General features: G+C 69.5%; 320 protein-coding genes, 2 tRNA genes, 1 other RNA gene, 3 pseudogenes and 2 riboswitches. Of the genes and pseudogenes, 222 read left to right on the top strand and 104 right to left on the bottom strand.

Going from position 1 to position 379,865, the window contains the following annotated elements; translation table 11 throughout:
• The coding region (locus BLV01_RS26580; protein WP_217633476.1) for a hypothetical protein at positions 1-242 on the top strand (242 nt) is incomplete at its 5' end.
• A gap of 238 nt (positions 243-480) precedes the next feature.
• On the opposite strand, the gene BLV01_RS08435 is transcribed toward BLV01_RS26580, so the two are convergent.
• Complete coding sequence (locus tag BLV01_RS08435) at positions 481-1,326, bottom strand: hypothetical protein (protein ID WP_091797399.1); 846 nt, start codon at positions 1,324-1,326, stop codon at positions 481-483.
• A 259-nt stretch (positions 1,327-1,585) separates the two neighbouring features.
• Between BLV01_RS08435 and BLV01_RS08440 the strand changes: the two genes are divergently transcribed.
• The 7 genes from BLV01_RS08440 to BLV01_RS08470 all read left to right on the top strand — a co-directional run bounded on the left by BLV01_RS08440 (position 1,586) and on the right by BLV01_RS08470 (position 8,676).
• The gene (locus tag BLV01_RS08440; protein WP_091797401.1) at positions 1,586-2,938 is read left to right on the top strand and encodes a tryptophan--tRNA ligase; all 1,353 of its coding nucleotides are present in this window, start codon (positions 1,586-1,588) and stop codon (positions 2,936-2,938) included.
• Positions 2,935-3,258: a hypothetical protein gene (locus BLV01_RS08445; RefSeq protein ID WP_254782561.1), complete on the top strand. Its 324-nt coding sequence runs from the start codon at positions 2,935-2,937 to the stop codon at positions 3,256-3,258. Before BLV01_RS08440 ends, BLV01_RS08445 begins: the two co-directional genes overlap by 4 nt.
• Before the next feature lie 251 nt (positions 3,259-3,509).
• On the top strand, positions 3,510-4,457 hold the full coding sequence (locus BLV01_RS08450) for an MBL fold metallo-hydrolase (RefSeq protein ID WP_091797402.1): 948 nt from the start codon (positions 3,510-3,512) through the stop codon (positions 4,455-4,457).
• A 261-nt stretch (positions 4,458-4,718) separates the two neighbouring features.
• The gene (locus tag BLV01_RS08455) at positions 4,719-5,837 is read left to right on the top strand and encodes a GGDEF domain-containing protein (RefSeq protein ID WP_139178567.1); all 1,119 of its coding nucleotides are present in this window, start codon (positions 4,719-4,721) and stop codon (positions 5,835-5,837) included.
• An 82-nt stretch (positions 5,838-5,919) separates the two neighbouring features.
• Positions 5,920-6,552, top strand: a complete 633-nt coding sequence (locus BLV01_RS08460) for a class I SAM-dependent methyltransferase (RefSeq protein WP_091797404.1) — start codon at positions 5,920-5,922, stop codon at positions 6,550-6,552.
• A gap of 61 nt (positions 6,553-6,613) precedes the next feature.
• Complete coding sequence (locus tag BLV01_RS08465) at positions 6,614-7,303, top strand: response regulator (protein ID WP_091797405.1); 690 nt, start codon at positions 6,614-6,616, stop codon at positions 7,301-7,303.
• Positions 7,300-8,676, top strand: a complete 1,377-nt coding sequence (locus tag BLV01_RS08470; RefSeq protein ID WP_217633477.1) for a sensor histidine kinase — start codon at positions 7,300-7,302, stop codon at positions 8,674-8,676. The genes BLV01_RS08465 and BLV01_RS08470 overlap by 4 nt, the downstream gene beginning before the upstream one ends.
• A gap of 116 nt (positions 8,677-8,792) precedes the next feature.
• Here BLV01_RS08470 and BLV01_RS08475 read toward each other — a convergent pair whose 3' ends face one another.
• The 8 genes from BLV01_RS08475 to BLV01_RS08510 all read right to left on the bottom strand — a co-directional run bounded on the left by BLV01_RS08475 (position 8,793) and on the right by BLV01_RS08510 (position 25,272).
• The gene (locus BLV01_RS08475) at positions 8,793-9,176 is read right to left on the bottom strand and encodes a VOC family protein (RefSeq protein WP_091797407.1); all 384 of its coding nucleotides are present in this window, start codon (positions 9,174-9,176) and stop codon (positions 8,793-8,795) included.
• 170 nt (positions 9,177-9,346) lie between these two features.
• Positions 9,347-10,114: a hypothetical protein gene (locus BLV01_RS08480; protein WP_139178568.1), complete on the bottom strand. Its 768-nt coding sequence runs from the start codon at positions 10,112-10,114 to the stop codon at positions 9,347-9,349.
• Positions 10,115-10,225: 111 nt separating this feature from the next.
• Positions 10,226-11,593, bottom strand: coding sequence for a dihydrolipoamide acetyltransferase family protein (locus tag BLV01_RS08485; protein ID WP_091797412.1), 1,368 nt, complete (start codon positions 11,591-11,593; stop codon positions 10,226-10,228).
• A gap of 152 nt (positions 11,594-11,745) precedes the next feature.
• The gene (locus BLV01_RS08490) at positions 11,746-12,777 is read right to left on the bottom strand and encodes an alpha-ketoacid dehydrogenase subunit beta (protein ID WP_091797416.1); all 1,032 of its coding nucleotides are present in this window, start codon (positions 12,775-12,777) and stop codon (positions 11,746-11,748) included.
• A complete protein-coding gene (gene pdhA, locus BLV01_RS08495) occupies positions 12,774-13,844 on the bottom strand; it encodes a pyruvate dehydrogenase (acetyl-transferring) E1 component subunit alpha (RefSeq protein ID WP_091797419.1) in 1,071 nt (356 codons plus the stop codon). Before pdhA ends, BLV01_RS08490 begins: the two co-directional genes overlap by 4 nt.
• A gap of 752 nt (positions 13,845-14,596) precedes the next feature.
• Positions 14,597-17,872: a lamin tail domain-containing protein gene (locus BLV01_RS08500; protein WP_091797422.1), complete on the bottom strand. Its 3,276-nt coding sequence runs from the start codon at positions 17,870-17,872 to the stop codon at positions 14,597-14,599.
• Positions 17,873-18,047: 175 nt separating this feature from the next.
• Complete coding sequence (locus tag BLV01_RS08505) at positions 18,048-21,551, bottom strand: lamin tail domain-containing protein (RefSeq protein WP_175485829.1); 3,504 nt, start codon at positions 21,549-21,551, stop codon at positions 18,048-18,050.
• Positions 21,552-21,792: 241 nt separating this feature from the next.
• Positions 21,793-25,272 carry a lamin tail domain-containing protein gene (locus tag BLV01_RS08510; protein WP_175485830.1) on the bottom strand — a complete coding sequence of 1,160 codons (3,480 nt, stop codon included), beginning with the start codon at positions 25,270-25,272 and terminating at the stop codon, positions 21,793-21,795.
• A gap of 318 nt (positions 25,273-25,590) precedes the next feature.
• Here BLV01_RS08510 and BLV01_RS08515 point away from each other — a divergent pair, with 318 nt between their 5' ends.
• Entirely contained in the window at positions 25,591-26,463 is an 873-nt protein-coding gene (locus BLV01_RS08515; RefSeq protein ID WP_091797430.1) for a tryptophan 2,3-dioxygenase, read from the top strand.
• Positions 26,464-26,833: 370 nt separating this feature from the next.
• Positions 26,834-28,372 carry a peptide MFS transporter gene (locus tag BLV01_RS08520; RefSeq protein ID WP_091797432.1) on the top strand — a complete coding sequence of 513 codons (1,539 nt, stop codon included), beginning with the start codon at positions 26,834-26,836 and terminating at the stop codon, positions 28,370-28,372.
• Between the two features lie 373 nt (positions 28,373-28,745).
• Here BLV01_RS08520 and BLV01_RS08525 read toward each other — a convergent pair whose 3' ends face one another.
• On the bottom strand, positions 28,746-29,315 hold the full coding sequence (locus tag BLV01_RS08525; protein ID WP_091797435.1) for a MarR family winged helix-turn-helix transcriptional regulator: 570 nt from the start codon (positions 29,313-29,315) through the stop codon (positions 28,746-28,748).
• Positions 29,316-29,413: 98 nt separating this feature from the next.
• On the opposite strand from BLV01_RS08525, the gene hppD reads away from it, so the two are divergent.
• The 7 genes from hppD to BLV01_RS08560 all read left to right on the top strand — a co-directional run bounded on the left by hppD (position 29,414) and on the right by BLV01_RS08560 (position 36,811).
• Entirely contained in the window at positions 29,414-30,505 is a 1,092-nt protein-coding gene (gene hppD / locus BLV01_RS08530; protein ID WP_091797438.1) for a 4-hydroxyphenylpyruvate dioxygenase, read from the top strand.
• Positions 30,506-30,531: 26 nt separating this feature from the next.
• Positions 30,532-31,032 carry a hypothetical protein gene (locus BLV01_RS08535; protein WP_091797441.1) on the top strand — a complete coding sequence of 167 codons (501 nt, stop codon included), beginning with the start codon at positions 30,532-30,534 and terminating at the stop codon, positions 31,030-31,032.
• 202 nt (positions 31,033-31,234) lie between these two features.
• Positions 31,235-32,518 carry a homogentisate 1,2-dioxygenase gene (gene hmgA / locus BLV01_RS08540; RefSeq protein ID WP_091798211.1) on the top strand — a complete coding sequence of 428 codons (1,284 nt, stop codon included), beginning with the start codon at positions 31,235-31,237 and terminating at the stop codon, positions 32,516-32,518.
• A gap of 143 nt (positions 32,519-32,661) precedes the next feature.
• Positions 32,662-33,318, top strand: coding sequence for a lectin (locus BLV01_RS08545; protein WP_254782562.1), 657 nt, complete (start codon positions 32,662-32,664; stop codon positions 33,316-33,318).
• 276 nt (positions 33,319-33,594) lie between these two features.
• Complete coding sequence (locus BLV01_RS08550) at positions 33,595-34,608, top strand: sodium:calcium antiporter (protein ID WP_091797444.1); 1,014 nt, start codon at positions 33,595-33,597, stop codon at positions 34,606-34,608.
• A gap of 82 nt (positions 34,609-34,690) precedes the next feature.
• The gene (gene nhaA, locus BLV01_RS08555; RefSeq protein ID WP_091797447.1) at positions 34,691-35,935 is read left to right on the top strand and encodes a Na+/H+ antiporter NhaA; all 1,245 of its coding nucleotides are present in this window, start codon (positions 34,691-34,693) and stop codon (positions 35,933-35,935) included.
• A 9-nt stretch (positions 35,936-35,944) separates the two neighbouring features.
• Positions 35,945-36,811: an NAD-dependent epimerase/dehydratase family protein gene (locus BLV01_RS08560; protein WP_091797450.1), complete on the top strand. Its 867-nt coding sequence runs from the start codon at positions 35,945-35,947 to the stop codon at positions 36,809-36,811.
• 127 nt (positions 36,812-36,938) lie between these two features.
• On the opposite strand, the gene BLV01_RS08565 is transcribed toward BLV01_RS08560, so the two are convergent.
• Positions 36,939-37,808, bottom strand: coding sequence for a DMT family transporter (locus BLV01_RS08565; RefSeq protein WP_091797452.1), 870 nt, complete (start codon positions 37,806-37,808; stop codon positions 36,939-36,941).
• Between the two features lie 98 nt (positions 37,809-37,906).
• Between BLV01_RS08565 and BLV01_RS08570 the strand changes: the two genes are divergently transcribed.
• Both BLV01_RS08570 and BLV01_RS08575 read left to right on the top strand, forming a co-directional pair.
• Positions 37,907-38,308, top strand: a complete 402-nt coding sequence (locus tag BLV01_RS08570; protein WP_091797454.1) for a hypothetical protein — start codon at positions 37,907-37,909, stop codon at positions 38,306-38,308.
• A 257-nt stretch (positions 38,309-38,565) separates the two neighbouring features.
• The gene (locus tag BLV01_RS08575) at positions 38,566-39,021 is read left to right on the top strand and encodes a hypothetical protein (protein ID WP_139178569.1); all 456 of its coding nucleotides are present in this window, start codon (positions 38,566-38,568) and stop codon (positions 39,019-39,021) included.
• A 36-nt stretch (positions 39,022-39,057) separates the two neighbouring features.
• On the opposite strand, the gene BLV01_RS08580 is transcribed toward BLV01_RS08575, so the two are convergent.
• From BLV01_RS08580 to BLV01_RS08590, 3 genes are all read right to left on the bottom strand, one after another.
• Complete coding sequence (locus BLV01_RS08580; RefSeq protein WP_091797460.1) at positions 39,058-39,552, bottom strand: Mpo1 family 2-hydroxy fatty acid dioxygenase; 495 nt, start codon at positions 39,550-39,552, stop codon at positions 39,058-39,060.
• Between the two features lie 121 nt (positions 39,553-39,673).
• Complete coding sequence (locus BLV01_RS08585; RefSeq protein WP_091797463.1) at positions 39,674-40,009, bottom strand: DMT family transporter; 336 nt, start codon at positions 40,007-40,009, stop codon at positions 39,674-39,676.
• A gap of 397 nt (positions 40,010-40,406) precedes the next feature.
• Positions 40,407-41,336: a phosphoribosylaminoimidazolesuccinocarboxamide synthase gene (locus BLV01_RS08590; RefSeq protein ID WP_091797466.1), complete on the bottom strand. Its 930-nt coding sequence runs from the start codon at positions 41,334-41,336 to the stop codon at positions 40,407-40,409.
• A 328-nt stretch (positions 41,337-41,664) separates the two neighbouring features.
• On the opposite strand from BLV01_RS08590, the gene BLV01_RS08595 reads away from it, so the two are divergent.
• The 14 genes from BLV01_RS08595 to BLV01_RS08655 all read left to right on the top strand — a co-directional run bounded on the left by BLV01_RS08595 (position 41,665) and on the right by BLV01_RS08655 (position 54,581).
• Positions 41,665-42,003 (top strand): J domain-containing protein, encoded by a 339-nt coding sequence (locus tag BLV01_RS08595; protein ID WP_254782563.1) that lies wholly within the window; start codon positions 41,665-41,667, stop codon positions 42,001-42,003.
• Positions 42,004-42,145: 142 nt separating this feature from the next.
• On the top strand, positions 42,146-42,826 hold the full coding sequence (gene rpe, locus BLV01_RS08600; RefSeq protein WP_091797472.1) for a ribulose-phosphate 3-epimerase: 681 nt from the start codon (positions 42,146-42,148) through the stop codon (positions 42,824-42,826).
• A gap of 201 nt (positions 42,827-43,027) precedes the next feature.
• Positions 43,028-43,501 carry a ribonuclease E activity regulator RraA gene (gene rraA, locus BLV01_RS08605; RefSeq protein WP_091797475.1) on the top strand — a complete coding sequence of 158 codons (474 nt, stop codon included), beginning with the start codon at positions 43,028-43,030 and terminating at the stop codon, positions 43,499-43,501.
• 389 nt (positions 43,502-43,890) lie between these two features.
• Positions 43,891-44,844 (top strand): lipid kinase YegS, encoded by a 954-nt coding sequence (gene yegS / locus BLV01_RS08610; protein WP_091797478.1) that lies wholly within the window; start codon positions 43,891-43,893, stop codon positions 44,842-44,844.
• A gap of 186 nt (positions 44,845-45,030) precedes the next feature.
• Positions 45,031-46,506, top strand: coding sequence for an anthranilate synthase component I (trpE, locus tag BLV01_RS08615; RefSeq protein WP_091797481.1), 1,476 nt, complete (start codon positions 45,031-45,033; stop codon positions 46,504-46,506).
• The gene (locus BLV01_RS25315) at positions 46,507-47,316 is read left to right on the top strand and encodes an AbiJ-NTD4 domain-containing protein (RefSeq protein WP_139178570.1); all 810 of its coding nucleotides are present in this window, start codon (positions 46,507-46,509) and stop codon (positions 47,314-47,316) included.
• 345 nt (positions 47,317-47,661) lie between these two features.
• Complete coding sequence (locus BLV01_RS08620; RefSeq protein ID WP_091797484.1) at positions 47,662-47,865, top strand: hypothetical protein; 204 nt, start codon at positions 47,662-47,664, stop codon at positions 47,863-47,865.
• Between the two features lie 190 nt (positions 47,866-48,055).
• Positions 48,056-48,730, top strand: a complete 675-nt coding sequence (locus BLV01_RS08625; protein ID WP_091797487.1) for a winged helix-turn-helix domain-containing protein — start codon at positions 48,056-48,058, stop codon at positions 48,728-48,730.
• 31 nt (positions 48,731-48,761) lie between these two features.
• A complete protein-coding gene (locus BLV01_RS08630; protein ID WP_091797490.1) occupies positions 48,762-50,120 on the top strand; it encodes a sensor histidine kinase in 1,359 nt (452 codons plus the stop codon).
• Positions 50,121-50,911: 791 nt separating this feature from the next.
• Positions 50,912-51,493: an anthranilate synthase component II gene (locus BLV01_RS08635; RefSeq protein ID WP_091797493.1), complete on the top strand. Its 582-nt coding sequence runs from the start codon at positions 50,912-50,914 to the stop codon at positions 51,491-51,493.
• A gap of 126 nt (positions 51,494-51,619) precedes the next feature.
• Positions 51,620-52,648, top strand: coding sequence for an anthranilate phosphoribosyltransferase (gene trpD / locus BLV01_RS08640; protein WP_091797496.1), 1,029 nt, complete (start codon positions 51,620-51,622; stop codon positions 52,646-52,648).
• Between the two features lie 54 nt (positions 52,649-52,702).
• The gene (locus tag BLV01_RS08645) at positions 52,703-53,044 is read left to right on the top strand and encodes an antibiotic biosynthesis monooxygenase family protein (protein WP_091797499.1); all 342 of its coding nucleotides are present in this window, start codon (positions 52,703-52,705) and stop codon (positions 53,042-53,044) included.
• Positions 53,041-53,832, top strand: coding sequence for an indole-3-glycerol phosphate synthase TrpC (gene trpC, locus BLV01_RS08650; protein WP_091797502.1), 792 nt, complete (start codon positions 53,041-53,043; stop codon positions 53,830-53,832). Before BLV01_RS08645 ends, trpC begins: the two co-directional genes overlap by 4 nt.
• On the top strand, positions 53,829-54,581 hold the full coding sequence (locus BLV01_RS08655) for a haloacid dehalogenase-like hydrolase (protein WP_091797504.1): 753 nt from the start codon (positions 53,829-53,831) through the stop codon (positions 54,579-54,581). The genes trpC and BLV01_RS08655 overlap by 4 nt, the downstream gene beginning before the upstream one ends.
• Before the next feature lie 221 nt (positions 54,582-54,802).
• Here BLV01_RS08655 and BLV01_RS08660 read toward each other — a convergent pair whose 3' ends face one another.
• Both BLV01_RS08660 and crp read right to left on the bottom strand, forming a co-directional pair.
• Entirely contained in the window at positions 54,803-55,264 is a 462-nt protein-coding gene (locus BLV01_RS08660) for a global regulator CLP-associated N-acetyltransferase (RefSeq protein ID WP_091797507.1), read from the bottom strand.
• 6 nt (positions 55,265-55,270) lie between these two features.
• Positions 55,271-55,936, bottom strand: a complete 666-nt coding sequence (gene crp, locus BLV01_RS08665) for a cAMP-activated global transcriptional regulator CRP (RefSeq protein WP_036148366.1) — start codon at positions 55,934-55,936, stop codon at positions 55,271-55,273.
• Between the two features lie 244 nt (positions 55,937-56,180).
• On the opposite strand from crp, the gene speD reads away from it, so the two are divergent.
• Positions 56,181-56,975, top strand: a complete 795-nt coding sequence (speD, locus tag BLV01_RS08670) for an adenosylmethionine decarboxylase (RefSeq protein WP_091797510.1) — start codon at positions 56,181-56,183, stop codon at positions 56,973-56,975.
• A gap of 436 nt (positions 56,976-57,411) precedes the next feature.
• On the opposite strand, the gene coq7 is transcribed toward speD, so the two are convergent.
• Both coq7 and BLV01_RS08680 read right to left on the bottom strand, forming a co-directional pair.
• Positions 57,412-58,053 carry a 2-polyprenyl-3-methyl-6-methoxy-1,4-benzoquinone monooxygenase gene (gene coq7, locus BLV01_RS08675; RefSeq protein WP_091797513.1) on the bottom strand — a complete coding sequence of 214 codons (642 nt, stop codon included), beginning with the start codon at positions 58,051-58,053 and terminating at the stop codon, positions 57,412-57,414.
• A gap of 372 nt (positions 58,054-58,425) precedes the next feature.
• On the bottom strand, positions 58,426-59,562 hold the full coding sequence (locus BLV01_RS08680; RefSeq protein WP_175485831.1) for a (Fe-S)-binding protein: 1,137 nt from the start codon (positions 59,560-59,562) through the stop codon (positions 58,426-58,428).
• 268 nt (positions 59,563-59,830) lie between these two features.
• On the opposite strand from BLV01_RS08680, the gene rplM reads away from it, so the two are divergent.
• The 3 genes from rplM (at position 59,831) to BLV01_RS08695 (ending at position 60,817) form a co-directional block, all read left to right on the top strand.
• Complete coding sequence (gene rplM, locus BLV01_RS08685; RefSeq protein WP_091797519.1) at positions 59,831-60,259, top strand: 50S ribosomal protein L13; 429 nt, start codon at positions 59,831-59,833, stop codon at positions 60,257-60,259.
• Positions 60,260-60,274: 15 nt separating this feature from the next.
• A complete protein-coding gene (rpsI, locus tag BLV01_RS08690) occupies positions 60,275-60,667 on the top strand; it encodes a 30S ribosomal protein S9 (protein WP_057948911.1) in 393 nt (130 codons plus the stop codon).
• A 75-nt stretch (positions 60,668-60,742) separates the two neighbouring features.
• Positions 60,743-60,817: transfer RNA gene (locus tag BLV01_RS08695), tRNA-Gln, on the top strand.
• A gap of 263 nt (positions 60,818-61,080) precedes the next feature.
• Here BLV01_RS08695 and BLV01_RS08700 read toward each other — a convergent pair.
• A complete protein-coding gene (locus BLV01_RS08700; protein WP_091797521.1) occupies positions 61,081-61,590 on the bottom strand; it encodes a GNAT family N-acetyltransferase in 510 nt (169 codons plus the stop codon).
• Between the two features lie 224 nt (positions 61,591-61,814).
• On the opposite strand from BLV01_RS08700, the gene BLV01_RS08705 reads away from it, so the two are divergent.
• Together BLV01_RS08705 and maiA are read left to right on the top strand one after the other, a co-directional pair.
• Positions 61,815-62,795 (top strand): fumarylacetoacetate hydrolase family protein, encoded by a 981-nt coding sequence (locus tag BLV01_RS08705; protein ID WP_091797524.1) that lies wholly within the window; start codon positions 61,815-61,817, stop codon positions 62,793-62,795.
• Between the two features lie 270 nt (positions 62,796-63,065).
• The gene (gene maiA / locus BLV01_RS08710) at positions 63,066-63,728 is read left to right on the top strand and encodes a maleylacetoacetate isomerase (RefSeq protein WP_091797526.1); all 663 of its coding nucleotides are present in this window, start codon (positions 63,066-63,068) and stop codon (positions 63,726-63,728) included.
• Between the two features lie 202 nt (positions 63,729-63,930).
• Here the strand turns inward: maiA and BLV01_RS08715 are convergent, their stop codons facing one another.
• The gene (locus BLV01_RS08715; protein WP_091797529.1) at positions 63,931-65,046 is read right to left on the bottom strand and encodes a PilT/PilU family type 4a pilus ATPase; all 1,116 of its coding nucleotides are present in this window, start codon (positions 65,044-65,046) and stop codon (positions 63,931-63,933) included.
• Between the two features lie 103 nt (positions 65,047-65,149).
• Here BLV01_RS08715 and BLV01_RS08720 point away from each other — a divergent pair, with 103 nt between their 5' ends.
• From BLV01_RS08720 to BLV01_RS08780, 13 genes and pseudogenes are all read left to right on the top strand, one after another.
• Positions 65,150-65,527: a DUF4398 domain-containing protein gene (locus BLV01_RS08720; protein WP_091797533.1), complete on the top strand. Its 378-nt coding sequence runs from the start codon at positions 65,150-65,152 to the stop codon at positions 65,525-65,527.
• A gap of 17 nt (positions 65,528-65,544) precedes the next feature.
• Positions 65,545-66,120 (top strand): annotated as a pseudogene (locus tag BLV01_RS08725) (hypothetical protein); the annotation flags it as partial.
• Between the two features lie 707 nt (positions 66,121-66,827).
• Positions 66,828-67,046, top strand: coding sequence for a YdcH family protein (locus tag BLV01_RS08730; protein WP_057948905.1), 219 nt, complete (start codon positions 66,828-66,830; stop codon positions 67,044-67,046).
• Positions 67,047-67,728: 682 nt separating this feature from the next.
• The gene (locus tag BLV01_RS08735) at positions 67,729-69,099 is read left to right on the top strand and encodes a pyridoxal-phosphate dependent enzyme (protein WP_091797539.1); all 1,371 of its coding nucleotides are present in this window, start codon (positions 67,729-67,731) and stop codon (positions 69,097-69,099) included.
• A gap of 309 nt (positions 69,100-69,408) precedes the next feature.
• Entirely contained in the window at positions 69,409-70,590 is a 1,182-nt protein-coding gene (locus tag BLV01_RS08740) for a cystathionine gamma-synthase (protein ID WP_091798217.1), read from the top strand.
• A gap of 56 nt (positions 70,591-70,646) precedes the next feature.
• Positions 70,647-72,029, top strand: coding sequence for a glycosyltransferase family 4 protein (locus tag BLV01_RS08745; protein ID WP_091797543.1), 1,383 nt, complete (start codon positions 70,647-70,649; stop codon positions 72,027-72,029).
• Positions 72,030-72,031: 2 nt separating this feature from the next.
• Complete coding sequence (locus tag BLV01_RS08750) at positions 72,032-72,823, top strand: ABC transporter permease (RefSeq protein WP_091797546.1); 792 nt, start codon at positions 72,032-72,034, stop codon at positions 72,821-72,823.
• Positions 72,820-74,076, top strand: a complete 1,257-nt coding sequence (locus BLV01_RS08755; protein ID WP_217633478.1) for an ABC transporter ATP-binding protein — start codon at positions 72,820-72,822, stop codon at positions 74,074-74,076. Before BLV01_RS08750 ends, BLV01_RS08755 begins: the two co-directional genes overlap by 4 nt.
• Positions 74,073-75,473 carry a methyltransferase domain-containing protein gene (locus BLV01_RS08760; RefSeq protein ID WP_139178571.1) on the top strand — a complete coding sequence of 467 codons (1,401 nt, stop codon included), beginning with the start codon at positions 74,073-74,075 and terminating at the stop codon, positions 75,471-75,473. Before BLV01_RS08755 ends, BLV01_RS08760 begins: the two co-directional genes overlap by 4 nt.
• Complete coding sequence (locus BLV01_RS08765) at positions 75,470-76,405, top strand: GDP-mannose 4,6-dehydratase (RefSeq protein WP_091797552.1); 936 nt, start codon at positions 75,470-75,472, stop codon at positions 76,403-76,405. Before BLV01_RS08760 ends, BLV01_RS08765 begins: the two co-directional genes overlap by 4 nt.
• Positions 76,402-77,376 carry a GDP-mannose 4,6-dehydratase gene (locus tag BLV01_RS08770; protein ID WP_091797555.1) on the top strand — a complete coding sequence of 325 codons (975 nt, stop codon included), beginning with the start codon at positions 76,402-76,404 and terminating at the stop codon, positions 77,374-77,376. Before BLV01_RS08765 ends, BLV01_RS08770 begins: the two co-directional genes overlap by 4 nt.
• Before the next feature lie 158 nt (positions 77,377-77,534).
• Complete coding sequence (locus BLV01_RS08775; protein ID WP_175485832.1) at positions 77,535-81,560, top strand: glycosyltransferase family 4 protein; 4,026 nt, start codon at positions 77,535-77,537, stop codon at positions 81,558-81,560.
• On the top strand, positions 81,511-83,076 hold the full coding sequence (locus tag BLV01_RS08780; RefSeq protein WP_091797561.1) for a class I SAM-dependent methyltransferase: 1,566 nt from the start codon (positions 81,511-81,513) through the stop codon (positions 83,074-83,076). The genes BLV01_RS08775 and BLV01_RS08780 overlap by 50 nt, the downstream gene beginning before the upstream one ends.
• 23 nt (positions 83,077-83,099) lie before the next feature.
• Here BLV01_RS08780 and BLV01_RS08785 read toward each other — a convergent pair whose 3' ends face one another.
• Entirely contained in the window at positions 83,100-83,639 is a 540-nt protein-coding gene (locus BLV01_RS08785) for a hypothetical protein (protein ID WP_139178572.1), read from the bottom strand.
• A 124-nt stretch (positions 83,640-83,763) separates the two neighbouring features.
• On the opposite strand from BLV01_RS08785, the gene BLV01_RS08790 reads away from it, so the two are divergent.
• From BLV01_RS08790 to BLV01_RS08815, 6 genes are all read left to right on the top strand, one after another.
• On the top strand, positions 83,764-85,509 hold the full coding sequence (locus BLV01_RS08790; RefSeq protein WP_091797565.1) for a glycosyltransferase family 39 protein: 1,746 nt from the start codon (positions 83,764-83,766) through the stop codon (positions 85,507-85,509).
• Positions 85,510-85,679: 170 nt separating this feature from the next.
• Positions 85,680-86,702 (top strand): glycosyltransferase family 2 protein, encoded by a 1,023-nt coding sequence (locus tag BLV01_RS08795; RefSeq protein WP_091797567.1) that lies wholly within the window; start codon positions 85,680-85,682, stop codon positions 86,700-86,702.
• 6 nt (positions 86,703-86,708) lie between these two features.
• Positions 86,709-87,071 (top strand): EamA family transporter, encoded by a 363-nt coding sequence (locus BLV01_RS08800; protein ID WP_091797569.1) that lies wholly within the window; start codon positions 86,709-86,711, stop codon positions 87,069-87,071.
• The gene (locus BLV01_RS08805) at positions 87,072-87,968 is read left to right on the top strand and encodes a class I SAM-dependent methyltransferase (protein WP_091797571.1); all 897 of its coding nucleotides are present in this window, start codon (positions 87,072-87,074) and stop codon (positions 87,966-87,968) included.
• A gap of 32 nt (positions 87,969-88,000) precedes the next feature.
• Positions 88,001-88,849 (top strand): GNAT family N-acetyltransferase, encoded by an 849-nt coding sequence (locus BLV01_RS08810; protein WP_091797573.1) that lies wholly within the window; start codon positions 88,001-88,003, stop codon positions 88,847-88,849.
• Positions 88,839-89,606 carry a PIG-L deacetylase family protein gene (locus tag BLV01_RS08815; protein WP_091797575.1) on the top strand — a complete coding sequence of 256 codons (768 nt, stop codon included), beginning with the start codon at positions 88,839-88,841 and terminating at the stop codon, positions 89,604-89,606. The genes BLV01_RS08810 and BLV01_RS08815 overlap by 11 nt, the downstream gene beginning before the upstream one ends.
• A 55-nt stretch (positions 89,607-89,661) precedes the next feature.
• On the opposite strand, the gene BLV01_RS08820 is transcribed toward BLV01_RS08815, so the two are convergent.
• Positions 89,662-90,603, bottom strand: a complete 942-nt coding sequence (locus BLV01_RS08820) for an electron transfer flavoprotein subunit alpha/FixB family protein (RefSeq protein WP_091797577.1) — start codon at positions 90,601-90,603, stop codon at positions 89,662-89,664.
• Positions 90,603-91,349, bottom strand: coding sequence for an electron transfer flavoprotein subunit beta/FixA family protein (locus BLV01_RS08825; protein WP_091797581.1), 747 nt, complete (start codon positions 91,347-91,349; stop codon positions 90,603-90,605). The genes BLV01_RS08820 and BLV01_RS08825 overlap by 1 nt, the downstream gene beginning before the upstream one ends.
• Before the next feature lie 434 nt (positions 91,350-91,783).
• Between BLV01_RS08825 and BLV01_RS08830 the strand changes: the two genes are divergently transcribed.
• The gene (locus tag BLV01_RS08830) at positions 91,784-92,380 is read left to right on the top strand and encodes a hypothetical protein (RefSeq protein WP_091797584.1); all 597 of its coding nucleotides are present in this window, start codon (positions 91,784-91,786) and stop codon (positions 92,378-92,380) included.
• Between the two features lie 61 nt (positions 92,381-92,441).
• On the opposite strand, the gene BLV01_RS08835 is transcribed toward BLV01_RS08830, so the two are convergent.
• Entirely contained in the window at positions 92,442-93,293 is an 852-nt protein-coding gene (locus BLV01_RS08835; RefSeq protein ID WP_175485833.1) for a D-hexose-6-phosphate mutarotase, read from the bottom strand.
• 176 nt (positions 93,294-93,469) lie between these two features.
• On the opposite strand from BLV01_RS08835, the gene BLV01_RS08840 reads away from it, so the two are divergent.
• Entirely contained in the window at positions 93,470-94,882 is a 1,413-nt protein-coding gene (locus tag BLV01_RS08840; protein WP_091797590.1) for a mannose-1-phosphate guanylyltransferase/mannose-6-phosphate isomerase, read from the top strand.
• 263 nt (positions 94,883-95,145) lie between these two features.
• Here BLV01_RS08840 and BLV01_RS08845 read toward each other — a convergent pair whose 3' ends face one another.
• The gene (locus tag BLV01_RS08845; RefSeq protein ID WP_091797593.1) at positions 95,146-96,057 is read right to left on the bottom strand and encodes an ATP-grasp domain-containing protein; all 912 of its coding nucleotides are present in this window, start codon (positions 96,055-96,057) and stop codon (positions 95,146-95,148) included.
• Positions 96,058-96,185: 128 nt separating this feature from the next.
• Here BLV01_RS08845 and BLV01_RS08850 point away from each other — a divergent pair, with 128 nt between their 5' ends.
• From BLV01_RS08850 to BLV01_RS08860, 3 genes are all read left to right on the top strand, one after another.
• Positions 96,186-96,902, top strand: coding sequence for a CoA transferase subunit A (locus BLV01_RS08850; RefSeq protein ID WP_091797597.1), 717 nt, complete (start codon positions 96,186-96,188; stop codon positions 96,900-96,902).
• A gap of 29 nt (positions 96,903-96,931) precedes the next feature.
• Positions 96,932-97,564: a CoA transferase subunit B gene (locus BLV01_RS08855; RefSeq protein WP_091797600.1), complete on the top strand. Its 633-nt coding sequence runs from the start codon at positions 96,932-96,934 to the stop codon at positions 97,562-97,564.
• Positions 97,565-97,902: 338 nt separating this feature from the next.
• Positions 97,903-100,287 carry a reprolysin-like metallopeptidase gene (locus tag BLV01_RS08860; RefSeq protein ID WP_175485834.1) on the top strand — a complete coding sequence of 795 codons (2,385 nt, stop codon included), beginning with the start codon at positions 97,903-97,905 and terminating at the stop codon, positions 100,285-100,287.
• Between the two features lie 238 nt (positions 100,288-100,525).
• Here the strand turns inward: BLV01_RS08860 and BLV01_RS08865 are convergent, their stop codons facing one another.
• Positions 100,526-102,181, bottom strand: coding sequence for an electron transfer flavoprotein-ubiquinone oxidoreductase (locus BLV01_RS08865; protein WP_091797606.1), 1,656 nt, complete (start codon positions 102,179-102,181; stop codon positions 100,526-100,528).
• Positions 102,182-102,433: 252 nt separating this feature from the next.
• Here BLV01_RS08865 and BLV01_RS08870 point away from each other — a divergent pair, with 252 nt between their 5' ends.
• A complete protein-coding gene (locus BLV01_RS08870; RefSeq protein WP_091797610.1) occupies positions 102,434-103,027 on the top strand; it encodes an alpha-ketoglutarate-dependent dioxygenase AlkB family protein in 594 nt (197 codons plus the stop codon).
• A 153-nt stretch (positions 103,028-103,180) separates the two neighbouring features.
• Here BLV01_RS08870 and BLV01_RS08875 read toward each other — a convergent pair whose 3' ends face one another.
• The 5 genes from BLV01_RS08875 to BLV01_RS08895 form a co-directional block, all read right to left on the bottom strand.
• Positions 103,181-103,900 (bottom strand): ABC-type transport auxiliary lipoprotein family protein, encoded by a 720-nt coding sequence (locus BLV01_RS08875; protein ID WP_254782564.1) that lies wholly within the window; start codon positions 103,898-103,900, stop codon positions 103,181-103,183.
• The gene (locus BLV01_RS08880; protein ID WP_091797613.1) at positions 103,897-104,835 is read right to left on the bottom strand and encodes an MlaD family protein; all 939 of its coding nucleotides are present in this window, start codon (positions 104,833-104,835) and stop codon (positions 103,897-103,899) included. The genes BLV01_RS08875 and BLV01_RS08880 overlap by 4 nt, the downstream gene beginning before the upstream one ends.
• Before the next feature lie 34 nt (positions 104,836-104,869).
• Positions 104,870-105,769, bottom strand: a complete 900-nt coding sequence (locus BLV01_RS08885; RefSeq protein WP_091797615.1) for a CPBP family intramembrane glutamic endopeptidase — start codon at positions 105,767-105,769, stop codon at positions 104,870-104,872.
• Complete coding sequence (locus BLV01_RS08890; RefSeq protein ID WP_091797618.1) at positions 105,766-106,710, bottom strand: ABC transporter ATP-binding protein; 945 nt, start codon at positions 106,708-106,710, stop codon at positions 105,766-105,768. Before BLV01_RS08890 ends, BLV01_RS08885 begins: the two co-directional genes overlap by 4 nt.
• Before the next feature lie 78 nt (positions 106,711-106,788).
• A complete protein-coding gene (locus BLV01_RS08895; RefSeq protein WP_091797621.1) occupies positions 106,789-107,910 on the bottom strand; it encodes an ABC transporter permease in 1,122 nt (373 codons plus the stop codon).
• A 256-nt stretch (positions 107,911-108,166) separates the two neighbouring features.
• Here BLV01_RS08895 and BLV01_RS08900 point away from each other — a divergent pair, with 256 nt between their 5' ends.
• On the top strand, positions 108,167-109,417 hold the full coding sequence (locus tag BLV01_RS08900) for a threonine/serine exporter family protein (RefSeq protein ID WP_091797624.1): 1,251 nt from the start codon (positions 108,167-108,169) through the stop codon (positions 109,415-109,417).
• 126 nt (positions 109,418-109,543) lie between these two features.
• Here the strand turns inward: BLV01_RS08900 and BLV01_RS08905 are convergent, their stop codons facing one another.
• The 3 genes from BLV01_RS08905 to BLV01_RS08915 form a co-directional block, all read right to left on the bottom strand.
• On the bottom strand, positions 109,544-109,930 hold the full coding sequence (locus tag BLV01_RS08905; RefSeq protein WP_091797627.1) for an H-NS histone family protein: 387 nt from the start codon (positions 109,928-109,930) through the stop codon (positions 109,544-109,546).
• Positions 109,931-110,362: 432 nt separating this feature from the next.
• Positions 110,363-112,081, bottom strand: a complete 1,719-nt coding sequence (locus BLV01_RS08910) for a proline--tRNA ligase (protein WP_091797630.1) — start codon at positions 112,079-112,081, stop codon at positions 110,363-110,365.
• A gap of 210 nt (positions 112,082-112,291) precedes the next feature.
• Complete coding sequence (locus BLV01_RS08915; RefSeq protein WP_091797633.1) at positions 112,292-112,765, bottom strand: DUF4124 domain-containing protein; 474 nt, start codon at positions 112,763-112,765, stop codon at positions 112,292-112,294.
• A gap of 121 nt (positions 112,766-112,886) precedes the next feature.
• On the opposite strand from BLV01_RS08915, the gene pssA reads away from it, so the two are divergent.
• Genes pssA through rimI form a run of 3 tightly spaced genes read left to right on the top strand, consistent with a single transcriptional unit; the run spans position 112,887 to position 114,618 of the window.
• Positions 112,887-113,684, top strand: a complete 798-nt coding sequence (pssA, locus tag BLV01_RS08920; protein ID WP_091797636.1) for a CDP-diacylglycerol--serine O-phosphatidyltransferase — start codon at positions 112,887-112,889, stop codon at positions 113,682-113,684.
• Positions 113,681-114,127 (top strand): hypothetical protein, encoded by a 447-nt coding sequence (locus tag BLV01_RS08925; protein WP_091797639.1) that lies wholly within the window; start codon positions 113,681-113,683, stop codon positions 114,125-114,127. The genes pssA and BLV01_RS08925 overlap by 4 nt, the downstream gene beginning before the upstream one ends.
• Positions 114,124-114,618, top strand: coding sequence for a ribosomal protein S18-alanine N-acetyltransferase (gene rimI, locus BLV01_RS08930; RefSeq protein ID WP_091797642.1), 495 nt, complete (start codon positions 114,124-114,126; stop codon positions 114,616-114,618). Before BLV01_RS08925 ends, rimI begins: the two co-directional genes overlap by 4 nt.
• Before the next feature lie 148 nt (positions 114,619-114,766).
• Here the strand turns inward: rimI and BLV01_RS08935 are convergent, their stop codons facing one another.
• From BLV01_RS08935 to BLV01_RS08950, 4 genes are all read right to left on the bottom strand, one after another.
• Positions 114,767-117,532 (bottom strand): valine--tRNA ligase, encoded by a 2,766-nt coding sequence (locus BLV01_RS08935; protein ID WP_091797645.1) that lies wholly within the window; start codon positions 117,530-117,532, stop codon positions 114,767-114,769.
• A 109-nt stretch (positions 117,533-117,641) separates the two neighbouring features.
• A complete protein-coding gene (locus BLV01_RS08940) occupies positions 117,642-118,067 on the bottom strand; it encodes a DNA polymerase III subunit chi (RefSeq protein ID WP_091797649.1) in 426 nt (141 codons plus the stop codon).
• Between the two features lie 6 nt (positions 118,068-118,073).
• Positions 118,074-118,373: a hypothetical protein gene (locus BLV01_RS08945; protein ID WP_091797652.1), complete on the bottom strand. Its 300-nt coding sequence runs from the start codon at positions 118,371-118,373 to the stop codon at positions 118,074-118,076.
• A 21-nt stretch (positions 118,374-118,394) separates the two neighbouring features.
• Positions 118,395-119,867, bottom strand: a complete 1,473-nt coding sequence (locus tag BLV01_RS08950; RefSeq protein ID WP_091797654.1) for a leucyl aminopeptidase — start codon at positions 119,865-119,867, stop codon at positions 118,395-118,397.
• A 302-nt stretch (positions 119,868-120,169) separates the two neighbouring features.
• Between BLV01_RS08950 and lptF the strand changes: the two genes are divergently transcribed.
• Positions 120,170-121,252, top strand: a complete 1,083-nt coding sequence (lptF, locus tag BLV01_RS08955; RefSeq protein ID WP_091797657.1) for an LPS export ABC transporter permease LptF — start codon at positions 120,170-120,172, stop codon at positions 121,250-121,252.
• A complete protein-coding gene (lptG, locus tag BLV01_RS08960; RefSeq protein ID WP_091797660.1) occupies positions 121,249-122,349 on the top strand; it encodes an LPS export ABC transporter permease LptG in 1,101 nt (366 codons plus the stop codon). Before lptF ends, lptG begins: the two co-directional genes overlap by 4 nt.
• 176 nt (positions 122,350-122,525) lie before the next feature.
• On the opposite strand, the gene BLV01_RS08965 is transcribed toward lptG, so the two are convergent.
• Entirely contained in the window at positions 122,526-123,005 is a 480-nt protein-coding gene (locus tag BLV01_RS08965) for an RDD family protein (protein WP_091797664.1), read from the bottom strand.
• A 121-nt stretch (positions 123,006-123,126) separates the two neighbouring features.
• On the opposite strand from BLV01_RS08965, the gene xerD reads away from it, so the two are divergent.
• The 19 genes from xerD to BLV01_RS09060 all read left to right on the top strand — a co-directional run bounded on the left by xerD (position 123,127) and on the right by BLV01_RS09060 (position 146,447).
• The gene (gene xerD / locus BLV01_RS08970; protein ID WP_091797667.1) at positions 123,127-124,071 is read left to right on the top strand and encodes a site-specific tyrosine recombinase XerD; all 945 of its coding nucleotides are present in this window, start codon (positions 123,127-123,129) and stop codon (positions 124,069-124,071) included.
• Positions 124,072-124,264: 193 nt separating this feature from the next.
• Entirely contained in the window at positions 124,265-125,146 is an 882-nt protein-coding gene (locus tag BLV01_RS08975) for a DsbC family protein (protein ID WP_091797670.1), read from the top strand.
• A gap of 383 nt (positions 125,147-125,529) precedes the next feature.
• Positions 125,530-126,414: a DsbC family protein gene (locus BLV01_RS08980; RefSeq protein WP_091797672.1), complete on the top strand. Its 885-nt coding sequence runs from the start codon at positions 125,530-125,532 to the stop codon at positions 126,412-126,414.
• Between the two features lie 319 nt (positions 126,415-126,733).
• A complete protein-coding gene (purL, locus tag BLV01_RS08985) occupies positions 126,734-130,663 on the top strand; it encodes a phosphoribosylformylglycinamidine synthase (protein ID WP_175485835.1) in 3,930 nt (1,309 codons plus the stop codon).
• A gap of 399 nt (positions 130,664-131,062) precedes the next feature.
• Positions 131,063-131,266 carry a hypothetical protein gene (locus BLV01_RS08990; RefSeq protein ID WP_091797678.1) on the top strand — a complete coding sequence of 68 codons (204 nt, stop codon included), beginning with the start codon at positions 131,063-131,065 and terminating at the stop codon, positions 131,264-131,266.
• Between the two features lie 353 nt (positions 131,267-131,619).
• The gene (gspE, locus tag BLV01_RS08995; protein WP_091797681.1) at positions 131,620-133,329 is read left to right on the top strand and encodes a type II secretion system ATPase GspE; all 1,710 of its coding nucleotides are present in this window, start codon (positions 131,620-131,622) and stop codon (positions 133,327-133,329) included.
• Entirely contained in the window at positions 133,326-134,579 is a 1,254-nt protein-coding gene (locus tag BLV01_RS09000; RefSeq protein WP_139178573.1) for a tetratricopeptide repeat protein, read from the top strand. The genes gspE and BLV01_RS09000 overlap by 4 nt, the downstream gene beginning before the upstream one ends.
• A gap of 15 nt (positions 134,580-134,594) precedes the next feature.
• A complete protein-coding gene (locus BLV01_RS09005; protein WP_091797686.1) occupies positions 134,595-135,812 on the top strand; it encodes a type II secretion system protein XpsF in 1,218 nt (405 codons plus the stop codon).
• A 316-nt stretch (positions 135,813-136,128) separates the two neighbouring features.
• A complete protein-coding gene (gspG, locus tag BLV01_RS09010; RefSeq protein ID WP_091798226.1) occupies positions 136,129-136,563 on the top strand; it encodes a type II secretion system major pseudopilin GspG in 435 nt (144 codons plus the stop codon).
• 104 nt (positions 136,564-136,667) lie between these two features.
• On the top strand, positions 136,668-137,159 hold the full coding sequence (locus tag BLV01_RS09015) for a type II secretion system protein XpsH (RefSeq protein ID WP_256375592.1): 492 nt from the start codon (positions 136,668-136,670) through the stop codon (positions 137,157-137,159).
• Positions 137,156-137,632, top strand: coding sequence for a type II secretion system protein XpsI (locus tag BLV01_RS09020; protein ID WP_091797689.1), 477 nt, complete (start codon positions 137,156-137,158; stop codon positions 137,630-137,632). The genes BLV01_RS09015 and BLV01_RS09020 overlap by 4 nt, the downstream gene beginning before the upstream one ends.
• A 98-nt stretch (positions 137,633-137,730) precedes the next feature.
• Positions 137,731-138,330 (top strand): general secretion pathway protein GspJ, encoded by a 600-nt coding sequence (locus tag BLV01_RS09025; protein WP_175485848.1) that lies wholly within the window; start codon positions 137,731-137,733, stop codon positions 138,328-138,330.
• A gap of 215 nt (positions 138,331-138,545) precedes the next feature.
• The gene (locus BLV01_RS09030; protein ID WP_091797695.1) at positions 138,546-139,394 is read left to right on the top strand and encodes a type II secretion system minor pseudopilin; all 849 of its coding nucleotides are present in this window, start codon (positions 138,546-138,548) and stop codon (positions 139,392-139,394) included.
• A complete protein-coding gene (locus tag BLV01_RS09035; protein ID WP_091797698.1) occupies positions 139,391-140,578 on the top strand; it encodes a PilN domain-containing protein in 1,188 nt (395 codons plus the stop codon). Before BLV01_RS09030 ends, BLV01_RS09035 begins: the two co-directional genes overlap by 4 nt.
• A complete protein-coding gene (gene gspM, locus BLV01_RS09040) occupies positions 140,568-141,263 on the top strand; it encodes a type II secretion system protein GspM (RefSeq protein ID WP_254782565.1) in 696 nt (231 codons plus the stop codon). The genes BLV01_RS09035 and gspM overlap by 11 nt, the downstream gene beginning before the upstream one ends.
• Positions 141,253-142,032 carry a hypothetical protein gene (locus BLV01_RS09045; protein WP_091797701.1) on the top strand — a complete coding sequence of 260 codons (780 nt, stop codon included), beginning with the start codon at positions 141,253-141,255 and terminating at the stop codon, positions 142,030-142,032. Before gspM ends, BLV01_RS09045 begins: the two co-directional genes overlap by 11 nt.
• 23 nt (positions 142,033-142,055) lie before the next feature.
• Positions 142,056-144,317: a type II secretion system secretin GspD gene (gene gspD / locus BLV01_RS09050; protein WP_091797704.1), complete on the top strand. Its 2,262-nt coding sequence runs from the start codon at positions 142,056-142,058 to the stop codon at positions 144,315-144,317.
• Positions 144,318-144,709: 392 nt separating this feature from the next.
• Positions 144,710-145,549, top strand: coding sequence for a glycosyltransferase family 2 protein (locus BLV01_RS09055; protein WP_091797707.1), 840 nt, complete (start codon positions 144,710-144,712; stop codon positions 145,547-145,549).
• Between the two features lie 13 nt (positions 145,550-145,562).
• Positions 145,563-146,447: a glycosyltransferase gene (locus BLV01_RS09060; RefSeq protein WP_091797710.1), complete on the top strand. Its 885-nt coding sequence runs from the start codon at positions 145,563-145,565 to the stop codon at positions 146,445-146,447.
• 147 nt (positions 146,448-146,594) lie between these two features.
• Here the strand turns inward: BLV01_RS09060 and BLV01_RS09065 are convergent, their stop codons facing one another.
• Complete coding sequence (locus tag BLV01_RS09065; RefSeq protein WP_091797713.1) at positions 146,595-147,578, bottom strand: MBL fold metallo-hydrolase; 984 nt, start codon at positions 147,576-147,578, stop codon at positions 146,595-146,597.
• 159 nt (positions 147,579-147,737) lie between these two features.
• On the opposite strand from BLV01_RS09065, the gene BLV01_RS09070 reads away from it, so the two are divergent.
• Both BLV01_RS09070 and BLV01_RS09075 read left to right on the top strand, forming a co-directional pair.
• Entirely contained in the window at positions 147,738-148,622 is an 885-nt protein-coding gene (locus BLV01_RS09070; protein WP_091797716.1) for a DUF1444 domain-containing protein, read from the top strand.
• Between the two features lie 104 nt (positions 148,623-148,726).
• Positions 148,727-149,596 (top strand): DUF1444 domain-containing protein, encoded by an 870-nt coding sequence (locus BLV01_RS09075; RefSeq protein WP_091797720.1) that lies wholly within the window; start codon positions 148,727-148,729, stop codon positions 149,594-149,596.
• A gap of 99 nt (positions 149,597-149,695) precedes the next feature.
• On the opposite strand, the gene pyrF is transcribed toward BLV01_RS09075, so the two are convergent.
• The 5 genes from pyrF to lpxO form a co-directional block, all read right to left on the bottom strand.
• Positions 149,696-150,508, bottom strand: coding sequence for an orotidine-5'-phosphate decarboxylase (gene pyrF / locus BLV01_RS09080; protein WP_091797724.1), 813 nt, complete (start codon positions 150,506-150,508; stop codon positions 149,696-149,698).
• Positions 150,509-150,632: 124 nt separating this feature from the next.
• Entirely contained in the window at positions 150,633-151,370 is a 738-nt protein-coding gene (gene map, locus BLV01_RS09085; protein ID WP_091797727.1) for a type I methionyl aminopeptidase, read from the bottom strand.
• 120 nt (positions 151,371-151,490) lie between these two features.
• Positions 151,491-151,691, bottom strand: coding sequence for a YqaE/Pmp3 family membrane protein (locus tag BLV01_RS09090; protein ID WP_091797730.1), 201 nt, complete (start codon positions 151,689-151,691; stop codon positions 151,491-151,493).
• A 135-nt stretch (positions 151,692-151,826) separates the two neighbouring features.
• Complete coding sequence (gene ettA, locus BLV01_RS09095; RefSeq protein WP_091797733.1) at positions 151,827-153,488, bottom strand: energy-dependent translational throttle protein EttA; 1,662 nt, start codon at positions 153,486-153,488, stop codon at positions 151,827-151,829.
• A gap of 403 nt (positions 153,489-153,891) precedes the next feature.
• On the bottom strand, positions 153,892-154,794 hold the full coding sequence (gene lpxO / locus BLV01_RS09100; RefSeq protein ID WP_091797736.1) for a lipid A hydroxylase LpxO: 903 nt from the start codon (positions 154,792-154,794) through the stop codon (positions 153,892-153,894).
• A 316-nt stretch (positions 154,795-155,110) separates the two neighbouring features.
• Between lpxO and glyA the strand changes: the two genes are divergently transcribed.
• From glyA to BLV01_RS27105, 12 genes are all read left to right on the top strand, one after another.
• A complete protein-coding gene (gene glyA / locus BLV01_RS09105) occupies positions 155,111-156,400 on the top strand; it encodes a serine hydroxymethyltransferase (protein ID WP_091797740.1) in 1,290 nt (429 codons plus the stop codon).
• A gap of 46 nt (positions 156,401-156,446) precedes the next feature.
• A complete protein-coding gene (locus BLV01_RS09110) occupies positions 156,447-157,049 on the top strand; it encodes a TonB family protein (protein ID WP_175485836.1) in 603 nt (200 codons plus the stop codon).
• 64 nt (positions 157,050-157,113) lie between these two features.
• Complete coding sequence (gene nrdR / locus BLV01_RS09115) at positions 157,114-157,632, top strand: transcriptional regulator NrdR (protein ID WP_091797746.1); 519 nt, start codon at positions 157,114-157,116, stop codon at positions 157,630-157,632.
• Between the two features lie 84 nt (positions 157,633-157,716).
• On the top strand, positions 157,717-158,808 hold the full coding sequence (ribD, locus tag BLV01_RS09120) for a bifunctional diaminohydroxyphosphoribosylaminopyrimidine deaminase/5-amino-6-(5-phosphoribosylamino)uracil reductase RibD (protein WP_091797749.1): 1,092 nt from the start codon (positions 157,717-157,719) through the stop codon (positions 158,806-158,808).
• Positions 158,809-158,907: 99 nt separating this feature from the next.
• Positions 158,908-159,684 carry a class I SAM-dependent methyltransferase gene (locus BLV01_RS09125; protein WP_091797752.1) on the top strand — a complete coding sequence of 259 codons (777 nt, stop codon included), beginning with the start codon at positions 158,908-158,910 and terminating at the stop codon, positions 159,682-159,684.
• Positions 159,685-159,927: 243 nt separating this feature from the next.
• A riboswitch (FMN riboswitch) is annotated at positions 159,928-160,098 on the top strand.
• A 172-nt stretch (positions 160,099-160,270) separates the two neighbouring features.
• Positions 160,271-160,894: a riboflavin synthase gene (locus tag BLV01_RS09130; protein ID WP_091797756.1), complete on the top strand. Its 624-nt coding sequence runs from the start codon at positions 160,271-160,273 to the stop codon at positions 160,892-160,894.
• Positions 160,891-162,057 (top strand): 3,4-dihydroxy-2-butanone-4-phosphate synthase, encoded by a 1,167-nt coding sequence (gene ribB, locus BLV01_RS09135; protein WP_091797759.1) that lies wholly within the window; start codon positions 160,891-160,893, stop codon positions 162,055-162,057. Before BLV01_RS09130 ends, ribB begins: the two co-directional genes overlap by 4 nt.
• Before the next feature lie 567 nt (positions 162,058-162,624).
• Positions 162,625-163,092 (top strand): 6,7-dimethyl-8-ribityllumazine synthase, encoded by a 468-nt coding sequence (ribH, locus tag BLV01_RS09140; RefSeq protein ID WP_091797762.1) that lies wholly within the window; start codon positions 162,625-162,627, stop codon positions 163,090-163,092.
• On the top strand, positions 163,089-163,556 hold the full coding sequence (gene nusB / locus BLV01_RS09145) for a transcription antitermination factor NusB (RefSeq protein ID WP_091797765.1): 468 nt from the start codon (positions 163,089-163,091) through the stop codon (positions 163,554-163,556). The genes ribH and nusB overlap by 4 nt, the downstream gene beginning before the upstream one ends.
• 111 nt (positions 163,557-163,667) lie before the next feature.
• Positions 163,668-164,711: a thiamine-phosphate kinase gene (thiL, locus tag BLV01_RS09150; RefSeq protein WP_091797769.1), complete on the top strand. Its 1,044-nt coding sequence runs from the start codon at positions 163,668-163,670 to the stop codon at positions 164,709-164,711.
• Between the two features lie 342 nt (positions 164,712-165,053).
• A complete protein-coding gene (locus BLV01_RS26220; RefSeq protein ID WP_091797772.1) occupies positions 165,054-166,277 on the top strand; it encodes a hypothetical protein in 1,224 nt (407 codons plus the stop codon).
• Positions 166,278-166,524: 247 nt separating this feature from the next.
• Positions 166,525-167,775 carry a hypothetical protein gene (locus BLV01_RS27105; protein ID WP_139178574.1) on the top strand — a complete coding sequence of 417 codons (1,251 nt, stop codon included), beginning with the start codon at positions 166,525-166,527 and terminating at the stop codon, positions 167,773-167,775.
• Between the two features lie 26 nt (positions 167,776-167,801).
• Here the strand turns inward: BLV01_RS27105 and BLV01_RS09165 are convergent, their stop codons facing one another.
• The 4 genes from BLV01_RS09165 to BLV01_RS09180 form a co-directional block, all read right to left on the bottom strand.
• A complete protein-coding gene (locus BLV01_RS09165) occupies positions 167,802-169,196 on the bottom strand; it encodes an FAD-binding oxidoreductase (RefSeq protein WP_254782566.1) in 1,395 nt (464 codons plus the stop codon).
• Positions 169,193-169,756 carry a metal-dependent hydrolase gene (locus tag BLV01_RS09170; protein ID WP_091797779.1) on the bottom strand — a complete coding sequence of 188 codons (564 nt, stop codon included), beginning with the start codon at positions 169,754-169,756 and terminating at the stop codon, positions 169,193-169,195. The genes BLV01_RS09165 and BLV01_RS09170 overlap by 4 nt, the downstream gene beginning before the upstream one ends.
• Positions 169,757-169,861: 105 nt before the next feature.
• Entirely contained in the window at positions 169,862-170,245 is a 384-nt protein-coding gene (locus BLV01_RS09175) for a YraN family protein (RefSeq protein WP_091797783.1), read from the bottom strand.
• Positions 170,229-171,617 (bottom strand): penicillin-binding protein activator, encoded by a 1,389-nt coding sequence (locus BLV01_RS09180; RefSeq protein WP_091797786.1) that lies wholly within the window; start codon positions 171,615-171,617, stop codon positions 170,229-170,231. Before BLV01_RS09180 ends, BLV01_RS09175 begins: the two co-directional genes overlap by 17 nt.
• 135 nt (positions 171,618-171,752) lie before the next feature.
• Here BLV01_RS09180 and rsmI point away from each other — a divergent pair, with 135 nt between their 5' ends.
• Positions 171,753-172,583, top strand: coding sequence for a 16S rRNA (cytidine(1402)-2'-O)-methyltransferase (gene rsmI, locus BLV01_RS09185; protein WP_091797789.1), 831 nt, complete (start codon positions 171,753-171,755; stop codon positions 172,581-172,583).
• Between the two features lie 6 nt (positions 172,584-172,589).
• Here the strand turns inward: rsmI and BLV01_RS09190 are convergent, their stop codons facing one another.
• Positions 172,590-172,934, bottom strand: coding sequence for a hypothetical protein (locus tag BLV01_RS09190; RefSeq protein WP_091797792.1), 345 nt, complete (start codon positions 172,932-172,934; stop codon positions 172,590-172,592).
• A gap of 80 nt (positions 172,935-173,014) precedes the next feature.
• Between BLV01_RS09190 and rnpB the strand changes: the two genes are divergently transcribed.
• Positions 173,015-173,376, top strand: an RNA gene (rnpB, locus tag BLV01_RS09195) — RNase P RNA component class A.
• A 251-nt stretch (positions 173,377-173,627) separates the two neighbouring features.
• On the opposite strand, the gene BLV01_RS09200 is transcribed toward rnpB, so the two are convergent.
• Complete coding sequence (locus BLV01_RS09200) at positions 173,628-174,227, bottom strand: ester cyclase (protein WP_091797795.1); 600 nt, start codon at positions 174,225-174,227, stop codon at positions 173,628-173,630.
• Positions 174,228-174,710: 483 nt separating this feature from the next.
• Here BLV01_RS09200 and mraZ point away from each other — a divergent pair, with 483 nt between their 5' ends.
• The 16 genes and pseudogenes from mraZ (at position 174,711) to lpxC (ending at position 192,001) form a co-directional block, all read left to right on the top strand.
• Positions 174,711-175,157 carry a division/cell wall cluster transcriptional repressor MraZ gene (gene mraZ, locus BLV01_RS09205; RefSeq protein WP_057948817.1) on the top strand — a complete coding sequence of 149 codons (447 nt, stop codon included), beginning with the start codon at positions 174,711-174,713 and terminating at the stop codon, positions 175,155-175,157.
• 11 nt (positions 175,158-175,168) lie between these two features.
• On the top strand, positions 175,169-176,110 hold the full coding sequence (gene rsmH / locus BLV01_RS09210; protein WP_254782567.1) for a 16S rRNA (cytosine(1402)-N(4))-methyltransferase RsmH: 942 nt from the start codon (positions 175,169-175,171) through the stop codon (positions 176,108-176,110).
• Entirely contained in the window at positions 176,107-176,370 is a 264-nt protein-coding gene (gene ftsL / locus BLV01_RS09215) for a cell division protein FtsL (RefSeq protein WP_091797802.1), read from the top strand. Before rsmH ends, ftsL begins: the two co-directional genes overlap by 4 nt.
• A gap of 136 nt (positions 176,371-176,506) precedes the next feature.
• Entirely contained in the window at positions 176,507-178,402 is a 1,896-nt protein-coding gene (locus BLV01_RS09220; protein ID WP_091798239.1) for a peptidoglycan D,D-transpeptidase FtsI family protein, read from the top strand.
• An 8-nt stretch (positions 178,403-178,410) separates the two neighbouring features.
• Positions 178,411-179,871, top strand: coding sequence for a UDP-N-acetylmuramoyl-L-alanyl-D-glutamate--2,6-diaminopimelate ligase (locus BLV01_RS09225; RefSeq protein ID WP_175485849.1), 1,461 nt, complete (start codon positions 178,411-178,413; stop codon positions 179,869-179,871).
• On the top strand, positions 179,868-181,271 hold the full coding sequence (gene murF, locus BLV01_RS09230; RefSeq protein WP_091797808.1) for a UDP-N-acetylmuramoyl-tripeptide--D-alanyl-D-alanine ligase: 1,404 nt from the start codon (positions 179,868-179,870) through the stop codon (positions 181,269-181,271). The genes BLV01_RS09225 and murF overlap by 4 nt, the downstream gene beginning before the upstream one ends.
• A complete protein-coding gene (mraY, locus tag BLV01_RS09235; protein WP_057948812.1) occupies positions 181,261-182,346 on the top strand; it encodes a phospho-N-acetylmuramoyl-pentapeptide-transferase in 1,086 nt (361 codons plus the stop codon). Before murF ends, mraY begins: the two co-directional genes overlap by 11 nt.
• Positions 182,346-183,635: a putative lipid II flippase FtsW gene (ftsW, locus tag BLV01_RS09240; protein ID WP_091797811.1), complete on the top strand. Its 1,290-nt coding sequence runs from the start codon at positions 182,346-182,348 to the stop codon at positions 183,633-183,635. The genes mraY and ftsW overlap by 1 nt, the downstream gene beginning before the upstream one ends.
• Positions 183,632-184,705, top strand: a complete 1,074-nt coding sequence (murG, locus tag BLV01_RS09245) for an undecaprenyldiphospho-muramoylpentapeptide beta-N-acetylglucosaminyltransferase (RefSeq protein ID WP_091797813.1) — start codon at positions 183,632-183,634, stop codon at positions 184,703-184,705. The genes ftsW and murG overlap by 4 nt, the downstream gene beginning before the upstream one ends.
• Positions 184,702-184,872 (top strand): hypothetical protein, encoded by a 171-nt coding sequence (locus BLV01_RS26225; RefSeq protein ID WP_175485837.1) that lies wholly within the window; start codon positions 184,702-184,704, stop codon positions 184,870-184,872. Before murG ends, BLV01_RS26225 begins: the two co-directional genes overlap by 4 nt.
• Before the next feature lie 8 nt (positions 184,873-184,880).
• The gene (gene murC / locus BLV01_RS09250; protein WP_091798242.1) at positions 184,881-186,314 is read left to right on the top strand and encodes a UDP-N-acetylmuramate--L-alanine ligase; all 1,434 of its coding nucleotides are present in this window, start codon (positions 184,881-184,883) and stop codon (positions 186,312-186,314) included.
• Positions 186,311-187,288 carry a D-alanine--D-alanine ligase gene (locus BLV01_RS09255; protein ID WP_091797816.1) on the top strand — a complete coding sequence of 326 codons (978 nt, stop codon included), beginning with the start codon at positions 186,311-186,313 and terminating at the stop codon, positions 187,286-187,288. The genes murC and BLV01_RS09255 overlap by 4 nt, the downstream gene beginning before the upstream one ends.
• Positions 187,285-187,968 (top strand): annotated as a pseudogene (locus BLV01_RS09260) (cell division protein FtsQ/DivIB); the annotation flags it as partial. The gene BLV01_RS09255 and the pseudogene BLV01_RS09260, both read left to right, overlap by 4 nt.
• Positions 187,969-188,024: 56 nt before the next feature.
• Positions 188,025-189,275, top strand: a complete 1,251-nt coding sequence (ftsA, locus tag BLV01_RS09265) for a cell division protein FtsA (protein ID WP_057948807.1) — start codon at positions 188,025-188,027, stop codon at positions 189,273-189,275.
• A 199-nt stretch (positions 189,276-189,474) separates the two neighbouring features.
• Positions 189,475-190,701 carry a cell division protein FtsZ gene (ftsZ, locus tag BLV01_RS09270; protein ID WP_091797822.1) on the top strand — a complete coding sequence of 409 codons (1,227 nt, stop codon included), beginning with the start codon at positions 189,475-189,477 and terminating at the stop codon, positions 190,699-190,701.
• A 388-nt stretch (positions 190,702-191,089) separates the two neighbouring features.
• On the top strand, positions 191,090-192,001 hold the full coding sequence (gene lpxC, locus BLV01_RS09275) for a UDP-3-O-acyl-N-acetylglucosamine deacetylase (protein ID WP_091797825.1): 912 nt from the start codon (positions 191,090-191,092) through the stop codon (positions 191,999-192,001).
• Between the two features lie 309 nt (positions 192,002-192,310).
• Here the strand turns inward: lpxC and BLV01_RS09280 are convergent, their stop codons facing one another.
• Positions 192,311-192,772, bottom strand: coding sequence for a DciA family protein (locus tag BLV01_RS09280; protein ID WP_091797829.1), 462 nt, complete (start codon positions 192,770-192,772; stop codon positions 192,311-192,313).
• On the opposite strand from BLV01_RS09280, the gene BLV01_RS09285 reads away from it, so the two are divergent.
• The 3 genes from BLV01_RS09285 to BLV01_RS09295 all read left to right on the top strand — a co-directional run bounded on the left by BLV01_RS09285 (position 192,771) and on the right by BLV01_RS09295 (position 197,933).
• Entirely contained in the window at positions 192,771-193,682 is a 912-nt protein-coding gene (locus BLV01_RS09285) for a M23 family metallopeptidase (protein ID WP_091797832.1), read from the top strand. The two genes, BLV01_RS09280 and BLV01_RS09285, sit on opposite strands and share 2 nt — an antisense overlap.
• Before the next feature lie 467 nt (positions 193,683-194,149).
• On the top strand, positions 194,150-196,873 hold the full coding sequence (secA, locus tag BLV01_RS09290) for a preprotein translocase subunit SecA (RefSeq protein ID WP_091797834.1): 2,724 nt from the start codon (positions 194,150-194,152) through the stop codon (positions 196,871-196,873).
• On the top strand, positions 196,857-197,933 hold the full coding sequence (locus BLV01_RS09295; RefSeq protein ID WP_091797837.1) for a Nudix family hydrolase: 1,077 nt from the start codon (positions 196,857-196,859) through the stop codon (positions 197,931-197,933). Before secA ends, BLV01_RS09295 begins: the two co-directional genes overlap by 17 nt.
• Positions 197,934-198,151: 218 nt before the next feature.
• On the opposite strand, the gene coaE is transcribed toward BLV01_RS09295, so the two are convergent.
• From coaE to BLV01_RS09340, 9 genes are all read right to left on the bottom strand, one after another.
• Complete coding sequence (coaE, locus tag BLV01_RS09300; protein WP_091797840.1) at positions 198,152-198,763, bottom strand: dephospho-CoA kinase; 612 nt, start codon at positions 198,761-198,763, stop codon at positions 198,152-198,154.
• 4 nt (positions 198,764-198,767) lie between these two features.
• Positions 198,768-199,655 carry a prepilin peptidase gene (locus tag BLV01_RS09305; protein WP_091797843.1) on the bottom strand — a complete coding sequence of 296 codons (888 nt, stop codon included), beginning with the start codon at positions 199,653-199,655 and terminating at the stop codon, positions 198,768-198,770.
• 19 nt (positions 199,656-199,674) lie between these two features.
• Positions 199,675-200,943: a type II secretion system F family protein gene (locus tag BLV01_RS09310; protein WP_091797845.1), complete on the bottom strand. Its 1,269-nt coding sequence runs from the start codon at positions 200,941-200,943 to the stop codon at positions 199,675-199,677.
• 3 nt (positions 200,944-200,946) lie between these two features.
• Positions 200,947-202,674 carry a type IV-A pilus assembly ATPase PilB gene (gene pilB, locus BLV01_RS09315; protein ID WP_091797848.1) on the bottom strand — a complete coding sequence of 576 codons (1,728 nt, stop codon included), beginning with the start codon at positions 202,672-202,674 and terminating at the stop codon, positions 200,947-200,949.
• 77 nt (positions 202,675-202,751) lie between these two features.
• Positions 202,752-204,458, bottom strand: a complete 1,707-nt coding sequence (locus BLV01_RS09320; RefSeq protein ID WP_175485838.1) for a phosphoethanolamine transferase — start codon at positions 204,456-204,458, stop codon at positions 202,752-202,754.
• A 58-nt stretch (positions 204,459-204,516) separates the two neighbouring features.
• Positions 204,517-204,957, bottom strand: a complete 441-nt coding sequence (locus BLV01_RS09325) for a pilin (RefSeq protein WP_091797853.1) — start codon at positions 204,955-204,957, stop codon at positions 204,517-204,519.
• A 923-nt stretch (positions 204,958-205,880) separates the two neighbouring features.
• The gene (locus tag BLV01_RS26795; protein WP_091797856.1) at positions 205,881-206,306 is read right to left on the bottom strand and encodes a pilin; all 426 of its coding nucleotides are present in this window, start codon (positions 206,304-206,306) and stop codon (positions 205,881-205,883) included.
• Between the two features lie 599 nt (positions 206,307-206,905).
• On the bottom strand, positions 206,906-208,321 hold the full coding sequence (locus BLV01_RS09335; RefSeq protein WP_091797859.1) for a sigma-54-dependent transcriptional regulator: 1,416 nt from the start codon (positions 208,319-208,321) through the stop codon (positions 206,906-206,908).
• 98 nt (positions 208,322-208,419) lie between these two features.
• Entirely contained in the window at positions 208,420-210,045 is a 1,626-nt protein-coding gene (locus BLV01_RS09340; protein ID WP_091797862.1) for a sensor histidine kinase, read from the bottom strand.
• A 365-nt stretch (positions 210,046-210,410) separates the two neighbouring features.
• Between BLV01_RS09340 and sucC the strand changes: the two genes are divergently transcribed.
• From sucC to BLV01_RS09360, 4 genes are all read left to right on the top strand, one after another.
• On the top strand, positions 210,411-211,577 hold the full coding sequence (gene sucC / locus BLV01_RS09345) for an ADP-forming succinate--CoA ligase subunit beta (RefSeq protein WP_074862717.1): 1,167 nt from the start codon (positions 210,411-210,413) through the stop codon (positions 211,575-211,577).
• Positions 211,578-211,589: 12 nt separating this feature from the next.
• Positions 211,590-212,465 (top strand): succinate--CoA ligase subunit alpha, encoded by an 876-nt coding sequence (sucD, locus tag BLV01_RS09350; protein ID WP_091797864.1) that lies wholly within the window; start codon positions 211,590-211,592, stop codon positions 212,463-212,465.
• A 252-nt stretch (positions 212,466-212,717) separates the two neighbouring features.
• A complete protein-coding gene (locus BLV01_RS09355) occupies positions 212,718-213,092 on the top strand; it encodes an endonuclease domain-containing protein (RefSeq protein WP_091797867.1) in 375 nt (124 codons plus the stop codon).
• Entirely contained in the window at positions 213,089-214,726 is a 1,638-nt protein-coding gene (locus tag BLV01_RS09360) for an NAD+ synthase (protein WP_091797870.1), read from the top strand. Before BLV01_RS09355 ends, BLV01_RS09360 begins: the two co-directional genes overlap by 4 nt.
• Before the next feature lie 257 nt (positions 214,727-214,983).
• Here BLV01_RS09360 and BLV01_RS09365 read toward each other — a convergent pair whose 3' ends face one another.
• A complete protein-coding gene (locus tag BLV01_RS09365) occupies positions 214,984-215,901 on the bottom strand; it encodes an outer membrane protein assembly factor BamD (RefSeq protein ID WP_091797874.1) in 918 nt (305 codons plus the stop codon).
• A gap of 106 nt (positions 215,902-216,007) precedes the next feature.
• On the opposite strand from BLV01_RS09365, the gene rluD reads away from it, so the two are divergent.
• The 7 genes from rluD (at position 216,008) to clpB (ending at position 224,793) form a co-directional block, all read left to right on the top strand.
• A complete protein-coding gene (gene rluD, locus BLV01_RS09370) occupies positions 216,008-216,982 on the top strand; it encodes a 23S rRNA pseudouridine(1911/1915/1917) synthase RluD (RefSeq protein WP_091797877.1) in 975 nt (324 codons plus the stop codon).
• The gene (gene pgeF / locus BLV01_RS09375) at positions 216,979-217,773 is read left to right on the top strand and encodes a peptidoglycan editing factor PgeF (RefSeq protein WP_091797880.1); all 795 of its coding nucleotides are present in this window, start codon (positions 216,979-216,981) and stop codon (positions 217,771-217,773) included. The genes rluD and pgeF overlap by 4 nt, the downstream gene beginning before the upstream one ends.
• The gene (locus BLV01_RS26230) at positions 217,770-218,603 is read left to right on the top strand and encodes a PA3715 family protein (protein ID WP_175485839.1); all 834 of its coding nucleotides are present in this window, start codon (positions 217,770-217,772) and stop codon (positions 218,601-218,603) included. The genes pgeF and BLV01_RS26230 overlap by 4 nt, the downstream gene beginning before the upstream one ends.
• On the top strand, positions 218,603-219,328 hold the full coding sequence (locus BLV01_RS26235) for a DUF4166 domain-containing protein (RefSeq protein ID WP_175485840.1): 726 nt from the start codon (positions 218,603-218,605) through the stop codon (positions 219,326-219,328). The genes BLV01_RS26230 and BLV01_RS26235 overlap by 1 nt, the downstream gene beginning before the upstream one ends.
• Before the next feature lie 464 nt (positions 219,329-219,792).
• Positions 219,793-221,400, top strand: a complete 1,608-nt coding sequence (locus BLV01_RS09385; RefSeq protein ID WP_091797885.1) for a SulP family inorganic anion transporter — start codon at positions 219,793-219,795, stop codon at positions 221,398-221,400.
• 52 nt (positions 221,401-221,452) lie between these two features.
• Positions 221,453-221,983, top strand: a complete 531-nt coding sequence (gene gloA / locus BLV01_RS09390) for a lactoylglutathione lyase (RefSeq protein ID WP_091797888.1) — start codon at positions 221,453-221,455, stop codon at positions 221,981-221,983.
• Between the two features lie 224 nt (positions 221,984-222,207).
• On the top strand, positions 222,208-224,793 hold the full coding sequence (clpB, locus tag BLV01_RS09395; protein ID WP_091797891.1) for an ATP-dependent chaperone ClpB: 2,586 nt from the start codon (positions 222,208-222,210) through the stop codon (positions 224,791-224,793).
• 221 nt (positions 224,794-225,014) lie between these two features.
• Here the strand turns inward: clpB and BLV01_RS09400 are convergent, their stop codons facing one another.
• The 3 genes from BLV01_RS09400 to BLV01_RS09410 all read right to left on the bottom strand — a co-directional run bounded on the left by BLV01_RS09400 (position 225,015) and on the right by BLV01_RS09410 (position 230,112).
• The gene (locus BLV01_RS09400) at positions 225,015-225,395 is read right to left on the bottom strand and encodes a hypothetical protein (protein WP_091797894.1); all 381 of its coding nucleotides are present in this window, start codon (positions 225,393-225,395) and stop codon (positions 225,015-225,017) included.
• Entirely contained in the window at positions 225,392-227,437 is a 2,046-nt protein-coding gene (locus BLV01_RS09405) for an amidohydrolase family protein (protein ID WP_091797897.1), read from the bottom strand. The genes BLV01_RS09400 and BLV01_RS09405 overlap by 4 nt, the downstream gene beginning before the upstream one ends.
• Before the next feature lie 278 nt (positions 227,438-227,715).
• A complete protein-coding gene (locus BLV01_RS09410) occupies positions 227,716-230,112 on the bottom strand; it encodes a TonB-dependent receptor plug domain-containing protein (protein WP_091797900.1) in 2,397 nt (798 codons plus the stop codon).
• A 337-nt stretch (positions 230,113-230,449) separates the two neighbouring features.
• Positions 230,450-230,704, top strand: a riboswitch (cobalamin riboswitch).
• Positions 230,705-230,821: 117 nt separating this feature from the next.
• Between BLV01_RS09410 and btuB the strand changes: the two genes are divergently transcribed.
• The 13 genes from btuB (at position 230,822) to BLV01_RS09470 (ending at position 243,712) form a co-directional block, all read left to right on the top strand.
• The gene (gene btuB / locus BLV01_RS09415) at positions 230,822-232,708 is read left to right on the top strand and encodes a TonB-dependent vitamin B12 receptor (RefSeq protein ID WP_091797903.1); all 1,887 of its coding nucleotides are present in this window, start codon (positions 230,822-230,824) and stop codon (positions 232,706-232,708) included.
• 54 nt (positions 232,709-232,762) lie between these two features.
• Positions 232,763-233,410: a hypothetical protein gene (locus BLV01_RS09420; protein WP_254782568.1), complete on the top strand. Its 648-nt coding sequence runs from the start codon at positions 232,763-232,765 to the stop codon at positions 233,408-233,410.
• Positions 233,411-233,462: 52 nt separating this feature from the next.
• The gene (locus BLV01_RS09425) at positions 233,463-234,032 is read left to right on the top strand and encodes a hypothetical protein (protein ID WP_091798248.1); all 570 of its coding nucleotides are present in this window, start codon (positions 233,463-233,465) and stop codon (positions 234,030-234,032) included.
• Positions 234,029-234,661 carry a cob(I)yrinic acid a,c-diamide adenosyltransferase gene (gene cobO / locus BLV01_RS09430; protein WP_091797906.1) on the top strand — a complete coding sequence of 211 codons (633 nt, stop codon included), beginning with the start codon at positions 234,029-234,031 and terminating at the stop codon, positions 234,659-234,661. The genes BLV01_RS09425 and cobO overlap by 4 nt, the downstream gene beginning before the upstream one ends.
• 98 nt (positions 234,662-234,759) lie before the next feature.
• Positions 234,760-236,028: a cobyrinate a,c-diamide synthase gene (locus BLV01_RS09435; RefSeq protein WP_091798252.1), complete on the top strand. Its 1,269-nt coding sequence runs from the start codon at positions 234,760-234,762 to the stop codon at positions 236,026-236,028.
• A complete protein-coding gene (gene cbiB / locus BLV01_RS09440; protein WP_091797909.1) occupies positions 236,025-236,957 on the top strand; it encodes an adenosylcobinamide-phosphate synthase CbiB in 933 nt (310 codons plus the stop codon). The genes BLV01_RS09435 and cbiB overlap by 4 nt, the downstream gene beginning before the upstream one ends.
• A gap of 50 nt (positions 236,958-237,007) precedes the next feature.
• Positions 237,008-238,000, top strand: coding sequence for a threonine-phosphate decarboxylase CobD (gene cobD, locus BLV01_RS09445; RefSeq protein WP_091797912.1), 993 nt, complete (start codon positions 237,008-237,010; stop codon positions 237,998-238,000).
• 29 nt (positions 238,001-238,029) lie between these two features.
• Positions 238,030-239,517: a cobyric acid synthase gene (locus BLV01_RS09450; RefSeq protein ID WP_254782583.1), complete on the top strand. Its 1,488-nt coding sequence runs from the start codon at positions 238,030-238,032 to the stop codon at positions 239,515-239,517.
• Positions 239,505-240,023 carry a bifunctional adenosylcobinamide kinase/adenosylcobinamide-phosphate guanylyltransferase gene (gene cobU, locus BLV01_RS26585; RefSeq protein ID WP_217633479.1) on the top strand — a complete coding sequence of 173 codons (519 nt, stop codon included), beginning with the start codon at positions 239,505-239,507 and terminating at the stop codon, positions 240,021-240,023. Before BLV01_RS09450 ends, cobU begins: the two co-directional genes overlap by 13 nt.
• A gap of 56 nt (positions 240,024-240,079) precedes the next feature.
• Positions 240,080-241,144, top strand: a complete 1,065-nt coding sequence (cobT, locus tag BLV01_RS26590) for a nicotinate-nucleotide--dimethylbenzimidazole phosphoribosyltransferase (RefSeq protein WP_217633484.1) — start codon at positions 240,080-240,082, stop codon at positions 241,142-241,144.
• 130 nt (positions 241,145-241,274) lie between these two features.
• A complete protein-coding gene (locus tag BLV01_RS09460) occupies positions 241,275-241,883 on the top strand; it encodes a histidine phosphatase family protein (RefSeq protein WP_091797924.1) in 609 nt (202 codons plus the stop codon).
• A complete protein-coding gene (locus tag BLV01_RS09465; RefSeq protein WP_091797927.1) occupies positions 241,880-242,623 on the top strand; it encodes an adenosylcobinamide-GDP ribazoletransferase in 744 nt (247 codons plus the stop codon). Before BLV01_RS09460 ends, BLV01_RS09465 begins: the two co-directional genes overlap by 4 nt.
• Positions 242,624-242,722: 99 nt before the next feature.
• The gene (locus BLV01_RS09470; protein ID WP_139178575.1) at positions 242,723-243,712 is read left to right on the top strand and encodes an AraC family transcriptional regulator; all 990 of its coding nucleotides are present in this window, start codon (positions 242,723-242,725) and stop codon (positions 243,710-243,712) included.
• A gap of 529 nt (positions 243,713-244,241) precedes the next feature.
• On the opposite strand, the gene BLV01_RS09475 is transcribed toward BLV01_RS09470, so the two are convergent.
• The 4 genes from BLV01_RS09475 to BLV01_RS09490 form a co-directional block, all read right to left on the bottom strand.
• Complete coding sequence (locus tag BLV01_RS09475) at positions 244,242-244,919, bottom strand: YceH family protein (RefSeq protein WP_091797934.1); 678 nt, start codon at positions 244,917-244,919, stop codon at positions 244,242-244,244.
• A 126-nt stretch (positions 244,920-245,045) separates the two neighbouring features.
• Positions 245,046-246,734, bottom strand: a complete 1,689-nt coding sequence (gene ybaL, locus BLV01_RS09480; protein ID WP_091797937.1) for a YbaL family putative K(+) efflux transporter — start codon at positions 246,732-246,734, stop codon at positions 245,046-245,048.
• 676 nt (positions 246,735-247,410) lie between these two features.
• Positions 247,411-247,722 carry a hypothetical protein gene (locus tag BLV01_RS09485; RefSeq protein WP_091797940.1) on the bottom strand — a complete coding sequence of 104 codons (312 nt, stop codon included), beginning with the start codon at positions 247,720-247,722 and terminating at the stop codon, positions 247,411-247,413.
• Positions 247,723-247,902: 180 nt separating this feature from the next.
• Entirely contained in the window at positions 247,903-250,299 is a 2,397-nt protein-coding gene (locus BLV01_RS09490) for a TonB-dependent receptor plug domain-containing protein (RefSeq protein ID WP_091797943.1), read from the bottom strand.
• Positions 250,300-250,506: 207 nt separating this feature from the next.
• On the opposite strand from BLV01_RS09490, the gene BLV01_RS09495 reads away from it, so the two are divergent.
• From BLV01_RS09495 to BLV01_RS09515, 5 genes are all read left to right on the top strand, one after another.
• A complete protein-coding gene (locus BLV01_RS09495) occupies positions 250,507-252,366 on the top strand; it encodes an ABC-F family ATP-binding cassette domain-containing protein (protein WP_091797946.1) in 1,860 nt (619 codons plus the stop codon).
• Positions 252,367-252,710: 344 nt separating this feature from the next.
• Positions 252,711-254,024, top strand: a complete 1,314-nt coding sequence (locus tag BLV01_RS09500) for a cation:proton antiporter (RefSeq protein ID WP_091797950.1) — start codon at positions 252,711-252,713, stop codon at positions 254,022-254,024.
• A 109-nt stretch (positions 254,025-254,133) separates the two neighbouring features.
• Complete coding sequence (locus BLV01_RS09505; protein ID WP_091797953.1) at positions 254,134-254,481, top strand: FmdB family zinc ribbon protein; 348 nt, start codon at positions 254,134-254,136, stop codon at positions 254,479-254,481.
• A gap of 444 nt (positions 254,482-254,925) precedes the next feature.
• Complete coding sequence (gene aspS / locus BLV01_RS09510) at positions 254,926-256,692, top strand: aspartate--tRNA ligase (RefSeq protein WP_091797955.1); 1,767 nt, start codon at positions 254,926-254,928, stop codon at positions 256,690-256,692.
• Between the two features lie 147 nt (positions 256,693-256,839).
• Complete coding sequence (locus BLV01_RS09515) at positions 256,840-257,382, top strand: GNAT family N-acetyltransferase (protein WP_254782570.1); 543 nt, start codon at positions 256,840-256,842, stop codon at positions 257,380-257,382.
• 378 nt (positions 257,383-257,760) lie between these two features.
• On the opposite strand, the gene BLV01_RS09520 is transcribed toward BLV01_RS09515, so the two are convergent.
• The 3 genes from BLV01_RS09520 to BLV01_RS09530 form a co-directional block, all read right to left on the bottom strand.
• Positions 257,761-258,291 (bottom strand): hypothetical protein, encoded by a 531-nt coding sequence (locus BLV01_RS09520; RefSeq protein WP_139178576.1) that lies wholly within the window; start codon positions 258,289-258,291, stop codon positions 257,761-257,763.
• Positions 258,275-259,471 carry a LamG domain-containing protein gene (locus BLV01_RS09525; protein WP_091797961.1) on the bottom strand — a complete coding sequence of 399 codons (1,197 nt, stop codon included), beginning with the start codon at positions 259,469-259,471 and terminating at the stop codon, positions 258,275-258,277. The genes BLV01_RS09520 and BLV01_RS09525 overlap by 17 nt, the downstream gene beginning before the upstream one ends.
• 172 nt (positions 259,472-259,643) lie before the next feature.
• The gene (locus BLV01_RS09530; RefSeq protein WP_091797964.1) at positions 259,644-259,985 is read right to left on the bottom strand and encodes a hypothetical protein; all 342 of its coding nucleotides are present in this window, start codon (positions 259,983-259,985) and stop codon (positions 259,644-259,646) included.
• A gap of 454 nt (positions 259,986-260,439) precedes the next feature.
• On the opposite strand from BLV01_RS09530, the gene BLV01_RS09535 reads away from it, so the two are divergent.
• From BLV01_RS09535 to BLV01_RS25330, 20 genes are all read left to right on the top strand, one after another.
• The gene (locus BLV01_RS09535) at positions 260,440-261,033 is read left to right on the top strand and encodes an esterase/lipase family protein (protein ID WP_254782571.1); all 594 of its coding nucleotides are present in this window, start codon (positions 260,440-260,442) and stop codon (positions 261,031-261,033) included.
• A 114-nt stretch (positions 261,034-261,147) separates the two neighbouring features.
• Positions 261,148-261,879 carry a YebC/PmpR family DNA-binding transcriptional regulator gene (locus BLV01_RS09540; RefSeq protein WP_091797967.1) on the top strand — a complete coding sequence of 244 codons (732 nt, stop codon included), beginning with the start codon at positions 261,148-261,150 and terminating at the stop codon, positions 261,877-261,879.
• A 55-nt stretch (positions 261,880-261,934) separates the two neighbouring features.
• Positions 261,935-262,498 (top strand): crossover junction endodeoxyribonuclease RuvC, encoded by a 564-nt coding sequence (gene ruvC / locus BLV01_RS09545; RefSeq protein ID WP_091797970.1) that lies wholly within the window; start codon positions 261,935-261,937, stop codon positions 262,496-262,498.
• Between the two features lie 165 nt (positions 262,499-262,663).
• Entirely contained in the window at positions 262,664-263,254 is a 591-nt protein-coding gene (ruvA, locus tag BLV01_RS09550) for a Holliday junction branch migration protein RuvA (RefSeq protein WP_091797973.1), read from the top strand.
• A 35-nt stretch (positions 263,255-263,289) separates the two neighbouring features.
• Positions 263,290-265,236: a potassium transporter Kup gene (locus BLV01_RS09555; protein ID WP_091797976.1), complete on the top strand. Its 1,947-nt coding sequence runs from the start codon at positions 263,290-263,292 to the stop codon at positions 265,234-265,236.
• A gap of 2 nt (positions 265,237-265,238) precedes the next feature.
• The gene (locus tag BLV01_RS09560; RefSeq protein ID WP_091797979.1) at positions 265,239-266,339 is read left to right on the top strand and encodes an SMI1/KNR4 family protein; all 1,101 of its coding nucleotides are present in this window, start codon (positions 265,239-265,241) and stop codon (positions 266,337-266,339) included.
• Positions 266,340-266,462: 123 nt separating this feature from the next.
• Entirely contained in the window at positions 266,463-267,491 is a 1,029-nt protein-coding gene (gene ruvB / locus BLV01_RS09565) for a Holliday junction branch migration DNA helicase RuvB (protein ID WP_091797982.1), read from the top strand.
• A gap of 49 nt (positions 267,492-267,540) precedes the next feature.
• Entirely contained in the window at positions 267,541-268,020 is a 480-nt protein-coding gene (gene ybgC, locus BLV01_RS09570; RefSeq protein ID WP_091797985.1) for a tol-pal system-associated acyl-CoA thioesterase, read from the top strand.
• Between the two features lie 117 nt (positions 268,021-268,137).
• Complete coding sequence (gene tolQ / locus BLV01_RS09575) at positions 268,138-268,920, top strand: protein TolQ (RefSeq protein WP_091797987.1); 783 nt, start codon at positions 268,138-268,140, stop codon at positions 268,918-268,920.
• Positions 268,921-269,025: 105 nt separating this feature from the next.
• Positions 269,026-269,469 (top strand): protein TolR, encoded by a 444-nt coding sequence (gene tolR / locus BLV01_RS09580; protein ID WP_091797990.1) that lies wholly within the window; start codon positions 269,026-269,028, stop codon positions 269,467-269,469.
• Positions 269,466-270,425: a cell envelope integrity protein TolA gene (locus tag BLV01_RS09585; protein WP_091797993.1), complete on the top strand. Its 960-nt coding sequence runs from the start codon at positions 269,466-269,468 to the stop codon at positions 270,423-270,425. The genes tolR and BLV01_RS09585 overlap by 4 nt, the downstream gene beginning before the upstream one ends.
• Entirely contained in the window at positions 270,425-270,889 is a 465-nt protein-coding gene (locus BLV01_RS09590) for a hypothetical protein (RefSeq protein WP_091797996.1), read from the top strand. The genes BLV01_RS09585 and BLV01_RS09590 overlap by 1 nt, the downstream gene beginning before the upstream one ends.
• A gap of 270 nt (positions 270,890-271,159) precedes the next feature.
• Positions 271,160-272,479: a Tol-Pal system beta propeller repeat protein TolB gene (gene tolB, locus BLV01_RS09595; protein ID WP_091797999.1), complete on the top strand. Its 1,320-nt coding sequence runs from the start codon at positions 271,160-271,162 to the stop codon at positions 272,477-272,479.
• 119 nt (positions 272,480-272,598) lie between these two features.
• Complete coding sequence (pal, locus tag BLV01_RS09600) at positions 272,599-273,123, top strand: peptidoglycan-associated lipoprotein Pal (protein ID WP_091798002.1); 525 nt, start codon at positions 272,599-272,601, stop codon at positions 273,121-273,123.
• A 45-nt stretch (positions 273,124-273,168) separates the two neighbouring features.
• Positions 273,169-273,984, top strand: a complete 816-nt coding sequence (gene ybgF, locus BLV01_RS09605) for a tol-pal system protein YbgF (protein ID WP_091798005.1) — start codon at positions 273,169-273,171, stop codon at positions 273,982-273,984.
• An 8-nt stretch (positions 273,985-273,992) separates the two neighbouring features.
• Complete coding sequence (gene queE, locus BLV01_RS09610) at positions 273,993-274,673, top strand: 7-carboxy-7-deazaguanine synthase QueE (RefSeq protein WP_091798008.1); 681 nt, start codon at positions 273,993-273,995, stop codon at positions 274,671-274,673.
• Between the two features lie 105 nt (positions 274,674-274,778).
• Positions 274,779-275,477 carry a 7-cyano-7-deazaguanine synthase QueC gene (gene queC, locus BLV01_RS09615; protein WP_091798011.1) on the top strand — a complete coding sequence of 233 codons (699 nt, stop codon included), beginning with the start codon at positions 274,779-274,781 and terminating at the stop codon, positions 275,475-275,477.
• 79 nt (positions 275,478-275,556) lie between these two features.
• Positions 275,557-275,632: transfer RNA gene (locus BLV01_RS09620), tRNA-Lys, on the top strand.
• A 341-nt stretch (positions 275,633-275,973) separates the two neighbouring features.
• Positions 275,974-277,353, top strand: a complete 1,380-nt coding sequence (locus tag BLV01_RS25325) for an AbiJ-related protein (RefSeq protein WP_139178577.1) — start codon at positions 275,974-275,976, stop codon at positions 277,351-277,353.
• 175 nt (positions 277,354-277,528) lie between these two features.
• Positions 277,529-278,053 (top strand): hypothetical protein, encoded by a 525-nt coding sequence (locus BLV01_RS25330; protein WP_217633480.1) that lies wholly within the window; start codon positions 277,529-277,531, stop codon positions 278,051-278,053.
• Positions 278,054-278,218: 165 nt separating this feature from the next.
• Here BLV01_RS25330 and BLV01_RS09625 read toward each other — a convergent pair whose 3' ends face one another.
• Positions 278,219-278,644, bottom strand: a complete 426-nt coding sequence (locus BLV01_RS09625; RefSeq protein WP_254782572.1) for an H-NS histone family protein — start codon at positions 278,642-278,644, stop codon at positions 278,219-278,221.
• On the opposite strand from BLV01_RS09625, the gene BLV01_RS09630 reads away from it, so the two are divergent.
• The 3 genes from BLV01_RS09630 to BLV01_RS25340 all read left to right on the top strand — a co-directional run bounded on the left by BLV01_RS09630 (position 278,643) and on the right by BLV01_RS25340 (position 281,084).
• The gene (locus BLV01_RS09630) at positions 278,643-279,941 is read left to right on the top strand and encodes a serine hydrolase domain-containing protein (RefSeq protein WP_254782573.1); all 1,299 of its coding nucleotides are present in this window, start codon (positions 278,643-278,645) and stop codon (positions 279,939-279,941) included. The two genes, BLV01_RS09625 and BLV01_RS09630, sit on opposite strands and share 2 nt — an antisense overlap.
• 8 nt (positions 279,942-279,949) lie before the next feature.
• Positions 279,950-280,171, top strand: coding sequence for a DUF3658 domain-containing protein (locus BLV01_RS25335; RefSeq protein WP_139178579.1), 222 nt, complete (start codon positions 279,950-279,952; stop codon positions 280,169-280,171).
• A gap of 316 nt (positions 280,172-280,487) precedes the next feature.
• Positions 280,488-281,084, top strand: a complete 597-nt coding sequence (locus BLV01_RS25340; protein WP_139178580.1) for an ECF-type sigma factor — start codon at positions 280,488-280,490, stop codon at positions 281,082-281,084.
• On the opposite strand, the gene BLV01_RS26240 is transcribed toward BLV01_RS25340, so the two are convergent.
• Complete coding sequence (locus tag BLV01_RS26240) at positions 280,983-281,282, bottom strand: hypothetical protein (RefSeq protein WP_175485828.1); 300 nt, start codon at positions 281,280-281,282, stop codon at positions 280,983-280,985. The two genes, BLV01_RS25340 and BLV01_RS26240, sit on opposite strands and share 102 nt — an antisense overlap.
• A complete protein-coding gene (locus BLV01_RS25345; RefSeq protein ID WP_139178581.1) occupies positions 281,282-281,611 on the bottom strand; it encodes a hypothetical protein in 330 nt (109 codons plus the stop codon). The genes BLV01_RS26240 and BLV01_RS25345 overlap by 1 nt, the downstream gene beginning before the upstream one ends.
• A gap of 122 nt (positions 281,612-281,733) precedes the next feature.
• Here BLV01_RS25345 and BLV01_RS09640 point away from each other — a divergent pair, with 122 nt between their 5' ends.
• The 8 genes from BLV01_RS09640 to BLV01_RS25350 are packed head-to-tail and all read left to right on the top strand — an operon-like array spanning position 281,734 to position 289,891.
• Positions 281,734-283,311 carry a hypothetical protein gene (locus BLV01_RS09640; RefSeq protein WP_139178582.1) on the top strand — a complete coding sequence of 526 codons (1,578 nt, stop codon included), beginning with the start codon at positions 281,734-281,736 and terminating at the stop codon, positions 283,309-283,311.
• Complete coding sequence (locus tag BLV01_RS09645; RefSeq protein ID WP_091798025.1) at positions 283,311-284,246, top strand: hypothetical protein; 936 nt, start codon at positions 283,311-283,313, stop codon at positions 284,244-284,246. The genes BLV01_RS09640 and BLV01_RS09645 overlap by 1 nt, the downstream gene beginning before the upstream one ends.
• Before the next feature lie 14 nt (positions 284,247-284,260).
• The gene (locus BLV01_RS09650) at positions 284,261-285,964 is read left to right on the top strand and encodes a hypothetical protein (protein WP_139178583.1); all 1,704 of its coding nucleotides are present in this window, start codon (positions 284,261-284,263) and stop codon (positions 285,962-285,964) included.
• Entirely contained in the window at positions 285,961-286,776 is an 816-nt protein-coding gene (locus BLV01_RS09655) for a phage BR0599 family protein (protein ID WP_175485841.1), read from the top strand. The genes BLV01_RS09650 and BLV01_RS09655 overlap by 4 nt, the downstream gene beginning before the upstream one ends.
• Positions 286,777-286,791: 15 nt before the next feature.
• Positions 286,792-287,028: a hypothetical protein gene (locus BLV01_RS09660; protein WP_091798035.1), complete on the top strand. Its 237-nt coding sequence runs from the start codon at positions 286,792-286,794 to the stop codon at positions 287,026-287,028.
• Positions 287,025-287,240: a hypothetical protein gene (locus BLV01_RS09665; RefSeq protein ID WP_091798038.1), complete on the top strand. Its 216-nt coding sequence runs from the start codon at positions 287,025-287,027 to the stop codon at positions 287,238-287,240. Before BLV01_RS09660 ends, BLV01_RS09665 begins: the two co-directional genes overlap by 4 nt.
• Positions 287,233-289,446, top strand: a complete 2,214-nt coding sequence (locus tag BLV01_RS09670; RefSeq protein WP_091798041.1) for a phage tail protein — start codon at positions 287,233-287,235, stop codon at positions 289,444-289,446. The genes BLV01_RS09665 and BLV01_RS09670 overlap by 8 nt, the downstream gene beginning before the upstream one ends.
• Position 289,447: 1 nt before the next feature.
• Positions 289,448-289,891, top strand: a complete 444-nt coding sequence (locus BLV01_RS25350; RefSeq protein WP_139178584.1) for a hypothetical protein — start codon at positions 289,448-289,450, stop codon at positions 289,889-289,891.
• 123 nt (positions 289,892-290,014) lie between these two features.
• Here the strand turns inward: BLV01_RS25350 and BLV01_RS09675 are convergent, their stop codons facing one another.
• The 4 genes from BLV01_RS09675 to BLV01_RS09685 all read right to left on the bottom strand — a co-directional run bounded on the left by BLV01_RS09675 (position 290,015) and on the right by BLV01_RS09685 (position 297,032).
• Positions 290,015-290,476, bottom strand: coding sequence for an immunity 26/phosphotriesterase HocA family protein (locus BLV01_RS09675; protein WP_175485842.1), 462 nt, complete (start codon positions 290,474-290,476; stop codon positions 290,015-290,017).
• A 174-nt stretch (positions 290,477-290,650) separates the two neighbouring features.
• Positions 290,651-291,013, bottom strand: coding sequence for a hypothetical protein (locus BLV01_RS25355; protein WP_139178585.1), 363 nt, complete (start codon positions 291,011-291,013; stop codon positions 290,651-290,653).
• A 2-nt stretch (positions 291,014-291,015) separates the two neighbouring features.
• The gene (locus BLV01_RS09680; protein WP_091798047.1) at positions 291,016-294,165 is read right to left on the bottom strand and encodes an RHS repeat domain-containing protein; all 3,150 of its coding nucleotides are present in this window, start codon (positions 294,163-294,165) and stop codon (positions 291,016-291,018) included.
• Between the two features lie 77 nt (positions 294,166-294,242).
• The gene (locus tag BLV01_RS09685; protein ID WP_254782574.1) at positions 294,243-297,032 is read right to left on the bottom strand and encodes an RHS repeat domain-containing protein; all 2,790 of its coding nucleotides are present in this window, start codon (positions 297,030-297,032) and stop codon (positions 294,243-294,245) included.
• 384 nt (positions 297,033-297,416) lie between these two features.
• Here BLV01_RS09685 and BLV01_RS09690 point away from each other — a divergent pair, with 384 nt between their 5' ends.
• Positions 297,417-298,073 (top strand): response regulator, encoded by a 657-nt coding sequence (locus tag BLV01_RS09690; protein WP_091798053.1) that lies wholly within the window; start codon positions 297,417-297,419, stop codon positions 298,071-298,073.
• A 743-nt stretch (positions 298,074-298,816) separates the two neighbouring features.
• Here BLV01_RS09690 and BLV01_RS09695 read toward each other — a convergent pair.
• From BLV01_RS09695 to BLV01_RS09710, 4 genes are all read right to left on the bottom strand, one after another.
• A complete protein-coding gene (locus BLV01_RS09695) occupies positions 298,817-300,262 on the bottom strand; it encodes a hypothetical protein (protein ID WP_091798056.1) in 1,446 nt (481 codons plus the stop codon).
• Complete coding sequence (locus BLV01_RS09700; protein ID WP_139178586.1) at positions 300,240-302,795, bottom strand: hypothetical protein; 2,556 nt, start codon at positions 302,793-302,795, stop codon at positions 300,240-300,242. Before BLV01_RS09700 ends, BLV01_RS09695 begins: the two co-directional genes overlap by 23 nt.
• Before the next feature lie 81 nt (positions 302,796-302,876).
• Positions 302,877-303,341, bottom strand: coding sequence for a GIY-YIG nuclease family protein (locus BLV01_RS09705; RefSeq protein WP_091798062.1), 465 nt, complete (start codon positions 303,339-303,341; stop codon positions 302,877-302,879).
• A gap of 86 nt (positions 303,342-303,427) precedes the next feature.
• The gene (locus BLV01_RS09710; protein ID WP_091798064.1) at positions 303,428-304,939 is read right to left on the bottom strand and encodes a glyoxalase superfamily protein; all 1,512 of its coding nucleotides are present in this window, start codon (positions 304,937-304,939) and stop codon (positions 303,428-303,430) included.
• A 1,092-nt stretch (positions 304,940-306,031) separates the two neighbouring features.
• Here BLV01_RS09710 and BLV01_RS09715 point away from each other — a divergent pair.
• Complete coding sequence (locus BLV01_RS09715; protein ID WP_091798067.1) at positions 306,032-306,538, top strand: H-NS histone family protein; 507 nt, start codon at positions 306,032-306,034, stop codon at positions 306,536-306,538.
• Positions 306,539-306,567: 29 nt separating this feature from the next.
• Entirely contained in the window at positions 306,568-307,107 is a 540-nt protein-coding gene (locus BLV01_RS09720) for a DUF3060 domain-containing protein (protein ID WP_254782575.1), read from the top strand.
• A gap of 78 nt (positions 307,108-307,185) precedes the next feature.
• Here the strand turns inward: BLV01_RS09720 and BLV01_RS26805 are convergent, their stop codons facing one another.
• Together BLV01_RS26805 and BLV01_RS09730 are read right to left on the bottom strand one after the other, a co-directional pair.
• Entirely contained in the window at positions 307,186-307,467 is a 282-nt protein-coding gene (locus BLV01_RS26805; RefSeq protein WP_254782576.1) for a hypothetical protein, read from the bottom strand.
• A 398-nt stretch (positions 307,468-307,865) separates the two neighbouring features.
• On the bottom strand, positions 307,866-308,483 hold the full coding sequence (locus tag BLV01_RS09730; RefSeq protein ID WP_091798073.1) for a ferritin-like domain-containing protein: 618 nt from the start codon (positions 308,481-308,483) through the stop codon (positions 307,866-307,868).
• 115 nt (positions 308,484-308,598) lie between these two features.
• Between BLV01_RS09730 and BLV01_RS09735 the strand changes: the two genes are divergently transcribed.
• Positions 308,599-309,276 carry a DUF6766 family protein gene (locus BLV01_RS09735; RefSeq protein ID WP_091798269.1) on the top strand — a complete coding sequence of 226 codons (678 nt, stop codon included), beginning with the start codon at positions 308,599-308,601 and terminating at the stop codon, positions 309,274-309,276.
• A gap of 84 nt (positions 309,277-309,360) precedes the next feature.
• Here the strand turns inward: BLV01_RS09735 and BLV01_RS09740 are convergent, their stop codons facing one another.
• From BLV01_RS09740 to otsB, 7 genes and pseudogenes are all read right to left on the bottom strand, one after another.
• On the bottom strand, positions 309,361-311,055 hold the full coding sequence (locus tag BLV01_RS09740) for an ABC1 kinase family protein (RefSeq protein ID WP_091798076.1): 1,695 nt from the start codon (positions 311,053-311,055) through the stop codon (positions 309,361-309,363).
• A gap of 15 nt (positions 311,056-311,070) precedes the next feature.
• Positions 311,071-311,253, bottom strand: a complete 183-nt coding sequence (locus BLV01_RS09745) for a DUF3606 domain-containing protein (protein WP_091798079.1) — start codon at positions 311,251-311,253, stop codon at positions 311,071-311,073.
• Positions 311,254-311,281: 28 nt separating this feature from the next.
• Positions 311,282-311,521, bottom strand: coding sequence for a hypothetical protein (locus BLV01_RS09750; RefSeq protein ID WP_091798081.1), 240 nt, complete (start codon positions 311,519-311,521; stop codon positions 311,282-311,284).
• A gap of 239 nt (positions 311,522-311,760) precedes the next feature.
• The gene (locus BLV01_RS09755) at positions 311,761-313,878 is read right to left on the bottom strand and encodes an amylo-alpha-1,6-glucosidase (protein ID WP_091798084.1); all 2,118 of its coding nucleotides are present in this window, start codon (positions 313,876-313,878) and stop codon (positions 311,761-311,763) included.
• Positions 313,879-313,889: 11 nt separating this feature from the next.
• Positions 313,890-314,957, bottom strand: a complete 1,068-nt coding sequence (locus BLV01_RS09760; protein ID WP_091798087.1) for a glycosyltransferase family 4 protein — start codon at positions 314,955-314,957, stop codon at positions 313,890-313,892.
• Positions 314,958-315,085: 128 nt separating this feature from the next.
• A pseudogene (locus BLV01_RS09765) lies at positions 315,086-316,444 on the bottom strand (trehalose-6-phosphate synthase); the annotation flags it as partial.
• A 1-nt stretch (position 316,445) separates the two neighbouring features.
• Positions 316,446-317,201 carry a trehalose-phosphatase gene (gene otsB / locus BLV01_RS09770; protein ID WP_091798092.1) on the bottom strand — a complete coding sequence of 252 codons (756 nt, stop codon included), beginning with the start codon at positions 317,199-317,201 and terminating at the stop codon, positions 316,446-316,448.
• 304 nt (positions 317,202-317,505) lie between these two features.
• Between otsB and BLV01_RS09775 the strand changes: the two genes are divergently transcribed.
• The 3 genes from BLV01_RS09775 (at position 317,506) to BLV01_RS09785 (ending at position 320,614) form a co-directional block, all read left to right on the top strand.
• On the top strand, positions 317,506-317,886 hold the full coding sequence (locus BLV01_RS09775; RefSeq protein WP_091798094.1) for a VOC family protein: 381 nt from the start codon (positions 317,506-317,508) through the stop codon (positions 317,884-317,886).
• A 429-nt stretch (positions 317,887-318,315) separates the two neighbouring features.
• Positions 318,316-319,179 (top strand): SDR family oxidoreductase, encoded by an 864-nt coding sequence (locus BLV01_RS09780; protein WP_091798098.1) that lies wholly within the window; start codon positions 318,316-318,318, stop codon positions 319,177-319,179.
• On the top strand, positions 319,172-320,614 hold the full coding sequence (locus BLV01_RS09785; RefSeq protein ID WP_091798101.1) for a BON domain-containing protein: 1,443 nt from the start codon (positions 319,172-319,174) through the stop codon (positions 320,612-320,614). The genes BLV01_RS09780 and BLV01_RS09785 overlap by 8 nt, the downstream gene beginning before the upstream one ends.
• 264 nt (positions 320,615-320,878) lie before the next feature.
• Here the strand turns inward: BLV01_RS09785 and BLV01_RS09790 are convergent, their stop codons facing one another.
• From BLV01_RS09790 to BLV01_RS09800, 3 genes are read right to left on the bottom strand one after another with little or no spacing between them, the layout of a single operon-like run.
• Entirely contained in the window at positions 320,879-324,124 is a 3,246-nt protein-coding gene (locus BLV01_RS09790; protein WP_091798104.1) for a PAS domain S-box protein, read from the bottom strand.
• A 2-nt stretch (positions 324,125-324,126) separates the two neighbouring features.
• Positions 324,127-324,417: a hypothetical protein gene (locus BLV01_RS09795; RefSeq protein WP_091798107.1), complete on the bottom strand. Its 291-nt coding sequence runs from the start codon at positions 324,415-324,417 to the stop codon at positions 324,127-324,129.
• Between the two features lie 5 nt (positions 324,418-324,422).
• Positions 324,423-325,793, bottom strand: a complete 1,371-nt coding sequence (locus BLV01_RS09800) for a sigma-54-dependent transcriptional regulator (RefSeq protein ID WP_175485844.1) — start codon at positions 325,791-325,793, stop codon at positions 324,423-324,425.
• A gap of 308 nt (positions 325,794-326,101) precedes the next feature.
• On the opposite strand from BLV01_RS09800, the gene BLV01_RS09805 reads away from it, so the two are divergent.
• The 12 genes from BLV01_RS09805 (at position 326,102) to BLV01_RS26600 (ending at position 340,603) form a co-directional block, all read left to right on the top strand.
• A complete protein-coding gene (locus tag BLV01_RS09805) occupies positions 326,102-326,548 on the top strand; it encodes a hypothetical protein (protein WP_091798113.1) in 447 nt (148 codons plus the stop codon).
• A 10-nt stretch (positions 326,549-326,558) separates the two neighbouring features.
• The gene (locus BLV01_RS09810) at positions 326,559-327,539 is read left to right on the top strand and encodes a mechanosensitive ion channel family protein (RefSeq protein ID WP_091798115.1); all 981 of its coding nucleotides are present in this window, start codon (positions 326,559-326,561) and stop codon (positions 327,537-327,539) included.
• A gap of 271 nt (positions 327,540-327,810) precedes the next feature.
• Entirely contained in the window at positions 327,811-330,447 is a 2,637-nt protein-coding gene (gene ligD / locus BLV01_RS09815; protein ID WP_091798118.1) for a DNA ligase D, read from the top strand.
• Between the two features lie 83 nt (positions 330,448-330,530).
• Positions 330,531-331,445 carry a non-homologous end joining protein Ku gene (locus tag BLV01_RS09820; protein ID WP_091798121.1) on the top strand — a complete coding sequence of 305 codons (915 nt, stop codon included), beginning with the start codon at positions 330,531-330,533 and terminating at the stop codon, positions 331,443-331,445.
• Positions 331,446-332,254: 809 nt separating this feature from the next.
• Positions 332,255-333,601 carry a hypothetical protein gene (locus BLV01_RS09825; protein WP_091798124.1) on the top strand — a complete coding sequence of 449 codons (1,347 nt, stop codon included), beginning with the start codon at positions 332,255-332,257 and terminating at the stop codon, positions 333,599-333,601.
• 145 nt (positions 333,602-333,746) lie between these two features.
• Entirely contained in the window at positions 333,747-333,968 is a 222-nt protein-coding gene (locus BLV01_RS09830; protein WP_091798127.1) for a hypothetical protein, read from the top strand.
• Positions 333,969-334,026: 58 nt separating this feature from the next.
• Positions 334,027-334,821, top strand: a complete 795-nt coding sequence (locus tag BLV01_RS09835) for a hypothetical protein (protein WP_139178587.1) — start codon at positions 334,027-334,029, stop codon at positions 334,819-334,821.
• A 272-nt stretch (positions 334,822-335,093) separates the two neighbouring features.
• Positions 335,094-335,762, top strand: coding sequence for an HNH endonuclease (locus BLV01_RS09840; protein WP_091798133.1), 669 nt, complete (start codon positions 335,094-335,096; stop codon positions 335,760-335,762).
• Positions 335,756-336,472 (top strand): hypothetical protein, encoded by a 717-nt coding sequence (locus BLV01_RS25360; RefSeq protein WP_139178588.1) that lies wholly within the window; start codon positions 335,756-335,758, stop codon positions 336,470-336,472. Before BLV01_RS09840 ends, BLV01_RS25360 begins: the two co-directional genes overlap by 7 nt.
• A 2-nt stretch (positions 336,473-336,474) precedes the next feature.
• A complete protein-coding gene (locus BLV01_RS25365; protein ID WP_139178589.1) occupies positions 336,475-337,170 on the top strand; it encodes a PIN domain-containing protein in 696 nt (231 codons plus the stop codon).
• A gap of 237 nt (positions 337,171-337,407) precedes the next feature.
• Complete coding sequence (locus BLV01_RS26595) at positions 337,408-339,516, top strand: hypothetical protein (protein ID WP_139178590.1); 2,109 nt, start codon at positions 337,408-337,410, stop codon at positions 339,514-339,516.
• Positions 339,491-340,603, top strand: a complete 1,113-nt coding sequence (locus BLV01_RS26600) for a hypothetical protein (protein WP_217633481.1) — start codon at positions 339,491-339,493, stop codon at positions 340,601-340,603. The genes BLV01_RS26595 and BLV01_RS26600 overlap by 26 nt, the downstream gene beginning before the upstream one ends.
• 859 nt (positions 340,604-341,462) lie before the next feature.
• On the opposite strand, the gene BLV01_RS09860 is transcribed toward BLV01_RS26600, so the two are convergent.
• On the bottom strand, positions 341,463-342,233 hold the full coding sequence (locus tag BLV01_RS09860) for an AraC family transcriptional regulator (protein WP_217633482.1): 771 nt from the start codon (positions 342,231-342,233) through the stop codon (positions 341,463-341,465).
• A gap of 206 nt (positions 342,234-342,439) precedes the next feature.
• On the opposite strand from BLV01_RS09860, the gene BLV01_RS09865 reads away from it, so the two are divergent.
• From BLV01_RS09865 to BLV01_RS09900, 8 genes are all read left to right on the top strand, one after another.
• Positions 342,440-343,339, top strand: coding sequence for an alpha/beta hydrolase (locus BLV01_RS09865; protein ID WP_254782577.1), 900 nt, complete (start codon positions 342,440-342,442; stop codon positions 343,337-343,339).
• Positions 343,340-343,366: 27 nt separating this feature from the next.
• Positions 343,367-344,005, top strand: coding sequence for an SDR family oxidoreductase (locus tag BLV01_RS09870; protein ID WP_091798279.1), 639 nt, complete (start codon positions 343,367-343,369; stop codon positions 344,003-344,005).
• Between the two features lie 64 nt (positions 344,006-344,069).
• Complete coding sequence (locus tag BLV01_RS09875; RefSeq protein WP_091798146.1) at positions 344,070-344,984, top strand: alpha/beta hydrolase; 915 nt, start codon at positions 344,070-344,072, stop codon at positions 344,982-344,984.
• Positions 344,985-345,427: 443 nt separating this feature from the next.
• Positions 345,428-345,988: an ECF-type sigma factor gene (locus BLV01_RS26810; protein ID WP_091798149.1), complete on the top strand. Its 561-nt coding sequence runs from the start codon at positions 345,428-345,430 to the stop codon at positions 345,986-345,988.
• A gap of 188 nt (positions 345,989-346,176) precedes the next feature.
• Positions 346,177-348,852, top strand: coding sequence for a serine/threonine-protein kinase (locus BLV01_RS09885; protein WP_256375596.1), 2,676 nt, complete (start codon positions 346,177-346,179; stop codon positions 348,850-348,852).
• 57 nt (positions 348,853-348,909) lie between these two features.
• The gene (locus BLV01_RS09890; protein ID WP_139178592.1) at positions 348,910-350,943 is read left to right on the top strand and encodes a YadA-like family protein; all 2,034 of its coding nucleotides are present in this window, start codon (positions 348,910-348,912) and stop codon (positions 350,941-350,943) included.
• Positions 350,944-350,978: 35 nt separating this feature from the next.
• Complete coding sequence (locus BLV01_RS25370; RefSeq protein WP_139178593.1) at positions 350,979-351,575, top strand: hypothetical protein; 597 nt, start codon at positions 350,979-350,981, stop codon at positions 351,573-351,575.
• A gap of 49 nt (positions 351,576-351,624) precedes the next feature.
• On the top strand, positions 351,625-352,329 hold the full coding sequence (locus tag BLV01_RS09900) for a hypothetical protein (RefSeq protein WP_091798161.1): 705 nt from the start codon (positions 351,625-351,627) through the stop codon (positions 352,327-352,329).
• Positions 352,330-352,926: 597 nt separating this feature from the next.
• Here the strand turns inward: BLV01_RS09900 and BLV01_RS09905 are convergent.
• Together BLV01_RS09905 and BLV01_RS26245 are read right to left on the bottom strand one after the other, a co-directional pair.
• Positions 352,927-355,782, bottom strand: coding sequence for a type 2 lanthipeptide synthetase LanM family protein (locus BLV01_RS09905; protein ID WP_091798163.1), 2,856 nt, complete (start codon positions 355,780-355,782; stop codon positions 352,927-352,929).
• A gap of 55 nt (positions 355,783-355,837) precedes the next feature.
• Positions 355,838-355,975: a hypothetical protein gene (locus BLV01_RS26245; protein WP_175485845.1), complete on the bottom strand. Its 138-nt coding sequence runs from the start codon at positions 355,973-355,975 to the stop codon at positions 355,838-355,840.
• Between the two features lie 614 nt (positions 355,976-356,589).
• Here BLV01_RS26245 and BLV01_RS09910 point away from each other — a divergent pair.
• From BLV01_RS09910 to BLV01_RS09920, 3 genes are read left to right on the top strand one after another with little or no spacing between them, the layout of a single operon-like run.
• Complete coding sequence (locus BLV01_RS09910) at positions 356,590-357,078, top strand: hypothetical protein (protein WP_091798166.1); 489 nt, start codon at positions 356,590-356,592, stop codon at positions 357,076-357,078.
• A 2-nt stretch (positions 357,079-357,080) separates the two neighbouring features.
• Positions 357,081-357,419 (top strand): DUF3658 domain-containing protein, encoded by a 339-nt coding sequence (locus BLV01_RS09915; protein ID WP_091798169.1) that lies wholly within the window; start codon positions 357,081-357,083, stop codon positions 357,417-357,419.
• On the top strand, positions 357,416-357,826 hold the full coding sequence (locus tag BLV01_RS09920; protein WP_091798171.1) for a hypothetical protein: 411 nt from the start codon (positions 357,416-357,418) through the stop codon (positions 357,824-357,826). Before BLV01_RS09915 ends, BLV01_RS09920 begins: the two co-directional genes overlap by 4 nt.
• Before the next feature lie 66 nt (positions 357,827-357,892).
• Here the strand turns inward: BLV01_RS09920 and BLV01_RS09925 are convergent, their stop codons facing one another.
• The gene (locus BLV01_RS09925) at positions 357,893-358,312 is read right to left on the bottom strand and encodes an H-NS histone family protein (RefSeq protein WP_091798173.1); all 420 of its coding nucleotides are present in this window, start codon (positions 358,310-358,312) and stop codon (positions 357,893-357,895) included.
• Between the two features lie 281 nt (positions 358,313-358,593).
• Positions 358,594-359,469: a retropepsin-like aspartic protease gene (locus BLV01_RS09930; protein ID WP_091798176.1), complete on the bottom strand. Its 876-nt coding sequence runs from the start codon at positions 359,467-359,469 to the stop codon at positions 358,594-358,596.
• A 122-nt stretch (positions 359,470-359,591) separates the two neighbouring features.
• On the opposite strand from BLV01_RS09930, the gene BLV01_RS09935 reads away from it, so the two are divergent.
• From BLV01_RS09935 to BLV01_RS09950, 4 genes are all read left to right on the top strand, one after another.
• The gene (locus BLV01_RS09935) at positions 359,592-360,101 is read left to right on the top strand and encodes a PadR family transcriptional regulator (protein ID WP_091798179.1); all 510 of its coding nucleotides are present in this window, start codon (positions 359,592-359,594) and stop codon (positions 360,099-360,101) included.
• 97 nt (positions 360,102-360,198) lie between these two features.
• Positions 360,199-361,089: a PhzF family phenazine biosynthesis protein gene (locus tag BLV01_RS09940; protein ID WP_091798182.1), complete on the top strand. Its 891-nt coding sequence runs from the start codon at positions 360,199-360,201 to the stop codon at positions 361,087-361,089.
• A gap of 628 nt (positions 361,090-361,717) precedes the next feature.
• Positions 361,718-363,163 (top strand): collagen-like triple helix repeat-containing protein, encoded by a 1,446-nt coding sequence (locus BLV01_RS09945; protein ID WP_139178594.1) that lies wholly within the window; start codon positions 361,718-361,720, stop codon positions 363,161-363,163.
• Positions 363,164-363,467: 304 nt separating this feature from the next.
• Positions 363,468-365,129, top strand: coding sequence for a ShlB/FhaC/HecB family hemolysin secretion/activation protein (locus tag BLV01_RS09950; RefSeq protein ID WP_139178595.1), 1,662 nt, complete (start codon positions 363,468-363,470; stop codon positions 365,127-365,129).
• Positions 365,130-365,993: 864 nt separating this feature from the next.
• Here the strand turns inward: BLV01_RS09950 and recQ are convergent.
• Together recQ and BLV01_RS09960 are read right to left on the bottom strand one after the other, a co-directional pair.
• Positions 365,994-367,826 carry a DNA helicase RecQ gene (recQ, locus tag BLV01_RS09955; RefSeq protein WP_091798191.1) on the bottom strand — a complete coding sequence of 611 codons (1,833 nt, stop codon included), beginning with the start codon at positions 367,824-367,826 and terminating at the stop codon, positions 365,994-365,996.
• Between the two features lie 272 nt (positions 367,827-368,098).
• Positions 368,099-368,680, bottom strand: a complete 582-nt coding sequence (locus BLV01_RS09960; protein WP_091798283.1) for a Dps family protein — start codon at positions 368,678-368,680, stop codon at positions 368,099-368,101.
• A gap of 142 nt (positions 368,681-368,822) precedes the next feature.
• Between BLV01_RS09960 and hrpA the strand changes: the two genes are divergently transcribed.
• Entirely contained in the window at positions 368,823-372,935 is a 4,113-nt protein-coding gene (hrpA, locus tag BLV01_RS09965; protein ID WP_091798193.1) for an ATP-dependent RNA helicase HrpA, read from the top strand.
• A 180-nt stretch (positions 372,936-373,115) separates the two neighbouring features.
• Here hrpA and BLV01_RS09970 read toward each other — a convergent pair whose 3' ends face one another.
• Together BLV01_RS09970 and BLV01_RS09975 are read right to left on the bottom strand one after the other, a co-directional pair.
• A complete protein-coding gene (locus BLV01_RS09970; protein WP_091798196.1) occupies positions 373,116-373,622 on the bottom strand; it encodes a hypothetical protein in 507 nt (168 codons plus the stop codon).
• 53 nt (positions 373,623-373,675) lie between these two features.
• Complete coding sequence (locus tag BLV01_RS09975) at positions 373,676-374,185, bottom strand: hypothetical protein (RefSeq protein ID WP_091798199.1); 510 nt, start codon at positions 374,183-374,185, stop codon at positions 373,676-373,678.
• A gap of 86 nt (positions 374,186-374,271) precedes the next feature.
• Between BLV01_RS09975 and BLV01_RS09980 the strand changes: the two genes are divergently transcribed.
• The 3 genes from BLV01_RS09980 (at position 374,272) to BLV01_RS09990 (ending at position 379,430) form a co-directional block, all read left to right on the top strand.
• Entirely contained in the window at positions 374,272-376,449 is a 2,178-nt protein-coding gene (locus tag BLV01_RS09980) for a RelA/SpoT family protein (protein ID WP_254782578.1), read from the top strand.
• A gap of 173 nt (positions 376,450-376,622) precedes the next feature.
• On the top strand, positions 376,623-378,245 hold the full coding sequence (locus BLV01_RS09985) for a hypothetical protein (RefSeq protein WP_091798202.1): 1,623 nt from the start codon (positions 376,623-376,625) through the stop codon (positions 378,243-378,245).
• Between the two features lie 252 nt (positions 378,246-378,497).
• Positions 378,498-379,430 carry a glycosyltransferase family 2 protein gene (locus tag BLV01_RS09990; RefSeq protein ID WP_091798204.1) on the top strand — a complete coding sequence of 311 codons (933 nt, stop codon included), beginning with the start codon at positions 378,498-378,500 and terminating at the stop codon, positions 379,428-379,430.
• Positions 379,431-379,865: the final 435 nt, after the last annotated feature.

Here is a 379,865-nt window from a genome sequence, read left to right on the forward strand (position 1 = left end):
GCGACCGCGAAAACGCAACTACGACGAAACTGTCGCAGTCGCCGTTGTGGCGCGGTCGCGGCTTGCGCCGCTCCTACAGGGGGCGTGCCGCGGTGGGTTCGGCCTTTGGGTGTTCTTACGTGCGATCACAAGCGAACATCAAGGGCTTCCGTCCGCAAGCGGCCGGGTCACTTTCTTTGTCCAAAGCCACAAAGAAAGTAACCAAAGAAAAGGCATTGCTGTTTCGAATCAAGAGCCACTAGGTCCAGCACCGGGCGCGGGGCCGCGCCATAAGGGGCATCCTGCCCCATGGCGCGCGTGCGCATCCATGCGCACGCCCTGCGGGGCTGCGAAACTTTGGCCTCGGGTGGAGATGCGTCAAAGCGAACAGCCACAGCCACAGCCACAACAGCAACAGCAGCAAGATCTATGGTTGCGCCAACATCTACGGCTACGGGCGCCGCGCCCGCACCCGCTGAAGCGGCTTCCGATCGCGCGGTATCACCACCGACGCGACGGCGGGTCGGCGACGAAGCCTTCGGGGAAGGCGCGCGGGGTGTCGGGGCGGTAGCTGCGGTCGGGATAGCGCGGCACCACGCCGCGCGCGACCAGGGCGGCGTAGTCGTCGTAGCGCAGTTCCAGCACCTGGGCCGGCGAACGCGTGGCGCGGACGAATTCGGTCTGCGACACCGGCGACCATTCGCGCGCGCCATGGCCGGTGCCGATGGTCTGCGCCTGCGCCGCGGTGTCGGCGACGGATTCGCGCGAGCGCTCGGCCGCGGGGGCGGCAGGGGCCGCGTTGCCGGCGGCGCGGCCTTCGGCCTTGGCCGCGCCGTTCTGGGTGCGGGCGTAGGGCGGGTACGGATAGGGCGACGGGGTCGGGTAGACCGGACGGTAGCGCTGGCGCTCCTGGAACACCGCCGCGCCGATCACGCCGACGTTGTCGGGCCGGCCGGTGCGCGCGGCGTAGCTGTCGCCCAGGTCGGTGAAGACGAACTGGGCGACGTCGTCGAGCGACTTGCGCCAGCCGTTGATCTCGGTCGACTGCCACGCATCGAGCACGTAGCCCGATTGCGACGGGCTGGCGGTCTGGCCGCTGACCGCGTTGACCCCGTCCACCGACAGCACCACCAGCACGCGGTCGCCGGTGTTGTTGGTGAGGCGGACCGAATAGCGGTGGCCGGGCGTGCCGGCGATCCACTGCTGGCCGCGCCAGGACCAGTTCGGCAGCCAGTCGCCGTTGTCGCGGTCGATCACCGCCACGTCGACCAAGGGCCGGGCCTGGACCGGGGTGCAGGCGCCGGCGGTCAGCGCGGCGGCGGCGAGCAGGGCGAATGAGCGGAACATGGCGGATCTCCTGTGGGGCCGCGCGCGGCGCGGCGGGGCCGGGGTCGCAGGCTGCTAACGCGGGGCCGGCGCGGGCGGGGTTAGGCCGCGTCGCCGCGGAGCCGCGTCCGCAGTCGCCGTTGCCGGCGGTTTAGCCAGACGCGCCGCCGCGCCGGCCACGCTCGCCCGTCGCCCGCCCGCGCCGATCCGCGCCGGCGTACGCACCGCGCGCGACGCGAGCCGCTACACTGGCCTGTCAGGCTCCATCGCAGATTTCCCCATGACCCAGACCCGCGTCCTCACCGGCATCACCACCTCCGGCACTCCCCACCTGGGCAACTACGTCGGCGCGATCCGCCCGGCCGTGGCCGCCAGCCTCGAACCGGGGGTGGAGAGCTTCTACTTCCTGGCCGACCTGCATGCGCTGATCAAGGTGCAAAAGCCCGAGCGCGTGCAGCGTTCGACCCTGGAGATCGCCGCGACCTGGCTGGCCTGCGGGCTGGAGCCGGACAAGGTGTGGTTCTACCGGCAGAGCGAAATCGTCGAGATTCCCGAGCTGGCCTGGTTCCTGACCTGCGTCGCCGGCAAGGGCATCCTCAACCGCGCCCACGCCTACAAGGCCGCGGTCGACAAGAACCGGCTGGAAGGCGAGGACGACGATGCGGCGATCACCGCCGGATTGTTCATGTACCCGGTGCTGATGGCCGCCGACATCCTGGTGTTCAACGCGCACAAGGTGCCGGTGGGGCGCGACCAGATCCAGCACATCGAGATGGCGCGCGACTTCGGCCAGCGCTTCAACCATCTGTACGGCGAGCATTTCGTCCTGCCCGAGGCGTTGATCGAGGAAAGCGTGGCGACGCTGCCCGGCCTGGACGGGCGCAAGATGAGCAAGAGCTACGACAACACCATCCCGCTGTTCGCGCCGCGCGAGGAGTTGAAGAAGCTGATCTACTCGATCGTCACCGATTCGCGCGCGCCGGGCGAGCCCAAGCAGACCGAGGGCTCGGCACTGTTCCAGATCTACCAGGCCTTCGCCAGCGAGGAAGAAACCGAGGCGATGCGCCGCGCCTTCGCCGAGGGCATCGCCTGGGGCGAGGCCAAGCAGGCGCTGTTCGAGCGCATCGATGCGGAGATCGCGCCGCTGCGCGAGAAGTACGAGGCGCTGATGGCGCGGCCGCAGGACATCGAGGCCTTGCTGATCGACGGCGCGCAGCGGGTGCGCGAGCGCTACGGCAAGGCCAACATGAAGCGGCTGCGCGAAGCGGTCGGGCTGCGCGACCTGTCCAACGCCGGCGGGCTGTCGCTGGCGGAGGAAACCAAGGCCGCGGCGGTCGCGGCGTTCAAGCAGTACCGCGAGGCCGACGGCCAGTTCTACTTCAAGCTCGCCGCCGGCGACGAGGTATTGCTGCAGAGCCGCGGTTTCGCCGCGCCCAAGGACATCGGCCAGTTGATCGGCCGGGCCAAGAGCGAGGGCTCGGACGCGCTGTTGGACGTGTTGCTGGCGGCGAGCGAGCCGGTCGACGCCGCCGCGCGCGCGCGCGTGGCGCAGGCGCTGCAGGCGATCCGCGACGCCGAGGACGCCGCGCGCCAGGCCAAGGCCGCCGCCGCGCAGGAGCGCGCCGCTTCGTGAGCCGCTTCGTCGAGCTCAACCTGGCGTTGATCCTGTTCCTGCCGTGGTTCGCGATCCTCGGCGCGCTGTTCTGGCTGTACCCGCGGCGGCCGCGCAATCCCGCGCGCCAGTTGTTCGACGCGGTGTCGCTGGCGGTGTCGGTGTGCGCGTTCGTGCTGACGGTGCATTGGGCGCACCTGCACGCCGGGCGCGAATACGGGGCGATGTGGCCGCAGATCCTGGCCACCTCGCTGGGCTACGGCGTGTTCCTGGCGGTGCTGACGGTGGCGTTCGCGCTGCGCTGGCGCTGGTTGCGCGGGGTCAAGGACTATCGCGAGTGAGCGATCGGGTTGGGCGGCGAGATCCTCTGTGGGAGGCCTTCTGTGGCAGGGCATCTGTGAGAGGGCCTTCAGGCCCGATGCTTTTCGATCCGACGCGGTGAAGCCGCAGGCAATCTGAGCCGAAATCGTCGGGACTGAAGTCCCTCCCACACCAACAACCGTTGCCGGCCCGCATATTCCGACCAAAGCCGCATCGCCGCGCGGGTGCGCGCCGGCCTAGACTGGGGGCCGGTCACCGCCCCGCCATCGCCATGAGCGCAGCCACCGCTTCCGTCACCGAACACGGCGTCGTCACCGTCGATACCGGCTTCCAGCGGCCGCTGTTCGATGCGGCCTATTTGGTGGTCGAGAACGGCCGCGCGGCCTTCATCGACTGCGGCACCCAGCATTCGATCCCGGCCCTGCTCGCCGCGCTCGACGCGCAAGGGCTGGGGCCGGACGACGTCGATTGGCTGATCCTCACCCACGTCCATCTCGATCACGCCGGCGGCGCCGGCGCGTTGATGCGGCGCTTGCCGAACGCGCGTCTGGCGGTGCATCCGCGCGGCGCTGCGCACATGATCGATCCGGCGCGCTTGGTCGCCGGCGCCACCGCGGTGTACGGCGAACAGGAGATGGCGCGCAGCTACGGCGAGATCGTGCCGGTGCCGGCGCAGCGGGTGGTGGTGGCCGGCGACGGCCACGTCGTCGACCTGGCCGGCCGCGCGCTACTGTGCGTGGACACGCCCGGGCATGCCCGCCACCACCTGTGCGTGTGGGACGCGCGCAGCCGCGGCTGGTTCACCGGCGACACCTTCGGCTTGTCGTACCGCGAATTCGATTCGCCGCGCGGGCCTTTCATCCTGCCGACCAGCTCGCCGGTGCAGTTCGAGCCCGAGGCGCTGAAGCAGTCGATCCGCACGCTGCTGGCGCGCGATCCGGCGTCGATGTACCTCACCCACTACGGCCGGGTCGGCGATGCGCAGCGGCTCGGCGCCCAGCTGATCGAGCAGCTCGACGACATGGTGCGGATGGCGCGCGCCGCGCAGGCCGGCGGCGAGGGCGTGCACGCGCGCTTGACCGCGGCGCTGGCCGATTACTACGCGGCGCGGGCCCAGGCGCACGGCAGCGCGTTGAGCGATGCGCAGGTGCGCTCCGCGCTGGCGATCGACGTAGAACTCAATGCGCAGGGGCTGGAAGTGTGGATGGCGCGCGGGTAGGGCGAGGATGGCGATAGCGGGAAAGATCGCGGCGGTGGCCGGAACGACGGATGGGCGTATGCCGCAGGGAGAGGCCAGGCGGCCGCCGAAGCGGGGCCGCTGGAACCAGCGCATGCCCGGCAGGGTAGGGGCCGCGACGGGGCTGCCCGGCTGGCGGCTGAACTGGGGAGGCCCGCGTCGCCGCAGCCCGGTTGCCGTCACGATCGCTGAATCGCCGCGGCAGTAGCCTGAACCGGCCCGAGCCGAGACGCCCCCGCGACCGTGTCCCGTCCCCGCCCGCTGCATGTGGTGCCCGAACCGCCGCCGCCCACGCCGGCCGACGAGAGCGCGCGTCTGCTCGCGCTGGACGCCTACGGCTTGCTCGACAGCGTCGCCGAGAGCGCCTACGACGACATCGTCCGCCTCGCCGCGACCCTGTGCGACACGCCGGGCGCGGCATTGGCGCTGCTCGACCGCGAGCGGGTCTGGTTCAAGGCGCGCATCGGCGTGGCGCCGAGCGAGCTGCCGCGCTCGCATTCGATCTGCTCGGAACTGATCTGGCAATCGCAGCCCGGACGGCTGCTGACGATCGACGACGTCGCCGGCGATCCGCGCTTCGCCCCGCTCGGGCTGGGCCTGGAGGACGGCCGCGCGTTGCGCTTCTATGCCGGCGCGCCGTTGTGGACGCCCGACGGCCATCCGCTGGGGACGGTGTGCGTGCTCGACGCGGTGCCGCGACGCCTGCGCCCGGCCCAAGCCGAGGGCCTGGCGGCGCTGGGGCGGCAGACCCAGCATTTGTTCGAACTGCGCCGCTACGCGCTGGAACAGCGCCGCCTGCTGTCCGAGCGCGAGGCCTTCGCCCAGCAGATGGAAAGCGCCCAGGCCGACCTGCAACGGCGCAACGAACAACTGCAGCACAGCGCCAGCCACGACGCGCTGACCGGCCTGCTCAACCGCAGCGCGCTGGCGCAGCTGCAGGGCAGCCCGGACACCGTGCACCGGCTCGGCCGCGCGGCCTACACGCTGATGCTGATCGACGTGGATCACTTCAAGCAGGTCAACGACCGCCACGGTCACCTGCTCGGCGACCGCGCGCTGCGCGCCGTGGCCGACGCGGTGGCCGCCTCGATCCGCGACGACGACGTCGCCATCCGCTATGGCGGCGAGGAATTCCTGGTGGTGCTGCCGGGCACGCGGCTGGCCGATGCGGCCGAGGTCGGCGAGCGCATCCGCCGGCGGGTGGCGCGCTCGTCGCTGCCGTTCGCGCTGACCGTGTCGATCGGCATGGCCGCCGGCGAGCCGGGCCGCGACGCGCCCGACCAGGTGTTCGACCGCGCCGACCAGGCGCTGTACCGGGCCAAGGCCGGCGGCCGCGACCGCCTGGTCGCCGACGAGGGCTGAGCGGCCGGTCGCGGCGACGCAATGTTGACGCAATGCCGATGCGGACAATCGAGGCCAAGACTTGGATCGGAGCGTTGCCCGCATGAGCCAGCCGCTGTCTCCCGCCGCCCGCGCCGCCGCCGTTCCGGCGCGCGGCGACTACTGGTCGTTCCTGCGCTCGTGGTCGCGCGCGCCCGGCCGGGTCGGCGCGATCGCCCCGTCCGGCGCCGCGCTGGCGCGGCTGATCACCGCGCAGATCGACGCCGATACCGGCCCGGTGCTGGAACTGGGCCCCGGCACCGGCGTGTTCACCCGCGCCCTGCTCGAACGCGGGGTGGCCGAGCGCGACCTGACCCTGGTCGAGTACGGCCCCGAGTTCGCCCAGATGCTGAGCGAACGCTTCCCGCAGGCGCGGGTGCTGTGCGCCGACGCGCGCCGGCTGCGCCGCACGCCGCTGTTCGGCGCGGCCGGCGCCGGCGCGGTGGTCAGCGGCCTGCCGCTGCGCAACCTGCCGCCGCGCCAGCGCCTGGCGGTGTTGCTGGGCGCGTTCGCGCAACTCGGCGAGGACGGCGCCTACTACCAGTTCACCTACGGCTTGAGCTTCCCGCTGCCGCGCGCGTGGCTGGAGCGCTACGGCTTCAAGGTGCAGCGGCTCGGCGCGGCGCGGCTGAACCTGCCGCCGGCCTCGGTGTACCGGGTCACCCGCCGCCGCGACTGGCGCCTGATGGGCGTGTGAGCGCGGGCGAAGACACCGATGGCACGGTACGCGGCAGGCATCGGCGGGCGATGATCGGCGCATGCGCATCCTGCTGATCGAAGACGAACCCGAACTGGCCGCGGCCCTGGTCGCCGCGCTCAAGCGCTACGGCATGGTTGCCGACCACGCCGGCAGCCTGGCCGAAGGCGAGGCGGCGGCGGCGAGCCAGGCGCACGATGTGATCGTGCTCGACCGCGGCCTGCCCGACGGCGACGGGCTGGCGCTGATCCCGCGCCTGCACGCGCGCGGGCTGGACACGCCGGTGATCGTGCTGACCGCGCGCGGCGATCTCGGCGACCGCGTGGTCGGGCTCGACGCCGGCGCCGACGATTACCTGGTCAAGCCGTTCGCGGTGGAGGAACTGCTGGCGCGGCTGCGCGCGCTGCGCCGGCGGCCGCCGCGCGCGGAGACCGACAGCGTGCGCATCGGCAAGCTCGCCTTCGACCTGGACGCGCGCACCGGCGAGGTCGACGGCCGCGCGTTGGAACTGCCGCGGCGCGAACTGCTGCTGTTGGAGGCCTTGCTGCGCCGGCGCGGCCGCACCGTGCTGCGCGAGGTGATCGAGCAGGCGGTGTACGGCTACGACGACGAAATCCAGTCCAACACCCTCGACGCCCACGTCTCGCGCCTGCGCCGGCGCCTGGTCGAGGCCGGCGCCGGGGTCGAGATCCACGGCATCCGCGGGGTCGGCTATCTGCTGCGCGAAAGCGCGCTGCAGGAGGACGCGTGAACGCCGCCAGCTCGCTGCGCGGGCGCCTGCTGTGGCGCATGCTCGGCCTGCAATGCCTGCTGCTGACCGCGTTCGGCGTGCTGGTGGCGCTGAGCCTGCACGCGGCCAACCTCGCGGTGGACGAGGACAACGCGGTGGAAGTGCTGCAGAACGCGCTGCAGCGCGACGCCCACGGCCGCCTGAGCCTGCGCGACACCGCCGACCTGCGCGAACTGCGCGAGGAAATACCGCGGCTGTGGTACGTGATCCGCGACGAGGACGGGCGCGAGCTGCGCCATGGCCCGGTGCCGACCGAATTCGCCGGCATCGGCGGCGCGCTCGACCGGGTCAGCCAGGCGCGGCTGGGCTATCTGTTCGGCGACGACCGCATCGCCGGCGCGCGGCTCAAGCGGGTCGACGCCGGCTTCGGCCAGGTGCGGATCCTGACCACCGAGAAGGGCCGGGTGATGTCGTCCTCGCGGTTGATGTGGATGGCGCTGTCGCTGTTCGCGACCTTGATCCTGCCGCTGCTGGCGGTGATGGCGCTGGTGACCGCGATCGCCACGCCGATAGTGGTGCGCTGGTCGCTGCGCAGCCTGGAACCGGTGATCGCGCAAGCGCGTGCGCTGGACGTGGAGCGGCGCGGCGCACGCCTGCCCGAGGCCGGCGTGCCCGACGAAGTGCGGCCGCTGGTCAGCGCGGTCAACGGCGCGCTGGCGCGCTACGACGACGGGTTCGAACGGCGCCGGCGCTTCCTCGCCGACGCCGCGCACGAGCTGCGCACGCCGATCGCGATCCTCAGCGCGCGCCTGGAATCGATGCCGGCCTTGCCCGAACGCGAGCGCCTGCTGCAGGACGTGGCGCGCATGTCGGTGCTGGCCGAGCACCTGCTCGACCTGCAGCGCCTGGACCGGCCCGAGCCGCAACTGGAAGCGCTGGACCTGGGCGAGATCGGCCAGCGCGTCGCCGCCGACCTGGCGCCGTTGGCGATCGCCGCCGGCTACGAGCTGGCGTTCGACGCCCTGGCCAGGCCGGTGCCGGTCAACGGCGACGCGCTGGCGCTGGAGCGGGTGCTGGTGAACCTGGTGCAGAACGCGATCGAATACGGCGGCAACCGCGGCACGGTGACGATCCGGGTGGCGATCGAAGGCAGCGACGGCGTGGTCGAGGTCTGCGACGAAGGCCCGGGCATTCCGCCGGCGCACCGCGAGCACGTGTTCGAGCGCTTCTTCCGCCTGCAGCCGCACGAGCGCGGCGCTGGGGTCGGCCTGAACCTGGTGCGCGACATCGTGCGCCTGCATCGCGGCGCGGTGGAGGCGACCGACGCGCAGGGCGGCGGCGCGTGCTTCCGGGTGGCGCTGCCGTTGGCGGCGAAGGCGCGCGGCGAATCCTGAGTTCGCAGCGTTGTGTTTGTGGGAGGGCGTTCAGGCCCGATGCTTTCTTTTTAGGTCGTCGCGCACTGCAACGAAGGCGTCGGGCCTGAAGGCCCTCCCACAACGCAGGTCGCGGCTCAGTCCCAGACGTTCGGCGCCGGCCCCACCTCGGGATGGTGCATCTTCACCACGCAGAAGCGATGCCCGGTCGGCGCCTGCATCACCCACCAGCGCTTGACGAACTTGAGCTTGGTCGCGCCGAGTTTCTCCAGCCGCGCGGCCTCGGCTTCGATGTCGTCGGCCTCGATATCCAGGTGCACGCGCGAGGGGTGGTCGACCTGCTGCACCGCGACGTACAGATGCGAAGGATGCTTCTCCAGGCTGACGTAGAGCGCGCCCTCGTCGTCTTCGGCCTCGCCCGGCGGCAGCCCGAGCGCGCCGCCCCAGAAGCGCGCGGCCTGGTCGATCTCGCCGGTCTCGCAGTCGATGATGAATCCGGCCAAGCGGCTGCGGTGCGCCATGGGCTGTCTCCTGTGCGGGTGGACGGCCAGCCTGCCTCGTTCGCGGCCGCGGCGGTAGTGTCGGTGCGCGGGTTCAGCGGCGCGGATGCTCGCGTTCGCGACTGTCGCCGTCGCCGTCGCAGATAGTCCGGATCGGGTGCGTGGCGACAACTCGCCAGCACGAGCGCCGGCTACGACGCGAACCCGGCGATGCGTTTTTGGAGGGCTTTCTTGAGCGTCTGCGTCCTGGCGTGCTTGAGCAGGGTTTCCAGCACCGGCAGGGTGCTGTGCGGGCTTTCGAGCACGAACGCGTGGAAATGCGCGTCGCCGGCGCGGATCAGCGCCTCCACGCCGGCCAGATCGCGCGGCGCCGCCAGGAAGCCGGCGATCTGCTGCTCGAGCCGGTAATGGTCTTCCGCGGTCTGCTCGCTCATGTCCTGCTCGAACAGGGCCAGTTCCAGCGCATCGCCGGCCTGGCGGGTGGCGAACAGGAACAGCGAGAAGCCGACCTGGAAATGCGCGCGGATGTCGGCGCGGTTGGGCACGTAGAACTGCTTGAGGAACACATACAGGCCGCCGTCGGCGCGCACCGGGATCGCGCCGGCATCGCGTTTCCAGCGCGGCTTCGCGCTCAGGCAGGCGATGGCCGAGGGCGCGACCATGTCCGCCATCGCGTCCTCGTTGGTCGCCTCGGCGGCGATCCACATCGTGCTGCGGTGGCGCTCGCGCTGGGCCAGGCGATGTTGCAGTCTCTCGCCGTCGGCGCGGTGTTCGTGCACCGCGTATTCGCTGCGCCAGGCCTCGGGGCCGTACAAAGGAACGGGGACCTTGACGCCGTAGATGGAAAATTCGCGCGCGGACCTCACGCCCAGCGTCGCGGCGTCGTCCGCCGACAACGACCACTGCGCCAGCAGCGGCGAGGGCCGGCCTTCGATCGTCGGCGGCGTTCGAGAAGACAAGGGCGGCAGGCTCGTTCGATCAGGCTGCGGCGCCGGGCCTTGCGTACACGCAAGGCCGGATCGTCGCGGATGCGTCCGGCCCGCACGTCGGGTGCGGGCCGGACGCGACGATCAATTGGCGCGCGCCAGATCGTCGATCATCGCCTTTAGGAACCGCGCCGCCTCGCCGCCGGTGCAGGCGCGGTGGTCGAAGGTCAGCGACAGCGGGATCACCTTGTGCGATTCGAACCCGCCCATCACCGGCGTCATCTGGTGGCGGCCCTTGCCGGCGGCGACGATCGCCACCGTCGGCGGCACCACCACCGGGGTGGCGTAGCGGCCGGCGAACATGCCGAAGTTCGACAGCGAGATGGTGTAGCCGCTCAGCTCCGAGGCCGGAATGCTGCGGTCCTCGACCTGCACGCGCAGGCGGTTGATCGCTTCGCGCACGCCGCGCGGATCGAGCACGTCGGCATTGCGCAGCGCCGGCACGAACAGGCCGTCGTCGGTGTCCACGGCGATGCCGATGTCGACGTGCGGATGCAGGGTGCGGGTGAGCTTGTCGCCGTCGAACCAGGCGTTGAGCGCGGGCACGGCCTTGCACGCGACCACGATCGCGCGCACCAGCCGGCCGGTGATGTCGTTGCCCGGCGCCCAGGCGTGGATGTCGGCGTCGTCGGCGAGCGTGGTCGGCACGACCTTGCTGTGCGCGTCGGCCATCACCCGCGCCATGTTGCGGCGCACGCCCTTGAGCTGCTCGGGCTGGCCGGTGACGGCGGCGCCCGGCGGCTGGGTGCGCATCGGCCGGCCCGATTGCGACAGGGTGCTGCGCGCGGGCGCGGCGGCGGGCGCGGGCGCTTCGGCGACGGCGGCCGCGCGCGGCGCGACCGCGGCGGCCGGCGCGGCGCCGATCTTGGCCGAACCGTCGGCGGCGGCGCGCTTGACGTCGTCGCTGCTGACCGTGCCGTCGGCGCCGGTGGCGCGCACGCGGCCCAGGTCGACGCCGAGCTTGCGCGCCAGCGCGCGCACCGCCGGCATCGCCTTGACCCCGCCGACCGCGACCGCCTGCTCGCTGCGCACGGCATCGGAGGACTGCATCGCGCCGACCACGGTGCCGCTGTCGGCGCGTTCGCCGGCTTCGGCCTTGGCCGGCGCTTCTTCGGTCTTGGCGGGCGCGGGCGCGGCGGCCGGCGCGGCATGGCCGCCGCCGTGGTGATGGCCGGTGTCCTGGCCGTCGGCGCGCTGCGGCATGTTCGGATCGATCTCGAACTCGGCCAGCATGGTGCCGGTGACGATCACGTCGCCCGCACCGCCGGCCAGCTTGAGCACCTTACCCGACACGGGCGAGGGCACTTCGACCACCGCCTTGGCGGTCTCCATCGACACCAGGGTGTCGTCGAGGCGGATGGTGTCGCCGACCTTGACCGCCCATTCGACGATGGTCGCGTCGGGCAGGCCTTCGCCGAGGTCGGGAAGCAGGAAGGTCTTGGTATCGCTCATTGCCGGTCGTCCCTAATTGAATGCTTTCGAATGTCGTTGTGTTCGTCGCGGCCCGGCGCCGGGTTCGGGCGCGATATCGCTGCGCGCGCCGACGCGCGCCGGACGGTGCAGCGATCCGGCGCGCGGCGGGGAACCCGGGGCGAACGCATCGCTCAGCCGTGGCCGAGCGTGCGCTTGGCCGCGGCGACGATCTTGTCGACGCTGGGCAGGTACTTCATTTCCAGGCGGAACAGCGGGATGTGCGTATCGAAGCCGGTGACGCGTTCGACCGGCGCGAGCAGGTCGTACATCGACTCCTCGGCCAGGCGTGCGGCGATCTCGGCGCCGAAACCGGCGGTCTTGGGCGCCTCGTGCACGATCACGCAGCGGCCGGTCTTGGCCACCGATTCGGCGATGGTGGCGAAGTCCAGCGGCTTGAGCGTGGCGACGTCGATGACTTCGGCGCTGATGCCCTCGCCGGCGAGCTTGTCGGCCGCTTCCAGGGTTTCCTTGACCTGCGCGCCCCAGCTGACCAAGGTGATGTCGCTGCCGTCGCGCAGCACGTAGCACACGTCCAGCGGCAGCGCTTCGCCGTCGTCGGCGACGAGTTCCTTGTACTGGCGGTAGATGCGCTTGGGCTCGTAGAAGATCACCGGGTCCGGATCGCGGATCGCGGCGAGCAACAAGCCGTACGCGCGCGCCGGCGAGGACGGCAGCACCACGCGCAGGCCCGGCACGTTGGTGAACAAGGCTTCGTTGGCTTCGCTGTGGTGTTCCGGCGCGCGGATGCCGCCGCCCCACGGCACGCGCAGCACCAGCGGGCAGGTCAGGCGGCCGCGGGTGCGGTGGCGCAGGCGCGCGGCGTGGCAGATCAGGTGGTCGAGCATCGGATAGACGAAGCCGTCGAACTGCGCTTCGGCCACCGGCTTCATGCCCTGCGCGGCCAGGCCGACGCTGAGGCCGGCGATGGTGGTTTCGTCCAGCGGCGTGTCGAGCACGCGTTCGCTGCCGAAGATCTGCTGCAGGCCGGCGGTGGCGCGGAACACGCCGCCGTTGACGCCGACGTCCTCGCCCAGCACCAGCACGCTGGGGTCGTTGCGCATCTCGTAGGCGAGCGCCTGGGTGATCGCTTCGATCAGGGTGATCGCGGCCGGCGTGGCGGCCGTCTGCGCAGTGTCGATCTTGCTTTGGGTGGCGGCGTTCATCGACGGTTCTCCTGCAGCGCCTGCTCGCGTTGCGTGGCGAGGTCCGCCGGCATGTCGCCGTAAAGGAAATCGAACATCGCCTCGACCGGCTGCACCGGCGTTTCCAGGTAGGCGTTGATCTCGATGTCGACCTTCTTGCCGCATTCCTCCAGCCAGGCTTTTTCCAGTTCCTCGTTCCACACGCCCTGATCGGTCAGATAGGTGCGCAGGCGCGGCATCGGGTCGCGCGTCCACGCGTCCTTGACCTCGGCGTCGTCGCGGTAGCGGCGCGCGTCGTCGGCGGTGGTGTGGTCGTGCAGGCGGTAGGTCATGAACTCGATCACGCTGCCGCCGTCGCCGTTGCGCGCCAGTTCGGCGGCGCGGCGCATGCCTTCGAGCACCGCGATCAGGTCGTTGCCGTCCACTTGCAGGCAGTACAGGCCGCCGGCCAGGCCCTTCTGCGCGAGCGTCTTGGCGCCGGTCTGCGCCTTGCGCGGCACCGAGATCGCCCAGCCGTTGTTGATCACGCACAGGATCAGCGGCAGTTGGTAGGCGCCGGCGGAATTGAGCGCGGCGTAGAAGTCGGTCTTGGACGAACCGCCGTCGCCGCAGCAGGCCACGGCGAGGTTTTGTTCCTTGCGCAGCTTGAACGCGAGCGCGGCGCCGGCGGCGTGCAGGCACTGGGTGGAGATCGGCACCGACCAGGCGAAGTCCTTGCGCGGAACCGCGAAGTCGTTGCCGCGCTCGTCGCCGCCCCAGTACATCAGCACTTCGCGCGGCTGCACGCCGCGCATGAACTGGGCGCCGTATTCGCGGTAGCTCGGCGCGAACACGTCGTCGGGTTTCATCGACGCGCCGATGCCGACATGGGTGGCTTCGTGGCCCAGGCAGGCGGCGTAGGTGCCGAGCTTGCCGGTGCGCTGCAGGGCGATGGCCTTGCTGTCGAAGGTGCGCACGAACAGCATCTGCTTGAACAGCGGCAGCAGGGTGTTGGCGTCCTTGAACGCGGCCGGAATCTCGGCGACGGGTTTGCCGTCGGCGCCGAGGTATTGGAGGTATTCGATTTCGAACGTCGCGGCGACGGTCATCGGGAGAAGGTCCTCACGGGTGGGGATGAGGTCCGAATCGTTCCGGTCCCGGATCCAGTGCCGGGCGCGCTGGTCAGCTTCAGACGGCTGGGTCCGGAGACCGTCGCAAAGCGACGGAGGTTCCGGGCCGGGCTAAAGCCGCGGCGCCCCGCGCTCGATGATGGCGGGGCGCTGCGTCATGGCGCGGATGATACCGAAAGCGGCGTTAAGCGCCGTTGCGCGCTGCGGCATGCAATGCGCAAGGAAAAACGCTAGGCGTCGCAATTCGCGCGCTCGGGACCGGCGCGGGCGGCGCCGACGAATCTCCGCGAGGATCGGGGTTTTCTCAGGCGCGTCCGGCAGTTAGGCGCGGCGCGCGTGCGCGCTGCGGATGCGTTCGCGGGCCACCGTACCGTATCGGACTGACGACCGGCGGTGGCGCGCGCAGGCCAGCCGATGGTGCGGGCGCTGCACCGCGGGCGGGCATCGGTATCGATGACAAGCGTGACGCCTGCGACGAATCGCGCGGCCCGACGGCATGGGCGGCAATGCGACTTTGCATCCGAAGGTCGATCGTCGCGTTGCGGGGGATGCCTGGCGAACCGCCCGCATAGGCAAATGCATCGGACCTGCGAGCGCGGACTCCGGCGGGCGGCCGGAGTCCGCGGATGCCGCAGGCGAGGGCGGGGCGGCGATCGGGTCGCGCCTGGGCGCGCGGCGCGGGCCGGGTTTCGGCCGACGCGCCGCGCGTCAGTGCGCGGGACCGGGCGCGATCACCTGTCGGAAACGACGCAGCACGGGTCCGGCGGGCCGGGGGTGTACACCGCCTTGATCGTGGCGCCGGCGCTGTTGTTGTCCTGGCGCGTGTCGATCGAGGTGGCGTCGGCGGAAACCGCCAGGGTCACGCCGTAGTTGATGAAGTTCGGCACCAGCGCGGCCGGCCCGGTGATGGTGAACACCGTGCTGGCGCCGACGTCCAATGTCGCTGCGGTGCAGGCGAAGGTGTTCTGCTCGCCGCTCGCCAGCGGGTCTTCGCAGGTCCAGCCGGCGGGCACCGGGAAGATCGCGTTGGCGAAGGTGGGCGTGCCGTCGCCGGACGGCGCGTCGAGAGCGCTGAGGCGGCTGGCGGCGCGGCTGGAGGCGCTCAGCGAGGCGATCGCGAAGCCGACGCCGACGTTGCGCGCGCGGCTGGGGCCGCGGTTGGTCACGGTAACGTTGAAGACGTAGTTCTGGTTCGGCGATGCGTAGGGCGAATTCGAGATGCTCACCGCCACGTCCGCGCGCGGCGGCGGGATCAGGTAGGCCACCGACGGATCGCGCAGCGACTCGCGCGCCGGCGAATCGGCCAGTTCGCGCAGGGACTCCGGCTTGCCCGAGTCGATCCGGGCGCGCTGGATCTCGATCGACGAAGTCGCGCCGACCATGGCTTCGTTGACCAGGATGTGGTCGAGATTGTGGCCGATGCCGTCGAGGAAGGACGAGTAGCGCTGGTTCTGCGGGATCAGGCTGGTCAGGTTGACCAGGTTCGGCTCGACCAAATCGGCGCCGTCGCCCGGCACGCCGGTGGTCTCGTCCGGGCTCGGCGCGCCCGCGACCACGCCGAGCACGTCGGCGTAGCCGTCGTTGAACTCGGGCGCGTTGAAGTCGCCCAGCACCACCAGCCGGGTGTTGGGTTCGGCGGTCTGGCGCTGATTGACGTAGCCGGCCAGGAACTCGGCCTGGCGCTGGCGCTTGAGCCGCACCTGCTGGCCGGCGAGGTCGTTGGCGACGATGCCGTCGGCCGGATGCTGGCTCACCAGCACCGCGCTGAACGGGAAGGACAGGCCGTCGGCATAGTGCGCGACCGCGTCGAGCACCAGCGGCGGGCGATCGTTGAGCCGCGAGGTGTTGCCGTCGGCGCCGACCCAGTACGTGTCCTTGCCGATCTGGGCGACCTGCAGCACCTGCACGCGCGGCTTGCCCGGAAGCACTTCGGCGCTCTTGACCAGATAACCCACGTCGAGCCCGAGCGCGTCGTTGCCTTCCAGCAACTGCGCGGCGTACTGCGGGCTGGGCTGGCCGGCGGCGACGGCGTCGGCGTTGATGCGCGTCGCCAGGGCTTGCAAGGTGGCGAGGTTTTCCACGTCGCTGAAGCCGATCACGTCGGGCTGCTTGAGGTAGTCGCGCACCGCCAGCGACAGCTTGGCGAGGCGGCGGGCGAACGCGGCCTGGCTCAACACCGGCTCGGCGAGTCCGGGGGCGTTGGTCGCATCGAACAGGCGCAGGGCCGAGTACGTGGCGATGGACACGCCGGGACCGTCGGTGAGGTCGACCTGCGCGGCGGGGGTCAAGCCGATGGCGCCGTCGGCAAGCTCGTAGCCGCCGTAGTCGGGTGTGTCTTCCGAATCCAGCAGCAGGACATAGCGCCCGTCGACGAAGTCGACGACGCCGTTCGCGTCGATGACGGTCGTGCCCTGCGACAGGTTCATGCCCTTGTGGCCCTGGGTCGAGGTCGCGTCGAGCACGTACACCGCGTTGTGCGAATCGCCGGATTCGACGTCGCCGCCCGGCGGGAACGGATCGCCGTAGCGGATGCCGGGCGTGCGCAGGGGCGTGTCGCCGCCGGCGGAGCTGACATACATCAGGCCGCGGCTGCTCGCGCTCGCCTGGGCTTCGTCGAGGATGCCGTCGGCGGCGGCGATGACGCGCATGGAGCGCACCACCATGCGCATGCCCTCATAGCGTTCCAGCGCGCCGGTGGCGACGGTGGCGATGTCGCGGACCTGGTCGGGCAGGGGCTGGTCGGCCTGCACCAGGGTGATCAGCGGCGAGCCGGCGATCTGGGTGCGGGTGCCGCGGCCGGCCTCGCCGAGCGGCGCGTATTCGACCACGGTGCCGCTGACCCGCACCCGGTTGCCGATGCGGGCGCTGGCCGGCGGGTTGAAGCCGACTGCGACGTAGATCGCGGACGAGGCCGGACCGGGCTGGGAGCCGCTGCCGGACTGCAGGAAGAAGCCGTCGGCGCGGCGCGCGGTGACCACGCCTTCCACCGTCACCGGCAGGCCGTTGAGCGGGGAGGTGTCGCCGGTGCCCTGGACGGCTTCGATCGGGGTGATCGGCATGTCGTCGTTGGTGATCGCGACCTGCGCGCTGAGATCGGCGCCGGTGGCGCCGACCACGCCGGAGACGTCGACGAAGAAGGTTTCGTTCGGTTCCGGCTCGGTGTCGCCGACGATCGGGACGTTCAGCGTGGTCTCGCTCTGGCCGGCGGCGATGCTGGCGTTGCCGCTGGTCTGCACGTAGTCCTCGCCGGCGCGGGCGCTGCCGTCGCGGGTGGCGAAGGCGAAGCTCACCCCGCCGGCACCGGCCGGGCGGTCGAGCAACACCCGCACCGCCGCCAGCGTCTGGCCGGCGTTGCCTTCGTCGAGCGCGACGTCCTGCATCCGCAATTGCGCCGACCCGCCGCTGCACAGGCGCGCCGGCGAGGCCGAATTGCGCGCGACCGGCGCCGCGGTCTCGAAGTCGGCGCTGTTGTCGCCGGTGTCGTTGCAGCCGCCGTCCTTGCGCACGGCCGCGGTGGTCACCGTCAGGGTCGCCGGCAGCGGCCGGGTTTCCGAGCAGGTGGCCGAGTTGCTGATGCCGACCGCGTCGATGCGCGGCGACGGACAGGCGCCGCTGAGCGCGCCGTTGTGGTCGACCAGCAGCAGCTTGCCGCCGCTGGCCTGCATCTGGATCGTGCCGACGGCGTCGGCCGCGGGCAGCGGCGGGAGGCCGGCGACGCCGCTGCTGGCTTGCTGGATCAGGTAGTAGCCGCCCGGCGCGATGCTGCCGGACAGGGCGGTGCGTTGCCACGGGGCCGGGCTCGGCGCCAGGTTGTACTGGATCGACCAGCCGCTGAGGCTGACCGCGGTGTCGCCGTTGTTGTGCAGCTCGATGAAATCGTGCGAGTAGCTGGCGCCGGCGCTGCCGCCGCCGCCGTAGACCTGGCTGATGACGACCCCCGCCTGGGCCGAGCCGGCCGCGGCGAAGGCCAGCGCTGCCGCCAGCAGGCGGCCCCCTGACTTGTTCATGGCAATCCCTGTTGACTGGACCGACGCTCCTGCGGCGGTGCGCAGAGTTTGCCTGACCGGCGTCGCAGATTCGGCGATGCGGCGACGCGGCGGCGAAAAAAAACCGGCGCGAACGCCGGGCAAAAAAAGACCCCGGCCGAAGCCGGGGTCTGGGTCGTCGCTATGGGCGCGAGGCTCAGGGCGAGAAGTTGGCCAGCAACAGGACTCGCGCAAAGGCGGTGGCGCCGCCCTGCACGGTCACATACCAGGTACCGGCTTGCGGCACGGTGGAGAACACCGCTTCGTTGTTGCCGCTGCGGATCGAGCGCAGGTCGTAGTCGGTCGCGCTCGGACGCGCGCCGCGCTTGGCGTACAGCGAGACGTCGCCGGTGCCGCCCTGGGTGATGATGCGCAGCCCGCGCGCGCCGGCCGGGATTTCCAGGCGGAAGGTCTTGGCTTCGCCGGCGGCGCCGTCGAGGTCCACGGCCTTGCCGTTGAGCAGCACCGCGGTGCCGTCGTCCTGGGCGATCACCGCGACGCTGGCCTCGGCCGCGTTGTTGCCCGCGACCGTGTCCTGCGAAGTGGTCTCGCCGCTGACCGCCAGCTTGACCGTCTTGCCGGCGAGGTCGGCGGTGGCGTTGGCCGACAGCGCGAAGTTGGCGCTGGCGGCGTTGGCCAGGGCGCCGGTGCGGCAGGCGACCGAGGTCTTGCCCGAGGCGATCTGCGGTGCGTCGCAGGTCCACTCGGCCGGCTTGGTCACGCTCAGCGACGGCAGTTCGGCGTCGAGGGCGAAGCCCACGCCGACCGCATCCGCGCGGCCCGGACCGTGGTTGGTCGCCACCGCGGTGTAGCCGATGCTCTGGCCGACCTGCACCGAGGCGGCGGTGGCGGCCGCGGTCACGCCCAGATCGGCGATTTCGCGCGGCACCAGGTAGGTCACCATCGGGTCGTGGTCGGACATGCGCGTCGGCGAGTTGGCGTCGGCGCGGTTGGCTTCCAGGTAGTCGGCGTTGATGCGGGCGTGGGTGAACTTGATCGAGCTGGTGGCGACGACCATCTCCTCGTTGACCAGGGTGTGGTCCAGGCTCTGGGCGTGGCCGTCGAAGGAGTACGAGTAGCGCTCCATCGGGTCGATCGTGCTGGCCAGGTTGATCAGGTTCGGCTCGACCAGGTCGGCGCCGTCGCCGGGCACGGCGGTGGCGTCGTCCGGGCTGGGCGCGCCGATCACGGTGCCCATCACGTCGGTCAGGCCGTCGTTGAACTCGAACGCGTTGAAGTCGCCGAGCACGATCAGGCGGGTGGCCGGGTTCTGGGTCTGGCGCTGGTTGAGGTAAGTGGCCAGGAACTCGGCCTGGCGCTGGCGCTTCATGCGCACGCGCAGGCCTTCGCCATCGGTCTTGTCGGCGCTGCCGAGCGAGCGGTTGTGCACCACCACCGCGGTGAGCGGGAAGGCGCGGCCGTCGGCGTAGTGGACGACGGCCTCGAGCACCAGCGGCGGGCGGTCGTTGAGCTCGTCGCTGTTGCCGTCGGGCTGGACCCAGGTGGTGTCCTTGCCGATCTGGGTCACCGCCAGCACTTCCACGCGCGGCTTGCCCGGCAGCACTTCGGCGGTCTTGATCAGGTAACCCACGTCGATGCCGCCCGGATCGTTGCCTTCCTCGAGGTAAGCGACGTAGTTCGGGTTCGGCTGGCCGTTGGCGACCGCGTCGGCGTTGATCTTGGCGGCCAGGTCCTGCAGCGTGCTCAGGTTCTCGATCTCGACCGCGCCGAGGATGTCCGGCGTCTTGAGGTAGTCGCGGATGCCGATCGAGGCCTTCTGCTTGCGCCGCGCGTAGGCCTCGGCGGTCGGCAGCGGTTCCTTGATGTTCGGATCGTCGACGGTGTCGAACAGGCGCTGCATGTTGTAGCCGGCGACCGACACCGCGTTCGGATCGACCGTTTCCACCGACGGACGCGGCTGCGGCGCCGGGGTCACGTTGAGCGCGGCGCCCGGCTCGATCAGCAGGGTGTAGCGGCGGAAGCTGTAGTCCAGCGGACCGACCAGGCCGGTGATGACCGTGCCGGCGGCGAACTCGAGCTTGCTGCCGCCGATGGCGTCGCTGTTGACGACCATCAGTTCCGGGTTGCCGTCCCAGCGCGGGATCGGCGGGATGGTGCCGGCCGGCGGGTTGGTGCCCGGCTGGATGCCGGCTTCGCGGAACGGCCGCGGCACGTCGCCGATGACGCCGTAGAAGAAGCTGCGGTTGGTGCTGGTGAAGTTGGTCTCGTTGACCGAGTTGGCCTGGTTCGGCGCGGTGACCTTGAAGCTCTGGATCGCCACGCGCATGCCCTCGTACGGCTCCAGCGCGTCCAGCGGCGAGGTCGGTTGCACCACCGGTAGCACCACCGGCACCGGCAGCGGCGCGGTGCCGATCTGGCTGTAGCTGGCGAAGGTCAGTTCGGTCAGCGGCAGCTGGCCCGGGTCGGCCGCCGGAATGTACTCGGCGACCGTGCCGGTCACGCGCACGCGGTTGCCGATGGCGGCGGCCGCGGTCGGCGCGGAGCTGGTGAAGACGTACAGACCCTCGGAGGTCATCGGGTCCGCATCGGCTTCGGCGTCGGTGGTCTGGATGTAGAAGCCGTTGCTCTTGCGCGCGGTGACCACGCCTTCGGTGGTGACGATCTGGTTCTCCAGCGGCGACTTGGCGCCGTTGCCCTGGATGTCGTGGATCGCGACCACGGTGACGTCGTCGTTGACGATGGTCGCGGTGGCTTCGACGACGCCCGGCGCGGCCGGAGTCGCGCCGCTGATGTCCTGCACCCGCAGCTTGAAAGTTTCGTTCGGCTCCGAGACGGTGTCGCCGTTGACGCTCACCGAGATCGTGGCGCTGCTCTGCCCGGCCGCGATGGTGCCGGCGAGATCGGACACGGCCACGTAGTCGCTGCCCGCAGTGGCGGTGCCGTCGACGGTCGAGGCCTTCCAGCTGACGCCGCCGGCGCCGGCCGGCTGGCTCAGGCTGACGGTGAAGGTGAACACGGTGGTGCCGCTGTTGCCTTCGTCGGCCGAGATGTCGGCGACGGTGAGCGCCGGCAGCACCGGGCCGACGCCGCCGCACACGTACGCCGGCGCGGCGCTGTTGCGCGGCGAGGTGGCGGTGATGGTGGCGATGGAGAAATCGGCGGCGTTGTTGTTGGTGTCGACGCAACCCTTGTCGTTGCGCATCGCCGAGGTGGCGTTGCTCACCACCGCGGTCGGCGCGTTGGCTTCGGCGCAATTGGCGGTGGGGCCGACGCCGAGCAGGTCGATGGTGCCGGCCGGGCAGGCGCCGCTCAGCGCGACGATGTTGTTGACCAGCGCGACCTTGAAGTTGCTGCCGGACATGTTGATCGCGCCGACCGAGTCGGGCGTCGGCAGCGCAGGCTGGGTGCCGGCGCCGTCGCCTTGCTTGACCAGGTGATAGCCGCCGGGCGCGATCGAGCCGTTGAGCGTGGTGACTTGCCAGCTGGTGCCGGTGACCGACGCGTACTGCACGCTCCAGCCGGTCAGATCGACCGCGGTGGCGCCGTTGTTGTGCAGCTCGATGTAGTCGCTCTTGACCGGTGCGCCGGAGTTGCCGCCGCCGCCGTACGCCTGACTGATTACGACCTGCGCCTGGGCCGTGCCGGCCGAGGCGAAGGCCAATACCACCGCCGCCCAGAGGCGGCTCGTGTTCTTGTCCATGTAGTTCCCCATGTGAGCGTCTGCCGGCCTCCCCGGCCGCAGACAGCTGGATTGTGCACGAATACTCACTTTCTGGCGTTGCAATGCGATGACGCAGTGCAGCTTCTGCCATCGGTAATGTGCACGTAACCGATTTATGTTGGACGGCGCGGTGCGCTGCAGCATGCGCGGACGCTCCCGGCGCGCGGCCGGGAGCGGGCCGCCGCACCGGACGGTGCGGCGGCGTGGCGCCTGTTCAGGGTTACGGCGCGGGCGGTGCGGCCAGCCGCGCGGTGGCCTGGACGGCGTTGTTGCCGGGTTGCGGATCGGCCGATTGCGCGGTCGCCGACGCGGCCAGGCTCAGGTCGATGCCGGCTTCCTCGCTCCAGGTCGGCACGAACAGGCTCAGCGTGGCGACGCCGTCGCGTTCCAGCTGCGGCAGCGAGCAGGCCACGCTGGTGCGGCCGGCGTCGAGCTGCGGCGCGCCGCAGTTCCAGTCCGGCGGCGCCTGCACATAGGCGCGGTCGGACGTCCGCGAGAACGCCATGCCGACGCCGACGCGGTGCGCGCGGTCGGGGCCTTCGTTCTTCAACGACACCCGATATTCCAGCCATTGCCCGGCCACCGGCTGCGGCGGCGCGGACACGGCCAGCGCAAGGTCGGCCTGGGTCCGCGGCAGCAGGCGCAGGTGCAGCGGATCGGCCGCCGCCGCGCGCAGTTCGCTGCCGGCCTGGTTGCGCGCCGTCGCCGGTTGGCCGGCGTTGATGCGCGCGTGCCGCAGTTCGATCGCGTCGGTGGCCGCCACCAGCCGTTCGTCGGCGAGCGCGTGCTGCAACTGCTGGCGCGAGCCTTCGACGATGGACGAGTAGCGTTCGCCGTCGGCGCCGGTGGCGGTCAGCGCGATCAGGTCCGGATCGACGCGATCGATGCCGTCGCCCGGCACCAGCGTCCACAGCGGGTCGCTGGGCTTGCCGGCGAGGGTGCCGACCGGATCGGTGTAGCCGTCGCCGAAGCCGTAGCCTTGCAGATCGCCGAGCACCAACAGCGGCAACGCGTTCGCCGATTGCTGGTGTTGCTGCACCCAGCGCGCGAGGAAGTCGGCCTGGGCGTGGCGGCGCAGCCGCAGCGTGCGGCCTTGCGCGCTGTCGGCGTCGCTGCCGTCCAGCGGCGCCAGCTTGGCCAGCAGCACGCGCAGGCGGAACTCGACGCCGCCGTCGCGCACCGTCGCATCGACGAACTGCGGCGCTTGCTCGAACAGCGGCATCCAGTCGCCCGACGGCAGCGCCAGGGTTTCCTCGCGGCCGATCTGGGCGTGGCCGTCGAGCAACACCCGCGGCGCCGGCCCGACCTGGTCGCTGCGCAGCAAGAAGCCGAGTTGCAGCGGCGAAGCGCTTTCCAGCGACACCGCGCGATAGTTCGGATTGGCCTGGCCGACCGACGCGGCGCGCTGGTCGACCCGCTGCGCGAGGCGTTCCAGCAAGCCGCGATTCTCCGCGCCGCCGATCGCGACGATGTGCGGCGAGCGCAGCGCGCCGACGATGCCTTCGGCCAGCTTGCCCAGGCGTTGCTCGACCGCGAACGGCTGGCTCGCCGGCTGGCCCGAGTTGGGCGGGCTGACTTCGTCGTGGAACGCGCCCAGGTCGTAATACGCCACGTCCACCGGCGGGCGGTACGGATCGGCCGCGTCGATGCCGACGGGCGCCGGCGCCGGCGCGAGCGCGATGAGCGCCTGGTCGGCCTGCTGGACCACGGTGTAGCGGCCGCTGCGCTGGTCGAGCGGGCCGACCACGTTGCCCACGCGCGCGCCGACGGCGACATCGAACGGCGCGCGGCCGGTCGCGGCGCTGTCCACGCCGATGGACTCGGGATTGCCGTCCCAGCGCTGGATCCAGCCGACCGGCGCGCCGTTGTCGCGCACGCCGTAGCGCGCGCCGGGTTCGCGCATCGGCGCCGCCGCGTCCGCCGCGCCGTCGAGCACGTGGAACACGCCGTCGCTGACGGTAGTTTCCAGGCTCGCGTCGGTGCGGCCGCCGGTCGCGCCGATCACCCGGCGATCTTCGAGCTGCACGCGCATGCCTTCGAACGGCTCGTAGCCGGACGCGCCGAGATCGCGCTCGGGCTGCAGCCGGATCAGCGCCGGCGGCAGCGGCTGGCGCACGTTGCCGACGTTCTGCGCCGGATTGGTGGCGACGATCGCGGTCATCGACGCGCGGTCGGGTTGCTCGCCCGGCGCGTACAGCTCGGTCACGATGCCGACTGCGCGCACCCGCAGCGACTGCAGGTTGGGATTGGGCGCGGCGCCGGTCTGCACGAACAGCGCCTCGGAGGTCAACGGATCGGCATCGGCCTCGGCGGCCGGCGCTTGCAGGAAGAAACCGTCCTTGACGATCGCGGTGACGATGCCTTCCACCTCGACTTGCTGGCCGAGCATCGGCGAGCGTTCGCCGCGGCCCTGGATCGCGTGGATCGGGGTGATCAGCGGATCGTCGTCGAGGATCACCGCTTCGGCGGCGAGGCTGGCGCTGCCGTCGGCGGCGCGCGCGCCGGCGCCCAGGTCGATGCGCAGCTTCACGGTTTCGTTGGCTTCCGGCACGGTGTCGCCGCGCACCGGCAGGGCGAACCGGGCCGCGCTCTGACCTTCGGCGATGGTGCCGGCCAGGTCGATCGGCAGGTAGTCGGCGCCGGCCGTGGCGCTGCCGCCGTCGATGCTGAGCGCGCGCCACTGCGCGCCGCCCGCGCCGGCGGGGCGGTCCAGGGTCAGCTCGAACTCGAACGGCGTATAGCCGTCGTGGCCTTCGTTGCGCACGACCTTCGCCACGCTCAGCGTCGGCGGCTGCGCGATGTCGTCGTTGAGGATGGTCGCCGTCGTGTCGAGGTAGTCGCCGTTGGCGGTGGTCGCGCCGCCGTGGACCTTGACCTGCAGCGCGACGGTTTCGTCGGCTTCGACGTTGCGGTCGCCGAGCACCGGCAGGACGAAGCGCGCCGAACTCTGGCCGGGCTCGATCCGGCCGCTCAGGTTGATCGGCGTGTAGTCCGCCTGCGGCGTCGCCGTGCCCGAAGCGCCGCCGTGCACGGACCAGTCCACGCCGGCCGGCCCGGCGGGGCCGTCGAGCTTGAGTTCGAATTCGAACGGGGTGACGCCGCTGTGGCCTTCGGCCTTGGCGACCGCTTGCACGCTCAGCGTCGGCAGCGTCGGCGCGCACACCAGGCGCGGCGACGCGGCGTTGCGCGGGGCGGCGGAGGCGACGGAGAAGTCGGCGGCGTTGGATTGGGTGTCCTGGCAGCCCTCGCCCTTGCGCAGGTAGGCGTTGATCGGCGAGGCGACCATTGCGCGCGCGCTGCCTTCGTAGCAGTCGGTGGCGCCGTAGCCGAACACATCGACCAATCCGGCTTGTGCGCTCGGGCAGGCGTCGGCGAGCGTGCCGCCGGCGGACAGCAATGCGAGCTTGCCCAGCTGCGGGACCATGCCGAACGGGCTGGTGAAGTTGGACGCCGGCAGGACGCGGCCGCTGGTGGTGGTGCCCATGCGGATCAGGTAGTAGCCGCCGGGCGCCAGGATGCCGCTGATCTGGGTGCGTTGCCAGGCGCTGCCCTTCTGCGCGTACTGGATGCTCCAGCCGCCGAGGTTGACGGTGGCGTTGCCGGTGTTGTGCAGCTCGACGTAATCGGCGTGGTAGCCGTTGGCGCCGGCGTTGGGATAGACCTGGGAGATGACGACCTGGGCGCCGGCGGTGCCGGACAAGGCCACAGCGATACCGGCCGCGAGTGCGCGGCTAGCGAGTTTTTGCATGGAATCCCCTTGAAAGTGCGCCTGCAGACTGGACCGTAGCGACGGTGGGCAGGCGCAGTCATTTTAGTTTTCGCGCGTCGCACCGGTCGCGACCGCGTGACCTGCGTCGCGGCTCCGGCGCACGAAGCGTTGCGCGTCGATCGGCGCGCTCGCGGCGCGAGGCGGCCGGCGCGGCGCGCTGGCTCGCGCCGCGGCGTCTGCCGGCGCAAGCCGGATGCGCTACGCTTTGCGCCCCTGCCGCACGCAGCGCCCCCGCCAAGAGCCCCGCCGATGTCCGTAGAGAAGAACCAGCGCGAACTGGAAGACGGTATCCATACCGACCTGCAGGGACGCATCACCTACGGCGGCTACCTGCAACTGGACAAGCTGCTCTCGGCGCAGCGCCCGCTGTCGCAGCCGGGCCACCACGACGAGATGCTCTTCATCGTCCAGCACCAGGTCTCGGAGCTGTGGATGAAGCTGATCATCCACGAGCTCAGCGCCGCGCTGGCGCACCTGCGCCGCGACCAGGTCTGGCAGTGCCAGAAGATCCTGGCGCGCTGCAAGCAGGTGCTGCGCCTGCTGACCGAGCAATGGTCGGTGCTGGAGACGCTGACGCCGTCGGAGTACATGGGCTTCCGCGAGACGCTGGGCCCGTCCTCGGGCTTCCAGTCGCTGCAGTACCGCACCATCGAGTTCATGCTCGGCAACAAGAACGAGGACATGCTCAAGGTGTTCGCCTACGACCCGCGCGGCCAGGCCGCGCTGGAGCAGGCGCTGGCCGCGCCGAGCCTGTACGACGAGTTCCTGATGTACCTGGCGCGCTTCGGCCACGCCGTGCCGGCCGCGCACCTGCAACGCGACTGGCGCCAGCCGCACGTCGCCGATGCCGAGCTGCAGCCGGTGTTCGAGCGCATCTACGAGAACACCGACGTGTACTGGCGCGAATACGCGCTGTGCGAGGACCTGGTCGACCTGGAAAACCAGTTCCAGCTGTGGCGCTTCCGCCACATGCGCACGGTGATGCGCATCATCGGCTTCAAGCGCGGCACCGGCGGCTCCAGCGGCGTGGGTTTCCTCAGGCAGGCGCTGGAGCTGACCTTCTTCCCCGAGCTGTTCTCGGTGCGCACGACCCTGGCGCCGGCCGGGGGCTATGGGGCCTGAGGCGGCGCGGCGGAGCGGAAAGCGTCGGGGCGGAAGCCCCTCCCACAACAGCCGGCTTCGGCCCGTGCCGCTCTTGTGGGAGGGGCTTCAGCCCCGACGCTTTTGCCCCAGGCCAGTGGCCCTGGCGGCCCAAACCATGACAGTTGTCACCCGATAGCGGCAAGAAGCCCGCCAGAAGCGCGACTTTCCCAAGCCGGCCGGCGCAAAATCCTCGCCCGTTCAGGCATTTGCGGGCACGAATGTTGCGCCGCAGCACGCGTCCCGCACCTTCACGAATGTTTGACGCCGCCCGTCTGTGCCGGTAAATCTCCCCGGCCCGTGCCGTCGGCGTGGGATTTTCATTCAGTTTCCACACGACAGGGGACACCGCATGAGCGGAGCCGCGACACCGACCCAGGGCCAGGCGCCCATTCCCGAATTCTCCACGCGGCTGGGCCATCCCAAGCCGCTGTGGATGCTGTTCATGACCGAATTCTGGGAGCGCTTCGCCTTCTACGGCATTCGCTGGGCGCTCGTGCTGTACATCGTCCACCAGTTCCACGGCGGCGACGCCGCCGGCGAGGCGCCGGCCAACCGCGTCTACGGCGCGTACCTGGCCCTGGTCTACGCCGCGGCGATCTTCGGCGGCTACGTCGCCGACCGCATCCTCGGCTACCAGCGCTCGATCCTGCTCGGCGCGGTGATCATGTCGGCCGGCTTGTTCATGATCGCGTTGCCCAACGAGCAGATCTTCAAGCTCGGCCTGGCCACGATCATCTGCGGCAACGGCCTGTTCAAGCCGAACATCTCGACCATGGTCGGCAAGCTCTACGCGGTCGGCGACGAGCGCCGCGACTCGGGCTTCACCATCTTCTACATGGGCATCAACCTCGGCGCGATGCTGGCGCCGCTGCTGACCCAGTACCTGGCGCAGAAGATCTTCGGCAGCGAATCGCTGCCGGACTACAAGATCGTGTTCATCTCCGCCGGCATCGGCATGCTGATCAGCCTGGTGTGGTTCTGGTTCGGCCGCGCCGGCCTGCAGGGCATCGGCGTTCCGCCGGAAGGCCAGCAGGACCCGCGCAAGGTGCTGTACGTGTTCCTCGGCGCCGTGGTCGCGATCCCGATCGTGTACTTCCTGCTCGCCATGGGCGCCGGCGCGCTGCAGGGCGTGCTGACCGCGATGTTCCTGGGCCTGTGCGGCCTGCTGCTGGCCGAAGGCTTCCGCGAAGGTTCGCAGCAGCGCGACAAGGTGGTCGCGATGCTGATCATCTTCACCTTCAACATCCTGTTCTGGATGTTCTTCGAGCAGGCCGGCAGCTCGTTCACCTTCCTCGCCGACAAGATCGTCGACCGCGACATCTTCAACGGCGCGATGGCCGACTTCGTCTACAGCCTCAGCGGCGAGCGGGTGTTCCCGACCGCGTGGTTCCAGTCGGTCAACTCGGTCGCGATCATCACCCTGGCGCCGCTGATCGCCTGGATCTGGGTGGCGATGGGCCGGGCCAATCCCTCGATCCCGCGCAAGTTCGGCCTGGGCCTGATCTTCAACGGCCTGGCCTTCCTGCTGCTGATGTTCGCCCTGGGCAACCTGCTGGACAACGGCAAGATCCCGTTCTGGACCCTGTTCGCGGTGTACTGGATCCAGTCCATCGGCGAGCTGTGCCTGTCGCCGATCGGCCTGTCGATGGTGACCAAGCTGGCGCCGGTGCGCCTGGTCGGCTTCGGCATGGGCGGCTGGTTCCTGTCGACCGGCATCGGCAACAACCTGTCGGGCATCTTCGCCGGCCACGTCAGCGGCGAAGGCGGCATGACCACGACCTCGGCGCTGGGCGGCTACACCTTCGGCTTCTGGGCACTGGTCGGCGCCGGCGTGCTGCTGTTCCTGATCGCGCCGCTGGTGCAGAAGCTGATGCACGGCGTGAAGTGATCGCGTTGCGCGGTTGAATGCGGAAACGGCGGCCGGTTGGCCGCCGTTTTCGTTTGTGCGATGGTGCGGGCAGCGTCGAAGGCACAGGAGCGTCCGCGATGGGCAGCGTCGGCATCTTCCACTGGTTGATCCTGTTCGCGCTGATCGGCGCCGCGGCGGGCGCGGTGTGGCTGATCTCTTACCTCGCCAACCGCCGGAAATAGACCCACAGCCGCAGCGCCTCCTGTAGGAGCGGCGCAAGCCGCGACCGCGACAACGCAGCTATTGCGAAACCGTCGTCGCTGCGCCGCATGCCCGAGTTGTCGGGTGCGTGCGTTTGCGCTGCGTTTTCGCGGTCGCGGCTCGCGCCGCTCCTACAGGGCGACGCGGAACTTCAGCGCGACTCGGCCGCCATCTCGGCCTCGGCCTGCATCTCCAACTCGTCGAGCCGGTCCAGCAGCCGGAACAACGCGTCGCGCTCGACGGTCTCGATCCCGGCCAGCAGCCGTTGCTCGAACGCCAGCGCCATCGGCGCGACTTCGTCGTAGATCTTGTAGCCGTCCGGCGACAGCCGCAGCACCGAGCGGCGGCGGTCGTCGTCGTGGGTGTCGCGCTCCAGCCGGCCGGCTTCGGTCAGGCGCGCGACCGCGCGGCTCACCGCCACCTTGTCCATCGCGGTGCGCTGAGCGACCTCGTTGGCCGACAGCCCGGGGAAGCGCCCCAGCACAGCCATTACCCGCCATTCGGTCACGCTCAGGGCGTAGCGTTCGGAATAGACCCGGGCGATCGCGCCGCTGACCCGGTTCGACAGCACCGACAGGCGGTACGGCAGGAAGTGGTCCAGGTCCAACTCGGCGTGGCGGCCGCCGGCGCGCGCGGCCGCGCGCGAGGGCGGGGTGGCCCGTTCAGGCGCGGCGGGGTCGGACGGAGCCGCGGCCCCGGATTGGGAAGTCGGTCGATTCATGTTGCGCTATGCCTTGCTTATGGTTTCATTTGAAACTATAACGGCTACTTTCCTGAGGCCGCCCGCAGCGGACCCGCCCGCCACACGAGAACAATGCCATGAATGCACAGCCCAACCTCGGCATGCAGGTCACCACCTTCGAAAATCCGCTCGGCATCGACGGCTTCGAGTTCGTCGAGTTCGCCGCGCCGAAAGGCCAGGGCGCCCTGCTGCACGATTATTTCCGCAAGCTCGGCTTTACCGCCGTGCTCAAGCACAAGTCGCGCCCGGTCACCGTCTACCGCCAGGGCGGGGTGAACTTCCTGGTCAACGAGACCCCGGACAGCTTCGCCTCCGCGTTCGCCGAGGCCCACGGCCCCTGCGCCAGCGGCTTCGCGATCCGCTTCAAGCAGCCGGCCGGCGACGTGCTCAAGGCCGTGCTCGCCAACGGCGGCGAAGCGGTGAGCGACCGCGCCGACACCCGCGTCATCGACGCGCCGGTGGTCAAGGGCATCGGCGACTGCATGCTGTACCTGGTCGACCAGTACGGCGACAAGGGCGACGCCTACGCCGACTACGAGCCGATCGCCGGCGCCGAGAACAACCCGACCGGGTTCGGCCTGACCTTCATCGACCACCTGACCCACAACCTGTACTTCGGCAACATGCGCAAGTGGTCGGACTACTACGAGCGCCTGTTCAACTTCCGCGAGATCAAGTACTTCGACATCAAGGGCGCCAAGACCGGCCTGGTGTCCAAGGCGATGACCGCGCCGGACGGCATCGTGCGCATCCCGCTCAACGAGTCCAACGACCCCAAGAGCCAGATCAACGAATACCTCGACGCCTACAAGGGCGAGGGCATCCAGCACATCGCCTGCTTCACCGACAACATCTACGACACCGTCGAGGCGATGCGCGCGCAGGGCGTGGAGTTCCTGGACACGCCGGACACCTACTTCGACGTGATCGACATGCGCGTGCCCAACCACGGCGAAGACGTGCCGCGCCTGGCCCGCAACAAGATCCTGATCGACGCCGATCCGGAAACCCACCAGCGCAAGCTGCTGCAGATCTTCACCCAGAACGCGATCGGCCCGATCTTCTTCGAGATCATCCAGCGCAAGGGCAACGAAGGCTTCGGCGAGGGCAACTTCCAGGCCCTGTTCGAGAGCATCGAACGCGACCAGATGAAGCGCGGCGTACTATAAGCGCTCCTCATCGCAAGGCCGTGGACATGCTCAAGGAACTGATGGATCTGTTGACCTGCCGGGAGCTCGATCCGGAGGAACTGGCCTCGCTGGTGGCGTCGATCGAAAACGCGGGCGACGATCCGGACCTGGACTGGATGGACGATCCCTCGCCGGAGGAGCTGATCCAGAACGCGATCGTGTTCAAGCTGGTCAACCACCTCGCCGTCGGCGACAAGATCGACGAGGTGCACGAGCAGGTCAGCGATTTCTTCGCCGAGCCGCTGGCGGATTTCCCGCGCCATGCCGATGGGCGCGGGTACCTGCCGGACGACTACTTCGCCTGGCTGGACCCGCTGCTGGCCGAGCGCGGAAAGGACGGCGGCGGTTACCGGCTGATGCTGCTCGACGACAGCTTCAGCGACCAGCTCAACGCCTTGCTGGTCTGGCGCAAGGACACCGCGCGGGTGCTGGAACTGGCCCGCGCGCTGGCGCTGTCGATCGAGTCGTCGACCGAGCGTTCCCTGGGCCACCGCCCGATCATGTGACGACGGCGGCCGCGCCGGCGCCTGGGCGCCGGTGCGCGGCCGCGAAGATCCGAAACGGCGCCGTCGCAGGACGGCGCCACGCCGCCGATACGCGCGGCGACCCACCGCATAGCGAGTCCGTATGAGCACCGCAGCCAACGACATCGACAACGTGATCCCGATGCCCAGCACCGACTCCGTGCGCCAGCTCCCGCGCGGCTACATGAGCGGTTTCGGCAACGAATTCGCCACCGAAGCCGTCGCCGGCGCGCTGCCGGAAGGGCAGAACTCGCCGCAGCGCGCGTCGTTCGGGCTCTACGCCGAGCAGCTCAGCGGCACCGCCTTCACCGCGCCGCGCAAGGAAAACCGGCGCAGCTGGCTGTACCGGATCCGTCCGGCGGCGATGCACGGCGCGTTCTCGGCGTACGCGCAGCCGCGGTTCCACAACGACTTCGGCGACGGCCCGGTCTCGCCCGACCAGCTGCGCTGGGACCCGCTGCCGCTGCCCGAGGGCGGCGTCGATTTCGTCGAAGGCCTCTACACCATGGCCGGCAACGGCTCGGCCGCCGGCCAGCACGGCTGCGGCATCCATCTGTACGCGGCCAACCGTTCGATGCAGGGCCGGTTCTTCTACAACGCCGACGGCGAGACCCTGATCGTGCCGCAGCAAGGGCGCCTGCTGATCGGCACCGAGCTGGGCGCGCTGGAAGTCGATCCGATGGAAGTCGCGGTGATTCCGCGCGGCATCCGTTTCCGCGTCGAGCTGCTCGACGGCGCCTCGCGCGGCTATGTGTGCGAGAACTTCGGCGCGCTGCTGCGGTTGCCCGACCTCGGCCCGATCGGTTCGAACGGCCTGGCCAATCCGCGCGATTTCTCCACCCCGCACGCGGCCTACGAGGACCTGGAAGGCGCGTTCGAGCTGGTCGCCAAGTTCCAGGGCCACCTGTGGCGGGCCGACATCGGCCACTCGCCGCTGGACGTGGTCGCCTGGCACGGCAACTTCGCGCCGTACAAGTACGACCTGCGCCGCTTCAACACCATCGGCTCGATCAGCTTCGACCATCCCGACCCGTCGATCTTCACCGTGCTGACCTCGCCCAGCGACACGCCCGGCACGGCCAACATCGACTTCGTGATCTTCCCGCCGCGCTGGCTGGTGGCGCAGCACACCTTCCGTCCGCCGTGGTTCCACCGCAACGTCGCCAGCGAGTTCATGGGCCTGGTGCACGGCGTGTACGACGCCAAGGCCGGCGGCTTCGCCCCGGGCGGCGCCTCGCTGCACAACTGCATGACCGGCCACGGCCCGGACGCGGAGACCTTCGAGAAGGCCTCGCACGCCGACCTGAGCAAGCCGCACGTCATCACCGACACCATGGCCTTCATGTTCGAGACCCGCGCGGTGATCCGCCCGGCGGCGCAGGCCTTCGACGCGGCGCACCGCCAGCGCGACTACCAGGCGTGCTGGGCCGGGCTGCAGAAGCATTTCGATCCGTCCAGGCGCGATTGATCGCCGCTGCGCGTCGAAATTGCGAGGCAATGGATCTTGTGGGAGGGGCTTTGGCCCCTCCCACATCGTTTCTCGCCGCGTTCACGCAAAACCGCTAGGCTGCACCGGCCATTCGCAACGCGCTCTTGCGCCGGAGTCCGCCCATGATCCTCGCGCCGAACTCGCTGCCCGCACGCCTGGGCCTGCTCGCCGCCGCGCTGCTCGCGCTCGCCGCCTGCCAGCACGAATCCGCGCCGGCGCCGCAGGAGTCCGCGTCCGCCGCGCCGCCGCTCAATCCCGCGCCGGTCGACGACCAACCCACCGAAAACGTGCCGCCGGCGACCGCGCCGGTGTCCTCGCCGCCGCCTGCGGCCGCCGCTGGCCAGGCCCGCTTCGACGGCTACGGCGAGATGCGCTTCGGCATGACCGCCGCGCAGGCCAAGCAGGCCTGGGGCGGCGAGCTCAAGGGCAAGCCCGAGGAAGCCGGCGGCTGCTATTACCTGCAACCGATCTGGGGCAGCAACCCGCGCGAGTTCGGCTTCATGGTCGAGGACGACAAGTTCGTGCGCGTGGACGTGGGCAACGACAAGGAGATCGCGCCCGGCGGCGGCAAGAAGGGAATGAGCGCCGACGAGATCGGCAAGCTCTACGCCGGCCGCGTCGAGGTCCAGCCGCACAAGTACGAGCAGGGCGCCAAGGTGCTGCGGGTCAGCGACGCCAGCGGCGGCGTGCTGGTGTTCGAGACCGCCGGCGACGGCAAGGTGGCGCGCTGGCGCATCGGCATCCCGCCGCAGGTCGATTACGTCGAAGGCTGCTCCTGAGGCGGCCGGGCTGGGCATAATCGGCCGATGGGAGCCGGCGCCGGGTGGCGTCCGCTGGCGGCAGGCGAGAGCGGGGCGGTGGCTCGTCGCGACCGGAGCGGAAGGCATCGGGCCTGAAGGCCCTCCCACGGCACGCCTTGAAGGGCCGCCTGCAGCACGATGCGCCGCCTGAGGGCGGTTCCAGCGCAGGGCCGCGGCCTTGCGGCCCGTTCCACCGCAACCACCGGGGCCGGCCCCGGCCGCCGCACCATCCAGAGCCACTAGGGGAAGAGCGCCATGTTGGAAGCCGTCGGCTTGTTCGTGCTGGGCCTGTTGCTGTTGGCCCTGGGCGGCGACTCGGTCGTCAAGGGCGCCTCCGGCCTGGCCCAGCGCTTGGGCATCTCGCCGTTCGCGGCGGGGCTGGTGCTGGTGGCCTTCGCCACTTCGCTGCCGGAACTGGCGGTCAACCTGCAGGCGGTGGTGCGCGGCCAGCAGGCGCTGGCGCTGGGCAACGCGGTCGGCAGCAATATCGTCAACTTCGGCCTGACCCTGGGCGTGGCCGCATTGGCCGCGCCGCTGACGGTGCGCTGGCGCGCGCTCGCACCGCTGCTGCTGGTGCTGCTGCTGGGCACCGTGGGCACGATCGGCCTGGGCCTGGACGGCGCGCTGAGCCGCGGCGAGGGCCTGGCGATGCTGGCGGTGTTCGTCGCCGTGGTGGTGTTCGCCACCGTGCGCACCCGCCACGAGAAGCCCGAGGTGCAGGACGCCATCGCCGCCTTCTCGCAGACCCAGACCCATCTCGGCCTCAACCTGGTCCGGCTGCTGATCGCCGCGGCGCTGCTGCACCTGGGCGCGTACCTGATCGTCGGCGGCCACGGCCTGTGGAGCCTGCACGCGCCGTTGCCGGCCGCGGCCGGCGGCTTCGGCTCGCCGAACGCGGCGATCATCGGCGCGGCGATGGGCCTGTCGCCGCTGCTGGCCGGCCTGCTGCCGGTGGCGATCGGCACCGCGCTGCCGGAGGCCGCCGCGGCGGTCGCCGCGGCGCGGCGCGGGCAGGGCGAGATCGTGGTCGGCCACGTGATCGGCTCGAGCCTGTTCAACCTGCTGTTCGTGCTCGGCGGCATGGCCGCGTGGCGCACGCTGCCGCTGCCGGCCTCGTTCGTGCGCTTCGAATTGCCGGCCGCGGCGGTGTTCGCGCTGATGCTCTACCCGATGCTGCGCGGCGACCTGCGCATCAGCCGGCGCGAGGGCGCGGTGCTGGTGCTGGCGCTGCTGGCGTGGATCGGCCTGGAACTGGCGATGCTGGGCTGAGCGCGTTTCGACGCCGCGCGCCGGCCTGCGCCGGTGCGGGTGTCCACAATTTCCATGCAAGCGCCCCGCCTATAATCGGCGGATGAGCAAAATCACCACCACGCCGCGGTTGCCGCGACGCGCGTTGCGCGCGCTCAGCGAATTCTTCCGCCTCGAAGCCGCCGGCGGCATCGTCCTGATCGCCGCCGCGGTGCTGGCCCTGGTCGCCGCCAATTCGCCGCTGCAGGCCGCCTACGAAGCCTTTCGCGAGATCCCGGTGCAGGTGCGCGTCGGCGCGCTCGACATCGGCAAGCCGCTGCTGCTGTGGATCAACGACGGGCTGATGGCGATCTTCTTCCTGGTCGTGGCCCTGGAGATCAAGCGCGAAGCGCTCAGCGGCCAGTTGGCCGAGCGTTCGCAGCTGGTGCTGCCGCTGGTGTGCGCGATCGCCGGCGTGGTCGCGCCGGCGCTGCTGTTCTTCGCCCTCAACCGCGGCGACGCCGCGGCGATGCGCGGCTGGGCCGTGCCGACCGCGACCGACATCGCCTTCGCCCTGGGCGTGCTGGCGCTGCTGGGTTCGCGCGTGCCGGTGGCGATGAAGCTGCTGTTGTCGACCATCGCCGTGGTCGACGACCTGATCGCGATCCTGATCATCGCCTTCTTCTATTCGCACGGCCTGTCGGTGACCGCGCTGGTGTGGGCGGCGGTGGCGCTGGCGATGATGGCGCTGCTCAACCGGCGCGGGGTCAAGTCGCTGGGGCCGTACCTGGCGCTGGGCGTGGTGCTGTGGGTGTGCGTGCTCAAGTCCGGCGTGCACGCGACCCTGGCCGGCGTCGCCACCGGCCTGCTGATCCCGCACGTGGACAAGACCAACAACATCGACGACGACACCGAACACTCGCCGCTGGAGACCCTGGAGCACGCGCTGCATCCGTGGGTGGCCTACGCGATCCTGCCGTTGTTCGCCTTCGTCAACGCCGGCCTGTCGCTGGGCGGGGTCGAGATGAAGGACATGATGGCGGCGCTGCCGATGGGCGTGGTGCTGGGCCTGGTGGTCGGCAAGCCGGTCGGCATCGTCGGCGCGGCGCTGCTGATGCGCGCGCTGGGCTGGGCGCGGTTCCCGGCCGGCATGGACGTGCGCGCGATGATCGGCCTGGGCCTGATGTGCGGCATCGGCTTCACCATGAGCCTGTTCATCGCCTCGCTGGCCTACCAAGACCCGCTCTTGTACGAAGAGGCCGTCCTCGGCATCCTCGGCGCCTCGCTGCTGTCGGCAGTGATCGGTTATGCATGGCTGCGCGCGGTGTTGCCCTCGCGCGGCGGCGCCCAGGGTCCGAACAAAGGCTGATCAGAGCGGATGAAGCACGCATTGGTGTTCGGCGGCAGCGGCCAGATCGGCCTGCCGCTGTTGCAGCGGTTGTACCAGGACGGCTGGCGGGTCACCGCGATTTCGCGCGGCGAACAGACCGACCGGCCCGGCCTGCATTGGCTGCGCGGCGACCTGACGCGCATGCCCGACCTGCCCGCGCGGGTGGACGCGATCTTCAGCTGCGGGCCGCTGCTGAAGTTCGCCCAGTGGTACGAAGCCTCGGGCATCGAGGCCAGCCGGGTGATCGCGTTCGGCTCCACCAGCGCGCAGACCAAGCGCGGTTCGGCCGATGCCGAGGAGCGCCGGGTCGCGGCCGAGCTGCGCGAGGGCGAGGCGACCTTGTTCGCCGCCGCGCAACCGCGCAACGACGCGGCCACGGTGTTGCGGCCGACCCTGATCTACGGCGCCGGCCGCGACGCCACCCTGACCCGGATCGCGCAACTGGCCCGGCGCCTGCGCTATTTCCCGCTGCCGCGCGGCGCCAACGGCCTGCGCCAGCCGGTGCACGTGGACGATCTGGCCGCCGCCGCGTTCGCCGCGCTGGCGGCGCCGGCGAGCTTCGGCAACACCTACGCGGTGCCCGGCGGCGAGACCCTGAGCTACCGCGACATGGTCGCGCGCACCCTGGCCTGCCTGCGCCCGCCGGTGAAGCTGGTCGAACTGCCGTCGCCCTTGTTCAATCTCGCCCTGCTCGCCGCCCAGGCCAGCGGCCGCGCCACCGGCCTGGGCGAGGCCGCGGTGCGGCGCATGCGCAGCGACATGGCCTTCGACGCCGGTCCGGCGCAGCGCGATTTCGGCTATGCGCCGCGGCCGTTTAGGCCGAGCGCGGAGATGTTCGAGCCGCCGCGCGGCTGAGCGCGCGGCCGCGAGGACAGGGCTGTTGTGGGAGGGCCTTCAGGCCCGATGCTTTTGGCTCGGATTGCGGCGATCTGGAACAAAAGCATCGGGCCTGAAGGCCCTCCCACAACAGCCCGGGGCCGCCTCAGCGCGTGCGCGACTTGGCCAGGTTGCGCAGCGCGATCAGCAACACCCCGCCCAGCACCATCGCGCCGCCCAGCCACAGGCTCGGACCGGGCCGGTCGCCCCAGAACGCGATGCCCAGGCCGATCGCGATCACCGGCGCCAGCAGCAGCCACGGCGTCACCTGCGCGACCGGATGGCGCTGCACCAGCACGTAGTACAGGCCGTGGCCGAGCAGCGAGGACACGAACGCGGCGTACAGCGCGCCGAGCCACGCCACCCAGCTCACGCCCGGCAGCGCGGCCACGCCGCCGGGCTCCAGGATCAGGCTGATCGCCAGCAGCGGGGTCACTGCGATCAACGCGGTCCAGCCCTGCTGGCTGAGCATGTCCAGCCCGCGCAGGCCCTTCATCAGCACCGTGCCCAGGGCCAGGAACGCGGCCGAGACCAGCATCAGCACCACCGCCAGCGGGTGGTCGAGCACCATCGGGTCGAAGCCCAGCACCAGCACGCCGCAGAAGCTGATCGCGATCGCCACGCCGGTGCGCCAGGCGAAGCGCTCGCCGAGCAGCCACCACGCCAGCAACGCGGTCATCGGCACATAGCTCTGCATCACGATCGCCGGCGAGGACAGGTCGCCGGCGGCCTTGAGCGCGCTGAAGCTCAGGCCGAAATGCAGCACGCCGATGCACAGGCACACCGCGATCAGGCGCGGCCACTGGCCGGGCGCGGGGCGCTTGAGGAAGAACGCCAGCGGCAGCGCCAGCAGGGCGAAGCGCAGCGCGGTGAACAGGAACGGCGGGATTTCGCGCAGGGCCAGCGCCGAGGTCAGGAAGTTGATCGCCCACGACAGGACGACGAGCAGCAGCAGGAGCAGATCGCGGGCGGGCATGGCGGGGGCCGGTGGGCTATCGTGGCCGCCTTGCGGACGGACGCGAATGGCGTGGTGGGGCGGCTATTGTGAAGGAAGCGATGCAGGCTGCGGGACCGATGGGCTGGGCACTGCTGTTGCTGGCGATCGCCGCGTTCGGGCTGGCGCCGGCGGCGTGGCTGTTGCAGGCGCGGGTGGCGCGCGCGGTCGGCGCGCGGCCGGCGTTCGGCGCGGCGCTGTGGACGGTGCTGTTCGCCGCGGTGCTGTGGGCGATGCTGGCGGTGGCGGCGCTGATCGTCGCGCACGCCTCCAGGTTCGGCTCGGGCGCGCCGTTCGCGGCGCTCGCGGCGGCGTTGTCGTGGCTGGCGCTGGGCGTCGGCGTGCGGCTGTACCTGCCCGATCCGGCCGGGGCCAAGCTGGCCTGGCGGCGCGCGCTGTGGGCGGCGCTGCCGGCGGTGGCGCTGCTGTGGGCGGAGGCGGCGCTGGTGCCGCGGGCGTTGCAGTGGGGCGGTATCGGCTGACGGAGACGCGGCGCTGCCGGGGTTGCGCGGTCGTTGCGTTGGCGCGGTCGCGGCTCGCGCCGCTCCTACCGTCGGATACGAACCCGCCGAAGCCCCTGTAGGAGCGGCGCAAGCCGCGACCGCGCCAACGCAACGACCGCGCTAACCAAGCGACCGCGCCACCCGAGCGACCGCGTTACCCATCAACCGCGCCACCGGCCAGACGCGCCACCGCCCGGCAACACCGCAACCACAACCGCAACGGAGAACGCGCGCGCATGGACATCGCTATGGTCGGCAAGGTGGTCCTGGCCGCGCTGTGCTTCGCGCTGGTGGTCGTGGCCTTGTTCCTGTTCTGGCTGCAGCCGGTGGCCTGGGTGCTGCGGCGGCTGGCGCCGCGCGCGCTCGGCGCGCCGTTGCGCGACGGCGCGGCGATGAGCGCGGTGCAGTTCGCGCTGATGTCGATGATTCCGGCCGCGCTGACCTGGGGGCTGTTCAGCACGCAGGCGCCGCAGTGGGCGCAGTTGGCCGTCGTCGCCGCGTTGCCGTGGCTGGGCCTGGCCCTGGGCCTGCGCCTGGCGGTGCGCGACGGCGAGCGCCGGCCGCTGTCGTGGCCGCGCGCCTGCCTGCTCGCGGTGCCGGCGGCGCTGGCGTGGTGGCTGGCCACCGCGCTGGTGTTGAGCGTGCCGTTGCTGCTGGGTTGGCTGACGCCGCCGATGCTGCTGGGCGGCTGAGCGCGCGCCGCGCCCGCCGCGCCCGCCGCGCGCGGCTCAGTACGACCAGCCGAGCTTGCGGTAGAGCTTGGCCAGCACCCAGGCCGGGCCGATCAGCAGGTAGGTCAGGTCGGTCAGGAAGCTCGGCTTCTTGCCTTCGATCTTGTGGCCGACGAACTGCGCGACCCAGGCGACCACGAACACCGTCACCGCGGTCCACAGCAGCGCGCGGATGCCGAAGCGCTGCGCGATCCAGTGGCTCAGCAGCGAGAACAGCGCGAACTGGACCAGCATGCCCAGGCCGAGCGTGCGCGAGGAGCGGTAGTAGAACAACATCGCCGCGAACATCGGCAGCGCGGCCCAGACGCCGGGGCGGAACATCGCGTCGGGCGAGGGGATGCACCACAGCAGCGCGATCACGCTCCACAGGATCGCCGGCACGGCGAACACGTGGATGCGCTGGTTGGTGGCGTTGACGTGGTCGCCGGAGTAGCTGGCGAACCAGCGGTCGATCGGGCGGTCGGCGACGGCGGGATGGGCGAGGGTGCTCATGGACGGCTCCCGTGGACGAAAGGCGGGCGTGCGGCCCGCGCGGTGGCGGAGGCGCCGGCGGACGGCGCGCGGCTGGAGCGGCGTCGGCGCGGCGCGACGGGCGCGCGGCCCGGCGCAGCGCTCAATGCGCCGCCGATTTCGAGAATAGCTGGATCACCAGCACCCCGGCCACGATCAGGCCGATGCCGGCGATCGCCCCGGCGTCGAGGTGCTGTTTCATGAACAGCCAGCCGATCGTCGCGATCAGGACGATGCCGACGCCCGACCAGATCGCATACGCGACGCCGACCGGGACGGTCTTGAGCACCAGCGAGAGGAAGTAGAACGCGATTCCGTAGCCGGCGGCGACGACGATCGACGGGCCGGTCTTGGTGAAGCCGTCCGAGGCCTTGAGCGCGCTGGTCGCGATCACCTCGGCGGCGATGGCGACGGCCAGGTACAGGTAGCCGGTATTCATGCGAAGGCGGGTCTGCGGCGAGGGGGATCGGCAGGGTAGCGCGCATGGCCGGGGCTGGCACGGACTCGACGGGACTGGCCGCAGTGTCGCGCACGCCGGCGGCGGGGTCTGTAAACCAGGCGACAGTCGGCGGGCGGGGTGGGCCGGCGCCAGGGCGGCGGAGGGGCGCGTGGCGGAGCGTCGTCCGCGGGGATTCCTCGGCGGACGATTTACCGCGTCGCGGCTTGCGCCGCTCCTACAGTCGGACATGTACCGGCCGAAGCCCCTGTAGGAGCGGCGCAAGCCGCGACCGCGCCAACACGAACCACCGCGCGACCTAAGCGCAGCTGCGCGCGCGCAACGACACCCCCGCAACGACACAGGGCCGCTCGCGCGGCCCTGTGCGTTTCGACCCGGATCAGTCGACCGAAATCCCGGCCAGCTTCTGCAGGGCCTCGGCGTACTTCGCCCGGGTCCGCTCGATCACCTGCGCCGGCAGGCTCGGACCCGGCGGGGTCTTGTCCCAGTCCAGCGTCTCCAGGTAGTCGCGCACGAACTGCTTGTCGTAGCTCGGCGGGCTGGTGCCGACCTGGTACAGGTCGGCCGGCCAGTAGCGCGAGGAGTCCGGCGTCAGCATCTCGTCCATGACGTACAGGCGGCCGTCGGCGTCGGTGCCGAACTCGAACTTGGTGTCGGCCAGCAGGATGCCGCGCTGCGCCGCGTAATCGGCGGCGTAGCGGTACAGGCGCAGGGTCGCGTCGCGCACCGCCTCGGCCAGCCCGGCGCCGACGGTGCGCACCGCGGTGTCGAAGTCGATGTTCTCGTCGTGGTCGCCGACCGCGGCCTTGGTCGAGGGGGTGAAGATCGGCTCGGCCAGCTTCTCGGCCTGGCGCAGGCCGCCGGGCAGGGCGATGCCGCTGATCCGGCCGGTGCGCTGGTAGTCCTTCCAGCCGCTGCCGATCACGTAGCCGCGGGCGATGCACTCGATCGCCACCGGCTTGAGCCGCTTGGTCACCACCGCGCGTTTGGCGTACAGGCCCGCGTCCACGCCCTCGGGCAGGACCGCGGCGACGTCGATGCCGGTGAGGTGGTTGGGAATGATGTGCGCGGTCTTGCCGAACCAGAAATTGCTGATCTGGCAGAGCATCTCGCCCTTGCCCGGGATCGGGTCGGGCAGCACGACGTCGAACGCGCTGAGGCGGTCGGTGGCGACCATCAGCAGGCAGTCGCCGCCGGGCGTCGCGCCGGCGGGCAGCCGGTCGGCGGGAAGATCGAAGACATCGCGGACCTTGCCGCGATGGCGAAGAGGCAGGCCGGGCAGTTCGGATTGCAGCAGCGTGGTCGTCAACGTGGGGACCCCTGATGGCGTAAGGCAACGACTCCCCGCGCGCCGTGCGCGCCTGAGCGGTCGTTGGCCGGGGCCGTCCGGGCCGCCCGGGTTGCGCGCGTGCGCGCGACGGGGCCGGGCAGTGTACGCCGCTTGCGGCCGCCGTGCAGGTCCGCGGTTGGAGATCCGCGCGCCCGGCGGCCGGGGGCGTCCCGCCGTGGCCCGGCCCCGGTCGCGGGCCACGGGGCCGATCCGGACCGGCCGTCCGGCGGCCCGCGCCGGCGGCGGCCCCGCTAAGATGCCCGGCGAAGGGCCGCGGCGGCCCGCAGACAGGACCGGACGCGGCCCGATGAAGCGGAACTGGTACGGCAAATTGCTGGGATTCTGCGTCGGCCTGGCGCTGTCGCGCGGCAATCCCTGGGTCGCCCTGGTCGGCCTGCTGATCGGCCATGCGGTCGACACCGACTGGTTCCGGCTGCGCGGCGACGACCCCTACGCCGCGCTCGGCCTGGACCGCGAGGCCAGCGACGCCGAGATCGACAAGGCCTACCGCCGCCTGATCTCGCAATACCACCCCGACCGCTACGCCAACGACCCGGACGAGGACCGCCAGCGCGCCGAGACCAAGGCGCGCGAGATCAACCGGGCGTACGACCGGATCCGGGCGCTGCGCAAGCGCGGACGTTAGCGGACAAGCGGCGGGAGATGGCGACGCGCGACGGTGCGGGGCTTGCCGCCGCCGCCCGCCGCCCGCGCGCCGCCTCGCCCGCGCTTTTTGCCTGGCCGACCCACCGGGGCGACAATAGCCGCCTCCCCGCCAGGCTCCGTCCATGACCACGCAATCCACCGTCATCGCCCCGTCCATCCTCTCGGCCGACTTCGCCCGGCTCGGCGAGGAGGTCGACAACGTGCTCAAGGCCGGCGCCGACTGGGTCCATTTCGACGTCATGGACAACCACTACGTGCCCAACCTGACCATCGGCCCGATGGTCTGCGAGGCGCTGCGCAAGCACGGGGTGACCGCGCCGATCGACGTGCACCTGATGGTCGAGCCGGTCGACCGCATCGTCCCGGACTTCGCCAAGGCCGGCGCGACCACGATCAGCTTCCACCCCGAGGCCAGCGCGCACGTGCACCGCACGATCCAGTTGATCAAGTCGCTCGGCTGCAAGGCCGGGCTGGTGCTCAATCCCGGCACGCCGCTGGAAGTGCTGGACTGGGTGCTCGACGACCTGGACATGGTGCTGCTGATGTCGGTGAACCCCGGCTTCGGCGGGCAGAGCTTCATTCCCTCGGCGCTGGACAAGCTGCGCCGCGTGCGCGAGCGCATCGACAACAGCGGCCGCGCGATCCGGCTGGAGATCGACGGCGGGGTCAAGGCCGACAACATCGGCGAGATCGCCGCCGCCGGCGCCGACACCTTCGTCGCCGGCTCGGCGATCTTCAACGCGCCCGACTACGCCGACGTGATCGGCCGGATGAAGGCGGCGGTGGACGCGGCGCGCAAGTAAGCGCCGCCGCGGCAGCGCGGCCGATGCCATTCGCATCGGCTGCGCGCGGACGCGGCCGCCGGTAGCGGCCGCCTCGCATTCGTTTTCGACCCGACGGCGCCGCGCGCCGCGGCACCACCCGCCGCGACCGGGCGCGCCGGCTTTTTCCCGCGCGCCGCGCATGGCATCGTGCCGGCATCCCCGCCGACCGGATGCGCCGCCATGAACACCTGCGACCTGTGCGACCGCCACGACGCGCGCGTGCGCGTGCTCGACCTGCCGCTGCGCGACTTCGGCGGCCGCATCGGTTTCGCCGGCATCGTCAGCACGATCAAGGCCTACGAAGACAACTCGCTGGTGCGCCAGGCGGTCGCCGAAGCCGGCGCGGGCCGGGTGCTGGTGATCGACGGCGGCGGCTCGCCGCGGCGGGCCATGCTCGGCGACCAGCTCGCCGCGCAGGCGGCGGCGAACGGCTGGGCCGGGGTGATCGTGTTCGGCGCGATCCGCGACAGCGCGGCGATCGGCGCGATGGCGCTGGGGGTGAAAGCGCTGGGCACCTGTCCGCGCAAGACCGACAAGCACGGGCAGGGCCTGCGCGATGTCGCGCTCGCGTTCGGCGCGGTGTCGATCCGTCCGGGCGACTGGGTGTGCGCGGACGAGGACGGCGTGGTGTTCGCCGACGAAGCGTTGGCGTGAGGCAGGGTTTCGTCGTGGCCGCGGTGTCGCGGTCGCGGCTTGCGCCGCTCCTACAGAGCGGCTGCGGCCGGTCCGTATAGCGGCGCAAGCCGCGACCGCGCTAACGCAACTACGCCGAACCCGACCCGCAGGCCGGCCCGCGCCGCCTCTCGCCCGCGCACGAGCGTTCGCCAATGCAGCGCGCGCAAAATAAAAGACGCGGACCTTGCGGCCCGCGTCCCGGAAGATTTGGAGGCAATCCAGCCTCCGCCCGTCGTCCCTGATATGGCCTCCTATATTCCGGATCGGCCATGACACGTGTGTGACAGACTTGGCGCATCCGTACATTCATCCCGTCCTCGCGCGCGGCTGCTAGCCTCGCCGCGCCTTTCCACCGGAGAACCGCGCGCATGACTTCGCCCCGCTGGCGCCTGATCCTCAACGGCAAGTCCGCCGGCAACGACGAGGTACGCAAGGCCGTCGCCGCACTGCGCGACCGCGGCGTCGCCCTGGACGTACGCGTGACCTGGGAAGGCGGCGACGGCGAGCGCTACGTCGCCGAAGCCGTCGCCGACGGCGTCGACACGGTGATCGCCGGCGGCGGCGACGGCACCCTCAGCGAAGTCGCCACCGCGCTCGCCCATCGCGACGAGGACGCCGGCGCGCTGCCGAGCCTGGGCCTGCTGCCGCTGGGCACCGCCAACGACTTCGCCACCGCCGCGACCATCCCGACCGATCCGGCGCACGCGCTGGACCTGATCCACCGCCAGCCGCCGCACCCGTTCGACCTGCTGCGGCTGCAGGCGCCCGACGGCCTGCACTGGGCGGCGAACCTGGCCAGCGGCGGCTTCGGCACCCAGGTCACCCTGGAGACCGACGCCGGGCTCAAGAAGATGCTCGGCGGCCTGGCCTACCTGGTCACCGGCATCGCCAAGCTGGGCAAGCTCGAGCCGCTGCAGGCGCGGGTCCACGGCGAGGGCTTCGAGTGGCAGGGCGACTTCCTCGCCCTGGCCGTCGGCAACGGGCGCCAGGCCGGCGGCGGGCAGGTGCTGTGTCCCGACGCGTACATCGACGACGGCCTGCTCGACGTGACCGTGCTGCCGAATTTCTCCGGCGAGGTCGGCGCGGCCATGCGCACCATGCTGACCGAAAGCGAGCGCGCCGCGTTCGAGCGCATGACCGTGCGCGCGCAACTGCGCTGGGTCGAGATCGAGGCGCCGCGCAGCCTCAATCTCAACCTGGACGGCGAGCCGGTGCAGTCGCAACGCTTCCGCATCGACTGCGTGCCGGCACGGCTGCGCATGCACCTGCCGGCCGGCTGCCCGCTGCTGCGCGCCAACGCCGAGACGGCCGCGCAGGGCTGACCGGCCGGGCCTGCGACGGCCCGCGCGTTCCGGCGCCGGACCGTCGCGCAAGGCGCGCGAAGTCGGGTACAGTGGCGGCCATGCAAGCCTGGGCGAACCCGCATTCCTTCTGCGCCGACGTGGGTTGGCGATGGTGGCCGTCGGTCATCACCGCTCCTGCCCACTCGTCCATGAAGGAATTCCCGCGTGATTTCGCACGAACTCTTCCAGCAGCAGGCCGCTGACGGCTACACCCGCATCCCGGTCGTGCGCGAGGTCCTGTCCGACCTCGACACCCCGCTCTCGGTCTACCTCAAGCTCGCCGACGGCCCGCACACCTATCTGTTCGAATCGGTCGAGGGCGGCGAACGCTTCGCCCGCTATTCCATCATCGGCCTGCCGGCGCAGCGCGTGTACGCCTTCGCCGGGCACAGCCTGTTCGTCACCGAGAACGGCGAGCTGGTCGACAGCCGCACGGTGGACGACCCCTTCGCCGAAGTCGAGCGCCTGCGCGTGGAGCACAAGGTGCCCAAGATCGACGGGTTGCCCGGCTTCGCCGGCGGCCTGGTCGGCTGGTTCGGCTTCGAGTGCATCCAGTACATCGAACAGCGCCTGGCCGGCGGCGGCAAGCCCGACGAACTGGGCACGCCCGACATCCTGCTCATGCAGAGCGAGGAAGTCGCGGTGTTCGACAACCTCAAGGGCCGGCTGTACCTGATCGTCCACGCCGACCCGAGCCAGCCGCAGGCCTACGCGCGCGCCAACCGCCGCCTCGACCAGCTCGTGCACCGCCTTCGCATCGGCGGCCCGGGCTATCCGGAAACGCTGGATTCGGTCGGCCTGGACGAAGGCGACTTCGTCTCCGGCTTCACCCGCGAAGGCTTCATCGACGCGGTCGAGCGCTCCAAGGAACTGATCCGCGCCGGCGACATCTTCCAGGTGGTGCTGTCGCAGCGGCTCAGCGTGCCGTTCAAGGCGCGCCCGGTCGACGTCTACCGCGCGCTGCGCGCGTTGAACCCGTCGCCGTACATGTATTTCCTCGACGTCGGCGGCACCCAGGTGGTTGGCTCCTCGCCGGAAATCCTGGTGCGCCTGCAGGGCGGCGAAGTCACCGTGCGCCCGATCGCCGGCACCCGTCCGCGCGGCAAGAACGCGGACGAAGACAACGCGCTGGAAGCCGAGCTGCTGGCCGATCCGAAGGAGCGCGCCGAGCACCTGATGCTGATCGACCTGGGCCGCAACGATGTCGGCCGGGTGTCGTTGCCGGGCACGGTCGAAGTCGGCGAACAGTTCGGCATCGAACGCTACAGCCACGTCATGCACATCGTCAGCGAAGTCACCGGCAAGCTGAAGCCGGAGATGAGCTACGCCGACGTCCTGCGCGCGACCTTCCCGGCCGGCACCGTCAGCGGCGCGCCGAAGATCCGCGCGCTGGAAGTGATCCGCGAGTTCGAGCCGGTCAAGCGCAACGTCTACTCCGGCGCGGTCGGCTACATCGGCTGGCACGGCGACGCCGACACCGCCATCGCGATCCGCACCGCGGTGATCCAGGACGGCCGCCTGCACGTGCAGGCCGGCGCCGGCATCGTCTACGACTCCGACCCGCAGAAGGAGTGGGAGGAGACGATGAACAAGGGCCGCGCGCTGTTCCGCGCCGTGGCCGAGGCGGCGCGCGGGCTTTAAATGCCTAATTTCAGCGAGCGCATGGGGCTAAAGCCCGTAAGGACCATCGCCCAAGTTGGTTCGATGGATGATGCGCTACGCAATACTCTATGGAACGCTTTGTCTTCGTTCTTTGAGTCATCAAGTTGCGACGATGGGGATTTCACAAGGGCGCTGTGGTGGCATTTTTTTAAGAAGCCAGTTGATACGAGACCTGTCTATAACAGTGGTTTTGGCACATCTTATGTCGATGTTTGGGCCGAGGTGCGTGCCTTCTACTTCACCAATGACTGGAGCGTTGTCTACGATTTCGTTGAGTTTGTCCTGAAGTGTTATCCGCACGCAGACAAGCTGCATGCGAACATTGGTAGGGCCCTCCGAGCAGAGAGCGCTGGTTATCGACTGCTAAATGGGCGAGTTGTGCCGATTACGGATGAGCATGAGGTGCGTGAGGTTGCTGCTGCGGCCTCTGATGCCTATGGACCTGTGGCTGCGCATGTGCGATCGGCAATCGATTTACTCACCGATCGCGAGAAGCCGAATTATCGAAATTCGATCAAAGAATCTATCTCTGCCGTAGAGGCCATGGCGAAGATCGTTGCAAACGAGCCTAAGGCCACACTAGGCGATGCTCTAAAAGCTCTTGAGAGGAATGGCAAGCTGCACCCCGCACTCAAGGAAGCTTTTCTGAAGCTTTACGGCTATACCAGCGATGCACAGGGCATACGCCATGCGCTTGTTGACGAGGCCAATCTTTCTCAGGCCGATGCGCGCTATTTCCTTGTGGTCTGCAGCGCTTTCATCAACCTGTTGAAAGCTCAGGCGGTCTGAGTCAGGGTTTTCGCTGGGCTCTTGAGCGATGAAGGCCTAGATACCGCTTTTGTCTCTACTAGCGTGGAACTGAACTCTTGTGGCGGGCGCCCATAGGAGTTGTCTGGCTTGCGCTCTCAAAAAAGGGCGTTGGCCATTAGCTGTAGCGGATTGCGGTGCATCAGTCCTAGAGTCTCGCCCATGGTGGGTGTCTGCGTAGCCGGTAGCAAAAGTACATGTGGTGCGGATTACAAAAAGTTCATGGTCCGGAAAGGCCCGGGGCAGGGCCGCGGGCGCAATCTGGCTTCGCGATGGGGCCCACCCCACCGGTCCAGACCTCCCGCCCCATTCCCCAGGAGCCACACCATGAACGTCCGCACCGTCCTGCTCGCCGCCGCCCTGACCGCGTTCGCCGGTTCCGCCTTCGCCGCCGCCCCGGCGGCCGCCGGTTCGACCGCGGCGCCGGCCGCCAAGACCGCGTCGCACAAGCACAAGAAGCATCACAAGGCCTCGAAGGCCAAGGCCGCCAAGGCCGCAGCGGCTCCGGAAGCGGCGCCGGCCTCGAATTGATCCTTCGCGAGCCTGCTCCCCCGAGCCCCACGCATCGTCGGCGTGGGTGTGATACCCCGCCGGCGTGAGCCGGCGGGGTATCTTTTTTCCGGGCGGAGCGCGCGACGGCCGGGCCCATCCGCGCCTCGCCCGCCGGCCCGCGCGTTATCCTGTCGGCGCTTTCCTGCACCGTCGCGCTCTCGGAGGCGGTATGCGCGTCCTGCTCGTCGAAGACGATCCCCACACCGCCGGCTTCATCGCCAAGGGCCTGCGCGAAGACGGCCACAGCGTCGATCACGCCGGCAACGGCAAGGACGGCCTGTTCCTGGCCACCACCGAAACCTACGACGCCATCGTCCTGGACCGGATGCTGCCGGGCCTGGACGGGCTGACCCTGCTGCAGACCCTGCGCGGCGCCGGCAACCGCACCCCGGTGCTGCTGCTGACCGCGCTGGGCGAAGTCGACCACCGCGTCGAAGGCCTGCGCGCCGGCGCCGACGACTATCTGGTCAAGCCGTTCGCCTACGCCGAGCTGTCCGCGCGCCTGGACAGCATCCTGCGCCGCGGCAGCGCCGGCGGCAGCGAGCCGACCCGGCTGCGGGTGGCCGACCTGGAACTGGACCTGCTCAGCCGCGAAGCGCGCCGCGGCGACAAGCGCATCGAACTGCAGCCGCGCGAGTTCCGCTTGCTCGAATACCTGATGCGCCAGGCCGAACGCGTGGTCACCCGGACCATGCTGCTGGAAGCGGTGTGGGACTACCACTTCGACCCGCAGACCAACGTCATCGACGTGCACATCAGCCGGCTGCGGCAGAAGATCGACCAGGGCTACCCGCGGCCGTTGCTGCACACCGTGCGCGGCGCCGGCTACCGGTTGGGCGCGTGAGCGCCGGCGACGCCGATCCGCGGGCCCGCGCATGCGCGTGATGCCGCGCTCGACCAGCGCGCGCCTGGCGCTGGCGGTCACCGCCTCGTTCCTGCTCGCCTTCGTGCTGCTCGGCATCGGCGTGCACTACGCGGTCTCGGCGATGCTGATCCAGGACGCGCGCGATCTGGTCCGGGTCGACGCCGCCGGCCTGGTCGAGATGTACCAGGACGACGGCCGCGCCGCCCTGCTCGGCGAACTGCGCGACCGCATCGACGCCGACGAAGATCCCGACGCGGTATACGCGCTGACCGCGCCCGACGGCCGCGTCGTCGCCGGCAACGTCGCCCTGCCGCGCCACCATCGCGGCGCGCGCTGGATCGAGTTCACCGAACACCGCGCCGACGGCGACCTGCGCGTGGTCGCGCAGCTGCAGCGGCTGCCCGACGGCACCACCCTGTTGACCGGCACCCGCACCCGCAGCCAGGACCGCTTCCTCGGCCTGATGCTGCGCACCGCGCTGGCGGCGTTGTTGGTCGCGGCGACCCTGGGCGCGCTGATCGGCTGGCTGACCTCGCGCTGGGTCTCGCACCGGCTCAGCCACCTGGACCACACCGCCGAGCGCGTCGGCAGCGGCGAGATGGCGCTGCGCGCGCGCCTGGACGGCAGCGACGACGCCTTCGACCGGCTGGCGCGGCGCTTCAACGCCATGCTCGACCGCATCCAGGACCTGCTCGACGGCGTGCGCCACGCCACCGACCACATCGCCCACGACCTGCGCACGCCGCTGACCCGCCTGCGCAACCGCCTGGAAGAACTGCGCCGGCGCGAACCCGGGGTCGAGGCCGGCACCCAGCTCGACGCCGCCATCGGCGAGACCGACCAGCTGCTGCATTCCTTCGGCGCGCTGCTGCGGCTGGCGCGGATCGAGGCGCAGCCGCCGGTGCACGACGAACCGATGCTGGACCTCAGCGACCTGGTCCGCGACGCCGCCGAGCTGTACACCCCGATCGCCGCCGAACGCGGCATCGGCCTGACGATGAACCTGCCCGAGCCCGGCGTCGCCGGCCTGCGCGGCGACGCCGACCAACTGTTCCAGATGTTGGTGAACCTGCTCGACAACGCGGTCAAGTACGCCCCGGCCGACACCGAGGTCGGCCTGGGCGTGCAGCGCGAGCGCCACGCCCTGGTGCTGCAGATCGACGACCGCGGCCCCGGCATTCCCGCGGCCGAGCGCGAGCGCGTGTTCGACCGTTTCCACCGCCTGGAAGCGCACCGCGGCTCGCCCGGCACCGGCCTGGGCATGAGCCTGGTGCGGGCGATCGCGCACCGCCACGGCGGGCACATCGCCCTGCTCGACAACGCGCCGGGGCTGCGGGTGCGGGTGACCCTGGGCGAGGCGGGCGGGTAGGGCGGGGCGGTTGGGGCAAGCGCTTCGCGCCTGACACAACAGCGTCGGGCCTGAAGGCCCTCCCACAACAGCCGCGATGCCTGTACCTGTGTGGTCGGGCGTCCAGGCCCGACGCTCAATGCTTTTGTGGGAGGGCCTTCCGGCCCGACGCTCATGCTTTTGTGCGAGGGCCTTCAGGCCCGACGCTCTTGCCGCTGCGGGAGGGCCTTCGGGCCCGGCGCTCTTGCCTCTCCAGGAGGTTCTTCAGCCGATGCTCTTGCCTTTGTGGGAGGGCCTTCAGGCCCGACGCTCGTGTCCCAGCCGAGGCCGCCCCCGCGCTCGCACCCCCGCGCCCCAGCGGTTACAGTAGCCGCATGATCCTCCGCGCGATCCCGACGAAATCCCCGCAGACCGGCCTGGGCTGGCGATGGTGGCGTAGCGCCTCCGTCCGCCCGCTGCCGTCTTCCGAGGATTTCCCGCGTGACCCCGCCATCGCCTTCCTGCCCCGCGACCGCTGACCGCGGTCGGCGCGACCGCCGCGCCGCGACCGTTCTCCCGCTGCGCGACGCCGCGGCGCCATCCTCCCGTCAGCACCCGGACCCGGGTCCCGAATCGGTCGCAAGGACCGCTTCGCGGATCGCACCGGGCGTCGCCTGCGCACGCGATAATGCCGGCCCCATGGGCGGCCGGGGACGCCGCCGGGGACGGGCGCCGCCGCGGTCCCGATCCGCCATGCCCCTGTCCTCGCGCCGGCCCGCCGGCCGGCGCGCCCGCTCGCTCCACCCCAGCACCACCCGCACCCGAGGCGCGTCATGTCCGTCCTGATGATCGACAACTACGACAGCTTTACCTACAACCTCGTGCAGTACCTGCAAGCGCTCGGCAGCGAGGTCCGGGTGATCCGCAACGACGAGCTGTCGGTGGACGAGATCGAGCGCCTGGCGCCGCAGCGCATCGTGGTCTCGCCCGGCCCGTGCACGCCGGACCAGGCCGGCGTGTGCCTCGACGTGATCCGCCGCCTCGGCGCGCATACGCCGATCCTGGGCGTGTGCCTGGGCCACCAGAGCCTGGGCCAGGCCTACGGCGGCCAAGTGATCCGGGCCAAGCGGATCATGCACGGCAAGACCTCGCCGATCCGCCACCAGGGCGCGGGCGTGTTCGCCGGCCTGCCCGACGGTTACGAGGCCACCCGCTACCACTCGCTGGTGGTCGAGCGCGACAGCCTGCCGCAGGAGCTGGAAATCACCGCCTGGACCGAGTACGAAGACGGCGGCTTCGAGGAGATCATGGGCCTGCGCCACCGCGAACATCCGGTGGAGGGCGTGCAGTTCCACCCCGAGTCGATCAAGACCGAGCACGGTCATGCGCTGTTGCGAAACTTCCTGCAGCGCTGAGGCGACGGCGCCGGCAATGATCGCCGTCCACCGCGGCAACGGCGAACGCGGGCAGCGATGGCGAGGATCGCCCGCCGCCGCACCGCCCGCGCAACCCGCCCCGTTCCCCCATTCGATTCCGACACCATGACCCCGCAAGAAGCCCTCCAGCGCACCATCGAACACCGCGAGATCTTCCACGACGAAATGGTCGCGCTGATGCGCACCATCATGCGCGGCGAAGTCTCGCCGACCATGACCGCGGCCATCCTCACCGGCCTGCGGGTGAAGAAGGAAACCGTCGGCGAGATCGCCGGCGCGGCCACCGTGCTGCGCGAGTTCGCGCGGCCGGTGCAGGTCGCCGACCGCAGCCACCTGGTCGACATCGTCGGCACCGGCGGCGACGGCGCGCACACCTTCAACATCTCCACCGCGAGCATGTTCGTGGTCGCCGCGGCCGGGGCCAAGGTGGCCAAGCACGGCAACCGCAGCGTCTCGTCCAAATCCGGCAGCGCCGACGTGCTCGAAGCGCTCGGCGCGGCGATCGAGCTGCAGCCCGAGCAGGTCGCGCAGTGCATCGAGCGCGCCGGCATCGGCTTCATGTTCGCCCCGGTGCACCACCCGGCGATGAAGGTAGTCGCGCCGGTGCGGCGCGAGATGGGCGTGCGCACGCTGTTCAACATCCTCGGGCCGCTGACCAACCCGGCCAACGCGCCGAGCATCCTGATGGGCGTGTTCCATCCCGACCTGGTCGGCATCCAGGTGCGCGTGCTGGAGGAGCTCGGCGCCAAGCGCGCGCTGGTGGTGTGGGGCCGCGACGGCATGGACGAGCTCTCGCTCGGCGCCGGCACCCTGGTCGGCGAGCTGCGCGACGGCCAGGTGCGCGAGTACGAGGTGCATCCGGAGGATTTCGGCATCGCCATGGCCGCCAGCCGCAACCTGCGGGTGGAGGACGCGGTCGAGTCCAAGGCGATGGTGTTGCAGGCGCTGGAGAACCGCGACGGCCTGCCGCGCGAGATCGTCGCGCTGAACGCCGGCGCCGCGCTGTACGCCGCGGGCAAGGTCGAGAGCATCGCCGAAGGCATCGAGCTGGCGCGGCGCACCCTGGCCTCCGGCGCGGCGCGGGCCAAGCTCGACGAGTTCGTCGCGCTGACCACGGAACTGGCGGGAAAATAACCGCCGGCCGCCGCCGCGTTGAAACCGCGAACCCTCCCGCCCCAAGGAGCCAGCATGTCCGCCAGCTTCGCCGCACTGCCGCCGCCGCCGTACTACGCGGTGGTCTTCAGCTCCCAGCGCAGCCCCGGCGACGACGCCGGCTACGCCGAAGCCGCCCAGCGCATGGTCGAGCTGGCCGCGCAGCAGCCCGGCTTCCTCGGCGTGGAATCCGCGCGCGGCAGCGACGGCTTCGGCATCACCGTAAGCTATTGGCGCGACGAGGCGGCCATCACCGCCTGGAAGCGCCAGGCCGACCACGCCGCCACCCGCGCCTACGGGCGCGAGCACTGGTACGACCATTTCGAATTGCGCGTGGCCAAGGTCGAACGCGCGTATGGGAGCAAGAGCAAGGCATGAGCGACATCCTCAACAAGATCATCGCGCGCAAGCACGAAGAGATTCAGCAGCGCACCCGCGTGCGCCCGCTCGAGGACCTGCGCGCCCGCGCGCGCGCGCAGGCGCCGGCGCGCGGCTTCGTCCAGGCGATCCGCGACAAGCACGCCGCCGGCCAGGCGGCGGTGATCGCCGAGGTCAAGAAGGCCAGCCCGTCCAAGGGCGTGATCCGCGCCGACTTCCGCCCTGCCGAGATCGCGCGCAGCTACCAGGCCGGCGGCGCCGCCTGCCTGTCGGTGCTGACCGACGTCGACTTCTTCCAGGGCAGCAACGCCTACCTGGCCGAAGCGCGCGAAGCCTGCACGCTGCCGGTGTTGCGCAAGGACTTCACCGTCGATCCCTACCAGGTCTACGAAGCGCGCGCGATCGGCGCCGACGCGATCCTGCTGATCGTCGCCGCGCTCGAGGACGGCCCGATGATCGAGATGGCCGGGCTGGCGATGGACCTGGGCATGGACGTGCTGGTGGAAGTGCACGACATCGACGAACTCGAGCGCGCGCTGCAGACCGATTGCGAACTGATCGGGGTCAACAACCGCAACCTGCGCACCTTCGAGGTCTCGCTCGACACCACCCTGGCGCTGCGCGGCGCGGTGCCGCGCGACCGCACCCTGGTGACCGAAAGCGGCATCGCCACCGCCGGCGACGTCGCGCGCATGCGCGAGGCCGGGGTGGAAACCTTCCTGGTCGGCGAGAGCTTCATGCGCGAGCGCGATCCCGGCACGGCGCTGCAGCGCCTGTTCGCCGCATGAGCCTGCGTCCGGCCGCCGCCGGGCGCTTCCCGGCGGTGCGCGAAGGCGCGCCGCTGGTGGTGTTCGACTTCGACCACACGCTGTACGACGGCGACTCGGGCAGCCACCTGTTCGCGTGGCTGATCAAGCGCTCGTGGTGGCGGATGGCGCTGGCGCTGCTGATCACGCCGCTGGCCGGGCCGATGGTGGCGTGGCTGCGCACGCGCCGGATCGGCATCTCGGCCTTTGTCTGGGTCGGCACGGTCGGGATGAGCGGCGCGCGTTCGCTCGACGCCGCGATCGACCGCTACGTCGCCGGCCACACCGAACAGATCCGCGCCCGCCTGCTGCCGGTCGCCCTGGACGTGCTGCACCGCCACCGCGAGCAGGGCGACCAGGTCGTGGTCGCCACCGGCGCGCCGCCGGAACTGGCGCGCGCGATCCTGGCCTTCGTCGCCCACGAGGACGTGCCGGTGGTCGGCACCCTGGTCGGCCCGCGCCTGGGCGCGCTCGGCGCGCGCCGCCACTGCCATTCGCACATGAAGATGACCATGCTGCGCGAGGCCGGCTTCACCGCCCCGGTGGAGACCGCCTACTCCGACAGCAGCGCCGACCTGCCGCTGCTGCAGGCCGCGCGCAAGCCGGTGGTGGTGAATCCGAAGGCGCGCCGGGTCGAGATGTTCCGCCACGTCCTGCCGCCCGGCACGCCGATCCTGAATTGGGGCTGCCCCGGCCGCGGCGGCGATCCGGTCGGTACGGACGCCGGCTGATCCGGTCGATTCGCCCGGCCGGCTGAGCCGGTTGGCGGCTTCGGCCCCGGGGCTTCGATCCGGGGCCTGGCGATCTGCTTTTGTGGGAGGGGCTTCAGCCCCGATGCTTTCCGCTCGGATCGCGGCGATCTGGGACAAGAGCATTGGGGCTGAAGCCCCTCCCACAAAAGCAAATCGCCGCGACAGGCGCGGCGACGGGCGGGCAGGGAGCAGGGCCGGGCCTAGTCGCCCAGCGTCTTGACGAACTTCAACGACCCGTCGGCATAGCCGCAGCGCCGGTAGAACTCGTGCGCGTCGGTCCGCGACACGTTGCTGGTGACCTCGACCCGGCTGACCCCGTCGCGGCGGGCGCGGCGCTCGACCTCGCGCAGCAGCTGCCGTCCGATGCCCTGGCCGTGGCAGGAGCGGGCCACCACCAGTGCGGTGATCCGCGCCAGTTCGGCGCCGTGGGTCAGCGAATAGCGGGTGTGGCTGGAGATCAGCCCGCAGGCGTGGCCGTCGATCTCGGCCAGCAGCAGATAGTGGCGCGGTTCTTCGCGCAGGTGCGCGATGCGCTCGACGGCTTCGTCGCGGGTGCACGGATAGCCGAGCTGCCCGAGCAGCTCGGCCACGTCGCTGGCGTCTCCCGCTTCGGCCAGCCGCACCGTGGGTGCGGTCTGGTCGGACGGGGCAGCGCGTCCCATCGGGGCTCAGCGGGTCCCGTAGAGGACGACGGTCTTGCCGCGGGCGTGCAGCTTGCCGTCGGCCTGCAGCTTCTTGAGCACGCGGCCGGCCATTTCGCGCGAGCAGCCGACCAGGCGCGAAAGCTCCTGGCGCGACACCCGCAGCTGGGTGCCCTGCGGATGGCTCATGGCCTCGGGTTCCTTGGCCAGGTCGTGCAGGGCGCGCACGATCCGGTCGGTCACGTCGAGGAAGGCCAGGCGGCCGGCCTTGCGGCTGGTATCGAGCAGGCGCCGGGAAATCTGCGCGCCGATCGCATACAGCAGCTTGGGCGCGTCCAGCGACAGCCGCGTCAGCAGCAGGTCGTAGAGGCGCTCGTGACCGATCTCGGCCAGTTCGCAGGTGCTGCGCGTGCGCAGGATCACCTCGCGATGGTCGCTCTCGATGAACAGGCCGAGCTCGCCGACGAACTCGCCGGGGCCGAAGTAGCCCAGGACCAGTTCGCGGCCGTCCTCTTCCTCGGTAATGATGCTGACCGAGCCGGAGACGACGTAGTAGAGGGTGCTGGCCGGGTCGCCGGGGCGGAACACGTCCGTGCGGGACGGGTAACGCCGACGGTGGCAGTGGGCCAGGAAACGTTCGATCGTTGCGCCGTCGGGCAACAACGGGCTGTTGGTTCGGCGCAGTGCGGTCAAGGGAGCTACCGGGTTGGCGGACATTGGGGAATTTTGGCTTTTTGTTTTCGGCCGAGCTTAGGGCGATACGGCCGCTGGGGCAAATCCTGCCGCCGAAAATCCCGCTCCGATAGGGACCTGTGATGGAAGTTCAGCGACGGTCACGCTTTTGTCACCGACTTGGCCCAAAAACGGCGTGCGTTTCCCCCCGGGGCTAATTGCCTCATAATCGCGGCCCTCGCCGTCCCTCCGGAATCTTCCTACAGTGGTCAAGCCGTTGCCGCGCCTGCGGTTGCAGGGTTTCAACAACCTCACCAAGGCCCTCTCGTTCAATATCTACGATGTCTGCTTCGCGGCCTCCGAAGACGAGCGCCGACGGTATATCGAGTACATCGACGAGGCGTATAACGCCGACCGCCTCACCCAGATCCTCACGGATGTGGCGGAAATCATCGGCGCGAATATCCTGAACATCGCCCGCCAGGACTACGACCCGCAGGGCGCGTCGGTCACGATCCTGATCTCGGAAGAGCCGGTGATCGACAAGAAGGACGCCGGCAAGGAGATCATCTCCGACGCCGTGGTCGCGCACATGGACAAGTCGCACATCACCGTGCACACCTATCCGGAAACCCATCCGGACAACGGCATCGCGACCTTCCGCGCCGACATCGACGTCGCCACCTGCGGCGTCATTTCGCCGCTGAAAGCCCTGAATTACCTGATCGAGAGCTTCGAGTCGGACATCGTGGTGATGGACTACCGGGTGCGCGGCTTCACCCGCGACATCAAGGGCCGCAAGCACTACATCGACCACAAGATCCACTCGATCCAGGACTACCTGGCCAAGAACATCAAGTCGCGCTACGAGATGATCGACGTCAACGTCTACCAGGAAAACATCTTCCATTCGAAGATGCACCTGAAGGAATTCGACCTCGACACCTACCTGTTCGAGGAGAAGGCCAAGAACCTCTCGTTCAAGGAGCGCATGAAGATCGAGGCGCGGCTCAAGCGCGAGATCGAAGAGCTCTACCACGGGCGCAACCTGGCCGATTGAGGCCGGGCGGGCGTACGGGGAGCCTGTGGGCGACCCGGGTCATCGCGAAAAGGCCGGCGCAAGCCGGCCTTTTTCGTAGGCGCGTTCGGGTGGGGCGTCTCCGGCCGTGCCCGTTCAGGCGCGCACGGTCCCGCGCTTCGCTTCGGCCCGAAGCCCCTGTGGGAGCGGCGCAAGCCGCGGCCGCGCCGTTCATCGGCCAGCGCAGGCGCCGGGGCGGGGCAGTCCTTCCGGCATGGCGAGGCAGCGGTCGGGGCTGCCGGATGGGGGTGCTCGCCCGGCCGGGAGTCCTCGGCGCTTGCAGGGCCGCGTCGCGGCTTGCGCCGCTCCTACAGGGGGCGGCCGCCGGTTTGGTGGCGACTGGGTGCGGCGCAAGCCACGACCATGCCGCCCGACATCCGGCGCCGGCCGCGAAGCCGGGTGGGCACGCGCCCGCGCCTCAAAGCCGGTAGGCGACCGTCTTCATCAGCTTCGATGCCGCCGCCATGATCGTCGGCACCGGCATCGGCAGGATCCGCGCCCCGGCCGCTTCGGCGTTGGCGGCGTGGCGGGCCTCGTCGGCTTTCATCGTGCGCAGGATCGCGCGGCTGCGCTGGTCGCCCTCGGGCAGCGACTCCAGGTGTTCGTCGATGTGCGCCTCGACCTGGCGCTCGGTCTCGACCACGAAGCCCAGGTTCCAGCCGTCGCCGCGCAGGCCGGCCAGCGCGCCGATGGCGAAGCTGCCGGCGTACCAGACCGGGTTGAGCAGGCTCGGGCGGCTGTCGAGTTCGCGCAGGCGGTCGGCGCACCAGGCCAGGTGGTCGGTTTCTTCCTGGGCGGCGTGCAGCAGGTGCTCGCGGGTGGACTCGTCGCGGGCCACCGCGGCCTGGCCGCAGTACAGCGCCTGGGCGCAGACCTCGCCGACGTGGTTGATCCGCATCAACCCGGCCGAATGGCGTTTTTCCTGCGGTTCCAGCACCAGCTCGGCGGTGCTGCCGGCCGGATTCGGGCGTTCGGCCAGCGGCGCGCCGAACACGGTGTCGAGGGCGCGCTGCGCTTCGCTGAGCACGCGATCCAGGGGGCTGAGGGCACGGGCGTTCATGCGCCGATTCTACGGCGGGCGCGGGGTAGAAGTCGGTTAAGCGGGGTGGACAAATCGTCCTGGGCTTCGGGTGGTTGGTCGTGCGCGTTCCAGGACGTCATCCCCCGCGCAGGCGAGGATCCAGAGACTCCAGCGCCCTGCTGCGATGAAGCCCTGGATCCCCGCCTTCGCGGGGGATGACGTTCTGGGCGGTTGCGCGGGCGACGTCCTGGAATGCTGCGCAGGGGGCTTTCTGAAGGGAGCGCGAGACGTGTTGGAGCGTCGCGGTTCGCAGCGGCGCGTCGACGACGTATCGGGAGGAGCGCTGCGATGGTGCGCCTGAAAGCGGCCGCGGCTTTTGTGGGAGGGGCGTCAGCCCCCGACGCCCTGCGCTTAGCCTGCCGCGGAACCTTCATCCAGGCATTCGGCCAGGAACTCCAGCGGATGCTGCACCGGCGCCGTGGTCGCATTGGCCAAGTGCAGCCGGCATCCGATGTTCGCGCTCAACAGTCGGCTCGCGCCGCTGCGTTCGAACTGCGCCAACAGCGGCGCGCGGTACTCCGCCGCGCGCGCCGGCTCGGTCAGCATCTGCGTTCCCGACGCGCCGCAGCAGCCGAAGCCGGCATCGAGTTCGACCACTTCCAGCCCCGGCACCGCCGCCAACAACCGGCGCAGCGCCGGCACCGACTTGACCACGTTGCGCTGCGTGCACGGCAGGTGCAGCGCGACCCGCTGCGGCGTGCGCCGCCAGCGCAGCGCGCCGGCGCGTTCGGCCAGGAACGCCAGCGCGTCGGTGGCGCGGGCGCCGTCGCCCAACGCCCGGCGCAGGCTGTCGTGGCAGCCGCTGGCCACGCTCAGCACGGTGCCGCGGCCGGCGAACGCGGCGCGGTTGCGCGCCGCCAGCGCGGCCGCGGCGGCGGTGTCGCCGGCATGCTCGTGCAGGGCGCCGCAACAGCCCTGGCCCGCGACGATGTCCAGTTCGATGCCGAGCGCGCCGCACAGCCGCGCCAGCGCCGCGCGCAACGGCGCTTCGTAGGCGCCGGCGACGCAGCCGACGAACAGCGAAACCCGCGTTGTCGATACGGCGGCCCGGCGCGACAGGGGGCGGACCCGGCCAGGCGGGCGCGGCAGCGGTCGCGCGACGGCCGGCAGCAGCGGGTAGGCGATGCGGTACGCGGCCAAGCCGGCCGCGAGCGCGCGCGGCCGCGCCGCCAGTCGTTCGACCAGCCGCTGGCGCCAGCCGGCCGGCCGCCGTTCGCGCTGGCGGCTGCGCACGGCGACCAGCAGGCGGCCGTACTCGACCCCGGCCGGGCACACCGCCTCGCAACTGCGGCAGCCCAGGCAGTGGTCCAGGTGGGTATCGGACGCGGCGGTGGCCGGGATCGTGTCCAGCGCCCAGGCCCGGGCCAGGGCGATGCGGCCGCGCGGGGATTCGGCTTCCAGGCGGTCGTGGCCGTAGGTCGGGCAGGCCGGCAGGCACAGGCCGCATTGGACGCAGCGGTCGGCCAGCGCCGCCAGCGGATCGCCCATCGTGGCCCCGGCAGGGGCCGCGGGCGGGGCGGGCGGCCAGGCCCCGGGGCCGGTCGAAGCGGGCGGCGGCGGGGCGGCGGACATGCGCGCGATGCTAGCATGGGCGGTCCGGCGGCCCGTTCCGCCGACTTGCACGCAGCGCGGGCGGCCGCTATCATTCCGCCTCTTGCGTTTCGTATTCCACAACGCGAGGCGAAGTTCCGCCGCAGGTTGCCCGCCTGGGCCGCGACCGGAACCAGCCCGACCAGGCACCCATAGCAGACTCTCAATGAAGACCTTTACCGCTAAGAACGAGACCGTCCAGCGCGACTGGTACATCGTCGACGCGACCGGCAAGACCCTCGGTCGTCTCAGCACCGAGCTCGCCCGCCGCCTGCGCGGCAAGCACAAGCCCGTGTACACCCCGCACGTCGATACCGGCGATTACCTGGTGGTGATCAACGCCGAGAAGATCGCGGTCACCGGCAACAAGCTGCAGGACAAGATGTACTACCGGTTCACCGGCTACATCGGCAACCTCAAGAGCGAGACCCTCGCCCAGGCCCTGGAGCGCCACCCGGAACGCGTCATCGAGATCGCGGTCAAGGGCATGCTGCCGAAGAACCCGCTGGGCCGCGCCATGTACCGCAAGCTCAAGGTGTACAAGGGCTCCGAGCATCCGCATGCCGCCCAGCAGCCGCAGCCGCTGGACATCTAAGGTAAAGGCACGAATATGGCTATCCAGCAGAATTACGGCACCGGCCGCCGCAAGTCCTCCACCGCCCGCGTGTTCCTGCGCAAGGGCGACGGCAAGATCACCATCAACCAGCGCTCGCTCGAAGAATTCTTCGGCCGCGAGACCGCGCGCATGATCGTGCGCCAGCCGCTGGAACTGACCCAGTCGACCGACAAGTTCGACCTGACCATCACCGTCGCCGGCGGCGGCATCACCGGCCAGGCCGGTGCGATCCGCCTCGGCATCGCCCGCGCGCTGGTCGAGTACGACGAAACGCTCAAGGGCGAGCTGCGCAAGGCGGGCTTCATGACCCGCGACGCGCGCGAAGTCGAGCGTAAGAAGGTCGGTCTGCACAAGGCGCGTCGCGCCACCCAGTTCTCGAAGCGCTAAGCTTCGCCGGCTGGTCGTTCCGCGGCTTCAAATTATTTTTGCAGTCGCGGAATTTTGCGCTAGAATCCGTTTTATAGCCCCGTCGCCAAGCGGTAAGGCATCTGACTCTGACTCAGACATTCGGTGGTTCGAATCCATCCGGGGCTGCCAAATACGATCGCTGAGGGCCGCAAGGTTCCAGGCGCAACAGGAAACCCGCCGCAAGGCGGGTTTTTTGTTTTCCGCGCTCGCGAAACCCGCCGAAGCCCCTGTAGGAGCGGCGCAAGCCGCGACCTCGCCACTTCGCTTCCCGCGCAACTCCCGCAAGCCTTGCGCCCGCAACAAGCGGGAATCGCGCGCGGGGCGTTTTTCCTCGGCCTTCGTTGCGGCCGCGTCGCGGCTTGCGCCGCTCCTACAGGGGGTTCCGGGCCGCCTCAGTCGAGTTCGCGGACCAGGCTGATTTCGTCGCGCAGCGGGATGCCGTGGCGGCCGATCAGCGCGATCGTCGGGTCGGCCTCGCGTTCCAGGTCGATCGCGCCCGGCACCAGCCGGTGCAGGCGGAAACCGCGGCGCTGGTAGAAACGCAGCGCGTCGAGATTGTCGTTGGTGGTGCGGGCGAGCAGTCGGCGCAGGCCGAGCGCGCGGGCGCGCTGCGCGGCGCGCTCGACCAGGGCGCTGCCCAGGCCGGCGCGCGGACGCACGGCGTCGAGGGTGACGATCTCGCAGTGCTCGCTTTCGTCGAGCAAGGTCGCCAGCGCGGCGATGCCGCCGGCGTCGCGGGCGAGGAAGCCGGGCAGGGCGGCGGCGTCGATGGCGCGGCCGTCGAGCTGGATCGTGGCGCTGTTCCAGCGTTGCCGCAGGAAGGCGCGCACGGCGTCGCGGTCGTCCGGTTCGAGCGCGCGCAGCGCGGCGGGATCGACGGCGGCAGCGGTGTGGGAATCCATGCCCGAACTCTACCCAGCGCGGCGGCAGGCGGTGAGCGCGGGTCTGGCGGCTGCGGCCCGCTGCGCCGCCGGCCCTCGGCAACCGGCCGGCGCTGGCCCACAATCGCGTGTGTCGCGGGCGTTGGCTGAGCCGCGCGACACCGCCGGCAAATCCGTTACACTTGAAACCAATTGCGCTCCCGAGCGGGGAGCGCCTGTACCGACTGCACCGAATCGAGGCCTGGATGAAACTCGGAACCCTGAAGGAAGGCGGCCGCGACGGCACGCTGATCGTCGTCGCGCGCGACCTGAGCTGCGCCGTGCGCGCCACCGGCATCGCCGACACCCTGCAGCGCGCGCTGGAGGACTGGTCGAACGTGGCGCCGCGCCTGAACGCGCTGTCCGACGCGCTCCACGAGTTCCGCGCCGACGGCGTCTTCGCGCTCGACTTCGCCGCCCTGGCCTCGCCGCTGCCGCGCGCCTACGAGTTCGTCGACGGCAGCGCCTACCTGCCGCACGTCGAGCGCGTGCGCCGCGCCCGCGGCGCCGAGGTGCCGGAGAGCTTCTATGTCGATCCGCTGATGTACCAGGCGGTCAGCGCCGGTTTCTACGGCCCGCGCGACCCGGTGCGCGTGCCCGACGAGGCCTACGGCATCGACCTGGAGGCCGAAGTGGTGATCGTCACCGACGACGTGCCGATGGCGGCGACGCCGGAGCAGGCCGCCGGCCATATCCAGTTGGTCGGCCTGGTCAACGACGTTTCGCTGCGCAACCTGATCCCGAACGAGCTGGCCAAGGGCTTCGGCTTCCTGCAGTCCAAGCCGCGCTCGGCGCTGAGCCCGGTGTTCGTGACGCCGGACGAGCTCGGCCCGGCCTGGATCGACAGCAAGGTGCACCGGCCGCTGACCACCCACATCAACGGCGAGTGGTTCGGCGCGCCGGAAGCCGGCGTCGATATGCAGTTCAGCTTCGCCCAACTGGTGGCGCACGCGGCCAAGACCCGGCCGCTGTCGGCCGGCACCATCGTCGGCTCCGGCACCGTCGCCAACGAGGACACCTCGCTGGGCGCGTCGTGCTTCGCCGAGAAGCGCACGGTGGAAACGCTGGAGCACGGCAAGCCGCTGACTCCGTTCATGAAGTACGGCGACACCGTGCGCATCGAGATGCTCGACGCCGCCGGCGCGAGCATCTTCGGCGCGATCGAGCAGCGCATCGAGAAGGCGTAAGCTTCGCCTGCGCGCGTACCCGGGTACGCGCGCAAGAACACAGGGGAACGGGCGCGGCCCAGCCGCGTCCGTTCCCCTTTTTTGTTGCAGTGCGCTCCCGCCTGACGGTGGCGCGCGCGGGACGAACGGCGATGCGCGCGCGACCGGGGCCGGCTAAGGTGCCCGACGCGCGCATGCGAACGCGGCGCCGGCCGCGGCCGCGCCGGCTCCGCCGTCGCCCCGCGCCGTCCGCCGCCTTCCGTCCCAACGAGTTCCCAGCCAGGCCTACCGGTGAACGATCAACTGCGTCTTTATTCGTACTGGCGCTCCAGCGCCTCCTATCGCGTGCGCATCGGCCTCAACCTCAAGGGCCTGGAGTACGAGACGGTTCCCGTGCACCTGGTCCGCAACGGCGGCGAGCAGCACGATCCGGGCTATCGCGAGCTCAACCCGCAGGGCCTGGTGCCGGTGCTGCAGCACGGCTCGCGCACGTTGACCCAGTCGATCGCGATCCTGGAATACCTCGACGAAGTCTGGCCGCGGCCGAACCTGTTGCCGACCACCGCGCGCGACCGCCACCGCGTGCGCGCGATCGCCCAGACCATCGCCTGCGAGATCCACCCGCTCAACAACCTGCGCGTGCTGCAGTACCTGGACGGGACCTGGAACGTGCCGCAGCCCGAGCGGGAAGGTTGGATCAAGCATTGGATCGCCGAGGGCTTCGCCGCGGTCGAGGCGATGCTGCACGAGCACCCGGCCACCGGGGTGTTCTGCGAGGGCGACACGCCCGGGCTGGCCGATTGCTGCCTGGTCCCGCAGCTCTACAACGCCCGCCGCTTCGGCGCGCCGCTGGAGGCGTTCCCGACCCTGCTGCGGATCGAGCAAGCCTGCCTGGAGCTGCCGGAGTTCGAGCGGGCCCGGCCGGAGAACCAGCCGGATTGCCCGCCGGCCTGAGGCAAGAGCGTCGGGGCTGAAGCTCCTCCCGCAACAGCGGGTACCGCCAGGGCGCCTGTGGGGAAATTTGAGCCGCTGCGAAAGAGGCTTCAGCCGTTGCGGGAGGGGCTTCAGCCCAGACGCTGTCCGCCCAGCCGCCGCGCAATCCGCAACGAAAACGGCCGCCCGAAGGCGGCCGTTGCGTTTCCCGCTCAGCGAACGCTCAGTGCGCCGCCGACGCGTCGTACATGTCCGCATACGGATCGTGCTCGCCGGTGCCGCCCTCGGACAGGCGGAACTTCAGCGCCAGGCCGTCGCGCGAGTCGGCCGCCTTGAGCGCCTCCTCCATCTCGATCTTGCCTTCCTTGTACAGCCGGAACAGGCACTGGTCGAACGACTCCATGCCGTCCTCCAGCGACTCTTCCATCGCCTGCTTGATCTCGTGCACCTGGCCGCGGCGCATCAGGTCGCGGATGTGCGGGGTGTTGATCAGCACTTCCGCGGCCGGGATGCGGCGCCCGTCGGTGCCGACCACCAGGCGCTGGGACACCACCGCCTTGAGGTTCAGCGCCAGGTTCATCAGCACGTTCTTGTGCGCGGCCTCGGGGAAGAAGTTGAGGATGCGCTCGAGGGTCTGGTCGGCGTTGTTGGAGTGCAGCGTCGCCAGGCACAGGTGGCCGGTCTCGGCGAAGGCGATGGCCGCCTCCATCGTGGTCGCGTCGAGGATTTCGCCGATCAGGATCACGTCCGGCGCTTCGCGCATCGCGTTCTTCAGCGCGTTGTGGAAGGCGTGGGTGTCCAGGCCGACCTCGCGCTGGTTGACGATCGACTTCTTGTGCTTGTGCAGGTACTCGATCGGGTCCTCGATGGTGAGGATGTGGCCGGCGGTGTTGCTGTTGCGGTGGTCGATCATCGAGGCCAGCGTGGTCGACTTGCCCGAGCCGGTGGAGCCGACGATCAGCACCAGCCCGCGTGGGGCCATGATGATGCTCTTGAGCACCTGCGGCAGCTGCAGCTCCTCGATGCTGGGGATCACGCTGCGGATCGCGCGGATCACCATGCCGACTTCGCCGCGCTGCTTGAACACGTTGATGCGGAAGCGCCCGGCGTCGGGCAGGGCCAGGGCCATGTTGAGTTCGAGGTCGCGCTCGAACTGCGGAACCTGGCCCTCGTCCATCAGCGAGTAGGCGATCTTCTTGACCATGCCCGGCGGCAAGCCGGTATTGCCGAGCGGGTACAGGCGCCCCTCGACCTTGATGTAGACCGGCGCGCCAGTGGTCAGGAACATGTCCGACGCGTTCTTTTCCGTCATCAGCTTCAAGAAATAGCCGATGTCCATGCGTTCTCACCCCGTTGTTGACGCGGCCGGCCGTTGCAAGCAGGCTGGCGGCTTGACGACAATGTTCACCGCGCGTCTTCCCTTCCGCACGGCACTCCCCAGAATGTTCGCAAGCTTCGCACAAATTCGTTTGCCGCTGCTGGCCGCAGTTCTCGCTTCGACCCTGGCCGGTTGCGCCTCCACGCCTCCGCCGACCGGCGAGCTGTCCGCTGCCCAGCAGGCGGTCATGCGCGCCGACGACGCCGACGCCGACCAATACGCGCCGCAGGACCTCAACGCCGCCCGCAGCGCGCTCAGCGGCGCCCAGGGCGCGTTGTCGCAGGGCAAGGCCGAGGACGCGCGGCGCTTGGCGCTGCGCGCGACGGCCGAGGCCGACCTGGCCTTCGCCCGCAGCAAGGAGGCGATCACCAACGCCGAACTCAACCAGCGCCGGACCGAGGTCGCCGAGTTGCGCCGCCGCCTGCAGGGAGGTGGCCAGTGAGCCAGCGTGAGTCGTTCCTGCGCGCCGGCCTCGCCGCCGCGCTCTCGCTCGCCGCGCTCGGCGCGGCCGCCGCGCCGCCGGACGATCCGCAGATCGCCCGTCTGTCGCAGCGCCTGACCGTGCTCGAGGCCAGCCCCGACACCGCCCAAGTCGGCACGTTCGAGCGCTACCGCGCGCGCCAGGCCATCGACGCCGCGCGCGAGGCGCGCCGCCGCGACCGTCCCGCCGCGGTGCAACTGGCCGACCGCCGGGTCGAGACCGCCGAGATCGTGGTGCGCACGCAGCTGGCCCAGCGCGAGCTCGACCGCCTGGACCGCGAGCGCAGCGAACTGCTGGTGGAAGCCAGCCGCCGCGACGCCGACCGCGCCCGCGCCGAGGCCGAGCGCCTGCGCGTGCAGGCGCAGATCCAGGCCGAGGAGGCCGAGCGCCTGCGCCAGGCCGCCGACCAGGAAGCCGCCGCGCGCCAGCAGGCCGAGGGCCTGCTCGACGACGTTGCCGGCAAGCAGGCGGCCAAGCTGCGCGCCGCGCGCGAGCGCGACGCCGAGCTGGCGCGCAAGGAAGCCGAACTGCTCGGGGTCGAGCCGCCGCCGGCGACGCCCAAGCCGAAGCCGAAGAAGAAGTGAGCGCGGCGGGGCCTGGGCCCCGTCGATTGCCGCATCGCCGACGAGCCGGGCCATGTGCCCGGCTCGTCGCGTTTGCAGCTTTGGCTTTGCATTCGAAGCGATCGGCCGGCCGTTTTGCCTCGACCTGAAGCTTTTGTGGGAGGGGCTTCAGCGCCGACGCCTTTGTGCCCGGGCACGGCGATCGGGTTGGAGGCTGTCGGCGCTGAAGCCCCTCCCACAAGCAGGCACACGCAATGCCCGCGCCCGCTCGCGCCCGCCGAAGCAGCGCCGCGCCCGACAGGCGGCCAAAGCCAGGCGGGGCGCGGCTTTGCCTGTACAGCCGCGCCGCGCCGGGTTTCGGCCTTGAACGAAAAACTAATAAAAATCATCGGCTTGGCGAGCCGCCGAGCCACTCGTCGGAGACATGGCCGGAACCTGAAACCGCTTGCACCGCGCCCTTGCCGGAACCGGATCGCAGGAGTAGGGTCGGTTATCCGAGCGGTGCGAATAACGCTCGGCGAAGAGCCAGGCCGATGACGCAAATACCCCTTCAGCAGGAGTCCGGTGCCGCCCACGAGGGCGCGGCCGGACTTCGTGAAGCCGGCGTCGCGCCTCGCCTGACCGACCATCTCACGCTCCCCCGTAACGCCCTGGCCGCAAGGCCGGGGCGTTCGCATTCGTGCTGAAGGAGGCTTTTCATGTTCGAAGAACGACCGCAGCCTGAAATCGACGCGCTCATCAAGAGCAACCCCGAGTTCAAGCAGCTCTACCAGCGGCACAAGGATCTGGACAAGAAGGTCATGGACGCCGAACTTGGCGTGTTGCCGATCGACGACACCACGCTCGGACAGATGAAGCGAGAGAAGCTGGCTGCGAAAGACCGCCTGCTGCTGCTGTACGAACAGCAACACCACTGAGCCATCGCCCGCGCCGCCGTAGTGGCGGAAGCGGGTGCGGACCCCCGGCGAGGTGCCGGAGGTCCGCCGGCCGGCACGAAGCCGGCCAGAACCCCGGGCGGGGCCGGTCCAGGCCGCCTCGCCCTCGAAGCCGGCGCCGGCCCGCGGCGCGGCCTCCAGACTCAGCGCGGGCGGCGGCGGCCATCCTCGTCGGTCGCCGCCGTCCGCGGCTGATACTTGCGAACACGGACGATACCTTCCTGTCGGCGCCTCCTTGAGTGGGCTGTTCGGGGGCGTCCGCGCTTTTGCCGCCCGCTCTTGTGGGAGGGCTTCAGCCCCGGCTGCTTTGCGCTCGGATCGCCCGCCGCGACCGGGCACGAAAGCGTCGGGGCTGAAGCCCCTCCCACAAGAGCGCCGCGGCAAGCGTCGGGCTGAAACCCTCCAACAAGAGCGGCCCGGCAAGCGTCGGGCTGAAGCTCTCCCAGAAGAGCGGCTCGGCAACCGTGGGGCTGAAGCCCTTCCCACAAGAACCGCCCGGCATGGGCCGGGGCCTCTACCCCAGGCGCCCCAGCCCCTCGCACACGACGAGCGCCGGGGGGCGCCCGTCGGCGGGCGGCGGCTGCTGCCGTCTCCCGTGCCCCGCTGCCGCCCGGCTGGCTAGAATGGCGCGATTCGCCGCACGGTAGCGGCTTGCAGGAATCGCATGGCCATCCACAACTCCGTACTCGAACTCATCGGCAACACCCCGATCGTCAAGGCGCAGCGCCTGGATACCGGGGTGTGCGAGCTTTACCTAAAGCTCGAATCGCAGAATCCGGGCGGTTCGATCAAGGACCGCATCGGCCTGTCGATGATCGAAGCGGCCGAGAAGGCCGGCAAGATCAAGCCCGGCGACACCCTGGTCGAGGGCACCGCCGGCAACACCGGCATCGGCCTGGCCCTGGTCGCCCAGCAGAAGGGCTACAAGCTGCTGCTGGTGGTCCCGGACAAGATGAGCCGGGAGAAGATCTTCAACCTCAAGGCGATGGGCGCGCAGGTGGTGCTGACCCGTTCGGACGTGGCCAAGGGCCATCCGGACTACTACCAGGACCTGGCCGAGCGCATCGCCCGCGAAACCCCGGGCGCCTACTTCATCAACCAGTTCGGCAATCCCGACAACCCGGCCGCGCACGAGTTCGGCACCGGGCCGGAGATCCTGGCGCAGATGGGCGGCCAGCTCGATGCGATCGTGTTCGGCTGCGGCAGCTCCGGCACCATGACCGGCCTGTCGCGCGCCTTCGCCGAGCACTCGCCCGACACCGAGCTGGTGCTGGCCGATCCGGTCGGTTCGATCCTGGAGGAGTACATCAACCGCGGCACGCTGTCGGACAAGTCCGCCAGCTGGATGGTCGAAGGCATCGGCGAGGACTTCCTGCCGCCGATCTCCGACTTCACCCGGGTCAAGAAGGCCTACGCCATCGCCGACAAGGAAAGCTTCCTGACCGCGCGCGAGCTGCTGGAGAAAGAGGGCATCCTCGGCGGTTCTTCGACCGGCACCCTGCTGGCCGCGGCGCTGAAGTATTGCCGCGAGCAGACCGCGCCGAAGAAGGTGCTGGTGTTCGTCTGCGATACCGGCAACAAGTACCTGTCGAAGATGTACAACGACTACTGGATGCTCGACAACGGCTTCATCCAGCGCGACCAGCACGGCGACCTGCGCGACCTGATCCTGCGCCCGTACTCGCAGCGCGATACGGTCGTGGTCGGTCCCAACGATCTGCTGGTGACCGCCTACCAGCGCATGAAGCTGTACGACGTCTCGCAGCTGCCGGTGATGGACGGCGAGCAGATCGTCGGCATCGTTGACGAGAGCGACGTGCTGCTGCACGTGTACGGCGACGAGTCGCGCTTCCGCGACCCGGTGTCGACCGCGATGGTCAGCAAGCTCGACAAGATCCAGGTCGGCGCGCCGATCGAGTCGCTGCTGCCGGTGTTCGACCGCGGCCATGTCGCGATCGTGGCCGACGGCGACCGGTTCCTCGGCCTGATCACCCGCATCGACCTGCTCAACTTCCTGCGCCGCCGGGTGCAGTGACCCCGGCCGCGCCGGCCGCCGTCGCGGCGGCCGGCGCCTGTCGGCCCCGGCCCCGGCGCCGGCCGGGCGCCGCGGCACGGTGGCCGGTGCGCGCGTCCGCGGCGACCCGCCGCCTACCTGAATCCGCGTTCAGCCTGCGCCCGGATTCCGTGCCGTAGGTCGCAGCAGCGGGGTCGCCACAGTGCCACTGCACGCGGCCTGAAGTGCCAATGCGTGAATCCGGAGCCTCACGCAGGCGATGTTAGAATTCACGGTTACGCCTCTTCGGCCGAATTCCCGGCCGTCATGCAGCGCACGGAACCGAATTCGATGAGCCACCAACCGCCGCAAGACGGCTCGCGCAAGCCCGGCCTGGGCACCCTGGCAATCCACGCCGGCCAGTCCCCGGACCCCAGCACCGGCGCGGTCATGCCGCCGATCTACGCGACCTCGACCTACGCCCAGAGCAGCCCCGGCCAGCACCAGGGCTTCGAGTACTCGCGCAGCCACAACCCGACCCGCTTCGCCTACGAGCGCTGCATCGCCGGCCTGGAAGGCGGCCGCCGCGGCTACGCCTTCGCCTCCGGCCTGGCGGCGACCTCGACCATCCTCGAAACGCTCGACGCCGGCAGCCATGTGATCGCCATGGACGACGTCTACGGCGGCACCTACCGCCTGTTCGAGCGGGTGCGCCGGCGCAGCGCCGGGCTCGACTTCAGCTGGGTCGACCTCAGCGACGAAGCCAAGTTCGAGGCCGCGATCCGTCCCGAGACCAAGCTGGTGTGGATCGAGACCCCGACCAACCCGCTGCTCAAGCTGGTCGACATCGCCCGCATCGCCGCGATCGCGCGCAAGCGCGGGCTGATCGTAGTGGTCGACAACACCTTCTGCTCGCCGATCCTGCAGCGCCCGCTGGAACTGGGCGCGCACATCGTCATGCACTCGGCGACCAAGTACCTCAACGGCCACTCCGACATCGTCGGCGGCATCGCCGTGGTCGGCGACGCGCCGGAGCTGGAAGAGCAGCTGACCTTCCTGCAGAACGCGGTCGGCGGCATCCAGGGCCCGTTCGACAGCTTCCTCGCCCTGCGCGGGCTGAAGACCCTGCACCTGCGCATGAAGGCGCACTGCGAGAACGCGCAGGCGCTGGCCGAATGGCTGGAAACCCATCCCAACGTCGAGAAGGTCCTGTACCCGGGCCTGAAGTCGCACCCGCAGCACGAACTGGCCAAGCGCCAGATGCACGGCTTCGGCGGCATGATCAGCGTCTACGTCAAGGGCGGCATGGACGGCGCGCGGCGGATGATGGAGCGCTGCCACCTGTTCACCATCGCCGAGTCGCTCGGCGGCGTGGAGAGCCTGGTCAACCACCCGGCGGTGATGACCCACGCCTCGATCCCGCCCGACCGCCGCGCCGCGCTCGGCATCCACGACAACCTCGTGCGCCTGAGCGTGGGCGTGGAGGATTTGGCGGACCTGCGCGACGAGCTCGAGCGGGCCCTGGCGGGTTGAGGCCGGTGGCCGCTTCCGCCGACGCCACGCCGGGCCGATCCTCGGACCAGACCGCGATGTCCAGCGCCGATTCGGGAATGCTGCTGCTCGGGCTGTCGGCCTGGGTGCGCCGGCAGTCCTGGCTGCGCGCCCTGTACCGGCGCTTCCCGCAGCGCCTGCGCGACAAGGTGTCGTTCATGCTGGCCGCGCGCGCCAGCCGGCGCGCCCGCTTCGCGCACACGCCGGCGTGGTCGCGCCCGCTGCCGGAGCAGGCGGCGATCGCCGCGCCGGCCGCCGCGCGCGGCGACACCCCGGGCGTCAACATCTTCGCCTACCTGCGCGGCCAGTTCGGCCTGGCCGAGAGCGCGCGCATGTACGGCCGCGCGCTGATCGAGGCCGGGTATCCGGTCGCCCTGCACGACATCGCCATCGAGCTGCCGCACGGCCTGGCCGACCGCAGCCTCGACGCCCACATCGGCGAAGACGCGACCCACGCGATCAGCATCATCTTCGTCAACCCCGATTACCTGGACGAGGCGCTGCGCCACATCGGCGAGGCCAAGCTCAAGGGGCGCTACCTGATCGCCTGCTGGTTCTGGGAGCTGGAGGAGATTCCGCCCGACTGGCTGCCGGCGCTGGGCCAGGTGGACGAGATCCTGGTCGCCACCGAGTTCGTCGAGCGCGCGTTCCGGCGCGTGACCGACAAGCCGATCCTGCGCGTGCCGCTGCCGTTGTGCCCGGTGCCCGACAGCGGCCTGAGCCGCGAGGACTTCGGCCTGGCGCCGGAGCGTTTCGTGTTCCTGGTGACCTTCGACTTCAATTCCTGGATCCACCGCAAGAACCCGTTCGCGGTGGTCGAGGCGTTCCAGCGCGCGTTCCCGCCCGAGCGCGAGGACGTGCAGCTGCTGCTCAAGTCCAGCAACGGCTATCGCCACCCCGACAATTTCCTCAGCCTGCTGGCGCTGGGCGCGCGCGATCCGCGCATCGTGGTGCGCGACGAGGTGATCGACCGCGCCCACGTGCACGCGTTGCAGCGCTGCGCCGACGTCTACGTGTCGCTGCACCGGGCCGAGGGTTTCGGCCTGGGCCTGGCCGAGAGCATGGCGCTGGGCAAGCCGGTGATCGGCACCGGCTGGTCCGGCAACCTGGAATTCATGGACGAGAACGACAGCTGCCTGGTCGGCTACAGCCTGGTGCCGGTCGGTGAGGGCGAGTACCCGCACCCGCCCGGCGCGATGTGGGCGCAGGCCGACGTCGAGCAGGCCGCCGCGCACATGCGCCGGCTCGCCGACGACCGCGCCTTCGCCGCCGAGCTGGGCGCGCGCGCGCGCGAGTCGGTGCGGCGCACGCTGGCGCCACAGGCGGCCGCCGACGCCATCGCCGCGCGTCTGCGCGAAATTTCCGCGACCCTGGCGCGCGACGCCGCGCCGTCGCGTCCTGCAATCGAGGGGAGTCCCTGATCATGGTGGGTATGTTCGGCGCCGCCTGGCGCTACCGCGGATTCATCGCCTCGTCGGTGGTGAACGAGTTCAAGGCGCGTTTCTCGCGCAGCACCTTCGGCGCGTTGTGGATCATCCTGCAGCCGCTGGCGCAGGTGATCATCTTCGCCACGATCCTGTCCAACGTGCTGGCCGCGCGCCTGGAAGGCGTCGACAGCAAGTACGCCTACGCCATCTACCTGATGTCGGGCATCCTGTGCTGGTCGCTGTTCGCCGAGATCATGCAGCGCCTGCAGAACGTGTTCATCGACAACACCACCCTGCTCAAGAAGATGCAGTTCCCGCGCATCGCCCTGCCGGTGATCTCGGTCGGCTCCTCGCTGGTCAACAACATCGCGCTGCTGTGCGTGGTGATGGTGATTCTGCCGATCCTGGGCATGTATCCGAACTCGCACTACCTGTGGCTGCCGGTGCTGATCGCGCTGACCGTGGCCCTGGCCACCGGCGTGGGCCTGATCGTCGGCGTGCTCAACGTGTTCGTGCGCGACGTCGGCCACGTGATGGCGGTGCTGCTGCAGTTCTGGTTCTGGGTCACCCCGATCATCTACCCGATCAAGATCGTGCCGTCCGGGTTCAAGGCCTCGCTGGCGTTCAACCCGGTCGCGCCGCTGGCGATGGCCTACCACGACGTGATCGTCTACGAGCGCGCGCCGCAGCAGAGCCTGGTGATGGTGGCGGTCACCGCGGCGGTGCTGCTGGCGATCGCGATGTTCCTGTTCCGCCGCGCCTCGGCGGAAATGGTGGACGTGCTGTGAGCGGCCCGGTGATGGTGGTGGAGAAGGTCGGCAAGTCGTACGTCGAGTACGCCAGCGAGCTGCAGCGCTTCGCGCGCTGGTTCGGCATCCCGGTCAAGCCGCGGCACGAGCACTGGGTGATCCGCGACGTGTCCTTCAGCGTCCACCAGGGCGAGTCGATCGGCATCATCGGCCAGAACGGCGCCGGCAAGAGCACCCTGCTCAAGATGATCACCGGCACCACCAAGCCCAGCGCGGGCCGGGTGTCGGTGAACGGCCGGGTATCGGCGCTGCTGGAGCTGGGGCTGGGCTTCAACGGCGAGCTGACCGGCCGCCAGAACGTGGTCCACGCCGCCGGCCTGATGGGCCTGCCGCAGGACCAGATCGAGGCGTTGATGCCGCAGATCGAGGACTTCGCCGAGGTCGGCGAGTACTTCGACCAGGCCGTGCGCACCTATTCCAGCGGCATGCAGATGCGCGTCGCGTTCGCGGTGGCGACCGCGGTGCGGCCGGACGTGCTGATCGTCGACGAGGCGCTGTCGGTCGGCGACACCTACTTCGTGCACAAGTGCTTCAAGCGCATCCACGAGTTCCGCGACGCCGGCACCACCTTGCTGATCGTCTCGCACGACGCGGTGGCGATCCAGGCGCTGTGCGACCGCGCGATCCTGCTCGACGGCGGCAAGGCCGTGCTCGACAGCGATCCCTACGAAGTCTTCGATTACTACAACGCGTTGATCGCCCAGCGCGAGAACAGCTCGGTCAAGACCGAACTGTCGAAGGACGGCAAGGTCGCGACCGAGTCGGGCACCGGCGAGGCGGAGATCGTCGACCTGCAGTTGCTGGACGAGAGCGGCGCGCCGGTCGAGTTCGTCGGCGTCGGCCATCCGGTGACGCTGCGCGCGCGGGTGCGCGTGCACCAGCCGCTGGAGCGGCTGGTGTTCGGCTACATGATCCGCGACCGGCTGGGGCAGGCGCTGTACGGCACCAACACCCACCACACCGGGCAGGCCAACGAGCAATTGCAGGCCGGCGGCGAGGTCGAGTTCCGGGTGCGTTTCCCGGCCAACCTCGGCGTGGGCACCTATTCGTTCTCGGTCGCGCTGACCGGCGCGGAAACCCATTTGCAGAAGAACTACCAATGGCGCGACCTCGCGCTGGTGTTCACCGTGGCCAACCTGGACAAGCCGATGTTCGTAGGCACCGCCTGGATTCCGCCGGTCATCGAAGTGGCCACGACCGCGACCCAGGCGCGGCCGGAGGCGGTGCGATGAACCAGGCCCTGGACCCGCTGGACGTCGATGCGGTCATGCAGGCCGTCTCCGCGCGCCTGCGCGAGGCGATCCCGGTCGAGGGCGACGGCATCGCCGGCGCCGACGGCGCGGTCGAACGCATGCGCACCCAGCTCGATCGCGCGTTCGCCCGCAGCGGCGCGCAGGGCGAGGAACTGCAGCACTGGCGCTCGGTCACCCACTCGATTCCGGTCAAGCGCGAGTACGTGCTGTCGGAACTGCTCGGCCCGGCCGACGCCAGCTTCGTCGATATGGCCTACCGCGTGGTGCTGCGGCGCGAGCCCGATCCGGACGGCTTCAACTACTTCCTGCACGAGCTGCGCTCGGGCCACACCACCAAGGTCGAGGTGCTGGGCGCGCTGCGCTGGTCGGAAGAGGGGATGGCCAAGCAGGTCCACATCGACGGGCTGATGCTGCCGTACAAGCTGCAGCAGTGGAAACGCAAGCCGATGTTCGGCCGCGCGCTGTCGTGGCTGCACGGATTGGCGCGGCTGGGCAGCCTGTTCGACCGCCAGTACACGATCGAGGCGACCCAGGCGCGCGAGGCGCACGAGCTGGGCCGCCACGTCAACCTGCTGACCGACGAATTGAAGCAGGTGCGCGGCCAGCAGGCCGGGCTGCTGCGCAACGTCGCGCGGATGATGCCGATGTTCGAGCGCATGCACGCCGCCGAGCTCGAGCGCGAACGCTTCCAGCCGACGATGGACAAGCTCTACGCCGACTTCGAGGACGAATTCCGCGGCTCGCGCGAGCTGGTGCGGGCGCGGATCGAGCCGTACCTGGAGTGGGTCCGCGAGGCCGGCGCCGGCAGCGCCGAGGCGCCGGTGGTCGACATCGGCTGCGGCCGCGGCGAATGGCTGGAACTGCTGGCCGAGCACGGCCTGCAGGCCAGCGGCATCGACCTCAACCGCGATTTCGTCGACAGCTGCGCCGGCACCGGCCTGAAGGTGATCGCCGGCGACGCGGTGGACGTGCTGCGCGAGCTGCCGGAAGGTTCGGTCGGCGCCATCACCTCGATGCACCTGGTCGAGCACCTGCCGTTCGAGCGGGTGGTGGGCCTGATCGACGCGGCGCTGCGCGCGCTGCGCCCCGGCGGCCTGTTGCTGCTGGAAACGCCGAACCCGGAAAACATCATGGTCGGCTCGCACTACTTCTACATGGACCCCACCCACCTCAACCCGCTGCCGCCGGCGATGCTGCGCTGGGTGGTGGAGAACCGCGGCTTCGCCGATTCGCGCATCGAACGCCTGAGCGCGCACCGCCCGCTCAACGCGCCGCCGCTGCTGCCGCCGGAAGTGCCCGGTTCCAAGTCGCTCAACGACATGTTGTGGAGCATGCACATCGCCCCGGACTACGCCATCGTGGCGAGGCGTCCGTGAGCGCCGCGGGCGCTCCGTCCGCGCCGCGTCGGCTGCTGGTGACCGGCGGCAGCGGATTCGTCGGCCGCTACGTCGAGGCGGCGGTGCGCGCCGGCCATTTCGGCGACTACGAATTCCACACCCCCGACCAGGGCTGGGACATCCGCGACGCCGAGGCGGTGAACCGCGCGGTCGAGGAGCTGCGTCCGCACGCGGTGCTGCACCTGGCCGCGCAGAGCTTCGTGCCGCGCTCGTTCGAGGACCCGCGCGAGACTTTCGAAATCAACACGCTGGGCACGTTGAACCTGCTGCAGGCGCTCAAGCGCGCCGGGTTCGACGGGCGCCTGCTCTACATCAGCTCCGGCGACGTCTACGGCCAGGTGGACGAGGCGCAGATGCCGGTGACCGAGGCGCTGATGCCGGCGCCGCGCAATCCCTATGCGGTCAGCAAGCTCGCCGCTGAGCAACTGTGCCTGCAATGGCAGCGCAGCGAGGGGCTGGACGCGATCGTGCTGCGCCCGTTCAACCATATCGGCCCGGGCCAGGGGCGGCAGTTCGTGCTGCCGGCGCTGGCCAGCCAGGTGGCGGCGATCGCCCAGGGCCGGCAGGCGCCGGTGATCGACGCCGGCGACATCGACACCACGCGCGACTTCACCGACGTGCGCGACATCGTCGCCGCCTACGCCGCGGCCCTGCGCGACGGCGTGTCCGGCCAGCTGTACCTGGTCGCCTCCGGGGTGGAGCGCAAGGTGCGCGACCTGCTCGAGGCGATGTGCCGGATCGAAGGCGTGCAGGTCGAGGTCCGCCAGGACCCGGCCAAGCTGCGCCGCGCCGAGCAGCGGCGCATGGTCGGCTCGGCCGGCGCGCTGCGCGCGGCGACCGGTTGGGCGCCGCGCATCCCCATGGAACAGACCCTGCAAGACATTCTCCTCGATCAGCGGAACCAGTCATGAGCAACAAGAACGCATTGATCACCGGCATCACCGGCCAGGACGGCGCCTACCTTTCGCAGCTGCTGCTGTCCAAGGGCTACGGCGTGTACGGCATCCTGGCGCGGCGCAGCTCCGACACCCTGTGGCGCCTGCGCGAGCTCGGCATCGCCGACCAGGTGACCCTGCTCGACGGCGACCTGACCGACCTGTCGTCGCTGATCCGGGCGATGCAGGCCTCCAAGGCCGACGAGGTCTACAACCTCGGCGCGCAGAGCTTCGTCGGCTCGTCCTGGCAGCAGCCGCTGCTGACCGCCCAGGTCGACGGCGTCGGCGCGCTGAACGTGCTGGAGGCGGTGCGCATCGTCAACCCGCAGGCGCGCTTCTACCAGGCCTCCACCAGCGAGATGTTCGGCCTGATCCAGGCCGAGATGCAGGACGAGACCACCCCGTTCTACCCGCGCAGCCCCTACGGCGTGGCCAAGCTGATGGCGCACTGGGCGACGGTGAACTACCGGGAAAGCTTCGGTCTTCACGCGTCAAGCGGCATCCTGTTCAACCATGAGTCGCCGCTGCGCGGGATCGAGTTCGTCACCCGCAAGGTCACCGACGCCGTCGCCCGGATCAAACTGGGCCTGCAGAAGGAGCTTCGCCTGGGCAACATCGACGCCAAGCGCGACTGGGGCTTCGCCGGCGACTACGTCGAGGCGATGTGGTTGATGACCCAGCAGGAGCGCGGCGGCGACTACGTCGTCGCGACCGGCCAGACCACGACCGTGCGCGACATGTGCAAGATCGCCTTCGGCCACGTCGGCCTGGAGATGGACGCGCACCTGGTGATCGACGAGAAGTTCTTCCGCCCGGCCGAGGTCGATGTCCTGCTCGGCAACCCGGCCAAGGCCAAGGCCGCGCTGGGATGGACGCCCAAGACTTCGCTGCAGCAGCTGATCACGATGATGGTCGACGCGGACCTTCGCCGCTTGGGCGCGCGGTAAGCGCCACCGCCGGCTCGGGGGAGGCGGGCCGGCGGCGATCCAAAGATTTAAAGGAATGACCGGAACTGGAAATGGCAGAGAAGCGACGTAAGCTACTGGCGATAAATTTCTTCCCGGCCTTCGTGCCGCCGCGGAGCGGGGGAGAGCAGCGTTACTACATGCTGTATCGCTATCTCAGCGAAGCCTTCGACGTGACCCTGCTGTCGGCGACCTTCGCCGACGCCAAGACCGAGACGATCGAGCACTCGCCGAGCTTCCGCGAGATCCGCGTGCCCAAGCCGCGCGAGGCCGACCAGATCCACTGGAAGCTCGACAACGAGCGCATCGGCCCGGAATGCTCGGGCCTGGCGCTGGCGCTGGCCGGCGAGTTCGATACCGAGCTGGGCCGGCGCATGGGCGAGCTGGTGCGCGCGGCCGACCTGGTCGTGCACGAGTCGCCGTTCACCCTGCCGTACGACCGCGGCGCCGGCAGCGACGGCAAGCTGCGCATCTACAACGCCTACAACGTCGAGTACCGGCTCGCCGAGCAGATGTTCGAAGGCGAGATCGGCCGCCGCGGCGCCGCGTTCGTGCGCGAGCTGGAAGCGCGCCTGCTGGGCTGCTGCTCGGCGTTGCTGGCGATCAGCGAAGAGGAACGCAGCGAGTTCCACGATGCGTTCGGCTTCCCGGCCGAGCGCATCTTCCTGGCGCCCAACGGCTACGAGCCGGTCGCCGCGCCCGAGCCGGCGCCGGCGCGCGAGCGCTCGGCGCTGTTCCTGGGCAGCGCGCATCCGCCGAACGTGGAAGCGCTGGCGTTCATCGCCGAGCAACTGGCGCCGGCGCTGAAGGACGTGACCTTCTATGCGCTGGGCTCGGTCTGCAAGGCCTACGACAAGCCGGTGCCGGCCAACGTCAAGCTGCTGGGCTTCGTCGATGCGGCCGAGAAGGACGCGCTGTTGTGGCGCTGCGGCGCGGCGATCAACCCGCTGCGCAGCGGCGCCGGCACCAACCTGAAGATGCTCGACTACATGGGCCACGCCGCGCCGGTGCTGTCCACGCCGATCGGCGCGCGCGGGCTGGAGATCGAGGCCGGCGCGCAGGCCGCGATCAGCGAACTCGACGGCTTCGCCGGCGCGCTGCGGCGCCTGCTCGACGACGCCGGCGCGAGCCGCGCGCTGGGCGAGCGCGGCGCCGAATTCGCGCGCGCGCGCTACACCTGGCAAGCCATCGCCGCGCGCAGCGCGCAGGCGATCGCGGACACCCTGGCGGCGCCGGCGGTGGCCAGCGCGCGCAAGCGCATCCTGGCGGTGTGCGACTACGAGACCCACCGCGCCGCCGGCGGCGGCCAGGTGCGGATCAACGAATTGCTGGGCGAGCTGGGGCGCGAGTTCGACGTCACCCTGCTGTGCCTGAACAACGGCGAGAGCGAAGAGCGCTGCACGATCGCCCCGGGCGTGATCCAGCGCTCGATACCCAAGACCGCCGCGCATCGCCGCGAGGACGTCAAGTCGCTCAAGGGCTACAGCGTGTCGGTGGCCGACCTGGTCGCGGCCAGGCACTGCCTGGACAACGAAGCGCTGATCGCGGCGTTCCGCGAGGAGCTCGCGCGCGCCGACCTGGTCGACTTCGAGCACTGCTTCCTGGCGCCGCTGCTCTCGCTGGTGCCGCAGGCGATGCCGGTGGTGCATTCCTCGCACAACGTCGAGGCCGAACTCAAGCGCGAACTGCTGGCCTCGCGCGAGGACGGCGACAAGTGGATCGAACTGGCCGAACAGCTGGAACGCCAGGTCGCCGCGCGCGCCGACCTGGTGTTCTGCGTGTCCGACGCCGACGGCGTGCGCCTGCGCGAGCGCTACGGCGCGCGCCGGGTGCTGACCGTTGAGAACGGCGTGCGCCTGCCGCAGGTGCACCGCAACGGCCTGGCGCGCGAGGAGCGGCCCGAGCAGCCGCCGCTGGCGGTGTTCGTCGGCAGCGCGCATCCGCCCAACGTGCGCGCCGCGCAGTTCATCGTCGATGAGCTGGCCGCGCGCAACCCGCGGGTGAACTTCGCCTTGGTCGGCTCGGTGTGCGAGGCGATCGACGTGGCCGAGGTGCCGGCCAACGTGGCCCTGCTCGGGTTCCTGAGCCTGGCCGACAAGCAGGCGCTGTTCGCGCTGGCCGACCTGGCGGTGAATCCGTTGTTCGAAGGCGGCGGCTCCAGCCTCAAGGTGCCCGACTTCCTCGCCGCGGGCCTGCCGCTGCTGACCTCGCCGATCGGCGTGCGCGGATTCGGCGGCCTGCGCGCGGGCACCCACTACATCGAGGCCGGTCCCGAGGCGATGGCCGAGTGGATCCCCAAGCTGTGCGGCGACCGCAGCCTGAGCGCGCGCATTTCCGCCGAGGCCATGGATTACGTCGCCACCCATCTGGACTGGCGCGTGCTCGGCGGGCGCATGCGCCGCGAGCTGCGCCAGTTGATCGGCCGCGACGGCCCGTGCCGGATGCTGGTGCTGACCTACCGCTTCGGCGAACCGGCGCGCGGCGGCGCCGAGGTCTATCTGCTCAACCTGCTGCGCGCGCTGGAAAAGCGCGAAGGGCTGGAGATCGACGTGGTCGCTCCGGCGGTCGGGCCGATCCACGATCGCCTGCATTTCTCCGCCGACTACGAACCGCCGACGGCGGCCGACGCGGTGCCGCGGATGAAGGGACAGGTGCGCCTGTTCCGGCCCGATCCGCCGCCGCCGGACCGCTTCGCCCAGGCGGCGATCCTGAATTCGGCGTGGATGCAGGAGTCGCTGCGCATCGGCGCCGACCTCGCGGTGGACATCGGCCCGGGCCTGCTCGGCGGCTGGAACTATCCCGAACGCAGCGACGGCCGGGTGGTGCGCTGGACCGGGCGGGTCGCCCAGGCCCTGCTGCCCGAAGGCAGCGAAGGCGTGCGCATCGCCGGCGTCGCGCTGCAGCCGGTGCGGGTGTCGGTGCGCGTCGACGACGTCGAACTGGACGCCAAGAACGTCTCCGGCCGGTTCTCGTTCCGGCATTCCTTCGCCGGCCCGGGCACCTTGCTGGAGCTGCGCGTGTCGGCGCTGATGCACAGCGAGGACGACGCGCGCGAACTGGGCGTGATCGTGTCCGCCATCGAGGCCGTCGGCGCCGACGGCGAGACCGCGATCGACCTGGGCGAGGGCATGGAAGAGCGCGCGCGCCGCGCCGCGCCGGAGCGCTGGATCGGCGAGCTGATCGCCGCGGCCAAGCGCCGCGCGCGCGACGTCGACCGCCGCTTCTGCAAGATCCGCGGCCCGCACAGCGCCGAGATGGAGCGCTGGCTGGACCGGCACGCCGCCGACTACGACGTGATCCTGGCCCAGGGCGTGCCGTTCGCCAGCTCGCTGCTGGGCGTGCGCACGGCGGCGCAGCACGGCCTGCCGTCGATCGTGCTGCCGCATTTCCACATGGAAGACCGCTACTACCACTGGCGCGATTTCTACGACGCGTTCGCCGCCGCCGACCGGGTGCTGGCGTTCCCCGAGGAAAGCCGGCGCGCGTTCTTCGACAAGGTCGGCGCGCATTCGGTGGGCATCGCCGGCGGCGGCCTGAACGCGGCCGACTTCGCGGCCGACTTCGTCGCCCGCGGGCGCGAGGCGTTCGCCCGCGTGCATCGCAGCGAGCGCCCGTTCGTGCTGGTGCTGGGGCGCAAGACCGCGGCCAAGCATTACGCAGCGACGGTGCAGGCCTGCCAGCGCCTGAACGCGGCCGGCACCGGCGTGGACGTGGTGTTGATCGGTCCGGACGACGACGGCGTGCCATTGGCCGGCGAGGGCGTGTATTACTATGGCCCGCAGCCGCGCGAGGTGGTGGTCGGCGCGCTGTCGCAGGCGCGCTGCCTGGCGAACATGAGCGAAAGCGAGAGCTTCGGCATCGTGTTGCTGGAATCGTGGATGGCGGGCCGGCCGGTGGTCGCGCGCGGTTCCACCGCCGCGTTCGCCGAGTTGGTCGAAGCGGGGGAGAACGGGTATCTGGCCGACTCGGTGGACGAGCTGGCCGCGCAACTCAAGCGTTACATCGACGATAGCGACCTGGCGGACCGGCACGGCGCGGCGGGGCGCGACATCGCCCGCGGCTTCGAGTGGGACGGGGTGGCAGACAGACTTTGGGACATTGTCTCGGGAGTTTTGGATGAACGACGTTTCGGCGCTGCACGAGAGGGTGCTCCACCAGCTGCATAGCAAGAGCGTCCACGACCCCGATTTCCGGGCGCTGGACTGGATCGGGCGGCAGATGCGGCCGCTGCGCACGGTCCTGGACGTCGGCGCCAACGGCGGCCAGACCGTGGCGACCTTGCGCGCCGTGCTCGGCGGCGACGTCGCCATCCACTGCTTCGAAGCCAACCCGCGGCTGTGGCCGGGCCTGGAGCGGATCGCCGGACTGGCCGGCGGCGCGGTCGAGATCCACCGCTGCGGCCTGGGCGCCGAACCCGGCGAACTGACCTTGCTGGTGCCCTCGGTGGACGGCGTGGTCTACCTGGAGGAGTCGTCGCTGGACCCGGCGCAATTCGACAAGCCCTGGGTGCGCGAGAAATATCAGGAGCGCGGCGGCCTGGAACTGGAATCGGTCAGCGTGCCGATCGTGCGCGGCGACGATTTCCAACTGCAGCCGGATTTGATCAAGGTCGACGTCGAAGGCTTCGAAGCGCAGGCGCTGCGCGGATTGGTCGAGACCATCCGCCGCTGCCGGCCGGCGCTGCTGGTCGAGAACAGCGACTGGCACAACGTCACCGAACTGCTGGACGGGCTGGGCTACGCGCCGTATCGCTGGGAAGGCGAGGGCATGGCCAAGTTCCATGGCGCCTGCACCAACACGTTCTACCTGCCGCGCGAACTGGCGCTGGAACTCGTCGACGCCGCGCCCGAGCCGGCCGAGGCCGCCGCCGAACCCGCGGCCGCCGCCGGCGGCTACGACGAGGCCGGCGACGTCGCCGCCCATCGCGCCGAAGTCGACTACGCGTTCGAGGTATTGGCGCAGTGCGGCGCGCTGCCCGCCGCCGATGCGCTGGTGCTCGATGTCGGCGGCGGCGCCGGCGCGCACAGCGCGATGATCGCCGGCCGGGTCGGCCGCATCTACTGCAGCGACTTCAGCGACCAGAACGCGCGCTTCGGCGGCGAGCTGGTCAAGCTGCTGCAGGAAAAGGCCCAGCGCAACGGCTACGAACTGCCGTCCGGGCGGCTGGAATTCCACCGCGTCGACGCGATGGACCTGATCTACCGCGACGGCCTGTTCGACGCGATCTTCTCCTTCGACGCGTTCGAGCACATTCCCGATCCGGCCAAGGCCCTGGCCGAGATGCTGCGCGTGCTCAAGCCGGGCGGGACGATCTGCATGAAGTTCGACCCGATGTGGACCTGCGACAGCGGCAGCCACTTCCAGTACCGCGTGCCGGAGCCGTGGCAGCACCTGCTCAGCGACGACGACGAATTCGTCGCCGCGCTCAAGCGCGCCGGCGGCAGCGACGGCGAGGCCGAGGAATACCGCTACGCGATGAACCGCCGGCGCCTGGCCGACTACCGCGCGGCGTTCGATTCGGTGCGCGCGCGGGCCGAGTTCCTGCACGAATCGGAATGGGCCGGCTGCGCCCATCCCGAGGGCGAGGCGCATCCGAACTTCGCGCGCTGCCTGGAGCGCGGCTACACTCGCGAGGAATTGCTGCTGCGCGGCATGCGCAAGGTGATCCGCAAGCGCGGCTGAGGCGCGCGCCCGCGGCGCGCGGGTCAGGGGTCGACGGTGAGGTCGTAGTGCAGCGGCCCCACCCCGGCCGCTTCCAGCGAGGTACCGTCGGCGTCGGTCAGCACCAGCTTGAGCAGCACCCGCCCGGCGGCCGGCGGCGCGACCAGGGTGAACTGCTCCGCCCCGGACACGCCCGAGCCGATCCCGGTCTTGCGCTCGATGTTCACCGTCGGCGCGCGCGCGGCATAGGTCGTGGGTTCGAGCCAGCTCGCCGACAGGCGCAGCGAATCGGCGGTGCCGGCGGCGAGCCAGACTTCGCTGCCGTTGGTGATGCTGATGCCCAGCGCGAACGGCTGGCCGGCCTTGACCGGGCCTTCCAGCTTCCAGTAATTCAGCTTGATCTTGCCGACCGACGACTCCGGCACCGCGCCGAGCTTGTATTCGGTCTTGGCGACCGGGCCGGGGATGTCCGGCGGCTTGCAGGCGCTCAGCGCGAGGGCGAGCGCGCCGGCCGCCGCGCCGGCGCGCAGCAGGCGCGCGCAGGCGGCCCGGGCCGGGGACGGAAGGAGGGATCGTGCGCTCATCGGGTCGGTCTCCTGCAACGCCAGCCGCGTCGCGCCGGACGCCGCGCAGGGCCGTCTGCGGTTTGTCCGCGAGCCGGCCGCTGGCTATAGTAAGTCGTTAATTCTACGCATAAAGCAGGCTTGAATGAGCAGTATCCAGGGGGCTTCGGCGGACTCCGGCGCGCCCGCGCCACGCGACTGGCCGTTGTCGACCACCGCCTGCATCCTGGCGATGGTGGCCGCGTTCTACCTGCTGGTGTCGCGGGTGGCGGCGCTCGGTCCGCCGATGGTGTTCGCCGACGAGTACAGCTACGCGGCGTGGTCGTACTGGGTGCTGCACCGCGAGGTCATGCCGGGGCAGGCGCCGCTGGTCAACAACTGGTTCTTCTCGCTGCTGTATTCGCTGGCGCATTCGCGCGGCGGCGAGTTGATCGTCAAGGCGCGGTTGCTCAACGTGATCGTGGTGGCGCTGGCGATCGTGCCGCTGTACCGCATCGCGGTGCAGGTGTACCGGCCGCGCGGCGCGTTGCTGCTGGCGATCGCGTTCGCCTGGGCCGGCCTGGGCGGCTACATCGCCTTCTTCATGCCGGAAAGCCTGTTCGCGGCGTTGTACGTGGGCCTGCTGTCGCTGCTGTTCGCGTACCTGCGCCAGCCGCGCGCGTCGCTGCTGGTGTGGGCGGCGGTGTTGCACGGGCTGTTGATCGCGACCAAGCCGCACGGCCTGTTCCTGTTGCCGCCTTTCGCGCTGCTGCTGGCCGCGTACGACGCGCGCACCCGGCGCGTGGGCTGGTCGGCGTCGGCGCTGGGCATGGCCGGGTTGTATGCGGCGGCGACGGTGCTCAGCTATGTCGCGCTGGAAAGCGCGATCTTCGGCAAGCTCGTGCTCAATCCGTTCGGCGGCCATTACGGCGCGCAGTCCTCGATCATCGAGAACGGCCTGAGCCCGGCGCTGCTGCTGAGCAAGGGCATCGTGGCGCTGCGCAACCATCTCGCCTTCCTGGCCACGCTGATGTCGTTGCCGCTGCTGCTGGTCGCGGTCAGCGCGGTGCGCAACCTGCTGCGTCCGCAGGCGCTGGAGCCGCAGTTCGCCTGGATGCGCCCGGCGGTGTGGTTCGTGCTGGCCGGTTTCGGCTGCTTCTTCGCGGTGACCATGGCCTTCTCCGCCGCGGTCGCCGGCACCGGCATGTACGAGAGCCTGGACCGCGTGCACGGCCGCTACTACGAATTCGCGCTGGTGCCGCTGCTGATGTACGCGGTGCTGGTGGCGTCGGTGGAATGGCGCCTGTGGAGCCTGCGCCTGCGCCTGGCGGTGGCGGCGACGGTGCTGGCCGCATCGGCGGCGGGCTACTGGTGGCTGCTGCGCGAGGTCTACCAGTACCACACCGATTTCGCGCTCGGCCTGTCGGCCTTCAACGACCGCTTCATCCGCTACAACTGCATGCTCGCCGCGTGGGCGGCGCTGGCGGTGTTCGTGGCGCGCCCGCGCCATGCCGGCAAGGCGATCCTGGCGGCGATGGTGCTGTACCTGGGCTGGAACAGCACCCAGGTCGACAAGGTGCGCCGCGGGGCCAACCAGCCCAGCGTCATCGACCGCTACGGCGAGCGCATCGACCGCGAAGGCAAGCGCTCGGGCCATCAGTTCGCGTTGTTCAGGCAGCTCGACGCGGACGCCTACCGTTCCGCGTTCTACATGATCGGCGACGGCACCGCGATCTACCTGCAGCCGGGCCAGGAGTTCGATTGCAGCCTGATCAAGGGGCCGGCGACGGTGATCGCGCTGCACGGGATCGGCGTGCCGTGCGGGCTCAACGGGCGCGAGAACGAGGACGGGATCTCGCTGTCCTCGACCGAGGCGGCGACGCCGGTCGCGCCCCCGGCCCCGGCGAAATAGGCCGGCGGCGACCTTCGGTCCGGGCGCCGCGGCGCCCGGATCGCCCGTGCGAGCGGGCCTAACTCCCTGAATCTACATGCCTGTCCGGTCGCGATCGGCTAAGATGGCCGCCCAGCCGGCGGCGGCCGCCGCTTGGCCCGTCCCTCCCGCAAGCCGCCCTGGAATTCCGAATGACTCGCGACGCGAACGCCCCACGCTCCTGGACCAGCGGCATCGCCGTGGTCATCCCGAGCTACAAGGTGACGCGGCACATTCTCGGCGTGCTCGCCGCGATCGGCCCGGAGGTCGATGCGGTCTACTGCGTGGACGACGCCTGTCCCGACAACAGCGGCGAGTTCATCGAACGCAACGCCACCGACCCGCGCGTGCGGGTGCTGCGCAATCCGCACAACCAGGGCGTGGGCGGGGCGATGATCACCGGTTACCAGCAGGCCATCGCCGACGGCGCCACGGTGATCGTCAAGATCGACGGCGACGGGCAGATGGATCCGGCGTTGCTGCCGGCGTTCGTCGCGCCGATCCTCGCCGGCGAGGCCGACTACACCAAGGGCAACCGTTTCTGGGACCTGGCGCAGATCCGGCAGATGCCGCTGGCGCGGCGCATCGGCAACCTCGGCCTGAGCTTCATGGCCAAGGCCTCCACCGGCTATTGGGACGTGTTCGACCCGACCAACGGCTACACCGCGATCCACGCGCGCGTCGCCGCAATGCTGCCGTTCAACAGCATCAGCCGGCGCTATTTCTTCGAGACCGACATCCTGTTCCGGCTCAACACCGTGCGCGCGGTGGTGATCGACGTGCCGATGGACGCGCGCTACGGCGACGAGACCAGCGGCCTGAAGGCTTCGAAGATATTCTTCGAATTCCTGTTCAAGCACGCGCGCAACCTCGGCAAGCGCGTGGGCTACAACTACTTCCTGCGCGATCTGTCGCTGGCCTCGCTGGAGTTGCTGGCGGCGGTGTTGCTGCTCGGCTTCGGCCTGGGCTTCGGCGGCTGGCATTGGGTGCGTTCGGTCCAGGCCGAGAGCGCCACCCCGGTGGGCACGGTGATGATCGCGACCGTGGCGGTGGTCTCGGGCCTGCAGTTCCTGCTCGCGTTCTTCGGTTACGACATCGCGTCGGTGCCGCGGCGGCCGTTGTCGCAGCTGTTGGCCCGGCGTCCCTTGATCAAGCGCATTTCGCACGATGAGTGACGCACGATGAGCAATGGCGGCCAACTCAATTTCACCACGGTGGCGATGATCCTGGGCACCATCGCGATGCTCGCGGCGGGCCAGGTGTTGTTCAAATTCGCAGCCGGTTCGCTCGATTTCTCCAACCCGCGCACCTTGCTGTCGTGGCCGCTGTTCGCGGCCCTGGCGGTGTACGGCCTGGCCACGCTGGCGTGGCTGGCGGTGCTGGCGCGGGTGCCGCTGTCGCTGGCGTTTCCGTTCTACGGCCTGGCGTTCCTGCTGGTGCCGCTGCTGTCGATGCTGATCCTCGGCGAGAAATTGCGCTACTCGACACTGTTGGGCGGCGCGATCATCATGATCGGCGTTGTCGTCAGCGCAAGGGAGTGGTGAATGTTGGAATCGTCGTTTCGTTCCGATTGCGAGGGCTGCGGCAACGCCCAGGTCGCGGGACTGGCGCAGTGGCACCGGCGCTGCCTGTCGTGCGGGCTGGAGACCGCGGCGTTCACCGCGCACATCGACGAACGCGACGGTCCGGACATCGATGAAGACCAGCGCGAACTGGCGTTGCGCCCCATTCGCGAAGCCAACTTCGACACCTTGCTGGCGTGGCTGAAGGCGCAAACCGGCGTCGGCGGCAGCGCGGATGCGCAACGGCCGCGCTTGCTCGACGTGGGGTGCGCGCACGGCTGGTTCCTGGAAAAGGCCGCGGCCGATTTCGAGGTCTTCGGCATCGAGCCCGATCCCGAGGTCGCGCGGCGCACGATGGCGCGGGGCCTGCCGGTGCGGCGCGGCTATTTTCCCGATGCGCTGGCCGCGGACGAGCGTTTCGACGCGATCGTGTTCAACGACGTGCTCGAGCATATTCCCGACGTGACTTCGGCATTGCGCCATTGCCGCGAGCGCCTGCGTCCGAACGGCGTGGTCGTGGTCAACGCGCCGGACCGGCGCGGCGCGCTGTACCGGATCGCCGGGACGATGGCGCGCCTGGGCATGCCGGGCCCGTTCGACCGGCTGTGGCAGAAGGGCCTGCCTTCGCCGCACCTGTATTACTTCGATACCGCGTCGCTGGCCGCGGTGGCCGCTCGCGCCGGGCTGCGCGTGACCGCCAGCCGGCGCCTGCCGACCTTGCTGGCGAGCGGTCTGTACGAGCGCATCATGTGCTCCGGCGACGTGTCCAAGGCCAAGGCGCTGGCCTTGACCGCCGGCATCCTGCCGCTGGTGCCGGCGTTGCGCGCGTTGCCGTCGGACATCACGGTGTGGCTGCTGGCGGAGCAGGCGCCGGGCTGAACGACGGCGCCAGGAACGAGAGGAAAGCGAACGTGGAAATCCGTCCGGTCGGTACCGACGCCGCAGCTCTGGCGAGTTACGAGCGATTGTTCCGCGCCTGTTTCCCCGGCGCCTCGCACCTCAACGCCGCTTACCTGCAATGGCTGTATGCGCGCAATCCCGCCGGCGCGGTGATCGGCTGCGACGCCTGGGAGGGCGAGCGGCTGGCGGCGCACTACGTGTGCGTGCCGGCGCAGGCGGTGGTCGGCGGGCGGGCGATGCGGGTGATGCTGTCGCTGAACACCGCGACCCATCCGGACTTCCAGGGCAAGGGCCTGTTCACCCGCCTGGCCGATGCGACCTACCAGCTCGGCGCGCAGGCCGGCGTCGGCGCGGTGTACGGCGTGGCCAACGCCAACTCGACGCCGGGCTTCCTGCGCAAACTCGGTTTCACCCTGGTGCGTCCGCTCGACGCGCGCGTCGGCTTCGGCCGGATCGAGCGCGCGGCGCCGGCCGCCGAGGCCGACGGCTTCCGCCGCGACTGGTCGCAGGCGGCGCTGCAGTGGCGCATCGCCAATCCGCAGCGCGGCTATCGGCTGGTGCGCGCGGGCGCGGGCGCGATCGGCGCGGAAGCCGCGACCGGCAAGCCCGGCCTGCGGGCCTGGGACGAACTCGCGCTGCCGGCCGGCATGCAGGCGCCGGCGCAGGCGCCGGCCTGGGCGATGCGCCTGCACCTGGGCCTGCGCCCCGGCGGCGAGCGCCCGCAGGGCCTGTGGTTCGAGATTCCGCAGCGGCTGCGCCCGAGCCCGCTGAACATGATCTTCCGTCCGCTGGCCGAGGGCGTGGCGGTGCCCGCCGCGGACTCGGTGCGCCTGGGACAACTGGATTTCGATGCGTTCTGACGCTGCCGCGCAAGCGCCGCTGTTGGCGCTGTTCGTACACCCCGACGACGAGTTCGCCGCGTTCCCCTGGCTGCGCCGCGCGCTGGCCGCGGGCCGCCCGGTCGATGCGGTGTGGCTGACCGACGGCGGCTGGGGCGGGCAGGACATGGCCCGCCGCCGCGGCGAAAGCGTGGCGGTGCTGTCGGCGCTGGGGATGGACCCGGCGCGCATGCATTTCTGCGGCGAGGAATGGGGCATCGCCGACGGCGGGCTGCACCTGCGCCTGGACGAGGCGGTGCCGCTCGCGCTGGCGCGGTTTGCCGGCGTGCGCGGCGGCGAGGTGTTGATGCCGGCCTGGGAAGGCGGCCACCACGATCACGACGCCGGGCACCTGGTCGGCATCGCCGTGGCGCAGGCGCGCGGCGCGCGCATGTGGCAGTTCTCGCTGTACCACGGCGAAGGCCTGCGCGGCCCGTGGTTCAAGGTGCTTTCGCCGCTGCCGGGCAACGGCCCCGGCGAGGTCCTGCCGACCGCGCTGGGCGAACGCCTGCGCTACGCCGCGGCCTGCCTGGCGTACCGCTCGCAGTGGAAGAGTTTCGTCGGCCTGTTGCCGTTCTATCTGTGGCGCATGCTCGGCGCCGATGCGTTCCGGCGCCAGCCGGTCGATCCGCGCCGCACCGCGCAGCGGCCGCACGCAGGGCCGATGCTGTACGAGCGCCGCGGCGGCCCGAGCTGGGCCGAGTTCGCCGCGGCGACCGCCGCGCACCGGCAGGCCTGAGGCCCGCCGGCGCGGTCGGGACGGGCGGCCGTCGCGGACGCCCGTTCCCCGGCGCTTATCCCAGCGCGGTTTCCAGTTCCGGCAGCAGCTTGAACAGGTCGCCGACCAGGCCGATGTCGGCGATCTCGAAGATCGGCGCCTCGCCGTCCTTGTTGATCGCGACGATGGTGCCGGCGTCCTTGATCCCGGTCAGGTGCTGGATCGCGCCGCTGATGCCGACGGCGACGTACAGCTCCGGGGCGATGATCTTGCCGGTCTGGCCGACCTGCAGTTCGTTCGGCACGTAGCCGGCGTCGACCGCGGCGCGCGAGGCGCCGACCGCCGCGCCGAGCTTGTCGGCGAAGTCGTAGATGATCTTGAAGTTCTCCTGCGAGCCGACGCCGCGGCCGCCGGAGACCACGCGGCGGGCCGATTGCAGGTCCGGGCGGTCGGACTTGCCGGCGGCCAGGCCGACATAGCGGGTGTGGCCGGGCAGGGCGGCGTCGGCCGAGGCGGACTCCACCGCGGCGCTGCCGCCCTTGGCCGCTTCCGGCCACGAGGCGGTGCGCACGGTCGCGACCACGGCGTGGTCGGCCGGGGCCTCGACGGTGACGATGGCGTTGCCGGCGTAGATCGGGCGCTTGAAGGTATGGCTGCCTTCCACCGCCATCACGTCCGACACCTGGGCCACGCCGAGCAGCGCGGCCACGCACGGCATCAGGTCCTTGCCGAAGGTGGTCGAGGGGCCGAACACGTGGCTGTAGCCCTGGGCCAGCGCGGCGACCTGCGGCGCCTGCACCTGGGCGATGGCGTTGGCGTTGGCGGCGTTGGCCACGGCCAGCACCTTGTTCACGCCGGCGATCTGCGCGGCCTCGCTTGCGACGCCGGCCGGATCGGCGGCGAGCACGACGATGTCGATGGCGTCGGGCTTGAGCGCCTGCGCGGCCGACACGCACTTGGCGGTCGACGCGTTGAGCTTGCCTTCGAGATGTTCGGCGACGATCAAAACCTTGCTCATCACAGCAACCCCTTCTGCTTCAGTGCGGCGACCAGTTCGGCCGCGTCCTTGACCATCACGCCCTTGCTGCGCTTCGGCGGCGGCGCGTAGTGGGTGGTCTTGAGCGTGTCGCCGGCATCGACGCCGAGGTCGGCGAACGCGATGGTCTCCAGCGGCTTGCTCTTGGCCTTCATGATGTCCGGCAGCTTGATGAAGCGCGGCTCGTTGAGGCGCAGGTCGGTGGTGACCACCGCCGGCAGGTCCACTTCCAGGGTCTCAAGGCCGGCGTCGACCTCGCGCGTCACCGTGGCCTTGCCGTCGGCGACTTCGAGCTTGGAGGCGAAGGTCGCCTGCGGGCGGCCCCACAGCGTGGCCAGCATCTGGCCGGTCTGGTTGGCGTCGTCGTCGATGGCCTGCTTGCCGAGGATGACGATGTCCGGCTGTTCCTTCTCGATCAGCTTGAGCAGGGTGCGCGCGGCGGTCAGCGGCTGGATCGGCTGGTCGCTGACCACGTGGATGGCGCGGTTGGCGCCCATCGCCAGGCCGTTGCGCAGGTGCGCCTGGGCGTCGGCGGGGGCGATGGTGGCGACCACGACTTCGGTCGCGATGCCCTTGTCGCGCAGGCGCAGGGCTTCTTCGAGGGCGATTTCGTCGAACGGATTGGCCGACAGCTTGACGCCGTCGGTGATCACGCCGGAACCGTCCGGCTTGACCTGGATGCGGACGTTGTAGTCCACCACGCGCTTGTAGCCGACGAGGATCTTCATCGTGCGGGATTTCCTTGTGGGGGGTGTCCGGCCGGGAGCGGCCGACAGCCCTCGATTCTAGCGGAGACGGCCAGCCGACGCAGGTCGGCCGGTCCGGCGCCGGCCGGGTCCGGGCCGGCCCCGACGGCGCGCGGGCGGCCTGCGCGCCGTCGGGGCGCGACGGCGGGCACGGGCGGAGCGGGCGCCGGTCGCAGCCCGCGGCGGGCGCGGCCCCGGCGGACGGGCGGCGCGCGCGGCGGCGGCCGGCGCTGCTATGGTGGCGCGCGGCGCCCAGCGAGGACGGGCGAGGGCACGCAGAGCCTGCAGGCGGACCGACCCGGCACAGTCCGCCGCCCGCGGCGTCCTGAACGCATCCGGTCCGCACCCGCGCCCGTATTGCGTTGCATACCCGACAGGCACGCCCGCAACGGGCACGGCTAAGGAGAAGGCTGGCGATGAAGTACCTCAAGGCGTTGGCGGCGACGGTCGCGTTCGTGCTCGTACTGCTGGCGGTCTACGCCGCGCACGTGCGCTACGGCAAGGTCGACGTGGTGCTCTACAGCGCGGTCCTGGATGCGGCGCTGGCCGCGGCGATCGTCGGCGGCGGGCTGTTCGCGCTGAAGGCGTTCGCCGAGTTCAGCCGCTTCGAGAAAGTGCAGATGCTGTGCCTGTGGATGCTTGGCGGCTACGCCTTCGCGATCTCGGTGCCGACCGTGATCGACCGTTCGCTGTCGTTCTACCTGCTGGAGAAGATCCACCAGCGCGGCGGCGGCATCCACGTCGACCGCCTGCACCACGTGGTCACCCAGGAATACATGGTCGAGCACCGCCTGATCGACGTGCGCCTTACCGAGCAGCTGCAGTCGGGCACGATCGAAGTGGTCGAGGACTGCGTGCGCCTGACCGAGCGCGGCCGCGGCCTAGTCGGCTTCAGCCGGTTCTTCCGCGGCAACCTGCTGCCGCGCCAGCGGTTGCTGCTGGGCGAGTATTCCGACGACCTCACCGACCCGTTCCGCAACAGCGTGGCCGAAGTCAGCTACCGCTGCGGCTGAGCGTCCGCCGCCGCGTCGCCGGGGCGGGACCGGCCGTCGATCCGGCCGCGGCCGGGCGCGCTCAGCCGCCGATCCGGTACTGCGCCGCCGAGCCCTCGACGATCAGGATCTGCGCGCCGCTCCAGCGCTCGCCCGGCGCCAGCCGCACCGGCTGCAGCACTTGCGCGGCCTCCACGCAGACGAAGCGGCGATGGCCGCCGGGCGCCAGGTCGGCCATGCCCGCGGCGAGCGCTTCGCCGGGATTCCACACCACGGTGTCGGCGAAGCCCTCGGCTTCGCAACGCAGCATCTGCTCGCCGTCGGTGATGCGCACCGGGCGCTGGGTGTCGGCGTAGATGCGGTCGACCTCGCCGTCGAAGCGCACCGGCGCGTCGCTGGGCGGGCAGGCCGCGCCGGCCTGGGCGCTGTCGACGTAGGCCCGGTCTTCCAGGCCGTGGACCAGGGTCGCGGCGATGTCGCTCACCGCCAAATACGTGTGCAGCGCGGCGCTGAATTCCAACGCGTTGCGGTCGGTGTTGCGCACGTTCAGGGCGATGCGCAGGCGGTCCGCGCCGGACTCGATGTCCAGGCCGGCCTCGAAGCGGTGCGGCCAGTGGCGGCGGGTTTCCTCGCGGTCGGCCAGCCGGAACGACAGCCGCCCGGCCTGCGGGTCGGCCGGTTCGGCCTCCCAGGTCAGGGTGCGGGCGAAGCCGTGGCGCGGGCCGTCGCCGCGTTCGGCGAACTGCGGAAAGATCACCGGCACGCCGCCGCGGATCGCCTTGCCGGCGCCGAAGCCGGCGTTCGGGCTCAGGTAAAGGCGCTCCTGGCCGCGGCAATGCCAGGACAGCAGGTGGGCGCCGAAGGCGCTGGCTTCGACCCGGGCGTCGCCGGGGCCGTTCAGGATCAAGGGGGAAGGCAGGGAGGGCGCGTTCATCGTTCCATCCATGGGGAGGCGAAAATCGCCAGCATGGCGGCGCGGGCCGCGCCAAGCTGGCACGCCGGTCATAGTAACGGGCGCTCGACAGGTGCGGTTTAGCGGTCGTGAAGCCAGGGCGAACAGGGCTTCGGCTATCCTTGGCGCCCCTTTCCGTTCCGAAATCTGGAGCCAGGATGCTTCACCCCGTCGTATTGAGCGGAGGCAGCGGCTCGCGCCTGTGGCCGCTGTCGCGCCAGAATCAGCCCAAGCAATTCCTGTCGCTGATCGGCGACCACTCGCTGTTCCAGGAAACCCTGCTGCGCGCCAACGCGCTGCCGGACACCGGCGCCCCGGTCACCGTCTGCGCCGAAGACCACCGCTTCATGGTCGGCGAACAGTTGCAGGGCATCGGCGTGGCCAACGGCGCCATCGTGCTGGAACCCAGCGCGCGCAACACCGCTCCGGCGATCGCCCTGGCCGCGCTGCACCTGGTGGCCGAAGACCCCGCGGCGACCATGCTGGTGCTGCCGGCCGACCACCTGATCGAAGACGTCGACGCCTTCCGCGACGCAGTCGCGCGCGCCGCCGTGCTGGCCGAGCAGGACTGGCTGGTCACCTTCGGCATCACCCCCGATTACCCGGAAACCGGCTACGGCTACATCGCCCGCGGCGACGCGCTCGGCGCGGGCGGGTTCAAGGTCGACCGCTTCGTCGAGAAGCCCGACCAGGCCACCGCCGAGGGCTATCTCGCCGCCGGCACCTATGCCTGGAACTCGGGCATGTTCCTGTTCAAGGCCCAGCGTTATCTGGATGAGTTGGAGACGCTGGCGCCGGCGATCCTCGCCGCTGCGCGCGCCGCCTACGCCCGGGCCAGCCGCGACCTCGACTTCATCCGCGTCGGCAAGGACGAATTCGCCGCCAGCCCGAACGATTCCATCGACTACGCGGTGATGGAAAAGACCGCGCGCGCCGCGGTGGTGCCGGTCAGCTGCGGCTGGAGCGACATCGGCTCGTGGTCGTCGCTGTGGGCGGTGGCCGAGCGCGACGCCGACGGCAACCGCTACGAGGGCGACGTGATCTCGGTCGACACCCGCGACAGCCTGGTGCGCGCGTCCGACCGGCGCATGATCGCGACCATCGGCGTGGAAGACCTGGTCATCGTCGACACCCCCGACGCGACCCTGGTCGCGCGCAAGGACCGGGTGCAGGACGTCAAGACCATCGTCGACAAGCTCAAGCAGGCCGGGCGCCAGGAGCACCTGTTCCACCGCAAGGTCTACCGGCCGTGGGGCAACTACGACTCCATCGACATGGGCGAGCGCTTCCAGGTCAAGCGCATCGAGGTCAAGCCCGGCGGCGTGCTGAGCCTGCAGAAGCACCACAAGCGCGCCGAGCACTGGATCGTGGTGTCGGGCGTGGCCGAGGTCACCTGCGACGACAAGGTGTTCGAACTGCGCGAGAACGAAAGCACCTACATCCCGCTGGGCAGCGTGCACCGCCTGCGCAACCGCGGCACCGAGCCGGTCGAACTGATCGAAGTGCAGTCCGGCAGCTACCTGGGCGAGGACGACATCGTCCGGCTCGAGGACGTGTACGGGCGCTCGTAAGCCTGCGCGGTGGCGAAAGCGTCGAACGAAGACCGGCTCAGGCCGGTCTTCGTTTTTCTACGACGCGCGAGGGATTTTTTACCCGCGGCGACGGATGTCGCGATGGCATCGCGGCCGCGTCGCAGGCGATGTGTCGCGGTCGCGGCTCGCGCCGCTCCTACAGGTGGATCGCGCAGATCGTCGTGTTGGCTGGGTTCCGACTGTAGGAGCGGCGCAAGCCGCGACCGCGACACCGCAACGGCGATGAACCGTGAACGCAGCGTCTACGCGCCGGCCGACGTCGCCAACAACTCCTCCAGCACCTGCGCGAAGCGTTCCGCGCTGCCCGGCGCATGGGCGAAGAACAGCGACGGCTCGCACAGCTCCAGTTCCAGCAGTTGCGGCCGCCCCTGCGCGTCGCGGATCAGGTCGACCCGCGCGTAGGCCAGCGGCTCTTCCAGGTCCAGCCGCGCGCTGGCGGCGTTGAGCGCGTGCAGGGCGACGGTGCGCTCGTCCTCGCTGGCCTCGCGCGCGGCGATGCGCTCCACCGCGCGCAGGTTCAGCGCGTCCTCGCGCTGCAGCATCGCGCCCTTGCGGATGGCGTGGCTGAAGCTGCCGTTGAAGTGGATCAACGCGGTCTCGCCGTCGCGGTCGACCGCGCTCAGGTAGGGCTGCAGCATCGCGTCGCGGCCCTCGTCGAGCAGCCGCGCCAGGTGGTTGGCGGCGGCGAATTCCTGCGCGCGCGCATAGCGCTGGGTGTCGCGCGAACCGGCGCTGACCGTGGGCTTGACCACGAACTCCTCGGCGTCGGGGTGCGCGGCCAGGAATTCCTGCAAGGCCGGCAGCGGGTCGGTGTCGGCGCCGACGAAGGCGGTCGCCACCACCGGCACGCCGCGCGCGGCGAGGTCGCCGAGGTAGCGCTTGTCGCTGTTCCAGCGCAGCACCGGCCAGGGGTTGAGCAGGCGGCTGGCGGCGTCGACGCGTTCGCACCAGGCCAGGAATTCGCCATAGCGCGCGCTGTAGTCCCAGGGCGAGCGCAGCAATACGGCATCGTATCGGGCCCAGGCCACGCTCGGGTCGTCCCAGGCGCGGATCTCGGCGCACAGGCCGCGGGCGAGGCAGGCGGCGAGCAGCGGCGACAGGTCGTCGTCCTGCCCGGCGCTGGCGATGGCGGTGACCAGGGCGAGTCGGCTCATGCCGCAAGTCTAGCCTTCGCCTGCAATCCAGGCACAGCCGTTGCACTGTGCGGGCATTGCCCGAAAGTCCGCTGCTGCCGCGCGCGGCCGCGCGCTAAACTGGGCGCATCCCTCACAGGAGCTGTCCCATGGCCGACGCGGTCGCCGCCAAGAGCAAGTTGTATCCCAACGCCCACGACGCGCTGCAGGGCGTGGTTGCCGACGACCAGACCCTCGCGGTCGGCGGTTTCGGCCTGTGCGGCATTCCCGAGGCGCTGATCGCCGCATTGCGCGACAGCGGCGCCAAGGGCCTGACCGCGATCTCCAACAACGCCGGCGTCGACGGTTTCGGCCTGGGCCTGCTGTTGGAAACGCGCCAGATCAAGAAGATGATTTCCTCCTACGTCGGCGAGAACAAGGAATTCGAACGCCAGTTCCTGTCCGGCGAACTGGAGCTGGAGTTCAACCCGCAGGGCACCCTGGCCGAGCGCCTGCGCGCCGGCGGCGCCGGCATCCCGGCGTTCTTCACCCGCACCGGCTACGGCACGGTGGTGGCGCAAGGCAAAGAGACGCGCGAGTTCGACGGCCACCATTACGTCATGGAAACCGCGCTCAAGGCCGACGTGTCGCTGGTCAAGGCGTGGAAGGCCGACAAGTCCGGCAACCTGGTGTTCCGCAAGACCGCGCGCAACTTCAATCCGGCCTGCGCGATGGCCGGCAAGGTCTGCATCGTCGAGGTCGAGGAACTGGTCGAGATCGGCCAGATCGATCCGGACCAGGTGCACCTGCCGGGCATCTACGTCGACCGCATCGTGGTCAACGCCACGCCCGAGAAGCGCATCGAGCAGCGCACCGTGCGCGCCTGACGCCGCGCCCATTTTCTGAGGAATTCGAAATGCCCTGGAACCGCGACCAAATGGCCCAGCGCGCCGCGCAGGAACTCACCGACGGCGCCTACGTCAATCTCGGCATCGGCCTGCCGACCCTGGTGGCCAACTTCATTCCCGACGGCATGGACGTGTGGCTGCAGTCCGAGAACGGCCTGCTCGGCATCGGCCCGTTCCCGAGCGAGGACGAAGTCGACGCCGACCTGATCAACGCCGGCAAGCAGACCGTCACCGCGCGCGCCGGCGCCAGCTACTTCGGCAGCCACGACAGCTTCGCGATGATCCGCGGCGGCCACATCGACCTGGCCATCCTCGGCGCCATGCAGGTCACCCACCAGGGCGACCTCGCCAACTGGATGGTGCCCGGCAAGATGGTCAAGGGCATGGGCGGCGCGATGGACCTGGTGGCCGGCGTCAAGCGCGTGGTGGTGCTGATGGAGCACACCGCCAAGAACGGCGAGCACAAGATCCTGCCCGAGTGCACCCTGCCGCTGACCGGCCTGGGCGTGGTGAACCGCATCATCACCGAACTGGCGGTGATGGACGTGACCGCCGACGGGCTGGTGCTGGTGGAGACCGCGCCGGGCGTCAGCGAAGACGAACTGCGCGAGAAGACCGGCGTGCCGCTGCGCAAGGCCTGACGGGCCGCGCCGACGGGCCGATGCAGAAGCCGCCGCAAGGCGGCTTCTGCGTTTGCGGCGCCTGCCGCGGCCGCCCGCGGGCCGGCCGGCGGGGCCGCGCCTGAGGCCGCGGAGCGATGCCTGAACCGGGAAATCGCCGCCCTGAACAGCGGCCGATCGGCGGCGTTGCCGGCGCGGCCTGCGAAAACTGTGCACGGCGGTGGTTTGCTGCGGGTAAATGACAGGGGCTCAAAGCGTTCAGCCCGTTGCAGTCGCTCGTTCATCCATGCAGGATGCCCAGCGCAGTTCAACTCGAAATCGGTCGGTTCGTCATGCGTCGTACGTTCTTGGTGGGGGCCGTGGCCTTGATAGGGGTCGCGGGATGGTGGGGGTGGGGTGCGACGTCGCAACGCAGCGCGCAGGCCGGCTCGCCGGCGGCGCCGCAGCCGGTGGCGCCCGCGGGCTTCGCCAGCGCCGGCGCAAGCGCAAGCCTGGCGCGCGACGGCTTCCGCGCCGTGCCGTCGGCGTTGCCGCAACGCGCCGTCGCCGGCTTCGCCGCCGCGCCCGATCGCGGCGATCTGGTCGATTACTCCGCAAAGCCGCAGGTCCTGCGCGACGGCGCCTACACCTGGCATCGCGCCGGGCTCAGCGAGCGCCACGCGCTCGCCGCCATCGCCAGCGGCCGTCTGCGGGTGACCACGCCGTCGGGCCAGACCCTGTCGTTCCGCTACCAGCGCCACGTCGAGCACGACAGCGGCGACTGGACCTGGGTCGGCCAGGTCGAGGACGGCGATGCCGGCAAGCAAGCGATCGTCACCTTCGGCGCGCACGCGGTGTTCGGCGTGATCGACCAGCCCGGCAAGCCGTCGCTGAAGCTGACCATGCGCGACGGCGCCTCGTGGCTGGTGGAGACCGACCCGGTGAGGATGGCGCTGACCGGCCAGGAAGCCACGGTGCAGGCCGACGACTTCAAGATCCCGCATGCGGCCGAGCAGGCCTACAGCGGGCCGGTGGCCGCGGCCGCCGCGGTCTCGGCCAACGCCGCCGGCGGCGCGGTCGCCACCATCGACGTGCTGATCGGCTACAGCAACGGTTTCGCCAACGGCCTGGGCGGCGCCTCGCAGGCGGTGACCCGGGTGAGCAACCTGGTCGACGTCACTAACGAGGCCTACCGCAACAGCCAGGTCGGCGCGCGCCTGCGCCTGGTCGGCACCTTGCAGGTCAACTACACCGACAGCGGCGACAACGGCGACACCCTCGACGCGCTCAGCGGCGTCAACGGCGCCGCGGTCGACCCGGCCTTCAACGCCCTGCGCGCCGCGCGCGAGGAATACGGCGCCGATTTGGTCTCGTTCGTGCGCAAGTACGACCGCGCGACCCACAACGGCTGCGGCGTGGCCTGGATCATCGGCGGCGGCCAGCAGGCCTATACCGCGCGCTCGGCCAACTCGGGCTACTCGGTGGTCAGCGACGGCCGCGAAGTCCAGGGCGGCACGACCTACTTCTGCCGCGAGGAAACCTTCGCCCACGAACTGGGCCACAACCTCGGCGCGCAGCACGACCGCGCGACCGCCTCGTCGAGCGGTTCGCTCAAGTACGGCGCGTTCGCCTATTCCTTCGGCTACAAGACCAGCGCGGCCGAAGGCAATTTCTACGACATCATGGCCTACGGCGATTCCGGCCAGACCGCCTACCGCGTGTTCTCCAATCCGCGCGTGAACCTGTGCGGCAGCCGCGCCTGCGGCGTCGAGGACCAGGCCGACGTGGCCCGCACCTTCGACCAGACCGCGCCGATCGCGGCGACGTTCCGCGCGACCAAGGTCGGCTCCGGCGCGCGCAACGACTTCGACGGCGACGGCAAGTCGGACGTGTACTGGCGCAACAGCGCGACCGGCTCCAACGACGTCTGGTTCATGAGCGGCGCCTGGCTGGCGCGCGCGGCCACCGTGCACGTCGAGCCCGACCAGGCCTGGCAGGTGATCGCCACCGGCGACTTCAACGGCGACGGCCGCTACGACGCGTTCTGGCGCAACTCCGCCACCGGCCAGACCTTCGTCCACTTGATGGACGCCGGCCGGGTGGTGTCCTCGGGCTACTCGACCCTGGTCGCCGACGGCAACTGGAAGGTCGTGGCGACCGGCGATTTCAACGGCGACAAGCGCACCGACCTGTACTGGCGCAACAGCGCGACCGGCGCCAACGACGTGTGGCTGATGAACGGCCTGGGGCCGAGCAGCGTCGCCACCGTGCACGTCGAGCCGGACCAGAACTGGCAGGTGGCCGGCGCCGGCGACTTCAACGGCGACGGCATGGCCGACATCTTCTGGCGCAACGCCGCCAACGGCCAGAACTACGTGCACCTGATGGCCGGCACCCGCATCATCGCCGGCTCCGGCGCCGCGCCGCTGGTGGCCGACCGCAACTACCGGGTCGCCGCGATCGGCGACTTCAACGGCGACGGGCGCAGCGACATCTACTGGCGCAGCAGCGCCAGCGGCGAGTGCTACGTGTGGACGATGAGCGGGATCGCGCCCAGCGTGGTCAACCTGGCCCACAACGAGCCCGACCAGAACTGGCAGATCGCCAACAGCGGCGACTACGACGGCGACGGCCGCGACGACATCTTCTGGCGCAACCGCAGCACCGGCCAGAACTACGTGCACCTGCTCGACGGGCCGACGGTGAAGTCCGGCGGCGGCGTGTACACGGTCGGCGACATGAACTGGAAGATCGTCAGCCGCTGACCGCGGCGACGACGGCGATCCGGCCCGGATCGCCGGCAGGCCGGACGCGCCGATGTGGGCGCCCGGCGTCTGACGCGAAACGCGAGCGCGCCGGCCGGCGCGTTTCGCCGCCCGGCTGCGCGCGCCCGCTCCTCGGGCCGCAGCGCGCAAGGGCGACCGGCAAAAACGCGCGAGGCGCGGCAACCCGGTTGCCGCGCCTCTTCGCGTTCGGGCGTAGCGCGCCATCGGCGCGCGCACGCTACATGTTCTGGTAGTTCGGCCCCGACCCGCCCTCGGGCGTGACCCAGGTGATGATCTCGTACGGGTCCTTGATGTCGCAGGTCTTGCAGTGCACGCAGTTGGCGGCGTTGATCTGCAGGCGCTTGGCGCCTTCCTCTTCGACGATCTCGTACACGCCGGCCGGGCAGAAGCGCGTGCACGGATTGCCGTACTCGCTCGCGCACTGGGTGATGCAGACGTTGGTGTCGGCGACCTTGAGGTGCACCGGCTGGTCTTCGTCGTGCTCGGTCGCGGCGAAGTACACGCCGGCCAGGCGGTCGCGCGGGGCCAGGGTGCGGTCGGCGTAGTCGCGCTTGGGCTGTTCGGCCTGGCCCAGCTTGTCCAGCGAGGACCAGTCGGCCTTGTTCTTCAGCGTCCACGGCGAGGCGCCGGCGGTGACCGTTTCCCAGGCCGCGTTGAGCATGCCGAACCAGAAGCCCTTCTTGAAGCCGGGCTTGATGTTGCGCACTTTCTTGAGCTCGGCCATCGCCTCGGACGCGCGCAGCTTGGCGTCGAAGCCGGCGCTGTCGAGCTGCGGCTGCGCGGCCAGGTGTTCGGCGGCGAGCATGCCCGAGCGGATCGCCTGGTGGGTGCCCTTGATCTTGGGCACGTTGAGCAGGCCGGCGGTGTCGCCGATCAGCAGCGCGCCGGGCATCTCGAGCTTGGGCAGCGACTGCCAGCCGCCGGTGACGATGGCGCGCGCGCCGGACGAGACCAGGCTGCCGCCGTCCAGCAGCGGCTTGATCAGCGGATGATTCTTCCACTGCTGGAACGCTTCCCACGGCTTGTAGTCCGGGTCGCTGTAATCCAGGCCGCTGACGTAGCCCAGCGCGATGCGGCCCTTGTCCAGGTGATACAGGAAGCTGCCGCCGTAGGTGCGGCTGTCGGCCGGCCAGCCGACGCTGTGCACGATCTTGCCCGGGGTGGTGCGGTCCTCGGGGACCTGCCACAGTTCCTTGATGCCGATCGAATAGCCCTGCGGGTCGCTGTCGGCGTCGAGCCCGAAGCGCTTGACCAGGCGCTTGGTCAGGTGGCCGCGCGCGCCTTCGGCGAACACGGTGATCTTGGCGCGGATGTCGATGCCGGCGGTGAAGCCGGGCTTGTGGGTCCCGTCCTTGGCGATGCCCATGTCGCCGATGCGCACGCCGGCGACGCGGCCGTCGGCGTCGTGCAGGGTTTCGGCGGCGGCGAAGCCGGGGTAGATCTCAACGCCGAGGGCTTCGGCCTGCGGCGCCATCCACGCGCACATCGCGCCGAGGCTGACGATGAAGTTGCCGTGGTTGTTCATGTCCGGCGGCACGATCGGCGACTTGTAGCCGCCGGTCTTGGTCATGAACCAGAACTCGTCCAGCCCGGCCGGCACGCAGATCGGCGGCGGGTTGTCGCGCCAGCCCGGCAGCAGCGCGTCCAGCGGCGCCGGCTCGATCACCGCGCCGGACAGGATGTGCGCGCCGATGGTGCTCGATTTTTCGATCACGCAGACCGACAGCTCCGGATTGAGCTGCTTGAGCCGGATCGCGAACGCCAGCCCGGACGGACCGGCGCCGACGGTGACGACGTCGTATTCCATGACGTCGCGTTCGATCTCGATGGCTGGCGTGTCGGACGGGACCGTATCGATCGGCTGTTCGCTCATGCTGGCGGTACTCTTGCGTGCAATCCGTCCATTGTCGCGGGTTTGCCCGGCAGGCGCCATTTCCGCCGGCGCGATTCGCCGGCCGGGTCGAAGCCGGGACTGCGCCGGCACGCACGTTCGCGATGCGTTTGAAACGCCTTCCAGCCGGATCGGTGCGGCCGGGTATGGAGGCCCGCCGTCGCGCGGGCCGGCACGGTCGGGCGCAAGAACCGGATCGCGGCCGCCGCGGCGCGCGTGCTAGCGTGCCGGCCGATGCCGCCAACCCGCCTGCCGCTGCAAGACGCCGACCTGGCCTACGACCCGCACTGGCTCGATGCCGACGCGGCCGATGCGCTGTACGCGGCGGTGCTGGCGCAGGTCGCCTGGGAAGTGCACCGCATCCGCCTGTTCGGGCGCGAGCACGATTCGCCGCGGCTGAGCAGCTGGATCGGCGATCCCGACGCGCGCTATCGCTATTCCGGCGCCGACTTCCGCCCGCAGCCGTGGCCGCCGGCGCTGCGGCCAGTGCGCGAGCGCTTGGCGCGCGAACTCGGCGCGGCGTTCAACAGCGTGCTGGCCAACCGCTATCGCGATGGGCGCGACGCGATGGGCTGGCACAGCGACGACGAACCCGAACTCGGCCCGGCGCCGGTCATCGCTTCGCTGAGCCTGGGCGCGCGGCGCCGCTTCGCGCTCAAGCACCGGCGCGATCCATCGTTGAAGGCGGCGCTGGAACTGGGCCACGGCAGCCTGCTGGTGATGGCCGGGCCGACCCAGGCGAACTACCGGCACGCCTTGCCGCGCACGGCGCGGCTGGTCGGGGAGCGGATCAATCTGACGTTCCGGGTGATTGCGCCGCGGCGGTAGTCGGGGCGGCGATCAGAGCGGAGGGCAGCGGGCCTGAAGAGGCGATCAGCGCGGCACGAACGATGCGACGCCGCAAACGCCAACGGCCGCGCTCGCGCGCGGCCGTTGGCGTAGTAGCGTGGCGCGCCGGAGCGGCGCCCGGTTCGCGCCCGATCAGCGCTTGTGGCTCTTCTCGTGCGCATCGCCCGACACCAGCGCCCAGCCGGCGATCTCGCCGGTGCCCGCGGCCAGCGAGCGCTCGAACGCGGCGACCACGTCGCGCACTTCGGTCGTCGCCGCCGGCGTGGACTGCAGGAAGGTGCGCGAGGCGACCACTTTCTGGTCGACGTTGTGGAACAGCTTGGCGTTGATCTCGATGACCGCCGACGGCACCGCGTTGCCGGCGTAGTCGGATTCGAACCGGCGCAGGTCCAGCACCAGCTTGTAGTCGGCGCCGATGCCGCTGCCCTGGCGCGCGACCGCGGCGATCTTGCCCGAGTCCTCCAGCGTGCGCAGCAGCGCGTCCTCGATCATGTTGCTGGGTAGCTTGGCCCAGGCCGCGCCCTTGTAGACCTGGACCTCGTCGCCGCTGGGACGCACCGCGATGCGCAGGCTGTCGATCATGCGCGCCGCGCTGGGCACGCTTACCGACAGCTGCCAGTTGGCCTGCGGCCAGGACGGATCGGCCGGCACGCGCGGGTCCGGCGCGTACTGCACGGTCGGGGTCTTGGGCTTTTCGTCGAGGATGGAGCAGCCCGACAGCGCCAGCGCGGCGGCGAGGCCGGCGCCGAACAGGCGCAGCGGCGCGGCGGGGAAGGGGCGGGTCGCGCGGGTCGTCGTCATGGTCGTGGCGTTCGCGTGGCGGCGGTCGGGGCGGCGGTTCGCGGATTTCATCGAGCGGCCTTCTCGGGCTCGAATTCCTTGGCGGCGTCGCGGCCGAGCAGGTAGCGGGTCGGGTTGCTGTCGAGGCGGTCGCTGATCCGGCGCAGGTCGCGCACCAGCGCGCGTAGTTCGGCCAGGGTCGGGCCGAGCTGGGCCAGGCCGTCGTTGGCGAAGCTGCTGATCGCGGCGCGGTTGTCGTTGAGGATGCCGTTGGCGCCGGAGGCGGCCGAATCGAGCTTGGTCAGGGTGCTGTCGAGCTTGTCGATGACGCCCGGCAGCTTCTGCGCCAGTTCGCGGTCGACGCTCTCGACCGCGCGGTTGGTGGTGGCCAGGGTCTGGCTGAGCTGCTCGCTGGACTTCTTGGCGTTGGCGATCAGCTCGCGCAGGTCGCCGCGCTGGTCGGCGATCGAGCCGGTCAGCGATTCGATGTTGGCCAGGGTCTTGGACACGTGCTGGACGTTGTCGTCGCTGAGCACCTGGTCCAGGCGCGCGACCAGGCGGTTGGCGGTGTCGGCGATGTTCTGCAGCGCCGAGGCCTCGGTCTGGATGATCGGCACGTCGCCGTTGCCCGACTCGGCCAGGCGCGGGCTGTTGGGGCTGCCGCCGGTGAGCTGGATGATCGGAGTGCCGGTGATGCCGGTCAGCGACAGCTTGGCGCGGGTGTCGGTCTTGACCGGCGCGTCGGCCTGCAGGCGCAGCTTGGCGATGACCCGGCGCGGATCGTCCGGCGCCAGGCTCAGCTGCTGCACCGTGCCCACGCCGATGCCGTTGTATTGCACGGTGCTGCCTTCCGACAGGCCGGTGACCGGCTCGTTGAAGATCACCGCGTATTCGCGCCAGCTCTTCTCCGAGGAGTACTTGGCCGCCCACAAGGCGAACAGCAGCAGGAACAGCGTCACCACGATGGTGAACGCACCGATCAGCACGTAGTTGGCCTTGGTTTCCATCAGGCACCTTCGAACGGCAGAGCCACGGCCGGCATCATGCCAGCTGGGGGTAGGTGAACAGGGTGAAATGCACGAGGTTGAGGCCGAAGTGGGCGAGCACCGCGGCGGCCAGGCCGCCCTTGCGGTAGGCCCAGCCGTAGGCCAGGCCGGCCAGCGTCGCCAGCGCGACCCAGCGCGCGCCGCCGCCGGCGTGGACCAATCCGAACGCCAGCGCCGAGACCGCGATCGCCGCGTGCGCGCCCCAGCGCTGCGCCTGCCAGCGCCGCTGCAGGCTGTCCTGCAGGTAGCCGCGGAACATGGCTTCCTCCGTCAGCGCCACCAGCAGCAGATTGTTGAGCGCCCACAGCGCGCCGAACCACGGCCACTTCGGCGCCCAGGCGACCGCGCCCAGCGCGAGTCCCAGGCCCAGGCACAGCGCCGCGGCGATCGCCGCGCCGGCCAGGCCCGCGCCGAGCGAGGCCGCCGCCGGCCGCGGGCCGTCGCCGTACAGGCGCAGCAGCGGCCAGCACAGCAGCAACCAGAACCCGGCCAGCGGCTTGTCGAAATTGAAGTACAGCGCCATCGGCGCCGAATCGGCGCTGAGCCTGACGTCGGCGATCGCGCGCGGATTGTCGAAGCCCGGCAGCAGGTGCAGGCCGAGCGCGAACGCGGTCAGCACGAACACGACGTGGCCGCCGATGCGCGCCGCGCGCGGCCGCTGCGGCCGCACCAGCCATGCGGCCAGGACCAGCAGCGCCAGCGCGGCCAGCGCCGGCGGCGCGAGCAGGCCGCGCGCGAACGCGGCGGCCAGCGCCAGCGCCAGCAGCGCCAGCGAAGCGCTGCGCGCCTTGCGCCACCACAGCGTCGCCGCGGCCGCGCACAACAGGCCCCAGATCGCCACGTCCCACAGCGGCAGGCCCCATGGCCCGCCGGCATCGGACAGCGCGGCGTTCATCGCGCCGGTGCATCCTTGCCTGCGTCCTGGGCCGCGTCCTGGGCCGCGTCCTGGGCCGCGTCCTGGCCGTCGTGGTCGTGGCGGCCGCGTTGGCGCCCGCCGTCGCCGTGCGCGTTCTTGTCGCGCGCCACCTGCGCCGCGCGCGCGCGCGGGCCGTGGAAGTATTCCTGCACCCAGGGATGGTCGAGCCGTTCGACCTCTTCGATCGGCGCGCAGGCGATGACCTTCTTGTCGGCCAGCACCGCGATGCGGTCGCAGATGGCGTAGAGCGTGTCCAGGTCGTGGGTGATCAGGAACACGGTCAGGCCCAGCGCCTGCTGCAGGGTGCGGATCAACCGGTCGAACGCGGCCGCGCCGATCGGGTCGAGGCCGGCGGTGGGTTCGTCGAGGAACAGCAGCGGCGGGTCCAGCGCCAGCGCGCGGGCCAGGCCGGCGCGCTTGCGCATGCCGCCGGACAGCTGCGAGGGCAGCTTGTCGATCGCGTCGGCCGGCAGGCCCGAGAGCTTGACCTTGAGCAGCGCCAGTTCGTAGCGCAGCGAGTCGGGCAGTTCGCTGTGGTACTCCTTCAGCGGCACCTGCACGTTCTCGCCCACGGTCAGCGAGGAGAACAGCGCGCCGTCCTGGAACAGCACGCCGGTGTTGCGTTCGATCTCGCGGCGCAGCTGCGGATCCGGGCTGCGCGCGTCGATGCCGAGCACCTGGATCTGGCCGGCGTTGGGCCGGCGCAGGCCGAGGATCGAGCGCATCATCACCGACTTGCCGGTGCCCGAACCGCCGACCACGCCGATGATCTCGCCGCGGCGCACGTCCAGGTCCAGCCCGTCGTGCACGACCTGGTCGCCGAAGTGGTTGACCAGGCCGCGGATGCGGATGACGACGTCGTCGCCGCCATTGCCGGCATCGGCGTCGTCGCCGGGGATCGGGGATTGGGGGTCAGTCAAGGCGGCTTCTCCGCGGCGCGCGCGCGTCCGCGCGCCTGCGCTTCGCAGGTTCCGAATCGCGCATCGCCCATCGCGGCCTCACCAGCCCATCTCCATGAACCAGATCGCGAAGAACGCGTCCAGCACGATCACCAGCGAGATCGACTGGACCACGCTGGAGGTGGTGCGCTCGCCGACCGACTGCGCGGTGCCCTTGACCTGCAGGCCTTCCAGGCAGCCGATCAGGCTGATCAGCAGGGCGAAGATCGGCGCCTTCGACATGCCGACCAGGAAGTGGCGCAGCTGCATGGTGTCGTGCATGCGCGCCAGGTACTGCTGCGGCGGGATGTCCAGGCCGTAGGCGCCGACGGTGAGGCCGCCGAGCAGGCCGGCGACCATGGCGATGAAGGTCAGCAGCGGCAGCATCACCAGCAGCGCCAGCACCCGCGGGATCACCAGCAGGTCGACCGGGTCCATGCCCAGGGTGCGGATCGCGTCGACTTCCTCGCGGCTGACCATCGCGCCGATCTGCGCGGTGAACGCGCTGGCGGTGCGGCCGGCCAGCACGATCGCGGTCAGCAGCACGCCGAACTCGCGCAGGAAGGCGATGCTGACCAGCTCGACCACGAAGATGGTCGCGCCGAAGTCCTTGAGGATGGTCGAGCCCAGGAACGCCACCACCGCGCCGACCAGGTAGCACAGCAGCGCGATCAGCGGCACCGCGTCGAGGCCGACCTGCTCCATGTGGTGGACGGTGGCGGTGGGGCGGAAGCGGCTGGGGTTCTTGAACAGCCGCAGCATCTTCACCAGCGTTTCGCCGAAGAAGGCGACCAGCGCCAGCACTTCCTTCCAGTTGTCGGTGACCGCGTAGCCCAGCCGCCCGAGCGCGGCCTGGAAGCCGTACTCGCGCTTCTTCTTCGGGCGCTCGTCGGCGACGTCCTCGATCGCGCTGACCAGGGCGCGGTGGGTCTCGTGGAAGCGGAACACCGCGTCGAAATCGAGCTCGTGCCGGCGCGCGAAGCGCATCAGCTGCAGCACGCCGACCGAATCCAGGCGCTCGACCCCGGTGGCGTCGACCTCGTCGACCTCGTGCGGCGCGTGCTTGAGCGCAGCGCCGACGGCCAACGCGTGCTCCAGCGTCCAGCAGCCGGAAAGGCGCAAGCGCGAGGGCTCGCTGCCCTCGGCGGTGAGTTCCGGCGCTTGCGTGGTCGGTACGGTCATAGGGCCTCGGGCGGGAGGATACAGGCTAGGCACGACAAGGTGAGTGTCGCGTGGACCGGCGCGGCGCGGGTCCGCCGCAGGGCCGGGCGCGCTGGCTACGGTTCATCTGCGCGCAGTGCGGCCGCGGACTCGGGCGGCCGTTGCGGGCGCGCCGCCGGAACGCCCGCGGCCGGCGGCCGCGCCGCTTGAACGCCTGCTCGCCCGTACGCGCGGCCCCGCTGCCCAGCGACGCGCGCGCATGCCATGCTTCGCGGATATGTCCGTCCCGCATCCGCTCAGCGCCACCAGCTACGCCGCCCGCATCGCCTTCGTGGTCGAGTTGGCCGAACGCCTGCACAGCTACGGCACCACCGCGCAGCGGCTGGAAGGGGCGGTCACCTCGGTGGCGCAGAAGCTGCGTCTGGAGTGCGAGCCCTGGTCCAATCCGACCGGGCTGATCCTGACCTTCAGCGACCCGCAGCGCCCGATGGGCGACAGCGACACCACCCGGGTCATCCGCCTGCCACCGGGCGAGAACGACCTGTACCGGCTCAGCGAGACCGACCGCATCGCCGAGGAGGTGATGGCCGGGCGCCTGGACCTGGCCGCCGGCCACGCCGCGCTGGAAGCGCTGGATCGCCCGCGCACGCGCCGCTGGCGGACGATGCAGGTGTTCGGCTACGGCCTGGCCGCCGGCGCGGTGGCGGCGCTGCTGCGGCTGCCGTGGCTGGACATCGGCGTGGCCGCGGTCAACGGCCTGATGATCGGCCTGCTGGTCGACGTGTCCGGCCAGCGCCCGCGCCTGCGCGAGGCGCTGGAGGCCATCGCCGGCATGTTCGCCGCCGCGGTGGTGGTGCTGGTGGCCAACTTCGTCGCCCCGCTCAACCAGAACACGGTGATCATCGCGTCGCTGATCGTGCTGCTGCCGGGTATGGCGCTGACCAACGCGGTCAACGAATTGACCAGCCAGCATTTGGTATCGGGCACCGCGCGCTTCGCCGGCGCGGTGACCACGGTGGTGAAACTCGCGGTGGGCACGGTGATCGGCCTGTACCTGGCCGACCTGGTCGGCCTGGAGCCGGTGGTGCGCGCGTGGCGGCCGCAGGAGGGCTGGGTGGAATGGGCCGGGCTGGCGGTGGCCTCGTATGCGTTCGCGGTGTTGTTCCGCGCCCATCGCGCCGATTATCCCAAGGTCATGGCCGCGGCCGCCGGCGGTTATCTGATCTCGCGTTTCGTCGGCCTGGCCTGGGGCAGCCCGGCGGGAATCTTCCTGGCCGCGTTGGTCATGACCGCGCTGGGCAACGCCTACGCGCGCTGGGGCAACCGGCCCGGCGCGATCCTGCGCGTGCCCGGCATCATCTTGCTGGTGCCCGGCAGCGTCAGCCTGCGCGGGCTGCTGAACATGCTGCAGCAGCAGGACGTGCAGGTCGGCCAGGACGCGGTGCTGGCGGTGGTGAATATCCTGCTGGCGCTGATCGCCGGATTGATATTCGGGAATCTGCTGCTGCCGTCGCGGCGTAATCTGTAGCGCGCGATGGGGGATAGGGCGCGTTGATTCGTCGCGGATCGGGCGGCCTGTCCGGAAACGGCGAAAGCAAATGAAAACGCCGGCGCGAGGCCGGCGGTTTCAATGGATTTTGCTTTTCGGCGCCGATTACTTGATCAGGAAATCGTCCAGCTTCTTGCCCTGGGCGGTGTACGCCGCCAGCCAGCGCGGCTGCTTGCCGCGGCCGGTCCAGGTTTCGCCGGTATTGGCCGGGTTGCGGTACTTCGGCGCGACCTTGCCCAGCGGCTTGCGCGCCTTGCGCGCGGCCGGGGCGGCGCTCTTGGCGGCCTTGGCCGGACGGCCGGCGCGGGCTGCGGGAGCGGCGCCGCCGAACAGTTCTTCCAGTGCGTAGCCTTCGGCCTTGAGCAGGGCGACGACTTTCTTGCGCACCGCGGCCAACGGTTTGCGCTTGTTGAGGGTGGTCTTGCGCTTCTTGGCCTGGCTGATCAGATTTTCCAGTTCCTTCGCGGACAACGTAGAGATGTCGATCGTCATGGAGCCTCCGGGAGTATGGTCGGAATAACGGCCAGTCCCTGGCGCGCGGCAGCATAGTAAAGGCAGCGCCGGGGCGGCGTAAATGCCAATCGGGATATTCCCCGGCATATTTAACAGGTGGCGCGCGGTATTCCTCGGCGGCGGCGGCGGGATAAACCTCGGGCCGGCGGGGGCGGCCGCGGACGCGCGCGAGCGCTGGAAACACGCGGCCGGCGGCGGCGCGACGGCCCGGGCCGGGCGGAAACCGCCGCGGCGGCAGGGCGGCGCCGCGGTTATGGCGATGGATTTCGCACAACGCGACCGCGGTTATCTAAAACGGGCACGAAACCTGCTTGCAGCAGGCCGGGCCGAAGGCGGCCGCGGCCGCCTTCGGTGGGGTTCGGGGCAACCGGCGGCGCCTTTGCGGGCGCCTGCAAAATCCCCGCGCCGGACTCAGCCGGCGGCGCCGATCCGCGCCAGCACCGCGGCGCGGTCGAGATTCTCCGCCGCGTCCGCGCGGCGGTGGCGGTATTCGAAACTGCCGGCGGCCAGGCCGCGCTCGGACACCACCACGCGGTGCGGCACGCCGATCAGTTCCATGTCGGCGAACATCGCGCCCGGGCGCAGGCCGCGGTCGTCCAGGGCGGCGTCGACGCCGGCCTTGAGCAGGTCCTGGTACAGCGCCTGCGCGGCCTCGGCCACGGCCGCGTCGTTCTTGGGATTGATCACGCACACCACCGCCTGCCACGGCGCCATCGCCTCGGGCCAGGCGATGCCGGCGTCGTCGAAGTTCTGCTCGATCGCCGCGGCGACGATGCGCGACACGCCGATGCCGTAGCAGCCCATCGCCGGCACCGCGGCCTTGCCGGTCTCGTCGAGCACGCTCAGCTTCATCGCCTCGGCGTACTTGCGGCCGAGCTGGAACACGTGGCCGACCTCGATGCCGCGGGCGATGCCGAGGGTGCCCTGGCCGTCGGGCGAGGGGTCGCCGGCGACCGCGTTGCGGATGTCGGCGACCTCGTCCGGCTCGGCCAGGTCGCGGCCCCAGTTGACCCCGGCGAGGTGGTAGCCGTTGTCGTTGGCGCCGACCACGAAGTCGGCCATCGCCGCGACGCTGCGGTCGGCGACGACGCGAATCGCGCGCGCCGGCTTCACCGGCCCCAGGAAGCCCGGCTGCGCGCCGAGGTGTTCGAGGATTTCCGCTTCGGTGGCCAGGCGGTATTCGGCCAGGCCGGCGAGCTTGGACAGCTTGATCTCGTTGACGATGTGGTCGCCGCGCACCAGCGCCAGCGCGAACTGCGGCGCGCCGTCGGCGTCGCTGCCCATGATCGCCACCGACTTGACCGTGCGCTGCAGGGCGACGCCGAGCAGCGCGGCCACGTCCTCGCAGGTCTTCTGCACGGGCGTGTCGACCTTGCGCAGGTCCTCGCCCGCGGCCGCGCGCGGGCCCGGCGAGACCGCCTCGGCCAGCTCGACGTTGGCGGCGTAGTCGGAGCCGTCGGAGAAGGCGATCGCGTCCTCGCCCGAATCGGCCAGCACGTGGAATTCGTGCGAGGCGCTGCCGCCGATCGCGCCGGTGTCGGCGAACACGGCGCGGAACTTCAGCCCCAGGCGGGTGAAGATGCGGCCGTAGGTGTCGTACATGTTGCGGTATTCGCGGCCCAAGTCTTCGTCGCCGAGGTGGAAGGAGTAGGCGTCCTTCATCAGGAACTCGCGCGCGCGCATGACCCCGAAGCGCGGGCGGATCTCGTCGCGGAACTTGGTCTGGATCTGGAAGAAGTTCACCGGCAGCTGCTTGTAGCTGGACAGCTCGTTGCGGGCGAAATCGGTGATGACCTCTTCATGGGTCGGGCCGACGCAGTACCACGCTTCCTTGCGGTCCTTGACCTTGAGCAGCTGGCCGCCGAATTTTTCCCAACGGCCGGTTTCCTCCCACAGCTCGCGCGGCTGCACCGCCGGCATCAGCACCTCGATCGCGCCGGCCGCCGCCATCTCCTCGCGCACCGCGCGCTCGACCTTGCGCAGCACGCGCAGGCCCAGCGGCGACCAGGTGTACAAGCCGGCGGCGAGCTTGCGGATCATGCCGGCCTTGAGCATCAGCTTGTGGCTGACGATCTCGGCTTCGGCGGGCGTTTCCTTGCTGGTGTGGAGGTGGAACTGCGACAGGCGCATCGGTCGGGATTCGTGGGATGGGAAAGGGCGACAGTGTGCCATGCGCGCGGCGCGGGCTGCCGCGGCGGCCCGCGCAGGCGCGGCGCACAAGGCTGCGGCGCCGGGCGCACGGGCGCGCGCGCGGCCGCAGCGGGCCGCGCGGCGGGCGAAAAAAAACCGCCGCGCGAGGCGGCGGTCTGTGGCGATCAGGCGCGCGCCGGGCGGCGCGGATCAGGCCTTGGGCGCGCCCGCCGGCGCGGCGGCGGCCGGCGCCGCGCCCGGCGCCGGCGTGCAGTAGGCGCGGATCGAAGCCTCGGCCAGCTGCACCTGGGCGGCGCGTTGCTGCGCGTCGAGGACGTTGTCGGGCTTGCCGTCGCCGTCGCTGTCGGTGCCGACCTGGGCCGAGCTCTGCAGCTGCTTGAGGTTGGCGCGGGCGGAGGTGCACTGGCTGTTCTCGGCCGGCGCGCTGGCGGTGGCGCCCTGGCTGGGGGTGCCGCTCTTGTTGCGGATCACCCGGTTCTTGACCTGGCCGCTGCCGGATTGGCCGGGCGGGGGCGAGTCGGAGTAGTGGGTGACGCCCTGGGCGTCCTTCCACTGGTACAGGTCGGTGGCGGCGGCCGGGAAGGCCGCCAGGGCGGCCAGGACGGCGCCCAGGCCCAGCGCCGGCAGGGCGCGACGGGCGGAAATACGGGACGTGCGGGACATGAAGGGCTCCGGAAGCGGGGCAGCGGAACGTCGGAAAACGCGGACCAGGCCGCGGTACGGCGGGGGGAACCGGAATTGCAGCATCCTGCCATGACGACGGCAAGCGCTACACTTCCCAGTTATGGAACCCCAACCCACGCCCCGCCCGCGCGGACGCGGCATTTACCTGCTGCCCAACCTGTTCACCACCGGCGGCATGTTCGCCGGTTTCTACGCGATCATCGCCGCCACCCAGGGCCGCTTCGACGAGGCCTGCATGGCGATCTTCGTCGCCGCGATCCTCGACGGCGTGGACGGCCGGGTCGCCCGGCTGACCAACACCCAGAGCGAATTCGGCGTGCAGTACGACTCGCTCGCCGACCTGATCAGCTTCGGCCTGGCGCCGGCGCTGGTCATGTACCACTGGGCGCTGGAGGCGACCAAGCTCGACGGGGTGATCCCCGGCAAGATCGGCTGGGTCGGCGCCTTCCTCTACGCCGCCTGCGCGGCGCTGCGCCTGGCCCGGTTCAATTCCCAGGTCGGCCAGGTCGACAAGCGCTGGTTCATCGGCCTGGCCAGCCCGGCCGCGGCCGGGCTGGTGGCGAGCTTCGTGTGGACCTGCCACAGCTTCGACCTGTCCGGCGAGGAACTGCGCTACGCCGCGCTGGCGGTGACCGTCGTCGCCGGCCTGCTGATGGTCAGCCGGGTGCGCTACGTCAGCTTCAAGGGCAGCGGCCCGCGCAACGACCGGGTGCCGTTCCTGGCGATCCTGGTGGTGGTGGCGGTGCTGGTGGCGATCGCCATCGACCCGCCGCGAGTGCTGCTGGCGATCTTCGCCCCGTACGCCTTGTCCGGGCCGGTGCAGGCGATCTGGCGCCGGCTGCGGCGCGCGCCCGAACCGCCGGCGGCGCCGCCGGCCGGCGGAGCGGGGGCGGCATGAGCGGGCTGTGGGACGCGCAGCAGCGCGAGTGGCTGCAGGCGATGGGCTACTCGGTGCTGGCCCTGGCCGGCGACGAGAGCGTCGCGGCCGAGGCTGAGGCCGCGCCCGCGCGCGGCGGCCGCGACGCGGCGGCGCGTGCCGAGGCCGGCCAGCGCGACTCCAGCGTGCGTGGCGAGCGTACGCGCGAGGCCGGCGCGGCAGACGCCCATCCCCGCGGCGACGCCGGCCGGCGTCCGGCCGCGGCACCGTCCGCGCGCAACGAAGGCGGCGAAAGCGCGCTGCTGCGCAACCTGCTGCGTGCCGCGCGGCGCCAACCCGGCGACGCCGAGGTGCTGGCCCTGTTCGACCCCGCCGCGCTGCGCGCGCCGGCGGCCAAGCGCGCGCTGTGGCCGCGCCTGCGCGCGCTGCGCCGCGGCGCCGGCGCGCGAGGCGCGCGCGGATGAGCGCGCTGGCGCCGGATGTGGAGGACGCCACCGCCGCGCCGGCCGGGCTGCGGCCGATGCGCGAGGACGACCTCGACGCGGTCCACGCCATCGAGATCCGCGCCTACGAATTCCCCTGGACCCCGGGCATCTTCCGCGACTGCCTGCGCGCGGACTACCCGTCCTGGGTGCTGACCGACGCCGGCCGCGTCATCGGCTACTTCCTGATGAGCGTGGCCGCCGGCGAGGCGCACGTGCTCAACGTCTGCGTCGCGCCCGAAGCGCACGGCCGCGGCTACGGCCGCCGGCTGCTGCGCGCGCTGCTGTACATCGCCCGCGGCCGCGGCGCCGAGCGGGTGTTCCTGGAAGTGCGCCCGTCCAACCCCGGCGCGATCGCGCTGTACCACAGCGAAGGCTTCAACGAGATCGGCCGCCGCCCGCGTTACTACCCGGCCCGCGGCGGACGCGAAGACGCGCTGGTGATGGCGATCGAGCTGCTGGCGCAGGAGTGAGCGGCCGTTGCGGGAGAGCCTTCAGGCCCAACGCTTTCGTGCCCGGTCGCCGAAAAGCACAGGCCCCGCCCCCGAAGCCTTCCAATCGGCGCCCACAAAAAAGCCGCGACCAAGTCGCGGCTTTTTCGTCGACGCCCAGCGCCCGGATTCAGTCCAGCTTGCGCCGCTGCGCCGCCAGTTCTTCCAGCATCGCGGTCCAGTCGACCAGGCGCTTGCGTTCCTGCTCCACCACCGCCGGCGGCGCGTTCTGCACGAAGGTGTCGCTGGCGAGCTTGGCCTTGCACTTGTCGATCTCGCCGGCCACGCGCTTGCTTTCCTTGTCCAGGCGCACGCGCTCGGCGTCGAGCTTCTCCGCCGGCAGCGGCACCAGCAGGGTCAGTTCGCCGACCACCGCCGGCGCGGCCGGCGGCGCGGAGGCGGCGTCCTCGACGAACTCGATCCGGTCGAGCTTGTTGAGGAAGCGCAGCTGCGAGGCGAAGCGTTCGCTTCGCTCGCGGTCGCTGGCGTCGCCCTTGGCCAGCAGCAGCGAGACCGCATCGGACGGCTTGACGTTGAGCTCGCTGCGCACCTTGCGCAGCGCCGACACCATCGCCTTGAGCCATTCCACGTCGGCCTCGGCCTGGGCGTCGCCGCCGGCGATGTCGGCGGCGCGCGGGTACGGCCGCAGCATCACCGTGGCCTCGTCCAGGCCGAGCTTGGGCGCGATCTGCTGCCACAACTCGTCGGTCACGAACGGAATCAGCGGATGCAGCAGCGACAGCAGGCGTTCGAGCACGTACAGCAACGTGTGGCGGGTGCTGTCGGCGGCGGCGCGGTCCTCGCCCTGCAGCGCCGGCTTGGACAGTTCGACGAACCAGTCGCAGTAGGCGTTCCAGGCGAATTCGTACAGGCTCTGGGCGAGCAGGTCGAAGCGGTAGGCGGCGAAGTGGGCCTGCGCCTCGGCCGCGGTCTTGGCCAGCTGCGCCAGGATCCAGCGCTCGGCGTCGGTCCGGGGCTGCGGCGCGCCGGCGAAGCTCGCGCCGTCGGTGTTCATCAGCACGAAGCGGGTGGCGTTCCACAGCTTGTTGCAGAAGTTCTTGTAGCCCTCGGCGCGGCCGAGGTCGAACTTGATGTCGCGGCCGTGGGTGGCCAGCGCGGCGATGGTGAAGCGCAGCGCGTCGGCGCCGAAGGCGGGGATGCCGTCGGGGAACTCGCGGCGGGTGGCCTTCTCGATCTTCTCGGCCATCTTCGGCTGCATCAGGCCCGAGACGCGCTTGGCGACCAGGTCCTCGAGCGGGATGCCGTCGATCAGGTCGAGCGGATCGAGCACGTTGCCCTTGGACTTGGACATCTTCTGCCCGTCCTTGTCGCGCACCAGGCCGTGCATGTACACGTCCTTGAACGGCACCACGCCGACGAAGTGGTCGGTCAGCATGATCATGCGCGCGACCCAGAAGAAGATGATGTCGAACCCGGTGACCAGCACGCTGGTCGGCAGGTAGCGCTCGAAACCGCGCGCGCCCATCGCCGCCTCGTCCGGCCAGCCCTGGGTGCTGAACGGCCACAGGCCCGAGGAGAACCAGGTCTCCAGCACGTCGTTGTCCTGGCGCAGCGCGACGTCCGCGCCGAGCCCGGCGCGCGCGCGCGCATCGGCTTCGTCGCGGCCGACGTAGATCGCGCCGGCGTCGTCGTACCACGCCGGAATGCGGTGGCCCCACCACAGCTGGCGGCTGATGCACCAGTCCTGGATGTTCTCCATCCAGTGGCGGTAAGTGTTGATCCAGTTGCCCGGAACGAAGCGCACCTCGCCGGCTTCCACGATCTCCAGGCCGCGCGCGGCCAGGCCGTCCATCTTCACGAACCACTGGTCGGTGAGGTAGGGCTCGATCACCTGGTTGGTGCGGTCGCCGCGCGGCACCTGCAGCTTGTGGTCCTTGGTCTCGACCAGCAGCCCCAGCGCTTCCAGGTCGGCGAGCACGGCCTTGCGCGCGTCGAAACGGTCCAGGCCGACGTACTTCGCCGGCGCGTTGCCGTTGACCTTCGCGTCCAGGGTGAAAATGTTGATCAGCGGCAGGCCGTGGCGCTGGCCGACCGCGTAGTCGTTGAAGTCGTGCGCGGGGGTGACCTTGACCACGCCGGTGCCGAACTCGCGGTCGACGTAGGCGTCGGCGATGACCGGAATCTCGCGCTCGCTCAGCGGCAGCTTCACGGTCTTGCCGATCAGGTGCGCGTAGCGCTCGTCGTCGGGATGGACCATGACCGCGGTGTCGCCGAGCATGGTTTCCGGACGCGTGGTGGCGACCACGAGCGTCGCGCTGCCGTCGCTGAGCGGATAGGCGATCGACCACAGGAAGCCGTTCTCTTCCTCGTTGACGACTTCCAGGTCGGAGATCGCGGTCTTCAGCACCGGGTCCCAGTTGACCAGGCGCTGGCCCCGGTAGATCAGGCCCTGCTCGTGCATGCGCACGAACGCCTCGACCACGGCGTTGGACGCGATCGGATCCATGGTGAACATCGAGCGCGACCAATCGCCGGACGCGCCCAGGCGGCGCATCTGCCGCTCGATGGTGCCGCCGGAATGCTGCTTCCACTCCCACACCTTCTCGATGAAGCCGTCGCGGCCGAGGCCGTCGCGGGTCAGCCCTTCCTGGCCGAGATTGCGCGCCACCACCATCTCGGTGGCGATGCCGGCGTGGTCGGTGCCCATCTGCCACAGCGTGTCGCAGCCGAGCATGCGGTGGTAGCGGATCAGCGCGTCCTGCAGGGTGTGCTGGAACGCGTGGCCCATGTGCAGGGTGCCGGTGACGTTCGGCGGCGGCAGCAGGATGGTGTAGGCCGGCCCCTCGCCGCGCGGTTTGAATACGCCGCTGCTTTCCCACTGTTCGTACAGGCGGGCTTCGAACTGTTTGGGATCGTAGCTGGACTCGAGGGACATAGGTTCGGGAATCGGGAGTAGGGAATAGGAAGTCGGGTGGAACGTCTGCCGGATATGGGGACGATGCAGGAGCGTCGAAACGGCTCCGGCCGGTTCCCCATTCGCGGCCTCACATATCGTGCTTGTTCAACTGCAACCCGCGCGCCTGGTACTGCTTCCAGCGCTCGCGCAGCGGGCCGCGCGCGCTGTCGTCGGCAGGGACGACTTCGAGCACGCGCTCGAAGCCGTCGGCGACCGCGGCGTCGCGCAGGTTGATCACCAGCGGGCGCAGCGCGGGGTCGTGGTCGGGCGCGGCGATCAGCACGTCGGCTTCGTCCTCGTCCTCGTCCATGCCGGCGATCTGGTGCGGGATGTAGGCGTCCTCGCCCATGTCCCAGAGCATGTCGTCGAGCTGCTCGGCCTGCTCGGCGCTGCGCGCCAGGATCAGGGCCGGCAGGTTGGCGGCATGGGCCTTGCGCGCAAGCTCGCAGACCAACCGAAGCGGCTCTTCTTTGAAGCGCGGCGATTGGATGAGGTAGAAGTCGGCGCGGGGCATGGAGGCCTACTGTGCGGAGGGAAACGGGTTGTTCGGCTGGCAGGGAGCGTTTTCGCAGGGCCACCGCAGGCGACGGCCCTGCCGCAGCCGCGCCTGCGGCATCGCGCGGACGACGCCCATGGCCGGCATCATCGCCTGCCGGGCGTCCACGCCCTGGATCTCAGGGCGCGACGCCGGGCCAAAGCCGTCGTCGGGCTCGACCGCGCAGGCGCGGTCTTCGCCGCGGGTATGCGGCGGGCCGATGCGGACCCGCAGGATCGCTTCCGAACCATCGGTAGCGACCCTGCGCGCATTGCGTTCGGCCATCCGCATGCCCGTGCGCGGCGCTCAGGCGCCGCCGCGCTCCAGCAGCCACTGCGACAGCATGCCGACCGGCCGGCCGGTCGACAGGCCGCGCTTGCCTTCTTCGCTGGCGACGCCGGCGATGTCCAGGTGCGCCCAGCGCTGGCCTTCGGCGAAGCGGGCCAGGAAGCAGCCGGCGGTGATCGCGCCGGCCCAGCGGCCGCCGATGTTGTAGACGTCGGCGAAGGTCGATTCGAGCTGGGTCTGGTACTCGTCCCACAGCGGCAGGCGCCAGGCGCGGTCGAACACCTGCTCGCCGGCGCCGATCAGCTCGGCGCTGAGGTCGTCGTGCTTGCTCATCAGGCCGGCGGCGAACTTGCCCAGGGCGACCACGCAGGCGCCGGTCAGGGTGGCGACGTCGAGCAGCGCCTGCGGCTCGAAGCGCTGGGCGTAGGTCAGCGCGTCGCACAGGATCAGGCGGCCCTCGGCGTCGGTGTTGCCGACCTCGATGGTCTTGCCGGACATGCTGGTCAGCACGTCGGACGGGCGGTAGGCGTCGGCGTCGGGCATGTTCTCCACCGCCGGCACGATCACCACCAGGTTGATCGGCAGCTGCATGCCCACGGCCGAGACGAACGCGCCCATCACCGAGGCCGCGCCGCACATGTCGAACTTCATCTCCTCGACACCGCCCTGGACCTTGAGGTTGATGCCGCCGGTGTCGAAGGTGATGCCCTTGCCGACCAGGACGTACGGCTTGGCGTCGCCGCCGTTGCTGTACTTGAGCACGATCAGCTTGGGCGGATTGGCCGAGCCGCGCGCCACCGCGAGCAGCGAGCCCATGCCCAGCTCCTGCATCTGCGCGCGGTCGAGCACTTCGCACTCGGTGTTGGCGAAGCGGCCGGCGAACTCGGTGGCCTGCTGGGCCAGGTAGGCCGGGTTGCAGATGTTCGGCGGCAGGTTGCCGAGCTCGCGCGCGAACTGCACGCCGGCGGCGATGGCCTGGCCGTGGGCGAGCGCGGCGGCGTCGCTGCCGCTGATCGAGAGCTTGCGCAGGCCCGGCTCGTCCTTCTTCTTGCCGAGCGTGGCGGTGTAGCGGTAGCAGGCGTGGTCGGCGGCGATGGCGGCCTGGCGGATCGCCCAGGCGGCGTCGCGGCCGGCCACCGGCTCTTCGCTGAGGGTCAGCAGCGCGTGCGCGACCGGGCCGGCCTTGAGCGCGCGGGCCGCGTCGCCCACCGCCTTGAGGTACTGGGCCACGCCGAACTTGCCCGGCTCGCCCAGGCCCACCACCAACACGCGCGGCGAGGCCACGCCGGGGACGTCGTGCAGCAGCGCGGTCTTGCCGGTTTTGCCGCTGAGGTCGCCGCGTTCCAGCAAGACCGTCAGGCGGCCGCCGCTGGCTTCATCCAGCGTTCGCGCGGCGGCGGTCAGGGTCTTGTCGGCGAAGGCGCCTACCACGACGCAATCGGTTTGGGCGGCGGCCGCAGCGTCGCGGTTCAGGTCGAATTCGAGGGTCATCCAACAGATTCCCGAGCAGATAGGAAGGTGAGTACGTACAATCGTCCGGCTGTGCCGAGGCCGATCCTGAGAACGCATGCCCTGCGGCATGCCTTGTGGGGCGGACCGCGGAACCGGCGGACGGCCGGCGACGCGGGGCGCGGAAGGATTCGCGACCGGGGCCAGGCCCGCCATGGCGTTCCGGGACCGGAATCGGACCGGTCGCCGGGCGGCGAGGGCAGGCCAGCCGTCGAACGAACCCCCGAGTTTAAAGCAAGCCCGCCCGATGCCGAAGCCCATTCCGAAGCGCGCCCCCACGCCTCATGCAGAAGCTTGACCGTTACCTGACCGGCGAATTCGCCCAGGCGATCTTCGCCACCCTGGTGGTGCTGCTGATCGTCTGCGTCGGCGGCGCCTTCACCGACGTGCTCGAGGACATCGCCAAGGGCAAGGTCCCGGCCGGGCTGATGCTGGTCCAGCTGGGCCTGGTCCTGATCAAGTGGCTGCCGCTGATCCTGCCGCTGGCGCTGCTGCTGGGGCTGATGCTGGGCATGGGCCGGCTCTACCGCGACTCGGAAATGCCGGTGATCGCCTCGGTCGGCGTCGGCCCGCGCCGGCTGCTCAAGCCGCTGCTGATGGTGGCCGGGCCGATCGTGCTGCTGGTCGGCGCCTGCTCGATGTGGCTCGGCCCCTGGGCCGACCGCTCCTCGCGGGCGATGATCAACGAGGCCAACCGCAGCCTGGTGGTGGCCGGGCTGGAGCCGGGCGCCTTCACCGGCCTGCCCAACGGCAACGGGGTGATCTACGTCGGCGGCATGTCCAACGACGGCAAGAGCTTCGACCGGGTCTTCATCTACCGCAACAAGCCCGACCGCCGCGACGTCACCACCTCCAAGACCGGCCGCCTGACCGTCGACGCCAACGGCGAGCGCTACCTGACCCTGGACGACGGCTTCGAGGTCGAAGGGCCCGACAACGGCGACCTCAACTACCGGCTGATGCGCTACAAGCGCAACGACGTGCTGCTGCCGGCCAACGAGGACCGCTACGATCCCAAGTCGCCGGAAATGCTGACCACCTTGCAGTTGCTCGGCGACCCGCGTCGCGAGGCCAACGCGCAGCTGCACTACCGCCTGACCCCGCCGCTGATGGCGCTGGCCTTCGCCCTGCTGGCGATCCCGCTGGCGCGCAGCACCCCGCGCCAGGCCCGCTACGGCAGCATGCTGATCGGCTTCCTGGCGTACCTGATCGGCTTCAACTTCATGATGATGGGCACCGGCTGGCTCGAGGACGGCAAGATCCCCGGCCTGCTCGGCCTGTGGTGGCTGAGCGTGCCGCTGCTGTCGGTGGCGCTGTGGATGTACCTGCGCGACGGCCGGGTCGGCCGGCGGAGGGCGGCGGCATGAAGCCCTTCCCGAAGATCCACGACATCTACGTCGGCCGGGTGGTGCTCAGCACCGTGCTGCTGACCTGGGCGGTGCTGCTGGGCCTGGACTTCATGCTCAGCTTCGTCGGCGAATTCGGCGACATCGGCAAGGGCCGCTACGGGATCATGCAGGCGCTGGCCTACATGGCCCTGACCGTGCCGCGGCGCGCCTACGCGCTGTTCCCCTACGCCTCGGTGGTCGGTTCGCTGATGGCGCTGGGCCAGTTGGCCTCGACCTCGGAGCTGACCGTGCTGCGCGCGGTCGGCCTGTCGCGGCGCCGGCTCAGCATCGCGGTGGCCGGCGCGCTGGCGCTGCTGACCCTGCTGATGGTGCTCAACGGCGAGACCCTGGCGCCGGCCGCGCAGCGCCGCGCCGAGGGCCTTAAGGCCGCGGCCAAGTCCAACAACCAGGTAGTGGCCGAGTATTCCGGCCTGTGGGCGCGCGAGGGCGACGTGATCCTGGCCGCCAGCCAGGGCCAGGAGCGCAGCCAGGGCGCCGACCGCTGGCTGGAGCTGCGCAACGTCAACCTGTACCAGTTCGGCGCGGACGGGCGGCTGGTGTCGATCGCGGTGGCCGGCGTGGCCGAGCACCGCCCCGGCGGCTGGCTGCTGCGCGACGTCACCCGCACCACCTTCCACGAGAAATCGGCGGAGAAGAAGCAGATCGCCGAGGAGCGCTGGGAGTCCAAGCTCGACAGCTCGGCGTTGATGAGCGGCACCAACCGCCCGCGCTACCTCAGCGCCACCGCCCTGCACAAGGCGATCGAGGACCGCCAGCGCAACCAGCTCGACGCCGGCGAATTCGAGGCCCACTACTGGGGCCGCTGGTTCTACCCGCTCAACGTGCTGGCGCTGTGCCTGGCCGCGGTGCCGTTCGCCTTCGGCAGCCTGCGCAGCGGCGGCATGAGCAAGCGCTTGTTCATCGGCATCGTGTTCGCGCTGATGTTCTGGCTGCTGCAGAACCAGTTCGTCGAACTGGCCAAGGTGTTCCGCTTCGACTTCCGCCTGGCCTACCTGATGCCGACCGTGGTGATGCTGTCGGTGTCGGCGTTCCTGTTCCGGCGACGGTCGGGCTAGCCGCAGCGCCTGTGGGCATCCCGCCTGTGGGTATCGCCCTGTAGGAGCGACGCAAGTCGCGACCGCGACACCGCACAGGCCGCGCAAGCCGCGATTCGTCATGGTTCCGCCGCAGTCGCGCCGGCGCGTCGGGTGGCGCGGTCGCGACTCGCGTCGCTCCTACAAGGGGGTGCGGATCAGCGCTTTTGCTTGGGCAGGCGCTCGGTGCGGGTGCCGCTGGCGCGGTCGTGCCAGGTCAGCCGGTCGCGGTCGAGCCAGGCCCACCAGAAACCGAGCCCGCCGAGCAGCAGCGACAGCGTGCCGGCCGCGTAGCGCAGCCACAGCGCCTTCCAGCCCGGCGCGCCGCCGTCGGCGGCGCCGACCCGCAGCCGCCACGGCCGCATTCCCAGGGTCTGCCCGCCGCGGCGCCAGCTCAGCGTGGCGTAGCCGCCGGCGGCCAGCCAGCACAACGTCCATTCCAGGAACCACCATCCGGTCAGCGGCCGGATGTTCTCGTGGGTGTCGTGCCCGGCGGCGGTGAAGGCCACCACCATGACCACGCCGATCAGCATCCACAACGCCAGCACCGGCCAGAAGTCGTAGAACAGCGAAAGCAGGCGCCAGCCGATCAGCGGCGCGGGGCGGTCGGGGGCGGTCACGGTGGCGGGTGCGCTCATGCCGTCAGGATAAGGCCGGAGCGGGCGCGAAGCAGCGGGCGCGCGCGCAAGCGGCGCGCTCGCGGCGTTCGCCCGCGACGCGCTGCCTCGCCTTCGCCCGCGCTGCTCTAAGCTTCCCGGCATGACCGCCACGCCCGCCGATCGCCGCGTCCTCGCCATGGCCCTGCCGCCGCTCGAACCGGCCGATGCCGATGCGATCGCCTCGTTCCTGGATGCGATCTGGGCCGAAAACGGCCTCGCCCAGCAAACCCTGCACAGCTACCGCCGCGACCTGGAGGGCCTGGCGCGCTGGCGCGAGGGGCGCGGGCTGGCCGGCGCCGACCGCGCGGCCTTGTTCGACTACCTGGCCTGGCGCACCCGCGAGGGCTATTCGCCGCGCAGCAATGCGCGGCTGTTGTCGGCGCTGCGCGCGTTCTATGCCTACCGGCTGCGGCGCGGCCTGCGCCGCGACGATCCGACCGCGCTGCTGGCGCCGCCGAAGCTGCCGCGCTCGCTGCCCAAGGCGCTGGCCGAGAGCCAGATCGACGCGCTGCTGGCCGCGCCCGAGGTCGGGCAGCCGCTGGGCCTGCGCGACCGCGCCATGCTCGAACTGATGTATGCCTGCGGCCTGCGCGTGAGCGAGTTGGTGCAGCTGCCTGCGACCGCGATCAACCTGCGCCAGGGCGTGCTGCGGGTGATGGGCAAGGGCAGCAAGGAGCGGCTGGTGCCGCTGGGCGAGGAAGCCCAGCACTGGCTGGAGCGCTACCTCGCGCAGGCGCGGCCGAGCCTGGCCGGCAAGCGCGCGCTGGCGCCGTTGTTCATCGAGCCCAGCGGCGAGGCGCCGAGCCGGCAGGCGTTCTGGCACCTGGTCAAGCGCTACGCCGCGGCGGCCGGGATCGACCCGGCGCGGATCAGCCCGCACGGGCTGCGCCACAGCTTCGCCACCCACCTGCTCAACCGCGGCGCCGACCTGCGCGCGCTGCAGTTGCTGCTCGGGCACAGCTCGCTGTCGACCACCCAGATCTACACCCTGGTCGCGCGCGAGCAGCTCAAGCGCCTGCACGCGAAGCACCATCCGCGCGGTTGAGGCCGGCGCATCGCCCGCGAGCCGGCGGCGCGCGCGATCGCCTGCGCGGGGCAGGGCGGGGAACGGCCGCGCTTGTCCACCCGCTGTGATCGGCCTCACGGAACGCCGGGATGAACGCGCGGTCCGCGACGGACGGTTGAACTCCGATCCGCCGCCGGCGGTCGATTCGCCCACCCGCCAAGGAATCCAGGCCATGAAGCGCATCCTTCTCGCCATGCTCGGCGCCGCCAGCCTGTCCGCCTGCGCCCAGGCGCCGCAAGCCGCGGTCGCGGCCCCGGCCGCCGCCAAGCCGGCCGCCGCGGCCGCGCCGGCCACGCCCAAGGTCGCCGCCGGCAGCGCCGACGCGCGCGCGATCGAAGCGGTGCGCTCGCTCAACGCCACGGTCGCGATCGACAAGGTCGGCGCGGCGGCGATGCCGGGCTTCCGCGAAGTGGTGGCCGGCAGCCAGGTGGTCTATGTCAGCGACGACGGCGACTACCTGTTCCTGCCCGGCCCCGGCGGCGCGCTGTTCAACCTGCGGGCCAAGCGCAACCTGACCCAGGACACCGTGGCCGGCCTGCGCCGCGACCTGCTCAAGGCGATTCCCGCCAGCGAGCGCATCGTGTTCGCCCCGGCCCGCCCCAAGTACACGGTCACCGTGTTCACCGACGCCGAATGCGGCTACTGCCGCAAGCTGCACAGCGAGATCGCCGAATACAACCGCCAGGGCATCGCGGTGGAGTACCTGGCGTTCCCGCGCATGGGCCTGGGCACCGAGGACTACAAGAAGATGGTGTCGGTGTGGTGCGCGGCCGACCGCCGCAAGGCCCTGACCGAGGTCAAGGCCGGCCGCGACCTGCCGGCGCGGCAGTGCCCGAACACGGTCGAGCAGCAATACCGGATCGGGCTGCAGGCCGGCGTCGGCGAGACCGGCACGCCGACGGTCCTGACCGCCGACGGCGTCCAGCTCGGCGGCTATCTGCCGCCGGCGCGGCTGCGCGAGGCGCTCGACAGCCTCGCCGCTGAAGCCAAAGGGGCGGCGCAGCAAGCGCCCACGGGCGCGGCGCGACCGGTGCCGGCGGCCGGCGGCGCGTGAGCCGCGGGGCCTGAATCCCGCCGTCCTGGTCTCGCCGGGTAACGCTTGGCGGGTGAAATCGGCCGCAAGCGGCGGGCGGCGAGACTGCGGCCGAACCCAGCCCGGCCGGCGCCTGCGCGGCCACTGCGGGGCCGGCACAGACGGCGTGCCCGCACGCCCCGCCCCGGCGTTCGGCCGGCCGTCGACGGCGCGCAGGGCCGGCCCCGGCGTGGCCGGATCGGCGCCGCAGCGACGATTCCAATCCGCGACCGATGCCCGTCCGGGCCCGCGTGACCCGGGTCGCGGAACACGAACTGCAAACCCCCTCCATGCCACAATCGGTCGAACCTAACGTCCCCCGGGCGGTCCAACGCCCACTCGCTCCCGCCAAGGATTCACAGCAAATGAAGCGCATCCTCTTCGCCGTGCTCGGCGCCATCAGCCTGTCCGCCTGCGCCCAGGCGCCGCAGGGCGCCGCCGATGCGGCCAAGACCGATCCGGCCAAGGTCTACGCCGCCCAGCCGGCGGTGCCGACCGGCAATGCGCCCAAGGTCGCCGCTGGCAGCGCCGACGCGCGCGCCGTCGAGGCCGTGCGCACGCTCAATCCGAAGGTCGACATCGACAAGGTCGGCCCGGCGCCGATGCCGGGCTTCCGCGAGGCGGTGGTCGGCGGCCAGGTGGTCTATGTCAGCGACGACGGCCGCTACCTGTTCCTGCCCGGTTCCGGCGGCGCGCTGTTCGACACCAAGGCCAAGCGCAACGTGATGGAAGACACCCTCGCCGGCATGCGCCGCGACCTGCTCAAGACCATCCCGGCCAGCGAGCGCATCGTGTTCGCCCCGCCGAACCCCAAGCACACCGTCACCATCTTCACCGACGTGGAATGCGGCTACTGCCGCAAGCTGCACAGCGAGATCGCCGAGTACAACCGCCAGGGCATCGCGGTGGAGTACCTGGCGTTCCCGCGCATGGGCATCGGCAGCGAGGACTACAAGAAGATGGTCTCGGTGTGGTGCGCGGCCGACCGCCGCAAGGCCCTGACCGAGGCCAAGTCCGACCACGGCGCGGTGTCGTCGAAGCAGTGCAAGAACACGGTCGAGCAGCAGTACGAGGTCGGCCAGCGCGCCGGCCTGACCGGCACCCCGATGATCCTGAACGTCGACGGCGTCCAGCTCGGCGGCTACGTGCCGCCGGCGCAGCTGCGCGAGGCGCTGGACAAGCTGGCGGCCGAGTCCAAGACCGCGGCCAAGCCGGCTGCGGCGGTGGCGACCCCGGTCGGCGGCCTGTAAGCCCGGCCCGCCCCGGCGGTTGTGCCCGAAAGGCCCGCGCGAGCGGGCCTTTCGCCGTTTTCGGCTTCCCGGCGACCTGCCTGTAGGGGCGGCGTAAGCCGCGACCACGCCCCCGCCCGCCGTCGGCGCATGCCGGGGGGGCGGGCAGGGTTTCTCCACACTTCGCCCTAGCGACGGCCGTCGCGGCGGCGCGGTCGCGGCTCGCGCCGCTCCCACGGGGGCGGCGGCCGGACCTGGATTCCCGGGCGCGCGCCCGACCCCGAGCCCCGCCGGCCCTTCGGGTACAATGACGGGCCCTGCGTTGCACGGTTCTTCGGACATGATCGTCCTCGAGGGCCCCTCGGCCCTGTCTTCGTTCCGCCGCGAGCGGCTGCAAGCCCGCCTGTCCGCCCTCCATCCCTCCGTCCGCCTGCTCGATGCCTGGCCCGTGTATTGGGTCGAGTCCGAGTCCGGGCGCACGCCCGACGACGCCACCCTGCGCCGCATCCTGCAGGCCGAAACGGCCGAGGCCGCGCGCGCCGACGGCGCCGTATCGCGCTACGCGACCCCGCGCCTGGGCACGCTGTCGCCGTGGGCCAGCAAGGCCACCGAACTGCTGCGCGGCGCCGGCCAGCCGGTCAAGCGGGTCGAACGCGGCCTGCGCTACGACCTGGCCGGATGGCCCGACGACGCGCCGACCCAAGGCGCGCTGGCCAAGGTCCTGCACGATCCGATGACCCAGTCGCTGCTGGAAGCGCGCGACGACGCGTCCGCGCTGTTCGCGGTGCCGGCGCGCGGCGAACTCGAGCGCGTCGCGCTCGACGAGCTGGAAACCGCCAACGCCCGCCTCGGCCTGGCCCTGGCCGAGGACGAGATCGCCTATCTGCGCGAGCGCTACGCCGCGCTCGGCCGCGCGCCGGCCGACGTCGAACTGATGATGTTCGCCCAGGCCAACTCCGAGCACTGCCGGCACAAGATCTTCAACGCGTCGTGGACCCTGGACGGCCGCGACCAGCCGCAGTCCTTGTTCAAGATGATCAAGTACACCCACGCGCAGACGCCGGAGAACACCCTGTCGGCGTACAGCGACAACGCGGCGGTGGTGGAAGGCTATCCGGCGCGCCGGTTCCGCCCGCAGCCGGGCAGCCAGGCGTATGCGGCCGAGGCGCAGGTCGATTCGGCGTTCTGCATCAAGGTCGAGACCCACAACCACCCGACCGCGATCGCGCCGTTCCCCGGCGCCAGCACCGGCAACGGCGGCGAGATCCGCGACGAAGGCGCGACCGGCCGCGGCGGCCGTCCGAAGGCCGGCTTGTGCGGTTTCAGCGTCTCGCACCTGCGCATCCCGACCCTGCCGCAGCCGTGGGAAGGCGAACGCGCGCTCAACCCGCGCATGGCGCCGGCGCTGGAGATCATGCTCGACGGCCCGATCGGCGCGGCAGCGTTCAACAACGAATTCGGCCGGCCCAACCTGGTCGGCTACTTCCGCAGCTTCGAACTCGGCCAGGGCGACATCGCCCGCGCCTACGACAAGCCGATCATGCTCGCCGGCGGCCTCGGCGCGATCGACCGGGTGCAGGTGGCCAAGCTCGGCCTCAAGCCCGGCCATGCGGTGATCGTGCTCGGCGGCCCGGCGATGCTGATCGGTTTGGGCGGCGGCGCGGCCAGTTCGGTCGCGTCCGGCGACAGCGACGAATCGCTCGACTTCGCCAGCGTGCAGCGCGACAACCCGGAGATGGAGCGGCGCTGCCAGGAAGTGATCGACCGCTGCGTCGCGCTCGGCGACGGCAACCCGATCGACAGCGCCCACGACGTCGGCGCCGGCGGCCTGTCCAACGCGATCCCCGAACTGCTGCACGACTCCGGCCTCGGCGGCGTGATCGACCTGGCGCGCGTGCCCAGCGACGACCCGTCGCTGTCGCCGATGCAGCTGTGGTGCAACGAATCGCAGGAACGCTACGTGCTCGGCCTGCCGGCCGACCGCATCGAAGACTTCGCCGCGATCTGCGAGCGCGAGCGCTGCCCGTTCGCGGTGGTCGGCTACGCCACCGCCGAGGAACACCTGGTCGTCGGCTACGGCGCGACGGTCGAGAACGCGCGCGAAAGCGGCCGCGACTGGCCGATCGACCTGCCGATGGACGTGCTGTTCGGCAAGCCGCCGAAGATGCACCGCGACGCCCGCCGCCCGCCGCGCGCGCCGTGGCCGGAACTGGACTGGAGCGGCCTGGACCTGCGCGAAGCCGGCCTGCGCGTGCTCGCCCATCCGACCGTGGCGGCGAAGAACTTCCTCATCACCATCGGCGACCGCACCGTCGGCGGCCTGGTCGCGCGCGACCAGATGATCGGCCCGTGGCAGCTGCCGGTGGCCGATTGCGCGATCACCTTCAGCGGCTTCGACGGTTTCGTCGGCGAGGCGATGGCGATCGGCGAGCGCACCCCGCTGGCCCTGCTCGACGCGGCCGCGGCCGCGCGCATGGCGGTCGGCGAGGCGATCACCAACCTGTGCGCGGCGCCGGTGGAATCGCTCAACCGGATCAAGCTGTCGGCCAACTGGATGGCGGCGGCCTCGCATCCGGGCGAGGACGCGCTGTTGTTCGACGCGGTCAAGACGGTGGGCATGGAGCTGTGCCCGGAACTCGAACTGAGCATCCCGGTCGGCAAGGATTCCTTGTCGATGCAGGCGCAGTGGGGCTCGGGCGACAGCGCCGGCAAGTCGGTGTCGCCGGTGTCGTTGATCGTCAGCGCGTTCGCGCCGGTGGTCGACGTGCGCCAGCAGCTCACCCCGCTGCTGTCGCGCGAAGCCGAGACCGAGCTGTGGCTGATCGGCCTGGGCGCGGGCAAGCAGCGCCTGGGCGGTTCGGTGCTGGCGCAGGTGCATCCGCAGGCCGGCGCCGAAGGCGGCCTGCCGGCGTTCGCCGGCGCGCCGGGCGACAACGCGCGCCACGGCAGCGGCGTGCCCGACCTCGACAGCCCGCAGCGCCTGCGCGACTTCTTCGAACTCATCCGCGACGCGCGCGAGGCCGGCCTGCTGCTGGCCTACCACGACCGCAGCGACGGCGGCGCGTTCGCCGCGCTCGCCGAAATGGCGTTCTGCTCGCGCCTGGGCCTGGACATCAGCCTCGACGGCTGGGGCGAGGACCCGTTCCGCACCCTGTTCAACGAAGAACTCGGCGCGATCGTGCAGATCCACGACGAAGACCGCGCGGTGTTCGCCGACCTGGTCGCGCGCCACGGCCTGATCGACTGCGCCCAGCGCATCGCCAAGCCGACCACGGCGCCGTCGGTGCGGGTCAAGGACGACGGCAAGATCATCGTGGAGTGGCGCTGGGACGAACTGTTCGACGCCTGGTGGTCGACCAGCCACGCGCTGCAGAAGCTGCGCGACAACCCCGATTGCGCCGACGAGGAACGCGCGTTCGCGCGCGACTTCGCCGCGCCGGGGCTCAAGCCCAAGCTCAACTTCGATCCCAACGAAGACATCGCCGCGCCGTTCGTCAACACCGGCGTGCGGCCGAAGGTGGCGATCCTGCGCGAGCAGGGCGTCAACGGCCAGATCGAAATGGCGGCCGCGTTCGACCGGGCCGGTTTCGAAGCCTTCGACGTGCACATGAGTGACCTGATTTCGGGCCGCTTCGACCTCGCCGACTTCAAGGGCTTCGCCGCCTGCGGCGGCTTCAGCTACGGCGACGTGCTTGGCGCGGGCCGCGGCTGGGCCACCAGCATCCTGGAACGCAGCGCGCTGCGCGAGGCCTTCGCCGCGTTCTTCGCGCGCGAGGACAGCTTCTCGCTGGGCGTGTGCAACGGCTGCCAGATGCTGGCCCAGCTCAAGCCGATCGTGCCCGGCGCCGAACACTGGCCGGTGTTCCTGCGCAACCGCAGCGAACAGTTCGAAGCGCGCCTGGGCCTGCTGGAAGTGGTCGAATCGCCGTCGCTGTTCCTGCGCGGCATGGCCGGCTCGCGCATCCCGGTCGCGGTCGCGCACGGCGAGGGCCGCGCCAGCTTCGCCGACAACCTCGACCAGGGCGCGGCCAACATCGCGCTGCGCTACATCGACGGCGACGGCCGCCCGGCCGAGCGCTACCCGCTCAACCCCAACGGCTCGCCCGACGGCATCGCCGGCCTGAGCAGCCGCGACGGCCGCGCCACGATCCTGATGCCGCACCCCGAGCGCACCCTGCGCGCGGCCAACTTCAGCTGGGCGCCGAAGGACTGGGCCGGGGATTCGCCGTGGCTGCGGATGTTCCGCAATGCGCGGGTGTGGGTCGGCTGAGACGCCGCGCCGGCAACGAAACCACGGGCGCCCGCGAGGGCGCCCGTTTTCTTTCGGGTCGCCTTCTTTTGCGGTGCGCGCTTGGCCCGCGGCCGCGGCCATGCTGGAGTCGGCCGGCGCCGAAGTGGCGGGGGAGGCGGCCATGATCGTGCTGGATTACTACGACGGCCCATTGCAAGGATTCGCCCGCGCGGCCTTCGGTGCGGACTGTTGTTGTTTCCAGATCGTGGCCTGGAGTCGGTGGAACGATTACCGCCTGTTTTGCGTGGCGGCGATCGAGCCGGGAACGTTTGAGCGCATCGTCGATGCCTTGGCGCGAGCCTCGTCCGGGAGCGCGGGCGCGCGGGCGCGACCGGGCCGTCGCGATGGGCGTTCGCCGACCGAGCGACGGCCGCGCAGATGGATGCGCTGTTGCATCGCTGCATCGAACAGGCGCGCCCGCCCGCTTTCCTGTGCCTGACAGCGGGGTCGGCGACCGAGCCACTGGCCTGCCTGCCCACCGACGAAGCCCTGCGCCGCCGCGTCGGCGCGGCGCTGTCCAGCGGCCGGGTGGCGGATTTGCGCGAATGGCGCGATGTGGTCCGGCCGCCGGTCGAGCGCTGACGGCCGGCGTGGGCGGGCCGCATCTGGATACGCCCGCCGGCCGCAGCCATAACGGCCCGCCTCCGGCAAGCCGGCGTCCGCGGCGACGGCCAAAAGAAATGTGACCACGGCTTTAAATCGGTTGGGGTAATTCCGGTTCTCGCATACTGAAACGTCCCCGTATTAATGTTCCCGATTCGCCCGCAGGCGCCCGCGCCGCGCGGTTTTCGCGGCTTTGCCGGAACTGGCAAAGACCGCGATCGAAACTGCTAAAGTCAGGAGTCACCCGCAAGTGGGTGAATGCGCAGGAGCGTGATGTGAATGCTGTAGCCCACACTACCGATGCGGAAGCCGGCGCCGACCCCGGCGCGGTCGTGGCCGCGGACGGCCAGGCCGCGGTCGACGCGCGCATCGTCGATGCGTTGCTGGCCAAGGGCCGGCTCAAGGACGCCGACCTCGCCCGCGCGCGCCGCCTGCAGGAGGAAACCGGCGGCAGCCTGCTGGCGCTGCTGGCCCGGCTCGGGCTGGTGTCCGAGCGCGACCACGCGGAGACCGTCGCGGCGGTGCTGGGCCTGCCGCTGGTCAGCGTCAAGGACGCGCCGGAGCTGCCGCCCGAGGGCGTCAGCCTGACCCCGAAATTCATGAAGCAGTTCGCGCTGTGCCCGGTGGCCGAGAGCGAGACCCACGTCGATGTGCTGATGGCCGATCCGCAGGACGGCTACCAACTCGACGCGCTGCGCCTGGCCAGCGGCGGCCGCCAGGTCCGCCCGGCGGTGGCGCTGCGCGCCGAGGTCGGCGACCTGGTCGAGCGCTGGTTCGGCCAGGGCCGCAGCGCCATGGGCGCGATCGTGGAGACCGCCGAAGGCGAGGGCAGCGGCGATCTCGACGACGTCGAGCACCTGCGCGATCTGGCCTCGGAAGCGCCGGTGATCCGGCTGGTGAACCTGGTGATCCAGCGCGCGGTCGAGCTGCGCGCGTCCGACATCCACATCGAGCCGTTCGAAAACCGGCTCAAGGTGCGCTACCGCATCGACGGCGTGCTGGCCGAGGGCGAGAGCCCGCCGGGCAACCTGACCGCGGCGGTGATCAGCCGCATCAAGATCATGGCCAAGCTCAACATCGCCGAGCGCCGGCTGCCGCAGGACGGCCGCATCATGCTGCGGGTGCAGGGCAAGGAACTGGACCTGCGCGTGAGCACGGTGCCGACCGCGCACGGCGAGTCGGTGGTGATGCGCCTGCTCGACCGCGAAACGGTGGTGTTCGACTTCTACAAGCTCGGCTTCACCGACGAGTTCCTGCCGCAGTTCCAGAAGGTGCTCGACCAGCCGCACGGGATCATGCTGGTGACCGGCCCGACCGGCTCGGGCAAGACCACCACGCTGTACACCGCGCTGAGCAAGCTCAACACCAGCGACGTCAAGATCATCACCGTCGAGGACCCGGTCGAGTACCAGATCGAGGGCATCAACCAGATCCAGGCCAAACCGCAGATCGGCCTGGACTTCGCCCACGCCCTGCGCTCGATCGTGCGCCAGGACCCGGACATCATCATGATCGGCGAAATGCGCGATCTGGAGACCTGCCGGATCGCGATCCAGTCGGCATTGACCGGCCACCTGGTGCTGTCGACGCTGCACACCAACAACGCCGCCGGCGGCATCACCCGCTTGCTCGACATGGGCGTGGAGGATTACCTGCTGACCTCCACCATCAACGGCATCCTCGCCCAGCGCCTGGTGCGCCGGCTGGAGCCGACCCACGCCGAGAAATACCCGGCCTCGCCGGAGGAAATCGAAAAGTTCTCGCTGCGCCGCTACCAGCCCGAAGGCGAGATCTGCCTGTACCGCCCGCGCGGATCGGCGATCGCGCCGAGCGGCTACCACGGCCGCACCACGATCATGGAATTCCTGGTCATGAACGACGAGCTGCGCCGCGCGGTGATGCGCCATGCCGGCATGGGCGAGATCGAGCAGATCGCGCGCGAGACCGCGAGCATGCGCACCATGTACGAGGACGGCATCGCCAAGGCGCTGGCGGGATTGACCACCATCGAGGAAGTGCTGCGGGTGACCGAGGACGCATGAAACGGCTGCTTCATGGCTTCGTGCTGCTATGCGGCCTTTCTGCGGCCGATGCCGTGGCCGGATGCGCGGCCGCGGAAGACACGGTGGCGACCTGCCGCATCGAAGGGCAGCAAAAGCAGGTGTCGATCTGCCTGTACGAGGACGAATCCGAGCCGATGGACGTGGCTTACCGCTACGGCCCGGTGCAGGGCAAAGAGGAACTGGTTCTGCGCGTGCCGCTGATGGAACTGGGCTACCTGACCGCGAACGGCGCCGGCGTGACCATCGACGAGACCGCCATCTTCGCCAGCGGGAACCACTCCTACCGGGTGACGTTCGGGTTCCGCGACGGCCGCAAGCCCGATCCGTCCGTGCTGCACAAGTTCGGAACGGTGCAGGTGCTGCGCCAGGGCGCCACGCTCGCCGAACTGGCCTGCGCACCGGAAACCATCGTGCGCACGCCCGACCTGCTGCTGGAGCGCATGCGCGAGCGGGGCCGCACGCATGCCTCCGACGGCACCACGCTGAGCAACTACGGCATCGACCGTCCCGGGCCGATCTCCGAAGCGGCCCCGTGCGAGCGCAAGAACGACGTGGACACTTGCTGGAGCATGGGCGTGTCCGCGGCGCGCGACGGCGACCTTGCGCTGGCGCTGGGGTATTACGACAAATCCTGCGACGCCGGTTTCGTCACCTACGGCTGCTACGACGGCGGCAAGCTGTACCTGCACAACCGCCAATTGCGCGATTACGCCAAGGCCTACGAGCGCCTGGGCCGCTCCTGCAAGGGGGCCGATCCCGGTCAGGCCCCGTACGCGTGCAAGTACCTCGGCTGGATGCACCAGACCGGCATCGGCGCGCAAAAGGACAACCAAGAGGCCTGGCGCCTGCTGTCGGCCGCCTGCTTCGTCCGGGCGCAGGAGCCGTTGATCGACGGCGAAGGTTGCGACCTGCTCGCCAAGACGATTCTGATCGAGCATCCGCTGGGCGATGCGCAGGCGCAGCGCAAGAGCGTCGGCAGCGGTTACCTGGTGTATCTCGCGCTGGCGATGGGTTGCACCGACGCGGCGGAAACCGTGTGCGCGAAGGCGAAGACCATGCTTGCCGACGCCAAGGCGGCGCGCGCCGCGTGGGTCGCGTATTGCGACGAAGACAGCGGCGATTGCGCCGGCATGCTCCAGCCGCAGGAGAACTTCAGTGCTACCCTCTCGCAGCGCGAACGGCTGTTCGCGCACTACCAGGATGCGCTGAAAACAATCGGCGCGCCCTGAAGGATTCCGCCCTCCATGCCCCTCTACCGTTACCAAGCGCTCAATGCTCGCGGCGAATTGCTGGATGGGCAGATGGAAGCCGGCGGCGTCGCCGAGGTGGTGGCCCGCCTGCAAGAACAGGGCCATCTGCCGGTGGACACCCGGCTGGCCAGCGAAGGCGGCGGCGGTTCGAGCTGGCGCGGGCTGTTCAAGCCCAAGCCGTTCACCGGCGCGCGCCTGGTCCAGTTCACCCAGCAGCTGTCGACCCTGCTCGGCGCCGGCCAGCCGCTGGATCGCGCGCTGACGATCCTGCTCGACCTGCCCGAGGACGAAGCGGCCAAGAGCACGGTCGCCGACATCCGCGACGCGGTGCGCGGCGGCACGTCGTTGTCGGTGGCGCTGGAGCGCCAGCACGGCACGTTCTCGCGCCTGTACATCAACATGGTCCGCGCCGGCGAGGCCGGCGGCAACCTGCACGACACGCTGGCGCGGCTCGACGATTATCTCGAGCGCAGCCGGCAGATGCAGGGGCGGGTGATCAACGCGCTGATCTATCCGGCGATCCTGCTGCTGATGGTCGGCGCCAGCCTGCTGTTCCTGCTCGGCTACGTGGTGCCGCAGTTCGGCGCGATGTACGAAAGCCTCGACGCCGAGTTGCCGATGTTCACCCAGGTGGTGCTGTGGGCCGGCACCTTCGTGCGCGACTGGTGGATCGTGCTGATCGCGGTGCCGGCGCTGGCGTTGCTGTGGTTCGACCGCAAGCGCCGCGATCCGGCGTTCCGCGAGGCGCTCGACGACTGGCTGCTCAAGCGCAAGTTCGTCGGCGCGCTGATCGGCAAGATCGAGACCGCGCGGCTGGCGCGCACGCTCGGCACCCTGGTGCGCAACGGCGTGCCGCTGATGACCGCGATCGGCATCGGCCGCAACGTGCTCAACAACCGCGTGCTCGCCGCCGACGTCGATGCCGCCGCCGAGGAGGTCAAGAACGGCGTGGCGCTGTCGACCGCGCTGGCCAAGGGCAAGCGCTTCCCGCGCCTGGCCGTGCAGATGATCCAGGTCGGCGAGGAATCCGGCGCGCTCGACGCGATGCTGATGAAGACCGCCGAGACCTTCGAGCAGGACACCGGCATGGCCCTGGACCGCATGCTGGCCGCGCTGGTGCCGGTGGTGACGGTGGTCCTGGCCGGCATCGTCGGCACGGTGGTGATGGCGGTGCTGTTGCCGCTGTACGACCTCACCAACGCGATCGGTTGAGCATGCCCGCCGCTCCGGTCGCCGTGCCCGCGCCCGCCCGCCGCTGCGCCCCGCGCCGGTTTGCGGCGCTGCGTCACGCCGATGCGCCTGTTCATGCGCGCGGATTGAACGCAGCCTGTACCGCGGTGTCCAAACCGCGAACTTTGCAAATGCGCGCGGAACAGAATCCTTGCGACCCCGTCCGCACGCGCGAGACGTTCACAGGCGACGCTGGCCCCGCCAGCGCTGCCTGGCCGTACGACCCTTTGCACCACCACCCCATTCGACCGCAGCCCCGGCAGGACTCCTCTGCCGCCAACAACGGATGACGACGACGATGCGCAACCTCCGCTCCATGACCCGCTCCCCGTCCCCGGCCCGCCAGCAGGGCATGAGCCTGATCGAGATCATCATCGTGATCGTGCTGATCGGCGCGGTGCTCGCCTTCGTCGGCAACCGCGTGCTCGGCGGCAAGGACCGCGGCGACTACAACCTGGCCAAGGGCCAGATCCAGACCCTGGCCGGCAAGGTCGATTCGTTCCAGATGGACACCGGCCGCCTGCCCGGCACGCTGGAGGAACTGGTCAAGCAGCCCGCCGACGCCAGCGGCTGGCTCGGCCCGTACGCCAAGGAGACCGAGCTGAAGGACCCGTGGGGCCATCCGATCGAGTACCGCCAGCCGGGCGAGAACGGCCCCTACGACCTGGTCAGCTACGGCAAGGACGGCAAGCCGGGCGGCAGCAGCGTCGACGGCGACATCAAGAACAACTGAGCCGGCGATAGATGCACGGCGCGCGGCACAGCCCCTCCGCCCGCGGAGGGCGTCGGGGACCGGCCGCGCGAGCGGCCGGCGCGGCCGTGTGCGGGGTCGCGCCGCTGTCGCCGCGCGCAGCGCAGCGCGGCGCGAGCCCGCCGCGCGCGCGTCAGCGCGGCATGTCCCTGCTCGAAATACTGCTGGTGATCGCCCTGATCGGCGCCATCGGCGTGCTGACCGTCGCCGCGCTCAACGGCGGCATCGCCGGCATGCAGCTGCGCTCGGCGTCCAAGCAGGTCGCCGCGCAGCTGCGCTATACCCGCAGCCAGGCCATCGCCAGCGGCCGTTCGCAGAAGTTCGTCATCGATCCGGCCGCGCATACCTGGAGCGCGCCGAACGGCCGCAGCGGCGAAATCCCCAAGAGCGTCGGCATCGTCTTCACCGGCGCGCGCGACGTGCAGCCGCGCCGCGGCGAGGGCGCGATCCTGTTCTTCCCCGACGGCGCCTCCACCGGCGGCCGGGTCAAGCTGCACGCCAAGCAGGCGGCCTGGAACGTCGACGTCGCCTGGTTGACGGGCGAGGTCAAGCTCAAGCGCGGCGAGGCGCCGCGATGAGCGCGCGCGCCTTCGTTGCGCGCCCGCCGCGCCGCGCGCGCGGGCCCGTCCGCGGCGCGCGCCAGCGCGGTTACACCCTGCTCGAAGTGATCGTCGCCTTCGCCCTGCTGGCGATGGCGCTGACCTTGCTGCTGGGCTCGCTGTCGGGCGCGGCCAAGCAGGTGCGCTGGTCGTCCGACGCCGGCCGCGCCGCGCTGTACGCGCAATCGTTGATGGACCAGGTCGGCGTCGGCCAGCCGGTGCGTCCGGGCCAGCGCAGCGGCGAATTCGAGAACGGCCGCTACCGCTGGACCCTGGGCATCTCGCCGTGGCGCGATGCGCAATTGCCGCCGTCGAACCAGCCGATCGATCCCAACGCCATGCGCCTGTTCGAAGTGCAGCTGGCGGTGGAGTGGGGCGAGGGCGGCGGCGGCCGCCGCTTGTTGCTGCGCACCCTGCGCAGCGGCAACGCCGGCAACGAGGCGCAGCTGTGAGCGGCGTCGGCGCGGGCCGCGTCGTCGCGCTTCGCCGGCGCGCGCCGGCGCGCGCCGGCGACGCGGGCGGCTTCACCCTGATCGAAGTGCTGCTGGCGATGGTGCTGCTGGTGGCCGGACTGGCGCTGGCGTTCGCGACCTTGACGGCGGCGACCAAGACCGCCTCGCGCGGCGAGGCCCTGGCCCAGCGCAGCGAGCGCGAGCGCGCGGTCGAGAACTTCCTGCGCCGGCGCATCGCCGCGACCCGGCCGATCCCGTTCGCGTTCGACCAGAGCACCGCGGTGCCGCAGCGCTTCGTCGGCGAACCCGACCGCCTGCGCTTCGTCGCCGACCTGCCCGACTACCTCGGCCAGGGCGGGCCGTACCTGCACGACTTCGCGATCGAAAGCGACGGCGGCCAGGCCCGGATCGTGCTGAACCTGTCGATGGTGCTGGCCGGCGAGACCATCAAGGACGAGCGCCCGCGGCCGCCGGAAGTGCTGGTGGAGGGGCTGAAGTCGGCGCGTTTCCGCTACCGCACCCTGGACCCGCAGCGCGGCGAGCTGGGCGAGTGGCAGGACCAATGGCAGCAGCCGGAGCAATTGCCGCTGCTGGTGGAAGTCACCCTCACCGACCGCGACGGCCGCGCCTGGCCGCCGCTGGTGGTGTCGCTGCCCCTGGCTTCGGCCGCGGGCGGCGGTTTCGTGCCGGAGCTGTGATGGAGACCGGCATGGGGGATGCGAAGTTGCGGCGCGGCGCGGGGAGCGCGGGACGTGGCGCGGCTGCGGCCGTGCGGCGGCGCGCAGGGCGTGAGGCCGCTCGTGTCGGTTGTTCGCAGGTCCGCGGCGCAAATGCGGTTTCGCGGCGGCATGCCGATCGCGATGTCGCTTTTGTCGGGCCTTCAAGAACCCGCGGTGCGGCGCTCCTGTTGGTGATGTGGCTGGTCGCGCTGCTCACCGCGCTGATCGGCGCGTTCGCGCTGACCGCGCGCACCGAGAACCTGCAGGGCCGGGTGCAGGTGCGCGGGCTGGTCGCGCACAACGCCGCCCGCGCCGGGGTCGAGTACGCGCTGACCCGGGTGGCGATGAACGACCAGAAACTGCAGTGGCTGCCCGACGGGCGCCCGAACCGCTGGCGCTACGGCGATGCGCAGCTGGAGATCAAGATCGTCGACGAGAACGGCAAGGTCGATCTCAACCAGGCCGACGCGCAACTGCTGACCGCCCTGCTGCAGGCGGCGGGAAAGCTGGAGCAGTCCGAAGCCGCGCGACTGGCCGGCGCGATCATCGACTGGCGCGACGCCGACACCCTCACGCAACCCGCCGGCGGCGCCGAAGATGCCGATTACACGTCCGCCGGGCGCCCCTATGGCGCCAAGGATGCGGAATTCGAGAGCGTGGCCGAACTCGAGCAGGTGCTGGGGATCACGCCGCAGCTGTATGCGCGGATCGAGCCGCTGGTCACGGTTTACAGCGGCCGCACGCGCCCCGAGCAAGCCTTCGCGGCCAAGGAAGTGCTCGATGCTATGGGGTTGAACGGCGCCGACCTGGTACGTCAACGAGAAAGAAACCAGCCGGGGTCACAATTGCAGGGTGCCGGGCCCGGCGGCGTTGGCGGCGGTCTCGTCGGCGAACGCAGCGGCACCTATAGTATCGAGAGCCGTGCACGGCTGACGGATGGCCGCGAATCGGTGTTGCGGGTGGTCGTGCGAGCGGGAGGGGGAGCGGTGCCGGGAATGCCTTATACCCCGCTGCGTTGGGAGGAGGGAGCTTCAACACGATGAACTCGCAAGTAGCCGAAGGCCGGTTGGCCGCCAACCGGTTGCGAAGTCTGAGCGCGCGCCTCGCGCCCGGTGCGGGCGGCTTTTTCTCTTGGTGGGGCCGGACCCTGGCCTCGTGGCTGCCGTTGCGCACGCGCCAGGCGCTGGGCGTGGACCGCGGCCGGTTGCTGCTGCAGGTCGACGGCGGCGCCCAGGGCGGCTCGATCCGCCTGCGCCTGCAACAGGCCGACCAGGTCCAGGACCTGGCCACGCTGCCGGATCTGTCCGCCTGGAATTCCGGCGTGCCGGCCGATGCCGCCGCCGATCCGCTGGCGCCGCTGCTGCCGCCGCGCATCGGCGAACTGCCGCGCTGGCTGCTGCTGCCGCCGGCGACCAGCCTGCGCCGGCGCCTGAACCTGCCCGCCGCCGCCGCCGACCGGCTGCGCGACGTGGTCGGTTTCGAGATCGACCGGCAGACCCCGTTCACCGCCGAGGCGGTCGCCTTCGACGCGCGCGTGCTGGCGCGGCGCGACAGCGACGGCCAGATCGAGGCCGAACTGGTCGCGGTGCCGCGCCAGTCGCTGGACCCGCAGTTGCTGGCGATCGGCCCGCTGGCGGCGACCCTGGCCGGCATCGACGTGGCCGGCGCCGACGGCGTCCCGCTCGGCGTCAACCTGCTGCCGCCGGCGCAGCGCCGCGCCCGCCGCGACCCGTTCCGCTACTGGAACCTGGCCCTGGCCGCGGTCGCGCTGTTGGCCCTGGCCGCGGGCATGTGGCAGGTGCTCGACAACCGCCGCGCCGCGATCAAGGACCTGCAGCAGACCATCGCGCGCAACGCCAACGCCGCGCGCCAGGCCGCCAGCCAGCGCCAGGAGGTGGTCGACCTGATCGAAGGCCAGGCCTTCCTCGACCGCACCCGCGCCGCGCGCCCGAGCACGGTGCAGATCATCGACGAACTGAGCCGGCGCATGCCCGACACCACCTACCTGGAAAAACTCGCGATCGAGGACGAGAGCCTGCTGATGATCGGCCTCAGCCGCGAGGCCTCGTCGCTGATCGGCAAGCTGCAGGGCACCGCGCTGTGGCGCTCGCCGGCGCTGACCGGCGCGGTCCAGCCCGATCCGGCCACCGGCCGCGACCGCTTCACCCTGACCGCCGAGATCGGCCCGCCCAAGGCGCAGAACGCGGAGGGCGCGCGTGGCCCTTAACGCAACCGGTTCCCGCCTGCGCCAACTCACCGCCGACCGCGAACGCTGGCTCGCCCTGGGCCTGCTGCTCGCCGCGCTCGCCATCGCCTATGCGGTGCTGATCCACCCGTGGTGGACGGTGCCGATGATGGAGGCCGACGAGACCCTGCACGGCCTGCAGGAGCGCGAACTGCGCCAGCGCATGGAGCTGCAGCAGGCGCCGCAGGTCAGCCAGTTGCTGCAGCGCGTGCGCCAGCAGCAGTCCAGCCGCCCCGGCTTCCTGCCCGAGGCCACCGCCGAACTTGCCACCGCCGGCCTGGTCCAGCGCCTGGAAACCGTGGTCCAGCAGGCCAGCCCGGGCAACCGCAGCTGCGGCATCGTCAACCGCTCGCCGCTGGCCGAACCGCGCCGCGACCGCTACGCGCGGGTGGTGGTGCAGGTGCGCCTGCGCTGCGGCGCGCCGGAGACCGCGGCGGTGCTGCATTCGCTGGAAAGCGGTTCGCCGCGGCTGTTCGTCGGCAACCTCAACCTGCTGTCCACGCGCGGCTACTTCGTGCCCGGCAGCGCCGGCCCGGCCAACGACGGCGGCCTGGACGTGAGCTTCGACCTGTACGGCTACCTGCGCCCGAACCCCAGCGCCGCGCCGGCCAACGCGCGCGGCGGCAACAACGCCAACGCCCCCGCCGGAGCCGCCGATGCGCCTTGACGACGCCAGCCCGCGTACCTGGCTGCTGGCCACCGCGGCCGGCTGGGCGCTGCTGACCTGGGTGCTGGCGCTGGCCGGCATGGGCCGCCATGTCGACCCGTTGCCGCCCGACCCGTCGCTGGTCAAGCCGCTGCCGCAGGCGCGCAAGAGCCCGCCGGACACGCTCGGCCCGCTGACCCAGTACGGCGAGATCGCCGCGCGCCCGCTGTTCGTCGACGACCGCCGGCCCAAGCCGTTCTTCATGCAGGGCAAGGGCGAGGGCGAGAACCAGCAGGCCGCGTTCGACTACCTGCTGACCAGCGTGCTGATCACCCCGCAATTGTCGATGGCGATCCTGCAGCCGGCCGACGGCAGCGAGTCGGTGCCGGTCAAGCTCGGCGAAGTGCCCGAGTCGCATCCGTCCTGGCGCCTGACCTCGCTGGAGCCGCGCCGGGCGGTGTTCGAAGGGCCGGAAGGGCGGCGCGAACTCGACCTGCGCGTGTACAACGGCCAGGGCGGGCAGCCGCCGACGGCGATCGCCGCGCCGCCGACCGCGGGCCGTCCGGTGCCGCAGCCGCAGCCCGCGCCGCCGAACCGGCCGCCGCCGCCGGCCAACGCCGCGCCCGTGCAACAACCGCAACCCCAGCCTCAACCGCAACCGGCCGAAGCCTCGGCGCCGCTGACCGAGCAGGCGCAAATGGAAGCCATCCGCAAGCGCATCGAAGCGCGACGTCAGCAACTGCGGCAGCAGCAACAGCAAGCCGCACAACCCCCGGCCAATTCGCCTTAAGACTGGCACGCAGAGTGGAACGCATGAAGCAACGAACCCAGCAATTCGCCACCCACGCCCTGGCCGCAGCGATCATCGCCACGCAACTGGCGTCGTGCGCCAGCGTGGTGTCCCCGCGTCTGCAACGCGACGGCGACCCGCAGGCCATGAAAAAGGCGAGCGAGGAACAGCAGGCCGGCGTGCGCATGGTCCGCAACGGCGTCGAGCAGGAGCCGCTGCCGGCCAAGGCCGACGACGACGCCGGTCCGCAGGCGCAGATCCGCCGCGGCACCGGCAAGGTCATCAACAACTCCGCCGCGTCCAAGCCGCCGCCGGGCCTGCCCGGCACCACCGGCACCGCCTCGTTCAACTTCGAGGGCGAATCGCTGCACGCGGTGGTCAAGGCCATCCTCGGCGAGATGCTCGGCCAGAACTACGTGATCGCGCCGGGCGTGCAGGGCACGGTGACCCTGGCCACGCCCAAGCAGGTCAACGCCGCCGAGGCGATGAACCTGCTGGAGATGGTGCTGAGCTGGAACAACGCGCGCCTGATCTACAGCGGCGGCCGCTACAACATCGTGCCGGCCGACCAGGCCCTGCCGGGCAACGTTTCCCCGCGCACCGGCGGCGCCGAGAACGCGCGCGGCTTCGAGGTGCGCACGGTGCCGCTGAAGTACGTCTCGGCGACCGAGATGGAAAAGATCCTCAAGCCGTACGCGCGCCCCAACGCCATCGTCAACGTCGACAACGCGCGCAACGTCATCACCGTCGGCGGCACCCGCCAGGAACTGGAACACTACCTGCGCACGGTCGAGGTGTTCGACGTCGACTGGCTGTCGGGCATGTCGGTGGGCGTGTTCCCGCTGCAGTCGGGCAAGGCCAGCAAGGTCGTGGCCGACCTGGAGAAGGTGTTCGGCGAACAGGGCAAGTCGCCGGTGTCGGGCATGTTCCGCTTCATGCCGATCGAGGGCGCCAACGCGGTGATGGTGATCACCCCGCAGGCCGAGTACCTGGACGACATCAAGGACTGGCTCGACCGCATCGACAGCGCCGGCGACGGCGTCCAGCTGTACACGCAGGAACTCAAGTACATCAAGGCCAAGGACCTGGCCGACCGGCTGGCCGAAGTGTTCGGCGCCGGCCGCAGCGGCGGGGGCGGCGGCGAAGGCGCGCCGTCGCTGATGCCGGGCCTGGAATCGACCGAGCTGCGCGACAGCGGCAACGGCACCTCCAGCGCCGACATCGGCAAGAGCGACGACAGCAGCGGCGGCGGCCTGGGTTCCAGCGGCGGCAGCAGCGGCGGCCTCGGCAGCGGCGCCTCGCTCGGCCAGCGTCGCGCCGGCAACGGCGCGGTGACGCTGGAGGTCGACGGCGCCAAGGTCGGCGTGGCCGCGGTCGAGGAAACCAATTCGATCCTGGTGCGCGCCACGCCGCAGGCCTGGCGCTCGATCCGCAACGTGGTCGACAAGCTCGACGTCATGCCGATGCAGGTGCACATCGAAGCGCAGGTGGTCGAGGTCAACCTGACCGGCGCGCTGAAGTACGGCGTGAACTGGTTCCTCGAGCAGGCCGCCACCGACAACGGCTATCCCAACCTCGACCGCAACACCAATCCGAACGTGCCGCTGAAGTGGAGCACCATCTCCGCCAGCATCGGCGGCGTCAAAGGCGAGGGCGTGTCCTGGTCGTTGATCAAGAACGGCGCCGCCGCGGTGATCACCGCGCTCGACAAGGTCACCGACCTGCACGTGCTGCAGACCCCGTCGGTGTTCGTGCGCAACAACGCCGAGGCGTCGTTCAACGTCGGCACGCGCATTCCGATCGAGTCGGTCTCGGTCAACACCGGCGCCGGCAACAACAACACCTACAGCCAGGTGCAGTACCTCGATACCGGCGTGATCCTCAAGGTGCGTCCGCGGGTGAGCCGCGACGGCATGGTGTTCATGGACATCGTCCAGGAGATCAGTTCGGCCGGCGCGCGCGTGGGCAACAGCAACAACGTCACCATCGACACCAAGAAGCTCAAGACCGAGGCCGCGGTGCAGAGCGGCGAGACCGTGCTGCTGGCCGGCCTGATCCGCGACGAGAGCAACCGCGGCGGCGCCGGCCTGCCGGGCTTGAGCCGGATTCCGGTGCTGGGGGCCCTGTTCGGCAACCAGAGTTCGTCGACCAGCCGCACCGAGACCGTGATCCTGCTGACCCCGACCCTGGTGCGCAACCCGCAGGAATCGCGCGGCCTGACCGACGAATACACCCGCCGCTTCCGCGCGATGGAACCGCTCAATCCCAAGCCGAAGAAGAAGTAAGCGCCGCGCACGCGCGGACGCCGCGAACGGGGCCGGCATCGCCGGCCCCGTTTTTTTTGCGCGGCGGCACGGCGATGGCGGGTCGCCTGGGCGGCCGCCGCACGGCGATGGCGGATCGCCCCGTTCGCCCGCCGGCGCGCGCTGCGGGCCGCGTTGCGCCGCGCCCGCGCTCTGACGCCGCCATCACCCGCAAGCCGCTGCGATCGCGCACACTATGGGCCGCCCCATACCGACGCCCCGATGGCCGATCGCCGCACGCTCCCGCCGACGCCCCGCCGCGCCGCCGCTTCCGCGGCCAGCGCCGGCCGCGTCCCGGTGGCGCCGCGCAGCGGCTTGGCGCAGGCCGCGACGACGCCCGTCGCCGCCGGGCGCAGACGCGCGGAGCCGCGGCGATGAGCGAACTGCCGATCGTCGTGGTCCCGCTCGGCGTCGACGACGACGCCCTCGACGCCTGCCTGGCCGCGCTCGACGCCTGCACCCCGCCCGGCGCGCGGGTGTGGCTGGCCGACGACGCCCAATCCGGGCCGCGCGGCTACGCCATCGTCGAGCGCTGGCTGCGCAGCACGCGCCTGCGCGCCGACTACAGCCGGCGCCAGCGCAGCATCGGCGAAGTCGCGCACCTGGACGAAATCCTCAAGGCCTGCGGCGACAGCGACGTGGCCGTACTCGCGGCCGACGCGGTGCCCGCGCCGGGCTGGCTCAGCCGGCTGCAGGCCAGCTTCGCCGCCGACGGCGCGATCGCTTCGGCCACGCCGTGGTGCAACGCCGGCGAAGCCGCGGCGTGGCCGCGCATCGGCGAAATCGAACCGATGCCCGACGCCGGCGACGCCGAGCGGCTGGCGCGCGCGCTGGCGCAGATGCCGGCCGCGCATCCGGAACTGCCGGCCGCGATCGGCCACGCCGTGCTGCTGCGCGGCGCCGCGCGCCGCCGCGCCGGCGGCCTCGACGCGGACAGCTACGGCTCCTGGTACGCGGCGCTGACCGACCTGTCGTTGCGCCTGTCCGGCCTGGGCTGGCGCAACGTGCTGTGCGATACCGCCTTCGTCGCGCGCGCCGGCGAGGGCCGGCCGCAGGACGGCGACATGGACGCGCTGGCCGCGCGCTGGCCCGACTGGCATTCGCGCCTGGCCCATTTCCTCATGCAGGACCCGCTGCGCGACCTGCGCCAACGACTCGCCGACCGGCTCAGCCAGGTCGGCCCACCGGACATGCAACGTGATCTCTTCCTCTGACCCGGCCGCGTCCGTGCCGGCCGCACCCGCGCGCGCCGGCGCCGCCGCGCCGTTCAAGGCCGTGGTGGTCAGCTACCGCAGCGCCGCCACCATCGAGGACTGCCTGGAGCGCCTGCGCGGCTGCGACGGGGTCGGCGCGATCCGCGTGGTCGACAACCAGTCCGACGACGGCACCCTCGACATCGTCCAGCGCCAGGCCTCGCTGGACCCGCGCCTGCGCTTCATCGCCAATCCCGACAACCCCGGCTTCTCGGTCGGCTGCAACCAGGGCGCGGCCGACCTGGAACCGGCGGCGGACGGCGACGACTGGCTCGCCTTCGTCAATCCCGACTGCATGGTCGAAGCCGACACCCTGCGCCGCCTGCACGCGCTGGCGCAGGGGCTCGGCGACTGCCTGCTGAGCGCCGACCTGGTCAACGAGCAGGGCGAGCGCGACGCCGCCGTGCGCCGGCGCGATCCGGACTTCGCCGCGATGCTGGCCGGCATCGCCCGGCCGTGGGCGGCGCCGAAGATGGCGGTCGCGCCCGACGACGCGCTGGCCCTGCAACCGGTGCAGGCCACCTCGGGCGCGCTGATGCTGATGCCGCGCAGCCTGTTCGCGCGCATCGGCGGCTTCGACGAGGGCTATCGCCTGCACGCCGAGGACCTCGACCTGTGCCGGCGCGTGCGCGAGGCCGGCGGCACGGTCGCGGTCGCCAACGGCGTGCGCGTGGTCCACGTGCGCGGCGTGTCGAGCCGCTCGCGGCCGTTCTTCGTGGAATGGAACAAGCACCGCGGGCTGTGGCGCTACTTCCGCAAGTTCGAAGCGCCGCGGCGCAGCGCGCCGGTGCGCGCGGGCGTGTTCGCGGCGATCTGGCTGCGCTTTCCGATCGCGGCGCTGCGCGCGGCGCTGCGCTGAAGAGGATGGCGTAGCAGGACTGTTTGTGGGAGCGGCTTCAGTCCCGACGCTCTTCGCTCAGGGCGTTGCGGTCGGGCACGCAAGCGTCGGGACTGAAGTCCCTCCCACAAGAGCATCGGAACTGGAGTCCTCCCAAGGCTTTCGCGCCTACAGCTCCAGCAAATCCCGCCCGATCACCAACTCGCCCTGGAAATGCGGCGCCACCGCCGCGCGCCACACCTCGTCGGTCAGCGCCGGATCGCCGCCGGGCACGAAGTGGTTGAGCACCAGCGTCTTCACTCCGGCCTGCGTCGCCACCTGCCCGACCTGTTCGGCGGTGGTGTGGCTGTCGAGCAGGTGCTGGCGCAGCCGCGCGGCCTGCGCTTCGCTGGCGATCAATTTTTCCAGCGCCGGCAGGTACATGACTTCGTGCACCAGCACGTCGGCGCCGCGCGCCAGCTCGACCAGCGCCGCGCTCGGGCGGGTGTCGCCGGAGAACACGATCGAACGGTCGGCGGTGTCGAAGCGGTACGCGAACGCGGGCTGCAGCGGCGGATGCTCGACCACCGCCGCGCGCACCCGCACGCGTTCGTCGCGCATCACCTCGCCGCCGGAGCGCAGTTCGTGCGCGCGGATCAACGTGGCCGGATCGACCCGGCCCTCGTCGGCGATGCGGGTGCGGATGTCGGTGGCGTTGAGGCGCAGGAACTGCCGGGTCATGCGCTTGAGCGGCGGCGGGCCCCATGCGTCCACCGGCGTGCGCAGGTCCGCAGCCCAGGCGAGCAACAGCAGGTTGCCGTAGTCGGCGTTGTGGTCGGAATGGTGGTGGGTGACGAACACGCCGCGCAGCGCGCCCAGGCGCAGCCCGGCCAGGGCCAGTTGGCGCGCCACGCCGTTGCCGCAATCGACCACGTAGACCGCGCCGTCCACCACCACCGCGCTGGCCGGCGCCGCGCGCAGCGCCTTGGGCGTGGGGCCGCCGGCGGTGCCGAGCAGGATCAGGCGGGTGCCGGTGCGCGCATCGGCGTCGCCGCCCGGCGGCGGCGTCACGGCGAGCGGCGCGGCGGCCAGGGCGGGCAGGGCGGCGGCGCCGAGCGCGGCCAGCGAGGCGGCGAGGACGCGGCGGCGGACGGGATCGTCGGGCGTGGTCATGCGGCCCAGCTTAACCGTGCGGCCGTCGCGGCGGCCCGTCGCGAAGGCGACGCGCTTCGCGTTCGCCGCGTGCCGGCGGCGTGAGGCGGGCCATCACGAACGCGTTCGTATAGTCGGCCGCGACGGGCCCGGCGCCCGGAGCAGGGAGGCGGGATGCCGATGTCGTTGCTCAGCAAGCTGTTGCGTGGCCGCCGCCTGGCGCGCGCCGACGCCGGGGTCTGCCCGGCGCCGCTCGACCTGCACGCCTTCACCGAACGCTATGCGCAGGCGCTGCGCGCGGTCTGGCCGCAGGCCCGCCTGCGCGTCGGCCACGGCGCGCGCCTGGCCGACACGCGCATCGATTGGAGCCTGCCGGACGGTTTCGCCGCGACCCAGTTCGTCGCCGCCGGCTACCAGCGCTATCTCAACGCGCCCGATGCGCTGGAGCGGGTGTTCGCCGAACAGATCGACGCCGCGCGCGAGTTGCAGCGGCGCCACGCGCTCGGCGCGCAGGCCGGCGACGACGACGCGATCCTGCCGGTGCTCAAGACCCGCGGCTGGCACGACGTGGCGGTGCAGCAGGGGCGCGCGATCGGCGGCGGCGCCGGCATCGCGTTCGTGGTCGAACCGCTGGCCGGCGACCTGGTGCTGAGCTTCGTCGAAGACCGGCCCGATTCGATGGACTACCTGTCGCCCGCCGAGGCCGAACGCCGCGGCCTGGCGGCGGACGGCTTGCGCGCGCGCGCCTTGCGCAACCTGCAGCGGTTCCTGCCCGAGCTGGAGATCGAAGGCGGCGACGGCCGCTATGTGCTGCGGCTGGACCGCAACTACGACGCGAGCATGGCGCTGCTGTTCGAACACTGGCGCGCGCGCGCGCCGGTGCGCGGCGAGCCGGTGTTCGCGATCGCCGCGCGCGACGAACTGTGGCTGTGCGGCCGCGACGACGGCGAGGGCGTGCAGCGCCTGGGCGAGGCCGCCGCGGAGATCTCGCGCACCTCGGCCTACGGCCTGTCGTCGCGGCTGTTCGTGTGGCGCGACGGCGGGTTGCGCGCGCTCGACGACTGAACGGGGCGAGCCCCGTTCGCGCGCGGACGACCGGCGCGGCCGCCGCGTTGCCGCATTGCGATGCGGCGTTATAGTCGGGCCACCCTGACCACAAGGAACCGGTCGTGTCTTTCTTCAGCAAGCTGTTCGGCCGCAAGCCGGCCGCGCCCGCGGCGGCGCAGGTCCTGGACCTGCAGGCCTTTTCCCAGCGCTTCGCCGGCGCCCTGCGCGACGCGTTTCCCGACGCCCACATCCGCATCCATCCCGGCGCGCAGCACGAAGCGCGGATCGAACTGGCGCTGGCCGACGGCATCCGCGCCGACCTGCAGGTCGGCAACGCCTACCAGTGTTATCTGAATGCGCCCGAGGACCTGGAGGCGACGCTCGCCGACCAGATCGCCTCGGCGCGCGAAGTGCAGCGCCAGCTGTCGGCCGAGGACGCGCAGGCCGGCGAGGGCATGGTGCTGCCGGCGATCAAGACCCGCGCCTGGCACGAGGTGGCGATGCGCCAGCTCGGCGCGTCGCAGCCGCAGGCGGCGTCGCCGTTCGTGATCGAGCCGCTGGCCGGCGACCTGATCGTGACCTACGTGCTCGACACGCCGGCGTCGATGAGCTTCCTCTCGCCCGAGCAGGCCGCGCAGCGCGAACTGCACGGGCCGGCGCTGCGCGCGCACGCCCTGGACAACCTGGCCCGGCGGCTGCCGGAGCTGGAGATCAAGGGCGGCGACGGCCGCTACGCCGCGCGCCTGGACCGCAACTACGACGCCGGCATGGCGCTGCTGTTCGAGCGCTGGCAGGAGCGGGTGGCGTTGCGCGGCGAGCCGGTGTTCGCGATCGCCGCGCGCGACGAACTGTTGCTGTGCGGCAGCGACGACCGCGAGAACCTGGCCTCGCTGCGCGAGATCGCGCGGGAGATCGCCGGCACCTCGGCCTACGGTTTGTCGGCCGGGCTGTTCGTGTGGCGCGACGGCGGCCTGCACGCGTTCGAGGATTGACGCCGGCTGATCGAGAGCGCTCTCGCGGGACGGCCTTCAGACCCGCCGCTTTTTCGCCGGGCCGCGATTCAGCTGCGCCGCTGGCTCCCGGCGGCCCGCTCAGCGGTGGCGGTTGATCTCGTCGCGCAAGTCGCGCGCCGCGTTCGCGGCGGCTTCGGCGTAGTCGCCGCCGTTGGACGCGTAGAGGATCGCGCGCGAGCTGCTGATCATCAGCCCGGTGCCGTCGGCGGTCTTGGCGTGGCCGACCACTGCGGCGGCGTCGCCGCCCTGGGCGCCGACGCCGGGCACCAGGAACGGCACGTCGCCGACGATCGCGCGCACTTCGCGCAGTTGCTCCGGCCAGGTCGCGCCGACCACCAGCGCGCAGTTGCCGTGGCCGTTCCAGTCGCGCGCGACTTTCTCGGCGACGTGCTGGTACAGCGGCCGCCCGCCGACGTCGAGATCCTGCAGGTCGCCGGCGCCCGGATTGGAGGTGCGGCACAGGATCACCACGCCGCGCTCGGCGCGGTCGAGGAAGGGCTGGACCGAATCGCGGCCCAGATACGGATTCACCGTCACCGCATCGGCGCGATAGCGCTCGAAGGCTTCGCCGACGTAGTGCTGGGCGGTGCTGCCGATGTCGCCGCGCTTGCTGTCCAGGATCACCGGCACGTCGGGATGGCTGGCGTGGATGTGGGCGATCAGGCGGGTCAGCGCGTCTTCGGCGCCCAGCGCGGCGAAGTGGGCGATCTGCGGCTTGAACGCGCAGGCGTATTGCGCGGTGGCGTCGACGATGTCGCGGTTGAAGGCGAACACGGCATCGGCGTCGGCGGCGAATTTCGCCGGGAACCTGGCCGGCTCCGGGTCCAGGCCCACGCAGACCAGGGTGTCGGCCTGTTGCCAGCGGCGGCGCAATGCCTGCATGAAGCTCATGGGGGAGGTCCTCGATGGCGCTATGGGGGGAAGGGGGGGGCGACGCCGTCATTCCGGCTTTCGCCGGAATGACGGCGCGGGGGTGTTGCGTTTCATGGTGGCTGCGGCGGAGGAGATCGCGTCGTCACGTCACCACGATCGGCTCGCCCGAAGTCACCACCACCGTGTGTTCGAACTGCGCCGCGAACCCGCGCCGGCAGATCATCGCCCAGCCGTCGTCGCCTTCCTCGGTCTGGGTGCAATGGGTGGCCAGGAACGGTTCGACCGTGATCACCATGCCCTCGTGCAGGCGGCGGGTGTCGCGCGCGTCGTAGTAGCCGGGAATGTTGCCGGGCGCCTCGTGCAGGGCGCGGCCGACGCCGTGGCTGCCGAGGTTGCGGATCACCCGCAGCCCGTGCCGCGCGGCCACGGTTTCGACGGTGCGGCCGATGCTGTTGATCAGGTTGCCGGCGCGCAGCTGGGCGATGGCGGCGTCGCGCGCTTCCAGGGTCGCGTCGAGCAGCTTGCGCTGCGCGGCTGTCGGCTCGCCGACCACGAAACTGCCGCCGGTGTCGGCGAAGTAGCCGTCGAGTTCGGCCGACACGTCGATGTTGACCAGGTCGCCCGCGCGCAGCACGGTGCCGTCGGGAATGCCGTGGGCGGCGACCTGGTTGATGCTGATGCAGGTGGCGCCGGGGAAGTCGTAGGTCAGCTGCGGCGCCGAGCGAGCGCCGGCTTCGCGCAGCATCGCCGCGCCGATCGCGTCGAGATCGCGCGAGACCGCGCCGGCCACCGCGGCCTCGCGCATCGTGGTCAGGATCGACGACACCAGCGCGCCGGCGCGGCGCAGTCCTTCGAGTTCGAAAGCGTGCATCAGGGTCATGGCGACACCTCGGGCTGCGGTGCGGACACGCAGGCGTTCAGGGGGACTTCGGGGTCTGCATCCGCAGCGGCGCGCGCGAGCGCGAACGGGGCGACGACGGCAACCATCGCCCCGCCGCGGTCAGGCCTGGCCGCGCTCGCCGAGCGCCTTGCGGATCTTCACGTCGGTCTTGTACTGGCTCAGGGCGTACACCGCCCAGATCGCCGCCGGCAGCCAGCCGATCAGGGTGATCTGCAGGATCAGGCAGACGATTCCGGCCAACGGCCGGCCGATGGTGAAGAACGCCAGGAACGGCAGGAAGATGGCAATGATCAGTCGCATGCGTCGAGTCCTTTTGTCGGGCGGCGGCGCTGGTGCAGGCTGCGCCCGCTACAAAAAAGCCGGCCGCGCCCGTCGTGATGGGAGCGCGGCCGGCCGTTCCACTTTACCGCAACCCGGGCAAGCCGCCGCAGCGGCTTACTTCAGCGCCTTGAAGCGCAGGCGGTGCGGCTTGGCGCCTTCCTCGCCGAGGCGGCGCTTCTTGTCCTCTTCGTACTCGCGGTAATTGCCCTGGAAGAACTCCACGTGCGAGTCGCCCTCGAACGCCAGGATGTGGGTCGCGATGCGGTCGAGGAACCAGCGGTCGTGCGAGATCACGAAAGTGTTGCCCGGGAATTCGAGCAACGCGTCTTCGAGCGCGCGCAGGGTTTCCACGTCGAGGTCGTTGGACGGTTCGTCGAGCAGCAGCACGTTGCCGCCCTGCAGCAGGGTCTTGGCCAGGTGCAGGCGGCCGCGTTCGCCGCCGGACAGGCTGCCGACCATCTTCTGCTGGTCCTGGCCCTTGAAGTTGAAGCGGCCGATGTAGGCGCGCGACTGGATCTCGATGCCGTTGATGTTGAGGATGTCCAGGCCGCCGGAGACTTCGTGGAAGACGTTGTGGTTGCCTTCCAGCTTGTCGCGGCTCTGGTCGACGTAAGCCAGCTTGACCGTCGGGCCCATGTCGATCTCGCCCGAATCCGGGGTTTCCTGGCCGATGATCATGCGGAACAGGGTCGACTTGCCGGCGCCGTTGGGGCCGATGATGCCGACGATCGCGCCCGGCGGGACCACGAAGCTGAGGTTGTCGATCAGCAGGCGCTCGCCGAACTTCTTGGAGACGTTCTTGAACTCCATCACCTTGTTGCCCAGGCGCTCGCCCGGCGGGATGAAGATTTCGTTGGTCTCCTGACGGCGCTGATAGTCCACCGCCTGCAGCTCTTCGATGCGGGCAAGACGGGCCTTGCCCTTGGAGCGGCCGCCCTTGGCGTTCTGGCGGGCCCACTCCAGTTCCTTCTGGATCGCCTTCTGGCGGGCCTTTTCCTGGTTGTCTTCCTGCTTCAGGCGCTCGTCCTTCTGCACCAGCCAGTCGGTGTAGTTGCCCTTCCACGGAATGCCGCGGCCGCGGTCGAGTTCGAGGATCCACTCGGCGGCGTTGTCGAGGAAGTAGCGATCATGGGTGACCGCAACCACGGTGCCGGTGTAGCGCGCCAGGAACTGCTCCAGCCATTCCACCGACTCGGCGTCGAGGTGGTTGGTCGGTTCGTCGAGCAGCAGCATGTCGGGCTTCTGCAGCAGCAGGCGGCACAGCGCGACGCGGCGCTTCTCGCCGCCGGACAGCTTGCCGACGACGGCGTCCCACGGCGGCAGGCGCAGCGCGTCGGCGGCGACTTCGAGCTGGTTTTCCAGGGTGTGGGCGTCGCCGGCGGCGAGGACCGCCTCCAGCCGTTCCTGTTCCTTGGCCAGGGCGTCGAAGTCGGCGCCGTCCTCGGCGTAGGCGGCGTAGATCGCGTCGAGCGCGGCCTGGGCGTTGAGCACCTCGCCGACGCCTTCCTCGACCGCTTCGCGCACGGTCTTTTCCGGGTCGATCTGCGGTTCCTGCGGCAGGTAGCCGACCTTGATGCCGGTGGCCGGGCGCGCCTCGCCGGTGAAGTCGGTGTCGACGCCGGCCATGATCTTGAGCACGGTCGACTTGCCCGCGCCGTTCAGGCCCAGCAGGCCGATCTTGGCGCCGGGGAAGAACGACAGCGAGATGTCCTTGATGATCTGACGCTTCGGCGGCACGGTCTTGCTGACGCCGTTCATGGTGTAGATGTATTGCATGCGGACTCCGAAGCAGAGGCGCGCCTGGCCGGGCCCGGAAGGGGCCGCGGGGCGGGGCGGGGGGCGTTGCGAACAGCCGATTATCCCGCAGCCGGGTGACGGGTTCCAGCGCGGGAGGCCGGAGGGAGGGTGAATCCGGGGATGGCGGCCCCCAGGGGCTGCTCTTGTGGGAGGGCCTTCAGGCCCGATGCTCTTGTCTCAGGTCGCGGCGATCTGAGCGGAAGGCATCGGGCCTGAAGGCCCTCCCACAAAGGCGGCGATTTGCCAGGCCGTCGTCTCCGCCCAAGCCGTCATCCCCGCGAAAGCGCGGATCCAGAGACTTCGGCGCCATGCCGCGGCGAAGCCGTGGGTTCCCGCTTTCGCGGGAACGACGGGGTGGTGAGGATTGCGCGGTTCGCCGGCCTTACAGCCAGACGATCAGCGCGATCACCGCCGCCACCGCGGCGTACTTGAAGAAGTAGTACGTCCCCTTGCTGCGCTCCTTCAGCGCCTTGGACTTGAGCCGCAGGGCGTAGAAGTACTTGAAGATCTTGTTGATCGCGCCGGTCTTGTCGCCCTCGTTGTTGGGCGAGGCGCCGGCGGCGATCAGGCGCTTGGCGATGAAGCGGTTGAGCCCGCGCGCCCAGCCGAAGCGCATCGGCCGCTCGATGTCGCAGAACAGGATGATGCGGTTGTGCTGCGAGCCGTTCTGCGCCCAGTGGATGTAGGTCTCGTCGAACATGGTCCATTCGCCGTCGCGCCAGCTGTAGCGCTGGCCGTCGACGTCGATGAAGCAGGCGTCGTCGTTCGGCGTTTCCAGGCCCAGGTGCAGGCGCAGGGAGCCGGCGTAGGGGTCGCGGTGCGGGCGCAGCTCGCTGCCCGGCGGCAGTTCGGTGAACATCGCCGCCTTGACGCTGGGCACCTCGCGCAGCAGTTGGGTGGTGACCGGGCACAGCTCGGCGGCCGAAGGGTGGGCCTCGTCGTACCACTTCAGGTAGAAGCGCTTCCAGCCGCGGCGGAAGAAGGAATTGAAGCCGACGTCGTTGTACTGGTCGGCGGCCTTGATCTGCTGCATCTCGCGCAGGTGCAGGGCCTCGGCGCGGACCTCGCGCCAGCGCGCGCGCAGCGGCTCCAGCTCGGGGAAGTGCTCGTCGGGCTTGAGGAACGGGGTGGTCGGCACCTTCGAGCAGGCGTACATCAGCACGTTGATGGGGGCCATGAACGTGGAATGGTCCAGCAGCTGCCGGCCGAGGCGGTGGCGGACCCGGCCGCGGAAATGCACGTAGACCGCGGCGGCCAGGAACAGGAAGACGAAGACCCATTTCACGGTCGGGACATCCAGGGATCGGGCGGGCCGGCCGGGCGGCGGCGGGCCGTGGGTGGGGAGGGCGGGGCCATTGTCCGCCCCGGACGGGGCCGGCGGGAGCCGCGCTTTGGCGGTTGGCCGCCATACGCCCCTAGGCTAACATTTCAAGTCTTACGTCAAGCCGCCCGGGCGTGTTTCCTCGGGCCGCGTCGCACAGATGGGCCGCCCGGCCCGAGTTTTCAAGCCCGGGCGGGCCACCGCCGGCGCTGTCCGGGCCCGTGGGCGCCCTGGCGCGAGTCCTCCCCCCTCCCGTCCGCTCATCTCCCGAGGCCCGCGAATGTTCCCCAGCACCACCCGTATTGCCGGATTCGACGACGAACTCGCCCAGGCCATCGCCGACGAGGCCCGCCGCCAGGAAGACCACGTCGAACTGATCGCCTCGGAGAACTACGCCAGCCCGCGCGTGCTGGAAGCCCAGGGCAGCGTGCTCACCAACAAGTACGCCGAGGGCTACCCGGGCAAGCGCTACTACGGCGGCTGCGAATACGTCGACATCGCCGAGCAGCTGGCGATCGAGCGGGTCAAGCAGCTCTACGGCGCCGACTACGCCAACGTGCAGCCGCATTCGGGCTCGCAGGCCAACCAGGCGGTGTACTTCGCCCTGCTCAACCCGGGCGACACCATCCTCGGCATGAGCCTGGCCCACGGCGGCCACCTCACCCACGGCGCCAAGGTCAACGCCAGCGGCAAGCTGTTCAACGCCGTGCAGTACGGCGTCGACGACCAGGGCCTGATCGACTACGACGAAGTCGAGCGCCTGGCGGTGGAACACAAGCCGAAGATGATCGTCGGCGGCTTCAGCGCCTACTCGCAGGTGGTCGACTGGGCGCGCTTGCGCGCCATCGCCGACAAGGTCGGCGCTTTCCTGTTCGTCGACATGGCCCACGTCGCCGGCCTGATCGCCGCCGGCGTCTACCCCAGCCCGCTGCCGCACGCGCACGTGGTCACTTCGACCACCCACAAGACCCTGCGCGGCCCGCGCGGCGGCATCGTCGTGGCCCAGCGCTGGGACGGCGCAGTGGGCGAAGGCGAGGGCGCGGTGGGCTTCGACGACATGCAGAAGAAGCTGCAGAGCATCGTCTTCCCCGGCATCCAGGGCGGCCCGCTGATGCACGTGATCGCGGCCAAGGCGGTGGCGTTCAAGGAAGCGCTGGAGCCGGAGTTCAAGGACTACCAGGCGCAGGTGGTCAAGAACGCCCAGGCGATGGCCAAGACCATCATCGCGCGCGGCTACAAGATCGTGTCCGGCGGCACCCAGAACCACCTGATGCTGGTCGACATGATCGGCAAGGGCATCACCGGCAAGGACGCGGAAGCCGCGCTCGGCCGCGCCCACATCACCGTCAACAAGAACGCCGTGCCCAACGACCCGCAGAAGCCGTTCGTCACCTCGGGCCTGCGCATCGGCACCCCAGCCGTGACCACCCGCGGCTACAAGGAAGCCGACTGCGTGGCCCTGGCCGAGTGGATCTGCGACGTGCTCGACAACCCCAAGGACGAGAAGGTCATCGCCGGGGTGCGCGAGAACGTCACCAAGCAGTGCGCGCAGTTCCCGGTGTATGGCTAAAGCCCGGCTCCGGTCGGCGGCGCTGGGTTGGCTTGCATGCCTGAGCGTGCAGGCCGCCGAAGCTCCGCCGGGCGGAGACTCCGCCGCGCCCGCCATCGTCTACGAGACGCTGGCGCCGGCGGAGGCGAAGGGCGCGATCGTGGTCGCTGCGCCGTCGCCGCCGTCGAACAGGCCGGACTTCAGCCAGGACATCGGCATGACCGAGACCTACTACATCCCGGCCTGCCAGATGGGCATGCCGGGCGGTAAGTACCGGGCCAGCTGGCGCGAGATCGCGGATTTCCACGACAGGAATCGTGTGGCGTGGTTGTCCGACCTCGATCGCCACGGGGCGCCGGACTGGTACGCGCAACCCGGCAGCCGCGCGCCGGAGCCCGACAATCGTCCCGACGCGGCGTATCCCGCCGCGGCCGGTGAAAAGGTCGGCGAGGTCGTGGTGAAGGTCGTCATCGACGCCAAGGGGCGTACCCGCGACGCCCTGGTGATCTGCAGCAACGACACCGTGTTCGACGCGCCCGCGCTCGCATTCGCCAGGAAAGTCGCGTTCAAGCCCGCGCTGCGCGATGGCCGGCCGGTCGCCGACTATGGCAATGTGTCCCTGCGTTTTTATCCGGACGGGCCGAAATACGGGTTCCGGCGGCACAAATGACCGGTTTCGGACGCTCCTGTTCCCGACGCCCGTCCCGACTCTCGTCCCGACTCACGGTGTCTTGATGCATTGCCCCTTCTGCCAGCACCACGACACCCGCGTGATCGACTCGCGCGTGTCCGACGACGGCGCCACCATCCGCCGCCGCCGCGTCTGCGAGGCCTGCGGCGAGCGCTTCAGCACGATCGAGACGATCGAGCTGAAGCTGCCGGTCATCATCAAGGGCGACGGCCGCCGCGAGGCGTTCGACGCGCGCAAGCTGCGCGCCGGGTTCGACCGCGCGCTGCAGAAGCGGCCGGTCGCGGAGGAACAGATCGAGGCGGCGGTGCGCGCGGTGGTGCACCAGCTGCGCATGACCGCCGAGCGCGAGCTGGCCTCGCGCCGGGTCGGCGAGTTCGTCATGGCCGAGCTGCGCAAGCTCGACCACGTCGGCTACGTGCGCTTCGCCTCGGTGTACCGCTCGTTCGAGGACGTCGCCGATTTCCGCGAGGAACTCGACCGGCTGGAGCGCGATGCGCCAGGCGACGGGCAGCTGCCGCTGCTGGGCGGGGACGATCAGCGCGTGGACAAGAAGAAGCGCTGAGCGCGACGGCGCGCGGACCATCGGTTTCCCGGCCGCGCCGACGCGCGCGGCCGATCCGGCAAGGCTCATCGAGACTCCAGGCCCATGAACGCATTCACCGCCACCGACCACGCCCACATGGCCCGCGCTTTGCGCCTGGCCGAGAAGGGCGCCTACACCACCAAGCCCAACCCGCTGGTCGGCTGCGTGATCGCCCATGGCGAGGACGTCGTCGGCGAAGGCTGGCATGAGCGCGCCGGCGAGCCGCATGCGGAAGTCCATGCGCTGCGCGGCGCCGGCGAACGCGCGCGCGGCGCCACCGCCTACGTGACCCTGGAACCGTGCGCGCACACCGGCCGCACCGGGCCGTGCAGCGAGGCCCTGATCGAGGCCGGCGTGGCGCGCGTGGTCGCGGCGATGCGCGACCCGTTCCCGCAGGTCGACGGCGCCGGCTTCGCCAGGCTGCAGGCCGCCGGCATCGCGGTGGGCAGCGGATTGATGGAAACCCAGGCGCGCGCGCTCAACCGCGGCTTCCTGTCGCGGGTCGAGCGCGGCCGGCCGTGGCTGCGGGTCAAGCTGGCGGCGAGCCTGGACGGGCGCAGCGCATTGGCCAGCGGCGAATCCAAATGGATCAGCGGCGAGGCCTCGCGCCAGGACGTGCAGCATTGGCGCGCGCGCGCCGGCGCCATCGTCACCGGCGCCGGCACGGTGCTGGCCGACGACCCGTCGCTGACCGTGCGCCTGGGCGACGCCACGCCGTTCGTGGCGCCGCTGCGGGTGGTGCTCGATCCGGGCCTGGCGACGGTCGCGCGCGGCCGCGTGCGCGAGGGCGACGCGCCCACGCTGTACCTGCACGCGCCCGACGCCAAGCCGCCGCGCGGGCTCGACGCGCAGGTCGCGGCGGTGCCGGTGCGCGAGGGCCGGATCGACCTGGACGCGGTGCTGCGGCTGCTGGCGCAGCGCGGCGTCAACGAGATCCAGCTCGAAGCCGGCGCCACCCTGGCCGGCGCGTTCCTGGCCCAGGGCCTGGTCGACGAAGTGTTGTTGTACGTCGCGCCGGTGCTGCTCGGCGAAACCGCGCGGCCGCTGTTCGACGGCCTCGGCATCGAGGCGATGAGCCGCAAGTTCCAGCTCGACGTGATCGACGTGCGGCGTTTGGGCGAGGACACCCGCGTCCTGCTTAGCCCCAGGAATTGACCCGGTAGATAGCCCGGGCGGGGCCGCGGCGCTGCCGGCGGCGGCCTCGCGCTTGCAGGCCCTCGTCTCCCGTTCGCCCGCTCCTGGAGCCTTTGCCCGATGAGCCGAAACGACTTCAAGGATCACTTCTCCGCGATCGCCGACGCCTACGCGGTGGCGCGGCCGGAGTATCCGGACGCCTTGTTCGATGCGATCGCCGCGCACGTGCCGGCGCAGGCGCAGGTCTGGGAGCCCGGCTGCGGCAGCGGCCAGGCCACGCGCGGGCTGGCCGCGCGCTGGGCGCGGGTGCATGCCAGCGACCCGAGCGCGCAGCAGGTCGAGCGGCACTGGGCGCACGCGGCGTCGCTGCGCGGCGAGGGCAACGTGCAATTGCGCGTGGCGCCGGGCGAGCGCTGCGACCTCGACGACGGCAGCGTCGGCCTGGTCGCGGTGGCGCAGGCGCTGCACTGGTTCGAGCGCGAGCGCTTCTTCGCCCAGTGCGCGCGGGCGCTCGCCCCTGGCGGCGTGCTGGCGGCCTGGTGCTACGGCGATTTCCTGGTTCCCGAAGGCATGGACGCGGCGCTGTCGGCGTTTCGCGCCGACATCGAGGGCTACTGGCAGCGCGAGAATGGCGAGGTGCGCGAGGGCTACGCCGGCTACGACTGGCCGTTCGAGCCGATCCCGACCGCGCCACTGTGGCTGAGCGCGCGCTGGGGGCTGGCGCGGTGGCTGGGCTATCTCAATTCGCTCTCGGCCAGCGAGCGCTGCAAGAACGCGACCGGCGAGGACCCGGTCTACGCCCACCGCACCGCGCTGAGCCGCGCCTGGGGGCCGCCGGACGCCGAGCGCGAGCTGCGCTGGCCGCTGGTGCTGCATCTGCGCCGCAAGCCGGCCTGACCGGCCTGTGCGGGGTTGTTGTGGGAGGGCCTTCAGGCCCGATGCTTTTGTCTCAGTTCGCGGCGATCTGAGAGGAAAGCATCGGGCCTGAAGGCCCTCCTACAACAGCCGCCCACGTCCCTGCAGGCCCTCCAGCAACAGCCTGTGCGCCCGCGGAACACAGCATCCGACCGCCGCGGACAACCGGCCCGCCGCGGCCCGGGTGCTAAACTGCGCCCCGCCGGCCCCGGCCGGCACCACCAGTAACGTCTTCAGGGCGGGGCGAAATTCCCCACCGGCGGTAGGCGCCTTGCGCGCGAGCCCGCGAGCGCCCGGACGGCCCGGTTTCCAGCGATGGGGCCGCGCCGCACGGGGTCAGCAGATCCGGTCCGATGCCGGAGCCGACGGTCACAGTCCGGATGAAAGAAGACGGCTGCGCGCGACCCCGTCCGCCAGGACGGGCGAGAACTCTACCCGCGGCCGCGTGCCGCGCGTCGTGCGTTGTCCTCGAAGCCTTGAGGCGTTTTTCGCTCACCACTTGCGGGAAACGTTTCATGATCATTCTTCACAGCACTGCCGCATCGGCGCTCCGCCCGGAGGTCCGCTGATGTTCACCGGCATCATCGAAGGCGTCGGCCGCCTCGTCTCCACCCAGCCCATCGGCGGCGACGTGCGCCTGCGCATCGCCACCGGCAGCCTGGATTTCTGCGAACCCAAGCTCGGCGAGAGCATCGCGGTCAACGGCGTGTGCCTGACCGTGATCGAATTCGGCGCGGACTGGTACGACGCCGACGCGTCGACCGAAACCCTCGCGCTGACCACGCTCGGCGCGCTGCAGGCCGGCGCCAAGGTCAACCTGGAACGCGCGATGCGGCCCAGCGACCGGCTCGGCGGGCATCTGGTCAGCGGCCACGTCGACGGCGTCGGCGCGGTCGAGTCGGTGCGCGAGGACGCGCGCGCGCAGCGCTGGCGCTTCCGCGCGCCGGCGCCGTTGCTGCGCTACATCGCCAAGAAGGGCTCGATCTGCGTCGACGGCGTCAGCCTGACCGTCAACGAAGTCGACAGCGAAGGCTTCGAAGTCGCGCTGATCCCGCACACGGTGGCCAACACCGCGTTTTCCGACAGCGCCGTCGGCGCGCCGGTGAACCTGGAAATCGACCTGGTCGCGCGTTACGTCGAGCGCCTGCTCGGCGAGCGTCCCGGCGCCGTCGGCGCGCAGGTGTCGGCATGAGCTTCGCCACCGTCCCCGAGCTGCTGGAAGAAATCCGCGCCGGCCGCATGGTCGTGATCGTCGACGACGAAGACCGCGAGAACGAAGGCGACCTGATCATGGCCGCCGAACTGGTGCGCCCGGCCGACATCAACTTCATGGTCACCCACGCCCGCGGGCTGGTGTGCCTGTCGCTGATGCGCGAGCGCTGCCTGCAGCTCGGCCTCGGCCCGATGGTGCGCGACAACACCTCGTCGCACCACACCAACTTCACCGTCAGCATCGAGGCGGCCGAGGGCGTCACCACCGGCATCTCCGCCTACGACCGCGCCCACACCGTGCGCACCGCGGTGCGGCCCGACGCCAGGCCGTCCGACCTGGCCCAGCCCGGCCACATCTTCCCGCTGATGTCGCAGCCCGGCGGCGTGCTCAGCCGCGCCGGCCACACCGAGGCGGCGAGCGATCTGGCGATGCTGGCGGGCCTGGAGCCGGCCGGCGTGCTGGTCGAGGTGCTCAACCCCGACGGCAGCATGGCGCGGCGTCCGGAGCTGGAGAAGTTCGCCGCCGAGCACGGCCTGAAGATCGGTTCGATCGAGGAGCTGATCCGCTACCGCCTGGCCACCGAGCACACGGTCGAACGCGTGGATGCGCGCGAGATCGAGACCGAGCACGGCCCGTTCCAGCTGTTGAGCTACCGCGACCGGCTGACCCGCGCGGTGCATTTCGCCCTGCGCCGCGGCCAGCCCGACGCGGATGCGCCGACCCTGGTGCGCGTGCACGTGCAGAACCCGCTGGCCGACGCGCTGCACTGGCGCCGTCCCGACTTCGGCCCGGCGGTGGGCGACGTGCTTGCCGCGATCGCGCGCGAGGGCCGCGGCGCGCTGGTGCTGCTGTCCGACCACGCCGACCCCGACGCGCTGCTGGCGCGGGTGCGCGAGCAGCCCGGCGCGCACGAGCCGCACGCCGAGGCCAGCGACGAAGGCCACGACGAAGCCGCCGCCGCGCTGCCGCCGACCCGCGGCCACGCCCTGGCCGAATGGCGGCGCAACGGCGCCGGCGGCCAGATCCTGGCCGACCTGGGCCTGGGCAAGCTGCGCGTGCTCGGCACCCCGCGCAAACAGATCGGCCTGGCCGGGTTCGGGCTGGAGGTGGTGGAGTACGTGGACATCGCCCGGCTCGGATGAGGAGCGGGTGCTGAGCGGCGAGGGCCGACGGCTTTTCGTGGCGGCCGGGCGCTGGCGGCCGACGGCTATGTGCCGGAGCTGCCAGGAACGGGCGAAGGCCCGCGTCGGTCGAGCATCCGCGCCGCCTCCCGCCGTCTGCCGCCGCCTCCCGCCGTCATCCCCGCGAAGGCGGGGATCCAAAGCCTTCAGCGCCATCGTTCAGCCCGCCGCGCGGAGGCCGCGCCGACAGCGGCGGCCTGCGGGTCGCATCGTCCCCGCTCTGGATTCCCGCTTTCGCGGGAATGACGGGCAGGAAGCGGCGAGCTTGCCCGCACGGCGGCCTACGGGCCGCGCCGTCTCCTCTCTGAATTCCCGCTTTCGCGGGAATGACGGGGGTGAGGTGGCCCGGTCGCCCGCACGCCGGCCTCCACGCCGCGTCGTTCCGCCCGTGGATTCCCGCCGTCGCCGCAGCGACGGCGGGACGGCGCGAGGCGGTTGCGGTGGCCGCGACCGCCGCCGGCCCGCCGTCGCCCCCCAACCGGTAGACTAGCCCCCCTTACGTCCGCCCCCAGCACAGCGAATCCCGCCATGCCCCATTACGAAGGCGACCTGCGCAGCCCGCCGGGCGCGCGCTACGCCATCATCGCCAGCCGCTGGAACCCGCGCATCACCGACACCCTGGTGGCCGGCGCGCGCAAGACCTTCGCCGACCACGGCATCGCCGAGGACGCCATCGACGTGGTGCGCGTGCCCGGCGCCTGGGAACTGCCGGTGCTCGCGCGCCGCCTCGCCGCCGCCGGCCAGCACGCCGCGGTGGTCGCGCTGGGCTGCGTGGTGCGCGGCGACACCCGCCACTACGAGCAGGTCGCCGACGGCTGTTCCGACGGCCTGATGCGGGTTTCGCTCGACTACGGCCTGCCGATCGCCAACGGCGTGCTCGCGGTGGAACGCCACGAGGACGCGGAGAACCGCGCCGGCGGCAACCACGGCAACAAGGGCGAGGAAGCGGCGCTGGCCGCGTTGGAAATGAGTCATCTGCTGGAGCAACTGCCATGAATCGCCGCCGTCCGGATGGCATCGACCCCGTCGCGCGCTCGCGCGCCCGCCGCCGCGCCCTGCAGGCGATCTACGCCTGGCAGATGACCGGCACCCGCGCCGACGAGGTGATCGCCCAGTTCGCCCACGAGCAGGCCCACGAAGTCGCCGACCTGGCCTACTTCGAAGACCTCGTGCGCGGCGTCGCCCGCCACCAGGAAGACGACCTCGACCCGGCGCTGGCGCCGTTCCTCGACCGCGAGATCGAACAGGTCGACGCGATCGAGCGCGCCGCGCTGCGCATCGCCGCCTACGAGCTGCGCCACCGCCTCGACGTGCCCTACCGCGTGGTCATCAACGAGGCCATCGAGTCGGTCAAGCGTTTCGGCGCCGAGCACGGCCACACCTATGTCAACGGCGTGCTGGATCGCGCCGCGGCGCAGTGGCGCGCGGCCGAGGCTGCGGCCGGGGCCAAGAAGCGTTGATGCCGGGCGCGAGCGCGCGGGCGTGAGCGAAACGCGCAGCGTCGCCTGCGCCGCTGCGCACGCTCCCGGTTTGCGCCCGCGCTTCGCCCTCCTGCGCCCGCTGCTGGTTGCATGACCGCCGAATTCGACCTGATCGCCGCGATCCGCGCGCGCGCCGCCGCGCTGGCGGATGTGCGCGGCGATATCGCCCTGGGCATCGGCGACGATGCCGCGCTGTTGTCGCCGCCGGCGGGACGGCAGTTGGTCGTCGCCACCGATACGCTCAATCGCGGCGTGCATTTCGCCGAGGACGCGGCGGCCGCCGACATCGGCTGGAAGTCGCTGGCGGTCAATCTCTCCGACCTCGCCGCGATGGGTGCGGAACCGGCGTGGTGCACCTTGTCGCTGTCGCTGCCCGACGGCGATGCGCGCGCCCGCGCCGCCTTCGTCGAGGCCTTCGCCGACGGCTTTCTGGAACTGGCCGCGCGCCATCGCGTGGCCCTGGTCGGCGGCGACACCACGCGCGGGCCGCTGTCGGTGTGCGTGACCGCGATGGGGTTCGTCGAGCCGGGCTGGGCGCTGCGCCGCGATGCGGCCGGCGTCGGCGACGAGATCTGGGTCACCGGCACGCTCGGCGACGCCGGCGCCGCATTGGCGCTGGACGGGATCGAGGGCTATCGCGATTTTGCCGTGCGCCGCATCGGCGGCACCGATGCGATCACTGACACGGATAACGATGGCGACGCCACCAGCGCGTGGCTGTACCGACGCTTGCGCCGGCCGCAGCCGCGCGTCGCCGCCGGTCGCGCGCTGCGCGGCCTGGTGCGTGCGGGCATCGACGTGTCCGACGGCCTGCTCGCCGACCTGGGCCATGTCTGCGCCGCATCCGGCGTCGGCGCCAATCTCGATGCGGCGGCGTTGCCGGCGTCGCCGGCCTTGCTCGCCGCCTGCGCCGAGGACGCGCGCCGCGCGTTGCAACTCGGCGGTGGCGACGACTACGAACTGTGCTTCACCGCGCCGGCGCGCCAGCGCGACCCGATCGCGCGCGCGCTGGCCGCCGCGGGCACCCCGGCCACGGTGATCGGCCGGATCGAAGCCGAGCCCGGCGTGCGCGTGCGCCTGCCCGACGGCTCGGCATGGACGCCGCCGCGGCGCGGCTACCAGCACTTCGACTGAAGCGGCTGCCCGGTCGAGGCCCCGAGCCGGACTCTTGTGGGAGAGGGCTCTTGTGGGAGGGGCTTGAGCCCCGACGCTCTTGTTCCAGTTCGTGGCGACCTGAGCGGAAAGCCTCGGGACTGAAGTCCCTCCCACAAAACCCTCGGCAGGAAGTCCATCCTCGAATGTTGGAATCGCGGCCGCGGCCGCGGCGCACGCCTCCGCGCGCTGCCTTGCCTACTTTGCCGAAACCGATTTCCCGTCGCCGACCCTGCCATCAGTTGGGTCGGCGCGGCGAAAAAGTTCAGACCGTTTTCATCGCGCCGATGCAAGCCTGAACGCCTCTCTCCATGGATCGCCCGCATGCGCCGGATCGCGCCGACTTCTTCTCGTTCGCGTCGGCGCTCGATCGCGCGGGCCTGCATCTGCGCGGCGCTCGCGCTGGCCCTGGGCGGCTGCGGCGCGGTGCGCACCATCGCCGGCATCAACACCGTGCATCTGGAACAGGCGCGGGTCGATTCGATGCAGATCGACCTCGCCTCCGGCGCCGTCGCGATCTGCCCGCGCGAACGCGTGCAGATGCACGTCGTGGTCGGCGCGCAACTGCCGTCGCAGGCCGCGCCGCTGCTCTACGAGACCTGGCGCGGCAGCAACGGCACCCGCCGCAACGGCATGCTCGATTTCCGCAATTTCGCGTTCAACAGCGAGCAGGGCCGGTTCGACGAACTGGGCTGGTTCGCGCCCAATCCGGACGTGCTGGCGACCGTCGACAGCGGCTTCGCGATCGGCGCGAACCTGATCCACCCGAGCGCGCAGCTCGCCAGGACCGCGCACTATCCGCCCAGCTACGACTGCATCGTCGAGGTCGGCGCGCCCGGCGGCGGCGGCGCCTCGGGCCACGACGGCAGCTATGGCGAAGGCGGCGGCGACGGCCACGACGGCGGCCACGGCGGTCGCGGCGGCTATGGCCGCAACGGCGGCGACGGCGAGCCCGGCGGCGGCGGTTACGACGGCCCGCACCTGCGCGCTTACGCGACCTACGTCGCCACCGGCCGCTATCCGAAGCTGCTCGCGGTGCGGGTGGAGGGCGACCTGCAGGACCTGGTGCTGGCGCCGGCCGGGCGCGGGTTCACCGTGGTCGCGCGCGGCGGGCGCGGCGGCGACGGCGGCGATGGCGGCAGCGGCGGCAGCGGCGGCGACGGCGGTCGCGGCAGCGACGACAAGGACCGCCCGGGCTACGGCGGCGATGGCGGCGACGGCGGCAGCGGCGGTTACGGCGCGCCGGGCGGCCACGGCGGCGACGGCGGCGAGATCGAGCTGATCTACGACCGGCGTTTTCCGGAACTCGCCCAACTGCTGCGCTTCGATGTCGCCGGCGGGATCGGCGGCGATGGCGGCAGCGCCGGTTCCAGCGGCAGCGGCGGCGACGGCGGCCGCGGCGGCCTGGGCAAGGGCCGCGACGGCCGCTCGGGCGACTACGGCAGCAGCGGCCCGTCCGGCCCCGGCGGGCGTGCGGGCATCGCGCAGATGCGGGCGGGCGAGGTCTCGGCGCAGTTCCGCGGCCTGCCGGGAGTGAAGCCGCTGTAGCGCCATGGCGGCGCGCGTTGCCGGCGTGGACGCATCGTCTACGCAGGCTGCCGGCGCGGGTCGGGGCGGCGCGGCCGGTGCGTTCGTCGCGGACACGGCGGCGTTGCGCGCGCATGCGCCGCCGCTGCACGCACTCGACGCGACGCGCCGTGGTCGCGACATCGAGCGCGGGCTTAAGAGGGTTTTAACCGCGACAATGCGAATCTGCTCGGCGACTGTCGCTACCGCGCCCGCCGAGATGGACATCATGCGCAGTGCCGTTCGTTGCTGTTTCGCCGCGTGGTTCGCCGCACCGCGCGCAACCACGCTTTCGCTGGCGCTGGCCGCGACGCTCGCGCTGAGCGGTTGCGGTGCGGTGCGCACCATCGCCGGGGTCAACACATTGCGCCTGCACGATGCGCGGGTCGATGCGATGGAGGTGGAGATCGGCAGCGGCGCGCGAGTGATCTGCCCGCGCCAGCCGCTGCAGATGCATGTGGCGGTGTCGGCGCAATGGCCGGGCCAGGCGGCGCCGGCGACGTACGACACCTGGCGCGGCGCGCCGGGCATGCGCCGCAACGGCAAGCTGGATTTCGCCGATTTCGCGTTCGCCAGCGAGCAGGGGCGGTTCGACGAGTGGGGCTGGTTCGAGCCCAACCCCGACATCCTCGCCACGGTGGACAGCGGCTTCACCATCGCCACGCAGTTGCTGCATCCGGTCGCGCAGTTGAGCCAGCGCCAGCACTACGACGCGGACTACAGCTGCATCGTCAGCGTCGGTGCGCCGGGCGCGCCCGGCCGCGCCGGCAGCGACGGTTCCGACGGCGCGTCCGGCAGCAGCGGCGGCAGCGGCCAGCGCGGCAGCGAGGGCGGCTGGGGCGAGAGCGGCGGGCCGGGCGGCAACGGCTACGACGGGCCGCGCCTGCAGGTCTATGCGACCTATGTGCGCACCCAGCGCCATCCGAAGCTGCTCGCGGTGCGGGTGCGCGGCGACATGAACGATTTCGTGCTGGCACCGGCCGATCGCCCGCTGGCGCTGGTCGCGCGCGGCGGGCAGGGCGGCCGTGGCGGCGCGGGCGGGGCCGGCGGCGAAGGCGGCAGCGGCGGTAGCGGCGGCAGCGCCAGCGACGACCGCAACGGCGGCCAGGGCGGCAGCGGCGGCGACGGCGGCGACGGCGGCCAGGGCGGTTCCGGCGGCGACGGCGGCGTCGGCGGCAACGGCGGCGCGATCGAGTTGATCTACGACGCGCGCTATCCGGAGCTGGCCGCGCAGTTGTTGCTGGATGTCGACGGCGGCCTGCCGGGCGAGGGCGGCACGGCCGGCTCGTCGGGGCGCGGCGGCTTCGGCGGTTCCGGCAACGGCGGCTCGGGCGGCAGCGGAAACTCGGGCAATTCCGGCAACTACGGGCGCTACGGTTCGGCCGGGCAGGCCGGCCGCGCGGACGCCAGCGCCGGCGAGGTCGCGCGCTACTTCCGCTCCGTTCCCGGAATCGAACTGTTGCCCGGCCGGCAGCGCTGAGGCGCGCGTCGGCGGCGGCGCGCGGCTCAGGCGTCGGGCAGCAGCTTGCCCGGATTGAGGATCGCGTCGGGATCGAACACGGTCTTGAGCTGGCGCATCAACGCCAGCGTCTGCGCGCCCACCGCCTGCGGCATGAAATCGCGCTTGGCCAGGCCGATGCCGTGCTCGCCCGACAAGGTGCCGCCCAGCGCCAGCGCCAGTTCGAACACCCGGCCCATCGCGACGTGCGCGCGCGCGTTGCGCGCCGCGTCGGCGGGATCGTAGAGCAGGTTGACGTGCAGGTTGCCGTTGCCGGCGTGGCCGAAGCACACGATCGGCAGGTCGAACTCGCGCGCCAGCGCCTGCACGCCGTCGACGAGTTCGGGAATGCGCGAGACCGGCACCACCACGTCTTCGTTGATCTTGCCCGGCGCCAGCGTGCGCAGCGACGGCGACAGCGCCTTGCGCGCGGCCCACAGGGTCTCGCGCGCGGCTTCGTCGACGGCATCGTCGAGCGCCAGCAGGCCCTCGCCGGCGGCGGCGCGCTTGAGCGCGTCGATGGCGGGGGCCAGGGTGTGGGCGTCGCCGTCGGCTTCGATCATCAGCAGCGCGCCGGCGTCCAGCGGCAGGTCGGCGCCGCCGACGTCGCGGGCCAGGCGCACGCACTGGCCGTCCATGAATTCCAGCATCGACGGCGTCACCGGCTGCGCCATCAGCCGCGCCACCGCCTGCGCCGCCGAGGAGACGTCGCGGTACACCGCGCGCAGCGCCGCGCGCGCCGGCGCCGACGGGGTCAGGCGCAGGCTGGCTTCGACGATCAGCGCCAGCGTGCCTTCGCTGCCGACCAGCAAACGATGCAGGTCGTAGCCGGTCGAGCCCTTGGTGGTCGCGGTGCCGCAGACGATGAGCTCGCCCGCGCCGGTGACCGCGGTCAGCGCCAGCACGTTGTCGCGGCTGGCGCCGTACTTCACCGCGCGCGGGCCGCCGGCGTTGCAGGCGAGGTTGCCGCCGACGCTGCTGTAGGCGGCGCTGGTCGGATCGGGCGGCCAGAACAGGCCGTGCGGCTTGAGCGCGGCCTGCAGGTCGCCGTTGAGCACGCCCGGCTCGACCACCGCGCAGCGGTCGCCGGGGCGGATGTCGACGATCCGGTTCATGCGTTCGAACGAGACCACCACGCCGCCGGCCACCGGCACCGAGGCGCCGGTGGTGTTGGTGCCGCGGCCGCGCGCGACCAGCGGCACGCGCTCGCGCCGGCACGCGCGCACCAGCGCCTGCACCTGCTCGCGTGTGCGCGGCAGCGCGACCGCGTCGGGCAGGGCGAGCCGGCGCGAGTTGTCGTAGGCGTAGGCCAAACGTTCGCCCGGATCGGTCAGCCAGGCGTCGCCGAGCAGTTGCGACAGCTCTGCTTGCAGCGCGGGCGGCAGCGGCGCGCCGGCGTTCACGGCGCCGGTTCCCGCCGCGGCGCGGCCGCGGCCGGCGCGCGCAGCGACTTGCGCAGCAGCGCGCCGAGGCCGCCGAGCGCGAGCGCCGGCAACACCACCCAGCGCGCTTCCGACCACAGCACCTCCAGGCCGCGCGCGCTGAAGAAACGCGCGCCGATCGGCGAGACTTCGATCGGCCGCCACGGCGCGAAGATGCGCGCGTCCGACCACGGCCAGTACAGGGCCACGCCGAGGCCGCCGTCGGTGAGCGCGTCCAGCAACGGATGCGAGGCCGCGCACAGGAACAGCCACCACGCCGCGCGCCAGCGCGGCGCGCGCAGCCACGGTGCGGCCAGCGCGCCGAGCGCGGCCAGGGCCGCGGCGAAGGCGAAGGAATGGCTGGCGCCGCGATGGCCGAAATCGTCGGCGTAGGCGATGCCGAGCTTGAACGCGACCACGTCGGCGTCCGGCAGCATCGCCGCGAGCGCGCCGGCGGCGAGCAGGCGCGGGGAAATGCGCTGGCGCCCGAGCGCCAGCGCCAGGGCCAGCGGGACTACGGCGTGGGTCATCACGGTCGGCATGCGGGCGGGTCCGGGAGCGAGTGTGGGTGCGGCGGGAGAGCGGGGAATCGCAGGCGGAAGCGGAGCGCGGCGGCGAGCTCGGGCGTCGGCTTCGATCGATGGGCTTCAATCGTCGGCGCGGAACGCATCGCGCAGCCAATGCAGCCGCGGCTGCGCCGGGTCGCCGCCGGCTTCGACCACGTCGAAACGGCAGGCGCGGTCGGCATGGGCGCGATGCCGCTGCAAAAACGCCTGCGCCGCCAGCACCAGTTTGCGCCGCTTGCGCGCGTCCACCGAGACCGCGCCGCCGCCGTAGCGGTCGTCGCGGCGGTAGCGCACTTCGACGAAGACCAGGGTGTCGCCGTCGAGCATCACCAGGTCGAGTTCTCCGACGCGGAAGCCGGCGTTGCTGGCCAGCGCGCGCAGGCCGTGGCCGAGCAGGTGGTCGCGCGCCGCGGCTTCCACCGCGGCGCCGCGTTCGCGCGCACCGGGGTCAGCGGCGCGAGGCATCCGCCAGCGGCACCGCGACGCCGCTGCTGAAGGTCGACCACGCCGGGGTGCGCAGCACGTTGCCGAAACCGTCGATGCGCAGCACGCCGGTGGCGCCGGCGACGTAGGCGTCGGAGCGGCCGGCCAGGCGTTCCAGATACGCGCTGAGCTGCCAGGCGTCGTAGCCGAACGCGAACAGGCGCGCGGCCGGGCCGCGCGCGGTCGGCAGCTGCTGGGCGGTGCCCACCGCCGGCGGCAGGCCGCGGATGCCGCCGCTGATCCAGGATTCGGACGGGAAGGCGATGCCGTCGAGGACGCGGTCCTGCTCCGGCTTGCCGGTGCCCAGCAGCAGCTGCGAAGTCGCCGCGCGCGGCTTGTCGGCCAGCCCGGACAGGGCCAGCTTCGGCACCAGGGTGCGGCCGACGCTGCCCTTGACCGCCATGAACACGGCATCGACGCCGCCTTCCTTGGTCACGAACGGGGTGAGGTCGGCGGTGCCTTCGCCGATGGTGTCGGTGACCGCCGCGCCGCGGCCGGCCAGGCGTTCCTTGAACGCGGCCACCGCGCGGCGCTGGCTGTCGTCGTCGCCGGCGACGACCAGCACGCGCTTGGCCTTGCGCTCGACCAGATAGTCGGCGGCGGCGGTGCCCTCGTCTTCCGGGGTCAGCGAGAAGCTGACGTTGCCGCTGGGCGGCGGCGTGTTGCCGCGGTTGAGCGCCAGCACCGGCACCGGCAGCGCGTTCTTGCCGAACAGCGCGCTGACCTCGTCGCGGCCGAGCGGGCCGATCACGAAGTCGTTGCCCTCGGCGGCGGCCTTGTCGTAGGCCGACAGCGCACCGGCCGGGGTGCCGGCGGTGTCGTAGAACTGGATCTCCGGGCGGCGCCGGCTCTCGCCGTAGTAGGCGGCGAGCAGGCCGTCGCGCACCGCGGCGGCGGCGGCCGCGGCCGGGCCGGTGCTCGGCAGCAGCACCGCCAGCTTGAGCGGCGGGCGATAGCCGTCGGCTTCGGCCGGCGGGCGCTGGGCGGCGTGGAAGCTCCAGTCGGAGGTGCGGTCGAACGGGCGCGGCAGCGGCAGGCCGCGCTTCATCAGTGCGCGGCCGACGAAGTTGTACAGCGGGTCGCCCCCGATCAGCGCGTTGGCCTCGCGGCTGAGGGTGGCGTCGTCGAGCTGGCCGAGCAGGCGCTCGATCTGGCGCTCGTTCTCGGTGCGCTCGGCGCCGCTGAGCGATGCGTGGTTGCGCGCCAGGTGCTGGGCCTGGGCGACGATGGGATTGGAGGCTGCGACGGTCGCGACCGGGCGGGTCTCGACGCTGGCGCAGCCGCCGAGCACGGCGGTGGCGGCCAGGGCGCAGAACATCCATGTAAGAGCGGGCCGGTTCTTGCTTCGATTCATCGGCTTGCGTGCGCCGCGGGCGGCGTTCCTGTGGGACCGGGTAGGATTCTACCCGGCCCGGGCGACGCGGACGCGCGCCGGGGCCGCTGCGTTCAGTCAGATTCCCGCCCGTTTCCGAGTCGGTCCCGCCCTAAGATGCAAACTCCCGGCACCCTGCACATCGTCGCCACCCCGATCGGCAACCTCGGCGACCTCTCGCCGCGCGCGCTGGAGACCCTGCGCACGGTCGCGGCGATCTGCGCCGAGGACACCCGGCACACCCGCCAGCTGCTGTCCCACTTCGGCCTGGAACGGCCGCTGCTGGCGCTGCACCAGCACAACGAGGAGCAGCAGGCGGCGCAGCTGGTGGCGCGGCTACAGGCCGGCGATTCGCTGGCGCTGGTGTCGGATGCGGGCACGCCGCTGGTCAGCGACCCGGGCTACCGGCTGGTGCGCGCCGCGCGCGCGGCCGCGATCAAGGTCTCGCCGGTGCCCGGCGCCTGCGCCGCGATCGCCGCGCTGAGCGTGGCCGGCGTCGCCTCCGACCGCTTCGCCTTCGAAGGCTTCCTGCCGGCCAAGGCCAGCGCCCGCCGCGAGCGCCTGGCCCGGCTCGCGGCCGAGCCGCGCACCTTGCTGTTCTACGAATCGGCGCACCGGATCGAGGAGGCCCTCGACGACATGGCCGCCGCGTTCGGCGGCGCGCGCGGCGCGGTGCTGGCGCGCGAGCTGACCAAGCTGTTCGAGACCGTGCTCGACGGGCCGCTGGAAGCGCTGGCGGCGCAGGTCAAGGCCGATCCGAACCAGCGCAAGGGCGAGTTCGTGGTGATCGTCGAAGGCGCCGGCGACGATGCCGACGCCAAGGTGATCGAGGGCAAGCGCCTGTACGCCAAGCTCAGCGAGCACCTGCCGCCGTCGACCGCGGCCAAGCTCGCCGCCGAACTCAGCGGCGCGCCGCGCAAGGCTTTGTACGGCAGCGGCGGCGACTGAGCCGGCTCAGGGGCGGCGGTTTCGCAGCGCGCGCATCGCTTCGGCCAGCGGCCGCAGCAGCTCCGGCGGGGCCAGTACCTGGAAGTTCCAGATGTCGTCCGACAGCAGCAGCGGCAGGCCGTGCACGCGCAGCACGGTCTCGCCGCCGTCCAGGCCCAGGTTTTGTTCCAGGACAAACTCGCCGGAGCCGCCGATCGCGTCCAGGCCGGGCCAGAACCCCTCGCGCAGCTGCGTTTCGCTCCAGTCGGGCAGGTAGTCGGCGAGGTCGTGCGCCTCCAGCAGGCCGTGCCGGCGCAGCATGCCGCGCGGATACAGCGGGTACTGGTCTTCGGGATCGGCGGGTTCGTTCATCGCGGTTGCGCGGCCGGTGCGGGCGTGGCGTTCACTTTAGCGCTGCGGGGCCGCCGCGCTCGTGCGACAATGCGCGCCGCGGAGTCGGCCAGGCAGTCGCGTCATCGCCGCGCAAGCGGCGGTGCCGAGGAAAGTCCGGGCTCCACAGGGCACGGTGCCAGGTAACGCCTGGGCGGCGCAAGCCGACGGAAAGTGCAACAGAGAGCAGACCGCCGAACGGCTTCTTCGGAAGCGCGTGGTAAGGGTGAAACGGTGCGGTAAGAGCGCACCGCGAGTCCGGCAACGGACCGGCACGGCAAACCCCACCGGGAGCAAAACCAAATAGGGAGGTCATGACGCGGCCCGCGTCGCCTCCGGGTAGGTTGCTTGAGCGTAGCGGCGACGCTGCGCCTAGAGGAATGACTGTCCACGACAGAACCCGGCTTATCGGCCGGCTCCGCGCTTTTCTTGCTTCGCAAGAAAAACCCCAAAGTTTGCTTTGCAAACTTCGGGCCCCGGCTATGTGTTTCCAAATCCCCGCCCCTTCGGGGCACCCCCTTTACTAAAGGGGGCTCTCCTCCAGCAGGGGTGTGGGGCTAGGGATAGATGCAGGATCAAAATGGGTTCCCGCGAACGCCGGAATCCATTTTTGTTTTGGCTTCGCGCTGTGTAATCCGCTCGGCGAACCGATAAATCTGTCGGCGCGCCGCGCGCTCACTGCGCCGCGCCGATCTGCTGCAGGAAGGCCTGGTTGTCCCAGAACAGCCACTCCTCGACCATCACCCCGTTTTCCCAGCGGCCGAAGGTGGCCATGTCCAGCTTGAACGGCTTGTTGGTCGGCGCCAGGGTCTTGCCGTCGGCCAGCGTCATGGGGCGGGTGAAGGTGCCTTCCATCACCCCGGTCACCGCGGTCAGGTTGCCCTGGGCGACCTTGATCGGGTGGACCTTGATGCGGGTGTCGGGGGCGAATTCGAACTGCGGCTTGAGCGCGGCCAGGTGCGCGTCCAGGCCGGTGGTGGTGCGGCCGTCGGGGTAGTGGACGAGGATGTTCTGGGCGTGGCTGCGGTGGAAATGGTCCCACTGCTGGCCGCTGTAGTGGACGAAGTCGAGCTCGTCGAAGGTCTGCAGGTTGCGGTCTTGCTGGGCCTGCTCGGCCTGCAGGCGCTTGAGCACGGCGGCGTCGGCGCGGGCCGCGGTCAGCGGCGCCGGGGCCGGCGGCTGGCGCGCGCACCCCGCGGCGGCTGCCGCGAGCAGCAGGGCCAGGGGCAGGGCGGCGCCCCTCGGGACGGGTCGAACGGGGCCGATCGCGCGCATTGTGGATAACTCCGGGAAAAGTCGTCGCCACGCTAGAGCGGGGCACGTCAAGTGAATGTCGAGTCCTCCCTACGCCGGCGAATTGGACGCTGCGCGTCCAGCCCCATAGTCGCGGCCGATCATCCTTTGCATTCCGATGCTTAGCGCCGATTCGCGCAAATCACCGCAATTTCAGCGGGGTGAAGAAAATGTGACGGCGCTCGCGCCAGGGTCACTTTGTGACGCTATTAGTCTCAAAACCTGAGACGAAACAACGCTTAGTGGATAAGTCTTGAATAAGACTCTCAAGTTCTTCGCAAGCCATTGATGCGCCTAGCGAAATTCAGCCAGGAAAGTTGTTGACAACCCGTTGCGCCCTGCTAATGTGGGCATCCGAGGGAAAACCGGGGTTTTTGTGGTTTTCGGAGGCCAGTCGTCCCGGTCGGTAGGGGCGAATGAACGAGGCGACCCGTCCGGTAGAGACGGGAGCCCACAAGGTGCGCAATGTTCCAGGGCGAGACCGCCATCACGATCGACGACAAGGGCCGGCTGGCGGTGCCCACCGCCTACCGCGAGCTCGTCGCGCGCGAATGCGACAACCGCCTGGTCATCACCTACAACCCGTTCGAGTCCGGTTCTCTCTATCTCTATCCGCTGACGATCTGGGAGCGCGTGCGCGATCAGGTCAACAAGCTGCCCAAGGCCAAGGCGGTCAACCGCACGATGCAGCTCAAGCTGGTCGGCGCCGCCGCGTTCGTCGAACTCGACGGCAACGGCCGCATCACCGTACCCCCCAGTCACCGCGCCGCGGTCGGCATCGAGAAGAAGGCGGTGCTGCTGGGCATGGGCGACAAGTTCGAACTTTGGAGCGAGCAGGCGCATCACGCGCAGATCCGTCAGACCATCAGCGACGACGATCTGAGCGACGAGCTGCTCGACCTGCAGCTATGACGGGCGGTGGCATGGAACGCACTCACGCGCGATCCGGCCACCTTCCCGTGATGTATCGGCAGGTGCTGGAAGGCCTGCGGGTGCACGGGAACGGAGCCTATCTGGACGGCACGTTCGGACGCGGCGGGCATGCCCGCGGCGTGCTCTCCCAATTGCAGGCCGGAGGACGGTTGCTGGTGATGGACAAGGACCCCGAGGCGATCGCCGTGGCCGAACGCGAGTTCGGCGCCGATCCGCGCGTGTCCATCCATCGCGGCAGCTTCGCCGAACTGGCCGACTGGAGCGCCACCGCCGACGGTCTCGACGGCGTGCTGCTGGACCTGGGCGTGTCCTCGCCGCAGCTCGACGTGGCCGAACGCGGCTTCAGCTTCGGCAAGGACGGCCCGCTCGACATGCGCATGGACCCCGACAGCGGCCTCAGCGCGGCGCAGTGGCTCAACAGCGCCGCCGAGAAGGACATCGCCGACGTGCTGTGGACCTACGGCGAAGAGCGCCAGAGCCGCCGCATCGCCCGCGCCATCCTCGCCCGCCGCACCGCCCAGCCGCTGGCGCGCACCGCCGAGCTGGCCGAACTGATCGCCCAGGCGATGCCGCGCGGCGACCAGAAGATCCATCCGGCCACGCGCAGCTTCCAGGCGATCCGCATCTTCATCAACCGCGAGCTGGCCGACCTGGAAGCCGGGCTCGACGCCGCGCTGGCGCGGCTGAAGCCGGGCGGGCGGCTGGCGGTGATCAGCTTCCATTCGCTGGAAGACCGCATCGTCAAGCAGTTCATCGTCCGCCACTCCAAGGCCCCGCCGAGCAACCGCCGGATGCCGATCGAGATCGCGTTCACCCCGACCCTGCTGGCCCTGGGCGGCGCGCAGAAGGCCGACGACCAAGAGCTGGCCGGCAATCCGCGCGCGCGCAGCGCGGTGCTGCGCGTAGCCGAAAAGCTGGAGGCGGCGGCATGATGCGCCTGCTGCTGATCCTGCTGATCGTCGCCAACGTCGCCTCGGCGCTGCTGGTGGTGTTCGCGCGGCACGAGCACCGCCAGCTGTTCGTGCAGCTCAACAAGCTGCAGCGCGAGCGCGACGAGCTCAACATCGAATTCGGCCGGCTGCAGCTGGAACAGGCGACCTGGGCGGAGAGCAACCGCATCGACCAGGTCGCGCGCGAGCGCATCGGGATGAAGTTCCCCGAGGGCGCCGAAACCGTGGTGATCAGACCATGAGGGCCTGGCCATGAGCGGCGCGCGCAAGAATCGCGGCAACGGCCGCAGCGGCCCGCTCGACCGCGTGCTCGGCGAGCGCGCCGGCCGCGGCGGCCTCGACCGCCTGGTCGAGAACCTCGGCGACGGCTTCGCCCGCATGCGCGAAGAGCGCGGCCGCGGCAACAAGCCGCGCGGTCGCAACCTGCAGTTCAACCTGCGCAACCGGCTGATGCTGGTCGGCGGCGCGCTCGGCCTGTGCGCGGTGGCGCTGGTCGCCCGCGCGCTGGACCTGCAGGTCATCAGCAACGATTTCTATCGCCAGCAGGGCGATGCGCGCTCGCTGCGCGAGATCCCGATCCCGACCTCGCGCGGCATGATCACCGACCGCAACGGCGAGCCGCTGGCGGTGTCCACGCCGGTGGAATCGGTGTGGGCGAACCCGAAGGAGCTGGCCAAGAACACCGAGCGTCTGCCGGAACTGGCCAAGGCGCTGGACGTGGCCCCGGACGAGCTGGCGCGCAAGCTGGCGCAGCGTTCGGGCAAGGAGTTCATGTACCTCAAGCGCCGCATCAACCCCGACGAGGCGCGGCAGATCCTGGCGCTGAAGGTGCCGGGGGTGTTCTCGCAGCGCGAGTTCCGCCGCTTCTACCCGCAGGGCGAGGCGATGGCGCACGTGCTGGGCTACACCAACATCGACGACCGCGGCCAGGAAGGCCTGGAGCTGGCGTTCGACCACGAGCTGCGCGGCAAGCCCGGGACCAAGCGGGTGATCCGCGACGGCGCCGGCCGCATCGTCGAGAACGTCGACCTGGTGCGCAGCGCCGAGCCGGGCAAGGACCTGACCCTGACCCTGGACCGCCGCATCCAGTACCTGACCTACCGCGAGCTGCGCCGCGCGCTCAACGACACCGGCGCGTCCAGCGCCTCGGCGGTGGTGCTCGACATCGAGACCGGCGAAGTGCTGGCGATGGCCAACCTGCCGACCTACAACCCGAACATGCCCGGCGCGGGCAACCGCGACACCCACCGCAACCGCGCCGTCACCGACGTGGTCGAGCCGGGTTCGACGATGAAGCCGGTCACCGTCGCCGCCGCGCTGAGCAAGGGCTCGGTCACGCCGCAGACCCTGGTCAACACCACGCCGGGCTGGATGCCCAACGGCCGCTACCGCATCACCGACACCCACAACAACGGCGTGCTGACCGTCACCGGCGTCATCACCAAGAGCTCCAACGTCGGCGCGGCCAAGCTCGCGCTGCCGCTGCCGAACGACTACTACTACAACTTCATCCACAACTTCGGCTACGGCAGCAAGCCGGGCAGCGGCTTCCCGGGCGAGTCCTCGGGCCTGCTCGCGCCGCCGCAGCGCTGGAGCGGCACGACCAAGGCGACCATGTCCTACGGCTACGGCCTGTCGGCCACGCCGCTGCAGATCGCGATGGTGTACGCGGCGATGGCCAACGGCGGCAAGCTGATCGCGCCGACCTTCGTCAAGGGCCAGCGCAACGAGGGCAAGCAGGTGCTCGAGCCGGTCGTGGCCGGCGAGATCATGCGCATGATGCAGACCGTGACCGAGCCGGGCGGCACCGCCAAGCAGGCGGCGATCCTGGGCTATCACGTCGCCGGCAAGACCGGCACCACGCGCAAGTTCAGCGCCACCGGCGGTTACTCGAAGAAGTATGTGTCGCTGTTCGCCGGCGTGGTGCCGGTGGAGAAGCCGCGCTTCTCGATGGTGGTGGTGGTCAGCGAACCCGATCCGACCAAGAAGGGTTACTACGGCGGTTCGGTGTCCGGCCCGGTGTTCCGCAACGTCATGGACGGCGCGCTGCGCCTGATGGACGTGGCGCCGGACGACATCGAGACCTGGCTGGCGGTGCAGGCCGCGGCCGAAGCCAAGCGGCAGAAGCAAAACGGCGGCAAGCCGGCGGGGCCGGTGGTGCCGGCGTCCACGCGCTCGGCCGCCAAGCCGCCGCTCAAGCCCAACAACGCGCCCATCGCCGCGGGGCTGCCGGCGACGGTGGCCCAGGCCTCCACGCATGGAGGCGCGCAATGAGCCGCTCGATGCTCCTGGCCGAGCTGCTGCCCGACGTCGCCGGTATCCCCGGCGATCTGCGCATCGGTGGCCTGGTGATGGACAGCCGCGCGGTGCGCGCGGGCGACGCCTTCGTCGCCATCGCCGGTTTCGGCGCGCACGGGCTCAAGTTCGTCGAGCAGGCGCGCGCGTCCGGCGCGGCGGCGATCCTGTTCGAGCCGCCGGCGCCGGACGACCTGCCGGCGCCGGCCGACGCCATCGCCGTGCCTGGGCTGCGTTCGCGCCTGGGCGAGATGGGCGATGCCTTTCACGGCCGTCCCAGCGCTGCGATGCGCGTGGTCGGGGTGACCGGCACCAACGGCAAGACCTCGACCGTGCAGCTGATCGCGCAGGCCTGGCACCTGCTCGGCGTGTCCTGCGGGACCATCGGCACGCTCGGCGCCGGCTTGTACGGGCAGGTCGTGCCGAACGGCTTCACCACCCCGCTGGTGCTGCCGCTGCACGAACTGCTGGCCGGCATGCGCGACGCCGGCGCACAGGCGGTGGCGATGGAAGTGTCCTCGCACGCGCTCGACCAGGGCCGCGTGGCCGGCGTGCACTTCGACGTCGGCGTGTTCACCAACCTCACCCGCGACCATCTGGACTACCACGGCGACATGGCCCGCTACGGCGCGGCCAAGGCACGGTTGTTCGGCTGGGACGGGCTCAAGGCGGCGGCGATCAACCTCGACGACGAGTTCGGCCGCGAACTGCTCGCGCAGCTGCCCAAGCGCGTGCGCGGCATCGGCCTGAGCTCGCGCGGCCAGGCCGGCGCGAGCGTGCGCGCGGACAAGCTGGGCTTCGACAGCCGCGGCATCGGTTTCGATTTGGTCGTCGCCGGCAAGGCCCACCCGGTGGCCTCGCGCCTGCTCGGCCGCTTCAACGTCGACAACCTGCTGGCGGTGGCCGGCGCGCTGTACGCGCTGGAGCAGGAACCGGCGACGATCGCGCGCGTGCTGTCGCAGCTCGAACCGATCCACGGCCGCATGAACCGGCTCGGCGGCGACGGCCGCCTGCCGCTGGTGGTGATCGACTACGCCCACACCCCCGATGCGCTGGAGCAGGCGCTGGCCTCGTTGCGCGCGCACGCGCAGGCGCGGCTGATCTGCGTATTCGGCTGCGGCGGCGAGCGCGACCGCGGCAAGCGCCCGCAGATGGCGGCGATCGCCGAGCACGGTGCCGACCTGGCCATCGTCACCGACGACAACCCGCGCGGCGAGGACGGCGACGTCATCGTCGCCGACATCCTGCAGGGCTTCCGCGATCCGCAGCGCGCGCTGGTGCTGCGCGACCGCCGCGCCGCGATCGAGCGCGCGATCGCCGAAGCCGGCCCCGACGACATCGTGCTGGTGGCCGGCAAGGGCCACGAGCCTTACCAGGAAATCCACGGCGTGCGGCATCCCTTCGACGACACCCTGGTCGCGCGCGCCGCGCTGGAGGCTCGGGCATGAAGCGCTTGAGCCTGCGCGAAATCGCGCGCCTGACCGGCGGCCGCCTGCACGGCGCCGACGGCGCAGGCGGTCGAGAGAGCACGATCGACGTCGTCTGCACCGATACCCGCGCGCTGCCGGCCGCAGGCGCGGCGCTGTTCGTCGCGCTCAAGGGCGAGCGCTTCGACGGCCACGACCATGTCGCCGGACTGGCCCACACCGCGATTGCCGCGGCGCTGGTGTCGCGCGAAATCGACGCGCCCGTCGCCCAGGTGATCGTCGCCGACACCGAGCGGGCGCTGGCCGACCTCGCCGCCGGCGTGCAGGCGCAGCGCGCCGGCAACACGGTGGTGGCGATCACCGGCAGCAACGGCAAGACCAGCGTCAAGGCGCTGACCGCGGCGATCCTGGAGCGCGCCGGCGCGACCTACGCGACCCCGGGCAACCGCAACAACGAGATCGGCCTGCCGCTGGCGGTGCTGGACGCGCCGGAAGACGCGCGCTATTCGATCTACGAGATGGGCGCCGGCAAGCCCGGCGACATCGCCTACCTGGTGCGGGTGGCGCGGCCCGACGTGTCGCTGGTCAACAACATCGCCCCGGCGCACCTGGAGCGCATGGGCAGCCTGCTCGGCATCGCCGACACCAAGGCGGCGATCTACGACGCGCTGCCGGCCGATGGCGTGGCCGCGATCAACGCCGACGACGCGTTCGCGCCTTACTTCGAGCAGCGCGCGGCCGGCCGCCGCGTGATCCGCTTCGGCCTGGACGCCAGCGCCGAGGTCACCGCTTCGGACGTTCGCGTCGGGCCGGAAGGTTCCACGTTCGCGCTCGTCACCGCGCTGGGCCGCGTGGAGATCGCGCTGAAGCTGGTCGGACGCCACAACGTGCGCAACGCCCTGGCCGCCGCGGCGCTGGCGCTGGGCGCGGGCGTGTCGCTGCAGCACATCGCCGACGGCCTGAACGCCGCGCAGCCGGTCGATGGCCGCCTGATCGTCCACCGCCTGGCCAACGGCGCGGTGCTGATCGACGACAGCTACAACGCCAACCCGGGTTCCACCGGCGCGGCGATCGACACCCTGGCCGAGATGGGCGGCGAGAACTGGCTAGTGCTCGGCGCGATGCGCGAGATCGGCAATGAAGAAGTCGCCATGCATGCCGAGATCGGCCGCCGCGCCAAGGCCGCCGGCCTGCGCCGGCTGTACGCGCTGGGCGAGCTGCCGGCCGCGGCCGCCGCCGCGTTCGGCGACGGCGCGCGCACGTTCGCCGGCCACGACGAGCTGGCGGCCGCGCTGGGCGCGGAACTCGCCGCCGGCGTGCGGGTGTTGGTGAAAGGTTCGCACAGCAGTGCGATGGACAAGATCGTGACGGCGTTGTTGTCGGCACACCGGCCGGGGGAGGGCACGACGCATGTTGCTTGAATTGACTCGATGGCTCGAACAGCTGCAAAGCCTGTTCAACATCTTCGGGTATCTGACGTTCCGCGGCATCCTCAGCGCGCTGACCTCGCTGGCGCTGTCGCTGTGGTGGGGCCCGGCGGTGATCCGCAAGCTCGGCCAGCTCAAGGGCGGTCAGCCGATCCGCAAGGACGGCCCGCAGTCGCACTTCTCCAAAGCCGGCACCCCGACCATGGGCGGCGCGCTGATCCTGTTCACGGTGATGGCCTCGGTGCTGCTGTGGGGCGACCTGCGCAACAAGTACGTGTGGATCGTGTTGCTGGTGATGCTGGCGTTCGGCGCGATCGGCTGGTACGACGACTGGATCAAGATCGTCAAGCGCGATCCCAACGGCCTGAAGTCGCGCTGGAAGTACCTGTTGCAGTCGATCTTCGGCCTTGCCGCCGGCCTGTACCTGTGGCTGTACGCCGACGTGCCGGCGGCGACGACCTTCTACGTGCCGCTGTTCAAGTCGGTGGCGCTGCCGCTGGCCGGGGTGAGCTTCGTCGCCCTGGCCTACCTGTGGATCGTCGGCTTCTCCAACGCGGTCAACCTCACCGACGGCCTCGACGGCCTGGCGATCATGCCGACCGTGCTGGTGGCCTGCGCGCTGGGCATCTTCGCCTACGCCTCCGGCCATGCCGAGTTCTCCAAGTACCTGCAGATCCCGGCGGTGCCGGGCGCGGGCGAGCTGGTGATCATCTGCGCGGCCATCGCCGGCGCCGGCCTGGGCTTTTTGTGGTTCAACACCTATCCGGCGATGGTGTTCATGGGCGACATCGGCGCGCTGGCGCTGGGCGCGGTGCTCGGCACCATCGCCATCATCGTGCGCCAGGAACTGGTGCTGGTGATCATGGGCGGCATCTTCGTCATCGAGACGCTGTCGGTGATGATCCAGGTCGCCTCGTTCAAGCTGACCGGCAAGCGCGTGTTCCGCATGGCGCCGATCCACCACCACTTCGAGCTCAAGGGCTGGCCGGAGCCGCGCGTGATCGTGCGCTTCTGGATCATCTCGGTGGTGTTGGTGCTGGTCGGCCTGGCCACCCTCAAGGTCCGCTGATGGAAAACACCGCGCGCCAGGCGACGAGACTCGAAGCGATCCACGGTCGTTACGACCCGTGGCTGCTCGCCGCGTCCGCGGCGCTGGCGTGCGTGGGCGTGATCATGGTCGGCTCGGCCTCGCTGGGCGTGGCCAACACCCACGACGTCGATCCGTTCTACTTCCTGACCCGCCACTTGATGTTCCTGGCCATCGGCCTGGGCCTGGGGTTCTGGTTGATGCGCACCGAGCTCAAGACCATCGAGCAGCACAACCAGTGGCTGCTGCTGGTGTGCGTGGTGCTGCTGGTGGCGGTGTTCATTCCAGGCATCGGCCGCCAGGTCAACGGCGCCAAGCGTTGGATCAACCTGGCGGTGATCGGCTTCCAGGCGGTGGAAGCGGTGAAGCTGCTCTACATCGTCTGGCTGGCCAGCTACCTCAAGCGCTTCAGCGAGGACATCTCGGCCACCTGGGGCGCGATGCTCAAGCCCATCGGCGTGGCCGTGGTGCTGGTCGGCCTGCTGCTGATGCAGCCGGACTTCGGCTCGTCCTCGCTGCTGCTGGCGATCACCGCCGGCATGCTGGTGCTCGGCGGCGTCAACATGCCGCGCATGTTCGGCCCGGTGTTGATCGGCCTGCCGGTGCTGGCGGTGATCGCCATCGCCGAGCCGTACCGGGTGATCCGCCTAACCTCGTTCATGAACCCCTGGAGCGACCCGTTCGGCACCGGCTACCAGCTGACCAACGCCTTGATGGCGGTCGGCCGCGGCGAGTGGACCGGCGTCGGCCTGGGCGCCTCGGTGCAGAAGCTGCAATACCTGCCCGAAGCGCATACCGACTTCATCATGGCGGTGATCGCCGAGGAATTCGGCTTCGCCGGCGTGTGCGCCGTGGTCGGCCTGTACGCGCTGCTGGCCGGGCGCGCGCTGTGGACCGGGCTGAAGTGCGTGGAGATGCGCCGCCACTTCTCCGGCTATGTCGCCTTCGGCATCGCGCTGTGGATGAGCTTGCAGAGCTTCGTCTCCATCGGCGTGAACCTGGGCCTGCTGCCGACCAAGGGCCTGACCCTGCCGATGATTTCCTACGGCGGCTCCAGCATCCTGATGAGCTGCGCCGCGCTTGGCGTGCTGCTGCGCGTGTCCTACGAACTCGACCGCGCCCAGCGCCAGGTCGCGCGCCTGCGCGGCGAAGCCGCCGGCGCCGCGCCGGCGACGGCGAGCCCGGCGCCGGCTGCGGCCGCCGCGGGCGCCGCGCGCGGCACCAGCCGCCTGCGCGACCGGGTCGAGCCCTCGCTCGGGAGGACCGCATGAGCGAGCGTCCGGTGTTGATCCTGGCCGGCGGCACCGGCGGGCATATTTTCCCGGGCCTGGCGGTGGCCAAGGCGCTGCGGGCGCGGGGCGTCCCGGTCTCGTGGCTCGGCGCCGACGGCGGCATGGAAACCCGGCTGGTGCCGCAGCACGGCATCGAGATCGACACGCTCGCGATCGGCGGCGTGCGCGGCAAGGGCCTGGGCACGTTGCTGCGCGCGCCGCTGCGCATCGCCGCCTCGGTGCGCGCCGCCGGCCGCGTGCTGCGCCAGCGCCAGCCGCGCGCGGTGGTCAGCTTCGGCGGTTACGCCGCCGGCCCCGGCGGCCTGGCCGCGCGCCTGGCCGGGCTGCCGCTGCTGGTGCACGAACAAAACCGCGCGCCGGGCCTGACCAACCGGGTGCTGTCGCGCTTCGCCCGCCGCGTGCTGACCGGCTTCCCGGACACGTTCGGCGATCACGACGAGGTGGTCGGCAATCCGGTGCGCGCCGAGATCGCCGCGATCGCGCCGCCGGCGCAACGCTTCGCCGAGCGCAGCGGCCCGCTCAAGCTGCTGGTGCTCGGCGGCAGCCAGGGCGCGCGCGCCTTGAACCGCGCGGTGCCCGAAGCGATCGCCGGCCTGCGCGGGCGGGTGCCGTGCGAAGTGCGCCACCAGTGCGGCGAGAAGATGCTGGCCGACGCGCAGCAGGCGTATGCCAAGGCCGGCGTCGCCGCGTCGTTGGAGCCTTTCATCGCCGACATGGCGGCCGCTTATGCGTGGGCCGACCTGGTGGTCTGCCGCGCCGGCGCGCTGACCCTGGCCGAACTGTGCGCGACCGGCGTCGGCAGCGTGCTGGTGCCGTTCCCGCAGGCGGTCGACGACCACCAGACCAAGAACGCGCGCTACCTGGTCGACCGCGGCGCGGCGCAGTTGCTGCCGCAAGCCGGCGAGGATCTCGGCGCGCGCCTGTCGGCGACCATCGAGATCCTGGCCGAGCGCGGCGTGCTGCTGCAGATGGCCGAGGCGGCGCGCGCGATCGCCAAGCCCGATGCGGCCGAGCGCGTGGCGGACGCGGTGCTGGAGGTGGCGCGATGAAGCGTCTTCAGCGCGAGAACGCGGCGAGGATCCGCGCGATCGAAGGCCGCGTCTTCTTCGCGGCTTCACGCGAACTGCGTGCTCTGCGCGCCCCTTCAGGCGCGCGCGACATGTCCCGTTCTTCGATCCGCAACTTTCAATCCCTTACTTCGGACACCACGCCATGAGCACCGCCCTGCGCCGCCGTCTGCAACACACAGGCGACCTGGCCAAGGCGTTCCCGCGCGTGCACTTCGTCGGCATCGGCGGCACCGGCATGAGCGGCATCGCCGAAGTCATGTGCACGCTGGGCTACCAGGTGTCGGGTTCCGACATGGCCGACAACGCGGTGACCCGGCGGCTGGCGTCGATGGGCGCGACCGTGCACCGCGGCCACGCCGCCGCGAACGTGCTCGGCGCCGATTGCGTGGTGGTGTCCAGCGCGATCAAGCGCGACAACCCGGAACTGATGGAAGCGCGCGCCCAGCGCATCCCGGTGGTGCCGCGCGCGGAGATGCTGGCCGAGCTGATGCGCTTCCGCCGCGGCATCGCCGTCGCCGGCACCCACGGCAAGACCACCACCACCTCGCTGGCCGCGAGCGTGCTGGCCGAGGGTGGCATCGACCCGACCTTCGTGATCGGCGGCAAGCTGCTCGCCGCCGGCGCCAACGCCGGCCTCGGCGGCGGCCAGTGGCTGGTGGCCGAAGCCGATGAGAGCGACGGCAGCTTCCTGCGCCTGAACCCGCAGATCGCCATCGTCACCAACATCGACGCCGACCACCTGGAGAACTACGGCGGCGACTTCGCCAAGGTCCAGGCCGCGTTCGAGGAATTCCTGCACCGGCTGCCGTTCTACGGCCTGGCGGTGCTGTGCATCGACGACGCCAACGTCGCCCGGCTGGCCGCGGAGACCCCGCGCCACGTGATGACCTACGGCTTCAGCCCCGAGGCCGACGTGCGCGCCGAGGACGTCAGCCAGGACGGCGGCGCGATGCGCTTCACCCTGTGCCTGCCCGACGCTACCCGCACCGCGGTGACCCTGGCGCTGCCGGGCCGGCACAACGTGCTCAACGCGCTGGCCGCGGCCTCGGTGGCGTGGCAGCTGGGCGTGCAGCCCGAGGCGATCGCGCGCGCGCTGGAGAAGTTCGCCGGCATCGGCCGCCGCTTCAACCTGCTGGCGCAGATCAAGACCGACAAGGGCGCGACCGTGCAGCTGGTCGACGACTACGGCCACCACCCCAAGGAGCTGGAAGCCGTGTTCGCCGCCGCCCGCGGCGGCTGGCCGGACAAGCGCCTGGTGGTGGCGTTCCAGCCGCACCGCTACAGCCGCACCCGCGATCTGTTCGACGACTTCGCCGCGGTGCTGTCGTCGGTGGACGCGCTGGTGCTGACCGAGGTCTATCCGGCCGGCGAGGCGCCGATCGCCGGCGCCGACGCCAAGTCGCTGGCGCGCGCGATCCGCGCGCGCGGCCGCATCGACCCGGTCGTGGTCGGCGCCGCCGGCGACCTCGCCGGCGTGCTGCCGGACGTATTGAACGACGGCGACCTGCTGTTGCTGATGGGCGCCGGCGACATCGGCGCCGCGGCCCAGCAGCTGGCCACCACCGGTTTCCAAGGAGAGTCGAAGTGAGTGTGAAGTTCGCCGCGTTGCGCGTCACCGATCCGGCCGCGTTCGGCCGCGTCGCCGTGCTCATGGGCGGCACCAGCGCCGAGCGCGAGGTGTCGCTGGATTCCGGCCGCGGCGTGCTCGACGCGCTGCGCTCGCGCGGCGTGGACGCGTTCGCGGTCGACGGCATCCCCGCGCTGGTCGAAAGCATCCGCGCCGGCGCGGTCGACCGGGTGTTCAACATCCTGCACGGCAACAAGGGCGGCGGCGAAGACGGCGTGCTGCAGGGCGTGCTGGAAGCGCTCGGCGTGCCCTACACCGGTTCGGACGTGCTCGGCTCGGCCCTGGCGATGGACAAGATCCGGACCAAGCAGGTGTGGATCGGCTCCGGCCTGCCGACCCCGCGCTTCAAGCGCATCGCCAAGGGCGACGACGTCCACGCGGCGGCGCGCGAGATCGGCCTGCCGGTCATCATCAAGCCGTCGTGCGAAGGCTCCAGCGTCGGCGTCTCGCGCGTGCTGGCCGATGCCGACATCGACCAGGCCGTCGACTTGGCCGCGCGCTATCCCGGCGAGATGCTGATGGAGCAGATGATCGTCGGCGACGAACTCACCGTGGCGGTGCTGATCGACGGCGACGGCTACACCGCGCTGCCGTCGATCCGGATCGTGCCCAAGGGCGAGTGGTACGACTATCACGCCAAGTACATCGCCGAGGACACCCAGTACCTGTGTCCGGGCCTGGACGGCGCCGCCGAAGACGAGATCCGCCGCCTGGCGATGCAGGCCTTCGTCGCCGCCGGCTGCAAGGGCTGGGGCCGCGTCGATTTCATGCGCGACCGCGACGGCAAGTTCTACCTGATCGAAGTCAACACCGCGCCGGGCATGACCAGCCACTCGCTGGTGCCCAAGGCCGCGCGCCAGGTCGGCATCGAATACGACGAACTGTGCTGGCGCGTGCTCGAAGCCACCGTGACCGCGGGAGGTGGCGCGGCGTGAACGCCCTGCTGCGACTCGTCGGATGGGCATTGGCGCTGGTCCTGGTGGCGCTGCCGGTCGTGGCCGTGTTGAACGGCTGGATCGGCGCGAACCAGTGGCCGCTCAAGCGCCTGCGCGTGACCGGCGAGTTCGAGCGGGTGGACGCGGCGGCGCTGCGCAAGACCCTGTTGCCCTACGCCCAGCGCGGCTTCTTCGCGGTCGACCTGCCCAAGGCGCAGGACGCGGTGTCGAAGCTGCCGTGGGTCGAGCGCGCCGAAGTGCGCAAGCGCTGGCCGGACGTGCTGGAAGTGACCGTGGTCGAGCACAAGCCGTTCGCGCGCTGGGGCCAGGACCGTTTGCTGTCGGAACAGGGCCGCCTGTTCCCGATCGGCAAGGACCTGCAGGTGCCGGACAAGCTGCCGCAGTTCGGCGGGCCCGAGAGCCGGGTCGCCGACGTGGTGGCGCTGTACAACGAGTCGCGCGAGCTGTTCGCGCCGGTGGGGCTGGAAGTGCGCGACGTCGAGGTCGACCAGCGCGGCAGCTGGACCATGGGCCTGAGCAACGGCGCGCAGATCGTGATCGGCCGCACCGAGCAGCGTTCGCGCCTGAGCCGCTTCGTGCACATGCTGCCGCAGCTCACCGCGCAGAAGGCGCAGGTGATCGAGCGCGCCGATCTTCGCTACACCAATGGTTTTTCGCTGACGTGGGCGCCCGCGCAACAGGCGCCGGCGGCCGCACCGAAGCAGCAAGGACAGTCATGAACCGCAAAGGCGACAAGTCGCTCATCGTTGGCCTCGACATCGGCACCTCCAAGGTGGTGGCGCTGGTCGGCGAGTACACGCCCTCCGACGGCCGGCCTGGCAACCCGATCGAGGTGATCGGCATCGGTTCGCACGAATCGCGCGGGCTCAAGCGCGGCGTGGTGGTCGACATCGAATCCACCGTGCAATCGATCCAGCGCGCGATCGAGGAAGCCGAGCTGATGGCCGGCTGCGAGATCCGCTCGGTCTACGCCTCGATCTCCGGCAACCACATCCAGTGCCGCAACTCGCAGGGCATCGCCCCGATCCGCGACGGCGAGGTCACCTACGGCGATCTCGACCGGGTGCTGGAAGCGGCCAAGGCGGTGGCGATCCCGGCCGACCAGAAGATCCTGCACGCGATCCCGCGCGACTACGTGCTCGACGATTCGCAGGAAGGCATCCGCAACCCGGTCGGCATGACCGGCGTGCGCCTGGAGGTGCATGCGCACCTGGTGGTGTGCGCGCAGTCGGCCGCGGCCAACATCAGCAAGTGCGTGCAGCGCTGCGGCCTGCAGGTCGACGACCTGATCCTCGGCGTGCTGGCCTCCAGCAACGCGGTGCTGACCAACGACGAGCGCGAGCTCGGCGTGATCCTGGTCGACATCGGCGCCGGCACCACCGACATCGCGGTGTTCGTGCAGGGCGCGATCGCCCACAGCGCGAGCCTGCCGATCGCCGGCGACAAGGTCACCGAGGACATCGCCCACATGCTGCGCACGCCGACCCCGGAGGCCGAGCAGATCAAGGTCCGCTACGCCTGCGCGCTGGCGCAGATGGCGACCGCCGAGGAATCCATCCAGGTGCCCAGCGTCGGCGACCGGCCGCCGCGGCGCATGCCGCGCCACTCGCTGGCGCAGGCGGTGCAGGCGCGCTACGAGGAGATCTTCGAAATGATCCAGGCCGAACTGCGCCGCTCGGGCTTCGAGCATCACGTGCGCGCCGGCATGGTCCTGACCGGCGGCGCGGCGAAGATGGAAGGCGTGGTCGAGCTGGCCGAGGAAATGCTGCAGATGCCGGTGCGCGTGGGCATTCCCCAGCACGTCACCGGCCTGGGCGAAGTGGTCGGCAACCCGGTCCACGCCACCGGCGTCGGCCTGCTGCTGATGGGCAGCCAGATCGAGAACCCGCGCCGCCCGGTGATCTCCACCGGCCGCGCCGGCAGTTTCCTGAGCAAGTTGAAGAATTGGTATCGCGGCGAGTTTTGAACGGCCGCGATTCGCGATTCGTTTAGAGGCAAGCGCAAAAGCGGAACAGGGCAAACACGGAAGTCGTAACGAAGCGGTACGTCGTTTAGTTGTTCAAACATAAAAACCATAAACGCCGGGAAAGTGATGGAGGGTCGGGTCGCGCTTTGCGAACACCGCATCCCCAATCCCAAAATCCCGGCTCAAAGAGGACGAGGACATGGCACATTTCGAACTGGTTGAAAAAATGGCCCCGAACGCGGTCATCAAGGTCGTGGGCGTGGGCGGCGGCGGCGGCAACGCCGTGGCGCACATGGTCAGCGGCAACGTCGACGGCGTGGAGTTCATCACCGCCAACACCGACGCGCAGGCGATCAAGAACTGCGGCGCCAAGCTGCAGCTGCAGCTCGGCAGCAACGTCACCAAGGGCCTGGGCGCGGGCGCCAATCCGGAAGTCGGCCGCCAGGCCGCGCTGGAAGACCGCGAGCGCATCATGGACGCGCTGACCGGCGCCGACATGGTGTTCATCACCGCCGGCATGGGCGGCGGCACCGGGACCGGCGCCGCGCCGGTGGTGGCGCAGCTGGCCAAGGAGATGGGCATCCTGACCGTCGCCGTGGTCACCAAGCCGTTCCCGTTCGAGGGCCGCCGCCGCATGCAGGTGGCGCTCAAGGGCATCGAGGAACTCTCGCACCACTGCGATTCGCTGATCACGATCCCGAACGAGAAGTTGATCACCGTGCTCGGCCGCAACGCGACCATGATCCAGGCCTTCCGCGCCGCCAACGACGTGCTGCTCGGCGCCGTGCAGGGCATCGCTGACCTGATCGTGCGTCCGGGCCTGATCAACGTCGACTTCGCCGACGTGCGCACCGTGATGAGCGAGATGGGCCTGGCGATGATGGGCACCGGCGCCGCGCGCGGCGACGATCGCGCCCAGGCCGCGGCCGAGTCGGCGATCCAGAACCCGCTGCTCGACGACGTCAACCTGGCCGGCGCCAACGGCATCCTGGTCAACATCACCGCCGGCCCGGACTTCACCATGGCCGAGTTCGACGAAGTCGGCCGCACCATCGAGAACTTCGCTTCCGAAGACGCGACCGTGGTCATCGGCACCGTGCTCGACCCGGACATGCAGGACGAGGTCAAGGTCACCGTGGTCGCCACCGGCCTCAACCGCGTCGTCGCCAAGCAGTCGGTGCGCGGCAGCGGCCACGGCTTCGAGCGCGAAGCGCAGCGCGCGCCGATCCAACTGGTGCGCAACGCGACCACCGGCCAGCCCGAGTTCTCGGCGATGGACGACGTCGGCCACGCGCCGATGCCGAGCTTCGGCGGCAACCTGCGCGGCAGCGCCCGCCAGGAGCCGACCGGCCCGGCGGTGGCGGACTTCGGCAGCGACAACAGCTACCTGGACATCCCGGCGTTCCTGCGCCGCCAGGCGGACTGAGGCCGGGCGGGCAGGGCGCGGCCAGATCGGGTGCGGACGGGGCTACCGTCCGCGCCGCGGATTGTTGCCGGCGTCCGTCGCCCGCCTGGGCCAGCGGCATCCCCGGACCGGACTCGTCCCCGGTCCCCAGGGCACCTTGCCCCGGCGCTCAGGCGCCGGGGCCTTTGGGCCGGTCGGCCCGCGACGCGGGCCGACCGGTCAGTTTGAATCGCGCTGTTGACAACGGCGGGACAGTGTGTCCTTTCCGTTCAGGTTCAGGAACCCGCGTGCTAATCTTGCGCGGTTTGATAGCGACCCCAAATAGCTGTTCCGCCCTTGCGCGCCGCTGCGGCCGCGCGGGCCGATCGCCAATAAGAATCCGCCCCGTTTCGTGGAAAGCCCCATTCCCATGTCGCGCCAGCGCACCCTCAAGACCGTCATCCGCGCCACCGGCGTGGGCCTGCACAGCGGCGAAAAGGTCTTCCTGACCCTGCGTCCGGCGCCGGTCGACACCGGCATCGTGTTCCGCCGCACCGATCTCGACCCGGTGGTGGAGATGCCCGCGCGCGCCGACCTGGTCACCGAGACCACGCTGTGCACCGGCCTGACCTACGGCGTCGGCAAGGTCATGACCGTGGAGCACCTGCTTTCGGCGATGGCCGGGTTGGGCATCGACAACTGCTATGTCGAGCTGTCCGCGCCGGAAGTGCCGATCATGGACGGCTCGGCCGGCCCGTTCGTGTTCCTGCTGCAGTCCGCCGGCATCGCCGAGCAGGACGCGCCCAAGCGCTTCATCCGCATCAAGCATCCGGTGGAAGTGCGCGACGGCGACAAGGTCGCCCGCTTCGAGCCGTTCGACGGCTTCCGCCTGGGCTTCACCGTGGTGTTCGACCACCCGGCGATCCCGGCCTCGCAGTCGCGCGCGCAGGTCGAGTTCTCGACCCAGAACTACATCCGCGAAGTCAGCCGCGCCCGCACCTTCGGCTTCATGCGCGACCTGGAATACATGCGCGAGCGCAACCTCGGCCTGGGCGGCTCGATGGACAACGCGATCGTGCTCGACGAGTTCCGCGTGCTCAACGACGACGGCCTGCGCTACGCCGACGAGTTCGTCCGCCACAAGATCCTCGATGCGGTCGGCGACCTGTACCTGGCCGGCCACGCCATCGTCGGCGCCTACGAGGGCTACAAGTCCGGCCACGCGCTCAACAACAAGCTGGTGCGCGCGCTGCTGGCCGAGCGTTCGGCCTGGGAACTGGTGAGCTACCCCGAGACCGAGGAAGGTCCGGTCGCCTACGGCGGCGAGGCCGCGTTCGCCTGAGGCCTGGCCGGCGGCAGGTGCGGCTTCGACCCCTGCCCATGCCCCGCATGTGCGCCGGGTTCTGCCCAATCGCTCCGCGTTCCAACCTGAACGCGCGTCACTGTCGGCCCATGACGCCGGCCCAGAAAAGTCAGGAACGTTAACCAGATCACACTCGTGAACGAGACGTGACGGATTAACGTTTTTCTAACGAAACTTTTCCGGAATGCTTCCGATCGCTTAACAAACCCCGCGAGATGGGCCAGTAGGATGCCCCGACCCGGCTCTCGGCCCCTATCGGAACGCCCCCCGCGCGAACCGCCCGAGCAGTCAGTTGGCGTCGCCGCGGCCCTTGGAATCATCGGGGTCGCGCAGCGAATCCAACGCGGCCTGCAGCGCTTTCTGCGTCGCGGCCGACAGGGGTTTGGCCTGTCGCACCGGTGCTGCCGCCGGCTGCGGGATCGTCGTCTTGACGACGAGTTCGGCCGCTTTCAGTCCGACGGACCGGGCTGCGTCGAGCATTTCCGGTGCGGCCAGCCGCAATTTGGCGCGCCACACCGGAGCATCGACGACATACACGAGCCTGCCGCGTTCGAAGTTGGCCAGCCGCGCGTGCGCGGCGAGCGAAGGCGGCAGGTAGGGGCGTAACCGAAGGTCCAGATCGTCGAGCCACAGGGCTCGCTTGATCGGGTTGCCGGCGGTGTCCTCCATCAACGCATCCAGGGCGATGCGTGGAGTGGAAGGGCGGCGCGAAGGCGGCCTTTTGGGCTTGGAATCAGACATCGGACTCATGACCTATCAATCCATCGTAGAGCACACGCGCGAACGGCTGGGCAGCTTCTTCCAGCAGTGCGGCCGGGCCGGCGCCCGCCGTCCCGCACTGGCGATCGCGCTGTTGCTGGGCACCGGCGTGTGCGTCGGCGCCGGCGCCGGCATCGCCGACAACCGCATGCTACGCGCCGAACTGGCCCAGCAGCACGACCAGATCGCCGCCACCCGCCGCGACGCGCAACGCGAGATCAACGCCCTGGCCGCGCGCATGGGCGAGCTGCAGGCCGAGGCCAACCGCCTCAACGCCCTGGGCGAGCGCCTGACCCGGATCGGCCAGCTCCAGGACGGCGAATTCGACTTCAACAAGCCGGTCGGCGTCGGCGGCGCCGGCCCGGTCCGCGACATGTCCAAGCCCGAGCTCGACAGCGGCATGGACCAGCTCAAGCAGCAGTTCAAGGCCTCCGGCGAGCAGCTGACGGTGCTGGAGTCGCTGCTGTTCAACCGCCAGATCGACATGAACGCGGTGCCCTCGCGCGCCCCGATCGCCAACAGCTACATCACCTCCGGCTTCGGCGGCCGCGCCGACCCGTTCAACGGCGGCGCCGCGTTCCACAAGGGCATCGACTTCGAGGCCGACGTCGGCGACCCGGTGCTGGCGGTGGCCGACGGCGTGGTCAGCTACTCGGGCGTGCGCTCGGGCTACGGCAACGTGGTCGAGATCGACCACGGCAACGGCTACGTGACCCGCTACGCGCACAACTCGCGCCTGCTGATGAAGGTCGGCGAGCTGGTCCGCGCCGGCCAGGAAGTGGCCAAGGCCGGTTCCAGCGGCCGTTCCACCGGCGCCCACGTGCATTTCGAGGTGTGGGAGAACGGCCGGGTGGTCAACCCGATCAAGTTCCTCAACCAGCAGTCGCCGCTGAGGGGGTGAAGCGGACCGCTTGCGAGCCACTGGCTCGCGGTCCGCTGAACGCCGGCCGCTCCGCGGCCGGCCGGGTTCGCAAGGCTCAGCTCTGGACTGGGCCTCCTGACTTCAGCAAGCCACTGGCCTCGCGGCCTGCCGAACCCGGCCGCTCCTGCGGCCGGCCGGATGCGCAACCAGCCCGTGAGGACTGACTCGCGAACTGTGGAATTGGGCAAAGTCCCACATTCCTCCGTCGCTTTTCCCCCTTGATACCGTTCAGGTCGCCCCCCACGCTAGAATGCGTGTGGCCAAAGACCAGGCTCGATCCGATCGGGGGCGCATGGCGCCCCCGATCGCGTTTTACGACCCCCGTTGTGCGGGGTTCGGACGCCGCGATCGGGCGGTCCTCTGGATTCCTGGGGAACTTGCCGGCGGCAACGCGTTCTTAACACGTCCCGCCCGCGCAACCCCGTTTCGCTTTACACGGACCCGTCATGCTCAACAGCTTGCTTACCCGCGTTTTCGGCAGCCGCAACGATCGCCTGCTGCGCCAACTGCAACGATCCGTCGTCAAGATCAACGCGCTCGAGCCGGAGATGGAGAAGCTCTCCGACGCGCAGCTGCAGGCCAAGACGCCGGAGTTCCAGAAGCGCATCGCCGACGGCGAGTCGCTCGACAAGCTGCTGCCGGAGGCGTTCGCGGTCTGCCGCGAGGCGTCCAGGCGCGTGCTGGGCATGCGCCACTACGACGTGCAGATGATCGGCGGCATGGTCCTGCACCTGGGCAAGATCGCCGAGATGCGCACCGGCGAAGGCAAGACCCTGGTCGGCACGCTGCCGGTCTATCTCAACGCCCTGGAAGGCAAGGGCACCCACGTGGTCACGGTCAACGACTACCTGGCCCGGCGCGACTCGGCCTGGATGGGCAAGCTCTACAACTGGCTCGGCCTGAGCGTGGGCGTGGTGTATCCGGGCATGAACCATGCCGATAAGCACGCCGCTTACGCGAGCGATATCACCTACGGCACCAACAACGAATTCGGCTTCGACTATCTGCGCGACAACATGGCGCTGTCGAAGGACGACCGCTTCCAGCGCGGCCTGCACTACGCGATCGTCGACGAGGTCGACTCGATCCTGATCGACGAGGCGCGCACGCCGCTGATCATCTCCGGCCCGGCCGACGAGTCGCCGGAGCTGTACATCAAGGTCAACCGCATCGTCCCCTCGCTGACCCGCCAGGAGAAGGAAGACGGCGACGGCGACTACTGGGTCGACGAGAAGGGCAAGCAGGTGCACCTGTCCGAAGCCGGCCAGGAACACGCCGAAGACCTGCTGCGCAAGGCCGGCATCATCGGCGACGAAGAATCGCTGTACGCCGGCCAGAACATCTCGGTCGTGCACCACCTCAACGCGGCGCTGCGCGGCCACGCGATCTACCAGCGCGACGTGGACTACATCGTGCGCGACGGCGAGGTGGTGATCGTCGACGAATTCACCGGCCGCACCCTGCCGGGCCGGCGCTGGTCCGACGGCCTGCACCAGGCGGTCGAGGCGAAGGAAGGCGTGCCGGTCCAGCGCGAGAACCAGACCCTGGCGAGCATCACCTTCCAGAACCTGTTCCGCATGTACAAGAAGCTGGCCGGCATGACCGGCACGGCGGACACCGAGGCCTACGAATTCCAGAGCATCTACGGCCTGGAAGTGATCGTGATCCCGACCAACCGTCCGGCCCAGCGCAAGGACCACTCCGACCAGGTGTTCCTCAACCGCAACGGCAAGTACCGCGCGGTGCTGGCCGAGATCCAGGCCTCGCACGAGCGCGGCCAGCCGGTGCTGGTCGGCACCACTTCGATCGAAGTGTCGGAAATGCTGAGCCAGCAGCTCACCGCCGCCGGCGTGCCGCACGAGGTGCTCAACGCCAAGCAGCACGAGCGCGAGGCCAACATCATCGCCCAGGCCGGTCGTCCGGGCGCGATCACCATCGCCACCAACATGGCCGGCCGCGGTACCGACATCGTGCTCGGCGGTTCGCTGGAGTCCGAGCTGGCCGACCTGGCCGCGCAGAACAACGGCGAGCCGGTCGACGAGGTCACCCACAAGCGCCTGAAGGCCGAGTGGCAGCAGCGCCACGACGCGGTCAAGGCCGCCGGCGGCCTGCACATCGTCGGCACCGAGCGCCACGAGTCGCGCCGCATCGACAACCAGCTGCGCGGCCGCGCCGGCCGCCAGGGCGACCCGGGCTCCTCGCGCTTCTACCTGTCGCTGGAAGACAACCTGATGCGCATCTTTGCCGCCGACTGGGTGCAGAAGGTGATGGCGCGCATGGGCCTGAAGGAAGACGACATCATCGAAAGCCCGCTGGTGACCAAGCAGATCGCCAACGCGCAGCGCAAGGTCGAGGCCCACAACTTCGACATCCGCAAGAACCTGCTCGACTTCGACGACGTCAACAACGACCAGCGCAAGGTCATCTACGGCCAGCGCGACGAGTTGCTGGAAGCCGAGAGCGTGCAGGAGAACGTCGACGGCATCCGCGGCGACGTGGTCGCCGAGCTGGTGCAGCGCCACGTGCCGGCCGATTCGGTCGACGAGCAGTGGGACCTGCCGGGCCTGCAGACCGTGCTGGCCTCCGAGTTCGGCGTGCAGGTGCCGCTGGTGGAGACCGCTGCCAAGGCCGAGGAGCTCGACGCCGAGGGCGTCGCGCGCCAGGTGCACGAGGCGGTGGACGGCCACTTCGCCGCGCGCGAGCAGCAGCTCGGCACCGAGACCATGCGCATGCTGGAAAAGCACATCATGCTCAACGTGCTCGACCAGAACTGGAAGGAGCACCTGGCGCGCATGGACTACCTGCGCCAGGGCATCCACCTGCGCGGCTACGCGCAGAAGCAGCCCAAGCAGGAATACAAGAAGGAAGCCTTCGAGCTGTTCTCGGAGATGCTCGACAAGGTCAAGCGCGAGGTGGTGACGATCCTGGCGCGCGTGCGCATCCAGAGCGAGGAAGAGATCGCCGCGCTGGAGCAGCAGGAACGCGCCCAGGCCGAGTCGCAGCTGCGCCAGATGCAGTTCCAGCACGCCAGCGCCGGCGGCTACGGCGCCGACGAGGAAGCCGAGCAGGTGCAGCTGGCCGAAGACGCCTTCGCCAATGTCGGCCGCAACGATCCCTGCCCCTGCGGCAGCGGCAAGAAGTACAAGCATTGCCATGGGCAGTTGGGCTGATACGGCCCCAGGCCGCGATTCGGGATCCGGGGCCGGCGAAGCCGCCCAGGCCGATCCCGAACCGCCGGCGGCGGCTGCGGCCGCCGTTGCCGGGTCGCGCATCCCCAATCCTCCATCCCGCCGGATAGAGGTCGTCGCCGGCGTCGTCCGCGACGCGCGCGGCCGGGTCCTGCTGACCCGCCGCACCGAAGGCCGCGACCTGGCCGGCCTGTGGGAGTTCCCGGGCGGCAAGCGCGAGCCCGGCGAGACGGCCGAGGCGGCGCTGAGCCGCGAGCTGCACGAAGAGCTCGGCATCGATGCCGAGATCGGCGCCGAATTGATCCGTGTGCCGCAGATCTATCCCGACAAGCGCCTGGTGCTGGACGTGCGCCACGTGCGCGCCTGGCGCGGCAGCGCGCGCGGCCGCGAGGGCCAGGCCCTGGCCTGGGTGCCGCCGCACAAGCTGGCCAGCTATGCGATGCCGCCGGCTGACCGGCCGGTGGTGGCGGCGCTGGAGCAACCCGAACGCTACCTGGTGACGCCCGAGCCCGCGGACGACGGCGTCTGGCTGGCGGGCCTGTCCGCGGCCCTGGCCGCGGGCGCCCGGCGCGTGCAGCTGCGCGCGCCGGCGCTGGCCGCCGCCGATCCCGCGCGCTGGCGACAGCTCGCCGCGGCCGCGGCCCAGCGTTGCCGCGCGGCCAAGGCCGACCTGCTGATCAATGCCGATCTCGAACTGGCGCGCGAGCTGAGCGTCGGCCTGCACCTGCGCGCCGCGCAGCTGCGTGGGCTGGGCGAGCGTCCGCTCGCCTCCGGCCTGCCGCTGGCGGCGTCCTGCCACGATGCCGACGAACTGCGCGCGGCCCAGGCGCTGGGCTGCGACTTCGCCGTGGTCGGCTCGGTCAAGCCGACGCCGAGCCATCCGAGCGTGCTCGGGATCGGCTGGGAGGCGTTCGCGGCGCTGCGCGAGTCGGTGTCGCTGCCGATCTACGCGATCGGCGGGCTGGGGCCGGACGACCTCGACGAGGCGCGCAGGCATGGCGCGCAGGGCGTGGCGGCGATCCGCAGCCTGTGGCCGGCTTGAGGGCCGGGCGGTTGGGTTAGTCCGCAAGTACGCGCAAGGCAGCGGGGCGGGAGCGGCGATCGTTCGCCGGGCCGTGGCTTTCGCTGGGTTCGGATCGCAAAGCGTCGGGCTGAAGGCCCTCCCACAAAAGCCGTGCCGTCTGCCGCGTCAGGGCCGCGGGTGACGGGCTGTTGTGGGAGGGCCTTCAGGCCCGACGCTCTTGCCTCAGGCCGCCGCGCTCACTGCGCCGCCGCCATCGCCCGATACCGCCGGTCCAGCGCTTCCACCTGCGCCTGCAGCGCTTCCAGCGAGCCGTCGTTGACCACGATGTCGTCGGCGATCGCCAGCCGCGCCTCGCGCGTGGCCTGCGCGGCGATCATGCGCGCGGCCAGTTCCGCGTCGATGCGGTCGCGCTGCATGACCCGCGCCTGCTGCACCGCGACCGGCACGTCGACCACCAGCACCCGCTGCAGCCACGGATAGGCCTCGCGCCCGCCTTCGGCCAGCAACGGGATCGCCGCGATCGCGTAGGCGCCCGGCGCTTGCGCGCACTGCGCCTGCAGCATGGCCCGCACGCGCGGATGGACGATGGCTTCCAGGCGCTTGCGCGCGGCTTCGTCGTTGAACACCAGGCGCCGCATCGCGGCGCGGTCCATGCCGCCGTCGGCAGCGAGCACCTGCGGCCCGAACGCGGCCGCGACTTCCGCCAGCCCGGGGCTGCCGGGCGCTACCGCGGCGCGCGCGGCGAGATCGGCGTCGGCGACCGCGATGCCCAGCGCCTCGAAACGCCGGGTGACCTCGCTCTTGCCCGAGGCCACCCCGCCGGTGACGCCGACGCAGAACGCGGCCATGGATTCAGCGCAGTCCGGAGTAGGACAGGTAGGCCTGCAGCAGGTTCTCGCCCCAGAAAAACACGATCCAGCCGGCGATGGCCAGGTACGGCCCGAACGGGATCGGCACGCCCATGTCGCGGCCCTTGACCGCCAGCCAGATCGAGCCGATCACCGCGCCGACCAGCGAGGACATCAGGATCGTCGGCAGCACGCCCTTGAGCCCGACCCAGGCGCCGATCGCGGCGAGCAGCTTGAAGTCGCCGCCGCCCATGCCGTCGCGCGGGTCTTTGACCCGTTTGACCACCACCTGGTACTGCTTGTAGATCCAGTTGACCAGCCACAGGCTGCCGAAGCCGGCGATCGCGCCGAGCACCGCCGGTTTGACCGGGAGATACAGGTTGTCGCTGGCGGCGATGATGCCCAGCCACATCAACGGCAAGGTCAGGCTGTCGGGCAGGTACTGGGTGCGCAGGTCGATCCCGGACAGGATGATCAGGAAGCTGGTGAACACCATCGCCCCGAAGCCCTGCCAGCCGAAGCCGAAGCGGGCGACGCAGGCCAGCATCAGCAGCATGGTGATGAACTCGACCGCCGGGTACTGCATCGAGATCGGCGTCTTGCAGTGCCGGCAGCGGCCGCGCAGCGCGAGATAGCTGAACAGCGGAATGTTCTCGAACCAGGCCAGCTGGTGCTTGCAGTGCGGGCAATGCGAACGCTCGACCACGATCCCCGGCGGCGGCGGGTCGTAGACCTCCGGCAGTTCCAGGATTTCGCGCGCGTCCTTCTTCCACTGCCATTCCAGCCGCTTGGGCAGGCGCAGGATGACGACGTTGTAGAAACTGCCGAGCAGCAGGCCGAGGCCGGCCGCGAGGGGATACCCGAGGCCGGGGTTCTGGTCTAGGAATGCCATGTGCGCAGGATATCGCCGATCAGATCGTGGCGGCCAGCTTGAAGATCGGCAGATACATCGCGATGACCATGCCGCCGACGATGACGCCCAGGATGATCATGATCAACGGTTCCAGCAGGCTCGACAGCGCGTCGACGGCGTTGTTGACCTCCTGCTCGTAGAACTCGGCGACCTTGACCAGCATGGTGTCGAGCGCGCCGGCCTCTTCGCCGATCGCGGTCATCTGGATCACCATGTGCGGGAACAGGTTGACCTGCTTCATCGCCATGTTGACCTGGTAGCCGACCGAGACGTCGTCGCGGATGCGCAGCACGGCCTTCTCGTAGACGACGTTGCCGGTCGCGCCGGCGACGGTGTCGAGCGCTTCCACCAGCGGCACGCCGGCGCGGAAGCTGACCGCCAGGGTGCGGGCGAAGCGGGCGATGGCCGCGTTGTGCAGGATCTGGCCCACGATCGGCAGCTTGAGCATCATCCGGTCGATGAAGTGGGAGAACGCCAGCGAGCGGTTCTTGGCCATGATGAAGGCGACGCCGGCGCCGATCACCAGGATGAGGATCGCCCACCACCACTGGATCATGAACTCGCTCATGCCGATCACCATCAAGGTGAAGGCCGGCAGGTCGGCGCCGAAGCTCTGGAACGTCGCCTTGAACTGCGGCACCACGAACACCAGCAGGATCGCGCTGACCAGGATCGCCACCGCGATGACGGTGGCCGGGTAGTACAGCGCCTTCTTGATCTTGCCCTTGAGGGTTTCGATGTTTTCCTTGTAGGTCGCCACCGTGTCCAGCACGGTCTCGAGCACGCCCGCCGATTCGCCGGCCTTGACCAGGTTGCGGTAGAGCTCGTCGAACTGCACCGGGTGCCGGGACATCGCCTCGTACAGCGACAGGCCGCTTTCCAGGTCCGAGCGCACGGCGTTGAGCAGGGTCTTCATGCGCGGGTTCTTGTGGCCCTCGCCGATGATCTCCAGCGAGGTCACGATCGGCACGCCGGACTTCAGCATGGTCGCGATCTGGCGGCTGAAGATGGCGATGTCGCTCGGAGTGATGCGCTTGCCCGAGGCGCCGAACAGCGGCTTGGCCTTGGGCTTGACCACGGTCGGGGTGATGCCCTGGCGGCGCAGCTCGGCGCGCAGCAGGTTGGCGTTCTTGGCCGCCTGCTCGCCCTTCATCTTGATGCCGCGTTTGTCGGTGCCCTGCCATACGAACAGGGCCAGGGGATTTTCGCGGCGGACCTGGGGGGCGGTCTTGGCGGCGGCGCGAGTGGCGGAACGGGTCGCGGACATGGGTTAGTCCTTGGTTACGCGGTTGATTTCGGCCAGGCTGGTGACGCCGTTGAGCACCTTGACCAGCGCCGAGCGGCGCAGGTCGCGCACGCCCGACTTCTGGGCGGCGGCGGCGATCTGCATCGCATTGCCGCCTTCGAGGACGATCGCCTGGATTTCGTCGGTCATCGGCATGACCTGGTAGATGCCGGTACGTCCCTTGTAGCCCTCGGTGCAGTCGGGGCAGCCGACCGGTTCGAACAGGGTGATGCCGGCGGCGACTTCCTCGTGGGTGAAGCCTTCGGCCAGCAGCGCGTGTTCGGGCAGGTGGACCTCGCGCTTGCAGTCGTGCAGGCGCCGGGCCAGGCGCTGGGCGATCACCAGGGTCACCGAGGAGGTGATGTTGTACGGCGCCACGCCCATGTTCATCAGGCGCGCGATGGTCTGCGGCGCGTCGTTGGTGTGCAGGGTCGACAGCACCATGTGGCCGGTCTGCGCGGCCTTGATGGCGATTTCCGCGGTCTCGAGGTCGCGGATTTCGCCGACCATGATCACGTCCGGGTCCTGGCGCAGGAAGCTGCGCAGCGCGGCGGCGAAGGTCATGCCGCGCTTGACGTTCATCTGCACCTGGTTGATGCCCGGCACGCGGATTTCGACCGGGTCCTCGACCGTGGAGATGTTGCGCTGCTCGTCGTTGAGGATGTTGAGCGCGGTGTACAGCGACACCGTCTTGCCCGAGCCGGTCGGGCCGGTCACCAGGACCATGCCGTAGGGCTTGACCACCGCGCCGACGAACAATTCCTTCTGGTCGTCCTCGTAGCCGAGCTTCTCGATGCCCAGGCGGGCGGCGGAGCCGTCGAGGATACGCAGCACGATCTTCTCGCCGAACAGGGTCGGCAAGGTGCTCATGCGGAAGTCGATCTGCTTGGTCTTGGACAGGTTGAGCTTGATGCGGCCGTCCTGCGGCACGCGCTTCTCGGCGATGTCCAGCTGCGCCATGACCTTCAGGCGCGCGGCGATGCGCGAGTGCAGCTTGTTGGGCACCTTGGCGACCTGCTTGAGCAGGCCGTCGATGCGCAGGCGCACGCGGTAGTCGGTTTCGTAGGGCTCGAAGTGGATGTCGGACGCGCCGCGGCGGATCGCGTCGACCAGCACCTTGTTGACGAACTTGACGACGGGGGTGTCGTCGCCCTTGGCGTCGATGCCGCTGTCGCCCTTGGTCGACAGGTCGTCGTCCTTGCCGATCTCCAGCGTTTCCAGGCCTTCGCCGTCGCCGACCGTATCGCCGAGCGAGTCGGAGGTCTCCAGCCAGCGATCGAGCGTGCGCCGGATCAGGTCTTCGTCGACCAGGATCGCCTCGACGGCGGCGTTGGTCTGGAACTTGATCTCGTCCAGGGCCGAGGTGTTGGTCGGATCGGACAGGCCGATGAAGAGCTTGTTGCCGCGCTTGAACAACGGCAGGGCGTTGTGTTTGCGGATCAGGTCTTCGCCGATCATGCGGACCGCCGCCTGACCCGGATCCATGGCGCTGGGATCGAACAGCGGCACGCCGAACTCGACCGAGTGGGCGGCCGCGAGTTGATTCGGCGTGACCAGGCGGTGTTCGGTGAGATACGCGGCGATCGGCTTGCGTTCGCTGGTGGCGGCCGCCAAGGCTTCGCGGGCCCGCGCGTCTTCCAGGGCGCCGTCCAGCACCAAGCGCCGGACGATGCCGGTGATGCCGACCAGGTTGGCTGTCGTTGCCACGGACATGGTGCAGTTTCCCCTTCTATCCCCTGCAAACTCTACCGCAAACCCTCCCCAAGGGTTCCGGCATCAGCCAGTATCGCCTAGGGCGCCTGGGGCGTGGGGCATTTCCAGCCCGAATCGTCGAACACGGTCACAACTTCCTGGGCTTTGCGCAGGTTCTGGGCGGCGAGGCTGTTGTCCTGGCGCCGGCCCGGCACCGTGAGTCCGCCCAGGTCGGTCAAGGTTTCGAACAGCATCGCGGTGGATACCAGGCGCTCGCGGTAGCCGCGCAGGTTGCGCAGGTACTCGGGATGTCCGGCCGCATAACGCGGGGACGCCCAGAACAGCGACGCCACCGAATGGCTCTGCCGGCTCGACTGCCCGTGTCCGCTGTATTGGCGGCAATCGTCGAACAAGGCCTCGCCGTGGTCGGAGGAGTAGAACAGCCACGACTCCACGTCCGGGTGCCGTTCCAGCGACGCGATCGCCTGGTTCAAGAAGTGATCGGTAAACAGGATGGAATTGTCATACGCGTTGGACAGCACTTCGCGATCGCCGGGGTCGAACAGGCGCGCGGGCCGGTCGCGCGGGCGATCGGGCAAATAGCGGGCGAACTCGGGCGGATAGCGGTTGGAATACTGGAAATGGCTGCCGAGGGTGTGGATGACCACGAAGCGGTCTTGTCCCTGCGGGGCGCGCAGGATCTTTTCCAGTTCCGGGATCGCGGCCGTGTCCGGCTTGCCGTGGCTGGTGTAGTCGACCGGATTGAGGAACAGGACCTGGTCCGCCTCGTAGGCATGGATCGAGATCGGCGACTCGAAGAAGCCGACCGGCGCCTGCAGGGAAATCCAGGTGGTGTGGAAGCCGGCTTCCTTGAAGGCGGTGACGATCGAGGCCTCGTCGAACACGGCCGAGGTGTTGCTTGGCGGCTTCCTGCTGACGATGGTCGGAACCGCCTGGCGGCTGTAGCTCCACGGCGACAGCATGTGCCTGAAGGCGATCAGGTCGTGGCGCGCGCCGAGCTGCGGGGTAGTGTCGCGCGCGTAGCCGTTGAGGCCCCAGCGGTCGGCGCGCGAGGTCTCGCCGATCACCAGCACGAACACCCGCGGATGGTCCGACTTCGCGCCGGTAGCGCCGAAGCGGAATCGCTGATTGCGTTCGTAGGCGACCTTCAGGGCGTGTCTTTCGCGGAAGTAATCGGTCACGACGAACGGCAGCCCCGCGGGGAAGGCGCCGCGCAAGGCCAGGGCCTGTCCGTAGATCTGCGGAGGAAAGATGGCGTCGTCGCCCTCGGCGTCCGCCGCCGGGGTGCTTACGAAGGCCAGGGCGGTGAGTGCGGCCGAGCCGGCGAGGCTGTAGACGAGGATACGGCGGCGTCGCCGCAGCGGCGTTGCCGGCGCTGCGCCCGGCCATACCGCCAGTGTCAGCGCGGCGACCGCGGCCCAGCCTGCGATCAGGCCGGACGGCAAGGATCCGAGCAAGTCGCGTGCTTCGGCGGTATTGGTTTCGGCGATCAGCGACAGGCTGTTGGCGTTGATCGGCCAGCCGTAGTCGGCGATGAAGCGGATTTCCAGCAAGGCGATGGCGCTCGCTCCGGCCAGCAGCAGCAAGGCCGCGCGCGGGAAGCGCTCCAGCAAGGCGTAGAGCACCAGCAAGCTGAGCGCGCTGGCGCCGATCACCGTGACGCGTTCGCCGGCGTTCAACGCGATGTTGGAGTACAGCAGCAAGGTGATTGCGGGGGCGAGGCAGGCCAGGAACAGCAGGCCCAGCGCGACATCGCGCAGCCGCCCATAAAAAAGCCCCGCCATGCGGCGGGGCTTCGGGTGTTGCACCAACGCTAAACGCATCGATCAGACGATGGAAGGATTAGGTGGCCTTCGGACGGCACGAGGACGGCAGCTGCGAGACCTTGTCGCCGCCGGTGCCCTTGCAAGCCCAGTCGATCGCGGTCTTGTCGGTGTTGGCCTTCGGGGTCAGGGTGAACACGATCGGGGTGGTCGCGCCGGTGCCCTTGGTGGTCACGGTGATCACGCCTTCGTCGCCGATGGCGATGGTCTCGATGTACTTGGTGCTGTCCTTGGTGAAGGAGTACGAGACGTCGGCGGTCTTGATCTTGTCGACCCCCCCATTGTCGTTGGCGGCTTCGGCGACGGCCAGCTTGGCGGCGGCGGCGACGTTCAGGCCTTCGGTGGCCTTGGTGCGGACCTGGTAGTCCTGGTAGGCCGGCAGAGCGATGGCGATCAGGATGCCGAGGATCGCGATGACGATCATCAGTTCGATGAGGGTAAAGCCTTGCTGCTTCTTCATGGTGTATCCCCTAGGAGTGTGGTTGCTTTCACGTGCCAGAGCGCTTCAGCTTTCGGTCCATCGAAGGTGCCTGGCGATCTGTCCGTGCACGGAATGACTACGCACAACCCGTGCCAAGTGGGGCTTACGATGGCACCTGCTCCTAAACTGCTAGGGCAGTCACGCATCGGGGCATGGCTTGGCCGGCCGAGGTGACGCTTTAGGTCAGTAAGGCAGGGGCGACGGTGACCAAAAGCGTCAGGTTGGATGAGGTGCCCGGGAAAACGTGATTCGGATCGAAATTCGTTCCTGCGCTGTTGGCACAGGTGCCGTGGCCCGGATTGCAGCGGCATGGCGGGCGAACAGGGCTGGAGGATCGGCGCGCGGCAGTCGGCCGGGCGATCGTGCTTGCTGGTCCAGGTGTCGGCGTCGAGAGACGGCGGTAGCGGCCAGGGGCTGCACTGACCGGGGCGACGGGCAGGTCGATGCCCCCGGGGCATCGCGTTGCTGCGGGCGGCTCGAGGCCCATGGCCGTCGAGTCGAGACGACGCCGTCGCCTCGTCCGCTTAACGATCTCTCGTGCAATGCGCTAGAGGTCCGTGCAGGTATCCGTTGGAATGCGCCAGCTGCCCGTAACCGGGTGGATATCGTGCGCGCGCTCGGTCGGTGAGAGCGCTTAACAGGCGGCTGCGCCCGGTTGGCCCGGCCAATGAGTGGCGGCCTGGCGCGGCCTGCGATTGCCTCGCGGGGGGAAGCGCGAGCGAGGTCAGTGGCGACTACGTTCGTTGGCGCGGGGCCGGCGGATCTGCACGGCTGCGCAGGCACTTCGGCCGGAAACGAAAATGCCGGCCACGGGGGCCGGCATTTTCGTGTCGATCGCGGACGCCGTTTGCGGCGTCCCTAATCGAGCGAAGGCGGGATTGGGTGAAGAGTCCCGTGGCTCCTCAGCCCCTGCATTCGGCCGGCAGCTGCGACTTCTTGGCGCCGTTGGTCTCGGTGCAGGCCCAGTCGATGCGGCCCTTGTCGGCCGTCGGCACCAGCTTGAACTTGGCGATGGGATTGCCGCCGGAGAGGGCGGTGGCCTCGGTAACGATGACTCCGTTCGTGGCTTCGATCTTGACGCTGGCGCAGTACTTGCTGGCGACGAATTCGTACCCGGTGTTGGTGGCGTCGACCTTGTCCAGGCCGCCGCGGTCCTGGGCGGTTTCGGTCACGGCCAGCTTGGCGGCGGCGGCGACGTTCAGGCACTCGGCGTTCTTGGTGCGGACGCTGTAGTCCTGGTAAGCCGGCAGGGCGATGGCGATTAGGATGCCGAGGATCGCGATGACGATCATCAGCTCGATCAGGGTGAAGCCGTGTTGCTTGGTCATGTGTATCCCCTAAGTGGTGTCGGACGTTGCGGGCGCCGGCAGGTACAGCAACCGCGGGTATCCGGCGGTCGTGCGAGTTGCGGGTGCGTAGGGGATTACGCAGGCTCCGTGCCAATTCGAAATTGTGTGTAATTGCTGTGTGTAAATTGGACTTCGATTGGCGCACTTCATGCGTCTCTTGCCGAGGCAAGGAATTGCGGCATTCGATGCGAAAGCGCCCCTGTGTTTTCGGGTGCGCTCGAAGCGAGATATTGGTCGCCATAAGCACGCACTGAAGGCACCCTCAGTGGAGTGCATCTGGTGCCTGCTGCCGTGCATTGGCTCGATCGACTGGCCGGGCGGCGCTCGCTCCGTGCCTGGTCGTCGATGCTTCGTCGGCGCCGGTCCGCGCCGGCCGGGCGCGCGCAGGGGCGTAACCGCTGCGCCCGGCAAAGTCGGTGCGGCCGATCCGCCGCGTCCAGTTGCGAGGTGCCGGCAGCTTCACGCCACGCTCGGCGGCGCGGCTTCGGGACTGGCCAAAGAAAAACGCCGACCCTCGCGGATCGGCGTCTTGTCGTGGCTTCGGGCCGAGCCGGCGGCCATCGCCGGCGCGCCGCGGCTCAGTCGATCCCGAGTTTCTTGAGCTTGTAGCGCAGCGCCCGGAAGGTGATGCCCAGCGCCGCCGCGGTGCGGGTCTTGTTGTAGCGGTTCTCCTGCAGCGCCTGTTGGATCGCGGCGCGTTCGATCTCTTCGATGTAGGACGGCAGGGCGCTGGTGGCGGTGTCGCGCGGGTTCAGCGTGCGCGGATCGACCGCGCCCGGCGGCACGGCCTGGCCGGCGGGCGGCGGTGCGGCGCCGGCGACGCTGCCCGGCGGGGCCTGGGTGGCCAGGCGCGGCAGGCGCAGGTCGCCGGCGCTGAGCACTTCGCCTTCGGCCAGGGCCAGGGCGCGTTCGAGGATGTTCTCCAGTTCGCGCACGTTGCCGGGGAAGTTGTAGGCGCGCAGCGCTTCGAGCGCGTCGTCGCCCAGCCGCGGCACCGGCCGGCCCTGGTTGCCGGCCAGGCGGTGCAGGATCTTCGCGGCCAGGCCGGGCAGGTCGTCCAGGCGCTCGCGCAGCGGCGGCACGCGCAGTTCGATCACGTTGATGCGGTAGTACAGGTCCTGGCGGAAGCGGCCTTCGGCGACCAGCGCGGCCAGGTCCTTGTGGGTGGCCGAGAGGATGCGCACGTCCACCGTCACCTCGGCCTGGGCGCCGACCGGGCGGATCGATTTTTCCTGGATCGCGCGCAGCAGCTTGACCTGCATCGCCAGCGGCAGCTCGGCGACTTCGTCGAGGAACAAGGTGCCGCCGTCGGCGGCCTGGAACAGGCCGGGCTTGTCGGCGTGGGCGCCGGTGAAGCTGCCCTTCTTGTGGCCGAAGAACTCGCTTTCCATCAGCTCGGCCGGGATCGCGCCGCAGTTGACCGGCACGAACGGCCCGTCGGCGCGGCCGCCCTCGGAATGGATGGTGCGCGCGACCAGTTCCTTGCCCACGCCCGATTCGCCGGCGATGTACACCGGCGCCTGGCTGCGCGCGACCTTGCCGATGGTCTGGCGCAGCTTGATCATCGCCGGCGATTCGCCGTACAGGCGCGAACCGACCGCCTCGCTGGCGGTGCGGCGGGTCTCGTGCAGCTCCAGCGCGTGGCGGACCAGGTCGCGCAGCACCGACAGGTCGACCGGCTTGGCGACGAAGTCGAACGCGCCGGCCTTGAGCGCTTCCACCGCGGCTTCGACGTTGCCGAAGGCGGTGATCATCGCCACCGGCGTGTTGGGATGCTTCTGGCTGATCTCGGCGACCAGGTCCATGCCCGAGCCGTCGGGCAGGCGCATGTCGGTCAGGCACAGATCGTAACGATTGCGCAGCAGCTGGCTGCGGGCCTCGTTGAGGCCCGACGCGGTATCGCAACGCAGGCCCATGCGGCCCAACGTCATGACGAGCAACTCGCGGATATCGCGTTCGTCGTCGACTACCAATGCACTACGGGTTTCAGCCATTACGCCCTCCACCGCCCACGATAACTTAACGAACCTGTCGCGGCCAAGACGCTTGTGGCACGTTTTCTGCTTGCCGTGCGCGCAGTCACATTGTTCGCTCAGGCCGACGCGAGCGCGCTGGCGCCGGCCAGGCGGATGCGGAAACAGCCGCCGCCGCCGGGCACCGGCACGTAGTCGAGCGAGGCCTGGTTGGCGCGGCACAGCTCGCGCGCGATGTACAGGCCCAGGCCGGTGCCGTGCGCGGAGGTGGTGAAGAACGGCCGGAACAGGCGTTCGGCGACCGAGTCGGGAATGCCGGGGCCGCGGTCGAGCACGTCGATCGCCGGCAGCCCGACTTCGTCGAAGTACACGTGCACGCTGACCCGCGCCGGTTCGCCGGGCTGGCGGCCGTAGGTCAGCGCGTTGTGCACCAGCACGGTCAGCGCCTGGTGCAGCTGGCGCGGATCGACCAGCGCCGGCGCCTGCGCGTGCGCGCCGGTGGCGCGCACGGTGTCCTGCTCGATCGGGTGGATGGCGCGGTATTCGTCGACGAACTGGCGCACGAAGCCCATCAGCTCGACGTGTTCGGGCTTGGCCGGCTCGCGCCTCGCCATGCCGAGCACGTTCTCGACGATGCCGTTCATGCGCGAGCCCTGCTGGCGGATGATCTCGAGCAGGCGCCGGTCGGACACGGCGATGTCGCGCGACTCCTCCAGCAGCTGCACGGCGTAGTTGATCGCCGCCAGCGGGTTGCGGATCTCGTGGGCGAGGCTGGCCGAGAAGCGGCCCAGCGCGGCCAGGGTGATCGATTCGGCGCGGCGCGAGACCAGCGAGGTGTCGTCGAGGAAGATCAGGGTCTGGTCGCTGCCGGCGAGCAAGCGGGTGAAGCGCGGCACCACTTCCGGCAGGTCCGGCGCCAGCCGCAGCGGGCTTTCGTCCGGGCGGCCCTCGACCCGCCAGCGGCCGAGCCGGCGCGACAGTTCCGGCGAGGCGATCGCCAGCACCCGATGGCCGTGCTGGCCGCCGTTGTGCTCGCCGTTGTCGCCCAGCAGCAGCATCGCCGCCTCGTTGGCCAGGCGCAGCCGGCCTTCGCCGTCGACCAGCAGCACCCCGGTGCGCATGCGCCGGATGATGAGTTCGTTGATCTCGGCGTAGTTGGCGGCCTCGGCGCCGCGGCGCTCGGCCAGTTCCTGGCTCTGGCGCATCTGCCGACCCAGGGTGTTGGTCAGCAGCGCGATCGACAGGTAGCCCAGGGCGAACATCACCGGCTCGGCGACGGTGCGGCCGAGCGCCTCGTTGCCCAGTTCGGTCCACAGCCATTCGCCGACCAGCCCCAGGCAGGCGGCGATCGCCGCGCCGATGCCGAAGCGGGTCGGCAGCAGCAGCGCGGCGGCGCCGACGTTGAACATCAGCATCAGGGCGATGCCGGTGCCGGCGCCGGGCAGGGCGTGGATCGAGAGGATGCCGAAGAACAGGTCGCAGGCGATGCCGGCGAAGACCTGCGCGCGCAGGTCGCCGCGGCGGCCGAACACGAACAGCAGGCTGGCGATGAACAGATAGGACAGCGACAGCGAGCGGGCGAACAGGTCGTGGCGCGGCGCCCCGATCAGGTTCTCGACCGGGCCGAACAGGAACAGCACCAGCAGCGCCGCCTCGAGCAGGCGGTAGAGGGTGAAGAAATACAGTTCGCGGCGCAGCGCGGAGTCGGCATCGGCCGGAGTGACGGGGGCGAGACCTGACGGCAAGCGGGTTTCCCTGCGCGGGCGGAGTATCGATCAGTATAGGGCGGCTGGCTGGCGCGGTCGCCGCGCCGCGCGGCCGCCTTGGACGCAGACGGGCGCAGGCCTTGCGCTGCCGGTGTGCCGGCCTTGCCGGATCTGGCCACAGGTCCGGTGACGGTCCGCGCCGGCCCGGGGCGGGGCCGTTCGCAGCCGCCGGCAAGACCCGCCCGGGCCCGCCGCGGCCCGGTACGCGGGCTTCCGCCGGTCGGCCCGGCCGCGCGGGGTTTTGCTCGCCCCGCCGCGATCGGCGACAATGCGGCCCCCTCGCGCCCGCTCCGGCCCCCGGCCGTGCGTCCGCGCGGGACGTCTTTCACTCCCCTCGGTGACGCATGAATTTCCACGAATATCAGGCAAAGCAGCTGTTTGCCGACTACGGCATCGCAGTGCCGGCCGGGCGCGTTGCGCGCACTCCCGAAGAGGCCGTCGCGGCGGCCAAGGCCATCCCGGGCGACCTGTGGGTGGTCAAGGCCCAGATCCACGCGGGCGGCCGCGGCAAGGCCGGCGGCGTCAAGCTGGCCAAGAACTTCGACGAAGTGAAGCAGTACGCCCAGGCCATGCTGGGCACCAAGATGGAGACCTACCAGTCGGCCGGCGTCGCCCTGCCGATCGATACGGTGCTGATTTCCGAAGGCACCGACATCGCCAAGGAGCTGTACCTGTCGGTCCTGGTCGACCGCTCGACCAAGTCGGTCACCTTCATCGCCTCGGCCGAAGGCGGCGTGGAGATCGAGAAGGTCGCCGAGGAGACCCCGGAGGCGATCAAGACCATCCACGTCAACTACGTGCAGGGCCTGCAGGCCTACCAGTGCCGCGAGCTCGCCTTCGATCTGGGCCTCAACGCCAAGCAGGCCGGCCAGCTGACCAAGATCATGCTGGGCCTGTACAAGCTGTTCAACGAGAAGGACCTGGCGCTGGTCGAGCTGAACCCGCTGGCGATCCTCACCAACGGCGACCTCGCCGTGCTCGACGGCAAGGTCAACAGCGACGACAACGCGACCTTCCGCCACAAGGATCTCGCCGACATGCGCGATATCCGCCAGGAAGACGAGACCGAGGTCAAGGCCAGCCAGCACGACCTCAACTACGTCACCATGGACGGCAACATCGGCTGCATGGTCAACGGCGCCGGCCTGGCGATGGCGACCATGGACGTCATCCAGCTGGAAGGCGGCTCGCCGGCCAACTTCCTCGACGTCGGCGGCGGCGCCACCAAGGAGCGCGTGACTGAGGCGTTCAAGCTGATCCTCAGCTCGGACAAGGTCAAGGCGATCTTCGTCAACATCTTCGGCGGCATCGTCCGCTGCGACATGATCGCCGAGGGCATCATCGCCGCGGTCAAGGAAGTCGACGTCAAGGTGCCGGTGATCGTGCGCCTGGAAGGCACCAACGTGGAAGCCGGCAAGGAACTGCTGAAGAATTCGGGTCTGGCCATTACCCCGGCCGACAACATCAACGATGGCGCGAAGAAGGCGGTTGCCGCCGTCGCTGGCAAGTAAGGGGCCGATGACATGTCCGTTTTGATCAACAAGAACACCAAGGTGATCGTGCAGGGCTTCACCGGCTCGCAGGGCACCTTCCACGCCGAACAGATGCTCGAGTACGGCACCAAGGTCGTCGGCGGCGTGACCCCGGGCAAGGGCAGCACCCAGCACCTGGGGCTGCCGGTGTTCAACACCGTGCGCGACGCGGTCAACGAGACCGGCGCCGACGCGTCGGTGATCTACGTGCCGCCGCCGTTCGCGGCCGACGCGATCCTGGAAGCGGCCGACGCCGGCATCAAGGTCATCGTGTGCATCACCGAAGGCATCCCGGTGCTGGACATGCTGCGGGTCAAGAACACCCTCAACGGCTTTGAGGACGTGGTCCTGGTCGGTCCGAACTGCCCCGGCGTGATCACCCCGGGCGAGTGCAAGATCGGCATCATGCCGGGCCACATCCACAAGCCGGGCGTGATCGGCATCGTCTCGCGTTCGGGCACGCTGACCTATGAAGCGGTCAAGCAGACCACCGACGTGGGCCTGGGCCAGTCGACCTGCATCGGCATCGGCGGCGACCCGATCAACGGCACCAACTTCATCGACGCGCTGAAGTGGTTCCAGGACGACCCGCAGACCGAAGGCATCATCATGGTCGGCGAGATCGGCGGTTCGGCCGAGGAAGAAGCGGCCGAGTTCATCGCCCAGTACGTGACCAAGCCGGTGGTCGGCTTCATCGCCGGCGCCTCGGCGCCGAAGGGCAAGCGCATGGGCCATGCCGGTGCGATCGCTTCGGGCGGTTCGGGCACGGCCGAAGGCAAGTTCGCGGCGATGGAGAAGGCCGGCGTCACCACGGTCAAGTCGCCGGGCGACCTGGGCGCGGCGATCGCCAAGCGTTTGGGCAAGTAAGCAGTCGGGTCGGTCGGATTCGTCCGGTTGGATCTGTGGAAAAGCCGCCTTCGGGCGGCTTTTTCGTTGTTGGGCGGCCCTCACCCCAACCCTTCTCCCGCAAGCGGGAGAGGGGCTCGAATGCACGGGAGGGCAGCGAAATTCCTACGTCTCGACGCGGCAAGGCCCCTCTCCCGCTTGCGGGAGAGGGGTTGGGGTGAGGGCCGCCCAGCAGCGAGATACTGCCCTCCCGCCAAACCGAGGAGCGCAAGGATGCGCCCACGCCAAAAGCGCCAGTTCGCCCGCCGCCTGCGCCGGACCATGACCGACGCCGAGCGCCGCCTGTGGTTCCACCTGCGCGACCGCAGGCTGCTGGGCTTCAAGTTCCGCCGCCAGGTGCCCATCGGCTCCTACGTTGCCGACTTTGCCTGCATGCAGCGCCGCCTGATCGTCGAAGTCGACGACGGCCAGCACGGCGCCTGCCTCGCCGACGCCGTCCGCAGCATGGCCCTACAGGCCGAGGGCTACCGCGTCCTCAGATTCTGGAACAATGACGTCCTGCTGCAGACCCAAGCCGTCCTCGAACAGATCCTGGCCGCGCTCGACGGCCACCCCCGCGACCGACTTTCTCGAATCCCGCACCCATGACCCAGCCCCTGCGCATCGCCCTGGCCCAGTTCGATTTCCCCGTCGGCGCGGTCGACGCCAACGCCGAGCGCATCGCCGCGCTGATCGCCCAGGCCCGCGACGAGCACGGCGCCGACGTGGTGCTGCTCCCGGAACTGGCGATCAGCGGCTATCCGCCCGAAGACCTGCTGCTGCGCCCGGGTTTCCTCGCCGACTGCCAGGCCGCGCTGGAGCGCGTGGCGGCGACGACGCACGGCATCGTCGCCGTGGTCGGCTGGCCGCAGGCGGCCGGGGCGGTGGTCTACAACGCCGCCAGCGTGCTGCGCGGCGGTCGTATCGAGGCGACCTACCGCAAGCGCGAGCTGCCCAACTACGCGGTGTTCGACGAGCGCCGCTACTTCGACGTCGATCCCGACGGCGAAGCGGTGGTGTTCGAAGCCAAGGGCGTGCAGGTCGGCGTGGTGATCTGCGAGGACCTGTGGTTCGCCGAGCCGCTGGCGGCGACCGCGCGCGCCGGCGCCAGCCTGGTGCTGGTGCCCAACGCCTCGCCGTTCGAGCGCGACAAGCACGCCCAGCGCGACGCGCTGCTGGACCTGCGCGCGCGCGAGACCGGCGTGGCCCTGGCCTATCTCAACGTGGTCGGCGGCCAGGACGCGCTGGTGTTCGACGGCGCCTCGGTGCTGGCCGACGGCGACGGCACGGTGCACCCGGCCGCGGCCGCGTTCGAGGACCATTGGCTGGTCGCCGACTACGACGACGCCAACCGCCGCTTCACCCCGGTGTCGTGGCCGGTCGAGCACGAGGAAAGCCGCGACGCGCTGGCCTGGCGCGCGGTGGTGCGCGGCACCCGCGACTACTGCCGCAAGAACGGCTTCGAACAGGTCTGGCTGGGCCTGTCGGGCGGCATCGATTCCTCGCTGGTGATGGCCATCGCGGTCGATGCGCTGGGGCCGGAGAACGTCGTCGCCGTACGCATGCCCTCGCGCTACACCGCCGACCTGTCCAACGACCTGGCCGCCGAGCAGTGCGCGCGCCAGGGCGTGCGGCTGCTGGCGCTGCCGATCGAGGCGCCGTTCCAGGGCTTCCTCGACACCCTGGCCGAGGCCTTCGCCGGCAAGCCGGTGGACGTGACCGAGGAGAACCTGCAGTCGCGCACCCGCGGCGCGCTGATGATGGCGATGAGCAACAAGTTCGGCGGCCTGCTGCTGACCACCGGCAACAAGAGCGAGTACGCGGTCGGCTACGCCACCATCTACGGCGACATGTGCGGCGGCTACGCGCCGATCAAGGACCTGTACAAGACCGAGGTGTTCGCGTTGGCGCGCTGGCGCAACGCGGTCGCCGGCTCGCCGGTGATCCCGTGGGCGGTGATCGACCGGCCGCCGTCGGCGGAGCTGCGCGAGAACCAGAAGGACCAGGATTCGCTGCCGCCCTACGACGTGCTCGACGCGATCCTGCTGCGCTACGTCGACCAGGAGCAGTCGCGCGAGGAGATCGTCGCCGCCGGGTTCGAGGCCGCGACCGTCGACCGGGTGCTGCGGCTGGTGCGGATCAGCGAGTGGAAGCGGCACCAGGCCGCGCCGGGGCCGAAGGTGTCGCGGCGCGCGTTCGGGCGCGAGCGGCGGTATCCGATCACCAACCGCTACTCCGGTTGAGGTTGTTGGCGCGTTTCTCCCTGTAGGAGCGGCGCGAGCCGCGACAACGCAACCACGACGCAGCGCCACGACGCGCGGCGTCGCTGCCGGTTGAGGCTTCGTGGGGGGCGATTCGCTTTTCGGTGCAGGCGCTACAGGCGCGGTGTCGCGGTCGCGGCTTGCGCCGCTCCTACAGGTGGCTTCGGCCGCATTCTTGCGGTCTGGAACGAAAAACGCCGCCCGAGGGCGGCGTTTTTCGTTGGCGAGGGCGGTAAGGCTTATTCGCCCTTGCCCGCCTTCTCGGCGCGCTTGGCTTCGAGCTTGTCGCGGTTGTCCACCGCCGAGCGCTCGCCCGCGAACGGGTTGAGCTTGCGCAGGTTGCTCGGGTAGTCCGGCCAGTCGCCGGTCAGCGCCGGGTGGTTGGCGTCGTTCTGTTGCAGCACGCGCTTGGCGTCGGCGGCCAGGCCCGCGTTGCCCAGGCCCTCGTAGGACTTCATCAGCACCGCCACCGCGTCGTACTGGTAGCCGCTCTGGGGGTAGGTTTCCAGCAAGAACTTGGCGCGGTCGGCCGCGGCCACGTAGGCGGTGCGGCGCAGGTAGTACAGCGAGACGTCCAGCTCGTGGCGGGCGAAGGTGTCGCGCAGCACGATCATGCGCTTGCGCGCGTCCTGCGCGTAGCGGCTGTTCGGGTAGCGCTCGACCACGATCTGGAAGTCGTTGTACGCCTGCATCGGCGTGGCCAGGTCGCGGCGGCTCACGTCCAGGCGCCAGACTTTCTGCAGGAACACGGTGTCGCGGCTGGAATTGACCAGGCCGCGCAGGTAGTACAGGTAGGCGATGTTGCGGTGGGTCGGGTAGGTGCGGATGAAGCGGTCGATGCTGCTGATCGCGTCGTCGTGCTTGCCCGACTTGTACTGGGCGTAGGCCGTCTCGATCAGGGCCTGCTCGGTGTAGGGGCCGTACGGGTACTGGGCGACCAGGCGCTTGAAGCTCAGCTCGGCCGAGGCCCAGTTGCCGTTGGTCATCGACTTGTGGGCCTTCTCGTAGATGGCCTCGACCGGCTGGCCCTCGTCGGCGTCCTTGTTCTTCTTGAACATCTTGCCGACCCGCGAGCAGCCAGTGCCGGCCACGGCGACGATCAGCAGCAGGGACACTACGCGCAGCAGGGCGCGGGACGGGGTGGAACGTTCGGTCATGGCAGGCATCGACAGGCGCCGGAGGCACGAAGAGCCGATAATAGCAGTCCGCGGGTCCGAGCCCTTAACCGGACCCGTCTTCCCTCACTAGCCCCCGAAGCCCGCGATGACCGACTCCCGCCAGACCCTGACCGCGACCGTGCCCGACGCCGCCGCCGGCCGCCGCTTCGACGCGGTCCTGGCCGAACTGTTCCCCGATTACTCGCGCTCGCGCCTGGCCGCCTGGATCAAATCCGGCGACGCCCGCCTGAACGGCCGCGAGGTGCGCCCGCGCGACCCGGTCCAGGGCGGCGAGGCGGTCGAATTGAACGTGGTCCTGGACACCCAGACCCACGCCGTGGCCGAGGACATCGCCCTGGACGTGCTGTACGAGGACGCCGAGGTGATCGTGCTCGACAAGCCCGCCGGCCTGGTCGTGCACCCCGGCGCCGGCAACCCCGCCGGCACCCTGGTCAACGCCCTGCTGCACCACGACCCGTCGCTGGCCGCGCTGCCGCGCGCCGGCATCGTCCACCGCCTGGACAAGGACACCTCCGGGGTCATGGTGGTGGCGCGGACCCTGCCGGCGCACACCTCGCTGGTCGAGCAACTGTCCGCGCGCGAGGTCCACCGCCAGTACCTGGCGGTGGTGGTCGGCGCGCTGGTCTCCGGCGGCACCGCCAACGCCGCGATCGACCGCCACCCGCGCGACCGCCTGCGCATGGCGGTGCGCGAGGACGGCCGCGAGGCGGTCACCCACTTCCGCCTGCGCGAGCGCTTCCGCGCCCACACCCTGCTGGAATGCCGTCTGGAAACCGGGCGCACCCACCAGATCCGCGTGCACATGCAGCACCTCAAGCACCCCATCGTCGGCGACCCGCTGTACGGCGGCCCGCTCAAGCTGCCCAAGGGCGCGAGCGATTCGCTGGTGGAGACCCTGCGCGGCTTCAAGCGCCAGGCGCTGCACGCCGAAACCCTGGAATTCGTCCATCCGGCCAGCGGCGAACCGGTGCGCTGCACCGCGCCGGTGCCGGCCGACCTGCTGAACCTGGTCGCCGAACTGCGCGAGGATTCGCGCGCCGCCGCCGAGGCCGGGCGGTGACGGCAGGCGCCGACGCCGCGAAACCCTGGATCGACGCCGGCTGGCCGGCGCCGCCGGGCGTGCGCGGCTTCGCCAGCGTGCGCCGCGGCCTGGGCGTGTCGCAGGCGCCGTTCGACGCGTTCAACCTCGGCACGCTGCACGGCGAGCAGCGCGACGACCCGGCCGCGGTGCTGCGCAACCGCGCGCTGCTGGCGCAGGCCGCCGGGTTGCCGTCGGCGCCGCGCTGGCTGCGCCAGGTACACGGCGCCGGCGTGGTCCGCTTCGACGGCGCGCCCGGCAGCGACGAGCCGGGCGGCGAACCCGAGGCCGATGCCGCGGTGACCTCCACGCCGGGCACGGTGCTGGCGATCCTCACCGCCGACTGCCTGCCGGTGCTGCTGGCGGCGCACGACGGCAGCGAAGTCGGCGCCGCCCACGCCGGCTGGCGCGGGCTGGCCGACGGCGTGCTCGAAGCCACGGTCGCGGCGATGCGCAGCGAGCCCGCGCGCCTGCGCGCCTGGCTCGGCCCGGCCGCGGGGCCGCAGCGCTACGAGATCGGCGCGGACGTGCGCGACGCCTTCCTCGCCGTCGATGCCGCCGCCGCAAGCGCATTCGTCGCGACCCGGCCGGGGCATTGGTTGGTCGACCTGTACGCGCTGGCGCGGCAACGGCTGGCGCGCGCCGGCCTGCGCGCCGACCATGTCCACGGCGGCGGCTTGTGCACGATTTCCGAACCCGACCGCTTCTTTTCCCACCGCCGCGACCGCCGCACCGGCCGCATGGCGACTCTTGTCTGGATGCAAACACCATGACGTACCCCAAGGCCCAACGGACGGTCCTGTCGCTGTCGCTCGCCCTCGCCGCGACCTTCGGCGCCGCGCCCTTGCAGGCGCGCGCCGACGACGGTTGCGGCGGGCGTTCCTACGATCTGCTCCTGGCCGCCTATCCCGGCGCGGACAGCGTGACCGGCGACGAGGGCGAGTTCCTGCGCACCGCGGGGTCGCCCACGCGCTGGATCAAGCTCGACGACGTCGCCTGCAAGGTGTGGCCGGCCGCGCCCGGCAAGACCCTGCTGGCGGTGCGGCTGCGCCACGACGAGGCCAGCGGCGAGGTCGACACCGCCGACCTGGACGTGCTGGTGGCCGATTCGGCCAGGCCGCGCATCCTGCAGCGCTACCGCCAGCCCGAGCCGCTGGTCTCCGATGCGATGCGCATCTCCTCGGTGACCCTGGACACCGCGCGCTATCGCCTCAACGAGGCCGTCACCGCGTTCGGCGTGCGCGTGGCCTACAGCGGCTCGTCGCGGGTCAACCCGTACGCGAGCACGGTGCTGAGCCTGTACGCCGGCGACGGCGGCACGCTGCGGCCGGTACTGCGCAACCTGGAGATGTCGCTGGACCGCGGCGAATGGGACGGCAACTGCGCCGGCGAATTCGAGAACGCCAAGCGCACCGTCGCCATCGACGCCAAGCGCGACCACGGCTACGCCGGCCTGCTGGTCAACAGCGCCGAACAAAGCAGCCGCGCCGTCGCCGACGGCAAGGATTGCGACGAAAAGGCCGTGGCCAAGAACAAGAGCAGCGTGCGCCTGGCCTTCGACGGCCGCGAGTACGTCGTGCCCCAATCCCTGCGCGGGCTGTGATGGAGGCCGGCGCAGCCAACGCCGCCCGCGACGCCGCCCGCCTGGGCGCGCGCGAAGGCCTGTATCCGCGCGCGCTCGGCGTGCGGTTCGTGTTGTTGCCGCGCACGCTGCGGCAGGTGCACGGGCGCAGCGGACGCCAGTCGTATCGCGGCGAGGCCGAGATCGAACGCGGCCACGGCCTGTGGTCGCGGTTGTTCTCGCGCATCGTCGGGCTTCCCAAGGCGTACGCCGGGCCGGTCGAAGTCGAGATCCAGGCCGGGCCGCACGGCGAAACCTGGATCCGGCGGTTCGGCAAATCGACCCTGCGCTCGCGCCTGGCCGGGCGCGACGGACTGGTGCTGGAACGGCTCGGGCCGATGCGCTTCGCGTTCGCACTGGAACCGGTCGGCGAGGCGCCCGAGGCGGCGCTGGCGCGCACGGTGTCGGCGCACACGGGCGATTCGATCACGGTCTCGTCCGCGGGGGTGTCGGCGGCGGCGATGGGCGCGCCCACCAGCTACGGCGCCGAGCACGGCGAAGCCGAGGACGAGCGCCACGATCCGGGCCTGTCCTGGCGGCTGATGCGCGTGCGCGCGCTGGGCCTGCCGTTGCCGCGCGGCTGGTTCGCCGGCGTGCGTGCGCGCGAGTTCGAACGCGAGGGGCGTTATCACTTCGACGTGCAGGCGCAGCTGCCGGCGGTGGGATTGCTGGTGCGCTATCGCGGGTGGCTCGACGTCGGCGAGTGAGCGGGTGCGGGGGCGGTTCGTCCCACCCCGTCGTCCCCTTACAAACCCGGTCATTTCGGCGAACGCCGGAATCCATGTTGCTTTCGCTTCCGCATGGCCTCTTCGTCGGTTTCGCCGCAAGACAAGATCGAAACGGATTCCGGCGTTCGCCGGAACGACGGTTTGGGGCAAGGGTTGCGGGCGGGCCGGGGCTTCGGGCGGGTCCGGGCTAGGCTGCGGGCGACGGCGCGGCCGTCCGGCGCGCGCAGGCATGAGCCGATAACCCGATCGCCCCTCGCGGATCGCCCCAATCGCGCCGATTGCCGGCACACTCGTCGCTGCGAACGGATCGCAGGCCCGAGCGTCATGGAAGCGTCCCCTCCCGCGTTGCGAGTACCGTCCATGAGCGTTGCTGCCTTTCCCGATGTTTCCCGCCGCCGTCGCGCGGTGCCGGCGCCGGCCGCGATGAGCCAGGGGCGCGGCCGATGAACGCCGAGTCCAGGCAGGCGCGACGCTCGTGGCTGGTGCCCGGCGACCTCAACGGCTTCTTCGGCCTGGTCGTCGACAACCTGTCGATCCTGGGCTTCATCGCCGCGGCGCTGATCGGCATCTTCGGTTTCCCGGCCGAGGTCATCTACACCCGCATGTTCCCCGGCACCGCGTTCGGGGTGCTGGTCGGCAATCTGATCTACACCGCGATGGCGCGCCGGCTGGCCGCGCGCAGCGGCCGCGTCGACGTCACCGCGATGCCGCTCGGCCTGGACGCGCCGACCAGCATCGGCATGGCCCTGCTGGTGCTCGGCCCGGCCTTCGTCGGCTTCAAGCAGGCCGGCCTGGACGAGGCCGCCGCGGCCGACGCCACCTGGAAGCTCGGCATGGCCTCGCTGATCGTGATGGGGCTGCTCAAATTCGTGTTGTCCTTCGCCGGCGACGCGGTCACGCGGATGATCCCGCGCGCCGGCCTGCTCGGCTCGATCGCCGGCACCGCGCTGGTGCTGATGGGCTTTTTGCCGCTGATCGAAACGCTGCGTTCGCCGCTGGTCGGCTTCATGACCCTCGGCCTGTTGCTGTACGTGCTGGTGGCCAAGGGCCGGCTGCCGGTGAAGCTGCCGGGCGTGTTCGTCGCGTTCGTGTTCGGCACCGCGCTGTTCTACGGCTTCGGCGCGCTCGGCCTGGGCGCGCCGGGCTTCCATTGGCCGACTCCGCAGCCGCTGCAGCTGGTGTTGCCGCTGCCGACGCTGGGCTTCATCGAAGGCCTGCCGCACACCGTGCCGTTCCTGCCGCTGCTGCTGCCGTTCGGCCTGCTGATGATCGTCGGCGGCATCAACGTCAGCGAAAGCGCGCGCGCGGCCGGCGACGATTACCGCACCCGCGATATTCTGCTGGCCGAGGCGTTCTCGACCCTGGTCGCCGGTTTCGTCGGCGGCGTCGCCCAGACCACGCCCTACATCGGCCAGCCTGCGTACAAGCACATGGGCGCGCGCAGCGGCTACACCCTGCTGACCGGCTTGTTCATCGGCCTGGGCGGCATCTTCGGCATCGTCTCGGGGCTGGTGCAGTGGCTGCCGCTGGCGGTGCTGGCGCCGATCATCGTCTACGTCGCGCTCGACATCACCACCCAGGCGTTCCAGGCGACGCCGGGCAAGCACGCCACCGCGATGGTGTTCGGCTTCCTGCCGCCGATCGCCTACATGCTGTCGATCAAGACCGGCAACCCGGCCTGGATCGACCCGGCCCGCCACGCCGAACTGGCCGGCGCGCTCGACGGCCACGGCCTGCCGGAGCTGGCGGTGATCGTGACCCTGGGCAACGGCTTCATCATGACCTCGATGATCTGGACCTCGGCGGTGGCGGCGATGGTCGACGGCCGCCTGCGCCGCGCCGCGGCGTTCCTGCTCGGCGGCGCCGCGCTGGCGCTGTTCGGGATCATCCACTCGGTCGATCCGCGCGGCGGCGTGTACCTGCCGTGGGCGCTGGAGGGGCTGCAGAAGGTCATCGCCTGGCAGTTCATCGGCGCCTACCTGGGGCTGGCGGCCTTGCTGATCCTGCTGTCCCTGCAGCGCGATCCGGTCGCGCCGCCGGCGCAGGCTTGAGAGCGGCCGCGCGCGGCCCCAGATTTTGTCTTCCCTCGCACCGACCCACGCCATGTCCCTGCAGAACGAACTCAACGCCGTGCCCGGCGTGACCGCCCAGCCCGAGGCCGCGACCCGCGACTTCGTGTTCAACCACACCATGCTGCGGATCAAGGACCCGAAGGCCTCGCTGGATTTCTACACCCGCGTGCTCGGCTTCACCTTGGTGCGCAAGCGCGATTTCGCGGACGCGCAGTTCAGCCTGTACTTCCTGGTGCTGGTGAACGACCCGGCGCAGATTCCCGCCGAGGAGCCGGCGCGCGGGCAGTGGCTGCTGAGCCAGCGCGGCGTGCTCGAACTCACCCACAACCACGGCACCGAGAACGACGCCGGTTTCGCCTACCACCACGGCAACAGCGACCCGCGCGGCTTCGGCCACATCTGCGTGTCGGTGCCGGACGTGGAAGCGGCCTGCGCGCGCTTCGAGCAGCTCGGCGTGGCGTTCCAGAAGCGCCTCACCGACGGGCGGATGAAGGACATCGCCTTCATCAAGGACCCGGACGGCTACTGGGTCGAGATCCTGCAGCCGACCTCGCGGGTCTGAGCCGCGCCGGCCCGGCGGTCCATCGCCGCCGGGCCGGCGCGAAAATCGATCCCCCGCGCCGCGCGAGCGGCCGGGGGATTCGCGTGTCTGCGGCCGGGTTCCCGGGGCTGAATCGCGGGTCTGCGCGCCTTGAAACACCCGCCAAAGCCCGCATTAACAGGTCATTCGCGGCCCGCTTGGCAGACTCGCGCGGCAGCCGCCACCTACCTTTCGGAGAACCCTCCATGCGGATGGACAAGCTGACCTCGCGCTTCCAGCAGGCCTTGCAGGACGCGCAATCGCTGGCGGTCGGGCGCGACCACAGCGTGATCGAACCGGCGCACCTGCTGACCGCCTTGCTCGACCAGAGCGGCGGCAGCACCCGGCCGTTGCTGGCCCAGTCCGGCGTCAACGTGCCGCTGCTGCGCGAGCGCCTGGGCGAGGCGCTGGAAAAGCTGCCCAAGGTCAGCGGCCAGGCCGGCAACGTGTCGCTGGGCAACGACCTGGCGCGGCTGCTCAACGTCACCGACAAGCTGGCGCAGCAGCGCAACGACGCCTTCATCGCCAGCGAACTGTTCCTGCTCGCCGCGCTCGAGGACGGCGGCGATGTCGGCCGCGCGCTCAAGGCGGCCGGCGCGACCAAGGCCAAACTCGAAACGTCCATCGACAAGCTGCGCGGAGGCGAGAGCGTGCAATCGGAAAACGCCGAGGACCAGCGCCAGGCGCTGGAAAAATACTGCATCGACCTGACCGCGCGCGCCGAGAACGGCAAGCTCGATCCGGTGGTCGGCCGCGACGAGGAGATCCGCCGCACCATCCAGGTGCTGCAGCGCCGGACCAAGAACAACCCGGTGCTGATCGGCGAGCCCGGCGTCGGCAAGACCGCGATCGTCGAAGGCCTGGCCCAGCGCATCGTCAACAACGAGGTGCCCGAAGGCCTGCGCGGCAAGCGCGTGCTCTCGCTCGACATGGGCGCGCTGATCGCCGGCGCCAAGTTCCGCGGCGAGTTCGAAGAGCGGCTCAAGGCCGTGCTCAACGACCTGTCCAAGAACGAAGGCCAGGTGATCTTGTTCATCGACGAACTGCACACCATGGTCGGCGCCGGCAAGGCCGAGGGCGCGATGGATGCGGGCAACATGCTCAAGCCCGCGCTGGCGCGCGGCGAGCTGCACTGCATCGGCGCGACCACGCTCGACGAATACCGCAAGTACGTGGAGAAGGACGCCGCGCTGGAGCGCCGCTTCCAGAAGGTGTTCGTCGGCGAGCCGACGGTCGAGGACACCATCGCGATCCTGCGCGGGCTCAAGGAACGCTACGCCGTGCACCACGGCGTGGAGATCACCGACCCGGCGATCGTCGCCGCGGCGACCCTGTCGCACCGCTACATCGCCGACCGCCAGCTGCCCGACAAGGCCATCGACTTGATGGACGAGGCGGCCTCGCGCATCCGCATGGAGATCGACTCCAAGCCCGAGGAGCTCGACCGCAAGGAGCGCCGGCTGATCCAGCTCAAGATCCAGCGCGAGGCGCTGAAGAAGGAGAAGGACGCCGAATCCAAGCAGCGCCTGGCCGACCTGGAAGCCGAGATCGCCACGCTCGAACGCGACTTCAACGACCTGGAAGAGGTGTGGAAGGCCGAGAAGGCCACCTTGCAGGGCGCGACCAAGATCAAAGAGCAGATCGAGCAGGCCAAGCTCGACCTGGAAGCGGCGCAGCGCACGCAGGATTTCGGCCGCATGAGCGAAATCCAGTACGGCCGGCTGCCCGAACTCGAAAAGCAGCTCAAGGCCGCGCAGGAGGCCGAGACCCAGGGCTTCAAGCTGCTGCAGGACAAGGTCACCGCCGAGGAGATCGCCGAGGTCGTCGCGCGCTGGACCGGCATCCCGGTGGCGAAGATGCTCGAAGGCGAACGCGACAAGCTGCTGAAGATGGAGCAGGCCCTGCACGCGCGCGTGGTCGGCCAGGACGAAGCGGTGCGGGTGGTGTCCGACGCGGTGCGGCGTTCGCGCGCCGGCCTGTCCGATCCCAACCGCCCCAGCGGTTCGTTCCTGTTCCTCGGCCCGACCGGCGTGGGCAAGACCGAGCTGTGCAAGGCGCTGGCCGAGTTCCTGTTCGACTCTTCCGACGCGATGATCCGCATCGACATGAGCGAGTTCATGGAGAAGCACTCGGTCAGCCGCCTGGTCGGCGCGCCTCCGGGCTATGTCGGCTATGAGGAAGGCGGCTACCTGACCGAAGCGGTGCGGCGCCGTCCCTACAGCGTGATCCTGCTCGACGAAGTCGAGAAGGCGCACCCGGACGTTTTCAACATCCTGCTGCAGGTGCTCGACGACGGCCGCCTGACCGACGGCCAGGGCCGCACCGTGGACTTCCGCAACACGGTGATCGTGATGACCTCCAACCTGGGCTCGCAGATGATCCAGGAGCTCAGCAGCGACAACACGCCGGAGGCCTACACCCAGATGAAGGCGGCGGTGATGGGCGTGGTCCAGACCCACTTCCGCCCGGAGTTCATCAACCGGCTCGACGACATCGTGGTGTTCCACCCGCTGGAGAAGAGCCAGATCCGCGAGATCGCCAAGATCCAGCTGCACGGCCTGGAGAAGCGGCTGGCCGAGCGCGGCCTGAAGCTGTCGCTGAGCGAGGCGGCGCTGACCCTGATCGGCAACGTCGGCTTCGACCCGGTCTACGGCGCGCGGCCGCTCAAGCGCGCGGTGCAGCAGCAGATCGAGAACCCGCTGGCGCAGAAGATCCTCAGCGGCGAGTTCGCCGGCGGCGATACGATCCAGGTCGATGCCGCGGGCGGGCACCTGGTGTTCGCCAAGGGCTGAGGTTCTTCGGTGGCGAGGTAAACGAAAACGGCCCGCGTTGCGGGCCGTTTTCGCGAGCGTTGTCCCGTGGCTCCCTGTAGGAGCGGCGCAAGCCGCGACCGCGCCGGTCCGGATCGCCGCGCCGCGGTATCCAAACCGGATGGTTCGGTTGCGCCTTCGGGTTGCCTCGGCGGCCGGTTGGCCGGGTCGCGGCTTGCGCCGCTCCTACAGGGGGTGGCCGGTCACTTCGGCGGCGGGAACCAGATGTCGGCGGCGTCGCCGCTGGCGTCGAAGAAGCCGACGCCGTGGCGCGCCGCGGCCGCGCGCGTGGCCGCGTACGCGGCTTCGGCGAGCGGCCAGCGGAAGCAGGCGTAGATCGACGAATAGCCGATGGAGTATTCGGTGGCGTGCAGGTCGCCGTCGTCGGCGAACGCCGCCTCGTGCATGTTGGGGAACTCGCCGCGCATCTGCGAATACCACGCCAGCAGCGCGGAGCAGGTGACCAGCGGGTCGCGGTAGTCGTGCGGCTCGCTCCACTCGGTCTGGGCCCGGTACCAGGCCAGGAAGGCCGCGCGTTCGCGCGGCGCGACGGTCGGGTCGAACACCATCAGGTCGTAGCTCACCGGCCGCTCGCCTGCGCCGCGGCCGCCTTGCGCGGCACGATCCCCAGCGCCTGCTCGATCTCGCCCGGATCGTAGCGCTTGCCGCCCTTGAACACCGCATCGACCTTGCGGATGTCGCGCATATCCTTGAGCGGGTCGCCGTCGATCAGCACCAGGTCGGCGTACTTGCCCGGCGCGACCACGCCGCGGTCCTTGTCCACGCCCAGCACCTGCGCCGGCGTCAGCGTCGCCAGGCGCAGCACTTCGGCGTTGGGGATGCCGGCGCGCGCATAGCTTTCCAGTTCGGCGTGGAGCATGTAGCCGGCCATCGCGTCGGTGCCGGGCAGGATGGTCACGCCGGCGTCGTGCAGCGCCTTGAGCAGCTTGAGCATGCTCGGGAATGCCTGCTTGTAGGCCTCTTCCTTGCCGTGCGGCGGCTTCAGCGCGCCCCAGCTGAGGTTGCGCCGCGCCTGCGGCGGCAGCCGCTCGGTGACGCCGCGCAGGCCGGGCGGGATCTTGTCGGTCGGGTCGCCGCCGAACAGGTCTTCTTCCAACGCCATGGTCGCGTCGATGACGGTGCGGTGGCGCTTGAGGAAGCCGATGAACTCGCGCACCTTCGGCGCCTCGGGCGGGAACTCGTGCGCGCGCTCGGCCACCGCGGTGAGCCGCTGCATGCTCTGGGTGTCCTTGACTCCGGGATACATGAAGTTGAGTTCGACGTAGAGCAGGTGCTGCAGTTCGTCGGCGCCGCCCTCGATGAACTGGCGCGCCGACATCGTCGCCGGCACGTGGCCGCTGTAGCGCAGGCCGCGGGCGTGGGCGCGGTCGGCGATCACCGGCACCAGTTCGGGTTTCAGCGAGGAATAGCTCTTGATCTGCATGTAGCCGCGGTCGGCGTAGAAGTCCACCGCCTTGACCGCTTCCTCGGGCGTGGACACCAGCATCTTGGTCGGGCCGGCGTAGGGGCCGGGGCCGTCGATGAAGCCGGCCTTGAGCACGCGCGGGCCGATCTCGCTGCCGGCGTCGAAGCGCTCGACCCGCTGCAGGAAGGTGTCGAAGTTGTTGGCCACGTCGCGCGCGCTGGTGACGCCGGCGGCGATGTCGAGCGCGCCGTCCTCGGTGCTGCTGTAGTGCTTGTGCACGTCCCACAGGCCGGGCATCAGGAAGCGGCCGCGCGCATCGAGGACTTCCGCGCCCGCGGGCGCGCGCAGCTGCGCGTCGGGGCCGACGCGGACGATGCGTTCGTTCTCGATCAGCACGCTGGTGCCGGCCTCGACGCTGAGGTCGCGCGGGTCGAACAGGCGCGCGTTGCGGATCAGCAGCGGGCCCTTGGGCGCATGGGTGAGGCGCTGGGCGAAGTCGGCGCCCCAGCGCGCGGCGGCGGCTTCCTGCAGTTCGGTCAGCTTCGCCACCGCCGGCTCGAACTCGCGGTCGACGGTGACGAACCAGCCCGAGGCGGCGATGGTCGCGGCGGTGCGGCCGTCCTCGCGCAGCCAGACCATGCGCGGGGTGAAGTCGAGCCCGAGGATGCTGTAGAGCTGCAGTTCGACCGTGCCGTCGCGGCCGGCGATCAGGTATTCGCCGACGCGCTCGATCCGCGCCTCGCCGGCCGGCAGCAAGGCGAGCGTGCGCTGCGGCGCCTTGAGCAGGGCGCGGGCGAGCGCGCCGGTGGCTTCCGGGGCGGCCTGCAGCGGCAGGAAGAACGCCGGCGCGGCCAACGCGCGCTCGCCGTGTTCGCTGGGGTTCTTCCAGCGCGCGCTGCCCGCTTCGACCCGGTAGCTTTCCTCGAACGGGGTCAGCAGGTAGTCGTTGCCGCGGCCGCTGTACTCGCGCAGGGTGCCGTCGTCGTTGAGCCGCCAGCCGGTGCTGGTGCGGTCGCCGCGGCCGCGGTCGGCGTAGTGGAACTCGACCTGGACCGAGCCGTTGGCGGCGGTGGTCACGGTCTGCGCGCCGGCGCTGCGGCCCTGCATCAGCACGGCGTAGTCGCGGGTGGCGGGCGCGGCGTGGGCGCTCAGCGCGGCGGCGAGGGCGAGGGACAGCGACAGCAGGGCGATCGGACGCATCGTCGGGCTCCGGGTGGCGTGCTGATGGCGGGAACGTGTCCGACCGGTATAGCCGATCCGCGCGGCGCGGGGATGTGCCGGCAGTGGGAACTGGCCCGCGAACGGACGGCCGGCGGCCTTTGTGGGACGGCTTTGTGGGAGGGCCTTCAGGCCCGATGCTTTTGTCTCAGGTCGCAGCGACCGGACCGAAAAGCATCGGGCCTGAAGGCCCTCCCACAAAAGCGCGAAGGCCCGGGACGGGCCCGGGCCTTCGTGCAGGTTTCAGGCTGTCGCGCGCCTCACCACTTGTAGCCCGCCTTCAAGTACGCGAACGCGCCGTTGAACCCGAACGGCGAGGCGGTGTTGTACGGCAGGTAGTTGCGGGTGCCGCGCACCAGCTTGGACTCGTCGGGGTATTCGTTGAGCACGTTGTCGCCGCCGACGGTGAAGTCCCAGCGGTCCAGGCGGTAGGTCGCGGCCAGGTCCAGGGTCCACTTGGCGCTGAAGGTCTGGTCCTGCAGCGGGTCGGTCGCATGCAGCTCGGTGAACTGGCCGTAGCGGGTGGCGGTCGCGGTGAGGTTCCAGTTGCCGCTCTTCCAGTCGCCGGCGAGGAAGAACTTGTCGCGCGGCGCGCCCTTGGTGATGCGGCCGATCTCGGTGCGGCCGATGCGCACCGCGGCCGGGTCGATCGCCGCCAGCCGCGGCGGGTTCGGCGCGATGTTCTCGATTTCGGTCTTGGAATAGTTGTAGCCGGCGGTGGTGCTGAGCTTGCCGTTGCCGACGTCCCAGGCGTAGGTGGCGATCAGGTCCACGCCCTGGGTCTTGGTGTCGACGGCGTTGGTGAAGTAGCGGCCGCCGTCCACGCCGACATAGCCGTTCTGGTTGAGGTACTGCGTGACTGCTGCGCTGCGCAGGTTCTCCGACAGCAGGATGCGGTCGTCGACGGAGATGTGATAGGCGTCGACGGTGATGTACAGCCCCTCGGAGGGTTGCAGCACCAGGCCCAGGCTGTAGTTGGTGGATTCCTCGGCCTTGAGCGGCTCGGCGCCGAGCGCGATCGCGGCCGGGTTGTCGACCCGCAAGGTGCCGATGTTGAACGGAACGCCGCTGATGAAGTTGGTCGCGATCGACTGGAAATACTGCTGTTGCAGCGACGGCGCGCGGAAGCCGGTCGATATCGTGCTGCGCAGCGCGATCTTGTCGGTGAACGCATAGCGGCCGGACAGCTTGCCCGAGGTGGTCTCGCCGAAATCGCTGTAGCTCTCGTATCGCGCGGCGGCGCCGAGCGAGAATTTGTCGGTCAGGTCGGCCTCGGCGTCGAGGTAGAACGAATAGCTGTGGCGGTCGAATCTGCCCGCGTCGATGTCGCGGAAGCCGGAGAAGACCTGCGCGCCTGGAATGAAGTCGCCGTTGGACGCGCGTACGCCGCCGTTGGCGTAGGACAGCGGGTCGCCTGCGCGCTGCTCGAACTCCTCGCCGCGCCATTCCGCGCCCCAGGCGAAGGTGACCGGATATTTCCAGCCGAAGTCCACCGCGCGGGTGAAATCGAGATTCAGCACGTGCTGGGTGACTTCCAGCGCGCCGGCGTAGAACTGGGTCGGCGAGCTGGGGCCCAGGCTGCGGTTGAGCGTGTTCTCGATGTCGAAGGTCAGGCCGTTGTGGCCGTAGTTGTAGCTCAGGTCGATCTGGGTGCCGCCGGCGGTCTCGCTGCGCACGCCGAACACCGCGGCGCGGTCCTTGCTGACGTTGTGGATCTGCGGCAGGAAGCCGTTGGGGTAGATCGAGGGAATGTTGCGCGGGTCGGCGGCGAAGCGGAAATAGCCGTTGGACAGCACGTCGCGTTCGCTGTAGCTGCCGAAGGAATAGAACGACAGGTAATCGGCCGGCGTGTACTCGCCGTTGTAGGAGAACGCGCCGTGGTCGATCTCCGGATCGCCGTAGCGCTGTTCGACCACGCCCTGGAACGGCCGCGCGCGGTTGGTGTTGTCCTGGTGGCCGCCCTGCGCGGCCAGGCGCAGCCAGCCGCGCTCGCCTTGCAGGCCCAGGTCGCCGGAGAGCTGGTACTGCTCGCCGTCGCCGGCGCTGTACTGGCCGTAGCGCGCGGCGATCGAGCCGCCTTCGCCGGATCCCTTGAGCACGATGTTGACCACGCCGGCGATGGCGTCGGAGCCGTACTGGGCCGAGGCGCCGTCGCGCAGCACTTCCACGCGTTCGATCGAGGCGATCGGGATGGCGTTGAGGTCCACCGGCGACGAGCCGCGGCCCTGGCTGCCGTTGAGGTTGATCAGCGCAGTGGTGTGGCGGCGCTTGCCGTTGACCAGCACCAGCACCTGGTCGGGCGCGAGGCCGCGCAGCTGCGCCGGGCGCACCGCGTCGGTGCCGTCGGTGATCGCCGGGCGCGGGAAGTTCAGCGAGGGCAGGGCGCGCGACAGCGCGGTCGCCAGCTCGACCGTGCCGGTGGCTTCCAGGGTCTCGGGGGTGATGATGTCGATCGGCGCGGTCGACTCGGCCACGGTGCGGTCGGACACGCGGGTGCCGGTGACGATGACCTGGTCGAGGGTCTTGGCGTCGGCCTGGGCCGGCGGCTGGGCCAGGGCGGCGGGGGCCGCGGCCAGGCCCAGGGCCAGGGACAGCCCGAGGGCGAGCGGATGGCGGGCGCGGAGACCGGGGCGGGCGAGCGTGCGGCTGGCGTGCATGAAGACTCCTGCATGGGGGACTGACAGCGATGTCATCCGGGTTTAACACGGTCATAACAACCGGGTCAATGAAGCGGCCAGAAACCGGCTAACGCAAGTAATCAAAAGGTGGTAAGCGCCTCGTTTTGGGCGCTGCGCCGCGGTTCGCGGGCAAAAAGAACCGCCGGTCGCATATGCGCAGCGAGCCGGCGGCCAGAAAGCGAACGAGGATCGGGGGATTGCCCTGGGCCGGTCGGAACCGGGCCCGCCGCCAGCATGGCCGCAGGCGGGGCGGCGATTGAATAGGACGAGTCCGAAACAGCGGCGGGTGTCGGCCGCGCTGCGCCGCCGCGACTGTTAAGATGCGCGCGCTCAAGGTGATCGCCGGCACAGTCCGGCGATTGAAACGGGAATCCGGTCGCGCCGCGGCGCCGTTCGTGCAGAACGGTCCGCGCGCTCAAGCCGGAGCTGCCCCCGCAACGGTAGGCGAGTCCACGCACCGCAACGGCCACTGTGCTCTGCATGGGAAGGCGCGGCGCCGGAACCTCGGACAAGGACGCTCGACAGGTTCCACTCGCAAGCCCGGAGACCGGCCCGGAGCGCGAACCGACCGGCGGCGGGCCTGGTGGCGGAGCGAGCGCGCCTGCGCGCGTCCTTCCGTGCCGTTTTCGCGCCGGTCCCGACCCTTGTCGGCCGCGCGGGAGAGCGCGGCCCTGGAGACCCGCAGGCCATGCAGCACCGCTTCGCCCGTTCCCCCCGCCGCGCGCTCGCGCCGGCCCTGGCCCTCGCCCTGTCGGGCGCCGCCGCCACCGCCCATGCCGCGCCGGCGGTCGATCTCGATCAGGTCGTGGTCACCGCCACCCGCACCGCGCAGACCCAGGACGCGACCCTGGCCGCGGTCACCGTGATCGACCGCGCCGAGATCGAGCGCCTGCAGCCCTCGTCGCTGCCGGACCTGCTGCGCGGCACCCCGGGCGCGTCGCTGGCCAACAACGGCGGGCCGGGCAAGAGCACCTCGTTGTTCCTGCGCGGCAGCGAATCCGACCACGTGCTGGTGCTGGTCGACGGCATCAAGCTCGGCTCGGCCACCAGCGGCGGCGCCTCGCTGCAGGACATCCCGGTCGAGCAGATCGAGCGGGTGGAGATCGTGCGCGGCCCGTTCTCCAGCCTGTACGGCTCCGAAGCCATCGGCGGCGTGATCCAGATCTTCACCCGCCGCCCGCAGGGGCCGTTCGCGCCGAGCTTCAGCGTCGGCATCGGCAGCAACCAGACCCATCGCGCGTCCGCCGGCGTGGCCGGCAAGGGCGAGCGCGGCTGGTACTCGATCAACGCCGCGCACGAAGACACCGACGGCATCGACGCCTGCCGCGGCAAGCCGTCGCCGGGCGGCGCCGGCTGCTTCACCTATTCGCCCGACCGCGACGGTTACCGCAACTCCTCGCTGACCCTGCAGGGCGGCTACCGCTTCAACGAGCAGTGGGACGGTGAGGCGCGGGTGTTCCGCGCGCAGGGTTACAACGAGTACGACGGCAGCCAGAACAACCAGGCCGACACCGTCCAGCAGGTCGCCGGCGCCAAGCTGCGCTATCGCCCGAACGAGCGCTTCGCGCTGAACCTAAACGCCGGCCGCAGTTGGGACCTCAGCGAGCAGTACAAGGACGGCAAGTACTCCAGCACCTTCGACACCCGCCGCCAGCTCGGCTCGCTGCAGGGCGACCTCGGCCTCGGCGGCGGCTTGCTGAGCCTGGGCTTCGATTGGCAGCGCGACGAAGTGCAAAGCAACACCGCCTACAAGCGCGACGCGCGCGTGCTGCGCGGCGCGTTCGGCCAGTACCAGCGCGAGTTCGGCGCGCACGCGCTGCAGGCCAGCCTGCGCCGCGACGACGACAGCCAGTTCGGCGGCGAAACCACCGGCAGCGTGCTGTGGGGCTGGAACTTCACCGACGCGCTGCGGCTGACCGCGAGCTACGGCACCGCGTTCAAGGCGCCGACCTTCAACGAGCTGTATTACCCCGGCTACGGCAATCCGGAACTGGGGCCGGAGACTTCGCGCAGCTTCGAGCTGGGCCTGCGCGGCACCTTCGGCGACGGCGGCCGCCAGGTGTGGTCGCTCAACGCCTACCAGACCCGGATCGACGACCTGATCGCGTACGACGCGTCCATCGGCCTGCCCGGCAACGTCGACCGCGCCCGCATCCGCGGCGTGGAAGCGGCGCTGGACACGCGCGTGGCCGGCTGGGACCTGCGCGCCAGCGCGACCTGGCTGGACCCGCGCAACGACAGCCGCGGCGGCTACCGCGACAACGTGCTGCCGCGGCGCGCGCGCCAGAGTGCGCGCATCGACCTGGACCGCCGCTTCGAACTCGACCGCGGCGACGCGTTCTCGCTCGGCGCCAGCGTCTACGCCGCCGGCCAGCGCTACGACGACCTCGCCAACCGGCGCGAACTCGGCGGCTACGCCCTGGCCGACCTGCGCCTGGGCTATGCGCTGGGCACGGACTGGAACGTGCAGCTGTCGGCCAACAACGTGTTCGACAAACGCTACGAAACCGCGGCCTTCTACAATCAGCCCGGACGCACCTACCTGCTGAGCCTGCGCTACCGCCCCAATCGCTGAACCCGCCCGCGCCGGCCGCGCACGCGCGCGGCCGGCCCCGACCGAGACACGACGATGATCTCCACGCCCCCATCCCCGCCCGCCCGCGCGAACCCGCGCCGGCACGAACTGCGGCCGTTGCTCGCCGGCCCCGCGCAACTGGCGATCCTGGCCTTGCTGCTGACGCTTATGGCCGCGACCCGTTTCCATGCGGTCGGCAGCGTGCTGCACCTGCCGGACGCGTCGATGGCGGTGTTCTTCCTCGGCGGCCTGTACCTGCAGCGCCACCGGTTGTTCGCCGGGCTGCTGGTGGCGGCGGTGGCGATCGACTACATCGCCGTGACCGGGCGCGGGCTGAACTTTTTCGATCATTACTGCGTGACGCCGTCGTACGCGTTCCTGCTGCTGGCCTACGCGGTGCTGTGGTACCTGGGCCGGGCCTGGGCGCCGTCGATGGCGGCCGCGCCGCGCGCGCTGGCCGGCGCGCTGGCGGTGGCGCTGGCCGCGGCCAGCGCGTCGTTCCTGATTTCCAACGGCGCGTTCTATTGGTTCGGCGGCCGCTACGCCGATCCGAATGTCGCCCAGTACATCGAGCGGGTATGGCGCTGGGGCCCGCTGTTCGTCGGCACCACGATGGCTTATGTCGGCGCGGCGTTGCTGGCGCATGCGCTGCTCGCGCGCCTGGTGCGCCCGCGCGACGCCGCATCCGGCCTGCGCCACTGAGAAGGAGAACCTCATGAGCTTGTTGCTACCGCCGAGTCAGGCCGCGCTGCCGATGCGCGCGCGCAACGCCCAGGTCGCCGCCGCGCTGGCCCTGGCCGCGCTGATGGTGTGCACCCGCGGCCAGCACTTCGCCACCGTCGATGCGCTGCCGAGCGCGTCGTGGGCGGTGTTCTTCCTCGCCGGCGCCTTGTTGCGCCCGGCCTGGCTGTTTGCCGCGTTGTTCGTGCTGTCCTCGCTGCTGGACCTGGCCAGCCTGGCGCTGGGGCGGGTCACCGACTGGTGCCTGTCGCCTGCGTACTGGGCGCTGGCGCTGGCCTACGGGGCGCTGTGGTGGGGCGGGCGGATCTACGCGCGCATGCACCGCGACCGCCTGGCGAGCGTGCCGATGCTGGCGCTGACGCTGCTGGCGACCTCGGTGGTGGCCTACCTGATCTCCAAGGGCGGCTTCTACTTCCTGTCCGGCCGCTATCCGGATGCGAGCTGGGCCGGCTTCCTCGAACGCATCCCGCACTATTACCCGCGCGCGCTCGGCACCCTGGCCGGCTACGTCGGCGCCGGCTTCGCCGTCTACGCCGCGGCGCGGCTGGTCGAATCGCGCCAGCGCGCCGGAGCGGCGGCATGAGCCAGGACCAGGACGACCGCGCCGGCTTCGCCGCGGCCAGCGAGGAAAAACACCGCGAGCGCATGCAGCGCAAGAAAGAACTGATCGACCGCAAGGTCGCGCGCGCCACCATCGAGCGCGGCGTGCTGGTGGTCAACACCGGCAACGGCAAGGGCAAGAGCTCCTCGGGCTTCGGCATGCTCGCGCGCTCGCTCGGCCACGGCTTCAAGTGCGGCGTGGTGCAGTTCATCAAGGGCAGCTTCGCCACCGGCGAGGAGGCCTTCTTCCGCCGCTTCGAAGAACTCGACTACCACGTGATGGGCGAGGGCTTCACCTGGGAGACCCAGGACAAGCAGCGCGACATCGCCGCCGCGCAGGCGGCGTGGGCGGTGGCCGCGCGCATGCTCGGCGACGAGGCCTACGACTTCGTCCTGCTCGACGAACTCAACATCGCCCTCGCGCACCGCTACATCGCCGTCGACGACGTGCTCGCCGCGGTCGCCGCGCGCCCGCCGCGCCAGCACGTGGTGATCACCGGCCGCGGCGCGCCCGATGCCCTGGTCGAGGCCGCCGACACGGTGACCGACATGCGCGTGGTCAAGCATGCGTTCAAGGCGGGGATCAAGGCGCAGAAGGGGATCGAGTTGTGAAGCCGGGAACCGGCAGCGGGGAACCGGGAATCGCGGCAGCCGAACGCGCCCGCGCGCCGGCCGGCGCCGATTCCCCGCGGCCTGCGTCCTGTCCCGCCCTGCTGGTGTCGGCGCCGGCCTCCAACCAGGGCAAGACCAGCGTCACCGCCGCGCTGGCGCGCTGGCACTCGCGCCAGGGGCGGCGGGTGCGGGTGTTCAAGACCGGGCCGGACTTCCTCGACCCGATGGTGCTCGAACGCGCCAGCGGCGCGCCGGCGCAGCAGCTGGACCTGTGGATGTGCGGCGAGGACGACGTGCGCGCGCGCCTGCATGCGGCCGCGGGCGAGGCCGAGCTGATCCTGATCGAGGGCGTGATGGGGCTGTTCGACGGTTCGCCGTCGAGCGCGGACCTGGCCCGGCGCATCGGCGTGCCGGTGCTGGCGGTGATCGACGGCTCGGCGATGGCGCAGACCTTCGGCGCGCTCGCGCTCGGGCTGGCGCGTTACCGCGAAGGGCTGCAGGTGTACGGCGTCGCCGCCAACCGCATCGGCAGCGCCTATCACGCGCAGTTGCTGCGTCAGAGCCTGCCCGGCGAGCTGCGCTGGCTCGGCGCGCTGCCGCGCGATCCGGCGCTGGCGCTGCCGGAGCGGCACCTGGGGCTGGTCGCGGCGGGCGAACTGGGCGATATCGACGCGCGCCTGGACGCGCTGGCCGATGCCTGGGCGGCGCATGCCGACGCGCAACTGCCGCCGGCGGTGGCATTCGAGCCGGCGCAGGCGCTGGTGCCGCCGCCGCGCCTGCACGGCCGCCGCATCGCGGTCGCGCGCGATGCGGCGTTCTGCTTCCTGTACCCGGCCAACCTCCAACTGCTGCGTGCGGCCGGCGCCGAGCTGGCGTTCTTCTCGCCGGTGGCGGGCGAAACGCTGCCCGAATGCGACGCGGCGTGGCTGCCGGGCGGTTATCCCGAGCTGCACCTGGACGCGCTCGCGGCCAACGCGGCGTTGCGCGAGGCGCTGCACGCGCACGTCGATGACGGCAAGCCGCTGCTGGCCGAATGCGGCGGGCTGCTGTACTGCCTGGACGAACTGAGCGACCGCGACGGCCGCGGCGCGGCGATGGCCGGCCTGTTGCGCGGCCGTGCGCGCATCGGCGCGCGCCTGGCCGCGCTCGGCCTGCAGTCGGTGGCGTTGCCGGAAGGCGAACTGCGCGGGCACACCTTCCATTACGCCCAGGCCGAGATCGCCGAGAAGGTCGCGGCGATGTCGCACAATCCCAACGGCGGGCCAAGCCGCGAAGCGCTGTATCGTCGCGGCCGCATGAACGCGAGCTTCGTGCATTTCTACTTTCCCTCGAACCCGGACGCGGCCGTGCGGCTGTTCCAGGCATGAGCGCGCAGGCGCTGGCGTGGACGATGCTCGGCGGCGTGCTGCTCGACGCCGCAGTGGGCGAGCCGCGCCGGGGCCATCCGCTGGTCGCCTTCGGCCGCCTGGCGCGCGCGCTGGAAACCGCGCTGCACGCCGACAGCCGCGCGCGCGGCGCGGCCGCGTGGACGCTGGCGGTGCTGCCGCTGAGCGCGGCGGCCGGCTGGCTGCATTGGGCGTTGTGGCAGTGGTCGGCGTGGGCCGGCGGCGCGTTCGCGGCGCTGGCGCTGTACTTCGCTATCGGCCTGCGCAGCCTGCGCGAGCACGCCGCGCCGGTGGCCGACGCGCTGGCGGCGGACCGGCTGGAGGACGCGCGCGCCGCGGTCGGCCGGATCGTCAGCCGCGACGCGCACGCGCTCGATCGCGAACGCGTCGCCGCCGCGGCCACCGAGTCGGTGCTGGAGAACGGCAGCGACGCGGTGTTCGCCGCGCTGTTCTGGTTCGCCCTGCTCGGGCCGGCCGGCGCGGTGCTGTACCGGTTGAGCAACACCCTCGATGCGATGTGGGGCTACCGCAGCGAACGCTATGAGCGCTTCGGCTGGGCCGCCGCGCGCATCGACGACGCGCTGAACTGGCTGCCCGCGCGGCTGACCGCGCTGACCTACGCCGCGCTCGGCGACGGCCCGCGCGCGCTGCGCTGCTGGCGCGCGCAGGCGCCGCACTGGGACAGCCCCAACGCCGGCCCCGTCATGGCCGCCGGCGCCGGCGCGCTGGGCGTGCGCCTGGGCGGCGACGCGCCGTATCGCGGGGTGTGGGAATCGCGCCCGCTGTTGGGCGAAGGCGCGGCGCCCGACGCCGCCTCGATCCGCCGCGCGCTGGCGCTGGTCGAGCGCGGCGCCGCGCTGTGGCTGCTGGCGGTGGCGGCGTTCGCGCTGGCGCGGTGGTGGCATGACTGAGCCGGGCCGCGTGGGTGCGGCCGGGTTCGCGGCAGCGCGCGGAGGCGGCCATGCTTGAACACGGCGGCCGCCTGCTGCGCGCGGCGCAGCGCTACGGCATTCCCGCATCGCAATGGCTGGACCTGTCCACCGGCATCAACCCGCAGGCCTGGCCGGTGCCGGAGATTCCCGCGCGCGCCTGGCAGCGCCTGCCGGAGGACGACGACGGCCTGGCCGAGGTCGCCGCCGCGTACTACGGCGCGCCGCAGGCGCTGCCGGTGGCCGGCTCGCAGGCGGCGATCCAGACCTTGCCCGAGCTGCGCGCGCCCTCGCGCGTCGGCGTGCTCGCGCCCGGCTACGCCGAACACGCGCACGCGTGGCGGCGCGCGGGCCACCGCGTCGACACCCTGTGCGCGGACGAGCTGCTGGCGCAGCGCGAGCGTTTCGACGTGATCGTGCTGATCCACCCCAACAACCCGGGCGGGGAACGCTTCGAACGCGAATCCCTGCTCGCGCTGCATCGCGAGCTGAGCGCGCGCGGCGGCTGGCTGCTGGTCGACGAAGCCTTCATGGACGCCACCCCCGAACGTAGCCTGTGCGGCGACAGCGCGCGCGCCGGCCTGATCGTGCTGCGTTCGGCCGGCAAGTTCTTCGGCCTGGCCGGCGCGCGCGCCGGCTTCGTCTGCGCCGCGCCGGCGCTGCTGGCGGCGCTGCGCGAGCGGCTCGGCCCGTGGACGCTGACCGGCCCGGCGCGCCACGTCCTGCGCCACGCGCTGGCCGACCGCGACTGGCAGCGATGCATGCGCACGCAGTTGCAGACGCAAGGCGAGCGCCTGGCCGCGATGCTGTGCGCGCACGGCCTGGCGCCGAGCGGCGGTTGCGGATTCTTCCAATGGCGGCGCGATCCGCGCGCCGCGCAACTGCACGATGCGCTGGCGCAGCGCGCGATCCTGACCCGATTGTTCGACGAACCCGCCAGTCTGCGCTTCGGCCTGCCCGGCGGCGAGGACGAATGGCAGCGCCTGCACTGCGTGCTGGCCGAACTTGGAGCTTGTCTGCGTTGAACACGTCTTCCGGCAATGCGCGCGTCCTGATGGTCCAGGGCTGCACTTCCGACGCCGGCAAGAGCGCGCTGGTCGCGGCGCTGTGCCGCTGGCTGCACCGTCGCGGCGTCGCGGTGGCGCCGTTCAAGCCGCAGAACATGGCGCTGAACTCGGCGGTGACCGCCGACGGCGGCGAGATCGGCCGCGCTCAGGCGGTGCAGGCGCAGGCCGCCGGGCTGGCGCCGCACACCGACTTCAACCCGATCCTGCTCAAGCCCAGCAGCGACACCGGCGCGCAGGTGATCGTGCACGGCCGCGCCGTGGCCCAGCTGGATGCGCGCGCCTACCACGACTACAAGCGGGTGGCGATGGACGCGGTGCTGGCCTCGCACGCGCGCCTGTGCGCGCGCTACGCCGCGGTGGTGGTGGAGGGCGCCGGCAGCCCGGCCGAGATCAACCTGCGCGACCGCGACATCGCCAACATGGGCTATGCCGAAGCGGTCGACTGCCCGGTGATCCTGATCGCCGACATCGACCGCGGCGGCGTGTTCGCGCACCTGGTCGGCACCCTGGCGCTGCTGTCGGACAGCGAGCGCGCGCGGGTCGCGGGGTTCGTGATCAACCGCTTCCGCGGCGACCTGGGGTTGCTGCAATCCGGGCTGGATTGGCTCGAGCGCGAAACCGGCAAGCCGGTGCTCGGCGTGCTGCCGTACCTGCACGGCCTGCACCTGGAAGCCGAGGACGCGTTGCCGCGCGCGGCCGACGCCAAGGCCGGCGCGCGCCTGCGGGTGGCGGTGCCGGCGCTGCCGCGGATCAGCAACCACACCGACTTCGACGCGCTGCGCGCGCATCCGCAGGTGGACTGCCGCTTCGTCGGCCCCGGCGATGCGCCGCCGCCGTGCGACCTGATCGTGCTGCCGGGCTCGAAGGCGACCCGCGCCGACCTGGCCTGGCTGCGACGCAACGGCTGGGCCGAGGCGATCGCCCGCCACCTGCGCTACGGCGGCCGGGTGATCGGCATCTGCGGCGGCCTGCAGATGCTCGGCCGCGCCGTGCACGACCCGCACGGCATCGAAGGCGAGGCCGGTTCCAGCGACGGCCTGGGCTGGCTCGACCTGGACACCACGCTGCAGCCGTACAAGCAACTGCGCAACGCCAAGGGCCGGCTGAGCTTCGCCGACGCGGCCGCGGAAGGCTACGAAATCCACTGCGGCGTCAGCGCCGGCGCCGCGCTGCAACGGCCGGCATTGCGCCTGGACGACGGCCGCAGCGACGGCGCGATCAGCGCCGACGGCCAAGTGCTCGGCACCTACCTGCACGGCGTGTTCGACCATCCGCAGGCGCTGGCCGCGCTGTTGGGCTGGGCCGGGCTGCAGCAGGCCGAGCCGCTCGACCTGCGCGGGCTGCGCGAACGATCGCTCGACCGCCTCGCCGATGCGGTCGAGCAACACCTGGACACCGCCGCGCTGGCCGCGCTGTTCGGCCTGGACGCGGCGTGCGAGCAAGAACAACGCGAGGACAACGCATGCGCACCCTGATCCTCGGCGGCGCGCGCTCGGGCAAGAGCGCGCTGGCCGAACGCCTGGCCGGCGCCCACGCCGACGTCGTCTACCTGGCCACCGCGCAGCCGCTGGACGGCGAGATGGACGCGCGCATCGCCCACCACCGCGCGCGCCGGCCGGCGCAGTGGGGCTGCGTGGAAGAGCCGGTCGAACTGGCGGCGGCGCTGCGCGCACATGCGGCGCCGGGGCGGTGCGTGTTGGTGGACTGTCTGACGCTGTGGCTCAGCAATGTGTTGGGGCACGAAGACGAGACGTTGTTCGAGCGCGAACGCAGCGCCTTGTTGTCGGCCTTGCCCGGGCTGAGCGGCTCGGTGCTGTTGGTCAGCAACGAAGTCGGCCTCGGCGTGGTGCCGATGGGCGCGTTGAGCCGCCGCTTCGTCGACGAGGCCGGGCGCCTGCACCAGGCGCTGGGCGAGGTCTGCGAGCGGGTGGCGTTCGTCGCGGCGGGCTTGCCGCTGGTGTTGAAAGGCCCGCCGTTGTGAACGGCGGGCGCGTGGATGCGGAGGAACTGGATTTGAACGAGCAAACCCCCTGGTGGCTGCGCGATTGCCTGGGCGTCGACGAGGACAGCGCCGCGCAGGCGCGCGCGCGCCAGGACCAGCTGACCAAGCCGCCGGGCTCGCTCGGCCGTCTGGAGGAGATCGCGGTGCGGCTGGCCGGACTGCAGCGCAGCCAGCGGCCGTCGCTGCAGCGGGTGTGGATCAGCGTGTTCGCCGCCGACCACGGCGTCGCCGCCGAGGGCGTGTCGGCGTTCCCGCAGGCGGTCACCGGCGAGATGCTGCGCAACTTCGCCGGCGGCGGCGCGGCCATCGCCGTGCTCGCGCGCAGCCTCGGCGCGAGCCTGGACGTGGTCAACCTCGGCACGGTCAACGACCCCGGCCCGATCAAAGGCGTGCACCGCGCGATCGTCGCCGCGTCCACGGCCAACTTCTGCCAGGGCGCGGCGATGACGCCGGCGCAGCTGCGCGCCGCGCTGGCCGCCGGCGCCGCCAGCGTGCGCGCCGCGCGCGACGCCGGCGCGCAGTTGTTCGTCGGCGGCGAGATGGGCATCGCCAACACCACCGCCGCGGCGGCGCTGGCCAGCGCGCTGCTGGGCTGCGCGCCGGCGCAGCTGACCGGCGCCGGCACCGGCCTGGACGCGGCCGGCATCGCCCGCAAGATCGCGGTGATCGAGCGCGCGCTGGCCGTGCACGCCGACGCCGGCAGCGACTGGGAACGGCTGCGCCGGCTCGGCGGCTTCGAGATCGCGGCCCTGGCCGGCGCCTACATCGCCTGCGCCCAGGCCGGCCTGGCGGTGCTGGTCGACGGTTTCATCGCCACGGTCGCGGCGTTGGCCGCGCAACGGCTCAATCCCGGTTGCGGCCCGTGGCTGCTGTACGCGCACCGCTCGCACGAGCGCGGCCACGCGGCGCTGCTCGACGCGCTGCGCGCGCAGCCGCTGCTCGACCTGGGCCTGCGCCTGGGCGAGGCCAGCGGCGCCGCGGTCGCGGTGCCGCTGCTGCGGCTGGCCTGCGAGCTGCACGCGGGCATGGCGACCTTCGCCCAGGCCGGCGTGTCGGGCGCGAACGCAGCGCACGACGAGGCCGCGGCCGCGCGCGGGTGAACGCAACCGCACCCGCGGCGGCCGCGCGTGCCCTGCGGCATATTCCCTTGCCGGCGTTCCTGCGGGCATCATCCGGGTCTTCCGCCGATCCCCCGTTCTTTCACCGATGCGTACAAGGACCGACGCCGCGATGAGCCCCAACCCCGTGCATCTGGACCTGCTGCGCCACGGCGACACCGGCCACCGCAGCTACCGCGGCCAACTCGACGACAACCTGCTCGAACTGGGCTGGCGGCAAATGCGCGATGCCGTGCTCGGGCGCGAATGGGACGCCATCGTCAGCTCGCCGCTGCAACGCTGTGCCGCGTTCGCGCAGGAGCTGGCGCAGGCGCGCGGCCTGCCGTGGGCGCTGGAGCCGCGCCTGCGCGAATACCATTTCGGCGATTGGCAGGGCCGCCCGGTCGACGCCATCGCCGCGCAGGAAGGCGAGGCGCTGGCGCGGTTCTGGGCCGATCCGGTGGCGTATCCGCCGCCCGGTGCGGAGCGCTTCGACGAATTCGCCGCGCGCCTGACCGCGGCCATGGACGAGATCGCCCAGCGCCACGGCGGCCGCCGCGTGCTGGTGGTGACCCACGGCGGCGCGATCCGGCTGCTGCGCTGCATCGCCGCCGGCCGCCGCTACACCGACCTGCTCAACATCGACGTCGCCCACGCCTCGCTGCATGCGGTCAGCTGGCCGCCCAAGCCCGCGCGCGACGGCGCCACGGCGCGCGCGCAGGCCGATCCGGTCGACGGTTGATGCGCGCCGCGCTGGCCGCGATCGGGTTCCTCACCCGGATTCCGGTGCCGGCGCGGGTGTTCGCCGACGCCGACGCGCAGCGCCGCGCGCTGGCCTGGTATCCGCTGGCGGGCTTGCTGATCGGCGCCTTGCTGTGCGCGCTGGCCTGGGCCCTGCAGACGCGGCCGCCGCTGCTGTCGGCGGCGGTGTTGCTGATCGCCTGGACCGCGCTGAGCGGCGCGCTGCACCTGGACGGGCTGGCCGACATGGCCGACGCCTGGGTCGGCGGGCTGCGCGCCGATCCGCAGCAAAGCCGCGAACGCACCCTGGAGATCATGAAGGACCCGCGCAGCGGCCCGCTGGCGGTGGTCGCGCTGGCGTTGTTGTTGCTGGCGAAGTTCGCCGCGCTGGCGAGCCTGCCGGCGCCGGCCTGGGCCGCGTTGTTGCTGGCGCCGCTGCTGGCGCGCGCGGCGCTGACCCTGGCCTTCCTCACCACGCCGTACGTGCGCAGCGGCGGTCTCGGCCAGGCCCTGGCCGGCGCGCCGCGCGCGGGCTGCATCGCGGCCGTGGCCGCCAGCGCCGCGGCCTGCGCGCTGGCCGGCGGACGCGGCGCGCTGGCGCTGGCGGCAGCGCTGCTGGTGTTCGCGCTGTGGCGGCGCGCCTGCCTGCGCCGGCTGCAGGGCATGACCGGCGACACCTGCGGCGCCCTGGCCGAGCTGACCGAGGCGGCGGTGCTGGTGGCGCTGGCGCTGTCGTACTGAGCTGCGGGCGCCGGCGAAAGCGCAAGATAGGAACCGCCGAGCGCCGCCGGGATTGCGATGCTGGCCGCCATCCCACCGCTGAGTGCGAGGAGCAAGCGCATGTCTCCCGTCAAGGAATCGCCCGCCGTCGATGCGCCCGCCGCGCCCGGCGCCGACCCCGCGCCCGACAGCGGCCGCACCGCCGCGGCCCCGGCGCGCGGCGCGCTCAAGCCCGGCACCCGCGACGCCCACCACCGCCGCATCCAGCGCGCGGTGGCGCTGATCGAACACGCCATCGGCCAGGGCGAGGAACCGCCGGAACTGAGCCGGCTGGCCGAAGCGGCCTCGTTCTCGCCGTTCCACTTCCACCGCGTCTACCGCGCCATGACCGGCGAAACCACCGGCCAGACCGTGGCCCGGCTGCGCCTGCTGCAAGGCCTGCGCGTGCTCGCCGACGGCGAACGCACGGTCACCGACGCCGCGCTCGCGGTCGGCTACCAGACGCCGCAGGCCTTCACCCGCGCGCTGCGCCAGGGCATCGGCGGCACCCCGAGCGAGTTGCGCGCCGAACCCGAACGGCTGTGGCGCGAGATCGACCGCCTGGCCCAGCCGCCCGCGCCGGAACACGGCGAGGCCGCGCCGCTGCGGGTGGAAGTGGTCAGCGTGGAACCGTTCCAGGTCGCCGCGCTGCGGGTGACCGGCGCCTACCCCGAACAGAACCAGGGCTACGGCCGGCTGTTCGGCTGGGCCGCGCAGAACGGCCTGCTGGACTCGCTGCGCGGTCTCTACGGCGTCCCGCTCGACGACCGCCGCGACGTCCCGCCGCAGGCCTGCGCCTTCGACTGCATGCTGGCGTTGGGCGCGCTGTTCGGCGCCGACGCCGGCGAGGGCATCCGCCTGCAAGTCCTGGGCGGCGGACGCTACGCGCGCGTCCGCCTGGTCGGCGCCTTCGAGGGGCTCGAAGCGCTGACCGACGCCCTGCTCGCGCGCTGGCTGCCCGACAGCGGCGAATCGCTGCGCGACGCCCCGCTGTTCCACGAATACCTGGACGACCCGGACGAAACCCCGGAAGCGGTGCTGCGCACCGACATCTACCTGCCGCTGGCCTGAGCCCACGGCATCGCAAGAACCCGCCCGACCCGCGGCCGCCCTTTGTAGGAGCGGCGCAAGCCGCGACCGCGCCGCTGCGATCGCCGGCGCGAGTGAATCGAAGGTCAGCGAGAGTCGCCCACGCGAGTAGGACGGCGCGGAGGCATGCATTGCCGCAGTCGCGGCTCGCGCCGCTCCTACAGTCGCTCCGACGCAGCCGCGGCCGCCCCCTGTAGGAGCGGCGCAAGCCGCGACCGCGCCGCCACGATCGCCGGCGCGACTGGGTCGAGGGTCAGCGACAGCCGCCTGCGCGGGAAGGACTGCGCAGGCGAATGTATTGCCGCAGTCGCGGCTTGCGCCGCTCCTACAGTCGCTCCGACGCAGCCGCGGCCGCTCCCTGTAGGAGCGGCGCAAGCCGCGACCGCGCTACTGCAATAGCCGGCGCGACTGGATCTCGAAGGTCAGCGAGAGCCGCTCGCGCGGGAAGGACTGCGCAGGCGAATGCGTTGCCGCAGTCGCGGTTCGCGCCGTTCCTGCAAGAGCAAGCCGATCAGGCGCCGGCGGCTTCCAGGCGCGCTTCCAGTTCGGCGACCTTCGCTTCCAGCGCGGCGATGCGTTCGTTCAGCGCCGACTGCGCAGCCGGGCTGGCCAACGCCGGGTCGGTGCCGGACGCGGCGGCGGTCCATTGCGGTTCGCCGCACAGCAGGTGGCCGTAGCGGTCTTCGCGCTGGCCGGACTGGCGGCCGAGCAGCTTGACCAGCGGCGGTTGGTGCTGGGCCAGCCGTTCCAGCGCGTACTGCACGTCGCCGGCGGCGTCGAACTTGGCCATGCGGTCGCTGCGCGCCAGCAGTTCGTTGGCGGTCTGCGGGCCGCGCAGCATCAGCAGCGCCAGCAGCACGGTCTGCGGGCGGGTCGCGTCCAGCGCGGTGCCGGCGCGGTGGCCGTAGCGTTCGGCGCGCGGGGAATGGTGCGACTTGACCCAGCCGCGCGGCTCCAGCTGGCGCAGCGCGTGCGCCACCTCGCCTTGTTCCAGGTTGGTGACCGGATCGCGCGAGGTCTTCTGGTTGCAGGCGACCACGATCGCGTTGAGGGTCAGCGGGTACGCGTCCGGCGTGGTCGCTTCCTTCTCGATCAGCACCGCGACCACGCGCGCCTCGGTCGGGGTGAGTTGCGGCGCAGTGGCGGCGGTGTCGGTGGCATCGGCGGCGGAAGGATCGATATCGCTCATGGGTGAGGTTCGCGGGCGGCGTGGAAGGAGGCGGCGCAAGCGTATCGCGCCGCGGGCCGCCACGGACATCGCAGTCCGCGGCGGCGGGCGGACAGGTTCGGGCCGTCCGCCCTCAGGCCGGCGCCCTCACGCCAGCGCCGTCGACGGCGGCAGCTGGCGTTCGCCGCGGTACACCGGCGCGGCCAGGACCATCTCGGCCAGGCTGTGCGCCAGCTCGCGCTCGGCCATCACCGCGCCGTCGGCGCCGTGCTCGATCAGGTGCTTGACCTCGTTGTCGCTGTGGGCGCGGGCGACGATGCTCAACGCGGGGTTGAGTTCGCGCAGCCGGGCGATGATCTCGCCGGCCTCCAGCGCCTGCGGGATCGCCAGCATCGCCGTGGTCGCGCGCTCGGGCACCGCTTCGCGCAGCACCCGCGGGTCGACCGCGTTGCCCAGGATCGCCGGCAACCCGGCCGCGCGCGCCTTGGCGATCAGGCTTTCCTCGCCGTCGATGACCACCATCGGCACCTTCTGCTCGCCCAGCAGGCGCCCCAGTTCGCTGCCGACGCGGCCGTAGCCGATCAGGATCACGTGGTTGTCGATGTCGGCCGGCACCGGCGGCGCATCCTCGCCGCGGGCTTCCTGCGCCGCCGCGGCTTCGCGCGCGTTCTTGCGGTCGAGCCAGGCGAACAGCAGCGGGTTGACCACGATCGACAGCAGCGCGCCGGCCAGGATCAGGTCGTGGCCTTCCTTCGGCAGGATCTCCAGGTCCATGCCGAGGCCGGCGAGGATGAAGGAGAACTCGCCGATCTGGGCCAGGCTGGCCGAGATCATCAGCGCGGTCGAGTTCGGCTTGCCGAACGCACGTACCAGGGCGTAGGCCGCGACCGACTTGCCGATCACGATGATCGCGAACACCGCCAGCACTTCCAGCGGCTCTTTCAGCAGGATCTGCGGATCGAACAGCATGCCGACCGAGACGAAGAACAGCACCGCGAACGCTTCGCGCAGCGGCAGGGTCTCGTTGGCGGCCTGATGGCTGAATTCGGATTCGTTGAGCATCATGCCGGCGAAGAACGCGCCCAGCGCGAACGACACGCCGAACAGTTCGGCCGAACCGAACGCCACGCCCAGCGCGATCGCCAGCACGCACAGGGTGAACAGCTCGCGCGAGCCGGTGCCGGCGACGCGTTCGAGGATCCACGGGATCACCCGGCGGCCGACGATCAGCATGAAGGCGACGAACGCGCCGACCTTGGCCAGGGTGATGAACAGCTGGCTCCAGATCTGGCTGGAGTCGCCGGCCTCGCCCTTGAGCAGGCCGGCCAGCGCCGGCAGCAGCACCAGCGCGAGCACCATCGCCAAGTCCTCGACGATCAGCCAGCCGACCGCGATGCGTCCCTTGGAGGTCTCCACCAGGCGCCGTTCTTCCAACGCGCGCAACAGCACCACGGTACTGGCCACCGACAGCGCCAGACCGAACACCAGGCCGGCGCCGTGCGACCAGCCCAGGTAATACGCCATGCCCCAGCCCAGGGCCGTGGCGACCGCGATCTGCAATATCGCGCCCGGTAGTGCGATGGCTTTGACTTCCAGCAGGTCGCCCAGCGAGAAGTGCAGGCCTACGCCGAACATCAGCAGGATGACGCCGATTTCCGCGAGCTGCGGCGCGAGCGTCTGGTCGCCGACGAAGCCGGGCGTGAAGGGGCCGGCGATGACGCCTGCGATGAGGTAGCCCACCAGCGGCGACAGCCGCAGGCGTTGAGCGATCATTCCGAAGATGAAGGCCAGGACGAAGCCGGCTACCAGGATCGCGATCAGGGACGTGTGGTGCATCGGCTCTCCTGTGGTCTGGTCCTTGCAAGAATGTGCGCTGGCCCATTCAGATGCAAGTATTTCTCGTTCGATTCATGCTCGCAAACGATTGTTTCTGCGAGATTTTTCCCCGGAGTGACAGTGCGCGGACGAGGGCCGGACGCACCCGCCCGGGCCCGCGCGGCAAGGCCTGCAGCCGAGAGGGGACAGCGGGTTTTATGCCTGCGTGCCGGTCGCTCCGGCGTGATGCGCGAGGATGAACCGGGGTTCATCCCCGCGCCGTCGGGACAGCGGCGGTGGGCGGACTTGCGCGAGAGGCGGCCGGGATTGCGCGGGCGGACGGGGCGCGCCTACGCGTTGGCCGGGGGCTGAGACCGCGCGATCGGCAAGTGGTTCCCGCGCCGCCGATAGCACGAGCGTTCGCGTTTCCCCGCAACAAAGCCGCTCACGACACCGCCTGTGCAGGGGCGACGCAAGTCGCGACCGCGCCAACCCAGCGACAACGAACGCATCCGCGAGCCAAGCACCGCCCGCCGCAGCGCCGTTGGCCAGGCACGCCCGCATCGACGCCTGCGCGATCGCGGCTCGCCGATCGGCCTGCGCCTTGCGTTCGCGCATCCGCCGCGCCGCGAGGCGGGCATAAAAAAGCCCCGCCGGACGCGGGGCTTCGTGCCGGCCATCGGCTGCGGCGAACGCGTTACTGCGCGCTGCGGCGCGCCTGCGCCCGGCGATCTGCGGTCTCGCGCGCCGGCGGCAACGGATTTTCGACGATCGCCGGCGTCGCCGACAAACGCGCCGCGCGCGGATTGTTGCAGAAGGTCTCTTCGCACAACTGCCGCGATTCTTCGCAGGCCTGTTCCTTCTCCGGCGTGTCGGCGCGGCTCATGCACCGATTGAACAGCCAGGGACAATCGTTGCAGGCCGCGAACGCGCTGGAGATCGGCAGCAGCGCGGAAATGGCGGTGAGGGTTGCGAGCAGTACCGGGGTCAGCAAGCGAGACTTGAACATGACGGTCCTTCCCATGGTCGCGCCGAGTCGTTCGGCCCGCAGAAAGTAGCACCGGCCTGGCGCGGGTTTTGGGCGCGTCGCACAAAATCGGGCCGAACGCCGCGCCGCCGATCCCATCGGCGACGCGGCGCGGGGTTCACGACGCCCGCGAGGCGGCGCGCGCCGCCGCCTCCCGCGCTTTCACCACTTGTACGCGACCTTGGCGTAAGCGAACGCGCCGTTGAACCCGAACGGCGCGTAGCTGGTGTACGGCAGCTGCCCGCTCTCGCTGTTGGCGTAGATCGCCTCGTCCGGGTATTCGTTGAGCACGTTGTCGCCGCCGACGGTGAACTCCCAGCCGTCCACCGCATAGGTCGCGGCGAGGTCGAGCGTCCACTTCGCCGCGAAGGTCTGGTCGCGGATGCCGCTGGGGTCGTCGTTGAAGGTGTGGAACTCGCCGTAGCGAGTGGCGGTGGCGTCGAAGCGCCAGCCCTCGCGCTTCCAGCTGCCGCCGAGGAAGAACTTGTCGCGCGGCGCGCCCTGGGTGATGCGGCCTTGTTCGACCCGGCCGATGCGTTGCAGGTTCAGGCCGCCGGCGGTCAGCTCCGGCGGGTTCGGCGCGATCCGCTCCAGTGTGGTCTTGTTGCGGTTGTAGCCGGCGGTGAGGTCGAGCGCGCCGCCGGCCAGGTCGAAGGTGTAGCTGCCGACGATGTCGAGGCCGCGGGTGCGCGTGTCGACCGCGTTGGTGAAGTAGCGGCCGCCGTTGATGCCGGGGTGGCCGCGCGCTTCCAGGAAGCTCGCCACCGCCGGTCCGCGCAGGTTCTCCGAGAGGATGATGCGGTCGTCGATGTCGACCTGATACGCGTCGACGGTGATGTACAGGCCTTCCACCGGCTGCAGCACCAGGCCCAGGCCGAGGTTGGTGGATTCCTCGGCCTTGAGCGGCTCGGCGCCGAGCGCGACCGCGGCCGGGTCGTCGACGGCGAAGGTGCGCACCTGGAACGGGTTGGGGTCGCCGAGCACGATCACGGTCTGGGTGGACTGGTAGAACTGCTGCTGCAGCGACGGCGCGCGGAAGCCGGTCGAGACCGTGCCGCGCAGCGCCACCTTGTCGGTGAAGGCGTAGCGCGCCGACAGCTTGCCCGAGGTGGTTTCGCCGAAGTCGCTGTAGCTTTCGTAACGCGCGGCGGCGCCGAGCGAGAGCTTGTCGGTGACGTCGGTTTCCAGGTCCGCATAGAACGAATGGCTGTGGCGGTCGCGGCGGCTGGCGTCGGACGGGGTGAAGCCCGGGAACACCTGCGCGCCCGGCGCGCCGGGTTCGGGGCCGGCGATGTAGGAGGCCGGTTCGCCCGCGCTCTGGTCGAACTTCTCGCCGCGCCATTCCGCGCCGAACGCGACGGTCAGCGGGTATTTCAGCCAGCCCACGTCGAAAGCCTTGTTGAAATCGGCGTTGAGCACGTTCTGGGTGGTTTCCAGCTGGCCGATGTAGAAGCTGCGCGGCGAGGCGACGCCGAGGGTGCGGTTGAGGCTGTGGCGCACGTCGAAGTCGAGCTGGTTGCGGCCGTAGTTGTAGCTCAGGTCGAGGTTCCAGCCGCCGGCGGTCTGGCCGCGCAGGCCGGCCACGAACGCGCGGTCCTGGCTGAGGTTGTCGATCTGCGGCAGGAAGCCGTCGGGATACACCGAGAGGATGTTGTTGGCGTTGCCGGGCGCGCGGTAGTAGCCGTTGGAAATCGCGCGGCGGCGGCTGGCGGTGCCGAACGAGTAGAACTCCACGCCTTCGGCGGCCTGATAGCGCGCGTTGAAGGCGAACGCGCCCTGGTCGATTTCCGGATCGCCGTAGCGGTGGACCACGCGGCCCTTGGGGTTGCTGGTCGGCGTGACCGGGCCCAGGTAGGGACGGGCGCGGTTGGTGTTGTCGCTGTGGCCGCCCTGCGCGGCCAGGTGCAGCGCGCCGTTGTCGCCGAGCTTGAAGCCGGCGTCGCCGGAGAGCTGGTACTGCTCGCCGTCGCCGGCGCTGTACTGGCCGTAGCGCGCGGCGACCGAGCCGCCTTCGCCGGACCCCTTGAGCACGATGTTGACCACGCCGGCGATGGCGTCGGAGCCGTATTGCGCCGAGGCGCCGTCGCGCAGCACTTCGACCCGCTCGATCGCGGCGATCGGGATCGCGTTGAGATCCACCGGCGAGGAGCCGCGGCCGATGCTGTCGTTGAGGTTGATCAGCGCGGTGGTGTGGCGGCGCTTGCCGTTGATCAGCACCAGCACCTGGTCCGGGGCCAGGCCGCGCAGCTGCGCCGGGCGCACCGCGTCGGTGGCGTCGGTGATCGACGGACGCGGGAAGTTCAGCGAGGGCAGGGCGCGGGCCAGCGCGGTCGCCAGCTCGACCGTGCCGGTGGCCTCCAGGGTCTGCGGGGTGAGGATGTCGATCGGCGCGGTGGATTCGGCCACGGTGCGGTCGGACACGCGGGTGCCGGTGACGATCAGGGTGTCGAGGTTGGTCGGGTTGGCGCGTTCGGCCTCGGCCGGCGCGTCGGCGGCGGCCACGGGGGCGGCGAGGGCGAGCAGGACGGCGCTGCTGAGCAGGGACAGGCGGCGGTGCATGAAGACTCCGGGCGGTGCGAACGGGGAACGTCGGGCCGAACGGCGCCGCCGCGGCCGGCCCGGTGGGGGCGCTTTGCCGCGAAAGGCGAGCTCGTTGACGCGTGGGGGCGGTCTGAGGCCGGCGTCTGGATTATTCGATGCCGGCCCGGTGCGCGGCCGAACCGATCCTCATGAGCAAATACCGATCAGTCATGCGACCATATCGGGATGATTTCCTTCCGTGATTTCGCCCTTCGGCGCGGCGAACGCCTGCTCCTGTCCAATGTCGACCTGGCCCTGCACGCGGGCTGGCGGGTCGGCGTCATCGGCCGCAACGGCACCGGCAAGTCCTCGCTGTTCGCGGCGATCCAGGGCGAGGTCGAGGCCGACCGCGGCGACATCGACGTGCCCAACCGCGTGCGCATCGCCAGCGTCGCCCAGGAAACCCCGGCGCTGCCCGATCCGGCGCTGGACTTCGTGCTGTCCGGCGATATCCAGGTGCACAAGGCGGTGGTCGCCGAGCGCGAAGCGGTCGAGCGCGAGGACTGGGAGGCCGTGGCCGAGGCCCACCACCGGCTGGAAGAGCTCGGCGGCTACGACGCCACCGCGCGCGCCGGCAAGTTGCTGCACGGCCTGGGCTTCAGCCCCGACACCCACGAGCGCGCGGTCAAGGAGTTCTCCGGCGGCTGGCGCGTGCGCCTGAACCTGGCGCGGGCGCTGATGATGCCGTCTGACCTGCTGCTGCTCGACGAACCGACCAACCACCTCGACCTCGACGCGGTGCTGTGGCTGGAGCAATGGCTGCTGAAGTACCCGGGCACGCTGCTGATGATCTCGCACGACCGCGAGTTCCTCGACGGCGTCAGCACCCACACCCTGCACCTGCACGAAGGCAAGGCCAAGCTCTACGTCGGCGACTACACCGCGTTCGAGCGCCAGCGCGCCGAGCACCTGCGCCAGCAGCAGATCGCGTTCGAGAAGGAACAGGTCGAGCGCGCCCACCTGCAGAGCTTCATCGACCGGTTCAAGGCCAAGGCCAGCAAGGCCAAGCAGGCGCAGAGCCGGATGAAGCGGCTGGCCAAGCTGGCCGGCACCGAGGCGGTGCGCGCCGAGCGCTCGCTGCACATCGATTTCCCCGAGCCGGCCAAGCTGCCGCACGCGCTGCTGCGCCTGGTCGAGGCCGATTGCGGCTACGGCAACCACAAGGTGCTCGACAACGCCAGCTTCATCATGGAGGCCGGCGACCGCGTGGCGTTGCTGGGGCCCAACGGCGCGGGCAAGTCCACCCTGGTCAAGACCCTGGTCGGCGAGATCCCGCTGCTGGCCGGCGAGCGCAGCGGCCATCCGGACCTGCGCATCGGCTACTTCGCCCAGCACACCGTCGAATCGCTGCAGGAAGGGCGCAGCCCGATCGACCACCTCGGCGACATCGCCCCGGGCGTGGCCACCCAGCAGTTGCGCGACTTCCTCGGCAAGTGGAATTTCCCCGGCGATCGCGCGTTCGAATCGGTCGACGGCTTCTCCGGCGGCGAGCGCGCGCGCCTGGCGCTGGCGCTGATCGCCTGGCGCAAGCCCAACGTGCTGCTGCTCGACGAACCGACCAACCACCTCGACCTGGACATGCGCGAAGCGCTGGCCGAGGCGCTGAGCGACTTCGACGGCGCGATCGTGCTGGTCTCGCACGACCGCCACCTGATCGGCCTGGTCTGCGACACCTTCGTGCGCGTCGCCGACGGCGTCGCCCAGCCCTTCGACGGCGACCTCGACGCCTACGCGGTGTGGCTGCGCACGCGCGAGGACAGCAGCGAGGGCAAGAAGGCCAAGGCCGCGCCGGCTGCCGCCGCTGCGTCCGCGCCGGCGGCGGGCAAGCCCGGCAAGAAGGTCAATCCGGTCAAGCTGGCCGAGGCCGAAAAGCGCGTGGCCGAGCTGGAATCGAAACTGCACACCCTCGACATGGACCTCGCCGACCCGACCAAGTACGCCGGCGGCGGCGACAACGCCAGCGAACTGGCGCGCCAGCGCGAGACGGTCGCGGCGGAGCTGGAGAAGGCCGAGGCGGCGTGGATGGCGATGTACGACGGGGCTTGAGAGCGAGCGGCGTATCGCCCGTTTGCGAGCTGCGATGCGAGCCGGAACGACGGCGATGCGGGTTCGTACCCGGCTGTAGGAGCGACGCGAGCCGCGACCGCGACAATGCGACTGCGCCGAAAGCGACTGCGCCGAAACTTCTGCAGTAACCGCGTTTTCGCGGTCGCGACTCGCGTCGCTCCTACAGTGGGGTAAGAACCCTCCCGCTCCGGTTTTCCGGCATGGCGGTCGCCGCCGGCGTCGCAAACCGGCCGCGCCGGCGGATGAGCGCTCGGCCGGCTTGTCGCCCTCTCCACACCCGACCCCCTATCGTCCCGCCCTGATTTTCGCCACAGGGGGGCCGCATGAGCCGCGAACTGGTCTATCTGCTGCTGATCTTCGGCCTGCTGGTCATCCCGCGCGCGCTGCAGCGCTACAAGATCCCGGCGCCGCTGACCTGCCTGTTGTTCGGCATCGTCGCGATGCTGGCCTGGGGCGACAAGTCGCACGACACCGTGGTCGGCATGCTGGCCACGCTGGGCATTTCCTCGTTGTTCCTGTTCGCTGGCCTGGAGGTGGAACTCAGCGCGCTGCGCAAGGGGCTGTGGCCGTTGATCGCGCACCTGGTGATCCGCACCGCGACCTTGTTCGGCATGGGCTGGCTGGCCTGGCGCTACGCCGGCATGGGCTGGCAGGCCGCGGGCTTGCTGGCGCTGGCGCTGCTGACGCCGTCCACCGGTTTCATCCTCGACAGCCTGGCGCGGCTGGGGCTGGACGAAGAGGAGCGGTTCTGGGTGACCAGCAAGGCCATCGCCGGCGAACTGCTGGCGCTGGTGGCGCTGTTCGTGGTGCTGCAGGCGGGCGACCCGATGCGCATGGCGCTGTCCTCGACCGCGCTGATCGCGATGCTGGTCGGGCTGCCGCTGGTGTTCGTCGCGCTCGGCCGCTGGGTCGCGCCGCACGCGCCGGGCTCGGAATTCTCGTTGCTGGTGATGGTCGGCATGATCGCCGCCTTCGCCACCGCCAAGCTCGGCGTCTATTACCTGGTCGGCGCCTTCGTCGCCGGCCTGATCGCGCGCCTGCTGCGCGAGCGCATGCCGCGCCTGGCCTCGCACGAGAACCTGCACGCGGTGCGGCTGTTCGCCTCGTTCTTCGTCCCGTTCTACTTCTTCAACGCCGGCACCAAGGTGCCCAGCGGCGCGCTGAGCTTCGAGGCGCTGGGGCTGGGCCTGCTGCTGACGGCGGTGGTGCTGCCGTTGCGGATCGGGGTGATCTGGCTGCAGCGGCGCGCGCTGTTCGGCGAGAAGCACGGCGCCAGCCTGCGGGTGTCGGTGGCGCTGGCGCCGACGCTGATCTTCACCCTGGTGCTGGCGGCGATCCTGCGCGACCGCTTCGCCTTGCCGGACGCCTGGTTCGGCGCGCTGCTGCTGTACGCCACCCTGACCACGATCCTGCCGTCGCTGGTGTTCCGCACCCCGTTCGACGTCGACCCGGCCGAGGACCACGGCCCGGTGCATCCGGACGACGCCGGCGACCGTCGCCGGCTCGCTGCGGCGGCCGGCAACGCCGCCGCCGAGCCGGAACCCACGGCGGTGCCGGCGGCCGCGGCGTTGCCGGCCGCCGCCGCGGCGGGACCGGCGCCTGCGGCCCGGCCCGATCCGCACCCGCCGGGCGGCTGAAACCCAGCCGCGACCGGCGTTTCGGCGCGGCCGGGACGGCCGCGCGCTTGCATCGGCGGCCGCGAGCCCCAAACTAGCCAGCCTGAGTCGGCTTCCCCACGTTCCCGCCATGCCCATCTACGCGTTCCAGTGCAATGCCTGCGGCCACAGCTTCGACCGCCTGCAGAAGCTGTCCGATCCCGATCCGACCGTCTGCCCCGAGTGCGGCGCCGAGCAGGTCGGGCGCCAGCTGACCGCGCCGCAGTTCCGCCTGGCCGGCGGCGGCTGGTACGAGACCGACTTCAAGAAGGACGGCGACAAGAAGCGCAACCTCGCCGGCGAGGGCAGCAGCGGCGGCGCCGCGGCGGACAAGCCGGCCGAGACGAAGACCGAAAAGAAGGCCGAAAAGAAGGCCGACCCGGCGCCCGCGGCCGCGCCGGCCGCGGCGAGCAAGCCGGCGGCCGGCGGCGGCAGCTGATCGCCGGACCCAGGCCGGACCTCCGCACAGGGCGCCGCAAGGCGCCCTTCGCCGTTCTGGGCGGGCCTTCAGGGCCGATGTCGAGGCGCCCATTCTTGTGAGAGAGCCTTGAGGCCGCCATGCCGCTGGCGTGCGGCGTGGCCTTCAGAGCCGAGGCGGCCGCGGTTGTGGGACGGCCTTCAGGCCCGACGCTTGCCGCTGCGGCCGCGGCGATCCAAGCCCGGAGCATCGGGCCTGAAGGCCCTCCCGCCAGCGCCGCCGGCACAAAAGCCCCTGCGCCGCCTGGGCCAATCGCCGCGGCGCCTGGACTAGAATGTGCGGTCCCGGCCCCCGGCCGGCGAGGCGTTCGCAGCCCGGCTCCCGCCGCGGCCCCCGCGAGCCGCCTGCGGCACAACCCCCACGATCCAACGATCGGCCCGGCCGATCGACCAATCCGGAGCTTCCATGCGTACCCACTTCTGCGGCCTCGTCGACGAGGCGCTGATCGGCCAGACCGTCACCCTGTGCGGCTGGGTCAACACCAACCGTGTCCAGAGCCACGTGGTGTTCACCGATCTGCGCGATCACGAGGGCGTGGTCCAGATCGTGGTCGATTCGGACATGGGCGAGCTGTTCAAGACCGCCGGCGATCTGAGCGTGGAAAGCTGCGTGCGCGTGACCGGCAGCGTGCGCGCGCGCGGCGCCGCCAACGACAAGATCCGCAGCGGCAAGGTCGAGATCCTGGCCGCGCAGATCGAAGTGCTCAACAAGGCCGAGCCGCTGCCGTTCCACGCCCACGAGAACGCCGGCGAGGAAACCCGCCTGACCTACCGCTACCTGGACCTGCGCCGTCCGGAAATGCAGAAGATGATGCGCACCCGCATCCGCCTGGTGCAGTCGCTGCGCCGCTGGCTCGACGCGCGCGGCTTCCAGGACATCGAAACCCCGATCCTGACCAAGGCCACGCCCGAGGGCGCGCGCGACTTCCTGGTCCCGGCGCGCATGCATCCGGGCGAGTTCTACGCGCTGCCGCAGTCGCCGCAGCTGTTCAAGCAGATCCTGATGGTGGCCGGCTTCGACCGTTACTACCAGATCGCGCGCTGCTTCCGCGACGAAGCCCTGCGCGCCGACCGCCAGCTCGAATTCACCCAGCTCGACATGGAGTTCGCCTGGGTGTCCGAGCGCGACGTGCAGGACACGGTCGAGGGCATGATCCGCGAAGTGTTCAAGGAAACCATCGACGTCGAACTCGACGCCGAATTCCCGCGCATGACCTACGCCGAAGCCATGCGCCGCTACGGCTCGGACAAGCCCGACCTGCGCATCGAACTGGAGTTCGCCGACATCGCCGAACTGGTCAAGACCTGCGAGTTCAAGGTCTTCACCGATTGGGCCAACCACGCCGACGGCCGCGTGATCGCCCTGCGCGCGCCGGGCGCCGCGGGCTGGTCGCGCAAGCAGATCGACGAGGCCGGCGCGCACGCGGCCAAGCACGGCGCCAAGGGCCTGGCGTGGATGAAGATCGAAGACGCGTCCAAGGGCCGCGAAGGCATCAACTCGCCGATCGCCAAGTTCTTCGACGACGCCACCCTGGCCAAGATCGTCGAGGCCAGCGGCGCTTCGACCGGCGATGCGATCTTCTTCGGCGCGGCCGACTACAAGACCGCCAGCGACTTCATGGGCGCGTTGCGGCTCAAGCTCGGCAAGGATTTGAACCTCGTCGGCCAAGGCTGGAAGCCGCTGTGGGTCACCGACTTCCCGATGTTCGAGTGGGACGAGGAAGCGCAGCGCTACGTCGCCCTGCATCACCCCTTCACCGCGCCGGCGGTGGACGACATCGCCGACCTGCGCGCGAACGCCAAGACCGCGGTGTCGCGCGGCTACGACATGGTGCTCAACGGCAACGAGATCGGCGGCGGTTCGATCCGCATCCACCGTCCGCAGATGCAGTCGGCGGTGTTCGACCTGCTCGGCATCGGCGCGGAAGAGGCCGAAGCGAAGTTCGGCTTCCTGCTCGACGCGCTCAAGTACGGCGCGCCGCCGCACGGCGGCATCGCCTTCGGCATCGACCGCATCGCCGCGCTGATGGCCGGGACCGAATCGATCCGCGACGTCATCGCCTTCCCCAAGACCACCACCGCGCAGTGCCTGATGACCGGCGCGCCGTCGCCGATCCCGGACGCGCAGCTGGCCGAAGTGCATGTGATGGTGCGGCCGAAGGATCCGGCCTGATCCACCCGCGACGGCCCCGCGCCGGGCCGTCGCTTGCAGTTGTGAGGGGCTTCAGCCCCGACGCTTTGCGCTCAGGTCGCGACGATCTGGTACGAAAGCGTCGGGGCTGAAGCCCCTCCCGCATCTGGAATCCGCAGCATCGCCGCTATGAGCGCCTTGTCCATGTCCGCGAACTTCAGCATCCGCCGCGCCACGCCGGCCGACACCGCCGTCCTGGCCGACATTTCCGCGCGCAGCTTCGTCGAGACCTTCGGCGACTCGTACCCGCCCGACGACCTCGCGCGCTTCCTCGCCGACACCTATTCGCATCGAGCCATCGGCGCGTTGCTGGCCGACCCGCGCTACGGCGCCTGGCTGCTGGAGCGCGACGGCGTCGCGGTCGGCCACGCCCTGGCCGGCGATTGCGGCCTGCCGCACGCCGAGGTCGCGCCCGCCGACGGCGAACTCAAGCGCCTGTACCTGCTGCGCGAGGCGCAGAACGGCGGCTGGGGCGGCCGCCTGTTCGAAACGGCGCTAGCGTGGCTGGAACGCGACGGCCCGCGCACCCTGTGGATCGGCGTGTGGTCGGAGAACTACGGCGCGCAGCGCTTCTACGGACGCCACGGTTTCGAGAAGGTCGGCCACTACGACTTCGTGGTCGGCGAGACCCGCGACCACGAATTCATCCTGCGGCGCTCCGCCACGCGCTGACCGTCGCTGCGCAAGCCACACGCCCTGCCTGTAGGTGCGGCGCAAGCCGCGACCGCGCCAGTGCGAGGGCCGGCGCTGGCGGCTCTACGTTCGGGGCGCGGCCGGCTTGCGGATGCTGACGCCGGCGGCTGCGGTTTCGCGGTCGCGGCTCGCGCCGCTCCTACAGGGAGATTGCGCACCCGCATGGGCTGCCTGTAGGAGCGGCGCGAGCCGCGACCGCGCCAATGCGAAGACCGGCGCTACCCCGGCCCGGCATCCGGGATGCCGCCCGATCGCGACCGCTGGCGCCGATCGATACGGTTCCGCAGCCGCAACCCCCGCCGCGTCCCGGCAAGCCGGCGAAACCGCGCACGAATGCGCGGCCCCGCCGGCAGCGGTTCACTTGCCGTCGAGCAACACGTTCAACGTGGTCGCGTCCAGCACGCCGCGCTTCTGCCCGAGTTTGAGCAGCATCGATTCCAGGTCCCCGGCCGCGGCCGAGACCCGCGTCGCCGCGGTCGCCGACTTGAACTCGGTAGCGGCGGCGGTGTCCACGCTGAGGTTGCGGCCTTTCACCGTCACCGTCTGCGGCCGGGCTTTCGCCGACGAGCCGCCGACGGGTTCGATCAGGATGCCGTTGTAGCCCAGGGCCGGTTCGGCCGCCGCGCCCGCGCGCGCCGGCGCGGCGAGGGCGTCGCCGAGGCGGCTCTCGATCGCGCGCAGTTGCGCCGGATCGGTCACCGTCAGCTCCGGATTCGGCCGCCCCGAGTACACCAGGTAAGTGATGCGCAACCCCGGCGCGTCGGCGGCGTGGGCGAACAGCGGCGCGGCCGACAGCGCCGCGGCGACGAGCAGGGACTGGAACGGACGCTTGCGCATGACTCCTCCTTGATCCTGGGTGATCGCGGCGCGCTCAGTTGATCTGCTCATGGCCGCTCCCCTCGATGCTGTCCGACCACACCCGGTAGAAGCCGCAGAAATCGCTGTACGGCCCGCGGTTGGCGGTGCGCGGGTCGGCGATCTCGTTGCCGGAATTGTCGCGGTTGGTGGCCGCGGTCTGGCCGGGCTTGTGGGTCCACTTGCCGTTGGCGTCGCGGCGGTACCAGTGGTAGTCGTAGCCCGGCGCGACCACCAGCGCGGCGATGTTCTTGTAGCTGGCGGCGTTGATCGCGGTGTCGGCCACCGGCTCCAGGCCGTCGCGTTCGGCCGCCGCGCGCACCGCGGCGCAGCTCAGCGAGGCGTATTGCGCGCTGGCGGCGCGGCCGGGCTGGGCGAAGGTGTTGGTGGCGCGGCCGTTGGCGTAGTTGTAGCAGTTGTTGTAGCGCTGGCGGGTGCCGCCGTCGTTCCAGTAGGTCGGCTGGTAGCTGGTGCGGCCGGGGAACATGATGTCGCCCAGACCGCCGCTGGCGTCGGCCGGCAGCGCGCGGTTGTAGACCAGCACCTCGTCGGCGCGGTCGTTGAAGCGGTACGTCGCGCTGCTGATGTGCCCGCCGATCATGAACGGCCGCGTGGTGTTGTCGAGGTTGCCGGTCATCGGCGTCGGCTGGCCGGTGGCGCGGCGTCCGTCGACGTAGAACGAGATCGTGTACGGCGCGCTGCTGCGGTTGACCACCGCGGCGACGTGGTGCCAGCGGTTCGCCGCCAGGCTCACGCTGGAGTCGGAGACGTAGTTGCCCCAGGTGCTGCCGTCGTTGAGCTGCAGCAGCACGTTGCGGCCCTGGTCGATGCCGAAGGAATAGCCGCGGCCGCTGCCGTCGCCGCGGTTCTCGATCAGGGTCTTGACCGCGGCCGAGCCCGGCGCGGCCAGCCGCACCCAGGCGGCGACGGTGAAGCTGCCGGTGCCGACATTCAGGTTGGCCGAGTTCGGCACCTCGATGTACTTGCCGCCGCTGAGGTCGGCGGCGGTGCCGAGCCAGCCCCAGGACGAGGCCGCGCCGCCGATCACGCTGCCGTTGCGGCCGTAGCCGCTGGTGTCCGCGGCGCTGGTGCCGGACAGGTCCAGGTGCCATTCGCCGACCAGGCCGTTGCTGACCCGCGGCGGGGCCGCGTGCGCGGCAAGCATCGGCGCCAGCGCGACTCCCAGCGCCAGGAACCACGAGGATCGATTCATAACCGCTCCATGGTGCGCGCCCACGCCGGGCGCCGCGCGAATCTAGTGGGACGCCCGCGCGCGCGAACGTGATAGCGCACGCGGATCGGCCGCGGTCTGCGCCGCGGTTACATGATGTTTCGCGCTTATGTGCGCGGCGGCCGCTGCGAAACGCGACGCGGGCCGCGTCGGTTCAGCCGGCCCAGGGCAGCGCCTGCAGGGCCTGGCGCAGGTGGCCGGGCCAGTGCAGCGCGGCGGCGGCCGGGGCCGGCACCGCCGGCGCGACCGGCTGGGTGCAGCGGCAGTCGATCCGGCGCGGCGAGACCCAGCGCGCCGGCGACCACTGCATCAGCTGCGGGTAGCTGCGCTCCAGCCGGGCCCCGGCGCGGTCGAGGAACACGTGCACCGGGTGCAGCACCCCGGGATGGCGGGGCTGCGCGCAGGACACCGGCGCCACCGTGCACATCGCCACCGCCGCGAGCAGCGCCGAGGCGAGCACGTTGGCGATGGGCAGGGCGGGGGAGCGCGGGGCCATGCGGGATACCGTCGGCTGCGGGTGGCGCGCATCCTGCGGTGCGGGCGCCGTGCAATATTTGCACGGTGTCACAATATGAGTGCCAGCCTGTTTCACATTTGTCTTTCGATGACATCCATCGCATTTTCATGACGGATATCGCATCGATAGGGCTTGACTGGCCCGGCAGGGCGGCTCGTCCAGGGGCCCGGGGCGGGCCTGGATCCGGTGTCGGGACGGGCTGGGTCGCGGCGAACTGTGAAGCCGGTGCGGCTTGGCTGACCGATTGTAACCACGCCCTGGGCGGCCGCTGTGACAGCCGCGTCCGCGCCGCCGTCGCCTGCCCGCAGCTGAGCGCGCGCCCGCCGCCGGCGCCGCTGCCCCTTGGCCGCCGCCGCCGCCGACCCGATAGTGGCCCGGTCCCCGCTCACCTTCGCAGGCCATGGCCCGAACGCCGAATCTCCGCAGGATCGTGATGTTGCACGGCATCTGGATGCCCGGCGTGTCGATGGCCTGGCTCGGCGCGCGCCTGACCGCGGCCGGCTTCCAGCCCGAGACCTTCGCCTACGCCGGCGCCGGCGCCGGCCCGGACGCGGTCGTGCCCAAGCTGGTCGAGAGCCTGCGTCGCGCGCCCGCGCACGTGCTCGCCCACAGCCTCGGCGGCCTGGTGACCCTGCGCGCCCTGCAACAGCACCCCGAACTGCCGGTGCGGCGGGTGGTGTGCCTGGGCTCGCCGCTGCTCGGCAGTTCCGCCGCCGACGGCCTGGCGCGCCATGCCTGGAGCGCGCCGGTGCTCGGCCGCGCGGCCGGCCTGCTGCTGGAAGGCTGCCCGCCGTGGCAGGGCCAGGCCCAGGTCGGCCTGATCGCCGGCCGCACCCCGCATGGGCTGGGACGCTGGTTCGGCCGCTTCGAGGGCGACAGCGATGGCACCGTCGCGGTCGCCGAGACCCGCCTGGCGGGGCTGGCCGCGCACGCGGTCATCCCGGCCAGCCACAGCGGCCTGCTGTTCTCGGCGCAGGCTGCGCGCATGGCCGAGGCCTTCTTCCGTCGCGGCCGTTTCGGCGACTGAGCGGTCGGCGCCGCGCTGGCGGATGCCGCCGCCCGGCGGAACGCGTTTTCGAGTCCGCGACCAGGACCGATCGGGTAAAATCGCCCGCTTTCCAGACATCAAGCCGGTAACGCCATGGGTAGAGGTCCGTCGATCGAAGCACGCAAGAACGCCGAAGACGCGCGTCGCGGCAAGATCTTCACCAAGATCATCCGCGAGATTTCCGTGGCCGCGCGCCGCGGCGGCGGCGATCCCAACGGCAATCCGGCGCTGCGCACCGCGGTCGACAAAGGCCTGTCGGCGAACATGTCCAAGGACGTGATCGAACGCGCGATCAAGAAGGCCACCGGCGCGCTGGAAGGGGTGGAATACGAAGAAGTGCGCTACGAGGGCTATGCCCCCGGCGGCGTGGCGGTGATCGTCGACTGCCTGACCGACAACAAGGTCCGCACCGTGGCCGACGTGCGCCACGCCTTCAGCAAGTTCGGCGGCAACCTCGGCACCGACGGCTCGGTGTCGTTCATGTTCGCCAAGCGCGGCGTGCTGTGGTTCGAGGCCGGTTCGGACGAGGAGAAGATCACCGAGGTCGCCATCGACGCCGGCGCCGACGACGTGGTGGTCTATCCCGACGACGGCTCGATCGACGTGCTGACCGCGCCCGACGCCTTCGCCGCGGTCAAGGCCGCGATGGAGGCCGCCGGCCTCGCGCCCGGCCAGGCCGAAGTGACCTTCCGCGCCGACAACACCAGCGCCGTGGACGGCGAGACCGCCCAGCAAGTGGTCAAGCTGCTGAACTGGCTGGAAGACATGGACGACGTGCAGAACGTCTATTCCAACGCCGACCTCGGCGAGGATGCGTATGCGTAGCCGCGGCGTCCGCGGCCGCACCGGCCCGGGCACCGCGCTGCGCCAGCGCTAGCCGATGGCGACCTCCACAACCCGCAGCCCCGCCGCGGCCAGCGTGCGCATCCTGGGCATCGACCCGGGCTCGCAGCGCACCGGCCTGGGCGTGATCGACATGGCCGGCGACGGCCGCTGCACCTTCGTCGCCGCGCGCGCGCTCAAGCTGCTCGACGCCGAGGACTTCCCCTCGCGCCTGGGCCTGCTGTGCGAAGGCCTGGAAGCGGCGCTGGACGAATTCGCGCCGACCCAGGTCGCGATCGAGACGGTGTTCATGGACAAGTCCGCGACCTCCGCGCTCAAGCTCGGCCACGCCCGCGGCGCCGCCCTGGCCACGGTGGTGCGCCGGCGCATCCCGATCAGCGAATACGCGCCGCGGCTGATCAAGCAATCGCTGGTCGGGCGCGGCGCGGCCGACAAGCAGCAGGTCCAGCACATGGTGCGGCTGCTGCTGAACCTGCCCGAAGTGAAGCTGCAGGCCGACGCCGCCGACGCGCTTGCGGTCGCGCTGACCCATGCCCATATGAGCGCTACGGCCCAGCGCACCGGCATCGCCACCCACCAGCTGCGCAGGCGCGGCGCCTGAGATGGCCGCCGTCCGGGTCGTCGCCGCGCCGTCCGCGGCGCGCGGGGTAGGGACCCGCGCGCGCGACCGCGTCGTCCTTCGTAGCCGCCGCGCTTGGGTTTCCCTCTTCTCTTGTTCGCGACGCGCCGGCGACGGCGGGTCGCATCGCCCTATCGGAGTCACCCTGTGATCGGTCGCCTCAAAGGCATCCTGGCGCACAAGCAGCCGCCGTGGCTGGTGGTCGACGTGCATGGCGTGGGCTACGAGCTCGAAGCGCCGATGAGCACGTTCTACGACCTGCCCGACATCGGCCGCGAGGTCGCGCTGTTCACCCACTACGCGCAGAAGGAAGACAGCGTCTCGCTGTACGGCTTCCTGCGCGAGAGCGAACGGCGGCTGTTCCGCGACGTGCAGAAGGTCAGCGGCATCGGCGCCAAGATCGCGCTGGCGGTGCTCTCGGGCGTGTCGGTCGACGAATTCGCGCGGCTGGTGCAGGTCGGCGACGTCACCGCGCTGACCCGCATCCCCGGCATCGGCAAGAAGACCGCCGAGCGCATGGTGGTGGAGCTGCGCGACCGCGCCGCCGACCTCGCCGGCACCGGCGCGACCCTGCCCAGCGGCGGCATTCCCGCCGACCCGCAAAGCGAAGCCGTGATCGCCCTGCAGCAGCTGGGCTACAAGCCGGCCGAAGCCGCGCGCATGGCCCGCGAGGCCACCGCCGCCGGCGACGATGCCGCCGCCATCATCCGCAAGGCGCTACAGTCCGCGCTGCGTTGAGCCCACGGCGGCAAACCGCCCGGAATCTGACGACAATGTCCTCTACCGTTCCTACTTCCGACAAGCACGCTCACGGCCACGACGGCGCGGGCGGACACGGCTCAGGCCATCACGGTCCCAAACAGGGGCTTCCCGGGTTGGTCGTGGGCGCGATCGGCGTCGTCTTCGGCGACATCGGCACCAGCCCGCTGTACACGCTGAAGGAAGCGTTCTCGCCGCACTTCCACCTCACCAGCAACCACGACACGGTGCTGGGCATCCTGTCGCTGGTGTTCTGGGCGCTGATGATCGTGGTGACGGTCAAGTACGTCACCATCATCATGCGCGCCGACAACGACGGCGAAGGCGGGATCATGGCGCTGATGACCCTGGCCCAGCGCACCCTGGCCAAGGGCGGGCGCTCGGCGTACGTGGTCGGCATCCTCGGCATCTTCGGCGCCTCGCTGTTCTTCGGCGACAGCGTCATCACCCCGGCGATCTCGGTGCTCGGCGCGGTCGAGGGCCTGGAGGTCGCCGCGCCCGGCCTGCACCGCTTCATCGTGCCGATCACCGTGGTGATCCTGGTGATGGTGTTCCTGGCCCAGCGCTTCGGCACCGAGAAGGTCGGCAAGGTGTTCGGCCCGATCACCATGATCTGGTTCGTCTCGCTGGCGGCGATCGGCGTCTACAACATCATCCAGGGCCCGGAAGTGCTCAAGGCGCTGAACCCGATGTGGGGCGTGCGCTTCTTCATCGAGCACGGCGCGCAGTCGGTGCTGATCCTGGGCGTGGTGGTGCTGGCGGTGACCGGCGGCGAAGCGCTGTACGCCGACATGGGCCACTTCGGCGCCAAGCCGATCCGCTACGCCTGGTACATCATGGTGCTGCCGAGCCTGATGCTGAACTACCTCGGCCAGGGCGCGTTCGTGCTGAACCACCCGCGCGCGGTGGTCAATCCGTTCTTCGAGTCGGTGCCGCCGTGGGCGCTGTACCCGATGATCGTGCTGGCGACGATGGCGGCGGTGATCGCCTCCCAGGCGGTCATCACCGGCGCGTACTCGGTGTCGCGCCAGGCCATGCAGCTGGGCTACATCCCGCGCATGCAGATCAAGCACACCTCCAGCAGCACCATCGGCCAGATCTACGTGCCGTACATCAACTGGATCCTGGCGATCGCGGTCATCACCGTGGTCCTGGCGTTCCGCAGCTCGACCGCGCTGGCCACCGCCTACGGCATCTCGGTGTCGGCGACGATGCTGATCGACACCCTGCTGCTGGCCCTGGTCGCGCGCGCGCTGTGGCCGCGCTGGCGCAAGTGGGTGCTGCCGCTGTGCGTGCTGTTCTTCGTGGTCGACGTCGGCTTCGTCATCGCCAACGGCGCCAAGTTCTTCGACGGCGCCTGGTTCCCGCTGGCGCTGGGCCTGATCGTGTTCACCCTGCTGCGCACCTGGCGCCGCGGCCGCGAACTGCTGCACGAGGAAGTGCGCAAGGAAGGCATTTCGCTCGACAGCTTCCTGCCCGGCCTGATGCTGGCGCCGCCGGTGCGGGTGCCGGGCACGGCGATCTTCATGACCGCCGACAAGGGCGTGGTGCCGCACGCGCTGCTGCACAACCTCAAGCACAACAAGGTCCTGCACGAGCGCAATGTGTTCCTGACCGTGGAAACCCTCGGCGTGCCGTACGCGCCGAAGGAGAAGCGGCTCAAGATCGAGGCGATCGGCAACGACTTCTACCGCGTGCTGATCCGCTTCGGTTTCATGGAAGTGCCCGACGTGCCGCTGGCGCTGATGCGCTCGTGCGACGCCGGCGGCATCTACTTCGATCCGATGGACACGACCTATTTCGCCAGCCGCGAGACCGTCGTCGCCAGCCGCCACCGCGGCATGCCGATCTGGCGCGACCGCCTGTTCGCCTTCATGCACCGCAACGCGGCGCCGGCGACCGGGTTCTTCCGGATTCCGGGCAACCGGCTGGTCGAGCTGGGCGCGCAGGTCGAGATCTGAGCATGGGCGGCAGCGTCCTGGACTGGCGCGTCTACGGCCGCGGGCCGAGTCTGGACACGTTCTGGGACGAGGAAGGCAACCTCGGCCGGGCCGCGGCGAGCGCCGACGACATCGCCGCGGCGCAGGCGCGGCTGGGGATCGAGCTGCCGCCGTGGCTGCGCAGCCTGTACGCACGTTACGACGGCGGCGCGGTGCGGATGGCGCGGGCCGCCTCGCTGCACAGCCAGGACTGGATCGACGCCGACTGGCTGGTCCCGCGCGCGCGGCTGCTGCCGCTGGCGCAGTGGTTCTCGCTGGCGCAGCTGCGCCAGCGCGAGGACTACCGCGACGACGCCTTCGCCGCGCTGGCCGCCGACGACAGTCGCCTGATCGCGATCGCCGTGGGCGAGGACAACGGCACCCTGTGCCTGGACTACAGCGCCGGCGGCGAACCGCGCATCGTGCTGACCGACCAACGCCAGCGCCTGCGCGAGTACCCCGATCACGCCGCGTTCCTGGCCGAGCTGGTCGAAATCCAATACTGGAACCCGGCCCTGCAGGCGCGTCACGACCCGCGGCAACGGCTGCGCTGCGACCCGCGGCCGCCGAGCCTGGATACGTTCTGGCGCGGCCCGGGCTACTGGGCCGAAGCCGGCGCGCCGGCCGACGAAGCCGCGCTCGCCGCCGCCGAGGCGCGCCTGGGCCTGCGCCTGCCGGCGCTGCTGCGCGCGCTGTACCTGCGCCAGGACGGCGGCAGCACCGCGTTCGAATGGGCGCCGCTGCGGCGCCAGCCCTCGCGGCATCTGTACGACTGGGAAAGCGTGGTGCCCGATGGCACGGTGCTCGCGCTCGCCGACCTGCGCACGCTGGCCGACTGGGCCGGGGACTTCCAGGGCCGCGACGCGCTGTACGGCTTCGTCCGCAACTACGCCGGCTGCGAGCGCCTGCTGATCCTGGCCTCGCACAACATCGAGTGGCTGCTGTGCCTGGACTACCGCGAGCGCGGCCCGCAGCAGGAGCCGGAAGTCGTCTATTTCGAATACTTCGGCGAACTGGTGGCGAACTATCGCGCCCGCGACTTCCACCGCTTCTTCGCCGACCTGCGCCGGGGCGAACTGGAGTAGCCGCGGCCGGCGCCCGGCCGTTCGCGCCAAGGCCGGGCGCCGCACTCGTCCACCGCGCGCGCAGCGCCGGTCCGAGGGCTTGCGCCACTGCGCCCGCGCCCCGTCCCATGCGAACATAGCCGCATGAACGATCAGCGCATCATCGATTCCGGCGCCACCCGCGAAGACGACGCCCTGGAGGCTTCGATCCGGCCCAAGCGCCTGGACGAGTACCTCGGCCAGCAGCCGGTGCGCGAGCAGCTCAAGATCTACATCGAGGCCGCCAAGCACCGCGGCGAGGCGCTCGACCACGTGCTGATCTTCGGCCCGCCGGGCCTGGGCAAGACCACCCTGAGCCACGTCATCGCCAACGAGCTGGGCGTGAACCTGCGCCAGACCTCCGGCCCGGTGATCGAGAAGGCCGGCGACCTGGCCGCGCTGCTGACCAACCTGCAACCGCACGACGTGCTGTTCGTCGACGAAATCCACCGCCTCTCGCCGCTGGTCGAGGAAGTGCTGTACCCGGCGATGGAGGACTACCAGATCGACATCATGATCGGCGAGGGCCCCGCCGCGCGCTCGATCAAGATCGACCTGCCGCCGTTCACCCTGATCGGCGCGACCACCCGCGCCGGCCTGCTGACCGCGCCGCTGCGCGACCGCTTCGGCATCGTCCAGCGGCTGGAGTTCTACAACGCCGAGGAACTGACCAAGATCGTGCGCCGCTCGGCGCAGATCCTCGGCATCGCCTGCGAGCCCGAGGGCGCGGCCGAGATCGCCAAGCGTTCGCGCGGCACCCCGCGCATCGCCAACCGGCTGCTGCGGCGGGTGCGCGACTACGCCCAGGTCCGCGCCGCCGGCCACATCGACCGCGCCGTCGCCGACGCCGCGATGGCCATGCTCAAGGTCGATCCGGAGGGCTTCGACGAGCTCGACCGGCGCCTGCTCAAGACCATCATCGAGTCCTTCGACGGCGGCCCGGTCGGGGTGGAGTCGCTGGCCGCCACGCTGAGCGAGGAGCGCGGCACGCTCGAAGACGTGATCGAGCCGTTCCTGATCCAGCAGGGCTACCTGATCCGCACCGCGCGCGGCCGCATGGCCACCTCGCGCGCCTACCGCCACCTCGGCCTGGACCCGCGCGAGCGGCCGGGCGACCCCGGGGAACTGTTCTGATGGCGACCGCTTCGACGCCCGCCGCGGCCGGCCCGCACGGGGCTCGCGCATGAGCGCGCCTGCGGCGGGTTCCGGCGCGGTTCCCGGCTTATTCAGTTGGCCGACACGCGTCTATTGGGAAGATACCGACGCCGGCGGGCTGGTGTACCACGCCCGGTACGTGGCCTTCATGGAGCGCGCGCGCAGCGAATGGGTGCGCGCCCTGGGCTACGGCCAGGACGGGTTGCGCCGCGAGCACGGGTTGCTGTTCGTGGTCGCCGGCATGCAGATCTGCTTCCTCATGCCCGCGCGGCTGGACGACGAACTGCAGGTCACCGTGCAGCTCGTGCGCTGCCGCCGCGCCAGCCTGGTCTTCGCCCAGCGGACGATGCGCGGCGCGCAGCGGCTGGTCGAGGCCGAAGTGAAGGTCGCCGCGGTCGACGCGCAGCACCTGCGCCCGTGCCCGATCCCGCCGGCGCTGTACGCGCAACTGCAGGCGCAGGAAGCGCCGCCACCGGACGCGTTGCAGGCGGCTTCACGCACCCGGTAGTAAAACCCGCGCCAACCCGATCCCGGTCTTCAACCCCACGACACCCTGCGGCCCGTTGACTCCCGACGCGCCGCACGCCCCACACAAGCCCGCGCGCCGGGCGACGGAGAACCAAGCATGACGTCATCGCTGATCGCGCTTCTGGCCACGACTGTGCAAGCCTTGCCGGAGGAAGCCACCCAGGCGGTGACCCAGGGCGCCGCCGCCGCCGGCCAGGCCGCCGCGGAATTCAGCCTGCTGGACCTGGTGATCAAGGCCAGCCTGCCGGTGCAGTTCATCATGGCGCTGCTGGTGATCGCCTCGCTGACCTCGTGGTTCATCATCTTCCGCAAGTGGAAGGTGATCCGCCGCGCCAAGGCCGAGGCCGACCACTTCGAGGAACGCTTCTGGTCCGGCGCCGAACTGTCCAAGCTCTACGCCGGCACCACCGAGCGCGCGCGCAACATCGGCGGCCTGGAGGCGATCTTCGAATCCGGCTTCCGCGAGTTCAACCGCGTGCGCCAGCGCCGCGGCGTCGACGCCCGCGCCCAGATCGAAGGAGCCCAGCGCGCCATGCGCGCGACCGGCTCGCGCGAGATCGACGGGCTCGAGCACAACCTGGAGCTGCTGGCCAACATCGGCTCGACCTCGCCGTACATCGGCCTGGTCGGCACCGTGTTCGGCATCATGGTGACCATGCACTCGCTGGTCTCCGCGTCCAAGCAGGTCGGCATCGCCGACGTCGCCCCGGGCATCTCCGAGGCGCTGCTGGCCACCGCGATGGGCCTGTTCGTGGCGATCCCGGCGGTGTGGGCCTACAACCGCTTCGCCACCGGCGTGGAGCGGCTGGCGGTGCGCTACGACGCGTTCTCCGAGGAGTTCTCTTCGATCCTGCAGCGGCAGGCCCACCTGGACGAGTGATGCGGGCGATCGCTTCCGCACCGCACAGCCCGCGCCGCGGGCGCGCGCCGCGCCCGACGCCGGCGCGGCGCCCCGCCTGATCAGGCGACACCAGAGGAACCCGCCATGTCCGGCACCATCCGCCGCCCCAACAAGCGCAAGCTCAAGGCCGACATCAACGTCGTGCCCTACATCGACGTCATGCTGGTGCTGCTGATCATCTTCATGGTCACCGCGCCGCTGCTGACGCTCGGCGTCGACGTCGACCTGCCCAAGTCCAACGCCAAGTCGAGCAACACCAAGACCGATCCGGTCGTGGTCCAGGTCGACGAATCCGGCAACTTCTTCCTCACGGTCAAGGCCGGCAACAAGGAAGCGGTGACCGCGCAGGACCTGGCCGCCAAGATCGGCGCCATCGTCAAGCAGAACGACAAAGAGAAGGTGCAGGTCTACATCGCCGGCGACGGCCGCGCCAATTACCAGCCGGTCATGGATGCGATGAACATCCTGCAAAACGCCGGCGTGGAGAAGGTCAGCCTGATCAGCCAGCCCGAGAAGGGCAGGAAATGAGGGAGACCCGCGCCGACTCGGTCCAGGCCGCGATCGTGGTCGTGCTGCTGCACGGCCTGCTGATCGCGGCGTTGATCGTCAGTGCGCTGCTGAACTGGAACAGCGGCGCGGTGTCGGCCGCCGGCTCGCCGGTGTCGACCGAACTGGCCGAGATGAGCGACCTGTCGGCGGCGATGCAGCGCACCCTGCGCAGCAAGGTCGAGCCGGTCCCGCAGGCGCAGCCCGACCCGCTGCCCGAGCAGGCCGATCCGCTGCCGCAGCCGGTCGCCGAGCCCAAGCCGCAGGACGCGGTCTCGCCGCAGCAACAGTCGCCGCAGGACTTCGTCCCGGTGCCCGACACCACCAGCCAGGAGCAGGTGGTCGACACGCCGACGCCGAACCCGGCCGAGGACAAGAAGCTGCAGGAGGCCAAGGCGCGCCAGGAGCAGGTCGACCTGACCGAGCAGAAGCGCCAGGAAGAGGCGCAGCAGAAGCAGCGCCTGGCCGAGCAGCAGGAGGCCGAGCGGCAGAAGAAGCTCGAGGACATCCGCCGCGAGCGCGCGCGCCTGCAGCGCGAGCAGAGCCTGGCCGAGCAGAAGCTGCAGCAGCTCGCCGACCGCCGCGCCAGCCAGGCCAGCCAGACCGCCGCGGCGACCGCGCCGGCGCAGCAGGCCGGCAACCAGGGCGCCGACACCGGCCTGCTGGCGCGCTACCAGGCGGCGCTGCAGTCGGCGATCAAGAACAAGTGGACCCGCCCGGATTCGGTCCCGCTCGGCGCGGCCTGCCGGCTCAACATCCGCCAGCTGCCCGGCGGCCAGGTGATCGCGGTGGAAGTGATCGAGCCCTGCGCCTACGACGAGGCCGGACGGCGTTCGGTCGAGGCCGCGGTGCTCAAGGCCCAGCCCTTGCCCTACGCCGGCTTCGAAAGCGTGTTCCAGCGCAGCCTGATCCTGAACTTCCGCGCCGAGGACCGCTGATGCGCGCCGCGACCCGATCGCTCGCGCGCATCGCCGCGGTGGCCGCCGGGCTGGCTGCGATGCCGGCCATGGCGGTCGAGATCGGCCGCGCCTGCGACACGCCCGAGCACTGCCTGCCGCAGAACCAGTTGCGCTATTACGAAGTGCTGCGCCAGAGCATCGGCCAGCATTGGCAGGCGCCCGCCAGCGCCGCCGCCGACAGCGCCTGCACGCTGGAGCTGAGCCAGGCGCCGGGCGGCAGGCTGGTGTCGGTACGCACGATCCAGCCCTGCGACCTCGACCCGGCCGGGCGCGACAGCCTGCTGGCGGCCGCGCGCGCGGCCAGTCCGTTGCCGTACCAGGGCTACCAGCAGGTGTTCCGGCCGCTGCTGCGGCTGAGCCTGCGGGTGGCCGAACCCGACGATCCCAAGGAACGGGAAGAGAGCCGGCTCAAGCGCTGGTGGCAGCGCATGCGCGATCGCTGAACGCGGCAGCCGGACCCGCCGCCGCGCTGCCGCGCCGGCCCAGACGGTTGCCTGAACGGGCGGCCGGGCGGGGCAGGGCGGCTGCCCCGTCGCGTCGCTTGCTGCCGGTCGCGGGCGTTGCTTGCACGTTTTGTGCGCCGTTCGCCCGCATACGCACGCCGCTAACGCACTGAAAGGCAAATTGACGCCGGGTTTTGAGCCCACGTTCACCCAACAGCGTTAACAATGCCGAACCTGAACAAACCCCCGTTGGATTCTCACGGAGTGCCGATGAAACGACCCCTGCGCTGGCTGGCCACGCTGCTTGCCGTCCTGATCCCCTTCGCCGCGTCGGCCCAGCAAAAGGGGTTGGAGATCGACATCGTCGGCGGCCTCGCCTCGGCCACCCCGATCGCCGTGGTGCCCATGCCCTACCAGGGCAGCGGCGCGGCTCCGCCGACCGACATCGCCGAAGTGGTCCGCAACGACCTCAACCGCTCCGGCCAGTTCCGCGGCCTGCCGGTCGAGCAGATGGCGGCCAAGCCGACCCGCGGCAGCGAAATCAGCTTCCCCGACTGGCGCGCGCTCAACCAGGACTACATCGTGGTCGGCCGGGTGCTCGACGCCGGCGCCGGCACCTACCGGGTCGAGTACGAGCTGTACGACGTGGGCAAGCAGCAGCGCCTGCTCGGCTTCGCCCTGACCGCGCGCGCCAACGCCATGCGCGACGTCGCCCACCAGGTCGCCGACAAGATCTACGAGCAGGTCACCGGCGTGCGCGGCGCGTTCTTCACCCGCATCGCCTACGTCACCGCCACCGGCGTCGGCCGCGGCAGCAACTACGCGCTGATGGTGGCCGACTCCGACGGCTACAACCCGCAGACCGTGGTGCGCTCGCCCGAGCCGCTGCTGTCGCCGTCGTGGAGCCCGGACGGCAACCGCCTGGCCTACGTCAGCTTCGAGGGCGGCAATTCCTCGATCTACATCCAGAACATCGGCACCGGCAGCCGCGAACTGGTGGCCAAGTTCCGCGGCATCAACGGCGCCCCGGCGTTCTCGCCCGACGGCCGCCGCCTGGCCCTGACCCTGTCGCGCAGCGGCAACCCCGAGATCTACGTGATGGACCTGGGCAGCAAGGCGCTGACCCAGCTGACCAACCACTTCGGCATCGACACCGAGCCGACCTGGTCGGCCGACGGCAACAAGATCTATTTCACCTCCGACCGCGGCGGCAAGCCGCAGATCTACGCGGTCCCCACCAGCGGCGGCAGCGCGACCCGGGTCACCTTCCAGGGCAGCTACAACGCCAGCGCCAGCGTGTCGTTCGACGGCAAGAAGATCGCCACCGCCCAGGGCGCGGGCAACACCTACCGGATCGCGATGATGGATTCCAGCACCGGCGGCGCCCTGTGGAGCACCCTGTCGCCGGGGTCGCTGGACGAATCGCCGAGCTTTGCACCGAACGCCTCCATGATCATTTATGCTGCGCGCGAAGGACGCCGTGGCGTGCTCTATGCCGTTTCCGCCGATGCCCGGGTGCGCCAGCGCCTGGTGCTGGCCGACGGCGACGTGCGCGAACCGGCCTGGGGGCCCTATCGCCTGCCGCGCTGACGCGCCGGCGGGCCCTCATCGCGCCGGCCTGCGGCCGCGCCGGTAGCGCCCCGGAACCACGCCTGCAACAGCTCCCCGAACGACTCCTGCCCCACGTTACACACTGACGAGGAATACCCATGAACAACGCTGCCCGCATCCTGCTCGCCGCCGTGCTCTGCACCGCGGCCGTCGCCTGCTCGAAGAAGGTCAAGGAAACCGCGCCGACCGATACCGGCCCGGGTTCGACCACCACCCAGCCCGGCGACAGCACCGGCCCGGTCGCCTCCGGCGCCTACGGCCCGAACGACCTGGACACCGACGCCTGCCTGCGCCAGCGCGTGGTGTACTTCGACCTCGACCAGGATTCGCTGAAGCCGGAGTTCCAGGCCATCGTCGGCTGCCACGCCAAGTACCTGCGCGACCGTCCGTCCTCGCGCATGACCCTGGAAGGCAACGCCGACGAGCGCGGCAGCCGCGAATACAACCTGGGCCTGGGCGAGCGCCGCGGCAATGCCGTGTCGTCGTCCATCCAGGCCAACGGCGCCTCGGGCAGCCAGATCACCGTGGTGTCGTACGGCGAAGAGCGTCCGGTCTGCACCGACTCGAACGAAGACTGCTGGGCCAAGAACCGTCGCGTCGAGATCGTCTACACCGCCAAGTGATCGGCGGCACGACTTTCCGAGCAACCCAGACGAGGCTGACCCGCGATGCTGAAGTCCGCAGAGCGTAAGTTCGTACTAGCCTTGGCAGTCGTGGCGGCCCTTGCGGCCGCCACGCCCGCTTTTGCCCAGCGCGCGAGCCTGGCCGACCGGGTCGCGGTGCTGGAACAGCGCGCGTCCGACAACCAGGCCAACATGGACCTGCTCAACCAGGTCAACCAGCTCAAGTCGGAAATGCAGGCCCTGCGCGCGCAGGTCGAGGAATTGCAGCAGCAGAACCGCCAGCTGCAGGAATCGAGCAAGGCGCAGTACCTGGACACCGACAACCGCCTCAACCGGCTCGAAAGCGGCGCGCCCGCCGCCGCCGCGCCGGGTCCGCAGGCGTCCGCCGCCAAGCCTTCGCCGCCGCCGCCGGCGGTGAAGGACACCGCACCCAGCGTGCACGGCGATCCGGGCCTGCTGGCCCAGGGCGGCGACGAGCGCGCGGCCTACGACGCCGCGTTCAACGCGCTCAAGGGCGGCCAGTACGTCGAGTCGGCGCGCCTGTTCCAGGAGTTCCTGGCCGCGCACCCGAACGGCACCTACACGCCCAACGCGCTGTATTGGCTGGGCGAGAGCTACTACGTCACCCAGAACTACCAACTCGCGCAGGAGCAGTTCCAGTCCCTGCTCGACCGCTATCCGACCCACGACAAGGCCGCCGGGGCCCTGCTCAAGGTCGGCCTGGCCCAGTTCGGGTTGAAGCAGGTCGACGCCGCCGAGCGCACGCTCGCCGACGTCGCCAACCGGTATCCCGGTACCGACGCCGCGCGCACGGCCGCCGATCGCCTCAACGCGATCCAGCTGAGCCGGCTGCGCAACTGAGTCCCGCCATGAACGCCGTTGTCTCCGAGACGGCCGCAGCGCCGTCCTCCGAGCGCCTGCGGCTGACCGAAATCTTCCTGTCGCTGCAAGGCGAATCCGACAGCATCGGCTGGCCGACCGTGTTCGTGCGCCTGACCGGCTGCCCGCTGCGCTGCCAGTACTGCGACACCGCTTACGCCTTCCACGGCGGCGAGTGGTGGGAGTTCGACGCGATCCTGGCCGAAGTCGCGCAACACGGCGCCCGCCACGTCTGCGTGACGGGTGGCGAGCCGTTGGCGCAGAAGCGCTGCATCGAACTGCTCAAGCGCCTGTGCGATGCCGGCTACGAGGTCTCGCTGGAGACTTCCGGCGCGATCGACATCGGCCCGGTCGATGCGCGCGTGTCGCGCGTGCTCGACATCAAGACGCCCGACTCCAAGGAAGCGCACCGCAACCTGTGGAGCAACCTGCCGCTGCTGACCGCGCGCGACCAGATCAAGTTCGTGATCTGCAGCCGCGAGGACTACGAGTGGTCGAAGGCGATCGTCGCCGAGCACGGTCTGAGCGCGGTGTGCGCGGTGATGTTCTCGCCGAGCTTCCACCAGATTCGCCCGCGCGACCTGGCCGACTGGATCGTCGCCGACCGCCTGCCGGTGCGGTTCCAGCTGCAGCTGCACAAGATCCTCTGGGACGACGAACCCGGCCGCTGAGCTTGGGCGACCGACGGGCCGCCAGGCCCGGCCACAACAGCCAACCCCCGCAAGCCCGGCTGCTGTAGCCTCTCCCATTCCCGATTCCGCATTTCCGTCCCGACCATGAAAAAAGCCGTCGTCCTCGTCTCCGGAGGCATGGATTCCGCCGTCGTCGCCGCCATCGCGCGCGAGCAGGGCTTCCTCGTGCACGCGCTGAGCGTGCGCTACGGCCAGCGCCACACCTCCGAACTCGACGCCGCCGCGCTGATCGCCCAGTCCATCGGCGCGGCCGCGCACAAGACCGTCAGCGTCGACCTGCGCAGCATCGGCGGCTCGGCGCTGACCGACGAGAGCATCCAGGTGCCGCTCGACGACGACGGCCACCCGGTCGGCCAGGACGCGGCCAAGGACGCGATCCCGGTGACCTACGTGCCGGCGCGCAACACCATTATGCTGTCGATCGCGCTGGGCTGGGCCGAAGTGCTCGGCGCCAACGACATCTTCTGCGGCGTCAACGCGGTCGACTACTCCGGCTATCCGGACTGCCGCCCGGAGTTCGTCGAGGCCTTCGAGCGCCTGGCCAACCTCGCCACCAAGGCCGGGGTCGAGGGCGCCGGCCTGCGCGTGGTCGCGCCGCTGCAGTTCCTGAGCAAGGCCGACATCGTCCGCGAAGGCGTGCGCCTGGGCGTGGACTTCGGCCAGACTGTGTCGTGCTACAAGGCCGACGACGCCGGCCGCGCCTGCGGCCACTGCGACGCCTGCCGCCTGCGCGCCGAAGGCTTCCACGCCGCCGGCGTGGCCGACCCGACCCGCTACGTCTGAACGCGTTCGCCGCAGGGGCCTGACTCGGGCCCCGACCTGGGCTAGAATGCCCGGCTCCGGCGCGCCCGGAGTTCGGAATGGGTCGTTAGCTCAGTCGGTAGAGCATCGGACTTTTAATCCGCTGGTCGATGGTTCGAATCCATCACGACCCACCATTCCCTCGCGGTCCAACCGCGTCTCTCCGTCACACCACCTCGCGAAAAGGCCTTATTTCCGGCCTTTTCGTCGTCGGCCTGTGGACTCGTCAAATATCCACAGGCCCTAATTTGGCGAAAATTTCGCCAATTTTTCTCCGATTTCTCCCTTCCTATGGACTGCCGACCAATGGATTGGTTTCCGGGGTCTTACGGATCAATGGGTTACGACTGGTCTTTTCAACGAGTTTTATCGCGATCAACATGCCGTGCAGGATTCCAACTCGGCACCAGGAGCCGACGCGGAAATTTTCGAAAGGGGCCCTGCGAGGTGTGAGCGGGCTTTGCCGGAGTGGGGTGCGATGGATCTGCAGCGACTCAAGACGTACGTACTAGGGGCGGTCGCATACGAGCTAGACGGGCACACACATCGGGGCATTACTGAAAAGCTCATTGAGCTCCAACTGCCTAGTGATCTTCCTGGATCGAAGAAAGAGAGAATTCAACAAGCGTTAGAAGGCATAGACGATGGTGCATTGCCTGGCTTGGCCAAGCATTTGATCGCCACGGGTGGGCTACGACCGGCGGACCGGAACGCCATTGAAGATGCGCTTTGGACTGACGCCGACTACCCGGCTATTCGAAAGCGGACGCGTCGAGAAATTGCGGCGGCACTAAATGTCACAGATTTATTCATTGACGCGCGAAAGTTCGATGCTTTGTTGTCGCGTCTCTGGGTCCTTCGCAACGATTCAACTTGGACCTTCCTTGCCGACATCACGGGAGAAGATGACAGTCTCTACGCGGAGATTGCTTATCACATACACGGCGCAAGTGGCTGCTGGTCGGTGCTGGATCTGTTCGACAAATTGGGCGCATTCGAGGCATCAGATCGACGTTTCGCTCTGTTCCTAGAGGGACTAGCTTCGCCGGACATCCGACCGGACGAGGAAAGTCAGAGACGCTTTGTTGGAATCGTCAATGGCCCGTTGAAGGCGTTGGGCCTTGAGCTGCATGAAGTGGGGCTCGATGGCGGCTATCCGGTCTTCGAGTTGCTCTCTAAGCATGTATCGCCACGTGGTCGGCCGAAGCAACTGATCTTCGCGTCGTCAGTCAAACCAGACCTGCGATTCAGCGATGCTATCGACAACGACATCGAAATTGTCACTGGCAAGGATGAGGTCTTGGTGTATGACAGGGCAATTGGCGTCAATGGTTTGCGCTGGTGGGATCTTCAAGCATGGTGGAAGGATCGCCAGAGTCTTGAGTTGGAAAGCGATGCAAAGAACTCCCTATATAAGCGTCTAGTTTCAAGTCTGCCGACCAACTCGCCACCACAACGAGCTCTATTCGACGGCTTCTACAGGACCTTCTCGAGCGAGATTCCTCAGCTGCCAGCATTGCTTCCTGAGGTCTGGCTGCACTGGGATCCCAAGACCATCCGTCTCAGGGGGCGGGATGCTCTTTTGAACTCCCGAATGGACTTCTTAATACTACTGCCCGGGAATGTTCGGGTTGTTATTGAAGTGGATGGGCAGCAGCATTATGCGGAAGACAACGGTAGGGCGAGCCCCAGGCTATACGCGAAAATGGTCGCGGCAGATCGAGATCTACGCCTTGCGGGATATGAGGTATACAGATTCGGAGCCCATCAGTTGTGCCAAAGCGATGCGATGCAGATCATAGGTGACTTCTTCGCGTCCTTGTTCCGAATGCATGGCGTCAGGGAATTGCGGCGGTAGAGTCGTGAACGCTGACGAGAACTATCATGTTCTCAGGCCTGGATTGAACATTCACAGGGAAGAGGGGCGGCTACTAGTGGAGCATCTTATCTATCATCCGCCGAAGTCTGTCGCGTTTGGCCACAGGCCACGGGTTCGGGACATTGGCAAGTCCTGGCAGATGACGCAGGCATACTTGCAGAAGCACGCCTCGGGGAAGTACCGCTCGACCGAGCCGATTCGTCTTGCATGCTTTGGATCGGACTGGGCGACCCTCGACCTTCTAGAGCGCAAGTTCGGGAAGCCGGCGAATTTTCATCCTGCTGCAGCCTTCGCTCAACTCCAGGATTGGACCCTGGATAGCACGGCGATCTCAGATCTGGTGGATATCTACTTTGCTGTACTCGGACTTTCGCGCGACGATGGCACGCATCTGGATTTCAGCATCTGCTTTGACTTCAAATGGAATGGTTGTGAAGAGTCCGCACTAGAAGGGTCGTACTTGGGAATAACGTTCGACCAGTTAGGTATCTTCTTTCAGCCCAGTCTTACGTTTCCGTTCTCGTGGGATTCGCTTCCCCGTCGTCGATGGCTTAACTCAATGCTTCGTGACTCACCATTTCGATTTCGCGAGCAGTACTTTCAACGCGCGATTCCGACCAAAGCGGGAAAGCGCTACCGTACGCTCAAGCTGCAGAAGGGCTGGCTGTCTGAGCTTTAACAAAGGCTCGCTCGCAAGAGATAGCGCGTCGTGGCGGTGCGAGGGATAGATCCGTTTCATATGCCTGGTAGGCCATTGAGCAATTTCGAGTCTGCGGGCGTCTTGAGCCGCCACTGGTCGCAAGTCGCCTCCTGCCTAGTCCTCTTCGCCTTGCGCAGCGAACTGTCAGCCTTGCTTGACGAGTGTCCGCTTGCCTACTGAGCTGGTTGTGCGTGCGGTGGGCTTCGCTATGCCCGGAATCAGGAAGTCAGTGGGGTGCTGGCCGAACCTGATCTTCTTAGCAAGCCAACGCGGCATGCTCCCTCGGCCTGACCAAGTGTTGAGTTCGTTGTCTGGGTCGCGGTACTTGGGCGCGAACTTGGTTGGCTTGCGCCGAGAGCTCCGCTTCTTTTTGGCGGGCTGAGCTATCGGTTGATCGACAAAGAGTTCTTTGATCGTGCAGCCGTGACGGTAGCCAATGCGACCGCTTGCCGGCGCATCGATGCGGCGAGCCGGCGCTTTGATAGGAGCTGCTTCCGCTTCTCCGTGGCGATCAAAAGCGATGTCAATTGCGCAGGCTGAGCTTTCGACATCGATATGCATGTCGTCCATGGATCGGCTGCACCATGAGGCCTATCAAGCGGCGCTACCGAAGGCCGAATTGCTGGACCAGTCATCGTTCTGTTGCTCGGCTATATTAGGCAATCTTCCCAGGTCACCCTCACGGCGCCAACGCATGCAGGCGATTTCGACAGTTCTCCGAAACAGAATGTGGCTTGGCTTGTTAGTGTTGTGCGCCGCGGTCTTGACCGAAGTTTGTACTCGCGCGAACACCCCGTCGAAAGATCTGGGGGCTGATGTTGACGAAGTCGCCGCCAACCTGATCAAGCAGCCTTTGCTCCACTCGGCCTCAATCGGGGTCGTGTACCGGGGCAGGGAGATCGTTCGCCATCGTGGTGACATGCAGTCCGGCCAGGGGAAGCCGCCGACGGACGCAACGCTTTACGAGATCGGCTCGTTAAGCAAGACGTTCGCCGGGACCCTGATGGCCAAGGCCGTTGTGGAGCGCAAGGCGAGTCTCGACGACGACGTCCGAATGTATCTGAGTGAGGCGTACCCGAATTTGCAGTACAAGGGTGAGCCCATTCGCATCCGCCACCTGTTGTCCCACACTAGTGGCCTGCCGAACATGTTGCCCGAGCGCGCAAATGTGGTGCTTGCTGACTTTACCGACCGGCGCACGCCTGGTGAACTCAATGCCGTCTATGCGCATTACGGCCAAGCGGAGTTCTTCAAGGATCTGCACACCGTCGAGATTCCACGGCGGCCCGGAAAGAAGTACGCCTACTCCAGTGCCGGTACGGAGCTGACGGCGCATATCCTGGAAACGGTCTACAAGCGCGACTACGAGTCGCTGCTACGCGAATTCTTCCACGACTCGGCGGCGATGACCGATGTCCGCATCCGGCTAAGCGGTGCCGAAGCGAGTCGGCTGGCGATCGGCTACCACAGTGACAATCCTGTTCCGACCACGCCGATGCCGCAGTTGCCTTGGGGTGCATCCGGGAATGTGAAGTCGACCGTCCCGGACATGATGAAGTACCTGAAATTCCAGTTGGCTAATGACCCCGTCGTGAAGGAGTCGCATCGTCCCCTGGTTGAATTCGATTCCGAGTTCAGCATCGGCTATTTCTGGAACATCGTCGCTGGCGAGCACTTAAAGGGCGTCTATTACGCGCATCATGGCGGCGTGCCGCGCTCGCAGTGCTATATCTATATCGTGCCGAAATACGATCTGGGCATTTTCGTCATTACTAATCAGAGCGGCGACCAGACCGCGAACTCTATGGAGGCGGCTATCGATACGCTCGTGGAGAGAATCGCGGCACGGGAAAAAATCGCGGGTTAGGTGCCGATGTGAGTCGTGAGCGTTCGGTCGGTCATCACTGGCGCAAAGTCGCTTGGGTTGTTGGCAGCGTTACGGGTAGCGTGCCAGACCAGGTGGCAGGCATTCCCGACAGTTTCTTCGCCAAGCGCGTGGCGGAGATGGTGGCGCTCGATCGCCTTGAGGCTCAAGGCGACTTGTCGCGCATCCGTTACAGCGAAGTGCGGCTCGCCGCTGCTGGCAATGCCCGCTGAGTGGCTAGCGCCACTCGCCGCGACGCGCATCGAGCAGCTTGAGGCCTTTCGGCGGCGCGTACCGCTAATGATCGAACGTTACCTCCTGCATGGCGGACTTCGCCTCCCCTACGTATAGCGATTTCATTTCATAGTATCGAAGGCGCGATGTGAGCCGAGGTGGACTGCCTAGAAAATATGAATAGGCAGGCCCAATGCCGGGTAGCAAGCCATCTCCACTCGCCAGTTGGGCAGCCGGCCACCGGTCCCAGTAAAAAATATGGCGCAGCGATGCCATTAGTGGTAAGTGAACTCGATATGCCGCAGGGATGTTGCCATGGTCGTCAGTGCTGCCGCCGAAACCTTGATTCCAGCCGCCCAATGGGAAGACGCCGGCTTTCGCGCACGCTTCGAGGCCTTGTACGCGCAACTTCAGAGCATCGCCCGGCGCGAGTTGCGGGGGGCGGCGCGCGGGACGCTCGACACCGGCGTGCTGGTGCATGAGGCCTACTTGAAGCTCAATGGTGTCGAGTTGGATGTCAGTCAGCGCGGTCCGTTCCTCGCCTTGGCCGCCAAGGCGATGCGACCTCGCGCGCCGGCCGGTGTCGGAGCGATCCACCACCAGTGCGCCCGAACTGCGCTCCTCCCAGATCACGAACGTTCTGTATCTGGACCCGCGCGAGATCGTGAACGTGATGGGCACTCAAGCTGGGCGGCAGGTGATCCTGTCCACAGTCCGCGCCAATGCTCCGACCGTCCGGCAAGACTTGGGCTAGGCACCCAGCGCTCGCGCGCCCGGATACCGATCCGGGTGCGCTCAACCAGGGGCGATTTAGCCGATCTCAGCCGCATGTTCTGCCGGCTTCAGAAGCCGGTCGAGAGCGAACTGATAGAACTGGGCGTCCATTGCTTTGGACGATGGCGTTCTCGTTGAGCCAAGGCATCCCGCCAGCTCATGCTGAAGCTGCTTGATGAGCGCCTCATCGCTAATCGGAACCTTTGCGTTCACGAGCGCGATCACTGCATCTCCGATGGTAGCTGGGATACTTTCCGTTGCTACTAGTTGGTTCGTCTCGCGAATCTTGGCCAAGTAAGCCTGAGCCATCTCTTCGCCCGTTTTCTTGGCTTTCATTAAGCAGAGTCTCCCATTTCGAGTGTGTCGCTACCCACGCCCTGAATGCCAGAAGCCGGCACCTTCAGTTGATCGATGGCGAACTGATAGGGAAGGTCCAGAAAGGCGCTCAAGTCCGAATCTGCTCTGCTTTCCTGCTTATCTTCTTGCTCTGCCAGAAGGTGCTCGATAAGTGTCTGACTTGTAATTGGAACGCTTGCATCTCGGAGGGCAATGACCGCCTTGCCCAGCAAGGTGGGGACCATTCCCTTCGCAAAGTCTTCTAGCGCTCGACGATCTCGATCGAGTGCTCTTCTCGCTCTTTCCTCGCTACTCATCTTCTTGCCCATATCTCAATCTCCTTGGGAGCGTGGACTCGATAGCGCCTGAACGTCTCAGAGGCTGAGACGAAGTTTCGCTGTGGGGACGAGCAGTTGGGATTGGCGCGCGCCAATTATTTCTGGTGTATCTGATGACAGTAAGAACTGGAGTAGCGAATGATTACTTCGATTTCCTTAACCGTCTAGAAGCGGCGCTCTGTGCGGAGGGGCATGCCTGGGGCCTGCTTTATGTCGGCGCCGGCAACGGCACGTTGACCGGTTCGGACGGCGCCACTGGCGCCTACCGCGGCGGCAGCGCCAGCGTGGCGGAAGGCTTCACCCTAACCGCGCTCGACGCCGGGCGGTTCCAGGTAGTCGGTGCGGTCGCAGGTGATCTAGGCATTGCGCAGGTTGGCCAGCCCTTCGATTCCGAGCGGCTGCGGTTCCGTATCAACGCCGGATCGACGCCGTTCGTGGCCGGCGATCGCTTCACCCTGAACACGTCGCCGGCCTGGACGCTGCTGCGCCGCTATGGCTGCCGGAACGCCAGCGCTCGCACCACGAACCTCACCAATCCCACGGCGGTGTTTGATAATCGGACCGACACTTGGGGCAACCTGCCCGTCGCCGGTCTGCCAGCGCACGCCAGTATCGAGATGATCGGTCCGGCGGTGGTCAAGGCGCTGACCCTCGGGATCGGCGATAACGGCGCGCGCGGTCCGGCTGCCTTCGAACTGCAGCGCTCCGACGACGGCTCGGCCTGGTCGCGGGTGCAAGCGTGGAGCGGCCAGGTCTGGCCGAGCGCGCGCATGCGCCGCACCTATCCAATCACCGGCTCGCCCACAGCAGCGCGGTTCTGGCGCCTGCTGATCACCGGCACGGCCGGCGCCGACCCGCTCGAAGTCAACGACGTCAGCTTCCACACCGATCTCAACGCTGACTTCGAACTCGAAGACCGGGCGCAGTGGATCGTGCAGGCGCCCGGACTGGACGGGCAGAAGGCGATCTTCATCGGCGCCGAACTGTACGAGGACGCCGCGCGCGCTGCGTACAACCTCAATTGGTACGGCTTTCGCTCGCACAATCCGCTGCGTAGCCTACGAACGCAAACCAATGTCAGCGGCTCGCGCGGATTGCCGCTGCGCAACGGTCCCTTCGCCTATTGGCTCGCGATCAACGGCCAGCGCGTGGTGATCATCGCGCGCGTCGGCACGGTGTACCTGAGCGCGTACCTGGGCTTCATCAACGCCTATGAGCCGCCGTCGATCCACGAGTATCCGCTCGCGATCGGCGCGTGCGGATCTGCCGAGACGCTGACGCCCGATGCGACCGACGCCAATTTCCGTTGCTTCTTCGATCCCGGACGCTACGCGCTGGCGGTGAACTACCCGGACAACGTCTGGCGTCTACACGTCAACCGTTATGCATCGGGATCGAGTGACATCGGCGATACCGAAACGCCCGGCAAGGTCTATCCCAGCGCGATGTCCACGTGGGGCGATCGCGCCAATCTTCGCGAGAACCTGGACGGCACATCGCCGGTGCTGCCGCTCGTTCTGGGCAGTTCGTCCCCGCGGCATCCGCTGGGCGAGTTCGATGGCTGCGGCTGGACCACCGGCTTCAGCACCGCTTCCGAGTCGCGGATCGACCACGATGGCGCGGCCTGGATGGCGTTCCAGAACGCCTTCCGGATCTCTCCCGACAACTACTTCGCCTTGAAGCTGGACTGATGGCCTACGCGACTTCCGCGGCGAACGACCCCAACGAACTGCTCGACAAGCTGCGGGTGTTCGCCCAAGGCAACGGCTGGGCGGTGGATGGCTGGCGCGATCGCACCGTCCGGGTCGGCAAGGCGCTGAGCGTGCATGCGGGTTCGCTGTACGCGACGTTTCTGACCGAGCTGACCGGTGGCGACGGTTCTCGGCCGCCGCCGTTCGTGGGCGCGTTCGGGCATACCGGATATGCGGCGAACGCCAATGCCGATCTTCAGGCCGACGCCAGTGCGCAGGTCTGGGCGAACTACGTCCAAGGCCCGTACAGCGCGGTCCACTTCTTCAGCGCAACGGCGCCGCAGCCGTACCTTCACATCGTGCTGGAGACTCAAGCCGGGACGTTTAAGCACTTCGGCACGGGAAGGCTGGTGACCGCAGGCGTGGTCAGCACTGGTCAGTACGTCTACGGCAGCCAGTGGTACTACGACCCCAACTACATCAGCAGTCCTGACGACGTTCGCCATGCGATTGCGTTCGATGACTACTGGGCCAACTACATGTCAGCGGCCACGCGCGTGCGCGCCGATTTCGATGGCGTTACGCCCCGCTGGCATGGCGTCTCGGACAGCGCAAGCGATACGCGCGCGCTGTACTGCGGCTGGCGCCGTCGCGGCGCGCCGATCAATCTGCTGAAAGACATCGGGCACAGCACGCTGACCGGCCGCGCACCAGGCCAGCCGCTATGGTGCGCCGTGCCGCGTGGCGGCGATCTGATCACCGACGTCGGCCATCCGCCGGACCTGCGCTTCATCCGCCTGGACAGCTACGCGCCCGGCGAGGAACTGGTGCTGGGCAGCGACCGCTGGAAGGTGTTCCCGGTCCACCGCAAGAACGGCCCGGCCGGCACCCCGAACAGCGGGGTCTACGGGTATGCCTATCGCATCACCGAGTAAATAGCGGACATCGCATGTGGCATGGCCTGTGGCCGCTGACCTTCAGCGGTCAGGGCGATTATTTTCGGTCGCCCCCGTTCTGGGATGGCCGACCCAGCGGTGCATTGGCCGGTGAGCCGGCCTTCGGGGAGCGCACCGTAGAGGTGCCCCAGCACATCGGCGACCAGCGTCGCGGCGCGATGCAGCCGTTGTTCGGCGATGACTTCTTTGACCGCATCCACGTCGAGCCGCGGGTACTGAACCTCGGCAACGTCAGCAGTGTGCAGCGGCGCGCCGTGCGGGTATGGAATGCGTTCCGCAGCCGGGCGCTGACGTTGACCGACGCGACGCTGTTGGGCGGCGAGGGCATCGTCCTGACTGCGCCCGGCGTGCCGCCGCTGCCGTTCGCCCCGCTGTCGGAGCGAACGTGGCAGGTTGCGGTCGGAACCGATGGCCCGCCGGTGATCGGCGCCACCCTGGCGTTCCGGTTCGACGGCTTCCCCGCACTGCCGGTTGTCATCACTGGCCAACGCATCGTCGCGTTCGCCTTCATGCCGGATTGGTCACGCGGCGTGCTGGAGCGGCTGGCATGGCGCACCGACGTCCTGACCAGCCCGCTGCAGGTCGAGCAACGCCGCGGCCTGCGCTCGACGCCGCGGCGGTCGTTCGAAGCGACGTTGATCGTGGACGGCCGCGAGCGGGTGCTGTTGGATCTGGCCGTGTTCGGCTGGGGCGGACGGACCTGGGCGCTGCCGGTCTGGCCGGACGGCCAGTGGCTGGGCGCCGAGCATGCACTCGGCGTCCGCGTCCTGGCCTGCAATCCAGTCCATCGCGATTTCCGACCCGGCGGTCTGGTGCTGCTGCGCGGCGCCACCGCATTCGACACCGAAGTCGCTGAGATCGAGTCCATCGGCGCCGACCGCATCGTCCTGCGGCATCCGACGACGCGGGCATGGGCGCGCGGCGCTCGCTTGTACCCCGTCCGGACCGCCCGCCTTGCCGAAGCGCCGAAGGTCACCCGCCTGACCGATCAGGCGGCCTCGGTCGCGGTGCGCTTCGAGGTGGTCGAGCCCTGCGACTGGCCGGCACTGAGCGATGCGCCCGTATACCGCGGGCACCCCGTGCTGGCCGATCGCCCGGACGAGTCCGAATCGCGGTCGACCGGATGGCAGCGCGCCTTGCTGTCCCTGGATAACGAGTTCGGCGCCCCGTTCGTACTCGACCCTGCGGACTGGGCGGCCGTGACCCAATCGCACCGCTGGCGCATGCACGGACGGGCCGAGCGAGCGCGCGTCCGGTCCTGGCTGTACGCCCTGCGGGGCCGCCAGCGCGCCGTGTGGCGGCCGACCCACGCTGACGACCTGGTCCTGGTCGCCACCGTCGCCGGCACCGCGACGGCGGCGGACGTGGCCAACGTTGGCCTGGCCCGATTCGGCGGTCTGCGGCCGGGCCGCCGTGATCTGCGCATTGAGCTACGCGACGGCCGCGCCTTTCATCGCCGCATCACCGGCGCGGTCAGCCTGGACGAGGCCGTGGACCGAATCGCGTTCAACGCGGCGCTGGGCGCGGAAGTCCGGCCGCGCGATGTGAAGCGGATCAGCTTCATGGCGTTGTCGCGCGCCGACAGCGACGAATCCGAAATCGAGCACCACACCGACAGCGACGGCGCCGCCGACGCGGCCATCGTGCTACGTGCGGTGCGCGATCCCGACCAAGACGATGGACCCGCCCCCGCGTGAGCTTCGATCAATACGAGCGCTCGACCGCTGCGGGCAACCCTCGGCGGTTGTACGAGTTCGTCCGCGGTGGCCAGCGCTGGCGCTACACCGGCGGTGACCGCGACTTCCAGCTCGATACACAAACCTACCGCGCAGTCGCGATCAGCGACGACGGCATCCGCCAGTCTGGCCACGTCGCCAGCGACGTGCTGACGATCACCGCGCCCGGCGATTTCGATGTGGCCCGGCTCTATCGCGGCTTGCCGCCGTCGACCGAGGTCGCGGTGTTCGTCCGCGACATCCACGAAGGCGACAGCGAAGCGCGCGTCGCGTGGGTTGGCCGGGTCGCTGGCGTCAATCGGCCCAAGCTGGAAACGAGCGAGATCCGCTGCCAGTCGCTGGATGCCGCGCTCGGACAGCCGGGCTTGCGGCTGGCGTGGACGCGTGGCTGTCCCTACACGCTGTACGACCGCAACTGCCGGGTGAACCCCGAGGCGCATCGGGTGCCGGCGACGCTGGCGACGGTCGCCGGCAACGTCGTCACGGCCGGCGCGTTTGGCCTGCTTCCCGATGGCTGGTTGGCCGGCGGATTCCTGGCCTGGGATCTGGGCGAGGCCGGCATCGAGCGGCGCGGCATCCGATTCCACGAGGGCGAGCGATTGATCCTGCTCGGTGCCGGCGACGGACTGCGTGTCGGTCAGGCCCTCGTCGCCTATCCCGGCTGCGCCCGAACCATCGCCATCTGCCACAGCAAGTTCGCCAACGCGCCGAACTACGGCGGCGTTCCGGGGTTGCCCGGCAAATCACCCTTTGACGGCACGCCCGTCTTCTAACTTTCGGATCACTCCATGAACGTCTGGGTCCAGCTCGCGATCTGGCTGGTCAGCTATTTCGTCTCGGCGGCCGCACGGCCGAAACCGCCGCAGCCCAAGCCGGCGGCCTTCGGCGACTTCCAGTTCCCGCAGGCCATCGAGGGCACGCCGCAGGCGGTGATCTTCGGCGACGTGTGGATCTCCGACTGGATGGTCCTCGGCGTCGGTCAGTACCGCACGCAGGCGATCAAGCAAAAAGGCGGCAAGAAGTGATCGTGACCCTGGATCACCTGCGTCGCGCGCCGAGTTTCGGAGCGCGGCCGGGCTTTTGTGCGCAAGGCGGTCGCGAATGGTTTGCCTACTACGGCCTGGACTGGAGCGCATTCGTGCGCGACGGCATCCAGGCCGAGACGCTGGAGGCGACCGGCGACGCGCTGGGCCTGCACCTAGTCGCGTTCGCGCGCGCGGAGGCGGTGGATGGGTAGTCGCAAGAAGCAGACGGTCGGCCATCGCTACCTGTTCGGATTGCACATGGGCCTCGCACGGGGACCAGTGGACGAGATTGTCGAGATCCGGGTCGGGGACCGCGAAGCCTGGAAAGGCTCGATCACCAAGAGCGGCCGCATCCTGATCAACAAGCCCGACCTGTTCGGCGGCGACAAGGGCGAGGGCGGCATCAAGGGCACGCTCGACGTGCTGATGGGCGACGCCGACCAAGCGGTGCTGCCGGCGCTGGCCGCGTTGCACGGCACGCCCACGCCTGCCTTCCGCTGTAGCACCACGCAATACTTCGACGGCCAGATCGCGGCGAACAACCCGTACCCCAAGCCGTGGAAGGAACGCGCGCGCCGCGCGCTGGCCGGGTGGGATGGCGCGCCCTGGTATCCCGAGAAGGCGGTGATCTGGCTCGCCAACGGCGCCATCCGGGCGATGAACCCCGCGCACATCCTGGTCGAGTGCCTGACGAACCGGGATTGGGGGCGTGGCCTGGACCGAGGCCTGCTGGACGAAGCCAGCTATCGACGCGCCGCCGATACACTGCACGCCGAGGGTTTCGGGCTTTGCCTGCGTTGGGCGCGCCAGACGTCGATCAGCGACTTCATGCAAGTCGTCATCGACCACATCGGCGCCGCACAGTACACCGACCGCAGCACCGGCCGCTCGACGCTGCGCTTGCTGCGCGACGACTACCGGATCGAAGACCTGCCGGTGTTCGACTACGAGTCCGGCCTGCTGGCGATCGAGGAGGATGAGGGCGGCGCGCAGGACGGCGCGGTCAACCAAGTCATCGTGACCTGGTATGACCCGATCCGCGATGAAGAACGGCAGATCCGGGTCCAGGATCTGGCCGGCATCCAAGCCACCGGCGGCGTGGCCTCGACCACCACCGAGTATCGCGGCCTGCCGACCGCCGAGCTGGCGGCGCGGGTCGGCACGCGCGATCTGTCGATCGCCTGCTCGGCCTTGAAGCGATTCAAAGTCCGGCTCGACCGCCGCGGTGGCGCCCTCGCGCCCGGCAGCGTGTTCTGTATCCGCGATCCGTTCCGCGAGATCGGCACCCTGGTGCTGCGCGCCGGCACGTTCGATGACGGCAAGCTGGCAGAGGGCGCCATCCTGGTCGCAGCGGTGCAAGACGTGTTCGGCCTGCCGGCGACGAGCTATTTGCAGCCGCAGCCGCCGGTGTGGACGCCGCCGGACCGGAATCCGCAGCCGGCGCCGACGCGGCGGCTGTTCGAGGCCGGTTACCGGGATCTGGCCACCACGCTCGACTCCGCCGCGCTGGCGGCGCTTCTGGCGGACGCGGGCGTGGTGCTGGCCGTGGGCGAACAGCCGGGCGGGCTGGCACTGAACTACATCCTGACCACGCGCGTGGGCGGTGGCGCCTACGCCGAGGCCGGCACCGGCGATTGGTGCCCGACTGCGATCCAGGCTGGCGCGCTGTCGGCGACGACGACGTCGGTCCAACTGGCGGCTGGGCGCGCGCTGGATCAGGTGGCGGTCGGCACCGCGGCCTGGGTCGAGGACGAGCTGGTCCGCGTGGTGGCGATCGACCCGCAGACCCAGACCGCGATGCTGGCGCGCGGCTGCGGCGACACCGTGCCGGTGCCGCATGCCGAGGGCGCCCGGATCTGGTTCTATGACGACTTCGCCGCGGCTGACCCCACGGACTACAGCGTCGGCGAGACCGTCGAGGCCAAGCTGCTGACCCGCACGTCGAGCGCGCAGCTGGACCCGGCGTTGGCGCCGGTGGACAGCGTCAAGCTGACGCAGCGCCAAGCGCGGCCGTATCCGCCGGGCGATCTGAAACTGGCCGGTGCCCGCTATCCGGCCGCCGTAGACGGCGACCTGGTGGTGAGCTGGGCGCACCGCGACCGGCGCCTGCAGAGCGATCAGCTGGTCGACCACGGCCAGGGATCGATCGGCCCGGAGGCCGGCACCGCCTACATGCTGCGCTTGCTGGACGCCATCGCCGGCACGGTCCTCGAGAGCCCCGCGCCAATCACCGGCACCAGCTACGCCGTCCCGCTTAAGGGTGTCTACCGCCTGCGGGCCGAGATCGGCTCGACGCGCGACGGTCTGGCGAGTTGGCAGAAGGCCGCACACACCTTCGACTTCAAGAACGGCCTGCTGCGGTCGGAGACCAGCGACGAGTTGGTGACCGAGGCCGGCGACTACCTGCTGATGGAATGACATGGCGAATCTGAAACTGTCCCAGCTGCCGGCGGCGAGCGCGCTGACCGGCGATGAAATCGTGCCGGTGGTGCAGGGTGGACAAACCCGACGAAGTACGGCCGCGGCGGTGGCCGACGCGCGCAAGGGCGCGTGGGTGGCGCCGTCGCTCAACGCGCCTTGGACGAACTTCGGAGACGTGTTTGCCGCGGTCGGCTACCGAAAGGACGGCAACCGTGTGCAACTGCGGGGTGTGGTCAAGGGCGGAGCTGGCGGAACGGTGTTATTCGTTTTACCTGCGCCGCTCCGTCCGTCCGCGCAGTTGATCATGACGACGCTGAGCGATGCAGGAGCGCCGACTCGAATCGATGTTCGAACGAACGGAGAGGTGTTCGTGGGGCTGCCGCCTAGCGCGCAGGTTGCATGGCTAGCGCTGGACAGCATGAGCTACTGCACGGATACCTAAAGCACAGGGGCAGTAGGTGGCGAGGGAGTGCGCGAGATCGATCGGCAAGGGCGGGTGCAGCGGTTGCCGAGGCAGTAGTAAATAGGCAAAAAAGCTCCGTTGCCGGGGCCTAAGTTAAGTGTTTCAGTTCGCCTTTAGTGCTGAAGTGAGGATCAGTTCCACAGCTCCGTCACCATGAAGCCCACCGGGAGATAGGTTTGCGTCGTACGCAACGAGTTCCTCACGTAGCAGCACGCTGACGTCTTCATCGTCGTAGGCCATGGCATATGCCTTGTCGCCTATTTCTTGCTTCCTCATGAACAGCGGGGTAGGCCATTCTTCTCTGGAGAAGCTCGCTGTGTGCCCAATAATGGGCCAGAGTCCCTTCTTGATAGAGACGTCACCGGAGCGGAGCGCGATCAAAGCATCGGCGACGGAAAGTGGTGCGACCTCCTCCATCGTGCTGGGCGTATCACGCAGTGGCCTGAAGTAGTAGGCCACGACGACCCCGCCCTTTTTGCTCTTCCTAGTGACGATGCCTGTAGCGAACCCGCCGTTCCGCAGGGGGACCGCAAACCATGTGCCCTCGCTGTATTTATGTGCCACTATTTCTGGCTTCCTGGGCTAAAGTCTCGATCCGGATTCGCGAGATGGGGTCTGTTTAACGGGGGGCTCGGAGGCGGCAGGACTCGATGCTATAGCAGCTTCGTAATTATTTCATGCAAAAAGAAAGGCCCCGTTGCCGGGGGCAAGAAATCCGGATTACTCGCTTCGTAAGTTCTAACCGAACTTGCGGTCGCGATACTCGTCCTGGATTACACCCTCGTTGACAAATTTGTCGCCAGAGCAGCCCAGCTCATTTTGAGCGTAGGCTAACGCCTCTCCGGGTGCTGGAAAGTTTTCGGTCGAGCCGTGAGGTGGGTCTGGATCAACGTAGCTGAAGGCATAGACATCGAGAAAATCTGGCCTGCCCTCGTCGAATCTCTCGATCAGCGATACGTCAAAGCTGCCCTCTTTGGTTGGGGTCACGCTGACATATCGAATCACTGTTGTGCCATAAGCGGGGGCAATTTCGATCAATTGATCGACGACTCGGCCGCGCCTAAGTGCAGAAACAGCATCATCAAAAGTTAGATGTCTCATGATCACGGTCCGGGAGGTGGATTGCCCATTTCTTGGCCGCGAAGTTGCCAGTGTAGATTGGCATCCTCGGCACGCATTTGTGGTGTGACGCCTTGATTGTACTTATTTGGATGTGCGCCAGGTATGGCAGAGTGAAACGGTTGTACTTCATGGATGGCTGAGCCAGGCATTTGATCTGCATGATGAAGTTCAAGGGGCACTTCTTTGCCCGCTGCATTTCTCATCGGTATGAAGTCCAATGGTCCCTTGCCTTCTGCGGCGCGCATCAAGTCGCGTTTAGTCCATGGTCCAAAAAAACGTTGCGCGAGAGCTTTAACTCCTAAACCAATTGCTCTTAGGTCGACTGCTCCTGCACTAGCCGCCACGACAGGGCGTCCTTCGGGTCCTGCTGGAGTGAAGAGCAGCCCTAGGCCGACAAACGCCATGGTAGGCTCGTTTGAGCCTGGGTTTTGTGCTGCGGCTCCGAGCGCGCGAATATCGCTGCGCACTCCGCCAACGATGCCACTTCCCGCCTCTAGTAGACGATCCAAAGATGTTTTTCGTTGTTCAGCTTTTTGTTCAGCGTTAGCCTGGTCTATGGATGTCTTATCCATCCTTCCATCGGGATCAACGAATCGGTACGGATTATTCCCGGCGTACTTATAACGATTGAAGTTTCCGCCCGTAACTGCGTTGGCTGTGACCGGGTCAACACTCAAGAATCGCCCAACGGTCGAGTCGTAGTACCGTTGCTGCATGTAGGTCAGGCCAGTCGCCCCGTCCATGGGGTGCCCGGTGTACCCAATGCCGTTGTAGTTCGGCTTACCAATAGCGCTACCGTACGGCTCCCATTCGGTCCGTTCTACCACTTGGCCCGCCGCATTGGTCACTGCGACAGGACTGCCCAGCGCATCGGTGTGCTGATACTTGATCGACACCGCATCGCTGGCCGACTTCGTCCGAGTCGCCAGCAGGCTGCCGCCCAGATACAGGTACTCGTTGCGCTCGCCCGTGCGGCCCTTCGACTCGTATAGCAGCTGTCCCGATTGGCTGTAGATACCGCTGTCGGCCAGACCGTCGGAGATTCGCTGGGTCCAGGTGCGCCGACCATGGGCATCGTAACGGTACACCTCCTTCCCGACGACCCGGCGCAGCCGGTTGCCGTAATCGAAGTGGTACTCCTGCCCGTTCTTGTTGAACAGATTGCCCTGGTCGTCGTAACCCAGGCCGATCACGCTCGGGCCGGCGTCGCCATCGAGGATGTTGGTCAGGCGGTTCTTAGCGTCATAGACGTAGCGATGGTTCTTGACGCTGCCCAGCGACCAACCGCGCAGGTTGTCGACCGCGTCGTAGCTGAAGCGGTGCCAGCAATCGCCGCCGAAGCTGCAGGAACCGGCCGTGGTCAGCCGATCCAGGCCGTCGTAGCTCATCCAGCGGCTGTACTGATCACCACGCTGGCGATCCAGGATCTGGCCGACGTTGCCGTTGGCGTCGTAGCCGGTTTCCAGGTCGATCGCGCCCGCATCGGTACTGCGCGACGGCAGTTGGCGCGCGTTCTGCTGCATCGTGTGAACGATGCCGTTGCCGTAGGTGAATTGTTGCAAGGCGCCGTTGGCGGCGTAGCGATTGCCGCTGGCGAACACCGCGCCGGTGCCGTTGTCCCAGGCGCCGCTGGGCTGGCCCAGGGCGTTGGGGCTATAGCGCACGACCAGACCGGAGGGGTAGGTCTGGGTCGTCAGATGGCCGTTGGCGTTGTAGCCGTAGCCCAAGGACCACGAGTACAGCCCCGTCTGGCGGACCGTCTCGCCCGTGAGCATGCGGCGTCGGTTGTAGCTGTAGGCGTTGGCCACCGCCCCCTGGTTCGCGCCATCGTTGTCGGTGACGACGTCCTTGACCAGGCCGTCGGGGTAGTAGCTCCACGTCTGGTTGCCGCGTCCGTCGGGAAAGTTCAGATGCTTCAACCTGTTGCGTGCGTCGTACGTTCGCATGACGCGGCGACCGGACGCGGCCGCCTCGGTGCGATTGCACTGCATGGTGTCGGGCAAGTTCAAACCCGCCGCCGACCACAGCAGATTGCCGGCTTCGTCGTACTCCATCACCGTCGCACCGGTCTCGGGCTCGATGGTCTTGCATAACTGCTGGTACTGGTCGTAGACGTAGCGGCGAGAGATCCGCAGCGGCGCAGGAACCTTGAAGGTGCCGGAATTGCCGATGAGCAGATTCCCTGCCCCGATCGGCGACACCCCGTGGATGTAGATGCCCTGGTTGGCATAGGCCTGCTGCTGCGCCGGCGTGATCGGCACCGAGAACCGGTAAGCCGCGCCCTGCGCTTCGCAGGCGGCGGCGATGCCGGCATCGCTGGGCAGCGATGCGGTGTGTCCGCTGACGCGGGTCCCCTGCGGCCAGCCCCCGCCGAAGTACAGTTCCACGTCGATCGACGCATTGTGGCCGCTGGTGCAGGCCCAACCGGTGACCCGGTACTCGCCGTTGCCGGCGGGCTGCACGCCTTCGATGTTGCCGCGGACCGTCGTCTGCGCAACGGTCACCGGAACCGCCGCCGAGGTGGTCTGCTTGCCGTTGTTGTCGGTGGCGACTGCGGTGAAGCTGTAGTTGCCCGGACCGACGTTGTTCCAGGTGAAAGGATATGGCGCCGCCGTGGCGGTGCCGAGCGACTGGCCGTTGACGTAGTACGCGACGCTGACGACGTAGCCGTCGGGGTCGGCCGCGTCCGCTGTTAGCCCGATCTGCGCAGGATTGATGAATGGCGCGCCGGCCGGTGCGCGCAACGCGACGGTCGGCGGCTTCTCGCCCGGCGCGATGACGGTGAACTTGCGCGTGGCCGAGGCGGTGCGGTTGAGGTTGTTGCGCGCGATCACCGACACCGCATAGTTGCCGGGCTGCAGATTCGACAAGGTGTACTGCAACTCAGGCCCTTGCACCTGGTGCAACTGCCCACTGGCGCCGTTGAGAACGATCGAGGTGACGAACACGTTGTCGTCAAGGACGGTCGCCGTCGCCTTGATCGCCACGTTCGCGGGCGCGACGTACTGCGCGCCCTCGCTCGGGTAATCGAACGCCACATGGATATACGGATTGGGCTGTTGCGCCGCCGCTCCCGCGGCGAACAGCAGGTACGACGCAACGACCAACCACCACTTACTGATCCGGCTCATCCGGCACTCCCTTACCTTGCTGCATTGGCCGCGCCTGGGCGCAGCCGACTTGATCGATTGGTCCGAATCGCCGCGGCTCAGCCGTTCGGCCCCGAGCGGACGATTTCCAGCGGCTTGCCGAACACATCGCGCGCGATCGTGGTCGATACGCCGGCCGGCGCCTCGATCAGCACCGGGCTGCCGAAATCGGGTTCGTCGAAGACCTGGAAGCGCTCGTTGGTCGCGTAGCCGCGCGGATTGGTGGTGCGGCGCTGGAAGCCGGACAAGTACTCCACCGACGTGGTCAGCACGCCCAGTTCGGAGTCCTGTTCGCTGGCGATAGGCCGGTCCAACGCGTCGTAGCGGGTACGCACGCCGGTCAGCGCGGCGCCGATGTCGGCGACATCGCGGCGCGGATAGGACTGGAACACCAGCCGGCCGAGACCGTCGTAGCGCTTGACCACCTGGCTCAGGGTGTCGGCACGGTCGGTGACGTCGTACGTCTCCTCCAGCACCGGACGCCAATAGGCATCGAAGAACACCCGGTCGCGCTTGTTGCCCTCGCTGCGCACCTGGCTCCAGTGCCCCGCCGGCAGGCCGAATGCGGCCGCGCCACTGGCGCTGAAGTCGCTCGACACCGGGTTCCAGGCGACGCTGTCGCCGGAGGGATAGGTCAGCCCGGCCAAGCGCCCCATCGCGTCGTAGCGATAACCGGAACTGTAGCCGTTCTCGTCGGTGGTCGAGGCGATCAGGCCGAGATCGTCGACGCTGGCCGACTCGCCCGTGCTGTCGGCGTAGCCGATGGCCTGCGGAATGCCGCGCTTCCATTGCGACAAGACCGTGGCCTGCCCCTTGCCGTCCTTGACGCTCGCCACCGTGCCGTCGGCGTTATAGGTCAGTTCCTGCTGCAGCCGGCCGAACGCGTAGAGCTTGGCCGGCAAGGCGCTGGCGGCGTAGTAGTCCACCTGCGACACGACCAGCCCCGTGTCCTGGTTGACCTGGCGTTTGCCCTGTCCCAGCACCCAGCGCGCGGTATCGTCGTAGTACTCGCTCAGCTCGGTGCGGCTGAAGCCCAGCGAACTCGACCGGACGGTCTTGGTCGGGCGCGCGAAGGTATCGAGGGTCGCCGTCTGCCGGTCGAAGCTCGCGCCGTCCTGCGACACCGTGCGGCCGATTTCCGGACGCCGATATTCGGAGCCGAAACCGTCGCCGCGCGGTTGCTGCGTGCTGCCGAGCGACGCCGCGAACTGCTGCCCGGGCAAGGCCCAGGCATAGCGGTAGGCCTCCGTCCGCGCGATTGCGCTCGCGCTGCTGCCGCGCTCGATCTTGAGCAGCTTGCCCTCGTTGTAGCGATAGCTGTTGCCGAAGGTATATCGGGTCCAGCTCGACTCTGGGCCTTGCACGACCGTGGTCGAGGTGCCGGCGCAGGTGTCGGAGGTGCATCGCGGTTGGCTGCAATCGCCGCTGGTGCAGACCGGGCCGGTGCCGGGTGCGAAGGATATCTGCGCCCCATAGGCGTAGTTCCACTCCGCCGCGGCCACGCCAGGGCCGGACAGCTGCTTTTTCTTGAGCGCGAAGCCGTCGTAGGCCAGCGCGTAATAGGCAACATCGTCGTTGGGGTTGTTGTTCGGCGTGCTGTAGTTGCTGCACACCATCGGAACGTTGGACCGGCCCATACGCTGCACGCCCACCGTGAATACGCCGCGCGCACCGGCGGGATGGGTGAGGGTCACGCTCAGGTCACCTGGGCCGACGACGATGCCGGGATCGCCACAGCTACGCACGAGTTCCTCCGGGCGCGTGGATTGCTCGTAAAGAATCGTGGCGTTGGCCAATGCCGACATATCCAGGGCCCAGCGCGAGCCGTCGGGCAGGATCACCGCCGAGAGGCTGGTCGCGACGCTGCTGGGGCGGCTGTATTCATAGGTCCAACTGCGCGCGCCCTCGTTGACCTTGGCGACATGGCCGGCGGCGTTGTACTCCAGGGTCAGCGCGCGGCCATCGCTGGCATCGATCCGGGTGAGCCGCACCGGCGCGGTCGCGGCATTGGTGTAGGTGTAGCTGACCCAGTTACCGAAGCGGTCTTCCACGCGCGAGGCGTACAGCGAGACTTGTCGACGCCCCAAATAGGTCACGTTGCCGCTGGCGCTGCTGCCGCCGGCCGTGGTTTTTTCCAGGGTGGGTTCGAGCAACTGCGCCTGCCAGTCGAACCAGTACTTGGTGCCGTCCGAAGTCAGGGCGAGGAATCCTTCGCCGCCTGCGTTCTTCTGATTTGGCAAGCAGGAAAAGAACGTCAGGTCCGCAGTCAGCCAGGGATACGGGCCGCCGGTGGAGGGAGTGGCCGGCACCGTGCCGTTGGCGACCATCATGTCCTGCGCGCCGCGCCCGGGCAGGATCATGCGGTTGCCCTGCCAGTACTCGTGCGGATAGAAAAACGCGGGCTGCTGGATCAGCGGTGGCTGGCCGTTGCCCTGGTGAGTGCAGGGGCTGCCCCATCCGGTGCCGACAGCGAACACACCGGTCAGGCGCGGCAACTCGATGTCCCAATCGGCGAACGGCAGTTCGTTCGGTCCGTAGCCCTTGCGATTGCCGACCGCGAACGAGCGCGACACCGCGACGCTGAGGCCGCTTTGATTGCCCGGAACGCTGGCGTCGGTGGCGGAGAAGCTCAGCGCGCCGCTGGCGAGATCGACCGAATCGCCGAACAGGTCCGCGGTCAGCGCGACGACTTTGCCGCGGCCCTGAATGAGTTTGTCGTACTCCTCCCAGGGCGCTTTGTTGCCTTGGCTCCACGTGATCGTGGGCCACAACATCATGCAAATCGCATAGGCCAGCCAACGAGGGCTATTTCCAACCCGGTTCCCCGGGTAGTTCAGAGTCGTGTTCATTCGCTCGTCCTTGTTGGTCCTACGGCTCTGCCATTACGTATCGGCAGCGCATCCGCTGAGGTCCAGTCTCAACAAAATGAATCTCGCATTGCGATATGGCGTGCCCTTCGCCCGCCGCCTGCCGAGTTCGTTCAACAGCAGAAGGGGCGGCGCACCATGGTGGAGTCGAGGGCTGCGTCAGCCTAGTCACAGGACGGCTGAGTTTCTGTAGGAAAACTCTGATTTTTGCTGCGCGTTTGTCTACGCATTTTCAACGTCTGCTTGCCACATTTTGTGCGGCGCCTGGATTCGACTCAGCGAAAAGCAAATTTGAAATGATCAAGTTGATGGCGGCACGGTCGTGTTGGTTAAGTCGGTCCCGGAAGCCTTAGGCCGAGGACGAAAATGATTCGTGTGTTCGTGATCGACGATCATCCGCTGGTGCGTATCGGGATGACTTGGGTGCTGGAGACGCAGAAGGATTTCCGCGTCGTGGGCGAGGCCGCGAATGGAAAAGAGGCGTTGGTCGCCATCGCGCGCCGCCGTGTGGATGTGGTGCTGTGCGACTACCACCTACCGGACATGGACGGCTTGGAGGTCACCCGCCGGTTGCTAACGGGGCATCCCGACCTGAAGGTCTTGATCGTCTCGGTGGTCGATGGAGGCCCGGTACCGCGCCGGTTGCTGGCGGCAGGTGCGATGGGCTACGTCTCGAAGGCGCGCGACGGCAGCGCAGTCGTGCGCGCGGTCCGGGAAGTGGCCGCCGGGCACCGCTATCTGGACGATGCGCTGGGCGCACGGGTGCTGTTCGAGACGACGCCGTTCGACCAACTCAGTCCGCGCCAGTTGGAGGTCGCGATGTTGATGGTGCAGGGCAAGCGCAATGCCGACATCGCACTGGAGCTGGACCTGACCGAGTCGACCATCCGCACCGTGCGGGCGAAGGTGATGGCCAAGCTTGGCGTTCAGACCGACATCGCGCTGGCGCGGTTGGCGATGGACTGCGGCCTGATTCCGCCCGCCGGAGACGGCGGCGCGTTCCGTTCGAATCGCTCCACGTGATAGAGAGGTGAGACATGAGGTCGGCGACCCGTTCCCCTACATCCAGGAACTTCGGCCGTATGCCGACTGGGTGGGCGAGGAGTACGCGAAAGGGGCGCCGCCGGCGATCAGTAGGCGCTGGTTAGAAGCCGTTCCCCTGGAGGGGCAATGTCGAAGGCAAACCGCTCTTTTGGGTCCAACGCTAAGCCTTTGAAAATAAAGGACGGTCGGGCCGAGGCGTTGGACCAAAAAACCAACGCCCTGAGAAAAGAGAGAGAAAACCGGGGTTGATCTGCCCCGTTTCGGCCGAAACCGCGCCGACCTTGGTCCAACGCCAAAACGCAAAAACCGCCGAAAACGAGGCGTTTTCGACGGTCGCTGCTCTCGAAACAGAGAGGTTCGAACAGGGGGTGTTGGCGCGCCCACGGCCACCGGATTCGAACCGGTAGGTTCACGGCTGGCCACAAATATCCGGCTCTAGTTACATTCCGTGGGTGGGGCATTGCAAGTTGAAGCGCAATTTCCGATTTCGTCTGGCGCCGATACGAATGAACCGTTCGGTCTGCGAAGAATCGGAAGCCAATGACGAAATCGTTCTGTTGTGGTGTAGGCAGTCGGCGGCGTCCAGATGCCCCAGATGGGGTGTGCTGAAGAGTTCTCCGCCCGTGGCTGCCAGCTCCGAACTAATAAGGTCACGAGAAGCCGTCTACAGGAACGGCAGTCTCGGGAACGCCTTGCTATCTATTAGCTAGACTGAAACGTGCTTAGCGTGACAGCATGCTCGGCCGAGCCAGATGGCCCTGAATCACTAGCACGCAGATCGACACTGCACCCTGCGCATGAGTGCGGATATCCAGAAGCATTTCGGGCGGCATAGGAGCCGTCTTCTTTTCGCTACTGTCGAGTACACACAAGATGGCCGTACGCTTGGACTTGGCGACGGCATAGCTGACGGTTTGGGCAAGGAACGGGGCGCATTGATCCACTGAACTGATCAATGTGTCGACGGCCTTGAGCTCGATCGGTATACCGCGCAATGACAAGTCAGTGATGCCGCCCGCGGCATGGGCATGCTCGTCCAGGTCCGCACCGATCAACGGAAGACGACGCAACTCCGCGCGCACATACCGCTGAAACGCCGCCTCATCCCATGATCCTTTGAACTCTGCGTCTTGAACCGCGCGGCCGGCCAGGTTGCACAGAGCGGCAAGCACAAGCAGCACATCGGCGGTTTCTGATTGCGGCACGCCGGGGCGACGGCGCAGCGCGTCACGCAGTGTATATAGGGCTTGATCCAACCCATGATAGCCACAGACCTGCAGCTTGGAGGCATCGGCACCGTCCACGATCAGCGTGCGGTGGCCGACGACGGCCACCGGTTGATCCCCGCGCTCCGGGATGAACTCAGCGGTGTATTTGAACTCGAAGGGGCGTGCGTGCATGCCCTGAGGCAGTAGCAACGCGGCGCGGCCGCTCTGCCGCATCGTATGTGGCGCGTCCCCTTCGGGCTTTTGGAATTGGAAGCTGGGGAAGTCGTAAGTCGATTTTGGTTCCACCGATATCGGCGTCAGTCGCAATTCGCGCTTGTCTTGCGGCCAGCGAGAAACGCGCACTTCGATCTCCAGGTCGTGCACCTCCCGGGGAGCCAGCTGGTGCACTTCCGCGGCTGGTTGTCCATCGAAATGAAATTTCAAAAACGCGACGGTCAGGTCGACTAACGGCTCTTCTTTCGGGCGTTCCAGGTCCGCGCGGGTGGCCCAGTCCGGCTTCACTGGGTGCACGAAGATCCCGATAGGCAGCGGCACTTTGGTTAGCGCGCGGGCAATGTCGCCCACCTGTTCAGCCGATTCTAGTGTCGTCAAGCCTGCGATGGCCGCACGCAGCTGTGCCGCAGCATCGTTTTGGTCGTAGTCGTTCAACCAGAGTCGGTAACGCTCGCGAGCGCTGCGCACATACCGATCGGCGTCCGGTTCTGCCTCAAGCACTGCTCGCCGCCAATGCGCCAGCATGTCGATGATGCGCAGGATGCCGCCGAACGCGTTGTACGTCGTGGCGGCCGCCGCACTCGACACGGCCACAGACACCGCGTCTAGCGACACGGCCAGCGCTTTGAGATCATGGGGCGGCCACTGACCATGCGCGATCGCCGCAAGGGCCTCTACGGCTTGTAGTCGTGGTAGCAAGGACTCAGGGGAAAGGGAATTCTTCATTGACCTTTAACAGTTTCGCAAGTTCGTCGTCAGCGCGTATCCAGGCCTGACCCAGCGCCATGGCTTCGTTCAGTTGACCCTCGCCGATCAGATACTCGAACCGTACACGGCGTTCAAGTTGCTGTGCCTGCAGGCGTCGAGTCCGTTCGCGCACAGTTTTAGGGAAAGCGGCTACGTGCAACGCGGCTACTTGCGCCGCGTCCCGCCACGCGTAATCACGCGTGAGCAGTTCCACGAACCTGCTACACAGCTCAGTGTTGCTCGGGTCAGTGGCCACCACCTCCAGGACTGCCGGGCCTTCGGACGCGCACGCACCCAGGGGAAGGTCAGCTACAAGTTCGAGTGCGTTTTTAAGTTCGTAGTCTTGCCGGCAGCGCCGAATCCATTCCAAGACCAGCGCCACCCAGCCATCGAGATGCTGAAATTTTTTGAGTAAGTATCGGTGTCCGCTGCGCAAAAGTACTGAGGGCTCCAACTCTGCGATTAAAGCCAGCAACACTTGGCCCTGCGCCTTAGGCAGGGTGCCTTCCTCGTGATAGGTCGTTACTTTAGCTTCTATGCATTCGAGCAGGAACTCGGAGTCGTCTGTCCCTCGGTAGGCGACGATGAGGCCATCCAGGGCGGCGACCGTCACCCGGCGTAAGTGAGCCGGAAGCCGGAGTCGCCCCAGCGCTGCCACCGCCGATTTATGTACGACGACATAGGGATCGAAGAGCATCAGGACTAGGCTATCGGCAACTAAGTCCGGCAGATCGGAGAATCGTTGGCTGCCAATGTTCTTGAGCGCATCGGCAGCAGCGGCGCGCCCGGCGACTGAGGCCCCGACCATGGCGCTATACATGTACGGCAGTATCACCTTTAACCCAGTGCTAGTCGCGAGCAGTGGCGCGATCTCCCGCATGATCGCAGCTTCGAACGTTTCGCTGAGCCGATCGCGTTGGCTGAGAAACTCCTCGAAGCGGGCGAGGCTCTCGGCATCGGCGAGGGCGCCGTGTACAGCCATCTTGAGCAGCGCGGCGCGCAAGTGCCACAAACGCGAACGGCGGCTGGCCTTCTCCATCTTCGCCAATGGATCCGACGGCGTCAGTACGCTGGACTCCTGCTCTGGTTCCTGAAGCTTGGAATCCAGAACCGCGGCGGTACCTAACAACACGTCCATCGCCGCTTTAACCGCCGGTGCGAGCGCCGTACTCTGATATCGAAACACGCTCAGTATGTGTTGGGATACTGCGTCGTTGTCGGAGTTGGTCGACAGCGCGGCCAGTCGCCGGATCGCCACGCCAAACGCTTGGATGTAGGCGGGGTCTAACACCGCCTCAGCGTCCAGATCCTTATCCGAGAAGCGGAACACGTGATCATAGACGCCTGCCAAGCGGCCTTCGCCGTCGTCTGAAGCACTTTCGAACTGGCGCATCAGTTCGTCATCGGCCAATTCGGGCGCGGCCAAGAATGCGTAGGCCAACGCCACTTCGAGGTCGTGGACGATCTTGCGCAGTTCGGATTCGCGTTCGAAATCGACTAGGACGTCCAACCGGGACAGATGCCCCGCCAGCGGACGCAAAAAGGGCCGGATCCAGCGGGTATTTTGAGTGATCAACATGCCCATCGCCCGGCTGGTCGTGCCCACGCGCAGTCGATCGCGACGTGAGAGTAAGGCGAGCAAGCCTCGTTGGACAGCCTCGGGAAATCGATCCGCCACCTGCATCAGTGGATTGGGATCACCATCGTCTTGGCGGGTGCGATCGAATTCCGAGCGAGGCGGCGACGCAACGTATGCCAGGCCCATTGCGGCTTCGGGGACGTCCGCGACATCGACGTAGTCCAGCCGCTGGGCCACCGTAGTCGCCGCTAATTTAAGCGCATACCCTTCGCGCAGGCATTTCATCGCACAGCGAACCAGTCGCCGCTGGTCCTGGGTGTCGGCAAGGATGGTCAGCGCCGCCACCTCCAGCCAGTGATCGTCGTCTTCTAGGACCGAGAATAGGTATTCCGTGAGCGCCGGGACGAGAATTTCCGGTGCCAGGCGAGCACTTTCAATCAAGCTGGTCTCCGCCTGCTCGCTGCGCTCTGCGTCGAGCCGATCGAGGTCATCCATAAAGGCTTTTGCAAGCACTGGCAGGGTAGCTCGCAAGTCAGCGCGGACGGCTGCACGCGCCTTCAGCTCTGCCTCCTTGATGCATTGCGCCTCGTGCGCACGCTTCTCTGCGTCCTGTCGATCAGCGTCGCGTCGTGCCACCAGCATGGTGAGGTTGGGCAGTCCGACCGCCACACGATGCGAACAGCCCACGCAGTTCGCATCATAGAAGCGCACCGCGGATTCTTCCAACAGCCAAGTGGCAATGCCCGAGGCCGACGCGAAATCGCACACCATAGCGTGGTGTCCGATGGGCAGCCCGGTCTGCATCTCGATCATCCCCGTACCACCGAATTTCTCGATGCGGGCGTGACGACACCAATTGTGGATCAGGCGCTTGGCGTTCTGGTTGCGTTCGCCATCCTGGATCGTGCGCTCGATATCCCGATCTCGGCTCACCGGATTGCTCCTGTCACGACTTTCCATTTTCCCGACAAAGTCTACCCGTCGTCTGCACTGGGCTTGACTAGACCTTCTGGGTCAGACGCCTGCTTGGATCATGAACGCTGATATGTGCGCAACATCTTCAACCGTCAACGCAAACCACTCGTTCCTGACTCGCCTGTCAGCGAACTGGGCATGGAGCGACAGTTCGTCTTGTTGCGCTTTAGCAGAAGCGAACTGTTGCAGAAGTGTAAGCGGCTCAGGATTCGCGCACTGCAACTGTCTTAGGCGATTCTGTACTGAGCGGGACGACCCGATCTTGCAGTAGCCGGTAGTCGACTGAATCAAGTAGACATACCCAAACGTGTCTTTGGGCGCCGGATGCGGCGGTTGGTATTTTCTGATGTACTTCTCCCACCCCGGCCAATCCGACGTACCGTAGTTTTCCGGGCCACCCAGGTGGTCGGATTCCCATGCGTGCAGGCGCTCACGCTCGTCACATGGCAACGCGGCGTAGCAACCGATCATCGCCGACGCGTATTCCAGAAACGATATTCCCATGGTCCTCGGTACCGGAAGATCGGTGCCATGGCGCGGCACCGGAAATGACACCGGCCCACGACATCATGGGCCGGCTCGAATCGCGACTAAGACACCTTCTTCATTTCCTTGCGCCGGGCGAAGAACTCTCTGAGATATCTATTCCGCGGATCCGATTTCTTTACGCTGGCCACAGTGACAGCGTCAGCATCCAACAGGGCGGACAACTCGTCCTCCCAACATAGGGCCCGGTGCGCTCGCAGGAACTCGTCGAACTCCCTCCATTCCGTTCCCGTTGGGCCCGTCTTATCTCCTCGAACGAACAGATCGCTGGCGCAGAGTGGACCTTTCTTGCCCTCAACATACAGAACCCCGAGCACTGCGACGATTCCCTGCAGTGTCTTGGCCTCGCGCCGCCCGCTGCGAGTGATCAGATTCAGGGCCACATCCGTCACGTCGTGCCCGTACGTCGCACCCATGAACAGGACGTCGTCGTACTCCAGCCAAGCATCGCCTTGCGTGTAATGAGCATCTACAAGCATGCGTCGGTAACCCTGTGCGTACGCGCTTTCTATCGACGGCAAGAACGGCAACTGCTTGATCGGCTCAGGCACCATCCAGTCCTTGGCCGGCGTGCTCCGGTGTCGCGGCATGATTCTGGCTGCCGGACCGGCGTGTTCCGTCAGTGACAACGCAGCAGATAGTTGTTCGTAGGCAGTGTGTTCGGTGATTCTCGACGCGCCGAAGAGCACCATGCCGTGGGTCCGCGACATCAGTTCCTTGCGCAGCGGCTCGAGCGCCGCCCTCGGAATCGCATCCAGGTCCGTCTGCGCCTGGATCAACTCCGGTTCGGGATACCCTCGCGAGAATGGTCGGCGATCCTGGAGTTCGCCTTCTTCGCTGACGACGCCTTGCAACGCCGTATGGATGTCTGACTCTTCTTGCCGCAATTTCCTGACCATCAGGTCAATATCCTCGCAGAGCCGATCCGGCGTCGGCGTGTCCACCAGGACGGCCACGCGATGTTCTGAATTTAGCGCGTGAAGACATGCCATTTCCAGTCGTTCCGCGGTGCTCTTCCACGTGGACTGATCCAGCTTGATGGGGCCGACTACCAATAAGGTTCCGCTGGGCAGTCGGTCGATCCCGGTCGACCACAGGCCATATTCGCCAAGGTCGATGCTCCCTTCCCATCCATTCGCGGCTTCCTCTGCGTAGACGAGCCCCCCGTCCGTGGCGTCCTCGTAGCAAGCAAGCAGCGCATTGATCGCCTCCGGTGAAGTTGTCACATAGACACCCGGCAACGGACCGCCCGGCCACACTTCGAGCGAGCCGGCGGACGGCGTGTCCTCGCCCTTAGTGAGCGCGGCGAACAATTCCTTCGGCCCTACCTGGAGCGAGAACTTCTTGTTGATCCGATAGGCCAGTCGCGAAACTGACGTTGTGTCAAGTTCGCAGGCTGCGACACGTCGCGGGAACGCCATTACTTCCGGCCAGTTACGCAGGCCGGGTAAGGCGGCGATCAGATCCAGCGCCTGGCTGTGTCCGATGGAGCATGACGATTGCTGGAGCTGGGCGCGAATACGGCCGGCCAGCAGCTTTAACTGCGGAATGTCCATTGTTTGTTCTCCTGGGCGATACGACCGGTGCACGCATTGCGGGCCGCCCATGGAAACAATGGTTTCTGGGTTGGTCTGCAGTATTTTCCGTCTTCGTCTTGCCCTGAGGGCGCGTGCGGCAGGCGACGGCAACCACGGCTGAATATACGCCGCACTGTCCGGTCAAGGAATACCCCCTGGCGGTTTGGGGGCGCTGGGGACTCAGTGGGCGCTGAGCTGTCCACCAAGCGATGGAGCCGCGCGAACGTCGGCGGGGTGTCCCGCACCTGCTGTTCCAGGTCCAGTTACTGGCCGCGCAGCCCCGCGACGCGTATGCCACCGACGCGGCCCAGTGGCGCTAGAAATTGAAGGCGCGCTTGGCGTCGTGGGCGTCCCAGGTCTCGCCGACTTCAAGGGCGTCGAGCCGGGCGGCGGCGCGCGCCTTAGCGCGGCGGATCGAGAGGGGCATCGCGGCGGCTCAGAGCAGCGAGCCGCGGGGCGACCGGACGCGCGGCCCGGCCGGCGGGGCGGCCGCAGCGGTAGGGCCGTGGGGGCCGCCCGGCGTCGGCCAGGCGCACCTCCGTCGCGGGTGCGCATGGTCCACAGCAGGGCGAGGGCGGGGTCGAGGCGGGCGAAGCGGTGGGCGCTGCCGCGCTTGGCGATGAGCACTGCCTCGTACAGCCCGTACTGCACCGACAGGACGTAGCCGTCGGCGCGGCCGTGCAGGGTGTAGCCGCGCACGGCGCCGGCGCGGGCGAGCTCGACCAACCTGGCCTGGGGCAGCGCTTTCATCGCCGCGGGTTCCTGACACCGGGGGATTCGGGAGACGCTACGCGCGCGAGCGGGCGCCGGCAAGCGAAGGTTCGGGGGCGTGGGCGGACATAACGTCAGACTCCCCGTAATGGACTGCGGCGCGTTGGCTGTGTCGGTGCGCCGCGCGGGCTGGCGTCGTTTTGTATTCGCCGGGGCTGCAGGGTCGGGCGCTACGCAATTGTCAGCGTGGGTAGCGGCGAGTGTTCACGAAATCCTGGTGACTCCAGGCGCGTCCGGTACCGACTTGGCGAAATCGCGATCGATGCTATAACCGAGGTTTCCCCCGATAGGACGACCCCAGTGGCCCTGACCACACTCCAGTCGATCGACGCCGAGATCAAGCAGCTGGAAGCCCAGAAGAAGTTGGTCGAGAAGCGCGACTCCGAAGTTCCTAAAGCGATCGAGGTTCTTCAGCGATACGCGAGGGTGCTGACGCCGGCGCAGCGCCGCAAGCTGGCGAAAATCTTCGGAAGTGAGTTGGGCGCCGAAACTGCCAATGTGTCGGCGCGTGCCGCCCGTGCTCGAAAGATCGGCAGGGTGGCGCCCAAGTACCGCCTGCCTACCGGCGAGACCTGGACCGGGCGCGGCCGAACCCCGGTCGCGTTCGCGGCGTGGGAGAAGGGCGCCGAGGGCAAGGCTTGGCGCAAGGCCAACGAAGGGGCGCGCTTCCCCGCCATCGATGGCACGCCCGTCAAGGCACCCGCCAGCACCGCGACGACGAAAGCTTCGCGAGGCGCTGCCAAGAAGACCGGGAAGAAGGCGGCCCAGAAGGCTACGAGGCCTGCGAAAAAGGCAGCCGGCCAGTGATTCACCCGTTTCCAAACAAGGACGCTTCGATGACGGCTCAAATCCAACAACACAACGGCGCGGGCACCGATCACCTGCGGTGCTACACGCGGCTGCTCGCCCTGTCGGCCTTGTGCCTCGCCGCGGTCGCTTGCACCGACGGCACAGGTGGGGGCGTCGGCGCTGCGATGTCCAACGAACTCGTGGACCCCGCTAGCGGCGCCACCTGCAGTCAGGGGGCGAACGTACGCATCACCAAGAACGATTTCGAGACGGTCCTAAACGGCCAGTGTGGCGCGGTGGTCATCACGGGATCGAACGGATCGGTCAACGTCGACCACGCCCAGTCGATCCGCGTTGAGGGCACCAAGGTTACAGTGCTCAACGAGAAGGTCGAGACGCTGGAAGCGATCGGCTCGGACAACACCTTCAACATGACCGAGGTGGGGCACGCTACCATCGCCGGCGATCGGAACACGCTGCTGGGACGCAACTACCGCCAGGTGACGTTCAAAGGCCAGGGCAACTCGGTCAACACCGACAATGAGCCGCAGCTGGACGATCAGGGCACTGGAAACAAGGTGATCTGATCTTCCGCTTCGCGTCGATATAGGACTTTGTACTTACCGCAGCGATGCGTCGTTCGGCGCGCCGCGCTGAGGAACTCGCTAGTTAAGAATATTGGCCCCGGCCAGTATCAAGCGCCCGTTTACGGTGATAAGCACCTCAAGCGCTTCGCCGAAGGCCTTCGAAGTGCCGGCCACCAACATGGCCAACCCGCAGGCAGTCTTGGTCAAAACTCCCCACGACAACCTACCGACGTGGCGAGCGAGCAGAAGGGCGGCAGTCGTGGTTGCGAATGCATCGGCGACGAGCGCGAGCTGCAGGTGCTGGTGCGCAACCTGGTTGAGAACGCGATGTGCTACGCGCCGCTGGGCGGCCGCATCCAAGGGGGCTCCGTCACGATGGACGACATGATGTCGCTAACGGTCGAATACAGCGACCCAGGCATCCCCGAACATCCGCTCGATCGGGTGTTTGACCGCTTCCACCGCGAGCTCGGCGCCGGCATCGACGGTAGCGGCCTTGGGGTTGGCGATCGTGCGCGAGATCGCCTCCAGGCACGGAGCCCAGGTCGCACTGGACAGATCCGAAGAGTTAGGTGGGCTGCGGGTGCGAGTTCGCGCACCGCTCGATCTAGGCACTTGCACAAATGCATGACCGCATACCCATCCCGGATATTTTCTTCTCTGGGCTGGGCTTTGGGCCCGATCACTTCTAACGTGCTGCAACGCTGTCGATTACGTGAAAACCGGCGAGGTTAACGAGGCTGCGCCGGAGCGTTCAATCAGTTCTTTTTCAGCATTCGCTCGCGAGCTTGCTCAGCACGCGAGGCGCCGATCGCGGTTTCCACGTGCTTGACCTCTTCGGGCGGCGGGAGCACCGCCTTGAATCCAAGGCTGGCGATCCACAGCTCGCGGCCCCATCCCTTGGTGTGATATAGGTGATGGTCCTCTTCCTTCTCTACTTGCTCATAGGCTTCCATGAGCGTGGCGGCTTCTTTGCCGCTGCTGTGTTTGGCGACATGACCGATGAGTTCCCAGTTCTGATGGTCCTTGGTCTCCGCCAGCACCACGCATTCGGCCGCGACCAGTTCGGCGGCCTGGGGGTCGCCTGCGGCCATCGCCATGCGCATCGCCTTCACCAGTGATACGCCGATATGCGCGACTACTTTTCGGCCGGGCGAACTCGCCTGCGGATCGAGCCCTAGCTCAGTCAGCACCGTGGTCAGGATTTCGTGATGGCGGCGGGTTTCGTCGAGGTAGCCTTGCCATTCATCACGCAAATCCGCGTTGACCGCACATTCGATTGCCGTCTCGTAGATCTGGATGCCTCCACTTTCGGTTTCCAGAGCCTGATACAGCAATTCGTTTAACTGGGCGCGATCGTGTCGCTTGCTGGCCATCGGTGTTCTCCGGTTGTGTTGCTGGCGTGCGGACACGGTAAAGGCGCCGAAATTCAGGGGTGGTGAACGTTCGCGTGAACACCGCGCTAACGCCGACCGGCGGATCGTAACTGCGATTCCATTTGCTCTAGAGCGCAGTCCCGATGCGACGCGAACCCACCTTTTTCGGCGAAACGGCCTGAGCCTGGTGCTCGCCGCGATCTTCCTGGTATTTCTCCTTGGCCAGATTCTGGCCGGTCATGCGGCCTGGAACGAAGAACTGCTGCGCGAGGGGCGGGCACCGCTGGATCTGCTGGCTTACTTCGACAGTGGGCACTTTCTTTCTGCGACCTTCGAGAACTGGGAAAGCGAGTTCCTGCAGATGGGCATGTACGTACTGCTGACGGTGTGGCTGCGGCAGCTGGGGTCGGCTGAGTCACGCGGCTTTGAGGACGAGCCCGAGCAGATCGATCCGGGCCCGACGCCGTGGCCGGTGCGAAAGGGCGGCCTGTGGCGTCGGCTGTACTCGCATTCCCTGACCATCGCTTTCCTTGTTCTGTTCCTGGCCTCGTTCGTACTGCACGGCTATGGCAGTTGGCGCCACGAGAACGACGAGCGCAGCTTGCAGGGCCGCGCGCCGGTAGCGTTGAGCGACCACATGCTCGGCTCGACATTCTGGTTCGAGTCGTTTCAGAACTGGCAGAGCGAGTTCCTCGCCGTTCTGTCGATCGTGGTTCTGTCGATCTTCCTGCGCGAGGACAGGTCACCGGAGTCCAAGCCGACGCAGGCGCCGCATAGGCAGACCGGCACTTAGCCGGACCGAAACCGGATTCGTGCGCCAGGCTGCTACATAAATGCTTTGATTTCGGCCGCTTGTTAGACGAAAGTCCCGGCCAATCTACGGCGGCGGCAATCTACGCGAGGGAGCCTTGCGATCGCCGAATAGAGCGCTGACGATTAACCCAAGGCCTAGCAAACAAGCAATCAGGAACAAGACCAGGGCAAGAGCGGGGTAGCCGAATAGCGTGTACGGCGTGTCGATCCGCATGATGATCGCCGAGGCCATGATCAATGCCGAAGCGATCGCTCCGGTGCTGATGCGGTTGGCGATCTTCTGCAGCGCTTCCATCAGCCGCGATTCCTCCAGGCCCGCGACCGAGACCTGCAGGCGATTATCGGCCAGCAACGACAGCAGCGCCTGCAGCTTGCGCGGTCCGTCGCGCAGCAGGCCCTGCAGTTCCAGCGACTCGGCCGCCAGTCCGGACAGCGACAGCGAACGGGTCAGGCGCTGGCGCATCAGCCGCTGCAGGTGCGGGCGCGCCACCGCTTCGATGTCGAGCTGCGGCGCGAGCGCGTGCGCGACCTGTTGCAGATTCAGCAAGGTGCGGCCCAGCATGCCCAGTTCGGCCGGCGGCCGCAGGCCGCAGGCGACCGAGATGCGCACCACTTCGATCAACAGGCTGCCCTCGGCCAGGCCGTCGTCGGCCTGGCGCACGGCATAACGGCCGACCAGGTGGCCGATCTCGCGCCGGTAGCGCACCTCGTCGAAGCTCTCCAGCCGCACCGCCACGCCGATGGCCTCGCTGGCGGCGTCCTCGCCGCGGCCGTCGAGCGCGGCGAGCATGAACTTGAGCAGGCGCTCGCGCCGCTGCGGCGGCACGTGCACGATCATGCCCAGGTCGATCACCGCCAGCCGGCCGTCGCCGGCCAGCAGCACGTTGCCCGGATGCGGATCGGCGTGGATCTCGCCGTGCAGGTAGGTCTGGTCGAGGTAGGCGCGCAGCAGGTCGGCGGCCAGGCCGCAGAAATCGCGCTCGGTGCGCAGCAGCCCCGACAGCGCGAGTACGCTGCGGCCGTGCACCAGGTCCATCGTCACCACCGCCGGCGCGCACAGGCTCCAGACCGGTTGCGGCACGTACAACCCGGGATACGGCGCCAGATGCCGGGCGAACCGTTCCAGGTTGCGCGCTTCGGCGCAGTAGTCCAGTTCGCCCAACAAGCTGCGGTGGAATTCGTCGAGCCAGTCGGCGAAGTGCACGCGGCGGCCGGTCTGGGTGACCTTGTCGGCGGTGCGCGCGAGCCGGCTGAGGATGTCCAGGTCGGTGGCGATGACGTGTTCGATGCCGGGCCGGCGCACCTTCACCGCGACCTCGCGCCCATCGCGCAGGCGCGCGCGGTGCACCTGCGCCAGCGAGGCGCTTCCCAGCGGGTCGGGATCGAAGTCCTTGAACGCCTTGGTCAGGCGCACTTGCAGGCTGTCCTCGATCCGCGCGCGCACCACGTCGTAGGGCAATCGCGGCTCGACCCGGTCGTGCATGCGGCCGAGCGCGCGGTGCACGTCGGGCGGCAGCAGGTCGGGGCGCGTGGCCAGCGCCTGGCCGAGCTTGACGAAGGCCGGGCCCAGCGATTCGAGGTCGCGTACGAACGCCTCGGCGTCCGGCGCCGCGCCGGGCTGAGGTGCCAGCGCGTTGCCGTGCGCGGACGCCAACTCGGAGAATGCAGCGATGTGCCGGTACTTGGCGACGAAGGCGAGGATGCGCGCCGCGCGCAAGGCGCGGTTGTCGCCGCCGGTGCGGCCGGGAGTCTCGCTCATGAGCGCGTCGCCGGATCAGCCGTTCGCACGCAGGTACCGTTCCACCGCGTCGGCCGATACGCCGACCGCGGCGATGGCCTCGCGCAGGCGGCGTTCGTCGACGCCGAAGCGCTCCGTCCAGTAACGCAACTCGTGGGCCTGCTCCAGGCTGATGCGGGCGCGGTCCTCGGGGCCGCGTCGGTGGCTGTCGTCGCTCATGCCGGTCTCCTGTGGGTGGGGTGCGGATTCACGAGCGCTGCGGCCGGTCGTGGCCGAACAAGCGTTCGATGCTGCCGCGGATGCGCGCGCCGACGTAGCCGTAGTCGATCGCGCCGGCCTGTTCGAGCACCCGCGCCACGGCCTGCTCGAACTCGACCTCCAGCACTTCGCGCTCCGGCGGATCGTCGATCCACGCCTGCACGGCGCTGTCGAGTCGGTCGAGCGCGCGTTCGAGCTCGGCGCGGGCGGGTCGGTCTTCGTGATCCATGGCGCTACGGTGCATGTCGGCCCAGGGCAGGCGCGGCGGCCTGCGGCATGAACAGGCGAAGCAAGCCGCGTGCCAGCGCCGGCGCGCGCGAACGCCGGCGCCGGACGCACAACGATCTACGCAAACCCCGGGGAAAGACGGCGCTACGCGCGTCGCACGGACGGTCTGCGCCGAACCCGGCCGCACAGGTCCCGGAATATTTTTCGCACTGCGCAATCCTTGCCGCGCCACCCGGCCACTCAGTTGCGCAGGTTGACCGGAATGGCATTGGCGTAACGGCTTTCGCTGAACACGCCCACGCGCTCGCCAAATTGCTTGAACACCAGATCGACGCGTTCCTCGCCGACCACCAGCCCGCGCACGCGCACGTCGTCGATGCCCGGCGGCAGGCGCGGGCGGTCGACGTGGACCACGCCGTGCTCGCCATCGATCTCCACGCCCAGGCAGGCCTGCAACAACATGAACGGCGATCCCGCGGCCCAGGCCTGCGGCAGGCAGGCGACGGGGTAGGGAATCGGCGGCGCGCCGGGCCGGCGGGTGAAGCCGCAGTACAGTTCCGGCAGACGCATGTCGAAATGAACGGCGGTCTCGAACGCGCTGCGCAGCACGCGAGCGGCGGTCTCGCGACCGTGCTGGCGGGCGATCCCGCTGGCGCACAGCGCGCTGTCGTGCGGCCACACCGAGCCGTTGTGGTAGGACATCGGGTTGTAGCGCGGCTGGCCCTTGGCCAGAGTGCGTAGTCCCCAGCCGGTATAGAACGCGTTCGACAACAGTCGCTCAGACACCGCATGCGCGCGCTGCGCATCGGCCAAACCGGTGTAGAGCAAGTGGCCGGGATTGCTGGCGAGCACCTCGCACAAGCGGCCTTCGCCGTCCAAGGCCAGACCGTAATAGCCCGCTTCGGGCATCCAGAACCTGTCCTCGACCGTCGCGCGCAGGCGCTCGGCGCGCGCGTCCCAGCCGGCGGCGGCCTCGTCGCCGCGGCGGCGGCCGAGTTCGGCCATCGCGCGCAGCGCGGCGAACGCGTAACCCTGCACTTCGACCAAGGCGATCGGGCCCGCGGGAATGCGGCCGTCGGCATGGAACACCGAATCGCCGCTGTCCTTCCAGCCCTGGTTGGCCAGGCCGCTGGCCTCGGCGCGGGCGTAGTCGAGCAGGCCCCAGGGATTGGCGTCGCAAACGCGTTCGATCCACGCAGTGGCCGCGCGCAGCGCCGGCCACAAGCGGTCGATGAAGGCGCGGTCGCCGCTGCGCCTGGCGTAGGCGCCGGCCAGCATCACGAACAGCGGGGTGGTGTCGACGCCGCCGTAGTACAGGCCGAACGGCAGTTCGCGCAGGCTGGCCATCTCGCCCTTGCGGGTCTCGTGCAGGATCTTGCCAGGCGCCGAATCCAGGAACGCCGAATCCTCCTGGGCCTGGTGATCGGCCAGGAACTGCAGCACGCCGCGCGCCAGCCCGGGATCGAGCCACAGCGTCTGCAGCGCGGTGATCACCGCATCGCGCCCGAACGGCGTGGAGAACCACGGGATGCCGGCGTAGGGATACGGCCCGCTCGGCAGTTCGCTGGTGAGCAACGCCAGGTCCGAGCGCGAGCGCCGCATCCATTCGTCGAATAGCGGCCCGTTGCTGCCGATGTGGGCGCCGCGGCGGCGGCGGTGGCGCATGCGCAGGCGCGCCTGGGTTGCGGCCTGGCGGAAGCGCGCGCGCGAGGGCGCGTCGTCGTCGCTGTCGATGCCGGCTTCGACGTACAGCTCGTTGTGGCCGCCGGGCTCGATTCGCAGGACGATGTCCAGGCCAGCCCCGTCCTCGGCGCGCGGCGCCTGCGAGAAGGCGATGAACGAACTGCGCAGCACCCCGTCAAGGCCGCGGTACTGGAAGCGCCGGCGGCTGCCGTCGTCGCGGGTGGCGAGCATCTCGCCGCGGGCCTTGCGCACGCTGCCGCGCACTTCGAACATGTCGCGAAAATCGGCGGCCAGTTCGAACCGCAGCGGCAGCACCGCCGGTCGCGAATCGTAGTTGGTGCAGGCGACGCGTTCGTACATGCGCTCGCCCAGCAACAAGCGGGTACGCGCGATGTGGACCAGTCCCTCGGGCGTGCCGGTGTCGCCGATCGGCGACAGCGCGCGATTGGTCAAGTGGGCGACGAAGAACGCGTTGTCGCGCGAGACCGCGGCGCTGAGCAGGGCCGGACGGCCGTCGCCGATGCCGAGCCGGTACACGCTCAGCAGGCGGGTGTCGTTGTGGAACAGGCCTTCGGCTGGGCCGGCGATGTCGCCGTAGCCGTTGGCGATGAGGAAGCTGTCGCCGTCCTTGAGCACATGGCTGGTGTACAGGGCGGCGGTGGCGGCGGCGTCCATCGGTTCCGCGCTCAGGCGCTCAGCTGCAGCGCGCGGCCGCCGCGACCGGCCAGACCGGCGTACAGGTCGAGGTAGTCGTGGGCCATCGCCGCGGCCGAGAAGCGCCGTTCGAACACGCTGCGGATGCGCGCGCGGTCGTAACCGGCGACCGCGCGCACCGCCGCGGCCGCGGCCTCGACCGAATCCACCACCGTGCCGGTGACGCCTTCGTCGATCACCTCCGGAACCGAGCCGCAGTTCCAGCCGATCACCGGCGTGCCGCAGGCCATCGCCTCGATCATCACCAGCCCGAACGGCTCGGGCCAGTCGATAGGGAACAGCAACGCGGCGGCCTCGCCGAGGAACGCGGCCTTGTCGGCGTCGCCGATCTCGCCGATGAACTCGATCCCCGGCGCGTCCAGCAGCGGCGCGATGGTGTCGCGGAAGTAGTCGCGGTCGGCGCGGTCGACCTTGGCCGCGATCTTGAGCGGCCAGCCGGCCAGGCGCGCGATCTCGATCGCGCGGTCCACGCGCTTTTCCGGGGAGATGCGGCCGAGGAAGGCGAGATAGCCGCCGGCCGGGCGCGGCGCGAACGCGAACAACTGCGGCGGCAGCCCGTGATAGACCGTGCCCAGCCAGCGCGCGTGGCGCAGCGGCCGGCGCTGATGGTTGGAGATCGAGACCAGCGGATAGCGCGGCCAGCGCTTGTACGCCGGCGCCATGTCCTTGTGGTCCAGCCGCCCGTGCAGGGTGGTCAGGGTGCGGTCGGCGCAGTCTTCGAAGAACGGGAAATGCAGCAGGTCGACATGGAAGTGCAGCACATCGAACTCAGCGACGCGGCGGCGCACTTCGTGCATCTGGCTCAGGTGCGCGGCGAGGTTGGCGGTGCCGGAGGCGAAAGCGCTGTCGTCCAGGCGGATAGCGCGGTCGCGCACCGGCGCCAGTTTGGCGCGGGTGGCGGCGTCGGCGGAGGCGAACAGGGTCACCTCGTGGCCGGCCTCGACCAGCGCGTCGCACAGGTGCGCGACCACGCGCTCGGTACCGCCGTACAGGCGCGGTGGGACCGCTTCGTAGAGCGGGGAAATCTGCGCGATCTTCATAGCGTGCCTTTGCTGAGCAGGGAACCGGGGACGAGCAGCGGCGCGGGCGCCAGCGCGGCCAGGCCGCGCGCGGCCACACTGGGCGACGGCGCAGCGCGGGCGCCGTCCTGGGCCGGTTCGCGCGCGGTCTCGGTCAGCGCCTGCAGGAAGCCGCGGCGCCAGGCGCCGATGTCGCTGGCGCGCAGGGTCGCCATCATCGCCGCCCAACGCTCGCGCCGTTGCGCCAGCGGCATACGCGCGGCCGTAGCGACCGCGTCGGCGACCTCGTCGGCGTCGTGCGGATTGACCAGCAGCGCCTCGTGCAACTGCTGCGCGGCGCCGGCGAAGCGCGACAGCACCAGGGCGCCGGGATCGGCCGCGGCTTGGCTAGCAACGTATTCCTTGGCCACCAGGTTCATGCCGTCGCGCAGCGGCGTGACCAGGCCGACCGAGGCGCTACGGTAGAAGCCGGTCAGCGCGCTGTGCGGGTAGTCGTGGTTGACGTAGCGGATCGGGGTCCAGTCCGGGCGCGCGTGCGCGCCGTTGACGTGGCCGGCCAGCGCTTCGAGTTCGGCGCGCAGGCTGCGGTACTCGGGCACGTCGCTGCGCGAGTGCGGGGCGATCTGAAGATAGGTGAGTTGGCCGCACAGGTCCGGATGGCGCTGCAGATGGCGCTCGAACGCGCGCATGCGTTCGGGCAGGCCCTTGGAGTAGTCCAAACGGTCGACGCCGATCACCAGCCGCCGGCCGCCCAGGCTGTCGCGCAGGCGCCGCACTTCGGCCAGGGCGATGGCATCGGCAGCCTGCGCGGCGATCGCGTCGGTGTCGATGCCGATCGGGAACGCGCCGATGCGGGTCGCGCGTGTCTCATCGCTGCGCCAGCGGCCATCGCCGGGCGGACGCAGGCCGGCATGGGCTTGCAGGTACTCGGCCAGATGCGCCGCATCGGCCTGGGTCTGCAGGCCGATCAGGTCGTAGGCGCGCAGCGGGTCGAACAGTTCGCGGTGGTGCGGCAGGGTCGCGGCGAGGTCCGCGGGCGGGAACGGCACGTGCAGGAAGAAGCCGATACGGTTGCCGACGCCGAGCCGGCGCAACTGCGCGGCCAGCGGGATCAGGTGATAGTCGTGGACCCAGATTACATCGTCGCCGCGCAGCTCGCGCGCCAGCGCGCGGGCGAAGCCGGCGTTGACCCGCTGGTAGCCGTCGCTGCATTCGCGATGGTAGTCGACCAGGTCGACCCGCGAATGCAGCAGCGGCCACAGCACCCGGTTGGCGAATCCGCGGTAGTAATCGTCGACATCGTCCTGGCTGAGGTCGAGCGTGGCGTAGTCGATGCCGCGCTCGCGGTAGCGCTGCGGTATCTCGGTGGCGGCGCCGCTGCGGCCGCTCCAGCCGAACCACAATCCTTCGCTTTCGCGCAGCGCGGCCAGCAAGGCGATGGCCAGCCCGCCGGGACGTTGCGCGCCGGGCAGGGCGATGCGATTGGACACGATCACGGTGCGGGGCATGTCAGCCTGCCTCCGCGACCACGCCGAGCCAGTCGCGCACCTGCGCCGGATCGGCGAGGCGGTGGCGCGCGCGGGTGTCGGCGCGTTCGCCGACCAGCACGCTGATGCCGCCGTGCGCGTTGACCATGGCGAAGCCGGGCTCGTCGGCCGGATCGTCGCCGGCGAACACCGGGACGCGGCCGCGGAACGGCGCCAGCCCCAGCAGTTCGACGATCGCGCGGCCCTTGTCCATGCCGTCGGGACGGATTTCGATGCCGTGTGCGCCTCGGTGCTGGCGGTAGCCCGGCAGGCGGGTCAGCGCGGCATCGGCGAACTCGCCCATGGCCGCGGCCGCCCGCGGTGCGGCGCGCCAATGCAGGTTTAGGCATGGGCCGTGCGCTTCGATGCAGGCGCCGGGATAGTCGAGGGCGAAGCGCGCGGCCTCGCCGGCCAGCGCCAGCATCGATTCCGGCGGCGCCGGCGCGCGCAGCGGCGCATGCGCGCTGCGCCGCTCCAGCCCATGCATGCCGCTCAGGCACAGCTCGGCGCAATCGGGGAAGAGCGACTGCAGCGATTGCAGCGAGCGGCCGCTGACGAGCGCGAGCGCGCCGTCGAGTTCGGCGGCGAGACGGCGCAGGCGTTGCGGCAACTGCGGCGGAACGCGGGCGAGATGGGGGGCGGGCGCGTGCTCAAGCAGACAACCGTCCACGTCGAGGAACAAAGCCCAGTCGGACGCAGGCGCCGGCGGCGCGGTGCGCGAAATGTGTATCGAAGCCATGAACTCATCCTAACGCTGCGGATGTAATGGATCGGTTCAAGGATTCGCCAGAAAGCGCACGAAAATTAGTGCGTTATCCATCGCACGGTCGTTGTCTGCGCGAAGATTTTTCCGCGCCGTGCAATTGTTGCAGCGATGCCGGGCAATATCGCGCATCGGTACCCGCCGATGCGCGGTAACGCGCAGGCAGCGCTGCTGCGCGAGCGAGGCGGATGCGCCGCGAGTGGCACACGGCTTGCGTCTGTCTTTAGATCAGCAGCATGTCGCTGCAGCGCTCGTTCCCGCATCCGACCTGGAGGAAACCATGCACAGAAGCCGATTGGCGCAAGTGGTGATCGATTGCGAGACGACCGACCCCGATTGGGCCGCACAGTTTTGGGCGCAGGCGCTGGGTTGCCGTATCGCCACCCTCGGCGATGCCAGCGACGAGATGTACCGCCGCCTGCTGGTGCACGCCGACCAGCCGTGCGTGCTGGTGCAGGCGGTGCCGCACGCCAGCCGGGTGCACCTGGACATCGAGACCGACGACGTCGAGGCCGAGGTGGTGCGGCTGGAGCAACTCGGCGCGGCGCGCATCGCCCAGGTCAAGCGTTGGTGGGTGATGGCCGCGCCGACCGGACAGCGCTTCTGCGTGCTGCCGCCGCAGCGCCTGGATTTTCCGGCGCACAGCAACGTCTGGCGCTGAGCCGCGCCTGCCCGCGCGCCCCGGTCGAGGCCGGGTTGGACCGCGCTACGCTGTGGCTACGGCTGAAATCGCGGCTGGCCTTGGCACTGCGCGCGACGGCGGCGCAGACCGTGTTCGAGGCGTCGTTCCGGCTCAGCCGCGAGCCTGGGCGCTGGATCGGGCCGGACCGGCGCGCGCGGGCGATGGCGGACTGACAACGGCCGCCGCGACCTTGCGGCCGCCTAACGCGTGATGCGGCCGGAACAATCTGCACGGATGCGCAAGAGTTCCCGTGCGCGTACGCCGCCGCCGCTGCGCTGCGACAGCCAGGATTGGCACGCGACTTGCGGTAGCACTGGACACACGCGTCCAAATTCGCGCACCTGATCGCGCATCGCGACGGCGCGACCGCTCCATCGAACCGCACGTCATCGCACAGCGAGGTTAACCATGAGCGAGCAAGACTCCCGCACGCCGCCAGCGCAGGCCCAGGACGAACAGCCCGGCCAGCAGGCGCAAATGGTCCCGCAACCATTGAGCATCCGCGAGAGCTATCGCGGCAGCGGCCGCCTGCGCGGCAAGGTCGCCCTGATCAGCGGCGGCGACAGCGGCATCGGCCGCGCGGTCGCGCAGCACTTCGCCCGCGAGGGCGCCAAAGTCGCGATCGCCTACCTGAAGGAAGACGACGACGCCGAGCACACCCGCGAACTGGTGATCGGCGAAGACAGCGACTGCCTGCTGATCCGCGGCGACCTCGCCGACCCGGCGCACTGCCGAGACGCGGTCGCGAAGACTGTGAGCGCGTTCGGGCGGCTCGACATCCTGGTCAACAACGCCGGCGAGCAGCACGAGGTGCAAGCGCCCGAGCAGCTCACGCCCGAACAGGTAGAACGCACCTTCCGCACCAACATCTTCGCCTACATCCACCTCGCCAACGCCGCGCTGGAGCATCTGCCCAAGGGCGGCAGCATCGTCAACACCGGTTCGGTCACCGGCGTGCGCGGACACGAGACGCTGATCGACTACGCCGCGACCAAGGGCGCGATCCACGCCTTCACCTTCTCACTGGCCCAGGCTGTGGCCGACCGCGGCATCCGCGTCAACGCGGTCGCGCCGGGGCCGATCTGGACGCCGCTGATCCCGGCCAGCTTCTCGCCCGGGGAGGTGGCCGAGTTCGGTAAGTCCACGTTGATGAAACGCCCCGGCCAGCCGGCCGAAGTGGCGCCGGCCTACGTGTACCTGGCCAGCGAGGATGCCTCGTTCGTGACCGGGCAAATTATCCATGTCAACGGTGGAGAACATATCAGTGCGTAACCAAGGCAAGAGCCGCAGCGACGAGGTCGCCGGCACCGCAGAACTCAAGGCCGCCGCCCACGAGGCGTTGCGGCTGGGCGCGCGCGCCCTCGACAAGGGCCGCGCATGGTTGAACCAGACTTGGTCTGACGACGACAGGAGCCAGGACATGACACAGCGACAGGGCCACGGCGGCCGCGGCAGCGAATCCCCGCGCCGCTACGGCGGCGAAGAGCAACCGCGCGAACAGGCGCGCCGCCAGCGGGCGGACAGCGACGAAGCATCGTGGATGCACGATAAGGAGCGCCAGGCTGCGCGCACCGGTTATGCCGATTACGCCTACGACCCGGCGCGCGGCCGCGGCCGCGAATATGGCCACGCCAGCGCCGATGATTACGGGCGCGGCGGCGAGCCTGGGCGCGACTACGGCGCGGGCACCGGCAGCGGCGAATCGGGCGAGCGTTCAGGTCTGCGCATGCCGCGCGACTATGGCCGAGGCTGGCACGAGGACGGCGTGCCGCACGAGCGCGGCCTGCGCGAGGCCTATGCACGCGAAGCGGGCGAGCGCGGTCTATATGGCGCTCACGGCCCCGGCGTACGCCCGCGCGGCGACGCTTACTACGACAGCGGCTGGCACGCGAGCGGTTTCGACGAGCGCTCGCAATCGGTCGGCTGGGAGGACGACCGCGGCGACGCGCCCGGCGGCTCGCCGCGCCAGGGCGATCCGCGCCACGGCTACTACGTCTACGGCGGCGAACGCGGCGATCGCGAGCGCCTGCACGACTACGACGAATTCGATCCGCGCCGCGGCCGCCACGACGAAGACTATCGCGACGATCACCGGCGCATGGGCGAGGGCTACGGCCATTCCTCCGGCTACGCCGGCGGCGGGTTCGCCGGTTCCGGCTACGGCGCCGGCTTCGAGCCGAACCGCGACTGGTCGCGCCAACGCGCCCTCGATGCGCAATCGGCGTATCGCGAGCAGGGCCATCGCGGGCGCGGCCCGCGCAACTACGCGCGTCCGGACCAACGCATCGAGGAAGAACTCAACGAGCGCCTGACCGAGGACGCGCTGATCGATGCCAGCGACATCGAGGTCAGTTGCAGTCAGGGCAAGGTGGTGCTGACCGGCGAAGTCGACGACCGCTGGATGAAGCACCGCGCCGAGGACATCGCCGATGCCTGCGGCGGAGTCAAGGACGTGGACAACCGCATTCGCGTGCGCGGCCGCGAACACGCGACGCTCGCCGCCGGTGCACAGAGCAGCGGCCGCAGCGAGAACGCAGGCCGCTTCGGCCAGACGCCGACGGCCAAGACATCGGCGGACGCGACGTCGCCGGCCCAGGGTAGTGGCGCCCGCGCTGGCGGCAACGCGGGTGCGGGCAGCAATCCCGGCACCGGCGCCGGCACCAGCGGCGCCGCGCCCGCCGGTGGCGGTTCGACGCCGCAGCGCTGACGCAGCGGCCGGTACGGCCCGCGCCGCGGCCAGACCGGTCGCGGCGTGTCGCGCCGCATCGCCGACCACGCCTGCCGCAGCGCTGCAAGCGCTCGCCGGCCCCTGCACCGCGTAGCTTCAACCGCGCGGCGAGCGATCGCGTCGCAGCCGCAAGGCGTTTGGCGACGATTCGTAAGCCTTCGTGTCGTGTCGGGGTCTTCGCACCGTCTCCAGACCCGCAAGCGACAGCGTAAACGCCGCAGCGTCCGGCAACGCCGCCTTAGCTCAGGACATCGCCGCTTGGCCCAGTCCACGCTGCACCGCCGCCTGGATGCGTTCGATCGGCGCCGGCTTGATTAGATGCTCGTCGAAACCCGCCTCGCGGGTGTGCTCGCGATCCTCGGCCAAGCCGTAGCCGCTGTAGGCGATCAGGTACGGGGTGCGCGGTGCCGCGCGCAACGCGCGCGCCACGTCGTAGCCGTTGAGCGGACCGGGCAGTTCCAGGTCGCACAGCACCACTTCGGCCGGTTCCTCGCTCCACAGCGACAGCGCCTGCTCGCCGTCGCCGGCGATGCGCACCCGGTGGCCGTCCAGGGCCAGTAGGGTGGCCAGAGCGTCGGCGGTGTCGTTTTCGTCGTCCACGATCAGCACCCGGCCGCGCCGCGCCGCTGAGCTCGCCATGGGCGCCGCGGCAGAATCGCCGGCTTGCGCCGCGGCCAGCGGCAGGCGTACCTCGAAGCACGAACCCGATCCCGGGCCCTCGCTGTGCGCGGTGACCTCGCCGCCGTGGCGCTCGACCAGGGTCTTGACGATGCTCAGGCCGAGCCCGAGCCCGCGCGAACGCCAGCCCGGCGTCTGCACGAAGGGTTCGAACAGGTTGCCGGCGATGTCGCGGTCCAGGCCCAGGCCCTGGTCGCACACCTGCACGCACAGTCCGGCCGCGCCGTCGGCCAGCGCCGCGCGCTGCACCGATGCGCCGATGCGTTGTCCCGGCTCGCTGGCCTTGATCGCGTTGGAGACCAGGTTGTCGAACACCTGGCGCAGGCGCGCGCGGTCGCCGTACACCGGCGCGAGGTCGAGCCCCTCGACCGGCTTGAAGACCACGCCGGCCGATTCGGCGCGCGCCAGATTGTCGTCGCGCACCTCTTCGAGCAGGGCGCGCAGATCCACCGGCTCGCGGCGCAGTTCCATGCCGCCCTGGGTGACCCGGGCGACATCGAGCAAATCCTCGACCATGCGCTGCACGTGCCGGTTCTGCCGCGCCAGCGTCGCCAGCGCGCGTTCGCGCTGCGGCGGGTCCAGGTCGGTGCGCTGCAGCAGTTCGCCGGCGGCGGCCACGCCCGAGAGCGGATTGCGCAGCTCGTGGCTGAGCACGGCGAGGAAGTGGCTGACCCGTTGGTTGGCCGCGGCCATCATCTCCAGTGCGCGCTTCTGGTCCTCGATGTCGGTGCTGGCGCCGTACCAGCAGCGCAGCCGGCCGTCCGGGTCCAGCAACGGCTGCCCGCGCACGATGTGCCAGCGGTACTGGCCGTCTCCGGCGCGGCGGAAGCGCAGTTCGACGTTGAGCGGGCGGCCGTTGCGGATCGCTTCGTCCCAACTGCGCAAGCCCTCGGCGAGATCGTCGGGATGGCAGATGTCGCGCCAGTCCTGATCGCCGCCCAGGCCGGTGTACTCGTACCAGCGGCGATTTTGGTAGCGGATCGAGCCGTCGGGCTCGGCGATCCAGACCATCTTGGGCAAGTTGTCGAGCAGCGCGTGCTGCTCGGCTTCGGCGCGGCGCAATTGCTCTTCGAACAAACGCCGCTCGTGCACGTCGCGCAGTCCGCCGATCCATTCCAGTACCTGGCCGGCATTGTCGGTCACCGGCACCGCACGCAGGGCGACGTGGCGCGCCTCGCCGTGCGCGGTGAGTACGCGGAATTCAAGGTCGAGCAATTCCGGCGCTGCGGCGCGCAGGCTGTCGCGCCAGGCCGCGCGCACGCGCTCGCGGTCGAGCGGATCGACCGCGCCGAGCCAGCCTTCGCCGCGCGCCTGCGCGCGCGCCTGGCCGGTCAGGTCTTCCCAGCCCGGCGCGTCGAGCAGGCGCCCGCCGGCGTCGGCGTACCAGACCATGCCGGCGCCGGCCACGGCCAGGCTGCGGAAGCGGCGCTCGCTGGCCTCCACCCGGCGCGCCGCCTCGACCCGCGCGGTCACGTCCAGCGCGTGCACCACCACGCCTTCGATCCCGTCGCCTTCCGGCCGATGCGGGACGAACTGCACGTCGAAGTGTCGCTGCACCCCGTGCCGCGCCAGCTCCACCGGGAAGCGCACCGCTTGTCCGGCGAACGCGCGTTCCAGCAACGGCAGGTACGGCGCCAATTCCACCGCCGGATGCGCGTCGCGCAGCGGCAGGCCCTGCAGCCGGCGATCGCCGAACCAGCGCCGGTAGGCGCGGTTGCACATGCGGTAGCGTTGGCGCGCGTCGACATAGGCCACCAGCGCAGGGATCCGGTCGATCAGCGCGCGCATCAGCAGGCGCTGGGCGCGCAGCGCCGCGTCGCTGCGCTTGCGTTCGCCGATGTCCAGCGCGAGCAGGGCGATGTCGTGTTCGGACAAGGCCTCGCCGGCGAGCAGCATCCACGACGGTTCGCCGCCGCGCTCGGGCAGGGCCACTTCCACCGGCTCGAACGCGCCTTCGCTGCGCAGCCGCTGCAGCAGTTCGGCCGGGACGCCGAGTTGTTCCAGCGACTGCGCGCGCATCGGCCCGGCCTCGTCGGCCGCGGGCGCGAGCATGCGCTCGAAGCCGGGGTTGGCCCACCAGCGCCCGCCCCGGGTATCGGCGAAACACACGCCCCACAGGTCGGTATCGAACACTGCGCGCAGGCGCCGCTCGCTCATGCCTTCCTCGGCGCCACGCGGCTCGCGCAGGAACACCGCGTGGCCGGAGAACGCGTCGCGCGGCCCCTGCAGCGGCACCGCCTCGGCCTGCAGCGGGCGGTCGCCGGCGCCGTGCAGCCGCAACGGGCCGGTGCGCTCCGGCAGGGATGGCGGCCAACCGTCGAACACCTCGGCCGCCAGCCGCCCGCGCGCGTGCTCGGGCGTTACATCGAGCAGTCGCGCCGCGGCGGGATTGAGATAGAGCACGTGTCCGTCGCGGCCGATCAACGCGACGCCGTCGCCGACCCCGGCCAGCACCGCCGACCACTGTTCCTGCTGCAGGCGCAGGCGGTTGCGCCGCCGCCGCAGCGTCGCGACGATCCAGACCAGCGCGCTGGCGCCGGCCAGGAACAAGGCGCAGCCGGCCAGGCCGATTTGCACCCGTAGGCCCGGCCAGAAGACGATCGCCGCCAGCGCCGCCGCCACCGCCACGGCGCCGCCGCGCACGCCGTCGTACCAGGCCGCGAGCACGGCCAGCAGGTACAGGCCGAGCAGCGGCAGCACGTCGTGCAGGCCTTGGCCGAAGCGCGCATGGCCCAGCGCCAGCGCCGCGGCCAAGGCCGCGGCGGCGAGGGTTTCGCGCGGCCGCAGCGCGGCCGGAGCGGAAGCTGGCATGACTAAGCGCGCGGCGGCGCCTGCTCGAGCAGCGCCGCTGCGCGCGCACAGGCGCCGCGCGCGCGTTCGAGGTTTTCCTGCGCCTTGACCACCGCGCCGCCGGCCAGCACCGCCTGGGCGGCGGCGCAGGCCATGCTGGCGGTATTGAGTTCGTTGCGCAGTCGGTGGATCCAGCGCGCCGGATCGAGCGCCGGCGCCGCGGCGTCGGCGGTGGACGCTACGGCGTCCGGCGCGCCATCGCCGGACTGCGGTTCGGACGCAGCGGCGGGCGGTTGCGTATCGCGGTTGTTCATAGGATTCAATCCACGTCGCAACCGGAGTCGCGCAGGCGCGCGATCTGGTTGTGCACGGTACGTACGCTCACGCCGAGCGCGCGGGCGGTGCGGGTGCGGTCCTGGCCGAAATGGGCCAGGGTCTTGAGCAACATCTCGCGTTCGATCTCGGCGTAGCTCATGCCGACGCTGAAGCGGACCGTGCCTGGGTCCTCGGTGGCGGCGCGCAGGCGGCGCGCGCCCGGCACGATCCGGACCTCGTCGCCGGGCGCGGTCAGAAACGCGCGGAGGACCGCGCTGCGCAATTCGCGTACGTTGCCGGGCCAGGGATGCGCCGCCAGCGCGCGCTCGCTGCCGGCGGCTAGGCGCTTGCGCGCGCCGTGCTCGGCGTTGAGTTCGTCCAGGGTGGCGCGCGCGATCAGCGCGGCGTCGCCGCTGCGGCTGCGCAGCGGCGGCAGGTCCAGGTGCACGTCGGCGAGGCGGTAGTAGAGGTCTTCGCGCAGCGCGCCTTCCTCGACCGCGCGCAGCGGGTCGCGATTGCAGGCGGCGACCACGCGCACGTCGATCGCGATCTCGCCGGCGCCGCCGACCCGGGTCAGCGCGCCGGATTCGAGTACGCGCAACAAGTACACCTGCAGCGCTGCCGGCATCTCGGTGATTTCGTCGAGGAACAGCGTGCCGCCGTGGGCCTGCTCGAAATAGCCGCTGTGGCGGCCGGCGGCGCCGGTGAAGCTGCCGCGCTCGTGGCCGAACAGATGGCTGGCGAGCAGGTCCGGCGCGATCGCGCCGCAATTGACCGCGACGAAGGCGCCGCCGCGGCCGCTGAGGCGGTGCAGGGCGCGCGCGGCCAGTTCCTTGCCGGTGCCGCTCTCGCCGCTGAGCAACACCGACAGCGTCGACGGCGCGATCCGCCGCAGGTCCGCGTTCAAGCGCTGCATCGGCGGCGAAGCACCGATCATCCCGAGCGGATCGGCCGCGCGTTCCTCGCGTCCGCGCGCGGCGACGCGATCGAGCAGTTGCCCGAACTGTTCCGGCACCAGCGGCTTGACCAGATACTCCATCACCGGCCGCGCGACCGCGCGCGCCGCGGTTTCCACCGACGGATGCCCGGTGACGATGGCGATCTGGCCCAGTTCGGGCAGGGCGTCTTCGTCGAGCAGTTCGAAACCGCTGCCGTCGGGCAGGTCGAGATCGAGCAACAGCAGGTCCATCAGCGCCAGTTGCGGAAACTCGCGCGACTGCTCCAGCGAATGGGCCAGGTACGGTGTGTAGCCGTGGGAACGGGCGAAATCGGCGGCGGAGCGGGCGAAATCCCGATCGTCGTCGACGATCAAAACCGTCGGCGCAGCCGCGACGGGCGATGCCGGCGCACGGGTATGCGCGAGGTCGTTGGGCACGGGCTGGCCATCCTGTCTGGGGGAAAGACCCTGTCCGGGGAAAGACGACGGTGCGACAGGGTACGGGACGCTCCGGGCCACCGTAGCCCTGCATCGGTTAAGCCGGTGTTGGCGGAAAATGATTCGCGCGTGATGAAACATTTGCGCCGTCACGGTTCGCAGCGGCCGTCGCGGCGATCGCACAAACCCGGCGGATGCGCAAGTTTTTACTGCGATGCGCGGCCGCCGGCGCAACTGGCACGGGAGTTGCGTGGTAGACGGGGCGAGCCGCGCATTCCTGCATCGGCCGCTTCACCGAGGAAGGATCTATGCAGAGGCTGCCGCTCGACCGCAATCGTTTCATCCCGCTGCCGGCGACCATGGCGCTACGGTCGGTCCTGTCGCAGCACACTGCCCAGGCCAACCCAGACGATGCCGCGGCGCAGGCCGTGCACAACATCGGCGAACCGCGCGAATCGGTGTATCCGATGGCGCCGGAGGTGATCGATATGGAGTCGGAACTGGGCTACTGGCGCGGCCACTACCGCGGCCTGCCCGGCGGCAGCGCGCTGCGCTACGGCGACTACGAGCCAGCGGTGAAGCTCGGCATGGACGCCTTCATGCGCAGCCGCGGCCGCGGCATCGACGAGATGGAGGACGAACTGGAGACCTGCTACCGCCGCACCCGCGGCATCAGCCGCCTGGATTGGCAGCAAGCGCGCGCGATCGTGCGCCTGGCCTGGAACCACCTGCACCTGCGGGGGCTCAAGGAATGAGGGCAGGGCGGTGACCGGCGCGGCCTCGGTTTCGATCCTGGCCATCGCGGCGGCACCGACGGCGCCGTCGTTCGACTGGAGCGCGGTGCGCGAGCGCCTGTTGGCTGAGCTCTACCGTTTCCTCGCCGCCGCCCCGCTGCTGCTGGTGGCGTTGCTGCTGACGTTGGCGGCATGGTGGCTCGGCGGATGGCTGGCGCGGCGTGCGCTGATCGACCGCCTGGCGGGCGCCAACCCGTTCCTCAAGAACCTGCTGGCGACCACGCTGCGCGGCGGTTGCGCCTTGCTCGGCCTGGCTACGGGCCTGCAGCTGATGAACGCCACCGCCATCGTCGGCGCGCTGCTCGGCACCGCAGGCGTGGTCGGCATCGCGCTGGGCTTCGCCTTCAAGGACATCATCGAGAACTACATCGCCGGGGTGCTGCTGAGCCTGCGCCAACCCTTCCGGCCGCACGATCATGTCCGCATCGCCGAACACGAAGGGCTGGTGATGGCGATGACCGCTCGCGCGACCGTGCTGATGACCCTAGACGGCAACCAGTTGCGGGTGCCGAACGCGATCGTGTTCAAGAGCGTGATCCTCAACTTCAGCCAGAACCCCAGCCGGCGCTTCGAGTTCGACCTCAGCGCGCCGTTCGACGGCGCTTTGGAGGCGACCCAGGCGCGGGTGCGAAGGCGGGTGGAAGCGGTGGACGGCGTGCTGCGCGAGCCCGACACCGAGGTCTTGCTGGTCTCCAGCGGCGACGGCAAGGCCGGCGTGCGCGTGCGCGGCTGGATCGACCAGCGCCGCAGCGATATCGATCAGGTGCGCAGCGCCGCGCTACGCGCGGCGACGGCGGCGTTGCAGGCCGATGCGGCCGCGCCGGCGCCTGCTGCGACGGCCGCTCCGGCCCGCCCGGGCGCGCCGGAGCGCACCCGCCAGCATCTGTTGCGTGCGGGCGAGGCCGGCGCGGGTTCGCGGGATCTGCTCGATCCCGCCGCACCGGCGGAGTGACGCGGGCGGCGTGCATTCGTTAGCGCGCGATCAAGGCCGCGGCCCGACGGCGACGACGCTCCGCTAGCGCCGCGGCACCTAGCGTGGGGCGACGGCACCGCGAGGCCCGGCGCACCGCTGGATGGCCGCCGCCGCGTGCCGGCCCAAACGATGTGGAGGATGCGACATGCCGCGCTACGCCCCGATCTTCATCGCGGTCGCTGCGATCGCCACCGCCGTTTCGCCGCGGCGCGGTCGGGCGTGGCCGGCCTGAGCGTCGGCACCGGCGCGCATGAGCCTGCACGAGTACCAGCGTAAGCGGCGCTTCGACCGCACCCGCGAACCCGAACCGGGCGCGCCGCCGCGCGGCGAGCGCGCGATCTTCGTAGTCCAGCTGCACCATGCCAGCCACCGCCACTACGACTTCCGCCTGCAGGTCGGCGACGCGCTCAAGAGCTGGGCGGTGCCCAAGGGCCCCTCCTACGATCCAGCGGTCAAGCGCATGGCGGTCGAGGTCGAGGACCATCCGCTCGGCTACGCCGGCTTCGAAGGCGAGATTCCCCACGGCGAATACGGCGGCGGCCATGTCGCGCGGTTCGACACCGGGGTGTGGGCGACCGACGGCGATCCGCAGGCGCAACTGGCCAAGGGCCACCTGCGCTTCGAATTGTTCGGGCGCAAGCTCAAGGGTGGCTGGCACCTGGTGCGTTCGGGCAAGCCCGCGCGCCAGCCGCAATGGCTGCTGTTCAAGGACCGCGACGAATACGCCGGCACGCTCGAAGCCGACGACCTGCTCGCCGACGTCGCCTCGCCGCCGGCGGCCGACGCGCAGCGCGCCGGCCGTGGCAAGCCGCGCAAGCGCCGTCTGGCCGAAGTCGCGCCGGCGCGCGCACGGCGCCGCGACTGGGCCGCGGCGGCGCGCAAGCTGACCGGCGCGCGAACGGCGCGATTCGAAGGTGGCGCGTTCGAGCTGCAGTTGGCGCGTCTGGTCGACGCGCCGCCGCCGGGCGAACAATGGCTGCACGAACTCAAATGGGACGGCTACCGGATCGGTATCGGCGTCGCCGCCGGCCGCGCGCGGCTGTGGTCGCGCAACGCGCTGGAGTGGACCCGGAAGATTCCCGAGATCGCCGCCGCGGTCGAAGCGTTGGGCCTGGACAGCGCGGCGCTGGACGGCGAACTGATCGCCGGCCGCGGCACGCGCGAGGACTTCAACCTGCTGCAGGCGACGCTGTCGGGCGAGAAACAGGGCGCGCTGTCGCTGGTGGTGTTCGACCTGCTGCACGTAGACGGTTGGGATCTCAGCGCCGCGCCGCTGCTGCAACGCAAGGCACTGCTGGAACAGCTGCTGCAGCGGGCCGGGCCGCACTTGCGCTACAGCTCGCACATCCTCGGCGACGGCGAGCGCGCCTACACGCTGGCCGACGAACAGGGCTTCGAAGGCATCGTGTCCAAGCGCGCCGACCGCGCCCACCATCCCGGCCGCAGCGACGAATGGCGCAAGAGCAAGCGACTGGCCAGCGACGAGTTCGCCGTGGTCGGCTACACGCCGCCGAAAGGCGCGCGCAGCGGGTTCGGTGCGTTGCTGCTGGCGCGACCGGACCCGGCGCACGGCTGGTCCTACGCGGGCCGCGTGGGCAGCGGTTTTTCCGCCGACTTGCTGGCGCGGATCAGCAAGCGCCTGCCCAGGGGCGCGGCCGCGCCAACGGTGCACGTGCCGCCGCACGACACCGACCTGCGCGCGGCGCGCTGGTTCGCGCCGGCGTTCGTGGTCGAGGCGTTCTATCGCGGCGTCGGCGGTCATGGCCTGCTGCGGCAGGCCTCGTTCAAGACTCTGCGCGCGGACAAGACGCCCGCTGCGTTGGCCGACGGCGACCGCGGTCCGGGCGCCGCGGCGCGGCTCCACTCCAATTCCGAGTCCGATTCCGAATCGCCACCGATACGAACCGCCATGACCCGCAAAGCCGCCAAAGCCAGCGCCGGCAAGGCCAAAGCCGACAAGACGCGCGCGGGCAAGCCCCAGGCTGCCGCCGATCTCGACGACTTCCGCCTCACCAGTCCCGAACGCGTGGTGTATCCCGACATCGGCGCGAGTAAGCGCGACGTCGCTGCCTACTATCTGGCGATGGCCGACTGGCTGTTGCCGGAAATCGCCGACCGGCCGCTGTCGATCGTGCGCTGCACTCAGGGCGCGGCGCGGCCCTGCTTCTTCCAGAAGCATCACACCGCCGGGCTTGAGGACGTGGACAGCGTCAGTCTGGAAGAGGAATCGGGCCAGCGCGCCGATTATCTGGTGGTCCGCGATCTGGCAGGACTGATGAACCTGGTCCAGTTCAACGCGCTGGAGTTCCATCCGTGGGGCGCGAAGGCGCCGCGGCCCGACCGCGCCGACCGCATCGTGTTCGATCTCGACCCCGGCAGCGGCGTGCCCTGGTCCGAGGTCGTGTCCGCCGCACGCCAGTTGCGCTCGCTGCTGACCAAGCTAGAACTGCAGTCGTTCGTGCGCACCTCTGGCGGCAAGGGGCTGCACGTGGTGGTGCCGCTGAAGCCGGGTTGCGACTGGGACCTGGTCAAACCGTTCGCGCACAGCTTCGCCGAGACCCTGGCGCAGATGGAGCCGCTCAAGTACATCGCCACCGCGACCAAGAAATTCCGGAACGGCAAGATCTTCGTCGACTACCTGCGCAACGGCCGCGGCGCCACCAGCGTGGCCTCGTTCTCGCTGCGCGCGCGCGAGGGCGCGCCGGTGGCGATGCCGCTGCGCTGGGAGGATCTGGGCAAGGTCAAGAGCGGCCACGCCTTCGACATCCGCTCCGCGCAGGCGCGGGTCAAGCGCTTGCGCCGGCATCCATGGGCGGGGATCGACGCGGTGCGCCAGGATCTGGACCGCCTGTCCGAACGTTTGCAGCGGCTGCGGCCGGACGATTGAGCGCACCCGCGCTTTCACCGCGATTGAACCCGGGCCGGCGCACAGTCCGGCCACTTCACCGCCCACTGTCAGGAGTCCGCACCATGGCGCGCCCGATCTGGACCGGCACGATTTCCTTCGGCCTGCTCAACATCCCGGTCAAGCTGATGGCCGGCGAACGCCGCGTCGATCTGCATTTCCGCATGCTCGACAGCCGCAACAAGGCGCCGATCCGCTACGAGCGGGTCAACGAGGAGACCGGCGAGGAAGTGCCGTGGAAGGAGATCGTCAAGGCCTTCGAATACGACAAGGGCAGTTACGTGGTGCTGGAAGCGGCCGACATCGCGGCCGCCGCGCCTGACCACACCGAAACCGTCGACATCGACGCCTTCGTTGACGCGGCGCAGATCGGCAGCGAGTACTACGACAAGCCCTACATCCTGGAGCCCGGCAAGAAGGCCGAAAAGGGCTATGTGCTGCTGCGCGAGGTGCTGGAGAAGTCCGGCAAGGTCGGCATCGGCCGGGTGGTCATTCGCACCCGCGAGTACCTGGCCGCACTGGCGCCCAAGGGCAACGCGCTGGTCCTGTTGATCCTGCGTTACGCTCAGGAACTGGTCGACCCGGAGGATTACAAGCTGCCCGAAGGCGGACTGGCCAAATGGAAGATCTCCGCGCGCGAGGTGGAGATGGCGCAGCAATTGATCGAATCCATGACCGCGCCGTGGAAGCCCGAATCCTACAAGGACGACTTCCGCCAGCGCCTGCACAAGGTAATCGAGCAACGTGTCAAGGCCAAGAAAGTGGTGCGCGGCAAGCAAGCCGACGAATCCAAATTGCCGGAGAACGCCGCGACCAACGTCATCGACTTCGCCGAACTGCTCAAGCGCAGTCTGGCGAAGAAAGGCGCAGCTGCGCCGGCCAAGGCAGCAGGCAAGCGTGCGGCCAAGACCGCCAAGACCGCAACAAGGAAGAAGCCAGCCAAGCGCGCCTCGCGATCTCGGGTGACCAAGCGCGCCTGATCGGCGGAGGCACGCGGTGTCGACGGGATTCGGTGAATCCCATCGCGCTCGGGTTGGCGATGCGGGCCGGCTATTCGAACGCGAGGTTTGGGTCCTTTTCCCGGAGCTCAGGCGAGCCGTTCACGCCGCCACTGCCAGTCTCTTACGACGACCGCTTCAGACCCTCCCTAGCATGTGCCCAGGCAGCCTGGGCATGTGATGAGGCGATCCGTAGAGCGTTCAGAAGAACGATATGACGAAAAGTTCCAAGCGCTAAAACTCAAACTGTGGAAGCACCCGCACGACGAACGCACGATCATGCCGGGCGTGGGGAGGGGGACTGCGGCTCATCGCCGGGGGATGGTTCTTCCCGGAACATAACTTGGAATTCTGCGAAATTCATAGTCTGATCTTCATTTCAAAACTGGCAACGGCGAGATTGAGGCGTGGCCGGTCGCACGCGCTTTTGCCGTTTTTATGTCCCTCGAATCCGCGGGTAGCTGATGTTATTAGCAGCTGATGGTATTAATAGATTGTTTCGCAGATCTAAGGGCCCAATATGTAGCTTGAAGTTTTGAGAGCTAAATCCCTACGATGAGCCCTGGGGCTGATGGATCAGTCAATTTGGTCGAGACCAGAGACAATACGGAGGGGGCTCAGAGCGCGGTCTACATCCTGCAGCTCGACCGAGCGCCTCATCATCCTGCCACGGCGACATTTGGCAAAGATGTTGTCGCAGTTGAACACTTGACGACATTGCTGTGCTGCGACACGGATGGGCGATAGCGAGTTGAGGATGTGACGCCATTGGACGTCTTAGCGGGAGTGACATGATCGACCCCAAGATCCCAGAGAAGATCGAGAAACGTCTCAGGCTCATGACGCTTCGCAAGGATTTGGAGCCCTTTGCACGCGAGCTGTTAGAACTCGCGTGTGCTGGTAGCCGCGAACTGTGGGATGAATTGAACTCCGAGCGGCTCAAGACGGACGCGAACTTTCGGCGCAAGTTTCACGAGTTGGCCCACGAGGGAATGTTTGCGGCTCAGGAAAGGATGGCTGGTCGTATCGCCACGGGAGAGCCCCTGGACGTATCTGAGGAACTGTTGTTCCGGGCAGTCGCTGATACCATCGCGTGGGGAATGCTGAGCGGCCAGCTGTGCTATGCCCGCCGTATCTACAAGTTCCAGAGGCAGCCTGACCTGTCGCAGTCGAATTTCGAGTCTGTCCTTCGTGTGGCCCGGGAGCTTCGGGAGCAGGACCCTGGGTGCATGCCGCTCATCACCGACCTGACCTCCTTTGTCCAGGTGGGCGACATCATGAGCGTGTCTGCGGACCGGCGCACTTCGTACATCGAGGTCAAGGAAGGAAAGCACAACAAGCACGTGCTGGATCTGGCGATGTTCTACGAGGCATCTGGTTGCGAGCATTTCCGCGAGATTGTCGAGAAAACGGAGAGCCCCAAGACCGTAAAGCAGATGGATCGTATGCTACGTCAGAAAGCCCGCATGACTTACTTGCGAGATGTCATGGCTACGGGTAAGGCGAAGGATCCAGACACAGGAGAGGAAATCCGAATTCCGGAGCCGTTCTTTGAGATGGCAAGTTGGGATGAGGCGCTGGGGAACCTCACCGAGAAGGCGAAAGAGACGCAGAGCTGGGCCTATGACGTGCAGGGGCCCATCTTCTTAGGCGCCTATGCAGGAGATTTGGCTTCCCGCGGGCACATGATGTTCCTCATGGCATTGAGTCTTGAGGGGGATGTGGAGCAGGACTACCACATCATTCGATTGGCAGATTGCATGCACGTCCCCTTGGCGCCGCCGGTGTTCTCCGGGGCTCTGGCGGATGAGGTCAAGATTGATCTGGTCTTCGGGCGCATGAATGTTTGCGTCGCTGTTTCTATTCCACGACTGATCGAAGTGTGTGAGATGGCGGGGATGGACGTGCGCTACGCGACACGAAAAGAACTTGGGCGAGCGAAGGCCGCTGGTGCCGAGCCGATCGTTCATCGGGGCAAAGGATTGATGTTCTCACTCGCTGGCAGGGAAATGATGTTGCTGGCGGGCGTGATCTTCCGAGCCCTATTTCATGGTCAGCAGCCCGAGTCGGTCTTACGGCAATATTTGGGGAACAGTGACCTGTTGAGTTCGGGCTTAGCGGAGAGTCGTCAGCCGTGAGGGACCACAATCTCAATCCACCGAAGGAGAAGCTCCCACCCTTGGTCAAGGTCAAGCTGGCGTCGATAACGCTGGCGGCCGTATTGTTTGACCGCATGACTGACAAGGAGGCCGGCCGCTTCCTTCGCGAAGCTACCGGCACTCAATGGTCATTCTGACCTGCATGCAATACCTGTCTGGCAAGGAAGCGCTGGTGGCAGTAGCCGCATTGCGTGAGGACTGGACAGAGGACGGCATGACCAAGCAGGCATTAGAGCAGGCGACGAAGGTGGCGGCCTTAGCCGTGGCCGATGCCCGCGCCAAGAGCGCGCCACTGTCCGCCAGCGATCTGGCAAAGCAGTGCCGGGAGGCGCGGCTGGATGAGTGACGTTGAGGCACTGGCCCGGCGCCTGATGACGACTAAGTCGTCGAGGCGAGAGGACTACATGCTGGCACTCGAATGCCTTGATAAGGCCGTGTGCGAGGCTAGCGCCGTGGGCCAAGCTCAAGCCGGGCGCATGGCGCCGCCTTGTGTCGGCTACGGGACGTATCTATTCGCGCGCATGTGTTCGCATGGCATAGCGGCGATGCGGGCCGTACCTCATTCTCGTTGGGTCAAAACCGACCACCAAGAGTGGGGGTTCAATGTCCTAGCCTGCCATGCCCGCGCCCTGTTGGAAGGCAACTTGTACTTTTCCTATTTCATGCAGCGGACGGACGAGTCCCTAGAAGAGGGCAGGGCGCGGATCACGCTACTTCAACTCAACGACTGCTGCAGCCGATTGAAAATGTTTGCCGGCAGTGAGCAGCAGCGGTTGTGGTTCGAGCAGCAGCGCGATGAGTTACAAGTCCGCCTGCGCTCCATCCCATTCTTCCTGAAACTGTCGCCGGCTGTGCAGGCTCAGTGCCTGGCCGGCAAGAAAGCCTGGTTCCTAGACCGAGCTCAGCTGGTGGAGCTGGTAGGAATGGACAAGGCGGGCTTCGACATTCTGTGGGACCTTTGGTCACAGCACTCCCACATCCACCCCGTTTCGTTCCTGCGCATGGAGCCCAATGGTCGTGGAACAGGCTTAGAGTGCGACCCCGACCGCATGTACCTAGCTGTAGCCATGCTTATCTGCGCCGGCATTCTGCAAGCGGCCACCGACAGGATCGTGGAGGTCTTCCCGGATGTGGCCGGCGAGCGGAAGGGTTTGGGCTCGAAGTTCAGCCCCGGACCCAAGCGCAACCGGCGCAGGTAGGTCGGATCGGTTGCCGGCGACGCGTCGCGGCAAGATGTTCCCAAGCAGACTGGGGACGCGGGATTGAGGTAGGGGGCGATCGAGGGGGGCTGGTCTGGCAGGCAAAGCTACGGGCGCGGCGGTGCAGGGGGCTTCGGTCCCGTGCCTTCTTGACTGGTGTAGACGTCGCGCTCCGAGTGGTCGTAGATCCTCTGGCAGACCAGTTGTAGCTGCAAGATGTCTATGAAACCCTGAGCGATTCGGCTAGCTAATTAAATTGAAGCTCAAAGAATATGTTCTATGCATTCGATCTCAAGCATTTCTGCGGTGGATACGCGTACTTTTCCACCTTTTCCCATTACATTGAGCACTATGAGCGCTTTGAGGTAAGGGCGCCTTCGACAATCGTCTATAAAAAATTCGAAGAGTCTTTGGCTGAAATGGGGCGGTCGTGCTCTTTAGTGGTTACTGATAAGGCGTATGAGCGCTGGTTGCGTCTTCAAGGGTGGGCAATTGTCGAGCAGCAGCTCGCTCAGGAAAAAATGCCTCAATGGCTCCGAAGTCAACGATGTATCTCGTCCGCCTATGGTTCCTTTGTCAGCGTCGAAATTGCCTCGCCATCGGCGGTTAAAAGGAGCTACCGCGGCCGAGCTAAGCAGCGGATATTAAGCAGGGACAAAAATAAATGCTTGCTGTGTGGATCGGCCGAAAGCCTCACGTTACAGCACGTTGTACCGTACTCCGCTGGTGGCGAGACGAGTAGTGGAAATTTGGTTACGCTTTGCGAAGCTTGTAATCAGAATTTAAAGAACGAAGTAGATATCGGGTTGTATCAGCTTGCAGGGCTGCATCATGGTTACGATCCTGCGATACTTGGCGAAGTCAAAAATTCCTCCGTTGCGCTGAAATGGGCGCGGTATCTTTCTTCAAATTTGATGCATAGCCGATGTGAACTTTGGTAGGCAATATCGATGCGGTTTTTCATACATATCGTTGGGGCAAAAAAATGACGAAGCCATCGGTCATCGAGGTGTTCAGTGAGCTAACTCTTCACTGTGGCTCAATTCCTGTTGTCGAAGTTGGAGGGATGCTCGTACGGCAAGCGGATGGACATACGTGGCGTCATGCGCATGATCGGGAAGATATGGCAAAGAAATCGTTTGGGGTGCCTGCTGATTTTTTTGCTTTTGAACGAGAGCAATTAGATAACATCCCGAAAACGGAACTGATTCTTTGGGGGAAGGGTGATTCGATGCGGGTGTCGAACATCGTGCCGACTGCTTCAGGGCGTCTGAGTTACTCGGAGTACAACTTGGTACTTGAGGACTTTGCAACTCAGGTCCTGGAGCCTGTCGCTCATGCGAACGAATTGCGCGTGGAGCACACGAGTGGTTTTCAGGGGCTGGTTGATTGGCTCTCACCTCAGGGTGTTCGAAAGCTGGAAGTATTCTCCGCTTGCGCGAACAGATCAACCGGCTCTGGGCATCCAAATGACCGGGATCGATGGCTTGATTTCATTATCGCCGCGCATGAAGATCGCTCTAATCTTTCCGGTCGATTGTCACGCTGGCTGATTGAGGCTGAAAAGTGGCCCGAGGAGATAGCGCGCGAACTTGAGTCCGAGTATGAGCTAGGCCGGGAATTACTCGGTAAGTACGTTGTCAAGGATTGATCATGGAGCCCTTCGACGTCGCCGGGATTGCGGCCCGAAATGTCCCCGTTCTTTGTATGGACACTTGTTCGATTCTTGATTTGATTCGCGAGCCCACGCGCGACGATATGAGGGATCTACGACCTCGCGAGGCGATGAAGTTGCTCGATCAGGCTCAAGCCGGTCGCCTCGCCTTATTTATGGCTCCCCAGGTGCATACGGAGTTCCGCGAGCATGTTGACGAGGTCAGTAAGCAGGCTGAGATCGCACTGAAGAAATTTGTTGCAAAAATTGAGCAAGTAAACGCACATGCGGCAGAATTTGGTGCGGAGAATATATTCGTCACTGACCACTGGGACGGACATGTCGCGCGAGCGAAAGGTAAAGTGGACTTGCTGCTGCAAGCGACGATGTTGACGCAACAACCTGATGACGCAGCCAGTCGGGCCTATTTGCGCATGTGCGAAGCACGCGCGCCTGCAAGGATGGGCAAGGATTCAATGAAGGACTGCGTTGTGATCGAGACTTACTTGCAGAACATAAGAGATTTGCGCGAAGCGGGGCATTCAGAAAAAGTAGTGTTTCTGTCATCAAACGTGAAAGAATATCGCGATGAAGCAAAGCTTCGCGCGGAGTTAGATGTTGAGTTCAAGGCGCTTGGAATTGAGTATGCGCATGGTTATGGGCTAGCCCGGCACATTTTAGGTTTTCCGGTCTGATTGGAGAGGCTCTCGTGATGGGCGATTCGTATGCATGAAGTAGAGCGACGCCCGCTGCGCACCTGCTACGCTTCAAATTCGGCCTTGAATGAATCGAAGCGCGGATAGGGCGCTCGCCAGTCCCCTGGTTCAAACGGCAGGAGGTACGTAGCCGATCATCTGGCAGCAACGGTGACGGTGATCTGGTCCGCTGGGCGGCGCGTGGGCGCCATTCGAGCCATTACTCACAGGAGGTGCATGATGGAGTCGAGGGATCCCGCAAAAGCACCAACGCCATCGCAGTTCATGCGTCAATTGCGGCCAGAGCTCTATTCGGACTCGACAGCTCGCACTCAGTACCGGCTCAGGGCGGAAGTCCTGTCCCACCATCTGGACACGCTCACCGAGCGCAACCAGACCCATGACTTTGAATTGTTTTGTCGCAAGCTGTGCGAGCGTGCCATCTGTCCGAACTTGAGACCCGCCACCGGACCGGAAGGTGGCGGTGATAGTAAGGCAGATACGGAGACCACCCCGGTCGTAGACGAGATCAGCAAGCTTACCTACGTCGGCATCGCCAACACCGGCGGTGAGCGGTGGGCGTTCGCATTCAGCGCGAAGAAAACTTGGTCGGATAAGGCCAAGTCCGATGTCGCGGGCATCGCCGCGACGGATCGAGGCTACCAGCGGATCATCTTCATAACATCCCGTGCGGCGCGCGCCAAGGACCGCGCCCGCTTGGAAGACGACCTGTCTAAGAAGCACGGCATACCCGTCACGATTCACGATCGGGCTTGGATCATCGACGAGGTCATTGATAAGGATCGTCGCGACCTAGCCTTTCACTACCTTGGTATTGGTGAGGAGTCCAGCGACCGTGATCTGGGTCCGTCGGATTATTCGCGCTCCAAGCAGTTGACTGAAATCGAGCGGGAACTGGCGGACCCGACGGCTTTTGAAGGCATGCACATTCATCGAGCTACAGAAGCACTGGTGGCCGCTAAACTGGCACGCGGTTTGGAGTTGCCTCGGACCGATGTCGAAGGACGATTCCTGCGCGCGATTCGATTGGCCGACGATGGCGGTACCTACTGCCAGCAACTGACGGCCCGCTATGAGTCACTGTGGACTGCATTCTGGTGGTTCGACGACCTCCAGGCCGTCTTGTCGGGATACGACAGTTTCGAAACTCTGGTAATCGACGATTCGCAAGCTTCGAATCTAGAACAGCTGTGCAACTTGGCCCAGTTGCTCTTCAACGCGGTGATCGGCGGACAACAGACGTCCGAGCAGGTGCAGTTGGAGCGGCGGATTAGGCGGCTGTCGGCCCGGCTGGTGGGGTTGTTGGGCGATGCCGAGAGACCCAATAACGCGCTTGAGGCCCGGGTTTCCTTCTTGACAATCGAAGTCAATCGGGCGCTGCTTGCGCAAGATATTGATGCGCTGTCAGCGTTGTGGCCGCAGTTCGCTGAGGTCCTTACTCGAGCGGAGGGGCTCGGGGAGTTCGATGCCTCGCGGCTGTCGCAGTTGATCGAGCGTTTCGGCCAAGTGGCCGGTGACGATCGGGGATATCGTCACCTCGTGGACCACCTCTCAAACTTCACTAGTAAGTGCACCGGTGAAGGTGAGGGCGCTTTGGTCTTACTGCGGCGCGCCAACCAGCTTTCGCTAGACCAGAACATGGAATTGATCCGGCTGCTCGGACGGGCCGCGCACCTACTCTCTAAAAAGGAGTATGCGCAAGAGCAGGTCAGCGCACTAGCCGAGTTGGCGATTGCGTACAAGAGCGCCGGGCTGGGGTGGGCAGCCCGGGCGAGCGCCACGTCCGCAGCGGCCACGGTGTTCGTCGACGCCGAAGATGGGGGTGTGCTTCCCGTCAGCGTCTTCCCAATCTTGATGAATGTTGCGTGGATGGCCCTTTCCCTCAAGTACCTACCCGAGGTGCTTGACACTATTCAAGTCGCCCGAGGCTGCTTGACGGCATTGCCGTTCGATGAAAAATCCGTCGAGCGTGCGAGCAAGCAGCTGGAATCGTTTGACTTGGTGCTCGCGTGTGAGGTGGTCAACCTAACTGACGCGGAACTCAGGGAGTTGACGTCGGTACCCGACGTCCTCCGCGGACTCAGGCTACGGCACAGTTGGTCCGCCTTGATGTACCGACTGGGATACGAAGATCAATTGCGAGCCGACGGATGGATTCCCGAGAGCGAAACGCGCGACGGCGTTGCAGGTCTGTTTGCCCAAATGGCCGGACAGTCCACTGGAGTTTCTAGATGGCGGCCGGCTGTCTTCAACACCGGCGAAACGCAGGTCGCGAGCGACGGCGGTGCTCGGCGTCCGTATGGATATCGCGCATGCGCCCACTAACACCTCCATCATCGTCGCCGAGGCCATCGTGGGTGCGCTGGAGGCGTTTTTTGCCACGGCTTTCGAGCTGGACGCCTTCGGGCATGTCGAGCGCTTTGACATACATGTCATCGAGGATCAGGTCACCAGCTTCGTAATCGAGACCGATCTCGATCGCATGCGCATGGTAGTGCGATGTCCAGTGGGAAACTTTCCCGGCTCGTCCAAGGTCTATCCGGACTTCCAGCGCATGCTGCTGGAGGTCGCCGCGACCGTCTTCTGGGCGACGTGTCAAACGCGCAGTCATGGAGACGCGGCATCGCAACTTTTGCAAGGCGGCGCGGCCGGGGATCGTTTGGCTATGATCGGATCCCTGTGCTTGAGTCGGAGCCGCATCTTCGGAGGCGTCGCTCGACTGGACAAATGGGGCGAGCATTCGCCCCGGCAGTACGAGCTTAGGGTCGATCGGCCGACCGTGATCCCGCAAGCACCACAAATGCCCCCCTCGTCGTCGGCGACGGAGGATCCTGACGACGATTTCCGGAAGGTAACGGACCATCTCGAGGTCCAGGTGCGCTCGGTCATCGACGTGCACCTGTGGGATCAGGCGGCGTGGTCAGGGGCCGCGTACGGAAGTTTCGGCCTTACGGCACCACCCTTCCTGGCGCTGATGTTTAAGGACGAAGTAGCTGCAACCAGGATCTTCGAGCGTTGGCGCGAGCGCTTCGGCGACTGTGACGAGGCCGAGGAAATCTATATCGGAATTATTCGACAGTATTCCACCGTGCATCCGGCGCACTACGGTATGGTATTGACATCTCGTCTGCCCGACGCCGACTCGCGGGTGGGCTTATCGACGGTGGTTTCTCGATCGCTGTCGATGGAGCCGGCCGATGACGTCAATCTCAGCCGGTTTCTGACAGAATATGAGCGTGTGGGTGCCTATCTGCTCATGCCGATGGTTCTGGCACCGGGCCAAGCCCAGCCCATTCTGCTAAAACATCTGCTTTTGCTTAAGCGAGCCCTCAGCGTGAAGGTTGCCGCCGAGGTCGGCCCTGTAGACCCAAAACTGATGTTCCTGGGGCCGCGTGGGCTAAGACCTCCTTGAAGCTAGGCACGGAACAAAGCCTTCACAACTTTGCCCAGCACACCATCGAGCTGGGAGTCATCCCGGCGCTGCGCCACTTGGGTATTGGTCTCACGGATAGGTCTAACTGAGGCGTTTGCGCATGTCCGCCTATGGCCGATAGCCGTCGGAAGTGCTACGGGAGCCGGTACATTTCCGCCCCAACCCCTTCAGTGCCTAGCTTCCGCCGCGGCCTGAGCTGCGGACGGCCCGAAGATGTTTCGGAGTGCGGTCGCCCCCCGGGGCGGTCCGCGCGCCGATCAGCCGAGGCGATGCTTGAAGGAGACCGGTCGGTCGCCAAGACGATCATGATCGTGGATAATTCTAGATAACCGTGGATAACCCTGGGTAATCAAGAGAGTTGGATTCCGGTTGCCCACGCTCCACCATTCCCCCGCGGTCGAACCGCGCCTGTCCGCCGCACTCCTCGCGAAAAGGCCTTGTTTCCGGCTCTTTCGTCGCAGGCCTGTGGACTCGTCAAATATCCACAGCCCCTGATTTGGCGAAAATTCCGCCGAACTTTCTCCGTTTTCTCCCTTCCCGTGGACTGCCGGCCAGTGGATCGGTTTTAGGGGTCTTACGGATCAATGGGTTACGGCTGGTCGTTTCGACGGGTTTTATCGCGATCAACCTGCTGCGCAGGATTCAAACTACGAACCAATGGATGGTTGCGATCAGGCGGACAAAGCACCTTCTGAATTTCGCTTGCGAGAACGCACTCGCTGAAGGTCTCGCTGCGGCGGCGCACCAAAAAGTCGGCCGTATTCGCGGCTGAACTGAGAAGCGCTCTGGTAGCCGACGATACCGGCGGCGCGCCCGGCATCCATGCCCTGGTTGAGCATCAGTTGGCGTGCCTCTTGCAACTGAGTTGCTTCAGATACTGCAATGGACTCATTCCTGTCTGCTCGCGAAAGTGCTTGCGGAATGCAGTGGTACTCATGTTTGCGCGTTTGGCCAAGCCCTCGACTCGAAACGCCGAGCTGAAATTCTGCTTCATCCAGGCAATAACGCCGCCGATCTGCCGATCGGGCGAGTCCTCGAGAAGCAATTGGCGAAGGTGGCTGCCATGCGGCCCCTGCAGCAGGCGGATGACGATCTCTTGCTCGATCAGCGGAGCCAGAGAAGAGGCGACCTCCGGCTCGTCTAACAGGCCGACCAGTCGCTGTAAGGCTTCGAAGAGTGCAGGTTCCAGAGGTTCGATCGAGATGTCGAGCCGGCCAGGCTCTGGTTGCGGCGAGCGCTCCATTGCAGATGCCGCGTTCGCGATCTGACGCAGGTCCAGCCTCAGCAACAGGCCCAGGAAGGGGGCATGTACCGTCGCGCGGGTCACATGCGAGATCACGGGTTGCTCCAGCGAGACGACCATGGAGTGTCCCGGCATGTAATTGAGGATGCGTTCGCCGACCAGCACCTGCTTGGCGCCCTGTGCGATCAGCACCAGTCCGAGGGGGTAGACACACGGCACGGGATCTGTAGGGCCGTGTCGTCGGTGGAGAGAGAGGGCGGGAATACCCGTTGGATGGTCGCCGGCGTTGGGGGCATGCCTGGCGATCAGGCGGGCGATGTCCCGGACGGGGGCCGGAGTGGTTTCAGTATCTTCAGTCGGGTGCATCGGGGGCTCCCGTGCCTCGCTTGCGGGCAGAGGCGAGCAGTATGTCCTGGTCGTCCGGACCCTAGCACCGGTTGCGATGTTTTATGCAAACAACGCGTTGAAATGGGCAAGGATCGGTGGTGACGGATCGCCAAGCTGAGCTCCCGCCCTAGCGCCGCCATCCAGCCGGAGCCACTGTGCAAAACGTCCAGATTCGAAACCGAGACATGGCGTGGGACATCGCCGCACTGATCCTGTTCCCACCGGGCTTCGACGCATCAAAGCGGTATCCCGCTGTCGTCAGCGTGCATCCCTTTGGTAGCTGCAAGGAGCAGACCTCCAGCGCGGTCTATGGAAGACGCCTCGCCGAAGCGGGCTATGTCGTTATTGCCTACGACGCCAGCTATCAGGGCGACAGCGGCGGTGCGCCGCGCTGGATCGAGAATCCGACGCAGCGGGTCGAGGACATCAGCCACGTCATCGATCATGCGGTAACGCTGCCCTATGTCGATGCCGGCCGCATTGGTGTGCTGGGCATCTGTGGCGGCGGCGGATATGCGCTCAATGCCACGCTGACCGAAAAGCGGATCAAGGCCGTGGTCGGGATCACACCGGTCAACATCGGTCGGTTGTTCCGCGAGGGATTCAGCGGGTACGACCCGATCGGCGCACTCGACGCCATGGCGGCCCAGCGCACTCATGAGGCGCGCGGAGGGGCGCACCAGATCAACGAACTCCTCCCGGCCAGCCCGGAAGCGGCCACGGCATCGGGCATGATCGAGCGCGACGTGTGGGAAGCCACGGACTACTACAAGACGCCACGCGGCCAGCAACCTGGCGGATGGACCCGGATGCTGTTTAGCCGTGCGCAGAGCACCCTGGCTTGGGATGCGTTCTCGTTCGTGGAATCGCTGATGACGCAACCGATGATGGTGGTGATCGGGCAGAACGTCGGCGCCTTCGGCGCTTATCGCGACGGCATGGAAGCCTACGGTCGTTCCACCGCATCGAAGGATCGGCAGCTCGTTTCTTTGGAGGGCTGGTCGCATTACGACCTGTACGACAAAGACGAGCCGGTAGGCCTGGCTATGCAGCGAATCCTGCCCTTCCTCGGCAAGCACTTGTAGTCGAACGAGTACATGGAGATTGTGGCCATGAGCAATGTGCTGATCCTCGGCGCGAGCGGTCGGATCGCGCACCGCGTGATCGAGCGCCTGGCGGGTTCGAAGGGCGTCGGGCTCACCCTCTATCTACGGCATCCCCGCAAGCTGCGCAACAAGGCGCCGGCCAATGCGCGTGTAGTGCAAGGCGATGTTATGGATGCAACGGCATTGGCGCAGGCGATGGAGGGGCAGGATCTGATTTACGCCAACCTGACCGGCAGCGATATCGACCGACAGGCGAGAAGCGTGGTCGCGGCGATGAAGGACGCGCACGTCAAGCGCCTGATTTTCGTCGTGTCGCTTGGGATCTACGACGAGGTCCCCGGAAAGTTCGGCCAATGGAACAACACGATGATCGGCGAGGAACTCAGGCCGTTCCGACGCGCCGCCGACACCATCGAAGCATCCGGTCTCGACTACACCCTTCTGCGCCCGGCCTGGCTACAGGAGGAAGATGAGGTGGATTACGAGATCACGGAAAAGGGACTGCCGTTCAAAGGCACGGAGGTATCGCGCGCGAGTGTCGCCGATCTTATCGTGAAGATCGTCCGCGCGCCGGAGCTTCATTCGCGCGGCAACGTCGGCGTCAACAAACCCGGAACCGATGGGGACAAGCCATCCTTCTATTGATCCATGCATCGCGCCGAATCCCGGATTGGGCAAGGGCGTGACCTTCCCTGCAGGAGCCAGCCAGATGAAAAACGTCAAGTTCACCAACACCAACAACCCCGACATCACCATCGCCGCGGTGATCAATTTTCCGAAGGGATTCGACGAGAACAAGAAGTATCCGGCAGTAGTCGTTTCGCACCCTGGTGGCGGCGTTAAGGAGCAGACCGCCGGAACTTACGCGAAAAAACTAGCCGGGCAGGGATTGATCGCCATCGCCTTCGACCGTTCGTACCAAGGCCAGAGCACGGGGCTGCCGCGTCAGCAGGAAAACCCGGCCGTCAGCACGGAGGACGTCAGTGCCGTGGTCGACTATCTGACCACGCTGCCCTACGTCGACAACGAACGCATCGGTGCGATGGGCATTTGCGCAGGCGCCGGCTATACCGCCAATGCCGCGATCGACGACCAGCGCATCAAGGCGGTGGGTACGGTAAGTGCGGTGAATATCGGCTCGATGTTTCGCAATGGATGGGAAAACACCGTCAGCGATGCCGATGTAGCGGCGGTGCTGGCGATGGGTTCCAAGGCGCGTACAGCGGATGCCGCCGGTGGAGAGAGCGCCACATTTCCGCTGGCCCCGCTGAAGGAAGAAGACGCCCCCAACGAGGAATTGCGCCAAGCGTGGGAGTACTACCATACCCCGCGCGCCGAGTACCCGACCGCGCCCGGCTACATGACGACGCGCAGCCTCAACCAGATCATTCCGTACGACGCCTACAGCAAGGCAGAAGCGTTCTTAACCCAGCCTCTGCTGATTGTGGCGGGGAGCGAGGCGGGCAGCAAATGGATGAGCGAGGATCTGTACAAGCGCGCCGCCAGCAAGGACAAGCAGTTCCATGTGGTGAAAGGAGCGAACCACATGCAGCTTTACGATGGCGAGAAGGAAGTGGACGAAGCGGTGTCGAAGCTGGGGCCGTTCTTCAACGAGAAACTGTAGGTCGAACGGGGTCCGTGCCGAATTGGGTAGCCGATTCGGCACGTATCGTTCATTTAAGAAATGCTCGGCTGTATTTTGGATGCAAGTCCGAGGCGATGCGAACGCGCTCGGTCGTAATGGTGTCTGGCGCCACACGTCTCGGCGGGCATCCAGCAACGTGAGGCCCTTTGGCGGTGAGTAGCGGCAGTGGTCGAACGTCGCCTCCTGCACGACGGACTTCGCCTCCCCTGCGTGCAGCGATTTCATTCCGTAGCATCGAGGGTGCGATGTGAGCCGAGGTGGACTGCCCAGGAAAAATGAATAGGCAGGCCCGATTCCGGTTGGCAAGCCATCGCTACTCGCCAGTTGGGCAAGGGGGCAGCCGACCAGCGGTCCCAGTCAAAAACATGGCGCGGCGATGCCATTAGTGGTAAGTGGACTCGATATGCCGCAGGGATGTCGCCATGATCGTCAGTGCCGCCGCCGAAACCTTGATTCCAGCCGCCCAATGGGAAGACGCCGGCTTTCGCGCACGTTTCGAGGCCTTGTACGCGCAACTCCAGAGCATCGCCCGGCGCGAGTTGCGAGGGGCGGCGCGCGGGACGCTCGACACCGGCGTGCTGGTGCATGAGGCCTATTTGAAGCTCAATGGCGTCGAGTTGGATGTCAGTCAGCGCGGTCCGTTCCTCGCCTTGGCCGCCAAGGCGATGCGATGCGTACTGGTGGATCACGCGCGCGCGCGCGGCGCTTCCAAGCGCGGCGGCGATCAGGCTCGGGTCACGCTGGCTACGGACCTAGTCGCCGCGGCCAGCGACTCTTGTGTGGATGTGCTCGATATAGAGCGCAGCCTGCAGTCGCTGGAGACATTGGACCCGCGCTTGGCGCGCGTGGTCGAACTGCATTTCTACGCCGGCATGGAGTTCGAGGAAATCGCCGAGCATCTCGGGGTCGCCGCGCGCACCGTCTATCGCGATTGGCGCAAAGCGCGCGCGTTCTTGTTGACGCAGTTGGGCGCTGTGCCGTGACCGGCGAGAAGGAACGCTGGCAGCGGCTCTCGCAGTTGTTCGACCGCGCCCTGGATATGGAAGGGCCGCAGCGCGACGCCTTCGTCGATAGCGAATGCGCCGACGACCCGGGACTGGGCGCGCAACTGCGGCGGATGCTGGCCGCCGATGCACTGCAAAGCGGCCTGGACGCGGGAGTCGCCGGCGTGATGTCGTTGCCGCACATCGAAGGCGGCGAGGACGACGATGCGGACGATGCCGCCATCGGCGAGCGCCTGGGGCCGTGGCGCCTGGAAACGCTGCTCGGCCGCGGCGGCATGGGCAGCGTGTATGCGGCCCGGCGCGACGATGGCAGCGCCGGCCAGCGTGCGGCGATCAAACGCTTGCGGCAGCGCTGGGAGCGCAGCGCCCTGGCCGAGCGTTTCGTGCAGGAGCGGCGCATTCTGGCCAAGCTTTCGCACGCGAATATTCCGGCCCTGCTCGACTACGGCCTCGACGCCGGCGGCAGGCCCTGGTTCGCCTTGGAATACGTCGACGGGCAGACGCTGGTGGAATGGGCCGATGCGCGGCGCACCGGCTTGCGCGAGCGTATCGCGCTGTTCCTGCAGGTATGCGCGGCCGTGCAGCACGCGCACGAGCGTTTCGTCGTGCATCGCGACCTCAAGCCCGACAACATCCTGATCGACCGCAGCGGCCGCGCGCGGGTACTGGATTTCGGCGTGGCCAAACGCCTGGACGCGGACGAACGTGCCACCCGCACCGACATGTGCGCCGGTTTCACCCCGGAGTACGCCGCGCCCGAGCAAGTATCCGGCGGCGCCATCACGGCGGCCACCGACGTCTATGCCCTGGGGGTATTGCTGTATCAATTGCTGGCCGGGCAGCTGCCCTATCATTTCGCCAAGGCCGATCTGCGCGGCGCCACCGAGGCGATCGCCGCGCACGCCGCCGAGCGCCTGGAGCGCGCGCTGGTCGCCGGCGACCCGATCCAAGTCGGCGAACGCATCGCCTGCCGCGACACCACGCCGGCCGCGTTCCGCCGCTTCGTCCGCGGCGATCTGACCCGGATCGTGCAGACCGCGCTGGCCAAGGAGCCCGAGCGCCGCTATGCCAGCGTGGAAGCGATGGCGTCCGATCTGCGGCGCTTCCTCGACGGCCGCCCGGTGTCGGTCAGCGGCGACACCTATGGTTACCGCATGGGCAAGTTCGTACGGCGCAACCGCTGGGGCGTGGCGATGGCCACGTTGGCGACGCTGGCCTTGCTGGTCGGCAGTGCGTTTTCCCTGTACCGCGCCGAACAGGAGCGGGTCCAGCGCGAGCGCAGCGAAGCGGTGCTGGCTTTCATGAAAAACCTGTTCTTCGGCGATGCCGAGGAGGGCGGTTACGGCACCCAGCTGACGGCCGTGCAGTTGCTCGATCGCGCCGCGGCCCGTGTCGACAGCGCCTTTCCGGACGATCCGATCGGCAAGGCCGAGTTGCTGGGCGTGATCGCGTCGGTGTACGGCACGCTCGACTTGCACCGCGAATCCTCGCTGTACGCGCAACGCGCGGTGGCGCTGTCGCGCGGCTTGCGCGAACGCCTGCCGAAACAGTACGTGGAGCATGTCGGCTTGCTCGCCGACGCCTACTCGGAAAGCGGGCGCTACCGGGAACTGGTCGGCCTGATCAATGCCGAACTGGCCTTCGCGCGCCGGCACGACGACCGCGACATGCTTTCTGCGAGCCTGCTGCGCCAGCGCGGCCATGCGTTCAGGGAACTGGGCCGGCTCAAGGACGCCGAACGCGATCTGCGCGCCGCCATCGCGGCCTACGAATCCGCGCGCACACCGGCTTCGAGCCGCATCGGCAAAGCCTACAACGACCTCGCCTTGCTGGTCAGCGATAGCGGAGATTCCGAACAGGCGCTCGGCTTGTTCCGGCGCGTCGAGAGCATCCATCGGCATGCGCCCGATGTTCTTACTCCGGACCGTCTCATCAACCGCTTCAACCAGGCGCGCGAGACCTACCGGCTCGGTCGCGTCGACGACACCATCGCCTTGTTGGAGCCGGCCATTGCGCGCATGGAGGCGATCTCCGGCCCGAGCTACAGCCGGACTTCGGTGGCGCGCAATTTGTTGGCGCAGGCCTATGCCGGCGTCGGCCGCTATGGCGACGCGTTGGCCATGGTCGAGCGCAATCTGCAGGCTCAGCGCAGTTCGCGAGTCGCGGATGCCGAAGCGATCGCCCAGACCGAAATGGTCCGCGCCAAATTGCTGACTTACCTGGGGCGCGCCGAGCAGGCGCTGCCGATCGCCGAAGCCGGCGTGCGGCTGCTGCGCGAGCGCTATCCCCAGCCCACCGCGTTGCGCGGACGCTCGCAGTGGATACTGGGCGAAACCCTGCTGTCGCTGCGCCGCTGCGCGCAGGCCGAGCCGCTGCTGCGCGCGGCCTTGGCCGACGAGCGCGCCCAAACCGGCGGCAAGCCCAGCGTGAACGCCGGCGAGGCCCTGGACAGTCTCGGCCGCTGCCGCGTACAGGCGCGGGACTGGGCCGGTGCGATCGCGTTGCTGGATCAGGCCGTGGCCGCGTTCCAGACCGAACTGGGCGCCGATCATCCGCGCACCTTGCGCAGCCGGCTGCATCGCGACTGGGTCCGCAGCCTGCGCGGTGCCGACCCCGACGGGTTGGCGCGCATGGCCGCCGACCGGGCGGCCCTGGCCACGGCCATGCGCGGCGAGCAAACCCCGGTGCTGTGGCAAGCCGACCTGTTGATCGACGATGCCGCACGCGCGCAAGGCCGGCCGGGCCCGGATGCGGCCCGCATCGCCCGGGCGCGCGCCGGGTTGTCGGCCGGCGCCGGTCCGGTACGCGCGATGCCGCCGTTGGGAATCAACAGCTTCTCCTGAACCGGGCGGTACGCGAGCGCTGACGGCCAGCCGCTTCTGCGCCGTGCGGCAGGCGGCGTGCGCCTGTGGCGCAGCGATGTCAGTCGCCGGCGTCGTATTCCGATCCGTAGGGGTGCCGGGCGATTCCGGCGCTACCTACCGAGGAAGGACACGATGACTACCGCAAAGCTGCGCCGTGCCAGGCTGGTCCTGGCGATCGCGCTCAGTCTGGGGATGGGCCTGGCCCACGCCGCTTGCCCGAATGGGGCGGGCGGCAACGAAGGCGAGGAGGGAGGATTCGGCAACGATACCTGCGTCCTCGGCGACACCGCGTTCGGCGACAGCAACCTCGCTCAGTACGGACAGGCGTTCGGATTCGCCAACAGCGCGATAGGCACCGACCAACGCTCCGCCGTCGCGCTCGGCTGGGGCAACGGTGCGCGCGGGGCCGGTGCGGTCGCCATCGGCTTGCAATCGAAAGCCGAGGGCGCGCGCGCCTTCAGCGCAGGCGACGGCGCCAGCAGTACCGCGCAGAACGCGATCGCCATCGGCGGCGATGCCGCGGCGAGCGCCGAAAACGCGGTCGCGCTGGGCGCCGGCAGCGTCGCCAGCGGCCTGGGCAGCAGCGCGTTCGGCTATATCAGCCAAGCCCAGGGCGAATACAGCACGGCCCTGGGCCAGTTCGCCCGCGCGCTCGGCCAGACCTCCACCGCGGTGGGCGCGGGCGCCTTCGCCGAAACCGCGTATACCACCGCGGTCGGCGCCCAGGCCGTCGCCAGCAATTACTGGGCGACCGCAGTAGGCCAGAACGCCAGGGCGACCGGCGAATACTCGACCGCCATCGGCCGCGATTCGCAGGCCGAATTCAGCCGCGCCACCGCGGTGGGCGTGGCCACCCGCATTTCCGGCGACAACGCCACCGCGGTGGGCACCGACGCCTCCGCGGCCGAGAACGCGGTCGCGTTCGGACGCGATTCCAAGGCGGCGACCATGAACAGCACCGCGTTGGGCAGCGCCGCCGATGCGTCCGGAGCAGCGGGCGTAGCGGTCGGGTACGCGTCCAAGGCGCTGGGCGTCGCCTCGGTGGCGCTGGGCACCGGCGCCGAAGTCCTGGCGGGCAACATCGGCACCGCGATCGGGTTCGGGGCCAAGTCCAGCGCGTTCTGGGGCGTGGCCCTGGGCAACAACTCCAGCGCCGACCGCGACTACGCCGTTTCCATCGGCAGCAACGCGTTCAAGCGGCAATTGATCAATCTGCAAGACGGCACCCAGGACACCGATGCGGTCAACCTGCGCCAACTCAAGAACGCGCTGAACCTGGCGCCGGTCGCGGCGGCCTTCGGCGGCGGAGCGAGCTACGCGGACGGCGTTTTCTCCGGCCCGACTTACGCCATCCAGGGCAACAGCTTCGGCAATGCCGGCGATGCGTTTGTGGCCATCGACGGCGAACTGAGCGCGCTCAAGGCGCGTGCGGATCTGGCCGTGTACTACGACGATGCCGGTAAAGGCAGCGTCACCTTGAAGGGCGGGGGAGGCGGAGGCGGCAACGGCGGCGATGCCGCCACGGGCACCCAGGTCAAGAACCTCGGCGACGCTGTAGACGACATGGATGCGGTCAACAAGCGGCAGATGGAGGCGGGCGACCTGGCCACGCTGGAGTCGGCCAACGGCTACACCGATACCCGCGAGCGCGAGCTGCGCGGCGACATGGCCAGCGGCGACGCCACCGTCCTGGTTTCGGCCAAGACCTATACCGACACCACCGCCACGGCCACCTTGACGTCGGCCAATGCCTACACCGACAGCCGCTTCAATGCCCTGAGCGATGCATTCGACACCTTCCGCGGCGATGTCGACCGCCGTTTCCAGCAGCAGGATCGGCGGATCGACCGGCTGGCGGCGATGAGCGGCGCCTACGCCGGCATGGCGATGAACACCGCCGGCCTCGCGGGGCAGAACCGTATCGGCGTGGGCGTCGGCGGGCAGGGAGGCGCTGCGGCCATGGCGATCGGCTACCAACGCACGATCGGCGAGCGCGCCAGCGTCTCGATCGGTGCGGCGTTTGGCGGCGGCGAGAGAAGCGTGATGGGTGGCGCCGGCTACAGCTGGTGAGTGCGCCCGTATCCAAACACAACCGGAGAACTACCTTGAAACTCGATCTGCTCGGCGCTGTTGTGGCCGCCATCGCGTTCGTCGCACCCCACGCCTGCGGGGCGCGGGAAAATACCGCTCCCCGTGGCGATTGGTTGCCGGCTCCGCCCGTGCTGCGATCGCTGTGCCTGCGGCCGTACAGCCAGACCGTCGTCGTGCGGTTGCCGTCCGGATACTCGGGCTACGCAGGGTCCTTCTCCTGGGGCAGTCGCTATCTGCGTGTCGACAAGGTCACCGCGCGCCTGCATCAGCCGGGGATGTGGGCTGCCGACCTCGGCGGCACCAGCGCGAACGAATTCGGTTGGTACCCGATGCGCATGGACGGCAGTAGCGCCGTGTACGCCAGCGCCGTGGACGGTGCGATCTATCTGGATCCGAACACATCGGGCAGTGTGGTGCTCTACCGCCGCGGCACCGGCGCGCCCGGCAGCGGCGAGTTCACGGTGGAGGGCTGCCGGGTGGACCAGCGGCCCGAGCCGACGCTCAGGCCGGAAATCGTGGTACCGCACTTGCCGCGCGAATTCCCTTGGGCGAGCGATCGGCCAGCGTCGTTGCCGATCACCGGGCAGCCGGTGCAACTTCGCAGCCGCTGAACCTGCGGTGCGCCATTCGAGCGCGTCGCGGACATCCGCGCCCGGCAGCGTGTTCTGCATCCGCGACCCGTTCCGGGAGATCGGCACCTTGGTGCTGCGCGCCGGTACGTACGATGACGGCACGCTGGCAGAAGGCGCCATTCTGGTCGTGGCGGTGCAAGACGTGTTCGGCCTGCCCGCGACAAGCTATCTCCAGCCGCAGCCGCCGGTGTGGACGCCGCCGGATCGAAATCCGCAGCCGGCGCCGACGCGGCGGCTGTTGGAGGCTGGTTATCGGGATCTGGCCAGCACGCTTGATCCCGCTGCGCTGCCGGCGGACGCGGGCTTGGTCCTGGCCGTGGGCGAACAGCCCGCTGGCCTGGCGCTGAACTACATACCGACCACGCGCGTGGGCGGTGGCGCGTACAGCGAGGCCGGCACCAGCGATCCGGAAGCGCAGCTGGCCAAGGGCCATCTGCGCTTCGAACTGTTCGGGCACAAGCTCAAGGGCGGCTGGCATCTGGTGCGTTCGGGCAAGCCGGCGCGGCCACCGCAGTGGCTGCGGTTCGGACTTTACGAGCGACGCCACGAGGAATACAGCGGCGAGCTTGAGAAATTCCATTGGGCCAACAACGTTTCCCTCGCCTTGGTTGATCGAGATGATCGGGTGGTGTGGGAAGCCGGCGAAGGGTCATCTGCCATCCACGACCCGATGAATGCCGTCGAACGCAGGGCCGCGAACCTGGATCAAGTCATCGACAATCTTTTGCCCTGAGTCGCTGGGCTGTGAGGGCGTCGAGAGATGAGGCAATCGCTACCGCCGACGGCCGCTTGAGAGGAAACGCTTCCGCTTTTCCGCGGCGGCCACGAGACGAACGCTTTGCCGCTGCCGCTGCTTCTTGGCCACCTCTGCGGCCTGGCGCCCACTAGGCGCCCGCTGCGAGCGGGCTTACGCCAAGCAATACGGTGGCGCGAAGCGAGCTATCGCAGTCAGGAGAGCACGTGAGTGGCCGGATCGGAGCATTCCGTAAATGAGCCGCTCGGCGCCAGCGCGGGGGAAGCGCACATCGGGCGTTTTATTTGTGTAGCGGCAAGCATTGTCTCGGATGCCTCTTTTATTGAGGTCAAAATCGGCCTTTGAGGCGATGTGAATCCCCCTGGTTTTTGCAGACAGTCGCGAGCCGGTTTTGCACTGCCCTCCGGCTCGGTCCGCGCCGGCGCATCGCGCTTGCCGATATCCCAAGCCGCCATGAGCAGATTTCTTTATGGCGATAAAATCATATTGCTTTCGCGGCTGAGCCGAAGCGGTGGCCCGCGAGTGCGCCGAGCGGCCTTGTCGCGATCCGAGGAGCCCCCTTCGCGAGTTGCCCCTTCAACGAAAGGGCCGGGGGACGCTCAAGCTCAATATCGACGGCACGTGTTCCGGATCGGCAGCGCGCAAGCATGCATAGGCCATGCCGCTAAGCCCGATCATCAAACCCAACGGCATCTCGTTTTCAGTGCGGCCGCCGCAAACCCAGCGGTTGCTGCCCTGAACCAACAGTGCGTCGGCGAGCCGGCGGCATCGCGCCAACAATGCCGGGTCGCCGGACTGAACCGCCCATTCAAGCGGAAAGTCGAGGTTGCCCCAACTTCCATGGCAGAGGCAGTGTCCCGCAGCGTCGTCCATGCCGACAAGCACGGCGTTCAAGCAATGATCGACGTCGCGCTCCCAGGCGGCATCGCGATAGGCCGCCGGCCAAAGCAGACGCGCCAGTCCCACGCCGGAGGCGCCATGGCACCACGATGCGGTCCCCTTGCGTGCCTGCGTTGCGTTCGTCGTGTCGAGGTCGTACCACGAGCCTCCGCGGCGTCGGTAGGCGACACGTTCCCGCTCGAGCGCGGACAGGGCCATTCTCAGGCAGCGCGCATCGTCGAATGCGGTCGAATAGCGGGCCAGCGCCACCGCGATGCCCGCGGCCCCGTGTGCGAATCCGGTCGCACCCAGGGCATCGTCGCTCCCGTCGTGCCAGTACGCGCCGAACGCGTCTTGCTTGGCGGCTGCAATCAGGCGATCGGCGCAGCATCTGATCGCTGCGCGCAAGTCGGGATCATTGCGATGGACGTGCAGTTGCAGCAGCACCAGGAGGCAACCCGCGACACCGGAGATGACATCGAGCTCCCGGTCTTCGGCAATGCGCTCGGAAATGGTCGGAACCCACGCGAGCGCGGCATCAACCAAGTCGGGCCGCCGCTGGCGCACTCCCAACACCAGCAGTGCATACATCCAGCCGCTCAGGCCGTTGAAGGCACCGATCGCGGGCAGGACGTGCGGGTTGCGCCGCAGGCGGCGGTCGATGGATTCCATCGCTGCCGCCGAGCGGGCGACGAGTTCGCTGTGACCGGTCCGTAGCCCCGTTTCCGACAGCATCAGCATCACCCCCGCAAGCCCCTCGTACAGCGCTTCGTCCATCTGGGCCAGGCGCGGGACGTCTTCGCAGGAATAGTCGAGATGAATGAACCGGGTTTCGCCGCGATCGCAGAAACGCATCGCCACGATCTGATCCGCGATCTGCAGCGCCATCTCCTCGAAAGAACGCGGAGCGGCGCGTTCGCGCCTGGCAGCCATCGGGCGAGACGTCATCGCGGGCTCATCGAGCCGGGTGCTTTCCAGCGACTGATGGAGCAGATAGCGTTGCCTGCGGAAATCCTGCGGCGAAAGGGATCGCACGCGCTTTCGCATTTCCCGGATGCCGGAACTCGAAAAAAGCCCGCCGGCGCCGCGCCCGTCCTCGTCCTCGACCTCCAGGCGGTCTCCGCGGATCCAGAACCTCGGAACGTCGCCGCGCTCGAGGGCGCGTCGTTCCGAACAACCAACGCTGCGCAGCCCGGGCCAATCCTCGTAGCCCACATTCAGCCTGTCCAGGGCCTCGCTCCGCTTGCACCGGTCCCGCAGGTACTTGGGATGCGACATGGCGTCCAGCAGGCGACCGTAGATCGCGGTGGATCGCAGTACGGCCCTCGACTTGAGGCCGGAGAATTGCGACAAGGGGCCGTCCTCGGCGAGCAGCCAATCCTTGTTGTCCAGCAAACCGGCGTAGGTGGATTCGAAACCCCGCAGAATCGAATCGGCGTACGCATAGGGAAGCGATGCGCCACCGTCGTCGCGTACCGGAAGGTTCTGTCCATGGCCTGGTTTTTCTTTGACCTGCGCCAGCCGAATTTCATCGCTGCCGGCGCCTATGATCCTGTGCACGAGGCGATGCTCGGCGCCGGTCGACAGACCGCTGATGTCCACCGACTCCAGCATGCTCTCTCTGGTGGGCAGCAATCCGGATTCCAGAATGGATCTGGCGCCGGCCGCCCAGCCATTACCTTGTTCGATTTGGTCGGAGCGCGGCTGGCATAACGTCTCCAGATCGACGATGACCGGATAGCCTGCGGAGGCGATGACGTTCTCAAAATGCAGGTCCGAAGCGGCAATCACATGGGCGATGGCTATCAGGCCCCCATACCGGCAGTAGTAGGAGGCTGCCGCTTCCTCACCGCCTATCGGGACGTGCTCGATAGGCTCGGCATATCCGTAGGTTCCTTTGTCGAGCACGAGCGGCGCGCGCTGTCCCGGCCGGATTCCCCGATCCGCGAGCATGCGCAGGCATCGGGCAAATGCCGTGTCCATGGCCATCGGGCGCGGCTTGTAGAACAGGGCCCCGCGCTCGAACGCCAGCCGCGCCACGGTGTTGCCGCCGTCGTGTCTGTCGCCCAGGCCCGTTTCGAAACCGCGCCACGCTCCGATTCCGCAGGCGCCGGGAACCACCGCGCCCAACGAGGCGTGATCTTTCGTGATGCGCTCCAGGAGCAGGTACAGCGTCCGTTCGACTTGCGTCGTGATGCGGACGATATCGCCGCTCAGCAGCGGATAGTTCTTTTCGATGGCGCTGCGGCCGCAGGCGCTTTGAATATGCTCGATGAAGAACTGGAATTTGTCCTGTGCGGTATCCCCGCGCAGGAGCCCGCGATGGCGGGCCAGGGCGATCTCCAGGATCAGGGCGCGAAAGCTCCACAGCAGCAGTGGAGTCGAAAATGCCGAGCGGATGCTCGGCAGCAGGCTTTGGGAGTCGAGCTTGTCCGGATGACTTCGGGCGGCGGATTCGTAGATGCCCGCGACACGATACAGCGCCGGCTCGAACAACGGCCCTGCCCACCCCAGGAAAGGGTCCAGTCTTCGCAGGTCCTCGTCGCTCAGCATGACCGGCACAATGATGGGCTGCAGATGCAGCCCATCATCGAGTCCCGCATCGGGATCAGGCGATGCACGTCCAGCGCGGGGTCCACGGCACGCGGCCGCTTTCCATTTTGTCGTCGCACAGATCGGGCTCGCCGATCACTTCTTGCTGCAGCTGCTCGAAATCTTCGGTCGAAAGATCGATTTGCACTGGCATGGTCAAGATCCTCTCCACAGATGGTCAGCGGACATCGCTCCGAGTCAGCCGCACATTCGTCCGCATTAATGTGCAGCAATGGTGCCAGGCCGTTGTTCGATACAAGCAGAACATCCAAGCGCTTTTGCAACTTATTCAAGTGTTCCTTAATGGTGGTTTCACATTCCTGTCCCGCCGACCGCCCGCCCGATACGACGTTGCGGTTCCGGCGTCGCACATGAATCGCAATCGGGCGATTTCGATCGGGCGATCGGAGCATACGTCGCAAAGCGGCAGGCGTCGGACCCGATCCTTACCGGTCCGGCGATAGCGAACTGCCAAATCCTCTAGCATTTCCACGATATCTCGCCCGTTGGCCTTCAGGCAGGCGTCAATGCCGACGTGGATCGCAGGTTCGACGTCGCCCAGCGCATTCGCCGGCAGCGCGGCAGGTCCGGTGCATGCCAACGGCGTGCGCGAAAGTCCCAGCTATGTATCCGGCCGGCTGCGGCCTGATTTAATATCGCGTTGAACGTCGCCTCCCGCACGATCCGCTCCGCCTCGCGTCTGGCCTGGCCCGCTGCGGGCCGGTCGTATTGCGGCTCCACGTCGGCCCCGGCAAAAAGGACATTTGCATGATCGCTTCCAGTTTCTTGTGGCTCCTGCTGGCCGCGGCTCCCGCGTCGGATGCCGATGCGCACGATGCGAAGAGCGTGGACGCGACGATGTGCGGGCCGGCAACCGAGATTTTCCTGCCGGACAACCAGGTCGCTGCGAATGTGCGGCTGGAACACCTGCAGTACATGAGCCCAGGCGATCCGTGCGGCCGCAACTTCAAGCACGACGAAATCAAACTGCTGTACGAGCGGGTGAAGGCGGCCGCCGTTTCGTCGTTTGCCGGCAGCGAGGCCGGGTTCGGCGTCATGGTGCGATACGAACTGGCGGCAGGCAGCCCGATGGAGTTCGAGATGCAGACCAAAAGCGCTCCCGAGGCGGAGAAGGCGCGGCTCGAGCGGTTCTACAATGCCGCGAGCGCGGTCAAAGCGTTCCAGCCGACCGTCGGAACGGTCCACGTGGTGATGGAATACAGCATCGCGGCGGCGCCGGCGGCCGAGGGGAAATAACAATGTCGGGTCCGCAATACGAGCCCGCCGATGCGGCGCCCGACGCGGCCGGGCTCGAGCGGATTGCGGCGCTTCGGCCGGAACAGATTCAGGCGATCGACGCGGCGCTGATGAGCGCCTGCGATCGTGATTGGCGCAAAGTCGCCGGCGTGGTCGGCGGCGCGATGGGCAGCGTTCCCGGCCGGGTCGTCGGCATCTGCGATGGTTACTACGCCGCGCGCGTTTCCGGGTTGGTGGCGCGCGGGCTGTTGGAATCCAGGGGCGATCTGTCTCGGATGCGCTATAGCGAGGTTCGAGTCGCAAGCCCAGGCAAGTCGCCGTTCGAGGCTGGCGACCCATGAGGCTGCGCGTTGCGCTGATTTTCGCCGCGGCGCTCGTCGCCGGGTGCAGTTCGCAGCGTGCGGAGGATCAGGTCACGATCAGGCTTCGCGGAGAGCGGCCGCGCGACATCGTGGCTGTGATCGAGGAGCGCCTGCTGCGGCATGATTTCGCGTATGCGGGGATCAGCCATCCAAACGCACCGGGCTCGCCCTTGGAGGCCCGTTTCTACAAAGGCAGGCGCAACGCCAATGCGACGGTGTACGTCAATTCGGACCAATGCGTCGGGTTCGTCACCTACGTGGATTTGGACGAAACCGATACAAGCCAGGTCAAGGCGGCGTTCGCGGATGTGAGGGCCGGCCTGAAGCAGCGTGAGCGGCTCGAATTCACCATCGGCGATTGTTCGAACCCGGCAGAGCCGTTTTGAGTCGGGGGCGAGGACGATAATGTCCTCTCGCCCACGCATGTGCCTCGGCTGCCGCTAGCCTCTGCGTCAGCCCTGTTTGACGAGCGTGCGTTTGCCTATCGAATTGCTCTTGCGCGCGGTCGGTTTGGCGAGGCCGGGGATCAGGAAGTCGGTGACGCTGCGTCCGTATTTGGTTTTCTGGGCCAGCCAGCGCGGCATCCGGCCACGGCCCGACCAGGTATTGCGCTTGTTTTCCGGATCGCGGTATTTGGCGGCCACCTTGCTGGCCTTGCGCCGCGGGCTGCGCTTCCGGGAGGGAGTTTCAGCGGCCGGTTGATCGCCAAACAGCTCTTCGATCGTATAACCGTGCTGGGCGGCGAGCGCGACGGCATCTCGACGCACGGAGGCGACGGAGCGGCGGTTGGCTATCTGTTGCTTGCGCTGCTCCGCGGCGCTCAACAGGGCGGTCAGTTCCCGCAGGTTGAGCTTCTCGATATCGATATTCATGCCGTCAAGGGTCCGGCCATGTCCATCGAGCTGTCAAGCAACGCCGCCGGCGGAAGCCGTCCCGGGCGGCGCGGCAGCCATTATTTGCGCGATAAACGATGGCGGTTTCTGCGCGGCGGGGTTTCGGCTGCGCTGCAGCACCCGCGGGAGGGAACGTTCGCGCGGGTGCGGTTCAAGGCGTGCCGGGCAGCACCGGCCCGGCAGGCGGTCTGCGCGGTTTGCGCGGATGGCGCGCTCGGCGAGCCACGGTCGCCGGGCGCAAACCCCGGCGAGGTTCGCGATCATGCCTGTGCGGCGTCCGATCCGGGTTTTCGGTCGCCGCCGGCCGCATCGGGGCAGGCGTCGCCCGAGGCGACCGACGGCGATGGATCGAGGTTCGGCAGGATCCACGCGCGTTTGCCGGTATCGTCGTAGACCACGCGCAAGCGCCGCAGGATCGCCAGGCCGATGTTGGCGGTGCCGCCTTCCATGAAACGGATCTCGGGATGCTCCAATCGCAACGGCCCGACGCACAGCGCGCCTTTCAGCCGCGCCGAGAAAATCGGCTGGCGCCCGGCGGCGGAGACCGCATAGCCGATCCGGACCGGTTCGGCCTGCAGCGCCACCTGGTCCTTGTATCGCATCGGCAGGATCAGGGCGCTGTCGTTGCCGCTGTCCAGCTTCGCCGGCAACCGCAGCGCGCCGATTTCGAGCATCAGCGAGGGAAGCCGGTCGGCGTACGGCAGCGCCGGGCCGGGGGGCGCGTTGTCGTCGGTGCGCGGGGTCAGGACGAGGCGGCTGCCGGGGCCGTCCATCTCGACGAAGTGCTCGGGGAAGCTGTTCGGGCCGAAGATGCCGATCTCGTCGGGCTGGTCGTAGGCGAGCGCGGTCGCGCGCGCGTCGGCGATGGCGACGCCTCCCAGGCGGGCGTTCTTGATGAAGGTGTCGTGGCCCGGCACCGGCTTGCCGGTGCTGCCGTCGATCGAGGGCGAGGGACCGGTATTGGGCAGGCCCAGGGATCGGGCCAGCCCGAGGTCGACCAGGTTGCCGTTGGTGCCGGTGTCGAATACGGCCGGAAACGGCGGATGCGATCCTATCCGCACCATCACCAGGGCGCGGGTGGCCGACAGGTACAGCGGGATTTCCTCGCGCTTGGGCGCCGCTGCGGCGGCGGGCATCGTCGCGAATCCGAGCAGGAAAATGGACGTCAGTAATTTGGTCAAAGTCGGTCCCGACACAGCGATCTCTCCGTGATAGTACGATTCGTACTATAGGCAAAACCCTCCAGGGCGCAACTCCCATGACTCCCCTCACCGAACTGGAAGGCGCGGTGCTTTCCGAAATCCACCATCGCCGCCAGCAGAACGCGTTCCAGGTCCGGCGCGCGTTCCAGGTCTCGCCGTCCATCGAATGGAGCGGCAGCGCCGGGGCGGTCTACCCCGCGGTCGCGCGGCTGCAGCGCCGCGGCCTGATCGCGGTGGGCGAGGCGGCGGACAAGCGCGCGACGCGGCCGCTGTCGCTGACCGCCGAAGGCGAGGCGGCGCTGCTGGCCTGGGCGAGCGACGGCGAGCGCGCGGCCAGCGTCGGCCTGGACCCGTTCCGGCTGCGCTCCGGCATCTGGATGGCGCTGCCGCCGGCGCAGCGCGCGCCGGTGCTGCGCGGCATCGCGGCCCAGATCGAGGCGAACCTGCGCTTCCTCGATGCGTACGTGCAGACCGTGGACGGCATCGAGGCGGTTCGTCTGCGCATGAGCATGCAGCTGCAGCAATCCAGGCTGGAGTGGATCGCGGACGCGTTGTCGAAGCCGTGACGTGGCCGCGCCGGCACGCTTGCGCGTGTGCCGGCTGCGCCCGTCAACAGGCCGAAAGCCACATCGCCGCGGTGCGCGCGACGGTTACGATCCGGGCATGAGCTTGCGCCGCTATCTGCAACTGGATGTATTCGCCCACCGCATCGGCGCCGGCAATCCGCTGGCGGTGGTGTTCGATGCGCAGGGGCTGGACGATGCGGCGATGCAGTCGTTCGCCGCGTGGATGCATCTGCCGGAAACGGTGTTCCTGCTGCCGCCGGGGCCCGGCGCGGACTACCGCGCGCGCATCTTCACCCCGACCCGCGAACTCGACTTCGCCGGCCATCCCAGCGTCGGCGCGGCCTGGGCCGTGCTCGACGCGGGCCGGGTCGCGGCGGATTGCCAGGCGCTGGTGCAGCAGTGCGCGGCCGGCCTGCTGCCGGTGCGGATCGTGCACGATGCGACCGGGCCGCGGGTGTCGGTGCGCACGCCGCGCGCGCAGCGGATCGATCGCGGCGGCGAGGACGACGGCGCGCGCCTGCACGCGGCCTTGCGCGGTCTGGCGCTGGCCGATCCGGCGTCCGCCGCGCTGGCGCCGGCGCTGTGGGACAACGGCGTGCGCTGGTGGCTGGTCGAAGCCGCCGACGCGCGCGCGCTGCGCGAATGGCGGCCCGATCCCGCGACGCTCGCGGCGATCGCCGGACTCGGCGGGGATGCGCTGGGGCTGGCCGCGTTCGCGGCCGGCGACGTGCCCGGATGCGCGCGCACCGTGCGCGCGTTCTGCCCCGGCGACGGCTTCGCCGAAGACCCGGTGACCGGCAGCGCCAACGCCGCCATCGCCAGCGCCCTGCTCGATGCCGGGCGGCTGCGGGCCGGGGACGGCTATTGCGCCAGCCAGGGCCGCGAGGTCGGACGCGACGGGCGGGTGGAACTGCGCGTGGACGAGGATGCCGCGGTCTGGGTCGGCGGACGGGTGCAGGCGGTGATCCGCGGCAGCGTGGAGTGGTGAGTCGGCGGATTGCCAATTTAGACTTGCATGACGCCAGGGGCGCTGTTTACGCAAATATGCGCGATTTTGTCCAAATCTGGATAAATCGGCCAGGCGCCTGCGGCGAACGCGGGGCATTGCCACGTGCAAGGTCGCTGGGCGAGGGCATCGGCCACGGCTAACCCCGAGGCTGGGCAGCGGGGCCGGATTGTTCGATCTCGTCACAATTTTCGGTTGCGATTTCGAGTGTGGCCCGATCCCCGCCGCGTTCGGCGCAACACATGCTGCGACGGGGCTGTCCGCTTGCGACAGGCGCACCCGTTTCTGCCCGCAGCGGTGAACGAAAATCACTGTTTCTCACCGAAAATGCCGGCTATCGGAAATCTTCCGCGGGCTCGTCGTCGCGGGTGTTTTCGTCACGTGTCCTTAACGATAAACAGGCGCAGCCTGTCGTCGATGCACACGAGATTTGCACTTCGAAAGTGTGTTATCGGCGCTCAGCCGGTGTCGCCCCCGCCGACGCAGGCCTAGCGGTCCTACCTCAGGCACGAGCAGCGCAAGGCTGCATTCGGAGGACGTGATGGACACCTGTGGCATTCGCAAAGCCCTTTCCTACAGCCTGCTCGCTGCGTGCATCTTGACGATCACGGTGGCGACGACCGGTTGCTCCGGGTCGGGCGGGGTCAAATCCAGCTTCAATCCCAATCCGGGCGGGCCCGGCGGTCCGGGCGAGCCGGGCGGCCCCGGCGGCCCCGGCGGCCCGGGCGAACCCGGTGGACCCGGCGGGCCGGGCAATCCGGGTGGCCCAGGCGGTCCCGGCAATCCGGGCGGCCCCGGCGGGCCGGGCGATCCGGGTGGTCCGGGCGGGCCGGGCAATCCCGGCGGTCCGGGCGGCCCCGGCAATCCAGGCGGCCCTGGCGGCCCCGGTGGTCCGGGCGGCGCCTCGGCGGGCAATCCGCTCGGCCAGATCATCACCACGACCGGCAACCTGGTCACCGGCATCGGCGGCGGCGTGAGCTCGCTCGGCGCGCAGATCCCGAACCAGGCCCTGCTCGGCGGCAACAACCCGACCACGCAAGGGCTGGCCAAGGTCGTCGACGACCTCGGCAAGACCGTCAGCGGTCTCGGCACCGCGACCAGCGGCGGCCTGGGCCAGATCGGCAATATCTCCAATCCGGTCGGCACCACAGTCGGCGGGGTCGACAATCTGGTGGTCAACGTCGGCACCACGGTCGGCGACCTCGGCGCGACCGTGGCCACCGTCGGCGCCTTCCAGGGTTCGCCGATCCAGCCGCTGACCAGCGCGGCCGGCGGCCTGGTCTCCGGCGTCGGCGGCGGGGTCAAGGATCTGGGCGGCAAGCTCGGCGGCGTGCTCGAAGGCCAGGCCGGGCAGCAGCTCACCGGCGCGGTCAGCCAGATCGTCACGCCGGTGGCGGGCCTGCTGCAGGTCAACGGCGGTACCGCCGGCGGCACCAGCGGCGGCGGCAACCTAGTGGCGAACGCTTCGCGCGGCGTCGGCGGCGTGGTCGGCGGCGTGGCTTCGGCCGGCGCCGGCCTCGGCGCGGCGATCGGCGGCGCACCGGTTCCGGGCGGCGCGGCGGGCGTGACCAACGTGGTCGGCGGCGCGGTGACCGGTCTGAGCGGCAACCTCGGCACGGTCGGCGCCGGCATCACCGCCGGGCTGGGCAATGCCGGTTCGATCGCCAACCCGGTCGGCGTGACCGCGGCCGGCGCGACCACCGCGGTGGCCGGCGTCGGCGCCACGGTCGGCGGCGTCGGCGCCGGACTGGCCAGCGCGGGCGGCAACACGCCGCTGGCGCCGGTGACCGGTCTGGTCGGCGGCGTGGTCGCCGGGGTCGGCAGCGGCGTCAACCAGGTCGGCACGGGCGCGACTGCGGCAGTCAACGGGCCGCTGCAGCCGGTGACTCAGGGGCTGAGCACGGTCGTCAACGGCGTAGCCGGGGCGACCGGGCTCAACAACCCCAACGGCGGCCTGCTTGGCGGCGTGGTCGGTAGCGTCGGTGGCGACGGCAGCGGCAAGGGCGGCCTGCTCGGCACCGGCCTGCTCGGCGGCAAGAAGGGCGTCAAGCCGTGAGCGCGCGCCGCTGTGCGGCCTGCGACGCAGCGGCAGCGTGATCCACCGCGCGGGAACGGCCACGCGCCGTTCCCGCTGCGGTGCCAAAACTTGGATTCGCGACGCAGAGCGAAGACGCAGAGCGAGCATCGCGATGGCATTCGCGGATGCGCGCCCGCCCCGGGACGCGCGCGCATCGGCTTCGCGGCGTCCTGCGGCGCCGCTCGCGCAACACCCGGTCGCACGCAAAAAACTTGAGGGGCCGCGCATGGGCACAGGGCTTTGGGGGAAGCGCTATCCGCTCGCGCTGGCATGGGCCGCGTGTTTGTCCGCGAACCTGCCGGCGCACGCCCAGACGGTTCCGCGATTGCCGGCCGCCGGCAACCCGCTGCAGACCCTGCCGCAGGCGCCGCTGCCCAAGGCGCCGCCGAAGGTCGAGACCACGGTGGCGCCGCAGCAGAATCCGGCGATGGCCGCGTTCCTGGCGCTGCAACTGGTGCCGTCGCGGTTCGAGGTGTCTGGGGTCAAGTCGGTGCGGTTCGACGACGTGATCGCGCTGTTCAAGCCGCTGGCGGGGCAACGGATCACCGTCGCGCAACTGCTCACCGCCGCCGAGGCCTGCACCCGGCTCTATCGCCAGCGCGGCTATGCGCTGTCGTTCTGCTACGTGCCGTCCCAGGACTTCGCCGACGGCGCGGTCAAGGTGGTGGCGGTGGAGGGCTACGTCGCCCAGGTCCACGTCAACGGCAAGGCCGGCGGGCTGGAGCGCAAGATCCGCGCGATCGCCCAGCGCATCGTCGACGACCGGCCGCTGCGGCAGGCGACGTTCGAACGCTATTCGCAGATCCTGGGCTTCCTGCCCGGCGCCAAGATCGGCCTCAACGTGCCGGCGCCGACCACCACCGACGGCGCGACCTCGCTGGAGATCAACGTCCAGGCCAAGCGCTACGACGCCAGCTGGGCGCTGGAGTTCAACCATCCCGGCACCCAGGGCCTGGCCACGCTCAACCTCAACGCGCTGACCGCGCTGGCCGAACAGTGGAGCCTGGCGGCGTTGTATCCGGACGGGCGCGGCAACGAGCGCTTCTACAGCGCCGGCTATTCGCAGATGTTCGGCAGCGACGGCTGGATCGGCCGCGCCGAGGGCTCGCGCTACCGCGGCGTGCCGGCGACGCAGACGCCGCTGCCGGCCTTCCTCGACCATCGCGTCGAGCAGGACCGTTATGCGCTGAGCGCGCGCTATCCGCTCAAGCTGGAGGCCGAGCGCTCGCTGTTCCTGTCGCTGGGCGCGTACGCGGCCGACCAGTCCGACCGTTACCTCAACACCCTCAACGGCGCGAGCCTGGAGCAGCGGTCCAAGACCCGGGTGATCCAGGCCGGGCTCGACTACGCGCAGGCCCGGAAGGACCGCGCGCGCCAGCTCGGCGTGCAGATCGCGCGCGGGCTGGACGCCTGGGGCGCCAAGGCCGAGACCCTGACCAACATCGGCGGCGCGATCCTGCCTTCGGCCAGCGAAGTGGCCTTCACCAAGTACAGCCTGGGCTATGCGCAAAGCCGCGCGTGGAAGAACCAGCGCTACCTCGCGGTGCTGCGCGCGGCCGCGCAATACAGCCGCGAGCGGCTGCCGTCCTCGGAGCAGATCAGCTTCGGCGGCAGCCGCTTCGCCCTGGCCTACGACCCGGGCGAGACTTCCGGCGACCGCGGCTGGGGCGTGGGGCTGGAGTTGAGCCGCAATTTCAAGCCGGATACGCGCTGGCTCAAGGCGGTGTCGCCGTACCTGAGCGTGCAGCACGCGCGGGTGTCGCTGAGCGACGGCCGCCGGCCCGCGCCGAACCGGCTGGGCACGGTGGCGCTGGGTGTGCGGTTGTCGGACAACAAGCATTACAACGTGGATTTCGCTTATGCGAAGCCTACGGCGGATCTGCCGTTGGAGACGGACGATCGCAAGCCGCGGTGGAATTTGAATTTTGCGTATCAGTTGCCGTGAGGGGATCGTAATTCTGCGGACTGCGGACTGCGGACTGCGGACTGCGGCCGATGGCGGGTAGGGGGTGTGCTGTCACTGGCTGGCGGATGCGCTCTGGCGTTGCGCGTGATGCAGTCTCACTGGTTGCGGGATGTTCCTCATTGGTCGTGGGATGCGTCCTCAGTAGTCGCGGGATGCGCCTTCACTGATCGGGATCCGCGTTCTTGCCTGCCGTCGTTCCGGCGAAAGCCGGAATCCACTTTGACTTTTCTGTTGCCCTTGCTCTTATTGAAGCAGCGAGTGACGACAAGCCTCGATCCAAAGCTTCCGTCCGCAAGCGGCCGGGTCACTTTCTTTGTCCAAAGCAACAAAGAAAGTAACCAAAGAAAGTGCTTTTCCCTGTTTCGAATCAAGAGCCACTATGGCTCACAGGCGCGCGGGGCCGCGCCATAAGGGGCATCCTGCCCCATGGCGCGCGTGCGCATCCATGCGCACGCCCTCCGGGGCTGCGGAACGCGTGCTTTACGTGGGGTTGCGTCCGAGCGAAGAGCGAAGAGCGAAAGCAACGGCAGCGGCAGCGGCAGCGGCAGCGGCAAGATCTTGTGGATTCCGGCTTTCGCCGGAATGACGGCAAGTGGGAGGCGAGGCGGTTGTGTTATCGCAATCGCAATCCCGCGCGGTTCTTTCAGCACAACACGAAACCGACCGAAGCCCCTGTAGGAGCTGCGCAAGCCGCGACCGCGACCAGCGGCAACGACGAAAGGTCCGGCGCAGCTACGCTCCCGCCCCAGTCGCTGGCGCTGATGGACGGAACCTCAACGCTTCAAGGCCCCGAAGATCAGAAGCGAGAACCGGGACACGGCCTGCAGTCGCCGTCTGCCGCCGTCACTCGTGATCGAGCAAATGCTGCAGCACCGCCTCGCCGTAACGATCCAGCTTGCTCGCGCCGATGCCGGGGATGCGCCCCAGGTCGTCCAGGTCGTCCGGGGCCTGCTCGGCGATCGCGCGCAGGGTGCTGTCGTGGAAGATCACGTAGGCCGGGACGTTCTGTTCGCGCGCGGTGGTCGAGCGCCATTCGCGCAGGGCGTTGAAGCGCGCCAGCGCTTCGGGCTCGAGGTCGGCCATCGCTGCGGCCGCCGCGGCGCCGCCGCCGGCGCCGCGGGACTTGCGGGCGCCGGCGCCGCGCGCGGGTTTGGCGGTTTCGCTGCGGAAGCGCAGGCTGCGTTCGCCGCGCAGCACCGGGCCGGCGTCGGCGGTCAGGCGCAGGGCGCCGTGGCGTTCGATGTCGGCTTCCAGCAGGCCGCCGGCGACGAGCTGGCGGAACACGCTGCTCCACTGGCGCGCGTCGAGGTCGGCGCCGATGCCGAAGGTGCTGATGTCCTCGTGGCCGAAGCGCGAGACCTTTTCGGTGGCCTGGCCGCGCAGGACGTCGATGATGTGGCCGGCGCCGAAACGCTGGCCGGTGCGGTAGACGCACGACAGCGCCTTGCGCGCGGCGGTGGTGCCGTCCCAGCTCTGCGGCGGTTCCAGGCAGTTGTCGCAGTTGCCGCAGTCGCCCGGATGCGGCTCGCCGAACCAGCCCAGCAGGCCCTTGCGCCGGCATTCGGTGGATTCGCAATAGCCCAGCAGCGAGTCGAGCTTGCGCAGCTCCACCCGCTTGCGCTCCTCGCCGGCCTCGCCTTGCTGGATCAGCTGGCGCAGGCTCACCACGTCGCCCAGGCCGTAGCACAGCCATGCGTCGGCGGGCTCGCCGTCGCGGCCGGCGCGGCCGGTCTCCTGGTAATAGCCTTCGATCGACTTGGGCAGGTCGACGTGGGCGACGAAGCGCACATCGGGTTTATCGATGCCCATGCCGAAGGCGATGGTCGCGACCATGACCACGCCGTCTTCCTGCAGGAATCGGCGCTGGTTGGCGGCGCGCGTGTCGGCGGGCATGCCGGCGTGGTAGGCCAGGGCGTGGATGCCGGCGGCGACCAGTTGCTCGGCCACCGCCTCCACCCGCCGGCGCGAGAACGCGTAGACGATGCCGCTATCGCCGCGATGGGTGGCGAGGAAGTCGAGCAGTTGGCGGTTGCCGTTGTCCTTGTGGATCACGCGGTAGCGCAGGTTGGGACGGTCGAACGAGCTGACGAAGCGCTGCGCGTCTTCCAGGTTGAGCCGCTCGGCGATCTCGCGCTGGGTCGGCGCGTCGGCGGTGGCGGTCAGGGCGATGCGCGGGATGTCGGGCCAGCGCTCGTGCAGGATGGTCAGTTCGCGGTATTCGGGGCGGAAGTCGTGGCCCCATTGCGAGACGCAGTGGGCCTCGTCGATGGCGAACAGGGCGATCTTGGCGCGGTCGATCAGGTTCAGGCAGCGCGCGGTGAGCAGGCGCTCGGGCGCCACGTACAGCAGGTCGAGCTCGCCGGCCAGCAGCTCGCGCTCGATCCGCGCGGCCTCGTCGGCCGACAGGGTGGAGTTGAGGTACTCCGCGCGCACGCCGAGCTGGCGCAGCGCCTCGACCTGGTCCTGCATCAGCGCGATCAGCGGCGAGACCACCAGGCCGCAGCCTTCGCGCACCAGCGAGGGGATCTGGTAGCACAGCGACTTGCCGCCGCCGGTCGGCATCAGCACCAGGGCGTCGCCGCCGTCGATCACGTGCTGGACGATCTGCGCCTGTTCGCCGCGGAACGCGGTATGGCCGAAGACGCGGTGGAGGATTTCGAGTGCGGGGGACGACATGGGGCCTAGTTTAACGGCGCGGGCGCGCGCGGCGGTCGGAGAATCCCGGGGCGCGGGGTCGGAAGCCGTCGCGGCGGCGGGGGCGCCGGCTTGAGTGGGAGGGCCTTCAGGCCCGATGCTCTTTTTTCAGGTCGCGACGACCTGACCGGAAAGCATCGGGCCTGAAGGCCCTCCCACCGGAGCCGGCTGCAAAAAACCCCTCCCCGCCGGGCGGGAGAGGGGTTTGGAGGGGCGGAGCCCGGGCGGCCTGCGCCGCGCCGGACCCGGGCCGGTCACTGCAGCAGCGAGCGCAGCATCCAGGCGTACTTCTCGTGGGTCTGCAGGCGCTGGGTCAGCAGGTCCTCGCTCGGCGCGTCGTCGACGTCGTCGGCCTGGTCGAGTACCTTGCGCGCGGTGCGGCACACCGCTTCGTTGCCGACCACCAGCTGGCGTACCATTTCGCGCCAGTCGGCGGCGTCGGTCAGGCCCGGTTCCTCCGGGATCGAGGACAGGCGCACGAACTCGGCGTAGGAGCCCGGGGCGTTGAAGCCCAGGGCGCGGATGCGCTCGGCGATCTCGTCCAGCGCGGTCCACTGCTCGTTGTACTGGGTCTCGAACATGACGTGCAGGCTGTTGAACATCGGCCCGGTCACGTTCCAATGGAAGTTGTGGGTCTTCAGGTACAGGGTGTAGCTGTCGGCCAGGAAGCGCGACAGACCCTCGGCGATCTTCTTGCGATCGGCCGGCGAGATCCCGATATCGATCGAGGGGCCGCGGTCGCCCGGGCCGGGCGAGGCCGCCGGGTTCACCGGCGCCTCGGCGCCGCTCTTGCCCTTGGCGGGCTTGGTCTTGTCGGACTTGTTGGACTTGGCCATGTGCGACTCCTTCATTGGGGGACGTGATTCCGGCGATCCGGACGCTTCTTCGATGGGGCCCGGACTTTGCGGCGACAATAGGCGCAGTCGCCGCGGAAGTGAAATGGTTTGTTTTTAGCGCTGCAATGCAGGCGATCTATCGATGAATGACAGCCGATCTACCCAGTCTAGGCAGGCCGATGCGAGCGCTGCGTTACGGCAGGCGCGCCGCGCCATCGACGGCGCGCTGAGCCGCGACCGCGGCCGCCTGCACGGGCTGTGGTCGCGCTGGAGCGGCAAGCCCGCCGACGCGGCCGCGCAGGACGCCTTCGCCAAGGCGCTGGCGGCGTCGGTCGCGCAGCGCCAGGCGCGCGCGGCGGCGCTGCCGCGCGCGCCGGTCGACCCGGCTTTGCCGATCGCGGCGGAAGCGCAGCGCATCGTCGAGCTGATCCGCAAGCACCCGGTGGTGGTGATCGCCGGCGAGACCGGTTCGGGCAAGACCACCCAGCTGCCCAAGCTGTGCCTGGCCGCCGGCCGCGGCGCCGCCGGCCTGATCGGCTGCACCCAGCCGCGCCGCATCGCCGCGCGCGCGGTGGCGCGGCGCGTGGCCGAGGAACTCAACACCGAACTCGGCGGCGCGGTCGGCTACCAGGTGCGCTTCAACGAGAACGTCGGCGAGCGCACCGCGGTCAAGTTCATGACCGACGGCATCCTGCTGGCCGAAATCCAGTCCGACCGCTTCCTGTCGGCCTACGACACCATCCTCATCGACGAGGCGCACGAGCGCAGCCTCAACATCGACTTCCTGCTCGGCTACCTCAAGCAGCTGCTGAAGAAGCGTCCGGACCTGAAGGTTATCGTGACCTCGGCCACCATCGACACCGAGCGCTTCGCCGCGCATTTCGACGGCGCGCCGGTGGTCAGCGTGGAGGGGCGCGGGTACCCGGTCAACGTGCGCTACCGGCCGCTGGACGACTCCGAATCGCCGGGCGAGGAGGGCGAACCGCAGCGGCCGCGCCGGCCCGCGTCCGCCAGCGCCGAACCGCGCGCCGCCGGCGGCGCGCGCAGCGTCAACGACGGCATCGTCGCCGCCTGCGACGAAATCACCCGCGAAGACCCGCGCGGCGACGTGCTGATCTTCCTGTCCGGCGAGCGCGAGATCCGCGACGCGCACCAGGCGCTGGAGCGGCGCAAGTACCGCGAGACCGAAGTGCTGCCGCTGTACGCGCGGCTGTCGGTGCGCGACCAGGACCGGGTCTTCAACCCCGGCCCCAAGCGCCGCATCGTGCTGGCGACCAACGTCGCCGAGACCTCGCTGACGGTGCCGCGCATCCGCTACGTGGTCGATCCGGGCCTGGCCCGGGTCAAGCGCTACAGCCCGCGCGGCAAGCTCGACCGGCTGCACATCGAGCCGGTCAGCCAGGCCAGCGCCGACCAGCGCAAGGGCCGCTGCGGGCGCATCAGCGAGGGCACCTGCTACCGCCTCTACAGCGAGCCGGATTTCGAATCGCGGCCGCGCTACACCGACCCGGAAATCCGCCGCGCCGCGCTGGCGGGGGTGATCCTGCGCATGCTGTCGCTGGGCTTGGGCGACATCGAGCAGTTCCCGTTCCTGGAGCCGCCCGACAGCCGCGCGATCGCCGACGGCTGGCAGCAGCTGGGCGAGCTCGGCGCGGTCGACGAGCAGCGCAAGCTGACCGCCACCGGCCGCACCATGGCGCGGCTGCCGGTGGACGTGAAGCTGGCGCGCATGCTGGTCGCCGCCAACGAGCACGGCTGCCTGCGCGAGATGGTCGCCATCGCCGCGTTCCTGGGCATCCAGGACCCGCGCGAGCGCCCGTCCGACCAGCGCGCCGCCGCCGACAACGCGCATGCGCTGTTCGCCGACCCGCGTTCGGAGTTCGTCGGCATCCTCAAGCTGTGGGACGCCTACCAGCAGGCGCACGAGGAACTGACCCAGTCCAAGCTGCGCGGCTGGTGCGAGAAGCACTTCCTCGGCTTCCTGCGCATGCGCGAGTGGCGCGAGCTGCACCGCCAGCTGAAGCTGCTGTGCGACGAGCTGGGCTGGCGCAGCCGCGAGCCCTCGCCCGAGCCGCTGGACGCGGCCGGCTACGCGACCTTGCACCGCGCGCTGATCGCCGGCCTGCCGACCCAGGTCGGTTTCCGCGGCGACAAGGGCCTGTACGACGGCCCGCGCGGACGCAAGTACACCTTGTTCCCCGGCTCGCCGCTGGCGAAGAAGCCGCCGCCGTGGCTGCTGTCGGCCACCTTGCTCGACACCGAGCGGGTGTGGTCGATGACCAACGCGTCGATCGAGCCGGATTGGGCGATCCAGGAGCTGCTGCACCTGCTCGCGCGCCGCCACCACGACCCGCGCTGGTCGCGCTCGCAGGGCCGCGTGGTGGGCAGCGAGCAGGTCAGCCTGTTCGGGCTGGTGCTGGCGCCCAAGCGGCCGATCCACTACGGCGCGCTGTACCCGGAGGAAAGCCGCGCGATCTTCGCCCGCGACGCGCTGGTGACCGGCGAGATCAACACCCGCGCCGGGTTCCTGCCGCGCAACCTCGCCGCGCTGGCCAAGGCGCGCGAAGAGGAAGCCAAGCAGCGCCGCGCCGGCCTGGTGGTGGACGAGGAATGGATGGCGCAGTGGTACCTCGACCGCTTGCCGCCGCAGGTCCACAACGCCCAGGCGCTGGACGCCTGGTACAACAAATTGCCGGCCAACGAGAAGGCCGCGCTGGAGTGGAGCGGCGAGGACCTGATGATCGGCGGCGAGAGCGAGGCCGCGCGCTTCCCGCCGTACCTGCAACTGGGCCAGGCCAGGCTGGCGGTGCGCTATCGCTTCGAGCCCGGCGCGGCCGACGACGGCATGACCCTGGCGGTGCCGCTGCACCTGCTCAACGCGCTCGACCCGGCGCAGCTGTCGTGGCTGGCGCCGGGCTTCGTCGCCGACAAGGCCGCGGCGCTGATCAAGTCGCTGCCGAAGGCGCTGCGGCGCAACTTCGTGCCGGCGCCGGACTTCGCCAAGGCCTTCCACGAGGCCCACCCCACGCCCGAGGCCGACGATTTCGTCGGCGCGCTGGCGCGGTTCCTGCGCAAGCTCGGCGGGGTGGAGATCGCCGCGACCGACTTCGACGCGGCGTCGATCGACGCGCATCTGCGCATGAACCTGCGCCTGCTCGAATACCCGGCCGGCGCCGACGGACGCCGCGGCAAGGGCGAGCCCAAGGGCGAACCGGTGGTGCTGGCCGAGTCGCGCGACCTGGACGAACTGCGCGCGCGCTTCGGCGAACGCGCCGCGCGCGCGTTCGCCGCGCGCGCCGCCGACGGCCTGGGCCAGCGCGGTCTGACCACGTTCCCCGAACAGCCGATCCCGCTGTCGGTGCCCGGCGCCGCCGGCGTGCCGGCGTTCCCGGCCCTGCACGACGACGGCGACAGCGTCTCGCTGCGCGTGCACGCCGAGCGCGAGGCGGCCGTGCGCGCGCATCCGCGCGGGGTGCGGCGCCTGCTCGCGCTGGCGATGGTGGAAAAGCTCAAGCAGGCGCGCAAGCAGTTGCCGATCCAGCCCAAGATCGGCCTGCTGTACGCGGCGATCGAATCGGCGGCGCCGCGCCAGGCGCGCGATTCGCTGCTGCGCCAGGCCCAGGCCGGCAACGCCGCCGGCCGCGCCGCGCTCGACCGCCCGCGCGACGGCGACCGCCTGCGCGAGGATTTGGTCGACGGCGCGGTGCAGTCGCTGCTCGGCGAGGACGCCGAGCTGGTGCAGGTGCGCGATGCGGCCGCGTTCGAGCAGCGCCGCGACGAGGTCGCGCGCAAGCTGTTCCCCGAGGCGATGGAGCGGTTGCGCCAAGCCGAGGCGATCCTGGCGGCGGTGGCCGAAGTGCGCGCGCGCCTGGACTCGCCGTTGATGGGCTGGGCCAGCGGCAATCTCGACGACATGCGCGCGCAGCTGGCGCGGCTGACCCCGCCGGGCTTCCTGCGCGACGTGCCGACCGCGGTATTGGCCGAGTACCCGCGCTACCTCAAGGCGCTGGCGACCCGCGGCGAACGCGCCCTGCGCGATCCGGTGCGCGACCAGGCGCGCATGCTCGAACTCAAGCCCTTCGTCGACGCGCTGGACGCGGCGACCGCGGCGGGCGAGGGCGAGGACGCGGGCTGGCAGGCGCTGCGCTGGGACATCGAGGAACTGCGCGTGTCGTTGTTCGCGCAGGAACTGGGCGTGCGCGGCGGGGTCTCGCCGAAGAAGCTGGCGCAGCGGTTGGCGGCGTTGCGCGGCTGAAGCCGCGGTGGTGGGCGGGCTGGGTATGGGCAGGCTGTTGCGGGAGGGTCTTCAGGCCCGGTGCCCGTCGCTCGGGTTGCGGCGACCCGACCCGAAACCCCTCCGGCGGAAGCCATCCCGAAAAAGCGAAGGCGGCCAAGTGGCCGCCTTCGCTGCGTTGCGCGGGAGCGGGCGCGTAGCTCACTCCACCCGCTTGACCTTGGCCTTGGGAATCTGGCCTTCCATCGTGAGGTACCACGCACCGGCCATGCCGGGGGTCACGGTCACCTTGGGTGTCGCGACCGGTTTGCCGAGGTAGAGCGAGCCGTCGATCACGCGCCAGCGCTGGCCGTTCTCCAACTCCAGCACGGTGCCGCCGGACCAGCCGCGGAACGCGCTGTCCTTGAGCGTGCTGGCGATCGGTTCGGGGCTTTCGGCCTCCTGCGGCAAACCGCGGCGCTCGGCGCGGATCTTCTTCACCGCCTCCTGCACCTGCGCGTCCTGGTCCTGCGCCAGCAACTGGTCGAGCAACTGGATCTGCTGCGGCGACAAAGTATCCAGGCCGGTGGCCTTGAGCTGCTCGGCGCTCAGGCGCTGCTGCAGCGGAACGTAGTGGCGCTCGGCGGCGCCCGCGGCGGGGGCGAGGACCGCGAACGAGACGGCGAGGGCGAGCGAGCCGGCCAGGGCCGACGGGGACAGCACGCGCATGACGGAACTCCGGAGCGAAGGGCGATGACGGAAAACGGCGGGGGCGGGCGGACTCACTTGACCCGGACGACCTTGGCGCGGGTGTTGTAGCCCTGCACCGACAGGTACCAGGCGTTGCCGATCACGCTCGGCGCGATGCGCACCTGCGGCGAATCCAGCTTCACCCCGGGCAGGTCGGCGCTGTCGTCCTGGCGCCACTCCTGGCCGTTGTCGAGCACGTAGGTCTGGCCGCGCGAGAAACCCTCGAAGCGGCCGGTCATGCGCGCCACCACCGGTTCCCGCGACGGGCTCTTGTCGAAGAAGCCGCGGCGTTCGTGCGCGGTCTCTTCCTTGGCCTTGACCACGGCCTTGCTGGTCTCGGTGTCGAGGGTGCGGTTGAGCCAGGCGTTCAGGTTGGCCAGTTCCTGCTCGTCGAGCTTGTTCAGGCCGGCGTTCTTGAACTGTTCGGCGCTCATCTGTTGTTCGAGCTTGTGCTGCGCCAGCGCGGCCGGCGCGGCCAGGCAGGCGGCCAGGGCGAGGGCGACGGCGAGCCGGCGCGGCAGGGGGACGGCGATTGCGGACATGCGTGCGGTTCCTCGGTGCTGTTCCTCGGGGCGGATGCTCGCTAGTGTAGACGCTAGCTCCTCCCGCTTCTCCACTCCCCCACGCAGTGAACGCTTCCGCCGAGCCGCCCGAACCGACCCTGTCCGACCTCCTGGCCCTGCCCGCGGCGGCGGCCCTGTCCGCACCGCTGCGCGCCGGCTTGCTGGCCGCCGCGCACGCGCCGCAAGCGCGCGAGGCCGCGCTGGACGCGCCGGCGGTGGCGGCCGCGACCCTGGACGCGCTGGCCCTGCTCGGCGCCGACGGCGACACCGTCGCCGCGGCGCTGCTGCACGCCTATCCGGGCTGGGCCGCGGCGCTGGGGCCGGGCTGGGAGCGCGAGCATCCGCTGCTGGCCGCGCTGCTCGACGGCCAGCGCGCCGCCGAGCAGGTCTGGGCGCTGCACGCCGAACCCGGCCGGCGCTCGGGCAGCGAAGGCCTGCGCCGCCTGCTGCTGGCGATCGTGCGCGACCTGCGGGTGGTGCCGATCCTGCTGGCGCGGCAACTGGCGCGGCTGCGCCACGCCGACCGCCTGCCGCCGCCGACCCGGCGCGAACTGGCCGCGCTGACCCGCGACATCCACGCGCCGCTGGCCAACCGGCTCGGCATCTGGCAGCTCAAGTGGGAGCTGGAAGACCTCGCCTTCCGCCACCTGGAGCCGCAGACCTACCAGAAGATCGCGCGCCTGCTCGACGAGAAGCGGGTCGACCGCGAGCGCTACATCGAGAACGTCAAGCGGGTGCTGCGCGAGGCGATGGACGCGCAGGGCGTGAAGGCCGAAGTCGCCGGCCGGCCCAAGCACATCTACAGCATCTGGAAGAAGATGCAGCGCAAGGACGTGCCGATCGGCGAGCTCTACGACCTGCGCGCGGTGCGGGTGATGGTCGACGACCTGGCCTCGTGCTACGCCGCGCTCGGCGTGGTCCACGCGCAGTGGACGCCGATCCCGAGCGAGTTCGACGACTACATCGCCCGGCCCAAGCGCAACGACTACCGCTCGCTGCACACCGCCGTGGTCGGGCCGGAGGGCAAGACGCTCGAAGTGCAGATCCGCACCCACGAGATGCACCGCCAGGCCGAGCTCGGCGTGGCTGCGCACTGGAAATACAAGGAAGTCGGCAGCCACAGCGCCGACGCCGCGTTCGACCGCAAGATCGCCTGGATGCGCCGGCTGCTCGACACCAAGGCCGAGGGCGGCGGCGACGAGGCGCTGGCCGGCGAGCTCGACACCGAACTGGTCGAGGACCGCGTCTACGTGCTCACGCCCAAGGGCGAGGTGATCGACCTGCCGTCCGGGGCGACGCCGCTGGACTTCGCGTACCACGTGCACACCGAAGTCGGCCATCGCTGCCGCGGGGCCAAGGTCGACGGGCGGATCGTGCCGCTCGACCACAAGCTGCGCAGCGGCGACCGGGTCGAGATCCTCACCGCCAAGACCGGCGAACCGCGCCGCGACTGGCTGGTGGCGGCGAACGGCTTCCTCGCCAGCAACCGCTCGCGCGAGAAGGTGCGCACCTGGTTCCACAAGCTCGACCGCTCGCGCAACGAAGCGGCCGGACGCGAGCTGCTGGACAAGGAACTGCGCCGGCTCGGCCTGCTCGGCGCGGAACTGGCGCCGGTGCTGGAGCGCTTCAGCCTGGCCAGCGACGGCGATCTCTACGTGCAGGTGGCGCTGGGTTACCTCGGCCCGCACCAGGTCGGCCGGGCGCTGCTGGAGCTGGAACGCGCCGCCGCGGCGCCGGCCGCGCCGCCGCCGGCGTCCGCGAGCCTGATGGCGGTGTCGGCGCGCAAGCCGGCCGGCAAGGCCACCGACTTCACCATCGAAGGCGTGGGCAATCTGCTGGTGCAGCTGGCGCGTTGCTGCCAGCCGCTGCCGGGCGAACCCATCGTCGGCTACCTGACCCGCGGCCGCGGCGTCAGCGTGCACCGCCCCGGCTGCGCCGCGTTCGAGCGCCTGGCCGCGGCCCAGCCGCAGCGGGTGCTGCCGGTGGAGTGGGGGCGCAAGGGCTCCAGCTACGAGGTCGACATCGAAGTGCTGGCGCTGGACCGCAAGTGGCTGCTCAAGGAAGTCACCAACGTCATCGCCCAGGGCAATGCGCACGTGCTCAGCATCCGCAGCGACGTCGAGCGCAACGGCTCGCAGGTGCGGCTGCGTTTCCGCCTGCGGGTCGGCGACTACGGCCAGCTGTCCAACCTGCTCGGCAAGCTGTCGTCCCTGCCCGGCGTGGAGTACGCGCAACGCAAATAGCGGCGGTTGTAGCGGGCCTTCGGCCCGATGCCTTGCCGCTCTTGTGGCAGGGCCTTCGGCCCCGATGCTTTTCGCTCCGGCCACTTCGCGCCGCCCAGGCATTGCCCTGCAACGCCCGCCGCAAGCGCGACCCCTGTCACGATCGTCATGCGCACGGCGCTATCCTGTACGCCGTGAATCCGCGCCCGCCCGCCACGCCCGAACTCGCCCCGGCCCACCCGGCCGGCGCGCGCATCGAGCCGGCGGCCGGCGACTGGACCGCGCTGGATTTCGACGCCCCGCGCCGCGGGCGCGACGAGCCGGCCGCGTCCGCCGCGCTGCGCATCTGGCTGGCCCGGCATTGGGTGCGCATCGTGCTGGGCCTGGCCGCGGCGGGCGTGATCGCGGCCCTGGCGGTGTGGCGCCAGCCGCTGTCGGAATGGGTATGGCCGGAAACCCGCTTGCAGCGCCTGCGCGAACAGGCCGGGCAGGCCTTGGCCGAAGGCCGGTTGAGCTCGCCCGACGGCCGCGGCGCGCGCGAACTGTACGAGGCCGCGCTGGCGCTGGACCCGGACCGCAGCGACGCCCGCGCCGGCCTCGCCCGCACCGGCGAGGTCGCCTTGCAGCAGGCGCGCCAGGCCATCGACGGCAGCCATTTCGAATTCGCCCGCCAACGCATCGCGCTCGCCCGCGACCTGGCGGTGCCGCGCGACCGGGTCGAACCCTTGGCGCAGTTGCTGCGCCAGCGCGAAGCGGTGCATGCCGGCCTGGACCGGATGGTCGTGGCCGCCGCGGCGGCGCGCGAGCAGGGCCGCCTGGACGGCGCGCCCGATGCCGCGTTGCCGCTGTACCTGCGGGTGCTGGAACTGCAGCCGCAACGCAACGACGCCCTGGAAGGCCGCGACGACACCCTCGCCGACCTGTTGCAGCAAGCGCGCCAAGCGCTGGAGCGCGGCGAACTGGTGCGCGGCGCGCAGGGCATCGCCCGCGTCCAGGACGCCGACCCCGGCCACGCCGACCTGCCCGACAGCCTGACCTTGCTGGAATCGCGGCTGGAGCGGCGCCGCGCCGAGGCGGCGCAGGCGCTGCGCCGGAACAAGCCCGAGGCCGCGCTGGCCGGCTACCGCGACCTGCTCGCGGTGCGGCCCGACGACAGCGCCGCGCGCGAGGGGCTGATCGCGGTCGCCGGCGTGCATGCCGAGCGCAGCGAACGGCTGGCCGCGGATTTCCGTTTCGCCGACGCCGAGCAGGAACTGGCGCTGGCGCGCGAAGTCGCGCCGACCGCGCCGGCGGTGACCCTGGCGCGCCAGCACCTGGACCGCGCGCGCGAATCGCGCAAGCGCTTCGACCAGGAAACCCCGCTGCGCCGGCGCCAGTCGCTGCAGCGCCTGCTGGCCGAGGCCGCCGCCGCCGAACAGCGCGGCGACCTGCTGACCCCGCCCGGCGACAGCGCCTACGACAAGCTGCGCGCGGCCCAGGCCATCGCCCCGGCCGACCCGGCGGTGCGCGCCGCCGGCGCGCGCCTGCTGCCGGCGGCCAAGCGTTGCTTCGAACGCGAACTGGGCGGCAACCGGCTCTCGCGCGCCGGCGAATGCCTGGACGCGCGGCGCGCGCTGGAGGGCGGCGGCGGCGCGGTGCGCGAGGCCTCCGCGCGCCTGGCCCAGCGCTGGATCGGCGTCGGCAGCGAACGCCTGGGCGCGGGCGAACTGCACGCCGCGCGCGCGGCGCTGCAGGCGGCGCGCTCGCTCGACGGCAATGCGCCCGGGCTGGCCGAACTGGCCGCGCGGGTGCAGGCGGCGGGGGCGGCGAGCAACTGAGCCGCTGGTTCGCGGCGATCGGGCGTAAAAGCGTCGGGCCTGAAGGCCCTCCCACAAGAGCGAAGCGGTCCGGCCAGCGAGTTTCCGGCCTTCGCTTTTGTGGGAGGGCCTTCAGGCCCGACGCTCTTCTGCCAGGTTGCCCGACGCTTCCAAGACCCGCCGCCCGCGCCTGGGCGATAATGCGCGCATGCCCCATCGTTCCCGCCCGACTCCCGCCTTCCCGATCCCGCGCCGCCGCGGGGTCGCGCTGACATGACCGCCCCCGCCGTTCCCGCCTGCGCCGACGTGTGCGCGGCGATCGTCACCTATCACCCGCAGATCGAACTGCTGCGCGAGGTCGTCGCCGCGGTGCGCCCGCAGGTCGGGCGGGTGCAGATCTTCGACAACGCCAGCCCCGGCGCCGACGTCGCCGCCTTGTTCGAGGAACTGCGCGCGCAGGGCGTGCAGGTGCTGCGCAGCGACCGCAACGTCGGCCTGGGCAGCGCGATCAACCGCGTCGCGCGGCTGGCGCGCGAGGCCGGCTTCGCCCAGGTCCTGCTGATGGACCAGGACAGCCAGGTCGGCGCCGGCATGGTCGCGACCCTGCAACGCGCCTTGCGCGAACTGCGCGAACAAGGCCCGGTGGCCGCGGTCGGCCCGCAGTTCCGCGACCAGCGCACCGGGCAGACCGCGCCGTTCGTGCGCATCGCCTTCCCGATGAACCGCAAGCTGTTCGGCGGCCCGGGGCAGGCGGTGGACTGCGATTTCCTGATCACCTCCGGCACCTTGCTGCCGCTGGACGTGCTCGACCGCGTCGGCGGCATGGACGAAGGACTGTTCATCGACAACGTCGATATCGAATGGAGCTCGCGCGCCAGGCACCACGGCTACAAGCTCTACGGCATCTGCGACGCGCAGATGCAGCACCGCATCGGCGAACTGGTGCCGATCAGCCGCCTGCTGCCCTCGTGCAAGCTGGTGGTGCACAGCCCGACCCGGCTGTATTACATGATGCGCAACCGGGTGCTGCTGTACCGCCGCGCCGAAGTGCCGCGGCGCTGGGCCGCGCAGGACCTGCCGCGGCTGGTGCTGAAGTTCGTCGGCACGGCGGTGTTCCTGCGGCCGCGGCTGGGCTACCTGCGGGCGATGCTGCGCGGGTTGCGCGACGGCATCGCCGGACGCGGCGGACCGATGCCGCAGGATTGAGCGCCTGAGGCGCTAAGCGACGGCGTCTTGCCGCTTGCCCGAAGCTTCCGCGCGCAGGGCCTGCGCACGCTACGACAACGACGCGCGTGCATCTGGAGCGACGAGCGTTCCCGCTCCCTCGTTCCGGCGAACGTCGGAACCCACAAAATCCTGCCGTAGCCGTAGCCGTAGCCGTAGCCGTAGCCGTTGCCGCGCTTTGCTTTTGGCTTGGACGCAACCTCGCCCGAGGCCCATGTTTCGCAGCCCCGAAGGGCGTGCGCATGGATGCGCACGCGCGCCATGGGGCAGGATGCCCCTTATGGCGCGGCCCCGCGCCCCTTTCGAGCCATAGTGGCTTTTGATTCGAAACAGGGAAAAGCACTTTCTTTGGTTACTTTCTTTGTTGCTTTGGACAAAGAAAGTGACCCGGCCGCTTGCGGACGGAAGCTTTGGATC

The sequence above is a fragment of the Lysobacter sp. yr284 genome, from assembly GCF_900107375.1.
GTDB lineage: Bacteria > Pseudomonadota > Gammaproteobacteria > Xanthomonadales > Xanthomonadaceae > Lysobacter.

Coding starts and splice junctions, on each gene's coding strand:
- ettA (WP_091797733.1), bottom strand. CDS start 153,488: ATGCAATACATCTACACCATGAACGGCGTCAGCAAGACCGTGCCGCCG.
- BLV01_RS08750 (WP_091797546.1), top strand. CDS start 72,032: ATGGTGGGTATGTTCGGCGCCGCCTGGCGCTACCGCGGATTCATCGCC.
- BLV01_RS08560 (WP_091797450.1), top strand. CDS start 35,945: ATGAAGCACGCATTGGTGTTCGGCGGCAGCGGCCAGATCGGCCTGCCG.
- BLV01_RS09125 (WP_091797752.1), top strand. CDS start 158,908: ATGAGCCGAAACGACTTCAAGGATCACTTCTCCGCGATCGCCGACGCC.
- BLV01_RS09870 (WP_091798279.1), top strand. CDS start 343,367: ATGAGCAATGTGCTGATCCTCGGCGCGAGCGGTCGGATCGCGCACCGC.
- BLV01_RS09385 (WP_091797885.1), top strand. CDS start 219,793: ATGAACGCCGAGTCCAGGCAGGCGCGACGCTCGTGGCTGGTGCCCGGC.
- ybgF (WP_091798005.1), top strand. CDS start 273,169: ATGCTGAAGTCCGCAGAGCGTAAGTTCGTACTAGCCTTGGCAGTCGTG.
- BLV01_RS09865 (WP_254782577.1), top strand. CDS start 342,440: ATGGCGTGGGACATCGCCGCACTGATCCTGTTCCCACCGGGCTTCGAC.
- BLV01_RS08575 (WP_139178569.1), top strand. CDS start 38,566: ATGGACATCGCTATGGTCGGCAAGGTGGTCCTGGCCGCGCTGTGCTTC.
- BLV01_RS09650 (WP_139178583.1), top strand. CDS start 284,261: ATGTGGCATGGCCTGTGGCCGCTGACCTTCAGCGGTCAGGGCGATTAT.
- BLV01_RS08680 (WP_175485831.1), bottom strand. CDS start 59,562: ATGGGCGATCCGCTGGCGGCGCTGGCCGACCGCTGCGTCCAATGCGGC.
- sucC (WP_074862717.1), top strand. CDS start 210,411: ATGAATTTCCACGAATATCAGGCAAAGCAGCTGTTTGCCGACTACGGC.
- BLV01_RS09335 (WP_091797859.1), bottom strand. CDS start 208,321: ATGGCTGAAACCCGTAGTGCATTGGTAGTCGACGACGAACGCGATATC.
- BLV01_RS26600 (WP_217633481.1), top strand. CDS start 339,491: ATGGATATCGCGCATGCGCCCACTAACACCTCCATCATCGTCGCCGAG.
- thiL (WP_091797769.1), top strand. CDS start 163,668: ATGACCGCCGAATTCGACCTGATCGCCGCGATCCGCGCGCGCGCCGCC.
- BLV01_RS08900 (WP_091797624.1), top strand. CDS start 108,167: ATGTCCGTCCCGCATCCGCTCAGCGCCACCAGCTACGCCGCCCGCATC.
- BLV01_RS08565 (WP_091797452.1), bottom strand. CDS start 37,808: ATGCCCGCCCGCGATCTGCTCCTGCTGCTGCTCGTCGTCCTGTCGTGG.
- BLV01_RS09705 (WP_091798062.1), bottom strand. CDS start 303,341: ATGGGAATATCGTTTCTGGAATACGCGTCGGCGATGATCGGTTGCTAC.
- BLV01_RS08845 (WP_091797593.1), bottom strand. CDS start 96,057: ATGAGCCGACTCGCCCTGGTCACCGCCATCGCCAGCGCCGGGCAGGAC.
- BLV01_RS08950 (WP_091797654.1), bottom strand. CDS start 119,867: ATGACCCTCGAATTCGACCTGAACCGCGACGCTGCGGCCGCCGCCCAA.
- BLV01_RS08785 (WP_139178572.1), bottom strand. CDS start 83,639: ATGAGCGCACGATCCCTCCTTCCGTCCCCGGCCCGGGCCGCCTGCGCG.
- gloA (WP_091797888.1), top strand. CDS start 221,453: ATGTCCCTGCAGAACGAACTCAACGCCGTGCCCGGCGTGACCGCCCAG.
- BLV01_RS09930 (WP_091798176.1), bottom strand. CDS start 359,469: ATGCCCGCCGCCGCAGCGGCGCCCAAGCGCGAGGAAATCCCGCTGTAC.
- BLV01_RS08500 (WP_091797422.1), bottom strand. CDS start 17,872: ATGAACAAGTCAGGGGGCCGCCTGCTGGCGGCAGCGCTGGCCTTCGCC.
- BLV01_RS26220 (WP_091797772.1), top strand. CDS start 165,054: ATGCGCCGGATCGCGCCGACTTCTTCTCGTTCGCGTCGGCGCTCGATC.
- ligD (WP_091798118.1), top strand. CDS start 327,811: ATGAGCCTGCACGAGTACCAGCGTAAGCGGCGCTTCGACCGCACCCGC.
- ribD (WP_091797749.1), top strand. CDS start 157,717: ATGAACGCATTCACCGCCACCGACCACGCCCACATGGCCCGCGCTTTG.
- BLV01_RS09475 (WP_091797934.1), bottom strand. CDS start 244,919: ATGAGCGATATCGATCCTTCCGCCGCCGATGCCACCGACACCGCCGCC.
- hmgA (WP_091798211.1), top strand. CDS start 31,235: ATGAGCGGTTTCGGCAACGAATTCGCCACCGAAGCCGTCGCCGGCGCG.
- otsB (WP_091798092.1), bottom strand. CDS start 317,201: ATGGCTTCGATACACATTTCGCGCACCGCGCCGCCGGCGCCTGCGTCC.
- BLV01_RS08505 (WP_175485829.1), bottom strand. CDS start 21,551: ATGGACAAGAACACGAGCCGCCTCTGGGCGGCGGTGGTATTGGCCTTC.
- BLV01_RS08840 (WP_091797590.1), top strand. CDS start 93,470: ATGCTTCACCCCGTCGTATTGAGCGGAGGCAGCGGCTCGCGCCTGTGG.
- BLV01_RS09625 (WP_254782572.1), bottom strand. CDS start 278,644: ATGGACGACATGCATATCGATGTCGAAAGCTCAGCCTGCGCAATTGAC.
- mraY (WP_057948812.1), top strand. CDS start 181,261: ATGTTGCTTGAATTGACTCGATGGCTCGAACAGCTGCAAAGCCTGTTC.
- BLV01_RS26595 (WP_139178590.1), top strand. CDS start 337,408: ATGATGGAGTCGAGGGATCCCGCAAAAGCACCAACGCCATCGCAGTTC.
- gspG (WP_091798226.1), top strand. CDS start 136,129: ATGCGCAACCTCCGCTCCATGACCCGCTCCCCGTCCCCGGCCCGCCAG.
- BLV01_RS09920 (WP_091798171.1), top strand. CDS start 357,416: ATGAGGCTGCGCGTTGCGCTGATTTTCGCCGCGGCGCTCGTCGCCGGG.
- clpB (WP_091797891.1), top strand. CDS start 222,208: ATGCGGATGGACAAGCTGACCTCGCGCTTCCAGCAGGCCTTGCAGGAC.
- rsmH (WP_254782567.1), top strand. CDS start 175,169: ATGGAACGCACTCACGCGCGATCCGGCCACCTTCCCGTGATGTATCGG.
- BLV01_RS08835 (WP_175485833.1), bottom strand. CDS start 93,293: ATGAACGCGCCCTCCCTGCCTTCCCCCTTGATCCTGAACGGCCCCGGC.
- BLV01_RS08460 (WP_091797404.1), top strand. CDS start 5,920: ATGAGCCAGCCGCTGTCTCCCGCCGCCCGCGCCGCCGCCGTTCCGGCG.
- purL (WP_175485835.1), top strand. CDS start 126,734: ATGATCGTCCTCGAGGGCCCCTCGGCCCTGTCTTCGTTCCGCCGCGAG.
- BLV01_RS08620 (WP_091797484.1), top strand. CDS start 47,662: ATGAACGTCCGCACCGTCCTGCTCGCCGCCGCCCTGACCGCGTTCGCC.
- lptG (WP_091797660.1), top strand. CDS start 121,249: ATGAAGCCCTTCCCGAAGATCCACGACATCTACGTCGGCCGGGTGGTG.
- murF (WP_091797808.1), top strand. CDS start 179,868: ATGAAGCGCTTGAGCCTGCGCGAAATCGCGCGCCTGACCGGCGGCCGC.
- BLV01_RS09175 (WP_091797783.1), bottom strand. CDS start 170,245: ATGCCTCGCGCCGCTGACCCCGGTGCGCGCGAACGCGGCGCCGCGGTG.
- cobD (WP_091797912.1), top strand. CDS start 237,008: ATGCTTGAACACGGCGGCCGCCTGCTGCGCGCGGCGCAGCGCTACGGC.
- BLV01_RS09360 (WP_091797870.1), top strand. CDS start 213,089: ATGACCCAGCCCCTGCGCATCGCCCTGGCCCAGTTCGATTTCCCCGTC.
- rluD (WP_091797877.1), top strand. CDS start 216,008: ATGACCGACTCCCGCCAGACCCTGACCGCGACCGTGCCCGACGCCGCC.
- BLV01_RS08740 (WP_091798217.1), top strand. CDS start 69,409: ATGAGCCACCAACCGCCGCAAGACGGCTCGCGCAAGCCCGGCCTGGGC.
- BLV01_RS09645 (WP_091798025.1), top strand. CDS start 283,311: ATGGCCTACGCGACTTCCGCGGCGAACGACCCCAACGAACTGCTCGAC.
- BLV01_RS08705 (WP_091797524.1), top strand. CDS start 61,815: ATGAAACTCGGAACCCTGAAGGAAGGCGGCCGCGACGGCACGCTGATC.
- BLV01_RS08975 (WP_091797670.1), top strand. CDS start 124,265: ATGAAGCGCATCCTTCTCGCCATGCTCGGCGCCGCCAGCCTGTCCGCC.
- mraZ (WP_057948817.1), top strand. CDS start 174,711: ATGTTCCAGGGCGAGACCGCCATCACGATCGACGACAAGGGCCGGCTG.
- BLV01_RS08980 (WP_091797672.1), top strand. CDS start 125,530: ATGAAGCGCATCCTCTTCGCCGTGCTCGGCGCCATCAGCCTGTCCGCC.
- BLV01_RS09875 (WP_091798146.1), top strand. CDS start 344,070: ATGAAAAACGTCAAGTTCACCAACACCAACAACCCCGACATCACCATC.
- secA (WP_091797834.1), top strand. CDS start 194,150: ATGCTCAACAGCTTGCTTACCCGCGTTTTCGGCAGCCGCAACGATCGC.
- BLV01_RS08700 (WP_091797521.1), bottom strand. CDS start 61,590: ATGGATTCCCACACCGCTGCCGCCGTCGATCCCGCCGCGCTGCGCGCG.
- BLV01_RS08635 (WP_091797493.1), top strand. CDS start 50,912: ATGTCCGTCCTGATGATCGACAACTACGACAGCTTTACCTACAACCTC.
- BLV01_RS08940 (WP_091797649.1), bottom strand. CDS start 118,067: ATGCCCCGCGCCGACTTCTACCTCATCCAATCGCCGCGCTTCAAAGAA.
- BLV01_RS09835 (WP_139178587.1), top strand. CDS start 334,027: ATGCTGGCACTCGAATGCCTTGATAAGGCCGTGTGCGAGGCTAGCGCC.
- BLV01_RS09470 (WP_139178575.1), top strand. CDS start 242,723: ATGTCTCCCGTCAAGGAATCGCCCGCCGTCGATGCGCCCGCCGCGCCC.
- BLV01_RS09940 (WP_091798182.1), top strand. CDS start 360,199: ATGAGCTTGCGCCGCTATCTGCAACTGGATGTATTCGCCCACCGCATC.
- BLV01_RS08855 (WP_091797600.1), top strand. CDS start 96,932: ATGCCCTGGAACCGCGACCAAATGGCCCAGCGCGCCGCGCAGGAACTC.
- ribH (WP_091797762.1), top strand. CDS start 162,625: ATGCCCCATTACGAAGGCGACCTGCGCAGCCCGCCGGGCGCGCGCTAC.
- BLV01_RS09690 (WP_091798053.1), top strand. CDS start 297,417: ATGATTCGTGTGTTCGTGATCGACGATCATCCGCTGGTGCGTATCGGG.
- BLV01_RS26245 (WP_175485845.1), bottom strand. CDS start 355,975: ATGCCAGTGCAAATCGATCTTTCGACCGAAGATTTCGAGCAGCTGCAG.
- BLV01_RS08990 (WP_091797678.1), top strand. CDS start 131,063: ATGGATGCGCTGTTGCATCGCTGCATCGAACAGGCGCGCCCGCCCGCT.
- BLV01_RS08545 (WP_254782562.1), top strand. CDS start 32,662: ATGATCCTCGCGCCGAACTCGCTGCCCGCACGCCTGGGCCTGCTCGCC.
- BLV01_RS09485 (WP_091797940.1), bottom strand. CDS start 247,722: ATGTTCAAGTCTCGCTTGCTGACCCCGGTACTGCTCGCAACCCTCACC.
- glyA (WP_091797740.1), top strand. CDS start 155,111: ATGTTCCCCAGCACCACCCGTATTGCCGGATTCGACGACGAACTCGCC.
- BLV01_RS09750 (WP_091798081.1), bottom strand. CDS start 311,521: ATGGATCACGAAGACCGACCCGCCCGCGCCGAGCTCGAACGCGCGCTC.
- BLV01_RS08525 (WP_091797435.1), bottom strand. CDS start 29,315: ATGAATCGACCGACTTCCCAATCCGGGGCCGCGGCTCCGTCCGACCCC.
- BLV01_RS26235 (WP_175485840.1), top strand. CDS start 218,603: ATGGAGGCCGGCGCAGCCAACGCCGCCCGCGACGCCGCCCGCCTGGGC.
- BLV01_RS09795 (WP_091798107.1), bottom strand. CDS start 324,417: ATGAACAACCGCGATACGCAACCGCCCGCCGCTGCGTCCGAACCGCAG.
- BLV01_RS08820 (WP_091797577.1), bottom strand. CDS start 90,603: ATGAGCAAGGTTTTGATCGTCGCCGAACATCTCGAAGGCAAGCTCAAC.
- BLV01_RS08585 (WP_091797463.1), bottom strand. CDS start 40,009: ATGAATACCGGCTACCTGTACCTGGCCGTCGCCATCGCCGCCGAGGTG.
- BLV01_RS09520 (WP_139178576.1), bottom strand. CDS start 258,291: ATGAGCAGATCAACTGAGCGCGCCGCGATCACCCAGGATCAAGGAGGA.
- BLV01_RS09405 (WP_091797897.1), bottom strand. CDS start 227,437: ATGCGTCCGATCGCCCTGCTGTCGCTGTCCCTCGCCCTCGCCGCCGCG.
- BLV01_RS08850 (WP_091797597.1), top strand. CDS start 96,186: ATGGCCGACGCGGTCGCCGCCAAGAGCAAGTTGTATCCCAACGCCCAC.
- BLV01_RS08440 (WP_091797401.1), top strand. CDS start 1,586: ATGACCCAGACCCGCGTCCTCACCGGCATCACCACCTCCGGCACTCCC.
- gspD (WP_091797704.1), top strand. CDS start 142,056: ATGAAGCAACGAACCCAGCAATTCGCCACCCACGCCCTGGCCGCAGCG.
- BLV01_RS09905 (WP_091798163.1), bottom strand. CDS start 355,782: ATGCTGAGCGACGAGGACCTGCGAAGACTGGACCCTTTCCTGGGGTGG.
- BLV01_RS08885 (WP_091797615.1), bottom strand. CDS start 105,769: ATGAACGCCGCGCTGTCCGATGCCGGCGGGCCATGGGGCCTGCCGCTG.
- pyrF (WP_091797724.1), bottom strand. CDS start 150,508: ATGAGCTTCATGCAGGCATTGCGCCGCCGCTGGCAACAGGCCGACACC.
- BLV01_RS08770 (WP_091797555.1), top strand. CDS start 76,402: ATGAGCAACAAGAACGCATTGATCACCGGCATCACCGGCCAGGACGGC.
- BLV01_RS09070 (WP_091797716.1), top strand. CDS start 147,738: ATGTCGTTGCTCAGCAAGCTGTTGCGTGGCCGCCGCCTGGCGCGCGCC.
- BLV01_RS09130 (WP_091797756.1), top strand. CDS start 160,271: ATGTTCACCGGCATCATCGAAGGCGTCGGCCGCCTCGTCTCCACCCAG.
- BLV01_RS08595 (WP_254782563.1), top strand. CDS start 41,665: ATGAAGCGGAACTGGTACGGCAAATTGCTGGGATTCTGCGTCGGCCTG.
- BLV01_RS09410 (WP_091797900.1), bottom strand. CDS start 230,112: ATGCACGCCAGCCGCACGCTCGCCCGCCCCGGTCTCCGCGCCCGCCAT.
- BLV01_RS25315 (WP_139178570.1), top strand. CDS start 46,507: ATGCCTAATTTCAGCGAGCGCATGGGGCTAAAGCCCGTAAGGACCATC.
- cbiB (WP_091797909.1), top strand. CDS start 236,025: ATGAGCGCGCAGGCGCTGGCGTGGACGATGCTCGGCGGCGTGCTGCTC.
- BLV01_RS08825 (WP_091797581.1), bottom strand. CDS start 91,349: ATGAAGATCCTCGTCGGCTACAAGCGCGTGGTGGACTACAACGTCCGC.
- BLV01_RS09860 (WP_217633482.1), bottom strand. CDS start 342,233: ATGCACCCGACTGAAGATACTGAAACCACTCCGGCCCCCGTCCGGGAC.
- BLV01_RS09970 (WP_091798196.1), bottom strand. CDS start 373,622: ATGCGCGTGCTGTCCCCGTCGGCCCTGGCCGGCTCGCTCGCCCTCGCC.
- nrdR (WP_091797746.1), top strand. CDS start 157,114: ATGCATTGCCCCTTCTGCCAGCACCACGACACCCGCGTGATCGACTCG.
- BLV01_RS09090 (WP_091797730.1), bottom strand. CDS start 151,691: ATGCGACTGATCATTGCCATCTTCCTGCCGTTCCTGGCGTTCTTCACC.
- BLV01_RS26810 (WP_091798149.1), top strand. CDS start 345,428: ATGATCGTCAGTGCCGCCGCCGAAACCTTGATTCCAGCCGCCCAATGG.
- BLV01_RS09065 (WP_091797713.1), bottom strand. CDS start 147,578: ATGACCACGCCCGACGATCCCGTCCGCCGCCGCGTCCTCGCCGCCTCG.
- BLV01_RS09840 (WP_091798133.1), top strand. CDS start 335,094: ATGTTCTATGCATTCGATCTCAAGCATTTCTGCGGTGGATACGCGTAC.
- BLV01_RS09425 (WP_091798248.1), top strand. CDS start 233,463: ATGCGCGCGCGCAACGCCCAGGTCGCCGCCGCGCTGGCCCTGGCCGCG.
- BLV01_RS09030 (WP_091797695.1), top strand. CDS start 138,546: ATGTGGCTGGTCGCGCTGCTCACCGCGCTGATCGGCGCGTTCGCGCTG.
- BLV01_RS09365 (WP_091797874.1), bottom strand. CDS start 215,901: ATGACCGAACGTTCCACCCCGTCCCGCGCCCTGCTGCGCGTAGTGTCC.
- BLV01_RS09630 (WP_254782573.1), top strand. CDS start 278,643: ATGGATCGGCTGCACCATGAGGCCTATCAAGCGGCGCTACCGAAGGCC.
- BLV01_RS09590 (WP_091797996.1), top strand. CDS start 270,425: ATGCGCGCCGCGACCCGATCGCTCGCGCGCATCGCCGCGGTGGCCGCC.
- BLV01_RS09685 (WP_254782574.1), bottom strand. CDS start 297,032: ATGAACACGACTCTGAACTACCCGGGGAACCGGGTTGGAAATAGCCCT.
- sucD (WP_091797864.1), top strand. CDS start 211,590: ATGTCCGTTTTGATCAACAAGAACACCAAGGTGATCGTGCAGGGCTTC.
- BLV01_RS09915 (WP_091798169.1), top strand. CDS start 357,081: ATGTCGGGTCCGCAATACGAGCCCGCCGATGCGGCGCCCGACGCGGCC.
- BLV01_RS09420 (WP_254782568.1), top strand. CDS start 232,763: ATGATCTCCACGCCCCCATCCCCGCCCGCCCGCGCGAACCCGCGCCGG.
- tolB (WP_091797999.1), top strand. CDS start 271,160: ATGAAACGACCCCTGCGCTGGCTGGCCACGCTGCTTGCCGTCCTGATC.
- BLV01_RS09925 (WP_091798173.1), bottom strand. CDS start 358,312: ATGAATATCGATATCGAGAAGCTCAACCTGCGGGAACTGACCGCCCTG.
- BLV01_RS09515 (WP_254782570.1), top strand. CDS start 256,840: ATGAGCGCCTTGTCCATGTCCGCGAACTTCAGCATCCGCCGCGCCACG.
- BLV01_RS09825 (WP_091798124.1), top strand. CDS start 332,255: ATGATCGACCCCAAGATCCCAGAGAAGATCGAGAAACGTCTCAGGCTC.
- BLV01_RS08815 (WP_091797575.1), top strand. CDS start 88,839: ATGCGTTCTGACGCTGCCGCGCAAGCGCCGCTGTTGGCGCTGTTCGTA.
- BLV01_RS08520 (WP_091797432.1), top strand. CDS start 26,834: ATGAGCGGAGCCGCGACACCGACCCAGGGCCAGGCGCCCATTCCCGAA.
- lpxC (WP_091797825.1), top strand. CDS start 191,090: ATGTCGCGCCAGCGCACCCTCAAGACCGTCATCCGCGCCACCGGCGTG.
- tolR (WP_091797990.1), top strand. CDS start 269,026: ATGTCCGGCACCATCCGCCGCCCCAACAAGCGCAAGCTCAAGGCCGAC.
- BLV01_RS08475 (WP_091797407.1), bottom strand. CDS start 9,176: ATGGCGCACCGCAGCCGCTTGGCCGGATTCATCATCGACTGCGAGACC.
- BLV01_RS09910 (WP_091798166.1), top strand. CDS start 356,590: ATGATCGCTTCCAGTTTCTTGTGGCTCCTGCTGGCCGCGGCTCCCGCG.
- ftsW (WP_091797811.1), top strand. CDS start 182,346: ATGGAAAACACCGCGCGCCAGGCGACGAGACTCGAAGCGATCCACGGT.
- cobU (WP_217633479.1), top strand. CDS start 239,505: ATGCGCACCCTGATCCTCGGCGGCGCGCGCTCGGGCAAGAGCGCGCTG.
- BLV01_RS09775 (WP_091798094.1), top strand. CDS start 317,506: ATGCACAGAAGCCGATTGGCGCAAGTGGTGATCGATTGCGAGACGACC.
- BLV01_RS08780 (WP_091797561.1), top strand. CDS start 81,511: ATGAACGACGTTTCGGCGCTGCACGAGAGGGTGCTCCACCAGCTGCAT.
- BLV01_RS26230 (WP_175485839.1), top strand. CDS start 217,770: ATGACGTACCCCAAGGCCCAACGGACGGTCCTGTCGCTGTCGCTCGCC.
- BLV01_RS09535 (WP_254782571.1), top strand. CDS start 260,440: ATGTTGCACGGCATCTGGATGCCCGGCGTGTCGATGGCCTGGCTCGGC.
- BLV01_RS08790 (WP_091797565.1), top strand. CDS start 83,764: ATGAGCAGTATCCAGGGGGCTTCGGCGGACTCCGGCGCGCCCGCGCCA.
- BLV01_RS09640 (WP_139178582.1), top strand. CDS start 281,734: ATGACAGTAAGAACTGGAGTAGCGAATGATTACTTCGATTTCCTTAAC.
- BLV01_RS09730 (WP_091798073.1), bottom strand. CDS start 308,483: ATGGCCAGCAAGCGACACGATCGCGCCCAGTTAAACGAATTGCTGTAT.
- ftsA (WP_057948807.1), top strand. CDS start 188,025: ATGAACCGCAAAGGCGACAAGTCGCTCATCGTTGGCCTCGACATCGGC.
- rpe (WP_091797472.1), top strand. CDS start 42,146: ATGACCACGCAATCCACCGTCATCGCCCCGTCCATCCTCTCGGCCGAC.
- BLV01_RS09720 (WP_254782575.1), top strand. CDS start 306,568: ATGACGGCTCAAATCCAACAACACAACGGCGCGGGCACCGATCACCTG.
- BLV01_RS08645 (WP_091797499.1), top strand. CDS start 52,703: ATGTCCGCCAGCTTCGCCGCACTGCCGCCGCCGCCGTACTACGCGGTG.
- map (WP_091797727.1), bottom strand. CDS start 151,370: ATGACCCTGATGCACGCTTTCGAACTCGAAGGACTGCGCCGCGCCGGC.
- BLV01_RS09975 (WP_091798199.1), bottom strand. CDS start 374,185: ATGTCCGCAATCGCCGTCCCCCTGCCGCGCCGGCTCGCCGTCGCCCTC.
- BLV01_RS09745 (WP_091798079.1), bottom strand. CDS start 311,253: ATGAGCGACGACAGCCACCGACGCGGCCCCGAGGACCGCGCCCGCATC.
- BLV01_RS09460 (WP_091797924.1), top strand. CDS start 241,275: ATGAGCCCCAACCCCGTGCATCTGGACCTGCTGCGCCACGGCGACACC.
- BLV01_RS09680 (WP_091798047.1), bottom strand. CDS start 294,165: ATGAGCCGGATCAGTAAGTGGTGGTTGGTCGTTGCGTCGTACCTGCTG.
- BLV01_RS08485 (WP_091797412.1), bottom strand. CDS start 11,593: ATGAGCGATACCAAGACCTTCCTGCTTCCCGACCTCGGCGAAGGCCTG.
- BLV01_RS09450 (WP_254782583.1), top strand. CDS start 238,030: ATGGTCCAGGGCTGCACTTCCGACGCCGGCAAGAGCGCGCTGGTCGCG.
- BLV01_RS09935 (WP_091798179.1), top strand. CDS start 359,592: ATGACTCCCCTCACCGAACTGGAAGGCGCGGTGCTTTCCGAAATCCAC.
- BLV01_RS08465 (WP_091797405.1), top strand. CDS start 6,614: ATGCGCATCCTGCTGATCGAAGACGAACCCGAACTGGCCGCGGCCCTG.
- BLV01_RS09020 (WP_091797689.1), top strand. CDS start 137,156: ATGAGCGCGCGCGCCTTCGTTGCGCGCCCGCCGCGCCGCGCGCGCGGG.
- BLV01_RS09805 (WP_091798113.1), top strand. CDS start 326,102: ATGCAGAGGCTGCCGCTCGACCGCAATCGTTTCATCCCGCTGCCGGCG.
- xerD (WP_091797667.1), top strand. CDS start 123,127: ATGACCGCCACGCCCGCCGATCGCCGCGTCCTCGCCATGGCCCTGCCG.
- pilB (WP_091797848.1), bottom strand. CDS start 202,674: ATGTCCGTGGCAACGACAGCCAACCTGGTCGGCATCACCGGCATCGTC.
- trpC (WP_091797502.1), top strand. CDS start 53,041: ATGAGCGACATCCTCAACAAGATCATCGCGCGCAAGCACGAAGAGATT.
- ruvB (WP_091797982.1), top strand. CDS start 266,463: ATGAACGATCAGCGCATCATCGATTCCGGCGCCACCCGCGAAGACGAC.
- BLV01_RS09530 (WP_091797964.1), bottom strand. CDS start 259,985: ATGGCCCCGCGCTCCCCCGCCCTGCCCATCGCCAACGTGCTCGCCTCG.
- BLV01_RS25350 (WP_139178584.1), top strand. CDS start 289,448: ATGGCGAATCTGAAACTGTCCCAGCTGCCGGCGGCGAGCGCGCTGACC.
- queC (WP_091798011.1), top strand. CDS start 274,779: ATGAAAAAAGCCGTCGTCCTCGTCTCCGGAGGCATGGATTCCGCCGTC.
- BLV01_RS08715 (WP_091797529.1), bottom strand. CDS start 65,046: ATGGACATCGGCTATTTCTTGAAGCTGATGACGGAAAAGAACGCGTCG.
- cobO (WP_091797906.1), top strand. CDS start 234,029: ATGAGCCAGGACCAGGACGACCGCGCCGGCTTCGCCGCGGCCAGCGAG.
- rsmI (WP_091797789.1), top strand. CDS start 171,753: ATGCAAACTCCCGGCACCCTGCACATCGTCGCCACCCCGATCGGCAAC.
- BLV01_RS08660 (WP_091797507.1), bottom strand. CDS start 55,264: ATGGGACGCGCTGCCCCGTCCGACCAGACCGCACCCACGGTGCGGCTG.
- BLV01_RS09780 (WP_091798098.1), top strand. CDS start 318,316: ATGAGCGAGCAAGACTCCCGCACGCCGCCAGCGCAGGCCCAGGACGAA.
- BLV01_RS08895 (WP_091797621.1), bottom strand. CDS start 107,910: ATGACCGTACCGACCACGCAAGCGCCGGAACTCACCGCCGAGGGCAGC.
- BLV01_RS25325 (WP_139178577.1), top strand. CDS start 275,974: ATGGATCTGCAGCGACTCAAGACGTACGTACTAGGGGCGGTCGCATAC.
- BLV01_RS26795 (WP_091797856.1), bottom strand. CDS start 206,306: ATGACCAAGCAACACGGCTTCACCCTGATCGAGCTGATGATCGTCATC.
- BLV01_RS09280 (WP_091797829.1), bottom strand. CDS start 192,772: ATGAGTCCGATGTCTGATTCCAAGCCCAAAAGGCCGCCTTCGCGCCGC.
- BLV01_RS09310 (WP_091797845.1), bottom strand. CDS start 200,943: ATGTCCGCGACCCGTTCCGCCACTCGCGCCGCCGCCAAGACCGCCCCC.
- BLV01_RS08630 (WP_091797490.1), top strand. CDS start 48,762: ATGCGCGTGATGCCGCGCTCGACCAGCGCGCGCCTGGCGCTGGCGGTC.
- ftsZ (WP_091797822.1), top strand. CDS start 189,475: ATGGCACATTTCGAACTGGTTGAAAAAATGGCCCCGAACGCGGTCATC.
- BLV01_RS08730 (WP_057948905.1), top strand. CDS start 66,828: ATGTTCGAAGAACGACCGCAGCCTGAAATCGACGCGCTCATCAAGAGC.
- BLV01_RS09755 (WP_091798084.1), bottom strand. CDS start 313,878: ATGGACGCCGCCGCCACCGCCGCCCTGTACACCAGCCATGTGCTCAAG.
- BLV01_RS08925 (WP_091797639.1), top strand. CDS start 113,681: ATGAGCGGGCTGTGGGACGCGCAGCAGCGCGAGTGGCTGCAGGCGATG.
- recQ (WP_091798191.1), bottom strand. CDS start 367,826: ATGTCGTCCCCCGCACTCGAAATCCTCCACCGCGTCTTCGGCCATACC.
- BLV01_RS09500 (WP_091797950.1), top strand. CDS start 252,711: ATGAGCCGCGAACTGGTCTATCTGCTGCTGATCTTCGGCCTGCTGGTC.
- BLV01_RS09000 (WP_139178573.1), top strand. CDS start 133,326: ATGAAACGGCTGCTTCATGGCTTCGTGCTGCTATGCGGCCTTTCTGCG.
- BLV01_RS08905 (WP_091797627.1), bottom strand. CDS start 109,930: ATGACGATCGACATCTCTACGTTGTCCGCGAAGGAACTGGAAAATCTG.
- BLV01_RS09490 (WP_091797943.1), bottom strand. CDS start 250,299: ATGCACCGCCGCCTGTCCCTGCTCAGCAGCGCCGTCCTGCTCGCCCTC.
- BLV01_RS08435 (WP_091797399.1), bottom strand. CDS start 1,326: ATGTTCCGCTCATTCGCCCTGCTCGCCGCCGCCGCGCTGACCGCCGGC.
- BLV01_RS09760 (WP_091798087.1), bottom strand. CDS start 314,957: ATGAAGATCGCGCAGATTTCCCCGCTCTACGAAGCGGTCCCACCGCGC.
- BLV01_RS09560 (WP_091797979.1), top strand. CDS start 265,239: ATGGGCGGCAGCGTCCTGGACTGGCGCGTCTACGGCCGCGGGCCGAGT.
- ybaL (WP_091797937.1), bottom strand. CDS start 246,734: ATGCACCACACGTCCCTGATCGCGATCCTGGTAGCCGGCTTCGTCCTG.
- BLV01_RS09525 (WP_091797961.1), bottom strand. CDS start 259,471: ATGAATCGATCCTCGTGGTTCCTGGCGCTGGGAGTCGCGCTGGCGCCG.
- BLV01_RS09005 (WP_091797686.1), top strand. CDS start 134,595: ATGCCCCTCTACCGTTACCAAGCGCTCAATGCTCGCGGCGAATTGCTG.
- pal (WP_091798002.1), top strand. CDS start 272,599: ATGAACAACGCTGCCCGCATCCTGCTCGCCGCCGTGCTCTGCACCGCG.
- BLV01_RS09830 (WP_091798127.1), top strand. CDS start 333,747: ATGGTCATTCTGACCTGCATGCAATACCTGTCTGGCAAGGAAGCGCTG.
- BLV01_RS08875 (WP_254782564.1), bottom strand. CDS start 103,900: ATGAAATCCGCGAACCGCCGCCCCGACCGCCGCCACGCGAACGCCACG.
- BLV01_RS09585 (WP_091797993.1), top strand. CDS start 269,466: ATGAGGGAGACCCGCGCCGACTCGGTCCAGGCCGCGATCGTGGTCGTG.
- BLV01_RS09740 (WP_091798076.1), bottom strand. CDS start 311,055: ATGAGCGAGACTCCCGGCCGCACCGGCGGCGACAACCGCGCCTTGCGC.
- BLV01_RS09495 (WP_091797946.1), top strand. CDS start 250,507: ATGATTTCCTTCCGTGATTTCGCCCTTCGGCGCGGCGAACGCCTGCTC.
- BLV01_RS25355 (WP_139178585.1), bottom strand. CDS start 291,013: ATGAGACATCTAACTTTTGATGATGCTGTTTCTGCACTTAGGCGCGGC.
- btuB (WP_091797903.1), top strand. CDS start 230,822: ATGCAGCACCGCTTCGCCCGTTCCCCCCGCCGCGCGCTCGCGCCGGCC.
- BLV01_RS09885 (WP_256375596.1), top strand. CDS start 346,177: ATGTCGTTGCCGCACATCGAAGGCGGCGAGGACGACGATGCGGACGAT.
- ftsL (WP_091797802.1), top strand. CDS start 176,107: ATGATGCGCCTGCTGCTGATCCTGCTGATCGTCGCCAACGTCGCCTCG.
- BLV01_RS09220 (WP_091798239.1), top strand. CDS start 176,507: ATGCGCGAAGAGCGCGGCCGCGGCAACAAGCCGCGCGGTCGCAACCTG.
- BLV01_RS08535 (WP_091797441.1), top strand. CDS start 30,532: ATGCTCAAGGAACTGATGGATCTGTTGACCTGCCGGGAGCTCGATCCG.
- aspS (WP_091797955.1), top strand. CDS start 254,926: ATGCGTACCCACTTCTGCGGCCTCGTCGACGAGGCGCTGATCGGCCAG.
- BLV01_RS09295 (WP_091797837.1), top strand. CDS start 196,857: ATGGGCAGTTGGGCTGATACGGCCCCAGGCCGCGATTCGGGATCCGGG.
- BLV01_RS08775 (WP_175485832.1), top strand. CDS start 77,535: ATGCTGTATCGCTATCTCAGCGAAGCCTTCGACGTGACCCTGCTGTCG.
- lptF (WP_091797657.1), top strand. CDS start 120,170: ATGCAGAAGCTTGACCGTTACCTGACCGGCGAATTCGCCCAGGCGATC.
- BLV01_RS09225 (WP_175485849.1), top strand. CDS start 178,411: ATGCTCCTGGCCGAGCTGCTGCCCGACGTCGCCGGTATCCCCGGCGAT.
- pssA (WP_091797636.1), top strand. CDS start 112,887: ATGGAACCCCAACCCACGCCCCGCCCGCGCGGACGCGGCATTTACCTG.
- BLV01_RS09555 (WP_091797976.1), top strand. CDS start 263,290: ATGTCCTCTACCGTTCCTACTTCCGACAAGCACGCTCACGGCCACGAC.
- rraA (WP_091797475.1), top strand. CDS start 43,028: ATGAACACCTGCGACCTGTGCGACCGCCACGACGCGCGCGTGCGCGTG.
- BLV01_RS09960 (WP_091798283.1), bottom strand. CDS start 368,680: ATGGCCAAGTCCAACAAGTCCGACAAGACCAAGCCCGCCAAGGGCAAG.
- BLV01_RS27105 (WP_139178574.1), top strand. CDS start 166,525: ATGCGCAGTGCCGTTCGTTGCTGTTTCGCCGCGTGGTTCGCCGCACCG.
- rimI (WP_091797642.1), top strand. CDS start 114,124: ATGAGCGCGCTGGCGCCGGATGTGGAGGACGCCACCGCCGCGCCGGCC.
- ybgC (WP_091797985.1), top strand. CDS start 267,541: ATGAGCGCGCCTGCGGCGGGTTCCGGCGCGGTTCCCGGCTTATTCAGT.
- BLV01_RS09710 (WP_091798064.1), bottom strand. CDS start 304,939: ATGGACATTCCGCAGTTAAAGCTGCTGGCCGGCCGTATTCGCGCCCAG.
- BLV01_RS08800 (WP_091797569.1), top strand. CDS start 86,709: ATGAGCAATGGCGGCCAACTCAATTTCACCACGGTGGCGATGATCCTG.
- BLV01_RS08450 (WP_091797402.1), top strand. CDS start 3,510: ATGAGCGCAGCCACCGCTTCCGTCACCGAACACGGCGTCGTCACCGTC.
- BLV01_RS09990 (WP_091798204.1), top strand. CDS start 378,498: ATGACCGCCCCCGCCGTTCCCGCCTGCGCCGACGTGTGCGCGGCGATC.
- BLV01_RS08830 (WP_091797584.1), top strand. CDS start 91,784: ATGAAGTACCTCAAGGCGTTGGCGGCGACGGTCGCGTTCGTGCTCGTA.
- BLV01_RS08935 (WP_091797645.1), bottom strand. CDS start 117,532: ATGTCCCTCGAGTCCAGCTACGATCCCAAACAGTTCGAAGCCCGCCTG.
- BLV01_RS08915 (WP_091797633.1), bottom strand. CDS start 112,765: ATGTCCCGCACGTCCCGTATTTCCGCCCGTCGCGCCCTGCCGGCGCTG.
- BLV01_RS09695 (WP_091798056.1), bottom strand. CDS start 300,262: ATGAAGAATTCCCTTTCCCCTGAGTCCTTGCTACCACGACTACAAGCC.
- BLV01_RS25345 (WP_139178581.1), bottom strand. CDS start 281,611: ATGGGCAAGAAGATGAGTAGCGAGGAAAGAGCGAGAAGAGCACTCGAT.
- queE (WP_091798008.1), top strand. CDS start 273,993: ATGAACGCCGTTGTCTCCGAGACGGCCGCAGCGCCGTCCTCCGAGCGC.
- BLV01_RS08490 (WP_091797416.1), bottom strand. CDS start 12,777: ATGAACGCCGCCACCCAAAGCAAGATCGACACTGCGCAGACGGCCGCC.
- BLV01_RS09790 (WP_091798104.1), bottom strand. CDS start 324,124: ATGCCAGCTTCCGCTCCGGCCGCGCTGCGGCCGCGCGAAACCCTCGCC.
- BLV01_RS09820 (WP_091798121.1), top strand. CDS start 330,531: ATGGCGCGCCCGATCTGGACCGGCACGATTTCCTTCGGCCTGCTCAAC.
- BLV01_RS08870 (WP_091797610.1), top strand. CDS start 102,434: ATGCCGCCAACCCGCCTGCCGCTGCAAGACGCCGACCTGGCCTACGAC.
- BLV01_RS09325 (WP_091797853.1), bottom strand. CDS start 204,957: ATGAAGAAGCAGCAAGGCTTTACCCTCATCGAACTGATGATCGTCATC.
- hppD (WP_091797438.1), top strand. CDS start 29,414: ATGAATGCACAGCCCAACCTCGGCATGCAGGTCACCACCTTCGAAAAT.
- murG (WP_091797813.1), top strand. CDS start 183,632: ATGAGCGAGCGTCCGGTGTTGATCCTGGCCGGCGGCACCGGCGGGCAT.
- BLV01_RS09190 (WP_091797792.1), bottom strand. CDS start 172,934: ATGAACGAACCCGCCGATCCCGAAGACCAGTACCCGCTGTATCCGCGC.
- BLV01_RS09180 (WP_091797786.1), bottom strand. CDS start 171,617: ATGAATCGAAGCAAGAACCGGCCCGCTCTTACATGGATGTTCTGCGCC.
- BLV01_RS08760 (WP_139178571.1), top strand. CDS start 74,073: ATGAACCAGGCCCTGGACCCGCTGGACGTCGATGCGGTCATGCAGGCC.
- ruvC (WP_091797970.1), top strand. CDS start 261,935: ATGGCGACCTCCACAACCCGCAGCCCCGCCGCGGCCAGCGTGCGCATC.
- BLV01_RS08515 (WP_091797430.1), top strand. CDS start 25,591: ATGTCCGTAGAGAAGAACCAGCGCGAACTGGAAGACGGTATCCATACC.
- yegS (WP_091797478.1), top strand. CDS start 43,891: ATGACTTCGCCCCGCTGGCGCCTGATCCTCAACGGCAAGTCCGCCGGC.
- BLV01_RS08965 (WP_091797664.1), bottom strand. CDS start 123,005: ATGAGCGCACCCGCCACCGTGACCGCCCCCGACCGCCCCGCGCCGCTG.
- hrpA (WP_091798193.1), top strand. CDS start 368,823: ATGAATGACAGCCGATCTACCCAGTCTAGGCAGGCCGATGCGAGCGCT.
- BLV01_RS09170 (WP_091797779.1), bottom strand. CDS start 169,756: ATGCCGACCGTGATGACCCACGCCGTAGTCCCGCTGGCCCTGGCGCTG.
- tolQ (WP_091797987.1), top strand. CDS start 268,138: ATGACGTCATCGCTGATCGCGCTTCTGGCCACGACTGTGCAAGCCTTG.
- trpD (WP_091797496.1), top strand. CDS start 51,620: ATGACCCCGCAAGAAGCCCTCCAGCGCACCATCGAACACCGCGAGATC.
- coq7 (WP_091797513.1), bottom strand. CDS start 58,053: ATGAACGCCCGTGCCCTCAGCCCCCTGGATCGCGTGCTCAGCGAAGCG.
- BLV01_RS09305 (WP_091797843.1), bottom strand. CDS start 199,655: ATGGCATTCCTAGACCAGAACCCCGGCCTCGGGTATCCCCTCGCGGCC.
- BLV01_RS08945 (WP_091797652.1), bottom strand. CDS start 118,373: ATGGCCGAACGCAATGCGCGCAGGGTCGCTACCGATGGTTCGGAAGCG.
- BLV01_RS26225 (WP_175485837.1), top strand. CDS start 184,702: ATGAAGCGTCTTCAGCGCGAGAACGCGGCGAGGATCCGCGCGATCGAA.
- BLV01_RS09285 (WP_091797832.1), top strand. CDS start 192,771: ATGACCTATCAATCCATCGTAGAGCACACGCGCGAACGGCTGGGCAGC.
- rpsI (WP_057948911.1), top strand. CDS start 60,275: ATGGCTATCCAGCAGAATTACGGCACCGGCCGCCGCAAGTCCTCCACC.
- pdhA (WP_091797419.1), bottom strand. CDS start 13,844: ATGACCGTCGCCGCGACGTTCGAAATCGAATACCTCCAATACCTCGGC.
- rplM (WP_091797519.1), top strand. CDS start 59,831: ATGAAGACCTTTACCGCTAAGAACGAGACCGTCCAGCGCGACTGGTAC.
- ribB (WP_091797759.1), top strand. CDS start 160,891: ATGAGCTTCGCCACCGTCCCCGAGCTGCTGGAAGAAATCCGCGCCGGC.
- BLV01_RS08735 (WP_091797539.1), top strand. CDS start 67,729: ATGGCCATCCACAACTCCGTACTCGAACTCATCGGCAACACCCCGATC.
- BLV01_RS09025 (WP_175485848.1), top strand. CDS start 137,731: ATGGTGCTGCTGGTGGCCGGACTGGCGCTGGCGTTCGCGACCTTGACG.
- BLV01_RS09540 (WP_091797967.1), top strand. CDS start 261,148: ATGGGTAGAGGTCCGTCGATCGAAGCACGCAAGAACGCCGAAGACGCG.
- BLV01_RS26240 (WP_175485828.1), bottom strand. CDS start 281,282: ATGAAAGCCAAGAAAACGGGCGAAGAGATGGCTCAGGCTTACTTGGCC.
- BLV01_RS08720 (WP_091797533.1), top strand. CDS start 65,150: ATGTTCGCAAGCTTCGCACAAATTCGTTTGCCGCTGCTGGCCGCAGTT.
- BLV01_RS09670 (WP_091798041.1), top strand. CDS start 287,233: ATGGGTAGTCGCAAGAAGCAGACGGTCGGCCATCGCTACCTGTTCGGA.
- BLV01_RS25365 (WP_139178589.1), top strand. CDS start 336,475: ATGGAGCCCTTCGACGTCGCCGGGATTGCGGCCCGAAATGTCCCCGTT.
- BLV01_RS08570 (WP_091797454.1), top strand. CDS start 37,907: ATGGGCTGGGCACTGCTGTTGCTGGCGATCGCCGCGTTCGGGCTGGCG.
- nhaA (WP_091797447.1), top strand. CDS start 34,691: ATGAGCAAAATCACCACCACGCCGCGGTTGCCGCGACGCGCGTTGCGC.
- BLV01_RS09055 (WP_091797707.1), top strand. CDS start 144,710: ATGAGCGAACTGCCGATCGTCGTGGTCCCGCTCGGCGTCGACGACGAC.
- coaE (WP_091797840.1), bottom strand. CDS start 198,763: ATGGCCGCGTTCTGCGTCGGCGTCACCGGCGGGGTGGCCTCGGGCAAG.
- BLV01_RS09660 (WP_091798035.1), top strand. CDS start 286,792: ATGAACGTCTGGGTCCAGCTCGCGATCTGGCTGGTCAGCTATTTCGTC.
- BLV01_RS08745 (WP_091797543.1), top strand. CDS start 70,647: ATGTCCAGCGCCGATTCGGGAATGCTGCTGCTCGGGCTGTCGGCCTGG.
- BLV01_RS08550 (WP_091797444.1), top strand. CDS start 33,595: ATGTTGGAAGCCGTCGGCTTGTTCGTGCTGGGCCTGTTGCTGTTGGCC.
- BLV01_RS08795 (WP_091797567.1), top strand. CDS start 85,680: ATGACTCGCGACGCGAACGCCCCACGCTCCTGGACCAGCGGCATCGCC.
- BLV01_RS25340 (WP_139178580.1), top strand. CDS start 280,488: ATGGTCGTCAGTGCTGCCGCCGAAACCTTGATTCCAGCCGCCCAATGG.
- BLV01_RS08865 (WP_091797606.1), bottom strand. CDS start 102,181: ATGAGCGAACAGCCGATCGATACGGTCCCGTCCGACACGCCAGCCATC.
- BLV01_RS09320 (WP_175485838.1), bottom strand. CDS start 204,458: ATGGCGGGGCTTTTTTATGGGCGGCTGCGCGATGTCGCGCTGGGCCTG.
- BLV01_RS09200 (WP_091797795.1), bottom strand. CDS start 174,227: ATGCGCGCGATCGGCCCCGTTCGACCCGTCCCGAGGGGCGCCGCCCTG.
- BLV01_RS08580 (WP_091797460.1), bottom strand. CDS start 39,552: ATGAGCACCCTCGCCCATCCCGCCGTCGCCGACCGCCCGATCGACCGC.
- BLV01_RS09035 (WP_091797698.1), top strand. CDS start 139,391: ATGAACTCGCAAGTAGCCGAAGGCCGGTTGGCCGCCAACCGGTTGCGA.
- BLV01_RS09355 (WP_091797867.1), top strand. CDS start 212,718: ATGCGCCCACGCCAAAAGCGCCAGTTCGCCCGCCGCCTGCGCCGGACC.
- nusB (WP_091797765.1), top strand. CDS start 163,089: ATGAATCGCCGCCGTCCGGATGGCATCGACCCCGTCGCGCGCTCGCGC.
- BLV01_RS09505 (WP_091797953.1), top strand. CDS start 254,134: ATGCCCATCTACGCGTTCCAGTGCAATGCCTGCGGCCACAGCTTCGAC.
- BLV01_RS08655 (WP_091797504.1), top strand. CDS start 53,829: ATGAGCCTGCGTCCGGCCGCCGCCGGGCGCTTCCCGGCGGTGCGCGAA.
- BLV01_RS08910 (WP_091797630.1), bottom strand. CDS start 112,081: ATGCGCCTGTCGCAGTTCCACCTCCACACCAGCAAGGAAACGCCCGCC.
- BLV01_RS08805 (WP_091797571.1), top strand. CDS start 87,072: ATGTTGGAATCGTCGTTTCGTTCCGATTGCGAGGGCTGCGGCAACGCC.
- BLV01_RS08625 (WP_091797487.1), top strand. CDS start 48,056: ATGCGCGTCCTGCTCGTCGAAGACGATCCCCACACCGCCGGCTTCATC.
- BLV01_RS08880 (WP_091797613.1), bottom strand. CDS start 104,835: ATGGAAACCAAGGCCAACTACGTGCTGATCGGTGCGTTCACCATCGTG.
- BLV01_RS09045 (WP_091797701.1), top strand. CDS start 141,253: ATGCGCCTTGACGACGCCAGCCCGCGTACCTGGCTGCTGGCCACCGCG.